The following is a 354,959-nucleotide window of genomic DNA, read 5'->3' on the forward strand; positions in this document are numbered from 1 at the left end:
AGAACAGCGCCGCCACCAGCGCCCCGTCCGGCAGGTAGTACTCGTAGGAGATGTCGTACTGGTCCGCGTAGAAGGGCTTCAGGAAGGGGTTGTTGGTGGAGGAGCCGTTGATCTCACCGTCGTCGTTGACCGACGCGCTGGCGTCACCGGCCAGGCGGTTGATGGGCGGGCGGGACATCACCCGGGCCGCGGCGAAGCGGATCTGGCTGTCCTCGGTGATCTTGAAGTTCAGGTTCAGTGACGGCAGGTAGTCGGTGTAATCCTCGCCCTTGATGGTGGGGGCGTAGAGGCCGTTGACGATGCCAATCTCATCGACAATGAACTGGGCGCCCAGGGCCGGATCGCCGCCGACGTTTTCCAGCAGCGTGGCGGACTGGTCGGTGTCCACCCGACGGATCCCCACATTACCGGTCACCGGGATGTTGCCGATCTCGGCGTTGATGTTCAGCATCACGTAGGCGGCCAGCACCTCCTCGTACACCTTGCCGCTTTGCAGCACCGACCAGGAGTAGTTGGTGGTGTAGCCCTGGGGGTCGAGCACGCCATCGGCGTTGCCCCAGGTCTGCACCGGCTGGGGCACCCCACCGGGGAACCAGGCGGCCAGGGCCTTATCGAGATCGATGGCCAGGTAGGAGGGGAAGTAGCTGAAGTCGCCCTCCCAGTTGACCACGGTGACCATGTCCTCGGTCAGGCGCAGCGGCGGCTCGGAGCTGGAGAAGGCGCCGTCGTTGCCGTATTCGAACACCGAGCGGTCGTTGGAGTATTCGCGATCGGAGTAGCGCACCCCGAACTCCAACGAGCTGAACCAGTCGCTGTCCAGCTCGTAATTGAAGTCCAGGCGGTAGGCCTGCACTTCATCCTCGTTGACGTAGGGGTAGATCCCGTACTTGCTCACCATCACCCGGTTAATGTCGGAGAAGGCGTCCGCCTGACTGAAGCCCACGTCGGGCAGGTTGAGGCCGTTAAGCAGGTAGTTGATGGAGACGTCGGTGTCGAACACCGGGTTGGGCACGGTGGCGTCCTCCGCCACGTTGGCCCACAAAAGGCCGTTGCGAAAATCGCTCTTGGCGGAGGAGTAGGAGATGTCCGCCACCACGGAGAGGCGATCGGTGGCCTGCCAGCTGGCGTTGATGCCGTAGCTGTCCACCTCGTCGTAATCCCGGTTGTCATCGTTGACGATCTCCACCCGGGTGAAGCTTTGGCTGGTGCGGCTGAAGTTGCCGCCGATCACCGCGTTGCCGTCGATCACCGGGTTGGTCACCGAAGCGCTGGGGCCGCCCAGCTTGACGCGATAGCCCCGGGCGAAGGCCTCGGAGTCGAAACGGGAGATAAAGGCGTCGGCCTTGAGCACGAAGTCGGTGCTGGGGGCCCACTCGATGGCGCCCATGTAACCGTCACGGGTTTCCACCCCGCCCAGGTGCTGGATCTCGAAGCCTTCACTGATGTACTCGTTGGCCGGGTTGTCCTCCGGGCCATCGGTGTCACCGGGCAGGCCGTCCACGTCCTTGTTGCCGTTGTAGTGCAAGCCGATGAACTGGGTGGCCACGCTGGGCTGGTCCAGTCGGGCGTAGCCAAGGGCGAAGCCCAAGGTCTCGTCGAGGAACTTGCCCTGGTAGGAGAAGCTGATGCGCGAGCCGTACTCGTCGGCGCCGTGCACCTCGGAGGCGCGGTCGTTGTACATGCCGCGCACGTTGGCAACGAAGTTGTGGGTCTTCTCGGCGGCCAGGGGGCTGGCGGTGGCCAGCTCCACGGTGCCCGCCACGCCGCCTTCAATGAGCGACGCCTTGGGGGACTTGTACACCGCTGCAGAGGTGATGAGTTCGGAGGGGTATTGGTCAAATTCGATGCTGCGGCTGCCGCTGGTGGAGACCTGCTCGCGGCCGTTCAGGGTGGAAAACACGAAGCCACCGGACATGCCGCGGATGTTGATCTCCGCCGCCTGGCCCCCGGTCCGTACCGCGGAGATCCCCGGCAGTCGGGTCAGGGCGTCCGCCATGGAGACGTCCGGCAGGGCCCCCAGGTCATCGGCGCTGAGCTGCTCGGACACGGTGTCGCTGAAGCGCTTGGCATCGAGGGAATCAATGAGGCTTCGGCTGTAGCCGGTCACCAGGATCCGCTCGATCTGGTCATCGGACGCCGCCGCTTGCTCAGACTCCGCCTCGCCCTCCTGTTGGCTTTCGGCAGACTGCGTCTGTGCGGTCTCCTCCTCCTCGGCCGCCCAGGCGTTATAGGGCATGAGCGATGCGCTCAGCCCGGCCGCCACGAGCGCCAGAGTCAGGACGCTGGGTTTGAAATGTGACATTGGTGCTCCCCTTCCGTCATTTCGACTGTTAGTGGCCCAATGCCGCGCTATACAACCCAACTAGCCTGAACATTAGGCTTATAATTCAGGGGTTATGTTAGGCACGTTAAAATTTATGCCACAACGTTATGCATACGTATTCATAACCTTTTATTAACCTGCCTTTCGTTGTAATGACGTAGGGCCAATGGCAGTAAAATGCCTGGAATGAGCAACACTTAGCGTCGAACGCCCGTTAATGACGCCCCTCTATCCCACCCCGACTCGCCCCGTTTCTCACCCGTTTCACAGCCGTTTGCTGGCCGCCAGGGCCTGGTAGGCGTCGCGGATCTTCATCAGCCGCTGGTCCTCTTCCGCCAGTTGGGACGCGATGCCCGCCAACACCTTCTCATAGGCGCTGTCGCGTACCCCCTGGGCTTTGGCCTTGTAGTGAAACTCGTGGGTGATGTCGCCCCAGGCGTCCTGGAGCTTAGAGCGGATCTGGATTTCACAGAGCATCTGGGCCGACTCGATGCGGGCGTCGGTCTGGGTGCCGGAGACGCTGTCGTAGCTGACCTGGGCCAGCAGGTGCAGCGCCCGGTAGCCGGTCTTTTTGGGGTGGTGGATGTAGTCCTCGGTGTCGGACTGGAAGGTGAGGTGTTTGGAGGAGGCGATAAAGCGCAGCATCCCCAGGCAGTCGTCCACAAACCAGCAGACGACCCGGGCGCCGATGAGATCGGTGATGGCATCCAGGGGGTGTTCGAAGGGGGGCCAGCCGCGACGGGCCAGCTTGTTGAGTACGCTGTTTAAGGTTTTGACGCGGGTGGTGACGGCCACCGCCTCTCTGGGCAACCGGTGGCGCCGGCAGTAGGCCAGGGCCAGCTGATCCAGTCGGATCTGAAGAAGCTCGCGGATCTGCTCCAGTTCATCGCCGTAGCGGCCAAAGTAGCGCACCAGGCGGGCGCGGTCATGCTCGTTGCCTGTTAACCCCTGCTCGGCCATCCGTCACCTCCAAAACCCTGCCTTTTGAGTGTAATGGATGACCCCCCGGAGCCTTGGAAAAATCGCGCGCTGACGTTGCTAAACGGGATTTGGGCTTACTCGGTGGGCTCCGGCGACAGCAGCTTGTAGAACAGCACGGTGGCGTCCAGGGTGCCGTCGGCGCTTTTGGCAAACTGCGGGATCCGCCCCGCCTCGGTGTAGCCAAGGGTGTGATACAGATGAGCGGCCACATCGCCGAGTCGGGTGTCCAGCACCAGCAGCGACAGCCCCAGGACCGCCGCTTCGGACTCCATCATCGTCATCAGGCTTTTGCTGAGCCCCCTGCCCCGATGCCGGCGGTGCACCATCAGCTTCTCCACCTCGCCCCGGTGGGCGCCGTTGGCCTTGTGGCACAGGGCCAGTTGCACCGCCCCCACCACCTCATCCTCCTCCAGCGCCACGTAGAGCTTGCGGCTTTTCGTCTGCAGATCCGCCTCGACGCCGCGCCAGTAGTCGGCCAGTGTTTCGTCACTGATTGGCGGGAGAAACCCCACCGATGCACCACTGTCCACGCTGTCTTTCAGTAACCGGGTCAGCGAGCCGGTCAGCCCTTTTGTGGAGGGCACCTCCATTAAGATCATCACCCACTCCCTGTTGTGTGATTCAACCCGGCCCCCGGGCCGTCGCTGTTCGCAAAAGGAACCCTTCAGCCTGCGTTGCGGGCCCGGTACTCCGACGCCAGCAGCGCGTACTGGAACTCATCGCCCCAGGCGCCCTTGAAAAACACGTTCTGCACAAAGTGCGCTTCGCGGCGAAAGCCCAGGCGTTCGAGCAATCGCCAGGACGCCTCATTACGGGCATCGGTGGTGGCCACCACCCGATGGCGCCTCAGTGTCTCAAAGAGGTATTGCAGCAGCGTGGCGAGGGCCTCGCTGGCCACCCCTTGGCCCTGATGGGCCGGCGCGACGGTAAAGCCCACCTCCACCTGCTGCTCGTCGATAAAGTGCACCGCCAGATCCCCCAGCAATCGGCCCTGCCCCTTCTCGGCAATCGCCAGCTGATACCACTGGCCTGGGCGGGCAAAGTCGGCGTAATCCGTGCCCTCGAAAAGCACCTGGGCGTCCTCGTATTGGTAATCCGTCCAGCTTTGGTATCGGGCCACTTCGGGGGCCGCCCTGTACTGGGTAAAGGCGACCAGATCGGCCGGCTCAAAAGCGCGAAGGGTAAAGCGTTGAGTCGTTAATCTCGGGGTGATCATCGATGTTGGCTCTTTAAGGTTGTCAGTGTGGCCAGGGCCCAATCCGTGGCTAGGGGTTACAGGCGCACCCCAGTTTGCCCTTTTCATCCTGCCATTCGGAATAGTGCCCTTCCCCACCGCATTGCGCGCGCACCTTCTTACATTGATGCACGCCGTACCCAACAATGGAATCCGACAGGCCCGTCATCACATCACTGGCCACCCGGTTGTGCAGTGACGTCTTAAAGTGGGTACAGCCGCTTAACCCCAGCAGCAACACGACAAACAGCAATCTCATATCAACATCCTTTTGAGAGTAAATCATGGGGAGAAAAGCCAGCCTGGAATTATTGCACTGGCAGAGCACAGCGAAGGAATAAACAGCCCGTAAGGGGCTAAGAACGGCAGGCTCTAACGGACACTACAGGGCCCACAGCCTGTACAACCACCCCGCTACCGCGGCCAGCGCCACCGCCAGGAAAACCAGGCTGAGGACGACATTCAGGCCCAACACACCGCGCCATAGGATGGAGTCCATCCCATAGCGGACGCGTCGCCCAGGCAGCAAGAGGGCAACGGTTGAGGGCACTGACAGGCAGGCGGAGATACACAGCAGCGGAAAGAGCACGCCGAGAAAGAACAGGCCCACCCCGCCGGCGGCACTGGCCGGCGCCTCGGGCTCCAAGCCGGACAGCATCAGCCAGCCGCTTAGCAGCACCAAAACGCACAGCCCTAAAGCGGATAATTGAATGGTTCGCATACGGAATAATGACTTGGGAAACAAATAAAGGGGGCAGTCGTCTCTATCAATTGAACGCGACACGTTAGGCGCAACCCACTACTGGGTCGAGAGCTCTCCATAACGAAGAAACATTAAGCCAGCACCGCTACCCATCTTAGAGGGAATATGATCATCCCTCTCTGATATCCAATCGAGCTCTGTCCCCCATGGGCAAGCGGCGAGCACCTCACTGACCGCAACATCAACGGCTTCCAAACCGTCGCCTGAGGCTAGAGGTTCAGGTTCCCCATGAGTCTCCTGCCTTGGACAGATAACGCCCGCATTAAGGAAAGCAAAAGGCAGCGGCGATTAGTTAAAACTTTGCGCCCAGCCAAAACTCAATCGCCGTGTAGTTTTGATAACCCATAGCTCGACCAGATGCGGCTTTTATATTTCACGCAATGTGCCACTTGCACTTAATATTGGTTGAGCCCATTCATAGAACTTTGATATAGGCTTGTCCCAAGGCCACTGGCCATTTGTAGTTGGCCAGATAAGTTGCAGCACTTTGAAATCGTCGCCTTTATGTAACCATAAACCCCAACCCAAGTAGTTTTTGTAGTTAGATTTATCGACCTCAACGAAACAAACATCAAAACCTTCAAGAAGGCCAGAATAGTAGTAGCCGGGTACAAAGGTTTCACCAGAAAGTAGTCTATCCTTGTAGTTATTTATTATCGAATGTGACAGTTCCGGCTTTAGGCCAACAACTATCAAGTCTGGCTTATCTTGCTGCTTATTGATTCCAATAGAGTAGCTAAAGCGAGGCTCACCATCGCCCTCCATAACGCCCAAGATGTGGCAACCATATTTTTCTATGTCATCTAGAGCTTTCAGGTCTTCTTCGTCCATCGTTCCTCCATGAGATATAACGCTCAAATCTACGGTTGCAAAGAAATTCAATAGCCTATGTCTATTAGGTCATATGTGAACGTGAAGCACTCGCCAATGCCCACCAGCCGACGATAGGTGTGACAACTATTGCAAGCAACGCCGCCCAAACGGCTTTGAATGCAATGAAAGAAGATACATAGAAAGGCTTAGCTTGACCAAGATAGAGCGCCCATACCACAGGGATAGCGGCGAAAATAACGCAAACCGTCCCAAGAAAAAGGCCGCGCACCGATGAGGAACGCCGATACCACCCCGTCATCGGAAACTGTTCGAGAGGCAGAGGCGGTATTTTCCCTGCGTCAAGCTGCCGCGAAACAATAGCACTTACAATGACGCAGGTAAGGAATGGCAAGAGAAAGGCCGTGAGCAAGAGATCTAAACCTATGCTGGACTCGCCCCATAGTGGTATCGACTCCTCCGTTCGGAACAACGCCCAAACGATTAATCCATTGATGAAAAAATTGAAGACAGCAGGAACAACCCCCTGCTCAATTAAAAGAAAGTGTCGATGCCGGGCTGAAATTGCCGTCATATTAAACTCCGAAACCCTTACGACCTAACGCCCCGCTCAGCGGAAGCAATTCAGTTGGCTAAACTCGGCGAGGCACTCGCAACAGCCAACTGAATTGCGATCCGCCTGCAGCGCCTTGTTATGTTTACTCACACAAACAAATTTCTGAGACTTTAACTTTGACATCACCAGAACCGTCTCCCAATTCAACTACATAATCAATACAATTAGCCTGTTGGTTGTAACTTACGACACTGCCTAGTTTCCCATGGTGTTCACCAGCGACTATTTTCACTGGGTCGTTTATCACAAAGGGGACGTTTTCGCTTCGAGCACCAGAGTAAAACTGTTCTTCAAAAACTTTATCTACATTCATCGATATGCTTGACCCGCTCCGTAAACATAACGCTCCACTTAGCGGGATCAGACTGCCCGGCTATACTCCGCGAGGTATGAGCGAAGCCGGGCTGGCTGAAATCCGCCTACAGTGCCTTGTTATGTTTCATTTGCTGTTTCGTCCAACATTGTGACCAATCTTTTAGCCTCTTCTTGGCTTAGTGTGATTGGGCGAAATGAAAACGATAGCTTTGCGTTGTCAGCGACCTCAATACCTACGCACTTTTCGCCAGATCTCTTCGCAATAAGGTGAACCCTGATTTTCGTTTTGTTTATTCCACTTGTTTGAACAATTTCGCGCTCATGCGTTTCTAGAATTTTGCCGCCAAACATTAAACCTTTCCCGAGTTTGGTGAAAGCTAAGATAAGGATGATGGCAAAGAATGCTATAAAAAGTAAGAGAGAAAAATCCAATATATCCTCCTTGAAACATAACGCCCCGCTCAGCGGGAGCAGTTTGGTTGGTTAAAATCAGCGAGGCACTCGCAACAGCCAACTGAATTGCGATCCGCCTGAAGCGCCTTGTTGTATGCCGTCAGCCCAGCCACTCCGCCAGAGCATCACTAGAAGAGAACCCCAACATTTGTAGGCTATCAGTACTTTCTCCAAAGGCCAGAGCGAATTCAGCTTGGGTATCAAGGGTTAATAGCCAGTTGTTCTTCGACCTGGCGATAGCCCACACAGTGTCTTCCTGATACTTCTGAAGGTCATACTCAGGGAAACAAGCTGAAGTGACTTGTACCTCAATGGGCTTAATCAGATAGCCAAGAAGATCAGATTTACACTGCTCTACGTACTCTTCGTACGTTTTCCCTTTTGGCGTAATTAACTGAGGCTCATCCCCAAAGGACGTCATCAGTCTAGATATAGCTTCGGATTCAGTCATGGCATACAACGCTCCCAACAGGGGACGAGCGTAGCGAGATCCCGCGCACGCAGTGCGCATTTCTGATTGGGCTTGTTATATGAACAAGTCAACCACTTAACTCTGACATTCGTCTTATCTTTCTATGGGAGAGATAAGTCAACAAAATTGCCAGAACCTGAAAGAGTGCGAAGGCATATAGAATGCCCTTCAATCCGACACTACCATTTGACGCATACTGGATTAGGGTTAGAAAAGTCAAAACAAACATCAGCAATGCTTCGTTAAAAAGCAGAATTTTAAAAGTAACTTTCAATGTCCCCTCCAACTCTCAACTTGTGCATATAACGCCCCCAACAGGGGCCGAGCGTAGCGAGATCCCGCGCACGCAGTGCGCATTTCTGATTGGACTTGTTAGGTAGCAACTTAAAGTCAGCCATAAAGCTCCTTTGGCTAGTACTCCTGTTTTTTCTGAAAGTAGCCACCACTTATCCTCTCCTTAAATAGTTTGATTGCAGCGGGGGCTTCTTCGAATGAAACCAGATCAAATTTATGTCCACGTTCAAAAAAGAAAACCTCGTATGTTCCTTCAACGTGGAGGATACAATGTCCATCAGCAACCGGTAACCGCCCAATATAGTAGCTACCCCTTCTATATCCTTTTGCCGCGAGTTCTTTCCGCAGCTTTGCTAGAGCTAGATCCATCCTGGCTACCTAACGCCCAAATAACGGGCAAGTGCAGCGGCTCCGCCGCGTCGTGGCACTTGTCCCCGCGAGGAGCTTAGCGACGAGTGCTATGGTTAATTTGCTTGTTAGGTAACGTGCCTGGTTAAACACGAATTGAGCTACCTTGATTCGAGAACATGAGGTATCGCGCCCTTTCGGTACTGATGCCCCAGTCGTCTGTTTCCCAGCGCCGATAGCCCGGATCAGTTAAAAACAGCTGGTAAGGAGACTGAACAAAGCTATCCCAATCTCTGATTAGTTCGAGCGATGCGTTCTTCTCGAAGTCATGGAACTCGTCTCCCTCGGGCTTCGTGACGCCGATAGTTCCATCTGTAACCAGGCCAACTAAGACTTCTTGAACCTGACCACATTCAACGGCCCACTGGTGGAAATCAGAGCGAAGTTCCAATACTGGAGCTTCCTCAGACGCCAACAGAGCAACGAGAAAATGGGTGTCGTTTGAAGTCAGTTTTTCCATTAGTTACCTAACAGTATATTAGTTTGAATTCTCGATAAGCTTCCTACACCAAACCGTCCTGGTTTGGCCTAAGACAATGACACCCCACGGGTTTGGGCCCGACAGATGCACTTGCGACTGTTTGAAAGCGAGAATCCAGTTGAAAGTTCGCCCGTTCCGCTAGCAAACACTTACAGGCAAGCCTCTGTTTTTATTGATTTTTGTTTATAGGGCAGGCATTGGTGGGACGCATTAAACCGCACGGGTTGGCGCTGTAAGTCCTTGAACTTTGCCCAAAGTCACTTATAACTGTATATCCATACAGTTATTGGCGTGAGTGAGGTGGCGGGATGAGTTCAAGTCCATTTTTGCGCAAGATCCGTGAAGCACTTCGGGTCAGGCATTACGCGCTGCAAACCGAAAAGAGCTATCTCTATTGGGTACGCTACTTCATCCGTTTCAACAACTTAAGGCATCCCTCCGAGCTTGGCAACCAAGAGATTGAAGCCTTCTTAACCCATCTGGCCAACCGCCGCCACGTCAGTGCAGCAACGCAGAATCAGGCGCTGTGTGCCCTGATATTCATGTATCGGCATGTACTGGACAAACCTATTGTTGGATTGCGTTTTGGCATGGCCAAACGCCAGGCCCGGCTGCCGACGGTGCTCAGTCCGACAGAGGTGGCTCGGATATTAAGTCAGTTAAAAGGCGAGTATTGGCTGATCACTACCCTGCTTTACGGCAGTGGCCTTCGGGTACACGAGGCGCTGAGGCTGCGGTTAAAGGATGTGGACTTGGAAGGGCGCTCGCTGTTTATCTTTCAAAGCAAACGCAATAAAGATCGCTACACTTTGATCCCCGAAAGCGCCCTGCACCCGCTGGCGTTGCAGATTGACCGGGTCAAAGCGTTGCACGACGATGATGTGGCCCAGGGCGAGGGGATGAGTTCGGTTGCCCCCGCTCTGTTCCGCAAATACCGAGGCGCGCTAAAGACGGCCGCCTGGCAATACCTCTTCCCCTCCACCACCTTGTGTCAGCATCCCCATGACGGCTATCGCTGTCGCCATCACAAGCACCACAGTGCTTACGCCAAGCACTTAAAGGCGGCGGTGCAAAGTGCCGGCATCGATAAGCGAGTGACGGCGCATACCTTTCGCCACTCTTTCGCGACTCATCTGCTGCAAAACGGCGCAGACATTCGCACCGTTCAGGAGCTATTGGGCCACTCGGATGTGCGCACCACGCAAATCTACACCCACGTGGCCGGGCAGAGACATATCGGCACGCTGAGCCCGGCGGACAGGCTGGTCAACCGGGGTGACTCCGGGCAAGCCCTTTCAGGTCAGCCCGAGTAGGCTCTGTCCCAATCCTTCCACACCGGCTGCAACCCCTGCTGGGTGATGGCGCCGGCCACCTCGGCCGGGCTGCGGCCATCATCGATGCTAAACTGCTCCAGATCGTCGCTGGACTCGGCATAGCCCCCCGGACGGGTGCTGGAGGCGGCCGAGGCGGTGGTGATGCCAAGGGCAAAGACGTTGTCGCGAAACGCCACCGACTCCCGGGTGGAGAGGGAGAGATCCACCTCCGGGCCAAACAGGCGCAAAGCACAAATCAGTTGCAGCAACTGGCGTTCGCCCACCGGCGAGACCGGCCCGGGCCCCTCCCCTTCACAGGGGCGGATCCGCGGGAAGGACACCGAGTAGCGGCTGCGCCAATAGGTGTGCTGCAGGTAATCCAGATGCAGCGCCACCATGGCCGCCTCCACCCGCCAATTGGCCAGGCCCAACAGGGCACCAATGCCAATCTTGTCGACGCCCGCCTGGCCCAGCCGGTCGGCGGTTTCCAGGCGATAGCGAAAGTCGGTTTTGTTGCCGCGCAGGTGGTGCTTAGCGTAGGTGCGCGCGTGGTAGGTCTCCTGGTACACCATCACCGCATCCAGCCCCAGGGCTTTAAGCTCGGCGTACTGCTCGGCCTCCAACGGCTGCACCTCCATCTGCAGGTAGGTGAACTGGGCTTTGACCCGCGGCACCATGCGACGGAAGTACTCCATCCCCACCTTGGTTTCGTGCTCTCCGGTCACCAGCAGGATATTGTCAAAGCCCATCCCCTTAAGCGCGGCCAACTCGGCGTCCAGTTCCTGTTCGTTCAGAGTGTGGCGCTTGATGCGGTTGCTCATGGTAAAGCCGCAATAATCGCACTCGTTAGCACAAAGGTTGGACAGGTACAGCGGCACATAGAGGCCGAGGTTGTTGCCGAAACGCTGGCGCGTCAGGGCCATGGACGCTTGTGCCATGGCCTCCAGGTGCACATCCGCCGCCGGAGAGATGAGCGCCAGGAAGTCCTGCCATTCCCGCTTGGGTTTGGCCAGGGCCCGGCGCACGTCGGCCTCGGTCTTGCTGTTGATGGCAAGGGCCAGGCCGTCCCAGTCCTGCTGCTGCCACAGGGTGTAGAAACTCATCGCCCTTACCCCAGAAAGCCGGTCAGCGGGCTGGTGGCGGTGGCCTGGCTGGAGACGGCGCCCAGGCCCGACTCGTACGCCGTCCGCCCCGCTACCACGGCCTGCTTGAAGGCGCGGCCCATGGCCACCGGATCGCCCGCCACGGCCATGGCGGTGTTCACCAGCACCGCATCGGCGCCCAGCTCCATGGCCCAGGCGGCGTGAGAGGGGGCGCCAATGCCGGCATCCACCACCACGGGCACCTTGGCCTGCTCGATGATGATCTTCAAAAACGCTTCGGTCTTAAGGCCCTGGTTGGAGCCGATGGGTGCCCCCAAGGGCATCACGGCGGCGCAGCCCGCCTCCTCCAGGCGTTTGCACAGCACCGGGTCGGCGTGGCAGTAGGGCAACACCACAAAGCCGTCGGCGCACAGGGCTTCGGCGGCTTTTAAGGTTTCGATGGGGTCTGGAAGCAGATAGCGGGGGTCCGGGTGGATCTCCAGCTTCAGCCAGTGGGTGCCCAGCGCCTCCCGGGCCAACTGCGCCGCGTAGATCGCCTCCTCGGCGGTTTTGGCACCGGAGGTGTTGGGCAGCAGGCTAACGCCCAGTTCATTAAGTGGGCTGAAGATGTCCCCCTGGGCGCCGGTCAGATCCACCCGCTTGAGCGCCAGGGTCACCAACTGGGAGCCGGAGGCGGCGATGGTGTCCTGCATCAGAGCGTTGGTGGCGAACTTGCCGGTGCCGGTAAACAGGCGCGAATCAAAGGTCTTGTCGGCGATGGTTAACATAAGGGGCCTAGCCTCCGGCAATCACGGAAAACAGATCGAGGGCGTCGCCCTCTTTTATGGGCGTATCACCCCAGGCGCTTTTGCGCACCACGGTGCCATTCAGGGCCACCGCCACGCCGGGCTTGTCCTGGCCCAGTTCAGTCAGCAACTGGGCAATGGTGTTTGCCGCCACACTCTGGGTTTGCTGATTCAGCAGGATGTTCATCTCGCCTCCTTAAGGCCGCCGCACACCGGGCAGTCCTGGGCTTTGGGCAGGGCAAAGCGCTGCCATTGAAATTGCCGGCCATCAAACCGGTGCAGTTGGTTGTCCACGGCCACGCCGAGCATCAACTTGAGGCCCAGCAGTGCCTGCAGGGTGCCAACGCTGCCCACCACCGGGCCCACCACCCCGGCCTCTCGGCAGGAGGCCGCCTGGGCCTCATCGGCCGGATCACTCAAACAGGCAAAGCAGGCGGCATCTGGCGCTCCGGGCTCTATCACCATCAACTGCCCCTGCCAGCCCACGGCCGCGCCGCTGACCAGGGGGATCCCCGCCCGGTAGCAGGCGGCGTTGATGGCGTGGCGAGTGGTGAGGTTGTCGGTGCAATCGAGCACGAGATCCACGCCCTTAAGCAGGGCCGGCAGTTGGGCCGGGGTGGCCATGCGGTCGATGGCCTCGACATCCAGTCGCCCATTGTGGGCGGTCACCCAGGCCTTGGCCGCCTGGGCCTTGCCCTGCCCCACCTGCGCCGGGCTATAAAGGGTTTGGCGCGGCAAGTTGGAGAGCGAAACGGTGTCGCCGTCCACCAGACGCAACCGGCCCACGCCGGCGCCGGCCAGGTACTGAATCGCCGGGCACCCAAGCCCCCCCAAACCCAGGATGAGCACCCGCTTGTTGGCCAGGGCCGCTTGCCCCGCCTCGCCCCATTCCGGCAGCAGCAACTGGCGGCCAAAGCGCAGGTAGTCCGCATCACTCAGCATGGCCAGCCTCCCGGGTAGACAGCGTCGGCACGGAATCAAAGGCGTTTTGCAGCTGCGCCAGGGCATCCGCCGGGTCATCGGCCTGGGCCACGGCACGGACCACGGCGATGCTGCCCACCCCGGACTTGGCCACCTCGAAGGCTCGCGGCACGTCGATGCCGCCGATGGCCACCGCCGGACGGTGGGGCTGCACCAGCGCAACGTACTTGCCCAGGCGCTCCAGCCCCTGGGGCGCAGAGGGCATATCCTTGGTAGGCGTCGGGAAGATGTGGCCCAGGGCGATGTAACTCGGCGCCAGGGCATGGGCGCGAAGAATTTCAAAGTAGCCGTGGGTGGAGAGCCCCAGCTTCAAGCCCGCACCTTGGATGGCGGCCAGGTCCGCTGTTTCCATGTCCTCCTGGCCCAGGTGCACGCCGTAGGCGCCGTGCTTGATGGCCAGTGCCCAGTAGTCGTTGATAAACAGCCGCGCCTGGTGGGCGTGGCCCAGCTCGATGGCCCGAGCGATCTCCGCCTCGACGTTATCCGGGGTCTTATCCTTGATACGCAGCTGCAGGGTTTTGACGCCCAGTTGCAGCAGGCGCTTCACCCACTCGACGCTGTCCACCACCGGGTAAACCCCGAGTTCGGCCACTTCGCAGGGAGCAAAAGGCGCGCTGGGCATTTTCGCTTGTGAGGTCAGGCCGTAGGCGCTGGCCAGCGCACTACCGGGCAGCGGCACCTGGGGGAAGCTGGCCAGCTCGGTCGGCCATCCGGTTCGCGCCAGGGGGCCGGGGCCGGCACCGTACTGCTCGGAGGCCAACAGGCCGTTATGAAGGTAAGCCCGCACCACACTCAGGGCGTCCTCCAGCACGTAATCCTGGGCCAGCACCGTGGCCAGGGCCGAGGAGAGGGTGCAGCCACTGCCGTGGGTGTTGTCGGTGTCGATGCGGGGGCCGTCGAACAGCGCTTTGCGGTCGGCGCTGTAGAGCAGATCCACGCAGCGCGGCGCGTCCAGTTCGCGATGCAGGTGCGTAAAGTGGCCGCCCTTGGCCAGCACCGCCCGGGCGCCGCGGCCCAGCAGCTGCTCACAGGCTGCCACCACCGCCTTGGGGGAGTCGATGGCCACGCCGGTCAGCGCCGCCAGCTCATCGCCGTTGGGGGTGAGGATGTCAACATAGGGCAGCAGCGCATCGAACTGATCCGAGGCCTCGGCACTGTTGAGCATGGCACCGGAGCTGGCCACCAACACCGGGTCCAGCACAATGGGGGGCAACTGGGTCTGTCGGGATTCAAACCATTGGGCCAGCAGCTGCACCTGGGCCGGGCCGGTAAGCAGGCCAATCTTGATGGCCCGGGGCGGCAAGTCCGCCCACAGGGTGTCCAGCTGGGCGATAAAGGCCTCATCGGAGACCGGCGCCACGCAATCCACCGCCACCGAGCTTTGGGCGGTGATGGCGGTGATGGCGCTGCAGCCGTGGCCACCGAGATCCTGAATGGTCAGCAGATCCGCCTGGATGCCGGCGCCGCCGCCGGAGTCCGAGCCGGCGATGGTCCAGACGATGGGGCGCTTGGCCGCGCCCCGGGTGCCGTTTCGGGGCGATACGGCGGCCCCAAAAACGTCACTCATGCCTTCACCTCGTCGGCTTTGACCGGCGCATAGAGCTCGGCGCCGCTGTCACGAAACTCCTGGGCTTTGGCGGCCATCCCGGCCTCGGCGCTGTCCGTTACCTCGGCCACCTCAATCAGGCTTTCGGGGTGGGCGGCGGCGTAATCGCGCACCTCCTGGGTGATCTTCATGGAGCAGAACTTGGGCCCGCACATGGAGCAGAAGTGGGCCACCTTGGCGCTCTCCTGGGGCAGGGTCGCATCGTGATAGGCCTTGGCGGTTTCCGGGTCCAGGGAGAGGTTGAACTGGTCTTCCCAGCGGAACTCGAAGCGGGCCAGGGACAGGGCGTTGTCGCGAATTTGCGCTCCGGGGTGCCCCTTGGCCACGTCGGCGGCGTGGGCGGCGATCTTGTAGGCCATCAGCCCCTGCTTCACATCCTCCTTGTCCGGCAGGCCCAGGTGCTCTTTCGGGGTCACGTAGCAGAGCATGGCGCAGCCGTACCAACCGATCATCGCCGCGCCGATGCCGGAGGTGAAGTGGTCGTAACCCGGGGCCACGTCGGTCACCTGGGGGCCCAGGGTGTAGAACGGGGCCTCCATGCACTCGTCCAGCTGCTTCTCCATGTTGATCTTCACCAGGTGCATGGGGACGTGTCCCGGGCCCTCGATGATGGTCTGCACGTCGTGCTGCCAGGCGATCTTGGTCAGCTCCCCCAGTGTCTCCAGCTCGGCAAACTGGGCCCGGTCGTTGGCGTCCACAATGGCGCCGGGCCGCATGCCGTCCCCCAGGGAGAGCGAGACGTCGTACTGGGCACAGATTTGGCAGATCTCGTCGAAGTGCTCGTAGAGGAAGTTCTCCTTGTGGTGGTAGAGACACCACTTGGCCATGATGGAGCCGCCGCGGGAGACGATGCCGGTAACCCGCTCGGCGGTCATGGGCACGTAGCGCAGCAGTACGCCGGCGTGGATGGTGAAGTAATCCACCCCCTGCTCCGCCTGCTCAATCAGGGTGTCGCGGAACACGTCCCAGGTCAGGTCCTCGGCGATGCCATTCACCTTCTCCAGCGCCTGGTAGATGGGCACGGTGCCGATGGGCACCGGGGAGTTGCGGATGATCCACTCCCGGGTCTCGTGGATGTGCCGCCCGGTGGACAAGTCCATCACGGTATCGGCGCCCCAGCGGCAGGACCACACCAGCTTCTCCACCTCCTCTTCAATCGAAGAGCTCACCGACGAATTGCCGATGTTGGCGTTGACCTTCACCAGGAAGTTGCGCCCGATGATCATCGGCTCCGCTTCCGGGTGGTTGATGTTGGCCGGAATGATCGCCCGGCCGCGGGCGATCTCCTCGCGGACAAACTCAGGCGTAATCTCCTCGGGCAGGTTGGCGCCGAAGCTTTGGCCCGGGTGGGCCTTTTTCAAAATCTCGTTGCGTACCCGCTCGCGGCCGAGGTTTTCCCGGATGGCCACGTACTCCATCTCCGGGGTGACGATGCCGGCCCGGGCGTAGTGCAGCTGGGAGACGTTCTTGCCCGGCTTGGCGCGGCGGGGCTTGGGCAGGTGCTCGAAGCGAAGATGATCAAAGCCGCCGTCGGCCAGGCGCTGCTGGGTAAAGTGGGAGCTGGCGCCCTCGAGCACGTCGGTGTCGTCGCGCTCCAGGATCCACTGTTGGCGCAGGGGGCTTAAGCCCTGGCGCACGTCCAGTTCGCTGGCCGGGTCGCTGTAGGGGCCGGCAGTGTCGTACACCGGGATGGACTCGTTGTCCCGGGTGATGGGGTTGTCCCGGTCGCCGCCGATGACCGACGGGGTCAGATGCACCTGGCGCATCCCCACGCGAAGGTCATCGCGGGAGCCGGTCAGGTAGAGCTTTTCAGAGTTGGGAAAGGGGTGGCCCTTAAGGTTATCCAGGTAACTTTGTGCGGCGTCACGACGTTCGCGACGGCTGGGGGTGTTCGGGGTGTCAGTCGACATTGCAATCTCCAAAAATTCCGTATGGGAAATTGCCTGTCGGACGTGAGCCTGGGGGCCAACAAAGTAGTCGCCAAAACCGCCTTGTGACGGACGGTGCCGGGGGGCACCTGAGGCGTTGCTTGTTTTCCTACGCCGGTACTAACCGGTTCAGGTTCCACGGATCCCGCTTTCGCGATCTCAGCCCGTTGCTCTGCCAACAGAGGGGTGGGCACTCCGACAAGACCGCCGCAGTATGGCAACAAAGCCCGAGCGGCACAACTCCGACCGCTGAGTAAGCTGAATTTACGAAAATTTAAGATGTTATCTACAGGTGACGGGGGTTCGCCGCCGGGACGATAAAGGGGGATCCGGCTCCCATTTCGTCCATTTTGCGGGAGGCATGGCAGGGGGCCGTTGATAGACTCGGCCCCATTGGCAGGGCCCTTTGTGGGCCGATAACGACAGCGATAAGAGAGGTCTGATGTCCGCCCACCAAAGCCTTCTGGATGACGCCGCCCGCCTGGTTCGAACCCACAACCTCACCCCACAACAGAAACAACTGGCGCTGTACCAGCGACTGGAGGCCGCCCTGCCCCGTTGTCACTACAGCGATGCTGTGGCCGAGGCGGTGGAAAGTGGCCTGGTGCACGAGATGTTCGAGCCGGCCCTGCCCTTCAAACCCCGCTACACGGTGCCGGATTACGCCAAGGCCCTGACCCGGGGCAGCGCCTTTTTGGAGCTGGATCCGGCGGAGGATCTGGACGACGCCCTGCACCTGCTGACCATCCTCTACCAGCACGTGCCCTCGGTCACCACCTATCCGGTGTTCCTGGGCCACCTGGATGCCCTGCTGGAGCCCTACGTCGGCGGGCTGAGCGATGACGCGCTCTACAAGAAGCTGCGCCGATTCTGGCAGATGATCGATCGCATCGTCCCCGACGCCTTCGCCCACGTGAACCTGGGGCCCCAGGACAGCCGCGTAGGCCGGGCGCTGCTGGCCATCGACGCCGAGCTGGCCCAGTCGGTGCCAAACCTCACCTTCCGTTTCCAGCCGGGCGTCACCCCGGAGGATCTGCTGGATCAGGTGGCGCGCAACATCGCCCACTGCAACAAGCCCCACGTGGCCAACCACGAGCGGATCGCTAGGGACTTTGACGGCGAGTACGCCAACGTCAGCTGCTTTAACTCCCTGCCCCTGGGCGGCGGTGCCCACACCCTGATGCGCCTGAACCTGCGGGTCTCCTTCGCGCTGTGTGACGGCAGCGTCGTGGACTACCTGGCCAACACCCTGCCTCGCTGCGTGGCACTGATGGCCGAAGCGCTGGAGCACCGCATTCGCGCCCTGGTGGAGGAGACCCAGTTCTACCGCCACGACTTCCTCTGCCAGGAGGGGCTACTGGACCCGGCCAAGTTCACCGCCATGTTCGGGATCTACGGCACCGCCGAGCTGGTCAACCAACTGATGGCCGCCGCCGGTAAGTCCGGCCGTTACGGCCTGGACGAGGAAGCCACCGCGCTGGGTGAGCGGATCATCGCCGCCTACGCCGACGCGGTAAACCAACTGGCCATGCCCCACTGCCTGGACAACAAGGTGATGCTGCACGCCCAGTCCGGGATCTCCTGCGACACCGAGGAGACCGCGGGTACCCGGATCCCCATCGGCGAGGAGCCGGACCCGGCCAGCTACATCCGCGCCACCGCCCGGATGCACGACTACTTCCAGGCCGGCGTCAGCGACATCCTGGGCTTCGAGCCCACCATCCGCCAAAACCCCCAGGCGTTGACCCGGCTGATCCGCGGCGGCTTCCGCCTGGGGATGCGGGTGTTCACCGCCAACCTGAGCGACTGCGATCTGGTGCGGGTCACCGGCTTCCTGGTGAAAAAGTCCGACATCGAGCAGTATCGCCAGCAGGCGGAGCGCCACCAGTCCACCGCCTTAGGGCTGGAAGCGGTGGAGGTGGGCCAGATCCTGAGCCGCCAGGCCCGGGTGCTCAACCAGGAGCAGCACCCCTCGGCGCTCTGGTAAGCCATGCTGAGCTTCAAGCCCCTGGCCCCGGCCGCCCCCCTGGTGGCGGCCAAACCGACCTTGACCCCGGCGCTTACCGCGCCGGTCAACCGGCTGTTGCCCTTCAGCTGCGTGGACGGGCCTGGCAGTCGTATGGTGGTGTTCTTCCAGGGCTGCAACATGGACTGCCCCGGTTGCCACAACCCCCAGACCATCGGCCACTGCAACCACTGCCTGGAGTGCCTGCCCCACTGCCCCCACGGCGGTATCAGCGACGCCAGCCGCAATGGCAAGCGCCGATTGGCCCAAAACACCGAGCGCTGCCAGCGCTGCGACCACTGCCTGCCCCACTGCTCTCGCGGCGCCAGCCCCTACGCCCGGCGCCACAGCGTGGCTGAGCTGGTCAAGCCCATCGCAGAGCAGGCGCTGTTGCTCGATGGGGTCACAGTCTCCGGCGGGGAAGCCACCCTGCACCACAAATTCATCGCCGCGCTCTTTGCCGAGCTGGCACACCACGACGACACCGCGCACTTGAGCCGGCTTATCGACTCCAACGGCCTGCTGGAGGCGCGCCACTGGCCCGCCCTGCTGGCCCAGTGCGACGGGGTGATGCTGGACATCAAGGCGATGGACAGCACCTTGCACAAGAGCCTGACCGGTCGGGACAACGCCCGGGTACTGCACAGCGCCCAGTTGCTGGCCGAGGCCGACAAACTCACCGAGCTGCGCTTTTTGGTGATCGGCGGCCAGAACGACCACGTTGAGGAGTTAGATGCCCTGGCCCGCTTTATCACCGCCCTGCCCGGCCAGCGGCCGCTGAAGCTCAACGGCTATCGCCACCACGGGGTGCGCGAAGCCGGCCGGCAGTGGCCCGAGACCGGTGCCAGGCGCCTGGCAGAAGTGGCCGACCGTCTGCGCCAACAAGGGGTGGACGTCCGGGTTAACGGCGACGCCTGACGGCCTTGCTCCACTGCCGGGGCGCTGCTAACCTTGCTGGCCCCCGCAGTACAGGAGCCCTCCGTGTCGCCACTACTTGAACGCAACGTCTATCTGTTTGACCTCGACAACACCCTCTACTCGCCCCAGTCCGGCATTCTCGACCAGGTGGGTCAGCGCATGCGCGACTATGTGGCCCGGGAGTTTCAACTCAGTCACGACGAGGCCCACGCGTTCTGCCAGCGCTACTACAAACGCTACGGTGGCACCCTGCGTGGCTTGCAGCTGCACCACCCACAGGTGGATCTTGAGGCGTTCTCCCAATACGCCCACGATGTGGAGCTGGACAACCTGCCCCGGGTGTCGGAACTGGCGGACGAGTTGGCCGCCATCAGCAAACGGCGCATCCTCTTTACCAACTCCCCCCGCCCCTACGCCGAGCGCTTGCTGGATCACCTGGGCCTGAGTCACTGCTTCGAGGGGCTGTTCAGCGTCGAGCAGGTGGACTATCGGATGAAGCCCCACCCCCACGCGTTTCAAACGATTTGCGACCATTTCGGCTTCGAGGCGGACAGCGCCGTGATGTTCGACGACCAACCGGACAACCTGAGCACCGCCAAGACCCTGGGCATGCGCACCGTGCTGGTCAACCGGGAGGATCTCAATGATCACCCCGCCTGCTACCGCACCGAGGATCTCACCGGCTTTCTGGGCGCCCTGAATCGCCCCTGAGCGCTATCGGCTCCTCAGTCGATTCAAACGGTTACCCCCGCCTCCGACGACTGGCCCTTAAGCGCCGCTTTAGTCTACGCTTTGTCCTATCGTCGGCCTTGAATCCGAGTCATCGGCTCGGTTCACCTGCGGAGCGCCCTATGACCCGGCATTACTACCTGAGTAACAGCTTGTGGGAGTTGGAGCTGATTGAGCGGCAGTTGGAGAAGCAGGGATTGAGCCCTGCCCAGATCCACGTCCACAGCCGCCACCCCGCCCTGGTGAGTCGCTTCCACCTGCTGCCCGTCTCCTCCCTGATGCTCTATGACCTGCTCTACTACGCCTGGCGCGGCCTGCAACTGGGCGCCGGTCTGGCCATGGCCATCCTGGGCTTCTTCCTCTGGCTTGGGGTGGGCAGTCTCGGTTGGGTGCCAATCTGGATGTTCGCCGCCCTGGTGCTGGGCTTTTGCACCTGGGAAGGCGGCCTGATTGGCCTGCAAAGCCCCCACCACCGCATCGAGCGGTTCGAGGAGGCGATCGCCCACGGCATGCACCTGATGATGGTGGACGTCGAGCCCGCCCAGGAGGACTCCCTGGCCCAGGTGATGGTCAAGCACCCCGCGGTGTTTGACCAGGGCACCCGCCGGGGTGCCTCTCGCCAACAGGTGGCCTTCCAGGACCGCTGGCTTCACTGGCGCGGCCACCCGCGGCGTTGATGCCCGCCTGTCGTTCGAGCAAACGCCCCCGCTCTTTGCGGGGGCGTTTTAATTGCTTTTTCGCATTTCTGTGGTGTTAGCTCTCTGCGGTGAACGTGCCAGCCCTACACTTTGTCGCGTTGGCGACGGCAACCAAAGGGGCGACTCGCCCCCTTGGAACCCCCTCTCCTCCGGTCGGTGCATTTTCTTCGCTCCGGCAGCATCGGCTGACGGCACTGACCAGAGTTGACGTCCTTGTCATCGCTGGTCATTCGGGCCATCCAGGCCCTCAGCCTTGCCAATAACGCCTTCACTCAGGCACCTCCAAGTCGGCGAAAGAGCAAGTGGGGCATTAAGCCCATCACGGCTAACTCAACCGTATTTAGTTAGTCTTGGCTTGAGCCCCACATCCAAACACCCTTCTCGGCCTGTGGTTCTTTACCCACCCCCCAGAGATCCCCCTGAACTACAAACGAACCCCGCCGCCCTAAAACGGCTCAACCCGCCAAGGCGGCGGGTTGAGATTGGGGTTGAAGCAGAACGGGCCGCTCAGGTGGCACCGGTAAAGAAGTGCGCCAGGCGGTTAAAGAAGGTGTAGTCGCTCTCCAGCGCCATGATCGCCACCAGCACCAACAGCGCCAGTGGGGGCAGCAAGATGGCGTAGATCAGCGCCAGACGCTCCCACATCATGTGCATAAAGACGGCGATGATGAGCCCCGCCTTCAGGAACATAAAGAGGATGATCAGCGACCAGCGCAGCATGCCCTGCAACTGCACGTAATCCACCATGTAGGACATGGCGGAGAGGATGAACAGCAGGGTCCATATCTTGAAATAGAGGCCCAGGGGGTGCTGTTGTGCCTGTTCCATGACTCGCTCCTTACCACAGGTAGAAGAAGGCGAAGATAAAGACCCAGACCAGGTCCACGAAGTGCCAGTAGAGGCCCACGGTTTCCACAATGCCGTAGTCGCCGCCCTTATCGTAATCCCCCCGCGCCACCTTGCGGGCGTAGATAAGCAGCAGCAATACCCCCACGGAAACGTGCAGGCCGTGGAAGCCGGTGATCATGAAAAACGCCGCGCCGAACTGGGCCGCCCCCATGGGGTTGCCCCAGGGCCGCACGCCATCCTCAATCAGTTTCGACCACTCAAACGCCTGCATGCCGACAAAGCTGGCCCCCAGGATGGCGGTGATCAGCATCAAAATGGCGGCGGTGCGCTTGTCCTTGCGGTAGCCGTAGTTCACCGCCAAGGCCATGGTGCCGGAGGAGGTGATGAGGATGAAGGTCATGATGGCGATGAGCAACAGGGGGATGTGGTGCCCAGCGATGGTCAGGGCGAAGACGTCCGCGGTCAGCGGCCAGGCCTCCACCGCCGACATCCGCGCCGTCATGTAACCCACTAGGAAGGTGCCGAAGATGAAGGTGTCGCTCAGCAGGAAGATCCACATCATGGCCTTGCCCCAGGAGACCTTGAACGTCTCCTGGTCGTGGGACCAATCCTCCACCACGGTCGACCAGCCGGCCGGTTTCGCTTTGCTCATGGTTCACTCTCCCTAAGGACGGAGTGCTAGGGGCCCTCGATGGGCTGGATGCCACACAGGGCCGCCAGGGCCTGGTAGGTGGCGGGGCTGCTGGTCAACAGGGCAAACAGCAGCAGCCACAGGGCGAACAGGTAGTGCCAGTACTGGGCCAGCAGCGACAAACGGGCGATCCAGTCCGCATTGGCGTCGGGCCAGAGCTTGGGCAGCGCCCGACCCCATACCGCCACCCCCACCGCCAGGTGCGCGCCGTGCAGCCCGGTCAACAGGTAGAAGAAGCTGGCCGCCGGGGTGGAGTTGACACCAAATCCCCGGCTTTCAAAGACTAACCATAGCTGCCATTGGCCAAAGAGGAAGGCCAGCGCCGCCAAAGCGGACAACACCAGGGTGCCGCGCATCAAGATCAGCGCCTGGGCCCGGCCGCTGACCAGCGCGGTGTGCAGCAGGATGCTGCTGAGCAGAAGATACCCGGTGTTGCGCCACAGGGGGGTGGGGTCAAACAGCGGCTGCCAGGGGTCTTCGGTCAACGGTTGCCAGTCCCCCAGCTGGGAGCGGATCAGCATCGCCAGGATGAACAGCAGGAACATGGAGCTTATCACCCCGAACATGAAGTAGACGCCGGTGCGCAGGCTTTTGCCCTGGCGGTTGGGCTCCGGCCCCAGGCCCGGGGTGAGCCAGGGTTTTTGGGTCAGGGTGCTCATGCGTCCGCCTCCTTGCCGGTCAAAGGCGGCTCAGCTGCCCTGTCTTCCGGTGGCGTGTCCTCCACGCCCCAGTTGCTGGTCTGGGGCACGAAATCCTCCGGTGCCCCGGGCACCGAGTAATCGTAGGCCCAGCGGTACACCACCGGCAGGGCCGGCCCCCAGTTGCCGTGGCCCGGCGGGGTCTCCGGGGTCTGCCACTCCAGACTGGTGGCCCCCCAGGGGTTGGGCCCGGACGCCCGCCCCTTGAAGTAGCTCCAGCCCAGGTTGAACAGGAACAGCAGCTGGCTGAAGCCGACGATCAGCGCCGCGACTGTGATAAAGGCGTTGAGGGTGGCCGCTTCCGGCGGCAGGAACTCGTAGTTCTCGTAGGCGTAGTAGCGCCGGGGCATCCCCAGCACGCCCAGGTAGTGCATGGGGAAGTAGATGGCCCAGGTGCCCAGGAAGGTGAGCCAGAAGTGCAGCTGACCCAGGGTGTCGTTGAGCATCCGACCGGTGATCTTGGGGTACCAGTGGTAGATCCCGGCGAAGATCACCAGGATCGGCGCCACCCCCATCACCATATGGAAGTGCGCCACCACGAAGTAGGTGTCCGACAGCGGCAGGTCCACCACCACGTTGCCCAAAAACAGGCCGGTCATGCCGCCAAAGACGAAGGTGAGGATAAAGGCGATGGAGAACAGCATGGGCACATTCAGGCGGATGTTGCCCCGCCACAGGGTCAGCACCCAGTTGTACACCTTGATGGCGGTGGGCACGGCGATGATGAGGGTGGAGACGGCAAAGAAGAAGCCGAAATAGGGGTTCATGCCGGAGACGTACATGTGGTGGGCCCAGACCACGAAGCTGAGTCCGCCGATGCCGACGATGGCCCACACCATCTGGCGGTAGCCGAAGATGTTTTTGCGGGCGTGGGTGCTGATGAGATCCGAAACGATGCCGAAGGCCGGCAGGGCCACGATGTACACCTCGGGGTGGCCAAAGAACCAGAACAGGTGCTGGAACAGGATGGGGCTGCCGCCGCCGTAATCCAGCTGCTGACCCATGGAGACGATGGCCGGCATAAAGAAACTGGTGCCCAGCAGCTTGTCGAACAGCATCATCACCGCGCTGACAAAGAGCGCCGGGAAGGCCAGCAGGGCCAGCACCGTGGCGGTGAAGATCCCCCAGATGGAGAGCGGCATCCGCATCAGGCTCATGCCCCGGGTGCGCGCCTGAAGCACCGTGGTGACGTAGTTCAGGCCCCCCATGGTGGCCGCAGCGATGAAGATCGCCAGGGAGACCAGCATCAGGATGATGCCGCCGTCCACGCCGGGGGTGCCGGGCAGGATCGCCTGGGGCGGATAGAGGGTCCAGCCGGCACCGGAGGGGCCGCCGGTGACGAAGAAGCTGGCCATCAGCACCACCACCGCGAGGAAGTAGAACCAGAAGCTCAACATGTTGAGGAAGGGGAACACCATGTCCCGGGCGCCCACCATCAAGGGGATGAGGTAGTTGCCAAAGCCGCCGAGAAAGAGCGCGGTGAGCAGGTAGACCACCATGATCATGCCGTGCATGGTGACCATCTGGTAGTACTCACCGGGGTCGATAAAGCTGAAGGTCTCCGGGAAGCCCAGCTGCAGGCGCATCAGCCCGGAGAGCACCAGGGCCACCAGGCCCACGGCGATCGCCGTCAGGGTGTACTGGATGGCGATGGTTTTGTGGTCCTGACTGAACACGTATTTCTGCCAAAACCCGAGTTCATGGTGTTCCATATGAATATCCTGTTGTGATGACATCCCGCACCCTCGTGTTGGCCTATCCTGCGCCGTGGTTATTAATCCTTCAGTTCCTGGATAAAGGTCACCAGAGCCTGGATCTCTTCCTCGCTCAAGGACACCGGCGGCATCACCGGGGGATAACCCTCCACCACCTCCACCGCCGGTTCGACGATGGCCCGTCGCAAGTACTCCGCGTCCGCCACCACCGTCTCACCGGTGATGAGAACCCGTTCGCTGTCCGCCAGCCCCTGCCAGGTGGGGCCGATCATCGCCGACCCATCGACGCTGTGGCAGGCCAGGCAGCCCTTGGCCTGGGCCAGATCCAATCCGGTGAGCGGCGCACTGGGGGCGGCGCTGTCCGCGCTGCCGGTCACCGGCGGAGGCGCGACGGGCTCGGCGTCCATCGGTGCCCCGCCCTTCTCCTTCATGTAGGCGATGAGCGCGCCGATCTGCTCATCGGTCAGGTCATAGGGGGGCATGACGTTGGCGTAGCCCTGGACAATCTGCACCGCCGGTTCGCGAATCGACTGGGCCAGGTAGGCCTCGTCCGCCACCACGCTGGTGCCGTCAGTCATCACCCCTTCCCGGCCATAGATCCCCTGCCAGCTGGGCCCCAGGGGGCTGGAGGCAAAACCGTGACAGCCCATGCAGCCCTGCTCGGTGGCCAGTTTCTCCCCCTCCCGGGCCAGGGGGCTCAGGCTGGTCTGACTCAGGGCCAGCTGGGCCTCGGCAAAGGTGGGCTGCTGGGCCAGCCAGAGGTCATACTCGGCCTGGGGCTGCACCACCACCATGCCGCGCATGTTGTAGTGGCCCACCCCGCAGTACTCGGCACAGAGGATCTCAAACTCACCGGCCACCGTGGGGGTGAACCAGAAGGAGGAGACGATGCCCGGAACGGCGTCCATCTTGGTGCGGAACTGGGGCACGTAGAAGTTGTGCAGCACATCCAGCGAGCGCAACTGGGCGTGCACCGGCTTGTCCAGCTCCAGGTGGAGGGTGGGAGAGAGCACCAGGCGATCGTCCTGGGCGGTGGGGTCCAGGGGGTCCAGGCCGTAGGGGTTGTCGGCGCTGATAAGCTTGACGTCGGTTTTGCCCAGTACGCCGTCGGCACCGGGCAATCGGAAGGCCCAGCCCCACTGCTTGGCCATCGCCTCCACCGGCAGGGCATCGTCCGGCACCGAGACCACATCGTTGTAGACGTAGAGGCCCGGGGCCAGCATCGCCACGATCCCCACCGCCGAGAGGCCCGTCAGCCACAGCTCCAGCTTCTTGTTCTCCGGCTCGTAGTCGGCGGTGCGATCCGGCCGGTAGCGGAACTTGATGAGGGCATAGACGGTGAAGATCATCACCGCCAGGAACACCGCCCCGGTCACCAGCAGGGTGATGCCGATGGTCAGGTCGATGTCGCCCCAGTTACTGGCGAGGGGGGGAAGATCCCAGGGGCCGGCGAAATGAAACACTACAGACGCCAGCAGGATCAGCACCAAGACGATGGCAATGGCCATAGGCAATCACTCTCCCGAAAGGTTCGCCCCGTTGTCTGGGGCGTCGATTCGATTGCATCCTGCCTACGCCAAGGCAACCACTTGGATGGTAACGAAATTACTCTGAAGGCTAGGCGCAGTTGTCGGGTTTCGCTAGTTTTGCCCCGCCAAGTGGCTGACGAGGCTCAGCAAAATCGACTTATGCCGGAGTGCGGGCAGCAAAAAAGTACATCGAACAAATAATCAGAACGAGAACTTAGAAAGCCTTGAGGAGTGCGTTCCGCAAGGCTTTATCTGAATGTTGGCCAGGTAATCTCACTTCCTTACCTGTTAGGTGGTCAGCGAGCATCGGAGAGTTGGGAATGTCAGGCAGCATATAGCCGCTTTCAATCTGAGTTCTGGCCCTACTGTGGCAGTTTCCCAATCACCTCTCGAAAAATCGATGTCCGCTACCACAGCACGAACAGGGCACCCAGAAAATAACTGAAGATGTTGATTAAGCGCCTCCTTGCGCCCCTAAACAGTCTTTGCCAGTTTGAATGCCCCTGCCCTCTTGGACTGCTCCAGATTACGCCTGCTCAGGCTATGGAGCGGGTGATTCGTTGATGGCTTTGACGATGGCCCGGGCCATTGATTCTTCCTGGTCATTGCCGTCACCGGTTGAGAACCAGGCCACAACAGTGTTACTGGCTGGAGAGATGTAAATGCCCTGGCCACCAACACCGGCCTTGTACATGTCCCCTTCTGAAGTTACCGCATCCCACTGGTAGCGGTTGCTGATGTTGCCCGCGTCATCGGCGAAGGACTTGGTCAATTTCTCACCCAGGAAGCCTTTGGCGTACTGTTCGATGTACTTGCGCTCATGGATCTTGCCCATGATGGCATCCGGGATGATTTTCTCACCGGCCAGTTGCTCAGCACTTGGCGTAAACGCCATGCCAAAGCGAGCCAGGTCGCGCAGTGAGGAGTTCACGCCCATAAAACCCAGGGTATTGCCGGACGGGCTGACCAGGTAGTAAGCGTCGTGCTCCATGCCCAGCTTACTCCAGACTTTCTCGGCGAACAGCTCAGACAGTGGCTTGTCAGCAACCCGCTCCACGATACGGTTGATCACGAAGGTATTGATCGAGTTGTACTCAAAGACCCGGTGGCCAGGCGTTTTGCGCTCCATGGAACCCAGTACATCAGACCAGCTTTCGTTGCGGCCACGCACGTCCGGTGCCATACCAATGGCATCGGTCGCTGCCCAGCGGTACCAGATCTGATCGGGGTTGGTACGTGAGTCCTGGATGGCTTCGTCATGCTCTGTGCCGTTGAGACCAGCCGCCATATCCAGGGCTTCTTCGACCTTAACGGTATCCCACACTGAGCCTTTCAGCTCTTCCAGGTAGTGGCTTACAGGCTTCTGGGTATCCACCTTGCCCTCCTGCTCGAGCATGGCCAGCATGGTCGACCCGGTCACTTTTGAGACCGACATCCACAGGTGCTTGTCTTCTGGACGCATGGTCTTATAGCGCTCAAACACGATTTGGCCATCCTTCACAACAACCATGGCATCAATCGGCTTGGTTTCGAAGTGCTGGTCAACCGAAATCATCTTGCCATCGCGATTGTTCATGTATTCGACGTCGTTGATACCGGCATCAATCGCGTAGGGCAGTTCAGATACCTGGCCGCTGCGAGGCACCTGCACCGAGGGATAAAACTTCGACATATTTACCCAGGCAAACTCAGTTTGCGCCGAGGGGAACTGGATCTTCACCTTATTTTCAGGCTGGTTAAAAAAGCTGCTGATCTCCAAAATCTTTGGCACCGAAAGAGACGTGCTTAATTCACTCGGGTTCACCAGAGTTGGCCCGTCAGGGTTGATCATGGTTTTTGCAGCAATGGCTCCTGAAAATGTCAGTGCACTGCACAGCGCAACAGTTACTGCCAGTTTGTTGGCCTTAAAGGGTTTCATGTTATCTCCAGAAAATACAGACCAGCCAGAACCGCACCATTATTGGCGCCACATTGGTCAGGCCTGTATTAATTTAATTAGGATTTTAATTGGCCCTTTGTTAACAAATACAAAGGGCATTTACGTTACTTGTCTGCCAGTTGTTTTGCCGCTTCGCGCAGATAACCTGGGATCAGGTCCGGCGTCAGGTAAACCGGTGAGGTCGAGTAGGCGACGCCCACCACGTCGCGGGCGGGGTCTACGTACAGGCTCTGGTAGAGGTTGCCGTGTTTAAACATGGCACCGTCGTCCCAGACGGCATCCCACTGGTGCGAGTTGTAGATTGGCATGTCCAGACCGAAGGCCGCTTGCACCCATGAATGGTGAGTAAAATCACCGGCCATATAGGCTTCGTGGTTGCCGCCTTTTTGCATCTGCTCAATCACCTGTGTCGGAACGACAGGCGCCTTGGCGACCGTGTTCCAGCTTGGCGTGAAGATCAGACCGTAACGAGCCAGATCGTCCAGGCGGCTGTTGATCATGCCGTAGGCTACCGCGTGGCCCGCCGGCGTAATGTTGATCTGTGCTGAGGCACGGGCACCAATCTTGGACCAGATGCGATCTTCGAACACCTGGGTGTAGGGTTGTTGCTCGACATTTTCGATGGCCACACCCAGAACCTTGGTCACGGTCGAGCTGTAGCGGGCGACCTTGCCGGGCTCTTCGCCCTCAAGCGGGACAACATCACGCAGGACCTGCATCTCATCTTCAATCTCGCCCTGGGGATTGGGCACGTTGAAGTCCGCAGACAGCATGCGCTGGAACACCGAGTTCGGGTCCAGGGTATTGGCCGCGTTTTCGCTGATATCCAGGCCCGACGCCATGTTGATGGCATCCAGCAGGCTCACCTTATCCCACTCGGTGCCTTTCAGCTCTGGCACGTACTGGGTGATCGGCTTGCTGGTATCCACTTTGCCTTCCATTTCCAGCATGGTCAGGATGGTACCAACCGCTGTCTTGGAAACAGACGCCCAGATATGGGTCTGCTCTGGGTTCATACCCGGGAAGGACTCATACACGACCTCACCACCTTTGAGGATCATGATGCCCTGCACACGTGTTTTATCGTCGTGAATGTACTCGCCCAGACTTACGGATTGCTCCCCATCGCCCATAACAAAAGTCAGGTCATTCAGTGAGCTGTCGATATTACGCTTGAGTGGGCTTACCTCACCGTGCGGCATGGCAAGCGCAGAGGGCATAAACTCCGTCATCTTGATGGTGTAGTACAACGCATGATCACCCCCCATCTGCATGTGGAAGTTGCCAAATTTGTCACGTGCTTCATCAATAAAGGGCTGATCAAAACCTGTTTTAACCTGGGTTACAGGGATCTCAGGTTTAGCGCCTGGTACCTTCAGAGCCTCTTCCAGGGGGGATGTTTCGGCAATAGCCATGGATGCGGCTATTACGCCAGCCACTAACAAGGCGGCACGACTGAGTTTGTACACTGATTTCATGATCGGTTTCCTAAAAATGAATATAGAGTTGGCTTTAAACTTCCAAGTTATAAGTACAAGGCTTAACTCCAACATCAGACAAATCAGTCATTAGGAGTGCCAGCCAAGAGTTGATTAATTAGAAATAGGACTTGTCATCGGCCCAGACAACGGTGCCGCCTTATTCTAATTTCAAGCTATGAGAGCTAATTGTGGACTCTTTATTTTCCGGTCGAATTATGCCTCGCCGTTGCCTTTCTTAATAATCCGACCAGCCTTATGGTTGAACTATTGCCACGCAGCGGGAGGCATCGACAATAATTCGCCTATCGAGTCGATTTATTAATGTTTTGCATCTCCCCGCATCAACTGGGGGGGATTCTATGAGGTGTGCTAACATCGAGATAGGTCATCTGGGGACATTAGGAAGCTGCTGGCATGGCAATGAATACACGGGCCTTGCATCTAACATCGTCCAATACCATGGGATTCTATATTCACTACTTTGAACGGCATCGGATCCCGTGGCGGGAGGAGGCAGAGCTACAGGGCTTACCGACCGATATCTCTTCGTATGAGAAATGGCTGCCGATCGAGAACACCTGCCTGTTCATTCAGTCCATGCGATCGAAATGCCCAAGGCTGATGTCGATAGAAGTGGGAAAAGACGCGGCCAAGTGGTTGCTGCATCAAGACAGGGAAATTGTTGATAAAGATGCCAGCTTTCAGCAGACCATGGCTGCCATCATGACCAACTCGGCGAAGATGAGCCGACAGTTAACGTACTGGCTGGAAATGGTCGACGGATACTGGTGTCTGTGCAGCCGCGGCAATTTGCGACCCGGCTTTCCGGGCTATGCCGAGATCGAATGGCATCGAATTGCGGGATTGATCGGGGTTTGCCAGCACTGGCTTGGCAGGGACTGGCTTCCTAAACGGGTTCAAATGACTACCGCCAGGCATCTTGGGGCCCATTACGACAGCGAGTATCCCGGGACCTGGTTCGAGTATGACTGTACTTTTGCCCTGATTGAGCTTCCGGATATCGGCGGGTTTCAACCACTGGCCAGTGATAACTTTAAATCCCACGGGCTCCAGGAGGTCTTACTGCTGGCGGATACCTATGCTCACCTTCCAAGCTTTACCATCGACTGGCTCGCCTCGCTATTTGGCACCACCCGAAAGACGCTATACCGGTTCTTCAAGCAACATGGGATCTCTTTCACCCAGATCAAGGATGAGGCCAGGTTTAAGAAGGCCAGCTACCTGCTGCAGCAAACCGACTATGCCATCAGTGATATCGCCTACCGGGTCGGCTACAACGATACCTCGAACTTTAACCGGGCGATGAAAACCTGGTCGGGGAAAAGCGCGGCTCAGTTTCGCAAGTCTGGATAGCACTGATCATGACAGGCGCGGTAGCAAGTATGGCTCTGTCAGTTGAAAGCAAAAAAGGCCCCGGAACGGGGCCTTTTCGTGTCGGAGCTGGACTTAACGGCGGGTGTAGAGGGCAAAGGCCGGATGGGCCCGCAGGATGTCCATGCTGCCGCGCAGGCTGAAGGGGTAGCCGCACAGGGTGAAGTTGCCCCGCATCGCCACGTCGTAGACGATGTCCGAGGTGTCCAGCGGCGAGAAGTAGGCGTAGTACACGTCCCCCGGCCACACCTCCACCTTCACGGCCCGGTAGCTGTTGCCGTTGTTAAACCGCATCTGGGCGCACTGGCGCTCCCCTTTGGCGGTGAGCAGCGACCAGATCTCCCCCTGGGCGGAGGGATCGCCGGGCCATTTCACGATGATGCCGTCCTGGTTCATCAGCAGCTCATAGGTGTCCGGCATGGCCACCTGGTGTTCAAACACCGGCACCTCGGGCTTGGCCACCTCCACCACCTCGGCACTGGCCGCGGTGTCGGCTCCGCCCTTGGGCCAGAAGCTCACCGCCAGGCTGAGCAGCACAACAACACCAACAATGCCGGCCAGGGGTTTCCACTGTTTTTGCAGCAGCGGCAGCACCGTCGCAGCAACGCGCTTGAGCAGGCCTGTGATGTCCAGGCCCTTGGGTTCGTCGTCCCAGTAACTGGGATCCGGCTGGGCCGCCTGGGGCTCGGGGATCACCGTGGGCGCATTGCCGCGCCCATCCAGGGAGGGTTCCACCCGGCCCTGGTAGCGGGCCACCGGCGCATCCTGATGCAGCGCGGAGAGGTCCACCGGACCGCTGTAGCCCCAAACCCCTTCGTCGCCGGGGGCGAATCGGCCCCGGTTGCGGCTGACGGGGAACGCAGAGAGCAGTGCAGCGAAGCCCAGGTAGGCAGCGCCGGCCAGAGTGGCCCAAAGGCTAAAGGGCGACAGGGTCTGCACCACGGCGAAAAGTCCCCACAGGCCCAGAGCCGGCCAGGCCAGGGTGGCAGGCCGAGCACTGTCGTTCAGCCGGCGCCGGGCCGCCGCCAGGCTCAGCGCCGCACCGGGCAGCGCCAGGCCAAGTCCCACAATAAGGCGCGTGGCGGGCTGGGCCGCGACAAACAGCGCCACCCACAGCAGCAACACCGCCACCAGCGAGAGGTGGACCAGCGCGCTACGAAGGCGGCTATCCCGACCCTGGATACAAAATAGGGACTTCAAAAAGGGCACAAAAATTCCTCTAAACACAACAGCTAAAGGGGATAGGGTCTGAGAGTACCCGATCCGGCTGCGCAAGTCAGCGAACCGGGCTCGACCCGGCTCGGCAACGCGAACCGGATCGTTAGACGGGCCTAAACCCGTCAGTCTTTGCGGATCTGAACCGTGAACACGGGCACCGGAACGATGACGCTCTGCACCGCCTTGTGCAGCCAGGCCAGCTCGTTGCGGTAACTGCCGTCACTGGAGAAGTAGACCAGCTCCAGCTCGAACTGCCCCCCCTGGTAACCGCAGGTGACGATCTCCGTCTGCACGTCCGGGTGATCCACGTAGGCGGAGAGCGCACGCTCCACCCCGGGGACCAGCTCCTCGGGCAACTCGAAGGAGACATCGATGCGCATCAATGAAAAGGGGGCGGGCTCCCGCCCGATAAAAGGATCCTGGCTCATGACAGATTCAACCCTCGACGCTCGTGCTCCTAGTGTACCCCAAGCGACCGCCGGGGAAAGGGGCTCAAGGGGGATCTGCTCACGCCGTGCTCAATGGTGCTTTTATCGCCGCAGACCGTCCGGTTTTTCACCACTCAAGTGACGCTTTTGTACAGCTTTTATTCAATTTGGTTTGACTCGTCAGCGAGCGCTTTTTTCACTGGTGATGGCGGTTCATTGGCAGTAGACTTTCGCGCCGTTTTTGGCAGTAATCGTTGGGCGCACAGATGGCACAGGAATTTGAGTTGGTGGCGGTAGAGGGCAACATCGGCGTGGGCAAATCCACCCTGGTGCCCAAGTTGGTGGAACGGCTGAACGAGATGGACGGTCGCCCCTGGAAGATGATCCTCGAGGACGTGGACACCAACCCGGAGTTCCAGCGCCTGCTGGCCGCGTTCACCCGCGACCCCAGTCAGCGCATCGCCTTCCAGCGTTTTATCACCAACCACAGAGCCAGCCTGTGCCAGGACCTGGATCCGGCCTACAACTACGTGCTGGAGCGCTCCCTCTACTCCGATCTGGTGTTCTGCCAGGCCAACCTGCAGGAAGCCTGCCGCCCGGACGGCGCCGATCTGACCTACTACTATGACATCTGGGACAAGCTGGACGACTACCCCAAGGTGACCAGCGTCATCTACCTGAAGTCCAACCCCACCCTCTCCTACCAGCGCATGGTGGAGCGGGCCCGGGACGCGGAAACCGGCACCAGCTACGACTACATCAAGCTGGTCTCCGATTGCCACGACACCTTCCTGCCGCACATCTGCCGGCAGAAAGAGACCCTGCTGCTGACCGAGGACTGGAGCCAGTTCGGCTGCGCCGAGCGAGTGGCCCGCCGCATCCTGCACAAGCTGTAAGTCGCATAAAAACGCCGTCCCCAGGGACGGCGTTTTTGATCGGCTTGTCCGGCACTACACCCGGTCGTTCTCCGGCGTAGCCTCCGGAGAGTTCGATGGCCGCTCCGGCGATGCCGACAGGGCCGCTTCGATGCGCAGCAGAGTCTCGTGGATCGCCTTAAGGGTGGCCGGGTCCTCTGAGGTTGAGGCTGGCGCCGCGGTCGCTGGCGCCGGGCCGCTCAGGGCATCCCGCTGGGCCAGAACCGCTTCGCGAAACTCGGGCGCCCCTTCGAGCCCAATCAGGGAGACCAGCGCCCCCTCTCCGGACTGACCGGCGGTCTCCACCGTCAGCCGGTGCAGGCCAAAGGCGCGCATCAAGGGCCCCTGGATCATCCCCATGTCGGTGATCTTCTCAAGGGGGATGGTTTTCTCCCGCTTCACCCAGATCCCCTTTTTCACCTTGAGCGCCTTGGCGGTCAGCACGCACTCCATGTTGGCCAGGTAGCGGCGGGTGCCCCAGAGCCCCAGGGGGATCCACAACAGCAGCAGCGGCAAGCCAACGATGGTGACGCCAAAGGCGATGGCGCCGGTGGTCACCCAGTAGGTGCACACCTTGGGGTTAAAGCGGCCCGTCAGAATCGGGGTGTCCTCGGTCATGGTCTGCCTCCCTGGCTATCAGTGTGTTCATCTTAAAAGTCAAAGCGATAGCAAGTCACCCCCGGATTGTTCCTTTTGCCCACGTCCTCCCCCGGCCTTGGCCCGGCAGTTCTGCCCCATACTTACCCCATCCGGGGTAGCGATGGCACAGGAGGCGAGATGGGATTTTCTGAGCCCGAGGTGGTGGCGGTGACGCCGCAGTGGCTGCCGGTGTACCAGAACCTGGCCCAGGCCTACGAAAGTGAGTTCTCCCGCCTGACCCGTAAAAAGCCCGACCGAGAGGGGCGATTCTGTCGTGGCACCGAGTTGGGGGAGACGGTGGAGGGGTTCTTGCTCTACCAGGATGGGATCCCCTGCGGCCTGGCCAGCGTGGTGGACCATGGCGATCAACACGAGGTGCGCGATCTCTACATCATTCCCGCCTGCCGTCACGGCCACCTGGGGCGCCACCTGGTGCAATCCCTGCTGGACCGCCATCCGGGGATCTGGATAAGCCGACCCATGGAGAGCGCCCAGGATCTGGTGAAGTTCTGGCAGCGGGTGCTGGAGGACTACACCCACGGCCACTTCGAGCAGCAGCGGATGTCGGATCCCCAGTACGGCGCCGTTATCCAGTTCCGTTTCTGGCGCTGACCGCCCCATCAAAAAAGCGCCCCGAGGGGCGCTTTTCTCAACCTTGCTGCTGGCGGTAGGCCTGCAGGGTATTACGCAGCAGGCAGGCGATGGTCATGGGCCCGACGCCCCCGGGCACCGGAGTGATGGCCGAGGCCACCGCCGCCACCTCGTCAAAGGCCACGTCCCCCACCAGGCGGGGCTTACCGTCGCGCTCCACCCGGTTGATCCCCACATCCAGCACCACGGCGCCGGGTTTGACCCAGTCCGCCCGCACCAGCTCCGGCCGGCCGACGGCCACGATCAGGATGTCCGCCTGACGGCACAGCGCTTCGATGTTTTCTGTGCGGGAGTGGACCACGGAGACGGTGCAGTGCTGCTCCAGGGCCAACAGTGCCGCGGGCTTGCCGACGATGTTGGAGCGACCCACCACCACCACATGCTTGCCGCTCAACCGCTCGCCCAGGGTGTGGCGCAGCATAATAAGGCACCCCAGTGGCGTGCAGGGCACCAGTCGGTCCGGCGCGCCGGCCATCAAGCGGCCCATATTGACCGGATGGAACCCGTCCACGTCCTTTTCCGGGGCAATGGCCTGGATCACCTTCTGCTCATCGATGTGCTTGGGCAGTGGCAGCTGCACCAGGATGCCGTGCACTTGTGGGTCCCGGTTTAAGGTCTCAAGCAGCCCCAGAAGATCCGACTCGGTGCTTTGCACCGCCAGGCGGTGCTCCCGGCTTTGAATGCCCGCCTGCTGGCACTTAAGCAGCTTGTTGCGCACGTACACCTGGCTGGCCGGGTCCTCCCCCACCAGCACCACCGCCAGACAGGGCTGGGCCTGGCCTGCAGCGGTCAACTGGCACACCTCCTGGGTCACCTCGTCCAGCACCTGCTGGGCGATCGCCTTGCCGTCAATCAGGGCCGCTTCGGTCTGTTTCGGGTTTTCCGTCATTGTTGTTCTCGTTTTTCTAGAAAGAGCCGCAGCTTACCGAAGTTGGGTAAACGGATCTAAGGGGAGGATCACGACCCGCTCAAAATCTCAGCACTGGGGCCACCGGGGCAGGTGAAGGCCGCCGGTGGGGCTGCCTTTTGCCCCCTTAGGCGTCATAATGATTTTCTGCCTGCCAGTGCCCTGAGCCGGGCAGCCGTTGTACCACCCCGCGCCACCGGGCCTCGCCCGCCACGCGTTCACCAGGAAGTGAGATGTCCCTCTTTGTGCACTTGGGCTGGTTTTTCCGCCAGCACGCCCGAACCTATGCCTTGGCCGTTGTGATGCTGCTGGCGGTGGCCCTGCTCAATATGCTGGTGCCCTACCTGATTGGCCAGACCGTCGACGGCCTGCTGACCGTCCCCACCGGCGGCGACTGGGACGGCGGCTACCTGCCCCAGCTGCTGGGGATCGCCATCGCCCTCTACCTGCTGCGCTTTGGTTGGCGCGTGGTGCTCTTTGGCACCTCCTACCAACTGGGCACCGTGCTGCGCCACCGCTTCTACCAGCGCCTCACCCGCCAGGGCCAGGCGTTTTTCAGCCAGCACAACACCGGCGATCTGATGGCCCGGGCCACCAACGACATCGACGCGGTGGAGATGGCCGCCGGCGAGGGGATCCTCTCCGGCTTCGACGGGATCCTCACCTTTATCCTGGTGCTGGCGATGATGTTCGTGGTGATCGACTGGCGCCTGGCCCTGGTGGCCCTGGTGCCCTTCCCCTTTATGGGCTGGGCCTTCTACAAAATTTCCAAGCGGCTGCACCTGCACTTTCGCGACTCCCTGGAGAAGTTCTCCACCTTGAACGACGCCACCCAGCAGGCGATCGTCGGGGTGCGTCTGGTCAAGGCGATGGGGCGGGAGCAGGTGGAGTCCGACCGCTTCGGCGCCATCGCCGATGACGCCGCCAAGAGCAACTACCAGGTGGCCCGCACCGAAGCGCTCTACGACCCGGTGATCTTCGTGTGCCTGACCCTGGCCAGCGCCCTGACCCTGGGTTTCGGCGCCTTCCTCATCCACCATGGCGAGTTGACCGTGGGCCAGCTCACCAGCTTCTCCCTCTACCTGGGTCAGCTCATCTGGCCGATGTTCGCCTTTGGCTGGCTGCTCAACATCGTCGAGCGCGGCAGTGCCGCCAACGGCCGCATCGAGGCGATGCTCAAGGTGCCGGACAGCGTGGCGGATCTCGGCCAGGGCGAGGTCACCGACCCCACCCTGGAGGCCAACAGCCTCACCTTTGCCTACCAAAGCGGCGAGAGCGCGGCGCTCAATGGCCTCTCCCTGACCCTGCCTCCGGGCCACACCCTGGGCATCGCCGGGCCCACCGGCGCCGGCAAGACCACCCTGGTGCAGCTGATGATGCGCTACTGGGAGGCCGAGCCGGGCCAACTCACCCTGGGGGGACAGCACCTGGCCCACTACCGGCTCAACAGCCTGCGCAGCGCCTTTGCCTATGTGCCCCAGGACAGCTTCCTGTTCAGCGCCTCCATCCGCGACAACATCGCCCTGGCCTGGCCGGAGGCGTCGGATGAGGCGGTGGCCGAAGCCGCCCGCCTGGCGGCCATACACGAGGACATCCTGCGCTTCCCCGAGGGCTATCAGACCCTGGTGGGGGAGCGCGGCGTCACCCTCTCCGGCGGTCAGCGCCAGCGCATCGCCATTGCCCGGGCCCTGCTCTCCCGCGCCCCCATCCTGGTGCTGGACGACGCCCTCTCTGCGGTGGACGTGGAGACCGAGCAAACCATTTTGACCCACCTGCGGGCCCACCGACCCGACCAGAGCCGCATCATCATCAGCCACCGTCTCGCCTCGATGGCCCAGGCGGATGAGATCCTGGTGCTGGGCCACGGCGAGTGCCTGGAGCGGGGAGATCACCGACAACTGAGCCAGCAGGACGGCTGGTATGGCCGCATGTGGACCTATCAACAGATGGAGGCGCAGATCCATGAGCAGCACTGAGCGGACCGGCGGCACCTTCGCCCTGCTGGCCGGGTACATCTACAAGGACAAGCCGCTGCTGGCCAAGGCCTTGACCCTGCTGGTGCTGGCCACCGCCCTGGACGTGGCCGGCCCCATCCTGGCCAAGATCTTCATCGACGATCACCTGCTTAAGGGGGACTTCGCTCCCGCCGCCCTGACCGGCCTGCTGCTGCTGTACGGTGTCACCCAGCTGGGCAGTGCCTGGCTGCGTTACCAGCAGACCCTGCGCTTCTCCGAGATGGCCCTCAGTGCCGTGCTGGACATCCGCCGCCGGGTGTTCGGCCACGTGGTGCGCCTGCCGATGAGCTACTTCGATCACGCCCGTACGGGGCAGCTGGTCAGTCGCATCACCAACGACACCGAGTCCATCAAGGATCTCTACGTCCAGTTCCTCTCCAACGTGCTGGGCAACGCCATCCTGCTCATCGGCATGCTGATCGCCATGGCGCTGTTGGATCTGAAACTGATGATCATCGCCCTGGGCCTCGTGCCCACGGTAGTGCTGATCATCTACCTCTACCAGCGCTTCTCCGGCCCCGCCGTGGCCCACTCTCGGGCCCTGCGCTCCGACATCAACGCCAACATCAGCGAGTCCATCGCCGGCATGGCGGTGATCCAGGCCACCGCCGGGCAGCAGCGCTACCTGGAGCGCTTCGACGAGGTCAACCAGGGCTACTACGGCGCGCGGATGAAGACGGTGCGGATCGGCGCCGCCCTGCTTCGCCCGGCCATCGACATGCTGGCAGTGCTGGTGCTGGTGGCGATCATCGCCCTGTTTGGCGTGCAGGTGGTGGAGGGGGTAGCCCAGGTGGGGGTGCTGTACGCCTTCTTAAGCTACATGGGCCGCTTTACCGAGCCGCTGGCGGAGATCACCCAGCGCTTCAACCTCTACCAGCAGGCGATGGTGGCCGGTGACCGGGTCTCCACCCTGCTGGCCCAGGAGGAGCAGCACTACCAGTCCGAGCAGGCCCAGGTGCAGCGCGGGGCGATCGCCCTTAAGGATCTGCGCTTTGGCTACAGCGAGGACAAGCCGGTGCTCAAGGGGCTCAACCTGGCGGTGCCCGCCGGGGGGTTCTACGCCGTGGTGGGCCACACCGGCAGCGGCAAGAGCACCCTGCTCTCCCTGCTGCTGAACTTCTATCCCAGTGCGCCCGGCCAGATCCAGCTCGATGACCAGGACCTGGTGCAATACGGCCACGACGGGCTGCGCCAGGGGGTGGGCCTTATTCCCCAGGAGCCCTTCGTCCTGGCCGCCAGTCTGTACGACAACATCGACATGGGCCGCGGACTGGGCCAGGCGGCGGTGGAGTCCGCCGCCAAGCGCGCCCATTTGCACCACGTGATCACCGCCCTGCCCCAGGGCTATCAGACCGAACTGGGTGAGGGGGGGATGCGCCTGTCCACCGGCCAGCGCCAGCAGCTCATCATCGCCCGGGCCCTGGCGGCCTCACCGAAGATCCTGCTGCTGGATGAGGCCACCGCCAACGTCGACAGCGAAACCGAGCAGGTGGTGCAGGCGGCCCTCAATGACCTGCGCGGCGAGGTAACCCTTATCGTGGTTGCCCACCGGCTCTCCACCATTCGCCACGCGGATCAGATTGTGGTGCTGGCCCATGGGGAGATCATCGAGCAGGGGGATCACGCCAGCCTGATGGCCGAGCCCGAGGGCCACTACAAGGCGATGTACGAGTTGCAGTTGCAGGCCCTCAAGGTGGCCGAGGCGGAGCAGGAGGAGCTGGCCGGCTGAGCCAAACCAAACAGGGGCCCGTCGGGCCCCTGTGTTCTTGCGCGTTCTGTCGCGCTTATTTGAGTTTGAACAGCCCAATCAGGGCGCAGATGGCGCCGCCAATCATGCCAGCCCAGGCTTCCATGGGGGCATCGCCGCTGAGGGCGCGGGTCACCTGAGAGCTGGCGGAGTCGTAGATGTTGTAGCCCCAGGCCGCCAACGCCACGCCGATGACCAGCAATACGATTCCCACGATCTTGTTATTCATCACTACCTCGCTGTTAAGGGCCGCTCTGGTGCAGCCGCATACCGAATGGCCGGTGTGGGCCCAATCGGGCCCCGGATCCTGCGGGGTCATCTCGCCTAACGCACTGACAAACCCCAACAAGTCAGACGCTAACACATTTTTTGCCTTTTGTTAGCAATGCCGGTGCGGCCTGAAGCCCACCCCTGCCCCAAACTTGGGGGGCAAACGCCCCAAGGGGGTGCAGATCTCAGGCCAGCAGCGCGACAAACCATGCTTAAGACCTTGTTAAATATGGATTTTATATTTTTGGCACGGCGCTGGCTTTGGGGATGGGGCTGTCTCACCCCATTGTCATTTTGAACATCGGCCCCTTCCTCGTGAATCGGGCCGTTTTTTTGCCCCCATGAAACGGCAAAGGGGCCCACAGGCCCCCTTAGAAAATGCGATGCCGACCGGTCAGAACACTTCGTTGACGTGGAAGTAGAAGGTGGTTTCGTGCTCGCCAAAGCCGATGTCCGCCCGCACGTTCACCTTGTCCTTCACCTTGAGGCGAAAGCCGGTGCCGTAGCTGGCCAGGGTGTCGTCCCAAAGCCCGGAGACGTCCTCGGCCACAGTGCCGGCGGCGCCCCAGAACACCATCCCCAGTCGCCAGTAGATGGGCAGGCGGTACTCCACCTGGGCCATCATCATCTGGTTGTCCCGGTAGCGGCCCTGGATGTAGCCCCGCATGGCGTCATCGCCCCCCAGATCCGGCAAGCGGTTCCAGGGCACCTCGCCAGAGGTGAGATCCGCCCGCACCTGCCAGGCCAGCAATCCCGGGCCCGGGGCCAAGGAGAGGTACTGGGAGGCGGCCAGGTTGTAGGCGCCAAAGCTGTTGCCGTTGGTGTCGTCGTAGTAGGCCCCGAGCTCCGCCTTCAGGTACATCCCCTCGGAGGCGCTCAGGGTGTTGTCCCGGGAGTCGTACACCCCGGTGACGAAGGCGCCGTAGCTGGTGTTGTTCACCAGTTGATCCGGCGGCGGCAGGACACCGCCCTCCAGCTCCACCTCATGGGGACGCACCACCTCCAGGTTGGCCCCCACCCCGGCAAAAAGGTGGCCGCCGATGCGGGTCAGCCACATGGGCTCCAGGGTCAGCAGCCGCTCGGAGTAATCAATCTTGTTGTCGTCCTGCTGGCCCTGATCGTACCCGATGCCGTAGAACACCGCGGTGTCGTCCCGCACCTTGAACTCCAGGTGGAAGCGATCATCCCCACGGTTGAAAAAGTGGGTGGCTTCGGTGGAGAGGCCGATGGAGCCGTTGGTAGAGACGTAGGGGTTCAGTACCACCGAGGAGGGCTGCAAGGTGCCGCCCTCGGTTTCCCCATAGAGGCCGACGTAGAGCAGCCCCACCCCCAGCCCCTGCTCCGGGGTGTAGAACACCGCCGGGATGTAGCTGGAGTTCAGCCCCTGGCTCTCGTCGTACTCCTCCTCGGCACCAAAGACCGCAAAGAGGCTCTCCAGCCGGTCGATGACGGAGTTGGGCTCGGTTTCGAACAGGGGCACCACCTCTTCGGCGGCAACCGGCGCCAGCAACAGGCCGGGCAACAGGGACAGGGCACGCAGGGCTTTCATCACAATAACTATCTAAAGAACAACCATTAGCACGGGATTATAACGGCCATCCCCGGCCAGCCATAGGGCGCATTTGGTCTCAGGGGGCCAGCGCCCGGTAGGCGTCCTGCACCGCCTCGGCGCCGTAATGCCGCTCCAGCCGACGGACGATAAAGTGGCCTCGGGCCATCTGCTGGTAGTGATCGATAAACAACGTGTTGATGGTAGCCCCGCCGGCGGCCCCCAAAATTGGTACCGCCTGGGCCGCCACCTTCTGCGAGACCTGCACCGAGAACCGTTGGGCGACGGCGCTGATCAGGCGCACCAGCACCGGGGCCCCCTCGGCGCTGAGGCCTCGAGTGGCCAGGTGTTCCGCCGCCTGGGTGACCGACTGCGCCAGGGCGGCGCGCACCGCGAAGTACCCCGAGTCTGTGGCGTCGTCCTCACCGCCCTCGCCCCCCAGGGCGAACACCGTCACGCAGGCCAACTGCGCATCCGGGGTGTCCAGGGCCTCTCCTTCGCTGCGGGCGATGTCGGCGATGGCCCGCAGCATCACCGTGGTGGACAGCGGCAGCTCCACCGCCAGGGCCGGCAAGCCGAAAAAGCCGCCCACCCCGCCGCTGGTGGCCACCGCCAGCTTATGCAGCCGATTGGCTGGCTTGGGCTGGACGTCGCGATTGAGGGTGTGCACCGCCGCCTTGACCGCCTGCTGCAGCGCCGAGTGGGTCACGCCGTTGACCCGCTCCCGCCAGCCGGCGGGCAAGCGCTTCATTCCCGCCTCGATGGGGCCGCCCAGCGCGTGACTGAACCGGGCCGCCAAACCCGGGTGCTCCAGCAGTTGCCGCGCCTCGGCCAAGGCATCGAGATCTTCACTCTGCCATTCGCTCATCTGGTGTTCCCTTTTCCCTAACGATTTGCTGCTACATTTCAAACTGATGCAGCGCTACGGCCTGCCAGTCCATCCAACTAGAACGAAGCGCGTCCTGCTGTCCGCTCAGGAGCTTCCATGTCTCAAGCTCAAGCCCTCTATCTCCGGGGCCCGGTGTTTGACCGGGTGCTGATCCTGGGGATCCCGGTCCTGGCCATCCTCACCGCCTATTATGCGCTGTACCGCCCGGAACACTTCATCCGGATCCTCACCCTCGACCTTTTCTTCCTCGGTTACCACCACGTTATCGCCACCTACACCCGGCTCAGCTACTACCAGGACAGGCCCGAGGAGATGCGGTTTCTGGTCTACTACCTGCCGGCCATGGTGTTGGCGGCGGTCAGCCTCACCGCCCTGGCGGGATTCAGCTGGGTGATCTTCACCCTCTATCTGCACTGGCAATGGTGGCACTACACCCGGCAAAGCGAGGGGATCAGCAAGTCCCTGCAGTTTAAGACCGGCAGTGACAACCAGCACGGCGGCCTGGCCCGGGCGGTGTTCTACCTGGTGCCCCTAACCGCCTTCCTGGCCATGTCCGCCCGCCAGCCTGAGACTTTCCTGTTCACCAAGGTCTGGACGCTGCCGGTGCCCGGGCCCCTGCTCTGGGCCCTGGTGACCGTCACCGGCCTGTCCGCCCTGTGGTGGCTGGTCGGCGCCCTGCGCGGCCTTTTTCAGGGGCAGGTCTCCCCGGCCCATCTGCTCTACCTGCTCAGTCATCACGGCGTCTACCTGGTGGCCTATGTGCTGATTGAGGACATCACCATCGGCTGGCTGGCCATCAACATCTGGCACAACTTCCAGTACATCCTCTTTGTCTGGCACTTCAACGCCAACCGCTTTCGCGAGGGGGTGGACCCCAAACACCGGGTGATCTCCTGGCTGGTGCAGCCTCGGATGGCGCTGGTCTACGCCGCCTTCTGCATCCTGGCCACCGCCCTGTTCTACGGCGCGGTGGACGGCGCCCTGGGTCTGCTGCAACCCCACACCTCGCTGCCCCTGGTGCTGATCGCCTACCAGTCGATCAACTTCCACCACTACATCGTCGACAGCTACATCTGGAAGATCCGCCGCAAGGAGGTCAAACGCACCATAGGGCTCGAGGCCTGACCGGTGCAATGGACCCGCAACCTGGCCGGCCCGCCGGGGCAGATCCCCGCCCTGGATGGGCTGCGCGCCCTGGCCATTCTGCTGGTGATGATGCGCCATGGCGTCGCCGAGTACCCCAAGTTCACCGGCGTGGAGAGCCTGCCGTCGGCGCTGAACCTGATGGCCAACGGCTGGCTGGGGGTGGATCTCTTCTTCGTCCTGAGCGGCTTTTTCATCGCCCACCACCTGATCCGCCGCTGGCCCGCCCAGGGGCCAAGTTTCGGCTTTCTTAAGACTTACCTGGCCAAGCGGGTGCTGCGCACCTTTCCCCTTTACTACGCGGTGATCGCGCTCATTCTGCTGGGCGCCATTCCCCTCTACCAGCACAACAGCTCGGACCCCATCTTTGATCTCTCGGTTCATCTGCTCTTTATGCAGGACTATTTCGGCGCCCGCTTCCTGGTGGCCCTCTGGTCCCTGGCCACCGAGGAGAAGTTCTACCTGCTGGCCCCCTGGCTGGTGGGGCTGCTGCTGGCGCTGCAGGGGCGACCACGCTGGCAGTTGAGCCTGGCCCTGGCCCTCTGTCTGCTGCCCCTGCTGGGGCGAACCTGGGTGTTGTTGACTCAGAACATCGACAGCTACGGCGAGTTTTTCTGGGCCGTCCGGGCCCCCTTCCACCAGGCGCTGGACGGTTTTGGCTGGGGCATTCTGATGGCCCTGCTCTACCAAAAACGTCCTCCGGCCCCCGGCTTGGCGCCCCGGGCGCTTTGGGCGTTCGCCCTGTGCGCGGCGCTGATGGTGGGGCTGTTGAGCGTAACCGACTGGCTGGGCTCGGCCCGTTGGGGCTGGGTGAGCCTGGGCATCGCCGTCGGCTCTGTGCTCTTTGCCGCCATGGTGCTGAGCGCCTGCTACCTCACCGGCCCCCTGGCCCGGCTGTTGTGCTCCGTGCCCCTGCGTTTGATCTCCCGGCTCTCCTTCAGCCTCTACCTGGCCCACATGCTGGTGATCCCACTCAGCCTGGCGCTTGTCCCACCCCAGACCCTCCAGGGGGTGACCGGCTGGCTCGGCTTTTTGGCCCTCTACAGCCTGCTGAGCACGGCGCTGGCCCTGGCCCTGCACCTGGTGGTGGAACGCCCCCTGCTTCGGGTTAAGGACCGCCTGCGCTTTCCCCCGCCAGACGCTGGGCGCAGCGCTCGCTCAGGTACGCCCGCAGCCCCCGCACCCGGGCACTCAGCTGGCGTCGATCCCCGCAGATGAGGTTGAGCGGCGCCGCCTCCCCCAGCCAGTCCGAACACAGGGCCACCAGGCGCCCCTCGGCCAGATCGTCCACCACATCCAGGTGAGACTTAAAGGCCACACCGCGCCCGGCCAGGGCCCAGCGGTGCACCACCTCGCCATCGTCCGCCACCCGGTCGCCGCGCACGTCCACCTCCAAGGTCTCCCCGCTCCGCTCGAAACGCCACCGCTGATGACGATGCTCGCTGAGCATAAAGCTCAAACAGTTGTGCTCCTTGAGCTGCTCGGGGTGGTCAGGCACTCCGTGACGCTCGAGGTATTGCGGGGAAGCCACCAGCACCCGACGGTTGTGGGGGGCCACCGGCAGCGCCACCAGCGAGGAGTCAGACGGTGCGCCGTAACGCAGGCTGAGATCCACCCCCGGGTGGTAGAGATCGGAGAGACGATCGGAGAACTGCAGGTGAAAGCTGAGTTTGGGGTGGGCCAGCTGGAACTCGTCCAGCCAGGCCAGCAGGGTGCGCCGACCCAGGTCCGAGGGCAGCGACAGGCGCAGGGTGCCGGAGAACTGCTGGGCACCGGAGCGCAGCGCTTCGGCGCCGCTGCTCAGCAGGTTGAGCGCCTCGGTGGCGTGGGTCAGAAACTGGGCCCCCTCGGAGGTGAGCTTCAGCGAGCGAGTGGAACGCAGAAACAGCGCCGCCCCCAACTCCGCCTCCAAGCGTTTGACCGCCGCGCTGGTGGCCGCGGGAGTGAGATCCAGCTGTCGGGCCGTGGCGGAGAGGCTGCCCAGTCGGGCGGTGAGTACGAAGATCTCCAGATCCTGCAGCGCTTTCATTTTCAAATTCTGTTTGAAAGAGATTGTTCCAGACAATAGTTTTTCAACGTAACGACGTCAAATACCATGGGGCCGTCTTAACCAATCGGAGCAATCCCATGTCCCAGACCATGAAAGCGGTGGGCTACCACCACAGCCGCCCCATCGACGCCGACGACGCCCTGCTGGATCTCACCCTGCCGGTGCCAAGCCCGGGCCCCCAGGACCTGCTGGTCCAGGTCGAAGCGGTGTCGGTGAACCCGGTGGACACCAAGATCCGGGTCCGCGTCAGCCCCGCTGAGGGCCAGGCCCAGGTGCTGGGCTGGGATGCCGTGGGTGTGGTGGCCGCCGTGGGCAGCGAGGTCACTGGCTTCGCCCCGGGGGATCGGGTCTGGTACGCCGGTGACGTCTCCCGCAGTGGCAGCAACGCCCAGTACCAGTGCGTGGATGCCCGCATCGCCGCCCACAGCCCCAAATCCCTGGGCGTGGCCGAGGCCGCGGCACTGCCGCTGACCACCCTGACCGCCTACGAGCTGCTGTTTGATCGCCTGGGCCTGAACCCGGAGCAGGACCACAGCAACGAATCCCTGCTGGTGATCGGCGCCGCCGGTGGCGTGGGCTCCATCCTGGTGCAGTTGGCCCGTCAGCTGACCAACATCGAGATCATCGCCACCGCCTCCCGTCCCGAAACCCAGGAATGGGTCAAGGAGCTCGGGGCCCACCACGTGGTGAACCACCGGGAAAACCTGGCGGACCAGGTGGCCCAGCTTGGCGCCAAGCCGGTGAAATACGTCGCCAGCCTGAACCAGACCGATCAGCACCTGGCGGCCATCGCCGAGCTGATGGCGCCCCAGGGCAAACTGGCGCTGATCGACGATCCGGCCAGCTTCGACATCATGCCCTTTAAGCGCAAGAGCATCTCCATCCACTGGGAGTTCATGTTCACCCGGGCGCTGTTCAATACCGACGACATTCAGCGTCAGCAGGCGATCCTGGCCGAGGTGGCCCAGCTGGTGGACGAGGGCAAGGTGAGCACCACGGTGGCGGAGCACTTCGGCACCATCAATGCCGACAACCTCAAGCGTGCCCACGCCCTGCTGGAGTCCCAGAAGGCCCGGGGCAAGATCGTACTGGCCGGGTTCTGAGCCCAGTTCAGCCATTGAGCGAGCCACCCAGCGACCTCAACAATAAAAACGCGGCCATCGGGCCGCGTTTTTATTTTTTTGCACCAACGAAATGCTAGGCATCGGTCGTGCCGATTATCTGGTTAATGCAGAAGTGTTAACAGGCTCCACGCTTTTATTACTGGGACGCACAGACCATTAATCAATGAGCGCAACCAAAATCGTACAGGGTGGAATCATTTTGGTCATTTATAACCCCGGGCCACCCTTTCTTAGTTTTGCGCCTTTGTATTGTTAGGAATATTACCGATGTACGTTAAATCCGTATCGTTTTAAAATACAGCGCCGCGGCCAACAAAGCCGCGAACAGGGCCCCCCAGGACTCGGCGTACAGGAAGGTCAACAGGGGCTGGGCCACCACCAGGGCCCCCGCCAGCGGCCCCCACTGCACCACCCAAAGCAGCAACAGCGCCGCGGCCATCAGCAGCAGGGCCCAGCAGCCGTTGCTGCTGATCTGCTGCTTCTCCTTGTCCTCGAGGAAGTCAAAGAACATGCGAAGGTTGCGGTCCGGATCCGTCTCATCGTAACTGAGCCAGACCATGCCGCTCTGGTCAGCCCGGCCATGGAGCTCGCCAAACTCCGTGCGGGCCTCTTCAATCACCCCGTCCATGCCATGGTGGGACACCACGTAAAACAGGATGTTAAACATCAGCAAAAAGCCCGCCAAAATAAGCGAGCGCATCATCGAATGGGGCACGGTCACGATTCCAATATGGAGAGAATGAAAACCCGGCGTGACATCATGGTTTAAGAATCGATATCGGCTCGATATTAATTCGATAATTCATGAATAGCACTGCGGTCGCGCCCATTCTACGATGATTTTATATTCGTGGCGTCGCCTTTGACGGTGTTTGTGAACCCGAGCCAATATCCGCTTACTCGGCCACCCATGGATTGCGAAATACCCCGCCTTACCTCATCCCGCAAATAGGGTTAAACCGGCGGCCTCCGTTTATCCATTTTGCGAAGTGAGAAATCCAGCACCAGTAAGCAGAACAGCAAAAGAAACAACAGGGTTTTGATCCAGGGACTGGCCACCCCAAGGTGGATCAGCAAGGCCACCAGGCTGGCGTAAATAACGTGAGTCACAGTAGCAATTTTCCCGTCTGTACCAGGGAACAGCCACAGGGTGGCCGCCACTGGTGGGTGGTGAATCTGTTCTGACCAACGTCTTTCGGGGACCAGGCCCACCGGGTGTGGGCTCTCCCTAGATGGACGGCATCCGGTTGGCGGTTTTGCTGAGCTTGAAGTCCAGTGCCAGGAAGCCGAGCAACAGCAGCAGCAACAGGGTTTTGATCCAGGGGCTGACCACCCAGAGGTGGATAAGCAAGACCACCAGGGTGGCGTAAATGGCGTTAATCACAGTCCAGATTTTCCAGTCTTCGCCGTGAAGCCAAAGCCACAGCGTGGCCACCAGCAGGCCCAGCAAAAAGAACAGGCCGCTGATCGCAAACTCGAAGGCGTAGATCGCGGCCACCACAAAGAGGAACGCCGCGGTACAAAACAGGATGAAGTCCAACAGGCGGACGGTATCGTGCTTGGGTGAGGGGTGGCTGAAGACGTTGTGGTCGTCGATGGTCACCTTGATGCGAAACAGAAACTGAAACGCGATCCAGAGCATCGCGTTAACCCTATCCAGTTGGTCGCCCTCGAGGATGGCGGCGTTGCCATTGAGGACGCTGGACAGCGCCAGCTCAAACCCCAGGAACACCGCCAGCCCCATGCTGAGGTTGGCTCTTTGGTAAAAATTCATTGGTTTTACAGGTCGCTTAGGCGACCCGGCGCAGCGGCAAGCCGCACCAGGTCCTGCCAGTCCAGCGTCTAAACGCCGGATGAGGCGGAGGCGTCGGCGTCCGGCTCCGGCAGCGTGGCTTTGAGCAGCAGGCAGCCCAGCAGCGCCGCCAGCGCCGAGCCGATGAGGATCCCCAGGCGAGCCAGATCGGCGTAGTCCGAGGCTTCTGCGTCAAAGGAGAGTGAGCCGACAAACATCGCCATGGTGAAGCCCACACCGCAGAGCAGAGACACCCCCAGCAGGTGCACCCAGTTCAGTCCCTCGGGCAGTTTGGCGATGCGCAGCAGCACAGCGGCGCCACTGAACAGCATGATCCCGATGGGCTTGCCCAGCAGCAGACCCAGGGCGATGCCCATGGGCAGCGGCGAGGTGAGATCGCCCATCCCCAGCCCCGACAGGTTCACCCCGGCGTTGGCAAAGGCGAATACCGGCAGGATCAGGAAGGTACTCCAGGGGTGCAGTCGATGCTCCAGGTGCTCGCTGGCGCAGTAGCCCTTGGCGTCTTTTTTCAGCGGCAGCACGAACGCCAGCACCACACCGGCCAAGGTGGCGTGAACGCCGGATTTGAGCACCGCCACCCAGAGGACAATGCCCACCAGCAGGAAGGGCGAGAGTCGACGCACACCAAGGCGGTTCATCAACACCAGCACACCGGTGGCCAGGGCGGACACCGCCAGGCTCACCATGGACAAAGCGTCGCTGTAGAACAGCGCGATGATGAGGATCACCAGCAGATCATCGATGATGGCCAGGGCCAGCAGGAAGACCTTGAGCTCCACCGGCACCCGGCTGCCCAGCAGGGCCAGGATCCCCAGGGCAAAGGCGATGTCGGTGGCGGCGGGGATGGCCCAGCCGGTGCGGGCCAGGGGATCGGCGTGGTTGAAGGCCAGGAAGATAAGCGCCGGCACAATGAGTCCGCCCAGGGCCGCGTAGGTGGGCAGCGCGGCCTTGCTGGGGGTGGAGAGCGCCCCTTGCAGCAATTCCCGTTTCACCTCCAGGCCAATCAGGGTGAAGAACAGCGCCATCAGGCCGTCGTTGATCCACAGCAGCAGCGGCTTATCGATGTTCAGCGCCCCGGCCCTGACCTGGGCGGGGGTATCGAGAAAGGCCTCGTACCAGGGGGCCAGGGGGGAGTTGGCCAACACCATGGCGATGACCACCATCACCATAAGGATGATGCCGCCGGAGGACTCCTGGTCGAGAAAATTCTGGATCTTGGTTTTCATGGGCTCACTGACTCTAGTAACGAAAGGACGCCTTGGGACGGCGAAACAGGCTGGGCGAACAATTCCCTGCAATGGTGTCTCGCTGTCCCATCCGTCCCAAGGCCGCCGCAGAGTAGCGCGCAAAGATTTCAACATTGTGCAGAGCGCACATTTGCTGCACCATAGGGCAAAAGTGTCTCAACTCTGTGATCAAGCGCAAGGCGACCCGCTGAAAAATCATCGCCTTAGTCCACAAAGCTGGGTGCACTGCCCTCCCCCGTTAGGATTCAGTATATGGCCCTCTTAGCCACTCAGTATCAAAGGTTGATCGCCAGCCACCTCGATGCGGCCCGTTATCCCCAGTTCTTTGCCTATTTATTGAAGTTTGGCCGGGTGATACGACAGCCGTCCCTGCGTCCGCACGTGGTGCAAGGCCAGCACCTGGATCACCTGGGTTTGCTGCTCTCGGGCAAAGCGGAAGCCTATTCCCTGGATGTCGAGGGACAGCAGATCCTGGTGGCTGAAGCCCCGCCGGGCACCTGGTATGGAATGATGGAGTTTCTCGACGGCCAGCCTTCGGCGATGACCGGGCATCCGCTGGGCGAGGCTCTGCTGCTGCAGATCCCCCACCGCCAGCTGCGCGCCAAGGAAGCGCCCAAAGCCGAGATCTTTGAGTTGGTGGCCCATGCCCTGGCCAGTAACCTGCGTCTCGCCCACCGGGTGTTTGCGGAGCATAAGATCCCCGATATCGAAGCGCGCCTGCTGACGCGCCTGCGTTCACTGGCCGACGGCGAAGGCCGCATCACCATCACTCAGGACAAATTGGCGGGCTACCTGGACATCAGCCGTTTCCAGGTACTGAGGCTGCTGGAGAAGCTTGAGCAGCGCGGCGTGCTCAAGCGCCACTACGGGCGCATCGAGTTGCTGGGAGAGAAGTAAGGGAAGGCCCGCGGACAGCCGAGGGCCAAGAGGCCATCAGAGCTTGTCAGGGTGACCCGGGAACTTAACCAGGTCATCGTTGAGCGCCAGCCAGGGCGCCTTGGAGTCGACGTGGATGTGAAAAGCGGGTTTCTGGCTCGGCGCATCATCCAGCACCCCGAGACGGATGTTGTATCGGCCGGTATCGGATTTGATGGAGAACAAGCTGGAGCCGCAGGTTTGGCAAAACGCCAGGGTGGTGGCCTCGCTTTTTTGGTAGTAGCGCACCGACTCAGAGCCCTTTACCCAGTCGAAGTGTTCCTGGCCTATCCCCGCCGCCGAGGAGTAGTCGGAGCCGGTGAACTTGCGACACTCCGAGCACAGGCAGTTGCCCACGTAATCAAACTGGTCCGCCACGGTAAAGGCCACTGCCCCGCACAGGCAGGAGCCGCTCAATCGTTTCATCTTACTCTCCATCGTCAATCAGCCCCTGGGCCTGAGCGTAGGCCGCCAGCTCGTCCACCTTGCCGGCCACCAGGATGGGGATCGCCTGCTCGATGTGCTCGGCAGGCCAGTCCCACCAGCACAGCCGTGCCAGCGTTGCCTGCTCCTTATCGTTGAAGCGTTGGCGCACCACCCGGGCCGGGTTGCCGGCCGCCACGGCGTAGGGGGGTATGTCCGAGGTCACCACCGACTGGGCGCCGATAATCGCCCCATCACCAATGGTCACCCCCGGCATCACGGTGACGCCCAGGCCCAACCAGACGTCGTTGCCCAGCACAATGTCGCCATAGGCCTTGAAGGGGTAGTTCTCGATGGCCATGGCATCCCGCCAGGGGCCGCCAAATACGGCGAAGGGGAAGCTGCTGACCCCGGCGGTGGCGTGATTGGCGTCGGCCATCACAAAGCGGCTGCCGTGGGCGATGGCGCAGAACTTGCCAATGCGCAGCGCCGTGCCGGAGAAGCCAAAGTTGTAGAGCACGTTGCGCTCTAAAAAGGCGGTGGGATCGTCAAAATCGCTGTAGTAGCTGTACTCCCCCACGATGACATTTTGGATTTCACTTTGCGCCACCAGGGGCTTGAGCAGCACGGTGTTGGTGAACCCCTCGATGGGGTAGAGCTTGGTCGGATCCATCGATTGAATTGCCTTAATCTCAGTTTTTGATGCGCCCTTGGCGACGGGCGAGCAGTCCGCGCTAGCCTTGGATTTTAGGGCTGCCAAACTAGCTACCGAACAATCTCTTATGGCAGGTGTGCAGCATCCCCTCTAAAGCGCTGATGAAGGGGTGCTGATACCAGCTTCGATGGTAATAGAAGCCGTACTCCATCTGCACACCCTGCTCCCCCTGCATTATTGGGCGCCAACAGAGTCGACCCTCGGTTTCCGCGTCGTAAACCCGGGCCGAAACCATGCCGTAGCCGAAGCGATGCGCACACCGTAAGCCCGCCAAAACGGTATTCACCGTCAGAGCAGCATTCGGTACCAGCTCACGCACTTTTCCCGCTCGACTGCCGTATTTGGTGACCTCCCCAGACCACTGGCGGACGACAGTAAGGGAGGACAGGTCGGAGATTGAAATCGCTTCCTGGGTAGCCAGCGGATGTTCGGGAGGGAGATACACACCAATGGGGATGGTGCCGATGGAGCGCTGCACCAGATCACGATCCAGTTCCAGCGGGAAGAGGTCGACACAGAACGCCATCTCACCCGGCTGCAGTGGCGCGGGCCCTTGTCCCATCCAAGCGATACTTTCCAACATTAAATTACCGTTGGCAGCACTTGTGCAAGCAAACAGCTCCGGGGTCAAGAACTCCAGCAGGTTGGCAGGCGCATAGAACCTAAGGGCGCCATCGAGCTTGCCAAAATCAAAGGCGTTGGTGCGCTCTGCTGCCACAAGCAACGCCTGGTAGCTCGGACTCAGCTGCGAAACCAGTTCAATCGCGAAGGCCGTCGGCTTAAAGCGTCCGTTATCCAGCGTATAGAGATCATCGCCGTAATGCGCTCTGAGTCTCGCCAGGCCGCGATTCAAGGTGGCGCGACTGACCGCCAGCTTTTCCAGTGCAGCGCTGAGCCTCGGGTACTGAGCGAGTACCACTAAATAGCCAATCAAGTTGAGGTCCAGCGTAGAGCGCACGGCATTACTCCTCCTAAATCGCCATTGAGCTTTGGCTCACATACGCCAAAAGTGAGTTCAAACTATACCGTTTCTGCGCATCTTTGCGCAATCGGTTGGTCAAAAATGCGCTTCACATCTCGTTACTATGCGCTGACTTAATTGCTCAGGAAGCCCCGATTTCAGCTGTATCAGGGTGAGCCATCCGGGGGCACCGGGTATGCACCGTCGCCTCACCTTGATACCGAAAACGAGTTAACATCATGAAACTTCGCACCGCCCTGTTCAGCACTGTCCTCCTCACCTCAGCTAAGGTGAGCGCCCTTCCTGCCCCCATGCCTCAGGAGTCTGGCTTCTCCGGAACCGTTGGGCTCACCGCGTCCTACATCGAATACTCTTCCAACCTTATCGTCGGGAATGGCCTGGACAGCTTGAGCGACAATCAAGTGGACTCCATATGGGAAAGCGCCAATCGACAGAGCACCGGCGCCTTCGCTCCTTACCTGGACCTGCGCTTCACCTTTGCCAACAGCCAAACTCAACTGGTATTTGGCAACCTTATCCAGGACGCCGTGCGCTTCGATCTGACCCAACGATTGGGGGTTCGCCAAGCGGTGCCGGGCGTGGGAACGTTAGGGGCCAGCTTTGTTTTCTCGGGTTTACCCTCGGAAGTCTGGGCGGATCCGTACCGTACGGGGGCCCCCCGCCAAGAAACCGACCGCGAATCCCGTGGGGTTCGCCTCGACTGGGAACGGATCGCCGACAGCAACTTCAGCCTGGGGTACACCTACCGCGACATCTCTATCGATGAGGAACAAAGTGGCCAGGCTATGGGGCTCAGCAAACAGGATCAGCAGCTTCTTAACCGCAACGGGCGCGATCACCGATTTGAGCTGAAATACCACCAGGCCCTTAGCCAGAGTCAGTACCTGACCCCCTCTCTTATCTATCGTCTTCGGGAGGCCGACGGCGACGCCATGGCCAATGATCGCATCGCCATGGAACTGACTTATACCCACCTGACCCCGCGCTGGACCTACATCGTTAATGGGTATGCAGGGCGGGTCAACTACCACTCCGCCAACCCGGTGTTTGGGCAAAAAACCGATTCCACCGAACTCGGTATCGGCCTCAACCTGTTTCGCCACGGCCTTTGGGGCTATGACAATCTCAGCGGATTGATCAGCGCCGCCTACTACCAGTCCGACTCCAAAGTGGCGTTCCACGACATGGGCTTTACCAACTTCTCTCTGGGCTTAGTTTACCGATTCTGAACCGGTCCATTGAAACAACCTAACCGTCATCGAAAAAGTGACGTATTGACCGCTGGCGGTTGCAGGACTGCCCCTTGCGACCGCTTCACATCCAGCCGCTTATTAGGAGACTTATCATGAGCAAAACGAAAACCGCAGCCGCGCCGATGGTGACTCTGGCCATCGCCCTCTCTGCCAGTTTGCCGGCCGCGGCAGGACAGAGCCATTTGGAGATTGGCCCTCGTACCCTTCCGCCGTCGGCCGGGGTGAGCGAGGCGTTTCGCGCATCGCAGATCGCCACACCGATACTGGACCCGGCGCCAATGGACTTTGTGCCCTCAACTGAGGCCGACTGGCTTGCCTACATCGAAAAGAAAGACGCCGCGACCGAGGTCAACGTTCGCCATCTTGCCGAAGCGCTGGAAGTGACGATCACCAAAGAGCGTATCGCCGGCGTGAACGTCCATTGGGTAACACCGCCAGAAGTTGCCCCCAAGCACCAGGACCACTTGTTCGTCTACATCCACGGGGGCGCTTACGTGTTCAATGGCGGCATGGCCGGTCTGGTGGAGCCCATGCTCATTGCCTCCCGCCTCCAGATGCCGGTGATCTCTATCGACTACCGGATGCCACCCAAGCATCCTGCCCCTGCCGCAACCGACGACGTCATTGCCGCCTGGAGCGCATTACTGGAAAGTCGCTCTCCCGATACGATGGTCATGGGAGGCACCTCCGCCGGCGCCAACATCACCCTGGCCGCCAGCCAGCGCTTTGTCCAACAGGGGCTGGCAATGCCCGCAGCGCTCTACATTGGGACACCGACCGTTGACCTCAACGCGGACGCTGGCGACAGTCGTTATCTCAATGAAGGGGCCGATCGCGTCTTAATCAAAATGGGCGATTTTGCCACCGCCGCCATGGATCTCTATGCCGGTACACTGGGGGTGGAGCACCCTTACGTTTCGCCCATCTTTGGCGACTTCACCAGTCTGCCCCCCACCTACCTCATCTCAGGGACACGGGACCTGCTGCTGAGCGATACCGTTCGCGCACACCGCGCGCTTCGCCGAGCGGGTGTGGATGCGCAACTGCATGTTTATGAGGGCCAAGGGCATGCGGACTACCTTGTTGCTATGAATACGCCCGAGTCCAACGAGCATTTCGAGGAGCTGAATCGGTTCGTTTTGATGCACCTGAGACAACCTCAGGCGGGCCAGTTGCCAGGAGTTAAGGCCAAGTAATCGAGGCCATGATACGCACCAGAGCCGATCCAACCGTGTTGCCTTGAGCAAACCTTTGGTATTCGATGGCAATGAAAAAGGCCCCACTTGGGGGCCTTGAAAGGGTCTAGCGGTTGCCTTTGCGCTCGCGCCGGTGGTTCTGCACGGTACGGTAGAGCTTGCCGAGATCTTTGTCCCGGGCCCGCTTCTGGGCCAGGCTGGCGCTGTTGAACGCCTGCTCGCGCATCAGCTTCTGGTAGCTGGCCAGGCGCCGAGGGTCGAGCCGTCCGTCGGACAGGGCCGCCTGAATGGCGCAGCCCGGCTCACTGCCGTGCTGGCAGTCGGCGAAGCGGCACTGCTCGGCCAGCTCGGTGATCTCGCCGAACACCTCACTCACCCCCTGCTCGCAGGCGGTCAATTGCAGCTCCCGCATGCCGGGGGTGTCCAGCAGCAGCCCGCCCTGGGTCATGGGGTGCAGGGTGCGCCCGGTGGTGGTGTGACGGCCCTTGCCATCGTCCTCACGAATGCCACCGGTGCTCTGCACCGAATCCCCCATCAGGGCGTTGACCAGGGTGGACTTGCCCACCCCGGAGGAGCCCATCAGGGCCACGGTCTGGCCGGCGCCGCACCAGGGGGCCAGCGCTTCGGCCGAGTCCTGGGACAGGGCGTTAACCGTCACCACCAGCAGCAGGGGATCCAGCGCCTGCACCTGGTCGACATAGCCCTGGGGCTCGTCGCACAGATCGGCCTTGGTCAACACCACCACAGGCTCCACCTCCGCCTCATGGGCCAGCGCCAGGTAGCGCTCCAGCCGGTTGAGGTTGAAGTCCTCGTTGAGGGAGCTGACGATAAACAGGGTATCGACATTGGCGGCGATCAGCTGCTCGCCCAGCGCCGTCCCTGCCGCCTTGCGCTGAAACAGGCTCTGGCGTTCGAGGTGACTCAGGTAGCGACCCGCCTCGTCCAGCAGCAGCCAGTCCCCCACCGCCAGTGGCGGCATGGCGGGAGTGCGCTCCAGGGTGAGGAGGCCGGTTTCGGCCAACAGCTCGAGGCGGTTACGGTGCACCGCGCGGACCCGGGCGGGGGTGGCGTCCCACTGCTCCAGGGTCAGTTGTTGTTGAAAAACGGGTTTCCAGCCCAGCTGGCTCAAGCTGAACGGGTTGGGTGTGTCATTGTTTTGCATTGGGGTTTCCCGGACGTCGCCGCAGCGCGTCTTCATAGAGCGTCGGTTCGACGGATGGGCCGTCGAGTCGGGTCCGGGCCTGGGCGGATCAGCGCTGGGCGTGCTCCGCGGCCCGGCTACGCTTTACCACAATCATCTTCTCTCTCCTCAAAGTCTCTCGTATCACTGGCGCCATTGTAGCCCCCTGCCCCACCCCGGCGCCAAGGGAGAGCCCACAGATTTGGGCTTTAGGCCCCTTCCAGTTGCAGGTTTTCCTTGTGCTGGGTCCACTCCAGGAAGGTGCGGGCCACCGGCGACAGCGGCTTGCCTTTGTGGTGGGCCAAGGACCACTGGGAGCGGATGGGCAAGCCTTCGACGGGCAACAACGCCAGGCCAGCGTCGCCCCCGAACGCCAGGGTGTGGGTGGAGAGCACCGACACCCCCAACCCGGACATCACCGAGTGGCGGATCGCCTCGTTACTCTCCACCGTCATCCGAACATTGAGCTTCACCCCCTCCCGACGCAGGAAGCGCTCCAGGGCGTAGCGGGTGCCAGAGCCGTGCTCGCGGATAAGGAAGGGCGCCTTGGCAAACTCCGCCAGGCTAATCCGCGGTTTTTTGGCCCAGGGGTGATCTTCGGCGGCGATGGCCACCAAAGGGTTGTCCAGGAAGGGGTGGAGGGTCAGCGGCGCATCTTTCGGCGGATGGCTGAAGACGTAGAAATCGTCCCGCCCTTCGGACAGGCGGTCGATCACCTGCTGGCGGTTGCCCACCTTGAACTCGATGTCGATGTGGGGATAACGCTCGCAAAAATCCCCCAGCAGGTGGGGGATAAAGTACTTGGCGGTGGTCACCACCCCCAGTCGCAAGGTGCCGGACTTGAGCCCCTGCTGGGCTGCCAGGTCCATCTCCAGCGACTCCAGGCTGGCCAGCACCTCCCGGGCGGTCAACAGGGCCCGCTCGCCGGCGTCGGTCAGCTGCAGGCGGCGCCCCACCTGGTGGTAGAGGGGCAGTCCCAGGGCATCGGACAGCTTCTTCAACTGCATCGAGACCGTGGGCTGGGTCAGGTGCAGCGCCTCGGCCGCTGCCCCCACTGAACCGGCCTCATGCACCGCCAGCAGGATCTGCAGTTGTCGCGTGGTGGCCCGGATGGTCATGGCGCCGCCTTTTTTATATAGATGTTTATCTATGCAAAATAATCCATTTTTCGATTTTTATCTATTTTAAATTGGCGGCACACTGCGCCCGTTGATTGCCCTGCTCATCCGTCATGGAGGTTACCGATGCGCCGCCGCTTTGTGTTCGAACTGTCCCTGTCCACCACCTTGTTGCTGCTGGGGGTTGCCCTCGCCGACGCGGGGGTAAGCGACTGGGGCCTGGCCATCACCGGAGCCTGCCTGCTCGGCGCCACCCTGGCGCTGCGCCCCCGCACCGCCCCCCTGGCACTGAGCCGGGAGGCTTAATCCATGACCCTGGATGTGGTGGTCGCCTTTTTCGTCCTCGGTGCCCTGGCCCAGCTGGTGCGCGCCGAACTGGAGCTCCCCAAGGGGCTCTACCAGTCCCTGGTGATCATGCTGTTGTTGGCCATCGGCCTCAAAGGCGGCATTGCCCTTTCGCAGCACGTTAACCTCGCCCTGTTGCTGCAAGCCGGCGCCGTGTTGGCCTTCGGCTTCGTTCTCCCACTGCTGGCCTTTCCGCTTCTGAAAAGCATCGGCGGCCTGGATCGGCTCAACGCCGCCACCATCGCCGCCCATTACGGCTCGGTCAGCGTCGCCACCTACGCCGTGGCCGTGGCCTACCTGGAAAGCCAGAACATTCCCTACGAGCCCTACTTCCCCCTCTTTGTCGCCCTGCTGGAAGCCCCCGCCATCGCCGTGGGCCTGTGGCTGGCCAACCGCCACGCCAGCGGCGTCGACCGCCGGGCCATGCTCAAGGAGGTGATGCTCAACCAGGGGATGGTGCTGCTGCTCGGTGGCCTGGTGATCGGCTGGTGGGCCGGCGAGCGCACCGAGCGGGTCATGCCCCTGTTCGGCGATCTCTTCCACGGGGTGCTGGCGCTGTTCCTGCTGGCCATGGGCCAGAAAGCCGCCGCCCGCTGGCGCGAGCTGGGCCAGGACGCCTCGTTTCTTGCCAGCTTCGGGGTCGCCATGCCCCTGGTGGGCGCCCTGACCGGCGCCGCCCTGGCGGTGATGATGAACCTGAGCCAGGGAGGCGTCATCCTTCTGGCCACCCTGGGGGCCAGCGCCTCCTACATCGCCGTCCCGGCTGCCCTTTCGGCGGCCCTGCCCAAGGCGGATCTGGGCCCCGCCATCACCGCCTCACTGGGCGTCACCTTTCCCTTCAACGTGATGGTGGGGATCCCCCTCTACAGCGCGTTGATCAGCGGTTTTCTGTTCGGATAAGCAAGGAGTCGATATGTCCGTCGCCAAAGTCAGCATCATCATGGGTTCCCAGTCGGATTGGGAGACCATGGCCGAAGCCACCCGCCCCCTGGAGCAGCTGGGGATCCCCTACGAGACCAAGGTGGTCTCCGCCCACCGCACCCCGGATCGCCTCTACCGCTTCTGCCAGGAAGCCCATCAGCGGGGCATTCAGGTGATCATCGCCGGCGCCGGCGGTTCCGCCCACCTGGCGGGGATGGCCGCCGCCATGACCCATCTGCCGGTGGTGGCGGTGCCGGTCTCCAGCCGCAACCTCAAGGGGATGGACAGCCTGATGTCCATGGTGCAGATGCCCCGGGGCGTGGCGGTGGCCTGTCAGGCCATTGGCGGTGCCGGCGCCTTCAACGGCGGCCTGATTGCTGCCCAGATGCTGGCCCTGGGGGACGCACAGCTGTCCCAGCGCCTTATCGACTGGCGCGCCAGCCAGACCGACTCGGTGGCCGAAGAGGTGGTCAAATGAGGATCGCCATCCTCGGCTGCGGTCAGCTGGCCCGCATGATGGCCCTGGCCGGCTGGGCCCGGGGCCACCGCTTCAGCTTCCTGGCGGAGCCCGGGGAGGATCCGGCGCCGGTGGAAGGCCTCGGCGAAGTGGTGGTGGCCGAGCCGAACCTCAGCCCGGAGCTGCTCTACCGGGCCCTGGGCCGACCGGAGGTGATCACCCCGGAGCGGGAGCAGCTGAGCGCTGAGCTGCTCAACGGCCTGGCCCAACTGGCCCCGGTCTACCCCGACGGCCGTGCCCTGACGCTGACCCAGCACCGGGCCCGGGAGAAAACCTTCATCAACGAACAGGGCTTTGCCACCGCCCCCTGGCAGGCGGTGGACCCGCACACGGACCTCGACGCCCTGGGCGACCTGCTGGGCTGGCCCCTGTTCATCAAAAGCTGTGAAGACGGCTACGACGGTTTGAACCAGTGGCGCCTGGACGGCCCCGGCAAGGCCCCTAAGCTCAACCCGGACATCGAGTACATCGCCGAGGGCGGTGTGGCGTTCGAGCGGGAGCTGTCCCTGGTGGCGGTGCGGGGCACCGACGGATCGGTGGCCTGCTACCCCCTGACGGAGAACCGGCACCAGGGCGGCGTACTGCAAAGCTCCCTGGCTCCGGCCCCGTCCCTGCCCGAGGGGCTGCAGGCCAAAGCGGAGCAGATGGCCCATACCCTGATGGCCGAGCTCAATTACTTGGGGGTGCTGACCCTGGAGCTGTTCCTGGTGGAGGAGCAGTTGCTGGTGAACGAGCTGGCCCCCCGGGTGCACAACAGCGGCCACTGGACCCAGTCCGGCGCCGACACCTGCCAGTTTGAGAACCATCTGCGGGCCATTACCGGGCTGCCCCTGGGCGCCACCCGGGCCCTGGCCCCCAGTGCCATGGTCAACCTGTTGGGGGTGACCCCGCCAGCCCCGGAGCTGTGCCCCGGCGCCAAGGTGCACTGGTACAACAAGGGGGTGCGCCCGGGCCGCAAGGTGGGCCACATCAACCTCAACGACGCCAACGAGCACAGCGTCCGCGCCTCGGTGGATCGCCTGGTGGACGCGCTGTACGGCAATGCGTAATCCAACCCCGCCAAAGGGGGCCAGCTCGCAGAGTCTTTCCTGACCTGATGGCTAACCCGCTGATGCTATTGACCTAAGGGGCCAGGCTCACGCCTGGCCCCGCTGCGCTTAACGGACAATTAAGCTGCAGGCTCACTTTTACGCCCTATCCTACGCCGAGTTTTTGAACACCCCGCTATGCACCGGCAGCCACCGGACACATCAGCGGCACTTAGCCATGGCCTAAAGCCAGGCATCAACATATCGAACGCGTATGGAGGTTTGGCGATGCGCCCTTACCTGATTCTGGCCGCCTTAACTGCGGCCCTATCAAGCCCCGCCCTGGCAGGCGAAGCGGAACCTTTCTCACCGGATTGCGACAAGTTCACCTGGGAGCAAAGGGAGCGCAATCCGCACTGCACCAATCCTGAGCCTGACAACCCAATTGAGGTTGACCCTTCCAACCCGATCGAACTAGCGCGTTGGCATTACGAAGTAGAAGGCCAGTTGGGGATCCCCGCTGAAGTAGTGCACAGGCTCTGTGGAGAAAAAAGCACGACCCATCCCCAAGATAATCGTGTTGTCTCTTGTTATTGGCGAGAGTCCAAAGGGACCTTAGAAACAAGAGCCTTTGATTACAGTGGAGCGTACGAAGCAAGTATCACATCCTACATCGAAGGCATCGGCTCTGAGAGAACAGTCGTTACAGTAACGGTAAGAGAGAAAGGGGGAGCCGACGACTTAGTCGAGAGCTTTGCTACTACGGTTTCGCTCGAAGGCGAGCACAGTGAGTCGCTCTTTACCACCGAGCGTTACAGTGTTGAAAGCGAGATAAACAATGGCAAGGACTTTCGCGTAACCCAATGGCTAAGCCGCGACTTAGACCGTGAAACGTACCGCACGATTGCAAACTTTCAGGATGCTGTGATGACCAAATCGGAGTGGCGTTACGATGGTCAAATGGATTCGGTTAGCGTTTACAACGGCCACTTTACCTTCTACAAAACGGTCAATGAATTCCTGAACTTTACTCACGGCCACTAGCATTCAGCTTTAACTTATCTTTCCTTAGGCCGCTGAGGTTTTCGTATTCAACAAAGCACCTAGAGCACCTTCTGCCAGAACTGGGCCTGGCCCATGGCCGGGTCCAGTTCGTAGCCGGCAAAGCCAAACTTGCGGTAGGCGTTGCGGGCCACGGAGTTGCCCTCCAGCACCTCCAGGGTCAGCTTGGCGCACCCCATGGCCCGGGCCTGGCGCTCCAGCGCCTCCAGTAGCGCCATACTCACTCCCCTGCCCCGGTGCGAACTGAGCACCACCACGTCATGGACGTTCATCAGCGGCTTGCACTGGAAGGTGGAGAAGCCGCGAAAGGCGTTGAGCAAGCCCACCGGCTGCGCCCCGTCATAGGCAATCAGGCTGAGGGCCCCGGGCTCGTTGGCCAGGGCCGGGCCCAGACCCCGTTTGACCGGCTCCGCCAGCGGCGTCCCACCGCCCATGGGATCCCGGGCGTAGGCGTCCAGCAGTCCTACCATCGCCTCCACCTCCTTTGGGTGGTGGTAGTCCACGGTCTTGATGGTCAGCGGGGTCATGGCACTTCCTTGTCTTAATGGGTGGGTGTGTGGGCCTCAAAGGGCTGCATCGGGGCGTCGGCGCGCACGTAAAGGGGGTGGCGCGGCTGACCGGCCTGGCACCGACCCAGGCAATCGAGCCGATAGCCCGACAAAGGCCCGGCCAGCACCTCGGCATCGCGACCGGCCAGGCTGCCCCCCTGCCCCCAGGCCACCAAGATGGCATCGGACTGGGCGCTTAGGCAAGTCAGCCAGCGGTCGTTGTCGCCCCCCACCGGATCCGGGATAGTGGCCAGCACCGCCGGCTTGGCGGCACAGTAGGCAAACAGGTTGGCCAACCAGCACCCGCCAAAGCCCCAGCGCCGGGCAAAATCGATGCAGCGTCGGCTAGTGGGATCATCGCGCTGGGCGTCTGCCCTGGAGGGGTTCAGGCCCACAATCAGCAGCACCGGCGCCGCCGGTGCCCAGCTGCGCCACAGGGCGTAACGGTAACGGCCGCAGGGGGAGAAGACGGCACCGCGCTCCATGGCTCAGTCCAGCTGGTGAAAGGCGCGCAGGAAGTCGTTTTTGCTCTGCTCGAACTTGAAGTGCCCAGGGCTGTTGAGCGCCCGTTTGGGCTCGCTGAAAGCGGGCATCACGTAACCCCAGTTGGAGTTGCGGGCAAAGGCCACCACCACGTTGACGTGGCTGTCGGCCCAGCGGTTGGTGAGCTTATGGTCCTCGCCATAGGCCTCCACGGTCTTCACCTGAATACGATGAAAGTGGGGGCCGTCGGATATGAGGATGTCGGTCTGGTGGCCGTTATCCAGCACCGGGGTGAACACCTGCCAGCCATCCTGCATCAGCCAGCTCACCACCATGCTTTCGAAGGAGATGTTCTTCAGCGCCTGGTGGGTCTCGTCGGTGGTGGGGGTGGTGCGTCGGGGCATGGGGCCTCCTTGTCAGGGGTCCGGCAGATTGGGCTCCGGGGCGTAGTCGGGCTGGCGAACGCTCAGAGTGTAGCGCCCCACCTCGTCACGCCGGGCGGCGTTGCGCATCAGGTAGGTGAGGATGCGGTACTCGCCGTCCATCGCCACCTGACCACTGAACTCCGTACCCTCCACCGAACCGACAAAGAGCGCGCTGTCCTGATTGGGGCCGGTGATGTTGAAGTACTGGAAGCGGTTGTCGCTCTCAAGGGAGACGCTCAGCGGCGTGCCCTTTTGCAGGGTGATGCGGTACTCCACCAGCTCGTAGCCCGAGAGCCGGCCCTGGGTCGACACCTGGCCCTGGGCATCCAGCGTCAGGGATTGGATCTGGGGCTCCGCCAGCACCGGCAGGGCCATCAGGCACAGCCCCCACATCACGCCTCTCATGGCTCACCTTCCTCCGCATCGAAGTGCACCGGGGTTTTCCGGTGGTGGCGCACCACCACGGTGCCCGCCAGCTTGTCGTGCCACCCCTGTTTGCGGCTGTCGAATGCCACCCAAATGAGGCCCAGGAACAGGGGGATGGTGGAAACGTAGTAGCCCAGGTAGCGGATCACCAGCTGGCCAACCCCAGGCTTGCCGCCGGTTTTGGCGTCGACGATGGTCATCTTCAACACCATCTTGCCCGGCGTGGCAGACTTGTAGGCCCAGAACATCAGCACCGCCACCGCCGGCAGCAGGTAGTTGAGTGCCAGATCCCAGAAGCCGAACAGCCCCGGCCCCTGGTTGAGCCAGTAATCCTTGCCGTAGACCAAAGAGAGCACCGGGGTGATCAGTGCCGCCAGCAGCAGGGTGTCGATAAGCGCTGCGCCCACCCGGGCCCAGAAGCCGCCGTACTCCATCTCGTCGCTGTGCATCACTGCCTCCTTTTGGCCATTGCACCCAAAGCCCCTTTGATAATGGTCGTTTTTTCCCCTTGAGCACAAACAATCCGGCGAAAAGGCAACCACTTGCGACGGCTATGGTGACAACAAGCGGCCACCCTGACTGCCCGCCGACGCCTCCCCCACCCAACGGAAAACCCCTGTGACACCAAGGGGGTTGGCGGCAAATGCGGACGCGCTGTCTATAGTTAGCGTTCAGCTAGGAACCGATGCTTGACGAGACTGCCATGAACATTCGTCGCTGTAGGCTTGCTCTTTGCTCCTCCCTGGCCCTGGTGGCCCTGCTCTGGGGCTGCGGCCAGGGCCCGGTGATCACCGCCGACAAGTCCCCCCGCCCCGTTAAAGCCATGGTGCTGACCCAGGCCCAAAGCAGCGAGACGGTGTCGCTGCCGGCGATCCTGGAGCCGGTGGACCAGGCCCAGCTGGCGTTTCGCGTGGCTGGCCCGGTACAGAACGTGCTGGTCCAGGAGGGCCAGCGAGTGGCCAAGGGGGAGGTGTTGATGCACCTGGACCCCCACGACTTCGAGGTGCAGATCACTGAGTACCAGGCCCGGCTGCTGGAGGCCGAGGCTCAGGCCCGACAAGCGAGGCAGGAGCAGGCCCGGGTCGCGGCGGCGGGTCGGGATGACGCCATCGCCCGAGTGGAGCTGGACCGGGCCAATACGGCGGTGGAGCGCACCGAAGCGGCGGTGACCATCGTCGAGCAGCGATTGCAGATGATGCAGGATGCGCTCAGTTACAGCGTGCTTCGCGCGCCCTTTGACGGCGTGGTCTCCAACATCGAGATCGACACCCACGAACAGGCGGTACCGGCACTGTCGGTGGTCACGGTGCACGGTGACGGGGGGTTGCAGGCCCGGGTGGATCTGCCGGAGCAGCTGGCCAACCGGGTGCACCTAGGAATGGCCGGCGCCTTGCTGCTGTCCAACAGCGACAGCACCATTCCCACCGAGGTCACCGAGATCAGCCGCTCCGCCAGCGTCCTGAGCCGCACCTTCCGCATGACCGCCCGGCTCAATCGCCAACCGGACAATGCCTGGCCGGAACAGACCGGTCTGATGCAGCTCTCCCTGGCTTCGCCCGATGGAGCCGGATTCCTGATCCCCACCAGCGCCTTGCAAAGCAGCGGCGGCCAGCACTACGTGGCCCTGGTTAACGATGGGCGCATCGAGCGGGTTTCGGTGAGCGTGGTGGGCTACGACCGTGACCAGGTGCGGGTCCAGGGCACCCTGGCCCCGGGCAACGTACTGGTGGTGGCCGGGGCGCCCTACTTTAACGACGGTGACGAGGTGGGCGACGTCCTGCTGGGCAATCAAGAAGCCGAACTGTAGGAGTCCGCCATGAACCCCGCAAAATGGGCCATCAACAAAGCGTTCTTCTCCAGTTTCCTCACTACCTTGCTCTGTCTGCTGGGCCTCTACGGCTACTTCGCCCTGGGCAAGCTGGAAGACCCGGCTTTCACGGTGAAAACCGCCGCGGTGGTGATCCTCTACCCCGGCGCCAGTGCCGAGCAGGTGGAGGCCCGGGTCACCGACGTGATGGAGCGCAAGCTCCAGGAGATGGGACGGCTTTGGAAAACCCGCTCCGTCAGCCGGCCGGGCCAGGCGATGATCTTTGTCGAGCTGGTGGAGACCACCACCGGCGACGAGCTGCCCCAACAGTGGGACCTGCTGCGCCGCAAGGTTAACGACGTCAAGCTGGAGCTGCCCCTGGAGGCGCAGATCTCCGTGGTGGTGGACGAGTTCTCCGAGGTGTACGGCATGCTGTTTGCCCTGGTGGGGGATGGGATCCCGCCCCGGGAGCTCAACCACTACGCCCGTATCCTGCAGCGGGATCTCAAAACCGTCCCCGGGGTCAACAAGGTGATGCTGCAGGGCCTGTATGAGCAGGCGATCTTCATCGAAGTGGATGAAACCAAGGTGGCCCAGTACCGCGCCACCCCGGCACAAATCCTCGACCAGCTGCAAAGCCAAAGCCTTATCAGCCATCCGGGTCAACTCACCCTGGGTTTTGAGCGGATCCGCATCAGCCAGACCGACACCCTGGACTCGGTGCAGGCGCTCAAAGACCTGGTGCTGCGGGCCGGCATTGGTGAGTTGGGGGCCCAGCGTTTTCGCCTGGGGGACGTGGCCCACGTCTACGAGGGGCCCAGCGTCTCTCCCCTGTCCATGAGCCGGTTCAACGGCCAGCGGGCGATCACCGTGGCGGTGAACCCCAAGGATGGCATCAACGTGGTGGCCATTGGGGATTCGCTCAAGGCGGCCCTGGCCAACTTCGAGTCTCGGGTGCCGGCGGGGATCAAGGTCGAGGTCATCGCCTTCCAGCCGGATGAGGTGCAGAAGTCGGTGGACTCCTTCACCGGTAACCTGCTCAGCGCCGTGGCCATCGTGGTGGTGGTGCTGTGGATCTTTATGGGCTGGGCCAGCGCCGCCATCGTCGGCGGCAGCCTTGGGATCACCTTGCTGCTGACCCTGGTCTACATGCTGCTGGCCGGGGTGGATCTGCACCGGGTTTCGGTGGGGGCCTTTATCCTGGCTTTGGGGATGCTGGTGGACAACGCCATCGTCATCACGGATCTCTACATCGTCAAGGTGCGCTCCGGGGTGGAGAAGCTCAAGGCGGCCTCCGATTCGGTCACCGAAACCGCGGTGCCCCTGCTGGCCGCAACGCTGATCGCCATCGCCGCCACCTCCCCGGTGCTGTTCAGTCAAACCGCCTCGGCGGAGTTTGCCATCGACCTGTTTAAGGTGATGGCCTCCTCCTTGTCACTGAGTTGGCTGGTGGCCATCACCGTCACCCCGCTGATGTGTTACCGCTTCTACAAGGTGAGCGGCAATGATGAGGGGCCGCCGGCCTGGCAGGCCAAGGCCCGAGGGCTCATCACCTGGCTGCTGAACAATCGCAAAACCGCCCTGGTGGTGATCTTCGTCAGCCTGGTGGTCACCGGAGTGCTGAGCACCAAGGTGATGCTCAACTTTATGCCCGGCTCCGACCGGGCGATCACCTTTGTCGATTATTGGCTGCCCCAGGGGGGCAGCATCCGCCAGACCGCCGAGGACATGGCCGAGATCGAAGCCTGGCTGTTGGAGCAGCCGGAGGTGCGAAACATCGCCAGCTTTATCGGCGGCGGTGCCCCTCGGTTTACCGTGACCTACGAGCCGGAGCCCAATGACCCCGCCTACGGCCAGATTCTGGTGAACCTCAACAGTTTTGAAGAGATCCCGGCACTGCGCCGACGGGGCGATGCCTTTTTGAAGGCGCGCTTCCCCCAGGCCGAACCGCGCTTTCGCCCCCTCAAGCTGGCCACGGTGGACAAGTTCAATATCGAGGCGCGCTTCAGCGGGCCCAATCCTACGGTGCTGCGGGAGTTGGCGGCGTCCGCCAAGGCGATCATGGCCGCTCACCCCCACCTCAAGTACGTGCGCGACGACTGGCGTCAGCCCAGCAAGGTGCTGGTGCCCCTGTTCAACCAGGACCGGGCCCGGCTCTCCGGGGTGACCCGCAACGACGTCAACATGGCCCTGGCCCGCGCCACCGACGGTTTGCCGGTGACCACGCTCTACTACGGTCGAGACCGCCTGGCGGTGCTGTTTCGGGATCTGGAGAGTCAGCGCGACGACTTCAGCACCCTGCTGACCCTGCCGGTTCCCCCCCTGCTGGGCGCCCATGTGGTGCCCCTGGGTCAGGTGGTGGATGGCTTCAAGTTGGCGTTTGAGGAGGGTCAGATCTGGCGGCGTAACCGGCTTCGGACCATGACGGTGCAGGCGGACGTGGAGGGGATGTCCGCTTCCAGCGCCCGTAAGGCGATCGCCGAGGAGATCGAGGCGATCCCCCTGCCGGCGGGCTACGCCTTCGAGTGGGGTGGCGAGTTCTACGACGAGAACCGCTCCATCACCGACATCTTTGCCCAACTGCCCAAGGCGGGGATCTTCATGCTGATCCTGATGGTGGCGATGTTCAATGGCCTGCGCCAGCCGCTGGTGATCATCCTCACCATTCCCCTGGCCATGGTGGGGGTGGTGCCCATTCTGATCCTCGCCGGAAAGCCCTTCGGCTTTATGGCCCTGGTGGGGGTGATCGCCCTGGCGGGGATGATCATCAAAAACGGCATCGTGCTGATGGACCAAATCAACCTGGAGATCGCCAGCGGTCGCAACCCCTTCGACGCCCTGGTGGAGTCGGCGGTCAACCGCACCATGGCGATCAGCATGGCGGCCCTGACCACGGTGCTGGGGATGATCCCCCTGTGGTGGGACCCGCTGTTTGGCCCCATGGCCGCCACCATCATCGGCGGCCTCACCCTGGCCACCTTCCTCACCTTGCTGATCATGCCCATCTACTACGCCATCCTCTACAGGGTGCCGCCACAGCAGGAGGCCGCCCATGCGTAAGCTGCCCTTTTTGATCCTGGGGTTCTTGGTGGGCTGCTCTGCCGGCCCCGACTACGACGCCCCCGAGGCCCCCGACTGGCAACCGGAGCAGTGGCAGGCCCAGGGGGGCACCGCCGCGGCTCAGGCCGATCTCGACTGGTGGCGCCAGTTCGATGACCCCATGCTCGACCGCCTGGTGGAGCAGGCGATAACGGACAACCTCAGCATTCTTGCCGCCCAGGAGCGGGTCAAACTGGCCCAGAGCTACCGTGAGGCGGTCTCCGCCACCAGCCTGCCCCAGGTCAGCCTGGGTGCCGGCTACGCCGCCGGCCAGCTCAGTGAGCAGGGCCCCATAGGCGGCCCTCTGCTCAACCCCAGTGTGGGCGGCCAACCTCTGGGCTTTCCCCTGGCGGATCGCCAATTGGACGCCACCTTCCTGGGCCTCGGCGTAGCCTGGGAGCCAGACCTGTTCGGTAAGACCGCCAGCATGATCGAGGCCTCCGACGCCCGGGCCGAGCAGGTGGCGATCATCGCCGACGGCACCCGGTTGATGGTGGTGGGGGGCGTGGTCAGCAACTACCTGCAGCTGCGCAGTGCCCAGAGTCAAAAAGCGCTGCTCCGTGCCCAGCTTGAAGACCTTAACCAGATCAAACCCCGGGTGGAGAGCCTTCAGAAACATGGCCTCACCTCCAGCATCGAATCGGATCAGATCGACGCCCAGGTGGCGGCGGTGAGCGCGCTGCTCACCCAGCTGGATACCGTGTTCGAGGTTCACGGCCGGCGCCTGGCCATCCTGTTGAGCCTGCCCTCCTCCAGTTTGTTGGAGGAGCTCAGCACGGTGCAACCGATGCCCCAGATCACCGACGTCATCCCGGTGGGCCTGCCCTCGGAGCTGCTGCAGCGGCGCCCCGACATCCGTTTGGCAGAGCGGCAGATGAAGGTGGCCAATGCCGAGCTGGGGGTGGCCATTGCCAACCGCTACCCCAGTTTCTACCTCACCGGCGCCCCCGGGGTGGTCTCCAGCGACTTCAGCGATCTGTTCAGCAGCGGCAGCACCGCCTGGAGCTTCGGTGCCGGGATGAACTGGGCGTTGTTCGACGGGGGATTGCGCGAAGCGATGCAGGCGGTGGCCGAATCCCAGGTGAACATTGCGGCACTGGATTATCAGCGCACCCTGCTCAGCGCCTTCTCCGAGGTGGAAACCCTGCTCAGTGCCTACGGCTACAGCAGCCAGAACCTGGCGGCGTTGACTCGCTCTCGAGACCAGGTGGCCAGAGCGGTACAGCGCACCGGTAGCCTGGTGGACTCCGGCCTGGCGGGTACCGTGGACCTGCTCAAGGCCCAGGCGTCGCTGCACCAGGCCAATGGCGCCCTGCTGCTGGCCCAAAGCCAGCACGCCCAGCTGGTGGTGGCGATCTACAAATCCCTGGGGGGAAGCTGGTCAGAGACCCAGGCACAGGGCGCAAACCCGACCGGATAGCCCCGGCTCAACGGGCCCGCCACCAGAGCCGGGCCAGGGCCACGGCGGCGCCGGTCAGGGCAAAGCTGGGGGCCGTAGGGCCAAACCAGCTTAAGAAGGTGTCACGGACAAAGCCCCAGTGGGTGCCCGAGGGGGTGCGAAAGATCCCGCCAGGGTTCTCTGCCCAGTCCCAGGCGGCCATGCCGCCGGCCAACAGCGCCGCGGCGATGACGCCCAGAGCCCCACCCCAGAGTGCCCCTTTAAGCCATGGCATCCTGGTGGCCCTCAATAGACTTCGATGCCAAAGGCCAGCAGACGACGGGGCAGCACCTCGTCGAGGCTGGTCAAATCGTCCTGGTGCAGCTGGATCAGCCGCAGCCCCAGTTGACGGTAGAGGGCCTGACGTTCGGCCAGGGTGGCCTCATCCAGCCCCTCCACGTAGTCGATGTAGATAGCGCCGCGGGGCAGGAAAAAGCTGCAGTAGGTTTCATTCTCCTGACCCAGGGTTTGGCGCACCGGCCGCTCGTAGGCGTGGGCCAGCCCGGCCAGGTAGAGCCAGTTGTCCAGGGTCAGCTCCGCCACCGAGCGCACGTAGTGGCCATCCAGGGTGCGGTACTTGGCGTCGAACTTGGCCCGGAAACTGGCGATGGAGCCGTGGGTGGACTCCTTGTCGGCGTCCTGCCCCAGGGCCTGGGCCAGGGCGCGCTTGAACATCGGCTCCCGTCGCAGCCCCTCGGGCCAGAGGCTGTAGGGGGCGCCGGTGCGCTTGTCCGCCTGCTGGATCCCGCCGGCGGCCAGGCCGCTGTCGGTCACCCGCCACCCCTTGGGGGCCGGGGCCACATAGCCAATTTCGTGCAGCAGCCCGAGCAGGCTCTCCCGCCCAAGGCCGGTCTGCTCCGACAGCTTGCTGACACTGAGCAGCCCCTCGGCACTGGGCAGAGCCATCTGCTCGGGCCAGACCACGTACTCGCCAAACTTCTCGCTGTGGGTGGTGCGCCCCCCCGCCAGACGCCCCTGCTCGGTCAGGCACCAGCGCTGGGCTTCACGCACCAGGTACCCGGCCCGGGCCAGGCGGTCAAACAGGGTTTTGGCGGGCAGCCCCAGCTTCTTGGCCAGGGCGGTGGTGGAGAGGGGTTTGGCCATCTCGGCCTCCGGATCATCGCGTATGGCATCCAGAGTATCAGCAAGAAAAAGCAAAGGCGAACGGGGACTTAGTGATATTCGACTGCCCCCGTTCGAGTCCAAATCCCGGATCTCGACCGCCCCATTCCCCCCTGCCCGGCTCGGCGGCGTCAAACCGGCGCACGGGTTGGCAGTCGGGGCGCCGGCTTTTACACTCTCAGGAGATAAGACTCTGATCTTTAACCGAACAGGAGCCCCATGAACATCGAGCACCTCAAGCTGTTTGTGCGCCTGGCCAGCACCCACAACATCAGTTCGGCGGGCCAGGAGCTGGGGCTCTCCCCCGCGGTGGCCAGTGCCCACATCAGCAAGCTGGAGGCGGGGCTGGGGGTGCGCCTGGTGCACCGAACTACCCGAAAAGTCTCCCTGACCGAGGAGGGAGAGGCCTTTCTGCCCCACGCCGAAGCGGTGCTGGCCAGCGTTGAGAGCGCCCGGGCCTCGGTGGGGGTGGGCCAGGCCAGCCCTCAGGGGACCTTGAGGATCACCGCGCCGGCCTCCTTTGGCCGCATGCACCTGGTGCCGGCCATCGCCGGTTTCCTCGCCCGTTACCCGGATCTCAAGGTGGATTGCCGCTTCAGCGACACCGTGGTGGACTTGGTGGAGGGGGGCTTCGACATCGCCATTCGTGACGCCCAGCTCAAGGACTCCTCCCTGGTGGCCCGCAAACTGGCCTCGGATCGCCGCGTGGTGGTGGCCGCCCCGGCCTATCTCGAAGCCCACGGCACCCCAACCACCCCCGAGGCACTCAGCGATCACGCCTGTTTGAACCTGATTGGCCTGGAGAGCTGGGTGTTCGACACCCCCCAGGGGGAGCTCAGCATCAAGACCCAGGGGCCCTTTCGCAGCGACAACGGGGATGCGGTGCGAGACGCCTGCATCGATGGGCTGGGGATCGCCATCGCCTCAACCTGGAGCGTCTATCAAGCCCTGGAGCAGGGCCAGCTGGTGACCATTCTGGACGACTGCCCGCTGGTCTCCGACACCGCCATCTGGGCGGTCTACCCCAGCTCCCGATTGCTGGCCCCCCGGGTGCGCGCCTTTATCGACCACTTCGCCGAATACTACGGCACACCCCCCTACTGGGACCGAGCGCTGATGGCCTGAGCCTCAGCGCCCCGCCAGCAGCGCTTCGATGGCGGAGACCACCGCCGCGCTTTTGGCGCTGTCCAAGGCATCGGCGTGGGGCGGGCCGAAACGCCCGGCATCGTTATCAAAGTACTGGCCCGAGGCGTTAGCAAACTCCTCCGACAGCGCCGCCCGCACCAGAATGTCCGCGCCGATGTTGAGATCGCCACCGGCCACGCCGAACGCTTCGTTCACCATCTTGCTGCCCAGAAGCGACGCGGGGTTGACCGCCACGATGATGGGATCCTTGGGGCCCAGGTTCAGCCCCAGCTGACGGGACCACATGGTCAGGGCCAGCTTGCTCTGGGCATAGGCGGCGCCATCGGACAGCGCTTTTTTCCCGTTCAACGCGTCCAGATCCACACTGGATTGGGCCGCCGAGGAGAGGTTCACCACCCGTCCGCTGCCGTCCATCACACTCTTTAGGTGGCGCGCCAGCAGGTAGGGCGCCAGGGTATTGACCACAAAGCGCAGCTCCAGGTCCTCTTCGGTGACCGGCTCACTGGCGTTGAACACCCCGGCGTTGTTGATCAGCACATCCAAGTGGTCATGCCGGGCCTTGACCGCCTCGGCCAGGGCCACCGCCTCCGACAATCGGGAGAGATCCGCCCGGTAGGTCTCCACCGGTTGGCCCCCCAGTCCATTCAGCTGCTCCGCCACGCTTTCCAGCTTGGCCGGGTTGCGGCCATGAACCAGCACCTTGTGGCCCTGGGCCACCAGCATCTTGGCGGTCGCCAGGCCGATGCCGTCGGTGGCGCCGGTGATAAGAAGGGTTTTGGACATGGTGAGGGTGCTCCTAAGCGTTGGCCGGCCCGATGGCCGCGCGGTTATGACTCAGGCTAGCAGCCTATCGCCCACAGTGGGCCAGACCAAGGGGCGGCAGCGGGAAACAGTTTCAGGGAAATGCAGAGAATCCCGCCCTAAGCGCTGGGCTCGGTGGGACGGTCGGCTTTAAGGGCGAGGGCCGCCAGGTAGACCAGCCCAAGGGGTGGGATCACCGCCAGCAACAGGCCCACCAGCGCAACCAGTCTCGGGGTTTGGGTTTTGCGTCGGCCCAGATAGTAACTGAGCACACCGCACAGCGGCATCCAAAGCAGCACCAGCTGCCCCATCAAAGTGGCGTTAAAGTCCATCTTCATCCTTGAAGGTTTGGCGAAACGGCCAAGTTAACCGATTGATTTAGCAGCTGCAAACTCAATCCAGCCGCTTTTTAAAGCGCAGCGAGGCCACCACCAGCCCCACCAGGGTAAAGGCCAGCAGCCAGAGGGCGTCGGCCCGAAGATCCATCAGGGTCGCATCCCGCAGCACCACCCCGCGCACCGCGCGCATAAAGTGGGTGGCGGGCAGCGCCTCGGCAATCCACTGGGCGGCCCGGGGCATCCCCTCGTAGGGGAACATAAAGCCGGAGAGCAGAATGGAGGGCAGCAGCACGAACACCGTCATCTGCATCGCCTGCAGCTGATTGCTGGCCAGAGTGGAGATCACCAGCCCCAGGGAGAGGCTGGCGGCGATAAAGAGCCCGGTGATCCCCGCCAGGTGGGCCAGGCTGCCGTTGATGGGCACGTGGAACACCCAGTGGCCCAGCCCCAGGATGATCGCCACCTGGACAAAGCCGATAAAGACGTAGGGGATGATCTTGCCCAGCATCAGCTCCATGGAACGCACCGGGGTGTTGATCAGCATCTCCATATTGCCCCGCTCCCGCTCCCGGACGATGGCGGCGCTGGTGAACATGATCATGGTCATGGTGAGGATCACCCCCACCAGACCGGGAACGATGTTGACCGCGGTGCGCTGCTCGGGGTTGAAGTAGAGGGTCACCTCGAAGGTGGGCACGGCGCGGTTGGCGGGCTGACGGAATAGCTCCTTGAGCGGCATGGTGCGCAGCCCCTTGATGGCGGCAGCGATCATGGTGTCCGAGCCGTCCACCACCCAGTGGGCGACGGGCCGACTGGTCTCCTCGTCGGAAGAGGCCGGGCTGCCCAGCCCCACGCTCTGGTGGCGCACCAGGCGCTGGCTGAGATCCGCCGGGATGATGAGCGCCGCGCGCACACGGGAGTCGATGATCGCCTCCTCCGCTTCGGCCACCGTGGCGAAACGTTCGGTAAAGCGCACCACCTGGGTGGCGTCGATGGTTTGCAGCAACACCCGGGACAGCGCGGTGTTGCTCTGATCCACCACCGCCACCGGGATGTGGCGGATGTTGGTATTGATGGCGAAACCAAAAAGCATCAGCTGGATAAGGGGGATCATCACCACCATGCCGAAGGTCATGCGGTCGCGACTCAGCTGAGTCAGCTCCTTGGCGAACACCGCCAGAATGCGTCGCAGGCTGTTCATTGCCGGCCCCTCCCGGTGCAGGTGACGAAGACGTCCTCCAGGCTGGGGCGCACCCGCTCGATGGCCTGAGCGCCCTGAAGCTCTGGCCGCTGGGCCAGCCACTGCTCCGGTACGGCCACCGCGTCGGTGACCAGCACCCGCAACCGGGCCCCCAACTGGGCGGCGGAGACCACCTCCGGCAGGGCCACCAGCTGCTGCTTGACCCGCCGCAGTTGGGGCGCTTCCACCTCCACCACCTGGGCGCCCATCTGGGCCATCAGATCCTCCGGGGCGCCGTCCGCCCGCTTCTCCCCCGCTTCCAGAATCGCCAGCCGATGGCAACGCTCGGCCTCGTCCATGTAGTGGGTGGAGACCAGGATGCTGGTGCCGGCGTCGCACAGGTCGAACAGCTGCTCCCAGAAATCCCGCCGGTTCTCCGGGTCCACCGCCGAGGTGGGCTCATCGAGAAACAGCAGCCTGGGTTTGTGCAAGGTGGCCGCCGCCAGGGCCAGGCGCTGGCGTTGGCCGCCGCTCATGCTGCCGGCCCGCTGAGCGGCGCGCTCATCCAGCCCGTAGATGCCCATCAGCTCGCGGATCCGGGCCCGGCTCTCCCGAAAGCCCAGGCTGTAGATCCGCGCCACGAATTGCAGGTTCTCCTGCACCGTGAGATCCTCATACAAAGAGAACTTCTGGGTCATGTAACCGATCTGGCGCTTCAGGGCCTCCGCTTCGCCCGGCAGAGCGTGGCCAAGCACGGATACGGTGCCCTCTGAGGGGGTCAGCAGCCCGGTGAGCATGCGGATGGTGGTGGTTTTGCCGCAGCCGTTGGGGCCCAAAAAGCCGTAGATGGTGCCGGCGGCCACCTGAAGATCCACCCTGGACACGGCGGTCAAGGTGCCAAAGCGTCGGGTCAGGCCCTGGGCCTCGATCGCCCACTCGCTCATCGCCCTACTCCTCGCTTGGCAGGCTCACCTGCACCGGCACCCCGTTGGGCAGCGCGGCAGCGCTGTCGGGCAACTGGACCTCCGCCAGGTACATCAGGCGGCTGCGCTCGGACTGGTTCAGGGCGTAGTAGGGAGTGAACGCCGGCTCATTGCTGACCCAGCGCACCTGCCCCTCGATAGGGTTGTTGAGGCCATCAATCTTGACCGACAACGCCTGGCCCACCTGGATGTGCACCCGGTAGGGTTCGGGCACGTAGACCCGGGCGTAGGGGGCCTTACCGGCCAGCACCACCGCCACCGGGCTGCCCACGGTCACCCGCTCCCCCAGGTTCCAGGGCAGGTTGTCCAGCACCCCGTCGCGGGTGGCCAGGATGGTGAGATCCGCCAGCCGCTTGCGCTCGCTGGCCAGCACCGCGTCCGCCGCGGCCAGCTCGGACTCGGCCATGCGCAGGTCCTCCTCCCGGGTGCCGTTGGTCAGCTCGCGAAGCTCCTCCTGGGCGCTGCGCAAAGTCGCGTCGGCGGCGTCGCGATTGGCCAGGGCCCGGTCCAGCTCCGCCTGGCTGACCATGCGACGGGCCACCAGGTCCTGGTTGCGCCGGTAGGTCTGCTGGGCGTCCACCAGGGTGGCCCGTGCCCCCGCCACCCGGGCCTGAGCGGCGGCCACCTCCTCCTCCCGGGCGCCGTTGCGCAGCTTCTCCAGGTTGGCCTGGGCGCGGGTGACGTCCGCCTCCGCCCGGGCCACCACCGCCTGTTGCTGACGGTCATCCAGCTTGACCAGCAGATCCCCCTGGCGGACGGCTTGGCCCTGGGGGATGGGCAGGGCCACCACCACCTCGTTAACCGTGGCGGTGTGGGCCACGCGGTCCCGCTCCAGGGTGCCCAGGGCCAGGCCCTGCTCATGGGGCGTGCAGCCGGCCAGCCACATGCCCAGAATACCCAGTGTGATTAACCCTGTAATCGCCCTCATCCTGCCCCTCGTCTTGCGCTGAACGCCCTGGCCACCATGCCGTCCTCTACCCCCAACTCTGGGTGAATTAATCATTGATTACAAGGTGATAAATTGCACAGATGGGGCCGGTTCGATTAACCCGGCATGTCAGGGGCTACACTGAAGCCATGGGCGGGCTTTGGAGCGGTCTATGAGCGCGGAAGCGCGGGTCAGGATCCTGCAAACGGTGCTGCGTGTCGCCGCGGTGGTGATGGTGTTTGGCCTGTTGCCCCTGTCCTGGTTCTGGCCCTCCGGCTGGGCCTGGCACGAGGGGGGCCGAAACCTCTACTTCGAGATGATCCTGGGGCTGTACGCCACCCTGGGGGTGTTCCTGTTTTTTGCCGCCCGGGATCCCCTCTCCCACCGCAGCCTGATCTGGTTTACCGCCTGGTCGAGCCTGGTCCATGGCGCCATTATGATGGTGCAGGCGCTGTTGGATCATCGCCACTTCGGCCACCTGTGGGGGGACGTACCCGCCCTCTTTGTCCTGGCGGTGCTGATCTTCGTGCTGATGCCGAAAAAGGGCTGGGAGCTGAGCTGATTTCCGTCCACTCAGACCGAGCGGTCTCCCGCTCGAGTTTGGGTCAATGCGTCTGCTTCGCCCCCTAAGGGCAGTTCATCGCGCCAAAAATCCACGGTCACCAAAAGATCATAATACCATCAGATAACCAATCCCCACCTTCTATAACAGACACTTAGTGTTCAGTGTCCTGTCCTGGGCCGTGCCCAAAATCACAGCATTAACATTACGTTAACACACCTGACACAGAGCAAATCCAAGTTTGGCGGCGACCCAGAGGTGGGCTGCGAGCCCCCCGGTCGAGCATGAATCCTGACATTGAATGATCCGCGATTGGAATGGCAAAAATGGACAACAAATTCAAACTCTCCCTGCTGAGCGCCGCCCTGCTGGTGGCCCTGGCAGGTTGCAACACCGACGGCGACAATGGCGTCAATGGTCTGGACGGCGCCCAGGGCCCCCAGGGTGAAGCCGGTCCCCAGGGCCCCGCCGGTGAAAACGGCCAGGACGGGCAAGATGGCGAGAACGGCAGTAACGGCCAGTCCGGTGAGCTGACCCGCATCGCCACCGTGCCCCTGGGCGCCGAGGTAACGGGGATCTTCCTCACCGAACAGGGCGATCTCTTCTTCAACATCCAGCACCCCTCCAGCGCCAACGTCGAGCTGGACCACAACAACCTGCCCTACAACCGCGGCACCGTTGGGGTCCTGGCCGGCGTCGACTTCAACGCCCTGCCCATGGACCTGGTGGACTCCCCGGTCCCCGAATCCCCCAAGGAGCAGGAAACCGTGATGGCGGCCTACGGCCAGTACCAGATCCTGGGCCAGAACGGCGACACCTACGAGGGTAAGCTGGCCGACGGCCTGGGCGTGGTGATGAGCCTGGACGGCAGCACCGCCGTGGTGGACACCGACATGCCGGACTTCAACGCCTTCGTTCCCAACGGCGACGGCAAGGGCTACCTGTTCACCAACTGGGAGTACATCCCCGGTGGCATGAGCCGACTGGCCCTGGCCAAGCAGGCCGATGGCAGCTGGGTGGTGGAAGACGCCATGATGATCGACTTCTCCGCCGTTCACGGCACCGCCGCCAACTGCTTCGGCACCCTGACCCCCTGGGGCACCCCGCTCTCCTCCGAAGAGTGGATCGTCGACTCCAATGTCGCCGGCACCACCGAGGCGGACTGGAACATGCCTGGCAATTCCGACGTGGCCCGCATGGACACCATGACCGGTGCCGACTTCCCCAACCCCTACCGCTACGGCTACGTCATCGAGGTGACCGATCCCAAGGGCACCCCCACCCCGGCCAAGCACTACGCCATGGGCCGCTACGAGCACGAAAACGCCGTGGTTATGCCGGACCAGCGCACCGTCTACCTGTCCCAGGACGACACCGGTGGTGTGATGTTCAAGTTCGTCGCCGACGCGGCGGGGGATCTCTCCTCCGGCACCCTGTACGGCGCCAAACTGACCCAGGACGCCGGCAGCACCGAGCCCCAGACCACTGGCTTTGATGTCGAGTGGATCGCGCTGGGCAGCGCCAACAACGACGAGGTGGAAGCCTGGATCGCCGAGTTCGACGGCATCGACAGCAGCGACTACGTCGATGGCCAGTCCAACTACCTGACCCTGGCCGACGTCCAGGCCTGGGCCGATGGTGCCGCCACCTACCCCACGGTCGCCGAAGGCGGCAACCCGGTGACCGCCGGCCAGCCCATGGACAACCGCGTGGTGTTCCTGGAGTCCCGCCAGGCCGCCAACCTCAAAGGCGCCACCGCGGAGTTTCGCAAGCTCGAGGGGATCAACATCAACGCCAAGCGCGCCGAGGAAGCGGTGGACGGCACGGACCTCATCGCTGGCGAGGACGTCACCGAGGCCTACGTCTACTTCGCCATCGCCGATCTGGACAACACCATGATCGACGGTGAGGGGGACATCGCCCTGTCCAGCCGGGTGAAGGATTGCGGCGGCGTCTACCGCATGCCGCTGATGGCCGGTTACGACGTCAACCGCATCGAGCCGGTGATCATGGGCTCCACCTACCGCGACAGCCTGACCGGCGCCGAGCGCTGCGACGTCAGCCAGCTGTCCCAGCCGGACAATGTCCTGGTGATGGACGACGGCCGGATCCTCATCGGTGAGGATGGCTTCCAGGTCAACAACACCCTGTGGATGTACCGTCCGGTGGTCAACTGAGACCCCTGACCGACGCCGGGGCGGCAGCCCGCCCCGGCCTTTTTTGCGGCGAAGAACGACAATGAAGACTCCCCACCTGCTCCTGCTGACTCTGCTGAGCCTGCCCGCCTTGGGACAGGAATCCACGCCACTGGCCCTGCGCGATGACATCGCCGCCGCCGACTACCTGACCCACGACGTACTCTACAACGGCGAATCGGTGATCCCGCCCCAGTGCTACACCCGCACCGAGGGCCGCCACAACCCCTGCTATGTCTGCCACCAAAGCTACCAGGATGACCGCCCCAACGTGATGAACGACGGGGATCTTCAGGGCAGCTACGACTTCTCCGAACTGGGCTTCAACAACCATTGGCAAAACCTGTTCAAGGACCGCCGAGGGGCCATCGCCGAGATAAGCGACACCGAGATCGACGCCTACGTGAACCAGGACAATTACGGCCCCTGGATAGCCGCACTCAAAGCCGGTGACTGGCAGGGGGCGATCCCGGAGATCCGCAACCTGGCCTACCCCGACAAAGCCTTCGACGCCCAGGGGTTCGCCCGCGACGGCAGCCACTGGGTGGCCTTCAACTACAAACCCTTTCCCAGCACCTTCTGGCCCACCAACGGCTCCGCCGGGGATGTGATGATCCGCCTGCCCGCCCCCTTCCGCCAGTTGGCAGGGCGGGAGAGCCGGGATCTCTACCTGGCCAACCTGAGCCTGCTGGAGATGGCCATCAAGGGCCTGGACACCCTGAGCGTGCCGCCCCTGTCGGAAACCACCCTGGGGCTGGATCTGAACGGCGACGGCCGTCTGTCCGACGGCGTCACCCAGGTTACCGCCCGCGACCACTACCTGGGGGACGCCGCCGACGAGCCGGTGGTGGCGATGATCTACCCCAAGGACACCGAGCTTTTGCACACGGTGCGCTACCTCAAGGTGGACGCCCAGGGCAACATCCTGCCGGCACCGCGGATGAAGGAGGTGCGCTACATGCGCAAGCACACGGACACCACGGCGCTGCAACTGCGCTCCGCCTACTACCAGGAGCAGAAGGAGAAGGTGTTCGAGCAGTTGCCCAGGTCCACCTTCCACGGCGACAGGGGGCTGGCCAACAACTTCGGTTGGACCCTGGATGGCCACATCGAGGACGCCAGCGGCCAATTGCGCCAGCAACACGCCCAGGAGTTGGCCTTTTGCAACGGCTGCCATAAGACCATCGGCACCACCATCGACCAGGTGTTCTCCTTCGCCCGCAAGGTGGACGGGGCCCAAGGATGGGGCTACCTGGACCTGGCGACCCAACAGGACGTCCCGGCCCGGGGGGAGCGCCGAGGCGAGTACCTGACCTACCTGGAGCGGGTCGGCGGTGGCGACGAGTTTCGGCAAAACGCCGAGATGCTGGCCCGCTGGTTCCACCCGGACGGCTCGGTAAACGCCGCTAAGGTCCAGTCTGTTTCGCACCTGGGGGCGCTGATCCTGCCCTCCGCCGAGCGGGCCCGCCAGCTCAACAAGGCCTATCGCCTTATCGTGGCCGAGCAGAGCTACCTGTTTGGGCGGGACGCCGTGTTGGCCCCGGCCAGCAACGTCTACCGCCAGGTGGACCCGGACGCCGTGCCCCTGCCCGAGCCGCACCACCACCGTTTCGATCTGCGCCTGGACTGGCGGGCCGCCGGCATCGCCCTGCCCCCGGCTCTGCGCGCTCAGGGGGCCGAGTGATGAGCCCGGATCTGTTCTGGCTGAGCTGTCTGGCCATGGGGGCGGGGATCGGAGCCGATGTGGCCCTGGCCAGCGCCACCACCGCCTCCCTGCCCCGTCGGGCAAGGCTGTGGTGGCTGAGCGGGGTGACCGCCACCCACACCCTGTTCCCCATGGTCGGCTACCTGCTCACCGCCTGGAGCGTGCGCAGTGCCCCGGATCTGATGCCGCTGGTGGGGCTGGTGGCCGCCGGACTGCTGTTCCACTTCTACCTCGGTGAGCTGTTCGGAGACGGCGACGCGCCGTCGTGCCACCCGGGACAGCTGAGCCTCACCCTGCTGCTGGCCATCAGCTACGACGCCCTCTGGTCCGGCCCGGCCAAGTCCGCCCAGGTGGTGGACTGGCCCCTGTGGTGGGTCTGGGCCTCCTTCGCGGTGGTGGGGGTGGTGGTGCTGGGCTTTGCCCTGGTGGGCATGGCCCTGGGCCGCTGGTTGATGGCCCGGCTGCCGTTGAGCGCGTCCCTGCGTTACCTGCAACTGGTGATCCTGGGCTACTTCGGTGCCCTGGCCCTGTGCCGCTACTGCCTTTCGCTGGAGCTGCACAGCGCCACACTGCTGACGGCCTCGGCCCTCGTCACCGCGGCGTTGCAGTTGCGCGGCCGGCCCCAGGCGTTGCAGCCCCGACGCCAGCTCTAATCCCAACGGTGGCTGAACAGCGCGGTGAACGCCTTGTTCTTTGGGCCAAACAGTCAGTACAATACGGGCGCGCCGAATCCGTCGGCCGCGCGTTCAATTCGGGAGTTGCCCCTTGGCCCTACTGCGTCTGTTGCTGATCACCCTGGTCATGAGCTTTACCGCTCAGGCCGGTGCGCACCTGGGCGGTGGTCAGTGGCCGATCCCCCCGAGCCTGTCCATCGACGCCCCCGTCGAGGCAAAACGCGCCCCCGCCGTCACCCCCGAAGATCTTCAGGCCCCCGGCCACGAAGCAGACTGGGGCCTGACCGGCAACCCTCGACTGATCAACGCCTTCCAGTACCAGGTGCCCCTGCAACAGCCGGAGTACCGCCTGGCCATTGAGCTGCCGGTGCCCCAACCGGACGCCCTGCTGCCCGGCTACGCCGAACCCCGTCCACCGGGCACCGACTGGGCCCTGATCGCCCCGCCCTCCATCTCCCACCTCGCCGGGTGGAAGGAGAGCAACCTGCTGTACAGCCGTCTCGCCCGACTGCGCGCCTGAACCTGTCCCCCGGCAGGCCCCGCCTGCCCTTCGTCATGAGTGTTTTGCGTCTCGCCCCTTTGGGCTGAGCGGCGCTCATGCCTTGCAGCGTCCCCGGTAACCCCATCGGCGTCGCTGCCTGTGCCGGCCTCATACCGGCTCAACGACAGGTTTTCAAATGAAACAGCCCAACAAGGCGGTGATGAACCGCAACGCCCTGTGGCAGTACCTGGTACTGGCCACCACCATAGTGATCCTGGCCCTCAGCGCCCTGCCCAGCTGGTACGGCGAAGATCCGGCCATCGACATCCGCTGGCAACCCGGCTACGCCGAGGACGCCACCACCACCACCCGCACCCTGGAGCAGCTGGGGATCCCGGTCAAATGGGTCCAGCAGGAGGGCGATCACACCCGCATCGTCCTGGCCGACGGCGAGCAGCAGTTTGCCGCCCAGGCGGCCCTCACCGAACGCCTCGATGACCAGGCCAGCCTGGCTTTGTCCCAGCAGGCCGCCGCCCCGGCCTGGCTTCAGACCCTGGGGTTCAGTCCCATCACCCTGGGTCTGGACCTGCGTGGCGGCGTCCAGTTCCTGCTGGACATCGACATGGACCCGGTGCTCAAGCAGCACCAGGAGGCGCTGGTGCAGAGCCTGCGTCCCCTGCTGCGGGGCACCACCATTCAACCCCTGGCGGATCACAGCGTTCGCCTGGGCGCCTTGAGTGACGCCCAACAGAGCGAACTGCGCCAGACGCTGCGCCGGGACCACCCCCAGTGGCAGCTGCGCAGCCAGGGTGACGGCAGCGTACTGAGCCTGAACGGCGAAGAGGTGAACGAGCTGACCCGCCTGACCGTGGTGCAAAACCTGCAGATCCTGCGCAGCCGCATCGAGGAGCTGGGGATCACCGAGGCGGTGGTTCAGCGCCAGGGCAGCCAGCGGATCCGCATCGAGCTGCCCGGGGTGCAGGACCCCACCGCCGCCAAGGCGGTGATCGGCGCCACCACCAGCCTGGCGTTCTACGAGCTCAACCACGACCACCCCGCCAACGGCCAATGGCTGAGCCAAGGCAACGGCGAGCCCCTCTCCGTCAAGCGCCGGCCGGTGCTCACCGGCGAGCACATCGTCGACGCCCGGGCCAGCCTGGATGAGATGTCCCGGGCCGTGGTCAACATCACCCTGGACAGCGACGGCGGCCGGGCCATGTCCCGCTTCACCCGGGACAACATCGGCCAGCCCATGGCCACCGCCTACACCGAGTACCGCCAGGACGCCGACGGGCAAAGCATCGCCGACACCGAGGTGATCAGCGTCGCCACCATCCAGGCCCAGCTGGGCAGCCGCTTTGTCATCACCGGCACCGGCACCCTGGCGGACGCCCAGCAACTGGCGCTGCTGTTGCGGGCCGGCTCCCTGACCGCGCCGGTGCAGATCGTCGAGGAGCGCACCATTGGCCCAAGCCTTGGGGCCGAGAACATCCAGAACGGCATGACCGCCCTGGCGGTGGGCATGGGCCTGACCCTGGCCTTTATGGGCCTGTGGTATCGACGCCTGGGCTGGGTGGCCAATGTCGCCCTGGTGACCAACCTGGTGTTGCTGCTGGGCCTGCTGGCGCTCATTCCCGGGGCGGTGCTGACCCTGCCGGGGATCGCCGGCCTGGTGCTCACCGTGGGGATGGCGGTGGACACCAATGTGCTGATTTTCGAGCGCATTAGGGACATGTTGCGGCGCGGCCACAGCCTGGCCCGGGCGGTGCACCTGGGTTTTGACAAGGCCACCACCACCATCTGGGACGCCAACCTGACCACCATGATCACCGCCATGATCCTCTACGCCATCGGCAACGGTCCGATCCAGGGCTTTGCCCTGACCCTGGGGCTGGGCCTGATGACCAGCATGTTCACCGGGATCCTGCTCTCCCGCACCCTTATCAACCTGGTCTGGGGCCAGGACAACCGTCGCAAGGTGACCGTATGACTGCCAACGTTGATTTTCGCACCCTGACCCCCTGGCGTTACCTGACCGGGGGCCTCTCGGTCCTGTTGCTGCTGCTGGCCCTAAGCCAGCTGGCGGGCAAGGGCCTCAACTGGGGCATGGACTTTACCGGTGGCGTGGTCACCGAGGTCACCATGAGCGCCAGCCAGGATGCGCCGGAGCTGGCCGAGCGCCTAAGCGAAGGCCTTGGCCAGAGCGTCAACCTGGTGCAGGCCGGTGAGCCGGGGCGCTACCTGGTGCGCCACGGCGAACTGCCGGACACGGGCCCCACGGTTGTGCAGCTGCTGAGCCAGATTGACCCCAACCTTCAGGTACTCAACAGCAGCGTGGTGGGCGCCCAGGTGGGGGCCGAGATGGCCGACGCTGGGGGCCTGGCGATCTTTATCGCTTTGATCTGCATACTGATCTACCTTTGGTATAGGTTTGAATGGCGACTGGCCAGCGGCGCTCTGCTGGCCCTGCTTTACGATGTTTTGCTGGTGCTGGGGCTGTTCGCCGCCACCGGCTTGGAGTTCAACCTGACGGTGCTGGCCGCCGTGCTGGCCGTGGTGGGCTATTCGCTCAACGACTCCATCGTCATCGCCGACCGCATTCGTGAGCTGTTGATGGCCAAACCCCGCTGGGCCCTGAACCGGGTGAACGACGCCGCCATCGCCCAGACCTTTGCCCGAACCCTGGTCACCTCCGGCACCACACTGACCACGGTGGGTGCGCTTTGGTATTTCGGCGGCAACGCCCTGGAGGGCTTTGCCATCGCGCTCTTTGCCGGGATCTTAAGCGGCACCTGGTCCTCCATCGCCATCGGAACCCTGGTGCCCGAACTGCTCAAACTCACCCCGGCACACTGCATGAGCGCGCCGGTTTCCGACACCCCTTAACGAGGATACGATGATCGCAAAAGTACTGAAGATGGAGTGGGCCCTGCTGCTGGGCCTGGCCACCCTGGCCCTGTTCAAAGGTCCCGGTGCCACCTGGCTGGCGGATCCGTCCAACGCCCTCCTGTACTGGGGGGCCTCGGCGGCCCTGCTGTCGGTGGTGATGCTGGCGGTATTCTGCGTGGTGCGCCACTCCGACGCCCTGGCCATCAAGCTGGGTGACCCTTACGGCACCCTGATCCTGACTCTGGCGGTGATCCTGCTGGAGGTGGCGATGATCTCCTCGGTGATGCTCACCGGGGAGCCCACCCCCACCATGGCCCGGGACACCATGTTCGCCGTGGTGATGGTGGTGCTCAACGGTCTGCTGGGGATCGCGCTGATCCTGGGGGGCCTTAAGTTCCACACCCAGACCTTCAACCTCGACGGCGCCCGCTCCTACCTGGCGGGGATCGTCCCCCTGGCGCTCATCTGCCTAGTGCTGCCCAACTTCACCACCGGCGGCATCGCCGGCGGTCTGTCACTGCCGATGTCGATTCTGGTCGTGGCGCTGGCGGCCATTCTCTACGGGGTGTTCCTCTGGGTGCAGACTCGCAGCCACACCCACTTCTTTGTTGACGCCGACCATGAAGACGAAGAGGAGCATCACGGTTTCCTCGGCCCCAACGCCTTCCATACCGTGATGCTGGTGGCCTATTTGGTGGTGGTGATCCTGCTGGCCAAGGTGCTGGCCAACCCCATCGACCACATTGTCTCCGGCCTGGGCGCCCCCCTGGCCCTGAGCGGCCTGATCGTGGCCATCATTATCCTGGCCCCGGAAGCGGTGGGGGCGGTCAAGGCGGCGCTCAGCAACCAGCTGCAGCGGGCGATCAACCTGTTCCTCGGTTCGGTGCTGGCCTCCATCGCCCTGACCGTGCCCGCGGTTCTGGTGATCGCCTATCTCACCGATCAGTCTCTGATCCTGGGTTTGGCCCCGGCGGAGATGGTGCTGCTAGGCCTGACCCTACTGCTGTGCCAGGTCAGCTTCAGTGGCAAAACCAATGTGCTTACCGGCACCGCCCACCTGGCGCTGTTCCTGGTTTACCTGGTGATGATGTTTGAGTAGAGAAAGAAAAAGCGCCCCTAGGGGCGCTTAATCGTCGGGTTAGGAGGGTTCGGTGGTCGAGGGTTCGGTCACCGCCGGTGGTGGCACCGGCCCCTCCCCCAGTTCGCAAAAGGGATCGTCCAGATGGGCACAGTCCAGCTCCCCCGGGTCCCGCAAGGGGTCCGGTGCCGGAGCGCGCCACCAACTCACCAGCCAACGCAGCATGCCCGCCTCTTTGTCCAACGCCGTGCGGGTAAAGATAGTGGATGGGCGACTCAGGCGGAGAGTTTGTGCACCACCGGTCGCGGCCAATGGTCGGCGTTGTCCCACAGCTCCTCGACGCTGAGCGACAGCGTCAAGCCCTTTATGGATGCCCGGTTCTCCTCAATCACCCCTGAGGCGGTAGGCCAATGGGGGGCGTCGAGGTCGATGGTGACTCGGACCTGCTCACTGTTGGCGCTCATGGCGACTCCTTGTCTTTCGCTTCCAACCCTTCCCTCATTTAAGGCCAGGCTGGCGAGATTTTCACCACAGCCTGCGCCGCTCATCTGACAGCCTAATGACAGAATTGATAACGGCTATGGGCCGGGCTCGGCGGTCCTTCGAAGCGCGGCCGGCAACCGCCGAAAAGAGCACAAAAAAGCCGGGTTAACCCCGGCTTGATACTCTGTCGACGCTCAGCTTTGCCGACTGTCCACGTAGGCTTGCAGCTCCGCCACCGACACCGTGGCGATGGGCTGGCCGTCCAGGCTGAAGGCCACCGCCTCCCCCTGGCGCTGGCCCAGCAGTTCGCTCTGCTGACCGTCCTGGTGGAACAGTTTAAGCCGGGCACGATCCGCGTCCAGGTACTCCAGTTGGATCCGCTCCACCGGGGCCACACGGCCCTGCAGACGCTTATCCAGTTGGGGGTTGTCGGTGAGGCTGGAATCCAGGTGCTGATTGACCTTGAAAATCGCCTCCACCGGCATGTCCACCACCGCCGGGGAGCGCCCGGTGATGGGGTTGGTGCCGGTCCAGAACTCGATGGAGTTGAACACAAACAGGTCCGCCAGGCTGGCCACCCCGTAGACGGGGCTCATCAGCACAAACAGGCCGGCGCGGCCGTAGCGGTTGTCCACCACGGTCAGGTTGGCCTTGGTGACCGCGGCGGAAACCCCCATCTGGCCCATGCAGCCGGACAGGGAGGAGGCGGCCAGCGCGACGGCGACCGCAGTTAGCAGAGGTTTCTTCATGACTCACTACCAGGGAAAAAATCGGCGCGGATTATAGGGCCGGTTTGTCCCCTTGGATACGCCCTTGCGGTGCGAATGAAGAAGATTTAATCCATAGTCGCCAAAGCCCGGCCCATTGCCGAGCCCGAGGCTTATTAACGGGCTGAAATCGTTAGGATAAAAGGGGCTGTCTGAAAGATGAGCAAAGCGCTCATTTCTTGCTCTTGTCCTGGCCGGCACCGAAGAAGGGGTTGAACAGGGTGGCCGGGTTGAACTCCTGCATCCGCTTGAGCTCCTGCTGCCACTGCTGCTGCTGGGCCAGCAGTCCCACCATCGCCTGCTCCAGCCACTGACCGGCCATCCCGCTCATACGACTGTCGTAGAGACGGATGATCTCCTCCAGGAACTTGTCGGTGAGCACCGAGGCGTGGCCCTCGGCTTCCATCTCCGAGAGCACCTGCAGCAGCACCTGCCGGGTCAGGGGCTGGCCGCTCTTGGAGTCCACCACTTCGAACGCCTTGTAGTCCTTAATGTACTCACGCACGTCGGCCAGGGTGATGTAGGCCTTCAGTTCGGTGTCGTACAGCCGGCGGTTGGGGTATCGCTTGATCAGTTTCATGGCGCGCTTCCGAAGGGGTTTGCCCCAGTGTAGGGGCCGAAAACGGCCCTGCAAAGGGGCGAGGCAGATGACATCATCATTAATTTTTTGTGCACTGCACAATTTTGCTTGATCTTTGACCGCCCCGGCCCTACATTGAACCTCGAGTTGTGCACTGCACAATGCCTTAATCTCGAAACCATGTTGGAGCAAACAGTATGTTTACTGATATCAAAACCCAGTTTGATGAGCAGCTGCAACGCAGCCTCGATACCAACAGCAAAGTGCGTGATCTGAGCACCCAGTTCGCCACCGATGCTGCAGTGCGCAACAACGATTTTGTCAGCAGCCTGATGCAAAGCAGCGTGGAGAGCGGCCAGGCCCTGGCCCAGTGCACCACCCCGATGCAGCTGGTGGAGAAGCAGATTGAGCTGGCCAACCAGTTCCGCGAAGGGATGGAGAGCTACATGAAGACCAGCTTCGATGCCCTGACCGCTTACGGCCAGAGCGTCACCGAGCTGGGCAGCGATCTGGCACAGCAGGCCGCCCCCAAGGCACCCGCCGCCCGCCGCAAGGGCACCAAGGACGCCTAAGCGACCACGGGGTTGAAAACCGCGGCCTGTCCCAGGGACAGGCCGCGGTCGTTTTTGCCGGGCCCTTTATTGGAATTGCCAAGTGGATCACATTGTTACGGCACATATACCCCTTTAGGGGCAGTGTGTCACCGAAGGGGCTGGGTTACGTTAAAGCCAAGATAACCTTGTGGAGAGCCGTGATGTATTGGCGCATCCTTCTGGTCGCCCTCGCCTACCTGCTGTTGGGGGCCCATTTTCTGCGCTTCGGCGCGCTGTATCCGGCGGTGGCCCTGGCCCTGTCGCCGCTGTTGATGTTGACCCGCCAAGCCTGGGCCGTTCGCGCCCTGCAGCTGGGCTTGGTCACCGGCGCCGTCCTGGTGTGGCTGCCCACCGCTTACGAGTTTGTCGCCATGCGCATGGCCCACGGTGCGCCCTGGCTGCGACTGGCGGCCATCATGTCCGCCGTCACCGGGTTTACCCTGCTGTCGGCCTACTGCTTGACCCCCTGGGCGAACCGCTACCAGGAAAAAGCGTAACCTGCTGACTTAATTGGCCCACTTGGCACCATTAAACACAAAGCGGCGCCAAAATAGTCATTCAGGTCACAGTTCTACCCCTTTGGGGAGATAGACTTCTCACCACCAGGGTGGCATGCTGTGACCCAGATCCCGCCAAGCGAGATCATCCCTGCAAAAGTAAAAAGACCGGCTCAGCCGGTCTTTTTTATGTCAGGCCGCCTTGCTGGCCTTGGTCTCTTTCGCCGCCGACCGGGCCGGCTTCTTGCCTTTCAGCGCGGTGAGCAGTTGCTCCTTGCGTCCGGCCAGGAACAGGGCCAGATCCTCTTCCTGCTCCTCCGACACCAATCCGGACTCCGCCAGCAACGGCTGCAGGGCTTCCGCCAGATCCAGCATCTTGTCATAGGCATCCGCTTCGGCTTTGGTTGAAAAGGTCATGCGCTCCTCTCCGTCCCGCTCTACCACGTACTTGACGACTACCGCCATGTCCGCACCCTCTTTTTGGTTGTTGACTCTTTGGCTAGGGTAACAAAGGGTACTGGATAAATAAACAGTGCCCCGACTGACCAAAAGCGACCGCCAAGGTGGTCACCTTTAACTAAGCTAACTCAATCATATTCCGTGTTTTGGTAAGCCGTGACCCCTGCCATGAGCGAACACATTGCTGCCCTGCGCCTGCTGTTGATTGGCGGGTTGGTGTTCGTCCATTACGGTCCCCTGCCTGGCTCCCAGACCAATCCCTTCCGAGGCGTCGCCGACCTGAGCAATGCCCTGCCGGAAACACTCAACAGCGCCACCCTCTACCTGTTCTTCAGCGCCGTCCCCCTGCTGAGCATCCTCTCCGGCTACCTGTTTTTTCACTCGCGAACCCAGTCCATTAGCCAAAGACTCAAACGACGGGCCCGGACCATTGCCCTGCCCTCACTGCTTTGGCTGCTGCTGTGGCTGCTGTTGGCGCGACTGTTCGCTGAACTCTTCCCCACCGCCCTGGCGTCGGTCAGCCACTACTGGACCTCCGGGGCCGGGGTGCAGGCGGCGCTGACCGCCACCCAGTGGCCCGGCCTGCCCTGGCCTGAAGGGTTCCGAGCCCTGGTGCGCTGGCTGAACGCCACCACCGCGCACCCCATGGTGGTGCAGTTCTGGTTCATTCACGATCTGCTGCTGACCCTGCTGGCCACGCCGCTGATCCGGCCCCTGCTCAGTCGCTGGCCCCGGTTGATGTTGGCGGCCCTGACCCTGTTCTGGCTGTCGGGGCTCAATCCCCCCCTGCTGTTCAACTTCCAGGTGCCGTTTTTCTTCGCCTGTGGCGCAGCCCTGGCCCTGCACCCCGACCTGGCCCGTCCCTTGCCGGGTCCCCTGTGGGCCTGGGCGCTGGCGATGGCGGTCCTGGTGCTGGGCCGGGTCTGGTTGCCGGCCTGGCAAACGCCGGTGGGCAGCATGCCTTTGGAGCATCAGTGGGAGTGCCTGGTGCGGCTGTGTGGTGTGGGGCTGTTTCACCGTACGGTGCAGGCCTGGCCCCCCCAGGGGTTCAAACGGCACCTGGTGCGCTGGTCCCCGGCGGCGTTTTTCCTGTTCGCGTTCCACTACCCCACGGTGCGGGTGCTCAAATGGCTGACCGACGCCTGGGTGGCGGGCCCCATAGGCCAGGTGGTGCACTGGCTGGCCGTGCCCCTGGCCACCATCGCCCTGGGTCTGGCCCTGGCGGCGCTGCTCAGCCGTCACTGGCCCCGGGGCTTCGCCTGGCTGAACGGCCAGCGCACCCTGGCCGCCCGTCCGTCTCGTAATCCCAATACCGTCAACGCCGTGGAGGGCCAATAAGATGACCGCCAAAGCCTGGTGGCCCAGGATCCACAGTAAACTCATACGGGTGTGGCGCTTTCGCCTGCGCAACCTGATGTTTCTGCTGCCCCGTCCCCACATCCAGGTGGTGGTGGAGGACGACAGCCAGTTCAACTTCGCGTTTTTCGAGTGGATAGCGCGCCACCATCCCGGACTCTATCGCCACCTGCGATTCAGCCTAAGCGGCTCCCTGGGGGCGATGCGCCTGCCCGGGGCCCGGGTGCTGCTGCCCTGGGTGCGCGATCCGGTTAAGGAGCGCAGCCTGGAGCTGTTCTCTCAGTTGCTGGCGCTGGAACACGATTTCAAGACGGCGGGCCTGGCGGTGGTCAACCCGGTGGCCAACCTCAGTCGGGCGCGCAAATCGGTGGCCCTGGCGATGGCGCAAAGCCTTGGGATCCGCTGCGCTAGTTTCCAGCCCTGCGGCCCGCAAAGCGACTTCGATCACCTGGTCCGACAGCTGGGGCTGCCCTTTATCGTGCGGGACAACGCCACCCACACCCGGCCCATGTACCGCATCGAGCACCCCATGGATCTCAACACCCTGCCCTGGCATCGGCTTCGGGAGCCGGTGGCCTGCGAGTACCTGGACACCCAGCAGGGGGGCCGCTTTCGCAAGTTTCGCTGCATGACCGTCGATGGCGTCAGCCTGCCCCGGCACCTGGTGGTCTCCGGCAACTGGTGCACCCACACCAAGGACCGGCTGTTTGACCCGGCCTACCTGGATGAGGAGCGCCGCTACCTGGCCCTGCCCGGTTGTCCCTTCCACGGCCCGCTGAATCAGCTGAGAAACCTGATGGGGCTGGATTGGGTGGCCTTTGATTTCAGTGTCGATAAGCACGGCGAGCTGGTGCTGTGGGAGCCCAACCCCTTCCCCCACCTGTGGGACTACCGTCACCCCCTGGATGAGCGACTGAGCCACCACCACCCGGCGATCCACCGCATCTTTAACCAGATGATGCTTCACCTGGTGCAGCGTGCCGGCTGGTCACTGGACCGCCGCGGCCTGCACACCCACAGTGGCTCAGCGCAAACCGGCGAAACGGCGAGTGAGGCTCTCAACAACGAGATTCAGCAGCGCCGTCACTAGAATGAGCGCCAGCGCCTGATCGAAGCGGAACAGCTCGAAGGCACTGTCGACGTAGAACCCCAGGGTGGCGATCCCCAGCATGCCCACCATGGCGGTCTCCCGCACCATGGACTCGAAGCGGTACATCAACAGGCCCACGGTGCCCGGATAGAGCCGGGGCAACAGTTCGTAGTTGTGCCGGTCCAGCCCTTTGGGGGCATCGGGCCGCAGGGTCAGACGGTCCGCCTCCCGGGCGGTCAGGTAGGCCACCAAGGCCCCGTTGTGCAGCCCCAGGGCCAGAGCCGCAGGCAGCATGCTGGGGCCCATCAGCAGCAGCAAAATGAACGCCAGCAGCAACTCAGGCACCGAGCGCCCCACCAGCAGCAGCGCCTGACCGAGCCAACGGCCATGACCGGCCAGGGTTCGGCTGGCCATAGGCCACCACAGCAGGGCCAATACCCAACTGAACGCCAGCGCCATAGCGGCCACCGCCACCGTGCCCTTAAGCCCCGACCAGGCCTGGGCCGACACCTGCCCCAGCCAGGGGCCCAGCGCGCCCCAGTGGCCCTGAACCAGGGGCGCGGGCCAGAGATCCTCGCTGACAAAGCGCCAAAGCAGGGCCCCGTCTGGCCAGTGAGTGGCGGGCAGCCACCACAGGGCCGCCCCCAGGGCCAAGGGGATCAGCGGGGGCCGCAGCCACCAGCGGAGGGTGGCGATAAGCAGCAGAAACAGCCACAGCAGCGCCCCGCCCTGGGCGTACTGGCCCTGGCGAAACGCCGTTTCAAGGTAGAAACCCAGGGTGGGCAGGCCGATAAAGCCCAGCACCGTGGCCGAGCGCAGGGCGCATTCAAAGCGGTATCGGGTGTAGTTGACCAGGGCGGGCCACATGGGGGCCAGACGGCCGTACAGGAGTCGATCCAGGGCCGAGGCCCCCACCGGCAACGCCGCTTCGATGGCCGGCGGCGCGCGGGCGAGGATCTCGGCGTAGACCCGGGCAAAGGTGGCCCCGTAAGGGAGGCTTAACGCCAACACGCCGGTCAGGCCCGAGAGGCCAAACAGCTGCATGAACAACAGCGCCCAGAACAGCTCGTGCACCGAGCGCACCAGGGCACACAGCGCTCGCACCGATAAGCGGTGATAGCCCATCACCAGCACGGCGCCCAGGACGATGCCGCCAGCCACCCCCAGCAGGGCAAAGGCCAGGGTGGCCCACAGGGCCTCAAGCAGATATTCGGTGGCGAACAGATCCGGTTGCAGCAGCCCCTTGGCCAGGCGCGCCAGCTCGGCGGCGGGATCCGTGGTGGTGATGGCCAGGTCTCCCAGCGCCATGGCCAGCAGCGCCGCCAGGGCGACGCCGGCGGTCAGCCGTCTGAGGCCGGCGCTGTGATGGGGCGTCACAGGTAGAGCTGCGCCACTTGGGCGTCGTCCAGGGCCGCGGTGGCGCAGTCAAAGCGCACTTGCCCCTCGGCCAGGCCGATGACCCGGTCGAAACAGTGTCGGGCCAAGGCCACGTCGTGCAGGGCCACCACGGCGGTGTCGTGGCGGCTTAGGGTCCAACGCAGCAGTTGCTCCCCCTGAACCGGGTCAAGGGCACTGACCGGTTCATCGCCGAGAAACACCCGCCGCTGTCGATAGAGCGCGCGGCCCAGCGCGGTGCGCTGACGCTGGCCGCCGGAGAGGCGAGCCACCGGGGTCATCAGTTTGGCGGCCAGGCCCAGTTCGCTGCACAGCGACGCCACCGCCCGCTTTGGCCCGGGCAGCGGCCAGATAAGGTTGGCCAGGTTATAGAGGCTGTGGTGCTGGTCCAGCTGCCCCATGTAGACGTTGTGGAACACCGAGAGGGAGTCCACCAGGCCCTGGGCCTGGGGGCAGAGGGCGATCGCCTCGGGACACTGGTGGTAGAGGCGTTCCAGCAGCGTGGTCTTGCCCACCCCGGAGCGGCCCAGCAGGGCCACCTTCTCCCCCTCCCGGATCTGGAGCGACACCCCCTGGAGCACCCGGTGTTCCCCCCGGTGCAGATCGGCCGCCGCCAGAGAGAAGCGCAGCATCAGTTCAGCAGACCAATGGACTCGGCCACCTCTTCAATGGGGCGAAAATCCTCGTTGTCCGCCTCGATAAAGCCTTGACGGGGGAAGGCGTTGAGCAGCTTGGGGTCCTCCATGCCAATCAGGGCCGCCTGCACCTTGTCGGTGAAACCCTCGCCGAAACGTTGGTCCATGTCGCCACGCACCGTCCACTGGTAATCCGGGTACGGCGGGGTTTCCCACACCACCTTGACCTTCTCAGGATCGGCAATCCCTTCTCGGATCGCCTGCTGCCACACCTTGTAGTTGACCGCCCCGGCCTGGTAGACCCCGGCCTGCACCTGGGCGATGGTGCGGTTGTGATCGCCGGAATAGCCGATGCGGCTGAACAGCTCGTGATCCGGGCCCAGGTACTTCTCGATGTAGTACTGGGGCATCAGGCGGCCGGAGGTGGAGCCCTTGGAGCCGTAGGTAAAGCTCAAGCCCTCCAGCTCCTCACGCTTGAGGGCGGACATGTTGGACAGCCCGGTACTGGTGTTGACGATAAAGTAGGTTTTGAAGAACTGGTCTTCGTAGCCCTGGGCGATGGCCTGGGAGCCGGGCACCAGGCGGCGGGCCTGGACTCCGGAGAGGCCACCGAACCAGGCCAGCTGCACCTGGTTGTTGCGAAAGGCGGTGACCGCGGCGGCGTAGGATTTCACCGGCACGTAGCGCACCTCGGTACCCAGCTCCTGGGCCAGGTAGTGGGCCACCTGCTCGAAACGGGTGCGCAGGCGCGATTCATCCTGATCGGGGATGGCGGTGAAGTAGAGTGGCTCAGCCACCAGAGCACCGGGCATCAACAGCGCCAGGAGAAGGAGAAATGTGCGCATGGTCGCGTCCTTGTGTGTCGTTTGGAGGGCTATTCTAACCAATCGCCCGGCCAATTCCATTGACCACTTGTTACCGCGCACAAAAACCGCTCGTGAAACCAGGCACTTCGTCGCCAAAGGGGAACAATTCAGGCAACATACAGGCAAACTCGATATGCTGTATCCGTTTAATACGCCCCCTATATCAACGTGAGTCCGCCATGCAAATTCTCGTGATTGAAGACGATCCGCTCCTGTGTCACCACCTCAAGGTGCGACTGACCGAACTGGGCAACCAGGTTCAGGCCAGCCAGACCGCCTCCGAGGGGGAGTACCTGGCCAACAACTACCCGTTGGACATTGCGGTGATCGATCTGGGCCTGCCCGACGAGAGCGGACTTTCCCTGATCCAGCGTCTGCGGGACCAGGGCAAGGCGTTCCCCATCCTGATCCTCACCGCTCGCGACAGCTGGCAGGACAAGGTGGAGGGCCTCAATGCCGGCGCCGACGATTACCTGGTCAAGCCGTTCCGCATCGAGGAGCTGATGGCCCGCCTGAACGCCCTGGTGCGTCGCAGCGCCGGGTTCATCAAGCCGGAGATCACCTGTGATCAGCTGAAGATGGACCTGACCGGCAAGAGCGTCACCCTGAACGGCGAGCTGCTGGAGCTGACCGCTTTCGAGTACCAGATCCTCGAGTACCTGATGCGCCACCACCAGCAGGTGATCTCCAAGCAGCGCCTGCTGGACGTGCTCTACGAAGACCGCGAAGGGGATCCCAACACCGTGGAGGTGATGATCTCCCGACTGCGCAAGAAGCTGGTCAACGGTGGCATGGACAGCCCCATTGTCACCATTCGCGGCCAGGGCTACCGTTTTAACCACGCCTGCGAATAATGAATCACTTCGCCCAGCTGTGCCGACGCCCCACCATCTTCCGGCGGGTCATCGGCACCTCGATGATCGTCCTGACCCTGGCCACCCTCACCCTGGCCGGGGCAGAACGCTATCAGAACGAGAATGACCTCTACGCCCGTAACGCCCGCACCGTGCCCGCGCAGTTGGCCTACATCGGTGAGGAGCTGCGCGAAGACAACATCGACATCGGCTCCGGCGAGCTGGTCAAGGATGAACGCTTCCAGGCCGGCGCCAACCTCTTTGCCGTGTGCCGTTCCGGCAACCAAATTTACCAGTCCAGCGGCCTGATAAACCACGGCGTGGGCGACCTCTGTCCCCTGTTACCGGATTCAGTCGAGCAGATCGCCACCCAACCGGTGATCCTGGGTGATGGCAACCCCTACTACCTCTATCCGTTGGAGTTCGACACCGACCGCGGGCACTTTGTGCTGCTGATCCTGCGGGACGGCACCGAGGCTGCCCACGAGCTCAAGGTGCTGGATCGCCGATTGGCCCTCAAGGTGGGGATCACCCTCCCCATCCTGCTGTTGCTGCTCATCAGCGCCGCCCTGTGGGGCATGAAACCGCTGAAGATGTTGGGCCAGCAGCTCAGAGAGATCATCAAAGGTCGCCGGGAGCGTCTGGACGCCCCCCAGGCCCACGAGCTTCATGAGATCACCCTGGCGCTGAACGAGATGCTCGCCCAGTCCGAGCGACGCAAGAGCACCTACGAGAACGCCATGAAGGACCTGGCCCACAGCCTGAAGACCCGATTGGCGGCGGCCCAGGCAATCCTCGACGAGCAGAGCGATCCGGCCAAACGGAGCAAGGAGCTCTACGAACAGCTGGGCCAGATGGACCTGCTGGTGCAGTACCAGCTGCGCAAAGCGGTGATGGGCCGTCAGGGCCTCAGCCAGCGCAGCGCCGACATCGAGCCGGTGGTCAAGCAGTTGGCCAACATGCTCAGCAAGGTCTATCGCGATAAGGGGATCCACTGTCACATCGACATCGATGCCCAGTGCCGCTTCCCCGGCTCGAAAGAGGACCTGATGGAGCTGATGGGCAACCTGATGGACAACGCCCACCGCTTCGCCATCAACCAGGTTCGGGTCAGTGCCCGTCTCACCGAGCGGGGCCACTGCCAATTGCAGGTGGAGGATGACGGCCCGGGGATCGATCCGGAACAGCGCCAGCGGGTGCTGCGGCGCGGCGAGCGGGCGGACGAACGCCACCCGGGACAGGGGATCGGCCTGGCGGTGTGCCACGAGTTGGCCCTGGCCTACGGCGGTGAGCTGACCATCGACAACTCCCCCCTGCAGGGCGCCCGCATCACCCTCACCCTGCCGCTGGAAAGCTTTTCCACTTCCGAGTGAATAGGAGCGCCTCCTTGTCCGGTCTGTTGTTTGGCAGACCCAAAGGAGGCTCTCATGAAACTGCTAAGTTTGGCCCTTCCTCTGATGTTCTCCGCCAGCCTGGTGGCGGCAGAACTGCAGCCGGATAAGAACATCCAGATTTTGACCCTCAACGGTGAACCCATCGACGTCTATCGCAAGGTCATCGACCTCGGCGCCGGTCCGCAGATCATCACCGTACGCTACGACGCCCTGTTTGAGTCCAACGCCGAAGACCACGAGTTCGTGCGCTCCTCGGTGCAGGTGATCCGCTTCGAGGCGATGCCCAATGAGCAGTACCGCATCAGCGTGCCGAGCATGGATCTCAACAGCGCCCGGCGCTTCGCCGAAGACCCCCACTTCCAGCTCACCAGCAGTGATGGGCAGCGCATCGCCCACCGCACCTGGAGCCGGGACGAGTTGCTGGCCGAGCTGCTAGCACGGCCGTAACGCGTTGTATCGCTGTCAGTTATCTTAAGTTAAACTGTCGATAACATCGGACGTTATCGACAGTTATGAGCCAAGCGACCACCAAACTGGATATCGATAAGCTGCGGGTAGGCCACTACATCCGCCTGCCCCTGCCCTGGCGCGACCACCCCTTCATGTTCAACAGCTTTCGCATCAAGGATGCGCAGCAGATCGCCCTGCTGAAACGGCTGAAACTCAATTTCGTGTTCGTGGACATGAAGCGCTCGGCGGTCGCCGAGGACGCCCCCACCCCACAAGCGCCTAAAGCCGAGGACCTGGCCGAGGCCCAGCAAGCCTTGGCCCAGGCCAAGCAGGCCCAGATCGAGCGGCTGCAGAACTACCGCCGAGGCCTGAAAAAGACCACCCAGAACTACCGAGACAACCTCTCCCGCACCCGGGCCCTGGCCAGCAAGGTGCGGGGCCGTCCCGAAGAGGGGATCCAGGCGGCCACCACCATGGTGCGCACCATGGTCGACGAGTTGCTCAACTCCGATGGCCTGGAGCTGCACCTGATGGCCGAAGGGGAACTCAAGGACGCCATCCACCATCACGGGCTCAACGTGACCGTGCTGTCGCTGATGCTGGCCAAGAAACTGGGTCTGACGGAGATGGAGATCGAAACCGTTGGCCTGGGGGCGCTGTTCCACGACTTTGGTAAGGCCAAGCTGCCCGGCTCCCTGGCCAGCACGCCGCCGAAAACCGCCGCCGAGGTGGCCGCGTTCAAGACCCATCCGAACCTGGCAGACACCCTTATCGAGGGGGACAACGGCCTGCCCTGGCAGGCGGTGGCCATCATCCGTCAGCATCACGAGTTTCTCGACGGCAGTGGCTACCCGGAGGGGCTTAAGGGGGAGCGGATCGATCCCCTGGCCCAGCTGGTCACCGTGGTCAACGAATACGACAACCTGGTGCACCACCCGGATCCCCGCCGCCGTCGCACCCCCAACACGGCGCTGGGCTGGCTGTTCAAGCACCGCCAGGAGCAGCTCAACACCCAGTACCTGCAGCAGTTCATTAAGATGATGGGGGTCTACCCCCCCGGCTCCATCGTCCAGTTGGACAACGGCCAGTACGGCATCGTGATGTCCATCAACGAGAAAGCGCTGCTGAGCCCCAACGTGATGATCTACGACCCGGCCATCCCGGTGCAGGAGGCGGCGGTGATCAACGTCGGCGACGAGGGGCTCAAGGTGGCCAAATCCCTGCCTCCGGAGGCCCTCTCCAAGGGCGCCTACGCCTACCTCAGCCCGAGGGAACGCATCAACTACTTCTTCGAGGGCAAACACTGACATCAAAGTGTCCGTAGGGCGTCATGGCCCTGTCACGCCGGTGCGGAAAGTTGAAGCGAACTTTCAAGGAGAAACCGCCATGCACCGGCCCCCTTTGCTGTGTCGTAGCCTCTTCCTTTCCGACCTTCACCTGGGCAGCCGCGCCTGCCAGGCCGACCGCATTCTTTCCCTGCTCAATCGCTGCCAATGCCAACAGATCTACCTGGTGGGGGACATCATCGATTTCTGGGCACAGAAGAAGCAGCGCTACTGGCCCGCCAGCCACCACCAGGTGCTGCGTAAACTGGCCAAGCTGGCCGCTCAGGGGGTGGAGATCACCTACCTGCCGGGCAATCACGACGGGGTGCTGCGGGAGTTCTGCCAGGGCGAACTGCTGGGGATCCGAATGCGACGACGCCAAGTTCATCGCACCCTCAAGGGGGAGCACTTTCTGATCACCCACGGGGATGAGTTCGACAGCGCCGTGTTGCTGTGCCGCTTGCATCGCCTGATGGGTCAGCACGGCTACGAGACGCTGTTGTGGCTTAACCGGGTCTGGAACCGGTATCGCGCTTGGCGGGGCAAGGGGCATTGGTCCCTGGCCAAGCACCTCAAAAGCCGGCTCAAAGGCGCCAACGACGCCGTGGCCCGCTACCGCCAGGCGGCGGTGGACGAGGCCCGCCGCCAGGGTGTCGAGGGGATCGTCTGTGGGCACATCCACTGCCCGGACCAGCGCAGCCAGGATGGGGTGCAGTACCTCAACACCGGCGACTGGCTGGAGAGTTTCACCGCCATCACCGAGGATCTGGACGGCAACATGCGCCTGGTGCAGCTTGAAGAGGCGGTGAACCCGACGCTGTCACAGGTGGCCTAAGCGCCGGTATTGCCTTGCGAAACCCCAGGAGGCCAACCATATTTCCATGACGCGCCCCGGCGCGTCATGGACCGAACTCCCCGACACTGGACGTTGAATCGCCATCGACGGAGGGGAGCATGGCTTCACTGCCCGATTTCGATCAACTGCTGCACCTGGCCCAGTCGGATCCCGACGCCCTGGACCGGCTCAAACGCGAGCTGGTGGCCGATGCCCTGGCCCAGGCCCGCCCCGAACACCGCCCTCAACTCGAAGCCCTGCAGTCCCACGTCGACCGCACCCTGGCCCATTCCAAGAACCCCTACCACGGGCTGGTTCAGGTGATGGGCATGATGCAGGACAAGCTCTATCGCCTCGCCCTGGCCCTCAATGACCCCGCCGAGCTGACCCGCCACCAGGCCAAAGTGCTGCCCCTGGACCCGGCCCGAGCCCGCATGGTCAACAAGGGCTAAGCGTTCCCGTCAGCCTGGGTTCAGCTTGGCTCTCCTACCCTGTCCGCTGCCCGGTCGCCCAGGCGGCCGCCCTCTGCCCGGAACATGGAGTCCCCGTTGATGCCCGAACTCGTTCACGCCATCTGGCACCAAGATCTCTTCTACCTGCAAACCTACCCCAGGCTGTGGACCCTGGTGCTGATCTTGTGTTTGATCCTGCTGATCGAGTCCGCCTTCGTCTTCCTGCCCCTGCCCGGCGACAGCCTGGTGATCTTCACCGGTGCCCTGGTGGGCCTGGGGGTACTGGATCCCTACGTCAGCCTGGTGCTGATCCCCATCGCCGCCACCCTGGGGGCCTGCCTGGCCTACGAACAGGGACGATGGATGCAGGGAAGACCGGGACGCTGGCGGGTGGACCGAGTGCTGCCGGACGGCAGCCTGGAGCGGGCCCGAAGCCTGTTCGAACGTCATGGGATCCTGGCACTGTTCATCGCCCGGTTTATTCCCTTTGTCCGGGCCCTGGTGCCCATGATGATGGGGGCGGCAGCCCTGTCCCGGACCCGCTTTGCCCTGGTCAGCTTCGTCAGCGCCTTCTGCTGGGCCGCCAGTCTGGGTCTGTTCGGCCGTTTCGTGGTCAACACCCCCTTCTACGCCCAATATGGCGACGACATCGCCCGCCTGGCCCTGCTCATTCCCCTGGGGCTGTTTCTGGTGGCCAGCCTGGCGGTGGTGGTCCGCCTGATGCGCCGTCGGGCCCCGGCCCCCGCGGAGCCCTTCAGCGGGGCGCCCGAGCCAGGTGAAGGCTCAGCCAAGTGCGCAGACACACCAAATCGAACAGGATGACGCCGAAGGCGATGGACTGCACTGTCCACCAGGCGGGCAGCTCGGTGGGCAGGGCCAGCACCAACGCCAGGGTGATGGGCCCGCGACTGGGGGCCAGCAACCACAACCGCCGGTCACTGGCGCGCATCGGCAGGCCGGGCAACACCACCCAGGGCAGCAGGCTGAGCCAACGGGCGCCCCAGGCGGCGAGGATCCCAAGGCCCATGGCCCAGTAACGCTCGGAAAACATCGACCAGGTGAGGGTAAAGCCCAGCAGCACCACCAGGGCCTCCGCCAAGACCGGCCCATAGGTCAGCGTCGGGGCTGCCACACCGGGCCGACGACGCAGCACCAATACCGCCAGCAGCAGCGCCGCCAACCCGGCCCCCCCCAGCCACAACTCGGTGGCCAGATAGACCCACCAGCCCCACAGCAGCCACAGCGGTGCCTGCCAGTCCCAGGCGCGCAACAGGCGCCACAGTCCCAGTCCCAGCAGGGTGCCGGCCCCGGTGCCCAGCAGCGTCCAGCCCAGCATGGTCAGCCCCGCCCCCGAGGACCACTGCTCAGTGGACTCCAGTGACCAGAGGGTCACCAGCAGGGTCAGTGCCAGGGCATCGACCAGCGCCCCCTCCCCCTCCAGCCAGGTCAGCAGCTGGCGCCGCTGCCCCAGCAGCGCGATGCAGTGACCCGGATCCGTCGCCGCCAACAGCACCCCGGCCACCAGGGCGGACAACCAGGGAAAGCCCCAGTGATCGATGCCCCAGTAAAGCGCCAGGGCCAGGGCCGTGACCGCGGCGAAAAAGCTTAACAGGGCCTGGGGCACCAGGTAGGGCCAGATCCGCGTCAATCGCCGCAGGGGCAGGCGAAAGGCCATCTCCAGGGCCAGTGGCGGCAGCAGCAGGTAGAGGATCCCCTGGCTGATGGCGTGAGCATCCCAGCCGGTTTGCCAGCCGCTGGCCTCCACGCTTTGGCCCAATAGCACCCCCAGGGCGAGCAGCCACAGGCCGCGCCAGCGCTCCGGCACCCGCCGGCTCAGCAGCACCAAGGTCAGCACGATGGCGACACAAATAACCCGGTTCACTCCGATTATCACCTCGTTTACATCCAAACGGCGACTTGCCGCTTTTTCGTCGCCAAATCCCGGATTTTCAGGGACATTTCCGTGACATTTTATTGAATGTTATGTGTCAGGCCCGGTGCAAACCCCCATGGCAGCGGGGTTTGGGATCCGGCCTCAATCTGGCGCAAAAACAGTTAACTTTTCTGAAACATTCCGCAACTACCTTGCAACGCCATCCACAACACAACAATAGCGTTCCCCTTGCGGAGACCTTCATGAAACTCAAAAAACTGTTCCCTCTGAGCGCCCTGGCGTCGGCTCTGGTTCTGGCTGGCTGTGGCGGTGACATCAACATCAACACCGGCGGTGACGACACCCCCGTGGCCCCCACCCCGCCGCCCACCGAAGGCCCCTCCCCGACCGAGGAAGCCTACGGTGACTTCGCCAACCGCAGCACCAACATCGCCTCCGTCGACGGCAAAGAGGTCTGGACCCTGTCCGGCACCCTGTCCGGTGACATCGCCCTGGGCAACGACGTGGTGTGGGAACTGACCGGCGCCGTTATCGTCGGTGGCGACAATGAGAACAGCGGCGTGCTGACCATTGCCGAAGGCACCAAGGTGCTGGGCAACAGCAACTCCTACCTGGTGGTCTCCCGCGGCTCTCAGATTGAAGCGGTGGGCAGCGCCGATGCCCCCATCGTCTTCACCTCCGTCGAGGCGGGCCTGGGCCTGTCCACCGACCGCGGTCAGTGGGGTGGCCTGGTGCTGCTCGGCAACGCCCCGGTCAACACCTGTGCCGACCTGTCCGCCTGTGACGTCTCCTTCGAGGTGGGCAACCACCTGTTCGGGGGCGATCAGCAGGACGACAACTCCGGTACCCTCAAGTACGTACGGGTTGAGAACGGTGGCTTTAAGCTGAACGACACCCAGGAGATGAACGGCATCAGCTTCGGCGGCGTCGGCGCCGGCACCACCGTGGACTACATCCAGGTGGACATGAACGACGATGACGGCATCGAGTTCTGGGGCGGTACCGTCAACGTGTCCCACGTGGTGCTGACCGGCAACAACGACGACTCCCTGGACTGGACCAACGGCTGGACCGGCGCCGGCCAGTTCATCTACATCCAGACCGAAGACGACAACGGCAACCGCGGCATCGAAGCGGACAGCTCCAAGTCTGACCCCCTGGGCCTGCCCATGTCCCAGCCGGTGCTGGCCAACGTCACCCTGAACCTGGGCGGCGGCACCAACGGTGATGGCGACGACGCCGAAGGGATCCTGTTCCGCGTGGCCACCGGCGCGCACCTGTACAGCACCCTGGTCAAGGGCAGCCTGACCACCGGTGAGTGTCTGGAGATCAACGGTGCCGACACCGTGGCCAACGCCCAAGCGGGCGACCTGACCATCCAGAACAGCCTCATCGACTGTGTCGAGCCGTTCAAAAACCCGAAGGACGACGCCGACAACGTGCTGCTGGACGTGGAAGCCTGGTTTATGGGTCAGGACGGCAACCTGGTGGGCTCCGCCGACCTGGACGGTTACCTGCCCAACGCCTCCTCCCCGGCTCTGGGCAACGGCACCGCCAACCTGGCCAATATTGACAGCCGCCTGATGGACACCGACTACATCGGTGCCTTCGACGGGGCCAACGACTGGACCCAGGGCTGGACCATCGGTCTGCACGATGACGACGCCCCGGTGGCCGAACTGCAGCCGCTCAGCAGCTGCCCGGTAGGCACCGTCAACGACGCCGCCACCGCCGCCCTGATCGACGGCACCGATCTGGTGTGCACCCTCTCCGGTAACGTCACCCAAAACGTGACCCTGCTGGCCGGCACCAACGTCTGGTACAAGCTGGCCGAAGGCGCGGTGGTGGTTGGCGGTGACAACCAGAACGCCGCCACCCTGGCCATCGAGGCCGGCGCCAACATCTTCGGCGACGGCGGCAGCTACCTGGTGGTCTCCCGCGGCTCCAAGATCATGGCCAAGGGCAACGAGATGCACCCCATCACCTTCACCTCCGAAGAGGACGCCCTCGGCCTGCCGGTCGACCGCGGCCAGTGGGGTGGCCTGGTGCTGCTGGGCAACGCCGAGGTCAACACCTGCCCGGACAAGAACGACTGCAACGTCTCCTTCGAAGTGGGCAACCACCTGTTCGGCGGCAACAACAACGCCGACTCCAGCGGTGAACTGAGCCACGTGGTGGTCAAGTACGGCGGCTTCAAGCTGAACGACACCCAGGAGATGAACGGCATCAGCTTCGGTGGTGTGGGTTCCGGCACCCTGGTGGAGTACATCCAGGTGCACGGCAACGACGACGACGGCGTGGAGTTCTGGGGCGGCAGCGTCAACCTCAAGTACGTCTACCTGACCGACAACAACGACGACTCCCTGGACTGGACCAACGGCTGGACCGGTAAAGCCCAGTACGTCTACATCCAGCATGAGGACAACCGGGCCAACCGCGGCATCGAGGCGGACAGCTCCAAGTCCGACCCCCTGGGCCTGCCCTACTCCGATCCGCTGCTGTCCAACGTCACCATCGAGGTGGGCGCCGCCACCAACGGTGACGGCGACGATGCCGAAGGGATCCTGCTGCGTGTCGCCACCCGCGCCCGTCTGCACAACGTGCTGGTCAAGGGTCAGGCGACCTCCGGCGAGTGTCTTGAGATCAACGACGCCGGCACCGAAGCCAACGCCGCCGACGGCTCCCTGGTGATGACCCACAGCCTGATCGACTGCGTCGAGGCGGTGAAGAACAGCGATAGCTTCGACACCAGCGCCTGGTTCCTGGGGCAAGAGGGCAACCAGGTCTTCACCGGCGCCGAGTTCGGCACCCTGGTGCTGACCAATGGCCAGCCCGCCTCCGACTCCGCGGCCCTGGGCAGCGGTAAGGACATGAGCCTGGAAGACAGCTTCTTCGACGCCACCGACTACATCGGCGCCTTCGACGGCAGCAACGACTGGACCCAGAACTGGACCTTCTCCGCCCAGTGATCCTCGCGTGGGCGGCCATGCCGCCCGCCGATGCCAGCGTGACAGCCGGCCTGCTGACTCTAGGCAGGCCGGTGCTTTACCCAACAAGGATTGAGACCTATGAAACCCCAATTCACCACCAGCCCCATCAGCCGCAGTGTGGCGTTTGCCTTGGGTCTGGCCAGCCTGGTGTCCACCCACGCGGTGGCCGAAGAGCAGGACGACCAGAGCGCTCAGGGCGAAGTGGAACGCATCGCCGTGGTGGGCCGCCTGCAGCGGGTCGCGTCTGAGGTGATCGAAGAGCGTCGTGAGATGCCCTACGTGGCCGACCTGATGGGCGCCGAACAGATTGGGCGCACCGGCGACAGCGACGCTGCCGCGGCCCTGCGCCGGGTGACCGGCCTGACCCTGCGTGACGGCAAGTTCATCTACGTACGCGGTCTGGGTGAGCGCTACTCCAGCACCTCCTTGAACGGTGCCCAGGTACCGACCCCGGATCCCACCCGTTCGGTGATCCCCCTGGACCTCTTCCCGGCCTCCATCATCGAGTCCCTATCGGTCCAAAAAGCGGCCTCCCCCTCCAGCCCCGCGACCTTCGGCGGCGGACACGTGGACATCCGCACCAAATCCATCCCCATGGACTTCTTCTTCAAGTTCTCCATTGGCGCCCAGTACAACACCAACGCCAGTGACGACCGCCTGATGTACAACGGCGGCGAAGAGGACTGGATGGGTCGCGACGACGACAGCCGCGCCCTGCCCCAAAGCATCCTGGATGCCTATCGCACCTACGGCGGGATCTCCGTCACCGACATCTTCGCGGTGGTGGGCGATGCCCAGCAAGCGGTGGCCATCAACCGGGGTCTGGCCCTGGACATGAACCGGGACATGACCCTCCACGAGAAAAGCAGCTACCCGGGTTACCGTGGCAGCTTGAGCTTTGGCAATCAGTTTGACTTGGACGACAACGGTGACTGGCGTTTCGGCTTCGTGGCCGGCACCTACTACAAGGATCAGACCGACAACTACACCCAGCGCGACGCCGAGCTTGTCAACAACCAGGGCGACAAGAGCGCCACCTCAGAGATCCGCGGTAGCGAGCACCAGACCCAGGTCTCCGGCATGTGGAACATGGGCCTGGAGTGGACGGACGATCACAAGCTTGAGACCTTCACCACCTACCTGAGCGACACCGTGGACGACGTCAGCATCGCCCTCGAGGAGACTCTGGACACCATCAACGAAGACCGGGCCCTGGAGCGCTACGACATCGATTTCGAAGAGCGCACCCTACGCTCCAACCAGATCCGCGGCCAGCACTTCTTCCCTTACCTGTGGGACCTGCAGGCCAACTGGCAGTACACCGACGCCCGTGCCCGCCGCTACGCGCCCAACGAGCTGCGTTACACCTACAACGTGGTGGAGGATGAGAACGGCGAGATCGTCTCCCGTCAGATCACCAAGCGGGGCGATACCGCCGTGTACCGCTACAGCGACCTGGTGGACGACACCGAGAACTACGGTTTCGACCTGGCGCTGCCGCTGCTGCTGGGGGACGCGGAGCTGACCCTCAAGGGGGGCTACGAGTATTTCGAGCGGGCCCGTAACGCCAACAGCTACCGGCTCTCCTACGACACCTCGCGCTACGACAACCGCAACATCACCGGTGACTTCAACACCGTGTTCAGCGACGCCAACATCCTGGATGATCTAAATGGCTTTGCCCTGCTGGACACCGCGTCCGAGACCGACGACTACGTGGCCGCCCAGATGATCGACGCCGGTTTCGGTGAGTTCGATCTCAACTGGGCCGATCAATTCCGTCTGACCGGTGGCGTGCGCTACGAGGATTTCCGCCAGGCGGTGCTGCCCCTGACCAGCGACGGTGAGATCTCCGACGAGGGGGGCCGCAACAGCATCGAGGACTACGTCACCGCCGAGGACGGCTGGTACCCCTCCCTGTCCGCCACCTGGATGATGAACGACGAGATGCAGCTGCGGGCCGCGTTCAGCAAAACCCTGGTGCGCCCGGACCTGCGGGAGGTGGCCCCGGTGCGCTTCCAGGACCCGGTGACCGGCTTTGACATGATCGGCAACGCCGATCTGGAAAGCTCCGACATCCTCAGCTACGACCTGCGCTGGGAGTGGTACATGGAGAGCGGCTCCAACCTCAGTGTGGGCGCCTTCTACAAAGATCTGGACGCCCCCATCGAGGCGGTCCAGCTCATCACCGAGCAGGACACGTTGCTGGGCTTTCAGAACGCCGAGAACGGCGAGATCTACGGCCTGGAGACCGAGTTCCATCAGGAGTTGGGCTTTATCGACCGCAGCTCCAGCTTCTGGGATGGATTGTTCCTGGCCGGTAACCTCACCCTGAGCGACTCCGAGATCACCATCAAACCCTCGGGCAATATCGATCCGACCAACACCAAGCGTCGCATGACCGGCCACTCCGAGTGGGTTGCCAACCTGCAGCTGAGCTTCGACTCCCCCGACGAGGTGCACAGCATGACCCTGGTGTACAACGTGTTCGGTGAGCGCATCGCCTACGCCGGCAGCGCCGGTCTGGACGACGTGTACGAGCAGCCGTTCCACTCACTGGATTTCACTTACAGCGTCTATCCGCTGGAGATGATGGCGGTGAAGTTCAAGGCCAAGAACATCCTGGCTGAGGACGCGGAATACACCCAAGCGGGCAACGAGGTGCTCTGGAAGGACTCCGGCACCGAGTACACCCTCACCCTGGCGTTCGACTTCTGATGCCAGCCCCGCCGGCTTAGGCCGGCGGGGACACCGCAATGGCGAGGATTTGCCCTATCGAGTCCTGGCCAATGCCGTGTCCTAAAACCCAGACGGCAGCCCGGGGTCTCATCCCCGGCACCCTGTTCCGCTCCCGCAAGGTCTTCAGCATCGCAAGGTGCAGCGGCCCGCGGGCCCAATCAGCAAACACCCCAAGGGCTTTTCCTTGTTGGTCCGAGGGGTGTGGGTCCAAAGGTCGCGAAGGGTTCAGCCTTGCGGGAGCGAGCCCTACTCCTCCAGCACGCCCCAGTCCCCCAGGGCGATGCGCGCTTCCAGGCTCTGTGGTTGATATCCAAGGCCCAGGTGGCGCTGCTTGACGCTGACGTGCAGCCGATGCGCAGACTCCAGGGCGCGCTGATGCTCCCCCAACAGGCGATAGAAGCCGTTGTACTCCTCGTGCTGGGGGGCCAGGGGATCCTCATCCAGGTGGGCGAACAGGTGGCTCTCCACCTCCAGACCCGCCTTTTGCGCTTCCCGGGCCATCCAGCCCAGGGGGATGTCCGACAGTCGCCCGGCGCCGGGCGGCCGGTGATAGCCCCCGCCGACGTCGCTGTGCACCCCGGCAAACCAGACCTGTTTGAGGTCTACGCCCTCCTTGGGCTCCCACAGGGCCGGGGCGAAGTCCTTGCGCCGTTCATCCAGCGACAGGGCGTGGCGGGCCACCTCGACGTTGGGCCCAAGCTCGGTGTCGTGGAACAGGTGCTGCTCATTGAGCCAGCCCAGCATCCGCAATGGCACCCCAAGCGCCCCCACGGTGTCAAAGGCCCCCAAAAAGCGCACCCGCACCTCCTCCTTCACCGCGTAGTGGGAGCGAAACAGCATGGCCCGCGGGTCCTGGGGATGGGTGTTGCGATCCTTGTAAAGCTCAAAGGCATCGACGATGCGGTTGGCGTGGATCCGCTGCAGCACCCCGCAGTTGTAGATAAGGCCTGCGAGGCTGCGCACCGTGTAGGCGCCCCGGCTGAAGCCGAACAGGTAGAGGTGATCCCCCGGATCGTAGTTTTGGACGATAAAGCGGTAGGCGTCGACGATGTTCTTGTTCAGCCCGCGACCAAAGGCGCCGCCGGTCAGAGGCTGGCCATCGGCACCGACGCCCCAGTCGTAGAACACCACCTGGGCGTTGCCCTGGCCATCCTGGGGGGCGACCGCCCGGGACAGCTTGAGAACGTTGGTGGCGGTATCCAGCGCGCTGTCCGCCTCCGGGCCGTTCCAGGTGCCGTCGGCGCAGATCACGATATTCTTCATTACCATCCCTAGTCTTTGTCTCTCTCGCGACCCACCAATATAAACAAGGATTTGCGCATTAAAAGCCCCCTGGACTGAACTGAGACAATTTGTGACAAAGGCGGCCGAAAATGCATCGCCAAGGTGATAAAAACTCGCCAATGACTGGTGGGCATCCCGCCGAACACGCCCCGGGCTTTTTCCCCCGCCGCCCCGGCGGCTGACTAAACTTGAGCAGTCACCGCCGCAGGAGGAGCCGCCGATGCGCTGGCGCGGACAACGACGAAGCAGCAATATCGATGACCGGCGTCAGCAAGGACGCCGCCCCATGGGGCTGCCCCTGCCCCGGGGCAAGGGGGGGCTTATCGGGATCCTGGTGGTGCTGGCCGGCCTCTACTTCGGTCTGGACCCGGCGCTTCTGATGATGATGCTGGGAGGCGGTGGTGGGGGCGCGCCCACCACCGCGGTCTCCCCACAGGACGATGAGTTGGCGGAGATGACCGCCGTGGTGCTGGCGGACACCGAGACCTTCTGGCATCAGCAGTTCGCCGCCCAGGGGGGCCAATACATCGAGCCGACCCTGGTGCTCTACCGGGGCAGCACCGCCACCCACTGCGGCACCGGTCAGGCGGCCATGGGGCCCTTCTACTGCCCGGCGGACCAGCAGATCTACATCGATCTGAGCTTCTACGATGACCTGCGCCGTCAGCTGGGGGCGCCGGGGGATTTCGCCCAGGCCTACGTCATCGCCCACGAGGTGGGCCACCACGTCCAAACCCTGCTGGGTACTAGCGCCCGGGTCCGCGAGGCCCAACAGGGCCTCAGCCAGGCCGACGCCAACGCCCTGTCGGTGCGCCTGGAGCTGCAAGCGGACTGCTACGCCGGCGCCTGGGGGCACTACCTGGCCCAGCAACAGCGCCTGGAAAGCGGGGATCTGGAGGAGGCGCTCAACGCCGCCCAGGCCATCGGTGACGACCGTCTGCAACGCCGCGGTTCCGGCACCGTGGTGCCCGACAGCTTTACCCACGGCAGCTCCGCCCAGCGGCTTAAATGGTTCCAAAAAGGGATGGCCCGGGGGGATCCGGGGGATTGCGATACCTTTACCGTGGCCAACCCTTAGTCAGCCTGACTGGCCCCAACCCGCCGTTGCCGGGAGTGCCCCGGGGGGCACCAGAGGGGCGATGGCCCCTCTGGACTCCCCTTGCCTCCGCTGCGGCTGTTCCCTCGCTTTCGCCGCTTCCCGTTCAGCAATGACCAGACTTGCCTCCTGCTCGGCTGACACTCGTGCCTTCCCTGGTCCTCGACTTCACTCCCAGGCGTGCGCGCTCGGCGCCGCAAGTCGGCGAAGCTGGGTGTCTGCAGCCAGACACACTTCGGTGCTTCAGGCCCATATCCAATGGCGACCAGGTACAAAAAAGCCCGGCCTTTCGGCCGGGCAACATCACTGTGTGAGAGTGTTGGCGCTTAGCGGAGGTCGGTCTTCCACTCTTTCTTCACGCGCTCTTCGATGAACTCGGCCTTCTCGGCGTCCAGCTTGGCCTTGTCCCAGCCCACCACTTGCTGAGCGGCTTCTTTGGTGGCGATGTTCGGGATGGCGACCGGTTGGGCCACACCGTACTTATCCAGCACCTTCTTCAGCTCGGCTTGGGCTTTGAGGCCCAGCTCCTGAGCGGAGGCCAGCAGACGCAGGGCTTCGCTGGGGTTGTGGACGTGCACACCGTGGGAAGCGATGGCGAAGTCCCAGCGCCACTGAGCGTGACGGATGTGAGTCAGAGCCTGTTTCATCTCCTCCTCATTGGCACCCGCATCCCAGGCGGCACCGGCTTCGAAGTGGGCGCGAACGATGATCTCTTCGGCCTTCAGCTTCTCGGTGTTTACCGCTTCTTTGTTGGACTTGATCAGGGCTTCCATTTCAGCCTTGTCGTCGCCGTGACAGGAAGCACACACCGCTTCGTAGTTGTCACGCATTACGTTGCCCACGTTGTGCTGGGAGAACTTGCGACCCTGGTCGTTGGTGACCTTGGGCATGTGACAGTCGATACAGGTCACGTCCATCTCGGCGTGCACACTGGTGGCCCAGGTTTCGAACTCCGGGTGCTGCGCTTTGAGCATGGGCGCCTTGGAGATCTTGTGGGTCCAGTCGGCGAAACCGATGCTGTCAAAGTACTGCTCGGCCCCTTCGGCGGTGAAGCCGTTTTCCCAGGGGAAGCGCACGTTGTTGTGGTCGGTCTTGTCGAAGTAGTACTCCACGTGACACTGGGCACAGGTCTGGGCCGCTTTCATGGAGCGGGACTGCTCAGCAAAGGGCATGTCCACTTTTTCCAGGGCGCGCTCGGCGTAGGGACGGGACAGCGTCAGCTTGGGGGTGCCGGTCTCGTGACAGTCGGCACAGCCGATGGCGTTGCCCATCTCGTGGCCCCAGGCACCGAACTTCTTGTCGTTGAAGGCGCCTTCGCCCACTTCTTCGTACATGCGGGCCACGTCCGGAGACTTACAGGACCAGCAAGCGGCCGGCATCGGGCCGTCGGTGTCGCCCATGGGGCCACCGGTACGCAGGGTTTGGATCACGTCGGTCACGGCGTAGTAGTGGCCGCGAGCACGGTTGTAGTCTTTGGAGAAGCCGTAGCCAGCCCACAGCACCACCAGGTTCGGATCGTCCGCCAGCAGGTCGACCACTTCGCCGGTTTCAGCGGTGGTGGCCCAGGAGTTGTACTGGTTGGGGAACTTGGCTTTCCAAGCTTCGTTATCGGATTCAACAGGTTTGGCTACCGCGGTGCCACAGATCCCGGCAACAGCGACAGACAGAAGCAGTTTATTAATGGTTTTCATCATCATCCCTCTTCGCCGCGGGTAAATTGCGGCGGCAGGGTCAGATTAGGCAACCGGGCATACGGGGGGCATACCCCGTTGGGGGTAGTTGAAGGGTTATCGGAATGTGATCACACAGATTACGAGGAAAAGGGAAAAGTTCTTTCATTTTCCGCACTTTGAGCTGAGATCACGCACTGGTAGACTGGCCGGGATGAAAAAGGTTCCCCATGTCTGACTGGTTTCTCTACCTGGTGCGCACCCGTGCGGGCCACCTCTACACCGGCATCACCACCGACGTCGCCCGCCGCTTTGCTGAGCACCAGCAGGGCGCGCCCAAAGGGGCCCGAGCCCTTCGGGGCAAAGGCCCCCTCACCCTGGTCTACCACTGTCCGGTGGGCAATCGGGTGGAGGCCGCCAAAGCCGAGTGGCAGGTCAAGCGCTGGAGCAAGGCGCGCAAAGAGGCCCTGGTGGCCAGTCAGGCCCCCCTGCCTAGCGTTCAAGGGCGTACAGCACCCCATCCCTGAGGCCATCATCGAAGGGCACGGCCGCCTCGAAGCGATGCTCCAGGACAAAGCCCTGGCGGCGCAGTACCGTCACCGACCCGCGGTTTTGCGGCACACACAGCGCCACCAGGCGCTCAAACTCCAGCTCACCAAAGGCCCTCTGTACCAGCAGCCCCAGGGCCTGACTGGCCAGCCCCCGTCCCTCATACGCCTTGAGCAGCATAAAGCCCACCTCGGCGGTGGCCCGGCTCATGGGCAGGGTGCGCAATCCAACGATGCCAGCCCCGCCCTCAACGTCGATCACCCAGCAGCGCCAGTGGCTGTTACTGGGTTGCCAGGGTTTGAGCCGTTCGGCCATCAGTCGCGCCCGCTGTTCCGGCGACATCACCGGACCGATGAGCGCCATGCGCTCGGCACAGCCATAGAGGTTGTCAATTAGCGACCGGTCTTCGCCGCTCAGGGGACGTAACATCGCCCGCTCCTGTGATCAGACATAACTGCACCACCCCAGCCACGTTGGTGTGGGGGGCGGCGCGTTTCCTTGACTGGGCATAGCGGCCGAGGGGCCGGAATATTTAGGTCTTGCCGATAAACCAGACGATCTTGGCGCCCGCCGAGACCAGAAAGCCGACGGCCAGCAGGCAGGCGATGGCCACCATGCCCCCCACGGCTCGGCTGATCTCAGTCAGCAGCAACAGACCGGTTCCCAACAGCATCATGGCAATTCCCAGCCAGAACAACAGCGTTGTCATCCGTTTATCCATCCTTAGTAGAGTCTTCCTTCGCCCTCCGGGCGAGTTTTAAGCACCTTCAAAAACCACATGTATTGACCGCGGTGGCGGTCGATAAGCCGCTCCATCTGCTCGTTCAACAGCCGCGCCTCGGTGGGCTTGTCCACCCGCTCCAACACCAAAGGCGCGTCGATGCTGACCTCGATGGCCATCTTTTCCAGCCCCACGGTCAGGGGCAGTACCACGGCATCGGCGCAGTGGGCGATGCGGCTGATCACCGGCAGGGTCGCCTTCTGGGTGGCGAAGAAGGGGGCGAACTCGCTCTTGTCGGCACCGTGGTCCTGATCCGGCAGATAGAAGAAGCTGTAGCCCTGCTTGAGCTCACGGATCACCGCGGTCAGCCCGGCGTTGCGGTGGAACAGCTTGCCGCCGAAGCGGGCCCGCTGGCGGCAGGCCAGCCAGTTGAACACCGGGTTGCGATGGTGTTTGACCATTCCCAGCATCGGCAGCCCCGCCATGGAGAGGGCGGCGCCAGCGTACTCGATGCCGAACATATGGGGCACCAGGAACACCACAGGTTTGCCCTGGGCCTGGGCCGCTTTCACATGCTCCATGCCACTGAAGCGAATCTTGCTGGCCAGGTAATCCTTGTCGCGCACCGCCAGGGTGCCCATCCCCATCCCCACCATCAAGAAGGTGTAGAACAGCTCATCCAGCAGGGCGGCACGCTCGACGGCGGGCATATCGGGGTAGCAGGCGGCCAGGTTGGCCTTGGCGATGCGGGTGGGCTTTTTCAGTAGCGGCCGGAACAGCGGCACCGTGGCTTTGGCCACCCAGTGGCGCAGTCGAATCGGGGTGTAGGCCAGCACCACCAGGGCGCCAATGGCGATCCAGGCCCCCCAACAACGAGGGTGCAGCATGGTGGGGCAAAAATCGACCTGGTAACAGCGACGTACTTCGGATGTCATGGAGAATCCCTTCCCGAAACTTTTTCGTTATGGTTGTGTCCTGAAGGTTGCACTCACCTTAACTTAAACTGAACGTCCAGGGTAGCCCCCAGATACGCCAACGCCCGCAGCAGCGGGCGTTGTAGAGGGATTGACCGGGGTCAGGCCTTGGCCTTTTTGGCCTTGTCGTAAGCGGAATAGGGGCTGATCTCACCATCCGGGCGGCTCTTAAGCAGCTGCAATATCCACATGTACTGCTCGGGACAGGGGGAGATCAGCGCCTCCAGCTCCTCGTTCATCCGCCGAGCGTCGTAAGCCCGGTCCCCGGAGGGCAGGTCCCACATTGGCGGCCGGATGTGGCCCTCGAAGTAGCCGCTGGTGGGATCGTAGCTGGCCAGCATGGGCACCACCACGGCGCCGGTGGACTCGGTCATCCGGCCCAGTCCCGGCAGCGTGGCCTTATGAGTGGCGAAAAAGGGCACGTACTCGCTCTTTTTCATGCCGTGGTCCTGATCCGGCAAATAGTAGGCGCTGTGGCCTTCGCGGATGGCGGTCAAAAACTGTTTGATGCCGTCCTGGCGGGCAAACAACTTACCGCCGTAGCGGCTGCGTACCCGGCACATCAGCCAGTCCACCAGGGGGTTGGGATTGGGGTTCATCATGGTGGTCATGGGATAGCCGCGTTTGGCCAGCAGCACCCCGGGAAACTCGATGGCCCAGCTGTGGGGCACCATCAGGATCACCGGTTTGCCCGCCTCCAGCAGCGGCAAGAGGTGCTCCTCGCCCACCAGTCGCACCCGGCGCTCCAGGTAGTCTGGACTGCGCACCAGCAAGGTGGCGTAGGAGAGCAGCACCTGGGCGGCCCGCTGGTACATGGTGAGGATCACCCGCTCTTTCTTCTGCTCGCTCCAGTCGGGGAAGCAGAGCGTCAGGTTCACCAGGGCGTTGCGGTAACCCCGTTTGGCCAGCCGGGGTGCCAATCGGCCCAGACCGGCCCCCAGGGCATCCCGCAGACGGCGGGGCAGGAACGCCAGGGACGCCGCCAGGCCCACCGCCAACCAGACGCCCCAGTAACTGGGCGCCAAAAAGCGCCACCGGAACGGGGGTTGGTGCTGGATCTCAACGCTGGGCTGTTCACTCACAATCGCATTCACTCTCAGTCACATGCGGCGCCATGGGTTTCACTATAGGTGACCGATTTCACAGTAAAAAGGCGCCAAATAGGCGCCGTAGTCTAGCGAGTCGCTGGCCAAGTTCAAGCCTGATGGGTCACCACCGTGGCCCGCAGCAAGTTATCGTGAATGGGGCAGCGGTGGCACACCAGGTCGAAAAACGCCTGTTTCTCCTCGTCGCTCAGGGGAGCGTCGATGCGCGCCAGGGCGTCGATGGACTTGAAACCCACCGGATCTTCGGTGGGTTTGCCGGTCAGGCCCGCGGGGTTCAGCACGCCGGTGATCTCCACCTCGATGCCGCCCAGGGTGATCCCCTGCTCGCGGGCCACCATCTTGGCGATGGCGGAGAGGCAACCGGCCAGGGAGAACAGGAAAGTCTCCAGCGGGTTGGCGCCCTCATCGCCGCCGCTGGGCTGATCGATCACCAGGGTGTGCTTGCGCACCTGGGCGGTGACTTTCCAGCCGTCGGTCATGCGACTGGTGATCTTGTACTGCTTATCGGCCATGTTGCCTCCTTACATTAGATATGGCTGATATTCTGTCCTCCCCGACGTCCAAAGGCAAGTGACCCGGATCCGAATTTTGACATCCTGTTAGCCCTGGGCCATGCTGCCTCGCCCAGGTTCAGCGAGGCTCAGCATGACAGCGCCCAAGGTCGGCATCGGCATCATCATCCAGCGCCAGGACGGCAAGATCCTCATCGGCAAACGCCGGGGCAGTCACGCCCCCTACTGGTCGATCCCTGGGGGCCATCTTGAGCTGGGCGAGGGCTTCGAGGCCGCCGCCATCCGCGAGATTGAAGAGGAAACCGGCCTGCGCATTCGCGATCCTCAAGTGATCGCCGTGACCAACAACCTGCGTACCTTTGCCGAGGAGGGCAAGCACTACGTGTCAGTGTGCCTGCTGGCGGCCTTCCCCGGCGGCGAGGTGATCAACCGTGAACCGGACAAGTGCGAAGGATGGCGCTGGGTGGATCCCACCGCCCTGCCCCAGCCCCATTTCGACGCCAGCGAACAGTCGGTGGCCTGCTTTCTCGCCCGGGTGCCCTACCTGCAGCCAAGCTGAATCCAGGCTGTCGCCGGTCACACCCCCGCCAGTAAACTTTTTACCCGGCCACGGACAGGTGTTACCCTGCCGAGCAAACTGATTGAAGCTCAACCTGTTGGAGACGTCCTTTGAGTCACGCCCTGCTGCACCACAGAACCTTTGTCCATCCCGAACCCCGGGACTGGGTGGTGATGGTGCACGGCGCCGGCGGCAGCTCCAACATCTGGTTTAAGCAGCTCAAGGCCTACCGGGCCGAGTTCAACGTCCTGCTGCTCGACCTGCGTGGCCACGGCGCCAGCAAGGCGATAGTGAAAAACCTCATCGAGGGTCAGTACTGCTTCCGCTCCGTCACCAAGGACGTAGTGGAACTGCTGGATCACCTGAAGATCCGCTCCGCCCACTTTGTGGGGATCTCCCTGGGCACCATCATCATCCGCACCCTGGCGGAGCTGGAGCCCCAGCGCGTCAAAACCATGGTGCTGGGCGGCGCCGTCACCCGGCTGAACCGGTTCTCCCAGGTGCTGGTGCGTCTGGGCAATGCGCTTAAGAACGTGGTGCCCTACATGTGGCTCTACAAATTGTTCGCCTGGATCATCATGCCCAAGAAGGCCCAGGCCCCCTCCCGCCATCTCTTTGTCCGCGAGGCCCGTCGCCTGTGCCAAAAGGAGTTCAAGCGCTGGTTCCGCCTGGCGGCGGAAGTGAACCCGCTGATGCGCTACTTCAAGGAGAAGGAGCTGGCCATCCCCACCCTCTACATCATGGGCGAGAACGACCACATGTTCTTGAAGCCGGTGAAAGAGATGGCCCGCCACCACGCCAGCGCCGATCTGGCGGTGATCCAGGACTGCGGCCACGTCTGTAACGTGGAGAACGCCGACCGCTTTAACCGCCTCTCCCTGGCGTTTTTGAACCGCCACAGCCAAACCGTCGAGCCGCCACCGGCCAACGCGCCCGCCGCCTGAGCCTGCTACTGGTCGTGCTCGGCCTCCGGCAGCACCCGCAGCCGCTCTAGCGAAATGGGCTCACCGCTGCGCTCGCAAATTCCGTAACGTCCCTCGGCCATCTTGGCCAAGGCCCGCTCGATGCGCGCCAGGTTGGCTTGCTCCTGAGCGATGCGCCGCTCCGTCATCGCCCGCTGCGTCTCGTAAAACCCCCGCTCTGCCGCGTCGGCGTAACAGGGGGCCCGCCCCTTAAGATCCGCCAGCAACTCATCCAGGCTCTCTTGTACCGTCGCCCGCCGCTTCAGCAGCGCCCGTTTGAGCTCTTTGAGGGTGGCTTCGCTTAATCCCGTGTCCTGATTCATAACCGGTTCCCGTGCTGTGGCGCCGTGGATTTAGGGGATTGGACACCTCACTGCAGCGGAATGTCCAGGTACTGCTCCGGATAGGGCTCGTCCGCCAGGGTAAAGTGCCACCACTCCTTGTCGTAATTCACAAAGCCCTCGGACTCCATCAGCAGAAGCAGCAGGAGTCGATTGGCCCGGGCCTCGGGGCTGATGCCGGGGTTGGCGGTGTGGGAGCGCGGGTCGAAGCAGTCGTAGCCGCTGCCCATGGACAGGGAGGCGTGGGGCCCCGACTCCCCCATTCCCTGACGGCAGTCGGACAGCCCACCAGGCCGCTTCTCGCTGCCCTCGCCGCCATCGCTTCGTACCAGGGTCAGATCCACGGTGCTGCCGCGGCTGTGGCCGGAACGCTCGGCGATGTACCCCAGCTCGAACAGCCGGGCCTTCGCCACCTCGGGGTAGAACTGCAGTTTCATGGCGGTATCGCCCAGATCCTCGGCCCAGCGGACAAAGTGGTTGACCGCGCGCTGAGGCCGGTAGCAGTCGTACACCTTAAGGCTCAGACCGAAGCCCTCGGCCCGCATCTGGACCCGGGCCAGGGCCACGGCAGCCGGCACGCTTAACAGGCACCGGGGGCGTTCGTAACCGGTCACCACGGTGCCGACAAAATTGTTCTGCCCACCGTAGCGCAGCTCCTGCACTACGTGCGGGGCCACCGACGCCAAAGGCACCAGCGTCGGCGACACTTCGGAGTCCGCGGCCAAGGGCGCCGATAGGACCAGGGCGGCCCAGCCCAGAGTGCGCCTCATGGGCGCTCCAGTTTTTTGGCAAACCAGCAGTCGCACGCGGTATGGCCACTGTCCCCCCAGGGCTGTGCCAGGGGTTCAAAGCCGTTTTTGCGGTACAGGGCCTGAGCCGCGGTCATGGGACCAAAGGTTTCCAGGTAGCAGTGGCGATAGCCCGCTTCTGAGGCAAAGGGCAGCAGCGCGCTTATCAGCGCCTGGCCGACGCCTCGTCCCCGAGCGAGGGGGCCCAGGTACATCTTCTGCAGCTCGCAAACGGCATCCAGATGGCAGGCAAAGGGGGCAATACCTGCCCCGCCCACCAAAGTGCCCTCCAACTCGGCCACCAGGTAGCGGGCGCCGGGACCGGTGTACACCTGGCTGAGCCGGTCCAGCTCCGGATCCGCCCAGGCAAAACCTGGGCGGTTGGCCCCGTACTCCACCAGGGTCTGGCGAATAATGGCGGCAATGGCCCCGTCGTCTCTGGATTCGATGGGCCTCAGGTGCAGGGCGGCGCTTGACGTCATGGGGTTCCTTCCCGGATGTTGGGCTCAACAGGCTACCAACCTATCAGGTTGTCTTTGGACCGAAAAGTCGCCACTTGGACGCCAGGCGGTGAAGCACTGCACACCGGCCACGCGCGCCCCTGGCCTTCGGCGCCATCAGGGGCTATGGTGGCCCCCATTTTTTTGGAGGACTCCCAATGACACGCCGTTTGTTTATGGCCTTGATGGTTTTGTGGCTGGCCGGCTGCAGCAGTCTCAGCGACGATCTGCGCCAAGGGCGCGCCGGCACCACCGAGCAGGGCCTGGCGTCCTTTTACGCCGACAAATACCAGGGCCGCACCACCGCCAACGGCGAGCGCTTCGATCAGAACGCCATGACAGCGGCCCACAAAACCCTGCCCTTTGGCACCAAGGTGCGGGTCACCAACCTGGCCAACAACCGCAGCATCGTGGTGCGCATCAACGACCGTGGCCCCTTTGTCCGCGGCCGCATCATCGATCTCAGCCGCCACGGCTTTCGACAAATTGCCGATCTCAACCAGGGGCTGGTCGAGGTGCGCGTCGAGGTGCTGCCCTAAGGCAGCGCCTGACGGCCGGTTTTAGGCGCGGGTGTGGCGCCAGATCCCAAGAGCCGACCCCAGGGCCAGCATAAAGGCCCCCAGCGCACCCAGCAGGTACCAGTCCGAGGCGGTGTCCGGCAGGTAGGCCACCTCGGCCACCACCACCTCTTCCACCACGTACTCCACGTCAGACCGAGCCTTGGCCACCTCGAAGCGATCCTGCGGGACGTAGATGGTCATCTCGTAGCCCCGGGGCAGGACTTCCAACTCGACCTGGTCGTTCACCTTGACGTCTTTATCCACCTTGACGGTCAGACGCTCCTTGGTGCCGTCAACCTGGTGAATGTCCACGGTGATCTTGTTGCCCGGGTGGGCGCGCACAAAGTCCGCCACGATCTCCACCCGCTCCTCGCCGTCAATCTCCACCACCGCCTGACAGGCTTTCGCCGCCCCCGGGTAGGCGGCCAGCACATCCTGGTGCCACTGGATTTCACTGCAATCGGTGGCCTGGGCGGCCCCGGCAAACAACACCAGCATCATGGGCCACAGCCCTTTGAGTCGGTTCATCATCATCTACTCCTCAACCAGGTCCGGCTCGTCTGAGCGGACCGCTTTGACGATGTAGCGCTGAGGCGCGCTACCCAAAAAATGGAAGGGGTAACAGGTCACCAGGGTGAGCGCCGGCGCCGGTCCCGGAGCCAGCACGGACACTGCATCGGGTTCTACGATTTCGGTGGCGTCCACCTCGAAACGATGTTGTTGTCCCTGGGCATCGGTCACCCAGAGCGCATCGCCCCGTTCTAGCTCACCGAGCCGTCGGAAGAACCCGTCTCTGTGGCCGGCCAGGGCCAAGTTGCCCTCGCCGTCCCACCGGCCGCCGTTGGGGATCCGCCCCACCCCCTTGTTAAGCAGTCGCTCCGCCAGGCCATCGAACACCGGCACCACCAGATCGATCCCCGGGATCTCAAGCAATGCCCGGGGCTGGGTGTTGTCCAGTTGCGAGGCCCGCTGATACCCGGCGCGGCGGCTCTCGGACCAGCGACTGGCCTCCGGCAGCAGGCCACTCTCGCCACCGGGGCTGGCCAGGGGCGTGGTCAGGTAGAGCGGTGAGGGGGTTTGGGGCGGCGGGGCTTCGACGTGTGCCGGGGGCGGTTCAGGCGATGCTGTCGGCGCTTGGGGAGCCAACTCAGGGGAGACGGGGGTTATCGGGGCTGGCTGCAACCAGGTGGTGCGGATAACCGGCCCCAGGGCGGCGGCTGCGGGGGCCTCGGGGACGCTGAGCTGCTGTTCAAACTGTTCCAGCGCCTGCTGATAGCCATGGTGGGCGTGCCAACGAGACAGCCCGAACACCCCCACCATCAGGGCGCCCGCCAGCAAACAGACCCGCTCCAACCACTTCAACAAGGGAACCACTCCTCGGCTGCTCACCTGGACGTGCGTGCGTCACGTCCTGACAAGGTGTAGTACAGCCTGGGCCGAACACCCAACTGGCGGAGTGGGAATTGCCCCTTGGCCATCCACTTCATCGCTGGGCAATTAATCGGCGAACGGTTCCCATGGGGTGGGTATTTGAGAGGTGGGCCGTTGCCATGGCATCCCGAGGGCCGCTAGGCTGGCCACAAAAAAGAAGTCCTGTTATGTCCATTCGTACCCTGCCACTGCTCGCCGCATTGCTGCTCGGCGGCTGCGCCCAGTCCCCGGCGCCCAGCGAAACCTCAATGCCTCAAAGCAACGGTACCCAAACCGTGCAGGCGGCGCTGAAGCAGCAATACGCCGCCTGGGCCGGGGTGCCCCACCGCTGGGGTGGCAACAGCCGCCGTGGCGTGGACTGCTCCGGCCTGGTGCAGTTGACCTACCAGAGCCATTTCAACCGCGCCCTGCCCCGCACCACGGCGCAACAGGTTCAGGAGGGACAACCGGTCGCCCGGGAACGCGTTCAGGCCGGGGATCTGGTGTTTTTCAAGACCGGCGCCAATCAGCGTCACGTGGGGATGATGGTGGATAGCGAACGCTTCCTGCACGCCTCGACCAGCAAAGGGGTGATCCTGTCGCGCCTGGATAACCCCTACTGGTCGGCCCGCTACTGGCAGGCCCGCCGGGTGCTCTGACCGTCCTACACTTCGGGGCATGAGCTCTGACCCACCCCGGTTTCTTGCCGATGCCATGCTGTTGCGCCTGGCCCGCTGGTTGCGGGCCCTGGGGTACGACACCCTGGACTGCCCGGGTGCCGAAGACCGCGAGCTGGTGCACCGCGCCAACACCGATAAACGCTGCCTGTTAACCCGGGATCGGGCCCTGCTTCGCGAACTGCGCCCCAAGGCTTCGCTCTACATCACCAGCCAACAGCCCCTGGAGCAACTGACCCAGGTGGTGGCCGACGCCGGACTGCCCAAGCCCAACCTGGTGTTCAGTCGCTGCCTGCTGTGCAACACGCCGCTGCACCGGGTCGACGTCCAGGCCCCCCTGCCGGAGTACGCCGCCCACCTGACCCATCAGCCCCGCAAGCGCTGTCCCCAATGCCAGCGCCTCTACTGGTTCGGTGCCCATGCCCGGCGCATGGAGATGGCCCTTCACCGGGCGGGCCTGAGTTAGGCGCTTTTGCCCCGGGCCAGCTTATGGTGGGCTCGGGAGAAATGCCCGGCGCTCAGGGCCCCGATGATGGACAGCTCTCCGGCCAGGCACAGGGCCGCGGTGACCTCCGCCAGAGCCCGGGCCTTACCCGGCCCTGCCAGCCCCATCAGAGACAGGCAGGCATTGGGGGTGGGCAGACCGGTGCCGCCGCCCACGGTGCCCAGCATCAGGTTGGGCAGGGTCACGGAGGCGTAGAGCCCGCCGTCGTCGCGGGCCTCCAGCCGGGTGATCCCCACCGCGGACTCCCCAACACAGGCCGCATCCTGGCCACAGGCGATGTAGAGGGCCGCCAGGCCATTGGCGTAATGGCCCTGGACGCCGATGGCGCCGCTTAGGATCCCGCCGGTGGCAGACAGGCGGCCGTAGGCCACCATACTTTCGGTTGTGGTGTGCAGGCGCTGGCGCACCAGCTCGGCGGGCAGGATCACCTCGGCGGACACCTTCTTGCCCCGCACGCCCCGCAGCGCCTGGGCCGTGGCTTTTTTGTCCCCGGACAGGTTGGCCTCGATGTAGGCGTGGCGCGGGGTCACCGGGCTGTGTTCCAGGATGTGGTGGAACACGGCGTTGGTCGCAATGGTCACCATGTTCTGGCCCGAGGCATCACCGGTGGTGTACTCGAACACCAGGTAGACGTTGTTGGCCTCCAGGTTGACGCTCACCGACTCCAGACGACCGTGGCGGGTGGTGGACTGGGCCACGCCCTTGAACACCTCGTACTGGGTGGAGACCCAGGCCACGAACTGCCCCGCCTCGGCCAGGGTGTCGAAACAGAATCCCGGGGTGCGCTGTACCGCCTCGCTGAGCAGCATGGCGCTGGCGCCGCCGGCCTCGCTGATAAGGCAAGCGCCCCGATGGTAGGAGGCCACCAGGGCCGCCTCGGTGGTGGCCAGGGGCACCAGGTAGTCGTCCTGGGCGTGGGTGCCGTTGACCCGCAGCGGCCCGGCCAGCCCCACCGGCATCTTGATGGTGCCGATGAAGTTCTCGATGTTCTTGGCGTACCCCTCCATCACGGCCTCGGTCTGGGGGTCCAGCAGCAGGGCCTGGGCCTCGGCATTGTCCAGCGCCTGCCAGCGTTTGCGGACCTGCACCGGGGAGAGGAAGGGGTTGCGGCTTTGCCGGCGCTTGAGCGGCGCAAAGGAGGGGCTCAGCGCCGTGTCGCACCCGGGCGGAGTCAGCTCGCCGGGGTGCCAGAGTTGGGTCAACTTGGGCATGGTGTCAGGCTCTGGGGCATTTGGGCGCACAACTGTACCAGCCCTTGAGGCCAATGCCTTGGGGAAAGGGTGCTGGTCGGCTCAGCTTTCCAGCAGACGTTCAGCTTTGGGTCAGGGTTGATCTGTCAGGGGCACAGCGCTCTTGCGGCTTTGTGATCACGGGGCAGCAGATTGTGAGGCCGGCGCTACCCCGGCGTCACAATCGAGAGGCCGAGGCGCCAGGGAGGAGAAGCGGCGCCCGGAGTGGATTCAACGGCGCGGGCCTAGAGGATGTGTTCCGGCACACAGGTGCCCGGCACCATCAGCTCGCTGAGGGATTTGGGTTCGGGGATCTTATGCTCCTCGATGCCCAGTAGCGGGGCAATCAGGCGGGCAAAGAGCCGCCAGTGCATCAACAGGGCGTGGTCGTGATCCCCGCCATAGGTCTGGCGCAGCAGCGGCCGCAGGGTGGCCGGCGCGTCGGAGAACATGCAGCAGAACCACTTGATCTCCGCCATGTTGGACTCGGTCAGGAAACCGTCCCCCTGGACCCGCTCCAGCTCCGCGAGCAACACCTTCTCGGTGCGGCCGGTGAGATCGTAGAGGTAGTCGAACAGCTCCTCCTTGGAGCCCATGGCGCTGGCCGCCAAGCGAGAGGGGCGCGGGTCAACCAGCAGGCTGGCCATCATGCGGATCAGGATCTCGTAGAGGCGCTCGTTGGAGGGCAGCGCCGGATCGGCCTCGGCCACCAGGGTCTCCATCAGGCCCTGCATGTAGAGGTGGATCTGGTCGCAGATCCGATGCCAGATCTGCTCCTTACTGCCAAAGTGGTGCCGGATGAGGCCGTGGGACACCCCCGCGGCTTCGCTGATCTCCCGCACCGACACCTTGTCGAACCCCTTCTCACTGAACAGGTCCGCCGCAGCGCAGAGGATGGCGTGTTTGGTTTGCTCGGCGGCGGCGGCGCTCTGGCGCCCGCTGCGCTTATCCACGGTGGCTGTCATCGGTCCTCCCAGTTGCTTAGGCCTCAATTATGCCCAGCCCGGTCGGGCCTGACCAGAGGGCATCAGAAAATTTACTATCCACATGGAAAGTATACTTGCTATACGGCCGGACAGTAAATATACTTTCCAACCGTATAGCAAGGTACATTCTGTTAACACACGCCCCAGTGCAGGAATTTCGCACATGATTGACCGCCCCCCGCGCCAGCTTCTGACGCTTTTCGGCCTCGCCGGCCTCCTGTTACTGCCCCTGAGCGGCTGCTCAGAGGTGCAATCCTTTCCGGTCCAGGAGGGGGAGAAGCCCGTCAAGATCCTCGACGTGCCCCACCATCACCAGGACCAGGAGCTGGCCTTCTCCGGTCAGATTGAAGCCAGCGACCGGGCCCGCCTGGCGTTTCGCGTTCCCGGACAGATCCAGGCATTGACCGTGCGCATGGGCAGCCGGGTGGAAGCCGGCCAACTGCTGGCCAGCCTGGACCCCACCGACTACCAACTGGCGGTGGAAGCCCGCCAGGCGGAGTACGACTTGGCCAAGGTGCGCCTGGCCCGGGACACCCGACTGTTCCAGGACCGCCTCATCAGCGAAGACCAGCTGGATCGCAGCCAGACCCAGCTGACGGTGGCCGAAGCCCAACTGGCCCAGGCCAAGACGGACCTGGGTTACACCCAGCTGACCGCCCCCTTCTCCGGGGCCATCTCCCTGACCCACAAGCGTGCCTTTGAGATCACCGGTGCCAATGAGCCGGTAATGAATCTCCAAGGGGACGACGTACTGGACATCAGTTTCAACCTGCCCAGCCGCCATCGGGCCCTGCTTGGCCAACCGGAGTCGGCCCACTTCACCGCCAGCTTCGTCGAGTGGCCCGGCCTGCGCCTGGACGCCCGTTTCAAGGAGAGCCAGGCCCGTCCGGACCGGGACACCAACAGCTACCGGGTCACCCTCTCCATCACCCGCCCCAGCCAGCTCAACCTGCTGCCGGGCATGGCCACCAAGGTTCACCTGAGCCGGCCCAGTCAGGACGCGCAGCCCTGGTATCTGCCGGAGGAAGCCGTGGTGTCCCGGGAGGGCCAACTGGTGACCGCCTGGAAGCTGGACAGCGATGACCGCCTGACCCCCATCACCCTGACCCTGGACGACCAGGGGGCCGTGATCGGCGGCGTCGAACCGGGGGATCGTCTGGTGGCCGCGGGGGCCAAGAAATTGCAATCGGGACAGAAAGTGCGCCGTTGGGTGCGGGAGGGAGGCCTGTGATCATGTCCTATCAAAAACTCAACCTGCTGTGGTTCGTGCTGCTGGTGCTGGCCCTGCTGCTGATGTCCGGCTGTACGCCGCAACAGCCGCCGGTAGAGGCCCCACCCATGGCGGTGGAGGTGATCACCGTCGGCAACAGTGAAACCGGCCAGGAACGCACCTTTAACGGCCAGGTGGTGGCCGCCGATCTGACGCAATTGGCGTTTCGCATCGACGGTAAGTTGGATCAACTGAATGTCCGCCCCGGCCAAAGCGTCAGCCAGGGCCAGTTGCTGGCCACCCTGGTCGACCGCACTCAGCGCCAGGCGCTGACCGACGCCCAGGCCCAGTTCACCCTGATGGATCGCCAGTTCCAGCGCGCCAGCGCGCTGCTGGCCCAGGGCTCGGTGTCCCAGGCGGAGCTGGATGAGCTCAGCGCCAACCGTCGCCTGGCCCAGGCCAACCTCAAAGCCGCTCAGGCCCAGTTGCGCTACACCCAGCTGCACGCTCCGTTCGACGGGGTGATCGCCGAGGTGCCCAAGGAGCGCTTCGAGACCCTGAGCCCCGGTGAGCCGGTCGCCACCCTCTACCGGTCCGACCGGGTGGACGTGCAGATCGCGGTACCGGATCTGCTGCTCTCCCAAATTGACCCCCAGGCCCAGTCCATCGGCTACCGCCCTCTGGCGCAGTTCGACGGTGAGCCCAGCCGCCACACCATGGGGTATCTGGAGCACACCCTGGAGCTGGACCCGCAGAGCCGGGCCTTCCAGCTGTGGCTGAGCATGCCCAGCCAGGCCCGCCCCCTGCGCCCGGGTCAGCCGGTCACGGTCAACGTGGACCTGGAAGCGGCGGGGCTCAGCCTGCCCCAGGGCCACCGGGTGCCCCTGACTGCCCTGGAAGCGGCCCAGCAGCCCGGACAGTTTCGTGTCTGGAAGGTCTCAGAAAACCGCGTTACGCCGGTGGCGGTGCGCGTCGGAGCCATCACCCAACAGGGGGCCCTGGTGGACAGCGGGCTGAGCATCGGTGACACCCTGGCGGTGTCCGGCCTGGCCCGACTGAGCCCCGAGATGACCGTCAACCCCGTTCCTGCCACTCAAGAGGCCCAGCAGTAAGATGAACATTGCGCAATACGCCATCAAGCACCGGGTGATCAGCTGGATGTTCCTGGTGATCCTCGCCGTGGGGGGCCTGATGGCTTTCCAGGACCTGGGCCGGCTTGAAGATCCCGCCTTTACCATCAAAGACGCCATGGTGATCACCCAGTACCCGGGCGCCACCGCCATGGAGGTGGAGGAGGAGCTCACCTACCCCCTGGAGAAGGCGATCCGCCAGCTGCCCTACGTGGACAAGATCACCTCCACCTCCACCCCGGGCATGTCCCAGATCATGGTCAGCATGAAGATGGACTACGGGGCGGATGAGCTGCCCCAGATCTGGGATGAACTGCGCCGCAAGGTCAACGACGAGGTGCCCATGCTGCCGCCGGGGGCCTACGCCCCCCAGGTGATGGACGACTTCGGTGACGTGTTCGGCATCCTGCTGATGGTGACCGGCGACAACTACAGCTTCAGCGAGCTCAAAGAGTACGTGGACGGCCTGCGACGCGAGCTGGAGATGGTGGAGGGCGTCGGCAAGGTCAGCCTCAGCGGCGATCAGCAGGAGCAGGTGTTCATCGAGATCTCCTTGAAGAAACTGGCCGCCCTCAACCTGGACATCAACACCGTGGTGGGGCTGCTGAACCAGCAAAACGCGGTGCTGAACGCCGGCAAGATCAGCATCGACGGCGAGTCCCTCTACCTGCGCCCCGGTGGCTTCGACTCCAGCGTGGACCCCATCATCCACGGCCGTGACACCGGCCAGCTGGTGCGCCTCACCGATGTGGCCACCATCCACCGGGGCTTCCAGGAGATCCCCAGCAACCTGGTGCAGTACAACGGCCAGAGCGCCATCAGCCTGGGGATCAGCTTCGCCACCGGCGTCAACGTGGTGGAGGTGGGCCAGCGCATCGATCAGCGCCTGGCGGAGCTGGAGCTGTCTCAGCCGGCGGGGATCGCCCTGCACACCCTCTATGACCAGCCCAAGGAGGTGGACCAGTCGGTGGACGGCTTTATCGTCAGCCTGGCCCAGGCGGTGGGGATCGTGATCCTGGTGCTGCTGTTCGCCATGGGGCTGCGCAGCGGTCTTATCATCGGCCTGGTGTTGCTGCTGACGGTGCTGGGCACCTTTATGATGATGCAGTGGACCGGGGTGGAGCTGCACCGCATCTCCCTGGGGGCGCTGATCATCGCCCTGGGGATGCTGGTGGACAACGCCATCGTGGTGGTGGAGGGGATCCTGGTGGGGCGTCAGCGCGGTCTCAGCAAGGTCGAGGCCGCCACCGCCATCGTTAAACAGACCATCTGGCCGCTGCTGGGGGCCACGGTGATCGCCATCACCGCCTTCGCCCCCATCGGCCTCTCCCCGGACGCCACCGGTGAGTTTATGGGCTCGCTGTTCTGGGTGCTGTGCTACTCGCTGTTCCTCAGCTGGGTCACGGCACTGACCCTGACCCCCTTCCTGGCGGACTTGCTGCTGCCCGGCACCAAGGAGACCGAGGCCGAAGAGACCCGGGATCCCTACCAGGGGGTGATCTTCACCCTCTTCCGCGCCACCCTGGGCTTTGCCCTGCGCCACCGGGCCCTGGCCCTGGCCGGGATGCTGGGCCTGCTGATAAGCGCCGGTGCCGGTTTCGGCCTGGTGAAGAACGCCTTCTTCCCGCCCTCCAACACCCCGATGTTCTACCTGGATCTCTGGATGCCCGAGGGCACCGACATCCGCCGGACCCACGAGGTGGTGACCGAGGTGGAGCAGACGATCCTGGCCAAGCCCGGGGTAGAGTTTGTCACCTCCACCACCGGCCAGGGGATGCAGCGCTTCACCCTCACCTACCAGCCGGAGAAGAGCTACGCCGCCTTCGCCCAGCTGCAGGTGCGCACCGACGATCGCGAGGGGATGATGGCGCTGATGCAGGAGCTCAGCACCGAGTTACCGGCCCGCTTCCCCCAGGCCCAGTTCCAGCAACGACTGATGGAGATCGGTCCCTCCCCCGCCTCCAAGATCGAGGCGCGGCTGATTGGCCCGGATCCAGACACCCTGCGCCAGTTGGCGACTGAGGTGGAAGCGGTGTTCCTGGCCGATCCGGGCGCCCGCAACGTCCGCCACAACTGGCGGGAGCGCACCAAGGTGCTGGTGCCGGTGATCAATGAGTCCCAGGCCCGCCGCCTGGGGGTCAGCAACGAAGAGCTGGCGGGCACCCTGCAGATGGCCTTCGGCGGCAGCCAGGTGGGCCTGTACCGCGACGGCACCCGCATGCTGCCCATCGTGGTGCGCCTGCCGGACGACGAGCGGGTGGACTTCGGCAGCTTCGACAACATCAAGATCTGGAGCCCCACCCTGCAGGCTTACGTGCCGGTCCAGCAGGTGGTCAGCCGGGTGGACCTTGAATGGCAGGATGCGGTGATCCAGCGCCAGGATCGCAAGCGCACCCTGACGGTGATGGCGGACCACGACATCCTGGGGAATGAAACCGCCGCCAGCCTCTTTGCCCGGCTGCGTCCGGCGGTGGAGGCCCTGCCCCTGCCGGCGGGTTACAGCCTGGAGTGGGGGGGCGAGTTCGAAGCCCAGGAGGACGCCCAGTCCATGCTGTTCAGCTCCCTGCCCATGGGGTATCTGTTCATGTTCATCATCACGGTGTTCCTGTTCGACTCCCTGCGCAAACCCATGGTGATCTGGCTGACCGTGCCGCTGTCGGTGATCGGGGTGACCGTGGGCCTGCTGGTGACCAACCAGCCGTTCACCTTCACCGCCCTGCTGGGCCTGCTCTCTCTGAGCGGCATGGTGCTAAAGAACGGCATCGTGCTGCTGGATCAGCTCAACCTGGAGCTGGACTCCGGCAAGGCGCCCTACCAGGCGGTGGTGGACGCGGCCATCAGCCGGGTCCGTCCGGTGAGCATGGCGGCCTTGACCACCATCCTGGGGATGATCCCGCTGATGTTCGACGCCTTCTTCGCTTCGATGGCGGTGACCATCATGTTCGGCCTGGGCTTCGCCACGGTGCTTACCCTGGTGGTGGTGCCGGTGCTCTACGCGAGCTTCTACCGCATCGCCCCGCCCGAGGAGGCTCCGGCCCCCGCGCCGGCGCCGGTAGCGGCCCAGGCGGCCTGATCACCGACGATAAAAAAAGGCGACCCTTGGGTCGCCTTTTTTCCATTCACAGGCCGAGGTCAGAGCACCAAATCGGCGATGGCCCGCTGGATCCCCACCACGTCGGTGCCCCGTTTAAGCTCTCGCACCAAGGGCTCAGACTGGCCGGAGATCCAGATCTTGAGCTCGGCGTCCATGTCGAAGCGGCCATTGGTCTCCACCAGGAAGTGGGTGATCGCCTTGAAGGGGATGGAGTGGTACTCCACCTTCTTGCCGGTCACCCCCTGCTTGTCGATCAGCAGCAGCCGTTTGTTGGTGAAGATGAAGAGATCGCGGATCACCTTGTAGGCCAGTTTCAGCGTCTCATCCGAGGCCAGGATCGGCGCCAGCTCATTGTGGAGCTCATCCAGGTCCACCTCGCTGGCGTTGCCCAGCAGCCCATCCAACAGTCCCATACTCCCTCCTTGTGGTAAAACGCCCCGACGCCCGCGCGCCGAGGGCAATCAGGTGCGTTTGGCCTGCAGGGCCTGACGCTCACTGTCACTTAAAAATGCCGCGGCCAGGCCGTTGCGCTGCAACTGGCGGCACTGGGCACCGCTGAGCCCCGCCGCCGGCGCCGCCACTTCGTACTCGTGGCGCAGCTCAATCCCCTCCACCCCGGGATCGTCGGTGTTCAGGGTCACCAAAAGCCCCCGCTCCAGGAAGGTGCTGATGGGGTGGGCAGAGAGGCTGGCTACCGTGGTGGTCTGCACGTTGGAGGTCAGGCAGGACTCCAGGGCGATCCCCCGCTTTGCCAGGTGATCCATCAGGGCCGGATCCGTCACCGCTTTGACCCCGTGGCCGATGCGCTCGGCCCCCAGGACGTCCACCGCGTGCCAGATGCTTTCGGCCCCCGCCGCCTCGCCGGCGTGCACCGTGATGCGAAAACCGGCGTCCCGGGCCAGGCGGAAATGGTCCTCGAACAGGGCACCGGGCTTGCCCAGCTCATCCCCGGCCAGGTCCATGGCGGTGATCTTGTCGCGAAACGCCAAGCAGGCTTGCAGCTCTTCATGGCAGGCGTCGGGGCCAAAGGTGCGGCTGAGAATGCCGATAAGCTTGGCCTGGACGCCAAAGTCCCGGCAGCCGGCGGTGACCCCGTCGATCACCGCTTCGACCACCCCCTCCGGCGCCAGCTGATGGGCTTGGGCCATGTAGCCCGGTGAGAAGCGCAACTCGGCGTAGTCGATGCCGGCGGTGTGCAGATCCTCGGCGTTTTCATAGGCGACCCGACGCACGGCGTCGTAGTCCTTGAGCATCGCCACCCCCCAGTCCAGCTTGGCCAGGAAGGTGACCAGATCCGGGGCGTTGTCGGTGATCTGAACCTGGGGGATCAAGTCGTCGAAGGTGTCGGCGGGCAGCGCCAGGTTGTGCTGTTGACCCAGCGCCCAGATGGTGCTGGGGCGGATATTGCCGTCCAGGTGGCGATGCAGATCCACCAGGGGCAACGAAGTATCAATCATCTGGAAAGTCCTTGTTATTGGTCCGCTACAGTGACGGGGATCTTTGTCCACCTGTTGTTAACCACTATAGGGCGAGGCAAGGATAACGGAAAGCGGGGTCGATGGGCAGTGCGCCCCTGTACCGTCCGGCCGGTGAAGCCCCGCCGAGGCCCCCAAAACCCCGGTCCCACCCCAGTGGCAGCGCTTTCCCGGTATTGGTCTATAGTCATTGGCACGCCCGACGGGACATCGAGCTGTTTTCTCAGGGCTTCATGGTTAAAACCACGGGAAATACCCCCACTAAACCGAGCCAGGTTCGCAGATGTCATGAGCAGCGGCCCGTTCACCCAGGAACCGCAGATGATGGCGGTTCCCCTCAAGCAACAGACGCCTCTGTGTGTCGATCTCGACGGCACTCTGCTCAAATCCGATCTCTCCTTCGAGCTGCTGCTGGTGATCATCCGTACCCAGCCCTGGAACCTGGTGCCCCTGCTGACCACCCTGCTGCAAAGCGGCCTGGCCCCTTTTAAACAGCGGCTTGCATCAAGCGCCCAACTGGACGTGACCCGCCTGCCCTACCACCTCCCGGTGATCCACTACCTGGAACGCCAGGCCCAGCGCCGGCCTCTGTGGCTCTGCACCGGCAGCGACCAGAAAATCGCACGACAGGTGGCCGACCACCTGGGCTGTTTTGCCGGCGTCATCGCCTCCGATGGCGAGGTGAACTGCACCGGCGAGCGCAAGGCCGAGGCGCTCGTCGGCCGCTTTGGCCCCGGGGGATTCGACTACGTCGGCAACGAGCGCAAGGACCTGGCGGTGTGGCAGGCCGGACGCCGGGCACTGCTGGTTACTCGCTCCCGGCGTTTCGCGCTCTGGGTCACCCAGAGGGTCAAACTGCAGCGGATCTTCTGGGGGAAACCCCTCTCCTTTAAGCACTGCGTCAAGGCGATACGGGCCCACCAGTGGAGCAAGAACCTGCTGATCCTGGTGCCCCTGCTGCTGGGACACCAAGCCCTGCCTGCCGGCACCCTCGACCGCGCCCTGTTGACCCTGGCGGCCTTCTGTACCCTGGCCTCGGCGACCTACATCATCAATGACCTGATGGACTTGAGTGCCGACCGACTGCACCACCAGAAACGCAACCGGCCCTACGCTTCGGGCCAGATCCCCATCTCGACCGGCCTGTCTCTGGTGCCGCTGCTGCTCGGGCTGACGGCGGGGCTGGCCCTGTTGCTGCCCCCGGTGATCCAGGGGATGCTGCTGCTCTACGGCCTGGCCACCCTGGCCTACACCTTCTACTTAAAGCACCTGTTGCTGGTGGACGTCTTCACGCTGGCCGGCCTCTACTGCCTGAGGGTGCTCACCGGCATGCTGCTGGTGGGCGGAGCCGGCTCCTTCTGGCTGATGGCCTTCTCGCTGTTCTTCTTTCTGTCCCTGGCGATGGCCAAGCGGGTGACGGAGATCATCCACACGGTGCGCCTGCAACCGCGGGCCGAGCGGGTTCGGGGCTACCGGACCCGGGACAGCCAGGTGCTGACCGCTTTCGGCGTCGGCTGCGCCATCGTCGCCAGCTTGGTGATCACCCTCTACTTCAACGGGGAGAAGGTGCAGACCCTCTACGCCTGGCCAGCGCTGCTGTGGCTCATCTGCCCTTTGCTGCTGTACTGGCTCACTCGGGTGTGGCTGCTCACCAGCCGAGGAGAGCTGCACGAGGACCCGGTGCTCTTTGCCCTGCGCGACCCCACCAGCTTGCTGCTGATCGGCGCAAGCGCGGGCCTGGTAGTGCTGGCCGCCAACGGAGATCTCTGGTTTGACTGGCTACGCTGAGTACGGCGCCTGGGGGCGATTGCCGGCACCGCCGCAGCGGGCGATCCGGGACCTCTCCGGCCCCAGCCTGGCTGCCCAGTCCACCTCGCTGTTGCCCTACGGCCGTGGGCGAAGCTACGGCGACAGTTGCCTTAACAGCGATGGGGTGCTGCTGGACACCCGGGATCAGGACCACCTGCTGAGCTTCGACAACGGCGTGTTGCGCTGCGAGTCCGGGGTCCGGTTCGACGATTTGGTGCGGCTGTTTGTACCCCTGGGCTGGTTTTTGCCGGTGACCCCGGGTACCACGGAGATCACCTTGGGGGGCGCCATCGCCAACGACGTCCACGGCAAGAACCACCACAGGGCCGGCACCTTCGGCCGTCATGTGCGCCGAATTGGTCTGTGGCGCAGCGACCGCGGGGAGCTGACCTGCTCTGCCGACCAGGACCCGGAGCTGTTTGGCGCCACCATCGGCGGGCTGGGCCTCACCGGCCTTATCCGCTGGGCCGAGTTCGATCTCAAACCCATCCCCAGCAACGCCGTACGGGTGATGACCGAACCGTTCGACACCCTGGAGCAGTTTATGAACCTCTCCTTCGAACACAGCACCCGGGCCGAGTACACCCTGGCCTGGCTCGACAGCCTCTCCGCCAAGCGCGGACGCTGCCGCGGGCTGTTCTTCGCCGGCAACCACGCCGATGAGCCGGTCCGGGAGGGGCGTCGGTGGCGTCCAAGCCTGCCCAGTGATCTGCCGGGGTTTGTGCTCAATCGCGGGACCATCGGCGCCTTTAACCGGCTCTACTACCAGCGGGGCAAGAGGCGCGGCACCGACAACCAGTCACTGTGGCGGTTTTTCTACCCCCTGGATGGGATCCGCCACTGGAACCGCCTCTATGGCCGGCGCGGCTTCTACCAGTACCAGTGCGTGGTGCCCCTGGACGCCGTCAAGGCCCTGCAGCGCCTGCTGGAAACCATCCGCCTGGCCGGCCAAGGCTCATTCCTGGGGGTGCTCAAGGTGTTCTCCGACATCCCCTCCCCCGGCTGGCTCTCCTTTCCCCGCCAGGGCGTCTGCCTGGCACTGGACCTGCCCAACCGGGGGCCGGACACCGCCGCACTGCTCAAGCGCCTGGATCTGCAGCTGGCCGAATGTGGCGGCCGGCTCTATCCGGCCAAGGACGCCTGCATGAGTCCGACCGACTTTGCCCAGGCCTACCCGGCACTGGAGCGCTTTCGCGGCCAGTGCGATCCCGCCTTCAGCTCCGACTTCTGGCGCCGGGTGAGCGCTAAGGGGGGTGTATGAGAGTCCTGGTATTCGCCGCCACCTCCGCCATGGCCAAGCCCCTGTGCCGCCATCACGCCGCCCAGGGCCATCGGATGTGCCTGGTGGGCCGAGATGACGACAAGCTGGCGCGGCTGGCCCAGGATCTGACGGTACGCGGGGCCGGGGCGGTGGAAACCGTGGTGGCGGATCTGGCCTGTCCGGAGCGAGCCGACACCCTTATAGAGCAGCTCTGGCAGGCGGAGGACCCACCCCAAAGGGCCTACTTCTTCCAGGGAGCCCTGCCGGATCAGAGCCAGTGCCAGCAGAGCGTCGATGACACCCTGGCCAGCTTCCAAGTCAACGCCCTGGGGGTCATTGCCCTGCTCACGCCCCTGGCCCAGCGGATGGAAACCGCCGGCCGGGGCGCTTTGGTGGTGGTCAGCTCGGTGGCCGGCGACCGGGGACGACAAAGCAACTACGTCTACGGCAGTGCCAAGGCGCTGCTCAACACCTTCCTGCAGGGGCTGCGCCACCGCCTGGCCCCGGCGGGCGTCCAGGTGATCACCATCAAGCCGGGGTTTGTCGACACCCCCATGACCGCCCACCTGGACAAAGGCCCCCTGTGGGCCCAGCCCGAACAGGTCGCCGAGGGGATCATAAAGGCCACCGAACGGGGGCGCAGCGAAGTCTATCTGCCCGGCTACTGGCGGGGGATCATGGCGGTGATCCGCGCCCTGCCCCAGCCGCTGTTTAACCGGCTCAAGTTGTGAGGTCGCCATGTCCGTCTACATCCCCGCCATCCTCTTCACCGTGTTCACCAACTTCCTCTCCCAGATCCTGTTGAAAAAGGGGATGACGGTGGTGGGGCCGGTGGAGCTCAGTGCCCAGGGACTGCGTACCATCGGTGGGGCGGTGATGTTCAATGGCTACGTGATGGGTGGACTGGTGGTGATGGTGATCAGCATGTTCTCCCACCTCTACGTGCTCTCCAAGGTGGAGATCAGCTACGCCTACCCCTTCCTCGGCCTCTCCTTCGTGCTCACCACCGCCTACGGTTACTGGGTGCTGGCCGAAGGGGTCAACCTGTGGCGCGTCCTGGGCGTGCTGTTCATCTGTACCGGCGTGGCCATCGTGGCCCGCAATTAGGAGCGCCCGCCAATGAGGCACATCATCCTGGGTGGGGACGGTTTTCTGGGCACCGAACTGTGCCAGAAGCTGCTGGCCCGCCAGGCGTCGGTGATAGTAGCGGACATCAAGCAGAGCGCCGACTCGCCCATCTACCAAAACCCCCTGGTGCAGTTTGTGCCCATCGATGTGCGTCTGCCCCAGACCCTGGCACGCCTTAAGGTGCAACCTGAGGATCACGTCTATCACTTCGCCGCCCGTCTGCTGATGCCCATCCTGCCTAGGGGGGCGCGTCGGGATCACTTCTGGTCGGTGCTCTACCAGGGCACCCAGAATGTGCTGGCCTACCTGGACAGCCGTGGCTGTCACCGCCTGGTCTACTTCACCACCGACATGGTGTACGGCCACACCCGGATCCACCCCCGGCCGGAGTCCCACCCCAGGGAACCCCTGGGGCCCTACGGGGAGGCCAAGTACCACACCGAGCTCTTGTGCGAGCAGCGCCGAAAGGCAGGCTGGCGGATCACCCTGTTCCGGCCCCGGCTGATCATTGGTCCGGGCCGGCTTGGGATCCTGGAGAGGCTGTTCCGCCTGGTGGAGCTCAACCTGCCGGTGCCCACCATCGGCAATGGCCGCAACCACTACCAGTTCATCTCGGTGTCCGACTGCGCCGATGCCTGCCTGGCGGCGGTGGACAATCAGTACCCCAACCGAGCGTTCAACCTTGGCTCCGCCGAGCCCCCCACCGTCAACGCCCTGCTGCGCACCCTGATCGACCATGCGGGCAGCCGCTCCTTCCTGTTGCCCACCCCGGCCCGGCTGGTCAAGGGGGTGTTGGCGGGATTGGATCGCCTGGGCCGGCCGCTGATGGACCCGGAACAGTACCTGATCGCCGATGAAACCTGCGTACTGGACATCTGTGCCGCCCAAAAAGAGCTGGGCTGGGCCCCCACTCAGGATGATGCCCAGATGCTGATCGCCGCCTTCGACAGCTACCGGGCCGCCCGGCGCCAGGCGTTGGATCTCAAACAGGCCTGAGCCCATGCGCGTCTCGCCCCCCCTGCCGCCAGCACCGCCTACCCTCTCGGGCGCCCCGGCGAGACTTCGGGTGCTGCTGCAGATCCTGGCGCTGGCCACGCTTTTTACCCTGGTGGGGCTGCTGATGGTGGCGATCACCCAGCCCTTCTCCTTCGGCGACGCCGAGCGCTACCTGGCCATGGCCCAAAACCCCGGCCAGTTCACCGCCGCGCCCTGGGGCTACCGGGTGGCGGTGCCCTACCTGGCCGCGGCCCTGAGCCGGGGGGTTGGCCTGCCACTGATGGACAGCTTCGCCCTGCTGCAGTTGGGCTGCTACAGCGCCTTTTTGACCCTGCTCTATCTCTGGCTGCGTCGCACTCTGGGCTTGAGCTGGGTCGCCAGCAGTGCCGCCTGCCTGCTGTTCATCTTCTCCTACCCCGGGGTGTTCAACCTGCACAACGTCATGCACGTGGGCCTGGCGGAGCACCTGGGGATCCTGCTTGGCTGCATGGCGATCCACCGCGGCGCCTTTGTCCGCCTCTGGCTGCTTATCGCCCTCACCTGCTTTGTGAAAGAGAACATCGGCCTGCTGCTGATCCCCACCTGGGCCTTCGTCACCTGGCGCGACCAGGGTTGGCGCCAGGCGCTCTTCACCACCGCCGCCCTGCTGGTGACCTTTATCGCCCTGCACCTGTTTATCCGCTCCGGCTGGCTGTTCAACAACACCCCGGACTTGACCACCTACACCGGTTTCTACAGCCTGGACTGGCTGCATTACGTCTATGGCTACTGGGGCGGTCTGCTGGGGGCACTGAAGCTCACTCTGGCCACCTTCGGCCCGGTGTGGGTGCTCTTCCTTTTGGGGCTGAGCCAGAGCACAGGCCGGCTGCGCTGGATGGGCCTGTTGCCGCTTTTGGCGGCGATGCAGGTGGTCCTGGCCACCGATGTGTGGCGCATGGTGGGGCTGGGGGCCCCCATGGTGCTGGCCCTCTCCGCCGTCGCACTCCACCGCCTGCCCCGACACAGCTGCGTGGTGGCGGTGGGGCTGAACGCCCTCTACTTTATGGCCTTCAACAACAGCATGAAGCTGGCGATGGCGGCGCTGTTTGCCCTCGCCCTGCTAGGACTGTGGTTCTACCGTCAGCGCCTCAACTTCCACTTCGACCAGCCCCAGCTGGACGGAGACAAGCTCGGTTAGCCGGTTTTCATCAGCTGCAGCTGGGCCAGCTCCCGGTACAACGGGCTTTGGTCCATCAAGGCGTCGTGGCTGCCGGTGGCCCGGATCCGTCCCCCCTCCAGCACCACCAGGCGGTCGGCCCCCACTACGGTGGCCAGACGATGGGCGATGATCACCGTGGTGCGCCCGGCCATCAGGGTTTCCAGCGCGGCCTGCACCTGGGCCTCGTTGGCGGCATCCAGTGCCGAGGTGGCTTCATCCAGTAGCAAAATCGGCCGGTCCGCCAGGATGGCCCGGGCGATGGCAATGCGCTGCTTCTGACCCCCGGACAGACGCACCCCGCGCTCCCCCAGGAAACTGTCGTACCCCTCGGGCAACGCTCTGACAAACTCGTCCGCCCGGGCAGCGCGGCAGGCCGCCTCCACCTCCGCCAGGCTGGCCTCGGGGCGGCCGTAGCGCACGTTCTCCAGCACCGAGGTGGCGAAGATCACCGGCTCCTGGGGCACCAGGGCAAACTGCTGGCGCCACTGGGCCGGATCCACCTCGGCGGTGTCCACATCCCCCAGGCACACCCGCCCCTGCTGGGGGCGATAGAACAGCTTCAGCAGCTGGAACAGCGTGGTCTTGCCGGCGCCGCTGGGGCCCACCAGGGCCACCCGCTCCCCCGGGGCGATGGTCAGATTGACCTGCGACAGCACCGGAAGCTGGGGTGCACTGGGGTAGGCGAAGGTCACGTTCTCAAAGCCGATGGCACTGCGGGCCGCCTCCGGCAGCGCACTGGGCTTGGACGGGGCGGCGATGGCCGGTACCACCGCCATCATCTCCTGCAGCCGCTCGCTGGCTCCCGCCGCGCGCTGGATCTCGCCAATCACTTCGCTCAGGGTGCCGACGGCGCCAGCCACCAGCACCGCGTAGAACATAAAGGCGGTCAGCTGACCGGCGGTCAGGGTGCCGGCCATCACCTCCAGGGCCCCCAGCCAGCTCACCAGGGTGATGGCGGTGACCGACAGGATCATCACCGCCGCAATAAGCCCGGAGCGGTAACGGATCCGCCGCGCTGCGGTGCTCATCACCGCCTCCACCTGCTCGGCGAAGTGGGCACGATCCCGCCCTTCGTGGCCATAGGATTGCACCGTTTGGATCTCATGGAGGGTCTCATCCACCGTGGCCCCCAACTGGGCCACCCGGTCCTGGCTGGCTCGGGAGAGGGTCCGCACCCGGCGACCGAAAAAGGCAATGGGGCCCAGCACCACGGGCACCGCCACCAGCACCGCCAGGGTCAACTGCCAGCTGGTGATGGCCATCATCGCAACGCCCCCCACCAGGGTCAGGGCGGAGCGCAACGCCATGGAGAGGCTCATCCCCACCACCGTCTGCAGCACCGTGGTATCGGCGGTAAAGCGGGAGATCACCTCGCCGGTGCGGGTGGTGTCGAAGAAATCCGGCGACAGCCCCAGCAGGTGATCGTACACCGCTTTTCGGATGTCGCCGCTGACCCGCTCCCCCAGCCAGGTCATCAGGTAGAAGCGCAGGAAAACCGCCATGCCCCCCACCAGGTTGATCCCCAGCACCAGCAGCATCAGGCCATTGAGCTGGCTGGGATCGCCGGAGAGAAAGCCGCGGTCCACCAGCAGGCGCACCCCCTGGCCCAGCACCAGCCAGGAAGCGGAGCCCACGATCAGGGCCGCCAGGGCCAGGAGCACACGATGTCGGTAGGGTTGTAAAAAGCGCCAAAGCCAGCGCAGCGTGGGGGTCAGCATCGAAATCCTTGATAGGGGGTGTCAGGGGTAGGATATCCCAGTGTGAGCGGCTCGCCCATGTCCGGTTAACCGTCGGTTAAGCCCGCCTTCAGCACCGAACGGCATTTCGATACAACTAAGGGCTATTGGCCTTCCTCTTGCCCCCGTGTCAGGGCAATTTGCACAGCCTGTTCTCCCTCTCAAGCGCCTTTTTTGATCCCCCTCTCAGGCCAACAGCAAAGGCATAACGCCCTACGCCCACGGGCGTTTCAGGGCAAGGACAAAATTTGAACGGCTTATTTTTCTTTCGTGATCACCATCACAACCAAAGGTAGCGAAATTGCTAATTTTAAGTTGCCTAAATTAGCCATTGGAGAATTAGAAAACCCGAAAGATCCAACACTTACGACCCGGCTGAAATTGCGGGCGAACTCCACTCACTCTTGCCAACAGGCCAACGCAGGGCCGGACCTTGGGCAGCGACGCCGTCGCCTGCTCCGGCCCCGTTCAGGCCCGGCGTCAGACCAGGCAACCGGGAGTCACAGACAAAGGGAATTCGGCCGAGTCAGAACACCCATAACGGAGAATGATGATGAAACGACTCACTGGATGCCTGGCCCTGTTCCTGCTGGCGTTTGCCACGCAGGCGGCCAAACCGGTCGACAACGACGGTGACGGATACCGGTCGACCCAGGATTGCAACGACAACGATGCGGCGGTGTGGCAGCTCAACAGCTGCGGACAGTGCGCCATCGAACCTGTGGGGGGCTGCAGCGCGGACAACCCCCACGCCGCCCTCACCTGGGGGGATTACCCCACCGCCTGCCAGAACTGCCACGACGGCGGCGAAGGCGGCTTCCAATACGACGAGATGTTCGGCTCCACCCACTACCAGTGGACCGGCGAAACCCCGGACATGATCAACCAGGGCGGTACCCTACAGGGTAAGCTGACCAACGCCGTCAACAGCTACTGCATCAACATCGAGGGCGACTGGCCGGTGTGCGGCTCCTGCCACGCCGGACGGGGCATCAAGCCCGGTGAGGGCGACACCGTGGCCAACGTTGACTGCCTGATGTGCCACAACGCCGACTACGCCCTGAACCGGGTGCGTCTGCCTGACGGCAGTCTGGGGCCGGCTGAGGGCACCGACAGTGCGGTGCTGGATGGTTACGTGCAGAACCTGGCCCCCCCGACCCGCACCAACTGCCTCAAGTGCCACGCCTATGCCGGTGGTGGCGATGGGGTGAAACGGGGGGATCTCTCCTCCGCCCTGATGGCCAACGGTGACGCCCATTTTGATGTCCACATGAACGTCACCGGCGCCAATCTCCAGTGCCAGGATTGCCACCAGTTCATCAACCATCGGGTGATCGGCAAAGGCTCGGATCTGCGGCCCACCGACGACGTGGTCCGCGGGGCTGAGATCACCTGCGCCAGCGCCACCTGCCACCAGGGCATGGACTCCGGTGTCGGTCACGCCAGCTCCGGACGCCGGGGCGAGCCGGACCGCCACGTGCCGCGGGTCGCCTGCCAATCCTGCCACATCCCCACCTACGCCAAGGACCTGGGGGATCCCGCCCACGTGCCCACCGAGATGCATCGGGACTGGCAGTTCCACCACGACGGCACCCCGGCCGACGGCGTCTCCGGGCCTGGCCACCCCCACACCGACAAGGCCGCCAATCAGCTGCCGCTGGTGCGCTTCTGGAATCGCCAGAGCGACAACTACCTGCTGGGAGACCCCGCGGTGGTGGATCCAGACACCGGTCGCTACCCCACCTCGCGGCCCATCGGCGGCGTGGACGACGGCAAACTGGTGCCCTTCAAGTACAAGACCGCCCTGCAACCGATGACCAGTGCAGACCAGCGTCTGATCGCCCTGGACACCTTCGTCTACCTCAAAGGGTCCGGTGACGCCGTGGAGGCCACCGAGTCCGGTCTGGTCAATATGGGTTACCCGGTGAATGAGCCCTACGAGTGGGTGGAGACCGACACCTTCCAGATGATCAACCACGGGGTGAACCCCGCCAGCGATGTGGCGGCCTGTGAGCAGTGCCACCAAACCAATCTGGACCTGACCACCGATTCCCTGCTGGACCAGATGGGCTATGCCCTCAAGGGGCCCAAGGAGCAGGTTTGCAACCAGTGTCACGACGGTTCCAAGAACCTGCCCCGCACCTGGGACAAGATGCACAACCACGTCGAGAAGGGCACCACGGGCATCGATTGCGCCTTCTGCCACGACATCTCCCGTCCCGAGCGTGGCCTGTGCAGCCCCTGTGACAGCAGCTGCTCGGCCGAGTACGTGGACAACGTGCCCTACCCCCATCAGTGCAACTGAGGCGCTCACTCCCAAGCCGGGCTGCCCCACAGCCCACCCAAACCAAGGGCGCCATCGGCGCCCTTACTTTTTGCCACCCAAACGCACCACGCCCGGCCATTGGGCCGGGCGCGGTCAATCAAAGCGTCAGCGTCAGTCGGCGTCGAGGGTGGCTTCCACCAGGGGCTTGCCGGCGCTATTGGCCAGACGCAGGGCGCGGCCATCGCGCTCGATGGTGCCGGTACCGGGCATCAGCACCGGGCGCTTAAAGTCGAAGCTGGCACCCTTGAGCGGGGTTTTCACCGCCGACAGCATCTTGGCCACCATGTACATGCCGTGGGCGATGGGGGCGTCGAAACCGAACGGCTTGGCGGTGATGCGGTGCAGGTGGATGGGGTTGTAGTCGCCGGAGATCCGGGCGTAACCACGGGCCACCTGGGGCGCCAGGGCCAGGGTTTCCAGGGTCTGCCAATCGTACTCCACCTTGGGGGCACGGGCCCCGGCCCGGCGGCGGCGTCGGCCCCCTTCGGCTGGCAGGCGCAGCAGGCAGCGGCTGGTGTAGCGGGCACAGCAGGTTTCGCCCTGGTAGAACTCGCCCACCAGTTCAAACTCCAGGCCCTTCTCGGTGGTGCCCTGCTCGCCCACTTTCATCACCACGTCGTAGACGCCGTCGGCGTCCATCTCAGTGAGCACCTCGAAGCCCACCCCCAGGTGGATCATTCCCAGGGGCTGCACCGGCATCTCCTTGTCGGTCAACATCACCAGTTGGATGGGCTGGGTGGCCACGAACAGGTAGGAGAGCGGCAGTGTGTCGGCGTCGAATCCGCAAAACGCGTTGTAACGGCGCCGTTTGCTGGCATCAAACCGAAACCCTTCCACCTTGACCTCCATGGCCGGCAGGGCGCCCTGCTCGCAACGCTTGACGAAGCCTTTCCACACCAGGCTCAGGTTGGAGGGGATATCGCTGGGTTTAAGGGTTTGATTCATAAAGTATGTGTCCAATAGGTCCTGTTTTAGCCCGCCAAGGATACCCGCCAAGGGCGAGCAACGAGGCCCGACCAGCGCCTCAGGCCGGCTCGAACGGCAGCGCCTGACGCTCGTGGGCCAGCTGCTCCAGGTGGGCCCGGGCCATCTCATCGAGCCACTCCAGCACCGCCTTGATGGCCGGCACCTCCACCCGGTCCGGGTGGCAAACCGCCAGATAGTGCTGCTCGGCATCGACAAAGGCATCGATGGGCACCACCAGGGTGCCGTTGCGCACCTGGGGGGCCACCATATGCCAACGCCCCAGGGCCACCCCCTGACCGGACATGGCGGCCCGATAGGCCAGGTCCGCACGGTTAAACACGAAGCCTCGAGTCACCTGCAAGGGATCCAGCCCCGCTTTCTGGGCCCAGAACTGCCACTCAGTGTAGAAGCCGGTGCCCTGCCAGGCGGTCTCATCGTGCAGCAGCAGGCAATCCCCCAGGGCATCGGGGTTTTGCCACAGGTTGTGGGCGTCGGCGTAGTCGGCGCTGCACACCGGCACCAGGGTCTCACCAAAGAGATCGTGCTGGTAGAGGCCAGAGCGATCCGGGCGGTCGTAGTACACCGCCACGTCCACCGGTTCATGCTGAAAGTCGGTAGAGCGGCTCTGGGCCCGCACCTGCAACGTCATCTTGGGATAGCGCCGGTGCAGATCCCCCAGTCGCTCCGACAGCCAGCAGCGGGCGAAGCTGTGGGGCACCGCCATGCTCAAGGTGGAGGTGAACTCCTGTTGGCGGATGTCGCGGATCGCCGCATCCAGCCCCCCCAGGGACTGGTCCAGTACTGCCATCAGACCCTGGCCCTGCTCGGTCAGCTGCAGCCGGCGGTTAAACCGCAGGAACAGCTTGAACCCCAGCTGCTCCTCCAGTTTCTTGATGCGGTGGCTCACCGCGCTCTGGGTCAGATGCAGCTCTTCGGCCGCCTTGGTGAAGCTCATGTGGCGGGCGGCACTGGCAAACACGTGCATGGAGGAGAGGATGGCGCTGCTCAGCATGGGGGCCTCGGATTAATGGCGTTCATATGAAAGTCATTTTATTTCGCTGTTGGCCCAGCGCAAGCGCACCTAGAATGCAATGCATCCAGAACGGGACGGGACTCACATTTGCCTGGTGAGTCGAGTTAGCACTTTTCCCCGAACGTTCCAGCGAAATTCATTGTCTCCGAATTTACGCTGTTCAAGCGAACCTAAAACGCCCGGCCAGAGATGGCCGGGCGTTTTAGTGTTTCTCCACCAGCGTCACCCGTTTGAGCACCTTTTGTTGCGGCCCCATGCCGCCCAGGATCGCCCAGTGGCTGCCCAGATCCAGCGCGCCGCGATGGTCCATGGTGGGCTGGGCGCCGGTTTGCCCGCTCTGCCACTGCCCCGAGTCGATGTCGAAGCGATCCCAACGATCACTGGGCTTGGCCGGCGTACCGTTGTAGCCGATGCCGTTGTAGTTGTAGGGGTTGTCCGAGCCGCCGATAAAGCGCACCCCGTTGCCGTCCGCCACCGCCGCCATGCGGTAGCGGGCAGTACCGCTGTGATGGGGCAGCGCCTGCCACTGGATCTTGGCCGGATCCGCCGGATTGATGATCCCCAGATGGCATTCAGGAGAGGCGGCGAAGCGGCGTCGCTGGCTGACCTGGGCCACCACCTTGACGCCGTCGCAGATCACCATCGTCTCCCCCACCAACGCGCCGGCCTGACCGAACACCGCCGCACCGGGAAAGGGCGAGGCCTGGCGCCAGCGATCGGTCTGGCGGTCGTACAGCTGCACCAGGTTGACGTTGCCATCCTGGTGCCAGCCGCTGACCAGGTAGATGTATCGGTCGCCGTAGGCCAGGGCCACGCTGTCGTCCACCGCCACCGGCATGTCCGCCAGGCGGCGGTACTGGTCCGTCTCCGGGTTGTAGGCGTAGCTGTCCGGGGCAGAGATTTCGGTGTGATCCTCGGCCACCGTGTAGCCACCAAACAGGTAGATCTCCCCGGCCATCGCCGTGGCCGTGGCCGCCAGGCGGCCTTTGAGCGGCAGCACCGAGGGCACCGGTGCGCCCGCTTGCCAGGCCCCCTCCCCCAGTTTGAGTCGCCACACCCGGTTGTGCACCGCGTCGTGGGTCTTCTGTGCCCCCAGTCCCATCAGGGAAACCAGGTAGGTGCCCTGCTCTGTGGTCACCTGGGCCACCGCGTTGTTGCTTACCGGCTCCGGCAGGGGTGGCAGCTCATTGGCGCTTAGGGACCCGCTCATCAGTCCCAGCCCCAGTATCCAGCATCGATTCATAGCGCCTCCCCCAGGGGACACCAGTGGGCCCCCAACATCAGGCCATACTGACCATCCCGCTCCAGGGCCTGCTCCGCCAAACGGTAGTAGAGCGGCCGGGCGATGCGCCCCAGGTTGCCGTGCCAAAGCCGAACATAGGGGATCCCGCCGCGCAGCTGCCAGGGATGGTCTTCGCTCACCGGGCAGCGCAGCCCCAGGGGACTGTGAAGCCACCAGCGGCCGTTCTGCTCGGTCACCTCGGTGATCAAAAAGGGCGCATCCTGAACCCGTATCCGCCACTTCTCCGCCGGGGTCACCAGGTAGTGGTGGCCATCGGCTTCGCAGCGCAGCACCGAGGCAAACAGCCGCACCAGGGCGGGCCGGGAAAAGGGGCTGCCCTGACAGTGCCACACCCCGTCGCGGTCAATTTCGATGTCGATGTCGCCGCACAGGGGCGGATCCCAGCTGTCCAGCTTGGGGTGCTCGCCGATCTGCTTGGCCAGGCGCTCAATCACCGTCCACCAGCTCCAGCAGCACCTCCAGGGGGTGGCGCAGGGCGGTCAGGCCGAACCGTTTCACCTGGCTGCGACAGGAGTAGCCGCTGGAGAGGGGTTCGCCCCCTTCGCGGGCCAACTCCGGTGCCCAGCTCTGGTCAAACAGCTGCCGACTGCGGTCCAGGTTGGCCACCTCATGGCCGTAGGTGCCGGCCATGCCGCAACACCCCAGGCTGACCAGTTTCAGCTCACCGCCGAAGTGAGCCAGCACCCGCTGCCACTCGACACCGCCGGCGGGCCGGACGCTGTTCTCGGTGCAGTGGCCCATCAGGCGAAAGGCCCGGTGGCTGTCGCTGCGCTGGGGCCAGCGGTCGAGGTGACGGGCCAGGAACTGCTGCAGCACCTCCACCTCAAAGTCGCCCCGCTCCTCCTTGAGGATGGTGACGTACTCGTCGGAATAGGTCATCACCAGGGCCGGATCCAATCCCACCATGGGCACCTTGAAGCGGGCCAGTCGGGTCAGGGCGGCGGAGGTTTTCAGCGCGGTACGGCGGAAACGGTCCAAAAAGCCCTTGATGTGCTGCGGTTTGCCATTGGGCAGGTAGGGCACCAGCAGCGGCTCGAAACCCAAGCGGGCCAGCAGGGCCAGCCCTTTCTCCACCAGCGCCGCATCGTAGTGGCTGTTGAAGGGGTCCTGCACCAGCAGCACCATGTTGGCCCGCTGCTCACTGCTGGCCCGCTCCAGGGTCCGCTCCAGCTGCGCCAAGGTGGTCGGCTGTTTGGTCCCGACCCGCTCGGCCAGGGTGGGCACCGTCAGAGCCGGGGCGTCCACGTAGCCCACCAGGTGACGCAGCAAGTAGCGGGAAAGGCCGTTCTGGCTCAGCGCATTGACCAGTTTGGGGAAGCGGGCCTGAAGCGGCAGGCTGTCCTCCAGGTTGGCCACGAAATGGTCTTTCAGCGGACGCAGGTAGCGGCCGTAGTAGTGGTGCAGAAACTCTGCCCGCAGGGTGGGGATGTCCACTTTCACCGGGCAGGCCCCGGAGCAGGCTTTACAGGCCAGGCAGCTGAGCATCCCGGCGTGCACCTCGTGAGAGAAGTCCACCTCTTTGGCAAACTGGTTGCGCACCCGCTGCCAAAGCGGCGCCGGTCGTGGCGGGTACTGGGCCAGGTCCACCCCCTCCCGGGCCAGCAAGCGCAGCCAGGCGCGGTAAAGCTCCGCCCTGCCCTTGGGACTCTCCACCCGGTCACCACTGGCCTTGTAGGAGGGGCACATGGGGCTGTCGACCTGGTAGTTGAAGCACAGGCCGTTGCCGTTGCAGCGGATCGCCCGCTCGTATTCGTCCCGGCTCTTCGGGCTGATGCGGCGGTTAAAGGCGCCCCGGGTGGGGGACTCCACCGGGTACAGCACCGCTTCGCTTTCCAGCGGCGTGCAGATCTTGCCGGGGTTTAGGCGGTTGTCCGGGTCAAACCAGCCCTTGATGCGACGCAGGTCGTCGAACAGCTCGCCAAACACCGCCGGGCCGTATTCGGAGCGCACGCCACGACCGTGCTCGCCCCACATCAGGCCGCCGTACTGGCGGGTCAGCTCCGCCACCTTGTCCGACAGCTGCTTGAGCTGACGCTCATCGGCGGGGTCGCACAGGTCCAGGGCCGGACGCACGTGCAGCACCCCGGCATCCACGTGGCCAAACATGCCGTACTGCAGCCCTTCGGCGTCCAGCAGGGCACGAAACTCGGCAATGAAATCCGCCAGCTTCTCCGGCGGCACCGCGGTGTCCTCGACAAAGGCCAGGGGCTTACGTGGCCCCTTGGCGTTGGCCAACAGCCCCACCGCCTTTTTGCGCATGGCGTAGACCCGGCCGATGCTGCCGCCGTCGCGGCACAGCTTGTAGCCCAGCACCGCGGCATTGTCGCCGCTGTCCAGTCGCGCCAGCAGGGCCACCAGCTTTTGCTCGACCGCTTCGCCCTCGCCGGCGAATTCCACCATGTTGATGCCATCGAATCGGCCCGCGTCGTCGGCCCCCTCGGGCTCGACCAACGCCGCCACCGTGTGCCAGATGACGTCCTCCCGGGCCAGGTTCAGCACAGTAGCGTCGATGGTCTCCACCACGGTGGCCTGGGCCGCCACCAGCTCGGGAGCGTGGCGCAGGGCCGAGTCAAAGCTGTCGTACTGGATGTTGACCAGCACCCGGGTGTCGGGGATGGGGTCCAGATCCAAGGTGGCCTCCACCACGAAGGCCAGGGTGCCCTCACTGCCACACAGCAGTCGGGTGAGGTCCAGGATGTCGGTGTCCGGATCGTAGGCGTGCTTGAGATCGTAGCCGGTCAGGAAGCGGTTGAGCTTGGGAAAGCGGGCTTCGATGAGCCCCTGTTTCTCCTTGCACAGGGCCAGCACGGTTTCGGCCAGCTCCCGGGCCCGGCCGGTGAGCTTGGCCCGCGCCTGGGCGTCCCAGGGGCCGGTGATAAGCTCGCTGCCGTCGTCGAGGATGGCGCGAAGGGCCAGCACGTGATCCGAGGTTTTGCCGTACACCAGGGAGCCGGCACCGGAGGCGTCGGTGTTGATCATCCCCCCCAGGGTGGCGCGGTTGGAGGTGGAGAGATCCGGCGAGAAGAAGAGGCCATGGGGACGCAACACGTCGTTGAGCTGATCCTTGATCACCCCACACTGCACCACCGCCTGGCGGGCCTCGGCGTCCACGGAGGTGACCGCGCGCATATGGCGACTGGTGTCGATGATGATGCCGCGGTTCAGGCTCTGGCCGTTGGTGCCGGTGCCGCCGCCGCGAGCGGAGAAGGTCAGGGACTGGAATTCGGGGTTCTGGGCCAGGCGCAGGGCCAGTTGGATGTCGTCGGCGTCTAGGGGGAACAACAGGCCCTGGGGCAGCATCTGGTAGACGCTGTTGTCGGTGGCCAGACTGAGGCGGTGGCCGTAGCGGGTTTCCACCTCGCCTCGAAAACCGGCGCCTTTGAGGGCGCCGAGATAATCCCGGTACTGGGGGTCCAATACCGCTTGCGGATCCAAAGCGGGGATCATGCACTCTTCCTTGCTGTTACGCGTATCCGGTCATTGTGCCCCAAGGTCCGGACAAAGAAAAAGAAGCCGCTCTGGGAGCGGCTTCTTCGGCGTCAAGGAATTATGACGTTATTGGGCGGGCTTATTTGGCCAGGGATTTACCCAGGTACAGCCAGGTGTCCACCACGGTGTCCGGGTTCAGGGACACGGAGTCGATCCCCTCTTCCGCCAGCCACTGAGCGAAGTCCTCGTGGTCGGAGGGACCCTGACCACAGATCCCGACGTACTTGCCGCGGGCCTTACAGGCCTTGATGGCCATGGACAGCAGCGCCTTGACCGCCGCATCGCGCTCGTCGAACAGGTGGCTGATGATGCCGGAGTCGCGATCCAGACCCAGGGTCAGCTGAGTCATGTCGTTGGAGCCGATGGAGAAGCCGTCGAAGTGGTCCAGGAACTGGTCCGCCAGCAGGGCGTTGGAGGGCAGCTCGCACATCATCTGCACCTGCAGGCCGTCTTTGCCACGCTCCAGGCCGTTTTTGCCCAGCTCGGCGATCACCGCTTCCGCTTCGCCCACGGTGCGAACGAAGGGGATCATGATCTCAACGTTGGTCAGGCCCATCTCGCCGCGCACCCGCTTGATCGCTTCACACTCCAGGGCGAAGCAGTCACGGAAGCTGTCGTCGATGTAACGGGACGCACCACGGAAGCCCAGCATCGGGTTTTCCTCTTCCGGCTCGTAGCGGTCACCGCCCACCAGGTTGGCGTACTCGTTGGACTTGAAGTCGGACAGGCGCACGATGATGCGCTTGGGGAAGACGGAGGCGGCCAGGGTGGCCACGCCTTCGGCCAGGCGAGCGATGTAGAACTCACGCGGATCGGCGTAGCCCTGCATCATCTCGGCGATCTCCGCCTTGGTGCCGGCGTCCTGGTCTTCCAGGTTCAGCAGCGCCTTGGGGTGCACGCCAATCATGCGGTTGATGATGAACTCCAGGCGGGCCAGGCCAATGCCTTCGTTCGGCAGACGGCCGAAGTCGAAAGCGCGGTCCGGGTTGCCCACGTTCATCATGATCTTCATCGCCAGCTCGGGCAGCGAATCCACGCGGGATTGCGTCACGTCGAAGCCCAGCTCACCGTCGTAGATGAAGCCGGTGTCCCCTTCGGAGCAGGAGACGGTGACGGTGGCGCCGTGGGCGATGGCGTCGGTGGCGTTGCCACAGCCGACGACCGCCGGGATCCCCAGTTCACGGGCGATGATGGCCGCGTGACAGGTCCGGCCGCCACGGTTGGTGACGATGGCGGAAGCGCGCTTCATGATCGGCTCCCAATCCGGGTCGGTCATATCGGTCACCAGCACGTCGCCGGGCTGGATCTTGTCCATGTCTTCGATGGAGGCCAGCACCTTGGCGGTACCGGCACCGATCTTGTGACCGATGGCGCGGCCTTCACACAGCACGTCGGAGCGGCTGGCCAGGGTGAAGCGCTCGATCACCTGGGCGTCTTCGTTGGAGCGCACGGTCTCCGGGCGGGCCTGTACGATGTACAGCTTGCCGTCCAGGCCGTCTTTGGCCCACTCGATGTCCATCGGGCGGCCGTAGTGCTTCTCGATGATCACCGCCTGCTTGGCCAGCTCCATCACCTCTTCGTCGGTGATGGAGAATTGACCGCGCAGCTCGGCAGGCACGTCGCCGATCTGCACCTGCTTGCCGTGGCTCTGATCGTCGGAGTAGGTCATCTGGATCAGCTTGGAGCCCAGGTTACGACGGACGATGGAGTTGAAGCCCTGGGCCAGGGTCGGCTTGTGGACGTAGAACTCGTCCGGGTTTACGGCGCCCTGCACCACCATCTCGCCCAGGCCGTAGGCGGAGGTGATGAAGACCACGTCTTCGAAGCCGGACTCGGTGTCGATGGAGAACATCACACCGGAGGAGGATTTGTCGGAGCGCACCATCCGCTGGACACCGGCAGACAGAGCCACACCGCGGTGGTCGTAGCCCTGGTGCACCCGGTAGGAGATGGCACGGTCGTTAAAGAGGGAGGCGAACACGTGGTGGATGGCCAGCTTGACCGCGTCGATGCCACGCACGTTGAGGAAGGTTTCCTGCTGCCCGGCGAAAGACGCGTCGGGCATATCTTCGGCCGTGGCAGAGGAGCGTACCGCGAAGGACACTTCATCGCCGCCGTCCTTGGAGAGCTCGGCGTAAGCCTGCTCAATGGCGCTGTTCAGTTCCTGCTGGAACGGGGTGTCGATGATCCACTGACGGATGTTCTTGCCGGCCTCGGCCAGGGCGTTCACATCGTCCACATCCAGGGTGTCGAGCAGAGCGTAGATCTTTTCGTTGAGTCCACTTTGCTCCAGGAACTCGTTGAATGCCTCAGCGGTGGTGGCAAAACCACCGGGTACCTGTACACCAGCGTTGGCCAGGTTACTGATCATTTCCCCCAGGGAAGCGTTTTTGCCGCCTACCCGGTTGACATCGTGCATGCCAAGTTCCTGGTACCAGAGTACGTATTGGGTCACTGTTCTATCCTCACAACCTCGGTTTATTTTCGGCCCCTTCCTGTCGGGGCGACGGCATTTTACACTGTGGACGCGCGGAGCGTAAATCGCTAATTCTATTTGTAATTTTATTACGACATGAGGTCAAAAATGGGACGTAAGGTGTTCTATATCTCCGATGGTACGGCCATCACAGCAGAAGTGTTTGGTCATGCCGTGCTGTCACAATTCCCGTTTGAATTTGAACAAATTACCATTCCCTTCGTTGAAACTTTGACCAAGGCGGAAGAGGTAAAGCAGCAACTCAATGACTGTTTTATTACCACAGGCGAGCGGCCACTGGTGTTCCATTCCATCGTCAATCCGGAGATCCGCGCCATCATCTACAGCTCCGAAGCGCTGGATTATGACTTTTTGAACACCTTTGTCGCCCCTCTTGAGCAGCAGTTGGGGGTCAAGGCGGAACCCAAAATTCACCGCACCCACTCCATCGACAACGCCGCCTACAACGACCGCATCGACGCCATCCATTACGCCATGGAGAACGACGACGGCATCACCATGAAAAACCTCGACCGGGCGGACATCATCCTGGTGGGGGTGTCGCGCTGCGGCAAGACCCCGTCGAGCCTCTACCTGTCGATGCAGTTCGGCATCAAGGCCGCCAACTACCCCTTTATCGCCGAGGACATGGACAACCTCCGTCTGCCGGCGGAACTGAAGGCCCATAAGAAGAAGATCTTCGGCCTGACCATCGACCCCATGCGCCTGCACGAGATCCGCAACCAGCGTCTGGAGGGCAGCACCTATGCCTCGCTGCGCCAGTGCCGGATGGAGGTAAAGGAGGTGGAGATGATGTTCAAGAAGGAGCGGATCCCCTACATCAACACCACCCTGCACTCGGTGGAAGAGATCGCCACCAAGATCCTCTCCCTGACCGGCCTGGAACGGAAAATGTTCTGAGCGTTCGCCCCCGGCCGGGGTCGCCCTTTGGCGGCCCCGGCAATTTGCTACTAACTGCACAAAGTTACAGCGAAATCCCCCCCATAGGGCGACGATGAGCCGCTCACCCTCCGGCGAAATTCGGTATACTCAACCTCATTTGCCGCGCGACCCCTCGCCTATGCGGCGCGATTGCCCCATTGGGCCGATGTAAATTCATGACCATTAAGACTGACGAACTACGCACCACTTTGCTGACCAAGGTGATCTCCCCCGCTGAGCTGGCCGCGGAGTACCCCTTGAGTGACGAGGCCGCCGAGGCCCTGGTTCAGGCCCGCCGACAGGTTGAGGCGATTTTGAGTGGCGAGGATCCCCGCCTGCTGGTGATCATCGGCCCCTGCTCCATCCACGATCCCCACGCGGCCATCGACTACGCCAAACACCTGGCCAAGATGCACAAGGAGCTCAAAGAGGATCTGCTGATCGTCATGCGGGTCTACTTCGAGAAGCCCCGCACCATCGTCGGCTGGAAGGGCCTCATCTCGGATCCCGATCTGGACGGCAGCTTCAGCGCCGACAAGGGACTGCGCCTGGCCCGGGAGTTGCTGGTCAACATCACCGAGCTGCAACTGCCCATCGCCACCGAGTTCCTCGACATGGTCAACGGCCAGTACATCGCCGATCTCATCACCTGGGGCGCCATCGGGGCACGCACCACCGAATCCCAGATCCACCGGGAGATGGCGTCCGCCCTCTCCTGCCCGGTGGGCTTTAAGAACGGCACCGACGGCAACATCAAGATCGCCGTGGACGCCGCCCGGGCCGCCCGCGAGCCGCACATCTTCTACTCGCCGGACAAAGACGGGCATATGAGCGTCTACCGCACCCACGGCAACCCCTTCGGCCACATCATCCTGCGTGGCGGTAAGGAGCCGAACTACCAGGCGGAGCACGTCAGCGACGCCCACGAGCAGCTCAAGGGCTACGGCGTGGTGCCCAACCTGGTGGTGGATTTCTCCCACGGCAACAGCCAGAAGCAACACAAGCGTCAGCTTGAGGTGGCCAAGGACATCATGACTCAGATGACCCAGCCCCACGGCCGGGCCATTGCCGGGGTGATGGCGGAGAGTTTCCTGGTGGAGGGCAACCAGACGGTGGAGCAAGGCAAACCGCTGACCTACGGCCAGAGCATCACCGACGCCTGCCTCAACTGGGCCGACTCCGAGCAGCTGCTGCGGGACCTGGCGGCCGCCAGCCGGGACCGTCGACAGCTCGGTTAAGGCCTCAAAACAACACAGTGACCGCGATCTCACCCCGGCTTTTTGCCGGGGTGACTTTTATCACATCGTTATTTTTCATAGAGTAAAGGCCATAACAATAAGAATGCGATAACCAAGACAGAGCCGACTCAATGGACCAAGCCGAGCTGCACATCCTGATCGCCGACGATCACCCGCTGTTTCGCAGTGCCCTGAAACAGGCGTTGGCGGGCCGCATCGACGCCCGCTGGGACGAGGCCGACAGCGCCGACTCCCTCGAAGCCAAGCTGAAACACCAGCTGCCGGACCTGGTGCTGCTGGACCTGGAGATGCCCGGCAGTCACGGTTACTCCACCCTCATTCATCTGCGCAGCCACTACCCCGCGGTGCCGGTTGTGGTGATCTCCGCCCACGAAGACCAAACCACGGTGACCAAGGCCCTCTCCTACGACTGCCAGGGGTTCATCCCCAAGTCCTCGGATCCCGAGCAATTGGCCGAGGCGATCCAGGTGGTGCTGGAGGGCGACACCTATCTGCCGGCGGCGATGGCCCACTGGGTGGAAGAGGACGGCAGCGGCGACGACATTGGCGCCCGTCTGGCGGAGCTCACTCCCCAGCAGTACCGGGTGCTTCAGATGTTCGCCGAGGGGATGCTCAACAAGCAGATCGCCTACGATCTCGGGGTCTCCGAGGCCACCATCAAGGCCCACGCCACCGCCATCTTCCGCAAACTCGGGGTGCGCAACCGCACCCAGGCGGTGATCGCCCTGCAGGGGCTGGAGATGGAAAAGAAGGTGCTCTAGCGCCCCAGCATCACCAACAGGTGCCACAGCCATTTCATCAGCTGCTCCGGCGGCTCGCCCCAGTGTCCCCAGGCACTGGGGTTTTTCGTACTCTGGGCCAGGGCCAGCCCCAGGTGGTGCGCATCCACCCAGGGCCCCTGCCCCAACTGCGCCCCCAGTTCCGCCACCTGTTGCGCCACCGCCGGCATGGCGGGCCCGCGCTTATCCATGGGCACCCTGTCCGGGCGCAGGCGGTAGCCCGGGTGCCAATGCAGGGGAAAGCCGTAGCGCCGGGCCAGCCCCTCCATGCGCTGGCCCATTTCGGTGCCGATAAAGCTGGGGTCGGCCACCAGGGCCTCCACATCCCGGCTGAGGCTCACCGGGCCGTGCACCTGGGCTTCGATGTAGAAATCCAGGTTGCCCCCGGGGCGACCGTCCAGCCAGCGGGTTGGGTTGTCCGCACTCAGCCCCTCGATAAGGCTGGCCAGGGAGAGTCCCTCGGCGCCCAGCACCGTCCCTCGCTCGAAGCACTCAATCAGCATCGCCGCCAGCAGGGCATCGGGTTCGGCCAGGGTGCCGCGCACCCGGGGCTGACGGTGGGAGTCGCCCCAGCAGAAGGTGGCCCGGGCGTTCACGCTGGGTTTGAGGCGCAGGTAGCAGGAGCCAAATCGTGGGGCCGGGCCATCGCTGTGGGGCCACAGGTGCCAGGCCCCGTACTTGGGCCGCTCGGCGTACTGCACCCGGCGGGCGTACTCCGGCCCGAACAGATCGGCTTCCCAGCGGGCGCGGCGCCCGTCTGGGCTGGGATCCAGCAAGCCGTTGGAGAGGCCGGACTCGAACTGGTTCAGGTAGTGCCCGCACGCGTCCAGTCCCGCCACCACGCTGGGGTGTTCGGCACCGGGCCGGTCCGGGTGAAAATGCAGGGCGATGGCGCCCTGGCTCAGCAGATGGGCCCGGCACTGGGCCCAGCGCTCGGGACAGACGTGGCTCATGGCCAGCAGGTGGGCTGTCTCCGCCCGGGCCTGACTCCGCTCTGCCCGGGCCAGCATTGAGACGTGTGCTAAGGCCGCCTGACGGGCGTTATGGCGAGCTTGTTGAGACATACTGCATCCCTTTCAATACCTTGGCCTTGGTTTTACCAGATGCCCCGGCACCAGGCCAGCGCCGCGACGCGCCCACGCGCCTCGCTGATTTTGCTTCAATGTCACTTTGCTGTAGCCTGTGGCGCATCCTGATAACAACAACGATACAGCGCATGAGCAACACCAATACGCAAGCAACCAATGATTTACAGGAAGTGAAGCAGTTTGGCCTCTGGGCCTCCATCGCCAGCCTGAGCTACGTGTTCTGGCTGGTGGGGGGCATGGAGCTGATTGAGCGACTGGCCTACTACGGCGTGAAAAGCTCCGCCGCCCTCTACGCCAAGGCCCCCGCCTCCGCCGGGGGCCTCGGGATCACCATGGGGGATTTCGGCATCATCCTGATGATCTGGGCGCTGCTGCAAACCTTTGTGCCGGTGTTCACCGGCGGGATCTCCGACCGGGTCGGTTACAAGGAGACCATCTTCGCCTCCACGGTGCTCAAGATCGCCGGTTACCTGGTGATGGCCTTCTTCCCCAGCTTCTACGGCTTCCTGATGGGCGCGATGCTGCTGGCCATCGGCACCGGGATCTTCAAGCCCGGGATCCAGGGCACCCTGGTGCTGGCCACCCGCAAGGAGAACGCCTCCATGGCCTGGGGGATCTTCTACCAGACGGTCAACATCGGCGGCTTCCTCGGCCCGCTGATGGCGGTGCACCTGCGCCAGCTCTCCTGGGACAACGTGTTCTTCGCCTGTGCCGCCATCATCGCTTTGAACTTCCTGATGCTGCTGGCCTACAAGGAGCCGGGCAAGGAGGAGCGCCTGGCCCGACAGGCCAAGATCAAATCCGGTGAGATTGAGCAGGAGGCCCTGTGGAAGGACGCTTGGCGCGAACTGAAAAAGCCCATCGTGTTCTGGTACATGGTGGTGTTCTCCGGCTTCTGGTTCCTGTTCAACGCCCTGTTTGACGTGCTGCCGGTGCACATCAGCGAGTGGGTGGACACCAGCATCATCGTCCGGGATCTCTTTGGCCCCGAAGGCACCCAGAACGGCTTTGCCCAGTTCTGGCTGGGCCTGGACAACAGCGGCACCAAGGTGATGCCCGAGGGGATGCTGAACCTCAACGCCGGCATGATCATGACCAGCTGCTTCCTGATTGCCGCCATCACCGCCAAGTTTCGCATCATGTCCGCCATGCTGGCCGGGGCCGTAGCCAGCATCATCGCGTTTCTGATCATCGGCGCGTCCAACTTTGCCTGGGCCATGGTGTTTGCCATCGCCCTGTTCAGCCTGGGTGAGATGATGATCAGCCCCAAGAAGAACGAATTTATGGGCAACATCGCCCCGGCGGGCAAGAAAGCGATGTACCTGGGCTTCGTGATGCTGCCCCAGGGGATCGGCTGGGGCATCGAGGGCTACTGGGGTCCGAAGCTCTACGAGATGTACGCCTCCAAAGAGGGCTTCTCCCGCCTGATGCTGGCGGACAAGGGGATGGACTCGGCCAGCATCGCCGCCATCCCGGAAGGGGAAGCCTTTATGCGCCTGGTGGAGTTCACCGGACAGGATCCCCTGGTGCTGACCCAGACCCTCTATGACATGCACAACATCGGTTTCGCCTGGTACTTCATCGCCGCGGTAGGCAGCCTCTCCGCGTTGGGGATCCTGCTCTACGGTCGCTGGTACAAGCGTCTGCAAGAAGCCCAGTAAGCGACTCTGTTCAACCCAGGCCGCCCCAGGGCGGCCTTTTTTATGCCCCTCCAAACCCCAAGCGTTTGCATTGCTAACGCTGAGCGACATGCCGCAATGGCCCGCTCTCCCTATCATGCCTCCCGTCAACAACGAACAAACGCTTTCTGGGAGGAAAGATGAACACCAAATGGGTGTATTGGGCCTTTCTGGCCATCGCCATCATTACCGAAGTGGCCGGCACCAGTGTCATGAGCCTGATGGTGGAAGACAACTGGCTTAAGTACACCGCGCTCTACGCCTTTATCGGCACCTCGTACTACTTCCTGGCCAAGGCCGCCAAGCGGATCCCCATCGGCATCGCCTACGCCCTGTGGGAAGGATTGGGGATCACCCTGATTGCCGTCGTCGGCATCCTCTGGCTGAGCCAGGTGCCGTCGCTGATTACCGCCATTGGCTTGGCACTGGCGCTGGCGGGCATCGTTATGGTGACCCTGGGTGAAGACCACGAAGAGGAGGCCACATCATGATCAACGCCTACATGGGATACGTTCTGGTCGCCGCATTGCTCGACATCGGCGCCAACCTCTGCGCCAGCAAGTCCGAGGGCTTTGAACGCCGCGGCTGGGCGGTGGCCACCATCGTGCTGATCCTGTCCGCCTTTACGGCGCTGGCTCAGGCGGTCAAGGGGATGGACTTGGCCGTGGCCTACGCCACCTGGGGGGCCCTGGGCATCGTGGGTACCGCCCTGCTGGGTCAGGCGCTGCTGGGCCACAAACTCAAGCCCATCGGTTGGGCCGGGATTGTGGTGATGATCCTTGCCGTGGTGCTGATCAAACTCGGCTAAGCCGGCTGACAACACAAGCTTGTTAACTTATTCTGACGCTGATTGCTTTATGCAATCGGCGTTTTTGCCTGGGAGGGCGCCATGAACACCAAACAGATCCGCCATTTCGTGTTGGCCGTGCGCATGGGCTCCCTGGCCCAGGCTGCGGCGCAGGTGGGCCAAAGCCGCAGCGCCGTGAGTCTCTCCATCTCCGCGTTGGAGGATCAGCTGGGGGTCACCCTGTTCGAGCGCAGCGGCAACGCCGTTTCTCCCACCGAGGTGGCCCTGGCTCTGCTGGAGGATTGCGAACGGCTGCTGGGGATCGAGCAGCGCCTGGAAGCCCGCTGTCAGCAGTACCTGCAGACCGCCGAGAGCCAGATCCGCATCGCCCGGGACGACGCCCTGCCGGAGTCCTGGTGGCGGGACACCATCGTCGAGCTCAAGGCGCGTTTTCCCCTTATCAGCTTCGTCCTGGTGCTGGCCTCGCCGCGGGAGTTGCCCAGCCAGGTGGCCTCCGGGGCGGTGGATCTGGGCTTCGGTCTGGGTCTGCCCCCCCATCCGGACCTGCTGCAACAGCCCATGGGCCGCATGCGCCTGCAACTGGTGGCCAGCAAGACGCACCCCCTGTCGGAGCGCAGCCGGCTCAGCGAGGAGGATCTGCAGCAGCGCACCCAGATCACCCTGACCGGCGCCGTGGAGGGGGATCTGCTCACTGATCACCGCCTCAGCGACGACTACATCGGCCTGTCCAGCTTCGAGCAGATCCGCGACATGATGGATCAGGGCGTTGGCTGGGCCTGGTTGCCCGCCCCCCTGATGACCGGCCGCCTGCGCCGGGGGGACGCCCGGGTACTGCCGGCCCCCCGCCACAACCTGTGGCAGGAGTACCACCTGTGCTACCGCCAGGGCCACCCCCTGGGTCTGGTCAGTGAAACCCTGTGCGACCGGCTCAGCGAGTACCTGCTGGCCTTCGACTGACGCTAAGCTTGCTCCACACCCCCCTGGAGCTTCGCCATGGCCTCGTCCCTCACGCCACTGCTCAATCGCCTGCCCCAACAGGGCCAGCTCACCTGGATAGGGCTGCGCCCCGAGCGCGGCCAGCCTCCCCAGTCGGTCAGTGAGGCGCAGATCCATCTCGAACAGGGCCTGGTGGGCGATCATTTTCGCGGCCGGCCCGGCAGTCTTCGACAGATCACCCTGGTACAGCAAGAGCACCTTTCGGTGGTGGCCGCCCTGCTGGGGCAGGCCTCACTGGACCCGGCCCTGCTGCGGCGCAACCTGGTGGTCAGGGGCATCAACCTCCTGGCGCTCAAGGACCAACGCTTCGCCATCGGCGAGGTCATCCTCGAGGGCACCCGCCCCTGCGCCCCCTGCAGCAAGATGGAGACCGCCCTGGGGCCGGGCGGCTTCAACGCCCTGCGGGGCCACGGCGGACTCTGTGCCCGGGTGGTGCAGCCGGGGTGGATCCGAGTCGGGGATCCGGTTCGACTGTGGCTGGAAGCCCAATGAAGACTCAGGCCAGGAATCCCATTGCCTGAGTTAACGTATTGATACGAATTGGTCTTTTATCGCCAGTAACGCAGTGGTAGCTTGTTCGCAACCTTTAAGTTACATGGACTGCAGCATGATCAAGAAGTTGTTTAAGTGGAGTGGCATCGCCCTGGCGACGGTGCTGGTGGTGGGGGGCAGCTTCGCCGCCCACGAGTGGTACGCCAAGAAGCCCTTCCTGTTTCGCGCCTTCCTCGACCGCGAGGTGATCAAAATCGCCTTCGACAGCCCGGAAACCCTCACCTCCCTGGGTTTTCTCGAGTCGATGGGGATCACCGGCCACAACGCCAAGCTCAATGACGACAGCCCCGAAAAGGGGGATGAACTGCTGGAGAAGGTCAGCGAGATCCGCGCCACCTTGCTGGAGTACGACGATGCGGGTCTGAACGCCGATGAGCGCCTGTCCAAGGAGATCGCGCTCTACCTACTGGATTTTGCGGAAGAGTCCAAACCCTATCGCTACCACAACTACCCGGTGAACCAGTTGTTTGGGGTGCAGAACGGTTACCCCAGCTTTATGGAAGCCCAGCATCAGGTGCGCAGCGAAGAGGACGCCGAACACTACCTGGCCCGCCTGACCGCCGTGGAGCAAAAGTTTGCCCAGAACCTGGAGGGCATCAAGATCCGCACCGAAAAGGGGATCATCCCGCCCAAGTTTGTCATTGAGCGGGTGCTGGCCGAGATGAACGCCTTTGTCGCCACTCCGGTCACCGAGAACATCCTCTACACCTCGCTGCAAACCAAGTTGAGCGAGGCCGAAGGGATCCCCGCCGAGGCCCAGGCACGCCTGCTGGCAGACGCCGAACGCCGCATTCGCGACCATGTCCACCCGGCCTACCAGCTGTTTATCGACTACTTCGCCGCGCTGAACGAGCAGGCCGGCAGCGACGATGGCTTCTGGCACCTGCCCCAGGGCGAGGAAGCCTACGCCCTGGCGCTGAAGCTGTTCACCACCACCGATTACAGTGCCGAACAGATCCACCAGCTGGGGCTGGACGAAGTGGCGCGAATCCAGGGCGAGATCCTGACCATCCTGGCGGCCGAGTCCTTCGATGTCAGCGGCGGCTTCACCCCGGCCATTGACGCCCTGGCGGCGGACTCCCGCTTCTACTACGAGGACAGCGACGCCGGCCGGGCGCAGATCCTCGAGGATTACCAGGCGATCCTGGATGAGATCGACGCCGGCATCGATCAGGCGTTCAACATCCGGCCCACTGCCGGCATGGAGGTGGTGCGGATCCCGGAATTCAAGGAGAAAACCTCCCCCGGGGCCTACTACCAGCAGCCGGCCATCGACGGCAGCCGCCCCGGCCGCTTCTTCGCCAATCTCTACGACATCAAGGCCACCCCCAAGTACAGCATGCGTACCCTGGCGTACCACGAGGGGATCCCGGGCCACCACTTCCAGATCGCCCTGGGGATGGAGCAGGAGGGGCTGCCGTTTTTCCGCCGCATGTCCCCCTTTACCGCCTACGTGGAGGGCTGGGCCCTGTACAGCGAACAGCTGGCCTGGGAGCTGGGTTACCAGGCGGACCCCTTTGACAACGTCGGTCGCCTGCAGGCGGAGCTGTTCCGCGCCGTGCGCCTGGTGGTGGACACCGGCATCCACCACAAGCGCTGGACCCGGGAGCAGGCCATCGACTACATGCGCGACAACACCGGCATGGCCCAGAGCGACGTGGTGGCGGAGATCGAACGCTACATCGTGATGCCCGGCCAGGCCACCGCCTACAAGGTGGGGATGATCAAGATCCTGGAGCTGCGGGAGCGGGCCAAGACCCAACTGGGTGACCGCTTCGATCTGCGCGCCTTCCACGACGTGATGCTGCAAAACGGTGCCGTCCCGCTCAACATCCTGGAGCGTCTGGTGGAGCAGTACATCGCCGACACTCAGGCCAGTTAAGGCCAGCACAACGACAAAAGGGGCCTTACGGCCCCTTTTTTACGTCGCGTCAGTCTGGGCTCACTTGCCCTTGGGCAGCTTGAAACGAAACTGCTCCACAATGACATCATGGTCTGCACTGGTGGTGCTGCCGGAGCGGAGGTTGGCGTGGCTGCCAAAGCCCTCCAGGCCGCGGTAGGGCATCAACTCACAGCCGCGGTTGGCCGGCTGGTTCACAAAGCTCTCCCAATCCTGGTCCAGGGTGTAGGCGATGGAGCGCACGCCCACGGGCCACTTCTTGCAGTAGAAGTTGATGAAGGCCCCCTCCCCGCCGCGGGAGAACGCCACTTCCGGCTCCCGCAGTTCGGTCAGCTTCAGGCCATCGACCAGCTTGACCCCCACGGTCAGTCGCTGGCTGTGGTCGGTGGTGGAGACCCGGTTGCCCACACAGGTGCCGTTGTCCACCCGGTGGTAGTCGCAGCCAGGCAGTACCTTGGCGTCGACCCGGAACTGAATGTCGAGGATCTCACCCGCTGCCGCATCCGGCAGGCGGTGGAACAGGTTCTGGAAGCCCCGACGCGGTTCGAAGTAACGGGCGTTGAACTGGAGCGTCGGGTACACCGACCGCAGCTCGTCGTAACTGGCAAACACCTCTTTCTCCTGGGCACTGGCACAGGAGGCGCTGGGGTACAGCTGGACCTCACCGCTGGGCAGCAAGGTCGCACAGCGCTTGGCGCCGGCCTCCTCCAGGTAGAGGTTGGTGTAACCGCGTACCTCGCCCTCGGCCTGGACACTGATGGTCAGGTCCACCTCGGCGATGGACAGGGCGGGCAGCTGGGCAAAGATCTCGCTGTCCCCGTCCTGCGCCACGGCGCGGTAGTGATCGCCGTCCCGCTCCAGCACGGTGAGATTGCGGTGGCCAAAGGGCAGGCTCGGCTGGGTCAGGCCCTGCTCCAGCATGCTCCAAGCCTGGGCCGCTTCATCGAAGTAGTAGAGGTGCAGATGATCCGGGGCGGTCAGCTGCTTGTTGGCGCCGCCCACCGCGTCGTCGTCGGCCACCCCAATCAGGGTGTAGTTGAAGCCGGTAACGTAGCCATGACGCACGGCGCCTTCGGAAGGCGCCAGCAGGTCGTCGTTAAGCAGCACGTGGCTAAGCTCTGGGCGCTCGTCAATCGCCACCAGGGTAAAGGACAGGTTGTCCATCACCATGGTCGCTTCCCGGCTCGCCTCAGTTACTTCAATCTGCCCCTCCAGGCTGTAGAATTCGCTGAACGCTTGCGCCTTGTCGGCACCGAGATCCTGGTGGCGCACCCGAAGCTGGTCACCGGCACGCACGCTCAGGGTCAGGGTCTCCTCCAGGGAGAATTCCCCCAGTTGGCTAACCAGCTGGCCATTGCGCTCCAGTTGGTAACCGTCGACACGCAGGTTATCGGCAAAGGGGGAGTCGGCCATCGGCGACATCGCCGGCTGGGCATCAAATTTCAGGGTCAGGGTGTGGCTGGGTTCGCTGTCGCTGCTGCAACCGCTGACCAGCAGGACCGCTATGGCGGCCGGGGTAAGTTTGTTCATCGAGGTCTCTGGGTATCAGGCGCCGCTCCTTGGCCTGAGGGTGTTGGCAAGGCGCCCGCCCTGCCGCTCAAACAACGGCGCACACCCTAATGGCTCCCCTTCGTTCCAGACAGTTAATCGAGAATTAAGCGCGGCAGATTGCGGAAATCTCCTGAAATTCGCCATACTTAACTCACAATTAAGCCATCCGCCCTGCCCCTTGCCCGGGCCCGCCGCTGGCCGTAACTTAAGATTTTGCCCCGGACGCCTTAACCAAGATGAACCGTTTACGAAGCCAAAACCTGCAGCAGCTGGAGCTGCTGACCCTTCTGGTGCGCACCGGCAGCCTGACCGAGACCGCCAAGGCCCTGAACATTTCGGTGCCCGCGGTCAGCCAGGCCCTGGACAAACTGCGCGAGCAGGTGGGGGATCCCTTGCTGATCCGCGACGGCCGCAATATGACGCCAACGGCCACCGCCACCCGGGTGGCAAACACGGCAGAGCCCCACCTGGACGCCCTGACCGATCTGCATCGCAGCCTGGTGGCGGATGCCACCAGCAATACCTTGAATATCGCCATCTCCACCGCTTACGAGGCGCTGGTGCTGGGCGCACTGATCGAGTGTGATCGCCGGCCCAAGGGCCTCACCGTCCACTGTGCCGAGCTGGAAACCGACGACTTCATTACCGACACCGGCCGGGTCACCGAACTGTTGGCCAAGCGCCAGTTGGACATCGCTCTGGTGTTCTACCCGTTAGAGGACCCGCGGTTTCACTGCATTCCGGTGCTGGAGGACTGCATTCGGGTGATCCACCGCCAGGGTCACCCCCGCATTGAGGAGTTGAACGCGGACATCTACTACGGCGAGGAGCACGTGGTGTGGAAACTGGCGGTGTTCCGCAAGGCCTGGCAGCAGCTGGTGGGGATCAACGTCGAGGGCCGACATATCGCCGCCATCATCAGCGACAGCCTCTCCATGGGCAATCTGGTGTCGAAAAGCGACCTGCTGGCCTCCATGCCGGATTCCCTGGCCCGCAAGCTGTCCAAAGCGCTGCCCATTGAGCTCAAGCCCTTTCCCTTCCCCCATCGTCCCATCACCACTTACCTGGTCTACCACAAGGCCTACTCCCGCCCGGAACTGGCCGAGTGGGTGCAGGACGCCTGCGAAACCCTGGCCCGTTAAAGACGGGCCGGCGCTTGTGACCGGCTCTAGTCCGGTCAATGGCCTAGGCACAACAAAAAAGCCCAACCCCGTACAGGATTGAGCTTTGAAGTGTTACCGCATCACGCTTGTGGAATGGTGCCCGAGGCCGGACTTGAACCGGCACGACCAGAGGTCGACGGATTTTAAATCCGTTGTGTCTACCAATTCCACCACTCGGGCGGAGAAGATGGAGGCGCGTCCCGGAGTCGAACCGAGGTCCACGGATTTGCAATCCGCTGCATAGCCACTCTGCCAACGCGCCTAAAACTTTGTCAAACCGGTAAAAACCCGTTTGCTCCGAAATTTGGAGCGGCACACGAGGTTCGAACTCGTGACCTCAACCTTGGCAAGGTTGCGCTCTACCAGCTGAGCTAGTGCCGCTTTAAGTTGGGGTTAACCCCTTGTCTCGAAAGCTGTTTGCCCCCGAACTCGCTGCGCATTTTACGGGGTTACGGAGTGAAGTCAACCGCCAAATCGCCCGCCACAGCGCGTTTGCCGCCTTTTCGAGCACCTTGCTCAGGGAGGCGGCACATCCCGGATAAATCCCGTTCAGCCCGACCTCAGCCGTGCTGGGTGAGGTCCCCCCAGGCGGCCCGAATGTAGGAGAACATCGACCAAATGGTGAGGAAGGTGGCCACGCCGAGCAGCCCCATGGAGATGTCGGTCAGCACCGGGTGGGTAAAGTGGGCAATCAGACCGGTGATCGCCACCATCTGGGCGGCGGTCTTGAACTTACCCAGCCAGGAGACCGCCACGATCCCCCGCTTGCCCATCTCCGCCATCCACTCTCGCAGGGCCGAGATCACGATCTCCCGTCCGATCATCACCACCGCAGCCAGAGTGATCAGCATGCTGTCGTAGTCCGCCACCAGCACCACCAGGGCGGTGGCCACCATCAGCTTGTCCACCACAGGATCCAGGAAAGCCCCAAAGGGGGTGGACTGGTTCAGGCGGCGGGCCAGGTAGCCGTCCAGAGCGTCGGTGAGGGAGGCCAAAACAAAGAGCCCGGCCGCCATCAGATAGGACCATTTCCACGGCACGTAGTAGAGACTGATAAAGACGGGGATCATCACCAGGCGAAGCAGAGTGAGGATATTGGGGATATTCAGTTTCATCGACGGGCCCGGCAGCTGTGCAGGGGGCCAATCATGCCGTATTTGCCCTTAGGTTCGCAACGCATCATGGATGATTTGTGCCAGCTTCGGGCTGATCCCCGGCACTTTGGCCAATTCTGCCACACTGGCCCGCTTCAGCTCCTGCATCCCACCCATAAACTTGAGCAGCTGCTGACGCCGCTTGGCCCCCACGCCCGGGATCGACTCCAGCACCGATTGCCCCCGGGCCTTGCCCCGGGCCGCCCGGTGGCCACTGATGGCGAAGCGGTGCGCCTCGTCGCGGATGTGCTGGATCAGGTGCAGCGCCGGCGCGTCCGCCTTGAGGTGGATGACCTCCCGTGAAAAGCCCAGGATCAGCGTCTCCAGCCCCGGTTTTCGGCTCTCCCCCTTGGCCACCCCCACCATCAGCGGTTGCGGCAGTTCGGTGTCCGCCAGGGCCTGTTCCATCACCTCCTCGGCCTGGGTGAGCTGACCCTTGCCGCCGTCAATAAAGAGGATGTCCGGCAGATTGTCCGCCTCGGCCACCTTGTCGTAACGGCGCTTGAGCGCCTGGGTCATGGCGGCGTAATCGTCCCCCGGGGTGATCCCCTGGATGTTGTAGCGACGGTACTCCTGCTTGGCCGGCCCCTCGGCATTGAACACCACGCAGGAGGCCACGGTTTTCTCCCCCATGGTGTGGCTGATGTCGAAACACTCCATGCGGCGGATGGGTTTCTCCAGCTCCAGCGCCTCGGCCAACTGGCGAAAACGCTCCGCCACGGTGCTCTTGTGGGCCAGGCGCGACGCCAGGGCGCTGCGGGCGTTGGTGGCCGCCAGGCGCTGGAACTGCGCCCGCTCCCCCCGCACCCGGGTCTTGATGGCCACCCTGCCCTGCCCCCGCTGGCTCAGCAGCTCCGCCAGGGCGGGCAACTCCTCGCTCTCCAGGTTGAGCACGATCTCCTTGGGGATGTGGCGCTCCTCGCCGCCGCCCAGATAGAACTGCAACAGGAAGCTGCTCACCAGCTCCTCACTGTCGGTGTCCTTGGGCAACTTGGGGAAATAGCTGCGGCTGCCGAGGATCTTGCCCTGACGCACGAAGAGCATGTGGCAACAGGCCAGGCCGCCCTCCAGGTGCACGCCGATGACGTCCAGCTCCGCTTGCTGGCCCTGCACCCCTTGCTGCTCCTGCACCGTACGCAGCGCCTGGATCTGGTCCCGGTACTGGGCGGCTTTTTCAAAAGCCAGCTGCTCGCTGGCCTGCTCCATCTTGGCCGCCAGCTGGCCGATAACCGCCTGGCTCTGGCCCTGGAGAAACAGCCGGGCCAGGGTCACCTGCTGGGCGTACTCCTCATCCGGGATCATCCCGGTGCAGGGGCCGCTACAGCGTTTGAGCTGGTACTGCAGACAGGGTCGGCTCCGGTTGCGGTAGAAGCCGTCCTCGCACTGGCGAATGGGAAACAACTTCTGCATCAGGTGCAGGCTCTCACGCACCGCGCCGCCGTTGGGATAGGGGCCGAAATAGTGCCCCTTGGCCCGTCGGGCACCGCGATGAAACGCCAGTCTTGGATGAGGATGATCGGACAGGAAAATGTACGGATAGGACTTGTCGTCCCGCAGCAGCACGTTGTACCTGGGCATGTACTGCTTGATGTAGTCGTGCTCCAGGATCAGCGCCTCGGTCTCGGTGTGGGTCACCGTCACTTCGATGTGGCGGATCTGCGCCACCAGGGCACGGGTCTTGGCACTGGGCAGGTTGCTGCGAAAATAGGAGCTGAGGCGCTTTTTCAGGTCTTTGGCCTTGCCCACATAGAGGACAGTGCCCCCCGGCGCATCGTACATGCGATAGACGCCGGGTTCGCTGGTCACCGAGCGCAGGAAGGCTCGGGCATCAAAGGTGTCGGAACTCATCAAGGGGGTGCTCAGATCTTCTCTGAGTCCACCATACCATAACGGATCGCCAGTCGGGTCAGCTCCACATCGCCGCTGATCTTGAGCTTCTCAAACAGCCGGTAGCGGTAACTGTTGACGGTTTTCGGGCTCAGGTTGAGCTGCTCGGAGATGTCGGACACCTTCTGGCCGGAGGTGACCATCATGGTGATCTGAAGCTCCCGCTCAGACAGGTCGTCGAAGGGGTTGCGCTCGGGGTTGAAGGGTTTGAGTGCCATCTGCTGGGCGATCTCCGGCGCGATGTAGCGCTGACCGGAGGCCACCACCCGGATCGCCTGAACCATGTCCGCCGGCGGGGCGTTCTTGGTCAGAAAACCCGCAGCACCGGCGGCCATCACCTTGGAGGGGATCGGCTCTTCGGTGTAGACGGTGAGAATGATGATGCGGGCATCGGGGTTGTAGCGCAGGATCTTGCGGGTGGCCTCAAGGCCCCCGATCCCCGGCATGCTCATGTCCATCAGGACCACATCGGCGTCGTTTTTGCGGCACCAGTTGACCGCCTGTTCGCCATCCTCGGCTTCTCCTACCACCTTGATTCCGCGTTCGTCCTCCAGGATCCGGCTGATCCCGGTTCGAACCAAGGCGTGGTCATCGACCAATAACACGTTGATCACAGTGAAGCCTCTCTATCAACTTGCCGGTTTTTTATTTTGAGTATGAGCCCCGATAATACTCGCAAATGACGTTCCGTCAATAGCGCATCTGCAGCGTACATACGTTATATGTCATTGACTTATGTACAAAATGCACGCTTTTCAGCCTCTGGCAATTTACCCCGATTCACTCCAGTGAGACCCAGGTTGGGTTTTCCAGGTTATCGGGGTTTTACACCACCCCCGGCCCGTATCATTCCCGTCGCCTGAGGCCACCCTGCGTCCACAAAACGACAACACCGCCATTACGGCGGTGTTGTTAAAGCCACATTCGAAATCAGAGTGTGGCGAACTCATCCACGTCGATGGCCTGACGGCACAGGGTGTGCGCGGTCAGGACCTGCTCGCCGGCCTCGGCGTCCAGCACTGACTGCGCCACCGCCTCGGCCACCAGGGCTTCGTTGATGGGACCGCGGGCAAGCGCACCACTGCGCTGGGCCGCCTTGATGGCCTTGAACGCCGGGGCCGCCTGGCGCTGAGCCAGGAAGGCCGCTTCCAGTTCGGTGATGCCGTCATCCAGATCACCGTCCACCGGGCAGAGGTGGGTCAGTCGATTACGCAGGCAACCGGGCACCATGATCGCCTGGGCCACCGCCTGCTTGCGGGCATCGTCCGGCCCCTTGAAATGGTTGCCCAGGGGAAACAGCAGCGCCCGGCACAACCAGGCCATGGGCCGGTTGGGGAAGTTGCGGATCACCCCTTCCAGGGCCTTGGCCGCCTCCTGACAGGCCTGCTCCACGGCGCAGTGCACAAAGGGCAGATCCGCCTGCTGGCGACCGTCCATCTCGTAGTTGCGCAGCACCGCGGAGGCCAGGTAGAGCTGACTGAGCACATCCCCCAGACGAGCGGAGATCATCTCCCGACGCTTAAGGCTGCCACCGAGCACCATCATGGCGATGTCGGTCATGATCGCCAGATTGGCGCTGAGACGACCCAGGTGCTGGTAGTGTCGCCCGGTGGGGCCGGCCACCGGCTTCTCGGCAAAGCGGGAGCCGGTCAGCGCATGGCCGAAGGAGACCACGGCGTTACGTACCGAGTAGAGGATGTGGGAGATCAGCAGGCTGTCGAAGCGCTTGAGCCCGGCCTCGCTGTCGGGGTTGGCCACCGCCTCCATCTCCGCCAGCACGTAGGGGTGACAACGGGTGGCGCCCTGACCGAAGATCATCAGGTTGCGGGTCAGGATGTTGGCCCCCTCCACGGTGATGGAGACCGGGGAGGCGATGTAGTTGTGACCCAGGTAGTTCTTGGGCCCCAGTTGGATCCCCTTACCGGCGTGGACGTCCATGGCGTCGTTGATGACGCTGCGCCCCAGCTCGGTCATGTGGTACTTGGCGATGGCGGTGATCACCGAGGGTTTCTGGTTGGTGTCAATGGCGGTCAGGGTCAGTTTGCGCGCCGACTCCAGGGTGTAGGTGTTGGCGGCGATCCGGGCCAGGGCTTCCTGAACCCCCTCAAACTCACCGATCTGCACCCCGAACTGCTGACGCACACCGCAGTAGGCGCTGGTGGTTCGGGTGGCCAGGTGGCCGGTGGCGGTGGCCAGGGCCGGCAGGGAGATCCCCCGACCGGCAGACAGGCACTCCACCAGCATGCGCCAGCCCTTGCCGGCGTAGTCCGGGCCGCCAATGATCCAATCGATGGGAATAAAGACCTCTTCGCCCCGGGTGGTGCCGTTCATAAAGGCCATGCCCAGAGGGTTGTGGCGGTTGCCCAGCTCCACTCCGGGATGGGCGGCGGGAATGAGGGCGCAGGTGATGCCGATGTCCACTTGATCGCCCAGCAGGCCATCGGGGTCGCGCAGCTTAAACGCCAGCCCCAGCACCGTGGCCACCGGGGCCAGGGTGATGTAGCGCTTATCCCAGGTCAGGCGGATCCCCAGCACCTCCTCGCCGTTGTGCTCCCCCTTGCAAACGATGCCGGTATCGGGGATGGCCCCGGCGTCGGAGCCGGCGGTGGGGGCGGTCAGGGCAAAACAGGGCACTTCGGAGCCGTCCGCCAGCCCCGGCAACCACTGTTGCTTCTGGGCATCGGTACCGTAGTGGGCCAGCAGTTCACCGGGCCCCAGGGAGTTGGGCACCATCACGGTAACCGCGGCGCTCATGGAGCGTGAGGCGATGCGAGAAACGATGTTGGACGCCGCGTAGGCGGAGAAGGCCAGGCCACCGTACTCCTTGGGAATGATAAAGGAGAAGAACTTCTCCTTTTTGATGTACTCCCACACCGCCGGCGGCAGGTCTTTCTGATCCTGCACCACCTGGTAGTCGTCCAGCATGGCCAGCAGCGTCGCCACCTGGTTGTCCAAAAACGCCTGCTCCTCGTCGGTCAGCGTATTGGTGGGGTAACTGTGCAGTTGGTTCCAGTCCGGCGCACCGCGGAACAGCTCGCCATCCCACCAGACGTTGCCCGCTTCCATCGCTTCCCGCTCCGTTTGGGACAGCGGCGGCAGCACCCGTTTGAAAAAGGCGAAGGCCGGACGGGAGATCAACTGTCGTCGAATGTCCGTGACACCAAAGATCACCAACAGGGCAATGAGGATCAAAAACAGCAGTGTCATGAGACTTCCTCTATCAGACTCGATTGAATATTGGGGGCCGGGGCCGCCACACCGGCGGCCATATAGGGGATGATGCGGCGGATCACCGTTTCGATGTTGTTGTTCTGATCGAAGTCCGCCCGGGCAATGTCAGAGAGGGCGTCGAAGGAGCTCATGGTGAACACCACGGTGCCCAGGGTAAAGTGCAGACGCCAGAACACCTCCACCTGGGGCAGGTGCGGTGCCGCCTTGTGCACCAGGCTGGAAACCCGACTGAGCACGTCACCGTAATGGGTGGTGACAAACCAACGCAGGTGCCCCTGGCTCTCGATGTAGCCCCGTCCCAGCAGCTGCAGGAAGATGGCGGTGCCCTGGCTGCGCAGCTCGTCCAGATCCAGCATCGGCTGCACCATGGCATCGAAGATCTCGTGCAGGGCGATCTCCGGCTGTTTCTCCAGCTCGATAAAGGCTTCATTGACCGCCGGCATAAAGCGATCGAGGTAGCGCGCCAACACCGCCTGGATCAGCTCCTTCTTAGAGCCAAAGTGGTAATTGACCGACGCCAGATTCACCTCGGCCTTGCCGGTGATCAGGCGCAGCGAGGTTTCCGAGAATCCGCGTTCGGCGAACAGGCGTTCCGCCGCATCCAGGATCCGATGCTTGGTGGTTTGTCGATTGGCCATGTCCCTACCCAAAGTTTCAAACACCCGTTTAAAGTAAACGGGACACAACCGTTTGTCAAAACTCTCGTCACATCAACAATGGAGTCTTTTTTCAACAACATAGAGGGCTCACGACGGAATTTCGGAAAATATACAATCACCAGCGGAACTTTGGTCTAAACCTACTAACAGAGACTGTAAATCTGATTTCGTCAGACACTCTCTCCCTGGACCCGGTGGAGCCCAATCTGTCACTTTCCACTGGGTCTTTTTTTGTCTGAAATTCCACCTTCTCACTCCCCCTGCCTTTGGTTAGACTGGCGCAGCATTTTTATTACATTCTTACAACACAAGGATGCTGTGATGACCCCAATGCCAAAATGGGCCCTGAGTGCCCTGGCTGTGGCGCTGCTGAGCGCCTGTCAATCCGACGCCCCTGCCTCTGAGGCTGACCAAAAAACCGACCCCCGCACCTTTATCGCCGAAGCGGAAGCGGACATGGCGCAGATCAGCGAGACCGCCGGCCGGGCCCAATGGATCTACGCCAACTTCATCACCGAAGACACCGCAGCTCTGGCCAGCGAAGCCGGCCGCATCTACACCGAGAAAGCGGTGCACTACGCCTCCCAGGCGGCCACCCTGGACGCCAGCGGACTCAGTGCCGAGGAGCAGCGCAAACTGGACATCCTCAAACGCAACCTGACCCTGCCCGCCCCGGCCGATCCGGCCAAGAGCCAACGCCTGGCGGAGCTGGGTACCGAACTGGGTGGTCTCTATGGCAAGGGCCGGTTCTGTCTCGAGCCGGACAACTGCCTGAGCCAGCCTCAGCTCTCCTCCATCATGGCCAGCAGCCGGGATCCCGAAGAGCTTGAGCGGGTGTGGGCGGGCTGGCGCGAGATCGCCAAGCCGATGCGGCCACTGTTCTCCGAGCAGGTTCAGCTGGCCAACCAGGGCGCCCAGGCCCTGGGCTACGCCAATGTGGGCGAGCTGTGGCGCAGCAAGTACGACATGCCCGCCGCCGACTTCCCCAAGCAGCTGGACGGGCTGTGGGACGAGGTCAAACCCCTGTACGAAGCCCTGCACTGCTACGTCCGGGGCGAGCTGGGTGAGCAGTATGGTGCCGAGGTGGTGCCCCAGGACCAGCCCATCCCCGCCCATCTGCTGGGCAACATGTGGGCCCAGCAGTGGGGCGAGATCTACGAGCTGGTGGCGCCGGCGGACCTGCCCGGTCCCGGTTATGACCTGACCGCCCTGCTGGCGGAACACGGCTACGACGAGATCAAGATGGTGGAGCAGGCGGAAACCTTCTTCACCTCCATGGGCTTTGCCCCGCTGCCGGACACCTTCTGGACCCGCTCGCTGTTTGTCGAGCCCCAGGATCGGGACGTGGTGTGCCACGCCTCCGCCTGGGACCTGGACAACCGGGAGGACATCCGCATCAAGATGTGCATCCGCAAGAACGGTGAGGACTTTCGGGTGATCCACCACGAGCTGGGCCACAACATCTACCAGCGGGCCTACATGGATCAGCCCTTCCTGTTTAAGGACAGCGCCAACGACGGCTTCCACGAAGCGATCGGTGACGTCATCTCCCTCTCCATCACCCCCAACTACCTGAAGGAGATCGGCCTTATCGACGACGTGCCGCCGGCGGAGAGTGACATCGGCCTGCTGCTGCGCCAGGCCCTGGACAAGGTGGCTTTCCTGCCCTTTGGCCTGATGATCGACCAGTGGCGCTGGCAGGTGTTCTCCGGTGAGATCACCGAGGCCAACTACAACGCCGCCTGGTGGGAACTGCGCCAGCAGTACCAGGGGATCCAGGCGCCGGTGGCCCGCAGCGAAGCGGATTTTGACCCGGGCGCCAAGTACCACGTGCCCGCCAGCGTGCCCTACACCCGCTACTTCCTTGCCCACATCCTGCAGTTCCAGTTCTACCAGGCGCTGTGTGAAGAAGCGGGTTACCAGGGCCCGATCCACCGCTGCTCCCTGTACGGCAGCGAAGAAGCGGGCGCCAAGCTCAACACCATGCTGGAGATGGGGCTGAGCCAACCCTGGCCCCAGGCCCTGGCGGCGGTGACCGGCTCTGAGCAGATGAGCGGCCAGGCCCTGCTCAACTACTTTGCTCCGCTGCACCAGTGGCTGGATACCCAGAACCAGGCCGCCGGTCGCCAATGCGGCTGGTGATCCGCAGTCACAGAAAAAGGGACGCCGAGGCGCCCCTTTTTTATGTTCGCTAACCGCTAAGGCTCGGTCACCAGCTTCGGTCGGCCGTCACCGGCCAGGTCCAACCCCGGGACGTACTCGCCCCCATGGGGGATCTGGATGCTGGAGCCGGCAAAGTCCTGCCCCACCGGCTGGGCCCGACCACCGGCACACTCGGCCAGGAAGGCCTCCGCCACCGCATAGAAGGCGATGTTGTTCTCCGGCTTGGCAAAGCCATGGCCCTCATCAGGGAACAGTACATAGGTTACCGGGATCCCCTTGCGCTTCATCGCCTCGACAATCTGATCCGACTCCGCCTGTTTCACCCGGGGATCATTGGCCCCCTGGGCGATCAGCAGCGGGCGGGCGATGTTGTCGACGTAATTGATGGGGGAGCGCTCCGCCAGCAGGGTCCGCCCCGCCTCGGTCTCGGGATCGCCGATGGCGTTGGCAAAGACCCGGCGAAAGCTTTCCCAGTATGGGGGGATGGAGTCCAGCAGGGTTTGCAGGTTGGAGGGCCCGACGATGTCCACCCCACAGCTGAAGGCCTCCGGGGTCATGGTGATCCCCGCCAGGGTGGCGTAGCCGCCGTAACTGCCGCCCATGATGGCCACCTGCTCCTCGGTGGTGATCCCCTGAGCCACCGCCCAGGCCTTGGCGTCCAGCAGGTCCTGGTGCATCGCCCTGCCCCACTCCTTATTGCCGGCATTGATGAACCCCTTACCAAAACCGGTGGAGGCGCGGAAGTTCACCTGGAGCACCCCGTAGCCCCGGTTGGCCAGCCACTGCACCGTGGGGGCGTACCCGAAGGTGTCGCGGCCCCAGGGACCGCCATGGACCAGCAGCACCAGGGGCACCGGAGCGTCCGCCTGGCCGTCGCCATTGGCGTCCGCTTCCCGGGGCAGGGTCAGGTAAGAGATGAGCTCCAGGCCATCCCGGGCGGTGATGGTGACCCCGTGCATCTTGGCCAGGGGCAGACCGGACAGGGCCGGCTGGGTGACGAACAGCTCCGTCAGGGTTCCGGCGCTCCGGTCGTACATCTTATAGATGGGGGAGGCGTCACTCTGGTCGGTGTACACCGTCCAGTAACGGGCATCCTGAGTGATGGCGAGCACCTGGGCACCGCCGCTCAACTGAGCGTTGAGGTTGCGAATGTCCGTCTCGTAGCCCGGTTCGATGGCGGTCCAGACCGGGCGATGACGCTCCTCGGCGTAGGCGAAGGGTTTGTGGCTCTGGGGGTCGATCAACACCCCGGAGACGTCCACCCCGTCGGCGCTGGCCAGCTCCGTCAGCGCGCCATCAGAGAGCCGGTAGTGCATCAGCGCCGCGGTGTCCCGGCCCCGGCTGTCCAGCAGGTAGACGCCGGCGTTATCGGCATCGAACCCCAGGATCGAGGTGGTCAGCATGTCCTCGGTGGGTATGGTGAATCGCTCCACCCAGGTCTCATCCTGCCACTGGAGCACCGTCTGCCCGCCATCCTGGGCCGAGCTCAGGGCCAGTCGCACCTTAAGGTCGTGGTCCACCAGGATGCTGGCCAGGCCGGTGTTCTCCGCCAGCAGAGTACGCGCCCCGCTGTCCAGGTCCACCAGGTAGAGATCGTGCCAGCGGGGATCCCGGTCGTTCATCCCCACCACCACTTTGCCCGGGTGGCGACGGCTTTGGGCCACCATCTGGGCCTGTACGCCAGGATAGGGGGAGAGATCCAGCACCTCTCCACTGTCCAGGGCCACCCGGTACAGGTGCCAGTTTTCATCGCCGTTCTGGTCCTGGATGTAGAGCACGTTTTGGCCATCCAGCGCCCAGAAATGGGCCGGGATCCCGCGCCCCCGATCCTGGGTGATGGGCTTTGCCTGATCAAAGTCGCCCAGGGGGCCGACCCAAAGGTTCATCACCCCCTCCACCGGCGCACGGAAACTCATGCGTTGACCATCGGGGCTGATCCGCCCCTGGAAGCGGTCCGGGTTGCCAAAGAGCACACTGCGCTCGATAAGCGGTGGGGGAGTGACGGTCTGGGTCTGCTCAGGTGCCGGGGCGCTGCCACAGCCGACCAGGGCCAGGGCCAAGCCCAACGAAAGTAACGCTCTGACGCTCATGGTGTCGTTCCTTGATTCAGAAGGGGCACCGCACAAGCCCGGTAAACCAGAGGGGTTCTGGTCGTGGAAAAGCTCACTAAACATAGTTAACTTTCAATATCTTGCATAAGAATGTCTCGGTCATTGTTGGACCCTTGCCTCAGGTTGACGAAAAACATCCCCAGGCCCATTGGTTCGCCCTGGCGCTTTGGTTAAGATGCCAAGCGCCTGAAGTTGATAAGGAATGGTCATGTCGGCATTGAGTTACACCTACCTGGGCACCGCGGACGATGCGGTTCACCGTTACCCCTGGGAGATCGAGATCGATCTGGAGCAGCTCAACCGCATGCTGGTCCGCAAGGTGCTGCTGGGGGAGCGGGTGCTGATCAACGACGGTTACCTGCTGAATCTCCCCGCCGCCCGCAAGGCGCTGATGTTTCCCCAGCTCTCACCCTTAAGGGCCCTGATTGAGAGCAACTTCGTGCGGATCCTCTCCCGCAACCAGGACCTGATTGCCCTGCCCGAGCAAATGGCCCAACAGGGGGTCGCCTCCTTCCAGGCGCTGGTCAACTCCTCACAATGGCCGACGTTGCGCGACACCCTGCGGCCCTGGCAGGCGGGGCTTCAGGCCAACGGCAACTTCGTCAACTGGCCCAAGAAGCACATCAGCCACGGCTTCGATCTCATGATGCAGCGCACCTTCGAGCAAAGCCCGGGGGACCTGGGCCTCAGCGAGGTGTCCGAGTCGACCTGGCAGCGCACCGTGGAGGGGTATCAAGAGCGCAACCTGCACGACCGGGAGGCCACCCGCACCCGCTGGGAGCAGGCCGCCACCGAGGCGGTCAAACAAAGCGACCAGGACTCGGGGGCCCTGCTGCAGTTGATGGGGCTGGCCAACAGCGCCTACCACTACAACTTTGGTGTGTGCCTGGGGGATTACGATGCCCTGCAAAACGCCCGCATCCTGGTGGAGACCAAGTACAGCCCGGCCTTCGCCACCATGACTCAGCTGGACGCCGCGCCCACCCTTTCCCACACCAGTGTGCCCGCTCTGACCATCCCCAAGAACCTGCCCCTGGATGCCGCCGCCCTGTGGAAGGTGCTGGCGGATCCCTTCAGTGACATCTCGACGGCGCGCCAGGACTACACCCTGGCGATGGAGGGCTTTATGGCCGGCCAGGTCGACAAGGCCACCCTGGATGCCCAGGCCACCGCCTACTCCCGGGCGCTGTCCGCCCACTTTGGCCAGGCCAAGGAAGCCAAGCCCCTGGCGCAGAAGGTAATAGGCCTAGGTTTCCTCGGGGTGGGCAGCCTTGGCGGTCCGGTGACCGGGGCACTGTTGTGGATGGCAGAGAACCTGCTGCTGCCCACGGTGATGCGCCGCTTCCACATCAAGGACAAGGGCTTTTTCGACACCCAGGGGGATCCGGTGGCGGCCCTTGGGGATCTCAGCGGCAAACCGCTGATCACCTCCGTGGCCCTGGAGGGCCAGCTCAGCCGCCAGTTGGCGTCGCAGATCCCCAGTTTCAGCTGACATCCTCCGGTTATGGGGCCCTAGGGCCCCATAACGCCATACCCCTCAACCACTTGCCCTATGGCTGGTGGTTTTTTGTTCAGCCGGCACTGTAACTGCAGTCGCCTTCAGTTATAATCCCGCCCTCTTTATCACCCGCCAGGAGTTTCGCGGACGCCTATGACCGTCAACACTTTCGATCCCAACGCCCACGCCGCCGTGGCCGAACAGCCCAGCACCACCCACGCCACCAAGGTGGCGCCCGAGATGGGCAGTGGGGCCAAAGGCGACGGCACCCGCATCGGCTTTATCAGCCTGGGCTGCCCCAAGAACCTGGTGGACTCCGAACGGATCCTGACCCAGCTTCGCATCGAAGGTTACGACATCGTCAACACCTACGAGGGTGCCGACCTGGTGATCGTCAACACCTGCGGTTTTATCGATTCCGCAGTGCAGGAGTCCCTGGACACCATCGGTGAGGCGCTCAAGGAGAACGGCAAGGTGCTGGTGACCGGCTGCCTGGGGGCGAAAGAGGACGAGATTAAGCAGATCCACCCCAAGGTGCTGGGGATCACCGGGCCCCACGCCTACGAGATGGTGCTGGAGCAGGTGCACGCTCACCTGCCCAAACCCCAGCATGACCCCATGACCAGCCTGATCCCGGATCACGGCGTCAAGCTGACCCCTCGTCACTACGCCTACCTGAAGATCTCCGAAGGCTGCAACCACAAGTGCACCTTCTGCATCATCCCCTCCATGCGGGGCCAGCTGGACAGCCGTCCCATCGGCAACGTGCTGGATGAGGCCAAGCGCCTGCAGGCCGCCGGGGTGAAAGAGCTGCTGGTGATCAGCCAAGACACCGGCGCCTACGGGGTCGACGTCAAGCACCGCACCGGCTTCTGGAACGGCATGCCGGTGAAGACCGCCCTGCTGCAACTGGCACAGCAGTTGGCTGAGTTTGGGATCTGGGTGCGACTGCACTACGTCTACCCCTACCCCAGCGTGGCGGATCTCATGCCACTGATGGCCGAGGGCAAAATCCTGCCCTACCTGGACATCCCCTTCCAGCACGCCAGCCCCCGGGTGCTGAAGCTGATGAAGCGCCCCGGCAACGCCGAGCGTACCCTGGAGCAGATCCACAGCTGGCGCGAGCAGTGCCCGGATCTGGTGATCCGCTCCACCTTTATCGTCGGCTTCCCCGGCGAAACCGAAGACGATTTCCAGCTGCTGCTGGACTGGCTGGCCGAGGCCCGGCTGGATCGGGTGGGCTGCTTTAAGTACAGCCCGGTGGAGGGCGCCAAGGCCAACGACATCGCCGAGCCGGTGCCGGAAGAGATCAAAGAGGCCCGTTACCAGCGCTTTATGGCCCTGCAGGCCCAGATCAGCCGGGAGAAGCTGGCGGACCGGGTCGGCCAGGAGATGCTGGTGATGGTGGATGAGATCGGTGAAGACGGCGCCATCGGCCGCAGCTACGCCGATGCCCCGGAGATCGACGGTCGGGTGATCATCGGCGGTGAGTACGATCTCAACCCCGGTGACATGGTCTGGGTCAGCATCGAGTTTGCCGACGACCACGACTTGTTCGGTACCCTGGTGGAGGACGACGAGGCCTGATCCCGCCCCCTCCCCCCAAAAGGACCGCTTCGGCGGTCCTTTTTTGTGCGCCCATTTTTCCGCCCAAACCGAATCCAACTCACACCCCAGAGCGCTTTGTTTTCCATTTTTGCTCTGCGATGTTGCTTTTTTGGTGGCCGAATGTCGTTTTGCGGTTAATTTCCCCTCCTTGGGGTTGTTCTTTGCTGAGCCCCCCCTCTAGAATCCCTGCCCACTACAAAAAAGAAAAATGGCGTTCGCGCCGGCACAAGCAACCAGGAAGGAAACTATGAGTTCAAACTCCATCCAGCAGCCCAAAACGGCCCAGGACATGGAGCAAAGTGGCGCCTTTCGCCGTTTTCTCGACGTCGTAGAGCGGCTGGGTAACCTGCTTCCTCACCCCATCACCCTGTTCGCCATCTTCTGTGTTGGCATCGTCCTCATCAGTGGCATCGCCGGCTACTTCGGCCTGTCGGTGACCGATCCCCGTCCTGAGGGCGCGCCGGGCCGCGCCGCTGACGGCATGATCACCGTGGTCAGTCTGCTCAGTGCCGAAGGTCTGCAGAAGATCGTGGCCAACATGGTGACCAACTTCACCGGCTTTGCCCCCCTGGGCACCGTGCTGGTGGCCCTGCTGGGGGTTGGCATCGCCGAACGTGCCGGCCTGATCTCCGCTGCCCTGCGCGGCCTGGTGATGGGCGCCCACCCCCGCCTGGTGACCTTCATCGTGGTGTTTGCGGGCATCGTCTCCAACACCGCCTCGGAACTGGGCTACGTGGTGTTGATCCCGCTGGCGGCCATGGTGTTCCACTCTCTGGGACGCCACCCCCTGGCCGGTTTGGCCGCTGCCTTCGCCGGTGTCTCCGGTGGTTACAGCGCCAACCTGCTGCTGGGCACCGTAGACCCGCTGCTCTCCGGCATCACCCAGACCGCCGCCAACATCATTGACCCCACCTACACCGTCGGTCCGGAAGCCAACTGGTTCTTCATGATCGTCAGCACCTTCGTGGTGGCGGGGCTGGCCATGTGGGTCACCGAGAAAATTGTTGAGCCCAAGCTTGGCAAATACGACGTGAGCGAAGCCGCAGAAGACCTGTCCCACGACAAGATGGAAGGCCTGACCGCCAAGGAGAAGAAGGGCCTTAAGGCCTCCGGTCTGACCCTGCTGGTGCTCTCCGGCCTGCTGGCGCTGACCGTGGTGCCCGAGTGGGGCCCGCTGCGCCACCCGGAAACCGGCCTGGTGGCTGGCTCCCCCTTCCTCAAGGGGATCGTGGCCTTCATCTTCGTGTTCTTCGCCATCCCCGGCATGGTGTACGGCCGCATCGTCGGCACCATCAAGAACGACCGCGACGTCATCGACGCCATGGCCCATTCCATGAGCACCATGGGCATGTACATCGTGCTGGTGTTCTTCGCCTCCCAGTTCGTTGCCTACTTCAGCTGGACCAACCTGGGGGCCATCACCGCGGTCACCGGCGCCGACCTGCTCAACAGCATCGGTCTGAGCGGTCCGCTGCTGTTCATCTGCTTCATCATGGTCTGCGCCTTCATCAACCTGATGGTGGGCTCCGCCTCCGCACAATGGGCCGTTACCGCACCCATCTTCGTGCCCATGCTGATGCTGGTGGGCTACGCGCCGGAAACCATCCAGGCGGCTTACCGCATCGGTGACTCCGTGACCAACATCATCACCCCGATGATGAGCTACTTCGGCCTGATCCTGGCGGTCGCGGCGCGCTACAAGAAGAACCTGGGGATTGGCACCCTGGTCTCCACCATGCTGCCCTACTCCCTGGTGCTGTTCATCGGCTGGACCACCCTGTTCGTGGTCTACGTGTTCGTACTGGGTCTGCCGGTGGGTCCGGGCTCCCCGACCTACTACACGCCCTGATAGGCACACCACAAAAAAACGCGCTCTTCGGAGCGCGTTTTTTTTGTGTCTGAACGTCAACGTTTCTGGTGTCGCTCGCGGTTTTCCGCCTTCAGGTTGGGGCTTTTTCGCAACAGGATGTATACCGCTCCGGTGCCGCCGTGCTGTTTCAGCGCACTGTGGTAGGCCAGCACCTCCGGGCAGTTGGGCAACCAGGCGGCGACATAGCTTTTGAGTACCCCACGAAAGGGTTTGGAGTTGAGCCCCTTGCCGTGCAGCACCAGGGCGCTGCGGATGTCGTTCTCCAGGCAGTCGCGGATAAACTGCAGCAGCGCCCGACGGGCTTCAGCCACGGTGTGACCGTGCAGGTCCAGCCGTGCGTCCACGGCGTATTTGCCCAGCCTCAAGTTCTTGTAGACGCCATGCTGCATCCCGCCTCGGGTCCAGCCAATCACGTCGTCCGGGTCCACCGGCTCTACCGCCTCCAGGGTCAAACCGTCTTTCTGCGGTACGGTCTCGGCCTCGGCCGCCGCCCGGCGGGCCAACTGGGCTTCGGTAACCGGCGCCGGCCCGCCCTGTGCCACCACTTCCGTGGCTTTAAGCGGCACCACGTCGGACATCGCCTCGGCAAACAGACTGGTGTCTTCCGATTTCATAATGCGTTCACTCGAATGAAGATCCATGGCGCCAGTATACCGCCTGACGAGCCGCACCGACCACGAGCTCACAAAATGTAAAACTTTGCGCCTTTACAAATTCCGCCGAGAACGCACAATTGTGTCGTGTTTGTTAAGTTTTGGGTTCACTTTGAAGTCTTTCATTCATGCTCTGGTCTGGCTGTGCTGCCTGGCGGTAGGTCCCGCTCTGGCCAGCACCGATAAGGTCAACCAGGAGATCAACAGCCTCTACGACACCTTCGTCCAGTCCTACTTTGAACTGGACCCCGAGCCATTGATGGCCCTGTACAGTGTCGACGCCTGCCTGATGGGCGTCTCCGCGGACACCGAGTTCATCCGCGGTCGGGAGGCGATCATCAAGGCGATCGGCAAGTGGTTTGAAAAGGTCAAAAGCCGGGACGCCACCATCAAGATCGATTTTCGCGTCATCGAGCGCCAGCTCGAGGGCCAGGTGGTGACCGACGCCGGCTATTACCTGATCCGCTACACCCCCAATCAGGAGAGCGAACAGCCCGCCAGCGAGTTTGCCGGCAAGTTCATCATGAGCTTCAAACAGAGCCTGGACGGCGAGTGGCACATCTTTGTCGACTCGGCCAACCGCTCCAAGCCGGAACTGTTCTACGCCGCCGGCGCCGAGCCGGGGCTGTACTTTTCCAGCCCGACCGAGATAATGGCCGCCGAAACCCACCAGAAATAACCGGTCATGACCCAGTGTCCCTGTGGCAGCCAGGCGGATTACGCCCTGTGCTGCCAACCCCTGCACCTACAGCAACACCGTGCCGCCACCCCGGAGCAGCTGATGCGCTCCCGCTACAGCGCGTTCGTCAAGGGCGAAGCCCATTACCTGCTGATGACTCACCACCCGGATCACCGCGGCGACCTGACCGAAGCGGAGCTGGCGGAGTCCTGCCGTCAAACTCAGTGGCAGCGGCTGGAGATTCTGGACGCCCCGCAAGCACAGGGGGATGAGGGGGAGGTCGCCTTTCGCGCCTGGTTTCGCGACGGCCAGGCCCTGCGCCCCTTCGAAGAGCGCTCGCGCTTTGTTCGGGTCGAGGGTCAGTGGCTTTACTGTGACGGTCAGTTTGCCCCGGCCGGTGCTCGCAGCAAACCGCAGCGTAACGCCCCCTGCCCCTGCGGCAGTGGCAAAAAGTTCAAACGCTGTTGCGGGGCCTAATCAGCGCGGCTCGACGCTGACCGGCAGGAAACGATCTTCAAATTCATGGCGGGAGAGGGCTTCGCTATAGAGGAAGCCCTGAACCTGGTCACAGCCGTGACGCTTGAGAAACTCGCGCTGGAAGGGGTTCTCCACCCCCTCCGCCGTCACCACCAGATCCAGTGCCTGGCCCATGGCGATGATGGCCGGCACGATCTCCCGGCTCTCCCGTGACTGTTCCAGATCCGCCACGAAGGAGCGGTCGATCTTCAGCTTGCCCACCGGCAGCCGTTGCAGGTAACGCATCGAGCTGTAGCCGGTGCCGAAATCGTCGATGGCCAGGACGATCCCCAGCTCCCCCAATTGAGTGCACAACCGGGATACCGCCTGGATGTCCTCCATCAGGGTGGTTTCGGTGATCTCCAGCACCAGGGTGCCCGGGGTCAGGCGATAGCGGTTCAGCTGGGCCCAGCAGATCTCGTACAGCTCCCCCCCCAGTAACTGCTTCACCGAAACGTTGACGTGCATCTCCAGGGCCGGCCAGCGGCGCTGCCACAGGTGGAGTTGGTAGAGGGCCGTCTCCAGCACCCAGCGGCCGATGGGCTCGATGGCCCCGGAGGACTCGGCAATCTCGATAAAGCGGGCCGGCGCCATCCGCCCCTTTTGCGGGTGCTGCCAGCGCAGCAGCGCTTCGGCCCCCCGCACCTGGCCGCTGTCCAGGTCCACCAGGGGCTGGTAGTGCAGCTCAAACTCCTTGCGGGCCAGGGCGTGGCGTAGGTCCTGTTCGATCTGCACCGTCTCGCAGAAGCGCTCGCGCAAGGTGGCGTCAAACAGTTGCACCCGGCCGCTCTGCTTGGCCTTGGCCATCGCCAGGTCCAGGGCGGTCATCGCCTCCAGGGCCTGGCCCAGGGTGGCCTGGCAGACCGCCGCGACACTGAGGCGAAGGGGAAATTGACGGGTGCCCATGGCCACCGGCTGAGACAGGCGCGCCACCAGGGTATTGGCCACCGCTTCGAGCCCCATGGCCGGAGGGGTGTCGAAGCGCACCACGAACTCATCGGCACCGATCCGGGCCACCAGGGTCGCCCCCAGGCGCTCGGCACAGTGGCCCAGGCGGCGGGCCAGCTCGGTGAGCAGCCGATCCCCCATGTCGTGGCCGTGCAGATCGTTAAACGCCTTGAAGCCATCGAGATCCACCAGCAATAGCGCCGCCGGGGTGGACTCCGCCAGCCCCCGCTGCAGATAGGCCCGGTTGTACAGCCCGGTCAAACTGCAGCGCCAGGCCAGCTGCTCCAGCTCCGACTGGTAGGCGCGCTCGGCGGTAACATCATCCGAGTAGAGCACCAGGTAGGGGCGGCCGTCCTCGGTGACCATGCGGTTGACCCGAAAGTCGATCCAGCGCATCCGCCCCAGGGGGTCCACCACCTGGGACTCACCCCGGGCAAAGCCGGTGTCGATCACCGTCTCCAGCGCCCGCTCTGCCACCTTGGGATTTTGGCGAAACAGCATCAGGGACTGCACCGGTTGGCCCAGCAGGTCGTCGGCCCGACAGCCGGCCAGGCGCAGATAGGCCTGGTTGACGTAGCTGACCGTCAGACTGGCCTCGTCGATGATCGCCATCCGCTGGCTGGCCTGCTCCATCGCCTGGCGGAACAGACCAATTTGCCCCGCCTGTCGGCTCTGACGACGGGTGGCCAAAGCCAGGGCCAGTTGGTCCGCCAGCTGACCCACCCAGTGGGCGTCCTCGTCACTCCAGTTTCGGGGGCGCAGCGATTCGACGCAGATCACCCCCTCGAGATGACCGTTAATGCGGATCCCGGCATCCAGCATGGCGTGGATCCCGTTGGGCACCAGGTAGGGGGCGTTAAACGCCTTGGTGGCCGGGTGCAAGCGCGCGGCATCGGCGCGCAAAAAGCGGTGTTGAAGCAGGTGGTCGAAGTAGTCGGGAAAGGTGTGGGTATGCAGAGGGGCATCAAGGATGCCGCTCCCCTCGGACTGGTGCCGGCAGACCGGGGTCAGTTGACGCTGATCTTCGGACAGCAGCCATACCGAGGCGGTCTCCACCCCCAGGTGCTCACACACCAGTTGGGCGGCCACCTGGGCCGTGTGGTCAAAATCCCCGGACTGTTTTTCCGGCAGCTGGATCAGCTGTTCGATTGCGTCGGCGCGTCCCTGCTTCATCGCAACTGTGATAGGGGCAAAAAGAAAGGGACACAGTAGCCTGTGCCCCTATCCAGTGCAACGCCTGATTAACATAAACCGGGTTCAGTTCAGTTGCATCTCGAAGATCAGCCGCTCGGCCGCGCAGGAAAACACCAGTTTGGCCATCAGAGTCTGGGTGTCGGCCTGCCACTGAGCATCGCTTTGCACGGTCTCAAACCGGCCCTTGGCCTGGCTTTCCAGCTCGGCAAAACGGGCCCGGGCCTGCGGCTCGCTCTCGGCCTGGATCGGCAGCACTAAGACGTTATCGTCCTCGGCAATGACCGCGCCCACGTCCATAAAGGACCCGCAGCACTCGGTGATCAAATCTTGAGTCTTGGACTCCATAACAACCTCAACGTCGAAGGGGAAGATCCCCCAAGTATAGGGGCGGGAGGGGGCTCAGCCTGTCGGCTGGATCACAGAAGTGGGGGTTGGGGGGCCTCCCCCGTTGACCGTCGGGCGGCTTTGGTTCAGGCCACCGCTTGCAGCGCCTGGCTCTGAAGCCGCTGCTCGGCAATAAGATCCGACAACGCCACCGTCGGCCGCAGGCGCCGCCGGGCCAGTGCCGTGTCCTTCTCGGGACGGGCGACCGGCTCGGCGTTGGCGATGGCCAGCGCCAGGCCATGGGGGTGGGCACCGCGGTTGTCCAGCGGCTCTGGCTGCAGGCAGTGCTGCAGACGGCTTTGCAGCAAACCGCCCTGGTGGAAGGCGGCAGCGCAGGCGGCGGCCCGACCGCTGTCCCGGTATTCGCCACTTAAGGGGGCGGCCTCGGGCAGGTCGAAGCGGCGGCGCAGGGGCAGTGGTTGCTGGTCTTCGTCCTTGAGCAGCTCGAAGCTGCCGTGGTAGCGGACGTCCTGCACCATCATCGACAGCAACAGGCCAAAGTCGCCCCGACGGTCCTGATGGACCGCCTGGTTCAGGGCGTTGCCCAGTTGCCACTCGTTGACCAATATGCCTTCAGGGCGCATAGAAAACATCCAAAAATCATCGCTACAGTCTGTTTATCGCCCCAACAGTCCAAAACTTTAGGGGAATTTTGATCTTGGGGGTTTACAGACGGATTCGGGCTGTTACTATACGCCCCGCACTTGTGGAGGGGTTCCCGAGTGGCCAAAGGGATCAGACTGTAAATCTGACGGCTCCGCCTTCGTAGGTTCGAATCCTACCCCCTCCACCACATTTGCGCTGCCAAACTGGCCTCGGCAGCAACACAAAAAGCGTTACCCCGTGGAGGGGTTCCCGAGTGGCCAAAGGGATCAGACTGTAAATCTGACGGCTCCGCCTTCGTAGGTTCGAATCCTACCCCCTCCACCATCTTCTACAATTTGCGTTACCCCGTGGAGGGGTTCCCGAGTGGCCAAAGGGATCAGACTGTAAATCTGACGGCTCCGCCTTCGTAGGTTCGAATCCTACCCCCTCCACCACCTTCCGATAAAAAGCCGCCCCCAGGGCGGCTTTTTTCGTTATCGCCATTCAAACACCGCATTGCCACACCGGCCGTTTTTCCGGGTTTCGCCGCTGTAACAAGCGCGGTGGCCTTCCCCATTCGCACTTCAGGGCCAGGACGGCGTCCCCATTGAACTGAGGCCGAAGCAGGATGTGCGCCATTGACGACCTTGCCATGGGCAAAACCGGGCCCATTTTCTGCTTGGCGGCCTGACGCAATACCGCTATATCAGTGCGGCTCTGGGGCGTCCCGACGCAGGGGCTTGAGCAGATAGCCCAAACCGTTGTGCTTGATCTCCAGCACCAGGGCCAGCTTGGGGCCCAAAGGCGGGGCCGGCCAGCCCCGCTCCTGCATCCAGATGAGGTAGGCGATGGGCAGTTCCATCAAGCGCCGTCCGGCGTATTTCCCGAACGGCATGGTGTCATTGGCAAGCTGGCTTAACAGCTGAGGGTCCATTGCGATACCATGCGGCAAACGTAAACCAGCATTATACGGAATTTTCATGTCCCGCAACTGGGTTAACTGGGCCATGGCCCAGATCGAGGCCGACTTTCAGCGCAGCGCCGACACGCACCTGATCAAACTGGATCTGCCGCAACTGGCGAACATCGACATCTACCTCAAAGATGAGAGCACCCACCCCACCGGCAGCCTCAAGCACCGGTTGGCCCGCTCGCTGTTCCTCTACGGGCTGTGTAACGGCTGGATCCACGAAGGCACTCCCATCATCGAGTCCTCCTCCGGCTCCACCGCCATCTCCGAGGCCTACTTTGCCCGTCTGCTGGGACTGCCCTTTATCGCGGTGATCCCCCGCTCCACCGCCCAGAAGAAGATCGATCAGATCGAGTTCTACGGCGGTCGCTGCCATCTGGTGGATCCCGCGGCGATCTACACCGAATCCGCTCGCCTGGCCGAGGAGCTGGGAGGGCACTACATGGACCAGTTTACCTACGCCGAGCGCGCCACCGACTGGCGAGGCAACAACAACATCGCCGACGCCATCTTCCGCCAGATGCAGCACGAGCGTTTCCCGGTGCCCAGCCACATCGTGATGAGCCCGGGCACCGGCGGCACCTCCGCCACCATCGGCCGCTACCTGCGCTACCAGAAGGTGGAGACCCGGCTGTGCGTGGTCGACCCGGACAACTCGGTGTTCTTCGATTACTTCCACAGCGGCGATCCCAACCTCACCAGCGAGGCCTGCTCCCGCATCGAGGGGATCGGTCGCCCCCGGGTGGAGCCCTCCTTCATCCCCGGCGTGGTGGACGAGATGCGCCGCATTCCCGATGCGGCCTCCATCGCTACTGTGCTCTGGCTCGAAGGGCTGATTGGCCGCAAAACCGGCGCCAGCACCGGCACCAACCTCTACGGTGCCCTGCAGCTGGCCCATGAGATGCAGGCCCGGGGGGAATCCGGCTCCATCGTTACCCTGCTGTGCGACTCCGGGGAACGTTACCTGGACAGCTACTACGATCCCGCCTGGGTGGCAGACAAGATTGGTGACATCCAACCCTACCTGGCCCAGCTGGAGGCCTTCTCCACCAACGGCCAACTGGAGGCCTTATGAGCGACAAACGGGTGGCCGTGGTGGTGTTTTCCGGTGGCCAGGACTCCACCACCTGTCTGGTGCAGGCCCTGGACCAGTACGACGAAGTGCACGCCATCACCTTCGACTACGGCCAGCGCCACGCCGAGGAGATCGAGGTGGCCCGCGCCCTCGCCGAGCGCCTGGGGGTAGCCGCCCACAAGGTGATGGATGTGGGGCTGCTCGGGGAGCTGGCCATCAGCGCCCTGACCCGGGACAACATCGCCGTGGCCAACGAGCTGATGGACAATGGCCTGCCCAACACCTTCGTCCCCGGCCGCAACATCCTGTTTCTCACCCTGGCGGGGATCTACGCCTACCAGGTGGGGGCCCAGACGGTGATCACCGGGGTGTGCGAAACCGACTACTCCGGCTACCCGGACTGCCGCAACGACTTCGTTCAGGCGCTGGAGAAAGCCCTGGTGCTCGGGATGGACCGCCCCCTGACCCTCTCCACCCCGCTGATGTGGCTCGATAAGGCCCAGACCTGGGCACTGGCGGATCACTACCAGGCGCTTGAACTGGTGCGGGATCACACCCTGACCTGTTACAACGGCGTCATCGGCAGCGGCTGTGGCACCTGCCCCGCCTGTCAGCTAAGGGCCCGCGGCCTGGCGCAGTACCTGGACAACCGCGACGCCATCCTGGAGGACGTCCGTGGGCAGTGTGGCCTCGACTAAGGCTTTTGGCCTGCCCAAACCCCAGCAGTGGGCCTGGCCGGCCCTGCTGTCGGCCCTGGCGCTGGCCCTGTGGGCCCTGCCCGGGCTCTATGAGACGCTGATCTGGTCCCGGCCCCATCTGGACCAGGGCCAGTGGTGGCGGCTGCTGAGCGGCCACCTGCTGCACTCCAACACCGCCCACCTTTTGATGAACCTGGGGGGGCTGTGGCTGATCTTTGCCCTGCACCAGCCCCACTACCGCTTCGCCCCCATGGCGCTGGTCAGCCTCGCCATGATGGCGATGATCGGTCTGGGGCTTTACTGGTGGGTGCCGGAGACGGTGCGCTACGTGGGGCTCAGCGCCCTGCTCCATGGGCTCTTTACCTGGGGTGCGCTGGCGGACATCCGCCGCGGCTGGCGCAGCGGGTATGCCCTGCTTGTGGGGGTGTTGGCCAAGGTGGGATGGGAGCTGAGCCAGGGCGGCAGCGCCGACGTGGCGGCGCTCATCGACGCCCGGGTGGCCGTGGAGTCCCACGCCCTCGGGGTGGCGAGTGCCCTGCTCTGCTTCGCCCTGGTCCGGCTTTACCAGCGCTCCTGGTAGCTGCCGCTGCCCTCGCCGGTCAAAAAGCTCTCCGCCATCAGCTTCATCGCCTGGTCCTGATCGCCCTCCAGCGCCGCCCGGTACTGCTGATCCGCCAGCACCTGCTGGTGGATGGCACCGGCGGCGGTGGGGAAATCCTCAATCAGGACGTTGATGTCCACCGGCGCGGCGGCGCTGCCGGTGGGGGCCGGGGTGTTGCTGCTGCGGTAGTAGGCCAGTCCGGTGCCCAGCACTTCACTCTGTTGATGCACCTGGGCCCGCAGTGCCCCCTGTTTGCGGGGGTTCACGTCGCCCTGCTGGGGCATGGGGATCAGCGCATAGGCCACCAGCAGCGCCACCAGCAGTGCACCGAACCACACCAATTTTCGGGTCTGAGTCATAACCGCCTCCTTCCCTAAGGGATGACATCGGGTTATCCCCTCAAGTATGGCTCACTCCCGGCATAGGAGGATCAGGAGACCACCAGTTGGTCCCGCAACTGGGCGATTTCATCTCGCAGTGCCGCCGCCTTTTCAAACTCCAGGTTGCGGGCGTGCTCGTACATGGTCTTCTCCAGCTCGGCGATCGCCTTGGCCAGTTCCGCCGGGCTCTGCCGCGGTGCGGCCGGCTTGGCCGGAACCCCCGGTCGGGCACCGGGCCGGCGTTTGCCGCCCACGTCCATCACGTCGGTGATCTTCTTGGTCAGCCCCTTGGGCACGATGCCGTGCTCGGCGTTGAACGCCTCCTGCTTGGCCCGGCGGCGCTGGGTCTCCCCCATGGCCCGCTCCATGGAGCCGGTGATGCGGTCGGCGTAGAGAATTGCCTTGCCCTGGACGTTCCGCGCTGCCCGGCCCATGGTCTGGATCAGGGAGCGGTCAGAGCGCAGGAAGCCCTCCTTGTCGGCATCGAGGATCGCCACCAGGGAGACCTCGGGCATGTCCAGGCCCTCCCGCAGCAGGTTGATCCCCACCAGCACGTCGAACTCCCCCAGGCGCAGATCGCGGATGATCTCCATCCGCTCCACGGTGTCCACGTCGGAGTGGAGATAGCGCACTCGCACCCCGTGCTCCTCCAGGTACTCGGTCAAATCCTCCGCCATCCGCTTGGTCAAGGTGGTGACCAGCACCCGCTCGTTGCGGGCCTCACGCAGCCGAATTTCCGACAGCAGGTCGTCCACCTGGGTGGCCACCGGGCGCACCTCGATCTCCGGGTCCAGCAAGCCGGTGGGCCGCACCACCTGCTCCACCACCTCGCCGGCGGATTTGTCCAGCTCGTACTGGGCCGGGGTGGCGGAGACGAACACGGTTTGCGGCGCGATGGACTCGAACTCCTCGAACTTGAGCGGTCGGTTGTCCATGGCCGAGGGGAGGCGGAAACCGAACTCCACCAGGGTCTCCTTGCGGCTGCGATCCCCTTTGTACATGGCCCCGAGCTGGGGCACGGTGACATGGGACTCGTCGATGATGAGCAGGCCATCGTCCGGCAGGTAATCCAGCAGGGTCGGCGGCGGCTCGCCCGGAGCCCGCCCGGAAAGGTAGCGGGAGTAGTTCTCGATGCCGGAGCAATAGCCCAGCTCCAGCATCATCTCGATGTCGAACTGGGTGCGCTCCTTGATGCGCTGGGCCTCAATGAGCTTGTGGTTGTCCAGCAGCTGCTGGTGGCGCACCTTGAGCTCCGCCTTGATGTGGTCGATGGCGGCGACGATGGTTTCCCGGGGGGTAACGTAGTGGGTCTTGGGGTAGACGGTGTAGCGGGCCACCTCCCGGGTCAGGGCACCGGTCAGGGGGTCGAACAGGGAGATCCGTTCGATCTCCTCGTCGAACAGCTCGATGCGCACCGCGTCCTTCTCGGAGTCCGCCGGGAAGATGTCGATCACCTCGCCCCGCACCCGGAAGGTGCCCCGCTCGAACGCCATGTCATTGCGGCTGTACTGCAGCTCTGCCAAGCGCTTGAGGATGTCCCGCTGGTTCATGATGTCGCCCTGGCGCAGGTGCAGCAGCATCGCCATATAGGCCTTGGGATCCCCCAGGCCGTAGATGGCGGACACCGAGGCCACCAGCACCACGTCCCGCCGCTCCATCAATGCCTTGGTGGCGGACAGACGCATCTGCTCGATGTGGGCGTTGATGGAGGCGTCCTTCTCGATGAAGGTATCCGTGGAGGGCACGTAGGCCTCGGGCTGGTAGTAGTCGTAGTAGGAGACGAAATACTCCACCGCATTGTCGGGGAAGAACTCCTTCATTTCGCCGTACAACTGGGCCGCCAGGGTCTTGTTGTGGGCCAGGATGATGGTGGGGCGGTTCAGCTCTGCCACCACGTTGGCCATGGTGAAGGTCTTGCCGGAGCCGGTCACCCCCAGCAGGGTCTGGTGCGCCAGGCCGGCGTCCAGGCCCTCCAGCAATTGGTGGATGGCCGCAGGCTGATCGCCGGCGGGTTGAAACTGGGATTGCAGCTTAAAGGGTCGACTCACGGGCTTCCTCGGTTGAACTCTGGCGGTTACAGCACAGGTGATACCACACCCAGCGCCAGGCGATGACCGCGGTGAGGCAGTTGGCCACGGCCGCCCCCACAAACACCCCGGTCAGGCCCGCGATCTTACCACCAATAAAGGCCAGCGGCAGGTACATCACGAACAGCCGGATCACCGACAGCCCCAGGGCCGACATCGGTCGGTGCAGGGCGTTGAAGCTGGAGTTGGAGAGGATGATCACCCCCTGGGCACCGTAGGAGAGAGGCAGGATGCTCACCAGCAGGGCGATGGTGGCGGCCACTTCGGCGTCCTGGCCAAAGGCCTCGCCGATCCAGCGGGCGCCGATCAGCAGCAGCAGGTACACCCCGCCCTGGAACAGCAGCACAAAACGGATCACCCGACTGTAGAGCAGCCGGACCCGGTCCATGTGACCCGCGGCGGCGTTCTGGCTGATGAGCGGCGGCAGGCTCATGGAGAGGGTCAACACCACCAGGGTCACCAGGGATTCGAGCCGGGTGCCCACCCCAAAGGCGGCCACCGCCGCCTCGCCGTAACTGGCCATCAGTGCCGTCATCGCCCCCATGGCCACCGGGGTTAGCATGTTGGCCCCCGCCGCCGGCAGAGCAATGGCCAGGATCTCCCGGTAGCCCGCCAGGCGTTCGGTCCACTCCCGGAACCAGCCCACCACCTTCATGCGGAACACCAGCATGTAGACGATCACCGCACTGGAAACCAGGTTGGCGATCACCGTGGCCAGGGCGGCGCCCTTGAGACCCATGGCGGGCACCGGCCCCCAACCAAAGATGAACAGGGGATCCAGCGCCGCGTTCACAAAGGCGCTGCCGGCCATCACCAGGCTGGGCAGGCGGGTGTTGCCGTTGGCACGCATCACCGCGTTGCCGATCATCGGGAAGGTGATGAACACCACCCCAAGCAGCCAGACGCCCATAAAGTCGTCGATAAGGCCCAGGGCGTCCGCCTCGGCCCCAAGGGCGCGAAACAGCCAGTCGTGTCCCAGCCACACCGGCAGGGCCATCACCAGCACCAGGCAGGCGGAAAGCACCAGAGCCGAGCCCCCCAGGGCACGGGCCCGTTCCGTGTTACCCCGCCCTTGGGCGGTGGCCACCGCCGCCGAGGTGCCGATCCCCAAACCAATGACCACACTGAACAGAGTAAAGGTGACGGGAAAGGTAAAGGAGAAGGCCGCCAGCTCCCGGGTCCCCAGCAAGCTGACAAAGAAGGCGTCGACGAAGTTGAAGGTCATCAACAGCACCATGGCCATCAGCAGCGGCAGCGTCATACGCCGTAGATGGGCAATGACATCCCCTTGGGTCAACTGGTGGACATGGGATGGGCGCACGGCGACTCCTGTTGATGAAATAAGCGCAGACGATTGGATAACAACCAAAACTAATACACAACCCCGACATCACAAATTGTCAAAAATTTTCAGTTTTGACAGTAAAATGTCGGGCCGATGAACATTTTACGTAAGCCACTGTTTTATAAAGAAACGATCATTATGCACAAGCAGTGACCAATTCCCCGCCAGAGCCCGAAATCCGGGGCCTGTCACTCTCTGACACGAGGTCATTAACACAGTTATCCACAAAAACAGTGGATAACGCAGCAGAAGCCCGACCAGAGCGGGCTCGGTGAAAGTCAACCCCCATTTCGCCTTATGCCCGTCGGGTGAAACCGAAAAAATCCTATTCGGTAAGTAAGTTAGCGGGCCTGGCAAGGGTGGGCGATGAAAGCAATCCCAAGACGCCCTTTTTCACGCGGTTTTGGTGACGCAGTAGGCAAACGAAACCGGTGAGCCGACTTTTTCAAAAGCGCGTATTGACTCACTATAGGGGGGCCTTTAAGATGCGCTCCGTCTTCGAGACGATGACGTTCCCCCTTAGTTCAGTCGGTAGAACGGCGGACTGTTAATCCGTATGTCGCTGGTTCAAGTCCAGCAGGGGGAGCCATATTTTGGCCCACCACGCCTGAACGGCGCACTGGCACTGGTTAGAATCGGCGTATGCCGCTGTCCCAAGTCCAGCAGGGGAGCCACGTTTGCTGAGGCGTCAGGATAATCACGCCACAATCTGTTCCCCCTTAGTTCAGTCGGTAGAACGGCGGACTGTTAATCCGTATGTCGCTGGTTCAAGTCCAGCAGGGGGAGCCACATTTTGGTTTGCCCTTGCCGTTAGAACGGCGGACTGGCGCTTGTTAGGATCGACGTATGTCGCTCACTCAAGTCCAGCAGGGGGAGCCACCTGATACTGAGGCGTCAGACAAAACACGCAGACAACCTGTTCCCCCTTAGTTCAGTCGGTAGAACGGCGGACTGTTAATCCGTATGTCGCTGGTTCAAGTCCAGCAGGGGGAGCCACCTTCAAAAAGCCTCGCATCAGCGGGGCTTTTTTATATCCGCAGAACGGCGGACTGGCTCGGTCAGAATCGGCGTATGTCGCTGGTTCAAGTCCAGCAGGGGGAGCCACTTTCGAAAAGCCTCGCGTCAGCGGGGCTTTTTTTGTATCTGCCCATCAGGATAACGGCGGACTGGCTCCGTCAGAATCGGCGTATGTCGCTGGTTCAAGTCCAGCAGGGGGAGCCACATTCGAAAAGCCTCGCGTCAGCGGGGCTTTTTTGTATCCGCAGAACGGCGGACTGGCTCGGTCAGAATCAGCGTATGTCGCTGCCCCAAGTCCAGCAGGGGGAGCCACCTTCTAAAAGCCTCGCATCAGCGGGGCTTTTTGGTATCCGCCCATCGGTAGAACGGCGGACTGGCTATTATCAGAATCGGCGCCTGTCGCTGCCCTTTATGGCGTCCCTGGCCACTTGGCTCGAGCGCCAGATTTTCTGCTCCGCGCGCCTCTGAACAAACGCCCTTCGCCCCGCCTTTTCAACAACCCATCCTTTAATGACTCCAATCACTTGCGCCTGGCACGCCCCCCTTTTACGATGGTGGTGTCACCAAAATCTGGAGCTTGGTGGCGCCGGGCAACGCCACCGCCTAGCGATGGAAAAAATATGTTAATAAATCATGCAGCTACGCCAATTGACGCGATGATTGGGGTGGCGGGCAAAGATAGGGAGATCGTCGCCTCATGTTGGGGACTCGTACCGCATTCGCCGGACTGACCATTCTGTTGCTGGCGGCCGCAGCCGCCCTGCTGCTGCTGTCCACCGCCGCCGTTGAAAAAGCCATCGACGATGACCGGCGTGCCCTGACCGCGGCCCTGGACAACGCCCTGGCCTCGCAGACCGCACCCTTCGAACTGGCCGACGCCCTCGCCCCGAGCTTTGCCCTGCAGTACGGCTTCGTTAAGAACCAGGTCGATGCCACCCAGACCATCTACGGCCAATACCACGAGCCCAGCCACTGGCTGGCCCCCCTGCTGGCCCTGCATCGCCCCTCCCTGCTGGTGGAAAAACGCTGGCAGGAGCACGACATCCGGCTGCAGCTGAACGGCGATCACTACCTCGAGGGCACCGCCTCCCGCCTGGCCCTCCCCCTGATACTGATTGGCGGCACCTACCTGTTCATGATCCTGTTGCTGCTCTGGCGCCGCGGTCGCACCGCTCGGCAGCTGGCGACGGTGCGCTCCGGCATCGAACGTCTCCCCACCCTGGAGCTGCCCAGCCAGGTGCAGGAGCTCAGCGGTGCCCTTCGCCCCCTGGGGGAGACGCTGCAAAGCACCCGCACTGAACTCAAGGCGCGTCTGGCCAAGTTCAGCACGAGCAAGCTGCAAGCCAATCCAGTGCTGGACGAGGTCACCGGCATCAAATCCCGCGCCTTCTTTGTTGATGAGATGGAGCGACCCCAGAACACCGACTCCAAGCAGGGCCACCTGATCCTGCTGCGGGCCAACGCCCTGGAGGAGCTCAACCGCCGCCAGGGCCGCAGCGGCGGCGATCAGTACCTGGCGGAGATCGCCCACGTGCTCAAGCAGTACGCCCGCAAGGAGCCCTCCGGCTACGCCTACCGTTACGGTGCCGTGGACTTTATCCTGCGACTGCCCGACTGCGAGCGCAGCAACGCCATTACCCTGCTCAAAGATTTGAGCATGCAACTGGCGGAGGTTGCCAAGCACCAGGAGGTGGAGAACGCCGGCTCCGTGGGCGCCATCGCCTACCGTCCGGAAGACCGGGTCAGCCAGCTGTTGATCAACCTGGACACCGCCGTCAGCATGGCCGACTCCCAGGGAGCCCACGGCCACTACCTGATGGACGCCAGTCTGGCGGAGTTGGGGCTGGACTCCGAGCGTTGGCTGACAGTGATCGACGATGTGCTGGATCACCGCCGCCTGAACTTCATCCACCAGCGGATCCGCCCCACCCAGGACGGCGGCCGCCTCTATACCGAGATGCTGGTGCGCTTCGAAAACGCCGACGGCAACCCGCTGCCCACCGAGCCCCTGTTCTCCATGGCGGCCCGCTACGGCCGTGCCATCGAGCTGGACAAGCTGATCTTCACTCGCCTCATTCGCGAGCTGCTCAACGACTCCAGTGAGAGTGAGTCCTTCGGTCTCAACCTGGCCAGTCACTCCTTCAACGACGTCAAGTTCATGCGCTGGCTGGAGCATCAGCTTCAGGACCAGCCGGGATTGGCCAGCCGTCTGGTGTTTGAGGTGAGCGAGCGCAGCATCCAGCAAAACCCCAACCACGCCGGCCAGACCATCGAGCGCCTGCATAAGCTGGGGGCGCGGATCTGCATCGACCACTTCGGCACCGCGCTGACCTCCTTCCGCTACCTGCAGATGCTCAAGCCCGACTATGTCAAACTGGAGTCCGGCCTGACCCGCAACATCGATAAGACGCCGAACAACCAGTTTTTCATCAAGATGTTGCTGGACATCGCCGTGCGACTGGACATCAAGGTGATCGCCGCCCAGGTGGAGCAACCGGAGGAGAAGATCACCCTCGAGGAGCTCAAGGTGCACGGCCTCCAGGGCCACCACATCGCCATGCCCCGCCCGCTTCATCAGATGCAGGCCTGAATCGATGCCCCGGGGCCTCCCCGGGGCGTCCAATCCTTGACCAGAGGGCAGAAACCCTGCTGGCTGTCAGTTGTTTCGGTGCCGAGATTTTCCGATAATGGCTGACTACTTTTCTCAGCGACCTCAATTTCATGACCGAATACCTGTTGCTGCTGGTGGGCACTGTCCTGGTCAACAACTTCGTCTTGGTGAAGTTCCTTGGCCTCTGCCCCTTTATGGGGGTGTCCAGCAAGCTGGAATCCGCCATTGGCATGTCGATGGCCACCGCCTTCGTCCTGACCCTGGCCTCCACCTGTAGCTACCTGGTACATCAGTATCTTTTGGTCCCGCTGGATCTGGCCTACCTGCGTACCCTGAGCTTTATCCTGGTGATCGCCGTGGTGGTGCAGTTCACCGAGATGGTGGTGCGCAAAACCAGCGCCGCCCTGCACCGGGTGCTGGGGATCTACCTGCCCCTGATCACCACCAACTGCGCGGTACTGGGGGTGGCGCTGCTCAACATCAACGAGGAGCACGACTTCATCAGTTCGGTGCTCTACGGCTTCGGCGCCGCCGCCGGTTTTGCCCTGGTGTTGATCCTCTTCTCCGCCATGCGTGAGCGCCTGGCGGCGGCAGACGTCCCCCAGCCCTTCAAGGGCGCCTCCATCGCCATGATCACCGCAGGCTTGATGTCGCTGGCCTTTATGGGCTTTACCGGACTGGTTAAGTAATTGATGAGCAGTATTCTTTTTGCCGTACTGGTGCTGGCAGGCCTGGCGCTGCTGTTCGGCGTGTTGTTGGGGTACGCCGCCATCCGCTTCAAGGTGGAGGGCGACCCCATGGTGGAGCAGATCGAGCAGGCCCTGCCTCAGACCCAGTGCGGTCAGTGCGGTTACCCGGGCTGCCGTCCCTATGCCGAGGCCATCGCCAAGGGAGAGGCCCCCATCAACCGCTGCCCGCCCGGCGGCGAAGCCACCATCGAGAAGCTGGCGGACATGCTGGGGGTGGAGCCGGAGCCGCTGGACGCCGACGCCGACAGCCGGCCCAAGGTGGCCTTCATCATCGAGGCGGACTGCATCGGCTGCACCAAGTGCATCCAGGCCTGCCCGGTGGACGCCATCGTCGGCACCGGCAAACAGATGCACACGGTGATCGCGGACCAGTGCACCGGTTGCGACCTCTGCGTCGAACCCTGCCCGGTGGATTGCATCGAGATGCGGCCCATCCCGGAGACGACGCAAAGCTGGAAGTGGGATCTGAAGAGCATCCCCGTCCGTATGGTGCAGTGAGGAACGGCCTGTGCAAACCCTATTAGAACAGATTGACCAAGGCCAACAGTGGACATTCCCCGGCGGGATCCATCCGCCGGATCGCAAGACCCTGTCCAACGGCACCCCCATCGCCACCCTGCCCCTGCCCGAGCGGTTCTGGGTGCCGGTGCGCCAACACATCGGCCAGGCCGCCCGACTGACGGTGGCCAGCGGCGATCAGGTGCTCAAGGGCCAGGCCCTGACCGCCCCGGAGCACCCCATGGCGGTGCCGGTGCACGCCCCCACCTCCGGCACCATCGGCCGCATCGAGTCCCGTCCCAGCGCCCACCCCTCGGGCCTGCCCGAGCTGACCATCGAGGTGATCGCCGACGGTGAGGATCACTGGCGTCCGCGGGAGACCCGGGTCAGCGTTGAAGGCCTCGACCGGGACGCCATCCTGGCCCGAGTCCGTGACGCCGGCATCGCCGGACTGGGGGGCGCCGCTTTCCCCGCCGCCATCAAGCTGGCCAGCGACAAGCCGGTGCGTTTTCTGATCATCAATGGCGCCGAGTGCGAGCCCTACATCACCGCCGATGACCGGCTGATGCAGGACAAGGCGGAGGAGATCCTGCGCGGCATCGAGGTGCTGGATCACCTCTTGGGCCCGGAACGGATCCTGTTCGCCATCGAGGACAACAAGCCTGCGGCCATCGCCGCGGTCAAAGAGGCCATCGCCGCCAGCCACCTGAGCGATGAGCACATCCTGCTGCGAGTTATCCCCACCAAGTATCCCTCCGGCAGTGAGAAGCAGCTGGTGCAGATCGTCACCGGATTGGAGGTGCCCCAGGGCAAGCTGCCCAAGGACCTGGGGGTGCTGATGCACAACGTCGGCACCTGCTACGCCATCAAGCGTGCCCTACTGGACGACGAGCCCCTGATTGAACGGGTGGTGACCCTGACCGGTGAACAGGCCGGCAAACCCGGCAACTACTGGGTGCGCCTGGGCACTGAGATCCAGTGGCTGCTGGACAGCGCCGGTTGCCAACCCCAGCCGGACCAACCGCTCATTATGGGCGGCCCCATGATGGGATTTGCCCTGCCTAGCACCCGTGTGCCGGTGGTCAAAGCCACCAACTGCCTGCTGATGCCCAGCCGCAACGAACTGCCGCCGGCCCCGGCGCCCCGCAACTGCATCCGCTGCGGCGAATGTGCCCAGGTCTGCCCCCAGTCCCTGCTGCCCCAGCAGCTGTACTGGCACAGCCAGGCCGGTGAGTTCGACAAGGCCGCCCAACTGAACCTGGCCGATTGCATCGAGTGCGGTGCCTGCGCCTTCGTCTGTCCCTCGGATCTGCCCCTGGTGCACCACTACCGCATCGCCAAGGCAGAGCTGCGGGACGCCGCCCAAAAGGCGGCCAAGGCGGACGCCGCCAAGCTGCGCTTCGACGCCCGCCAGGCCAGATTGGAGCGCGAGAAAGCGGAGCGGGAGAATCGCCACAAGCGGGCCGCTAAGCCGGCTCCCGCCGCCACCAGTGCCGGGGTCGCCGATGCCCTGGCCCGCATCAAAGCTAAGAAGGCCAGCACCGAGACCGAGTCCGGCGAGGTGGACATGGCCGAACTGCGCCGTCAGCGCAAGGCCGAAGCCCGCGCCGCCAAGGCCGCCCGGGAGAGCGCCGGTGACTCGGCGGTTGAGGCCCCCCAGGCCAGCGACACCGCCCCCCCGACTGATCCGAAAAAGGCCGCGGTGGCCGCTGCACTCGCCCGCGCCAAGGCCAAGAAGGCGGCTCAGCAGGCCACCGAGGCCGCGCCCAGCGATGCCCCGACCGAGGAGGTCGCCGATCCTCGCAAAGCCGCAGTGGCCGCCGCACTCGCCCGCGCCAAGGCCAAGAAAGCGGCCCAGCAGGCTCCTGAGGCCACGCCCAGCGAAGCCCCAGCCCAGGAGGGCTCCGATCCCCGCAAAGCCGCGGTGGCCGCCGCCGTGGCCCGTGCCAAGGCCAAGAAGGCGGCCGAGCAGGCCAGCGAGGCCGCGCCCAGCGACGCCCCGGCCGAGGAGACCGATCCCCGCAAGGCGGCTGTGGCCGCTGCCGTGGCCCGCGCCAAGGCCAAGAAGGCGGCCCAGCAGGCTCCTGAGGCCGCGCCCAGCGATGCCCCGACCGAAGAGGTCGCCGATCCCCGCAAAGCCGCGGTGGCCGCCGCCGTGGCCCGCGCCAAGGCCAAGAAGGCCGCGCAGCAGGCCAGCGATGCCGCACCCAGCGACGCCCCGGCCGAGCAGACTGATCCCCGCAAAGCCGCGGTAGCCGCCGCAGTGGCCCGCGCCAAGGCCAAGAAGGCCGCCCAGCAGGCCAGCGACGCAGCATCCAGTCCCGAGCCGGCCGAGCCGAGCGAAGATCCGGATGCCAAGCGCAAAGCCGCAGTGGCCGCCGCCATCGCCAAGGCGAAGGCACGCCAAAAACAGAATAACGAGCAATAGGAGAGGGTTTGATGGCGTTTAAGATGGCCTCGTCCCCCCACATCCAGGGCCGCATGCCCACCCATCGAGTGATGCAGTGGGTCGCCCTGTGCACCCTGCCCGGCGTCCTCGCCCAGTGGTGGTTCTTCGGTTGGGGCAACCTTATCCAGATCGCCCTGGCGGTGATCACGGCCCTGGTGGCCGAGGCACTGTGCGTCAAGGCCCGCGGCCGGGACGTGCGTGCCGCCCTGTCCGACTGCACCGCCCTGGTCACCGGACTGCTGCTGGGGATCTGCCTGCCGCCGCTGGCCCCCTGGTACCTGCCGGTGCTGGGTGCCATCTTCGCCATCGTGCTGGTCAAACAGCTTTACGGCGGCATCGGGCAGAACCTGTTTAACCCCGCCATGGCGGCCTACGTGGCACTGCTGATCTCCTTCCCCCTGCAGATGACCCAGTGGCTGCCACCGCAGTCGCTGGCCCAGACCACCCTGGGGCCGCTGGACACCCTGACCATGGTGATGCTGGGCACCGATGCCATCGGCCACACCCTGGACAGCGTTCGCCTCGGGGTGGACGGCACCACCATGGCCACCCCGCTGGACACCCTCAAAACCGATCTCACCCTGGGCCTCACCGCCGGGGAGAGCCTGGCCAAGCCGGTGTTCTCCCAGATGGCCGGTGTGGGTTGGGAGTGGGTGAACCTGGCGTTCCTGCTCGGCGGCCTGGTGATGCTGAAACTCAAGGTGATCCGCTGGCACATCCCGGTGGCGATGATCCTGAGCCTGGGGCTCTGTGCCCTGGTGGGTCAGGCGCTGCACCCGGACGGCACCGGCAGCGTCAGCCTCCACCTGCTCAGCGGCGCCACCCTGTTCGGGGCCTTCTTTATCGCCACGGATCCGGTCACCGCCGCCACCAGCAACCGGGGCCGGCTGGTGTTCGGCGCCTTGATTGGGGTGCTGGTCTACCTCATTCGCAGCTTCGGCGGTTACCCGGATGCGGTGGCCTTCGCCGTGATGCTGGCCAACATGAGCGTGCCGCTCATCGACTACTACACCCGGCCGCGCACCTACGGTCACGGGGGGCAGTCATGATCCCGTCGATGAAGAAAAACGGCCTGCTGCTGGCCCTCTTTGGCATCGCCTGCGCCGGCCTGGTGGCCCTGACCCACGAGGGCACCAAGGCGCAGATCGCCGAGCAGCAGAAGCGCCAGCTGCTTAACACCCTGCACCAGATCATCCCCGATGGCCTGTACGACAACGAGCTGCACAACAGCTGTCTGTCCCTGCACAGCCCCCAATACCTGGGCAGCCGGGACCCCCAACAGGCGTTTCTGGCCACCCAGGCCGGGGAGCCGGTGGCCATCGCCATCGAGACTACCGCCCCGGATGGCTACAACGGCGACATCCACCTCATTGTCGGCATCAGCTGGCAGGGTGAAGTGCTGGGGGTGCGCACCCTGAGCCACCAGGAGACCCCGGGGCTGGGGGATCTGATTGACCTGCGCCGCTCCGACTGGGTCACCGCCTTTAACGGCTACCGCCTGGAGGGCGAGAAGGATCGCCGCTGGGCGGTTAAGCGGGATGGCGGCGACTTCGACCAGTTCACCGGCGCCACCATCACGCCGCGGGCCTACGTCGGCGCGGTGAAAAACGCCCTTAACTACTTCAACCGCAATCGGGACCGCCTGCCCAAGGCCCCCCGCTGTGGAGACGCACCATGAGCCAAACTCGCGAAATCGTCTGGCAGGGGCTGTGGAAGAACAACCCCGGCATCGTCCAACTGCTGGGGCTCTGCCCCCTGCTGGCGGTCACCAACACCCTGACCAACGCCATGGGCCTGGGCCTGGCCACTTTGGTGGTGCTGGTCAGCTCCAACGTGCTGGTCTCGCTGCTGCGCCGGGGGATCCCGAGCGAGATCCGCATCCCGGTGTACGTGATGATCATCGCCGCCCTGGTGACCTGCGTGCAGCTGCTGGTCAACGCCTACGCCTACGGCCTCTACCTCTCATTGGGGATCTTCCTCCCCCTTATCGTCACCAACTGCGTCATCATCGGCCGTGCCGAGGCCTTTGCCTCGAAAAACCCGGTGGGCGCCGCGGCGATGGATGGTTTGATGATGGGGCTGGGCTTTATGCTGGTGCTGATGCTGCTTGGCGGCGCCCGGGAGCTGGTGGGCCAGGGCACCCTGTTTGACGGGGCCGATCAGCTGCTGGGCGACTGGGCCCAGGTGCTGCGCATCCAGGTGATGGAACTGAAAAGCCCCTTCCTGCTGGCGCTGCTGCCGCCGGGGGCCTTTATCGGTATGGGCCTGTTGATCGCCGCCAAGAACGCCATGAACGACAAGGTGGAAGCCAGGTTCAAACCCACCAGCGACGCCGCCGAGAAAGTGGAGCGGGTGCGCGTCACCCAGTAAACCGAGACCGTTGAGGGACCATGAATAACGAAAAACGCCGCCAGATCCTGGAGCGCCTGCGGGACAACAACCCCAACCCGGAAACCGAGTTGGAGTTCAGCTCTCCCTACGAACTGCTGGTGGCGGTGGCGCTCTCCGCCCAGGCCACCGACGTCTCGGTCAACAAGGCCACCCGTACCCTGTTCCCGACAGCCAATACCCCTCAAGCGATGCTCGAACTGGGGGTCGAGGGGGTCAAGGAGCACATCAAGACCATCGGCCTGTACAACACCAAGGCGGAGAACGTCATCAAGGCGGCCCGGATCCTGGTGGAGGAGCACGACGGCGAGGTGCCGGAGAATCTCGAGGCCCTGGTGCGCCTGCCTGGCGTCGGCCGCAAGACCGCCAATGTGGTGCTCAACTGCGCCTTTGGTTGGCCCACCATCGCCGTGGACACCCACATCTACCGGGTCTCCAACCGCACCAAGTTTGCCATGGGCAAGAACGTCGACCAGGTGGAGCAGAAACTGCTCAAGGTGGTGCCGGCGGAGTTCAAGGTGGACGTGCACCACTGGCTTATCCTGCACGGCCGTTATACCTGCCTGGCTCGCAAGCCCCGCTGCGGATCCTGCCTTATCGAGGATCTGTGCGAGTTCAAAGAGAAGGTTTACCCGGACGAGTAAGGTCCGAACCTGGGCAGGGAGGCCCAAATGATGAAAACCGTTCCCCTGAGTCTGACCCTGATGACGGGTCGCTTCACCCTCCACCGCCTGCCGGCCGACCACCCGGTGGCGCCCCATTGGCTGAGCGCCAGCCAGCTTTTGAGCCTGACCCGCACCGAGGAGGAGCTCTCCCTGGTGGCCCCGGAGGAGTGGGCCATCGACAGCGAACGTCAGGAGGGGCCCTGGCGGGCCTTCAAGGTGGCCGGGCCGCTGGATTTCGAGCTGGTAGGGATCCTCGCCCAGCTCACCGCGACCCTAGCAGACGCCGGCGTGCCGCTGTTTGCCCTCTCCACTTTCGACACCGACTACCTGCTGGTCAAATCCGACCGCTGTGGTGACGCCGCTGCGGCCTTGCGGGCCCGGGGTCACCAGGTGTTTCTCCAGTAACAAACCGAGTCCCTGTTCTGATGAAACCGCTGCTGTTACTCCTGCTTCTGTTCTGCGCCCCCGGGTTTGGCGCCGCCGTCGGCACCCACGGCATGGTGTTGATGCCCACATCCCAAGGCCCCGTCGCCAGCCACCTGCCCCTGCACGGCTCCATGCACGCGCACCAATTGGTGCTGAAACTGGCGGTGGACCCTGCGGATAAGGCTCAGGTGGCGGCCCTGCTGGCCCAACAGCCGCTGGTAACCCTAAAGCCCGAAATCCTGGACCTGCACCGGCTGATGCACGGAACCCTGAGTCAGTTTCGGGCCGATGTGGTGGCGGGCCATTTCGAGCGCGGCGGACAGACAACACTGCCCATGGTGGCCTTTACCGTGGAGCGCGTCCTGTTAAACGCCCCCTTGGAGCCGGTGGAAAACGGGGCCTTCTACCCCATTGACCTGGGTGATGAAACCCTGCTGGTCCACCGCATCGGCAGCCTGCCCAGTTTCGACCAGATCCTGTTGATGGAGAGGAACGTGACCGAGTCGCTCATTTACCTGGGCGACGGGCAGCCGCTGGACGACGGGCTTCAACCGGCTCTTGAGGCGCCGGTGCGCTCACTCTATCTGGAAACCGCGGATTTTACGGCGCGCTGAGCACCACAACGGAAAAGGGGGCCGACCGGCCCCCTTGGCGTGACAGTCACCGGCACTCAGTAACGGGGACGACGAGCCGGCCGGGGTTCGCGGGGGCGCGCCTCGTTCACCCGGATGTTGCGGCCACTGAGGGGCTGCTCATTCAACGCCGAGATGGCGCTTTGCCCTTCCTCCGCGTTGGGCATCTCCACAAAGCCGAAGCCCTTGGAACGGCCGGTTTCCCGGTCCATGATGACGTTGGCACTGGTCACCTCACCGTGGGCCGCAAAGGCATCACGAAGATCTTCGGAGGTGACGGAGTAAGACAGGTTGCCGATGTATATGTTCACGTTCAATTCTCTAACTGGACTGGTGACTTGTCGAGCTAGCACCGGGTCGAGGCCAAGCACAAACCCCGCCCCGGCGGCCGGAGTCGCTCCGGCGCATACCCCGCAACGGCGCGTTGAGCGGCTTCTCGGCACCCTTTGGCACCCCACCCGACACACCCTGGCGTTTTGACAGGCAATCTCAAAGTTAATCTCGGTTCCGTTACAGGTCAAAGAATTGTCTGCGATCTTTTTGTTTATCAAAATATTTATCCGCCCCTTCCCGGGCCCTTTGCTTGCCTTTTCCAGGCCCATGGGCGATAACAACGCTACCTAGAACCAGCGTGATCCCAACCATGATTTCCGACTCCCTCGCGGGCCTTATCCCCTTTATGACCTACTTTGGCACCGGCCTGCTGGCCATGGTGCTGTTCAAAGTGCTCTACGCCCTGATCACCCCCTTCGACGAGTGGCAGCTGGTTAAGAAGGACTTCAACACCGCCGCCGCCATCAGCATCTCCGGCGCCCTGGTGGGCTTCACCCTGGCTTTGGCTTCCGCCGCCAAGAACTCCATCGCCTACACCGATTTCCTGATCTGGGCCGTCATCGCCATGGCCGCTCAACTGCTGGCCTTTACCGTGGTGCGCTTCATCCTGATGCCCACCATCGTCAGCAAGATCGAGAACAACCAGATCGCCGGTGCCGTGGTGCTGGCGGGGGTCAACATCGGCGTTGGCCTGCTCAACGCTGCCTGCATGAGCTACTGAGGGAGGCCGACATGAAACGCAGTACCCAGGTTCGTCGCCCCCGTTTTCGCAAGGCTCTGCCCCTGGCCACCTCGGTGGCGGTGTCCGTCTCCCTGGTGTTGTCCGGCTGCAGCCCGGCGCCCCGCGAGGAGGCCCAGATCTACCGCAACGCCGAGGAGTGCATGCAGGTCTACCCCGACCAGCCGGAGCTCTGCCAGCAGGTGTTCGGCTCCGCCCAGGTGGATCACCTGGCCACCGCGCCGCGCTTTACCGACCAGCAGCAGTGTGAGCTGGAGTTCGGTGAGGGCAACTGTGAACAGGCCCCGGAGGGCAGCCAGGGCAACGCCGGCGGTGGCAGCTGGTTTATGCCGATGATGATGGGCTACATGATGGGCAACCTGATGGGCGGCCGCTCCGTGCGTCAAGCCCCGGTGTACAGCTCCAGCTCCCGCACCTCACCGATGCGCGACAAGCTGGTCACCGCCAACGGCGAGGTGGTGGGCAACCGCGGCGACCGCACCGTACGCCCGGCCCCCAGCGCCTTCCAAAAGCCCACGGCCCCGGCCCGGGTGACCCAAAGCGGCGGCTTCGGCCGCATGGCGCAGCAGAAGGCCCAGGCCAGTCGCAGCGCCACCACCCGCTCCTCCAGCCGCAGTTTCGGGGGCTAGATGCAACGACAGCTGATCGCCCCCCGGGCGCACTGGCAGGAGCAGGCCCGCCAGTACGGTTTCCATTTCCACACCATGTACGACGAGCCCTATTGGGACGAGTCGCGCTACTACGCCTTCACCCTGGAGCAGATCGAGCGGGACCTGGAAGCGCCCACCGAGGAGCTCAACCAGATGTGCCTCGAGGTGGTGGAGGAGGTGGTCAACAATGAGAACCTGATGCGCCGCTTCGCCATCCCCGAAACGCACTGGGATCTGGTGCGCAGCTCCTGGCGGATGCGCGAACCGAGCCTCTACGCCCGGATGGATCTGGCCTACGACGGCAAGGGCCCGGCCAAGCTGTTGGAGAACAACGCCGACACCCCCACCAGTTTGTACGAGAGCGCCTTCTTCCAGTGGTTGTGGCTGGAGGACCGGCTCAAAGACGGCACCCTGGCGCCGGGCAGCGATCAGTTCAACGGCATCCAGGAGGCGCTGATCGCCCGCTTTGCCGAGCTTAAGGGCCAGTGGCCTCCGGTGCCCCTGCACTTCGCCAGCTGCGAAGAGAGTGAAGAGGACCGCGGCACGGTGCAGTACCTGGCCGATTGCGCCGAGGAGGCGGGGCTGACCAGCCGCTACACCGCCATCGAGCAGATTGGCCTGTCCAAGCAGAAGGAGTTTCTCGACGGTGACGGTGAGATCATCCGCGCCTGCTTCAAGCTCTACCCCTGGGAGTTCATGCTGAGGGAGGAGTTTGGCCAGTACCTCCAAAAGGCGAACGTGCGCTGGCTGGAGCCCGCCTGGAAATCGATCCTCTCCAACAAGGCGATCCTGCCAGTGTTGTGGCATAACCACCCCGGCCACCCCAACCTGCTGCCCGCCTACTTCCCGGATCACCTGGACAAGTGCGACGAATCCCAGCTGGTGAAAAAGCCGCTCTACTCCCGTGAAGGCGCCAACATCGAGATCCTCGACGGCGGCCAGGTGGTGGAAAGTTCCGAGGGGGCCTACGGCGAGGAGGGGGTGATCTACCAGGCCTACCATCCGCTGGCCAAGTTCGGCGAGGACCACGCGCTGATCGGCTCCTGGGTGGTGGGGGATCAGGCCTGCGGGATCTCCGTACGCGAGGATCACAGCCGCATCACCCAGGACCTCTCCCGCTTTATCCCCCACATCATCCTGCCCTGAACGCCCGATGGGGGCCGCCCGGCCCCCATTGTCTAGGCTTACCTTAGGCCCTCAAACGCCTCGGTTCGCCATGCTCTACTTCGCCTACGGCTCCAATCTGTCCCTGCCCCGGCTGCATCGTCGCTGCCCCGAGGCCCTGCCCCTGGGCCGCGCCCATCTTGCGGATCACCGGCTGACCTTCGACAAGGTGGGCCAGGATGGCTCGGGGAAGTGCGACTGCCCGCCCTGCCCCAACGGCCGGCTGTGGGGCGCGCTTTACCGGATGGACAGCGCCGCCCTGGGGCGGCTGGACGTCATCGAGGGCGAGGACTACCGACGGATAGAGCGTGAGGTGGTGCTGGAGGGGGAAGGCCGGGTGCTGGCCTGGTGCTATCAGGCGCGGGTGACCCAGGCGGGCCTGGCGCCCTTCCCCTGGTATCGCACCCATGTGCTGCTGGGGGCCCGCCAATTGGGCCTGCCCGGGGCCTACCTGGCCCAGTTGGCGGCGGTGCCCTGCCAGCCGGATCCCGACTGGCAACGCCAGCATCGGGAGCTGGCCATCTACCGCGACGCGCGGACCCCATCCCCGGGGGCGGACGCCGCCTCCCGGTAACGGGTCAGCCAGTCGGTCAAATCCTGCCACAAGCCGGCCTGATGCCGGGGATCAAAATAGCCGAAATGCCCCACGCCCCCGAGGGCCTCGAGCCGCTCACCACTGAGAATGTGGGTTTCGCTGAAGGCGCGGGGAAAGCGATCCGCCAGATCCAGCACCGCCTCCGGTGGCGCGTAGCCGTCGTCGGCAAATCCGTAGTTGAGCATGGGTTTGTCGAAGCGCTGATAGCCGCTCAAGTCCAGCCCCAACTTGGGGGCGAACAGGTAATCCCGTTGCCGGCCCCAGCGGGCCCATTGGCGGATCAGGCCGCTGGGCAGATCACGACGGGCCAGGCCCGTGCGCTGGGCCGGGAAGCGCTGGCCCAGACTCAGCAAGGGCGCCGCCAGATGCCAAAACCCCCACATGGCCGGCCCCCGACGCCCGTAGTAGCGCCAATGGGGCACCGAACTGCCCACGGTGATCGCCCCATCCAGCTGCTCTGCACCGGGCACAAGGCCCAACAGCTGGCCTCCGCAGCTGTGACCCAGCCAGAACAGGGGCAGGCCCTCCAGCCTGGCCTGCAGCGCCGCCAAAGCGGCCGACAGGTCCTGACGGGCCCAATCCAGCAGGCCCACCTGTTGAGGGCGCTGGGCGGTCAAGCGGGACTCGCCGACGCCGCGATAATCCAGGGTCAGCACCCGGTAACCGGACTCGGCCAGGTGGCCGGCCAGGTGGCGGTAATACTCTCTGGAAACCCCCAGGGCCGGGGCGATCAACACGCCGCCGAGCACCTCGCCCGGGGGATGAAAAAAGGTGGCGCCCAGGCCTTGCCCGTCGGCGCAGCGCAAGCGCAGTGGCTGTGTGTGCACTGTGGTGGTCTTCCTCGTCAAACCCGCCCCCATGATTTCCTCTGTTCGCCTCAATGGCAAGGCGGCCGAACCGTGCCGACATTGAGGGCCCCTGGCCCAAGGGGAGAAAAAACGTTCAGACCAGGCTCTGCCACAGGGGGGCCCAGGCAAGCAGGCCCAGCAGGATCACCCCCAGGGCGGTGGCCTTCATGCGGTAGCCCAGGGGCACCATCTCCCGCCGGTTCACCACGCCGGCGCTGTAGAGCACAGCATTACCCGGGGTGGAGGACGGGAGGACGTAGGCGGTAGAGCCCCCCAGCGCCAGGATGATGGCCACTTCGGCCAACTCCAGCTCCAGCGGGGCCACCAGATAGAGCAGCAATGGGCCCCAAATCGCCACGGTGCCGGAGTTGGTGACAAACTCGGTAAAGGCCATGATCGCCAGCAGCAGCATCAACACCAGCACCGGCGCCGGTATGAGGGCGCCGATCTCTTGAAGGCCGCCCCCCAGCGCTTCGGCCAGCCCGACCCCCTTGAGCAGCGCGCTGAGCACCAAAGCGCTGACAAACACCCCTACCGCCGGCCACTGGACGCCGCCCAGCAGCTTGCCCACCGGCTGACGGCTGACTGCCGCCAACGGCAGGATCGCCACCAGGGGCAGCAGCACCGCCAGGGGGCGGGCCCACTGGGTGTCCAGTCGGTAGCAGCCCAGCCAGCCCAACAGTACCGTGGCGGTTACCAGCAGGATCCGCCGCTGCATGGGGGTCAGAGGCTTATCCTCCGGCAGACTGAGCGCCGGGGCCGACAGGTCCGGGGCAAACACCCGGGCGGCCACGTAGGCCCCCAGCAACCACAGGCTCACCGTCAGGGGCAGCATCAGCTGGGTCCACTGCCACATGCCGATCTCGGTCAGACCGGCAACGATAAGGCTGGTGGTGCTGCCGATCACCGAGGAGATCCCCCCCATGGTGGCGCTCAACACGATGAGCACCCCGATGTATTTCTGCAAGGGGCTGGCCGGCTCCCCATAGCGATAAGGCGCCAGGCACAGGGCCAGGGGGAAGACCAGCGCCACGCTGGCGACGTTGGTCACCAGCATGGAGGAGCCAAACGCCAGCAGCGCAAAGCCCGCCAGGGCCGGTTTCATCCGCCCCCCGCTGAGCCTCAGCACCTTCACCTGGGCCCATTGGCCCAGGCCGCAGCGGTGAAACAGGAAGGCAAAGACGAAGCCAAACACGAAGATGCTGATGATGGGGTTCACCGCCCTGCTCAGCACCAGGGTTGGCTCCGCCAGCCCCAGCAGCAGCGCCAGGACCGGGATCATCACGCCGGCGTAGAGCGGCCCCACCCAGGGGGTGGCCCAGCAGATAATCGCCAGCAGCAGCAGACCCAACCCCTGACTCAAGGGGGGCAGCAGGCTCAGGGCGGCCAGGGACAGGGCGCCGATCAGCAGGCTGGTTCGGTGGCGTTGGGGCATGGGGGTCCATCGGGGGTTATCGGGCCCACAGCGTACCAAAGCCCCGGGGGCCGGGGCTTGTCGGACGCGCCGGCATTGCGGCGGTGATCCAACTTGGTTGCTAAAGTGTGAGCCCTAAGTGGCTTGGCGGCCCGCCCTTGGGGGGCCGCGGTCGGTCAGAACAGGTACTTGAGGTGCACCGTCACCAGGGTGTCCTCGAACTGCGCCTGGCCGCTGGCGTCGGTGTAATCCCCATCGTAGTAAGCGATGATGCTGCCTAGGGTGGTCTGCTTGCTCAAGGCATAGTCGTAGCCCAGGGCGTAGGTAGTGGCGTCACTGTCGCTCAGGGTATCGAGATCGGCCCCGGCGTTTTTGGTGATTTTCCCCAGGCCCGCGTTGTCCTGGCCAAACTGCGCCTTGACCTTGTGGGGCCCCTCAGACCAGGCGGCACTGACCAGCCAGGAGTCGCCCTGGATCTGCTCGTACACCAGGGATTCAGAGTCCTGATAGAGGGCCCCGAACTGCCACTGACCGAGACGGTAACCGGCGGTCACCCGCACCGCAGTCAGCCCGTTGAGCCCATCGGCGTATGCCACAGCCAGGTAATGGGGGGTTTTCTTCAGCTTGCCGTCGCCATACACCAGGCTGAGGGCGTAGTTGTTGGCGTCGTCCAGGGTGGCCTTGCCGCCGAAGTCGTCCTCGGGGGTGTAGCTGGCGCCCAACTGGAAACCGGACAGCACCGGGGTGCGGTAGGTGATGCTGTCACCGAGACGATCGTTACCGGCGATCAGACGGTTCATGTCGGCGGCGGTAATATTGAACTGGTCAACGCCCCCCTCGATCTTTTTAAATACCGTATCGTTTCGACCGAAGTTAATTTCACCGAAATTACCGGACAAACCTAAATACGTATTTCGAGACTTAAATACCTGACTGGCATCATTATCAAAACTTTCAATGCCGGCTTCGGCCTTATAAACCAGGTTCAGCGATTCGGATATTGCGTGCTTTCCCTTCATGCCGATGTAGGAGGCGTAGTTCTCCAGGCTGCCCCCCTTGACCTTCTCATTGCCGGCCAGACCCGTGTCCGAATAGGTCCCTGCCAACCAGAAACGGCCATATACATCAGGGGTTTCGGCCAGGGCCGACGCGGAAACTGATGCCGTGAGGCACAGTAGCGCCATCTTTTTCATAGTCACATCCTCGTGTTGTTGTGGGGACAGTCTATGAATGGAAAATATTTCGCTTTTTGAAGCAGCTCACAGGCGAGTTTTTTCTCGTTCAGAAAAACTTAACGCCCTTTAACGTATTTGAAACCCCGACAAAACCAAATTTGAACCGGATCAAAATTTCCCTCATACGGCCAAGGTTATTCTGAGCCCCGACAAATAACACCAGCCAAGAAGGTACGATGATGAAACTCAAATTCAGCGCCATGTCCGTAGCGGCCGTAGTGCTCTCTTTGTCGGGGGCGGCTTACGCCAAGGGGGACTCCCTGGCGGATTTCCACAAGGCGATGGGCGGCTGTGACAGCTGCCACACCAAGCCGCTCAAGGTCAGCGACAGCGAGAGCCACGAAAACGCCCAGTGCCGCGATTGCCACGGCGGTTACGAAGAACTGGCCAACGACCAGCTGGAGTTCGACCCTCACACCTCCCACCTGGGGGACATCAACTGCACCGCCTGCCACCGCGGTCACGACGCGCCCAAGATGTACTGCAACGAGTGCCACAGTTTCGATGACGTGGAGATGCCCTTCGCCGGCACCAAGGCCAAACCCGAATGGGACGCCGAGTGGGACCAGGCGGCGATCGCCAAAGCGATCCAGGCCGGGCCGAAAGAGACCACCCAGGTGGTGATCGTGGGCGCCGGGTCCGCCGGCTACAACGCCGCCATCGCCGCCAAGCGCGCCGGTGCCGAGGTGATCCTGCTGGAGAAAGCCCCCTTCACTGGCGGCAACTCCATGCTGGCCGCCGGCGGTTTCAACGCCGTGGGCACCCCGCAGCAAGAGAATAAGGGCATCGACGACAGCATCGAGTCCTTTATCGAGGACGCCATGAAGGGCGGCCGCTACCAGAACGACAAAGCCCTGGTGCAGATCATGGCCGAAGAGTCCGCCGAAGGCGTGGCCTGGCTGGAATCCCTGGGCGCCAACATGGACGACCTGAAACGCTCCGGCGGCGCCAAGGTGGAACGCACCCACCGCCCCACCGGCGGTTACAGCGTGGGGCCCCACATCATCGACACCCTGCGCGCCGCGGCCGAGCGGGAAGGGATCGACGTGCGCCTCAACTCCCGCGTCGAGAAGCTGGTGCTCAACGACGACCAGAGCATCGCCGGCGTGGTGGTGCACGGCAAACACTCCGGCCACAAGATGATCGGCGCCAGCGCCGTGGTGCTGGCCACCGGCGGCTACGGAATGAACAAGGAGATGATCGCCTACTACCGTCCCACCTTTAAGGACATGACCAGTTCCAACAACGTCACCGCCACCGGCGACGGGATCCGACTGGCCAAGGAGATCGGCGCCTCCATGACCGACATCGACTGGGTGCAGGCCCACCCGACCATCGGCAAGGACAGCCGCATCCTGATCTCCGAGACCGTCCGGGGTGTGGGCGCCATCATGGTGAACGTTCACGGCGAGCGCTTTATCAACGAGCTGACCACCCGCGACCGTGCCTCCGACGCCATCCTCAAGCAGGACGAGCAGTACGCCTGGCTGGTGTTCGATGAGCAACTGATTGAGAAGAAGCAGATGGTGCGCGGTTACGAGCACCTGGGCATGCTGAGCAAGGCCGACACCATCGAGGAGCTGGCCAAGATCACCGGCATGGACGCCCTGGCCAAGACCGCTGAAGACTACAACCGCTACCAGGCCAACGGCAATGACGAGGCCTTCGGCCGCGAAGACATGCCGCTGAACCTGACCCAGCCCCCCTTCTACGCCGTGAAAGTGGCCCCGGGGATCCACCACACCATGGGTGGTGTGGCGGTGGACACCAACTCCAACGTGCTGAACCTGCAAAGCTGGCCGATCCCGGGCCTGTACGCCGCCGGCGAAGTCACTGGTGGGGTCCACGGCTACAACCGTCTGGGCGGCAACGCCATCGCCGACACCGTGGTGTTCGGTCGTCGCGCCGGTGAGCACGCCGCCGAGTTCGCCAAGCAGCAGTAACCCCCCCTTTCATCTCTCCCTCAAGCCAAAGTGGCGCCTTCGGGCGCCGCTTTTTTTTCGATTCGTGAAGCGCCGCCCAACCGCGTCCCCACCCAGCCGGTAGACTCGACGCGCAAAGGGGGAACACCATGCGCGTCACACTGAAACAGCTCGCCGTCTTTCGGGCGGTGTGCGAACACCAACAGCTGTCCAAGGCAGCCCGCCACCTGCACCTGTCGGTGCCGGCGGTGAGCATGAACCTCAAGGAGCTGGAGAGCTCTTTGGGCGCCCGGCTGTTTGAGCGCACCCCCAATGGGCTGATGATCACCGACTCGGGCAACCTGGTGCTGCCCTACGCCAACGCCGCCTTGAACCAGGTGGGTCAGCTGGAGCAGCTGTTCAAGGACCAGGCCCAGGGGATTGGCGGCACCCTCAACATCGGCGCCAACAAGACCTCCGGCAACTACGTGCTCTCCCGCAAGCTGCCCCAGTTCAAGGCCCGCTACCCCTCGGTCAGCACCCGATTGAAGATCGGCCCCAGCGCCGAAATCGAAGCCATGGTGCACCGCAACGAGCTGGATCTGGCCTTCATCAACCAGCGCCCCAGCGACAAGGCGCTGGAGTCCCTGCGCTGGCGCAGTGACCGCCTCTGTGTGGTGGCCGCTCCGGGTCACAAGCTGGCCCACCGGGCTCCCACGGCGGCGGAACTGAGCGCCGCCACCTGGATCCTCGACGAGGAGCACTCCGCCACCCGGATCGCCTCACTGCACCTGCTCAAGGAGCTGGGGGTGACGGTGCAGCAGGAGATCATCATGAACACCATGGGGGCGATCAAACGGGCGGTGGGCACCGGGTTGGGGCTCAGTGTCCTGCCCCTGCTCTCGGTGGACGCCGAGCTGGAGCGGGGCGATCTGCGCGAGCTGGCCTTCGAAGTGCCCAACCAGTCCCGCTACATCTACGCCATCTACAAGCCGGAGAACCTCACCCCGCTGGTGGATCACTTCCTGGAGTGCTGCGATGTGCCCCGGGAGGGGACATCAGCGAAAGTCTCTTGAGTGCACCGACAGGGAGGCGATCCGTCCGGACCAGTCTTCGAGCTGGCCGGCGATGACGTGGATCACCTCCCCCTCCCGCTCCAGAATCCCCTTTACCTTCAATAGCCGGGCCGTCAGGTAGGGCTGGCGCTGAGCCCGCGCGGTGTCCGCCCACACCACCACGTTGGCGTTGCCGGTCTCATCCTCCAAAGTGATGAAGGTGACCCCCGAAGCGGTGGCCGGCCGCTGACGCCCCACCACCAGCCCCGCCAGCTGCACCAGCTGACCGTGCCGACACTCCAGCAGATCCGCCGCCCGCAGGCAGCGAGCCAGCTGGCCCTGCTCCCGCAGCAGGCTGAGGGGGTGACGACCGAGGCTGAGGCCCAGTTGCCGGTAATCCGCCAGGATCCCCTCCGCCTCCTCCGGCGCCGCCAGCTGCACCGCGGTCTCCCCTTCACAGTCGACGAACAGCGGCAACTGCTGGGCCTCGCCGGCCAGCAGCCAGCGGGCCTGGTGACGATGGCCCGCCAGCACCGCCAGGGCATCGGCACTGGCCAGCGCCTCCAGGGCTCCGCGGTCCAACCCCGCCCCCTTGACCAGCTGGTGCACCGTCTCAAAGCCGCCCTCCGGCCGCGCCGCCAGCAGCCGCGTCACCGCCCCGCTGCTGAGCCCCTTCACCAGGCGAAACCCCAGTCGCAGGGCCATCTCCCCCTCCACCGCCACCACCTGGTGATCCCAGAGGCTGTGGTTGACCGACACCGGCAGCACCCGTCCCCCATGACGCTGCAGATCCTGTACCAGCTGGGAGGGGGTGTAGAACCCCATCGGCTGGCTGTTGAGCAGCGCGCAGGTAAAGGCCACCGGGTAGTGGTGCTTGAGCCAGGCCGAGGCGTAGGCCAGCAGAGCGAAGCTGGCGGAGTGGGACTCGGGGAAGCCGTATTCGCCAAAGCCGCGGATCTGGCGAAAGATCTGGTCGGCAAACTCGGCGCTGTAGCCCCGTGCCGCCATCCCGGCTTTCAGTTTGTGCTCAAACTGCTCTAGCTCACCGTGGCGCTTCCAGCTGGCCATGGCCCGGCGCAGCCGGTCCGCCTCCCCGCCAGAGAACCCCGCGGCCACCATCGCCAGCTTGATCACCTGCTCCTGGAAGATGGGCACCCCCAGGGTGCGCGCCAGCACCCCTTTGACCGCGTCACTGGGGTAATCCACCGGCTCCAGACCGTGGCGACGCTTGAGGTAGGGGTGCACCATGTCCCCCTGGATGGGGCCGGGCCGGACGATGGCGATCTGCACCACCAGATCGTAGTAGCAGCGGGGGCGCAGCCTCGGCAGCATGTTGCTCTGGGCCCGGGACTCGATCTGGAACACCCCGACGCTGTCCGCCCGGCACAGCATGTCGTACACCGCCGGGTCCTCCCAGGCCACGTCACAGAGCGCCATGGGTGCTCCCCGCCACTGTCCCACCAGATCCAGGCAGCGGCGGATGGCGCTGAGCATCCCCAGGGCCAGGATGTCCACCTTGAGCAGCCCCAAGGCCTCCAGATCGTCCTTGTCCCACTGGATCACGGTGCGATCCGCCATGGCGGCGTTCTCCACCGGCACCAACGCCGACAGCGGCCCGGCGGAGATGACAAAGCCCCCCACGTGCTGGGAGAGGTGGCGGGGAAAGCCCAGCAACTGCTCCACCAGGGTGATCAGCAGCTCACCGGGCCGCCCCCCTAGCCCCAGGGTGCGCAGCTGGGCCTGCCAGGGGCGGCTGGGATCCCGCCGGTCCACCCCGCGGATCAGCCGTTCAATCAGCCCCTCGTCGATCCCCAGCACCTTGCCCAGATCCCGCATGGCGCTTTTGAAGCGGTAGCTGATCACCGTGGCCGCCAGCGCCGCCCGGCCCCGGCCGTATTTGCGGTAGACGTACTGGATCACCTCCTCCCGCCGCTGGTGCTCGAAATCCACGTCGATGTCCGGCGGCTCATTGCGCTCCCGGGAGAGGAAGCGTTCGAACAGCAGGTTGACCTTGGTGGGGTCCACCTCGGTGATCCCCAGGCAATAACACACCACGGAGTTGGCCGCCGAGCCGCGCCCCTGGTGCAGGATCCCGGCTCCCTGGGCGAACTGGACGATGTCGTAGATGGTGAGAAAGAAGTAGTGGTATCCCAGCTCGTCGATCAGGGCGAACTCCTGCGCCAACTGAGCCGAGACCGCCTCGGGCAGCGCCTCACCGAAGCGGCGTCGGGCCCCCTTCAGCGTCTCCTGGCGCAGATACTCGGCGGCGCTCATCCCCTCGGGCACCAGCTCCGCCGGGTATTCGTAGCGCAGCTCATCGAGGGAGAAGTGGCAGCGCTTTACCACCTGTTGGGTCTCGTCCAGCCAGGCGGCGCGATGACGGCGCGCCAGCTGGTCCAGCGGTTTCAGGTAAGCCTCGGCGTTGCTGGCCAGGCGCTGACCGGCCTGGCTCAGGGCACAGCCTAGGTGGATGCAGCCCAGGGCATCCAGCAGGGGCTTGCGTCCCTTGTCGTGCATCCGCACCGGATCCGCCGCCACCAGGGGCACCGCCAGGGCCTGCCCCAGCCGTTCCAGCGCCTGGCACCAGGCCCCCTCGCCGGGCCCCAGAACCCGCTGGGCCATCAGGTAGAGGCGGTCGCCGAAGCGCGCCTTGAGCGTTTCCCCCAGGCCCTGGGCCGCCTCCGGCGTCGGTGGGGCCCAGAGCAGCAGGCAGTGGGGTTGGTCCAGGTCGGCCCAGGTCAGGGCGTATTGCCCCTTGTCACAGCGGCGCCGGGCGGTGGTGATCAGCGCCGACAGCTCGCCATAGCCGGTGCGGTTCATCGCCAGCAGCACCAGACGGTGCTCCGCCAGGGCAAACTCGCTGCCGATCAGCAGGGTGAGCCCCTGCTCCTTGGCCGCCACGTGGGCCTTGACCACCCCGGCCAGGGAGCACTCGTCGGTCAGGGCCAGGGCCTGGTAACCCAGTGCCGAGGCCCGCGCCACCAGCTCCTCAGGGTGGGAGGCGCCCTGCAAAAAGCTGTAGTTGCTGGCAGCGCGCAGCTGGGCAAACCCCATCAGAAGCACCCGTGCACAAACCAGCCCCGGACGTCCCGGAACAGCCACAGCCGCCGCCCCTCTGCGTCCAGGCCCACGAAGTAGTCCCGGGCCACGGGCTCGTCGTCCCACCAACCGGTTTCGATCCGCTCCGGGCCCTCCAGCAGCGTCAGCCCCGCTCGCTCGACGGGCTGGGGCTGGGGCAACAGCCACAGGGGACGCGCCGCAGCGGGCGCTTCACCGCCTCCCTCCCCCGCCGGGCAGGACTGGCTGGCGTACTCAGGGCGAGGCTCCGCCACCGAGCGCAGACCGTAGATCCGCTCCGGCCCCAGCCGGGCCGCCAGCTGGGCCAGCAGGTCCCGGGCGGCCCGGTCCGGTACGCCGCCGGGCAGCAGGCCCCCGGACTCCGCCGCCAGGGGCAGCAGCGGGTCGGCCTCCAGCTCGATAGCGATCACCGGCTCATAGAGCACCAGCCGCGCCAGCTGGAGCTGGCACAGGGTCAGCCAGGCATCGCTGCGGTGCTCCGGCCCGGCCCCGCGCAGGATCATCCGGGTGTCGGCCCGATGGCGGTGACAGAGGGTCAGGGTCAGGCTCGAGGCGGCCAGCTGACGCCGGCGCAGCACCTCTTCGAGCTCCTGGAACAGGCGGTTGAGGGGGAAGCGCAGCACCGCCAGATGCTCCACCTCCTCCATCAACTCGAGCCGCCGTCGGTAGTGCTCCGGCGGGGTGAAATGGGGACGGGGATCCGGCCGCTCCCCCAGCAGCCGCTCCAGCTGCAGCAGCAGCTCAGCGCCGAAGCGCTGACCCAGCTCCGCCCGGGGCAGCGCCAGCAGGGCCGCCCCCTGGCGAACCCCCATGGCCGCCAGCCGGGCCTGGGTCGCTTCGGGCAGATCCCAGGCGCTCAGCGGCAGTGGCGCCAGGGCCTCGGCCACCGGTCGGGGGGTGGGCTCCAAGCATCCCGCCCTGGCCAGCAGGGCGGCGGCCATGGGGGTGGAGCTCAGGGCCCAGTGGTGGGGCAGCGCCAGGGCCTTGAGCCCCTGCTCCAGCTGGGCCAACCAGGGCGCCAGCCCACCGAACAGGCGCAGCATGGAGCGCACCTCCAGCACCAGGGTTTGAGGGGGAAAGCGCATCACCTGGCCGCTGAACCCGTAAGCCCACTGGGCCAGCTCATCCAGCAGCGGCGCCTGGGCCGGCAGGGGGTGGCAGATCAGCCCATCGCACAGGGCAGTGGCGGTGGCCAGGCGCTGACCGGGCGTCACCCCCGCCGCCCGGGCCGCCTCGTTGCACTGGCACACCACCAGGGGGTGGCCGTCAAACAGGGCCAGGGGCCGGGCCGGATCCGCCAGCCCACGGGCCAGGTGATGCAGCGCCAGATCGGGAAAGTGGATCCCTGCCAGCATCACCAGGGCCCCTGGATCAGCACCGACGGGGCCGACTCCGAGCCCGAGCGGGGCTGAAAGAAGGCCGGCTGGGGCCAACCCCCCCGCTGCTTGAGAATGCTCAGCCAGTACCCCTCGGGCGTCAGCTGCCACTTCAGGCGCAGGGGCACCGGATGGGGTTCGCTCTCCAGGGTGGGGGGCAGGTGCAGCACCAGCAGGCACTGGCCCCGCTCCGCTGCCAGTTGCAGACGCCGCACCTGGGCCAGGGTGGGGGCTTCCAGCCAGGCCAGGACCAGGGCGCAACGCCCGCTGCCCAGTGCCTGCTCCAGGGCCCAGAGCCGCTCCTTGTGGCAATCGGTGTCGATGCAGATAAAACGGGCCAGATCCACGCCCAGGGCCTGCAGCCCCGGACCGTAGGCGGGCACCGGCGGGGCCAGGCACAGCTGCCAGCGATCCGGCGAGGCCTGACGCAGCAGTGATGCCACCAGGGGACTGATCCCCAGGGCCGGCCCCAGCAGCTCCACCACCCCGATTTGGGGCCAGCCACCGGCCACCAAACGGCGGTCCAGCTCGGCAAAGCCGGTGGCCATCCCCGCCTGCTGGGCGGGTTGCTGGCGGGCCAGCCAGATGTCTTGTCGATTGAGCAGCGTTGAGACCTGGGCTTCCATGGGAATACGCGATTAACTGTATATATATACAGTATAGATCGACCCCCGGGGCGATCCGCAACCGCTTTGCAAGATATCTGTCGCCAAAACCGGCACAGCAGTGATCAGCTGCTATGCTGACAACTCAGGTTCGGCCTTGATCTGGCAGACAAAACGCCACCTGCCCCAGGATCTTATTGAGTGGAAGTGCAAAGGAGCCACGGGGATGACACCATGCCCATAAGCAGTTACGCCATGTTCCAACAGTACCTGGAGCAGGATCGCGTTTATTCCAAGCGCTCTCCCGGCGTACTCAAATACCTGTTCGATGGGATCTGGCAATTCACTGTGCTGCTGAGATTGTGCGAGTGGCTCAATAACTGCGGCCACCGCAAAAGCTACCTGCTGCTCTGCCCCGTCTTCCGCTGGCGCTCCCGCACCCTGGGCTTCACCATCCCCATCAACACCTTCGGCCCGGGCCTCTACGTGCCGCACTACGGCACCATCGTCATCAACACCCGGGCCCGCATCGGCCAGAACTGCACCATCCACACCGACGTCTGCATCGGCCGTCATCCGGACAGCAAGGAGCGGGTGCCGGTGCTGGGGGATAACATCTACATCGGGCCCGGCGCCAAGATCTACGACGCCATCACCGTCGCCTCCGGCGCCACCATTGGCGCCAACGCCGTGGTCAACCGCTCGTTCAACGAGGAAAACTGCGTACTGGCGGGGGTACCGGCACGGGTGCTGTCCAAGGCTCCGGGGGCCGGCGCACCGGACACCCCGCCCTTGCAGCTGGCCTCCTTCTCCCCACCGGACGGCTGATCAGGCGCCCAGGGCCTGGGCGTGAAACCTCAGGTGATCATCGATAAAGGTGGCGATGAAGTAATAGCTGTGGTCGTAGCCGGGGTGCATCCGCAGGGTCAGGGGGTGATCCACCGCCTCGCACGCCGCCTTGAAACGCTCCGGCAACAGCTGAGTCTCCAAAAACTCGTCCTTGCTGCCCTGATCGATAAGAATCGGCAACCGCTCTTCGGCCTGAGCCACCAGCAGCGTGGCGTCGTATCCCGCCCAACTGGCCTCATCCGGCCCCAGGTAACCGGCAAACGCCTTGCGCCCCCAGGGGCACTGAGTGGGGTGGCAGATGGGGGAGAAGGCCGAGACTGAGGCGTACACCCCGGGATTGCGCAGGGCCGCCACCAGGGCGCCGTGGCCCCCCATGGAGTGCCCGCTGATGCTCTTGTCCGCCCGCACCGGCAACTGCGCCTCCACCAGGGACGGCAACTCGTCGGTGACGTATTCGTACATACGGTAGTGATCCGCCCAGGGCTGCTCGGTGGCGTCGACGTAGAAGCCGGCCCCGGAGCCAAAATCGTAGGCGTCATGCTCCCCGGGCAGGTTCAGTCCCCGGGGGCTGGTGTCCGGGCAGACGATGGCCAGCCCCAGCTGGGCCGCCAGGCGAAAAGCGCCGGCCTTCTGGCAGAAGTTCTCATCGGTGCAGGTCAGGCCTGAGAGCCAGTAGAGCACCGGCACCCGGGCCGCCATCACCTGGGGAGGCAGGAAGATGGCAAACTCCATGTCGGTGGCGGTGGCCTCACTGTGGTGGCGATAGCGCCGAAGCCAACCGTCGAACACCTCTTGTTGGGAAATCAGTTCCATTGGTTCTCCTTAAAACAGCACCACCGAGCGGATGCTCTTGCCCTGGTGCATCAAATCAAAGGCGGAGTTGATCGCCTCCAGCGGCATGGTGTGGGTGATGAGATCGTCGATGGCGATCTTGCCCTCCATGTACCAGTCGACGATCTTGGGCACGTCGGTGCGTCCCCGCGCCCCGCCAAAGGCACTGCCCTTCCAACTGCGCCCGGTCACCAACTGGAAGGGCCGGGTGCTGATCTCCTGACCGGCGCCAGCCACCCCGATGATAAAGGACTCTCCCCACCCCTTGTGGCAGCACTCCAAAGCCTGACGCATGGTGTGGACGTTGCCGATGCACTCGAAGCTGTAATCCACCCCGCCGCCGGTCAGATCGCAGATCGCCTCCACCACATTGCCCACCTCTTTGGGGTTGATGAAGTCGGTCATGCCGAATTGGCGGGCCAGGGCCACCTTGTCGGGGTTGAGATCCACCCCGATGATGCGGTCCGCTCCCACCAGTCGGGCCCCCTGAATCACATTGAGGCCGATGCCCCCCAGGCCAAACACCGCTACCGTGCTGCCCGGCTCCACCTTGGCATCGAACACCACAGCGCCGACCCCGGTGGTCACCCCGCAGCCGATGTAGCACACCTTATCAAAGGGCGCGTCCGGGCGGATCTTCGCCAGGGCAATCTCCGGCAGCACGGTGAAATTGGAGAAGGTGGAGCAGCCCATGTAATGCAGTATGGGTTGGCCATCGAGGGAGAAGCGGCTGGTGCCATCGGGCATCAGCCCCTGCCCCTGGGTACTGCGGATCGACTGGCAGAGGTTGGTCTTGGGGTGCAGGCAGAAATCGCACTGGCGGCACTCGGGGGTGTAGAGGGGAATGACGTGATCGCCGGGTTTCAAGCTGGTGACCCCCGCCCCCACCTCCACCACCACCCCGGCGCCTTCGTGGCCGAGGATGGCGGGAAAAGCCCCTTCCGGGTCGTCCCCGGAGAGGGTAAAGGCATCGGTGTGGCACACCCCGGTGGCCTTGATCTCCACCAGCACCTCACCGGCCCGGGGGCCATCCAGATCCACCTCGTGGATCGCCAAAGGCTGACCGGCGGCAAACGCCACCGCGGCTCGTGTTTTCATCGCTCTGTCCCTTTCGCCATGATGGTCGCCGCAGTATAGGTGCTGGCGCTGTGCTTCGCGTAATGGTCGGCCAGCAAACGGGTTTTCGTCCGGGACGAAAGGGTTTCTCATTTACCCGGCGCTTGTCGATAATGGGGCCCTACCCCATCACCAACAAGGCCCTTATGACACAAGCGGACAACCTGAAGCGGATCTGGTCCACACTGGAGAAGGTGCCGGCGGGAAAAGTGGTCAGCTATGGCCAGCTGGCGGATCTGGCGGGGTTGCCCGGCCGGGCCCGCCTGGCCGCTCGGGCCCTGCGTCTGGCCCCCGCGGAGCGGGCCCTGCCCTGGTTTCGCGTGATCGGCGCCAACGGCCGGATCAGCATCCCCAAGGAGAGCTCCGGCTACCAGCGGCAGATGGAGCGACTGCGGGCCGAGGGGGTGATGGTGAACAATGGCCGAGTAAAAATGTCAGAATATCAGTGGCAACCGGACCTCTCCGAACTGCTGTGGCAACTCAACTTTTAAGGACAGACTGCATGCGCCTGTTACTGTTAACCCTGCTGCTGGTGCCCCTGGCTCTGCGGGCCGACCCCTTCGCCCCCTTCCGGGCGGATTACGAAGTGTTTCACGGCAGCAAGTCCCTCGGCGGCGGCTACTACCAGTTGGAGTCCCTGGGCGACAACCGCTACCGCATGGGCTACCAGAGCAAGGTCTCCTGGCTGCTGCTGTCGGACACCCGCACCGAGACCAGCGAGTTTCTGCGCCAGGATAAGCAGCTCAAGCCGGTCAGCTACGCCATGAAGCGCAGCGGCACCGGGCCGGATTTCGGCGCCAGCATCCAGTTCGAGGAGCAGCAGATCGTGGCCCGCTATAAAAAGCGGGAGAAAACCTTCCCCACCAAAACGCCGGTGTACGACTCCCTCCTTTACCAGCAGCAGCTGCGCCTGGACGTGGCCAACGGCAAGGAGGAGATGTTCTACCCGCTGATCCAGAAAACCAGCGAACGCCACCACACTTACCGGGTGACCGGCGAGGAGGAGCTGGTGCTGCCCATTGGCCGCTTGCAGACCATCAAGGTGGAGCGCATCCGAGAGGAGGGGGATCCCAAGCGCACCCTGATCTGGTTCGTGCCGGAGCTCAACTACGTGGTGGCCCGCCTGGCCCACTACGAGGATGGGGATCTCAAGGCGGACATGCGCCTGCAGAAGGTGGACTTCAACTGAAGAAACCCTGTCATCAAAAAAGCGGCCCTTGGGCCGCTTTTTTCTTGTCGGATTCGGCTCAGGCTCCCTGGGCCACCACCCGACCGTCCTTGAACAAACACCAGCTGCCGGGGGCCATCTTGTGCCACTGCTCATTGCTGGTCAGGGGGCGGGTGGCGATCACCGTCACCACGTCCTGGGGCGTGGTCTCCTGCTTGAAGTCGATCACCATTTCCGTGTCGATAAGCCGTGCCTCACCAAAGGGGGCCTCCCGGGTGATCCAGTGCAGGTTATTGCCGCACAGGGCCAGCAGGTAGGGGCCGTCGGAGATCAGCATATTGAACACCCCCAATCGCTGCAGCGCCTTGCCCTCCTTGGCCAGAGCACGAAACGCCTGCTTGCGATCCTTCGGCGGCCGGGGGTAGCGCTCGGCCAGGCGGTCCATCAGGTGGCAAAAGGCCAGCTCGCTGTCGGTGGTGCCCACCGGCAAAAACCGCTCCGGCTTGAGCGCCTCTTTATAGCCGGTGAGCTGCCCATTGTGGGCAAAGCTCCAGTTGCGTCCCCACAGCTCTCGACCGAAGGGGTGAGTGTTCTCCAGCGACACCCGCCCTCGGTTGGCCTGACGGATGTGGCTCAACACCGTCTTGGACTTGATGGGGTAGCTTTTGAGCAGGCTGGCCACCTCGGACCGGCAGCTGGGATCGCTGTCCTTGAAGGTGCGGTTGCCCGGGCCGTCGTAGAAGGTGATGCCCCAGCCATCCTTGTGGGGGCCGGTCTTGCCGCCCCGCTCCACCAGGCCGGTAAAACTGAACACGATGTCGGTGGGCACATTGGCGCTCATGGCCAGCAATTCACACATGGGGTCTTGTCACTCTTTAATCCTGAAAAACCGGCAAAACCCGGCGCTGGATTAAGAATAACGGCAAAGCGAATGCAGCCCAAGTCCGGTCGCACCAAGGCCTCAGCAAACAATCAAACGATTGTTTACTTTTTTCGTGACAGAGGTCTGACCTGTGTCATACACTGTGATCACGCGCACAGTGCAAGGCGCACTCGAGACACAAGGAGAATGACTGTGAATACCCTGCTTTGGAGCCTCGCTGCCATCGTGATCCTAGGGGCCGCCCTTTATCACCGGGCCTCGCTGCTCATCTTTACTGCCCTGGCGGCCGCCCTGTTGGGCGTCGGTACCGCCTTGGGCTTTATCGGGCCGATCAGCTGGGGGATCTTCGCCCTGGTGTTCCTGCCGCTGAACCTGGGCCCGGTGCGCCGCGCACTGCTGACCGCACCCATTCTTAAGACCTTCAAGGGCATCATGCCCGAGATGTCCCAGACCGAGAAAGACGCCATCGAAGCGGGCACCGTCTGGTGGGACGCCGACCTCTTCTCCGGCGCCCCGGACTGGAACAAGCTGCACAACTACCCCACCGCCACCCTGACCGCCGAGGAGCAGGCCTTCCTGGACGGCCCGGTGGAAGAGGTGATGAAGATGGTCAACGAGTTCGACATCACCCACTACGATGCCGACCTGCCTCAAGAGGTGTGGCAGTACCTGAAGGACAACAAGTTCTTCGCCATGATCATCAAAAAGCAGTACGGCGGCCTGGAGTTCACCCCCTACGCCCAATCCCGCATCCTGCAGAAACTGGCCGGCCACTCCACCGTTCTGGCCTCCACCGTGGGCGTCCCCAACTCTCTGGGCCCCGGTGAGCTGCTGCAGCACTACGGTACCGAAGATCAGAAGAACCACTACCTACCCCGCCTGGCCGTAGGTAAAGAGGTGCCCTGTTTTGCCCTGACCAGCCCGGAAGCGGGCTCCGACGCCGGCGCCATCCCGGATTACGGCATCGTCTGCAAGGGCGAGTGGCAAGGCGAAGAGGTGCTGGGGATGCGCCTGACCTGGAACAAGCGCTACATCACCCTGGCCCCGGTGGCCACCGTACTGGGCCTGGCGTTCAAACTGCGCGATCCGGACGGCCTGCTGGGCAGTGAGAAAGAGATTGGCATCACCTGCGCCCTGATCCCCACCGACATGGACGGCGTGGAGATCGGCCGTCGCCACTTCCCGCTGAACAACATGTTCCAGAACGGTCCCACCCGCGGTAAAGACGTGTTCGTTCCCCTGGACTTCATCATCGGGGGCCCGAAGATGGCCGGTCAGGGCTGGCGCATGCTGGTGGAGTGCCTCTCCGTTGGCCGTGGCATCACCCTGCCCTCCAACTCCGCCGGCGGCGTGAAAACCGTGGCAGCAGCCACCGGCGCCTACGCCCGCGTTCGTCGTCAGTTCAAGCTGCCCATTGGTAAGATGGAGGGCATTGAAGAGCCGATGGCCCGCATCGGCGGTAACGCCTACCTGATGGACGGGGTCACCGCCCTGACCACCACCGGCCTGAACCTGGGTGAGAAGCCCTCGGTGATCTCCGCCATCGTCAAGATGCACCTGACCGACCGGATGCAAAAATGCCTGATCGACGCCATGGACATCCACGGCGGTAAAGGCGTGTGCCTGGGCCCGGACAACTACCTGGGCCGCGGCTACCAGGGCGCCCCCATCGCCATCACCGTGGAAGGGGCCAACATCCTGACCCGCACCATGATCATCTACGGCCAGGGCGCCATCCGCTGCCATCCGTACGTGCTCAAAGAGATGACCGCCGCCTTTGACAAGGACCAACGCAAGGCCCTGAGCGACTTTGACGGCGCGGTGTGGAGGCACGTGGGCTTCGTGTTCAGCAATCTGGTGCGCAGCGTCTGGTACGGCCTGACCGGTGCCCGTTTCTCCTCCGCCCCCTTTGGCGACCAGACCAAGCGTTACTACCAGCAGATGAACCGCTTCAGTGCCAACCTGGCCCTGCTGTCGGATCTCTCCATGGGGATGCTGGGCGGTAGCCTGAAGCGCAAAGAGCGGATCTCCGCCCGCCTGGGTGACCTGCTGAGCCAGCTCTACCTCTCCTCTGCGGCCCTGAAGCGTTACCACGACGAAGGCCGTCAGGTGGAAGACCTGCCACTGCTGCAGTGGGGTGTGGAAGACAGCCTGCACAAGCTGCAAACCAGCCTGGATGAGCTGCTGGACAACTTCCCGGCCTTCGGGGGTCTGCTGAAAGTCTTGCTGTTCCCCTTCGGCAAGCCGATGAAGCGTCCCTCCGACGTGCTGGACCACAAGGTGGCCCGCATCCTCCAGACGCCGTCCGAGACCCGCAGCCGCCTGATTGATGGCCAGTGGCTGACGCCCCACGAGAGCAATGCGGTGGGCAAACTGGAGCAAACCCTGGAGCGCATCCTGGCCGTTGAGCCCCTTTACGACAAAGTGTGCAAGGCCGCCGGCGAGAAGCTGCCCTTTATGTTCCTGGACCGCATCGCCGACCAAGGCCTGGAACTGGGCGTGCTGACCGAGCAGGAAGCGGAGCAGCTGCGTGTGGCGGAGGTCGGTCGACTCAACGCCATCAACGTCAACGACTTTGATCCGGAAGAGCTCAAGGCCCATCGGCCGCTGCCCGGCTCCGCCGCCGACCAGGCGGCCTAAGGCAAACCCACCAGGGGCCGGTCACTGACCGGCCCCTTTATTTAGCGTTCTCGCAACATCTTTTGTGATCCGCCTCACACCCCACCCCAACACCAAACCTCTGAGCGCTCACAGAGCGCACCCCATTCATCGGGCCATTCACACTTTCATTCACCGTAAAACACTTTTCTGGGAAAGTGTGACAAGTTGTCATCAGGCCGTTGTACACAACCATAGGTGGTGTGAATGATCGATAATAACGAACTGATGAGAAAGGCTTTCACTCCGAAGCCGGAAAACTTCACGCTGATCGAACAGATCGTGTCGGTGACCCAGATCGCCCACAAAATCGTGGCCCTGTCGGATCGGCTTATCGGCAGGGAGGGCGAGACGATTCGCGCCTACCAGGAAGCCCGATACCTGATGCGCCTGCTGCGCCAAAGCCGCCAGATCCAGATGGCCATGACGGCGGTACCGGAACTCAAATCCGCCGAGCAGCGCCTTGAGCAAGCCACCCTGACCCTGCCCGAGGAGGCCCTGGTGGGAGAACGCGCCCCCCTCTATCTGGCGGACGCCCAGGCCCGGCTCAAAGCGCTGATCGACTGACACAAAAAAACGCCCCTCGGGGCGTTTTTTTTTGGCTTGGTGGCGGCAGACTCAGTACTCCATCCGCACCACCACCCGCCGGTTGAGATCCCGCCCCGCCTGGGTGCGGTTGCTAGCGATGTGGCGCTGCTCTCCGTGGGCAGAGGCGATGATCCGCTCCTCCGGGATCCCTGCCCGCAGCAAGTAGTCTTTCAACTGCTCGGCCTGCTGGTTGGTGATCGCCTGGTTGGTGGCCTTGGAGCGGAAGCTGTCGGTGTAGGTGTCAGTCAGCACCAGCTCCACCGAGGGGTCCAGTACCAGGTACTGGATGATCTGATCCACCCGCCGCTGGCTGTCCTGGGTCAGCTCGCCGTCCTTCTCCTGGTAGTGCAGCACCGAGAAGGCAATGTCCTCGTAGCCAAAGGGCAGCAGGGAATCCAGGCACTGGACGAACGCCTGGTAGCTGGGGGCAAAGTTGGCGGAGGAGAGCCCCACCGCCACCTGATCCGGACTGTGCCAGTCGCGGTAGAAGAAGGTCGGCTGCATCCCCTGCTCCAGCTCAGTCAGCATCACCCAGGCTTCCTGCTTGGGCAGTTCGCCGTCAAAGTGGCGGTAGTAGGTGAGCTGAGCGATCTCCCGAGGCGGCACCCCGGGGCGCCAGGACGGCGCGACGGAGCGGACCCAGGCTTCGGTGGTGCGGTCCGGCTTGCGGCGCATCTGCAGGGTGAAGTTGAGGTTGAGATCCTTGCTGGCCCGACTGACGAACACCGCCTTGCCGTAGGCCGGGATCTCATGGGTCAGCACGCACTGCAGCGGCGAGGCCTGCTCCAGGTGCCAGTTGGAACGCTCAATGGGCGCCACGTAGTTGCGGATCCCGGCCTGGGCCTGGCCAGCCACCATCAGCGTCATCAATACCACCCAGCGTTTCATCCGCGCTCCTCAACTCAAGCTCTCTGATTTTCCTTATCGGCCCGGGCCCGGGGAGCTTTAGCCCATTCGCTCAGCAATCGCACAGTGGCCGCCATTTCAATCCCCTACGGGGTTTGCCATAATTGCCAGCCCGACTCTCAGCCTTGCAGATCTATGTCCCAGCAAAACGACCCCAACCTCCTGTGCAATCGATTCCGCGGCTACTATCCGGTGGTGATCGACGTGGAGACCGCCGGTTTCAACGCCCAAACCGACGCCCTGCTGGAGATCGCGGCGGTCACGCTGAAGATGGATGAGGAGGGCTGGCTTATGCCGGACCAGACCCTGCATTTCCATGTCACGCCCTTCGAAGGCGCCAACCTGGAGCCCGCCGCCCTGGAGTTCAATGGCATCACCGATCCCTTCAGCGCCCTGCGGGGGGCCATCTCCGAGGGCGAAGCGCTCAGTGAGATCTTCAAGATGGTGCGCAAGGGACAAAAGGCCGCCGGCTGCAACCGATCCATCATCGTCGCCCACAACGCCAGCTTTGATCAGGGTTTCGTCAACGCCGCCGCCGAACGGGCCCGGCTCAAACGGGTGCCCTTCCACCCCTTTGGCAGCTTCGACACCGCCGCCCTGTCGGGCCTGGCCCTGGGCCAGACGGTGTTGGCCAAGGCCTGCCGTGCCGCCGGGATCCCCTTCGACAATAAAGAAGCGCACTCGGCGCTTTACGACACGCAGCGCACCGCCGAGCTGTTCTGCCACATCGTCAACCGCTGGAAGGCCCTGGGGGGCTGGCCCATGGCCACCCCGAGCGCCGAGGACGACTGATTTCGGTGCGGCCCAAAAGGGCAACAAAAAAGGCGACCATACGGTCGCCTTTTTTTGCGCTTGTCAGCCTTACAGGCTTTCGGAGTGCTCAGCCAGGAAGCGGGCTACGCCGTCCGGGGAAGCGTCCATGCCTTGCTTGCCTTTTTCCCACTGAGCCGGGCAGACTTCGCCGTGCTCTTCGTGGAACTGCAGGGCGTCGATCATGCGCAGCATCTCATCAACGTTACGACCCAGGGGCAGATCGTTGATCACCTGGTGGCGAACCATGCCCTCTTTGTCGATCAGGAAGGAGCCACGGAAGGCCACACCGGCTTCCGGGTGCTCTACGTCGTAGGCCTGGCAGATTTCGTGCTTCACGTCGGCAACCAGGGTGTAGCGAACCGGACCGATGCCACCGTCTTCAACGGCGGTGTTACGCCAGGCGTTGTGGGAGAACTGGGAGTCGATGGACACGCCAATCACTTCCACGCCACGCTTCTGGAACTCTTCGATGCGGTGGTCGAAGGCGATCAGCTCAGAGGGGCACACAAAGGTGAAGTCCAGGGGGTAGAAGAAGACTACCGCAGGCTTGCCCTTGATGGCGGAGTGCAGGTTGAAAGTATCGACGATTTCACCGTTACCCAGTACAGCAGCTGCGGTAAAGTCAGGGGCTTGACGACCTACGAGTACGCTCATTTTCCATCTCCAATGGTATTGGTTTAAATTCCGTCGGTTAGGCATCTGCGCTAACCGTTGAGCAGCATAATACGTTCGGTCCTGCCCGGAGACAACCGGATCCCTGTTCTAGTTTTTCGATTGCGCCAGTGGAAAATCCGAATGTCGAATTTGTGTTACCCAGGTAACATTTTCATCCGCAATTTGGGGAATCGGTCGAGCTTTCCCCCATCCGCCTAGACAGAACCATTGGGATCCCTTACAAATGGGGGCTTCGTCGAGTCACACCCCATAACAAGAACGATAGAGAATCGCCTTTCTATGAATGCAGTCATTATTGCCGTCGTCCTGATGCTGGGCCTGAGCCTGGCCCGGGTCAACGTCGTCATCGCCCTGATCACCAGTGCCCTGGTGGCTGGCCTGGCCGCGGGCCTGGGCCTGGGCGACACCATCTCCGCCTTTAACGCCGGCCTAGGGGGCGGCGCCGAAGTGGCCCTGGCCTACGCCCTGCTGGGCGCCTTCGCCGTGGCCCTGGCCCACACCGGGATAACGGACCTGCTCTCCCGCGCCATCATCCGCCGCCTGGGCGGCACCCCGGATGCCGGCGCCGTGCGCAACGTGCGCATCCTGCTGCTGATGGCCATTCTGGCCATGGCGGTGATGTCCCAGAACCTGGTGCCGGTGCACATCGCCTTTATTCCCATCCTGATCCCGCCGCTGCTGCACGTCATCAGCTCCTTGCGCCTGGACCGCCGCCTGGTGGCCTGCATCATCACCTTCGGCCTGGTCACCACCTATATGGCTCTGCCGGTGGGCTTCGGCCTTATCTTCCAGGAGGGGCTGCTGCTGCAGAACCTGCTGGGCAATGGCCTGGGTGAGTTGGTCGAAGGCGGCGACATCGCTCCGCTGGTGGTCAGCGACATCGCCAACGCCATGGTGATCCCGGCCATCGGCATGATCCTGGGCCTGCTGGTGGCGGTGTTCATCAGCTACCGCCAGCCCCGGGACTATGACGAGGCCAAGATCCTGGCCACCGAGCCGGAGCACACCGAGCTCAACCCCCGCCGCATCCAGGTGGCCCTGGTGGCCATCGTCGCCGCCCTGGCGGTGCAGCTGTGGACCGGTTCGATGATCTTCGGTGCCCTTATCGGCTTTGTGATCCTGAGCGTCGCCGGCATCGACAAGGCGGAGATCAGCGCCCAGGATGCCTTTACCAAGGGGGTGCACATGATGGCCAACATCGGCTTTATCATGATCGCCGCCAAGGGCTTTGCCGAGGTGGTCAAGGCCACCGGTGAGGTGCCCATGCTGGTGGAGTCGGTGCAGGGGATCATTGGCGACAACAAGGCCCTGGCGGCCTTTATGATGCTGTTTGTCGGCCTGGTGATCACCATGGGGATCGGCTCCTCCTTCTCCACCATCCCGATCATCGCCACCATCTATGTGCCCCTGGGCCTGAGCTTCGGCTTCTCGGTCCCGGCCATCATCGCCCTGGTGGGCACCGCGGCGGCCCTGGGTGATGCTGGCTCCCCGGCGTCCGACTCCACCCTGGGGCCCACCTCGGGCCTCAACGCGGACGGTCAGCACGACCACATCCGCGATACGGTGATCCCCACCTTCGTGCACTTCAACCTGCCCCTGCTGGCGGCGGGCTGGGTGGCGGCCATGGTGCTCTAAGCCTCCGTTTCGCTTCAAAAAACGCCCCGCTTGTCGGGGCGTTTTTGTTACCATGGCCCGGCCACAACCAGAGCCGCCTTGATGACCTACACCCTTCGCCCCTACCAGCAGGACGCCGTGCAATCGGTCCTCCAGCACTTTCGACGCAAACGCACCCCCGCGGTGGTGGTGCTGCCCACCGGTGCCGGCAAGAGCCTGGTGATCGCCGAGCTGGCCCGGCTGGCCCGGGGGCGGGTGCTGGTGCTGACCCACGTCCAGGAGCTGGTGGCCCAGAACCGGGAGAAGTTCGCCGCCTACGGGCTGGCCAGCTCCCTCTACTCGGCGGGCCTGGGGGAGAAGGACATCAGCGCCAAGGTGGTGTTCGCCTCCGTCCAGTCCCTGGCCCGGGCCCAGGAGCAGCTGACCGAGCCCTACTCCATCGTCATCATCGACGAGTGCCACCGTATCGGTCAGCAGGAGGAGAGCCAGTACCAGAGCCTGCTGGCCACCTTGCGCGGGGCCAACCCCCAGCTGTGCGTACTGGGGCTGACCGCCACCCCCTACCGGCTGGACGGCGGCTGGATCTACCGCCGCCACTACCAGGGCGCCCTGCGCAGCACCGAGCCCAAGCCCTTCGACGAGTGCGTCTATGAGCTGCCCATCGGCCAGCTCATCAAAGGGGGCTACCTGACCCCGCCCAAGATGGTGGACGGCGCGGTGGCCAGCTGGCTGCTCTGCGACGAGGGGGAGGCCCCCAAGCTGAGTCCGGAGCTGCGCGGACGGGCCACCGCCCTGATTTGTGAGCAGCTGATTGAGCAGGCCCAGAGCCGCCAGGGGGTGCTGGTGTTCGCCGCCAGCGTCCGCCACGGCAAAGAGGTGCTCAGCCTGCTGCCCAAAGCGCAATCCGCCCTGCTCACCGCCGACACCCCCAAGGCGGAGCGTCAGGCACTGATCGACGCCTTCAAGGCCCGGGAGCTCAAGTTCCTGGTCAACGTGGCGGTGCTCACCACCGGCTTCGATGCCCCCCACGTGGATCTCATCGCCCTGCTGCGGCGCACCGACTCAGTGGCCCTGTTCCAGCAGATGGTGGGGCGGGGGTTGCGCCTGGCCGAGGGCAAGTCCGACTGCCTGGTGCTGGATTATGCCGGCAACGGCTACTCCCTCTACTCCCCGGAGGTGGGCGAGCCACGCCCCAACCCGGACACTGTCCCGGTCACCGTGCCCTGCCCCAAGTGCGGCCACGACAACGCCTTCTGGGGCAAGACCGACAATGAGGGCGCGCTGCTGGAGCACTTTGGCCGACGTTGCCAGGGCCATCGGGTCGATGAGGCCGACCGCCCCATCCAGTGCGACTTTCGCTTTCGTTATAAAGAGTGCCCGGACTGCCTGGCGGAGAACGACATCGCCGCCCGGGAGTGTGGCGGCTGTGGCAAGGCCCTGGCGGATCCGGACAAGCGCCTGGCGGAGGTGCTTCGCCTCAAGGATTACAAGGTGCTGCGCTGCAGTGGGATCTCCATAGAGGGCACCCAGGCCAAGGACGGTCAGCCCCAGCTGGCGATCACCTGGCACGACGAGGACGGCGAAACCCTCAGCCGGCGCTTTGGCTACGCCACGCCGGCCCAGCGCGGCGCCTTCTACCACCAGTTTGCCCGAGCGCATCTGCGCAGCCCCGGCCTGCCCCTGCGCCTGCCGGACATCGACGCGGTGCTGGCGCAACGGGACAAGTTCCGCCACCCGGATTTTGTCATCGCCCGCTGGGAGAAGAAGCGCTACTGGCGCATCATCGAGACCCTGTTCGACTACCAGGGGCGCTATCGAACCGCCGATGCCGCCGACGGTCGATAACGCCAATCGGATTTTGCGACTTGGCGAATCGCCCTGCGACGGGCATAGTAGCGCCATCACACTATTGCGCCCCACCCAAACGGGGTCACCGAATCCGCCGATGAACTGTGGTATAACGGCTCGGCAAAACAGCATTGGAGAACACTATGTTTGTGGTAATTTTTGGCCGCCCTGCCTGCCCCTACTGCGTCCGCGCCAAGCAGATCGCCGAGTCCCTGCAAGAGTCCCGCGACGACTTCAAGTTCCGCTACGTGGACATGCACGCCGAGGGCGTGAGCAAGGAAGATCTGGAGAAGACCGTTGGCAAGCCGGTGCAGACCGTGCCGCAGATCTTCGTTGACCAGACCCACGTAGGCGGCTGCGATGACTTCGAGGCCTTCGCCAAAGAGAATCTCGGCCTGTACGCCTGAGGCGTCCGACAGCGGAAAAAAGCGGCCATCTGGCCGCTTTTTTTATTGTAAAATAAGGGCCTTATAAACTATCTGGGGGTGAAGAATGCTGGAGTTGCTGCTGACGCAATTTGTCTTACTTTGGGCGGTGATCGACCCGGTGGGTTCCATCCCGGTGTTCCTCTCCCAAACCCAGGGCATGTCGGCATCGCAACAGCGTCGCGTCGCCATCAAGGCGATCGTGATCTCCGCGCTCACCCTGATGTTCTTCCTGATCGCCGGCCAGGTGCTGTTGGAGGCGATGGCGGTGCCCCTGCCCGCCTTCCAGGTGGCCGGCGGCCTGGTGCTGCTGCTGTTCGCCCTGACCATGATCTTCGGCCAGAGCAAGCCCGACTCCGAGATGGCGATGCAGGATGAAAACCTGTGGGACAAGGCGGTCTACCCCCTGGCCATCCCCTCCATCGCCTCCCCCGGGGCCATGCTGGCCATCGTCCTGCTGACCGACAACGACCGATTTGGCCTCAGCCAGCAGGCGATCACCGCCGGCATCATGCTGACGGTGCTGCTCATCACCCTGCTGCTTCTGCTGTTGGCCAACCCCATTCAGCGGGTGATTGGCGCCGCCGGGGCCGCCATCATCAGCCGGGTGATGGGCCTCATCCTCGCCTCGGTGGCGATGAACGAGCTGCTCAGCGGCCTCCACAGCTACTTCACCCAACTGCACGCCTTAAGCTAATCCCATAAAAAAGGCCGGCATTCGCCGGCCTTTTTCGTGCGGGTGCCTTACAGGGCGTACTTGAACGACAGCATAAAGCGGTTCAGCTCGCCGTCGGTACCGTTGGCCCGTTCGTTCTTGGCGTAGAGGTATTCCGCGCCGATGGTCAGCGGTTTGACCGGCGAGTACAGCAGGTTGATGTTGCCGCTGTAGGAGGTCTCGTTGGCCGCGGTGCCATCCAGCAGGGAGGGGTTGTCCGCTTCGAAGGCAGAGGCGGTGATGTTGCTGCGCCAACGGTCGCTCCACCAGTGCTGGTAGGAGACAAAGCCGGACACCGAGGAGATGGTGCTCGCGCCACCAGAGTCTCCCAGGGTTGCGCCGTTGACGAAGTTCAAGGCGATGTAGCGCCCGGCGCCGTCACCGTAGTTCAGCATGAACTTCAGCATGTCACGGTTGAACACCGGCACTACACCGGCAAAGGAGACGCCGTAGCCGGTCTCGCTCTCGTCAAATCCGTCTTCGTCGATCTCCAGCTGACGCAGCAGGCCGGCGATGGAGAAGCTCGAATCCCCCGCTTTGAAGTTGTAGCGGGCCACAAAGTCCGGGATGTAGCTGGAGTCAGACTCGACGCGGCCCCCGCTGCTATTGGTGAAGGTGGCTTTGGGGTTCTCAATGGCCACCTGGAAGCCGCCCGCGGTGTAGCGGATCAGGCCCTGGCGGACAAAGGGCGTCCCTTCAGCGGCCCCCACAAAATCCAGTGCTTCAGGCAGGGCACCGGGGTTTTGGAAGGTGGACCAGGTCTGGCCCGCGGTCCAGTTGTCGAAGGTCACGGTGGCGTGACGCAGGCGGGGGGAGTAGCTGTTGGAGACCCGCTGGTTGCCATCGGAGTGGGTGAAGAAATCCAGTTCCAGGAAAAACTTCAGCTTGTGGCCATCCAGATCACTGGTGGAGGTGAAGTTGAAGCGGGTTTCCCGGGCCTGGAAGTCGGTGACCGTGCTGGCGCGGTCGTCATCACCGTAGATGGTGCCGGGCACGTAGAACTGGCGTGACAGGTCACTGTCTCCCGGCGCGCCGTTGCTGTAGTCGCTGACCATGAGGTCCGCTTTGACGTAACCACCGAACTTGAACTCGGTGTCGGCCTGGGCCAGCGGGGAGGCAGCCAAGACGGCCAGAGCCACCGGCGCCAGTACGGTTTTGGGCAGTTTGAACGTGTTCACCTAGATCTCTCCCTGTCATCGTTATGATCTGAAGGTACTATCTAGCAGTCACATCCAGCTCTGTATTGGCAAAAAGTCGAAAACAGAACAAGAACTTCTGCGCTACTTGTAAACAACATAGTACAGAAAGCGAACACTATTCGAAGAATGTGACGGAACTTTTACCGAAATCAGTAACAAATGCTAAGTAATTTGAATTCCTAGCTTTTGGTATTTCGCGACGCAACTTGGCGCTATTTTGATGACGACGCTCGTCGGGAGCCACGGGATATCGGGAATAAAGGGAAAGCGAAACGAAGGAGAGAAGGAAAATGGTGGGTCGTGAAGGATTCGAACCTTCGACCAATTGGTTAAAAGCCAACTGCTCTACCAACTGAGCTAACGACCCACTGGGGTACTTCGCGAACGGCGAAGCGAAAAAGTGGTGGGTCGTGAAGGATTCGAACCTTCGACCAATTGGTTAAAAGCCAACTGCTCTACCAACTGAGCTAACGACCCACTGGGGTGCCTCGCGGACAGCGAAGCGAAAAAGTGGTGGGTCGTGAAGGATTCGAACCTTCGACCAATTGGTTAAAAGCCAACTGCTCTACCAACTGAGCTAACGACCCACTGGGGTGCCTCGCGGACAGCGAAGCGAAAAAGTGGTGGGTCGTGAAGGATTCGAACCTTCGACCAATTGGTTAAAAGCCAACTGCTCTACCAACTGAGCTAACGACCCACTGGGTGCCTCGCGGACGGCGAAGCGAAAAATGGTGGGTCGTGAAGGATTCGAACCTTCGACCAATTGGTTAAAAGCCAACTGCTCTACCAACTGAGCTAACGACCCACTGGGTGCCTCGCGAACGGCGAAGCGAAAAAGTGGTGGGTCGTGAAGGATTCGAACCTTCGACCAATTGGTTAAAAGCCAACTGCTCTACCAACTGAGCTAACGACCCACTCGGGATGCCGACCTGGTCAGGCTGAACGCCCTCCCCCTGTCGACGGGCGGCTATAATACCAAGTTCGCTTGGCCATGCAACCGGATTTTATGATTTTCTTGCCGCTTGCCCACAAAAGCGCCAAAACGGTCAAAAAATCCAATTTATCCAGCCTAAATAAGCCCTTAGCTACCGTTAATTAAGATGCTTTTGGGCCATCTTAGCCGCGCTGCTGCCGCCGTATTCGCTGATTACTTGCTTGAAAAAGCGCTGGGCGGTGGCCTTATCCCCCTGACGATCCGCAATCAGCCCCTGTTTGAGCAGGGAATCGGACCGTTTGGAGGAGTTGGGGTAGTCATTGGCGACGGTGGCGAACATCTGCGCCGCTTCGCCCAGTTCCCCTTGGTTGTACAGCAGCTGGCCCAGCCAGTAATACGCATTTGCAGTATAGCTGGACTGCGGGTACTGCTCGATGAACTGGCGGAAGGCGGGAATGGCATCGTCGAAGCGACGCTCTTTGGTGGCCAGATTGAGCGCCTGGGTGTAGGCGTCCGCTTCCGAGAGGGAGGAGACGGCACCGCCGGTGGCGCGGCTGGCAGGAGCCTGAACCTGCCCTTGCGGGGCGCTTTGCAGTCGGGCCAGGTCCTGATAGAGCTGGCGCTGGCGTTCCAGCATCTGCTCAATCTGGTAAGCCTGGTTTTCCGCCTGGCCACGCAGTTCGCTGATCTCCCGCTGCATCTGGTCCAGCGTCTGCTGGAGCTGCAGTTGGGACTGGTTTCGGGCCTGCATCTGGCGCTCAAGCCGGTCAACCCGGCTATTGAGATCCCCAGTGCGGCCGCTGGCGGCAGCGTCTACAACGGGAGCGGGCGCAGCCAATGGCTGCGCCCCCCAGCATAGAAGTGCCGTAAGTAATACGACTCGCTTCATGGCTTTCCTATCGGATTAGTACACCAGTACGGCACGACGGTTCTTGGCGTGCGCCGCTTCGGTGGCGGAGCTGTCCAGCGGCTTCTCTTCGCCGTAGGACACAACGGTGATCTGGGAGGAGAGCACGCCCAGACCCTGCAGGTAACGCTCAACGGCCTTGGCACGACGCTCGCCCAGGGCGATGTTGTACTCCGGGGTGCCGCGCTCATCGGCGTGACCTTCGATCAGCACCTTGGTGCTGGGGCTTTCCACCAGGAAGGCCGCGTGGGCTTCCAGCAGTTCGGCGTAGTCACCACGAACGTCGCTGCGATCGAAGTCGAAGTAGATGATGTGCTCTTGGCGCAGCTGCTCGTACTTCTCACGCTGGATCTCTTCCGGGGATTGCACCTGATCGATGGCACCGGTCTGAACACCGGACTCCACCTGCTGCTGGTTGGAGCTGGTGCTGGACTGGGCGTCGGTGTCGCTGGTGGAGCTACAGGCGGTCAGTGCCAGAGCAGGAACAGCAATCAGCAAACCCTTAAGAACTTGGTTCAATTTCATCGGATGAATCCTATTTTACTTTTTAAAAAATACTTCACAGGAACGGCGACCAGGCGGGGGCTTTTACGTTGCCCACCTGCACTGGCAGTCGTGCCTTAAAACGGCCATCCATGGAGACCGCAGCCAAAACTTGTCGACCATTATGGGTGGTGCCATAAATGATCATGCTGCCGTTGGGCGCCACGCTGGGCGATTCATCGAGGTAGGTCTCGGTGAGAACGTCCATGAAGCCGGTGCTCAGCTCCATACGCGCGATGTTAAATCTGCCGTTGGTGCGATTGACCATCACCAGGTATCGACCGTCCGGCGTGATCGAACCGCCGAGGTTCCATTCACCACGGAATGTAAGCCTCTGAATTCGACCGGTTTCCAAATATACTCGATATATCTGAGGCCGACCACCCCGCTCTGAGGTGAACACCAGCGAGTCGCCGTCCGGGGCCCAGCTCGGCTCGGTGTCGATGGCGTAATGGTTGGTGATCCTGTCCAACTGACGGGTCGCCAGATCCAGCACGTAGATCTCCGAGCTGCCGTCCTTGGACAGGGTCATCGCCAGCTTCTTGCCATCCGGTGACCACACCGGTGAGCCGTTGATCCCGGCGTAGCTGGTGACCCGCTCCCGCTGCTGCGTGTAGAGATCCTGGATGTAGATCTCGGAGCGGCGGTTTTCGAAGGACACGTAGGCCAGCTTGCGGCCGTCCGGTGACCAGGAGGGGGACATCAGCGGCTCGCGGGAGCGCAGCAGCACCGTCTCGTTGTAGCCATCATAGTCGGCTACCCGCAATTGGAACTTAAACGGCGCGGCGCTCTCATCCACGGTGACGTAGGCGATCTTGGTCAGAAACGCGCCCTTGACCCCGGTCAGGGCCTCGTACACCAGATCGGAGATACGGTGGCCGTAGCGACGGAACTGCGCCTTGGGGATCACCGTCTCACGGCCTTCGATGATGTGGTCCTTGGTCTGCACCAGACCATTGCCATCAAACCCCTGGGAGTCCCCACCGGTGGCCTGGGCACGGATGAGATCCACCAGCTCGAAACTGACCCGGTACTGGTCCGCCCCCTGCTGACTGATCTTGCCCACCACCACGGCTTCGGCGCCGGTGGCGATCCAGGCTTCCAGATCCATCTGCGCTTCTTCGCTGATTCCGGTGGCGGGCAGCGTTTCGACCGGCAGCGGATTGAAGCTGCCGGAGCGGCGCAGGTCCGAGGTGACCACGTCGCTGATCTGCTCCGGGATGGGGCCCTGCCCCTCCCAGACAAAGGGCACCACGACCACCGGACGGGCGGCGTTCACCCCTTCGGTGATCACGATCTCCAAGGTGGCACGGGCGGGCATGGCCGCCAACAGCACCAGGGCCAGAGCGCCCTGAAGGGTTCTGCGAATCCAGTTGTTTCTCATGTCCTTACAAATCCGGTTTAAAGGTGATGGTCAAATCTTTCATCTGCTGGTACACGTCCGGCTCCGGGGAGACCGGCAGGTTACCGGCGGCGCGAATGGCCGCTTCGGTGGCACGGCACACCTGGGGATCACCGCTCACCACCCGCTGGCTGATGACGAAGCCGTCCGGGGCCAGTGAGAGCCGCACCCGACACTCCTTGCCCCGCATGCTGCGATCTTCCCGCAGGTTGCGCTTGATCGCCTGCTGGATCAGCACCGAGTAGCGGTCCACCTCACTGAGCACCTGCTGCTGACGGGCCGCCGCCAACTGCTCCTGCTCCGCCGCCATCTGGGCGGCCAGGTCCGCTTCCCGGGCCTTGCGAGCCGCTTCTTCGGCCTCACGGCGCTTGCGCTCCTCCTCCTTGCGCTTACGCTCGGCTTCCGCCTTGCGGGCGGCCTCCTCCTCGGCTTTGCGCTTGCGCTCGGCTTCCTGGCGGGCCTGCTCTTCGCGGGCGCGCTGCTCCGCGGCCTGGCGGGCGCGCTCCTCTTCCTGTTGCTGCTTGATCTTGGCCTGCTTGGCGGCCTCTTCCGCTTTTTGGATGTCCGCCTGGCGCTGCTGACGCTCCTGCTCCAACTTGCGCAGGCGTTCCTGCTCCGCCTGACGTTTGCGCTCCGCCTCCTTGGCCTGACGCTCCAGATCCGCCTGGCGCTGACGCTCCGCCTCCCGGGCCGCCGCTTCCTGGGCACGGATCCGTTCGACGTGTTGCTCCACCTGGGCCTTGTCCACCGCCACGGCTTCCACCACCGGCGCGATCCCCTGAGGCTGGGGCTTGGGCTTACTGGAGAAGTCGACACTGACCGCCAGCAGGCCCAGCAGGCCGGCGTGGAGGATCACCGAGATGGTCAGGGGCAGGCCCAGCGGACGGGCCGCTTCGTTTCCTTTCTTACTCATTGGGTTCGGTCATCAATCCGACGGAGGGCACGCCCGCGCTCTGCAGGCTCACCATCAGTTGCACTATCTGGTTGTAGGAGACGTTGCGGTCGCCGTTCACCACCACCGGCCGGTCCGGGTTGACCTGCAGTTCCGCGGCCACCAGGGCGGCCAGCTCATCCAGTTGCAGCGGCGTGTTCTCATCCACCGAACCGTTGTCGAGGAAGTACTCCCCTTCGACATTGACCGAGGCCACCAGCGGCGGCTTGGAGTCGGCGTCGATGGGTTCGGCGCTGGCCTGGGGCAGGTCCACCTTCACTCCCTGGGTGATGAGCGGCGCGGTGGCCATAAAGATGATCAACAGCACCAGCATCACGTCGATGTAGGGAACGACGTTGATCTCCGCCACCTTGCGGCGTCGTTTACGCTGGTATCCGTGCATCATGCGCTGCGCTCTCCGCTGTGGCTGAACGCCTGGCGATGCAGGATGGAGGAGAACTCCTCCATGAAGTTGGCGTAGCTGTTCTCCAGCTTCTCAACCCGGGTGGAGAAGCGGTTGAAGAAGATCACCGCCGGAATCGCGGCAAAGAGGCCCATGGCGGTGGCGATCAGCGCCTCGGCGATGCCGGGGGCCACCATGTTGAGGGTGGCGTGCTGAACGCTGCCCAGGGCGATAAAGGAGTTCATGATCCCCCACACGGTGCCAAACAGGCCGATGTAGGGGCTGGTGGAGCCGATGGTGGCCAGCATGGGCAGGTGCTGCTCCAGCTTGTCCACTTCCCGGGAGAGGGAGACCCGCATCGCCCGGTAGCTGCCGTCCATTACCGCCTCGGCGGAGCGAGAGGACTTGGAGAGGCGGGCGTACTCCTTGAAGCCGTTGGTGAACATCAGCTCCAGGCCGGTGTTCTGGTCGCCGCGGGCGGAGAGCTCCTGGTACAGGTGATTGAGATCCACCCCGGACCAGAAACGGTCTTCGAAACGCTGGGCGCGGCGCTGGGCCTCCTTAAGGGCCCCGTGACGCTGGAAGATCACCGTCCAGGCGGCCACCGACATCAGCAAAAGGAAAATCATCACCAGCTTGACCAGCAGGCTGGCTTCCAGAAAAAGGCCAATAAACGAGATCTCAGCCGGCACGTGCTAACTCCTGTTTGATCGATTGGGGGATTTTACGTGGTGTAAAAGAGTCGGCGCTCAGGCTGCCTATCTTTACCTGGGCCTGGCAATAGACCACACCCGCTTCGTCCAGAAGCTGCTGTTCAAACTGGAGGCTGACGCCACCGAGCTTGGTCAGCCGGGTGACCACTTCGAGCCGCTGATTGAAGCGGGCCGGCAGGACGAAATCCAGGGTCATCTGCCGTACGGCAAACACCAGGTTTTCCTCCAACAGCCGATCCTGCTCGAAGCCAAGGCTACGTAGCATCTCAGTCCGCGCGTGTTCGAAGAAGTTCAAATAATTGGCGTGATAGACCACGCCGCCGGCGTCCGTGTCGGAGTAATACACCCGTACCGGCCAGTGAAATCCCTGGCTCCCCACAATGTACATCGCGTTGTTGTGTTGTCCGGCTACTATACCCGAGGCCGGTGGGGGATGGGAGGTCGGAGATCGTGCTTGCGCAGCATTTGAGCCCTGTTCGGGAAAAAATCCCTTCACATCAGTGACTCAAACGAAAAAAGGGGGCGGCGACCTGACGGGTCACCGCCCCCTTTTGGGCTTAGAGGCGCTCGGGAATGGTGAGGCCGAAGCTGTGCCAGAGGAAGGCGTAGATGTCCCGCTGCTCGGCGATGCGCATCGCCGTGGGCTTACCGGCGCCGTGGCCGGCATTGTGCTCGATGCGGGCGAAGATCGGCGCTTCGCCGGTCTGCGCCGCCTGCATCGCTGCGGTGAACTTGTAGCTGTGAGCCGGCACCACGCGGTCATCGTGATCCGCGGTCATCACCATGGTGGCCGGGTAGGCCCGTTCGGTGACGTTGTGGTAGGGGGAGTAGGCCCGCAGGAAGGCAAAATCCTCCGCCACATCGGCGCTGCCGTACTCCGGTACCCAGGCCCAGCCGATGGTGAACTTGTGGTAGCGCAGCATGTCCAGCACCCCCACCGCCGGCAACACGGCGGCAAACAGCTCGGGACGCTGGGTCAGGGCAGCGCCCATCAGCAGACCGCCGTTGGAGCGGCCATAGGCCCCCATGCGTTCGCTGCGGGTGTAGCCCTCGGCAATGAGGTACTCCGCCGCGGCGTAGTAGTCATCAAACACGTTCTGCTTGTTGTCCCGCATGCCGCCCTGGTGCCAGTGCAGGCCGTACTCACCGCCGCCGCGCAGGTTGGGCACCGCGTAGACGCCGCCCATGTCCAGCCAGGCGATGGTGGCCGGCGAGAAACGGGGGGTCACCGAGATGTTGAAGCCGCCGTAGGCGTACAGCAAGGTGGGGTTGTCGCCGTTCTTCTCCAGGCCCTTCTTGTAGGTGATGAGCATGGGCACACGAGTGCCATCCTTGCTCTGGTAGAACACCTGCTCGGAGACGTACTGCTCCGGGTCGAAGGCCACCTGGGGCAGTCGGTGGGCAGCCACCTGGGGTCCGTCGAAGTCGTATCGGTAGACCCCGGCCGGGTGGATGGTGGAGTTGAAGGAGAAGTAGAGGCTCTTATCGGTGCGACGCCCTTGCAGGCCCACCACTCGACCGGCGCCGGGCAGCGCCAGCTCATGACGGGCTTCGCCGTTCAGTGAGTACACCCTTACATTCGCCAGCACATCTTTCAGGCGCACCACCACGAACTGGTCGTTCACCAGCTTGACGCTGTCGATGGGGTAGTCGCTTTCGGCAACCAGGGTCTGCCATTGCTCGGGCTTCTGGCGGTCGATGGCCACGATGCGGCCATTGGGGGCATCCAGGTCGGTCTTGAAGTAGTAACGGTCACCGTCGTTGCCCAGGAAGCTGAACTCGGCAATGAGCTCCTCCACCAGGGGGGTGACCTGGCCGCTGTCCAGATCCAGGAAGAACACCCGGTTGCGTCGGTCGGTGCCCTGCCAGCCGCTGATCACCAGGGTGCGACCGTCGTCGGACAGCTGGGGAGCAAAACCCCACTCCGGCTGGTCGGGACGCTCAAACACCAGCTTATCCTTGGACTGGGGATCGCCGATGCGGTGGTAGTAGAGCTTCTGGAAGTGGTTCACCTCCTCGAGCTTGTTGCCCCCCTTGGGGGCGTCGTAGCGGGCGTACCAAACCCCCTGCCCGGCTTTGTCCCATTGCGGCGTGGAGAACTTGATCCACTCCAGGGGCTCTCCCAGGGTCTCACCGCTGGTGATGTCGACAAACTGCCAGCGCTGCCAGTCGGAACCGGACTCGGACAGGCCGTACCCCAGAATGTTGCCGTCGGGGCTGACCGAGACGCCGCTCAAGGCCACGGTGCCGGCATCAGAGAGCGTGTTGGGGTCCAGCAGTACCCGCGCCTCGGTGCCGGGCTTGTCCACCACGTAGAGCACCGACTGGCTTTGCAGGCCGTCGTTGCGGAAGAAGAACTCGCGATCGCCCCGGAACCAGGGCGCGCCCACTTTTTCGTAGTTCCACAGCTCGCTGATCCGCGCTTCAATCACCTCGCGGTTGTCGATGGCCGCCAGCTGCGCCTCACCAAACTGCCGCTGGGACTCCACCCAGACCTGGGTGTCGCTGTGTTGCGGGTCCTCCAGGTAGCGGTAGGGATCCGCCACTGCCTGACCGTGCAACTGGTCCACCACGTTCACCGTGGGGCTGACCGGCGCCGAAGGCGGCGCCACCTGGCACCCGGCCAGGACTCCGGTAAAGATCAATGCCCCGGCCAGCGTCCGGCGCGTCATCACACTGTGCATGGTGATACTGCTCCCTGTGTTGTCTTTGTGTTAATTGCCGCCACTCTACCGAGGTGCGATGGCCGCAATCAACTCGCCGCCGACTGGGCACGATGTGAATGACACAGATTTTTTAACCCTGATCACAATGGGGCAATGAACACAAAGCGAACAGGCCAGGGGCAATATCTCGAATGAAATCGCTTCACGATGGGATTAATGACAGTATGACTTCGGTTTTACCGACCCAATACGGCGCTGAGCCCACACCAACCTTGGATTAGTTTTTTTAGGTCTAAAATCGAAATTTTCTAGTTTGATGGTGGGGCACCGTGTCCCTAAAATGGCCCCTGTTTTCGGAACAGTCCGACTGCAAAGTCGCCCAAATCCGACGTTGACGAAGATTAAGCAGTTTCGTCAATGTTCCCTGGTTCTTTTGCTTAACTTCCTTCTTAGATTGTTGATTGCATTCAATCTTACCCGCTGAGTTTCAGCGGGTTTTTTTTTGCCTGCGCGGCGGCCAACAAAAAACGCACGCCGAAGCGTGCGTTGGTCTCAAGGCGCCCGGTTACTGAAACAGAAACACGTAGCCGAGCAGCACGAAGGAGGCGACCACGGCGAACACCACCGGGTAGAGCAGGTAGCCGTCACTGGCCCGGCGCGCGCGGTAGAAGCACAGTTTCATCAGCAGCACGTTGTACCCCACCATCAGCAGCGCCAGCGCGCTGCCATACACAAAGCTCAGTGAATCGATGAACAGGGCGATGCCGCCAAGCAGCAACCAGTCGCCAACGATCAGGTAGAGAAAGAATTTCTGCAGGCGGTCCGGCCCGTATCGTTGAAATGTCGTCACGCTGTGTCCTTAACGCTTCTTTAAGCGGCTGATGGCCGCAAAGAGTTCCAGTAGCTGTTCCTGCTCCACCTGCTCCCAGCGCAAACCGTAGAAATGCAGTGCGCCATTGATGGCGGATTTTCGCACCACCCTGCAGGGCAGCGACAACCCGCCCAGCTCCAGGTGGACGCTGTCCCCCAGTGACATCGGGGCGGCACTGAGCAGGCCGCATCCCCCTTCACTGACGTCCTTCATCGAGCCGGGCCCCAGCACCTTGTCCCGCAGCCAATGGCGACGCACCAGGCGGGCTGAGATCCCGTCGCAGGCCAGGGGCAAAGGCTGGCTGGGATCCTCCCTCAGGGTGAACCTGGGGTGCTCCCGGCGGTTTTTCTCTTCCAGTTCCAGTTCCGTCGGTTGATCGCTCATGCTCACTCCCCGTCGTAACGGCCGCGGGGCTGGTTCGCCTGGGCTTCCTCGGCGGCCAGGGGCACGCTCTGGCCGGAGTGCACGCCGAACAGTCCCCGCAGGTCCTGCTCCGCCCGGGTGGTGAGGATCATCAGCTCAATGCGCCGGTTGGCGCTGGAGCGCGGATCCTCGGGCTCCACCGGCACCTGGTCGGCCATGCCCACCACTTTGAAGAACTGGTGACGGCCGACGCCACCGTACTCCAGGGCCCGGCGTGCCTCCAGGGCCCGCTGGCTGGAGAGCTCCCAGTTGCTGTTCTCTCGACTGCTGAAGTTGGTCGAGTCGGTATGACCGGACACCATAAGGGGGTTTTTCACCTGGTAAAGAAGGGGCGCCAGGGCAAACATCAAATCTTCGAAATAGGGGGTCATGCGACTGCTGCCCCGGGCAAACATGAACTGCTTGAGGTTGTCGCGGATCAGGATCTTAAGCCCCTGGGGCACCACCTGGACCGCCACGTTATCGGCGATGTCCGACTGGCTGATCACCCGCTCCACCTCGCGGGCCAACACCTCCAGCTGGGCCTGGGTTTCCACCGGCCCCGGCAGCAAGCTGGTCAGGCTGTCGCCCTGCCCCGCCGCGGCACCGCGGTCCCCCTTGGGGATCTGATTGACCATCGCCGGACCGGCACGGTCCACCCCGGTGCCCTTGGCGGGCATCACCGCTTCGTTGATGGAGAGGCTGCCGTCCAGATCCAGGATGTGGGGCCGACTGGTGTCCCGGCTCTCGCTGGGATCGTCCAGCACGTTCTCGCCGGTCAGGGCGTGAACGATGGAGGCCCGCTCCTGCTGATCCGCCACCTGCACCAGCCAGAGCACCAGGAACAGGGCCATCATCGCCAGGGTAAAGTCGGCGAACGCCACTTTCCAGGCGCCGCTGGTCTTGGCCGGCGGCGCACTGGTCGGTCGGCTGCGAAACACCACGGTTTCCTTACCCAGGGTCATTACTGCTGCTCCTCAGCCAGGTAGCGCTCCAGTTGCAGGAAGGTCGGCCGGTTCTCCTCCTGGATCATCCGGCGGCCGGCGTCCAGGGCCAGCAACGGCTGCTTGCCGGAGAGCTGGGCCACCAGGATTGCCTTGGCACACTGCAACTGGGCGATCTTGCGGTCGATCAGATGGTGCATGGCGGAGGCTGCCGGCTCAAACAGGCAGTAACAGGCAAACACCCCCATAAAGGTGCCCACCAGGGCTGCGGCCACGTGCACGCCAATCATGGTCAGGGGGCCATCGATGGCGCCCATGGTGATGATGATCCCCATCACCGCCGCCAGGATCCCGAACCCGGGCAGTGCCTCACCGGTACGGTGCATGGCGTGGGAGGGGCGCATGCGGTCCACCTGCAGGCGGTGGATCTCCTCCTCCATCAGGTGCTGGAACTCGTGGGCCTGAAGCTTGCCCATGGATTGCAGGCGCAGGTTGTCCACCAGGAAGTTGAGCAGCATCGGCTGGCGCAGCACCGAGGGGTAGGTCAGGAAGATGGAGCTTTCGAACGGCTTCTCGATGTGTTCGTCCAGGATCTTGAGGCCGTTGAGCTGGATTTGCACCATCAGGGTGTTCATCAGGCCAAACAGCTGGGGGTAGAGTTCGGGGTCCTCCTTCTCACTGGAGACGATCTCCCGAAGCTGGCCCAGGGTGTCTTTGAGCACCGAAGAGGGGTTGGAGATGATGTAGGCGCCGATGGCGGCCCCGAGAACGATGATGATCTCCGCCGGCTGCCACAGGGCCGGCAGGTGCCCGCTGGCCAGTACAAAGCCGCCAAACACCGATGCCACAACAATGATGAGGCCGAAAAACTTGAGCATGGGGTTTCCTTACTGGTCTCGTTCCCAATCCTGGTAGATCGCCTTGAGCTGCTTCACCGCATGCTTGTGCAGCTGGCAGATCCGGGACTCGGTCAGCCCCAGGGTCAGGGCGATCTCTTTAAGGTTCAGTTCGTGTTGGTAGTAGAGGGAGAGCACCAGCTGCTCCCGCTGGTTGAGCTTGGCCAGGGCCGTGGCCAGGGTGCGCTCCTTCTGGAAGCGCTCGGTCTCGTTGCCCTCATGTTCGAAGGCGCCACCCGCCCCGAGCAGTTCATCGAGGCTCTGCAGGGACTCCGCCTGACTGGCGTACAATCGCTCCCGGTACTGCTCGATGGAGAGATCCAGCGCATTGGCCACTTCGTTGTCCTGGGGGGGACGCCCCAGCTCCCGGGTCAGTCGACGCACGGTGTCGTTGAGCTCGTGAGATTGCTGGCGCAGTTGTCGGGGCCGCCAGTCCTGGCGACGCAGCTCGTCGAGGATCGCGCCCCGCACCCGCATGCCGGCGAAGGCGATAAAGCCGTTGTCCGGCTCTCCGGGGTAGCGGCGCAAGGCATCAAGCAGGGCCATCAGGCCGATCTGCTCCATGTCCTCCGGCCCCATCATGGGCCCGCAGTGACTGCGCAGCTGCCCCATGGCCCGCTTCACCAGGGGCAGATACTGGCGCAGGTAGTGGCTTTCGTCGTGTGCCCGGGCCGCCGGCGGTGACACCGGCTCCTGATAGGCGTGTTCGGTTTGCAGCATGGCCCGTCCTTATTGCACAACCAGTCGAGTGAAGAGCACCTCGTCGATCTCCGAGGGGTAACTGTTCTTGGTCAGGGTCTCCCGCAGCAGGGTTTTGACCTCGTCCTGCAAGCCATTGAGATCCTTAAGCTGACTCAGCTCCTCGAACTGCTTCTTGGAGAACAGGTGCATCAGGGCGTTGCGCACCAAGGGTTCGGCGTCGCTGAGCACCTCGCCGAAGCTGTCCGAGGGGCTCTTGATCGCCAGCTCCAGTTGCACGTAGTGCTGGTACTGTTCACCGGGCACGCTGATGACGAAGCGATCGAGCTTGTGGAAATGGGCCGCGCCCTGCACATAGCTGGGGGCATCCTCCGGCTGCCACCACTGGGCGGTCTGGGTGCCGGCCCAGTAGCTCGCCAGGGAGGCGGCCATCAGGATCACCAGGCTGCGAGAGAGGGCTCGGCGGTTCGTCCCTTGAGGTTGCATATCACTCTCCTGCCCTAGGCCAGGGCATCAATCAGGTTGTTATGGTTCTCGGCCTCGACCGGGCCGATTGCGGCGGCGGCCACTTGGGTCACCCCCTCAGCGCGTCGCTCCTCGTAGGGGGAGCGCTTGCCCTCCCCCTCCTGGCCCACCTCCACGTCGACGCTGCCGCCGTGGTGCTGGCCCAATTCATCCCGCAGGCGTTCGGCGCCGCTTTGCAGGGCTTCACGCACCGTCGGGTTGGCGGCATTGAGCTGGACCACCAGGCGCTCGCCCTCCATCCGCACGTTCAGTTCGATGCGCCCCAGTTCCGGCGGATCCAACCGAAGCTCGGCAGACTTGATCTGCTGCTCAAACTGGAAGCGCAGCTGGTCACGCAGGGGGCTGAGCATCTCCCGGGCCCAGTGCTGATGCTCGCTGGGCAGGCTCATCGGCCCCCACTGGTGGGTGGGTTTGGTGGGGCTGGCCAGCTGGCTCAACTGGAACTGAGCCTGGGTAGCGCTGCCCTGGGCCTCCAGAGGACGCAGCTCCGCCACCGCCTCGGCGCTGGCCAGGGCCACCCGACTCTGTCCGGGATTGAGCAGAGCGGTGTTGCCCAGGCGCGCCATCGGCTCGGGGGTCAAAGTGACGCGAGTGGACTGAACCCCATCAACCGTTGCGGCCTGGGTCGCCAGGGCAGCTTGCTGCGGACTCTGGGGTGCGCCAGCTTCGAGGCGCGGTAACACCTGGGGTGGCCGCCCTTCGACGGCCTGGGCTTGGCTTAGGGCCTGCGCCTCGGCCGTGGCGGCCATGGGCGCCAGCGGCTGCGAGCGACTGCCGCCCTCCTGCCCCGGCTGGGGCAGTGTTGCTACCGCCTGAACCGGAACCGGCTGACCCGGTTGGGGTTGGCTTGTCGTCAGGGGCATCAGCTGACCAAAGCCCTCTGTGAGCCCCTCTTCACCGTCCAGAGGTTGGCCGGTGATGGGGTCCGTTGGCGTCCTGCCCTGGGGGGCCTGCATCGCGGTGATCTGCACCCTAGTCTCCACTCAGTTTGGTCAGTTCGTAGGCGCTGAGGCCCTCTTTGTCCTGGCGCAGCTTCTTCATCCGCTGCTCCAGATCCTCCTGGGCGCTCACCACCTGGTGCAGCGCCTCCCGGTGGGCTTCGGCCAGGGCGCGACGGGCCTGGATCTCCCGGGGGTCATCGGTCTTCTCCGCCTGCTGAAGGCGCTGGCGCATCGCCATGTCCACCTTGCGCAGCTGGTCCCAGTCCTGCTTCTCGGCGCACTCCTTGAGCAGCACCGCCAGCTTGCTCCACTGCCGACGCAGGGCGTCGCTGCTGAGCGAAGGCCCACCCGCCTCAGTTGAGGTTTTGCCAGCCGTCTCGTACATCGCGGATCACCTTATCTACGGGTTTCAACAACGTGGCGTCGTTCTTCAAGCTGGCCTGGAACAGCTGCTGGCTGCAGTAGTCGTACAGGCGGTGCAGGTTCTGGGCGATCTCGCCGCCCTGCTCCATGTCCAACGCACTGTCCAGGCCGTGAATGATGTCGAGGCACTTGCCGATGCTGGCCCCTTTGTGCTCCACCCGCTTGGCCTCCAGGTGGCCCTCGGCGCGGGCCAGCTCGTCCAATAGGCCATCGAGCAGCATCCGCACCAGCTCGTGCTGGTTGGCAGCGGCGGCCCGGGCATCCACGTTGGTGTGCTTGTAGGCATCGAAAGGGGATTGTTCTGTAAGCATCGGATTCTCGACTTAGTCGTTGTTTTAATAGAAGTACATGCCGGATTGCTGCATCTGCAGCGTCAACTGTTCCACCCGGACAAACTGGGACAGGTAGCGGTTGTAGACCTGCTCCATTCGCATGTCGTGTTGCTCCATGCGGTCCTCCACCCGGCGGATGTTCTGCTCCATGGAGTCCTGACGGTTTTTCAGGTAACCGTCGTTGTCGGTGTAGGTGGACAGGGTGGTGTCCAGACGGTCAAACAGGCCGCCCTCCTCGGAGAAGAGGTTCTGTACCTGGTTGCCGTGGGTATCCAGGGCGGATTCGAACTCGGCGGTATCCAGCTTGAGCTTGCCATCGCGAGTCACCTCGATGCCGATGTCGGACAGGCGCAGGCCGTCACTGGACTCGGTGTAGAGCTCGGTGCGCAGGCGCTGACTCAGGCTGCGAAGGGCCGCATCGCCGGAAAGCACGCCCACGTCGTCACTGCTGTCCTCATCGTCCTCACCCCCCACCTTTTTGCCGAAGGTGAACTTGCCAATCTCATCGATAAGGGCGTTGTACTCATCGATGAAGGTCTGCACCGACTCGGTGATCGCTTCCTTGTCCTGACCGACGGAAACCCGCAGGGGGCCACCGATGAAGTTGCCGGACTCGTCGGTGGCGTGGGCCTGCTTAAGTTCGATGGTGAGGCCGGAGATCACGTTATCCAGGGTGTTGGACGAATTGCGGATCTCAATGGGGTTGGTCTCCCCCATCAGCACAATGGCGTCCTGGGCCTTGGACATCTCGTTAAGAGTGTTGGTGATGTCGGTGCCGTTGTGCTCGACGGTGATGGCGTTGCCCTCACCGGTTTCGGCGCCGGTAAGCACCAGGTGCACCTTGTCCCCGCTTTGCACCAGGGAAGCCTGCACCCCGGGGTTCAGTTCGGAGTTGTTGATGGCGTCACGCAGCTCATTGAGGTTGCCGTAATCCGCCATATTGAGAGTCATCGACTCGCCGCCGACGCTGAAGGTGATGTCGCCAGCGGGCAGGGGGCCGTCGATGGAGTCAAACTCCCAGGAGAGCTGGTGGGCGCTGGCCAGTTGCTTGACGTAGAACGCGTAATCCCCGGTGGCCGCGTCGCTGCCGGCGGTGATGTTGGCGATGGTCTCGTCGGAGATCTCCACCCCTTTCTGGCTGAAGGCGCCGTCGCTGATCTCCTTCATGCTGGAGCTGAAGCTGTTGAGCTTGCTCTCGATGGCCTTGTACGCCGCCAGCTGGGCTTCGTACTGGGCCTTCTGCACGCTGTAGAGCTGGTCCTTTGGGGCCCGCTCCGCCTGCATCAGCATGTAGGCCATTTCGCTGGGGTTGATACCGGAACTGATCATACTCTCTCCTAATGGAACAGCATCCAAGCAAGCTTGATGCCAAATCGAAATATCTTTTCTATTCAGTGCATTAGCACATAGAGCTTTCGATTATCGGCGCCGACACTTCCGTCTGATTCGGGGGGAAGGAACTCCTTCTTCCGCCTGGATAACCGCAGGTTCTGTCCAGTAAAGGCGGCTCGAGTGGGGGGTAACTTGAATGGCCTGAAGGCCCGCTTGCGGGGCAGTAAGCGCCCCCTAACCCGAGAGAGTGCAGTGAGGCATACCGAGGCTCAGAGCACGCCCGAATGGCGCCATTAAGATGGCTGAGACCGGCCCTGAGAGGCGTTGACCTGGCTCGATGGTAGAGTGGTGCGGTAAGGCGCAATTCACTGCGGCGGCCCGATGACTCATCGCGTATATGGCCCCGAATCGAGGCCATAAAAAAGGGGGCCGAATGGCCCCCTTTTGGTCTCGTCAGTAGCGACTTACAGCAGACCCATTACCAGGCCGCCCATCTGGTTGGACTGGGCCAGGATGTTGGTGCCGGCCTGAACCAACAGCTGGTTCTTGGTCATGTTGGCGGTCTCAACAGCGAAGTCGGTGTCCATGATCCGGCCCTTGGCCGCTTCGGTGTTTTCCACGATGTTGGACAGGTTGTTGATGGTGTGCTCGATGCGGTTGATGTTGGCACCGAAGGTGGCGCGGTGACCGTTTACGGTATCCAGAGCCGCCATGGCGGTATCGATGGCCGCTTGGGCACCAGCTTGAGTGGAGATGTCACCGCCAATGGCTACGCCGGTAGCGTCAACAGTCACGTTCAGCTGATCCTGGCCAGCGTTCAGGGCACCGATTTGGAAGGTCACGCCGCCGGCAAAGGCGTTGAATACGTTCTGGCCGGCAAATTCGGAGCTGGCGACGATACGGTCAACTTCAGCGGACAGTTCCTGGTACTCAGCGTCCAGAGCAGCCAGCTCGTTGGCGCCGTTAGTGCCGTTCGCCGCCTGGGTGGCCAGGTCCTTCATGCGGTAGGCGATGTTGGTCACCTCGTCCAGGGCGCCTTCGGCAACCTGCATCATGCCGATGGCATCCTGACCGTTGCGCATGGCAACAGACATGCCGCGGGACTGGGCTTCCATGCGGTTGGCGATCTGCAGGCCGGCAGCATCGTCCTTGGCAGAGTTGATGCGGAAACCGGTGGACAGGCGCTCCATGGCGGTGCCCATGGCGGAGTTGGAACGACCCAGGGAGTTCTGAGCAACCAGAGAGTTGTAGTTGGTTTGGATAGACAGCATGGGATTCCTCCAGTGAAGTGCTGTTAATTGTCTCACTATCTCAAAACGTCTACGCCAGTGGATTCCTTTAACAAGCCGCCAAAATATTTTCCAGTCTATTGTTTTTATTGGCTTTATCTGGCCTTTCAGTCCCAGGCAGCTGGGTACATTCGGCCCGGTGCACTCCGGACAGAGCGGATTCGACACCGTCGCTCCTTCAACCCGCCCAAGCACGGCCAGTGCCATTTAGACAGAAATCGGGCACAAAAAAACGCCGTCCTGAGACGGCGTTTTTTCTACCGAGCGCTTGGCTACTTCAGCAGATCCGAGACCTGGGCCCGGGAGAGGTTGGCCTGGGCCAACAGAGCCCCCACCTGGCTGGCAAAGGGGGAGCGCTGTAGATCGCGATTGAGATCCTGCAGCAACTCGTCCACCTGGCCGGTGCCGGTGTGACGGCGAATTTTATCCAGTCGCTGACTCACCTTGGCCTGGATGGACTCCAGCTCCCCCAGCTGGGCTTCCACCTTGGAGAGAGTCTTGCGGATTTTCGCCTGGGCCTGCTTGAGCTGCTCCGGGCTGTCGAATCGCCACTCCCGCGGGTCCTGCCAGGGGTAAACCTCCTGGGTCTTCACCGCCACACCGTCTCCGGCGGGCAGGCGCTGGCCCTGGCCGGACATCCAAAGCCCCCCCTCCAGCTTGGCCTGCTGATCGCTGGCAATCATCAGCACAGGTCGGCCGTCGGCCCCCTGGCGCACCTCGATGCCAAGCCCCGACAACCCCTGCTTGAGCGCATCGGTCACTTTGGTGCTATCGACGTTGCCCGGCAGGACGAACTCGCTGCGCTGCTGGCCAAACTGGGCGGTTAGCCGCTCGTCTCTGGGCTTGCTGGCCGCCAGATCGGCGCCCTTGATGGCGTAGTGGCGGGGCGCCGCCCCCTGCTCGCCCCGCACCAGGTTGAGCTGATGATCCAGCAGGGTCTGCCCCCGGTACTGGGCCTTAAGGCCGCTCACCTTGTCACGCAGCTGGCCCATGGCCGCGGCGTTGCCACCGCCATCTCTCAGGGCCAGGTCCACCTGGCGCTTAAGTTGGCTCAGCTGAGTCTTGGCCTGGCGCAGCACCTGGGCCCCGGTCTGGGCCGCCGCCACCTGGTGCTGCCCCTGGCCCACCGCCGCCCAGCGACGGTAGCTCTCGGTACGCCACTGGGGGAGGGCCACGCCCTTCTTGGTGGCCTTGCGCGGGCCCCCTTCGGTCGGCACGCCACCGGCTTGCGCCGGCTGGGACTGGCGTCGCTGTTGTACCGACAGGGCATCGGAGACGGCACTGACCATGGGGGACTCCTTAGAGGTGGTTGAACAGGCTGAGCTGGTTGATCTTGACGTAACTCTGCTGGGTGGCCTGCAGGGCCATCAGGTAGGTGGCCAGCGCCAGGCTGGCCTCAGAGTAATCGAGATCTTCAATCTCGCCAATGAGTTCCTGGTTGAACATGCCGATGTCCTGGTGCGCGGTCTCCAGCAGGTCCATCGCCTGCTGACGGCCACCCAGTTCGGTCATGGTCTGGCCGATGGTCCCCATGGTGCCGTCGATAGCAGTTAATGCGCCATTGAACGCCGCCTCGAAGGCCGGGTCCCCGGGGGCCAGGTTGGGGTCTTCCAGCACGGCGATCCAGTTGTCCATCTCGTTGAAGATGTCGGCGGCCCCGGAGAAGAAGATCGCCCCGGCGGTGTCGTTGCCCTTAACCCAGTTCCCCTCCCCCACCGGGACGTCCCGCTGGTTGAGATCCCCCTGGTAGACCCAGTTGCCGTTGGCGTCCCGGGCCACCGGCGCGGTGTCCACTTCATTGCCGGAGAAGATGTACTTGCCCTTCTCATCCCGGGTGTTGACGTGCTCCACCAGGGAGTCCTGCAGCACCCGAAGCTCGGCGGCGATCCCCTTGCGATCCTCGTGACTGAGGGCGCCGTTGTTGCCCTGCAGGGTCAGATCCCGCACCCGGTAGAGGACGTTGTTCATGTTGTCCAAAGTGGACTCGGAGCGGCTCAGGCTCATCCGCAGACTGGAGATGTTGTCCATGTACTGGATCAGCTGGGCCTGCTCGCGCTGCAGGCTCAGGGTCTGTACCGCGCCCAGGGGGTCGTCGGAAGGGACGTTGATCCGCTTGCCGGTGGACATCTGTTGCATCACCTTGCCGTAGTTGGCCTGGTTCATCTGCATGCTGTTGATGTTTAACCGGTGCATCTGTTGCATGGAAACGCGCATCACTTCTCTCCCTTAGAACATGCTCAGCATGGTTTGAAACAGCTGATCGGCGGAGCTGATCACCTTGGCGTTGGCCTGGTAGGCCTGCTGGTAGACGATGATGTTCACCCCCTCCTCATCCAGGTTGACCGCACTGACGCTGTCCCGCTCGTTCAACGAGCGGATAAGCTCGCCGTTGGCGGAGTCCGCCTCCAGCTGCGCCTGGCGGCTTTCGATCCCCAGCTGGCCCAAGTACATGGCGTAGGCCTCGTTCAAGGTGGCGTCGCTGCCCAGGGAGCTGAAGGTCAGCTTGGTGTTCTGGAACTCCAGCAGATCCTTGAGGTTCTCGTTGTCACCCGGGGTACCATCCTTACCAAAGGCCAACATCTCGGCAGTGAAGCCGTCGGTGATGGTCAGGGTGCCGGCGGGGTTGGCCGGATCGTAGGTAAACAGGTCCAGGGCCGGGGGGTTGCCGTTCAGGTCGGTGCCCTGGGCCAGGATGGCGTTGAAGCCGTCCGCCATCTGCATCGCCAGTTCGTCGATAAAGTCGCGGCTGGTTTGCCAGCTGTTGTCCCGGTAGTCGAACAGCGCCCCCAGGCTGCCCCCCACATCCTCCCGGATGTCGTAGGTGGTGCCGCCGATGCTGAGGCTCAGCAGGGAGAACTGGGGGTTGTTGGGATCCGGGTAGGCCTCAAACACCGCCGCCGAGGTGCCCAGCACCAGGGGCTGGCCCTTGGGCAGGGTGACGTTGATGGTGCCATCGGCGTTCTCGGTGGTGCGGATGTCCACCATCTCCGACAGCTCCGCCACCGCCTGGTCCCGGGCGTCCAGCAGCTGCGGCGGGATGTCGCCGCTGGCCTGGTGCGCCTGGATCTCCTTGTTCAGTCGCGCCACGTTCTCCAGCCGGGTGTTCACCTCGGTGACCGAGCCTTTGATCTGCTCCTCCACCTGCTTGAGCTGGCTCTCCAGGCTCTGGTTGATGGTGCTGAAACGGCTGGTCAGGGCGCGGGCCTCGTTGAGCACGCTCTGACGGGTGGCGATGTCGTTGGGGCTCTCCATGGCGGCATTAAGCGCGGCAAAGAGGCTGTCCAGCCCCATGGAGATGCTGGCGCCCTTGGAGCCGAACACCTCTTCGGTCTTGCCCAGGTAGGACGCCTTGGTGTTGGAGAAGCCCGCCTGGGTGCTGGAGCGCCACACCTGGGCGGTGAGGTACTGGTCCGCCACCCGGCGCACCCCGTCCACCTGGACGCCGGAGCCGGCCCCCATAAAGCCCCCGGGGCGCGCGCTGACCAGCAGCTGCTGGCGGCTGTAACCCGGGGTGGTGGCGTTAGCGATGTTGTTGGAAGTGATGGCCAGGTGCATCTGGGCGGCGTGCAGCCCAGAGAGGCCATTACCAAGCATGTTCATTACGACTCCTTATCAGCCTGGGGCACCACCAGCGCTGGCTGCATGGCCCGAATGTTGGCCACTTGTGGGGCGCCCTCGTGCCCTTTATGGGCGACCGTGGGGGCCACCGGCTTTAGCGGCTCGGCGTTTTGCGGCCGCAGCTGGCGCACCATCACCTCCGCCAGGCCGATCCCCTGGTGCTGGCTCATGGACTGGGCCAGTTCGGCATCGTAGAAGTCGTGGAACACCCCCCGCTTCTCGCTCAGGGGGCCCTCCTCCTCCTTCAGGGCGTCGGTGGCGGATCGCATCTGCTTGAGCACCGTCTGCAGGAACTGGGTCTCGAACTGGCGGGCCACCTCGCGGATGGCCCCCTCTTCACCGTGCTGCTGTTTGAGCTGGCCGGCGCTGAGGCCCCCCAGCACACTTTGGCTTGCGTCGATTCGGTTCATCAGATCACCACCAGTTCCGCTTCCAGGGCCCCGGCCTCCTCCAGCGCCTGGAGAATCGCCATCAGATCCATGGGGGCCGCCCCCAGGCTGTTCACCGCCCGGACGATCTCATCCAGGCTGGTGCCTTCGGGCCAGACAAACATGTTGGCGCTGCCCTCGTTGATGCTGATTTCGCTGTCCTGGATCACCGCGGTGTCGCCGCCGCCGAAGGCGTTGGGCTGGCTCACCTGCTGGCGCTCGGTGATGGTGACCGTGAGGTTGCCGTGGCTGACCGCGGCCCGCTGCACCCGCACCTCCTGGCCGATCACCACGGTGCCGGTGCGGCTGTTGAACACCACCCGGGGCCGCTGACGGCCGATCTCCACCTCGATCTCCTCCAGCATCGACATGAAGGTCACCCGCTGGCGGGGCTCCAGCGGCGCCTGCACCAGCACCTTGGCGTGGTCCTGGGCGCGGGCCACATCGGGACCGAACAGATCATTGACGCTGCGCTCGATGTTGCGCGCGGTCTTGAAGCTGGGCTGGCGCAGGTTGAGGATGATGTCCGGCAGTTCGGTGAAGTTGGAGGGGATGTCCGCTTCCAGAATCCCGCCGGAGGGGATGAGGCCCACCGTGGGGGTGTTGATGGTCACCGAGCTGCCGTTGCGCCCCTCGGCGCTGACGCCGCCCACCACCAGGTTGCCCTGGGCCACGGCATAGACCTCGCCGTCGATGCCGTGCAGCGGGGTCATCAGCAGGGTGCCGCCGCGCAGGCTCTTGGCGTCGCCGATGGAGGAGACGGTGACGTTCACCGTCTGTCCGGGGCTGGCCAGGGGGGGTACCGTGGCGTGCACCGCCACCGCCGCGACGTTCTTCAGCTTGGGATCGATGCGGTCGTCCAGCTGCACCCCGAACTGCTTGAGCATGTTCACCACCGACTGGCTGGTGAAGCGCACCTGGGATTTGTCGCCGGTGCCGTCCAGCCCCACCACCAGGCCGTAGCCCACCAGTTGGTTCTCACGCACCCCCTGCACATCCACGATGTCCATCAGGAGTCGCGCCTGGGCCGGCAGGGCCGCCACCAGGGTGAACAGGAAAGGGATCAGTCTTCGCATAGCAGGGCCTTAGAAGGGGAAGATGGGATCGTTAAAGAAGCGCATGCCCCAGCCCGGGGCGTTGACGTCCGCCAGGGTGCCGCGACCGCCGTAGCTGATGCGGGCATCGGCGATGCGCTGGGAGGAGATGCGGTTGGCCTGGTCCACGTCCTCGGGACGCACCAGACCCACCAGGCGGATGTACTCGTCCCCCTGGTTCAGCCGCAGCCACTTCTCCCCGCGGATCACCAGTACGCCGTTGGGCAGCACGTTGGCCACGGTCACCGTGATGGCGCCGGAAAGCTGGTTCTGCTGGGAGGAGGAACCGTTACCGGAAAAATCCCTTCCGCCCCCCAACTGTGCCTGGCCGGAGCCGGAGCTGTTGCCGAAGCCATAGGAGCCGGAGCCCTGGAGGCTGGAGTCCTTGGAGGTGCGGGTGTCGGCCTTCTTACTGGCCTGGGTCTTCTCCTCCAGGTCCACCGTGAGGATGTCCCCCACCCGGTAGGCGCGTCGGTCCTGGTACAGGGCCAGGTTGTAGCCCTTACGGTAGAGGCTGCCGTGGCTGGGGCTGGGCAGCGCAAACTCCAGCGCCGGCGGCGCGTACTCCGGGGCGTTGGGGGTTTCCTCCGGCGGCAGGTAGGTGCTGCCGCACCCGGTCAGCACCAGCAGGCACGCCAGCACCAGCACCCAGCTCCAGGCCGTCAGGCGGTGGCAGGAAGGGCTGGGCACCTTGTTATGACTCCGGTCTCTCATCCCAGCCCCCTTAGAGTACCTGGTTGAGGTACTTGAGCATGTCGTCGGTGGAGGAGACCACCTTGGCGTTCATCTCGTAGGCACGCTGGGTGGAGATCATCTCCACCATCTCCTCCACCACGTTGACGTTGGCGCCCTCCAGAGTGCCCTGCTTGAGCTGGCCCAGGGCGCCGTCACCGGGGATCCCCTCGATGGCCACGCCGGAGGCCGCGGTCTCGCGGTAGAGGTTGTTGCCGAAGGCTTCCAGGCCCGCCGGGTTGGTGAAGTTCACCAGGGTCAACTGGCCCAGCTCCTGGGGCTCGGCGTCCCCGGCGATCTGGGCGGTGACGATACCGTCGGTGCCGATGGTCACCGTCAGGGCGTCCTCCGGGATCTCCACCGCGGGCACCATGGGCATCCCCTCGGAGGTGACCATCAGGCCGTCGGCGTTGCGGTAGAACTGGCCGTCACGGGTGTAGGCGAAATCGCCGTTGGGCTGCTCCACCTGGAAGAAGCCCTGGCCCATGATGGCCAGGTCCAGCGGCTGGTTGGTGGTGATGATGTCGCCGGTGGTGAACACCTTCTGGGTGCCGGTGATGCGCACCCCGGTGCCCAGTTGCAGGCCGGAGGGCAGCTCATTCTGCTGGTCGGCCATGGCGCCGGGTTGGCGCTGCGTCTGGTAGAACAGGTCGTTGAAGGAGACCCGGTCGCGCTTGAAGCCGGTGGTGTTCACGTTCGCCAGGTTGTTGGCGATGGTGGTCATCTTGGTGTCTTGGGCGGTCAGGCCGGTTTTGCTGACCCAAAGTGCAGATTGCATGTGATTTCTCTTCCTTAACTGTCACGCAGCAGACGGTTACCCGACTGCGCCAGGGTTTCAGCGCTCTTCATCAGCTTGACCTGAAGCTCAAACTGACGGGACAGGGACATGGAGGCGAGCAGCTCCTCGATGGCGGTGACGTTACTGCCCTCCAGGAAACCGGAGGCCAGCTTGACCTCCTCGTCCTGGGGCGCCACCGCACCGTTGTCCAGGCGCATCAGGCCGTCGGTGCCCTTCACCAGCTGGTTGGCCTCGGGGTTGACCAGCTTGAGCTGGCCCACCTCCTCAATCAGGCCCCCCTCGGCGGGCAGCAGGCTCAGGGTGCCGTCCTCGCCGATGGTCAGCTCCCGGTACTCCGGCAACTGGATGGGGCCGTCCAGCCCCAGCACCGCGCGGCCGTCGATGGTGACGAAGCCGTCGGCGTCCAGCACCATGCCACCGGCACGGGTGTAGGCCTCGCCCTCCGGGGTCTGGACCGTCAGCCAGCCGTCCCCCTGGATGGCCACATCCAGGGTCCGGCCGGTGTTGTTGAGCTCACCGGCCCGCAGGTTGGCGCCGGACTGCTGGGTCTGGGCCAGCACCCGGGTCTGCAGACCCGAGCCGCCCAACTGGTGGGCCTGAACCCGCTCCAGATCGGCGCGGAAGCCATTGGTGTTGACGTTGGCCAGGTTGTTGGCCCGGATGGTCTGGGCTTCCATCACCCGGCTGGCGCCACTGGCGGCGGTGTAGAGCAGTTTGTCCATGGTTGCTCCCTAGCCTCAGATCGCCGCGAACAGCGCCTGGGTCAGCTTGTCCTGAGTGCTGATCACCTTGGCGTTGGACTGGTAGTTGCGCTGGGCGGTCATCAGGTTGACCAGCTCACCGGTCAAATCGACGTTGGAGCCCTCGATGGCCCCGGCGGTCAGGGTGCCCATGGTGCCGGTGCCGGCGGCGCCGATCACCGCCTGACCGGAGGCGTAACTGGCGGTCCAGGCGGTGTTACCGATCTGCTGCAGGCCGTTGGGGTTGGGGAAGTTGGCCAGGATCACCTGGCCCTGGAGCTGGTCCTGGCCGTTGGTGTAAACGCCGTAGAGCATGCCGTTGTCGTCCACCCGGATCCCGGACAGCTCACCGGAGCTGTAGCCGTCCTGGCGCATGCTGGCCACGGAGAAGTCGGAGCCGAACTGGGTGGTGCCGTTAAAGGAGAGGGCGATGTCCAGGGCCGCGGCCCCGCCGAGGATGGCGTTGCCATCGGCGTCCACCAGGTTATCGGGGATGTTGAGCGTGAGGTCCTGACCGGAGACCAGGGCACCGTTCTGATCGAAAGTGATGGAGGTGCCGGAGGCGTACTGGGTGACGTCCACCCCGTCCATCTCGTAGCGCACCTCCCAGGTGTTGTCCGCGGTCTTCATGTAGTACTGGGTCAGGTTGTGCTCGTTCCCCAGGGAGTCGTAGATCTTGGTGGAGTTCAGCGCGTGGTAGGTGGAGGCGTCCGATGGGTCAAAGTCGGCCGGGTCTACCGGGGTGTTGCTGGAGTCCAGGTTCAGAACCAGGCCCATGTCGGTGGTGGACTTGGCCGGCAGGGAGCCGTTGTAGATCTGCAGGTCGGAGACCGAGCCGGTCAGCAGCTGACCGTTGGGGCCCACCGGGTAGCCCTGCAGCACGCCGCCGTGGGCATCGACGATGTAGCCGTCTTTATCCTGGGCGAACATGCCGGAGCGGGTGTAGGTGGTGGTGCCCTGGTTGTTGGTCATGAAAAAGCCGTTGCCCTGGATGGCCATGTCCAGCTGACGGCCGGTGTACATGACATCACCACCGGTGTTGAAGTTCTGGGAGACGTTGGCCACCCCCACCCCGCCGGGTTGGCCGCCGGCGTAGATGGAGGCGAACTCGGTGCGGGAGCCGCGGAAACCGGGGGTGGAGACGTTGGCGATGTTGTTGGAGATGGTGTTCAGGTCCTGGCTGGTGGTGCGCAGGCCGGACAGGGCGATGTTGTAAGACATGGGATCAGTCCTCTTTGGCCTTAGGCCATTTCACGAATGTCGAAAATGGATACCGCGCCCAGGCCGTTGCCCAGCTCCAGCATCATGTAACCGGTGGCGGAGTTGATGTGCACCTTGTTGACGGTGGCCGCCACCATGGTCAGGGCCTCGCCGCTCTCGCCGCCCGCCTCGGTCTTGGCGGTCAGCTGGTACTCACCCGGGGGCAGGCCCAGCTCTTCCGGATCCAGCACGAAGTCCACTTCCCCCTCGCCCTGGCTGCCCTTCTCCAGGGTGGCCACCACGTTGCCGTTCTCGTCGGTGACCTCCAGGGTCAGCGACTCGACGGCGTTCTCCAGGTAGATCTTGCCGTTCACCGCCTCGGTGCCCAGCTCAATGCTGTCGGCGTCCACCAGCACTTCGCGGCCGATGAGGTTGGTGGTGCCCAGCACCTGCAGGTTCTCCATCAGGATCGCCTGGTTCTGCTGACCCATGCGCAGGTACTCCAGGCTCTCCACCTGGGAGAACTGGGCCAGCTGAGTCACGTACTCGGTGCCGTCCAGGGGATTGAGCGGATCCTGGTTCTGGATCTGCGCCACCATCAGGGTGAGAAACTCGTTTTTCAGCGCAAAGGGGTCGTTGGGGTTGGTGCCGCCGTTTTGCGCCACCGGCTCGTTGCTGGTGGTGGGCTGGGCGCCATCAAGGGCGATGGGGTTCATCTTAGATACCTCCTAACTTCAGCAGGCTCTGCTGCATGGAGCGGGCCCGGGACATGATGTCGACACTGGTCTCGAAGGCGCGGGTGGCGGCCATCATGTCGGCCATCTCCTGGACGGTGTTGACGTTGGAATAGGTGACGTAGCCCTGATCGTTGGCCATGGGGTGGTCCGGCTCGTAGCGGCTCTCCAGGGGCGCATCGGACTGCACCAGGCCAGCGATGTTGACGTTGGCGCTCATGCCGCCGGCATTGGACTGTTCGTACAGGGTCTGGAACACCGGCTTGAGGGCGCGATAGGCGCTGGCCTCATCCGGGGCCGCCGCTTCGGCGTTGGCCAGGTTACTGGCCACGGTGTTCAGCCGGATGCTCTGGGCATTCATGGCCGAACCGGCGATCTGGTAGATATCAACAAAGGACATGGTTAACGGCCCTCAATGGCCTTTTGCAGGCCCTGAATCTTCATGTTGAGAAAGGTCAGACTGGTCTGGAAGTCCATGGCGTTCTGCGAAAAGCGCGCCTGTTCCTGGCCCAGCTCCACGGTGTTGCCATCGGCGGAGGTCTGGTGGGGTACCCGGTAGGCGTGCTGGTAGTTGCGATCCGCCCCCTGGCCGCGCTCCAGCTGGGTCATCAGCTTGGAGAAGTCCAGGTCCCGGGCCAGGTAGCCGGGGGTTTCTGCGTTGGCCAGGTTGCCGGCCAGCACCTTGGACCGCTCCACCCGGAAATCCAGGGTGTGACCATGGACCCCCAGGGCGGCGTCGAGATTAATTGCCATGATGACTCCTTCTTCACTTGTCTCGGCTCGATGGCAGTGCCACCATAGTGGGCGGCGACAAGGTGCAAACAAGAAGCGTGCCAAGGTTTTTAATTCTTTTATTTCATACACTTAGGCCATGCCAATCCGAAAAACAGGAACCCGACTTTCCGCCCTTTTTCCCCTTCTTCTGGGCCTGACTTCCCCCCTGTCAGCTCAGCCGGAAGCCGGCGCCGATGCCCAGGTGCGTCGCCACCTGAGCCTGACGTTGGAGCGGGAGCTCGTGGCCTGGAGCCAGCGGGCCGGCGTGACGCTCAGCGCCCGCCAGGTGGTGGTGCGCCCCACCTCAGGCCTGGCCAGCCAGACCCCCTGCCCCACGCCGCCGGTCATCGCCCCGGCCTCGACCCAATCCCTGCCGGTGGGCCACCTGCAACGCCAGGTGAGCTGCCCGGCCCTGGGCTGGCGCTATTTTGTGCGGGCCAAGGTCAGTGCCACCGCCGAGCTGCCGGTGGCCCGCCATCGCCTGCCCCGGGATCACCGCATCAGCGCCGGCGATCTTGCCCGCGCCCCCAAGGAGCTCAGCGCCACCAGCCAGGATTGGGTGTTTGACCGCGAGCGACTGATTGGCCAGGCGGTGCGCCGCGCCATCCGCGCGGACCAGCCGATCCGGCACAGCCAACTGGCGCCGCCCAACCTGGTGAACCTGGGGGATGAGGTGGTGATCGAAGCCAGCAGTGGCGGATTTTCGGCGGTGATGAGAGGGGTGGCCCTGGACTCGGGGGGAGAGGGGGACAGCATACGGGTGCGTAACCTAAGCTCCGGCAAGGTGATCACCGCCTATCCGGTGGCCGAAGGAAAAGTGCAAACGCGGTTTTAGTTTGACGCCATCGGGGTCGCTTTTTTGACAGTGACAAAGTTTTAACTCGATGAGCAGCGAGCCAAGGTTATGGAAATCAACAAACTTTCAGCCAACTACCCCACCAACTTGAGTGCGGAGAAGAAACCCGTCGCGCCGGCAGAAGCCCGCCCGGTCAGCCCCCAAGCCAGCAAAGAGAGCATCAGCGGCGATTGGCAGCTGCTGGAGCAGGCGGAGCAGGAGCTGGCAACCATTGACGAGGTGGACATGGATAAGGTCAACGCCCTGCGCGCCGCCCTGTCCGAAGGTCGCTTCGATCTCAACCTGGCCGATCTGGCCCAATCCATGCTGGAGCAACACGGCTAAATGAGCAGTAAACGGGAAGTCCTGCAGCAACTGGTGCGCGAGATCCGTCTCGACATCGAAGATTACCAGCAGCTGCGGGCCCTGCTGCGCCACCAGCGCGAGCTGTTGCAGCGCCGCGACCAACAGGCCCTCAACCTGCACAACCCCCGGGTGGACGCCCTGTGTCAGAAACTGCAGAACCGGGCCGGCCGACGCAGCGGCGCCCTGACCCAGCTTGGGGTCAGCGCCGACGCCAAGGGGATGCAGCGGCTGATCGCCGCCCTGGGCCCCCAGGCCCGTCAACCGGTCAGCGGCCTGTGGCACCACCTTCAGCAGCTGGTGCGTGACTGCCAGGGGGAGAACGAGATCAACGGCAAACTGCTCGCCGGACAGAAAGAGCTGCTCGACCGAGTGCTCAGCGCCGGCCAGGCCGAGACCGCCGTCAAGGACTACGGCGAACTGGCCAACGATTGAATCACCCGGGGCCCGGTCGGGCCCCGAATGCCCTCTCCCCCTATGGCTTCACCCTTGGCTGAGCTGACTGAGCAGTTTCTGGCTTAACCGCTTCAGCTCGGTCAGCTCCTCCACCGACAGATCCACCCGGCAGGCTAATTTGGCCGGCACCTGCCCCATCTTCACCTTCAATGCCCGACCCGCCTCGGTCAGGCTGATCTCCCGCACCCGCTCGTCACTCTCCGAACGTTGGCGCACCACCAGCGCTTTGGCCTCCAGGCGTTTGAGCAGCGGCGTCAGGGTGCCGGAGTCCAGGTGCAGCTCCTCCCCCAGGGTCTTCACGTTCACCCGTTGGCGCTCCCAAAGCACCATCATCACGATGTACTGCAGGTAGGTCAGGTCAAACTCCGCCAGCAGGGGGCGATAGGCCCGGGTCACTGCATTCGCGGCGCTGTAAAGGGGAAAGCAGATCTGGTTGTCCAGCTGCAGGGGATCTTGGGGGGCATCGACCGTCACGATGGGCTCCATCGGAAAAACATTGTGCACAATTTACTTGCTCCCGGCCGGTCCCGCCAATTAATATTGTGCACAATCTAATTGTCATCTACCTAATGTGCTCATTCCCTGACCAAACTGAAAAAGGAGCGTTTCATGTTCGAGACCTACGCTGTCGCCTTTGCCGGAGTCTGGCTGGCCCTGCTGACCATGCTGCTGCAACATCTCATCGCCATCGGCGCCCACCGCAAGCAGGCGCAGTACGTGCCCGGGGTGGTGGATGCCCAGCTGGGTCACGACTCTTTCGTGTTTCGCAGCCACCGCACCTACCAGAACTCCCTGGCCAACACGCCGCTGATGCTGGCCACCGCCCTGCTGGCCATGGTGTTTGAACTCAGCCCCACCCTGGTGGCGGCCAGCGTCTGGGTATACGCCCTGGCCCGCATCGCCCACATGGTGCTCTATTACGCCATCGCCACCGAGCGCAACCCCAGCCCCCGCAGCTACTTCTTTGTGTTGGGCACCCTGGCCAACCTAGTGCTGATGCTGGCCATCCCCGTCGCCTGGCTGTAATGCCGACTCCGGCCCAGACGCCTCCGGTTTGGCGTTTGGGCCAACGAATGCCCCGCCTCCTCGACGCGGGGCGCTGCCCTTGTTCGGCCCGCCAAAACACCTGCTTACACTCTTACGGGCCCGCGATGTCCCCTGGATGATCTTTGCTCAACCATCTGTGCGTAGAATCGGGTTAAGTCGAGGATTGCACTGGCTTATCAAGACGGTGCAAGCCCCAAGGCCTCGACCCATTCCACCCGATTGGATCACCTTGAAAGCGAGAGACGCGATGGCCGATGTGAACAAACTGCTGGGATCGCTGCTGGGCAGCAGCGCAGCGAAGGGCTTTGCCGGAGGACTGGCGGGCGGCGTCGCCGGCAACCTGCTGATGAGCAAATCCGGTCGTAAGATGGGCAAGAAGGCCCTCAAAGTGGGCGGCATTGCCGCCGTCGGGGCCCTGGCCTACACCGCCTATCAGCGCTACAGCAACTCGGCCAGCGCCAACGGCGCCGAAGCCCCGCAGGGCGGTCACGCCTCCGGCGCCAACGCGGCCACCACCCCGTCCCCCTACCCCAATGAGTCCGCTGCCCTCAGCCAGCAGCGCGGCGAGCTGATCCCCGCCCCGGAAGGCTCGGCGTTTCTGCCGGCCGAGAACGATGCCGCGGCCAACGAAGCGTTGGGGATGACGCTGATCCGCGCCATGATCGCGGCGGCGCGCTGTGACGGGCGACTGGATGCCCAGGAGAGCCAGGCAATTTTCCAGCGCATCGAGATGCTGGAGCTGGACCCGGCCAGCAAGAACCTGCTGATCCAGGAGATGGGCCAGCCGGTGGACATGGACGCCATCGTCAACAGCGCCACCTGCCCCGAGGTGGCCGCCGAGATCTACGCCGCCTCGGTGTTGGCCATCGACGTGGACACCACCGCGGAGCGGGCCTACCTGGGCATGCTGGCCGCCCGGCTGCAGCTGCCCCCGGGGTTGGCCAACGAGCTGGAGGCGGAGATCCAGGCCCAGCGCGCCTGAGTCATTCGGCCCTAAAGCGCACCATAACGAGTTCGAGTCAATCGCCCTCGGGTGATTGACTTTTTATGTTAACGAATGAAGATAAACGGGTTTTAGATTCATGACGATGACACAAGGAAGAAGAAAAACGATGAAGCGTTCCCTGATAGCCATGGCCCTGGCGGCCGCCACGGTGGCCGGGTGTGGCACCTCCACCGCCCCCAATGCCGAGCAGCAAGCTCCCGAACAACAAGCCACCCAGGTGGCCGGCCAGCCGGAGCTCGGCAGCTTCGGCGTCGATCTCAGCGCCCGCGATCTGTCGGTGCGCCCCGGCGACGACTTTTTCGCCTACGCCAGCGGCAGCTGGTACGACACCTTCGAGATGCCCGCCGACAAGACCCGCTACGGCGCCTTCGACTCCCTGGCCGAGCGCAGTGAGAAGCAGGTCAAGGCGATCATCGACGACATCCTCACCCGCGACGACCTGAACGACGAAGAGCAGTTGATCGCCGATTTCTACCGCGCCTACATGGACACCGAGACCATCAACGCCGCGGGCCTCGCCCCCATCCAGGGCACCCTGGACCAGATCCGCGCCATCGACTCCACCGACACGCTCACCACGGTGTTCGGTGAAGCCTGGCTGACCGGCGCGGCCAGCCCCATCGCCGGCAGCATGTGGTTCGACCGTCTGGATCCCAACCGCTACGAGATGTCCGTGGGGGCCACCGGATTAGGCCTGCCTGATCGCTCCTACTACCTGGAGGAGGGTGAGCGCTTCGCCAAGATCCGCGACGCCTACCGCGCCCACATCGTCGAGGTGCTGGGCTTTGCCGGCATCGAGAACGCCGACTCCCGGGCCGATGCCATCCTGGCGCTGGAAACCAAGATGGCCGAAGCCCAGTGGCCCCGTGAGAAGCGCCGTAACCGCGATCTCACCCTCAACCAGATCAAGCGCACCGAACTGGCGTCTGAGTACCCCGGCTTCGACTGGGACCGCTTTTTCGCCCCCTCCGGCTACAAGCTGCCCCAGCTGAACATGGCCCACCCGGAGCCCATCAAGGGGATGATCAGCCTGGTGAACAGCGAGTCGCTGGCGGTGTGGCAGGATTACCTGGTGTTCCACACCATCACCAACAACGCCAGTCTGCTGTCGGAGGAGATCTACGCCGCCAACTTCGCCTTCTTCGGTCAGACCCTGAGCGGCCAGGCGGAGCCCCGCCCGCGCTGGAAGCGCGCCGTGGCGCAGATGTCCGGCACCCAGTCTCTGGGCTTCGCCATCGGCAAGCTCTACGTGGCCGAGCACTTCCCCGAGTCCTCCAAGCAGCAGATGTCCGAGCTGGTGGAGAACCTGCGCACCGCCCTGGGCAAGCGCATCGACAACCTGGACTGGATGAGCGAGGAGACCAAGGCCAACGCCCGGGCCAAGCTGGCCGCCTTCAACCCCAAGATCGGCTACCCGGACGTGTGGCAGGAGTTTGATGGCCTGGAGCTGTCCGACGACGACCTGGTGGGCAACGTGCAGGCCCTGCGCCGCTTCTTCAACGCCGACAGCGTCGCCAAGGAGCTGGAGAAGACCGACCGCAACCGCTGGGGCATGACGCCGCAACGGGTCAACGCCTACTACAACAGCTCATTCAACGAGATCGTCTTCCCCGCCGCCATCCTGCAGCCCCCCTTCTTTGACCCCAACGCCGATCCGGCGGTGAACTACGGCGCCATCGGTGCGGTGATCGGTCACGAGATGGGCCACGGCTTCGACGACCAGGGCTCCAAGTCCGACGCCAACGGGATCCAGCGCAACTGGTGGACCGACGCCGACCGCGCCGCCTTCGAAGCCAAGACCGACGAGCTGGCCGCCCAGTACAGCAAGTACGAGCCGATCCCCAACAACTTCGTCAACGGCCGCAACAGCCTGGGCGAGAACATCGGCGACGTGGGGGGCATCGCCATGGCCTACGAGGCCTACCAGCTGAGCCTGAACGGCAAAGAAGCACCGGTGATCGACGGCGTGACCGGCGACCAGCGCTTCTTCCTGGCCTGGGCCCAGATCTGGCGTGAGAAGCGCACCGAGCAGAGCATGCTCAACCAGCTGCGGGCCGGTACCCACGCCCCGGGTCGCTACCGCAGCCTGGCCCCGCGCAACCACGACGCCTGGTACACCGCCTTCGACGTGCAGCCCGGCGACAAGCTCTACATCGCCGAGGAGGACCGGATCCGCATCTGGTAAGCCGTGAGCCTCTGAACAAAACGCCACCCTCCCGGGTGGCGTTTTTTATTCTTGCTCGTCACTCAGCGATGTCGGCCGCTGGCCCTTATTGGACTCTCACCAGAGCCAAAGCCGCTTCACGGCAGGGGAATGAACTCGGTCTCGTCGCCGGGCACCTTGGCAAAGCGCCCCGCCTGCCAGTCCGCCTTGGCCTGCGCGATGCGCTCTGGCCGACTGGAGACGAAGTTCCACTCCATGTGGCGGTGCGACAGCGCCTCTCCCCCCACCAGGGCCACCAGGCTGTCCTGCTGGGCGCTCAGGGTGACGGTGCGCTCAGCGGCCAGCACCGCCATCTGGGTGTCGCTCAGGGCCGTTTGGCCCAGGGTGACCGCCCCCGAAACCAGGTAGAGCGCCCGCTCAGGGGCCGCCGGCAGGGTCAGGCGCTGGCCCGCCTTCAGCCGGGCCTCCAGGTAGAGGGTCTGGGCGTAGGTTTTCACCGGCGAGGTGACCCCGTAGGCCTGGCCCATGATCACCCTTACCGGCACCCCTTCCACCTCCACCTGGGGCACCTGGGCCCCCGGGTAGTGGTAAAAGGCCGGGTCCGTCTCCTCATCCGCCTCCGGCAGGGCCAGCCACAGTTGCAGTCCGTGGAGAGCGTGGGGCTCGGCGGTCACCTCCGGGCGCTCCCGCTCCGAATGGACGATGCCGCGCCCGGCCACCATCAGGTTGACGTCGCCGGGACGGATGGGCTGCAGGCTGCCCAGGGAGTCGCGATGGAGGATCTCCCCCTCGAACAGGTAGGTGACGGTGCACAGGTTAATGTGGGGGTGGGGTCGGACATTGACCCCCTGGCCGGCGGGAAACTGCGCGGGCCCCATGTGATCGAAGAACACCCAGGGGCCCACCCGACGCTGCTGGGCCGAGGGCAACAGGCGACGGACGGAGAAGCCCCCCAGATCCCGCCCCTTGGGTTCGAGCACCAGGCGCACCGAGTCGCACTCCGGGTGCATCTGGCATTGGGGGCATCGCAGTTCGGGTGATAGCTCATCGGGGGCTCCTTGCGTCGGACCGGCTCGCGAATGTCGTCCTCAGTATGGCCGATTTGGCGGTAATGATGACACCCAAAATAGTGCGAGAGACTGCACGGTGAGCCGATAAAATCCCAACAAAAAGGGCCGCTTGGCGACCCTTTTTGTTTTGAGGTGGACGCGGTCAGATCCGCTTGGCACGGCTGGCCATCTCGTCCATCTGTTTCTGCTCCTGGCGGCGCTGGGTGGTCTGCCGGCGCTTGCGCTTCTCCCCCTCCAACCAGACCAGTCCCTGGCGGCGGCCCAGCTGGTGACGCCACTGGCCCTCCAGGGCCGCCAAGTCGGCGCTGGCCACCGCCTGCTGGCGCTGGCACTGGTCCACCAGGGGACGCAACTGACTGGCCATCTGGCTGCGGTTGGCCAGCAGCAGGGCGTGGTCCTGGCAGCCACTGCCGCTGTAGTCGGCGATCAGGGCCTTGAGCTGCCCCTCCCGCTGCTGCAGCCGGCTCAGGCGTTGTTGGCGGTCGCTGCGCTGCTGGCCCAGGGCCACCAGGCGTTTCTCCTGCTGCGCCCGCAACAGGGCGATGGGATCAGCCACGGTCGATCTCCTCCATCAGCTGCGCCAGTTGCTCGCGGCTGCTTTGATAATCCTGGGCCTGGTGCATCCCCTGACGCAGAAACTCGGCGATGCGGGGCTGCACCTGTACGGCCCGGTCGAGCTCCGCATCCTGGCCCGGTTGGTAACCGCCCAAAGGCAGCAGCTCCCGCACCTCGGCGAAGCGAGCGTTCAAATGGCGCAGGCGCTGCATGGCGCCCTGCCCCGCCTCGTCCACCAACTGGGCCACCAGGCGCGAGGCGGAGGCGTTGACGTCGATGGCCGGGTAGTGACCCTGCTCGGCCAGGGCGCGGGAGAGGATGATGTGACCGTCGAGGATCGCCCGGGCGGCGTCGGCCACCGGGTCATTCTGGTCGTCCCCCTCCACCAGCACGGTGTAGAGGGCAGTCAGGCTGCCCTGCCCCCCTTCGCCGTTGCCCGCCTGCTCCACCAGGGAGGGCAGTTGGGTGAAGGCCGAGGGCGGATAGCCCCGGGTGGCCGGCGGCTCACCCAGGCTCAGGGCCACCTCCCGCTGAGCCTGGGCGTAGCGGGTCAGGGAGTCCACCAGCATCAGCACATCGTGGCCCTGATCCCGGTAGCCGGCGGCGATGCGGTGACACAGGCGCATCGCCCGCAGACGCATCAGCGCGGTGGCGTCCGCCGGAGCCACCACCACCACGGCCCGCTCGCGCCCCTCGGCGCCCAGGGCCTGGTCGATGAACTCGCGCACCTCGCGGCCCCGCTCCCCCACCAGCCCCACCACCACGATGTCGGCCTGGGTGAAGCGGGTCATCATCCCCAGCAGCACAGACTTGCCCACCCCGGAGCCGGCAAAGAGCCCCAGGCGCTGGCCCTTGCCCACCGGCAGCAGGCTGTTGATGGCCCGCACCCCCACATCCAGGGGCTCATCGATGGGGCGACGCAGCAGGGGGTTGGGGGTGACGGGGCGGTGGGACTGGTAGGCCACCCGGGTCAGGGGGCCCTGACCGTCGATGGGCTCGCCACAGCCGTCCACCACCCGGCCCAGCAGACCCGGGCCCACCGGGAAGGGGGCGGCGCCCTTGAGGGGCTGAACCCGGGCGCCGGGCACCAGGCCGTCGGTGGGGGTCACCGGCATCAGGCAGAGGGTGTCGCGGTGAAACCCCACCACCTCCGCTTCCACCATGGTGCCGTCACGACGCTCCACCAGGCAGCGCTCACCGGTGCCCAGATCGCAGCCCACCGCCTCCAGCAGCAGCCCGGTGACGCGCACCAGGCGGCCGTAGATCCGGGCAACGGGAACCTGGGGCCAATCAGCGATGACCGTCAGACTGCTCACCGGCTTCTCCTGCGCTCGGGTTCTCCTCCATGGCGTCCAGGCGGGCCCGGACCTGGGTCATGCAGGCGTCCAGCCGCGCTTCAACCGACGCGTCGGCGTCCAGGGCGTCGGACACCACCCGGCAACCGCCGGCGCTGATGCTGGGATCCGGCACCAAAGTCCAGTCCTGGATGCGGTCCGGCGCCAGCTCCTTGAGCCGCTCGCAGGCGCTGGGCTCCAGGTGGATCTTCACCCCCTCCTGGCCATCAGGCAGGGCCTTCAGGGTCTCCTCCACCAGGCTCAGCACCTGCTGGGGTTGCAGGGTCAGCTCACAGCGGATCACCTGCTGGGCCACCCGCTGCACCAACTCCAGAATGAGCTCCTGCTGCTGGCGCACCTGGGACTGATAGCCCTCCTCCAGCACCGCCTTGAGTGCCTTGACCGGCACCAGGGCCTCGTCCAGCTCAGACCGGGCCTGGGTCTTGGCCCCGGTCAGGCCCTCCTGGCGGCCCTGGGCAAACCCCTGCTCCTGGCCACTGGCCTGGCCCTGGGCCAGTCCCTCGTCGTAGCCGGCCTGGTGGCCCTGTTGCTGGCCCTCTTTGTAGCCGCGGTCGAACCCCTCCTGGTAGCCCTGCCAGCTGTCCCCCTCTTCGCTGGGGCCTTTCTCACCCTCCAGCGGCAGCGGGGTAAAGCGGTAGGGGCGGGCTCGAGCGCCGTCCAAGCGCCAACGGTTGTTCTGATTCATCACTCCACCACCAACTCTTCGTACAACTGCAGCTCGATCTCACCGGCCGTCATCAGATCGCGGGCGATGCGCATTACCTCGCTGCGGGCAGCATCCGCCCGGGACAGGGGCACGGGGCCCAGGGCGCCTACCTGGGTTTCCAGGGCCTGGGCCATGCGCTTGGGCAGGGCCGAGAGCAGACGCCGTTTGAACTCGCTGTCCAGCCCCTTCATCGCCAGGGCCAGCACGTCCTGGGGCACCTCCTGCAGCAGCAGCTGCAGGGTGTCGTCGTTTTGACGGGCCAGGATGATGAAGTCGAACATGTTCTCCTCCACCTCCACCGCCAGGGTGCGATCGTGCAGCTTGATCATCTCCATCAGCTGGCTGCGGTCGCCGTCGAAGCGGTTGAGGATCCCGGCCACCTGGCGCACCCCGGTCACCCGGGTGTGGCTGCGTTCGTTGGCCACCGCCAGGCAGCGGTCCACCAGTTGCTTGAGCTCCTCGATCACCTCCCGGTCCAGCTCGCCCAGCTGGGCGATGCGCACCAGCAGTTCGTCGTGGCTGGACTCCGGCAGGCGCTGCAGTACCAGCGAGGCGGCCTCCGGCGGCAGCAGGCCCAGCAGCACCGCCTGGAGCTGGGGGTGCTCCGGGGCGATCTGGCGGGCCAGCAGGGCCGGCTCCACCCACTCCAGGCGCTGGACCAGGGTCTTGACCTCGTCGCCGTAGATGGAGTCCAGCAGGCCCTTGGCCAGCTTGTCCCCCAGCGCCAGATCCAGGGTGCGCTGCAGGAAGCCGCGGCTGGCCCGGGCGATCCCCGCCTGGTCGCTGTAGTCACTGAAAAAGCGTTGCAGCACGCCCTCGGCGTCGTCCTGACGGACGTTGGAGAGCCGGGCCATCACCTGGCTGACCTGCTGCACCTGCAGGCTGTTCATGTGGGACAGCACCTTGGCCGCCCCCTCTTCGCCCATGCTCACCAGCAGCATGGCCGCCTGCTCCACCCCGCCCAGCTGGGGGGCGTTCTCTTGATTAGTCGCGCTCATGGTTGCCCATCCACTGTGTGATCACTTCGGCGACGCGCGCCGGCTCTTCGTTGGCCAACAGACCCAGGTGCTCAAGCTGCACCGACAGGGCGGAGCCCGGCGGCGGCAACTCCGGCACCGCCGGGGTCGGGACGCTCTCCTGCACCGGCAGCAGGGCGGCCTCGGTGGCCTCGGCGTGGGCCATCTCCTGCTCCACGGTGCGGGTCAGGTGTTTCACCAGCGGCCGCAGCACGAAGAGGATGAGCCCCAGTCCCAGGAAGGCGCCGATCAGGTAACGCAGGTAGATCTGGTACTCCTGGGTCTGCCACCAGGGCAGCGGCTCCAGCTCCGGCACCGGCTGGGCGGCGAATGGGAAGGCGTGCAGGCTCAGGGTGTCGCCCCGGGCGGCCTCGAAGCCGATGGCGTCCTGGACCAGCTGGGAGAGCTGGTCCAGTTGCGCCTGCTCCCAGGCGCCCATCTCGCTGTTGAGCAGCACCGACACAGACAGGCGCTCAAGCTGAGCCTGCTGGAACTTGGTGTGGCGCACCGAGCGGCTGGTCTCGAAATGGCGCTCACTCTCGGTGGAGAGGTTCTGGCCCGGCTCGGCGTCCTCCGCCGGGTCCCCCTCGGTGGCCGGCGGCTGGTTGGCCAGTGCACCGGGGATCCCGAAGGCCAGATCGGCGGAGCGGGAGTCCGAGCGGCTGGCTTCGCGCAGCACCACGGTGTTCTCCGGATCAACCTGCTCGCGGGTCTCCTCCACCTGATCGAAATTGACCCGGGCCGCCACCTGCACCCGGTAGTTGCCGTAGCCCAGGATCGGCAGCAGCATGTCGCTGGCGCGCTGACTGAGGGCCTGCTCCATCTGCTGGCTGTAGGTCAGCTGACGCTCACCGGAGCGGCTCATGTCCTGGGCCAGCTCCAGATCGGCGCTCAGCAGCCGGCCGTTCTGATCCACCACGGAGACGTCGTTGGCGGGCATGCCGGTGACCGAACCGGAAACCAGGTTGACGATCGCCTCCACCTGGTCGCGGCCCAGCTCGGCGCCGGAGTAGAGTTCCAGCATCACCGCCGCGGAGGGCAGCTCCGGCTGCTGGCGGATAAAGAGGGTCCGCTTGGGGATCGCCAGGTGCACCCGGGCGCTGCGCACCGCCTTCATCGCCATGATGGTGCGGGACAGCTCCCCCTCCAGGCCAAGCCGGTAGCGGGTCTCCTCCAGAAACTGACTGCTGCCCAAGGCGCCGGCCTTGTCCAGCAGCTCCATCCCCGCCGGCATCTTGGCGCGGATCCCACGGGCCGCCAGGGTCATGCGGGCGCGGCCGAGTTGGTCCTCCAGTACCAGGATCTGGCCGTTGTCGGCCTGCATCCGGTAGGGGATCTTCTCCGCTTCCAGCACCTCGATGATCTCGGCGCTGTCAAAGCCCTCCTGGCTGCCGTACAGGGGGCGGTAGCCGCGGCTGGCGGTCCACAGCACCAGGACAATCACCGTGGCCACCACGGTGGCCATCACGGCGATCACCAGCACCTGGCGATCGCTGCGGCTGGCCCCCTGCCAGCGGCTCCAGAGCCCCTTGAATCGGCTCATCAAACCACCCTCGTTGGGCGGCGTCATGCTCTCTGCGGTTGCAGTCGTCATCACTTTGTTTCCTTACAACGGCATCTTCATGACGTCATCGAATGCCGTCACCAGTTTGTTTCGCACCTGCACCAGGGCACTGAAGGTCAGGCTGGCCTTCTGGGACGCCACCATGGCCCCCACCAGGTCATCGCTGCGGCCCAGGTCTACGTCGGTGCGCATCCGGTCCGCCCGCGCCTGATCGGCGTTGATGGCATTGACCTTGTGGCTCATCAGCTCAGTAAAGGAGGGCCCGTTCAGGATCCGGTTTTCCTGGCCATCCAGGGGATTGGGACCGATGGCAATCTCGCCGGCCGCCCGCTCCCGGTTGAGCTGCAGGCTCTCCTGCAAACGGGCCTGGCTGAGGGCGATTGAGTTAGACATGAAAGACTCCATCTTTACGGTTAAGCCGCGTCAGAGGCGCGCAGCAGGCTGTCGATGTCCAGCCCCTGTTCGCGCATCTGCGCCAATTTGTAACGCAGTGCCCGGGTGGTCATCCCCAGCGCCTCGGCGCTGCGACTGCGATGGCCGTCGAAGCGCCGCAGCACATCGACGATGTATTGAAACTCCGCCTGGCGCTTTGAGGCCTTGAGGCCACACTCGGCCTCCGCCATCACCAGGGCGTCGGTGGCCCCCTGGGGCAGGCCCAGTTCCGCCACCTGCAGGGCACTGCCCCGGCGCATCACCAGGGCGCGCTGGACGGTGTTCTCCAGCTCCCGGACGTTGCCGGGCCAGTCGTAGCCCTGCAGCACCTGGCGGGCGCTGGCACTGAAGTGACAGCGACTCTGGCCGCTGCCAAAGCGGCCCAGGAAGTGCTCCGCCAGGGGCAGGATGTCTTCGCGCCGCTCCCGCAGGGGCACGGTTTTGAGGGGCAACACATCCAGGCGGTAGAAGAGATCCTCGCGAAAGCGCCCCTCGGCCACCGCCTGGCGCAGGTCCTGGTTGGTGGCGGCGATGATGCGGATGTCCAGGGCGATCCCCTGGTGGGAGCCGAGCCGTTCCACCTCCCGCTCCTGCAGCACCCGCAGCAGCTTGGCCTGCAGCAGCAGGGGCATCTCGGCGATCTCATCCAGCAGCAGGGTGCCGCCGTTGGCCGCCTCGAACTTGCCCGGCTTGTCGGCGTGGGCCCCGGTGAAGGCGCCCTTGACATGACCGAACAGCAGGGACTCGAGCATGCTTTCCGGGATGGCGGCGCAGTTGACCGCCAGGAAGGGGCCGTCACTGCGGGGGGAGTGGCGATGGATAAAGCGGGAGAGCTGCTCCTTGCCGGTGCCGCTCTCGCCGGTCAGCAGCACGCTGGCGTCGGTCTGGGCGGCCCGGTGGGCCAGCATCAGCAGTTGTCGCGACCGGGGCGACACCGCCACCATGTCGTCGTGATCCTGCTCCAGCTGCATCAGACGCTGGAGCTGGCTCACCAGCTGATCGGCGTCCAGGGGCAGAAGCAGGTAATCCTGGGCCCCCTGGCGCATCGCTTCGCTGGCCAGTTCGGTCTGTTCCGGCTCCACCAGGGCGATCTGGTACTTGCTGTTGGCCTCGGCCAGGGCCTGACCAACCCGCTCCAGGGGCTGTTGACTCAGGTCCACCAGGGCCACCCAACCGGGGGTCTCGCCGGCGTCGTCCAGTTGGTAGCCCTGCAGCTCCAGCTGGGTGCGTACCAGGCCCGGCAGGGTGACGTTGGCCAGGCTCAGACGCGGGGCATCAGCGGGCATCGGCAGCCACCTCCCGTGCCTGGCCATCTTTGACCAGGCGGATGGTCACCCGCCGGTTCTGATCGCGGCCGGTCCGCTGGCCATTGCTGGCCAGGGGGTAGCGCTCGCCATGACCGCGCACCTGAAGCTTGTCGCGGGCCACGCCCCGCTCGAACAGCAGCGCCCCCACTTCGTCGGCCCGGTCCCGGGACAGCGCCAGGTTGGCCAGGTGGTCGCCCACGTTATCGGTGTGCCCATCCACCAGCACCTCGACGATGGCCGGATCCGCGGCCACGTAGGCGGCGATGGCGTCCAGTTGGTTCAACTGGGCACCGCTGGGCAGCAGTTGACCGCTGCGGTAGGCCAGGGTGACGTGACGAACTTCGTTATAAGGCAGCGGCACCAGGGCGGTACGGCACTGGCGGAATTGGCCCAGGGCGGTGCGTACCGCCACCGGCTGTGCCGCCAGGCGATAGCCCGCCTCTTCGCTGAGCTGCACATCCAGCTGCCAGCCAAGGCCCTGCTCCAGCGCCTCGAGGTAAGGGGTCGCGTCCCCCTCCATCACCGCCCGGCGGCCGGTCCACTGCCAGAGGCGATGGGCATCCAATGCCGGTGCACGGCGCTGCCACTGGGGGGCCACAAGACGACTCTCGCTGTGTCGCGGCTGCTCCACCAGCCAGTCCGCCGCCAAGCTCAGGCCCAGGGGCTGACCCGGGTAAGCGGCCAGGGTCAGGGTGCCAAACCCCTCGACCTGCTGGTGGATCTCGCAGTAGAAGCGGTTGCCCTGGAACTGCCACTGCACGCCATCCATGGGCGTGCTGAATTGGCTGTACTGGGGCGCGGCAAAGGCGGGGAGTCCAAGAAATATCAGGAACAGTGTGCCTGCTGCAATTTTAATCATGACGAATCGCCGTCCAATGAATTCGAATTAATTAAACGACAAAAAACATCATGCCGTTAATTTTCAGGGCACTAACTTAAAATCAAATCCACTTGAAAAGCAATATTGAAATTCTGATTTTGTTGCTGCTAAGGTAACGCCCCAAACCCAGCAATGACGCTGGATTGGCGCAAAATCATCGTCAACAAAATGACATGAACAACGGGATTTTGACGCGCGAATAATTAATGCACAAAGAGGTAGAGATTATTACTTCTTGTTCAGACAAATATTTGACAGCGTCAATTTACCGCTACGATGACAATATTTTGTCGAGCGTCAAAATAGGATTTAAAGTGCGACCATTTATCGCGAATGATATTCGGCCGCATCGTCACATTCGGTGTCACCATTGAGGGAACAGAACGAATGAAAACCACAGCCAAAGCCACGGTATTGCGCGCCGCGGATCAGCACCCCTACCGGCCGGTAGCCCTGGTGCAGGAACGTCTGGCCCGCAGTCGGCTGCTGTTTGAATTGGAGAAGCGTCAGCGCCAGGTACTGGATGCCGTCGCCCAGGCGCTGACCCCGGGCACCGGTCGTGCCCAGAGCCCCATCTACGGCGTCACCGCGCTGCGCAACGAGACCGCTCAACGGTTGCCGAAAGACTTGGCCTGGTTCCAGCTCAGCCTGGAGCGCCAGCCCCTGGCCTGGTGGGGCATCGACCGCTGCAGCCTGGACCAGCTGGCCAGCAGCTACTACGGCGGCGGCAACCGCCCCCTCATCTGCCCCCTGACCCCGCCGAGCCAATCGGAGCTGCGCCTGGTGAAGCGGATGATGGTGGCGGCGCTGTGCGCCCTGACGCCCCAACCGCTGGAGGCGGATGCCCTGGAGCTGGAGCAGCTGGAGGCCGAGCAGGCTTTCCAAGCGCCGATGCGCTGGCAGTTTGACTGGACCCAGTCCCGTGGCCTGCCCCAGATGCAGTGGATGCTCAGCGACCTGGCACTGGCCCGGTTGACCATGGCCCCAAGCCAGCCCACGGCCCAGCCGGACCTGGCAGCCCAGCTCAAGCGCCGGCTGCACCAGCTGCCCATCCGTCTCTCCTGCCAGCTGGCCCACCAGTCGATGCCAACCCAGGCGCTGCAAGGCCTGCAAAGCGGCGAGATCCTGCCGATGACCCTGACCCGGCGCAGCCCGGTGGCCATCGGCGGGCGCCCCATGTTTCACGCCACGGTGCACACCCACGAGGGGCAACTGGTGGCCAAACTCACTCACGACCTACATCAACACGAGGATTAATCGATGTCCGAGGAAACTTTGCTGCTGGACGACGACCTGCTTATGGACGACGACCTCTTTGCCGATGAACCGGCGGCCCCGAAGTCCGAGCCTGCCCCGCGCCCCCAGCGCGACATGCAGTTCTTCAGCCACCTGCCGGTGCAGGTCTCACTGGAGCTGGCCAGCGCCGAGCTGAGCCTGGGCGAGCTGATGGCCATGGGTGAAGGGGACATCGTGGCCCTGGACCGCATGGTGGGCGAACCCCTGGATCTGCGAGTCAACGGCACCCTGCTGGGCCGTGGCGAGGTGGTGGAAGTGAATGGCCGCTACGGCGTGCGCCTGCTGGAAGTGGAAGCCAGCAAACTCTCCGGCATGGGTGGCTGACCCGATGCGTCCCTGGCTGTTGCTGCTGTTGTTGATAAGTCCCTCGGTCCTGGCCGAGGGGGGCCTGACCCTGTTCACCCTGACCGACGGCGACAGCAGCCAGGAGTTCGGCGTCAAGCTGGAGATCCTGGCGCTGATGACGGCGCTCAGTTTCCTGCCGGCGATGCTGCTGATGATGACCAGCTTCACCCGCATCATCGTGGTGCTGGCGGTGCTGCGTCAGGCGCTCGGCCTGCAGCAGAGCCCCCCCAACAAGCTGCTGATCGGCATCGCCCTGGTGCTGACGCTGTTCATCATGCGCCCGGTGTGGACCGAAATCCATGAGACCGCGTTTTTGCCCTACGACAGCGGCGAAATCGGCCTCAAGGAGGCGGTGGCCCGGGGGGAGATCCCCCTGCGCGCCTTTATGCTGGGCCAGACCCGGGAGACCGATCTGGAGCAGATGCTGAAGATCGCCGGAGAATCCACCCAACTCAGCGCCGATGAGGTGCCCTTCTCGGTGCTGATGCCCGCCTTTGTGCTGAGCGAACTCAAAACCGCCTTCCAGATCGGCTTTTTGCTGTTCATCCCCTTTTTGGTGATCGATCTGGTGGTGGCTTCGGTGCTGATGTCCATGGGTATGATGATGCTCTCGCCGCTCATCATCTCCCTGCCCTTTAAGCTGATGGTGTTTGTCCTGGTGGACGGCTGGTCGATGACCGTGGGCACCCTTTCGGCCAGTTTCGGACTGGGATAGGAGGGCTCATGGACGCGCAACAACTCACCGCCATCTTCGCCGACGGCATCTACATGGTGGTGGCCATGGTGGGGGTGCTGATCCTGCCGGGCATGGTGGTGGGCCTGATCATCGCCGTGCTTCAGGCCGCCACTCAGGTGAACGAACAGACCCTCTCCTTCCTGCCCCGGCTGCTGATCACCCTGCTGATGGTGCTGTTCGCCGGCAACTGGCTGCTGCAGCAGCTGTACGACCTTTTCCATCGGCTGTTCCTCGACATCCCGATGTTGATCGGCTGAGCCATGTTCGCCTTCACCACCGAGGAGATCCTCCTGATGATCGGCAGCCTATGGTGGCCCTTTTTCCGCATCGCCGGGGCCTTCACTCTGCTGCCGTTTTTCTCCAACGGTCACGTCCCGGTGCGGGTCAAGGTACTGTTCGCCTTTACCATCGCCGCGCTGATTGGCCCGGTGCTGCCCACCCCGCCGCCCATTGACCCCCTCTCCCCGCGCGCCCTGCTGATCGCCTTCGAGCAGCTGGCGGTGGGCGCCATGATGGGGCTGATGCTGTCGATGCTGCTGCACATCCTGTCGATGCTGGGCCAGATGCTGTCGATGCAGATGGGCCTGGCGATGTCGGTGATGAACGACCCGGCCAACGGCGTGAACCACGCGTTGCTGGGCCAGTGGATGGTGCTCTATGGCACCCTGCTGTTCCTGGCCCTGGATGGTCACCTGGTGGCCCTGGGGGTGCTGGTGGAGAGCTTCACCCTCTGGCCCATCGGCAGCGGGGTGTTGGACCTGCCGCTGATGATGCTGATCATGAAGTTCGGCTGGACCTTTGCCATGGCGCTGATGCTGGCGATCCCGGCGGTGATGGCGATGCTGATGGTCAACATCACCTTCGGGGTGCTCAACAAGGCCGCCCCCACCCTGAACGTCTACTCTCTGGGCTTCCCCCTGGCGATGATGCTGGGCCTGGTGAGCATCCTCATCTCCTTCAGTGGCCTGCCGGGCCGCTACACGGATCTCTGCCTTGATGCCCTGACCGCCATGCACCAGTTTGTCGGGGGGGCCGGGTGAGTCAGTCCAGCGCCGACAAAACAGAGAAGGCCACACCCCAGCAGCTGAAAAAGGCCCGGGACAAGGGCCAGGTTCCCCGCTCCAAGGATCTGGCCACCGCCGCACTGTTCATCGGCTGCGCCCTGATGCTGCTGGCCAGCGCCGACTGGTTTGCCCGGGGTACCGCCGAGCTGCTGCGCTTCAACTTTTCCCTCACCCGGGAAGACCTGATGGAGCCGGACATCATGGTCCGCCACGTCGGCGCCTCCCTGGTGGCGATGATCAACCTGCTGGGCCCGCTATTTATCCTGATCGCCCTGCTGGCCCTGGTGGCCGGCGCCATGCCCGGCGGCCCCCTGTTGAGCCTCAAGAACGCTCAGTTCAAGGGCAGCCGCATCAACCCCATCAGCGGCCTCAAACGGATGTTCTCCATGAAGTCGGTGGTGGAGCTGGTCAAATCGATTCTCAAGGTGTCGCTGATCCTCACCACCCTCTACCTGCTGCTGCGCAGCCGCCTGGAGGGGCTGCTTGGGCTCTACCGCCTGCCCCTGGATCAGGCCGTCCGCGAGGGGATCAGCTTCCTGGCCTTCGGCGTGCTGACCTTGGGGGTGGTGCTGCTGTTCATCGCCCTGATCGACGTGCCCTGGCAGATCTTCGACCACAAGAAGCAGTTGAAGATGACCCGCCAGCAGGTCAAGGATGAGCACAAGCAGATGGAGGGTAAGCCGGAGGTGAAGGCCCGCATCCGCCAGATCCAGCAGAAGATGGCCCGCTCCCGGGCCGATGCCGCGGTGCCCAAGGCGGACGTGCTGCTCACCAACCCCAGTCACTTTGCCGTGGCCCTCAAGTACGACCCGGAGCGGGCCGACGCCCCCTTCGTGATCGCCAAGGGCACCGATGAGCTGGCCCTGCACATGCGCCAACTGGCCCGGCTGCACGGGGTGGAGACCGTAGAGGCCCCGCCCCTGGCCCGGGCGGTCTACCACTCCACCCAGGTGGACCAGATGATCCCCCAGGCCCTGTTTGTCGCCGTGGCCCAGGTGCTCTCCTACGTGCTCCAGCTCAAGGCCCACCGACAGGGCCGTCAGCAGCGGCCGGACCCGCTGCCCAGTTTCCACATTCCCAAGCATTTGCGTCGTTAAATCGAGGACTCGATGATGAAGTTTGCCCTGCCACCGTCGCTGAACATCAAAAACAGCTTTATCGGCATTCCGATCCTGCTGTTGGCGGTTCTGGCCATGGTGATCCTGCCGCTGCCGCCCTGGCTGCTGGACATGCTGTTCACCTTTAACATCGTGCTGGCGATCCTGGTGCTGCTGGTGGCGGTGGCCGCCAACCGGCCCCTGGACTTCTCGGTGTTTCCCACGGTGCTGCTGCTGGCCACCCTGATGCGCCTGACCCTCAACGTCGCCTCCACCCGGGTGGTGCTGATCGAGGGCCACCAGGGCGGCGACGCCGCCGGTAAGGTGATCCAGGCCTTCGGTGAGGTGGTGATCGGCGGCAACTACGTGGTGGGGATGGTGGTGTTCCTCATCCTGATGATCATCAACTTCGTGGTGATCACCAAGGGCGGAGAGCGGATCTCCGAGGTTAGCGCCCGCTTTACCCTCGACTCCCTGCCGGGCAAACAGATGGCCATCGACGCCGATCTCAACGCCGGTGCCCTCTCCCAGGACCAGGCCCGTGACCGTCGGGCCGAGGTGGCCCGGGAAGCGGATTTCTACGGCAGTATGGACGGCGCGTCCAAGTTTGTCCGTGGTGACGCCATCGCCGGGATCCTGATCCTCTTTATCAACATCCTCGGCGGCATCGCCATCGGCGTGTTCCAGCACGACATGGCCGCCGGCGACGCCTTCCGCACCTTCGCCCTGCTCACCATTGGTGACGGCCTGGTGGCCCAGATCCCCTCGCTGCTGCTGGCCACCGCTGCCGCAATCATCGTCACCCGGGTCTCCGACGCCCAGGAGATGCCCGAGCAGGTCTCCCAGCAACTGCTGGCCAACCCGGCCGTGCTGGGCACCACCGCCGGCGTCATGGCGGTGATCGCCCTGGTGCCCGGGATGCCAACCCTGGCCTTCGGCACCTTCGCCCTGGTGCTGGCCTTCGTCGCCTGGAAGCAGTATCAGTTCGCCCCGGCCACCCCCATCGAAGCGGTGGAGGAGAAGGTGGAGGAGGCCCGGGCGGAGACCCGCGCCCCCACTTGGGAAGCGCTGCCCTACACCGACGTGTTCGAGGTGAGCCTGGGGTACCGCCTGGTGCACCTGGTGGACAAGAACAAGGGGGCGGAGCTGCTCAACCGCCTCACCGGCATTCGCCGCACCCTCTCCGAGCAGGCCGGCTTCCTGCTGCCGGAGGTGCGGGTGCGGGACAACCTCTCTTTGGCCCCCACCAGCTACCAGGTCAGCTTTATGGGGATCCCGGTGGCCTCCGGCGATCTTGAGCCGGAACAGTTGCTGGCGATCCAGTCCGGTCAGGTGTACGGCCCCATCGACGGCACCCTGACCAAGGATCCCGCCTACCAGATGGACGCGGTGTGGATCCAACCGGAGAACAAGGCCAAGGCGTTGAACCTGGCCTACTCGGTGGTGGACAACGCCACCATCATCGCCACCCACGTCAGCAAGCTGATGCGCGAACGCCTGGCGGATCTGATCCAGCACGACGACATTACGTCACTGACTGACCGGCTCACCGCCCAGGCCCCCCGCCTCGCCGAGTCGCTCAACAGCGCCCTGACCCCCATTCAGCAGCTCAAGGTGTACCGGGCGCTGCTCAAGGAGCAGGTGTCGCTGCGGGACATTCGCACCATCGCCACCACGCTGCTGGAGTGCTCGGACAACACCAAGGACCCCGTCCTGCTGGCCGCCGACGTGCGCTGCGCCCTCAAGGAGACCATCCTCCACCAGATCGCCGGCAATCGGCCCAAGCTGGAGGTGGCCACCCTGGCCCCGGAGCTGGAGCAGACCCTGATGAACGCCTTGAGCCAGGCCCAACAAAACGGCCAGGTGCCCCTGGACAGCTTTGCCATCGAACCGGCCCTGCTGGGCCAGCTGCAGAGCAAGATGCCCGCCCTGCTGGGGATGATGCAGGAGCAGGGCCACCCGGCGATCCTGCTGGTGCCGCCGCAGCTGCGCCCGGTGCTGGCCCGCTACGCCCGCGCCTTTGCCCAGGGGCTCAACGTGCTCTCCTACAACGAGATGCCGGAGAGTCGCGAACTGGCCATCGGCGCCACCCTGGGCTGAGGGGCCCAGCAAACCCCAAAGGCGGCCCTGGAGCCGCCTTTTTTTGTCCTAAAGTAGCAAGACGGGAAGGGACTGTTCCGTAAGCCATTTTTGTATACAATCTCCGGACGTCAACTTTGAGGGAACCCCATGACTATGCCCATCGGCGTCGGCGGCGCCACCCCCGAAGCGGAGCTGGCGCGACTGCGCGCCCTGCGCTTCTCCCACACCCCCATCGCCCCACAGGAGTACCGCGCGCGACGCGACCTGCTGTGCCAACAGATGCAGGCCCATGAAGTGGGCGCCATCTTCCTGAACGCCGGCACCAACCTGGACTACTTCATCGGCCTCAAGTGGTCCGCCAGCGAGCGCCTGGTGGGCGCCCTGCTGACCGCCGAGGGGGAGCTGCTCTACCTGGCCCCCCACTTCGAAGCCGGTTCCATCGCCGATTTCTGGCTCGAGCCGGGGCCCCTGGCTCTGTGGCACGAGCACGAAAGCCCCTACGCCCTGCTGGGGGCGGAACTGGACCAACGGGGCCTGGGCGAAACCACCCTGGCGATGGACGGCAGCGCCGCCTTTTTCCTGGTGGACGGGGTGTACCAGGCCAACCCGGCCCTGACCCTGGTGAACGCCGATCCCCTGGTCAGCGCCTGCCGGGCCTGCAAGTCGCCGGCGGAGATCGCCCTGATGCAGACTGCCAAGTCGATGACCCTGGAGGTGCACAAATCCGCCGCTCGCATCCTGCGCGAGGGGATCACCACCACCGAGGTGGCCGCCTTTATTCACGAGGCCCACAAGGCCGTGGGGGCCCCCGGCGGCTCCAGCTTCTGCATCGTGCTGTTTGGCGTGGCCACCAGCTTCCCCCATGGCGTAAAGGAGGCCCAGACCCTCAAGGCCGACGACTGGGTGCTGATCGACACCGGCTGCCGAGTGGCGGGCTACCACTCCGACATCACCCGCAGTTACTGCTTCGGCCAGGCCAGCGAGGCCCAGCGCCATGCCTGGCAGGCGGAGAAAGCCGCCCAGGCCGCCGCCTTTGCCGCTGCCCAGTTGGGCCAGCCCTGCGAGGCCCCGGATCACGCTGCCCGTGAAGCGCTGGAAGGCTTCGGTTTTGGCCCCGATTACCAGCTGCCCGGCCTGCCCCACCGTACCGGCCACGGCTGCGGCTTGGAGATCCACGAGGCCCCCTACCTGGTGCGGGGCGACCGTACCCCCCTGGCCACCGGCATGGTGTTCTCCAATGAGCCCATGCTGGTGATCCCGGACCAGTTCGGGGTGCGACTGGAGGATCACTTCTATATGGGCGAAACCGGCCCGGTGTGGTTTACCGAACCCAGCCACAGCCTGGACGACCCCTTTGGCCTGAACGCCTGACTCAGCCTCCGGCCTTCAAAAAACACAAACCCAGCCAAATGGCTGGGTTTTTTCTTGTTAATGGCGAAGTGGGCGAGAGCGACCGTTGCACAGCGACGCAGCGCTTGAGCGCGAGGCAGGGTGAGAGCGTACCGAAGCAACGCTTCGCAGCAGCTTGAACGCGAAGGCAGGATGCGAAAGCTGGCCTTTGAAGACGACCATGGATGGCCGTATGAAAAGCCGAGCGGAGGGAAGCACCAGGGGCGGGTTGATAGTGCTAATCGAGCACGAACCACAGCACCGTCCACTCAACTCAGAATCCGAACAAACAAAAAACCCTTGAGCGTTAACTCAAGGGTTTCGTGTTAATGGCGGAGTGGGCGGAGGGCACTGTCGCGCAGCGACGCAGGCCCGACGCGGCTGCCATGGACGGCAGCCTGGGGGGCGTCACATGGAAGTGTTGCTAGTACTCAACCAACACGAACCACTGAACCGTCCACTCAACTCAAAATCTGAACAAACAAAAAACCCTTGAGCGTTAACTCAAGGGTTTCGTGTTAATGGCGGAGTGGGCGAAAGCGACCGTTGCGCAGCGACGCAGCGCTTGAGCGCGAGGCAAGACGCCGAGCGGAGGGAAGCACCAGGGACAGGTTGCGAGTGCTAATCGAGCACGAACCACAGCGCCGTCCACTCCCGCTCATGTTTCTAAACCACAACGAAAAAAGCCTCATCCGAAGATGAGGCTTTATCGAAATAATGGCGGAGTGGACGGGACTCGAACCCGCGACCCCCGGCGTGACAGGCCGGTATTCTAACCAACTGAACTACCACTCCGCACTAAACTGGTTTAGACAGCTCACCGGTTTGCGAGACCGACGCCCTGTTGCCCCTAAGGGCGGCAAATCAATGGCGGAGTGGACGGGACTCGAACCCGCGACCCCCGGCGTGACAGGCCGGTATTCTAACCAACTGAACTACCACTCCGCACTGGGTTCCCGTGGCCTGAGCCCCGAGAACGAGGCGAATATTACGGTGCGCCCCTCAGGCCGTCAACCGATTTTTGGGAAAAGGCCGACCGACCAGCCAATTTTTCACCAAAGCCTTAAAAACCCAAGTGTTACCCCTTGGGGCCGGGCGTTTCGCCCTCGGAAAACTGGTTGAGGTCGACCTGATCCGGGGTCAGTTCGGAGGGTTCGATGGGCATCGCCATCAGCTGCTGGTAGAGGCGCTGTCGCTTGCGCCAGAACACCAGGGCCACGCCCCCCACCAGCACCAGCACCAGATTGACGCCGCCCACGGTCCAGATCACCCGAGCCCGGGCCTCGGACTCCCGCGCCTTGGCCTCTTTAAGGGCGATCGCCTCCAGCTCCTCCCGGGACAGCGGCGGAGGCGGCGGCGGGGCCACGTAGAAGCTCAGCTGGGGCAGCTGAAGGTAAAACTCCTTGCCGTCGGTGCGGGTGCCCACCGCTTCACCTTCGATGCGGTAGTTGCCGTAGGGGCCCAGCATCGGCAGTTCCACTCGCTGTTTGCGGCTGTGGGGGGTCAGGGTGATGGGGTAGCGGTTCTGATCCGGCGTTTCCACCATTAGCGCCAGGTGCACCTGCTCCGGGCTCACCTCCTCCTCGAGGCTCAGCTCCAACGCGGAGACCTTGTCGGACTCGGAGCGCATCAGGCCGAGGCGCACCGGCTGAGGCAGGATCTCAATCTGCCCGGTCACCTCACGGTGGAACACCGGGTTGTCCACCGTCATCTTGTAGCGGTAGAGGCCGGCGGGGTAGTTGAAGTTCAGATCCGAGGTGAAGATCCCGTCGTGGGGCACCTCATCGAGGCCCTCTCCCTTGTCCTGGTAGGCGCCAATGACGAAAGGGCCGGCGGCGAAGTTTTCGTCGCCGGGGCGATTGGCGCTGCTGATGGCGACCGACCAGTCCAGCTGCTCGTGAAAGTCGCGGATGACGATGCGCTCGTCGTCACCGGTCACCTCGGCGGTGAGCTTGACCCGCTCCCCCCGGTACACCGTCGCCGGGATGGGATCGTGACGCAGGGCGACGCCGCTCATGATCTTCAGCTCCGAGCCGTCCACCACCTCTCCCACCAGTTGCCAGGGGCCCGGGGTGGGGGCGTCAATCTGGATCATGTCGCTGGCGTTGGCCACGTTCCAGCGCACCGAGTCCGGATGTCGGTGGGCGTACCACTTGCTGCCGTCGGGGCGCACCACCACCACGGGGGCGCTGCCGGGGCGGCGCTGGACCAGCAGGGTGATGCTGTCCACGGCGTGGTCGATGCGAAAGCGGTTGTCGAGCAGCTCTGAGGTCTGGGCGCGCTCCAGGGCCTGGGCCGCCGGGGCGAGCAGCAGCAGGCCCAACAGGGCCCGGCCAATTGTCCTAGTGACGAAGCCAGATGGCATCCGAGACCAACTCCATGCGCTTGCTGTGATTGTCCAGTTCATCGGCCGACGCGCGGATCACTTTAGTGCGGCTGCGGTCCGAGGGCAGGCGGACGATGCCGCCGGCTTCCCCCTCCAGGCCGGAGCTGAAGTTCAGCTTCTCCTGGCCGCCGGTCATAAAGAGGAAGACGTCGGCGAGGATCTCGGCATCCAGCAAAGCGCCGTGGAGGGTTCGGTGGGAGTTATCGATGCCGTAGAAGCGACACAGGGCGTCCAGGTTCAGGTTGCCCTGGATCTCACCGCGGTTCTTCTTCTCCCGGGCCAGCTGCAGGGTATCCACCACGTTGCAGTGATCGGTGATCTTGCCAAAGCGCCCCAGCATCTCGAACTCGTAGTCGATAAAGCCGATATCGAAGTTCGCGTTGTGGGCGATAAGCTCGGCGCCGCGGACAAAGTCGAAAAACTCCTGGGCCACCTCGGCGAAGCGCGGTTTGCCCACCAGGAACTCGTCGGTGATGCCGTGCACCTGCACCGCCTCTTCGTCCACCGCCCGGTCCGGCTGAATGTAGACGTGGTAGGTGCGGCCGGTGGGCTTGCGGTTCACCAGCTCAACGCAGCCGATCTCCACCAGTTTATGGCCCAGGTAGTGGGCGCCGGCGCCCTGGTTCATCCCGGTGGTTTCGGTATCGAACACGATCTGGCGCAGATCGGCGGTTGGATTGGTCATAACTTTTCCGACAGTTGGGTATACTGAGCCGCTTGATTATCCCATGGTATCAACTGCATGGCTGAACGAAAACGCGTCACGCTCTACACCGACGGCAGCTGCCTGGGCAACCCGGGCCCCGGGGGCTACGGCATTGTCCTCATCTATCGGCATCATCGCAAGGAGTCTGCAAAGGGATTCCAGCGCACCACCAACAACCGCATGGAGATGCTGGCAGCGGTCCAGGGCCTGGCCCTGCTCACCGAGCCCTGTGACGTCGAGCTGTACACCGACAGCCAGTACCTGCGCCAGGGGATCACCCAGTGGATCCACGGCTGGAAACGCAACGGCTGGAAAACCGCCGCCAAGGAACCGGTGAAAAACGTGGATCTCTGGCAGGCTCTGGATACGCAGGTGGCGCGGCATCAGGTGAACTGGCACTGGGTGAAGGGGCACTCCGGGCACCCGGAGAACGAGCGCTGCGACACCCTGGCCCGGGACGCCGCCGGCGGCACCGACTTGGTCCCCGACGAAGGCTACTCGGGCTGATCCGGCTGGCGCGCCGCCACCGGGGGGCGACCATGACGCCCCACCGCCTCGCGCACCGGCTGACCGACCAGGGGGCGGGTCAACTTCCAGCGCTGGCGTACCGGGGTCATGGGGGCTTCCAGTTTGCGGGCGACGATAAGGTAAACGCTGCCCAGTCCCGGGCAGAGATCCGCCGCCCAGCGCTGCAACGTGGGGAAGCGCTCAGGTGACCAGAGCATGGTGTGGTGGGCCAGGCACTCCTGAGCCAGGACCCGATAGCCGAGCACGCCGAGCCAATCCTGCACCCGCGCCGGGGTAAAGAGCCGGCCGGACCAGGGCAGCTGCCGGTGACGGCTGGGCCAGAGATAGCCGGCGGCCAATGGGCTGACCGGGCTGAATCCCACCAACACCAGGTGACCACCGGAGATCAGCACCCGGTCCAGCTCTCGCAGCAGGGCGTGGGGATCTTGCTGAAACTCGAGGCAAAACGGCGCCAGGCAGGCGTCGATGCTGCCGCTTTGCAGGGGCAGTTCGGACCAGGCGGCGCGCACCGCTCCGCGGTTGGGATCGAGGCCAAATTGATGTGGGACCGGGCACAGACCGGTGGGCAGGGTATCGGCCAGGGCGCCGAGTTTGAGCAGGTGATAGCCGAAGATGCGCGGCCACCAGTAATCCAGCCCGGCCTCCACCTGACCTTTCAACCAGTCGCCATAAGGCAGCGCCTGCCACTGTTCGGGGGGCGCCAGCGGGTGCTCACTGTATGCGGGACGCAGCATCGCTTCTCCTTTCCTGTCCCTAGCCTAGCCAGTTGCGCTGGGGGCGGCAACCGCCTTTTGTCACCGGGGCCGCTGGGTTACCCTAGCCCGGTTCAGTCAACTACGCTTAAGGGGCGGCCAAGCCATGAATATCACACCAATTCCGGCATTTAGCGATAACTATATCTGGTGTTTGAGTCGAGGCAGTGCCGCTTGGGTGGTGGATCCGGGCAGTGCCGAGCCGGTGTTGGCGCACCTGGCCGAACAGGGCCTGACCCTCAAGGGGATCCTCATCACCCACCACCATTGGGATCACACCGACGGCATTGAAGCGCTACGGAAGGCGTTTGCAGCCATCCCCGTCATCGGCCCGGACAACCCGGCCATCCAGGGGCTCACCCAACGCGTGCAGCCCGGCGAGCGGTTCGAACTGGACGCGCTCGAGGTGACGGTGCAGGTACTCGCCCTGCCCGGCCACACCCTGGATCACCTGGGCTACCAGACCGAACACGCGATTTTCTGCGGCGACACCTTATTTAGCGGAGGATGTGGTCGCTTGTTTGAAGGCACGGCGGAGCAGATGCACCGCTCCTTGAACCTGTTGGCCAGGCTTCCGGCATCGACCCGGGTCTACTGCACTCACGAGTACACCCTGGCCAACCTGGCGTTTGCCCAGGCCGTGGAGCCGGGTAACGAGGCGCTTCAAGCCTACCAAGGCTGGTGCGAACGCCAACGGGCTCAAGGAAAACCGACATTGCCCAGTACCATAGAGCAGGAGCGGGCGATCAACCCCTTCCTGCGGGTCGACCAGGAGGAAGTGGTGGCCAAGCTGACCGCCCGGGCCGGCGCGCTGCCAGACAGCGTGGCCCGCTTCGCGGCGTTGCGTCAGTGGAAAGACAACTTCTGAGAAAGACGGTACACTGGGCGCCTTTTTGTGCCGACTGAAACGGATTGTTCGGTCTGAGAACTTGGTTAGTAGAGCGTTAAACCAATAATGAAGACAAAACTGCCTGTCGTGGCCATCGCCCTGATGCTGTCCGGCTGCCAGACCCTCACCCCGGGTCAGGACAGTACCGAGACCCAGGCCGACACGACCCCCAAAGCGACACAGCCTGCCGTGGACAAGACCGCCCAGGTCAAGCCGGCCCAACCCGCCCTGCCACCGCCGCCCGAGGACGTTTGGGAGCGGATCCGCACCCAGATGGCCCTGGACGTGCCGGATAACCCGCGGGTGGAGAAGTTTCGTAAGTGGTACCTGAACAACCCCAACCACCTCAACATCATCTCCCAGCGCGCCGAGCCTTTCATGTACCTCATCGTCGAGGAGATCGAGAAGCGCGGCCTGCCCATTGAGCTGGCGCTGCTGCCCATCGTGGAGAGCTCCTTCGACGTGTTCGCCTACTCCCACGGCGCCGCCGCCGGGATCTGGCAGTTCACCGCCCCCATGGGCCGCCACTTCGGCCTGCAGCAGAACTGGTGGTACGACGGTCGACGGGACGTCTACCACTCCACCATCGCCGCGATGGACATGATGGAGTACCTGCACGGCAAGCTGCACAACGACTGGTACTACGCCCTGGCGGCCTACAACACCGGCGAAGGCCGGGTGTTTAGGGCCATCCGCAACAACCGCAATGCGGGCAAGCCGACGGACTACTTCGCCCTGAACCTGCCGCGGGAAACCGAGCGGTATGTGCCTCAGTTGCTGGCCCTGGCGGACGTGATCAAAAACGCCGACAAGTACGGCATCACCCTGAACCCCATCGCCAATGAGCCGGCCCTGAAGCTGGTGGACGCCGGTTCCCAGATCGACCTCTCCCTGGCGGCGGATCTGGCGGACATGTCCGTGGGCGAGCTGCACAAGCTCAACCCCGGCTACAACCGCTGGGCCACGGCCCCCGACGGCCCCCACACCCTGCTGCTGCCGGTGGACAAGGTGGACGGTTTCATCACCGCCCTGGCGGACACCGAGTCGGCCCAGCGGGTCAACTGGGTGCGCTACACCGTCAAGCCCGGCGACAGCCTCGGGCTGATCGCCCAGAAGTACCACACCCGGGTCGGGGTGATTCAGTCGGTGAACAAGCTGGAGGGTAACCTCATCCGCGCCGGTCAGGCTCTGCTGATCCCCGTGGCCGCCAAGGACCAGGAGGATTACGTGTTCAGCGCCGAGCAGCGCCTGGCACGCCAGCAGTCCACCAAGCGGGCGGAGTTCAAGACCGAGCACGTGGTGCAATCCGGCGAGTCCCTGTGGACCATCGCCCGGGCCAACAAGGTGACCGTGGACCAACTGGCCCGCTGGAACGGCATGGCTCCCTCCGACACCCTGCGCCCGGGGCGCAAGCTGGTGATCTGGGTCAACCGCGTCAGCGAAACCCAGACCAAGAGCTCGGTGATGCGCCAGGTGACCTACACGGTGCGCAGCGGCGACTCCCTGGCCCGCATCGGTCAGCGCTTCAACGTGACCGTCAATGACCTCATCCGCTGGAACAAGCTGCAGGGGCAGAAGTACCTGCAGCCGGGCCAGCGCCTGACCCTCTACGTGGACGTCACCCGGGTCAACTCCTGAGGGAGCCCCACAAAAAAGGCCGGCGATATGCCGGCCTTTTTTATGCCTGGACGCTAGCGAAACAGCACCTGCTCCCGGGTGCACCAGCGCACGCACAGCAACAGCAGCAGCGCCGCCAGCAGGGTATTGGAGGCCATCACCGGCACCAGCTGCCAGTTGTCCATGGTGCCCTTGAGCAGCTCCTTGCTGGCCAGGGTCACGTTCACCAACGGCGTCCAGGCCAGGGTCCGGGTCAGCTCCACCCCGGGAAACATCGCCACCATGGCCGGCAAAATGGCCACGAAGTTGAACGGCGCCATGTAGTTCTGCCCCTCCTTGTAGCTGCGGGCGTAGAGGGAGACCGCCAGCAGCAGGGCGGCGAAGAACATCACAATGGGCACCAGCAGCAACAGGATCAGTGCCAAGTCCTTAAGGCCAATGGTTTGCACCGCGTTGGTCAGCACCTCGACGGCGAAGATCTGGCCAAACAGCAGAGTCCAGATCAGGCCGCTGGCCATGGTCAGCAGCGCCACCATCAAACTGCAGCAGGCGATCACCAGGAACTTGGCCATCACCAGCTGCGTCTTGCCCACCGGCGCCATCAGCAGGGTTTCCAGGGTGCCCCGCTCCTTCTCCCCGGCACCGATGTCCAGTGCCGGCAGCAGCGCCCCCATCAGGCACAGCAGCAGAAGCACGTAGGGCAGAAAACCCCCGGCTTTCTCACCGATGAACTCCCGCTGGGTGGCCACACCGATCTGTTCCACCTCCACCGGGGTGGCCAGCGCCCGCACCTGCGCGGCGTTCAGCGACCAGGCCTGACGATGGGCCTCACGCCAGGAATCAAACAGGGGCCCAAGGGCCTCCTGGATTCGGCGGAACTGGCCCACGTCGTCCGCCTGGTTGTAGAAGAGCTGCCATTGGCTGACCGCCGCTTCACTGGGATCGAAACTCGGCGGCACCACCAGCACGAAGTGCACCTGTTCGGAATCGATGATCGCCTCGATCCCCGCCTCGTCCAGCGCCTCCGAGCCCGCTTGCAGGGCCAGGCCTCCGGCATCCGACAGCGCTTCGATGATCACCTCGCGCCAGGGGGCCGGGGCGATGAGCTGATAGCGCAGATCGGCGCTGTGCACCTGGCGCACACTGGAGGCGCCAAAATAGATGGCGCTGCCCATCAGGGCCGGCAGCAACACCGTAGGAAAGAGGATGACGAACCAGAGGGTTTTCTTGTCCCGCAGGACCTCCCTCATCTCCTTAAGCCAGATCAGCGCAATCACGGAGCCCCTCCTGGTCGGTTTGACGTTCGGCCGAGGTGATCAGGGCCATAAACTGACGACGGATCGCCGTGGTGTCCCGGCCGCCGGCAAAGGCCTCCAGCGGGCCATCGAAGCGGGTGCGGCCCTGGACGATCACCGAGAGGCGGTCGCACAGCAGGCTCACCTCTTCGAGGTGGTGGGTGGAGAAGATCACCGGGGTGCCCAGTTTGCGCTGGGCCTGGATAAACCCCAGCACCGTCTCCGTCGACATGATGTCCAGCCCGGTGGTGGGCTCGTCGAAGATGATCACCGAGGGGCGGTGGATCACGGCCCGGGCGATGTTGGTGCGCTGCTTCATGCCGCTGGAGAGATCCATCAACCGGCGATGACGGAAGGGGCCCAGTTCCAGCTGATCGCTGAGCTCATCCACCCGGGCTTGGCTGTCGGCCCGGGAGAGCCCGTAGAGGCGACCAAAATAGAGCAGGTTCTCCTCCACGGACAATCGCTCGTACAGGGCGGTGGTGGCCGAGATGAACCCCACTTTACGCCGCACCCGCTCCCCCTGGCGATGCAGGTCCTCCCCGGCCACCAGGATCTGCCCCTGGTCCGGCTTGAGTACCCCGGAGAGCATCCGCAAGGTAGTGGTTTTTCCAGCGCCATTGGGGCCCACCAGCCCCAGCACCTGACCGGGCTCGCAGCTTAAGTGAACCGACTCGACGGAGTGGAAAAAGCGGCCGCGCTGGCGGGGGTCCAGTCCCTGGTCCAGTTGCGCGGCCTTGGGGTTGCTGATGGCGAAGCGTTTGCTCAAGCCCGTAACTTCAATCATCGACGGCAGTCCTGGCAAAAAAAGGTGAGAGAAAACTGAAGGTAGCACCAAAGCGCCGGGGACAATAGTTTTTGCCCGTTCGCTCAAAAGCGCAGCGGTGGTGATGCCCCGTCACTGACGTTAAGATAACAATTCCCTTGTATAACAGAGCGTTGTGATATGGCTATCCGTCCACCCCAGGCCCTGCTGGACACTTTCTGGCGTCCCACGGCCCTTTTTGCAGCCCTGAAGTCGGCCAGAGGCTGGTCCTGGTGGCCCTTTGCCCTGCTGATGTTGAGCTTTGCCCTGCTTCAATGGCTCTACTTTTCCCGGGTGGACTGGGGCTGGTATCAGCAGACGGTGCTGAGCCCCATGCTGGTGGACCTCGCCCCGCAAGACCGTGCAAAAGTGCTGGCGGAGATGACCTGGGGCACCGCATTGGCCGCCCAACTGGGGCTGGGAGTGGCGATGATGCTGCTGACCCACGCCTTGATGGCGTTCTACCTCAGCCGGGTGACCCTGTCCGATGAGGAGAACCTTCAGGGGTTCGGCGACTGGTTCGGCCTCACCTGGTGGTGCAGCCTGGTACTGGTGCTGCCCATGCTGTTGGCGGCGGTCGTTGCCCTCATCCAGAGTGGGCAGCTGAGTCCGGCCCTGCTGGCCCCGGCGGCGCTTAACCGCCTACTGGACCTGGCCCCCACGCACGCCTGGTACAACCTGGCCGAGGGGGTCTCCTTGCTGCTCCCCTGGCAGGTGTTTCTCTACTATTGCGGGATCCGGGCCTGGACCGCGCTGTCGCAAGCCCAGGCCTGGGTGATCGCCCTGCTGCCCTACCTGGTGATCTACGGGATCTGGCTGGCGATTCGGCTGATTTAACGCAGCTCCACCGTCACCGGCATAACCCGGGGGCCGGCCCCGCGGGGGTGGGTGTTGAGCTCGGCCGTGACGGTGTAGCGTCCCGGGCTCAGCTTGGCCAGGCTCTGGGGGGAGACCCGGGCCCGGACCACCCGGCTCTGACCCGGCTCCAGCTCAAACTGGGTCAGGGCCTGGGTGAACATCATCTCCTGGGAGAAACGCCACACCACCTTGCTGCCCTGGCTCAGGGCAAAATCCGCCAGCATGCCGGAGGCGATGGTGTAGCGCACCCCCTGCTCCGAGCGGTTGACCAGCTCCAGTCGGATCTCGCCACCCACGGCTCTGTCCCACTGCTCACCTGTTACCAGTGTCGCTTCCACGCGCGTGTCTCCCGGATGTGAATTGTCGCTCGGTGGGCGCATCGGCTTGGCACCCACCACCTGGGGCTGGGCGGCCGCCGGGCTGAGGGCGGCCGGGTCCACCGGTGCCGGGGTCGCGGCCCGCATCTCCTCCACCATGGGCTCGGTCGCCGCGACCGTGTTCTCGCTCGGCGGCGGGCTGGACTCGGCGCACCCGCCGAGCATCAAAAGGGCTATCAAGGCGTATCGCATTTAAAAATTCCCCAGTTTTTCAAACAGCTTCTCTTTGAGTTTATCTTCCAACTTGTCCTTTTCCTGGTCCAACTTGCTCTTGAGCAGCTCATCGGTGTCCAGGCGGTAGCTGAGGTTGTCCACCGGTCCGCTGATGGCCAGGGGGATGGGCACCTCTTTAAGCTCATCCAGGCCCTTGCCTCCCTGCCCTTCCAGGCTGCCCACCAGGGAGACCGTCATCTGGTAGTCCACCGCAGGTTCCGCCATGGCCACTTCGCCCTGGCCCTGGATCCGAAGCAGGGGCGAGGCGATGGCCAGATCCGGGGTGCTGAGTTTGCCATCTCGGATCACCAGCTGGGTGCGGAAGGTGGAAAAGTCGGTTTTCTGCGGCGCCACCTGGGCCTCGAAATCCCCCTGCAGCTTGGCCCACCCCTCGCGGATCATCTGGGCGACGTTGACGCCGTACAGGGCGCCGTCCTCCAGGGCCAGGGTGCCGGTTGCATCCAGGGCCGAGAGCGCGGCGCCGGTCAGGCCCACCCCCTGCCCCTTGAGGCTGAACTGACCGGTGCCCGCCAGCAGATCGGTATTGGCGGCCGCCAGCAGCAAGGGTTGAATCGCCAGGCCATCGATGCGCTGTTCGAAACGGTACTGGGCCGGGGTGGTGTTGCCATCGAGCCGGGCCGAGGCGGTCAGCTGACCTTCGAAGGCTTTGGCGGCGGCCCGCTTGAGGGTCAGCACCCCGTCTTTGATCTCGAGGGTCAGGACCAAATCATCGGCGCGCACGCCCCGGGCCTGCAAAGCACCAAGGCTGAGATCGGCGTCCAGGTCCAGCAGCTTCAGGGCGCTGAGATCCGGCTCCTGCGGCTCGCTGCCGGGCGCATCGTCCTGGCCTGCGGGCTGGCTCTGCTCGTTTTCGGCGGGCAGCCAGGGGTCGAGGTTCAGGGCGTTGCCCTTGGCCACCAGGGAGAAGGCGGGGCGGACCCCGGCCAGGTTGGCCTTGGCCTCTCCGGTCAGCTCAAACTCCTCCAGGGTCAGCACCAGATTGGCCACCTGAAACTGCTGGCCGGCCAGGTCCAGGTCCGCGTCCAGGTTCAGGGTCAGATCCAGGGGCTTGGGCCCCAGGGCGCTGCCCTTGGCGTTGAGACTCTGGCGCCAGTCGTCCACCTGGAAGCGGCTGAAGTCCTGGGAGACCGTCAGCATCGCTTCGGCCTCGGTGGTCACCGCCAGGTCGCCGTCCCCCACCGCCACCTTCAATCGCACCGGGGCGGCACGTTCCGGTTCGATGCGGGCCATCTCCAACTGCTCGATGGAAAGGGTCTGGGCCGCGCCGGCGGCTCGGTTGTCGTTACGAATGGTGAGATCTTCCACCATCAGGTGACCCAGCACCCAGTGCTTGGGTGAAGCCGCCGCCGGCTTGTCGGCGGGCGCGGCGGCCGGTTCACCGCCTTTACCGCCCAGGCCGGTCAGGCTGGAGCGACCGTCCGCCAGGGTCACCAGTTCCAGGCGAACTCCGGACACCGCCAGCTCCTCCACCTGCACTTCGCCGCGCACCAGGGGCAGTAGGGCCACCCCCACCGACGCCTGGGCCACCGACAAAAGCGGCGGCAGCGACTCGCCGGGCAGGTTGCTCAACTGCACGTCCGCCATCTCCAGCCCCAGGGTGGGGTAGAGCGACCAGCCGATGTCTCCGCCGATCACCAGCTCCCGACCGGTGGCTTCGCTCACCTTGGCGGCGATCTGCCCCTTGAAACTGTTGAGATCGAAAAAGAGCGCCAGGTAGAGGCCCACCAGCAGGATGACGCTCGCCAGGCCAATGGCCAGCCATTTGATGATTTTCATGTGGTTTCCAAAGGTTCGTTAAGGCAAAGGCAGCGGCTCGGCACTGACCAGGACGCCGTTGTCGTCGGCGTAGAGGTGATCCCCGGGGTGAATTCGCACCCCCTGCACCTCCACCACCACGTCCTGCTCACCCAGGCCCCGCTTGTCGGTTTTCATCGGCACCGCCCCCAGGGCCTGGATCCCCAGATCCAGGGTGGCCAGGGTCGTCACATCCCGAAGGCAGCCAAACACCAGGATCCCGCTCCAGCCGTTGTCCACCGCTTTTTGCGCCAACAGATCCCCCAACAGGGCCCGTCGGGCCAAGCCGCCACCGTCGATGACCAGCACCCGGCCCTCACCGGGTTTGGCCACCCACTCACGCACCAGGGAGTTGTCTTCGGGGCAGCGCAGGGTAACGACGGGGCCGTAAAACAGCCGCTTGCCGCCGTACTGGCGAAAGATGGGGGGCAGGAGGCGCACCCGGTCCGGGTAGCGGTCACAGAGATCCGGTAACAGATCCAGCATAGACTGACTCCTAAAGAGGACTGATTTCGTTAAAAATGTTGCATGATATCCATCCTGACTGATCTGACCCCGTGGTCGCAAGCGTATTGCTAGTCAGGCGGAATAATCAGCGTTGGGGGTCACCATGTCTTTGCCTAAAGTTGGCGTCAGTGCCTGCATCATTGGACAACAGGTTCGCTTCGATGGCGGCCACAAACGCTCGTCCTACGTGGACGGTCAGCTCAGCGACGTCTTCGATCTTCGCCCCCTGTGCCCGGAAGTGGGCGCGGGCATGAGCACGCCCCGTCCCACGGTGCACCTGCGAGAGGTGGGTGAGCGAGTGCGGATGATGGACGACAAGAACGGCATCGACCACACCGAGGCGATGCAGGAGTTCAACCGCCGGGCGATCCCCGGCCTGGCCAACCTGGCCGGCTACATCGTTTGCGCCAAGTCCCCCAGCTGCGGCATGGAGCGCGTCCGGGTGCTCAACGAGGCGCGCACCGGAGCCCGCCGCGACGGTCGGGGTCTGTTCACCGAGGCTCTGATGAAGGCCTACCCCCTGCTGCCGGTGGAGGAGGATGGTCGGCTCAACGACCTGGCCTTGCGTGAAAACTTCATCACCCGGGTGTTCGTCTACCAGGGGTACAAGCGCTTGCTGGAGGGTGACACCGGCGAACACGAACTGCTTCAATTTCACCGACGCCACAAGTTGATGTTGATGGCCCACAACCAGGCCATCTACCGGGAACTGGGGCGCTACCTGGCACAGTCCCGGGAACAGGCCATCGAGACACGCCTGGCCCATTACGGCGAGCAGCTGATGTCGGCACTGGCCAAACCCGCCAGCCGGCGGGCCCACACCAATGTCCTTCAGCACATCGGCGGCTACTTTAAGCGGGACTTGGATAAGACTGAGCGACAGCACCTGCACCAGACCATCCTGGCCTACCGCAGTGGCCAGCTGCCGCTGATGGCGCCGATGACGCTGCTCAACGGCCTGCTGCAGCGTTTTCCCAAGCCCTACATCGCCGAACAGCGTTACCTGACGCCCCATCCCGAGCGCCTGGCGCTGCGCTACCACTTGTGAGGCCCGAGGATGCAGCTGGTATGGTTTCGAGATGACCTGCGCGTAGAGGACCACCCGGCCCTTTATGGCGCCAGTCTGGCCGGCGGCCCGCTGATAGGCCTCTACGTCGCCAGCCCAGCCCAGTGGCAATCCCACGATTGTGGCGAGCGCAAACGCCAGTGGCACCACGCCAATGTCGAGGCGCTGCGCAGTGCACTTTCGGCGCTGGGGATCCCCCTGCTTATCTGGCGGGAGGAACAGTTCTCGGCACTGCCTGAGCGTCTGGCGGCATTTTGCCAGCGTCACCGTGTGGCGCAGCTGCACTTTCACCGCGCCCTGGGCTGGAACGAACGCCAGCTGGAGCGTGCCGTGGAGGACGCCCTGTTGGGTTCGTCCACGGCGACCGTCCCCTACCAGGACGCCAACCTGCTGGATTACGATCAGGTCGTGACCCAGCAGGGGGGCCTCTATCGAGTCTTTACCCCCTTTGCCAAGCGCTGCCGCCAGCGCCTGGCCCTGGTGCCGCCACTGCCCTGCCCCGAGGCCCAGAGCCCGTTGGCGCTGCCCGAACCCTCGGACCACTGGACCGAGTCGCCGCTGCCCCTGTGGCCCGCCGGCGAAAGTGTCGCCCACAACGCTTTGGAGCGCTTTGCCCAGCAGCGGGCGTCGGGATACGACCAGCAGCGAGACCTGCCCGCGATGCACGGCACCTCGGCCCTCTCACCCTATTTCGCCGCCGGTGTGCTCTCCCCCCGCCAGGCCCTTTATCGCCTGGCCGAGCGCCTCGGGGAGCCGGGCACCGGCGCCTGGGTCAACGAACTGCTGTGGCGAGAATTCTACCGCTACCTGATGCACCACCACCCCGGGTTGTCCCGGCACCAGGCGATGTACCCGGCCAAGCAGGCCCCCTGGCAGTCCAACGATGAGTATCTGGCTCGCTGGCAGCGGGGCGAGACCGGCTTTCCCCTGGTGGACGCGGGGATGCGGCAGATGAACGCCACCGGCTGGATGCACAACCGGGTGCGGATGCTGTGTGCCAGCTTCCTGGTGAAGGATCTGCACCTGGATTGGCGCCTGGGCGAGGCCTATTTTATGACCCATCTGGTGGACGGCGATCTGGCCAGCAACAACGGCGGCTGGCAGTGGGCGGCCGGGTGCGGCGCCGACGCGGCCCCCTATTTTCGTCACTTCAACCCCTACCGCCAAAGCCAGCGGTTTGACCCGGACGGCGAGTACATTCGCCGTTGGGTGCCGGAGTTGGCCCAGGTGCCGGACCCTGCGCTGCACCAGCCGGGTCCCTACCTGCTGGCCCCCGACTACCCTGCCCCCATGGTGGATCACAAGGCCCAGGCGGCCGGGTTCACCCAGGCGTACAAGTTGCAAGTCAAGGAGACACAACATGCTTCATAGTCTGCCGGAGGGCCCCATGGACCATTTCGCCCGCGTGTGGCAATCCCTGGGACCGGACCGTTTGGATGGCATCGACGAGATCTACCATCCCGAGATGGTGTTTATCGATCCCAGTGGCGAACTGCACGGCCGAGACCGCTTCAAGGCCCATCTGGAGGCCCTTTACCGGGACGTCATCGAGTGCACCTTTGCTCTGGGCCTGCCCCTGGGAGGGCCTCAGCACTGGGCCCAGCCCTGGGTGATGACCCTGGCCCACCCCAAACTCAACGGCGGCCAGCCGTTCCAGGTGGAGGGGATCAGCGAACTTCGCATTCGAGACGGCCTGATCATTCGCCATCGCGACTACTTCGATCTCGGCCAGATGCTGTATGAGCAGGTGCCGGTGCTGGGTGTGGCCACCCGCTGGCTCAAAGAGCGGCTGGCCCCATGACGCGGCGCCTGGTGGCGGTGCTGGTGCTGTTCGACATCAGCTGGGCGCTGGCGGTGTTCGGCCAGCAGGCCACCCTCCCCTGGCACGCCGGCGTGAGCCTGTTGATGCTGACCCTGGCCTCCGGCTACCGCATGCTGGGGCTGGCCATCGCCGTGATGGGCATGGCGTTGGACGCCATACTCATTCAGCAGCAGGTCCTGGCCCTGTCCGGTACACCCGCGGTGATGCCGGCCCATCTGGCGATGCTCTGGCTGGGGTTTGGCCTAGCCCTGGCGGGGGTGCGGGATCGCCTGCCCCAGGCCTCCTGGGCCCTGGCCCTGCTCGGTGGCGCCCTGGGTAGCCTGGGTTATTATCTAGGGTATGAGTTCGGCGCCCTGGACCTCACCCCCACCCCGCTGCTGGGGGTGGTGATCATCGGCCTGTGCTGGGCCGGGCTGTTCCCCCTGGGGCGCGGATTGCTGAACCGGGCCGCCCCTCTTGTTGTTGGGAGGTAACCCCCATGAACGTGTTCTCGAGCAAAGACCTGCTGCTGTCCAAGTGGACCTCCAACGCCGCGTTTCACGATGAAACCCATTTTGTGGTGACCGGCACCCTCACCGACGGCAAGGGGGAGATCTCCCGAGTCGTGCTCCAGGGCGTACACAACCGCCACACCTTTGAACTGGAAAGAGAAACTCTTGAGGATTCCGATCTTTGGCGAATGGGATGGCGCTAATAAAGCATTGCGCGATAAATAAACTCCATTATCATAGCGGCCAGAGATCAGGCTGGACGCCCTCAATTATCTTGCCATGGAAGGCCGGTGACCCTTTTGCGAGAGATACCCTGACTCAATGAGCATCCCAGAATTGGAAGACGCGTTTCGTTCGGCCCTGGTCGAGATGGAACGGGAGAACCAAACCAAGGCCGGTGAATTGACGCCAGCGACCCGATCCAAATCCCAGATGATCGCCTTTATCGACCAGTTGCAGTGGTCGGAGAAACAGCTGTTGACCTTTCGTGAGGCGCTGGACGAGGTGATCCTCACCCGCCAGGAAGCGGCCCGCAAAACCGAACAGGTGCAAACCTACAAGGCCAAACTCATCAACCTGGCCCGGGATCTGGACATGAGCTACCAGGAACTGCTGGTGACCATGGCCGATCTGGATCGCACCAAGTAACCCCGTCGCCACCCGATTGACCCCATCGACGCTTCGCCGCCGAATGGGGCTGTCATTCTTTGCCATCGCCGTTACACTGGGCGCCGATTTTTGCCGGACACGATGATCACAGCATGAAAAACACCGCCGCGTTTCGCATCGAACACGATCTCCTGGGCGACGCCCAGGTGCCCCACACCGCCTACTACGGGATCCAGACCCAGCGGGCCCAGGAAAACTTCAACATCACCGGGGTGCCGATCAGTCACTTCCCGCAGCTGGTGAACGCCCTGGCCATGGTGAAGATGGCGGCCGCCAAGGCCAACCTGGAGGTCGGCGTACTGGGCCAGGCCCATCACGACGCCATTGTGGCGGCGTGCGAGGAGATCATCGACGGTCAGTGGCATGAGCAGTTCGTGGTGGATCTTATCCAGGGGGGCGCCGGCACCTCCACCAACATGAACGCCAATGAGGTGATCGCCAACCGTGGCCTGGAGATCCTGGGCTACGCCAAAGGCAACTACGCCCAGCTGCACCCCAACAACCACGTCAACCTGGCCCAGTCCACCAACGACGCCTACCCCACCGCGGTTCGCCTGTCGGTGATCTTCGCCAGCCAGCCGCTGATCGACGCCATCACCGACCTGGTGGAAGCCCTGGGGCGCAAAGGGGAAGAGTTCGACGACGTGCTGAAGATGGGCCGCACCCAGATGCAGGACGCGGTGCCCATGACCCTGGGCCAGGAGTTTCGCGCCTTCGCCCACACCCTGTCCGAGGACATTGACCGGCTGAAGGAAGCCGCCAAACTGCTGGCGGAGATCAACCTCGGTGGTACCGCCATCGGCACCGGCATCAACGCCCACCCGGATTACGCCGACGCGGCGATTCGCCACCTGTCCGAGATCGCCAAGGTGGAGATGAAAGGCGCCAGCGACAAGGTGGAGGCCACCGTCGACATGGGGGCCTTCGTGCTCTACTCCGGGATCCTGCGTCGCATCGCGGTCAAGCTGTCCAAGATCTGCAACGATCTGCGCCTGCTCTCCAGCGGCCCCCGCTGCGGCTTCAACGAGATCAACCTGCCGGCGATGCAGCCGGGTTCCTCCATCATGCCCGGCAAGGTCAACCCGGTGATCCCTGAAGCGGTGAACCAGACCGCCTTCCAGGTGATCGGCAACGACCTGGCAGTGACCATGGCCGCCGAGGCTGGCCAGCTGCAGCTCAACGCCATGGAGCCGCTGATCACCTACAACCTGCTCAACTCCACCAAGATGCTGAGCGACGCCATGGCGATGCTGACGACTCGCTGCATCGTAGGGATCACCGCCAACAAGGACCACTGCCAGCAGCTGGTGAACCACAGCCTGGCCCTGGCCACCCTGCTCAACCCCTACATCGGTTACGAGAACACCACCCGTCTGGCCAAGACCGCCCTGCAAACCGGCGCGTCCATCGTAGACCTGGTGCTGGAGGAGGGCCTGCTGAGCCAAAGCCAGCTGGACCGCCTGCTGGACCCTGAGGTGATGCTGAAACCCTCGGTGGCCCAGCTCAGCTGAGCGGATTCAAACCGGAAAAACGCCCCGCCCAGCGGGGCGTTTTTTTATCCCTGGAATTCGGTTCTGGTACCGCGCCAAAATGCCAAAACCCGCAACAGGGTGCGGGTTTTGAGAAGATGGCGGTCAGGGAGAGATGGTTCCCCCTTCGGGGCCGCCGCAAGCGGCGTCATGCCGGCGCGAAAGCGCCCGGCTCTGAGCATTGGCGCGAACTCTGGCGAGCGTTCTCATTCTCCCTGGCCTCGAGCCATACCCCAGATACGACAAAACCCGCAACACTGTGCGGGTTTTGAGAAGATGGCGGTCAGGGAGAGATTCGAACTCTCGATACGTTGCCGTATACACACTTTCCAGGCGTGCTCCTTCAGCCACTCGGACACCTGACCATATTGATGATTTTCATGTGTTTTCTCACATCGCCTTGCGGCGCTGCCGAACCGGGTTGTCCCTGTCGACGGGGCGTAACTTTACGGAACCGATCCCATAGCGTCAAGGCAATGCACCACAAATTCCGGCCGTTTGCACAGATATGCGTCACGCTGCCCAGATGAGCGGCAGCCTTTGATCATTTCCCCATCAACCAGCGACTGGGTCGGACTCAGGCGAGGCGCTTCTGGTAGTGGGCCAGATCCGAGGGTGAGAAACAGCAAAACCAGATGGTCAGGTGTTCGACAAAGGGTTGAACCGCATCCAGGGCCACCTTGGCCGCTCGTTCCGCGGGGTAGCCGTAGACGCCGGTGCTGATGCAGGGAAAGGCGATGGAGGCGGCCCGAAGCTCCTGAGCCAGGCGCAGCGATTGCCGGTAACAGGAGGCCAGTTGAGCGGCCTCCCCCTCGCCGCCCCCCTGCCAGATGGGCCCCACCGTATGGATAACGTAACGGGCGGGCAAGGCAAAGCCGGGGGAGTGCTTGGCCTGCCCGGTTTCGCAGCCCCCCAGGGTGCGGCAGTGGGCCAGCAGCTGAGGGCCGGCGGCCCGGTGGATCGCCCCGTCCACCCCACCGCCCCCCAAAGCGAGGGGTTGGCGGCATTGACGATGGCATCGACCGCCAGGGTCGTGATGTCTCCCTGAACCAGTTTGATGGCCATGGCGGCTCCTAAGGGCATTCCCTAAAGCCTAGCCTGTTAAGCGCCCTACCCCAGAATCGAAAAAACCCGCTTATTGAGCGGGTCTCTCTATAGAGGGCAGTCAGGGAGAGAGGGTTCTCCTTCGTGGCCACCAATGGCGTCATGTCGGCGCGAAAGCGCCCCGCTCTTGGCGTTGGCGCGAACTCTGGCGAGCGCTCTTATTCTCCCTGACACAGTGCACTGGCTCAGATACGACAAAACCCGCAACACTGTGCGGGTTTTGAGAAGATGGCGGTCAGGGAGAGATTGTCCCCCCTTCAGGGCCGCCGCAAGCGGCGTCATGTCGGCGCTAAAGCGCCTCCATTGCGAACTCTGACGAGAGTTCTCATTCTCCCTGACACAGTGCAATAGCTCAGAAACGACAAAACCCGCAACACTGTGCGGGTTTTGAGAAAATGGCGGTCAGGGAGAGATTCGAACTCTCGATACGTTGCCGTATACACACTTTCCAGGCGTGCTCCTTCAGCCACTCGGACACCTGACCATATTCAATTGTCGTCTCGGAACCGGCATCACCTGCGTCCCGCTACGGGTTGCGCATATTAGGGGAGGCGCAGGGGCGCGTCAATGGCTTTTTTCCGACTTTGCCTCAACTGCCCCTTTTTTCGCCATCGAGGCCGTCAATGCCAGTGCCAAGGCCCGCTTTTGCGCCCGCCCCTGCCGTTTGAGGTGCTGGCGCAGCTTAGCAGCGCTCGCCGCCGTCGACTCGCCGCCACGCGCCAGTGGCTTGAGCAGTGCCCGCTGGCAGCAGAGGTCGTTATAGGCTCCCAATCGGTCCTGCCAGGCTTTCACCTCCAGCTGGTCCTCCACCTCGAAACAGAGGCTGCGCAGGTAACGCTGACGCTTCACCAGGATGCGCAGCCGGTGCCAATCCCGCGCCCTGCCCCTGTCGAGTGCCCGGCGCCCCTGGGCCAGGATGGCGGCCTCAAGAGTCTGGTCCGCCGCCTGGGCAGCGCCGTCGAAAGGACACTCTCCGGCAGGCCAGGGCAGCGCAAACAGCGCTTCACACAGCGCTCGCTCCCGCTCCAGGGCACTGAGGTCGTGCTGCAAGGACTGATGAACCTGGCGACGAAGCCGGGCCAGGTGGTCTTTCAGCGCCCCCGAAGGCTGGGCCGGGACAAACACGTCCAGATCCCGGGCTCGATTGGCCACGCGGGCCTGCTGGCCGAGGGAAACCACCAGGGCCGCCGCCGGAGTGCCAATCAGGGGGCCGGCGAACAGCGTCAACAGGGTTCGCGCCTTGCGAAGGGCCACGCGGTACTGGTGCAAGGCCTCGGGGTCGCCATCCACATCGATGTCGGGAAGGTGCTGCAACGCCCTGGTGAACTGACGCCCTGCCCGTTTCTGTACCGCGACCACCGTATCCTCTGCCATCCATCACCCACAAAAAAACGCCGGAAACCGGCGTTTTAGTATAGTTGAGGCGACACTCGGCTCAGGCGTTGCCCTTCACCTTAAGCTTAAGCTCGGCGGCAAAATCCAACATCCGGTTGAGGGGCACCATGGCCCGCTCCGCAAGGCCCGGATCCACGAACACCTCGTGTTCGGTCTTGTCCTCGGACACCAGCGCTTTTTCGATGGCCTGCAGGCCGTTCATCGCCATCCAGGGACAGTGGGCGCAGCTGCGGCAGGTGGCGCCGTTGCCGCCGGTAGGCGCCTCGATAAAGGTCTTGTTGGGAGAGAGCTGCTCCATCTTGTAGAAGATCCCCTTATCGGTGGCGACGATAAAGGTGTCGTTGGGCAGCTCCTGGCTGGCCTTGATGAGCTGGGAGGTGGACCCCACGGCATCGGCGATCTCCACCACCGACTGGGGCGACTCCGGGTGCACCAGCACCGCCGCTTCCGGGTTCTGGGTTTTGAGATCGAACAGCGCCTTGGCCTTGAACTCGTCGTGGACCACACAGGCCCCTTGCCACATCAGCATGGGGGCGCCGGTTTGCTTGGCGATGTAGCTGCCCAGGTGGCGATCAGGCCCCCAGAGGATCTGGTGCCCTTCGCTGTCCAGGTGCTCAACGATCTCCAGGGCGATGCTGGAGGTCACCACCCAGTCGGCCCGCGCTTTGACCGCTGCGGAGGTGTTGGCGTACACCACCACGGTGTGGTCCGGGTGGGCGTCACAGAAGGCGGTGAACTCCTCCGCCGGGCACCCCAGGTCCAGGGAGCAGGTGGCGTCCAGGGTCGGCATCAGCACCCGCTTCTCCGGCGTCAGGGTCTTGGCCGTCTCCCCCATAAAGCGTACGCCGGCCACCACCAGGGTCGAAGCGGGATGATCGTTACCGAAGCGGGCCATCTCCAGGGAATCCGCCACGCAGCCGCCGGTCTCCTCGGCCAGGGCCTGGATCTCGGGATCGGTATAGTAATGGGCAACCAGCACAGCGTCCTTCTCCTTGAGCAGACGCTTGATCCGCTCGCGGTAGGCCTTCTTCTCTTCGTCGCTCAGCGGCGCAGGCTTGGGTGGGAAGGGGTAGTGCAGGTCATCAACAACAGGGGCTTCGATCATGCCAGTAAAGGGCCTCTATGACGTAGGTCACGCCATTATACGTAAAGCGCCCCGAGAGGTTAACTGGAAGTGACACGGCACCGACCGGGTTGCCCCGGTCGGTGCCGCTTTAACGGTCCTTACTGTCCGGACTCGTCGTGGGGCCGGGCAAAGCCGGTCTGGTTGATGCGGGCTTTGATCAGCGCCTCGCGGACGTCGCTGCGACCGGCACCAATACGGGCCACGCCGGCGCTGCCTTTGAGCTGCTGTACCTTACGCAGGTTGTCCTGGGCCTTGGCAAAGTAGGTGGGGGAGGCGTCGATGGCCTTTAGAAACAGGGTCTCTGCCTCGGTAAAGCGCCCTTCCAGCATGGCGAAGTAGCCGATGTCGTTATAGGCGTCCGCGTCCGGCATCACCCGCTTGAAAGCATTGAAGGCCCGCTCGCTGTTGCCCATGCGCACGTACACCAGTCCCAGATTGGTCCAGGCCCGGGTAAAGTCCGGTTGCCGCTGCGTGGCCTGGCGCAGGAAGATCTCCGCTCGGATCAGGTCCCCCGCCAGGTAGTAGGAGTAACCCAGGTTATTGAGCGCCCGAACGTGGGTCGGATTCTGCTCCAACACCAGACGGTATAGTCGCTGGGCCGCCTCGTAGTCGCCGTCCAGATCGGTGAGGATTCCCAGCGCCAGGTAGGCCTGTATGGGGGAGTCAGCATCCAGCTGATGCCAATCCTGACTTTCCGGGTCCCCTACCAGCACCTTCAGCGCCTCGTCGGCGACGATCAGTCGCTCCTGGTCCATCTCGGTGGCTTTGTCCAGGTAGGTGTAGGCTTCGCGTACGTCACCGGTTTCCATGTGCACCAGGGCCAGGGCGGTCATCGCTTCTCGGTGATCGGGAAGGGCCCGCAGTACGTCGTGAAACGCTTTAATGGCGTGGTCGTAGTGGCCCAGTTGCGCCTGAATTTGGCCAATCTGGTAGATCACCGCCATGTTCTCGGGCTCGGCATCGAGAATTTCGAGGTAGAACTTCAGCGCCGTGTCGTGCTGACCCATCCGCTGAGCACTGACCGCCTGCTTTTGCAGTTGGGCGATGTCCGGTCCCGGTGGGGGGGCCTCCGTGGTCTGGCACCCGGCCAACATCATCAGGCACAGCCCAAATGTGGCGGCACGGCCCAGCGTCGTTCCCTTGGCCTCAGTCATGGCGTTCGCTCCTTTAGATTTGATCCCAGACTGCCATCACCTTCAGTACGGCCGGCCCTACCGCCACGATGAAAAACGAAGGCCAGATGCAAAGCAACATGGGAAAGATGATCTTTACCCCCAACTTGGCGGCCATCTCTTCGGCCGCCTGCAGACGCTTGTCGCGGTACTCCTCGGAGTAAACCCGCAGGGTCTCGGCGATCCCGGTCCCCAGGCGTAAGCTCTGGGTAATGGCGCCATTGAGCCCCTTGATGTCCGCCAAACCGGTGCGCTCGGAAAACTCGTTGAGCGCAGTGGTCAAGTCGATGCCGGCGCGGTTTTTCTGGCACACCAGCATCAGCTCATCCGCCAACTCGCTGTGGCTGACCTTGACCTCGGTGGCAACCCGCTGCAACGCGGCCACCAAACCCTGACCGGACTCACAGCAGACCACCAACAGATCCAGCGCGTCCGGGAAGCCGGCTCGGATCTTCTTCATCCGATTGGCCGCCAACCGGTCCAGCACGAAGCTGGGGAAGATGAAGGCCACGCCCATCAGGCAGATCCCGACGTAGATCTGCACGCCGGTGCTCATCTCTGCCATCAGCTGCAAGGTGGCAATGGTGAAGATCGCCATGCCCAGCAACACCAGGATCCTGATTGCATTGTAGACCGCCAGCGCCTGGTTGGAGTGAAAACCCGCGTGAATCAGTCGCTTGCGACTGCCCGCTCCGTCAAAGGAGAAGTGTTTTATCCAGGAGTCGCTGCGCGCGTTTTGGTGCTCCAGGGCATCATCGAACTGGTGTTCAATCTCCCCGGCGGTGGCGGCCTTCATCCCCTTAAGGCGTGCCTTGGTGGGGTTGTACAGGCCGGTGTAGAGCAGGTTACAGGCGATGGCAAAGGTCACCCCGGCCGCGGCGGCAATGCCGTAGATGAGGTAGACCGAGTGCTGACGGTTATCGAGCACTTCGCTGAACAGACCAATGATGTAGTCCATAACTAAACCTCAATCTTAATCAGCCGGGAGATCCAGTAGATCCCGACCAGCATGCCGATGGCCCCGGCGATCAGCAGCCTCAGTCCCGGTTCGGTTTCGGTGAGCTCCTTGGCGTAGCTTGGGGTGCTCATGTAGATGTAACCGAACAGCACCAGAGGCACGCTCACCAACACCCAGGCGGACATCCGGCCCTGGGCCGAATAGGTCTTCACCTGACGCTGGAAGTAGAATCGCTTACGGATGATCCGGGAGAGGTTCTGGATGTTCTCCGCCAGGTTGCCGCCGGTCTCCTTTTGCACCTGCACGGCGGTGGCAAAGGCCATGGCAGAGACCGTGGGCACCCGCTCGATGAAGTGAAGCAGCGCCCGCCGGATGTCTTTACTGACGTTGATTTCGGCGAACATCAGCTTGAACTCATAGGCGATGGGACCATCGAGCTCTTCGTAGGTGAGCTTGATGGAGTCGGGAAACGCGTAGCCGGCCTGAAGGCCGCGCCGCAGGATGTCCAACGCTTCGGGGAACTGCTCCTCAATCTTATCCATCCGCTTCATGAAGTCGCTGTTGAGCTTCGAGTTGAACATCCACAGCACACCCATAAAGGTCAGGGCCGTGACAAAGGGTTCTTTCAGCCAGAGTTGCATCACCACCGCGGCCGCCAACGCCACCACTATGGCCATCAGCAGGAACTGATGCCCCAACATCTTCGAACCGGACTGTTCCAACTTCTCGGACAGGCGCCCGATAAAGGCCACGGACTCCAGTTTTCGTCCCAGGGCCGAGGCCTTCTTCAGTCGGCTCTCCATGGCGATGGAGACTGCCGCCGACTCGTCGCCCCACTCCTCCGCCAGCCTCTCCAAGCGCTGTTTGACCACCAGGGTGTTGCCCCGTTTGGGCCGGTACACCGGGATAAAGAGTGCCTGTGAGAGCAGGATCACCGCACAGAAGACACAGAGGAGAAAGATGATTTGAATGCTCATCGCAGCCTCCGTCAGATGATGTCAAAGCTTTGCGAGTTGGCGAACACGCTGTGAGGCAGGTCCACCCCCTTGGCCACCAACTCGTCGTAGAAGCGGGGTACCACACCGGTGGCCTCGAACTGTCCCAGCACCTTGCCGTTGCTGTCCCGGCCGCGACGGCGGAACACGAAGATGTCGGACATGGTGATCACCTCGCCCTCCATCCCGGTCACCTCGGCAATGCTGACCACCCGACGTTTCCCGTCCTCCTGGCGCTCCAGTTGCACCACCACGTTGATGGCCGAAGCGATCTGGGTGCGGATGTTCTTAACCGGCATGTCGAAACCCGCCATGCACACCATGTTCTCCAAGCGCGCCAGGGCATCCCGGCTGGAGTTGGCGTGCAAGGTGGTGAGCGAACCTTCGTGGCCCGTATTCATCGCGGTGAGCATGTCGAGGGCTTCGCCGCCACGCACCTCCCCCACCACGATGCGGTCCGGCCGCATCCTCAGACAGTTCTTCACCAGATCACGCTGATTGATCTCCCCTCGCCCCTCCAGGTTGGCCGGACGGGACTCAAGACGCACCACGTGGGGCTGCTGCAGCTGCAGTTCCGCGGAGTCCTCGATGGTGATGATCCGCTCATCGGCGGGGATGTAGCCGGAGAGCACGTTGAGCATGGTGGTCTTTCCGCTGCCGGTACCGCCGGAGATCAGCACATTGAGCTTGCCCAGCACCATGGCCTTGAGCAGCTCGTACATCTCAGCGGTGATCGCCTCGTACTCGATCAACTGCTCGGCGGTCAGTTTATCCACGGTGAATCGACGGATGGACATGCTGGCCCCATCCAGCGCCAGGGGCGGGATGATGGCGTTCACCCGGGAACCGTCCTTCAAGCGCGCATCCACCATGGGGCTGGACTCATCCACTCGACGCCCCACGCTGGAGACGATCTTGTCGATGATGTTCATCAGGTGGCGTTCGTCGTGGAAGGCCATGGGGACCCGCTCGAGCTTACCGAAGCGTTCGATAAAGATGTTCTGGGCGTTGTTGATGAGGATGTCGGAGATGCTGTTGTCCGCCAGCAAGGGCTCCAGGGGCCCCAACCCCAGGATCTCGTCGACGATGTGCTTAACGATCTTCTCCCTCGACCCCAGATTGATGGGCCTGGGGTTCTCGCTCAGCACCTTGTTGCACAAACGGGCGATCTGCTGACGCGCGTCGGCGTCTTCCACCAACTCCAGCTTGGAGACATCCAGCAGCTCCAGTAGACGCTCGTAGAGCTGATGTTTGACTTCAGACTCCTGGGGCGTCAGCAGACGGTGTTGGTAATTTCCCGGTTGGATCTCTAAGTTTCCCATCGCGGTTGACCCTCATTTTCTAACGCCACAGTCGCGCCCAAAAACCGTCTCCACTCTTCTGGTCTTGGGGCAACAGGCTGTTGCACAGATTGGCAATGTCCTTGGTGACCGGTTCCTTGGCCGCGAAAAGGGACAACCGCTTGCCTTCATCCAAACAGGTGTTCACACAGCGAAAATCGTTTCGCACCGTATAAACGGAATTGAGCCCCGACATCTCCTTGGCGTCCGACAGCGACACCACCCCCTTACGGGCGCAGTAGCGGTTAAACACCAGGTGGATGCGGGATTTCTCCACCCCCAGCTCGAACACCAGGTGGCGAACGGTGGCGGTGGCACTGCGCAGCGACGCCAGGCTGTCCTGAATGACCAGCAGCAGGGCGTCGGCTTCCATCATGAAGGGGTTGGCCCAGGACTCGGCGCCCCGGGACAGATCCACCACCACGGCGCCGTACCGGCTGCGCAGCTTGAACATCAACTGGGGCAGCTGCAGGTAATCCACCGTTTTGCTGTCCTGCTGACTGAAAGGCGCCGCCGGCAAAAGGTGGAGGTTTTCCAGCTGGCTCATCATCCCCTCCAGGGCGGTGTCGTCCAGCTCTTCCGCCTGGGCCAGGGCGTGGTGGAAAAAGTAATCCGGTTCGACGTTCAGCAGGTGGGTCTGACCCGCCTGGACCTGATCGCCGTCTACCAGAGCCACGGGTTTGCCGGCATCCCGATTGGCCAACTGGTCGGCAATGGCGGCGCTTAAGAAGCTGGTGCCGCACCCGCCTTTGCTGTTGAGCACCACGATGGAGGGCGCCAGACGCATCTTCTGGGCCAGCTGTTCGGCAACGCCAAACAGCGCCTTGCCCAGGTCCTCCATGGAGTCGCTCAAGGGGATAAAATCCACGGCGCCGGCTTTCATGGCCGAGCGCATCAAATCCGGTGTCATCACCGGGGCCACCACCAAAAGGTGTTCACAGCGGTTGGTGTAGGCATCAATAAGCAACTGTGCAGCTTCCAGATCTTCGGGCAGCAGCAGAATAAGGAGCCGGTTGGCTTGGAGATGGTGGGGCTCCATCTCGTCCTGGCTGACCCGGGTCAGTTGCAGGTTGGGCAGAGTGAGCAGCTGCTCCGACAGCATCAAGCCTGCATCCCGGTCTGGCGTCACCAGCAAGGTGGTGAGCAGCACCGGCAAGCTCTTGGGCCGGTTGACCCTGTCTAACGACTCAACTGTTGCTGTGGTTTGGGGATAACCGGATTCTTGTTTTGACATATGGGATGCACTCATGCGTCTTTGCCTCAACTGCAATAGGTCGTCACGCCAAAACGGGTCTGCCCCAGGCTCTCTGCGGGCAGCACCGTGGTGAAGGCGGGCGACGAAATTTGAATGACCAACCCCGGAATGAACAGCTCGTGCTGGTAGTTGGAGATGCTGGCGCGAACGTAACGGACAAAGGCCAGGGCACTGGCCGCCGCCCCGGCATCGTCCAGGTACTCGACGGTGACGTTACTGGCGTCCAGGCCGCCCACCAGGTTCTCGCCGTCGAACAACGCCAAATTGATCATGTTCGCCGTGGCCGCCGGCGCGCCGGTCAGATCCGGTGAACACACCACCGCCAGGCGGGCCACCCGGCGGGAGGCTTCGGTCAGCACGTTGTAGCTGTACATCAACCGAGCCACCTCCAAACAGGCGAACAGCATGGTGAACACCACGGTGGCAACAATGGCGAATTCGACGACGTAGACCCCGGATTGACGACGTTTCATAACGGCCTCATGGTTGCGGTGGCCACCAGGTTCCAGCTCAAGTCGATGGAATCACCGAAAAAGCCCGGGATCGCCTCCCCGAACAGGGGCGTCCAGTCGTAACTCAAGGTGACGGTGGCCACGGAGTCACTGAGCACCGAGATCTGCACATCGGCGGTGGTCAGCCCGCGAAGCAGCGGCGTGCCGCCGGTCAATTGGCCGGTGACCGCCAGGTTACGTGCCTGGCTGGCCACATTGGCCGACACCCCGATGTCCCCATTGGAGTTGGTGCTGGTGTAGCTGATGACGTGGCGGGAGGCGTTGCGAGCCAGGGTGTTGAGCTGCTGGTACTGGTAGAGCATGCGACCGAACTCGGTCACCGCGTAGAAGATAAGAAACAGCACCGGCAGGGCGATGGTGGCCTCCACCGCCGCCACCCCGCGCTGTCGCTGCATCGAACCCATCGGCTTAGGAATCTTCATCATGAGTCCTTACTCACAGGGTCGTGATAGAGCACGATGCGGTAGGGGCCACTGGTGGTATCGGGGGTTTCCGACACCCCACCGGCGTCGTTGGTGCAATCCCCCAGGAACTCACCTATCACGTAGGACTCGTTCCCCTTCTGGGTGACGTCCTGCAGCATGTAGAAACAGGCGAAGCCGACAAAGGGCACCCCGGTCTGGCCGCTGTTGTCCCCGGCGCCGCAGTCGGCCACCACGATGGAATACTCACGACGCAGTTGCCGGGAGGCCACCCCGTGATTGGTGTTTTCGGTAAAGGTGCCAGGGCAGCTATGGCCGGCCACGCTGTTGTAGTGACCGTGGTGGTAATAGCCGCTGTAGTAATCCCCCGGGTTGGCGTAGTAGTCCCCCGCCACGGTTTCCACCGGCGGTGGCAAGACTTCGCCCGCCAGGTTGGTCACCTCGCCGCTGTCGTTCACATCCAAACGGTCGCCCACGCAGATGTCGTGATCCGGCGGGTGATCGGTGGAGTCGATCTGCCCCCCCTGCCATTTGCCCATGCGGGTGTTGAGCCCCTGGGCCACCGGACCTGTGGTGTTGCCTGGTTCGGTCTCCACCATCTCGGTGGCGTTGGGGCCGTCGAAGCCGAAGCAGAAGCCGTCACTGTCGGACTCGCCGGCCATGGCCCGGCGGATGTCCGCCGCCCCGGTGTTGTCACCCAGTCGAATCAGCTGGAAGTTGCCCGGTCCCACCTCGGTGGGCTCGCCGCTGGAGATCTTCATCGCCATAAACTGGTTCATGGGGTAACCGAAGTTGCTCTCGGTAAGACTCTCGGCACAGACCATCATGGGCAGCACATCAGTGCTGCAGTAGGGGGTGGAGGTGCTGGGGCCGGCCACCGCGCTGGCGCTGACCCGCTTGTCGAAGTTGAACACCTGGGCCAGGTAGGAGGCCAGGCTGACGTTGTCCACTGTCACCCGGGCGTATTCGGCGCTGGGGTCGGAGACCGGAGTGAAGGGGTCCGGCTGAAATGAGAACTCCACGGTGATCTGGGCAGTCACGCCATTGAGGCTGTAGTCCATGGTGCTCATATCCACGCCGGCATTGAGCTCACCAAAATCGGTGGCCCCCAAAGCGCTGGCCAGGGTGGCGAGGCCGTCCTGGCGTGCCTGGGCGTGGGTGCCACCGCGTTCCACGGTCACCGCGGCGCTGAGCGCCGCCGCGTCCGTGGCATTTTGCAGCCGGTTTTTGCTCAAGATCAGGTGGCCACCGTCCAGCGCCAGGGCCCCCATCGCCAGGATGGCGAACATGGCCACGGTGATGACAACAATGATGGCCCCTTTCTGACGGTGTCGCTGACAACAGATAGACCCCTTCATGACATTGACCTCAACAGCAGTTGGTTAGACATTGGCGCTCAGTTGCCCGAGTCCCGACCTACGGAAAAGTTGGTGATGCCGGTGCGGGCGCTTTGCGGCGGATAGGCCGACTTGCGATAGTTGTCCATCACGGTGGCACCGTACTGACCGTCCAGATCGTTGATCCGCCCCTCGTCACGCACCGAGGCATCGGGGTCCAGGATGGTCATCTGTTTCACCGAATCCACGCTCTCGCCCATGGCGAACTGCGTCATCACGTTGTTGCTGCCGCAGCCGGCCAACAGCAACAAGCCGAGCATCAGAATTACCTGTTTCATATCGTGATCCTCTAGAGACTGTGACCGTACTTGTTCTGGGTGCCACCGCCATCGGCAGCCGGCTCCACCGCCGGGGCCGGCGCGGCCGCGCTGCCCGCGTTGGGGTTGGTGTTGGAGTGGACGTTCTCATCCCGCTTGGACATGCGTCCCATCAGGTAGAACCCCAGGCTGGTGGGATCCACGAAGCCATCGGTGGGCAACACCAGGTTGTCTTTATTGATGGGCCGCACCAGGCGCGGGGTCACCAGGATCACCAGTTCGGTTTCGCCGTTGCGGTACTCCTGGGAGCTGAACAGCTGGCCCAGTACCGGGATCTCACCCAGGCCCGGCAGCTCATCCATGGTTTCACGGATGGTGTTGCTGAGCAGACCGGCGATGGCGATGGTCTGGCCATCCCCCAACTCGATGGTGGAGTTGGCGCTGCGTTTGGTGATGGAGGGGGTGATAAGCGCCGTGGTGGAGCCATCGGGGATGACCCCCACCGCGTTGGCGCTGCTGAGCTCACTCACCAGCACATTGAGGTTTAAGTTGATGCGACCGCTGCTGAGCACCGTGGGGACAAATTTCACCCCGACTCCGAACTCCTTGTACTGGATGGTGACGCCGTCTTCATCGGGCACCGGCACCGGGAATTCGCCCCCGGAGAGGAACTCCGCCATCTGACCACTCATGGTGGTGAGGTTGGGTTCCGCCAGCACCCGGGCCAGGCCCTGCTGCTTGGCCGCGTCGATGGCAAAGTCAAAGAGCACATCGCCACTGACGTAGCTGCCGAAGATCCCCTTGTTGTTGATCAGGCCATCACCGCCGAGCAGGCCGCCGATAAAGTCGGAGCCTTCAAACACCAGGGCAAAGTCGGAGTCCAGGGTGCGGGCCAGTTCGCGCTGCACCTCGGTCACCGTCACCTCCAGCATCACCTGGTGGCCGCCGCCGACGGTCATCAAATTGAGTACCGCCGAGGTGTTCTTGGAGTTGTCCGCCGCGATGGCGTAGCCGCGGGCCAGGTCCAGGGCTTGGTTCATCTTGTCCAGGTTGGAGACCTGGCCGCCGATCACCAGCTGACCCTGAGAGGTGTGCACCTCGATGGGTTCATCAGGCAGGAAGCGGTAGAGCTTCTCTTTCAAGCCATTGAGGTCGTGGGTGATCTCGATGTCGATGATGTCCACCAGGTTGTCGTTGTTGTCCCACACCATGATGTTGGTGCTGCCCAACTGACGGCCCAGGATGTACAGCTCGGTGGGATTAATAAGCAGAATGTCGGCGATGTCCGGGTTGCCCACCGAGACCCGGGACGCGGATTTGTTCAGCGACATGGTCTTGGACTTGTAGATGGGCACCGGGAAGCTGTAGGGCACCATGGCGGACTGGCCGCCAGCCCAAGCCGGCAGGGGCGCCGTAACGGCGGCGACGAGAAGGAGACTGCTCAGCCATGTCCAGGCCTTACTCCCAAAAATTGGAAAAGTGCGTTTCATGGTTATCCGTCCTTCTGAGCCAATGTGGGACTTTGATCCCGTCCGATGGTGACGCTTTGTTGATGGGTGCCTTTGATCACCTCCATCCGCTTGCGCTGACGGGGGGCCGGCACCTTAACCGGGGCCGCCTCAGGCTCCACCACCGGCAGAGTGTCCTTGGGCTGCATGGGCTCCAGGCTGGCGACCTGGACGTCCGCCGAATCATTGGGGTTACGAAGGGCCAGCTGGATGTTGCCCTTGTTGCGGGCGCTCATCAGGGTTTCCGCCTGCTCCAGGGTGACCTCCAGGGTCACGGCTCGCACCACCAGCGGCTGGTTGGAGTCCTGGTTGGCTTTTTGGTCCACCGCCAGCACCTTGAGGTTGCTTAAGATCACCTCGGTGTTGGCGGCCCAATCCACGCCGGCGTCCGGTCGCTGCTTGAGGGTCACCAGGACATCGACTCGGTTACCGGGCAACAGGAAGCCCGCCACCCCCACCACGTCGTTAACGCGGATGGTCACCGCCCGCATGTTGGGCGAGATAAGGCTGGCCAGCACACTGCCCTCCCCTTTAGGCGCCAGCTTCTGAGGACTGACGATGTCCCCCTCCACCAGGGGGAACTTGGACACCATGCCGGAGACTTCCTGCAGGTCGCTGTAGGACTTGGCGGGGGCCAGCTCCCGGGGCACGCTTCGCTGCACCAGGTGCTTCTCCTGCAAGATGGTGCCGGAGGGCACCGAGACCGCCATGGCGATCACCGGCACCGTGTCCGCCGTGGGGACTTGGGCCTGGCTTTGATCCAGCCAACGCTGGGCCATCAACACCGCGCCGACGCCAAAAGCGATGGAGATAAGAACGAAGACCATCGAGCGCATATCTCAACTCCTTCCATTAGCCGGTGCTGCTGGCTGTTGGGTGACTTACAGGGCTTAGCCCCTGACAAAATAGAGATCCCATGCCTTTTGAAGCAGCGTGCGATCCACTGTCCGCGGCAGGGCGTTGTACTTGATCTGGTCCGAGACAATGGACAGCAGATCCCGGGGATGACAGGCCAGCAGGGGCTTGTCCGCCTTGGGGTAGAGCTCCGACAGCATCCAGTCGGTCAGACCGGGCGCTTCGCTTACCCCGTATTCGTCGCAATTCTGGCGCCAGATGCGGAGGTAGGTCTCCCGCTCCAGGGCACCGAAATAGACCTTGTAACCGAGTCGACGTAGGAAGGCTTCGTCCACCAGTTCGCTGGGTGACAGGTTGGTGGAGAAGAGCAGCAATTGCTCGAAGGGCACTTCGAAATGCTCGCCACTGGGCAGGGACAGGAAGTCTCGCCGCTCCTCCAGGGGCAAAATCCAACGGTTGAAGATCGCCTTGGGGGAGACCGCCTGACGGCCCAGATCGTCGATCAGCAGGATGCCGTTGTTGGCCAACAGACCGATGGGCGCCCGGAAGGTGCGACTGGTGCTGTCCAGGCTGATGTCCAGCATCTGGGCGGTGAGCTCCCCGCCCACCATCAACAGGGGACGACGGCAGCGGTACCAACGAGCGTCGATGGCCTGGCCGAGGATGGCCTCGGAAGCGGCCTCCTCGATGCAGTGGTGGTAGTGAGGATCAAACACCTGAATGATGTGCCGCCCGACGCTGATGGCGTGGGGGATCAGCACCTCATCTTCGAACAGTCGGTTCAGCTGGCGACACAGAAAGCTCTTCCCGGTGCCCGGCAGACCGTAGATCAGCAAGGGGCGAGTGGAGTTCAGGGCCGGGCCGAGTTTGTCGATCAAGCCCTCGGGCACCACCACAGATTCCATCGCCCGCTCGAAGTCCTGACGGGTGATCTCATGGTTGCGGCTGGACTGCTCGCGGCACACCTGGGCGTAGCGGGCCAGGGGCACTGGAGCGGGCCCCAGGTAACCGCTGACCTCGAACAGCCCCTTGGCCTCCCGGCGCCCGGGGCCGCTTAAGCTAAAGCGCTGCTGGCCGGACTCACCGGAGTGGCGATTCTCCACCAACTCACTGCGTTTGGCCTCGGCTAGCAACTCCTGCACCACGCCACCGCGCAGGGCCAGGCGCTCGGACAGCTCTCTGAGCGTCAGGGTATCGCTGTCATAGAGGTGCTTGAGCATCAAGCCCAGCAGCAGGGTCAGGTCCAGCCCGGTGTCCGCCACGCAGGTGGGACTTTGCACCAGAGGCGAACGGGCGACCATCGCCTCTTCGTGGCTCGGCTCGGTCTCGGCGTTGGAAGACTTAAAAAACATCACGGAATCCCTCAGCTATAGGCCCGGAAAGGAGATGAACTGGGTGAGCAGCCACCCCGCCGCCAGGGCTGGCGCATAGGGCACCCGCGCCGCAGCGGCTTCGCCCTGCTCGGGCCGGAAGTAGGTGCGGGTGATGGCGCACTGGTAGTAGCGCTTGAAGGTGGCCACCAGCCCCTTCCACCCCACCTGGTTGAGCGCCAACAAAGGCGCCACCAGGGCTCCGGATGCGACCCCCAGGGCCAGCACCCAAAGCGTCAGCGTCGGCCCCATCAAGGCCCCCATGCCCATCATGAATTTGACGTCACCGGCGCCAATGAACTTCTTGAGATAGAGCGGCAGCAGCAGCAGGGCCACCAGGGTGCCTCCCAAAGCGGTGCCCAGGCCCGCCCAGCCATCCTGCAGACTGTGGTACGCCACGCCACAGATGAGGGCGGCGAGAAACAGCAGGTTGGGGATACGCTGAGTGCGGATGTCACTCACCAGGGCCAGTGCAAATCCGGCCAGGATCATCCAGCTCAGGGGATCGTCGTTGGGGGGAAAGCTGCTCATGGAATACCGTGCGTCTTAGGCTGTGTTTCTGCGCTGCCGTAACGCACGGATCGGCAACACGGAGAAAAGAGGAGGGCTCGCCTGTGTAACCAGGACGAGCCCATCAAACCAGTTACGGCGCAGTACAGTCAGTGGAGTTGCCATTTACGGCACTGCCCAGACATTCGATCTTGTCAGTGGCGTTTTCGCCCAGGGTGTTGAAAGCGGCAATCATGCCACCTACCACCAGGCCGCCGGCAATGGCGTACTCTACCGCAGTCAAACCGGACTCGTCGTTCCAGAACTCTACCAAGGCTTGCTTAAACATCATCGACCTCCAAACGTGGGAAACGCTTTTAAAAAAACACCGAAACATCCGTGTCGATGAGGGGAAAACCTTCCTGTAACCCCGGGATATGTTTAACGTTAGTCCAGTGCTCTGAAAAACGCCCTTTGAAAAATCCAACTTTTTCAGAACATTCAACAAGGACTGCCACAAACTTATAGAACCTCTGGTTATCAAGCCCCCAGTTAATGGATATATGATTTGTTCATATCGTTGTTCTATATCGCTTTTAAAATTTCCTGTCTCTCTGCTAATGCCCCGGTTGAATCACGGTCATGACTCAATCCAACGGGGATTCCCAGTGGGAGATAACCTGGAGTTTTGAGATAAGAAACGACATGCATACTGGCTATGCCCACCCACCCTTAAGGCATGTAAGCGCATTCAAATATCCCAGCATTTCAGTTGGTCTTAAGAGAGGGCCGTAGAAACACGGCTAATGGGGAGAATTGCCGGGTAACAGTTAGCGCCCAATCTGCCTCTTTTTGGGGCACCAACCCGCTTTATGTCAGAAAAGCGTCAAACTCAGGGGTTACGCGCCATGGAGGTGATATTCGCTTCCGCCACCCAGCCGTAGATGTCTTGCGCCAGTTGCACCCGATTATTGGGCCCCACCCAGGCGGGCATGTAGACCAGGTACACCGCCACCCGGGTACCGACGGTGCGCGTCTCCGAGCGCCGAGTCTCCAGGGCCAGTTCAATGGCACGACGCCGAGCCGGGGACTCGGATTTGAGGAGGAAGGCCAGCAGTTGGTCGTATTGGCCCACCCGGACACAGCCATGGCTCAGCGCCCGGTAATCCTGACGAAACAGCTGGGGCTGGTTGGTGTCGTGCAGGTAGATGGCACGGCTGCGGGAGAGATTAAAACGGGCCTTACCCAGGGGATTGGCCCGTCCCGGCGCCTGACGCAGTTGGTAGCGGCCCAGCAGCGCCCCCGGGTTATCGGTATCCACCTCACTCCAAGCCAGGGGCTGCTGATCGGCCCCGATCCATTGAAAGCCTTGTCGGGCCAGGGCGTTGGGATCCGCCTGCAGACTCGGCAACAGCTCGTTGCGGACAATGCTCATCGGCGGTGTCCAACTGGGGTTTAGGGTAACGCTGCTGAAGTGGCTGTTCATGATGGGCGTGGGGGTGGCCGGCTTGCCCACCACCACGGGCAGGGAGAGCTCCACCGCTTCGCCATTGAGCACCCAGGCCCGATACTGGGGAATGTTCACCAGCACCGAGTAGCCATCGAGGGCGTCGGGCAACTGGTACCATTGGCGCAGGGAGTACTGAATGGCGGCGATGCGCTCCGCTGAGCCCGCGCTTAAATGACGCTGCGTGGCCGCATCCAGGCGGCCGCTGCGCTTGAGGCCATTGAGCCCCTGGTACTCTTTGATGAGTTCGGTCAGCGGCGGGTCCCAGACATCGCGGTTGGCCAGGGTCGCAGAGAGGGTCTGGCCGATGCGCACCGCCATGGCCCGGCGCAGCTGGGCCAAATCGGGATGGCGTTGCCCCAGCCCCAGGGGCGCCAGGGGCGTCAGATCCGGTACCGCCACCGAGGCGATGGCCCGCTCCCGCTCAAGAGCCGTCCTTAATCGCTCAAACCCCTTATAATCCGGGCTCAGACTGTCGATAAGCGAAGCCAGGGCACCCTGCGACTCGGCCTGGGCAAGCCGCTCTCGGGCGGTGGCACCGGTCTGGCCCCGCAGCGACTGGCGCAGGGTTAAGAGATCCAAGGTGGCCTCGGTGATCGCCCTGTCCTGGGCCGGGATCGAGGAGAAGGGGCCGGGGCTCAACAGCCCAAGGTCCACCAGCAGGCGCTGATAGGGCATCACCTGGGGTGCCAGCTCGGGCGTCAACCAGCGCAGTTCGGGGGCGTCGTAAGACGAGTCGGAGGGGGTATCGCCGAAGGCCGGCGTCAGTCCAAGAACCAGGGCGCAAAGCCCAAATAACCATTGCCGCATCGCCACTCTCCTCCCCAAAGTGACGAAAGTATAGTTAATTCAGCGGGCTGTATAAGTGCTATCGGGCAGGACGCGCGGCCTTGGGGCCCCAGCCGGTGAGTTGACGCAGCCAGGGAGTCAGGCTCAAGCTAATGCCGGCGAGCAGCACCCAGACGCCGGGGCCACCGCGCTCCACCACGGTCATCACCAGTCCCAACACGTTCAGCGCCGTTGCCAGCATCATCAGCCACATGTTCCCAACCCCTGAATCGCAATCGTTAACGTTTAACCTACTGTGTGGCGACAAAATAAACAAGGCGCCCGCTGAAACTCTCAACGGGCGCCTTGTTGTTGAGCGTTGATGACCTCAGCTCATGGCCATCATCATCTCTTCCGGCTGCTCCAGATAGCGCTTCCAGAGATTGCAGAAGCGGGCAATGGTGCCGCCATCGATGACCCGATGATCCCCGGACCAGCTCACCTGCATGATGGTGCGGGCCTCCACCTCACCGGCATCGTTAAAGCGCGGCAGGGTCTGGAGCTTGCCCAGGGCCACGATGGCCACCTCCGGCTTGTTGATGATGGGGGTGGCCACGGTGCCACCCAGGGCGCCGATGTTGGAGATGGAGATGCTGCCGGACTTGAGATCCGCCGGGTCCACCCTGCCCTCCCGGGCCGACTGGGTCAGGCGGGTCACTTCGTTGGCCACCTCCACCACGCTCTTGTGCTGCACCTGTTTGACGTTGGGCACAATCAGGCCCAGCTTGCCGTCCACCGCCATGCCGATGTTGTGGTCGGCCACGTAGGTCAGCTCGCTGCAGTCGTCGTTCACCCGGCTGTTGAGCACCGGGAACTCCCGCATCGCCAGGGAGAGCGCCTTAATAAAGAAGGGCATCAGGGTGAGTTTTACCCCCTCCTTGGCGTACTTCTCCTTCAGGCGCAGGCGCAGGGCCACCAGCTCGGTCAGGTCCAGCTCTTCGCAGTAGGTAAAGTGAGGAATGCTCTGAACCGAGGCGGTCATCTGCTTGGCCATGGCCGCCTGGATCCCGCGGATGGGCTCCACCCGGTCCTCGACGCTGGCCACCACCGGGCGAGACACGGCCGGGCTTGGGGCCTCAGCAGGCACGGCCGGAGCCGCCTTGGCCGGCGCGCCGCTCAGGAAGGCCTCCACATCCTCTTTGTAGATGCGGCCGTTCTTGCCGCTGCCGGGCACCTGGGCCAGATCCAGGTCGTGCTCCCGGGCCAAACGCCGTACCGCCGGGCTGGCCAGGGCCTTGCCGCTGCGTACCGGAGCCGCCGACTGGGGCTCGGCAGATGCCGAAGCCGGGGCGGTCGGGGTGGCCGCCGGCGCCGCCTGGGCGTCACCGGTGACGGTCACCTCCAGGGCGAACAGCGGCTGATGCACCTTGGCCACCTGGCCTTTTCGGTAATAGAGGGTCTTGATGATGCCCGCTTCCTTGGCGGGGATCTGCACCAGGGCCTTATCGGTCATCACATCGCAGATGGGCTGATCCTCTTCCACCGGATCCCCCTCGCTGACCAGCCAATCCACCACTTCGCACTCGACGATCCCTTCACCGATGTCCGGCAGGATGAAATCCCGCACCTCGGTGGTGGTGGTCGCAGCCGGTTCGGCACTGGCCTCGACCGCCGGGGTGGCCTCCTGACCCTCCCCCTCCAGTTGCACCTGGAACAGGGGGTGATGCACCTTGGCGATCTCCCCTTTTTGGTAGTAGAGCTTGGTGACCACGCCGTCGTAAGGAGCCGGGATCTGCACCAGGGCCTTGTCGGTCATCACGTCCGCCACCGGCTGATCCTCTTTGATCACCTCCCCCTCGCTCACCAGCCATTCGACCAGCTCGCACTCCACCACACCTTCACCGATGTCCGGGAGGATAAAGTCCTTGATCATGTCCACTCCTTAGAAATTCACCGAGGCTTTGATCGCCTCGAAGATCTTGTGTTCGTTGGCCATGTGCTCCTGCTCCAGCATCAGCGGATAGGGGGTATCCAGGCCACAGACACGGGCGATGGGCGACTCCAGGTGGAGGAAGCAGCGGTCCTGGATGGTGGCCGCGATCTCACCGGCAAAGCCGCCGGTCAAGGGCGCTTCGTGACTGATGAGCAGGCGCCCGGTTTTGGCCACGGAACTGGCCACCGTGTCCACATCCCAGGGCAGCAGGGTACGCAGATCGATGATTTCGCAGCTGATGCCTAAGGACTCGGCGCGCTGGGCCGCCTTCTCAATCAGCTCCATCTGGGCGCCCCAGCCCAGCAGGGTGATGTCACTGCCCTCTTTCACCACCTCCGCTTCGGACAGCGGCAGCTGGTAATCCTCCTCGGGCACCTCGCCCACGGAGGCCCGGTAAATGCGCTTGGGTTCGAAGAACACCACCGGGTTGTCGTCGCGGATGGAGGCCAGCAGCAGGCCCTTGGCCTGATAGGGGTTGCGGGGCACCACCACCTTCAGACCCGGGGTCTGGGTGAAGTAGGCTTCCGGGGACTGGGAGTGGTAGTGGCCGCCGGCGATGCCGCCGCCGTAGGGGGTGCGGATGGTCAGGCCGCCGACGTTGAACTCGTTGCCGCTGCGGTAGCGGAACTTGGCGGACTCGTTCACGATCTGATCGAACGCCGGGAAGATGTAGTCGGCGAACTGGATCTCGGCCACCGGCCGGTGTCCCTGGGCCGCCAGACCATTGGCAAAGCCGAGGATCCCCTGCTCGGTCAGCGGGGTGTTGAAACAGCGGGACTTGCCGTACTTGTCCTGCAACTTGGCGGTGGCGCGGAATACCCCACCGAAGTGACCCACGTCCTCGCCGAAGCAGAGCACCCGCTCATCGTCGGCCATGGCGATGTCCAGGGCGTTATTGATCGCCTGCAACAGGTTCATTTGCGCCATCTTCAGGCCTCCTTGCCGGCGGTGACCGGGTACTGCTCGGGGTAGAGTTTGATCTGCTCGCGCACCTGCTCAAGCTGATCCGACAGGTGCTGAGGCACGGTGTCGTACACGTCGGACACCAGGGTGTCCAGGGCCGGCGCCGGCACCTTCTCGGCCACCTTCACCGCCGCCAGCACCTCCTCGCGGTAGGTCTGGTACAGCGCTTCGTCCTCCGCCTCGCTCCACCAGCCCTTGTTGATGAGCCACAGCTTGTAGCGGCGCACCGGATCGTGCTCCCGCCACTTGGCCTCCTCCTCCCGGGTGCGGTAGCCGCTGGGGTCATCGGAGCTGGAGTGGGCGCCCAGACGGTAGGTCATCGCTTCGATGAGCACTGGGCAGTTCTCCGACAGGGCGATGGCCCGGGCCTGCTGGGTGGCCGCCAGGACCGCCAGCATGTCGTTGCCGTCCACCCGGATGGTACGAACTCCGTAGCCAATCCCCCGCGGGGCGATGCCGTCGCCGGCAAACTGCTCGTTGGCCGGGGTGGAGATGGCGTAGCCGTTGTTGCGGCAGAAGAAGATCACCGGTGCCTGGTGCACCGCCGCCATGTTGAGGCCGGCATGGAAATCCCCCTCCGAGGCGGCGCCTTCGCCGAAGTAGCAGATGGTCACCGCCGGCTCGCCCGCCAGCTTCTGGCCGTAGGCGTAGCCCGCCGCCTGGGGAATTTGGGTGCCCAGAGGGGAGGAGATGGTCATGTAGTTGAGCGCGTTGCTGCCGTAGTGGATCGGCATCTGGCGGCCCTTGCCCAGGTCCTTGGCGTTGGAGAACATCTGGTTCATGAACTGCTCGGTGGAGAAGCCGCGGTAGCGCAGCGCCGCCTGCTCCCGGTACTGGGCCATGATCATGTCCTGGTCTTCCAGGGCCGCCGCGGAACCGGTGACCGAGGCCTCTTCGCCGATGCAGGTCATGTAGAAGCTGATCCGCCCCTGGCGCTGGGCCGCCAGCATCCGCTCATCCAGCACCCGGATAAAGGCGCAGGTGTCGTAGATTTTCAGGGCAAGGGGTTTGTCGATCATCGGCATTACGGCGTCGTCGTAAGGCGTGCCGTCGGCCTGCAGGATTTTCAGGGTGGGGATGGCCAAAGCCTGGCCCTCGGTAAAGGCGGCCTGGTGGCACACCGCATCCAAGGTCGAACTGTCCGTCATCGTTACTGTCCCGGGTAGGTGCTTTGTGACGCCCGGACCAAGGCCCAGGCACTTATTATCGTTATCTTTGTCGAGGCCACGTTACCTTTACGTAAACTGCTTCTCAACCTCCTTTATAGCAGCTCGGGCCAGTGGCCCCGACCCGGGCTGTACAACGGAATTTACAAGATAGGCGCTCATGGCGCTCATTCAAAGGGCTGATCCGGCCCCACGGGCACCACGGTCAGCAGGGCCCGTTGGCCATTGGCCACCCGGGCGTTGGGGAAGACGATCGCCTCTTCGGCCGCTGCCACCCGGTGTTGCCGCTCGGCGTCAGTGGCCAGCAGGTGGCCCCGGGGGAAGGGGGTGAAGTTGGCGGCGTCATCGGCAAAGGTGAAGGCAAAGGCCTCGCTGTGCTTGTCGATCACTTGGGCGACGTCGAACACGGTGATGTCGGCCCGGTCCACCGTCTCCAGCGCCAGGGACTCGTCCGCCAGCAATCGGCCCAGCTGGGTTTCCAGCGCGGCCAGACGGCTCAGATCGTTCTGACCAAAGGGGCGCACCTTGCCCAGCTCCACGGTGAAAGCGTCGGCTCCGAACTCGTTGGAGGAGAAGTAGCTGAAGGTGGTGGTGGGGTTGTGAGAGAGCAAGATGGTGTCCACCTCGCAGCTGGCCAAAAACTCGATCTGCTGCCAGCGCCAGGGGCGGCCGTGGCGGAAGGGATAGATGGCGAACTTCTCCCGCTTGGAGTCGCGAATGGCGGTGTGCAGATCGTAGTGGAAACGGGAGCGCCCCTCGCCACCTTGCTCGAAGAAGCGACGCACCTCCCCCTCGAGCAGGGCCGCGCGTTGGTGCTCGGCGGTGTTGCCCTGGCGGTGGGCGCCGCTGAACAACCGGTTGAGGTTCACCTCCAGCTCACGCTGGCCAGCCACCATGGCCATCGGATTGCCCAGCAGCACCAAAAGGCGACTGCGCAGGGGGCGCTGGCCGGTGAGCAGGTCCTGCACCAGGCGGTTGAGGATCTCGATAGGCGCGGTCTCATTGCCGTGCACCCCGGCGGAGAGCACCACATCCTGGGCGGTGGGCCCAGCAGGCTCAAGCCAGAGCACCCCGGTGTGGGGCAGGGAGACCCGGGTGCCATCGGCCAGGGTAAAGGCTTCGCTCTGGGGCAGGGTTTCGGGGTGGGCCAGGGTATGGGCAAGCAGATCCGAGTTGCGTTGTAACACCTAATTCCTCCGTGGGGGGCGCGGTTTTGGGCGCCATTGTAACAGGGGCATTACGATGCGCCATCATCGCACCTACAAGGGGGTTGGCAGCGACATGGTTTCGCGCTACATTAATGGACGTTTAGCCGTCCAAACATCCAGAGCTCGGGACGGTAATCAGAGGAAGGAGAGAGAAGATGCGTCAAGCCACCCTGGGTGCCGGCTGTTTTTGGGGCGTTGAACACTTTTTACGTCAGATCCCCGGTGTGGAGACCGTGGTCTGTGGGTACATGGGGGGCCATGTGGACCACCCCACCTACCCCCAGGTTAAGGCGGGCACCACGGGCCACGCCGAAGTGGTGCAGATCGAATTCGATGAGCAACGGGTCAGCCTGGAGGCCATCCTCGAGTTCTTCTGGCAGCACCACAACCCCACCACAGTGAACCGCCAGGGCGAAGACGTGGGCAGCCAGTACCGCTCGGTGATTTTCTTCCACGACAACGAGCAGCGCCTGGTGGCCGAGGCCTCCAAGTCCCGCCAGCAGCGGGAGGGGTTTTGGCAGGACAAGACCATCGTGACGGAGATTGTGCCGGCCTCCACTTTTTGGCCAGCCGAGGCGTACCACCAGAACTACCTGGCCCGCAACGAACTGCCCAGCTGCCACCTGCCCCTGTACTGAGCCCCATCAGGGGGTGAGCAGGCAGCGTGCCTCAAGCGCCTGGTAAAGTGCGCTCGCCTCCTCAATCCAGGCCTTGGGCAGCACCTGCCCTTCATACCTCGACGTCGGTGGCGGACGCAGTTGGGCCGCCGCCAATCGATGCCACTGTGAGCTGGCTGTCAGTCCCAGAGTGTCGGTGAGTCGAGCGAGCCCCGCTTCCCCCGCCCCACACAGGCCTTCGTAGTGCAAAAACGCCGTCTGTGGCTGGGCTGCCAGATGGCGATAGGCCGCCAGCCAGTACGCCAGCCAATAGGCCAGGCTGTCTGGACCAAGCCCCTGACTCATTTCGATAAAGCCGGGGAAGGCCACGGGGCGGTGCAGGTGGCCAAACTCGAAATGGCCGATGTAGGCCATGTAATCCCGGTTGAAGCGGTCAGCGTCGTGCAGGGTGAGAAATCGCTGATGCTGACGTTGCATGGAGATGGCGTGCTCCAGGGGGTGACGAAACGGCACCACCACCCGGGCATCGGGAAACTCCCGGCGGATCGCCGCCAGGCGCGCCACATTGGCGTTGTTCTTACTCAGGTACCGCCGTCCCTGGCGCAGCCAGAGCAGCTTTCGGATCTGGTCGGTCAACCCGGAATCGGCTGCATCCCTGCCCTCCTCCCACAGCAGGATGCGATCGTCTTGGTAATGGTCGGGAAAGGCCTGGCGCCAGATCACCTCTTCGAACGCCTCCAGACTGTCAAAGCCGATGGCGACGCCGTCACCGTGCATCCGCTCCTGCTTGGTCTCGGGGCGGATAAACCAGCGGGAAGCCCGGTGCCAGATCACCGGTGACTGGACGAACGGCATGTCCCGGTAGCTGTAGCTGACGGTATCCGGGTGGCGCCCCAGCAGCTCCAGCACCAAGGTGGTGCCCGCCCTGGGCAGCGCGGCGATAAAGATGGGCTGGGTCACGCGCTGGTTTTGCCAGCGGGAGCCATAGAGCGAGGACTCCAGCTCCTTCAGGGTGTCGGACAGCATCGGCAGGGAGAACACCATCCGGTGCATCCAGCGCTCCACCATGGAGTAGTTGCTCATGGGCGCACCGGCTGCGTTCGTCGCCGCCCCAGCCACCAGGCCAGGCCAATGACCCCCACCAGAGTGGCCAGCAGCACATCCAGGCGCAGCGAAAAGTCGTAAAACGCCGGGTAACTGACCAGGCCCAGGGTCTCGGCCAACAGCAGGGGCAGCAGCGCAGCGGCCAGGCAGAGCAGCAGTTTGCCCCCCATCACCGCCCCATCCCGCAACAGCCGCAAGGCGCTTTGCCGGGCGAGGTGCTCTTTGCGCTCATCGCTCAGACTCTTGTCCATCAACCCCAGGCTGGCCTGGCGGGTGACGTGGATGACGCCTCTTACCTGAGCCACCGCCCGAGTCTTTACGAACGCCCAGGAGAAGGCCCCCAGCACCAGGAGGTAGCAGACAAGCAGAGTCATTGTTGCTCCGGCTCGTCGCTCGCCTGGGACTCAGCCACCGGTGCCTCCTGCGCGGCCACCGGCTTTTGTCGCGCCCGGGCCATCAGGCGCTTGACCGGGTACCAGATGAACCCGAACAGCAACAGCACGATGGCGACAAGAAAGGCGACCACGGTGCCCAGGGCGGACAGGCCGGTGCCCGGGCCGACGTAGGCCGCGGCGGTCATGGGCAGGAGGCTGGCGGCCCCCAGCAAGAGGTGAAGATGACGCTTCATAGCTTGTCTCCTCGTTCGGCGCGCTGACACGCAAGCGCATCGCGCTGGAAATAGTCGGGCTCCACCCGTTGGGCGATGGCGATCAGGGAGGCCAGCTCCTCGTCGAAGGCGGAGGTGTACTGCCACACGGTCTCCCCCTCGCCGGTCACCTCGAACACCCGTCCGGCGCGGCTCTCGGTGATCAGGTAGTTGCCGTTGGCCAGAGGCTGCTGGTGGCCCAGGATGTCGGTGTAAAACGCCTGCTCGGCGGTTAAGGGGTAGAGGATCTGCACCTGGCCGCTTTGCGGGTCCAGCTCCATCAGGCTGCTGCCGGGCACCCGGTTGAACGCCAGATCAGTCAGGCCGTTGTTGAACACCAGGATGTTGCCGTTGGGGCGGATGTCAGGGTCGTGTTGGAAGATCCAGGGGCCGATGTAGTGCCACTTGAGCGCGCCACTGTGCTGGTCCATCACCGCCAGCATGTGCATCTGGCGCAAAGAGACCAGCAGATCACCGGCCTCCACCTGGTCCAGCTTGGCCGCCAGGGCGGGGGTCACGATCTCCACGTCGTTGACGTGGGTGACGTCCCCCCGGCGCCACTTCAGGGCGTTGAGCACCGCCGACTCCATGCCCGCGTCGTAAAGGGCCTGAAGCACCGACAGCTCCCGCACCACCGCGCCCTGCCCATCCACCAACAAAAGCAGGTTTTCATAGGAGTGCCCGACAAAATCCTTCTTAAACGCTTCCGCTTTCAACTCTTCTCGCGACACCCCCCCAAACAAGAGGTGTTCAGGGATGGCGTCTATCTCGCGATGCGCCGGGATCCAAAAGTCGCCGCTCGATGTCTGGGTCACCGAATGGTGGGTCATGCGGTCGACCGTCCACACCACCTGGGAGCACGCATTGAGCTTGACGGTACCTTTATCGCTCACATTGACGACAAGCGAGCCATCGGACAGCACGACAAAGCCCTGAGTGTGGTAGTTCTTGGGCGTCTTCGGTTTGAGCACTTCATCCAGGTGCTGGGCTTCGGGCCAGATGGCGAAGTAGTCGATCTCCCAGCGATGCAGCTCGTTGCCCGCCATGTTCACCGCCCGGATCTGGGTGCCGCCGGGCAGGGTGCCCTGGAGCAAGGTCACGCCGGGCCAGGCCTTCTCGCTCTGGTGCTCGGTGACCCCTTCCCCCGGGTAACGGATGGGCCCGAGCAGCGCCGGCCGGGGCGAGACGTAGGTGTTGTAGAGTCCCTTGGTCTGCTGCCAGCCGTGGGCCAGGAACTTGAACGGCTGCCACTGGGCGGCCCCAAACCAGCCCCCCAGCAGAAACAGGGCCACCGCCAACACCAGGCGAAATACCGACTCCGATGGGGACGCCTTTGCCATGGATTAGTCCTCTGCCTGTTCGCCGCCGGCGGTGGCCAGCGACGTCTCGGTTGGGCACAGCGGGCCGCGACGGTGCAGCTCCTCGCGGTAAAAGTTGCAGGCGGCCAGGCGCAGGCGCTCCGGCGTGCCGGACAGCGCCGTTGGGGCCGCGTCAGTGAGCTCGCCCGTGGCCAGCTCCACCAGTAGAAAGTCTTCCCGGCCGGGGTGGGAGACCAGTTGCCACCCCTCGGAGTAGGCCGCCAACTGCTTCTGGGCGATGAGCGCCACGTAGTTGTCCTGCTTGTACACCACCCGACCGCTGGGCCGCACCTCGTAGCGGCCAGCCGCCTCCTCGAGCACCTGGTTGTGGTCGATGTGGCTTTGGGTCAGGGCGTGGGAGTACAGGGAGGACTCCACAAACACCGTCCGCCGGTTCGGCACCTGGGCCGGACGCAAAGGCAACGCCACCCCCTCAAACCGGGCGTCGGGCTCCAGGCCCGCATCGCGCGAGAGCGCCGGGGCGATGTCCACCAGGGAAAAGGTGCCCTGAAGCGTGGCGGGCGCGTCCACCGGTTTGCCGTTTTGGAAGCGGGCGTAGCTCATCAGTACATCGGACTGGGGCTGGGTCAGCACGCTGGTGCCGTGGCCGCGCAGCCCCTTGGCCAGTTCGTTCAGCGCCGGGTCCGAGCTGTGCAGCCCATCGGAGGGCAGCCCCAGCCCCTCTCCGTGGTCGGAAAACAGCACCACCAGGGCGTTGTCCAGGTACCCCTGGGCGCGCAGCCCGTCCATAAACTGGCCGAATTGACGATCCATCAACCTGAGCATCTGCCGGTACATGTAGGACTGGTAGTTGCCCTGCCAGTCCTGGGGCTCCAGGGCCACGAACTCTTTCGAGGTAAAGGGCCAGTGAAGCAGACAGTAGTGCACCGAGAGCAGGTTGGGCTGGGTGGGCGAGAGCGCCTTGAGGGTGCTGTGATTGAAGGTAGTGGCGGAATAGGCCTTGCCGTAGGCCCGGTTGTTGTACAGGTAGGGCCACCAATGCCGGGCCCAGGCGAAGTTGAGCATCACATTGATGATGGGCAGATCGGCAAAACCGGTGATCAACGCATCCGCGGCCCCCACCTTGGGCCCCACCACCTGGGCAAAGCCGTAGTCGGTGTCGATGTTGTTAAAGCGCCGCTCGTCCATGGCGTAGACGCTGTGGTACCCGCGCTGGTTGAAGCGTTCAAGCAGCGGCAGCGGACGGGAAAACAGCTCCGGTGGTGCCAGGTTGAAGCGCACCCCGTGGCTTTTCGGGTACTGACCGGTGAGCAGGCTCATCCAGGCGACGTGAGTGCGCGCCATCGGGGTGTAACTGCGGTCGTAGCGCAGCGCCTTATCGAGAAAGCCGTTGATCCTGGGGGCCAGGGAGGGCTGCGCACCGCGGTAGGCCAACTGGTCGGGTCGCAGACCGTCGATGCCGATGATGATCACGTTGGGCTGAGCCTGGGGCGATTGTCCCGCCAGGGGGCGCATCGACAGCAGGGTGGCCCCGGCCAACAGGGTCAGCAGCACGCCGGCCCCAATGCGATGGCGGCGCCGGCCCAGGGCCGCCCCGATAAGGAAAAGCACCAGCACCGACAGCCACAGCAGGGTCAACGGAAGCGTGTCGGTCAGCCCGGAGTGCCTTAAGTAGGCGGTCAGTGAGGTGGGGTACCAGCGGCTGTTAAGAGCCACGATGGCGGTCAGGTGGAGCACCAGGACAAAGAGGATGAATAGGGCACGAAACCCGCGATGGGCAGAGAGGCGCTGACCACTGAACCCGCTGACCACCACCACGTAGGCCCAGATCAGGTGCACCACCAGCAGCGCGGCGAGGAAAAACAGCAAGTCGAGGACAAGGCCCCGGCTGACAAAATCGCCCAGCTCCATCTGGGTGACCACCTCCGCCAGGGAGAGGGCCGAGACGCCGCGCAGCGCCCCGCCCAGCAGGTAGAACATGAAACTGGCGTACAGCAGGGCAAAAAGCACCCGGATATATAGATCCTTGCCCGGTGCAATCTCGGCCTGGCTAACCTCCGACATTGGCCCCTCCCGGGTGCTCAAGATCAGCAGGCTCCCCCTGGATGTAAAACGCCGGCGTCTCGGCGGGAGCCTCTAAACCCACCGGCCAATCCCCCAGCAGGAGATAGCGCTCGGCCAGGCTGGAGTCCGGCTCCTCCACCCTCTGGATCGCCTGGGCCGCCTGGAAGACCGCCCAAAGCGCGCTGCCGTGCCAACACAGCATCCCCGCCAATGCCAGCACCAGCAATCCTGTTATCAGCTTCATGCCAACTCACCCATTGCCACACCAAGGTTTAGCCCCACATAACGGGCTAAGTGTAGACAACAATCTCCGCACCAGGCCGGAGTTGGCGATGTACATCAGTGACCTGCATGGGGTATGCGGCCGGGGCCAAAAACAAAAAAACCGGGCAGTGCCCGGTTTGTGGTATCAGCGTCGACGCTTGGCCCGTTTCTTGGCCCGGGCGTCCGCCTTGGCCTCCTTCTCCGCCTCGGCCTTCTCTCGGGCGATGGCCAGCTGGGCCTCTTCGACCTCTTTCATCTGGGGCGTCTCCAGGGTGATCCGCCCCAGGGTGCCGCTGCGCAGCTCGTTGATGAGGATGGTGCCGAACTTGGTGAAGTCCACGTGGCCTCCGGCGCGCACACAGCCACGCTGACGCCCCGCCTGCTCCATAAACTCCCAGTCGGTTTCCGGCAGCGTCTCCAGCTTGTAGCGGGCCTTAAGCAGCTCGGGATAGGTGCGCAGCAGGTATTCGCTGACGTAGCTGCCCACGTCCTCGTACACCACCACGGTGTCCCGCACCGCACCAGTAGCCGCCAGACGGTAGCCGTAGTGCTCGTTCTCCAGCTTGGGCCACAGCATCCCCGGGGTGTCGTAGAGCATGATCCCCTCCTCCAGCTTGATCCGCTGCTGGGCCCGGGTCACCGCCGGCTCGTTGCCGGTCTTGGCCACCACCCGCTTGGCCAGGGTGTTGATCAGGGTGGACTTGCCCACGTTGGGGATCCCCATGATCATCGCCTTGATCTGCTTGCCCGGCCCCACCTTGCTGGGCACCAGCTTCTGGCACAGCTCGGTGATCTTGTGCATCTGACCCACCTTGTCCTCCCCCAGGGCCAGGGTCTTCACCCCCCGCTCCTGCTCCAGGTAGGCCATCCAGGCCTGGGTCAGCTCAGGATCCGCCAGATCGGCCTTGTTGAGGATCTTGATCACCGGCTTGTCCCGGCGCAGCTTGGCCACCATGGGGTTTTCGCTGCTGTAGGGGATACGCGCATCGAGCACCTCGATGATCACGTCCATCTGGGGCATGACCTCTTTGATCTCGTTGCGGGCTTTGTTCATATGGCCGGGAAACCACTGGATCGACATCGGCATCTCTCATCTGTTGCGGTGGGCGAAGTGTACCCGCTCACCGGCCCGCCGTCATCGTTACCGGGGAGACGGTCGCAAAAACGGGGCCCTGGGGCCCCGTTACTGGGTCGAATGGAAACGCTTAGCTCGTCAGCTGGGCCAGCAGCGTCTCGGCATTGCTGACCTCGAACGCCTTGGGTGCCTCCACGTTGAGGTGGGTCACCACGTTGTCCTTCACCACCATGGCGTAGCGCTGGGCGCGCACGCCGCCGAAACCGCCGGTTTCCATGCTGAGCCCCAGGGCCTTGTGCACCGTCCCGTCGCCGTCGGCCAGCATGTCGATGGCCTCGGCGTTCTGACTGTCGCCCCAGGCCTTCATCACAAAGGCGTCGTTGACCGCCACGCAGGCGATGGCATCCACCCCAGCGGCCTTGAGTTTGTCCGCCAGCACCACGTAGCCCGGCAGGTGGGCTTCACTGCAGGTGGGGGTAAAGGCCCCGGGCACCGCAAACATCAGCACGGTGCGGCCTTCGAAGTAGCGGTTGTCCAGCGTTTGCATCCCCTGGCTGGTGAGCTGGGTCAGTTGCAGGGCGGGCAGGGTATCGCCAACGGCAATCATGAGGCTATCCTCGTCATTTGGGTGGACCCTAAGCGTACGCCGGATCCCGTCCAACAAACACCGAGAGTTGGTGTGGGATTGGGCTCAGCCTAGGGCCGGCAGGCGGTAATGGCGATCCCACAACTGGCTGTCGACGTTGAGCCACTCCCGCTCCATGATAAAGCCGGCGCGCTCCACCACCTTGCAGGAGGCGCCGTTGTCCCGGTAAACGAAGGCGTGAAGGTCCTGCCCGGGCTGAACCTGCTGGAAACGGTGGCCCCAGGCGCGCACCAACTCGCTGCCATAACCCTGGCCCCAGGTGCGGGACGCCAGCATAAAGCCCAGCTCCATCTGCTGCTTGTCGTTTCGCCAGGTGGAGAGGGTGCCTATCCCCTCCCCCAGCTCATCCAGGACCACCAGGGCAAAGGAATCGGCGGGCAGGGGCTGTCGCAGGCGGGATTTGACCTGATCGCGGGTCTGCACCGGGGTGTCGGTAAATCGCATTACGTCGGGGTCGCTCTCCAGCTGGTGGATCCAGTCGAGATCCTCCAGGGTACGGGGGCGGACGGTGAGTCGGGCGGTTGTAAAAAACATCGGGTACGGGCCTTTCGGTTTTGACCTCTTTGCTGAACAGGTTACCCAAAATGCATAGCCCCATACCCGACCTTTTTATAGCTTATGCAAAAAAAATGACTATCTATTGTTAAGCAATGGTGTCAACAGCGCACCCTTCGGCTGAACACCATTCGTTCAGCATCATGCCCTTGCACTCCTTTGTCGATTACACTGGCGAGATTCAATCGCCCAGGAGGTAGTGCCTGTCCAGCAGACCCGCCTCGTCATTGAGCCACTCCCGCTGAAGGCGAAATCCCACCTTCTCCAGGATGCGGCAGGAGGCCCGGTTTTGGGCAAAGGCGTAGGCGTGCAGGGGTTCACCGGGCAGCTGAGCTTGCAGGTAGGCCACCAAAGCTTCGGCCAGCTCCGACGCCAGCCCCTGGCCCCAGCGTTCCCGCGCCAGCTTGTACCCCAGCTCCCACACCCCCTCATCGTTCTTGTAGGCCGCGGCGGTGCCTATCCCCTCGCCCTGGTGGGTTTGCACCGCCCAAAGGCACAGCTCACCGTCGAGCCGGGTGCGCCCGGCCAGGGTCAACAGGGCGTGGGCCGACTGTTCCGGGCTCTGAGCCGGCCTGTCGGTGTAGCGCATCACCTCCGGGTCTCCCTCCAGGGCCGTGAACCAGTCCAGGTCCGCCTGGACCAGCGGGCGCACCCTAAGGCGAGATGTGGCAAAGAGTTCTTGTGTCATGAGTCCATTAATCCGACAAGTAGTATTCCACCGTGGACACCACCCGAACCTTCTTGATGTAGGGGGTGTTGGCGTCACGGTCGGTGATGGAGAACTGGCCCTGGCTGGCCCGCTTGATTTTGCCCAGCCGGCTTTGGGAGTCCTCGGCAAACTTTTCCGCCACGGAGCGGGCGTTGGTGGTCGCCTCCTCCACCATGGCGGGCTTCACTTCGTTCAGGCGCAGGAACAGGTATTGCACCGAGCCACGGTAGTCGTCCTGGCTGAAGACGATGCCCTGCTTACCCAGGGTGGACATCTCGGACATGGTGCGCCGGGCGCCCTCCACATCGTAGGAGTAGACCGTCAGGGTCTGGGTGGCGGAGTAGCGAAAGGGGATCTCGGCCCCGCCTCCGTACTGCTGAGCCAGCTTATCCACCACCGCTGGGGGCGCCACGGTAATGCTGTCCGGCGACAGGCCCTGGCGGTTGAGGAAAGTCTGGATGGTCAGCACGTCCGACTCCAGCTTGTTGTAAAGCTGGGTCAGGTCGTTGTCGGCGGCGACGATGCGGATGGGCCAAAGCACTACGTCGGCGGGAAACTCCCTCTCTGACAGCCCCTTGACGGTGACGGAACGGTCGTACTCCTTGATGGCCAGTGCGGCGTTGCCCACCAGGTAACCCAACAGCCCCAGCCCCACAACCAAACCCAGGGCGACGATCAGCGCCGGGCGCACGTACGCAGTTTTGACGTTCACCGGTGTCTCCTTGTCCTGTCGTTTTGCCTCAGTATCGGACCGAACCGGGCAAAAGCCCAACCCCCGGGTCGAGCGCCTAAAAAAAAGGGGCGCCATGGCGCCCCTGAGTTCCTTAGCCGCCGCTGACCTCGGTGATCAGCGCCTGAGCCTCACTGAGCAACCGCTCCAGGTGAGCCTCGTCACGGCTGCTTTCGGCGTAGATCTTGTAGATGGGTTCGGTGCCCGAGGGGCGGGCGGCAAACCAGCCGCTGTCGGTGGTCACCTTGAGCCCGCCGATGGGCGCGTCGTTGCCCGGGGCCCGGGTGTGGGTGGCCACGATCGCCTCCCCCGCCAGCTGATCCGATTGCAACTGACTGGGGTCCAGCTGCTTGAGCGCCCGCTTGATGGCGTCGGTGGCCGGCGCGTCGAGGCGACGGTAGTGGTGGCTGCCGAAGCGCTCGGCCAGGGCCGCGTAGCGCTGGGCCGGGCTTTGGCCGGTGACCGCCAGGATCTCCGCCGCCAGCAGACAGAGGATGAAACCGTCCTTGTCGGTGGCAAAGGCACGCCCCTGACGGTCCAGGAAACTGGCGCCGGCGCTCTCTTCACCGCCGAAGGCCAGCTGCCCGCGTGTCAAGCCGTCCACGAACCACTTAAAGCCCACCGGCACCTCCACCAGGGGGTGACCATGGGACGCCACCACCTTGTCGATGATGGCGCTGGAGACCAGGGTTTTGCCCACAGCGATGCCCTCGGGCCACTGGGGCCGGTGGGCCAGCAGGTAATCGATGGCCACCGCCAGGTAGTGGTTGGGGTTCATCAGACCGGCATCGCGGCAGACGATGCCGTGGCGATCGGCGTCCGGATCGTTGGCCAGGGCCAGGTCGAAGTCGTCCTTGATGGCCAGCAGCGGCGCCATGGCGCAGGCGGAGGAACAGTCCATCCGGATCTGGCCATCCTTATCCAGGGCCATAAAGCCAAAGGCGGGGTCGACCCGCTCGTTGACCACGGTGAGATCCAACCCGTAGCGTTCGCCGATGCGTTGCCACACCGACACCGCGGCGCCGCCCAGGGGGTCAACGCCTAAGCGGATCCCGGCTTTGGCGATCGCCTCGAGGTCCACCACGGAGGCCAGGGCCTCGATGTACTCGCCAATCAGGTCCCGCTCCTCCACCAGTGCAGTGGCCTGGGCCACGTCACGGCTGACCCAGCGCACCCCCTCCATGCCGTGGGCCAGGTAGTGATTGGCGCGCTCGGCGATAAAGTCGGTGACGTCGGTGTCCGCCGGCCCGCCGTGGGGCGGGTTGTACTTGATGCCGCCATCCGCCGGGGGGTTGTGGCTGGGGGTGAGGATGAGACCATCGGCCAGGGCGTCCGCCTCCCCATCACGGTTGAAACGAATCACGCCGTAGGAGAGTACCGGGGTGGGCAGAAAACCGCGGTCCTGCTGCACGTGTACGGTGACACCGTTGGCGGCCAACACCTCGATGGCGGAGAAGAACGCCGGTTGGCTCAGGGCGTGGGTGTCAAACCCCAGCAGCAGGGGGCCGTGGATCCCCGCCTGCTGGCGATAGTCCACCACCGCCTGGGTGATGGCGCGGATGTGGGCCTGGTTGAAGCTGCGCTTGAAGGCGCTGCCCCGGTGGCCGGAGGTGCCAAAACTGACCTGCTCCTCGGGGTGATCCGCTCGGGGGGCCTGGGTGTAGTAGCAGCTGATCAGATGGGGGATGTCCACCAGATCAGAGGGGCGTGCCGGGGTGCCGGCATTAGGGTGCAGCGCCATGGAACTTCCTTGTAGTGCGTTAAATTTGCTGGGCAATGCGCTGGGCCATCTCGGACTGACAGCCGAGCAGAGCCAGCACTTCCTCAAGGATAGCGCGCTTTTTGGCGGTGTTGTTGTTGGCGGAGACCCAGAAGGGGCTGGCGCCGATCTGCTTGGGGTTGGCGCTGGCGCTGGCTTTGAGCAGCCCCTCTTTGCTCTGGGAGAAGTAGAGGCGATCGCGGCCACGGATCTCCAGCACGCCGGAGAACGCCCCCGGGTGTTGACGGTAGAGGCAGTCCAGCAGGTAGACAAAGCGGCCCACGGCGCCCTTTTGACGCTCCAGGTTGTCGTCGCCCACCAGGTCATCGAACACGCCACTCTCCGCCGCGACCGAGCGCACCGGGGTGGTCGGGGTCGGGGTAGCCACCACGGTCCCCTCCATGCCCGGCTGGCTCACCTGTTCCGGGATCGACTCCTGCCCGGCGGTCACCTCCAGCCCAAGCAAGCGGCGCAGAATGTCCGAGGCGCTCTCGCCGATCTGCTGGGTGTTGGAAGCGATATGGCGGTAGAGCTCGTCGTCGATCTCGATGTATTTCATGGTGTTCCTGTCAGCTTTTCTGCACAAAATCAGCCGCATTATAACGAGCCCGATGCGCCTCGACCATGGCTAAAACTTGCATTGGCTGGGCCGGGGTGGGCACAATCCGCCGCCAACGGATTTTGGCAACCAGGGTGTACCCATGCAGTATCACGAGGAAGGCAGCGGACCGGCAGTGGTCCTCATCCACGGGCTCTTTGGCGACAGGGACAACCTGGCGGGGCTGGGACGGGTGCTGTTGACCGAAGGCTACCGGGTGATCCGGGTGGACCTGCGCAACCACGGCCAGTCCGCGCACCAGGACACCATGACCTTCGCCGAGATGGCCGAAGACCTCGAGCAATTGCGCCAGCGTCTGGCGCTGCCCCAGATGGCCCTGGTGGGCCACAGCCTGGGGGGCAAGGTGGCCATGACCTACGCCCAAGCCCACCCCCAGCGGGTGACGGCCCTGGTGGTGGCCGACATCGCACCGGTGGCCTACTCGCGACGCCACGACACCATTTTGGCCACACTGGCGAGCATCGACGCCGAGGGCCTGCCCTCGCGCAAAGTGGCCCAGCAGCAGCTGATGGCTGCCGGCATCGACGGCGGTACCGCCCTGTTCCTCACCAAGAACCTCAAGCCTCGTCCCGAGGGCGGCTTCCGCTGGCAAATTCATCTGCCGGCCATCGTCGAGAACTACCCCCAGCTGATTGGTGCCCTGCCCGACAACGCCCCCTACCCCGGCCCGACCCTGTTTCTTAAGGGGGAGCACTCCGACTACCTGCTGCCGGCTCACCAGGGCGAAGTGGTGGCCCGCTTCCCCCAGGCCAAGGCACGGGTGATCGCCGGGGCCGGCCACTGGCTGCACGCCGATAAACCCCAGCTGTTCAACCGCCAGGTGGTGCAGTTTCTTGCCGGGGCGACGGGGCGGTGATGCCATGGTCAGCCCCATGCGCCTGTGCTATAGTGCGCGCCCCTAAGCAGGCCAGGGAGGTAATGACATGCTGAACAGTCACTTTGAGCAGCTCGAAGCGCTGGGGTTAAACCTGGGGCTGGCGGCCATCTTCTTCCTTATCGGCATGTCAATCAGGGACGTTTTGAACAAGGGTAACGTGCCCCCTTTTGGGCGCTTTATCGTATGGCTTGTGCTGTTTTTAGGCTGTGCCGGCTTTATCGCCAAGGGAGTGATCCAGCTCTTTTGGGAAGGCTCGGGCATCGGCTGAACCTCATCCATCATGGCAATTGAGAAAACCGACAGAACCACCCTGGACATGTTTGCCACGGAGAAGCGCCGTGGCCGGCCCCGGACCAATCCCCTGTCCCGGGAAGAGCAGCTGCGCATCAACAAGCGCAACCAGATCCAACGGGACAGATCCAAAGGGCTGAAACGTATTGAGCTCAAGGTCTCAGAAGCGCTGTACAACGCCTTGAATGACCAAGCCCTGGACAGTAATATCAGCCGCAGTCAATTGATCGAGTCCATTCTGCTGGCACAGTTTGACCTGGACTCGGACCGTCCCTGACGGCACAAACACATTCACCAACAGATATAGGTATGCGAATGGCAAGCGTAGGTCTGTTCTTCGGCAGCGACACCGGTAACACCGAAGCCGTAGCCAAGATGATCCAGAAAAAACTTGGCGATAAGATGGTGGCCGTAAAGGACATCGCCAAGAGCAGCAAAGAAGAGATCAACGAGTTCAGCCTGCTGCTGCTCGGGATCCCCACCTGGTACTACGGCGAAGCCCAGTGCGACTGGGACGATTTCTTCCCCGAGCTGGAACAGATCGACTTCAACGACAAGCTGGTGGCCATCTTCGGCTGCGGCGACCAAGAGGACTACGCCGAGTACTTCCTGGACGCCATGGGCCAGATTGGCGACATCGTCCGTGAGCGCGGCGCCATCATCGTCGGCCACACCTCCACCGAAGGCTACGACTTCGAGGCCTCCAAGGCCCTGGTGGACGACAACACCTTTGTGGGTCTGGGCATCGACGAAGACCGTCAGCCCGAGCTGACCGAAGAGCGCGTGGACGCCTGGGTCAAGCAGATCTACGACGAGATGTGCCTGGCCGAGCTGGCCGACTGAGCCCGGTGCTCAGATAAGAAAAAGGACCCGCCTGGGTCCTTTTTTCGTTTTCGCTTTCAGGCCGTGCTTTCGGTGGCCATCGAACGGTAGCGGGGCTTTTTGCGCACGTAGAGCACCCGGCGCAACCGGCACACGATGTCGCCGCTTTCGTCCTTTACTTCCACCACGAACTCCGGCAACACCTTGTCCCCCTCGGCAGTGGCGCTGCGGATGGCGTCCAGCTGACCGTCGGTCAGGCGAAACTCGGCGTACACCCGCCCCTTGCCGGGTTTGATGTAATCGATGTCCGCTTCTTTGTCCCACACCCGATACTCCTTGCCGAAGATCCCCATCAGCATCAGCGCGTAGATGGGATCGGTCATGGCGAACAGGCTGCCGCCAAAGTGGCTGCCGTTGGCGTTGCGGTTCCAGGGGCGCAGGGTCAGGCCCACGCGGCAGTATCGATAGTCCGGGTCCAACTGCTCGATTCGGATCCCGGGAAACAGAAAAGGCGGCCACAGGTTCAATAGCCGCCTGACGGTGTTAGCACTCACCGGCCAGCTCACGTCCACTCCTTGACTGGTCATACCACTAGGGCTGCAATACTAGCTTGTGATCCGGATCACATCAACCCAGGCTTCACAGATCCCGGGGTTTTCGCTATGTTGCCAGATCCTTATCCGCATTCTTTCTCGAGGTTTCCTGCATGCGTCCCATCCTCAAGTCCAACAAGCTGAACTCCGTCTGCTACGACATCCGGGGACCAGTGGCACGGGAGGCAAAACGGCTGGAAGAGGAGGGCCACCGGGTCCTCAAACTCAACATCGGCAACCCCGCCCCCTTCGGCTTCGATGCGCCGGAGGAGATCATCCGTGACGTCATCCACAACCTGCCGGAGAGCCAGGGCTACTGCGACTCCAAGGGCTTGTTCTCCGCCCGCAAGGCGGTGATGCAGCACTACCAGCCCCACGGGATCCTGGACGTCGACGTGGAGGACATTTACATCGGCAATGGCGTCTCCGAGCTTATCGTGATGGCGATGCAGGGGCTGTTGAACGACGGCGACGAAATTCTCATTCCCGCCCCCGACTACCCCTTGTGGACCGCCTCGGTGCACCTGGGCGGCGGCCGGGCGGTGCACTACCGCTGCGATGCCCAGTCGGACTGGATGCCGGACCTGGCGGACATCCGCGCCAAGATCACCCCTCAGACCCGGGCGCTGGTGATCATCAACCCCAACAACCCCACCGGCGCCGTCTACAGCCGGGAGATGCTGCTGGAGCTGCTGCAGATCGCCCGGGAGCACCACCTGATGGTGTTCTCCGACGAGATCTACGACAAGATCCTCTACGACGACGCCCAGCACATCCCCACCGCTTCCCTGGCGGACGATCTCTTTATCATCACCTTCAACGGCCTCTCCAAGGCCTATCGGGCCGCCGGTTTTCGCGCTGGCTGGATGATGCTCTCCGGCGACCGCTCCCAGGCCCGGGGGTACATCGAGGGGCTGGAGATGCTGGCCTCCATGCGGCTGTGCGCCAACGTGCCGGTGCAGCACGCCATCCAGACCGCCCTGGGGGGCTACCAGTCGATAAACGAGCTTCTGCTGCCCACCGGCCGGCTCTGCCAGCAGCGCGATCTGGTGGTGGAGCGCCTGGACGCCATCGACGGGGTCAGCGTCTACAAGCCCAAGGGGGCGCTGTACGCCTTTCCCCGGCTGGACACCAAGAAGTTCAACCTGCTGGACGATGAGAAGCTGGTGCTGGACCTGCTGCTGCAGGAGAAGATCCTCCTGGTCCAGGGCACCGCCTTCAACTGGCCCGAACCGGACCACCTGCGCATCGTGTTCCTGCCCCACCTGGAGGATCTGGACCGGGCCATGGACAAGTTCGAACACTTCCTCGGCCGCTACCGTCAGTGATGTCACAAGGAGAGCCCATGACCGCCCCCTCTAGCACCTTTCTCGCCTGGCTGTTCCGGATGCCGCTGATCCGGCGCTGGTCACTGATGTACTGCGTCAAACCGGAAAACGTGGCGGAGCACAGCCACCAGGTGGCCATCGTGGCCCACCTGCTGGCGGTGATCAAAAACCGGCTGTTCGACGGCGACCTCAACCCGGATAGGGCTGCCACCCTGGCCCTCTACCACGAATGCTCAGAGACCCGCCTGGGGGACATCGTCAGTCCGGTGAAGTACTCCAACGCCCAGATCACCAGCGAGTTCAAAAAGCTGGAGGCCGCCGCCGAGCAGCACTGCCTGGAGAGCCTGCCGGAGGCTCTGCGGGAGGACTTTGCCGAGCTGCTGGTGCAGAACAACGTGGCCCCGGAGTACGCCGCCCTGGTCAAGGCCGCGGACGTCATCTGCGCCTACCTCAAGGCCAAGGAGGAGCTGGCTCACCACAACCACGAATTCTCCCACGTGGTGGAGAAGCTGGAGCCCAAGCTGGAGACGCTGCGCGAGCGCCCTGAGGTGGCCTACTTCCTGGATGTCTTTATGGCCTCCTGCGGCGCCACCCTGGACAGCCTGGCCGCCCCGGCTTGACCTGGCCCGGTTGGGCGCGGAGACTGGAGCTAACCGCCTGATTAGGAGGGGATGATGACCAAAGCCTTAAGTACCGACTGGCACGCCCGCCGCTACCAGGAAAACAAGCAGCGGCAGGACGATCAGCGCAACCCCTTCCAGCGGGACAAAGCCCGGGTGCTGCACTCGGCGGCGTTTCGCCGGCTGCAGGCCAAGACCCAGGTGCTGGGGGTCGGCATGAACGACTTCTACCGCACCCGGCTGACCCACTCCCTGGAGGCGTCGCAGATCGGCAGCGGTCTCAACGCCCAACTGCGGCTCAAATTCCCCGACGTCGCCCCCTGGCTGGACGACCACCTGGTCGAAACCCTCTGCCTGGCCCATGACATCGGCCACCCCCCCTTCGGCCATGGCGGCGAGGTGGCGCTCAACTACATGATGCGGGAACACGGTGGCTTCGAGGGCAACGGCCAGACCTTTCGCATCCTCACCCGGCTGGAGCCCTACACCCAGGACTTCGGCATGAACCTGACCCGGCGCACCCTGCTGGGCGTGCTCAAGTACCCTGTGTGTCACGGCCTGGTGGCCAAGCCGGCCCAGCACGGCCCGGCAGCCAGCTTTCGCCAGCTCAAGGCCGCCGACTGGCAGCCGGCCAAGGCGGTGTTTGATGAGGATGGTGAGATCCTCGACTGGGTGCTCAGTGCCCTGCCGGAAGCTGAGCGGACTCAGTTCCAGCAGCTCAAACCCGCCCGGGACCCCCAAGGCCACGCCCGCAGCCGCTTCAAGTCCCTGGATTGCGCCATCATGGAGCTGGCGGACGACATCGCCTACTCGGTGCACGATCTGGAGGACGCCATTGTGCTGGGCATCGTCCAGGCCCAGCGCTGGCAGGAGCAGGTAGTAGAGCCGCTGATTCAGCGCGGCGGCCCCTTCTCCCCCACCCAGCTGGGCAAGATCAGCCAGGACCTGTTCTGCCACGAGCACCATCGACGCAAGGACGCCATCGGTACCCTGGTCAATGCCCTGGTCACCTCGGTAACCCTGGTCACGCAATCCGACGATTTCACCCTGCCACTGCTGGCGCGCATCGCCCGCCTGGAACCGGACCACCACGCCCTGCTCAAGGTGCTCAAGGGGTTTGTCTACACCGACGTCATTCGCAAGCCCGAGGTACAGCTGCTGGAGTTCAAGGGCCAGCAGATGGTGATGGAGCTGTTCGAAGCCTTCGCCTCGGATCCGGAGCGCCTGCTGCCGGTGACCACGGCGCGGCGCTGGCAGGATCAGGTGGCCCGAGGCCATAGCGGCAACCGAGTGATCGCCGACTACATCTCCGGCATGACCGACGAGTTTGCCGCCCGCCTGCACGAGAACCTCTTTACCCCCCGTTCGGGCAATCTGTTCGAATTGCAATCACGATTGTGATCCATTTGTAAATGCCGTTCGTTTCGGCTCTTCGAAGCTAACAACCGGAGAGCTCACATGAAACGAATCACTCAAGCGCTGCTGCTCAGTCTGAGTGCAGTGTTCTTGGTCGCTTGTGACGATGACGACGACGACATCGTTGTGACCCCACCGCCGGTCAACCCGGTGACAAACACCTACGTGCGAGTCCTGCACGCCTCCCCCGATGCCCCCATGGTGAACATCACCGTTGATGGGGCCAACGCGCTCGAGATGGTGGACTATATGGACGCCTCAGGCTTCCTCGAGCTGGAAGCGGGCATGTACAGCATCGGCGTCGACGCCATTCTGCCCGGCGGTGACACCACGACGGTGATCGGCCCGGCGGATCTCGACCTGTCCGGTGACATCGAGTACTCGGTGGTGGCACTGGGCAAAGTGGCCGATGGCACTTTGGAGCCGCTGATCCTGATGCGCGATAAGGCGGAGTTTGGTGCCGGCAACATCCAGCTTCAGGTGTTGCACGCCAGCCCGGATGCGCCGGCGGTAGACATCTATCTGACCGAGCCGATGGCGGACATCAGCATGATGGAGCCGGCCTTGGCCGCCGTGCCCTTCAAGGGGTTTAGCGACCTGATTGAAGTGGCCGCGGGGGACTACCAGGTGCGGGTAACCCCCACCGGGGACAAGACCGTGGTGTTTGACACCGGCGGCCTGTCCCTGCCGGCGGGCACCGACCTGACCCTGGTGGCGGTCAACAACACCCTGACCGGCGAGTCGCCCATCAACGTGATGGCCTGGGCCGCCGATGGCGCCTCCATCATCGCCGACGTCAACGCCGGCAGCGAAGTGCGGGTGGTGCACGCCTCCCCGGACGCGCCGCCGGTGAACATCGTGGTGGACGGTGACACCGTGCTGATGGACGTGCCCTACACCGCCGCCAGTGGCTACCTGGGCCTGACTGCCGGGGATCACAACATCCAGGTGGAGCCGAGCTCCAACCCGGGCATGGCCGTAATTGACGCCGACGTGACCCTGGAGGCCCTGACCGCCTATACGGTGCTGGCCATCAACAACGTGGCGGAGATCGCCCCCTGGATCGTGATGGATGAGCGTCGCCGCATCGCTACCGCCGCTCAGCTGCGCCTGCTGCACGCCTCTCCCGCCGCCGGCAACGTGGACATCTACGTGACCGCCGACATGGACATCAGCGATGACATGCCTGCCTTCACCGACGTGCCCATCATGGCCGAAACCGGCCTGGTGCAACTGGCCGCCGGCACCTACTACGTGACCGTGACCCCCACCGGCACCACAGAGCCGGCCATCGGCCCGCTGATGCTGGAGCTGGAGGCGAACATGATCTACACCGCCATCGCCCGTGACATGATGGGCGGCGGCGGACCGCTCGGGGTGATCGTCCTGGACGATTTCTTAATGGAGTAATGCCTGACCAACAACGGCGCCCTCGGGCGCCGTTTCTTCTTGGGTAAAGCATTTCAGCAGAAGATGATTTTGAACAACATCCGCAGGTGGCAGCGTCGTTGTGGAGGCTTTGCGGGAAGGTATAGTTAAGGTAAACGCCGCGTAAGCATGGAGGGAAGTCATGTTGGCACGCTTAACCATTGTTCTGCTGATTCTGGTGCTGGGCAATCTCTACTGGTGGACCCGCTATCGCCAAACCCAGACCAACCGCAACATCGACGGCCGCGAACGGGAAGCGCAGCTGGATCAACTGCAGGACCGTTGGGTCCAGTTCACCTGTGTCTCCATCATGCTGATCATGTTCCTGACCCCCTTCGCCCACGCCATCTCACAGGTCAAAGGCTGATCAAAAACGGCGCCCTTGGGCGCCGTTCTCTCATCCCACCAGGGCGGGAAAGAGCCCCTTGACCCCGGCGGCGATCACCTCGATACCGATGGAGAGCATCAACAGCCCCATGATCCGGGTGATGACGTTAATGCCGGTCTGACCCAGGACTCGGAAGATCACCGGAGCCAGGCGGAAGATGGCCCAGCTGCAGGCACCGAAGATCACGATGGCCAGCATCATGCCCAGGGTATCGGTCACCGAGTTGTTCTCCGCGGCGAAGACGATCACCGAACTGATGGCGCCGGGGCCGGCCATCAAAGGCAGCGCCAGGGGCACCACCGCCACCGACTCCTTGGCCGCCGCTTCCCGGTCCTCCGCCTTGTTGTGTTTCACCTCACCCAGCTTGCCCTGCAGCATCGACATGGCGATAAAGATGATCAGGGTGCCGCCGGCGATGCGAAACGCCGGCAGAGAGATGCTGAACATGTCGAGGATCAGCTGCCCGGCCAGCAGGGTCACCACCAGGATCACCACCACCGCAAAGTTGGCCAGGGTGCCGGTACGCTGACGCTCCACCTCGCTCTGGTGGCTGGTCAGGGTCACGAACACCGGCAGCAGGCCGATGGGGTTGATGATGGCCACCAAACCCAAGAAAAATTGGAAGAAAAGCGTCAAATCCACGGTGGTTGATCCCAAGTTGAACGAAGGGTTGTCAGGACGCGCGTACTTTAGCCAAACCGGCGGGTCAGGCAAAATGAATTATTTGTCGCCCCACCCCGCCATTAGGCTTAGTTTTTCTAATCCTTGACCGGCGTCACACTTTGCCCCCTACAAGCATCAGCTGAGTCGTCGAATGCGCAACTAAGTCACTCTTTGACAGGCAGTTAGGGGAAATAGAGCGGCGATGCCGCTCAATTGCCTCCCCACTCCGAGACCCGCCATCCCTGCCCTTAATTCTCTAAAGGCGAGTTGGCAAATGGCCAGCCGAGCCGGTAAAACGCAAACCCCTTGATCTTAGGATAGATTCCACGGTATTGATGCCACCAGTGAATATTGTGATCGGTCCTGTTAAGGAGCACAGATGTCATGGATGATCTACGGGGCCACCGGCTACACCGGCGTCCTGATCGCTGAAGAAGCGGTAAAACGGGGGCTGCGTCCCCTGCTGGCCGGCCGTGACTCGGCCAAACTGGACGCGCTGGCCCAGCGCCTGGGGCTGGAATACCGGACGGTGAGCCTGGATGGGGACCTGGAAGCGGCCCTGGCCGATCAGACCCTGGTGCTGCACTGCGCCGGCCCCTTCTCCGCCACCGCCGAGCCCATGCTCCAGGCGTGCCTGGCCAGCGGCACCCACTACCTGGACATCACCGGGGAGATCGCGGTGTTTGAGCGGGCCGCCCAACTCGACAAGACTGCCCGGGAGGCGGGGGTGGCCCTGATCCCCGGGGTGGGGTTCGACGTCATTCCCACCGATTGCCTGGCCGCCCGACTCAAGGCTGCCATGCCCGACGCTGTGACGCTGGCCCTGGGGTTTGATTCCCGCTCTGGATTCTCGCCGGGTACGGCCAAAACGTCGGTGGAGGCGCTGCCCCAGGGCGGCATGGTGCGCCGACAGGGCCAACTGCAACCGGTGCCCCTGGCCTATCAGCAAGAGTCCATCGATTTTGGTGGCGGGCGCAAGCACGCGGTCACCATCCCCTGGGGCGACGTGGCCACCGCCTGGCACAGCACCGGCATTCCCGATATCGAGGTCTATCTGCCGATGTCGCCCCGCAAGGCCAAACAGCTCAAACGCCTCAACGCCGTGCGCGCCATTCTGGGCTGGGGCTGGGTGCAGCGCTACCTCAAAGGGCGCATCGAGCAGCAGGTGACCGGTCCCAGCCCCGAAGAGCGGGCCGACAGCCCAACCTGGGTCTGGGGCCGGGTCCGCAACGCCGCCGGGGCGCAATTGGTGGGGCGGGTGCAGGTGGCCAACGGCTACGAGCTGACCGTAACCGGCGCCCTGGCGATGGTGGAACGGGTGCTTGAGGAGAACCCCAGCGGCTTTCTCACCCCCTCATCCCTGGCCGGCTGGCAACTGGTGGAACAGTTGCCCGGCTCCACCGCCATCACCCTGACCGAGGATTAGGCGGACTTCAGACACCAGCGGCGGTAGAACTGCGCCGGCGCCATGCGGGCCAGCTGCAGGCTGTCCCGCAACGCCAGAGCGGTGGGCACCAGAGTCCAGCAAAACAGCAGGTAGAGGGTGCCCCGGGCCGGTTCCCCCAGGTAGAACTTGTGGGCACCAAAGCTGCCCAGGTAGAGGCTCAGGCGGCGGGCCAGGCGCTGGCTGCGCAGGTTGGGGTCCATGCCCGCCAGGGCATCCAGCCCCTGTCCGGCGTAGCAGTGTTCACACAAGATCTGGTGGTCAGTGACGCTGGAGCAGCACTGGGGACAACGGTTCTGACTCATCGAGGGGCACTCCCAAAAGGTGATGCCCCCATTTTAGGTACAGCTGTACGCTCAAATCCCCCACCTGAATCACACTAATTCAGCCGCTTGCGCATGGAGCACAAAAAAAGCGCCCCGAAGGGCGCTTTGACTTGCGGGTGGGTTGTTGCTCAGCCAAAGTCCCCGGTGATGTAACCGTGGGTACGTTTGTCTTGGGGGGCCGTGAAGATCTGCTCAGTCTCGCCGTGCTCCACCAGCTCCCCCATCAGGAAGAAGGCGGTCTTGTCGGCGATGCGACGGGCCTGGGCCATGGAGTGGGTCACAATCACCACGGTGAACTCCTTGCGCAGGTCCTCCATCAGCTCCTCGATGCGGGCGGTGGCGATGGGATCGAGCGCTGAGGTGGGCTCGTCCATCAGGATGACGTCGGGCTTCATGGCGATGGTTCGGGCGATGCACAGACGCTGCTGCTGGCCGCCGGACAGGCCGAAAGCGTGGCTGTTCAGGCGATCTTTCACCTCGTCCCACAGGGCGGCGCTGCGCAGGGCCTTCTCAACGATGGCATCCAGCTGCTTCTTGTCCTTGAGCCCCTGGGCCTTCTGGCCGTACGCCACGTTCTCGTAGATGCTCATCGGGAAGGGGTTGGGTTTCTGGAACACCATGCCACAGCGCATGCGCAGCTTGCGCACGTCCACGTCGGCGTAGATGTCGGCGCCGTCCATTTTGACGCTGCCGTCGATGCGCACACCGGCGATAAGGTCGTTCATCCGGTTCAGGGTGCGCAGCAGGGTGGACTTGCCGCAACCGGAGGGGCCGATAAAGGCGGTCACCTGCTTCTTGGGGATCACCAGCTCGATGGACTTCAGGGCTTGGTTGTCGCCGTAGTACAGGTCCAGGTCTTTGATTTCAAAAGTGTTCATTGTCGTCTACCGCAAAAATTCTGTTTAGTAAGTGGCTTTACTGAATTTGGTGGAGATGTACTTGGTCACCAAGTTGATCCCCAGGACCACGAGCACCAGCACGGTGGCCGTCGCAAAGGCCATGTTCCAGTCGTGCTGGGTGTAGAGCTCGGTGGTCAGCATGTACAGGTGCACAGTCAGGGTCCGGCCGGAGTCGAATACGGACTCGGGGATCCGGGCCACCATGCCCGCGGTGAGGAACACCGGGGCGGATTCGCCCACGATCCGGCCGATGGACAGGATCAGCGAGGTGACGATCCCGGGCATGGCCGCCGGCAGGATGACCCGCCAGATGGTGTACAGTCGCGAGGCACCCAGACCAAAGGAGGCTTCGCGGTAGGACAGAGGTACAGCAATGATGGCTTCCTCGGTGGTGCGGATGATCACCGGCAGGATGAGGATCCCCAGGGTGAGACCGCCGGACAGGATGGAGAAACCCAGTCCCAGGGCCACGACGAAGAAGGTCATGCCAAACAGGCCGTAAACGATGGAGGGGATCCCCGCCAACGCTTCGGTACAGAAACGCACCAGTTTCACCACCTTGCTGCCGGGCTTGGCGTACTCGGTCAGGTAGATGGCGGTCATGATGCCGATGGGGGCGGCGATGGCGATGGAGAGCAGCACCATGTACACGGTGGCGACAATCATCGGCCAGATCCCCTCTTCATCACCGGTACGGGTGTAGTTGTCGGTGATGAAGCTCCAGTCAACGTAGGCGATGCCGTTGCTGACGATGTAGAACAGGATCCAGACCAGGAAGCCCATGGTGAGCACCGCGGAGGACCAGATCAGCCCCTTGAGAACCGTGTCTTTTTGCTCGTGGGAAATCATCTTATTTGGCCTTCTCGCGGTTGAGGTACATCAGGGTGCCGTTGAGCAGCATGACGAACACCAGCAGGACCACGCCGCTGGCGTAGAGGGCGCTGGCGTGCACACCGGTCGCGTAGGACATCTCCAGGGCGATGTTGGCGGTCAGGGTTCGGGCGGAATCTAGGATGCCCTCGGGCATGGCGGGGGTGTTCCCCATCACCATGATGATCGCCATGGTTTCGCCAACGGCACGGGCCACGCCCAGGATGATGCCGGTCAGGATGCCGGAGCGGGCCGCGGGAATGAGCACGTTAAAGATGGTGTGGATGTGGGAGGCGCCCAGGGCCAGGGAGCCCTCCTTGTACTGGCGCGGCACGGCGCGCAGGGAGGTCTCGGACACGGCGATCACCGTGGGCAGAATCATGATGGCCAGCACCACGGCCCCGGCCAGTACGGTGGCACCGGAGGGGACACCGAACACGTCCTCAATCAGCGGTACAATCACCACCAGGCCGAAAAAGCCGTACACCACGGAAGGAATACCGGCCAGCAGCTCGATGGCCGGGCGCATGATGTTCACCACGCGCTGGGGGGCGATCTCCGCCAGGAAGATGGCGGTCATGACGCCCACCGGCACCCCGAGGACCACGGCGACGGCGGTGGCCAGCAGTGAGCCGACGATCATCGGCGCGATGCCGTACAGTGCCGGCGGCAGCCAGTGCACGCCGAATACCATGCCACCCACCCCGGCCTCATCGAAAGAGGCGTAGCTCTCCTTGACGAGGAAGAAGCCGATGGTGACCACTGAGGCGACGCCGATAAAGGCACTGAGCATGAACAGCGCGTGGAACGCGTGCTCAACGAAGTCGCGGCGGCGAGAACTCGCCAGGGCCCGCTCCGTATCTTGAACTTGAAGTGCAGCGTTAACTTCAGACATAAATCTTTAACAACCCTAAGTAACCCACAAACAGGCTGCGGCACCCCTGCCGCAGCCCGTCTTATTCGCAATGCCCTTGGGCAGCGCTGGCCTTATTTGGCCGGTACGTAGCCTTTCTGAGCGACGATGGACTGGCCTTCTTCAGACAGAATCCAGTCGATGAACGCCTGGGCGTACTGAGGGGTCTTGGGACCGGTCATCAGTACGAAGGAGCGAGCTACCGGGTAGGACTGGTTCTGAACGTTGGCCACTGCAGCGTCAACGCCGTTGATGTCCAGTGCCTTAACGGAGCCGTCCACGGTACCCAGAGAGATGTAACCAATGGCGCGGGGGTTCTGACCGGAGGTGGTCTTCACCATGCCGTTACCGTTGGCCACCTGGGCACGGGGGGAGATGGCGGACACTTTCTTGCCAGCGATGGTTTGCTTCAGGCCCAGTACGTCTTCGAAGCCGGCACGGGTACCGGAAGCGGAGTCACGGGTCACGGCCACGATGGGGGCTTTCTCACCGCCCACTTCGGACCAGTCCTTGATCTCACCGCGGTAGATGGCGGCAACCTGCTCGGTGGTCAGGTTCTCAATCTTGTTGCTCGGGTGAACCACAACGGCGATGCCGTCGTTGGCGATGATGATGCGCTCGACACCGGCTTCCACTTCGCTGTCAGCCACAGCGCGAGAGGCCATACCGATGTGGGAGGTGCCCTGGTTGGCAGCACGGATACCGGCGGAAGAACCCGGGCCCTGTACTTCAACGAAGTTGCCGGTCTTCTTGGTGTAGGTCTCGGCCAGGACTTCCATCAGGCTGGTCATGGAGTTGGAACCAGAAACAGTGATGGTTTCGCCAGCAATGGCGCTGGACGCGGTGAACATGGAGAACAGCGCCAGGGCGCCAGCAGCAAATTTTTTCATGGTTAAAAACCCTAGATTCCTTGTTAGTGCCACTCTCTCTTGGCGGCGGATGCATTAGGCCAAAACCGGATGACAGTTTTATTTCACTACTGTGCCAATTCGATGTCATGCCCACATTTTCTATAAATTACAGTCAGATAGATGATGTCATTTTTTTGATTTTTTGCAGGAAATACGAATTGGGAGCGGGTGGAGTTGTGCTTGGCAGGCATAAAAAAGGCGCCGATTTTCAAAGAGATCGGCGCCTGGCAGTTTGGATTCGGAAGTGTTTTTCGTGGTCCCAAGACGGAGTTAAGGGTCGAGGGCTTTGATCTCCACCCGGTCCTGATCACTCAGTTGCACCTGCAGCCCCTCCAGGGTGACAAAGCGACGCCCATCCATCTCACCACGACGCACCAGATATCGCTGAGGTTCGCCTTGGCTGGCGGAGAACACCGTCAGTTCCAGCACCTGGTTCTGGCTCTGGTATCTCTGATAGCCCCAAAGGCCGGCCAGTACCGCCACCACCACCAGACCCAGGATCCAGGCCTTGGGGGGCACCACGCTGGGCCGCGGTGCAGACACAGGACTCTGGCGGCGTTTTATCAGGGTGGCGCCAACCAGAACGACCACCAAGGTCAACAGGATTTTCAGCAACATGGCTAGGCTCAAACCGGGTGTAAAGGGCCATTGTAGGGGAAGGCGCCGACCATTTCTGCCTAGGGGTTCTCATCCTCAATGCGCTGCCAGACCGCCTCGGCACCCGCCCGTCGGCTGTTCACTGCGAACCACTGGGCCAGAGCCGGCAGTTCTGCCATCATCTCGGGCCCGCCTGGCAACCCCTGGCAATAACGCAGCAGCGGCAGCAGGAAGAGATCGGCCAGGGTAAGGCTGTCGCCAGCCAGATAGGCGCCCTCCCCCAGCACCTGCTCCATGGGCATCAACAAAGCCCTGGCCTCTTGGGGTGCCTTGGCGAATGCCTTGGGGTCTTGGTCACGGATCCCTAAGGCCGGAAACAGCCAGTTGCGGGTCAACTTGGGGTAGATCTCGGTATTGAAGGCACTGACCCACTGCATCATCCTCGCCTGTTGAATCAATTCCGGTGGAAACAGGTCCGGCCCCGGGAACTGCTCGTTGAGGTAGACGCAGATGGCGAGGGTTTCATAGAGACACACCCCCTGGTGTTTCATCACTGGGATCTTGCCATAGGGGTTCAGCGCCAGGTGGGCGTCGCTGCCGATGGCCAGGGGCTCGTTGCAGTAAGCCACGCCCTTCTCCTCGCACATCCACAGTGCGGTTTGCACGTAGCTGGATCGCACCGAGCCGTATAGGGTCACCGGGAGCATCTCGCTTTCCTCTTGCCATCAAGCGCTTAGAACCAAGCATAGGCGATGCGAAGGCGAAGCTAGGCCGAAGCGGCTGCCTGGGCAAACCAAGGCCAAAGCATAGCTTTGCCGCTTGGTGAGGTGGAGGCATGGGTGAGAGCCGACCGACGCGCAGCGTCGCAGTGACTCAAGCGCGGAGGCAGGAAGCCGCAGCCGATCTTTGACGGAGGCCATGGATGGTCGGAGGAAAAGGCGACAGGAGGGCATCACCAGGGAGGGGTTGATACATTAAGAGGTGGCAGTGAGCTCCATCGCGTTACCGGTGCCCAACCTACAATGAACCGTCCACTCAGCTCAAATTCTGAACAAACAAAAACCCTTGAGCGTTAACTCAAGGGTTTCGTGTAAATAATGGCGGGCAAAGCGGAACCGAAGCGCAGCTTCGCAGTTCGCTGAGGTGGAGGCTGGATGCCGACAGGGCACCGCCACAGGGAAGTGTTGTTAGTAATACGCTACACCGACTCACGCCTGCGACGCAGGCCCGAAGCGGCTGCCAGGGACGGCAGCCTGGGGGGTGTCACAGGATGTGTTGTTCATACCTAACGTGTACGAACCACTGCACCGTCCACTCAACTCATAACGCGCTAAACGCAAAAAAGCCTGAGTCTCGAGACGAAGACGCCCAGTCTCAGGCTTGATGCAAATAATGGTGGGCGAGCCAGAACCGATGCGAAGCATCGCAGTCTGGCGAGTTGGAGGCAGGATGCCGACAGGGCACCACCACAGGGACGTGTTGTTCGCACGGCAACGTCCACTCAAACTCACATTCCTAGACCACAACGAAAAAAGCCTCATCCGAAGATGAGGCTTTATCGAAATAATGGCGGAGTGGACGGGACTCGAACCCGCGACCCCCGGCGTGACAGGCCGGTATTCTAACCAACTGAACTACCACTCCGCACTATTCGGTGCGAACGACGCATGGCGTCACTCAAATTAGGTGCCTGGCGGTGACCTACTCTCGCATGGGAACCCCCACACTACCATCGGCGCGGTTGCGTTTCACTGCTGAGTTCGGCATGGGATCAGGTGGGTCCACAACGCTATTGCCACCAGGC

General features: G+C 63.6%; 354 protein-coding genes, 20 tRNA genes, 1 rRNA gene and 1 riboswitch (1 of these 376 only partly in view). Of the genes, 150 read left to right on the forward strand and 225 right to left on the reverse strand.

Annotated elements, in window-relative coordinates:
* From KUV81_RS06280 to KUV81_RS06335, 12 genes are all read right to left on the reverse strand, one after another.
* On the reverse strand, nt 1-2,302 hold the 5' portion of the coding sequence (locus tag KUV81_RS06280; RefSeq protein ID WP_222542978.1) for a TonB-dependent receptor. Its footprint begins 635 nt before the window's first position; the window shows 2,302 of its 2,937 coding nt (coding positions 1-2,302); the start codon lies at nt 2,300-2,302; its stop codon lies off the left edge, out of view.
* Nucleotides 2,303-2,587: 285 nt separating this feature from the next.
* Nucleotides 2,588-3,283 carry a GTP pyrophosphokinase family protein gene (locus KUV81_RS06285; protein ID WP_222542979.1) on the reverse strand — a complete coding sequence of 232 codons (696 nt, stop codon included), beginning with the start codon at nt 3,281-3,283 and terminating at the stop codon, nt 2,588-2,590.
* Nucleotides 3,284-3,378: 95 nt separating this feature from the next.
* Complete coding sequence (locus tag KUV81_RS06290; RefSeq protein ID WP_222542980.1) at nt 3,379-3,903, reverse strand: GNAT family N-acetyltransferase; 525 nt, start codon at nt 3,901-3,903, stop codon at nt 3,379-3,381.
* Nucleotides 3,904-3,968: 65 nt separating this feature from the next.
* Nucleotides 3,969-4,520 (reverse strand): GNAT family N-acetyltransferase, encoded by a 552-nt coding sequence (locus KUV81_RS06295; protein WP_222542981.1) that lies wholly within the window; start codon nt 4,518-4,520, stop codon nt 3,969-3,971.
* Between the two features lie 49 nt (nt 4,521-4,569).
* On the reverse strand, nt 4,570-4,797 hold the full coding sequence (locus KUV81_RS06300; protein WP_222542982.1) for a hypothetical protein: 228 nt from the start codon (nt 4,795-4,797) through the stop codon (nt 4,570-4,572).
* Nucleotides 4,798-4,920: 123 nt separating this feature from the next.
* The gene (locus KUV81_RS06305) at nt 4,921-5,259 is read right to left on the reverse strand and encodes a hypothetical protein (protein WP_222542983.1); all 339 of its coding nucleotides are present in this window, start codon (nt 5,257-5,259) and stop codon (nt 4,921-4,923) included.
* A 408-nt stretch (nt 5,260-5,667) separates the two neighbouring features.
* Nucleotides 5,668-6,132: a DUF4262 domain-containing protein gene (locus KUV81_RS06310; protein WP_222542984.1), complete on the reverse strand. Its 465-nt coding sequence runs from the start codon at nt 6,130-6,132 to the stop codon at nt 5,668-5,670.
* A 64-nt stretch (nt 6,133-6,196) separates the two neighbouring features.
* Entirely contained in the window at nt 6,197-6,706 is a 510-nt protein-coding gene (locus KUV81_RS06315) for a hypothetical protein (RefSeq protein ID WP_222542985.1), read from the reverse strand.
* A 474-nt stretch (nt 6,707-7,180) separates the two neighbouring features.
* Entirely contained in the window at nt 7,181-7,495 is a 315-nt protein-coding gene (locus tag KUV81_RS06320) for a hypothetical protein (protein WP_222542986.1), read from the reverse strand.
* Between the two features lie 121 nt (nt 7,496-7,616).
* Nucleotides 7,617-7,967: a hypothetical protein gene (locus tag KUV81_RS06325; protein WP_222542987.1), complete on the reverse strand. Its 351-nt coding sequence runs from the start codon at nt 7,965-7,967 to the stop codon at nt 7,617-7,619.
* Nucleotides 7,968-8,399: 432 nt separating this feature from the next.
* Nucleotides 8,400-8,651, reverse strand: coding sequence for a hypothetical protein (locus tag KUV81_RS06330; RefSeq protein WP_222542988.1), 252 nt, complete (start codon nt 8,649-8,651; stop codon nt 8,400-8,402).
* Between the two features lie 124 nt (nt 8,652-8,775).
* Entirely contained in the window at nt 8,776-9,150 is a 375-nt protein-coding gene (locus KUV81_RS06335; protein WP_222542989.1) for a hypothetical protein, read from the reverse strand.
* A 329-nt stretch (nt 9,151-9,479) separates the two neighbouring features.
* Here KUV81_RS06335 and KUV81_RS06340 point away from each other — a divergent pair, with 329 nt between their 5' ends.
* Nucleotides 9,480-10,484: an integron integrase gene (locus tag KUV81_RS06340; protein ID WP_222542990.1), complete on the forward strand. Its 1,005-nt coding sequence runs from the start codon at nt 9,480-9,482 to the stop codon at nt 10,482-10,484.
* Here KUV81_RS06340 and thiH read toward each other — a convergent pair.
* From thiH to thiC, 6 genes are read right to left on the reverse strand one after another with little or no spacing between them, the layout of a single operon-like run.
* Complete coding sequence (thiH, locus tag KUV81_RS06345) at nt 10,472-11,587, reverse strand: 2-iminoacetate synthase ThiH (RefSeq protein WP_222542991.1); 1,116 nt, start codon at nt 11,585-11,587, stop codon at nt 10,472-10,474. The two genes, KUV81_RS06340 and thiH, sit on opposite strands and share 13 nt — an antisense overlap.
* Nucleotides 11,588-11,592: 5 nt before the next feature.
* The gene (locus tag KUV81_RS06350; RefSeq protein ID WP_222542992.1) at nt 11,593-12,354 is read right to left on the reverse strand and encodes a thiazole synthase; all 762 of its coding nucleotides are present in this window, start codon (nt 12,352-12,354) and stop codon (nt 11,593-11,595) included.
* Between the two features lie 7 nt (nt 12,355-12,361).
* Nucleotides 12,362-12,559 (reverse strand): sulfur carrier protein ThiS, encoded by a 198-nt coding sequence (gene thiS / locus KUV81_RS06355; protein WP_222542993.1) that lies wholly within the window; start codon nt 12,557-12,559, stop codon nt 12,362-12,364.
* Nucleotides 12,556-13,314, reverse strand: a complete 759-nt coding sequence (locus tag KUV81_RS06360) for a HesA/MoeB/ThiF family protein (RefSeq protein ID WP_222542994.1) — start codon at nt 13,312-13,314, stop codon at nt 12,556-12,558. Before KUV81_RS06360 ends, thiS begins: the two co-directional genes overlap by 4 nt.
* Nucleotides 13,304-14,920: a thiamine phosphate synthase gene (gene thiE / locus KUV81_RS06365; RefSeq protein WP_222542995.1), complete on the reverse strand. Its 1,617-nt coding sequence runs from the start codon at nt 14,918-14,920 to the stop codon at nt 13,304-13,306. Before thiE ends, KUV81_RS06360 begins: the two co-directional genes overlap by 11 nt.
* Nucleotides 14,917-16,869: a phosphomethylpyrimidine synthase ThiC gene (gene thiC / locus KUV81_RS06370; protein ID WP_261389207.1), complete on the reverse strand. Its 1,953-nt coding sequence runs from the start codon at nt 16,867-16,869 to the stop codon at nt 14,917-14,919. The genes thiE and thiC overlap by 4 nt, the downstream gene beginning before the upstream one ends.
* Before the next feature lie 106 nt (nt 16,870-16,975).
* Nucleotides 16,976-17,095, reverse strand: a riboswitch (TPP riboswitch).
* A 234-nt stretch (nt 17,096-17,329) separates the two neighbouring features.
* Between thiC and KUV81_RS06375 the strand changes: the two genes are divergently transcribed.
* The 4 genes from KUV81_RS06375 (at nt 17,330) to KUV81_RS06390 (ending at nt 21,216) form a co-directional block, all read left to right on the forward strand.
* Nucleotides 17,330-18,874 (forward strand): YjjI family glycine radical enzyme, encoded by a 1,545-nt coding sequence (locus KUV81_RS06375; protein WP_222542996.1) that lies wholly within the window; start codon nt 17,330-17,332, stop codon nt 18,872-18,874.
* Nucleotides 18,875-18,877: 3 nt separating this feature from the next.
* Nucleotides 18,878-19,810: a YjjW family glycine radical enzyme activase gene (locus KUV81_RS06380; protein WP_222542997.1), complete on the forward strand. Its 933-nt coding sequence runs from the start codon at nt 18,878-18,880 to the stop codon at nt 19,808-19,810.
* A 63-nt stretch (nt 19,811-19,873) separates the two neighbouring features.
* The gene (locus tag KUV81_RS06385; protein ID WP_222542998.1) at nt 19,874-20,521 is read left to right on the forward strand and encodes a pyrimidine 5'-nucleotidase; all 648 of its coding nucleotides are present in this window, start codon (nt 19,874-19,876) and stop codon (nt 20,519-20,521) included.
* A gap of 140 nt (nt 20,522-20,661) precedes the next feature.
* On the forward strand, nt 20,662-21,216 hold the full coding sequence (locus KUV81_RS06390) for an NAD/FAD-utilizing enzyme (RefSeq protein ID WP_222542999.1): 555 nt from the start codon (nt 20,662-20,664) through the stop codon (nt 21,214-21,216).
* 528 nt (nt 21,217-21,744) lie between these two features.
* On the opposite strand, the gene KUV81_RS06395 is transcribed toward KUV81_RS06390, so the two are convergent.
* The 7 genes from KUV81_RS06395 to KUV81_RS06425 form a co-directional block, all read right to left on the reverse strand.
* Entirely contained in the window at nt 21,745-22,065 is a 321-nt protein-coding gene (locus KUV81_RS06395) for a cytochrome C oxidase subunit IV family protein (protein ID WP_222543000.1), read from the reverse strand.
* A 10-nt stretch (nt 22,066-22,075) separates the two neighbouring features.
* A complete protein-coding gene (locus KUV81_RS06400) occupies nt 22,076-22,738 on the reverse strand; it encodes a heme-copper oxidase subunit III family protein (protein WP_222543001.1) in 663 nt (220 codons plus the stop codon).
* 26 nt (nt 22,739-22,764) lie between these two features.
* A complete protein-coding gene (locus tag KUV81_RS06405) occupies nt 22,765-23,436 on the reverse strand; it encodes a cytochrome c oxidase subunit 3 (RefSeq protein WP_222543002.1) in 672 nt (223 codons plus the stop codon).
* Nucleotides 23,433-25,187 (reverse strand): cytochrome c oxidase subunit I, encoded by a 1,755-nt coding sequence (gene ctaD / locus KUV81_RS06410; RefSeq protein ID WP_261389208.1) that lies wholly within the window; start codon nt 25,185-25,187, stop codon nt 23,433-23,435. Before ctaD ends, KUV81_RS06405 begins: the two co-directional genes overlap by 4 nt.
* Before the next feature lie 62 nt (nt 25,188-25,249).
* On the reverse strand, nt 25,250-26,698 hold the full coding sequence (locus tag KUV81_RS06415; RefSeq protein ID WP_222543004.1) for a cytochrome c oxidase subunit II: 1,449 nt from the start codon (nt 26,696-26,698) through the stop codon (nt 25,250-25,252).
* A gap of 562 nt (nt 26,699-27,260) precedes the next feature.
* Nucleotides 27,261-28,637, reverse strand: a complete 1,377-nt coding sequence (locus KUV81_RS06420; protein ID WP_222543005.1) for a serine hydrolase domain-containing protein — start codon at nt 28,635-28,637, stop codon at nt 27,261-27,263.
* A 125-nt stretch (nt 28,638-28,762) separates the two neighbouring features.
* Nucleotides 28,763-30,136 carry a serine hydrolase domain-containing protein gene (locus KUV81_RS06425; RefSeq protein WP_222543006.1) on the reverse strand — a complete coding sequence of 458 codons (1,374 nt, stop codon included), beginning with the start codon at nt 30,134-30,136 and terminating at the stop codon, nt 28,763-28,765.
* Between the two features lie 417 nt (nt 30,137-30,553).
* Between KUV81_RS06425 and KUV81_RS06430 the strand changes: the two genes are divergently transcribed.
* Nucleotides 30,554-31,513, forward strand: coding sequence for a helix-turn-helix domain-containing protein (locus tag KUV81_RS06430; protein WP_222543007.1), 960 nt, complete (start codon nt 30,554-30,556; stop codon nt 31,511-31,513).
* 93 nt (nt 31,514-31,606) lie between these two features.
* Here the strand turns inward: KUV81_RS06430 and KUV81_RS06435 are convergent, their stop codons facing one another.
* Nucleotides 31,607-32,731 carry a hypothetical protein gene (locus KUV81_RS06435; RefSeq protein ID WP_222543008.1) on the reverse strand — a complete coding sequence of 375 codons (1,125 nt, stop codon included), beginning with the start codon at nt 32,729-32,731 and terminating at the stop codon, nt 31,607-31,609.
* A 140-nt stretch (nt 32,732-32,871) separates the two neighbouring features.
* Entirely contained in the window at nt 32,872-33,177 is a 306-nt protein-coding gene (locus KUV81_RS06440; protein WP_222543009.1) for a hypothetical protein, read from the reverse strand.
* Nucleotides 33,178-33,443: 266 nt separating this feature from the next.
* Between KUV81_RS06440 and KUV81_RS06445 the strand changes: the two genes are divergently transcribed.
* A complete protein-coding gene (locus tag KUV81_RS06445; protein ID WP_222543010.1) occupies nt 33,444-34,073 on the forward strand; it encodes a deoxynucleoside kinase in 630 nt (209 codons plus the stop codon).
* 54 nt (nt 34,074-34,127) lie between these two features.
* Here KUV81_RS06445 and KUV81_RS06450 read toward each other — a convergent pair whose 3' ends face one another.
* Nucleotides 34,128-34,709 carry a PH domain-containing protein gene (locus tag KUV81_RS06450; protein WP_222543011.1) on the reverse strand — a complete coding sequence of 194 codons (582 nt, stop codon included), beginning with the start codon at nt 34,707-34,709 and terminating at the stop codon, nt 34,128-34,130.
* A gap of 159 nt (nt 34,710-34,868) precedes the next feature.
* On the opposite strand from KUV81_RS06450, the gene KUV81_RS06455 reads away from it, so the two are divergent.
* Complete coding sequence (locus tag KUV81_RS06455; RefSeq protein ID WP_222543012.1) at nt 34,869-35,342, forward strand: GNAT family N-acetyltransferase; 474 nt, start codon at nt 34,869-34,871, stop codon at nt 35,340-35,342.
* Nucleotides 35,343-35,379: 37 nt separating this feature from the next.
* Here KUV81_RS06455 and folD read toward each other — a convergent pair whose 3' ends face one another.
* Complete coding sequence (folD, locus tag KUV81_RS06460; RefSeq protein WP_222543013.1) at nt 35,380-36,270, reverse strand: bifunctional methylenetetrahydrofolate dehydrogenase/methenyltetrahydrofolate cyclohydrolase FolD; 891 nt, start codon at nt 36,268-36,270, stop codon at nt 35,380-35,382.
* Nucleotides 36,271-36,521: 251 nt separating this feature from the next.
* On the opposite strand from folD, the gene KUV81_RS06465 reads away from it, so the two are divergent.
* Together KUV81_RS06465 and KUV81_RS06470 are read left to right on the forward strand one after the other, a co-directional pair.
* Nucleotides 36,522-38,264: an ABC transporter ATP-binding protein gene (locus KUV81_RS06465; RefSeq protein WP_222543014.1), complete on the forward strand. Its 1,743-nt coding sequence runs from the start codon at nt 36,522-36,524 to the stop codon at nt 38,262-38,264.
* Entirely contained in the window at nt 38,251-40,032 is a 1,782-nt protein-coding gene (locus KUV81_RS06470; RefSeq protein WP_222543015.1) for an ABC transporter ATP-binding protein, read from the forward strand. The genes KUV81_RS06465 and KUV81_RS06470 overlap by 14 nt, the downstream gene beginning before the upstream one ends.
* A 55-nt stretch (nt 40,033-40,087) precedes the next feature.
* On the opposite strand, the gene KUV81_RS06475 is transcribed toward KUV81_RS06470, so the two are convergent.
* From KUV81_RS06475 to KUV81_RS06485, 3 genes are all read right to left on the reverse strand, one after another.
* The gene (locus KUV81_RS06475; protein WP_222543016.1) at nt 40,088-40,279 is read right to left on the reverse strand and encodes a DUF3185 family protein; all 192 of its coding nucleotides are present in this window, start codon (nt 40,277-40,279) and stop codon (nt 40,088-40,090) included.
* A 435-nt stretch (nt 40,280-40,714) separates the two neighbouring features.
* The gene (locus KUV81_RS06480) at nt 40,715-41,869 is read right to left on the reverse strand and encodes a BamA/TamA family outer membrane protein (RefSeq protein ID WP_222543017.1); all 1,155 of its coding nucleotides are present in this window, start codon (nt 41,867-41,869) and stop codon (nt 40,715-40,717) included.
* Between the two features lie 79 nt (nt 41,870-41,948).
* On the reverse strand, nt 41,949-42,737 hold the full coding sequence (locus KUV81_RS06485; RefSeq protein ID WP_222543018.1) for an EcsC family protein: 789 nt from the start codon (nt 42,735-42,737) through the stop codon (nt 41,949-41,951).
* 117 nt (nt 42,738-42,854) lie between these two features.
* Here KUV81_RS06485 and KUV81_RS06490 point away from each other — a divergent pair, with 117 nt between their 5' ends.
* Entirely contained in the window at nt 42,855-43,883 is a 1,029-nt protein-coding gene (locus KUV81_RS06490) for a hypothetical protein (protein WP_222543019.1), read from the forward strand.
* 3 nt (nt 43,884-43,886) lie between these two features.
* A complete protein-coding gene (locus KUV81_RS06495; RefSeq protein WP_222543020.1) occupies nt 43,887-45,119 on the forward strand; it encodes an acyltransferase family protein in 1,233 nt (410 codons plus the stop codon).
* Here the strand turns inward: KUV81_RS06495 and KUV81_RS06500 are convergent.
* The gene (locus KUV81_RS06500) at nt 45,010-45,930 is read right to left on the reverse strand and encodes a LysR family transcriptional regulator (RefSeq protein WP_222543021.1); all 921 of its coding nucleotides are present in this window, start codon (nt 45,928-45,930) and stop codon (nt 45,010-45,012) included. The two genes, KUV81_RS06495 and KUV81_RS06500, sit on opposite strands and share 110 nt — an antisense overlap.
* A gap of 110 nt (nt 45,931-46,040) precedes the next feature.
* Between KUV81_RS06500 and KUV81_RS06505 the strand changes: the two genes are divergently transcribed.
* Complete coding sequence (locus tag KUV81_RS06505) at nt 46,041-47,054, forward strand: zinc-binding alcohol dehydrogenase family protein (protein WP_222543361.1); 1,014 nt, start codon at nt 46,041-46,043, stop codon at nt 47,052-47,054.
* A gap of 295 nt (nt 47,055-47,349) precedes the next feature.
* On the opposite strand, the gene KUV81_RS06510 is transcribed toward KUV81_RS06505, so the two are convergent.
* From KUV81_RS06510 to nhaA, 4 genes are all read right to left on the reverse strand, one after another.
* Nucleotides 47,350-47,742, reverse strand: coding sequence for a hypothetical protein (locus KUV81_RS06510; protein WP_222543022.1), 393 nt, complete (start codon nt 47,740-47,742; stop codon nt 47,350-47,352).
* 287 nt (nt 47,743-48,029) lie between these two features.
* Nucleotides 48,030-48,287 (reverse strand): hypothetical protein, encoded by a 258-nt coding sequence (locus tag KUV81_RS06515; RefSeq protein WP_222543023.1) that lies wholly within the window; start codon nt 48,285-48,287, stop codon nt 48,030-48,032.
* A gap of 16 nt (nt 48,288-48,303) precedes the next feature.
* Nucleotides 48,304-48,849, reverse strand: coding sequence for a hypothetical protein (locus KUV81_RS06520; RefSeq protein WP_222543024.1), 546 nt, complete (start codon nt 48,847-48,849; stop codon nt 48,304-48,306).
* Between the two features lie 68 nt (nt 48,850-48,917).
* A complete protein-coding gene (nhaA, locus tag KUV81_RS06525) occupies nt 48,918-50,114 on the reverse strand; it encodes a Na+/H+ antiporter NhaA (protein ID WP_222543025.1) in 1,197 nt (398 codons plus the stop codon).
* Nucleotides 50,115-50,387: 273 nt separating this feature from the next.
* Between nhaA and KUV81_RS06530 the strand changes: the two genes are divergently transcribed.
* Entirely contained in the window at nt 50,388-51,032 is a 645-nt protein-coding gene (locus KUV81_RS06530; protein WP_222543026.1) for a Crp/Fnr family transcriptional regulator, read from the forward strand.
* A gap of 36 nt (nt 51,033-51,068) precedes the next feature.
* On the opposite strand, the gene KUV81_RS06535 is transcribed toward KUV81_RS06530, so the two are convergent.
* From KUV81_RS06535 to KUV81_RS19850, 3 genes are all read right to left on the reverse strand, one after another.
* On the reverse strand, nt 51,069-51,476 hold the full coding sequence (locus KUV81_RS06535) for a GFA family protein (protein WP_222543027.1): 408 nt from the start codon (nt 51,474-51,476) through the stop codon (nt 51,069-51,071).
* Between the two features lies 1 nt (nt 51,477).
* The gene (locus KUV81_RS06540) at nt 51,478-52,146 is read right to left on the reverse strand and encodes a CatB-related O-acetyltransferase (RefSeq protein WP_222543028.1); all 669 of its coding nucleotides are present in this window, start codon (nt 52,144-52,146) and stop codon (nt 51,478-51,480) included.
* Between the two features lie 88 nt (nt 52,147-52,234).
* Nucleotides 52,235-53,146, reverse strand: coding sequence for a LysR family transcriptional regulator (locus KUV81_RS19850; RefSeq protein WP_222543029.1), 912 nt, complete (start codon nt 53,144-53,146; stop codon nt 52,235-52,237).
* A 242-nt stretch (nt 53,147-53,388) separates the two neighbouring features.
* Between KUV81_RS19850 and KUV81_RS06550 the strand changes: the two genes are divergently transcribed.
* Nucleotides 53,389-54,399 carry a DUF2860 family protein gene (locus tag KUV81_RS06550; protein ID WP_222543030.1) on the forward strand — a complete coding sequence of 337 codons (1,011 nt, stop codon included), beginning with the start codon at nt 53,389-53,391 and terminating at the stop codon, nt 54,397-54,399.
* Between the two features lie 116 nt (nt 54,400-54,515).
* Nucleotides 54,516-55,619: an alpha/beta hydrolase gene (locus tag KUV81_RS06555; RefSeq protein WP_222543031.1), complete on the forward strand. Its 1,104-nt coding sequence runs from the start codon at nt 54,516-54,518 to the stop codon at nt 55,617-55,619.
* Nucleotides 55,620-55,725: 106 nt separating this feature from the next.
* On the opposite strand, the gene rsgA is transcribed toward KUV81_RS06555, so the two are convergent.
* Together rsgA and KUV81_RS06565 are read right to left on the reverse strand one after the other, a co-directional pair.
* Nucleotides 55,726-56,781 (reverse strand): ribosome small subunit-dependent GTPase A, encoded by a 1,056-nt coding sequence (gene rsgA / locus KUV81_RS06560; protein WP_222543032.1) that lies wholly within the window; start codon nt 56,779-56,781, stop codon nt 55,726-55,728.
* A 227-nt stretch (nt 56,782-57,008) separates the two neighbouring features.
* Complete coding sequence (locus tag KUV81_RS06565; protein ID WP_222543033.1) at nt 57,009-57,917, reverse strand: LysR family transcriptional regulator; 909 nt, start codon at nt 57,915-57,917, stop codon at nt 57,009-57,011.
* A 126-nt stretch (nt 57,918-58,043) separates the two neighbouring features.
* Between KUV81_RS06565 and KUV81_RS06570 the strand changes: the two genes are divergently transcribed.
* The 5 genes from KUV81_RS06570 (at nt 58,044) to KUV81_RS06590 (ending at nt 61,772) form a co-directional block, all read left to right on the forward strand.
* Entirely contained in the window at nt 58,044-58,223 is a 180-nt protein-coding gene (locus KUV81_RS06570) for a hypothetical protein (protein WP_222543034.1), read from the forward strand.
* Nucleotides 58,224-58,226: 3 nt separating this feature from the next.
* Entirely contained in the window at nt 58,227-59,162 is a 936-nt protein-coding gene (locus KUV81_RS06575) for a sodium-dependent bicarbonate transport family permease (RefSeq protein ID WP_222543035.1), read from the forward strand.
* A 13-nt stretch (nt 59,163-59,175) separates the two neighbouring features.
* On the forward strand, nt 59,176-59,661 hold the full coding sequence (gene purE / locus KUV81_RS06580) for a 5-(carboxyamino)imidazole ribonucleotide mutase (protein ID WP_222543036.1): 486 nt from the start codon (nt 59,176-59,178) through the stop codon (nt 59,659-59,661).
* Complete coding sequence (locus KUV81_RS06585; RefSeq protein ID WP_222543037.1) at nt 59,658-60,749, forward strand: 5-(carboxyamino)imidazole ribonucleotide synthase; 1,092 nt, start codon at nt 59,658-59,660, stop codon at nt 60,747-60,749. Before purE ends, KUV81_RS06585 begins: the two co-directional genes overlap by 4 nt.
* Before the next feature lie 267 nt (nt 60,750-61,016).
* Entirely contained in the window at nt 61,017-61,772 is a 756-nt protein-coding gene (locus KUV81_RS06590) for a hypothetical protein (RefSeq protein ID WP_222543038.1), read from the forward strand.
* 59 nt (nt 61,773-61,831) lie between these two features.
* Here KUV81_RS06590 and KUV81_RS06595 read toward each other — a convergent pair whose 3' ends face one another.
* From KUV81_RS06595 to KUV81_RS06615, 5 genes are read right to left on the reverse strand one after another with little or no spacing between them, the layout of a single operon-like run.
* Nucleotides 61,832-62,317, reverse strand: coding sequence for a GNAT family N-acetyltransferase (locus tag KUV81_RS06595; RefSeq protein WP_222543039.1), 486 nt, complete (start codon nt 62,315-62,317; stop codon nt 61,832-61,834).
* 14 nt (nt 62,318-62,331) lie between these two features.
* Complete coding sequence (locus KUV81_RS06600) at nt 62,332-62,823, reverse strand: DUF1643 domain-containing protein (protein WP_222543040.1); 492 nt, start codon at nt 62,821-62,823, stop codon at nt 62,332-62,334.
* Nucleotides 62,824-62,826: 3 nt separating this feature from the next.
* Entirely contained in the window at nt 62,827-63,225 is a 399-nt protein-coding gene (locus tag KUV81_RS06605; RefSeq protein ID WP_222543041.1) for a hypothetical protein, read from the reverse strand.
* 12 nt (nt 63,226-63,237) lie between these two features.
* Complete coding sequence (locus KUV81_RS06610; protein WP_222543042.1) at nt 63,238-63,651, reverse strand: hypothetical protein; 414 nt, start codon at nt 63,649-63,651, stop codon at nt 63,238-63,240.
* Nucleotides 63,648-64,121 carry an RDD family protein gene (locus tag KUV81_RS06615; RefSeq protein WP_222543043.1) on the reverse strand — a complete coding sequence of 158 codons (474 nt, stop codon included), beginning with the start codon at nt 64,119-64,121 and terminating at the stop codon, nt 63,648-63,650. The genes KUV81_RS06610 and KUV81_RS06615 overlap by 4 nt, the downstream gene beginning before the upstream one ends.
* A 254-nt stretch (nt 64,122-64,375) precedes the next feature.
* Here KUV81_RS06615 and KUV81_RS06620 point away from each other — a divergent pair, with 254 nt between their 5' ends.
* From KUV81_RS06620 to KUV81_RS06630, 3 genes are read left to right on the forward strand one after another with little or no spacing between them, the layout of a single operon-like run.
* Nucleotides 64,376-65,479, forward strand: coding sequence for an efflux RND transporter periplasmic adaptor subunit (locus KUV81_RS06620; protein ID WP_222543044.1), 1,104 nt, complete (start codon nt 64,376-64,378; stop codon nt 65,477-65,479).
* Nucleotides 65,480-65,488: 9 nt separating this feature from the next.
* Nucleotides 65,489-68,539 carry an efflux RND transporter permease subunit gene (locus KUV81_RS06625; protein ID WP_222543045.1) on the forward strand — a complete coding sequence of 1,017 codons (3,051 nt, stop codon included), beginning with the start codon at nt 65,489-65,491 and terminating at the stop codon, nt 68,537-68,539.
* Nucleotides 68,532-69,998 carry an efflux transporter outer membrane subunit gene (locus KUV81_RS06630; protein ID WP_222543046.1) on the forward strand — a complete coding sequence of 489 codons (1,467 nt, stop codon included), beginning with the start codon at nt 68,532-68,534 and terminating at the stop codon, nt 69,996-69,998. The genes KUV81_RS06625 and KUV81_RS06630 overlap by 8 nt, the downstream gene beginning before the upstream one ends.
* Before the next feature lie 7 nt (nt 69,999-70,005).
* On the opposite strand, the gene KUV81_RS06635 is transcribed toward KUV81_RS06630, so the two are convergent.
* Together KUV81_RS06635 and KUV81_RS06640 are read right to left on the reverse strand one after the other, a co-directional pair.
* Nucleotides 70,006-70,251: a hypothetical protein gene (locus KUV81_RS06635; protein ID WP_222543047.1), complete on the reverse strand. Its 246-nt coding sequence runs from the start codon at nt 70,249-70,251 to the stop codon at nt 70,006-70,008.
* Nucleotides 70,252-70,262: 11 nt separating this feature from the next.
* Nucleotides 70,263-71,120, reverse strand: coding sequence for a hypothetical protein (locus KUV81_RS06640; RefSeq protein ID WP_222543048.1), 858 nt, complete (start codon nt 71,118-71,120; stop codon nt 70,263-70,265).
* Nucleotides 71,121-71,357: 237 nt separating this feature from the next.
* Here KUV81_RS06640 and KUV81_RS06645 point away from each other — a divergent pair, with 237 nt between their 5' ends.
* Nucleotides 71,358-72,263, forward strand: coding sequence for a LysR family transcriptional regulator (locus KUV81_RS06645; RefSeq protein WP_222543049.1), 906 nt, complete (start codon nt 71,358-71,360; stop codon nt 72,261-72,263).
* Nucleotides 72,264-72,266: 3 nt separating this feature from the next.
* On the opposite strand, the gene KUV81_RS06650 is transcribed toward KUV81_RS06645, so the two are convergent.
* From KUV81_RS06650 to KUV81_RS06670, 5 genes are all read right to left on the reverse strand, one after another.
* Nucleotides 72,267-73,067: an SDR family NAD(P)-dependent oxidoreductase gene (locus tag KUV81_RS06650; RefSeq protein ID WP_222543050.1), complete on the reverse strand. Its 801-nt coding sequence runs from the start codon at nt 73,065-73,067 to the stop codon at nt 72,267-72,269.
* Between the two features lie 137 nt (nt 73,068-73,204).
* Nucleotides 73,205-73,417 carry a hypothetical protein gene (locus tag KUV81_RS06655; RefSeq protein WP_222543051.1) on the reverse strand — a complete coding sequence of 71 codons (213 nt, stop codon included), beginning with the start codon at nt 73,415-73,417 and terminating at the stop codon, nt 73,205-73,207.
* Nucleotides 73,418-73,478: 61 nt separating this feature from the next.
* Nucleotides 73,479-74,624: an ABC transporter permease gene (locus KUV81_RS06660; protein ID WP_222543052.1), complete on the reverse strand. Its 1,146-nt coding sequence runs from the start codon at nt 74,622-74,624 to the stop codon at nt 73,479-73,481.
* Nucleotides 74,621-75,547 (reverse strand): ATP-binding cassette domain-containing protein, encoded by a 927-nt coding sequence (locus KUV81_RS06665; RefSeq protein WP_222543053.1) that lies wholly within the window; start codon nt 75,545-75,547, stop codon nt 74,621-74,623. The genes KUV81_RS06660 and KUV81_RS06665 overlap by 4 nt, the downstream gene beginning before the upstream one ends.
* 4 nt (nt 75,548-75,551) lie before the next feature.
* On the reverse strand, nt 75,552-76,472 hold the full coding sequence (locus KUV81_RS06670) for an HlyD family secretion protein (protein WP_261389209.1): 921 nt from the start codon (nt 76,470-76,472) through the stop codon (nt 75,552-75,554).
* A 214-nt stretch (nt 76,473-76,686) separates the two neighbouring features.
* Here KUV81_RS06670 and KUV81_RS06675 point away from each other — a divergent pair, with 214 nt between their 5' ends.
* The 8 genes from KUV81_RS06675 (at nt 76,687) to KUV81_RS06710 (ending at nt 86,119) form a co-directional block, all read left to right on the forward strand.
* A complete protein-coding gene (locus KUV81_RS06675) occupies nt 76,687-77,076 on the forward strand; it encodes a DUF6632 domain-containing protein (protein WP_222543055.1) in 390 nt (129 codons plus the stop codon).
* Nucleotides 77,077-77,402: 326 nt separating this feature from the next.
* Nucleotides 77,403-79,253 (forward strand): alkaline phosphatase PhoX, encoded by a 1,851-nt coding sequence (locus tag KUV81_RS06680; RefSeq protein ID WP_222543056.1) that lies wholly within the window; start codon nt 77,403-77,405, stop codon nt 79,251-79,253.
* Between the two features lie 61 nt (nt 79,254-79,314).
* Nucleotides 79,315-80,955: a hypothetical protein gene (locus tag KUV81_RS06685; RefSeq protein WP_222543057.1), complete on the forward strand. Its 1,641-nt coding sequence runs from the start codon at nt 79,315-79,317 to the stop codon at nt 80,953-80,955.
* The gene (locus KUV81_RS06690) at nt 80,955-81,629 is read left to right on the forward strand and encodes a hypothetical protein (protein WP_222543058.1); all 675 of its coding nucleotides are present in this window, start codon (nt 80,955-80,957) and stop codon (nt 81,627-81,629) included. Before KUV81_RS06685 ends, KUV81_RS06690 begins: the two co-directional genes overlap by 1 nt.
* Before the next feature lie 112 nt (nt 81,630-81,741).
* Nucleotides 81,742-82,170, forward strand: a complete 429-nt coding sequence (locus KUV81_RS06695; protein WP_222543059.1) for a hypothetical protein — start codon at nt 81,742-81,744, stop codon at nt 82,168-82,170.
* A 157-nt stretch (nt 82,171-82,327) separates the two neighbouring features.
* The gene (gene secD, locus KUV81_RS06700) at nt 82,328-84,121 is read left to right on the forward strand and encodes a protein translocase subunit SecD (RefSeq protein ID WP_222543060.1); all 1,794 of its coding nucleotides are present in this window, start codon (nt 82,328-82,330) and stop codon (nt 84,119-84,121) included.
* Nucleotides 84,118-85,017: a protein translocase subunit SecF gene (secF, locus tag KUV81_RS06705; protein ID WP_222543061.1), complete on the forward strand. Its 900-nt coding sequence runs from the start codon at nt 84,118-84,120 to the stop codon at nt 85,015-85,017. The genes secD and secF overlap by 4 nt, the downstream gene beginning before the upstream one ends.
* A 13-nt stretch (nt 85,018-85,030) precedes the next feature.
* Nucleotides 85,031-86,119, forward strand: a complete 1,089-nt coding sequence (locus KUV81_RS06710; RefSeq protein ID WP_222543362.1) for a calcium:proton antiporter — start codon at nt 85,031-85,033, stop codon at nt 86,117-86,119.
* A 39-nt stretch (nt 86,120-86,158) separates the two neighbouring features.
* On the opposite strand, the gene KUV81_RS06715 is transcribed toward KUV81_RS06710, so the two are convergent.
* From KUV81_RS06715 to phaR, 4 genes are all read right to left on the reverse strand, one after another.
* Nucleotides 86,159-86,323 carry a hypothetical protein gene (locus KUV81_RS06715; protein ID WP_222543062.1) on the reverse strand — a complete coding sequence of 55 codons (165 nt, stop codon included), beginning with the start codon at nt 86,321-86,323 and terminating at the stop codon, nt 86,159-86,161.
* A 50-nt stretch (nt 86,324-86,373) separates the two neighbouring features.
* Entirely contained in the window at nt 86,374-86,562 is a 189-nt protein-coding gene (locus KUV81_RS06720) for a hypothetical protein (protein WP_222543063.1), read from the reverse strand.
* A 213-nt stretch (nt 86,563-86,775) separates the two neighbouring features.
* A complete protein-coding gene (locus KUV81_RS06725) occupies nt 86,776-87,330 on the reverse strand; it encodes a DUF3332 domain-containing protein (protein WP_222543064.1) in 555 nt (184 codons plus the stop codon).
* 190 nt (nt 87,331-87,520) lie between these two features.
* Nucleotides 87,521-87,928 (reverse strand): polyhydroxyalkanoate synthesis repressor PhaR, encoded by a 408-nt coding sequence (gene phaR, locus KUV81_RS06730; RefSeq protein WP_222543065.1) that lies wholly within the window; start codon nt 87,926-87,928, stop codon nt 87,521-87,523.
* A 197-nt stretch (nt 87,929-88,125) separates the two neighbouring features.
* On the opposite strand from phaR, the gene KUV81_RS06735 reads away from it, so the two are divergent.
* A complete protein-coding gene (locus KUV81_RS06735; protein ID WP_222543066.1) occupies nt 88,126-88,500 on the forward strand; it encodes a phasin family protein in 375 nt (124 codons plus the stop codon).
* A gap of 182 nt (nt 88,501-88,682) precedes the next feature.
* Nucleotides 88,683-89,018, forward strand: coding sequence for a hypothetical protein (locus KUV81_RS06740; protein ID WP_222543067.1), 336 nt, complete (start codon nt 88,683-88,685; stop codon nt 89,016-89,018).
* Between the two features lie 192 nt (nt 89,019-89,210).
* On the opposite strand, the gene KUV81_RS06745 is transcribed toward KUV81_RS06740, so the two are convergent.
* Nucleotides 89,211-89,483: a YebG family protein gene (locus KUV81_RS06745; RefSeq protein WP_222543068.1), complete on the reverse strand. Its 273-nt coding sequence runs from the start codon at nt 89,481-89,483 to the stop codon at nt 89,211-89,213.
* 162 nt (nt 89,484-89,645) lie between these two features.
* Here KUV81_RS06745 and KUV81_RS06750 point away from each other — a divergent pair, with 162 nt between their 5' ends.
* Nucleotides 89,646-90,815 (forward strand): acyltransferase family protein, encoded by a 1,170-nt coding sequence (locus KUV81_RS06750; protein WP_222543069.1) that lies wholly within the window; start codon nt 89,646-89,648, stop codon nt 90,813-90,815.
* A 1-nt stretch (nt 90,816) separates the two neighbouring features.
* Nucleotides 90,817-91,923 (forward strand): hypothetical protein, encoded by a 1,107-nt coding sequence (locus KUV81_RS06755; RefSeq protein ID WP_222543070.1) that lies wholly within the window; start codon nt 90,817-90,819, stop codon nt 91,921-91,923.
* Here KUV81_RS06755 and KUV81_RS06760 read toward each other — a convergent pair.
* The 3 genes from KUV81_RS06760 to KUV81_RS06770 are packed head-to-tail and all read right to left on the reverse strand — an operon-like array spanning nt 91,858 to nt 94,798.
* Nucleotides 91,858-93,300 (reverse strand): PhnE/PtxC family ABC transporter permease, encoded by a 1,443-nt coding sequence (locus tag KUV81_RS06760; RefSeq protein WP_222543071.1) that lies wholly within the window; start codon nt 93,298-93,300, stop codon nt 91,858-91,860. The two genes, KUV81_RS06755 and KUV81_RS06760, sit on opposite strands and share 66 nt — an antisense overlap.
* Entirely contained in the window at nt 93,297-93,950 is a 654-nt protein-coding gene (locus KUV81_RS06765; RefSeq protein WP_222543072.1) for an ATP-binding cassette domain-containing protein, read from the reverse strand. The genes KUV81_RS06760 and KUV81_RS06765 overlap by 4 nt, the downstream gene beginning before the upstream one ends.
* Nucleotides 93,950-94,798, reverse strand: a complete 849-nt coding sequence (locus KUV81_RS06770) for a putative selenate ABC transporter substrate-binding protein (protein WP_222543073.1) — start codon at nt 94,796-94,798, stop codon at nt 93,950-93,952. Before KUV81_RS06770 ends, KUV81_RS06765 begins: the two co-directional genes overlap by 1 nt.
* Before the next feature lie 200 nt (nt 94,799-94,998).
* Between KUV81_RS06770 and KUV81_RS06775 the strand changes: the two genes are divergently transcribed.
* The 7 genes from KUV81_RS06775 (at nt 94,999) to KUV81_RS06805 (ending at nt 100,951) form a co-directional block, all read left to right on the forward strand.
* Nucleotides 94,999-95,673, forward strand: coding sequence for a response regulator (locus KUV81_RS06775; protein WP_222543074.1), 675 nt, complete (start codon nt 94,999-95,001; stop codon nt 95,671-95,673).
* Nucleotides 95,673-97,046: an ATP-binding protein gene (locus KUV81_RS06780; protein ID WP_222543075.1), complete on the forward strand. Its 1,374-nt coding sequence runs from the start codon at nt 95,673-95,675 to the stop codon at nt 97,044-97,046. Before KUV81_RS06775 ends, KUV81_RS06780 begins: the two co-directional genes overlap by 1 nt.
* Before the next feature lie 54 nt (nt 97,047-97,100).
* Complete coding sequence (locus tag KUV81_RS06785) at nt 97,101-97,514, forward strand: DUF2057 family protein (RefSeq protein ID WP_222543076.1); 414 nt, start codon at nt 97,101-97,103, stop codon at nt 97,512-97,514.
* Between the two features lie 65 nt (nt 97,515-97,579).
* A complete protein-coding gene (locus KUV81_RS06790; RefSeq protein ID WP_222543077.1) occupies nt 97,580-98,824 on the forward strand; it encodes an HD-GYP domain-containing protein in 1,245 nt (414 codons plus the stop codon).
* A gap of 79 nt (nt 98,825-98,903) precedes the next feature.
* Nucleotides 98,904-99,677, forward strand: coding sequence for a UDP-2,3-diacylglucosamine diphosphatase (locus KUV81_RS06795; RefSeq protein ID WP_222543078.1), 774 nt, complete (start codon nt 98,904-98,906; stop codon nt 99,675-99,677).
* Between the two features lie 119 nt (nt 99,678-99,796).
* Complete coding sequence (locus KUV81_RS06800; protein WP_222543079.1) at nt 99,797-100,129, forward strand: DUF3135 domain-containing protein; 333 nt, start codon at nt 99,797-99,799, stop codon at nt 100,127-100,129.
* Nucleotides 100,130-100,228: 99 nt separating this feature from the next.
* Complete coding sequence (locus tag KUV81_RS06805) at nt 100,229-100,951, forward strand: DedA family protein (protein WP_222543080.1); 723 nt, start codon at nt 100,229-100,231, stop codon at nt 100,949-100,951.
* On the opposite strand, the gene KUV81_RS06810 is transcribed toward KUV81_RS06805, so the two are convergent.
* Nucleotides 100,884-102,011, reverse strand: coding sequence for a cation:proton antiporter (locus tag KUV81_RS06810; RefSeq protein WP_222543081.1), 1,128 nt, complete (start codon nt 102,009-102,011; stop codon nt 100,884-100,886). The genes KUV81_RS06805 and KUV81_RS06810 overlap by 68 nt on opposite strands.
* A 254-nt stretch (nt 102,012-102,265) precedes the next feature.
* On the opposite strand from KUV81_RS06810, the gene KUV81_RS06815 reads away from it, so the two are divergent.
* Both KUV81_RS06815 and KUV81_RS06820 read left to right on the forward strand, forming a co-directional pair.
* Nucleotides 102,266-104,992, forward strand: a complete 2,727-nt coding sequence (locus KUV81_RS06815; protein WP_222543082.1) for a hypothetical protein — start codon at nt 102,266-102,268, stop codon at nt 104,990-104,992.
* Between the two features lie 99 nt (nt 104,993-105,091).
* Nucleotides 105,092-107,731, forward strand: coding sequence for a TonB-dependent receptor domain-containing protein (locus tag KUV81_RS06820; protein ID WP_222543083.1), 2,640 nt, complete (start codon nt 105,092-105,094; stop codon nt 107,729-107,731).
* A gap of 267 nt (nt 107,732-107,998) precedes the next feature.
* Here KUV81_RS06820 and KUV81_RS06825 read toward each other — a convergent pair whose 3' ends face one another.
* Nucleotides 107,999-109,015, reverse strand: a complete 1,017-nt coding sequence (locus KUV81_RS06825) for a DUF2235 domain-containing protein (protein ID WP_222543084.1) — start codon at nt 109,013-109,015, stop codon at nt 107,999-108,001.
* 241 nt (nt 109,016-109,256) lie between these two features.
* On the opposite strand from KUV81_RS06825, the gene KUV81_RS06830 reads away from it, so the two are divergent.
* Complete coding sequence (locus tag KUV81_RS06830; protein ID WP_222543085.1) at nt 109,257-110,114, forward strand: neutral zinc metallopeptidase; 858 nt, start codon at nt 109,257-109,259, stop codon at nt 110,112-110,114.
* A 344-nt stretch (nt 110,115-110,458) separates the two neighbouring features.
* Here KUV81_RS06830 and nrfA read toward each other — a convergent pair whose 3' ends face one another.
* Complete coding sequence (gene nrfA / locus KUV81_RS06835; protein ID WP_222543086.1) at nt 110,459-111,823, reverse strand: ammonia-forming cytochrome c nitrite reductase; 1,365 nt, start codon at nt 111,821-111,823, stop codon at nt 110,459-110,461.
* Nucleotides 111,824-112,032: 209 nt separating this feature from the next.
* Between nrfA and KUV81_RS06840 the strand changes: the two genes are divergently transcribed.
* A complete protein-coding gene (locus tag KUV81_RS06840; protein WP_222543087.1) occupies nt 112,033-112,329 on the forward strand; it encodes a GIY-YIG nuclease family protein in 297 nt (98 codons plus the stop codon).
* Here the strand turns inward: KUV81_RS06840 and KUV81_RS06845 are convergent.
* The 5 genes from KUV81_RS06845 to KUV81_RS06865 all read right to left on the reverse strand — a co-directional run bounded on the left by KUV81_RS06845 (nt 112,295) and on the right by KUV81_RS06865 (nt 115,664).
* Nucleotides 112,295-112,780, reverse strand: a complete 486-nt coding sequence (locus tag KUV81_RS06845; RefSeq protein WP_222543088.1) for a GNAT family N-acetyltransferase — start codon at nt 112,778-112,780, stop codon at nt 112,295-112,297. The two genes, KUV81_RS06840 and KUV81_RS06845, sit on opposite strands and share 35 nt — an antisense overlap.
* Nucleotides 112,781-112,883: 103 nt before the next feature.
* Nucleotides 112,884-113,060 (reverse strand): hypothetical protein, encoded by a 177-nt coding sequence (locus KUV81_RS06850; protein WP_222543089.1) that lies wholly within the window; start codon nt 113,058-113,060, stop codon nt 112,884-112,886.
* 14 nt (nt 113,061-113,074) lie between these two features.
* The gene (locus KUV81_RS06855; protein WP_222543090.1) at nt 113,075-114,007 is read right to left on the reverse strand and encodes a lauroyl-Kdo(2)-lipid IV(A) myristoyltransferase; all 933 of its coding nucleotides are present in this window, start codon (nt 114,005-114,007) and stop codon (nt 113,075-113,077) included.
* A 140-nt stretch (nt 114,008-114,147) separates the two neighbouring features.
* Nucleotides 114,148-115,128 (reverse strand): lauroyl-Kdo(2)-lipid IV(A) myristoyltransferase, encoded by a 981-nt coding sequence (lpxM, locus tag KUV81_RS06860; protein WP_222543091.1) that lies wholly within the window; start codon nt 115,126-115,128, stop codon nt 114,148-114,150.
* Nucleotides 115,129-115,241: 113 nt separating this feature from the next.
* Nucleotides 115,242-115,664 carry an OsmC family protein gene (locus tag KUV81_RS06865; RefSeq protein ID WP_222543092.1) on the reverse strand — a complete coding sequence of 141 codons (423 nt, stop codon included), beginning with the start codon at nt 115,662-115,664 and terminating at the stop codon, nt 115,242-115,244.
* A gap of 133 nt (nt 115,665-115,797) precedes the next feature.
* Between KUV81_RS06865 and KUV81_RS06870 the strand changes: the two genes are divergently transcribed.
* Nucleotides 115,798-116,223, forward strand: a complete 426-nt coding sequence (locus KUV81_RS06870; protein WP_222543093.1) for a nucleotide triphosphate diphosphatase NUDT15 — start codon at nt 115,798-115,800, stop codon at nt 116,221-116,223.
* Nucleotides 116,224-116,333: 110 nt separating this feature from the next.
* Nucleotides 116,334-117,167: an alpha/beta fold hydrolase gene (locus tag KUV81_RS06875; protein ID WP_222543094.1), complete on the forward strand. Its 834-nt coding sequence runs from the start codon at nt 116,334-116,336 to the stop codon at nt 117,165-117,167.
* Nucleotides 117,168-117,172: 5 nt separating this feature from the next.
* On the opposite strand, the gene KUV81_RS06880 is transcribed toward KUV81_RS06875, so the two are convergent.
* Genes KUV81_RS06880 through KUV81_RS06890 form a run of 3 tightly spaced genes read right to left on the reverse strand, consistent with a single transcriptional unit; the run spans nt 117,173 to nt 118,796 of the window.
* Nucleotides 117,173-117,508 (reverse strand): TraR/DksA family transcriptional regulator, encoded by a 336-nt coding sequence (locus KUV81_RS06880; protein ID WP_222543095.1) that lies wholly within the window; start codon nt 117,506-117,508, stop codon nt 117,173-117,175.
* 47 nt (nt 117,509-117,555) lie between these two features.
* A complete protein-coding gene (locus KUV81_RS06885; protein ID WP_222543096.1) occupies nt 117,556-118,296 on the reverse strand; it encodes a M15 family metallopeptidase in 741 nt (246 codons plus the stop codon).
* Nucleotides 118,293-118,796, reverse strand: a complete 504-nt coding sequence (locus tag KUV81_RS06890; protein ID WP_222543097.1) for a GNAT family N-acetyltransferase — start codon at nt 118,794-118,796, stop codon at nt 118,293-118,295. Before KUV81_RS06890 ends, KUV81_RS06885 begins: the two co-directional genes overlap by 4 nt.
* Nucleotides 118,797-118,972: 176 nt before the next feature.
* Here KUV81_RS06890 and KUV81_RS06895 point away from each other — a divergent pair, with 176 nt between their 5' ends.
* Entirely contained in the window at nt 118,973-119,353 is a 381-nt protein-coding gene (locus KUV81_RS06895) for a septal ring lytic transglycosylase RlpA family protein (protein ID WP_222543098.1), read from the forward strand.
* 21 nt (nt 119,354-119,374) lie between these two features.
* Here KUV81_RS06895 and KUV81_RS06900 read toward each other — a convergent pair whose 3' ends face one another.
* Both KUV81_RS06900 and KUV81_RS06905 read right to left on the reverse strand, forming a co-directional pair.
* A complete protein-coding gene (locus KUV81_RS06900; protein WP_222543099.1) occupies nt 119,375-119,902 on the reverse strand; it encodes a hypothetical protein in 528 nt (175 codons plus the stop codon).
* A 6-nt stretch (nt 119,903-119,908) separates the two neighbouring features.
* Nucleotides 119,909-120,739 (reverse strand): class D sortase, encoded by an 831-nt coding sequence (locus KUV81_RS06905; protein ID WP_222543100.1) that lies wholly within the window; start codon nt 120,737-120,739, stop codon nt 119,909-119,911.
* Between the two features lie 233 nt (nt 120,740-120,972).
* Here KUV81_RS06905 and KUV81_RS06910 point away from each other — a divergent pair, with 233 nt between their 5' ends.
* On the forward strand, nt 120,973-121,443 hold the full coding sequence (locus tag KUV81_RS06910; protein ID WP_222543101.1) for an NlpC/P60 family protein: 471 nt from the start codon (nt 120,973-120,975) through the stop codon (nt 121,441-121,443).
* Between the two features lie 19 nt (nt 121,444-121,462).
* On the forward strand, nt 121,463-121,927 hold the full coding sequence (locus tag KUV81_RS06915) for a Mut7-C RNAse domain-containing protein (protein WP_222543102.1): 465 nt from the start codon (nt 121,463-121,465) through the stop codon (nt 121,925-121,927).
* Here KUV81_RS06915 and KUV81_RS06920 read toward each other — a convergent pair.
* Together KUV81_RS06920 and KUV81_RS06925 are read right to left on the reverse strand one after the other, a co-directional pair.
* On the reverse strand, nt 121,924-123,177 hold the full coding sequence (locus KUV81_RS06920) for a hydroxymethylglutaryl-CoA reductase (protein ID WP_222543103.1): 1,254 nt from the start codon (nt 123,175-123,177) through the stop codon (nt 121,924-121,926). The genes KUV81_RS06915 and KUV81_RS06920 overlap by 4 nt on opposite strands.
* A 263-nt stretch (nt 123,178-123,440) precedes the next feature.
* A complete protein-coding gene (locus KUV81_RS06925) occupies nt 123,441-124,160 on the reverse strand; it encodes a TetR/AcrR family transcriptional regulator (RefSeq protein WP_222543104.1) in 720 nt (239 codons plus the stop codon).
* 184 nt (nt 124,161-124,344) lie between these two features.
* On the opposite strand from KUV81_RS06925, the gene KUV81_RS06930 reads away from it, so the two are divergent.
* From KUV81_RS06930 to KUV81_RS06940, 3 genes are read left to right on the forward strand one after another with little or no spacing between them, the layout of a single operon-like run.
* Entirely contained in the window at nt 124,345-125,412 is a 1,068-nt protein-coding gene (locus KUV81_RS06930; protein ID WP_222543105.1) for an efflux RND transporter periplasmic adaptor subunit, read from the forward strand.
* 2 nt (nt 125,413-125,414) lie between these two features.
* Nucleotides 125,415-126,503: an efflux RND transporter periplasmic adaptor subunit gene (locus KUV81_RS06935; protein WP_222543106.1), complete on the forward strand. Its 1,089-nt coding sequence runs from the start codon at nt 125,415-125,417 to the stop codon at nt 126,501-126,503.
* Between the two features lies 1 nt (nt 126,504).
* Nucleotides 126,505-129,594, forward strand: a complete 3,090-nt coding sequence (locus KUV81_RS06940; RefSeq protein ID WP_222543107.1) for an efflux RND transporter permease subunit — start codon at nt 126,505-126,507, stop codon at nt 129,592-129,594.
* Between the two features lie 59 nt (nt 129,595-129,653).
* Here KUV81_RS06940 and KUV81_RS06945 read toward each other — a convergent pair whose 3' ends face one another.
* Nucleotides 129,654-130,028, reverse strand: coding sequence for a PH domain-containing protein (locus KUV81_RS06945; protein WP_222543108.1), 375 nt, complete (start codon nt 130,026-130,028; stop codon nt 129,654-129,656).
* 48 nt (nt 130,029-130,076) lie between these two features.
* Entirely contained in the window at nt 130,077-131,072 is a 996-nt protein-coding gene (add, locus tag KUV81_RS06950; RefSeq protein ID WP_222543109.1) for an adenosine deaminase, read from the reverse strand.
* Nucleotides 131,073-131,411: 339 nt separating this feature from the next.
* On the opposite strand from add, the gene KUV81_RS06955 reads away from it, so the two are divergent.
* Genes KUV81_RS06955 through KUV81_RS06980 form a run of 6 tightly spaced genes read left to right on the forward strand, consistent with a single transcriptional unit; the run spans nt 131,412 to nt 137,461 of the window.
* Entirely contained in the window at nt 131,412-132,878 is a 1,467-nt protein-coding gene (locus tag KUV81_RS06955) for a UbiA family prenyltransferase (protein ID WP_222543110.1), read from the forward strand.
* The gene (locus tag KUV81_RS06960) at nt 132,862-134,160 is read left to right on the forward strand and encodes an FAD-dependent oxidoreductase (protein ID WP_222543111.1); all 1,299 of its coding nucleotides are present in this window, start codon (nt 132,862-132,864) and stop codon (nt 134,158-134,160) included. Before KUV81_RS06955 ends, KUV81_RS06960 begins: the two co-directional genes overlap by 17 nt.
* Nucleotides 134,157-134,891, forward strand: coding sequence for an SDR family oxidoreductase (locus KUV81_RS06965; RefSeq protein WP_222543112.1), 735 nt, complete (start codon nt 134,157-134,159; stop codon nt 134,889-134,891). Before KUV81_RS06960 ends, KUV81_RS06965 begins: the two co-directional genes overlap by 4 nt.
* Nucleotides 134,892-134,898: 7 nt before the next feature.
* On the forward strand, nt 134,899-135,267 hold the full coding sequence (locus tag KUV81_RS06970; RefSeq protein WP_222543113.1) for a transporter: 369 nt from the start codon (nt 134,899-134,901) through the stop codon (nt 135,265-135,267).
* Between the two features lie 12 nt (nt 135,268-135,279).
* A complete protein-coding gene (locus KUV81_RS06975; RefSeq protein WP_222543114.1) occupies nt 135,280-136,284 on the forward strand; it encodes an NAD-dependent epimerase/dehydratase family protein in 1,005 nt (334 codons plus the stop codon).
* A 4-nt stretch (nt 136,285-136,288) separates the two neighbouring features.
* On the forward strand, nt 136,289-137,461 hold the full coding sequence (locus KUV81_RS06980; RefSeq protein WP_222543115.1) for a hypothetical protein: 1,173 nt from the start codon (nt 136,289-136,291) through the stop codon (nt 137,459-137,461).
* Here KUV81_RS06980 and KUV81_RS06985 read toward each other — a convergent pair.
* Complete coding sequence (locus KUV81_RS06985; RefSeq protein WP_222543116.1) at nt 137,458-139,200, reverse strand: ABC transporter transmembrane domain-containing protein; 1,743 nt, start codon at nt 139,198-139,200, stop codon at nt 137,458-137,460. The two genes, KUV81_RS06980 and KUV81_RS06985, sit on opposite strands and share 4 nt — an antisense overlap.
* A gap of 571 nt (nt 139,201-139,771) precedes the next feature.
* On the opposite strand from KUV81_RS06985, the gene KUV81_RS06990 reads away from it, so the two are divergent.
* Nucleotides 139,772-141,523, forward strand: coding sequence for a hypothetical protein (locus KUV81_RS06990; RefSeq protein WP_261389211.1), 1,752 nt, complete (start codon nt 139,772-139,774; stop codon nt 141,521-141,523).
* A 132-nt stretch (nt 141,524-141,655) separates the two neighbouring features.
* On the opposite strand, the gene KUV81_RS06995 is transcribed toward KUV81_RS06990, so the two are convergent.
* The 6 genes from KUV81_RS06995 to ppsA form a co-directional block, all read right to left on the reverse strand.
* The gene (locus KUV81_RS06995; protein ID WP_222543118.1) at nt 141,656-142,489 is read right to left on the reverse strand and encodes a MaoC family dehydratase; all 834 of its coding nucleotides are present in this window, start codon (nt 142,487-142,489) and stop codon (nt 141,656-141,658) included.
* 79 nt (nt 142,490-142,568) lie between these two features.
* A complete protein-coding gene (locus KUV81_RS07000) occupies nt 142,569-143,522 on the reverse strand; it encodes a LysR substrate-binding domain-containing protein (RefSeq protein ID WP_222543119.1) in 954 nt (317 codons plus the stop codon).
* Nucleotides 143,523-143,745: 223 nt separating this feature from the next.
* Nucleotides 143,746-144,786, reverse strand: coding sequence for a Kelch repeat-containing protein (locus KUV81_RS07005; RefSeq protein WP_261389212.1), 1,041 nt, complete (start codon nt 144,784-144,786; stop codon nt 143,746-143,748).
* Entirely contained in the window at nt 144,783-145,280 is a 498-nt protein-coding gene (locus KUV81_RS07010; RefSeq protein ID WP_222543120.1) for a DUF1285 domain-containing protein, read from the reverse strand. Before KUV81_RS07010 ends, KUV81_RS07005 begins: the two co-directional genes overlap by 4 nt.
* The gene (locus tag KUV81_RS07015; RefSeq protein ID WP_222543121.1) at nt 145,273-148,293 is read right to left on the reverse strand and encodes an FAD-binding and (Fe-S)-binding domain-containing protein; all 3,021 of its coding nucleotides are present in this window, start codon (nt 148,291-148,293) and stop codon (nt 145,273-145,275) included. The genes KUV81_RS07010 and KUV81_RS07015 overlap by 8 nt, the downstream gene beginning before the upstream one ends.
* A 121-nt stretch (nt 148,294-148,414) precedes the next feature.
* Complete coding sequence (ppsA, locus tag KUV81_RS07020) at nt 148,415-150,790, reverse strand: phosphoenolpyruvate synthase (RefSeq protein ID WP_222543122.1); 2,376 nt, start codon at nt 150,788-150,790, stop codon at nt 148,415-148,417.
* 129 nt (nt 150,791-150,919) lie between these two features.
* On the opposite strand from ppsA, the gene KUV81_RS07025 reads away from it, so the two are divergent.
* From KUV81_RS07025 to KUV81_RS07035, 3 genes are all read left to right on the forward strand, one after another.
* Nucleotides 150,920-151,732, forward strand: a complete 813-nt coding sequence (locus tag KUV81_RS07025) for a pyruvate, water dikinase regulatory protein (RefSeq protein WP_222543123.1) — start codon at nt 150,920-150,922, stop codon at nt 151,730-151,732.
* A gap of 197 nt (nt 151,733-151,929) precedes the next feature.
* Complete coding sequence (locus KUV81_RS07030) at nt 151,930-152,991, forward strand: 3-deoxy-7-phosphoheptulonate synthase (RefSeq protein ID WP_222543124.1); 1,062 nt, start codon at nt 151,930-151,932, stop codon at nt 152,989-152,991.
* Between the two features lie 131 nt (nt 152,992-153,122).
* Complete coding sequence (locus KUV81_RS07035) at nt 153,123-153,773, forward strand: response regulator (protein WP_222543125.1); 651 nt, start codon at nt 153,123-153,125, stop codon at nt 153,771-153,773.
* On the opposite strand, the gene KUV81_RS07040 is transcribed toward KUV81_RS07035, so the two are convergent.
* On the reverse strand, nt 153,770-154,855 hold the full coding sequence (locus KUV81_RS07040) for a DUF3626 domain-containing protein (RefSeq protein WP_222543126.1): 1,086 nt from the start codon (nt 154,853-154,855) through the stop codon (nt 153,770-153,772). The two genes, KUV81_RS07035 and KUV81_RS07040, sit on opposite strands and share 4 nt — an antisense overlap.
* A gap of 152 nt (nt 154,856-155,007) precedes the next feature.
* On the opposite strand from KUV81_RS07040, the gene KUV81_RS07045 reads away from it, so the two are divergent.
* The 6 genes from KUV81_RS07045 to KUV81_RS07070 all read left to right on the forward strand — a co-directional run bounded on the left by KUV81_RS07045 (nt 155,008) and on the right by KUV81_RS07070 (nt 160,796).
* Complete coding sequence (locus KUV81_RS07045; RefSeq protein WP_222543127.1) at nt 155,008-156,540, forward strand: MFS transporter; 1,533 nt, start codon at nt 155,008-155,010, stop codon at nt 156,538-156,540.
* Nucleotides 156,541-156,698: 158 nt separating this feature from the next.
* Nucleotides 156,699-157,049: a DMT family transporter gene (locus KUV81_RS07050; protein ID WP_222543128.1), complete on the forward strand. Its 351-nt coding sequence runs from the start codon at nt 156,699-156,701 to the stop codon at nt 157,047-157,049.
* Nucleotides 157,046-157,366 carry an SMR family transporter gene (locus KUV81_RS07055; RefSeq protein ID WP_222543129.1) on the forward strand — a complete coding sequence of 107 codons (321 nt, stop codon included), beginning with the start codon at nt 157,046-157,048 and terminating at the stop codon, nt 157,364-157,366. The genes KUV81_RS07050 and KUV81_RS07055 overlap by 4 nt, the downstream gene beginning before the upstream one ends.
* A gap of 81 nt (nt 157,367-157,447) precedes the next feature.
* Entirely contained in the window at nt 157,448-158,323 is an 876-nt protein-coding gene (locus KUV81_RS07060; protein ID WP_222543130.1) for a LysR family transcriptional regulator, read from the forward strand.
* A gap of 36 nt (nt 158,324-158,359) precedes the next feature.
* Complete coding sequence (locus tag KUV81_RS07065) at nt 158,360-158,854, forward strand: MOSC domain-containing protein (protein WP_222543131.1); 495 nt, start codon at nt 158,360-158,362, stop codon at nt 158,852-158,854.
* A 115-nt stretch (nt 158,855-158,969) separates the two neighbouring features.
* On the forward strand, nt 158,970-160,796 hold the full coding sequence (locus KUV81_RS07070; protein WP_222543132.1) for a DUF885 domain-containing protein: 1,827 nt from the start codon (nt 158,970-158,972) through the stop codon (nt 160,794-160,796).
* Nucleotides 160,797-160,856: 60 nt separating this feature from the next.
* On the opposite strand, the gene KUV81_RS07075 is transcribed toward KUV81_RS07070, so the two are convergent.
* A complete protein-coding gene (locus tag KUV81_RS07075) occupies nt 160,857-162,344 on the reverse strand; it encodes a hypothetical protein (protein ID WP_222543133.1) in 1,488 nt (495 codons plus the stop codon).
* A 257-nt stretch (nt 162,345-162,601) separates the two neighbouring features.
* Here KUV81_RS07075 and KUV81_RS07080 point away from each other — a divergent pair, with 257 nt between their 5' ends.
* Complete coding sequence (locus tag KUV81_RS07080) at nt 162,602-163,507, forward strand: LysR family transcriptional regulator (protein ID WP_222543134.1); 906 nt, start codon at nt 162,602-162,604, stop codon at nt 163,505-163,507.
* A gap of 115 nt (nt 163,508-163,622) precedes the next feature.
* On the opposite strand, the gene KUV81_RS07085 is transcribed toward KUV81_RS07080, so the two are convergent.
* The 8 genes from KUV81_RS07085 to KUV81_RS07120 form a co-directional block, all read right to left on the reverse strand.
* A tRNA-Leu gene (locus tag KUV81_RS07085) sits at nt 163,623-163,708 on the reverse strand.
* A gap of 8 nt (nt 163,709-163,716) precedes the next feature.
* A tRNA-Cys gene (locus KUV81_RS07090) sits at nt 163,717-163,790 on the reverse strand.
* A gap of 43 nt (nt 163,791-163,833) precedes the next feature.
* Nucleotides 163,834-163,909, reverse strand: a tRNA-Gly gene (locus KUV81_RS07095).
* A gap of 179 nt (nt 163,910-164,088) precedes the next feature.
* Entirely contained in the window at nt 164,089-164,643 is a 555-nt protein-coding gene (gene pgsA, locus KUV81_RS07100) for a CDP-diacylglycerol--glycerol-3-phosphate 3-phosphatidyltransferase (protein ID WP_222543135.1), read from the reverse strand.
* A 48-nt stretch (nt 164,644-164,691) separates the two neighbouring features.
* On the reverse strand, nt 164,692-166,530 hold the full coding sequence (gene uvrC, locus KUV81_RS07105; RefSeq protein ID WP_222543136.1) for an excinuclease ABC subunit UvrC: 1,839 nt from the start codon (nt 166,528-166,530) through the stop codon (nt 164,692-164,694).
* An 11-nt stretch (nt 166,531-166,541) separates the two neighbouring features.
* Nucleotides 166,542-167,183, reverse strand: a complete 642-nt coding sequence (gene uvrY, locus KUV81_RS07110; protein WP_222543137.1) for a UvrY/SirA/GacA family response regulator transcription factor — start codon at nt 167,181-167,183, stop codon at nt 166,542-166,544.
* A gap of 316 nt (nt 167,184-167,499) precedes the next feature.
* Complete coding sequence (locus KUV81_RS07115; protein ID WP_222543138.1) at nt 167,500-169,776, reverse strand: acyl-CoA dehydrogenase; 2,277 nt, start codon at nt 169,774-169,776, stop codon at nt 167,500-167,502.
* Nucleotides 169,773-170,438: a TetR/AcrR family transcriptional regulator gene (locus KUV81_RS07120; RefSeq protein ID WP_222543139.1), complete on the reverse strand. Its 666-nt coding sequence runs from the start codon at nt 170,436-170,438 to the stop codon at nt 169,773-169,775. Before KUV81_RS07120 ends, KUV81_RS07115 begins: the two co-directional genes overlap by 4 nt.
* A 342-nt stretch (nt 170,439-170,780) precedes the next feature.
* Here KUV81_RS07120 and KUV81_RS07125 point away from each other — a divergent pair, with 342 nt between their 5' ends.
* Nucleotides 170,781-172,601: a M2 family metallopeptidase gene (locus KUV81_RS07125; protein WP_261389213.1), complete on the forward strand. Its 1,821-nt coding sequence runs from the start codon at nt 170,781-170,783 to the stop codon at nt 172,599-172,601.
* A 56-nt stretch (nt 172,602-172,657) separates the two neighbouring features.
* Here KUV81_RS07125 and KUV81_RS07130 read toward each other — a convergent pair whose 3' ends face one another.
* Nucleotides 172,658-174,712, reverse strand: coding sequence for a S9 family peptidase (locus KUV81_RS07130; protein ID WP_222543140.1), 2,055 nt, complete (start codon nt 174,710-174,712; stop codon nt 172,658-172,660).
* 229 nt (nt 174,713-174,941) lie between these two features.
* Here KUV81_RS07130 and KUV81_RS07135 point away from each other — a divergent pair, with 229 nt between their 5' ends.
* From KUV81_RS07135 to KUV81_RS07145, 3 genes are all read left to right on the forward strand, one after another.
* On the forward strand, nt 174,942-176,225 hold the full coding sequence (locus KUV81_RS07135; protein ID WP_222543141.1) for a hypothetical protein: 1,284 nt from the start codon (nt 174,942-174,944) through the stop codon (nt 176,223-176,225).
* A gap of 159 nt (nt 176,226-176,384) precedes the next feature.
* Nucleotides 176,385-177,818: a 30S ribosomal protein S12 methylthiotransferase RimO gene (rimO, locus tag KUV81_RS07140; protein ID WP_222543142.1), complete on the forward strand. Its 1,434-nt coding sequence runs from the start codon at nt 176,385-176,387 to the stop codon at nt 177,816-177,818.
* A 268-nt stretch (nt 177,819-178,086) separates the two neighbouring features.
* The gene (locus KUV81_RS07145; RefSeq protein WP_315900048.1) at nt 178,087-179,688 is read left to right on the forward strand and encodes an AbgT family transporter; all 1,602 of its coding nucleotides are present in this window, start codon (nt 178,087-178,089) and stop codon (nt 179,686-179,688) included.
* Nucleotides 179,689-179,744: 56 nt separating this feature from the next.
* Here the strand turns inward: KUV81_RS07145 and smrA are convergent, their stop codons facing one another.
* A complete protein-coding gene (gene smrA, locus KUV81_RS07150) occupies nt 179,745-180,323 on the reverse strand; it encodes a DNA endonuclease SmrA (RefSeq protein WP_222543143.1) in 579 nt (192 codons plus the stop codon).
* A 151-nt stretch (nt 180,324-180,474) separates the two neighbouring features.
* On the opposite strand from smrA, the gene KUV81_RS07155 reads away from it, so the two are divergent.
* Together KUV81_RS07155 and KUV81_RS07160 are read left to right on the forward strand one after the other, a co-directional pair.
* A complete protein-coding gene (locus KUV81_RS07155) occupies nt 180,475-181,041 on the forward strand; it encodes a YybH family protein (protein WP_222543144.1) in 567 nt (188 codons plus the stop codon).
* Between the two features lie 6 nt (nt 181,042-181,047).
* Entirely contained in the window at nt 181,048-181,518 is a 471-nt protein-coding gene (locus KUV81_RS07160; RefSeq protein ID WP_222543145.1) for a YchJ family protein, read from the forward strand.
* Here the strand turns inward: KUV81_RS07160 and KUV81_RS07165 are convergent, their stop codons facing one another.
* The 3 genes from KUV81_RS07165 to KUV81_RS07175 all read right to left on the reverse strand — a co-directional run bounded on the left by KUV81_RS07165 (nt 181,519) and on the right by KUV81_RS07175 (nt 184,667).
* Nucleotides 181,519-183,678 (reverse strand): putative bifunctional diguanylate cyclase/phosphodiesterase, encoded by a 2,160-nt coding sequence (locus tag KUV81_RS07165; RefSeq protein ID WP_222543146.1) that lies wholly within the window; start codon nt 183,676-183,678, stop codon nt 181,519-181,521.
* Nucleotides 183,679-183,762: 84 nt separating this feature from the next.
* On the reverse strand, nt 183,763-184,044 hold the full coding sequence (locus tag KUV81_RS07170) for a DUF406 family protein (protein WP_222543147.1): 282 nt from the start codon (nt 184,042-184,044) through the stop codon (nt 183,763-183,765).
* Nucleotides 184,045-184,169: 125 nt separating this feature from the next.
* Entirely contained in the window at nt 184,170-184,667 is a 498-nt protein-coding gene (locus KUV81_RS07175; RefSeq protein ID WP_222543148.1) for a VC2046/SO_2500 family protein, read from the reverse strand.
* 124 nt (nt 184,668-184,791) lie between these two features.
* Here KUV81_RS07175 and KUV81_RS07180 point away from each other — a divergent pair.
* The 3 genes from KUV81_RS07180 (at nt 184,792) to KUV81_RS07190 (ending at nt 185,123) form a co-directional block, all read left to right on the forward strand.
* Nucleotides 184,792-184,876: transfer RNA gene (locus tag KUV81_RS07180), tRNA-Tyr, on the forward strand.
* Nucleotides 184,877-184,928: 52 nt separating this feature from the next.
* Nucleotides 184,929-185,013 (forward strand) — tRNA-Tyr (locus tag KUV81_RS07185).
* Between the two features lie 25 nt (nt 185,014-185,038).
* Nucleotides 185,039-185,123: transfer RNA gene (locus KUV81_RS07190), tRNA-Tyr, on the forward strand.
* Nucleotides 185,124-185,374: 251 nt separating this feature from the next.
* Here KUV81_RS07190 and KUV81_RS07195 read toward each other — a convergent pair.
* On the reverse strand, nt 185,375-185,602 hold the full coding sequence (locus tag KUV81_RS07195) for a DUF3820 family protein (protein WP_222543149.1): 228 nt from the start codon (nt 185,600-185,602) through the stop codon (nt 185,375-185,377).
* A gap of 46 nt (nt 185,603-185,648) precedes the next feature.
* Here KUV81_RS07195 and KUV81_RS07200 point away from each other — a divergent pair, with 46 nt between their 5' ends.
* Genes KUV81_RS07200 through rrtA form a run of 3 tightly spaced genes read left to right on the forward strand, consistent with a single transcriptional unit; the run spans nt 185,649 to nt 187,991 of the window.
* On the forward strand, nt 185,649-186,713 hold the full coding sequence (locus KUV81_RS07200) for a PLP-dependent cysteine synthase family protein (RefSeq protein ID WP_222543150.1): 1,065 nt from the start codon (nt 185,649-185,651) through the stop codon (nt 186,711-186,713).
* Nucleotides 186,710-187,411 (forward strand): 7-cyano-7-deazaguanine synthase QueC, encoded by a 702-nt coding sequence (gene queC, locus KUV81_RS07205; RefSeq protein WP_222543151.1) that lies wholly within the window; start codon nt 186,710-186,712, stop codon nt 187,409-187,411. Before KUV81_RS07200 ends, queC begins: the two co-directional genes overlap by 4 nt.
* Nucleotides 187,398-187,991 (forward strand): rhombosortase, encoded by a 594-nt coding sequence (gene rrtA, locus KUV81_RS07210; protein WP_222543152.1) that lies wholly within the window; start codon nt 187,398-187,400, stop codon nt 187,989-187,991. Before queC ends, rrtA begins: the two co-directional genes overlap by 14 nt.
* Here rrtA and KUV81_RS07215 read toward each other — a convergent pair.
* The 3 genes from KUV81_RS07215 to KUV81_RS07225 all read right to left on the reverse strand — a co-directional run bounded on the left by KUV81_RS07215 (nt 187,973) and on the right by KUV81_RS07225 (nt 191,740).
* Nucleotides 187,973-188,371: a hypothetical protein gene (locus KUV81_RS07215; protein ID WP_222543153.1), complete on the reverse strand. Its 399-nt coding sequence runs from the start codon at nt 188,369-188,371 to the stop codon at nt 187,973-187,975. The two genes, rrtA and KUV81_RS07215, sit on opposite strands and share 19 nt — an antisense overlap.
* Nucleotides 188,372-188,442: 71 nt before the next feature.
* The gene (gene uvrB, locus KUV81_RS07220) at nt 188,443-190,440 is read right to left on the reverse strand and encodes an excinuclease ABC subunit UvrB (RefSeq protein WP_222543154.1); all 1,998 of its coding nucleotides are present in this window, start codon (nt 190,438-190,440) and stop codon (nt 188,443-188,445) included.
* The gene (locus KUV81_RS07225; RefSeq protein WP_222543366.1) at nt 190,424-191,740 is read right to left on the reverse strand and encodes an MATE family efflux transporter; all 1,317 of its coding nucleotides are present in this window, start codon (nt 191,738-191,740) and stop codon (nt 190,424-190,426) included. The genes uvrB and KUV81_RS07225 overlap by 17 nt, the downstream gene beginning before the upstream one ends.
* A gap of 597 nt (nt 191,741-192,337) precedes the next feature.
* Here KUV81_RS07225 and KUV81_RS07230 point away from each other — a divergent pair.
* The 13 genes from KUV81_RS07230 to KUV81_RS07290 all read left to right on the forward strand — a co-directional run bounded on the left by KUV81_RS07230 (nt 192,338) and on the right by KUV81_RS07290 (nt 203,241).
* Nucleotides 192,338-192,413 (forward strand) — tRNA-Asn (locus KUV81_RS07230).
* 124 nt (nt 192,414-192,537) lie between these two features.
* Nucleotides 192,538-192,613: transfer RNA gene (locus KUV81_RS07235), tRNA-Asn, on the forward strand.
* Nucleotides 192,614-192,744: 131 nt separating this feature from the next.
* Nucleotides 192,745-192,820 (forward strand) — tRNA-Asn (locus KUV81_RS07240).
* 718 nt (nt 192,821-193,538) lie between these two features.
* The gene (locus KUV81_RS07245) at nt 193,539-195,431 is read left to right on the forward strand and encodes an EAL domain-containing protein (RefSeq protein WP_222543155.1); all 1,893 of its coding nucleotides are present in this window, start codon (nt 193,539-193,541) and stop codon (nt 195,429-195,431) included.
* A gap of 131 nt (nt 195,432-195,562) precedes the next feature.
* Nucleotides 195,563-196,141 carry an electron transport complex subunit RsxA gene (gene rsxA / locus KUV81_RS07250; RefSeq protein ID WP_222543156.1) on the forward strand — a complete coding sequence of 193 codons (579 nt, stop codon included), beginning with the start codon at nt 195,563-195,565 and terminating at the stop codon, nt 196,139-196,141.
* Between the two features lie 3 nt (nt 196,142-196,144).
* Nucleotides 196,145-196,699 (forward strand): electron transport complex subunit RsxB, encoded by a 555-nt coding sequence (gene rsxB, locus KUV81_RS07255; protein WP_222543157.1) that lies wholly within the window; start codon nt 196,145-196,147, stop codon nt 196,697-196,699.
* Nucleotides 196,700-196,709: 10 nt separating this feature from the next.
* Nucleotides 196,710-199,127: an electron transport complex subunit RsxC gene (gene rsxC / locus KUV81_RS07260; protein WP_222543158.1), complete on the forward strand. Its 2,418-nt coding sequence runs from the start codon at nt 196,710-196,712 to the stop codon at nt 199,125-199,127.
* Nucleotides 199,128-199,138: 11 nt separating this feature from the next.
* Entirely contained in the window at nt 199,139-200,197 is a 1,059-nt protein-coding gene (rsxD, locus tag KUV81_RS07265) for an electron transport complex subunit RsxD (RefSeq protein WP_222543159.1), read from the forward strand.
* 8 nt (nt 200,198-200,205) lie between these two features.
* Nucleotides 200,206-200,826, forward strand: coding sequence for an electron transport complex subunit RsxG (gene rsxG / locus KUV81_RS07270; RefSeq protein ID WP_222543367.1), 621 nt, complete (start codon nt 200,206-200,208; stop codon nt 200,824-200,826).
* Entirely contained in the window at nt 200,823-201,518 is a 696-nt protein-coding gene (locus KUV81_RS07275; RefSeq protein ID WP_222543160.1) for an electron transport complex subunit E, read from the forward strand. The genes rsxG and KUV81_RS07275 overlap by 4 nt, the downstream gene beginning before the upstream one ends.
* A 20-nt stretch (nt 201,519-201,538) precedes the next feature.
* Nucleotides 201,539-202,180, forward strand: a complete 642-nt coding sequence (gene nth, locus KUV81_RS07280; RefSeq protein WP_222543161.1) for an endonuclease III — start codon at nt 201,539-201,541, stop codon at nt 202,178-202,180.
* A 27-nt stretch (nt 202,181-202,207) separates the two neighbouring features.
* Nucleotides 202,208-202,606, forward strand: a complete 399-nt coding sequence (locus KUV81_RS07285; RefSeq protein WP_222543162.1) for an ACT domain-containing protein — start codon at nt 202,208-202,210, stop codon at nt 202,604-202,606.
* Nucleotides 202,607-202,626: 20 nt separating this feature from the next.
* Nucleotides 202,627-203,241: a hypothetical protein gene (locus KUV81_RS07290; RefSeq protein WP_222543163.1), complete on the forward strand. Its 615-nt coding sequence runs from the start codon at nt 202,627-202,629 to the stop codon at nt 203,239-203,241.
* Nucleotides 203,242-203,297: 56 nt separating this feature from the next.
* Here the strand turns inward: KUV81_RS07290 and KUV81_RS07295 are convergent, their stop codons facing one another.
* Both KUV81_RS07295 and KUV81_RS19715 read right to left on the reverse strand, forming a co-directional pair.
* Nucleotides 203,298-203,570 carry an RNA recognition motif domain-containing protein gene (locus KUV81_RS07295; protein ID WP_222543164.1) on the reverse strand — a complete coding sequence of 91 codons (273 nt, stop codon included), beginning with the start codon at nt 203,568-203,570 and terminating at the stop codon, nt 203,298-203,300.
* A 199-nt stretch (nt 203,571-203,769) separates the two neighbouring features.
* On the reverse strand, nt 203,770-203,904 hold the full coding sequence (locus KUV81_RS19715) for a hypothetical protein (protein WP_261389214.1): 135 nt from the start codon (nt 203,902-203,904) through the stop codon (nt 203,770-203,772).
* On the opposite strand from KUV81_RS19715, the gene KUV81_RS07300 reads away from it, so the two are divergent.
* The 4 genes from KUV81_RS07300 to KUV81_RS07315 all read left to right on the forward strand — a co-directional run bounded on the left by KUV81_RS07300 (nt 203,903) and on the right by KUV81_RS07315 (nt 206,719).
* Nucleotides 203,903-204,313 (forward strand): DUF350 domain-containing protein, encoded by a 411-nt coding sequence (locus tag KUV81_RS07300; RefSeq protein ID WP_222543165.1) that lies wholly within the window; start codon nt 203,903-203,905, stop codon nt 204,311-204,313. The two genes, KUV81_RS19715 and KUV81_RS07300, sit on opposite strands and share 2 nt — an antisense overlap.
* An 11-nt stretch (nt 204,314-204,324) precedes the next feature.
* Entirely contained in the window at nt 204,325-204,960 is a 636-nt protein-coding gene (locus KUV81_RS07305) for a DUF1190 domain-containing protein (RefSeq protein ID WP_222543166.1), read from the forward strand.
* Nucleotides 204,961-206,127: a glutathionylspermidine synthase family protein gene (locus KUV81_RS07310; RefSeq protein ID WP_222543167.1), complete on the forward strand. Its 1,167-nt coding sequence runs from the start codon at nt 204,961-204,963 to the stop codon at nt 206,125-206,127.
* 70 nt (nt 206,128-206,197) lie between these two features.
* On the forward strand, nt 206,198-206,719 hold the full coding sequence (locus KUV81_RS07315; RefSeq protein ID WP_222543168.1) for a gamma-glutamylcyclotransferase family protein: 522 nt from the start codon (nt 206,198-206,200) through the stop codon (nt 206,717-206,719).
* Here the strand turns inward: KUV81_RS07315 and KUV81_RS07320 are convergent.
* The 3 genes from KUV81_RS07320 to KUV81_RS07330 form a co-directional block, all read right to left on the reverse strand.
* A complete protein-coding gene (locus KUV81_RS07320) occupies nt 206,668-207,567 on the reverse strand; it encodes an alpha/beta fold hydrolase (protein ID WP_222543169.1) in 900 nt (299 codons plus the stop codon). The two genes, KUV81_RS07315 and KUV81_RS07320, sit on opposite strands and share 52 nt — an antisense overlap.
* 115 nt (nt 207,568-207,682) lie before the next feature.
* Complete coding sequence (locus KUV81_RS07325) at nt 207,683-209,023, reverse strand: SLC13 family permease (protein ID WP_222543170.1); 1,341 nt, start codon at nt 209,021-209,023, stop codon at nt 207,683-207,685.
* A 155-nt stretch (nt 209,024-209,178) separates the two neighbouring features.
* Nucleotides 209,179-210,195, reverse strand: coding sequence for a porin (locus KUV81_RS07330; RefSeq protein ID WP_222543171.1), 1,017 nt, complete (start codon nt 210,193-210,195; stop codon nt 209,179-209,181).
* 218 nt (nt 210,196-210,413) lie between these two features.
* Here KUV81_RS07330 and KUV81_RS07335 point away from each other — a divergent pair, with 218 nt between their 5' ends.
* Nucleotides 210,414-212,180: a flavocytochrome c gene (locus tag KUV81_RS07335; RefSeq protein ID WP_261389216.1), complete on the forward strand. Its 1,767-nt coding sequence runs from the start codon at nt 210,414-210,416 to the stop codon at nt 212,178-212,180.
* 128 nt (nt 212,181-212,308) lie between these two features.
* A complete protein-coding gene (locus tag KUV81_RS07340) occupies nt 212,309-213,214 on the forward strand; it encodes a LysR family transcriptional regulator (protein ID WP_222543172.1) in 906 nt (301 codons plus the stop codon).
* Here the strand turns inward: KUV81_RS07340 and KUV81_RS07345 are convergent.
* Genes KUV81_RS07345 through imuA form a run of 3 tightly spaced genes read right to left on the reverse strand, consistent with a single transcriptional unit; the run spans nt 213,197 to nt 218,273 of the window.
* Entirely contained in the window at nt 213,197-216,247 is a 3,051-nt protein-coding gene (locus KUV81_RS07345) for an error-prone DNA polymerase (protein ID WP_222543173.1), read from the reverse strand. The genes KUV81_RS07340 and KUV81_RS07345 overlap by 18 nt on opposite strands.
* Nucleotides 216,247-217,626, reverse strand: a complete 1,380-nt coding sequence (locus KUV81_RS07350; RefSeq protein WP_222543174.1) for a Y-family DNA polymerase — start codon at nt 217,624-217,626, stop codon at nt 216,247-216,249. Before KUV81_RS07350 ends, KUV81_RS07345 begins: the two co-directional genes overlap by 1 nt.
* Nucleotides 217,626-218,273: a translesion DNA synthesis-associated protein ImuA gene (gene imuA, locus KUV81_RS07355; protein ID WP_222543175.1), complete on the reverse strand. Its 648-nt coding sequence runs from the start codon at nt 218,271-218,273 to the stop codon at nt 217,626-217,628. Before imuA ends, KUV81_RS07350 begins: the two co-directional genes overlap by 1 nt.
* A gap of 213 nt (nt 218,274-218,486) precedes the next feature.
* On the opposite strand from imuA, the gene KUV81_RS07360 reads away from it, so the two are divergent.
* Complete coding sequence (locus tag KUV81_RS07360; RefSeq protein ID WP_222543176.1) at nt 218,487-219,080, forward strand: serine O-acetyltransferase; 594 nt, start codon at nt 218,487-218,489, stop codon at nt 219,078-219,080.
* Here KUV81_RS07360 and fghA read toward each other — a convergent pair whose 3' ends face one another.
* Both fghA and KUV81_RS07370 read right to left on the reverse strand, forming a co-directional pair.
* Entirely contained in the window at nt 219,081-219,914 is an 834-nt protein-coding gene (gene fghA, locus KUV81_RS07365) for an S-formylglutathione hydrolase (RefSeq protein ID WP_222543177.1), read from the reverse strand.
* A 9-nt stretch (nt 219,915-219,923) separates the two neighbouring features.
* The gene (locus KUV81_RS07370; RefSeq protein ID WP_222543178.1) at nt 219,924-221,030 is read right to left on the reverse strand and encodes an S-(hydroxymethyl)glutathione dehydrogenase/class III alcohol dehydrogenase; all 1,107 of its coding nucleotides are present in this window, start codon (nt 221,028-221,030) and stop codon (nt 219,924-219,926) included.
* A 164-nt stretch (nt 221,031-221,194) separates the two neighbouring features.
* Between KUV81_RS07370 and KUV81_RS07375 the strand changes: the two genes are divergently transcribed.
* Both KUV81_RS07375 and KUV81_RS07380 read left to right on the forward strand, forming a co-directional pair.
* A complete protein-coding gene (locus KUV81_RS07375) occupies nt 221,195-221,539 on the forward strand; it encodes an MGMT family protein (RefSeq protein WP_222543179.1) in 345 nt (114 codons plus the stop codon).
* Between the two features lie 11 nt (nt 221,540-221,550).
* A complete protein-coding gene (locus KUV81_RS07380; protein WP_222543180.1) occupies nt 221,551-222,237 on the forward strand; it encodes a DUF3108 domain-containing protein in 687 nt (228 codons plus the stop codon).
* Nucleotides 222,238-222,295: 58 nt separating this feature from the next.
* On the opposite strand, the gene KUV81_RS07385 is transcribed toward KUV81_RS07380, so the two are convergent.
* Nucleotides 222,296-223,075: a class II glutamine amidotransferase gene (locus tag KUV81_RS07385; protein WP_222543181.1), complete on the reverse strand. Its 780-nt coding sequence runs from the start codon at nt 223,073-223,075 to the stop codon at nt 222,296-222,298.
* Nucleotides 223,076-223,291: 216 nt separating this feature from the next.
* On the opposite strand from KUV81_RS07385, the gene fadE reads away from it, so the two are divergent.
* The gene (gene fadE / locus KUV81_RS07390; RefSeq protein WP_222543182.1) at nt 223,292-225,739 is read left to right on the forward strand and encodes an acyl-CoA dehydrogenase FadE; all 2,448 of its coding nucleotides are present in this window, start codon (nt 223,292-223,294) and stop codon (nt 225,737-225,739) included.
* Nucleotides 225,740-225,964: 225 nt separating this feature from the next.
* Nucleotides 225,965-226,324: a hypothetical protein gene (locus KUV81_RS07395; protein ID WP_222543183.1), complete on the forward strand. Its 360-nt coding sequence runs from the start codon at nt 225,965-225,967 to the stop codon at nt 226,322-226,324.
* Between the two features lie 51 nt (nt 226,325-226,375).
* Here KUV81_RS07395 and KUV81_RS07400 read toward each other — a convergent pair whose 3' ends face one another.
* Nucleotides 226,376-227,233 (reverse strand): OmpA family protein, encoded by an 858-nt coding sequence (locus KUV81_RS07400; protein ID WP_222543184.1) that lies wholly within the window; start codon nt 227,231-227,233, stop codon nt 226,376-226,378.
* A 153-nt stretch (nt 227,234-227,386) separates the two neighbouring features.
* On the opposite strand from KUV81_RS07400, the gene rnt reads away from it, so the two are divergent.
* Nucleotides 227,387-228,043, forward strand: coding sequence for a ribonuclease T (gene rnt / locus KUV81_RS07405; protein WP_222543185.1), 657 nt, complete (start codon nt 227,387-227,389; stop codon nt 228,041-228,043).
* Between the two features lie 69 nt (nt 228,044-228,112).
* Here the strand turns inward: rnt and KUV81_RS07410 are convergent, their stop codons facing one another.
* Nucleotides 228,113-228,718, reverse strand: coding sequence for a peroxiredoxin C (locus KUV81_RS07410; RefSeq protein ID WP_222543186.1), 606 nt, complete (start codon nt 228,716-228,718; stop codon nt 228,113-228,115).
* A gap of 300 nt (nt 228,719-229,018) precedes the next feature.
* Between KUV81_RS07410 and KUV81_RS07415 the strand changes: the two genes are divergently transcribed.
* The 4 genes from KUV81_RS07415 to KUV81_RS07430 all read left to right on the forward strand — a co-directional run bounded on the left by KUV81_RS07415 (nt 229,019) and on the right by KUV81_RS07430 (nt 233,323).
* Nucleotides 229,019-230,374: a Na+/H+ antiporter family protein gene (locus tag KUV81_RS07415; RefSeq protein WP_222543187.1), complete on the forward strand. Its 1,356-nt coding sequence runs from the start codon at nt 229,019-229,021 to the stop codon at nt 230,372-230,374.
* 81 nt (nt 230,375-230,455) lie between these two features.
* Entirely contained in the window at nt 230,456-232,198 is a 1,743-nt protein-coding gene (locus KUV81_RS07420) for a DEAD/DEAH box helicase (RefSeq protein ID WP_222543188.1), read from the forward strand.
* Between the two features lie 146 nt (nt 232,199-232,344).
* Nucleotides 232,345-232,608: a GrxA family glutaredoxin gene (locus tag KUV81_RS07425; protein WP_222543189.1), complete on the forward strand. Its 264-nt coding sequence runs from the start codon at nt 232,345-232,347 to the stop codon at nt 232,606-232,608.
* Nucleotides 232,609-232,693: 85 nt separating this feature from the next.
* Nucleotides 232,694-233,323 carry a MarC family protein gene (locus KUV81_RS07430; RefSeq protein ID WP_222543190.1) on the forward strand — a complete coding sequence of 210 codons (630 nt, stop codon included), beginning with the start codon at nt 232,694-232,696 and terminating at the stop codon, nt 233,321-233,323.
* A gap of 47 nt (nt 233,324-233,370) precedes the next feature.
* On the opposite strand, the gene KUV81_RS07435 is transcribed toward KUV81_RS07430, so the two are convergent.
* The 38 genes from KUV81_RS07435 to KUV81_RS07620 all read right to left on the reverse strand — a co-directional run bounded on the left by KUV81_RS07435 (nt 233,371) and on the right by KUV81_RS07620 (nt 261,791).
* Nucleotides 233,371-234,519, reverse strand: coding sequence for a DcaP family trimeric outer membrane transporter (locus KUV81_RS07435; protein ID WP_222543191.1), 1,149 nt, complete (start codon nt 234,517-234,519; stop codon nt 233,371-233,373).
* 312 nt (nt 234,520-234,831) lie between these two features.
* Nucleotides 234,832-234,907: transfer RNA gene (locus tag KUV81_RS07440), tRNA-Lys, on the reverse strand.
* Between the two features lie 34 nt (nt 234,908-234,941).
* Nucleotides 234,942-235,017 (reverse strand) — tRNA-Lys (locus KUV81_RS07445).
* Nucleotides 235,018-235,051: 34 nt separating this feature from the next.
* Nucleotides 235,052-235,127: transfer RNA gene (locus KUV81_RS07450), tRNA-Lys, on the reverse strand.
* A 34-nt stretch (nt 235,128-235,161) separates the two neighbouring features.
* Nucleotides 235,162-235,237: transfer RNA gene (locus KUV81_RS07455), tRNA-Lys, on the reverse strand.
* A gap of 32 nt (nt 235,238-235,269) precedes the next feature.
* A tRNA-Lys gene (locus tag KUV81_RS07460) sits at nt 235,270-235,345 on the reverse strand.
* Between the two features lie 33 nt (nt 235,346-235,378).
* Nucleotides 235,379-235,454, reverse strand: a tRNA-Lys gene (locus tag KUV81_RS07465).
* 177 nt (nt 235,455-235,631) lie between these two features.
* On the reverse strand, nt 235,632-236,363 hold the full coding sequence (ybgF, locus tag KUV81_RS07470) for a tol-pal system protein YbgF (protein WP_222543192.1): 732 nt from the start codon (nt 236,361-236,363) through the stop codon (nt 235,632-235,634).
* Between the two features lie 15 nt (nt 236,364-236,378).
* Nucleotides 236,379-236,906, reverse strand: coding sequence for a peptidoglycan-associated lipoprotein Pal (gene pal / locus KUV81_RS07475; RefSeq protein ID WP_222543193.1), 528 nt, complete (start codon nt 236,904-236,906; stop codon nt 236,379-236,381).
* A 34-nt stretch (nt 236,907-236,940) separates the two neighbouring features.
* Nucleotides 236,941-238,308, reverse strand: a complete 1,368-nt coding sequence (tolB, locus tag KUV81_RS07480) for a Tol-Pal system beta propeller repeat protein TolB (RefSeq protein ID WP_222543194.1) — start codon at nt 238,306-238,308, stop codon at nt 236,941-236,943.
* Between the two features lie 4 nt (nt 238,309-238,312).
* Nucleotides 238,313-239,239, reverse strand: coding sequence for a cell envelope integrity protein TolA (gene tolA, locus KUV81_RS07485; protein ID WP_222543195.1), 927 nt, complete (start codon nt 239,237-239,239; stop codon nt 238,313-238,315).
* Complete coding sequence (tolR, locus tag KUV81_RS07490; protein ID WP_222543196.1) at nt 239,232-239,663, reverse strand: protein TolR; 432 nt, start codon at nt 239,661-239,663, stop codon at nt 239,232-239,234. Before tolR ends, tolA begins: the two co-directional genes overlap by 8 nt.
* The gene (tolQ, locus tag KUV81_RS07495) at nt 239,660-240,352 is read right to left on the reverse strand and encodes a protein TolQ (protein ID WP_222543197.1); all 693 of its coding nucleotides are present in this window, start codon (nt 240,350-240,352) and stop codon (nt 239,660-239,662) included. The genes tolR and tolQ overlap by 4 nt, the downstream gene beginning before the upstream one ends.
* Complete coding sequence (ybgC, locus tag KUV81_RS07500; RefSeq protein ID WP_222543198.1) at nt 240,342-240,761, reverse strand: tol-pal system-associated acyl-CoA thioesterase; 420 nt, start codon at nt 240,759-240,761, stop codon at nt 240,342-240,344. The genes tolQ and ybgC overlap by 11 nt, the downstream gene beginning before the upstream one ends.
* Before the next feature lie 169 nt (nt 240,762-240,930).
* The gene (locus KUV81_RS07505; protein WP_261389218.1) at nt 240,931-243,057 is read right to left on the reverse strand and encodes a prolyl oligopeptidase family serine peptidase; all 2,127 of its coding nucleotides are present in this window, start codon (nt 243,055-243,057) and stop codon (nt 240,931-240,933) included.
* Between the two features lie 547 nt (nt 243,058-243,604).
* Nucleotides 243,605-243,889, reverse strand: coding sequence for a hypothetical protein (locus tag KUV81_RS07510; protein WP_222543199.1), 285 nt, complete (start codon nt 243,887-243,889; stop codon nt 243,605-243,607).
* A gap of 9 nt (nt 243,890-243,898) precedes the next feature.
* Entirely contained in the window at nt 243,899-244,294 is a 396-nt protein-coding gene (locus tag KUV81_RS07515; RefSeq protein WP_222543200.1) for a PilZ domain-containing protein, read from the reverse strand.
* Nucleotides 244,295-244,296: 2 nt separating this feature from the next.
* The gene (locus KUV81_RS07520) at nt 244,297-245,277 is read right to left on the reverse strand and encodes a flagellar motor protein MotB (protein ID WP_222543201.1); all 981 of its coding nucleotides are present in this window, start codon (nt 245,275-245,277) and stop codon (nt 244,297-244,299) included.
* Nucleotides 245,277-246,134, reverse strand: coding sequence for a flagellar motor stator protein MotA (gene motA, locus KUV81_RS07525; protein ID WP_222543202.1), 858 nt, complete (start codon nt 246,132-246,134; stop codon nt 245,277-245,279). Before motA ends, KUV81_RS07520 begins: the two co-directional genes overlap by 1 nt.
* A 9-nt stretch (nt 246,135-246,143) precedes the next feature.
* Complete coding sequence (locus KUV81_RS07530; RefSeq protein ID WP_261389219.1) at nt 246,144-246,872, reverse strand: RNA polymerase sigma factor FliA; 729 nt, start codon at nt 246,870-246,872, stop codon at nt 246,144-246,146.
* Between the two features lie 9 nt (nt 246,873-246,881).
* The gene (gene fliL, locus KUV81_RS07535) at nt 246,882-247,337 is read right to left on the reverse strand and encodes a flagellar basal body-associated protein FliL (protein WP_222543203.1); all 456 of its coding nucleotides are present in this window, start codon (nt 247,335-247,337) and stop codon (nt 246,882-246,884) included.
* A 14-nt stretch (nt 247,338-247,351) separates the two neighbouring features.
* Nucleotides 247,352-248,347: a flagellar hook-length control protein FliK gene (locus KUV81_RS19855; protein WP_222543204.1), complete on the reverse strand. Its 996-nt coding sequence runs from the start codon at nt 248,345-248,347 to the stop codon at nt 247,352-247,354.
* Nucleotide 248,348: 1 nt separating this feature from the next.
* Nucleotides 248,349-248,702, reverse strand: coding sequence for a hypothetical protein (locus KUV81_RS07545; RefSeq protein ID WP_222543205.1), 354 nt, complete (start codon nt 248,700-248,702; stop codon nt 248,349-248,351).
* A complete protein-coding gene (gene fliS, locus KUV81_RS07550; RefSeq protein WP_222543206.1) occupies nt 248,671-249,051 on the reverse strand; it encodes a flagellar export chaperone FliS in 381 nt (126 codons plus the stop codon). The genes KUV81_RS07545 and fliS overlap by 32 nt, the downstream gene beginning before the upstream one ends.
* A 24-nt stretch (nt 249,052-249,075) precedes the next feature.
* Nucleotides 249,076-250,401 (reverse strand): flagellar filament capping protein FliD, encoded by a 1,326-nt coding sequence (gene fliD / locus KUV81_RS07555; RefSeq protein ID WP_222543207.1) that lies wholly within the window; start codon nt 250,399-250,401, stop codon nt 249,076-249,078.
* Nucleotides 250,402-250,868: 467 nt separating this feature from the next.
* Nucleotides 250,869-251,675 (reverse strand): flagellin, encoded by an 807-nt coding sequence (locus KUV81_RS07560; protein ID WP_222543208.1) that lies wholly within the window; start codon nt 251,673-251,675, stop codon nt 250,869-250,871.
* Nucleotides 251,676-251,965: 290 nt separating this feature from the next.
* A complete protein-coding gene (locus KUV81_RS07565; protein ID WP_222543209.1) occupies nt 251,966-252,982 on the reverse strand; it encodes a hypothetical protein in 1,017 nt (338 codons plus the stop codon).
* 10 nt (nt 252,983-252,992) lie between these two features.
* Nucleotides 252,993-253,907, reverse strand: a complete 915-nt coding sequence (flgL, locus tag KUV81_RS07570) for a flagellar hook-associated protein FlgL (protein ID WP_222543210.1) — start codon at nt 253,905-253,907, stop codon at nt 252,993-252,995.
* 12 nt (nt 253,908-253,919) lie between these two features.
* Entirely contained in the window at nt 253,920-255,293 is a 1,374-nt protein-coding gene (gene flgK / locus KUV81_RS07575) for a flagellar hook-associated protein FlgK (protein ID WP_222543211.1), read from the reverse strand.
* Entirely contained in the window at nt 255,293-255,721 is a 429-nt protein-coding gene (locus KUV81_RS07580) for a rod-binding protein (RefSeq protein ID WP_222543212.1), read from the reverse strand. The genes flgK and KUV81_RS07580 overlap by 1 nt, the downstream gene beginning before the upstream one ends.
* The gene (locus KUV81_RS07585; RefSeq protein ID WP_222543213.1) at nt 255,721-256,815 is read right to left on the reverse strand and encodes a flagellar basal body P-ring protein FlgI; all 1,095 of its coding nucleotides are present in this window, start codon (nt 256,813-256,815) and stop codon (nt 255,721-255,723) included. Before KUV81_RS07585 ends, KUV81_RS07580 begins: the two co-directional genes overlap by 1 nt.
* Nucleotides 256,816-256,824: 9 nt before the next feature.
* A complete protein-coding gene (gene flgH, locus KUV81_RS07590; protein WP_261389220.1) occupies nt 256,825-257,547 on the reverse strand; it encodes a flagellar basal body L-ring protein FlgH in 723 nt (240 codons plus the stop codon).
* 10 nt (nt 257,548-257,557) lie between these two features.
* Entirely contained in the window at nt 257,558-258,343 is a 786-nt protein-coding gene (gene flgG, locus KUV81_RS07595) for a flagellar basal-body rod protein FlgG (RefSeq protein ID WP_222543214.1), read from the reverse strand.
* A 14-nt stretch (nt 258,344-258,357) separates the two neighbouring features.
* Nucleotides 258,358-259,086 carry a flagellar basal-body rod protein FlgF gene (flgF, locus tag KUV81_RS07600; RefSeq protein ID WP_222543215.1) on the reverse strand — a complete coding sequence of 243 codons (729 nt, stop codon included), beginning with the start codon at nt 259,084-259,086 and terminating at the stop codon, nt 258,358-258,360.
* Nucleotides 259,087-259,101: 15 nt separating this feature from the next.
* Nucleotides 259,102-260,325, reverse strand: coding sequence for a flagellar hook protein FlgE (gene flgE / locus KUV81_RS07605; protein WP_222543216.1), 1,224 nt, complete (start codon nt 260,323-260,325; stop codon nt 259,102-259,104).
* Nucleotides 260,326-260,345: 20 nt separating this feature from the next.
* Nucleotides 260,346-261,020, reverse strand: a complete 675-nt coding sequence (locus KUV81_RS07610; protein WP_222543217.1) for a flagellar hook capping FlgD N-terminal domain-containing protein — start codon at nt 261,018-261,020, stop codon at nt 260,346-260,348.
* Nucleotide 261,021: 1 nt separating this feature from the next.
* A complete protein-coding gene (flgC, locus tag KUV81_RS07615; RefSeq protein WP_222543218.1) occupies nt 261,022-261,438 on the reverse strand; it encodes a flagellar basal body rod protein FlgC in 417 nt (138 codons plus the stop codon).
* A gap of 2 nt (nt 261,439-261,440) precedes the next feature.
* The gene (locus KUV81_RS07620; protein WP_222543219.1) at nt 261,441-261,791 is read right to left on the reverse strand and encodes a flagellar basal body rod protein FlgB; all 351 of its coding nucleotides are present in this window, start codon (nt 261,789-261,791) and stop codon (nt 261,441-261,443) included.
* Nucleotides 261,792-262,014: 223 nt separating this feature from the next.
* On the opposite strand from KUV81_RS07620, the gene flgA reads away from it, so the two are divergent.
* The 3 genes from flgA to KUV81_RS07635 all read left to right on the forward strand — a co-directional run bounded on the left by flgA (nt 262,015) and on the right by KUV81_RS07635 (nt 263,445).
* Complete coding sequence (flgA, locus tag KUV81_RS07625; RefSeq protein ID WP_222543220.1) at nt 262,015-262,647, forward strand: flagellar basal body P-ring formation chaperone FlgA; 633 nt, start codon at nt 262,015-262,017, stop codon at nt 262,645-262,647.
* 69 nt (nt 262,648-262,716) lie between these two features.
* Nucleotides 262,717-262,992, forward strand: a complete 276-nt coding sequence (gene flgM, locus KUV81_RS07630; protein WP_222543221.1) for a flagellar biosynthesis anti-sigma factor FlgM — start codon at nt 262,717-262,719, stop codon at nt 262,990-262,992.
* Nucleotides 262,993-263,445: a flagellar protein FlgN gene (locus tag KUV81_RS07635; protein ID WP_222543222.1), complete on the forward strand. Its 453-nt coding sequence runs from the start codon at nt 262,993-262,995 to the stop codon at nt 263,443-263,445.
* A gap of 48 nt (nt 263,446-263,493) precedes the next feature.
* Here the strand turns inward: KUV81_RS07635 and KUV81_RS07640 are convergent, their stop codons facing one another.
* On the reverse strand, nt 263,494-263,952 hold the full coding sequence (locus KUV81_RS07640) for a MarR family transcriptional regulator (RefSeq protein WP_222543223.1): 459 nt from the start codon (nt 263,950-263,952) through the stop codon (nt 263,494-263,496).
* A 123-nt stretch (nt 263,953-264,075) separates the two neighbouring features.
* On the opposite strand from KUV81_RS07640, the gene KUV81_RS07645 reads away from it, so the two are divergent.
* The 3 genes from KUV81_RS07645 to KUV81_RS07655 all read left to right on the forward strand — a co-directional run bounded on the left by KUV81_RS07645 (nt 264,076) and on the right by KUV81_RS07655 (nt 267,704).
* Nucleotides 264,076-264,492 (forward strand): MAPEG family protein, encoded by a 417-nt coding sequence (locus KUV81_RS07645; RefSeq protein WP_222543224.1) that lies wholly within the window; start codon nt 264,076-264,078, stop codon nt 264,490-264,492.
* 268 nt (nt 264,493-264,760) lie between these two features.
* Entirely contained in the window at nt 264,761-265,495 is a 735-nt protein-coding gene (locus tag KUV81_RS07650; RefSeq protein ID WP_222543225.1) for a tellurite resistance TerB family protein, read from the forward strand.
* Nucleotides 265,496-265,625: 130 nt separating this feature from the next.
* Nucleotides 265,626-267,704 carry a M13 family metallopeptidase gene (locus KUV81_RS07655; protein WP_222543226.1) on the forward strand — a complete coding sequence of 693 codons (2,079 nt, stop codon included), beginning with the start codon at nt 265,626-265,628 and terminating at the stop codon, nt 267,702-267,704.
* Nucleotides 267,705-267,820: 116 nt separating this feature from the next.
* Here the strand turns inward: KUV81_RS07655 and KUV81_RS07660 are convergent, their stop codons facing one another.
* From KUV81_RS07660 to KUV81_RS07700, 9 genes are all read right to left on the reverse strand, one after another.
* Nucleotides 267,821-268,693, reverse strand: coding sequence for a pirin family protein (locus KUV81_RS07660; protein ID WP_222543227.1), 873 nt, complete (start codon nt 268,691-268,693; stop codon nt 267,821-267,823).
* A gap of 202 nt (nt 268,694-268,895) precedes the next feature.
* The gene (locus KUV81_RS07665; RefSeq protein WP_222543228.1) at nt 268,896-269,309 is read right to left on the reverse strand and encodes a flagellar FliJ family protein; all 414 of its coding nucleotides are present in this window, start codon (nt 269,307-269,309) and stop codon (nt 268,896-268,898) included.
* The gene (locus KUV81_RS07670; protein WP_222543229.1) at nt 269,302-270,624 is read right to left on the reverse strand and encodes a FliI/YscN family ATPase; all 1,323 of its coding nucleotides are present in this window, start codon (nt 270,622-270,624) and stop codon (nt 269,302-269,304) included. Before KUV81_RS07670 ends, KUV81_RS07665 begins: the two co-directional genes overlap by 8 nt.
* A complete protein-coding gene (gene fliH, locus KUV81_RS07675; RefSeq protein ID WP_222543230.1) occupies nt 270,599-271,348 on the reverse strand; it encodes a flagellar assembly protein FliH in 750 nt (249 codons plus the stop codon). The genes KUV81_RS07670 and fliH overlap by 26 nt, the downstream gene beginning before the upstream one ends.
* Nucleotides 271,348-272,367 carry a FliG C-terminal domain-containing protein gene (locus tag KUV81_RS07680; protein ID WP_222543231.1) on the reverse strand — a complete coding sequence of 340 codons (1,020 nt, stop codon included), beginning with the start codon at nt 272,365-272,367 and terminating at the stop codon, nt 271,348-271,350. The genes fliH and KUV81_RS07680 overlap by 1 nt, the downstream gene beginning before the upstream one ends.
* Complete coding sequence (gene fliF / locus KUV81_RS07685) at nt 272,354-273,979, reverse strand: flagellar basal-body MS-ring/collar protein FliF (RefSeq protein ID WP_222543232.1); 1,626 nt, start codon at nt 273,977-273,979, stop codon at nt 272,354-272,356. The genes KUV81_RS07680 and fliF overlap by 14 nt, the downstream gene beginning before the upstream one ends.
* 12 nt (nt 273,980-273,991) lie before the next feature.
* Nucleotides 273,992-274,342: a flagellar hook-basal body complex protein FliE gene (gene fliE, locus KUV81_RS07690; protein WP_222543233.1), complete on the reverse strand. Its 351-nt coding sequence runs from the start codon at nt 274,340-274,342 to the stop codon at nt 273,992-273,994.
* Nucleotides 274,343-274,362: 20 nt separating this feature from the next.
* Nucleotides 274,363-275,667 (reverse strand): sigma-54 dependent transcriptional regulator, encoded by a 1,305-nt coding sequence (locus tag KUV81_RS07695; protein ID WP_222543234.1) that lies wholly within the window; start codon nt 275,665-275,667, stop codon nt 274,363-274,365.
* Nucleotides 275,657-276,547 (reverse strand): OmpA family protein, encoded by an 891-nt coding sequence (locus KUV81_RS07700; RefSeq protein WP_222543235.1) that lies wholly within the window; start codon nt 276,545-276,547, stop codon nt 275,657-275,659. Before KUV81_RS07700 ends, KUV81_RS07695 begins: the two co-directional genes overlap by 11 nt.
* Nucleotides 276,548-276,955: 408 nt before the next feature.
* Between KUV81_RS07700 and KUV81_RS07705 the strand changes: the two genes are divergently transcribed.
* From KUV81_RS07705 to KUV81_RS07740, 8 genes are all read left to right on the forward strand, one after another.
* Nucleotides 276,956-277,825 (forward strand): FliM/FliN family flagellar motor switch protein, encoded by an 870-nt coding sequence (locus KUV81_RS07705; protein ID WP_222543236.1) that lies wholly within the window; start codon nt 276,956-276,958, stop codon nt 277,823-277,825.
* Between the two features lie 3 nt (nt 277,826-277,828).
* Entirely contained in the window at nt 277,829-278,188 is a 360-nt protein-coding gene (locus tag KUV81_RS07710; RefSeq protein ID WP_222543237.1) for a flagellar motor switch protein FliN, read from the forward strand.
* Nucleotides 278,189-278,192: 4 nt separating this feature from the next.
* Nucleotides 278,193-278,924 carry a flagellar type III secretion system pore protein FliP gene (gene fliP, locus KUV81_RS07715; protein ID WP_222543238.1) on the forward strand — a complete coding sequence of 244 codons (732 nt, stop codon included), beginning with the start codon at nt 278,193-278,195 and terminating at the stop codon, nt 278,922-278,924.
* An 8-nt stretch (nt 278,925-278,932) separates the two neighbouring features.
* Entirely contained in the window at nt 278,933-279,202 is a 270-nt protein-coding gene (locus KUV81_RS07720; protein ID WP_222543239.1) for a flagellar biosynthetic protein FliQ, read from the forward strand.
* A 3-nt stretch (nt 279,203-279,205) separates the two neighbouring features.
* A complete protein-coding gene (gene fliR / locus KUV81_RS07725) occupies nt 279,206-279,985 on the forward strand; it encodes a flagellar biosynthetic protein FliR (RefSeq protein ID WP_222543240.1) in 780 nt (259 codons plus the stop codon).
* The gene (gene flhB / locus KUV81_RS07730; RefSeq protein ID WP_222543241.1) at nt 279,982-281,106 is read left to right on the forward strand and encodes a flagellar biosynthesis protein FlhB; all 1,125 of its coding nucleotides are present in this window, start codon (nt 279,982-279,984) and stop codon (nt 281,104-281,106) included. Before fliR ends, flhB begins: the two co-directional genes overlap by 4 nt.
* Nucleotides 281,107-281,118: 12 nt before the next feature.
* Nucleotides 281,119-283,206 (forward strand): flagellar biosynthesis protein FlhA, encoded by a 2,088-nt coding sequence (flhA, locus tag KUV81_RS07735; protein WP_222543242.1) that lies wholly within the window; start codon nt 281,119-281,121, stop codon nt 283,204-283,206.
* Between the two features lie 135 nt (nt 283,207-283,341).
* On the forward strand, nt 283,342-284,559 hold the full coding sequence (locus tag KUV81_RS07740; RefSeq protein ID WP_222543372.1) for a M24 family metallopeptidase: 1,218 nt from the start codon (nt 283,342-283,344) through the stop codon (nt 284,557-284,559).
* A gap of 736 nt (nt 284,560-285,295) precedes the next feature.
* On the opposite strand, the gene KUV81_RS07745 is transcribed toward KUV81_RS07740, so the two are convergent.
* From KUV81_RS07745 to dnaQ, 4 genes are all read right to left on the reverse strand, one after another.
* Nucleotides 285,296-285,372, reverse strand: a tRNA-Asp gene (locus KUV81_RS07745).
* Nucleotides 285,373-285,445: 73 nt separating this feature from the next.
* Nucleotides 285,446-285,522: transfer RNA gene (locus KUV81_RS07750), tRNA-Asp, on the reverse strand.
* Nucleotides 285,523-285,655: 133 nt separating this feature from the next.
* The gene (locus KUV81_RS07755; protein ID WP_222543243.1) at nt 285,656-286,942 is read right to left on the reverse strand and encodes a TIGR03503 family protein; all 1,287 of its coding nucleotides are present in this window, start codon (nt 286,940-286,942) and stop codon (nt 285,656-285,658) included.
* On the reverse strand, nt 286,920-287,648 hold the full coding sequence (gene dnaQ / locus KUV81_RS07760; RefSeq protein ID WP_222543244.1) for a DNA polymerase III subunit epsilon: 729 nt from the start codon (nt 287,646-287,648) through the stop codon (nt 286,920-286,922). Before dnaQ ends, KUV81_RS07755 begins: the two co-directional genes overlap by 23 nt.
* A 57-nt stretch (nt 287,649-287,705) precedes the next feature.
* On the opposite strand from dnaQ, the gene rnhA reads away from it, so the two are divergent.
* Complete coding sequence (gene rnhA / locus KUV81_RS07765) at nt 287,706-288,176, forward strand: ribonuclease HI (protein ID WP_222543245.1); 471 nt, start codon at nt 287,706-287,708, stop codon at nt 288,174-288,176.
* Here rnhA and KUV81_RS07770 read toward each other — a convergent pair.
* Complete coding sequence (locus tag KUV81_RS07770) at nt 288,164-288,931, reverse strand: methyltransferase domain-containing protein (RefSeq protein ID WP_222543246.1); 768 nt, start codon at nt 288,929-288,931, stop codon at nt 288,164-288,166. The two genes, rnhA and KUV81_RS07770, sit on opposite strands and share 13 nt — an antisense overlap.
* Nucleotides 288,932-289,055: 124 nt before the next feature.
* Between KUV81_RS07770 and gloB the strand changes: the two genes are divergently transcribed.
* Nucleotides 289,056-289,817 (forward strand): hydroxyacylglutathione hydrolase, encoded by a 762-nt coding sequence (gene gloB, locus KUV81_RS07775; RefSeq protein WP_222543247.1) that lies wholly within the window; start codon nt 289,056-289,058, stop codon nt 289,815-289,817.
* Between the two features lie 87 nt (nt 289,818-289,904).
* Nucleotides 289,905-291,476: a LysM peptidoglycan-binding domain-containing protein gene (locus KUV81_RS07780; protein ID WP_222543248.1), complete on the forward strand. Its 1,572-nt coding sequence runs from the start codon at nt 289,905-289,907 to the stop codon at nt 291,474-291,476.
* Nucleotides 291,477-291,529: 53 nt separating this feature from the next.
* Here the strand turns inward: KUV81_RS07780 and KUV81_RS07785 are convergent, their stop codons facing one another.
* Together KUV81_RS07785 and KUV81_RS07790 are read right to left on the reverse strand one after the other, a co-directional pair.
* Nucleotides 291,530-292,732: an ABC transporter permease gene (locus tag KUV81_RS07785; RefSeq protein WP_222543249.1), complete on the reverse strand. Its 1,203-nt coding sequence runs from the start codon at nt 292,730-292,732 to the stop codon at nt 291,530-291,532.
* On the reverse strand, nt 292,710-293,537 hold the full coding sequence (locus KUV81_RS07790; RefSeq protein WP_222543250.1) for an ATP-binding cassette domain-containing protein: 828 nt from the start codon (nt 293,535-293,537) through the stop codon (nt 292,710-292,712). The genes KUV81_RS07785 and KUV81_RS07790 overlap by 23 nt, the downstream gene beginning before the upstream one ends.
* A gap of 159 nt (nt 293,538-293,696) precedes the next feature.
* On the opposite strand from KUV81_RS07790, the gene KUV81_RS07795 reads away from it, so the two are divergent.
* Nucleotides 293,697-294,392: a YIP1 family protein gene (locus KUV81_RS07795; protein ID WP_222543251.1), complete on the forward strand. Its 696-nt coding sequence runs from the start codon at nt 293,697-293,699 to the stop codon at nt 294,390-294,392.
* On the opposite strand, the gene KUV81_RS07800 is transcribed toward KUV81_RS07795, so the two are convergent.
* Genes KUV81_RS07800 through KUV81_RS07810 form a run of 3 tightly spaced genes read right to left on the reverse strand, consistent with a single transcriptional unit; the run spans nt 294,389 to nt 297,304 of the window.
* Nucleotides 294,389-294,982 carry a BsuPI-related putative proteinase inhibitor gene (locus KUV81_RS07800; protein WP_222543252.1) on the reverse strand — a complete coding sequence of 198 codons (594 nt, stop codon included), beginning with the start codon at nt 294,980-294,982 and terminating at the stop codon, nt 294,389-294,391. The genes KUV81_RS07795 and KUV81_RS07800 overlap by 4 nt on opposite strands.
* A complete protein-coding gene (locus KUV81_RS07805; protein WP_222543253.1) occupies nt 294,983-296,800 on the reverse strand; it encodes an AsmA family protein in 1,818 nt (605 codons plus the stop codon).
* A gap of 18 nt (nt 296,801-296,818) precedes the next feature.
* Nucleotides 296,819-297,304, reverse strand: coding sequence for a putative 4-hydroxy-4-methyl-2-oxoglutarate aldolase (locus KUV81_RS07810; protein WP_222543254.1), 486 nt, complete (start codon nt 297,302-297,304; stop codon nt 296,819-296,821).
* 124 nt (nt 297,305-297,428) lie between these two features.
* Here KUV81_RS07810 and KUV81_RS07815 point away from each other — a divergent pair, with 124 nt between their 5' ends.
* The 7 genes from KUV81_RS07815 (at nt 297,429) to KUV81_RS07845 (ending at nt 302,884) form a co-directional block, all read left to right on the forward strand.
* Nucleotides 297,429-298,373 (forward strand): YbgA family protein, encoded by a 945-nt coding sequence (locus KUV81_RS07815; RefSeq protein WP_222543255.1) that lies wholly within the window; start codon nt 297,429-297,431, stop codon nt 298,371-298,373.
* A 9-nt stretch (nt 298,374-298,382) separates the two neighbouring features.
* Nucleotides 298,383-299,762, forward strand: a complete 1,380-nt coding sequence (locus tag KUV81_RS07820; RefSeq protein WP_222543256.1) for a cryptochrome/photolyase family protein — start codon at nt 298,383-298,385, stop codon at nt 299,760-299,762.
* Nucleotides 299,752-300,192 carry a nuclear transport factor 2 family protein gene (locus KUV81_RS07825; RefSeq protein ID WP_222543257.1) on the forward strand — a complete coding sequence of 147 codons (441 nt, stop codon included), beginning with the start codon at nt 299,752-299,754 and terminating at the stop codon, nt 300,190-300,192. Before KUV81_RS07820 ends, KUV81_RS07825 begins: the two co-directional genes overlap by 11 nt.
* Nucleotides 300,189-300,686, forward strand: a complete 498-nt coding sequence (locus tag KUV81_RS07830; protein WP_222543258.1) for a DUF2878 domain-containing protein — start codon at nt 300,189-300,191, stop codon at nt 300,684-300,686. Before KUV81_RS07825 ends, KUV81_RS07830 begins: the two co-directional genes overlap by 4 nt.
* Before the next feature lie 5 nt (nt 300,687-300,691).
* Complete coding sequence (locus KUV81_RS07835; RefSeq protein ID WP_222543259.1) at nt 300,692-300,907, forward strand: TIGR02450 family Trp-rich protein; 216 nt, start codon at nt 300,692-300,694, stop codon at nt 300,905-300,907.
* Between the two features lie 118 nt (nt 300,908-301,025).
* The gene (locus KUV81_RS07840; RefSeq protein WP_222543260.1) at nt 301,026-301,352 is read left to right on the forward strand and encodes a hypothetical protein; all 327 of its coding nucleotides are present in this window, start codon (nt 301,026-301,028) and stop codon (nt 301,350-301,352) included.
* Between the two features lie 113 nt (nt 301,353-301,465).
* A complete protein-coding gene (locus KUV81_RS07845) occupies nt 301,466-302,884 on the forward strand; it encodes an aspartate ammonia-lyase (protein WP_222543261.1) in 1,419 nt (472 codons plus the stop codon).
* 295 nt (nt 302,885-303,179) lie between these two features.
* On the opposite strand, the gene KUV81_RS07850 is transcribed toward KUV81_RS07845, so the two are convergent.
* From KUV81_RS07850 to astE, 25 genes are all read right to left on the reverse strand, one after another.
* Nucleotides 303,180-303,267: transfer RNA gene (locus KUV81_RS07850), tRNA-Ser, on the reverse strand.
* Between the two features lie 212 nt (nt 303,268-303,479).
* Nucleotides 303,480-303,875, reverse strand: a complete 396-nt coding sequence (locus tag KUV81_RS07855) for a macro domain-containing protein (protein ID WP_315900052.1) — start codon at nt 303,873-303,875, stop codon at nt 303,480-303,482.
* A gap of 527 nt (nt 303,876-304,402) precedes the next feature.
* Nucleotides 304,403-304,490, reverse strand: a tRNA-Ser gene (locus tag KUV81_RS07860).
* Nucleotides 304,491-304,570: 80 nt separating this feature from the next.
* On the reverse strand, nt 304,571-305,380 hold the full coding sequence (locus KUV81_RS07865; protein ID WP_222543262.1) for a CHAD domain-containing protein: 810 nt from the start codon (nt 305,378-305,380) through the stop codon (nt 304,571-304,573).
* Between the two features lie 61 nt (nt 305,381-305,441).
* A complete protein-coding gene (gene nadA, locus KUV81_RS07870; RefSeq protein WP_222543263.1) occupies nt 305,442-306,506 on the reverse strand; it encodes a quinolinate synthase NadA in 1,065 nt (354 codons plus the stop codon).
* Between the two features lie 119 nt (nt 306,507-306,625).
* Nucleotides 306,626-307,681, reverse strand: coding sequence for a tetratricopeptide repeat protein (locus KUV81_RS07875; protein ID WP_222543264.1), 1,056 nt, complete (start codon nt 307,679-307,681; stop codon nt 306,626-306,628).
* 13 nt (nt 307,682-307,694) lie between these two features.
* Nucleotides 307,695-308,657, reverse strand: a complete 963-nt coding sequence (locus KUV81_RS07880; RefSeq protein ID WP_222543265.1) for a type II secretion system F family protein — start codon at nt 308,655-308,657, stop codon at nt 307,695-307,697.
* A gap of 2 nt (nt 308,658-308,659) precedes the next feature.
* On the reverse strand, nt 308,660-309,634 hold the full coding sequence (locus KUV81_RS07885) for a type II secretion system F family protein (protein ID WP_222543266.1): 975 nt from the start codon (nt 309,632-309,634) through the stop codon (nt 308,660-308,662).
* An 11-nt stretch (nt 309,635-309,645) separates the two neighbouring features.
* The gene (locus tag KUV81_RS07890; protein ID WP_222543267.1) at nt 309,646-310,974 is read right to left on the reverse strand and encodes a CpaF family protein; all 1,329 of its coding nucleotides are present in this window, start codon (nt 310,972-310,974) and stop codon (nt 309,646-309,648) included.
* 19 nt (nt 310,975-310,993) lie between these two features.
* A complete protein-coding gene (locus tag KUV81_RS07895) occupies nt 310,994-312,142 on the reverse strand; it encodes a CpaE family protein (protein WP_222543268.1) in 1,149 nt (382 codons plus the stop codon).
* A 110-nt stretch (nt 312,143-312,252) separates the two neighbouring features.
* Nucleotides 312,253-312,720 (reverse strand): TadE/TadG family type IV pilus assembly protein, encoded by a 468-nt coding sequence (locus KUV81_RS07900; RefSeq protein WP_222543269.1) that lies wholly within the window; start codon nt 312,718-312,720, stop codon nt 312,253-312,255.
* Nucleotides 312,717-313,181: a TadE/TadG family type IV pilus assembly protein gene (locus KUV81_RS07905; RefSeq protein WP_222543270.1), complete on the reverse strand. Its 465-nt coding sequence runs from the start codon at nt 313,179-313,181 to the stop codon at nt 312,717-312,719. Before KUV81_RS07905 ends, KUV81_RS07900 begins: the two co-directional genes overlap by 4 nt.
* Nucleotides 313,181-314,539 carry a Tad domain-containing protein gene (locus KUV81_RS07910; RefSeq protein ID WP_222543271.1) on the reverse strand — a complete coding sequence of 453 codons (1,359 nt, stop codon included), beginning with the start codon at nt 314,537-314,539 and terminating at the stop codon, nt 313,181-313,183. Before KUV81_RS07910 ends, KUV81_RS07905 begins: the two co-directional genes overlap by 1 nt.
* Before the next feature lie 38 nt (nt 314,540-314,577).
* A complete protein-coding gene (locus KUV81_RS07915) occupies nt 314,578-314,856 on the reverse strand; it encodes a hypothetical protein (RefSeq protein ID WP_261389223.1) in 279 nt (92 codons plus the stop codon).
* An 11-nt stretch (nt 314,857-314,867) separates the two neighbouring features.
* Entirely contained in the window at nt 314,868-316,211 is a 1,344-nt protein-coding gene (locus tag KUV81_RS07920; RefSeq protein WP_261389224.1) for a type II and III secretion system protein family protein, read from the reverse strand.
* A gap of 116 nt (nt 316,212-316,327) precedes the next feature.
* The gene (gene cpaB / locus KUV81_RS07925) at nt 316,328-317,179 is read right to left on the reverse strand and encodes a Flp pilus assembly protein CpaB (protein ID WP_222543273.1); all 852 of its coding nucleotides are present in this window, start codon (nt 317,177-317,179) and stop codon (nt 316,328-316,330) included.
* 54 nt (nt 317,180-317,233) lie between these two features.
* Nucleotides 317,234-318,550, reverse strand: a complete 1,317-nt coding sequence (locus KUV81_RS07930; protein ID WP_222543274.1) for an AAA family ATPase — start codon at nt 318,548-318,550, stop codon at nt 317,234-317,236.
* A gap of 15 nt (nt 318,551-318,565) precedes the next feature.
* Complete coding sequence (locus KUV81_RS07935; RefSeq protein WP_222543275.1) at nt 318,566-319,099, reverse strand: prepilin peptidase; 534 nt, start codon at nt 319,097-319,099, stop codon at nt 318,566-318,568.
* Between the two features lie 112 nt (nt 319,100-319,211).
* The gene (locus KUV81_RS07940; protein ID WP_222543276.1) at nt 319,212-319,409 is read right to left on the reverse strand and encodes a Flp family type IVb pilin; all 198 of its coding nucleotides are present in this window, start codon (nt 319,407-319,409) and stop codon (nt 319,212-319,214) included.
* A 540-nt stretch (nt 319,410-319,949) separates the two neighbouring features.
* On the reverse strand, nt 319,950-321,374 hold the full coding sequence (locus KUV81_RS07945; protein ID WP_222543277.1) for a L,D-transpeptidase family protein: 1,425 nt from the start codon (nt 321,372-321,374) through the stop codon (nt 319,950-319,952).
* 58 nt (nt 321,375-321,432) lie between these two features.
* A complete protein-coding gene (locus tag KUV81_RS07950; RefSeq protein WP_222543278.1) occupies nt 321,433-321,606 on the reverse strand; it encodes a hypothetical protein in 174 nt (57 codons plus the stop codon).
* 114 nt (nt 321,607-321,720) lie between these two features.
* Entirely contained in the window at nt 321,721-323,265 is a 1,545-nt protein-coding gene (locus tag KUV81_RS07955; protein ID WP_222543279.1) for a dihydrolipoyllysine-residue acetyltransferase, read from the reverse strand.
* A 9-nt stretch (nt 323,266-323,274) separates the two neighbouring features.
* Nucleotides 323,275-324,252 (reverse strand): alpha-ketoacid dehydrogenase subunit beta, encoded by a 978-nt coding sequence (locus tag KUV81_RS07960; RefSeq protein WP_222543280.1) that lies wholly within the window; start codon nt 324,250-324,252, stop codon nt 323,275-323,277.
* A 2-nt stretch (nt 324,253-324,254) separates the two neighbouring features.
* Nucleotides 324,255-325,436 (reverse strand): thiamine pyrophosphate-dependent dehydrogenase E1 component subunit alpha, encoded by a 1,182-nt coding sequence (locus tag KUV81_RS07965; RefSeq protein WP_222543281.1) that lies wholly within the window; start codon nt 325,434-325,436, stop codon nt 324,255-324,257.
* A gap of 185 nt (nt 325,437-325,621) precedes the next feature.
* Entirely contained in the window at nt 325,622-326,641 is a 1,020-nt protein-coding gene (astE, locus tag KUV81_RS07970) for a succinylglutamate desuccinylase (protein WP_222543282.1), read from the reverse strand.
* A 176-nt stretch (nt 326,642-326,817) separates the two neighbouring features.
* Between astE and msrA the strand changes: the two genes are divergently transcribed.
* A complete protein-coding gene (msrA, locus tag KUV81_RS07975) occupies nt 326,818-327,300 on the forward strand; it encodes a peptide-methionine (S)-S-oxide reductase MsrA (RefSeq protein ID WP_222543283.1) in 483 nt (160 codons plus the stop codon).
* A 6-nt stretch (nt 327,301-327,306) separates the two neighbouring features.
* Here msrA and KUV81_RS07980 read toward each other — a convergent pair whose 3' ends face one another.
* The 13 genes from KUV81_RS07980 to seqA all read right to left on the reverse strand — a co-directional run bounded on the left by KUV81_RS07980 (nt 327,307) and on the right by seqA (nt 338,709).
* Nucleotides 327,307-328,362: a sulfotransferase gene (locus KUV81_RS07980; RefSeq protein WP_222543284.1), complete on the reverse strand. Its 1,056-nt coding sequence runs from the start codon at nt 328,360-328,362 to the stop codon at nt 327,307-327,309.
* On the reverse strand, nt 328,359-328,757 hold the full coding sequence (locus tag KUV81_RS07985; RefSeq protein ID WP_222543285.1) for a hypothetical protein: 399 nt from the start codon (nt 328,755-328,757) through the stop codon (nt 328,359-328,361). Before KUV81_RS07985 ends, KUV81_RS07980 begins: the two co-directional genes overlap by 4 nt.
* Nucleotides 328,754-329,011 (reverse strand): hypothetical protein, encoded by a 258-nt coding sequence (locus KUV81_RS07990; RefSeq protein ID WP_222543286.1) that lies wholly within the window; start codon nt 329,009-329,011, stop codon nt 328,754-328,756. Before KUV81_RS07990 ends, KUV81_RS07985 begins: the two co-directional genes overlap by 4 nt.
* Complete coding sequence (locus KUV81_RS07995; RefSeq protein WP_222543287.1) at nt 329,008-330,369, reverse strand: arylsulfotransferase family protein; 1,362 nt, start codon at nt 330,367-330,369, stop codon at nt 329,008-329,010. Before KUV81_RS07995 ends, KUV81_RS07990 begins: the two co-directional genes overlap by 4 nt.
* Before the next feature lie 3 nt (nt 330,370-330,372).
* Nucleotides 330,373-332,412 carry a sulfatase-like hydrolase/transferase gene (locus tag KUV81_RS08000; RefSeq protein ID WP_222543288.1) on the reverse strand — a complete coding sequence of 680 codons (2,040 nt, stop codon included), beginning with the start codon at nt 332,410-332,412 and terminating at the stop codon, nt 330,373-330,375.
* Nucleotides 332,399-332,656 (reverse strand): hypothetical protein, encoded by a 258-nt coding sequence (locus tag KUV81_RS08005; protein ID WP_222543289.1) that lies wholly within the window; start codon nt 332,654-332,656, stop codon nt 332,399-332,401. Before KUV81_RS08005 ends, KUV81_RS08000 begins: the two co-directional genes overlap by 14 nt.
* A 165-nt stretch (nt 332,657-332,821) precedes the next feature.
* Nucleotides 332,822-333,757: a ribosome biogenesis GTPase YlqF gene (gene ylqF / locus KUV81_RS08010; RefSeq protein ID WP_222543290.1), complete on the reverse strand. Its 936-nt coding sequence runs from the start codon at nt 333,755-333,757 to the stop codon at nt 332,822-332,824.
* Nucleotides 333,758-333,881: 124 nt separating this feature from the next.
* The gene (locus KUV81_RS08015) at nt 333,882-334,358 is read right to left on the reverse strand and encodes a peroxiredoxin (protein WP_222543291.1); all 477 of its coding nucleotides are present in this window, start codon (nt 334,356-334,358) and stop codon (nt 333,882-333,884) included.
* 84 nt (nt 334,359-334,442) lie between these two features.
* Nucleotides 334,443-334,931 carry a GNAT family N-acetyltransferase gene (locus KUV81_RS08020; protein ID WP_222543292.1) on the reverse strand — a complete coding sequence of 163 codons (489 nt, stop codon included), beginning with the start codon at nt 334,929-334,931 and terminating at the stop codon, nt 334,443-334,445.
* 202 nt (nt 334,932-335,133) lie between these two features.
* A complete protein-coding gene (locus tag KUV81_RS08025; RefSeq protein WP_222543293.1) occupies nt 335,134-335,640 on the reverse strand; it encodes a GNAT family N-acetyltransferase in 507 nt (168 codons plus the stop codon).
* Nucleotides 335,641-335,647: 7 nt separating this feature from the next.
* Nucleotides 335,648-336,373, reverse strand: a complete 726-nt coding sequence (locus KUV81_RS08030) for an SIMPL domain-containing protein (RefSeq protein ID WP_315900053.1) — start codon at nt 336,371-336,373, stop codon at nt 335,648-335,650.
* A gap of 112 nt (nt 336,374-336,485) precedes the next feature.
* A complete protein-coding gene (gene pgm, locus KUV81_RS08035; protein ID WP_222543295.1) occupies nt 336,486-338,132 on the reverse strand; it encodes a phosphoglucomutase (alpha-D-glucose-1,6-bisphosphate-dependent) in 1,647 nt (548 codons plus the stop codon).
* A 19-nt stretch (nt 338,133-338,151) separates the two neighbouring features.
* Nucleotides 338,152-338,709 carry a replication initiation negative regulator SeqA gene (gene seqA, locus KUV81_RS08040; RefSeq protein ID WP_222543296.1) on the reverse strand — a complete coding sequence of 186 codons (558 nt, stop codon included), beginning with the start codon at nt 338,707-338,709 and terminating at the stop codon, nt 338,152-338,154.
* Between the two features lie 142 nt (nt 338,710-338,851).
* Here seqA and KUV81_RS08045 point away from each other — a divergent pair, with 142 nt between their 5' ends.
* The 4 genes from KUV81_RS08045 to fldA all read left to right on the forward strand — a co-directional run bounded on the left by KUV81_RS08045 (nt 338,852) and on the right by fldA (nt 340,780).
* Nucleotides 338,852-339,625, forward strand: a complete 774-nt coding sequence (locus tag KUV81_RS08045; RefSeq protein WP_222543297.1) for an alpha/beta fold hydrolase — start codon at nt 338,852-338,854, stop codon at nt 339,623-339,625.
* A 67-nt stretch (nt 339,626-339,692) separates the two neighbouring features.
* Nucleotides 339,693-339,914: a DUF2788 domain-containing protein gene (locus KUV81_RS08050; protein ID WP_222543298.1), complete on the forward strand. Its 222-nt coding sequence runs from the start codon at nt 339,693-339,695 to the stop codon at nt 339,912-339,914.
* Nucleotides 339,915-339,926: 12 nt separating this feature from the next.
* Nucleotides 339,927-340,214 carry a LexA regulated protein gene (gene ybfE, locus KUV81_RS08055; RefSeq protein WP_222543299.1) on the forward strand — a complete coding sequence of 96 codons (288 nt, stop codon included), beginning with the start codon at nt 339,927-339,929 and terminating at the stop codon, nt 340,212-340,214.
* Nucleotides 340,215-340,252: 38 nt separating this feature from the next.
* Nucleotides 340,253-340,780 carry a flavodoxin FldA gene (fldA, locus tag KUV81_RS08060; protein ID WP_222543300.1) on the forward strand — a complete coding sequence of 176 codons (528 nt, stop codon included), beginning with the start codon at nt 340,253-340,255 and terminating at the stop codon, nt 340,778-340,780.
* A gap of 56 nt (nt 340,781-340,836) precedes the next feature.
* On the opposite strand, the gene KUV81_RS08065 is transcribed toward fldA, so the two are convergent.
* The gene (locus tag KUV81_RS08065; RefSeq protein WP_315900054.1) at nt 340,837-341,325 is read right to left on the reverse strand and encodes a DUF4442 domain-containing protein; all 489 of its coding nucleotides are present in this window, start codon (nt 341,323-341,325) and stop codon (nt 340,837-340,839) included.
* 140 nt (nt 341,326-341,465) lie between these two features.
* On the opposite strand from KUV81_RS08065, the gene KUV81_RS08070 reads away from it, so the two are divergent.
* The 5 genes from KUV81_RS08070 (at nt 341,466) to KUV81_RS08090 (ending at nt 346,511) form a co-directional block, all read left to right on the forward strand.
* A complete protein-coding gene (locus KUV81_RS08070; RefSeq protein ID WP_222543302.1) occupies nt 341,466-342,680 on the forward strand; it encodes a pyridoxal phosphate-dependent aminotransferase in 1,215 nt (404 codons plus the stop codon).
* Between the two features lie 17 nt (nt 342,681-342,697).
* Nucleotides 342,698-343,300 (forward strand): 5'-deoxynucleotidase, encoded by a 603-nt coding sequence (gene yfbR, locus KUV81_RS08075; protein ID WP_222543303.1) that lies wholly within the window; start codon nt 342,698-342,700, stop codon nt 343,298-343,300.
* Nucleotides 343,301-343,354: 54 nt separating this feature from the next.
* A complete protein-coding gene (locus KUV81_RS08080) occupies nt 343,355-344,701 on the forward strand; it encodes an anti-phage deoxyguanosine triphosphatase (RefSeq protein WP_222543304.1) in 1,347 nt (448 codons plus the stop codon).
* A 57-nt stretch (nt 344,702-344,758) separates the two neighbouring features.
* Nucleotides 344,759-346,126 carry a DUF4397 domain-containing protein gene (locus tag KUV81_RS08085; RefSeq protein ID WP_222543305.1) on the forward strand — a complete coding sequence of 456 codons (1,368 nt, stop codon included), beginning with the start codon at nt 344,759-344,761 and terminating at the stop codon, nt 346,124-346,126.
* Nucleotides 346,127-346,286: 160 nt separating this feature from the next.
* Nucleotides 346,287-346,511, forward strand: coding sequence for a hypothetical protein (locus KUV81_RS08090; protein WP_222543306.1), 225 nt, complete (start codon nt 346,287-346,289; stop codon nt 346,509-346,511).
* A 30-nt stretch (nt 346,512-346,541) separates the two neighbouring features.
* On the opposite strand, the gene KUV81_RS08095 is transcribed toward KUV81_RS08090, so the two are convergent.
* Nucleotides 346,542-347,174, reverse strand: a complete 633-nt coding sequence (locus tag KUV81_RS08095) for a YchE family NAAT transporter (protein ID WP_222543307.1) — start codon at nt 347,172-347,174, stop codon at nt 346,542-346,544.
* Nucleotides 347,175-347,574: 400 nt separating this feature from the next.
* Here KUV81_RS08095 and KUV81_RS08100 point away from each other — a divergent pair, with 400 nt between their 5' ends.
* Nucleotides 347,575-348,621: a saccharopine dehydrogenase family protein gene (locus KUV81_RS08100; RefSeq protein WP_222543308.1), complete on the forward strand. Its 1,047-nt coding sequence runs from the start codon at nt 347,575-347,577 to the stop codon at nt 348,619-348,621.
* Here the strand turns inward: KUV81_RS08100 and KUV81_RS08105 are convergent.
* The 9 genes from KUV81_RS08105 to rrf all read right to left on the reverse strand — a co-directional run bounded on the left by KUV81_RS08105 (nt 348,618) and on the right by rrf (nt 354,958).
* A complete protein-coding gene (locus KUV81_RS08105; RefSeq protein ID WP_261389226.1) occupies nt 348,618-348,944 on the reverse strand; it encodes a TM2 domain-containing protein in 327 nt (108 codons plus the stop codon). The genes KUV81_RS08100 and KUV81_RS08105 overlap by 4 nt on opposite strands.
* A 149-nt stretch (nt 348,945-349,093) precedes the next feature.
* Nucleotides 349,094-349,843, reverse strand: coding sequence for a phosphate ABC transporter ATP-binding protein PstB (pstB, locus tag KUV81_RS08110; protein ID WP_222543309.1), 750 nt, complete (start codon nt 349,841-349,843; stop codon nt 349,094-349,096).
* A gap of 24 nt (nt 349,844-349,867) precedes the next feature.
* The gene (gene pstA, locus KUV81_RS08115) at nt 349,868-350,713 is read right to left on the reverse strand and encodes a phosphate ABC transporter permease PstA (RefSeq protein ID WP_222543310.1); all 846 of its coding nucleotides are present in this window, start codon (nt 350,711-350,713) and stop codon (nt 349,868-349,870) included.
* 1 nt (nt 350,714) lies between these two features.
* Complete coding sequence (gene pstC / locus KUV81_RS08120) at nt 350,715-351,629, reverse strand: phosphate ABC transporter permease subunit PstC (protein ID WP_222543311.1); 915 nt, start codon at nt 351,627-351,629, stop codon at nt 350,715-350,717.
* A 92-nt stretch (nt 351,630-351,721) separates the two neighbouring features.
* Nucleotides 351,722-352,537 carry a phosphate ABC transporter substrate-binding protein gene (locus KUV81_RS08125; RefSeq protein ID WP_222543312.1) on the reverse strand — a complete coding sequence of 272 codons (816 nt, stop codon included), beginning with the start codon at nt 352,535-352,537 and terminating at the stop codon, nt 351,722-351,724.
* Nucleotides 352,538-352,828: 291 nt separating this feature from the next.
* Entirely contained in the window at nt 352,829-353,176 is a 348-nt protein-coding gene (locus KUV81_RS08130; RefSeq protein WP_222543313.1) for a hypothetical protein, read from the reverse strand.
* Between the two features lie 59 nt (nt 353,177-353,235).
* Nucleotides 353,236-353,862, reverse strand: a complete 627-nt coding sequence (locus KUV81_RS08135) for a glutathione S-transferase family protein (RefSeq protein WP_222543314.1) — start codon at nt 353,860-353,862, stop codon at nt 353,236-353,238.
* An 860-nt stretch (nt 353,863-354,722) separates the two neighbouring features.
* Nucleotides 354,723-354,799: transfer RNA gene (locus KUV81_RS08140), tRNA-Asp, on the reverse strand.
* A 44-nt stretch (nt 354,800-354,843) separates the two neighbouring features.
* A 5S ribosomal RNA gene (gene rrf, locus KUV81_RS08145) occupies nt 354,844-354,958 on the reverse strand.
* Between the last annotated feature and the right edge of the window lies 1 nt (nt 354,959).

The sequence above is a fragment of the Ferrimonas balearica genome (assembly GCF_019802085.1).
GTDB lineage: Bacteria > Pseudomonadota > Gammaproteobacteria > Enterobacterales > Shewanellaceae > Ferrimonas > Ferrimonas balearica_B.

What these genes read in the sequence shown, in the direction of transcription:
- KUV81_RS06285 (WP_222542979.1), bottom strand. Translation starts at nt 3,283, where the DNA reads ATGGCCGAGCAGGGGTTAACAGGCAACGAGCATGACCGCGCCCGCCTG.
- KUV81_RS06290 (WP_222542980.1), bottom strand. Translation starts at nt 3,903, where the DNA reads ATGATCTTAATGGAGGTGCCCTCCACAAAAGGGCTGACCGGCTCGCTG.
- KUV81_RS06295 (WP_222542981.1), bottom strand. Translation starts at nt 4,520, where the DNA reads ATGATCACCCCGAGATTAACGACTCAACGCTTTACCCTTCGCGCTTTT.
- KUV81_RS06300 (WP_222542982.1), bottom strand. Translation starts at nt 4,797, where the DNA reads ATGAGATTGCTGTTTGTCGTGTTGCTGCTGGGGTTAAGCGGCTGTACC.
- KUV81_RS06305 (WP_222542983.1), bottom strand. Translation starts at nt 5,259, where the DNA reads ATGCGAACCATTCAATTATCCGCTTTAGGGCTGTGCGTTTTGGTGCTG.
- KUV81_RS06310 (WP_222542984.1), bottom strand. Translation starts at nt 6,132, where the DNA reads ATGGACGAAGAAGACCTGAAAGCTCTAGATGACATAGAAAAATATGGT.
- KUV81_RS06315 (WP_222542985.1), bottom strand. Translation starts at nt 6,706, where the DNA reads ATGACGGCAATTTCAGCCCGGCATCGACACTTTCTTTTAATTGAGCAG.
- KUV81_RS06325 (WP_222542987.1), bottom strand. Translation starts at nt 7,967, where the DNA reads ATGACTGAATCCGAAGCTATATCTAGACTGATGACGTCCTTTGGGGAT.
- KUV81_RS06330 (WP_222542988.1), bottom strand. Translation starts at nt 8,651, where the DNA reads ATGGATCTAGCTCTAGCAAAGCTGCGGAAAGAACTCGCGGCAAAAGGA.
- KUV81_RS06335 (WP_222542989.1), bottom strand. Translation starts at nt 9,150, where the DNA reads ATGGAAAAACTGACTTCAAACGACACCCATTTTCTCGTTGCTCTGTTG.
- KUV81_RS06340 (WP_222542990.1), top strand. Translation starts at nt 9,480, where the DNA reads ATGAGTTCAAGTCCATTTTTGCGCAAGATCCGTGAAGCACTTCGGGTC.
- thiH (WP_222542991.1), bottom strand. Translation starts at nt 11,587, where the DNA reads ATGAGTTTCTACACCCTGTGGCAGCAGCAGGACTGGGACGGCCTGGCC.
- KUV81_RS06350 (WP_222542992.1), bottom strand. Translation starts at nt 12,354, where the DNA reads ATGTTAACCATCGCCGACAAGACCTTTGATTCGCGCCTGTTTACCGGC.
- thiS (WP_222542993.1), bottom strand. Translation starts at nt 12,559, where the DNA reads ATGAACATCCTGCTGAATCAGCAAACCCAGAGTGTGGCGGCAAACACC.
- KUV81_RS06360 (WP_222542994.1), bottom strand. Translation starts at nt 13,314, where the DNA reads ATGCTGAGTGATGCGGACTACCTGCGCTTTGGCCGCCAGTTGCTGCTG.
- thiE (WP_222542995.1), bottom strand. Translation starts at nt 14,920, where the DNA reads ATGAGTGACGTTTTTGGGGCCGCCGTATCGCCCCGAAACGGCACCCGG.
- thiC (WP_261389207.1), bottom strand. Translation starts at nt 16,869, where the DNA reads ATGTCGACTGACACCCCGAACACCCCCAGCCGTCGCGAACGTCGTGAC.
- KUV81_RS06375 (WP_222542996.1), top strand. Translation starts at nt 17,330, where the DNA reads ATGTCCGCCCACCAAAGCCTTCTGGATGACGCCGCCCGCCTGGTTCGA.
- KUV81_RS06380 (WP_222542997.1), top strand. Translation starts at nt 18,878, where the DNA reads ATGCTGAGCTTCAAGCCCCTGGCCCCGGCCGCCCCCCTGGTGGCGGCC.
- KUV81_RS06390 (WP_222542999.1), top strand. Translation starts at nt 20,662, where the DNA reads ATGACCCGGCATTACTACCTGAGTAACAGCTTGTGGGAGTTGGAGCTG.
- KUV81_RS06395 (WP_222543000.1), bottom strand. Translation starts at nt 22,065, where the DNA reads ATGGAACAGGCACAACAGCACCCCCTGGGCCTCTATTTCAAGATATGG.
- KUV81_RS06400 (WP_222543001.1), bottom strand. Translation starts at nt 22,738, where the DNA reads ATGAGCAAAGCGAAACCGGCCGGCTGGTCGACCGTGGTGGAGGATTGG.
- KUV81_RS06405 (WP_222543002.1), bottom strand. Translation starts at nt 23,436, where the DNA reads ATGAGCACCCTGACCCAAAAACCCTGGCTCACCCCGGGCCTGGGGCCG.
- ctaD (WP_261389208.1), bottom strand. Translation starts at nt 25,187, where the DNA reads ATGGAACACCATGAACTCGGGTTTTGGCAGAAATACGTGTTCAGTCAG.
- KUV81_RS06415 (WP_222543004.1), bottom strand. Translation starts at nt 26,698, where the DNA reads ATGGCCATTGCCATCGTCTTGGTGCTGATCCTGCTGGCGTCTGTAGTG.
- KUV81_RS06420 (WP_222543005.1), bottom strand. Translation starts at nt 28,637, where the DNA reads ATGAAACCCTTTAAGGCCAACAAACTGGCAGTAACTGTTGCGCTGTGC.
- KUV81_RS06425 (WP_222543006.1), bottom strand. Translation starts at nt 30,136, where the DNA reads ATGAAATCAGTGTACAAACTCAGTCGTGCCGCCTTGTTAGTGGCTGGC.
- KUV81_RS06430 (WP_222543007.1), top strand. Translation starts at nt 30,554, where the DNA reads ATGGCAATGAATACACGGGCCTTGCATCTAACATCGTCCAATACCATG.
- KUV81_RS06440 (WP_222543009.1), bottom strand. Translation starts at nt 33,177, where the DNA reads ATGAGCCAGGATCCTTTTATCGGGCGGGAGCCCGCCCCCTTTTCATTG.
- KUV81_RS06445 (WP_222543010.1), top strand. Translation starts at nt 33,444, where the DNA reads ATGGCACAGGAATTTGAGTTGGTGGCGGTAGAGGGCAACATCGGCGTG.
- KUV81_RS06450 (WP_222543011.1), bottom strand. Translation starts at nt 34,709, where the DNA reads ATGACCGAGGACACCCCGATTCTGACGGGCCGCTTTAACCCCAAGGTG.
- KUV81_RS06455 (WP_222543012.1), top strand. Translation starts at nt 34,869, where the DNA reads ATGGGATTTTCTGAGCCCGAGGTGGTGGCGGTGACGCCGCAGTGGCTG.
- folD (WP_222543013.1), bottom strand. Translation starts at nt 36,270, where the DNA reads ATGACGGAAAACCCGAAACAGACCGAAGCGGCCCTGATTGACGGCAAG.
- KUV81_RS06465 (WP_222543014.1), top strand. Translation starts at nt 36,522, where the DNA reads ATGTCCCTCTTTGTGCACTTGGGCTGGTTTTTCCGCCAGCACGCCCGA.
- KUV81_RS06470 (WP_222543015.1), top strand. Translation starts at nt 38,251, where the DNA reads ATGAGCAGCACTGAGCGGACCGGCGGCACCTTCGCCCTGCTGGCCGGG.
- KUV81_RS06475 (WP_222543016.1), bottom strand. Translation starts at nt 40,279, where the DNA reads ATGAATAACAAGATCGTGGGAATCGTATTGCTGGTCATCGGCGTGGCG.
- KUV81_RS06480 (WP_222543017.1), bottom strand. Translation starts at nt 41,869, where the DNA reads ATGAAAGCCCTGCGTGCCCTGTCCCTGTTGCCCGGCCTGTTGCTGGCG.
- KUV81_RS06485 (WP_222543018.1), bottom strand. Translation starts at nt 42,737, where the DNA reads ATGAGCGAATGGCAGAGTGAAGATCTCGATGCCTTGGCCGAGGCGCGG.
- KUV81_RS06490 (WP_222543019.1), top strand. Translation starts at nt 42,855, where the DNA reads ATGTCTCAAGCTCAAGCCCTCTATCTCCGGGGCCCGGTGTTTGACCGG.
- KUV81_RS06500 (WP_222543021.1), bottom strand. Translation starts at nt 45,930, where the DNA reads ATGAAAGCGCTGCAGGATCTGGAGATCTTCGTACTCACCGCCCGACTG.
- KUV81_RS06505 (WP_222543361.1), top strand. Translation starts at nt 46,041, where the DNA reads ATGAAAGCGGTGGGCTACCACCACAGCCGCCCCATCGACGCCGACGAC.
- KUV81_RS06510 (WP_222543022.1), bottom strand. Translation starts at nt 47,742, where the DNA reads ATGTTTAACATCCTGTTTTACGTGGTGTCCCACCATGGCATGGACGGG.
- KUV81_RS06520 (WP_222543024.1), bottom strand. Translation starts at nt 48,849, where the DNA reads ATGAATTTTTACCAAAGAGCCAACCTCAGCATGGGGCTGGCGGTGTTC.
- nhaA (WP_222543025.1), bottom strand. Translation starts at nt 50,114, where the DNA reads ATGAAAACCAAGATCCAGAATTTTCTCGACCAGGAGTCCTCCGGCGGC.
- KUV81_RS06530 (WP_222543026.1), top strand. Translation starts at nt 50,388, where the DNA reads ATGGCCCTCTTAGCCACTCAGTATCAAAGGTTGATCGCCAGCCACCTC.
- KUV81_RS06535 (WP_222543027.1), bottom strand. Translation starts at nt 51,476, where the DNA reads ATGAAACGATTGAGCGGCTCCTGCCTGTGCGGGGCAGTGGCCTTTACC.
- KUV81_RS06540 (WP_222543028.1), bottom strand. Translation starts at nt 52,146, where the DNA reads ATGGATCCGACCAAGCTCTACCCCATCGAGGGGTTCACCAACACCGTG.
- KUV81_RS06550 (WP_222543030.1), top strand. Translation starts at nt 53,389, where the DNA reads ATGAAACTTCGCACCGCCCTGTTCAGCACTGTCCTCCTCACCTCAGCT.
- KUV81_RS06555 (WP_222543031.1), top strand. Translation starts at nt 54,516, where the DNA reads ATGAGCAAAACGAAAACCGCAGCCGCGCCGATGGTGACTCTGGCCATC.
- rsgA (WP_222543032.1), bottom strand. Translation starts at nt 56,781, where the DNA reads ATGCAAAACAATGACACACCCAACCCGTTCAGCTTGAGCCAGCTGGGC.
- KUV81_RS06565 (WP_222543033.1), bottom strand. Translation starts at nt 57,917, where the DNA reads ATGACCATCCGGGCCACCACGCGACAACTGCAGATCCTGCTGGCGGTG.
- KUV81_RS06570 (WP_222543034.1), top strand. Translation starts at nt 58,044, where the DNA reads ATGCGCCGCCGCTTTGTGTTCGAACTGTCCCTGTCCACCACCTTGTTG.
- KUV81_RS06575 (WP_222543035.1), top strand. Translation starts at nt 58,227, where the DNA reads ATGACCCTGGATGTGGTGGTCGCCTTTTTCGTCCTCGGTGCCCTGGCC.
- purE (WP_222543036.1), top strand. Translation starts at nt 59,176, where the DNA reads ATGTCCGTCGCCAAAGTCAGCATCATCATGGGTTCCCAGTCGGATTGG.
- KUV81_RS06585 (WP_222543037.1), top strand. Translation starts at nt 59,658, where the DNA reads ATGAGGATCGCCATCCTCGGCTGCGGTCAGCTGGCCCGCATGATGGCC.
- KUV81_RS06590 (WP_222543038.1), top strand. Translation starts at nt 61,017, where the DNA reads ATGCGCCCTTACCTGATTCTGGCCGCCTTAACTGCGGCCCTATCAAGC.
- KUV81_RS06595 (WP_222543039.1), bottom strand. Translation starts at nt 62,317, where the DNA reads ATGACCCCGCTGACCATCAAGACCGTGGACTACCACCACCCAAAGGAG.
- KUV81_RS06600 (WP_222543040.1), bottom strand. Translation starts at nt 62,823, where the DNA reads ATGGAGCGCGGTGCCGTCTTCTCCCCCTGCGGCCGTTACCGTTACGCC.
- KUV81_RS06605 (WP_222543041.1), bottom strand. Translation starts at nt 63,225, where the DNA reads ATGCCCCGACGCACCACCCCCACCACCGACGAGACCCACCAGGCGCTG.
- KUV81_RS06610 (WP_222543042.1), bottom strand. Translation starts at nt 63,651, where the DNA reads ATGAGAGGCGTGATGTGGGGGCTGTGCCTGATGGCCCTGCCGGTGCTG.
- KUV81_RS06615 (WP_222543043.1), bottom strand. Translation starts at nt 64,121, where the DNA reads ATGCACAGCGACGAGATGGAGTACGGCGGCTTCTGGGCCCGGGTGGGC.
- KUV81_RS06620 (WP_222543044.1), top strand. Translation starts at nt 64,376, where the DNA reads ATGAACATTCGTCGCTGTAGGCTTGCTCTTTGCTCCTCCCTGGCCCTG.
- KUV81_RS06625 (WP_222543045.1), top strand. Translation starts at nt 65,489, where the DNA reads ATGAACCCCGCAAAATGGGCCATCAACAAAGCGTTCTTCTCCAGTTTC.
- KUV81_RS06630 (WP_222543046.1), top strand. Translation starts at nt 68,532, where the DNA reads ATGCGTAAGCTGCCCTTTTTGATCCTGGGGTTCTTGGTGGGCTGCTCT.
- KUV81_RS06635 (WP_222543047.1), bottom strand. Translation starts at nt 70,251, where the DNA reads ATGCCATGGCTTAAAGGGGCACTCTGGGGTGGGGCTCTGGGCGTCATC.
- KUV81_RS06640 (WP_222543048.1), bottom strand. Translation starts at nt 71,120, where the DNA reads ATGGCCAAACCCCTCTCCACCACCGCCCTGGCCAAGAAGCTGGGGCTG.
- KUV81_RS06645 (WP_222543049.1), top strand. Translation starts at nt 71,358, where the DNA reads ATGAACATCGAGCACCTCAAGCTGTTTGTGCGCCTGGCCAGCACCCAC.
- KUV81_RS06650 (WP_222543050.1), bottom strand. Translation starts at nt 73,067, where the DNA reads ATGTCCAAAACCCTTCTTATCACCGGCGCCACCGACGGCATCGGCCTG.
- KUV81_RS06655 (WP_222543051.1), bottom strand. Translation starts at nt 73,417, where the DNA reads ATGGACTTTAACGCCACTTTGATGGGGCAGCTGGTGCTGCTTTGGATG.
- KUV81_RS06660 (WP_222543052.1), bottom strand. Translation starts at nt 74,624, where the DNA reads ATGAACAGCCTGCGACGCATTCTGGCGGTGTTCGCCAAGGAGCTGACT.
- KUV81_RS06665 (WP_222543053.1), bottom strand. Translation starts at nt 75,547, where the DNA reads ATGAGCGAGTGGGCGATCGAGGCCCAGGGCCTGACCCGACGCTTTGGC.
- KUV81_RS06670 (WP_261389209.1), bottom strand. Translation starts at nt 76,472, where the DNA reads ATGTGGCTGGCCGGCTGCACGCCCCATGAGCAGGGCCTGGCCCTGGGC.
- KUV81_RS06675 (WP_222543055.1), top strand. Translation starts at nt 76,687, where the DNA reads ATGAGCGCGGAAGCGCGGGTCAGGATCCTGCAAACGGTGCTGCGTGTC.
- KUV81_RS06680 (WP_222543056.1), top strand. Translation starts at nt 77,403, where the DNA reads ATGGACAACAAATTCAAACTCTCCCTGCTGAGCGCCGCCCTGCTGGTG.
- KUV81_RS06685 (WP_222543057.1), top strand. Translation starts at nt 79,315, where the DNA reads ATGAAGACTCCCCACCTGCTCCTGCTGACTCTGCTGAGCCTGCCCGCC.
- KUV81_RS06690 (WP_222543058.1), top strand. Translation starts at nt 80,955, where the DNA reads ATGAGCCCGGATCTGTTCTGGCTGAGCTGTCTGGCCATGGGGGCGGGG.
- secD (WP_222543060.1), top strand. Translation starts at nt 82,328, where the DNA reads ATGAAACAGCCCAACAAGGCGGTGATGAACCGCAACGCCCTGTGGCAG.
- secF (WP_222543061.1), top strand. Translation starts at nt 84,118, where the DNA reads ATGACTGCCAACGTTGATTTTCGCACCCTGACCCCCTGGCGTTACCTG.
- KUV81_RS06715 (WP_222543062.1), bottom strand. Translation starts at nt 86,323, where the DNA reads ATGCTGCGTTGGCTGGTGAGTTGGTGGCGCGCTCCGGCACCGGACCCC.
- KUV81_RS06720 (WP_222543063.1), bottom strand. Translation starts at nt 86,562, where the DNA reads ATGAGCGCCAACAGTGAGCAGGTCCGAGTCACCATCGACCTCGACGCC.
- KUV81_RS06725 (WP_222543064.1), bottom strand. Translation starts at nt 87,330, where the DNA reads ATGAAGAAACCTCTGCTAACTGCGGTCGCCGTCGCGCTGGCCGCCTCC.
- phaR (WP_222543065.1), bottom strand. Translation starts at nt 87,928, where the DNA reads ATGAAACTGATCAAGCGATACCCCAACCGCCGGCTGTACGACACCGAA.
- KUV81_RS06735 (WP_222543066.1), top strand. Translation starts at nt 88,126, where the DNA reads ATGTTTACTGATATCAAAACCCAGTTTGATGAGCAGCTGCAACGCAGC.
- KUV81_RS06740 (WP_222543067.1), top strand. Translation starts at nt 88,683, where the DNA reads ATGTATTGGCGCATCCTTCTGGTCGCCCTCGCCTACCTGCTGTTGGGG.
- KUV81_RS06745 (WP_222543068.1), bottom strand. Translation starts at nt 89,483, where the DNA reads ATGGCGGTAGTCGTCAAGTACGTGGTAGAGCGGGACGGAGAGGAGCGC.
- KUV81_RS06750 (WP_222543069.1), top strand. Translation starts at nt 89,646, where the DNA reads ATGAGCGAACACATTGCTGCCCTGCGCCTGCTGTTGATTGGCGGGTTG.
- KUV81_RS06755 (WP_222543070.1), top strand. Translation starts at nt 90,817, where the DNA reads ATGACCGCCAAAGCCTGGTGGCCCAGGATCCACAGTAAACTCATACGG.
- KUV81_RS06765 (WP_222543072.1), bottom strand. Translation starts at nt 93,950, where the DNA reads ATGCTGCGCTTCTCTCTGGCGGCGGCCGATCTGCACCGGGGGGAACAC.
- KUV81_RS06770 (WP_222543073.1), bottom strand. Translation starts at nt 94,798, where the DNA reads ATGCGCACATTTCTCCTTCTCCTGGCGCTGTTGATGCCCGGTGCTCTG.
- KUV81_RS06775 (WP_222543074.1), top strand. Translation starts at nt 94,999, where the DNA reads ATGCAAATTCTCGTGATTGAAGACGATCCGCTCCTGTGTCACCACCTC.
- KUV81_RS06780 (WP_222543075.1), top strand. Translation starts at nt 95,673, where the DNA reads ATGAATCACTTCGCCCAGCTGTGCCGACGCCCCACCATCTTCCGGCGG.
- KUV81_RS06785 (WP_222543076.1), top strand. Translation starts at nt 97,101, where the DNA reads ATGAAACTGCTAAGTTTGGCCCTTCCTCTGATGTTCTCCGCCAGCCTG.
- KUV81_RS06790 (WP_222543077.1), top strand. Translation starts at nt 97,580, where the DNA reads ATGAGCCAAGCGACCACCAAACTGGATATCGATAAGCTGCGGGTAGGC.
- KUV81_RS06795 (WP_222543078.1), top strand. Translation starts at nt 98,904, where the DNA reads ATGCACCGGCCCCCTTTGCTGTGTCGTAGCCTCTTCCTTTCCGACCTT.
- KUV81_RS06800 (WP_222543079.1), top strand. Translation starts at nt 99,797, where the DNA reads ATGGCTTCACTGCCCGATTTCGATCAACTGCTGCACCTGGCCCAGTCG.
- KUV81_RS06805 (WP_222543080.1), top strand. Translation starts at nt 100,229, where the DNA reads ATGCCCGAACTCGTTCACGCCATCTGGCACCAAGATCTCTTCTACCTG.
- KUV81_RS06815 (WP_222543082.1), top strand. Translation starts at nt 102,266, where the DNA reads ATGAAACTCAAAAAACTGTTCCCTCTGAGCGCCCTGGCGTCGGCTCTG.
- KUV81_RS06820 (WP_222543083.1), top strand. Translation starts at nt 105,092, where the DNA reads ATGAAACCCCAATTCACCACCAGCCCCATCAGCCGCAGTGTGGCGTTT.
- KUV81_RS06825 (WP_222543084.1), bottom strand. Translation starts at nt 109,015, where the DNA reads ATGAAGAATATCGTGATCTGCGCCGACGGCACCTGGAACGGCCCGGAG.
- KUV81_RS06830 (WP_222543085.1), top strand. Translation starts at nt 109,257, where the DNA reads ATGCGCTGGCGCGGACAACGACGAAGCAGCAATATCGATGACCGGCGT.
- nrfA (WP_222543086.1), bottom strand. Translation starts at nt 111,823, where the DNA reads ATGAAAACCATTAATAAACTGCTTCTGTCTGTCGCTGTTGCCGGGATC.
- KUV81_RS06840 (WP_222543087.1), top strand. Translation starts at nt 112,033, where the DNA reads ATGTCTGACTGGTTTCTCTACCTGGTGCGCACCCGTGCGGGCCACCTC.
- KUV81_RS06845 (WP_222543088.1), bottom strand. Translation starts at nt 112,780, where the DNA reads ATGTTACGTCCCCTGAGCGGCGAAGACCGGTCGCTAATTGACAACCTC.
- KUV81_RS06850 (WP_222543089.1), bottom strand. Translation starts at nt 113,060, where the DNA reads ATGACAACGCTGTTGTTCTGGCTGGGAATTGCCATGATGCTGTTGGGA.
- KUV81_RS06855 (WP_222543090.1), bottom strand. Translation starts at nt 114,007, where the DNA reads ATGACATCCGAAGTACGTCGCTGTTACCAGGTCGATTTTTGCCCCACC.
- KUV81_RS06865 (WP_222543092.1), bottom strand. Translation starts at nt 115,664, where the DNA reads ATGGCCGATAAGCAGTACAAGATCACCAGTCGCATGACCGACGGCTGG.
- KUV81_RS06870 (WP_222543093.1), top strand. Translation starts at nt 115,798, where the DNA reads ATGACAGCGCCCAAGGTCGGCATCGGCATCATCATCCAGCGCCAGGAC.
- KUV81_RS06880 (WP_222543095.1), bottom strand. Translation starts at nt 117,508, where the DNA reads ATGAATCAGGACACGGGATTAAGCGAAGCCACCCTCAAAGAGCTCAAA.
- KUV81_RS06885 (WP_222543096.1), bottom strand. Translation starts at nt 118,296, where the DNA reads ATGAGGCGCACTCTGGGCTGGGCCGCCCTGGTCCTATCGGCGCCCTTG.
- KUV81_RS06890 (WP_222543097.1), bottom strand. Translation starts at nt 118,796, where the DNA reads ATGACGTCAAGCGCCGCCCTGCACCTGAGGCCCATCGAATCCAGAGAC.
- KUV81_RS06895 (WP_222543098.1), top strand. Translation starts at nt 118,973, where the DNA reads ATGACACGCCGTTTGTTTATGGCCTTGATGGTTTTGTGGCTGGCCGGC.
- KUV81_RS06900 (WP_222543099.1), bottom strand. Translation starts at nt 119,902, where the DNA reads ATGAACCGACTCAAAGGGCTGTGGCCCATGATGCTGGTGTTGTTTGCC.
- KUV81_RS06910 (WP_222543101.1), top strand. Translation starts at nt 120,973, where the DNA reads ATGTCCATTCGTACCCTGCCACTGCTCGCCGCATTGCTGCTCGGCGGC.
- KUV81_RS06915 (WP_222543102.1), top strand. Translation starts at nt 121,463, where the DNA reads ATGAGCTCTGACCCACCCCGGTTTCTTGCCGATGCCATGCTGTTGCGC.
- KUV81_RS06920 (WP_222543103.1), bottom strand. Translation starts at nt 123,177, where the DNA reads ATGCCCAAGTTGACCCAACTCTGGCACCCCGGCGAGCTGACTCCGCCC.
- KUV81_RS06925 (WP_222543104.1), bottom strand. Translation starts at nt 124,160, where the DNA reads ATGACAGCCACCGTGGATAAGCGCAGCGGGCGCCAGAGCGCCGCCGCC.
- KUV81_RS06930 (WP_222543105.1), top strand. Translation starts at nt 124,345, where the DNA reads ATGATTGACCGCCCCCCGCGCCAGCTTCTGACGCTTTTCGGCCTCGCC.
- KUV81_RS06935 (WP_222543106.1), top strand. Translation starts at nt 125,415, where the DNA reads ATGTCCTATCAAAAACTCAACCTGCTGTGGTTCGTGCTGCTGGTGCTG.
- KUV81_RS06940 (WP_222543107.1), top strand. Translation starts at nt 126,505, where the DNA reads ATGAACATTGCGCAATACGCCATCAAGCACCGGGTGATCAGCTGGATG.
- KUV81_RS06945 (WP_222543108.1), bottom strand. Translation starts at nt 130,028, where the DNA reads ATGGGACTGTTGGATGGGCTGCTGGGCAACGCCAGCGAGGTGGACCTG.
- add (WP_222543109.1), bottom strand. Translation starts at nt 131,072, where the DNA reads ATGATTGATACTTCGTTGCCCCTGGTGGATCTGCATCGCCACCTGGAC.
- KUV81_RS06955 (WP_222543110.1), top strand. Translation starts at nt 131,412, where the DNA reads ATGATGGCGGTTCCCCTCAAGCAACAGACGCCTCTGTGTGTCGATCTC.
- KUV81_RS06965 (WP_222543112.1), top strand. Translation starts at nt 134,157, where the DNA reads ATGAGAGTCCTGGTATTCGCCGCCACCTCCGCCATGGCCAAGCCCCTG.
- KUV81_RS06970 (WP_222543113.1), top strand. Translation starts at nt 134,899, where the DNA reads ATGTCCGTCTACATCCCCGCCATCCTCTTCACCGTGTTCACCAACTTC.
- KUV81_RS06975 (WP_222543114.1), top strand. Translation starts at nt 135,280, where the DNA reads ATGAGGCACATCATCCTGGGTGGGGACGGTTTTCTGGGCACCGAACTG.
- KUV81_RS06980 (WP_222543115.1), top strand. Translation starts at nt 136,289, where the DNA reads ATGCGCGTCTCGCCCCCCCTGCCGCCAGCACCGCCTACCCTCTCGGGC.
- KUV81_RS06985 (WP_222543116.1), bottom strand. Translation starts at nt 139,200, where the DNA reads ATGCTGACCCCCACGCTGCGCTGGCTTTGGCGCTTTTTACAACCCTAC.
- KUV81_RS06990 (WP_261389211.1), top strand. Translation starts at nt 139,772, where the DNA reads ATGAAACGACTCACTGGATGCCTGGCCCTGTTCCTGCTGGCGTTTGCC.
- KUV81_RS06995 (WP_222543118.1), bottom strand. Translation starts at nt 142,489, where the DNA reads ATGAATCAAACCCTTAAACCCAGCGATATCCCCTCCAACCTGAGCCTG.
- KUV81_RS07000 (WP_222543119.1), bottom strand. Translation starts at nt 143,522, where the DNA reads ATGCTGAGCAGCGCCATCCTCTCCTCCATGCACGTGTTTGCCAGTGCC.
- KUV81_RS07005 (WP_261389212.1), bottom strand. Translation starts at nt 144,786, where the DNA reads ATGAATCGATGCTGGATACTGGGGCTGGGACTGATGAGCGGGTCCCTA.
- KUV81_RS07015 (WP_222543121.1), bottom strand. Translation starts at nt 148,293, where the DNA reads ATGATCCCCGCTTTGGATCCGCAAGCGGTATTGGACCCCCAGTACCGG.
- KUV81_RS07025 (WP_222543123.1), top strand. Translation starts at nt 150,920, where the DNA reads ATGGGACGTAAGGTGTTCTATATCTCCGATGGTACGGCCATCACAGCA.
- KUV81_RS07030 (WP_222543124.1), top strand. Translation starts at nt 151,930, where the DNA reads ATGACCATTAAGACTGACGAACTACGCACCACTTTGCTGACCAAGGTG.
- KUV81_RS07035 (WP_222543125.1), top strand. Translation starts at nt 153,123, where the DNA reads ATGGACCAAGCCGAGCTGCACATCCTGATCGCCGACGATCACCCGCTG.
- KUV81_RS07040 (WP_222543126.1), bottom strand. Translation starts at nt 154,855, where the DNA reads ATGTCTCAACAAGCTCGCCATAACGCCCGTCAGGCGGCCTTAGCACAC.
- KUV81_RS07045 (WP_222543127.1), top strand. Translation starts at nt 155,008, where the DNA reads ATGAGCAACACCAATACGCAAGCAACCAATGATTTACAGGAAGTGAAG.
- KUV81_RS07050 (WP_222543128.1), top strand. Translation starts at nt 156,699, where the DNA reads ATGAACACCAAATGGGTGTATTGGGCCTTTCTGGCCATCGCCATCATT.
- KUV81_RS07055 (WP_222543129.1), top strand. Translation starts at nt 157,046, where the DNA reads ATGATCAACGCCTACATGGGATACGTTCTGGTCGCCGCATTGCTCGAC.
- KUV81_RS07060 (WP_222543130.1), top strand. Translation starts at nt 157,448, where the DNA reads ATGAACACCAAACAGATCCGCCATTTCGTGTTGGCCGTGCGCATGGGC.
- KUV81_RS07065 (WP_222543131.1), top strand. Translation starts at nt 158,360, where the DNA reads ATGGCCTCGTCCCTCACGCCACTGCTCAATCGCCTGCCCCAACAGGGC.
- KUV81_RS07070 (WP_222543132.1), top strand. Translation starts at nt 158,970, where the DNA reads ATGATCAAGAAGTTGTTTAAGTGGAGTGGCATCGCCCTGGCGACGGTG.
- KUV81_RS07075 (WP_222543133.1), bottom strand. Translation starts at nt 162,344, where the DNA reads ATGAACAAACTTACCCCGGCCGCCATAGCGGTCCTGCTGGTCAGCGGT.
- KUV81_RS07080 (WP_222543134.1), top strand. Translation starts at nt 162,602, where the DNA reads ATGAACCGTTTACGAAGCCAAAACCTGCAGCAGCTGGAGCTGCTGACC.
- pgsA (WP_222543135.1), bottom strand. Translation starts at nt 164,643, where the DNA reads ATGAAACTGAATATCCCCAATATCCTCACTCTGCTTCGCCTGGTGATG.
- uvrC (WP_222543136.1), bottom strand. Translation starts at nt 166,530, where the DNA reads ATGAGTTCCGACACCTTTGATGCCCGAGCCTTCCTGCGCTCGGTGACC.
- KUV81_RS07115 (WP_222543138.1), bottom strand. Translation starts at nt 169,776, where the DNA reads ATGACACTGCTGTTTTTGATCCTCATTGCCCTGTTGGTGATCTTTGGT.
- KUV81_RS07120 (WP_222543139.1), bottom strand. Translation starts at nt 170,438, where the DNA reads ATGGCCAATCGACAAACCACCAAGCATCGGATCCTGGATGCGGCGGAA.
- KUV81_RS07125 (WP_261389213.1), top strand. Translation starts at nt 170,781, where the DNA reads ATGACCCCAATGCCAAAATGGGCCCTGAGTGCCCTGGCTGTGGCGCTG.
- KUV81_RS07130 (WP_222543140.1), bottom strand. Translation starts at nt 174,712, where the DNA reads ATGAGCGTCAGAGCGTTACTTTCGTTGGGCTTGGCCCTGGCCCTGGTC.
- KUV81_RS07135 (WP_222543141.1), top strand. Translation starts at nt 174,942, where the DNA reads ATGTCGGCATTGAGTTACACCTACCTGGGCACCGCGGACGATGCGGTT.
- rimO (WP_222543142.1), top strand. Translation starts at nt 176,385, where the DNA reads ATGACCGTCAACACTTTCGATCCCAACGCCCACGCCGCCGTGGCCGAA.
- KUV81_RS07145 (WP_315900048.1), top strand. Translation starts at nt 178,087, where the DNA reads ATGAGTTCAAACTCCATCCAGCAGCCCAAAACGGCCCAGGACATGGAG.
- smrA (WP_222543143.1), bottom strand. Translation starts at nt 180,323, where the DNA reads ATGAAATCGGAAGACACCAGTCTGTTTGCCGAGGCGATGTCCGACGTG.
- KUV81_RS07160 (WP_222543145.1), top strand. Translation starts at nt 181,048, where the DNA reads ATGACCCAGTGTCCCTGTGGCAGCCAGGCGGATTACGCCCTGTGCTGC.
- KUV81_RS07165 (WP_222543146.1), bottom strand. Translation starts at nt 183,678, where the DNA reads ATGAAGCAGGGACGCGCCGACGCAATCGAACAGCTGATCCAGCTGCCG.
- KUV81_RS07170 (WP_222543147.1), bottom strand. Translation starts at nt 184,044, where the DNA reads ATGGAGTCCAAGACTCAAGATTTGATCACCGAGTGCTGCGGGTCCTTT.
- KUV81_RS07175 (WP_222543148.1), bottom strand. Translation starts at nt 184,667, where the DNA reads ATGCGCCCTGAAGGCATATTGGTCAACGAGTGGCAACTGGGCAACGCC.
- KUV81_RS07195 (WP_222543149.1), bottom strand. Translation starts at nt 185,602, where the DNA reads ATGGACCCTCAGCTGTTAAGCCAGCTTGCCAATGACACCATGCCGTTC.
- KUV81_RS07200 (WP_222543150.1), top strand. Translation starts at nt 185,649, where the DNA reads ATGTCCCGCAACTGGGTTAACTGGGCCATGGCCCAGATCGAGGCCGAC.
- queC (WP_222543151.1), top strand. Translation starts at nt 186,710, where the DNA reads ATGAGCGACAAACGGGTGGCCGTGGTGGTGTTTTCCGGTGGCCAGGAC.
- KUV81_RS07215 (WP_222543153.1), bottom strand. Translation starts at nt 188,371, where the DNA reads ATGACTCAGACCCGAAAATTGGTGTGGTTCGGTGCACTGCTGGTGGCG.
- KUV81_RS07225 (WP_222543366.1), bottom strand. Translation starts at nt 191,740, where the DNA reads ATGACGCTGCCGCTGCTGATGGCCATGGTGCTGTTGATGACCTTCAAC.
- KUV81_RS07245 (WP_222543155.1), top strand. Translation starts at nt 193,539, where the DNA reads ATGTTGGGGACTCGTACCGCATTCGCCGGACTGACCATTCTGTTGCTG.
- rsxA (WP_222543156.1), top strand. Translation starts at nt 195,563, where the DNA reads ATGACCGAATACCTGTTGCTGCTGGTGGGCACTGTCCTGGTCAACAAC.
- rsxB (WP_222543157.1), top strand. Translation starts at nt 196,145, where the DNA reads ATGAGCAGTATTCTTTTTGCCGTACTGGTGCTGGCAGGCCTGGCGCTG.
- rsxD (WP_222543159.1), top strand. Translation starts at nt 199,139, where the DNA reads ATGGCGTTTAAGATGGCCTCGTCCCCCCACATCCAGGGCCGCATGCCC.
- rsxG (WP_222543367.1), top strand. Translation starts at nt 200,206, where the DNA reads ATGAAGAAAAACGGCCTGCTGCTGGCCCTCTTTGGCATCGCCTGCGCC.
- KUV81_RS07275 (WP_222543160.1), top strand. Translation starts at nt 200,823, where the DNA reads ATGAGCCAAACTCGCGAAATCGTCTGGCAGGGGCTGTGGAAGAACAAC.
- nth (WP_222543161.1), top strand. Translation starts at nt 201,539, where the DNA reads ATGAATAACGAAAAACGCCGCCAGATCCTGGAGCGCCTGCGGGACAAC.
- KUV81_RS07285 (WP_222543162.1), top strand. Translation starts at nt 202,208, where the DNA reads ATGATGAAAACCGTTCCCCTGAGTCTGACCCTGATGACGGGTCGCTTC.
- KUV81_RS07290 (WP_222543163.1), top strand. Translation starts at nt 202,627, where the DNA reads ATGAAACCGCTGCTGTTACTCCTGCTTCTGTTCTGCGCCCCCGGGTTT.
- KUV81_RS07300 (WP_222543165.1), top strand. Translation starts at nt 203,903, where the DNA reads ATGATTTCCGACTCCCTCGCGGGCCTTATCCCCTTTATGACCTACTTT.
- KUV81_RS19715 (WP_261389214.1), bottom strand. Translation starts at nt 203,904, where the DNA reads ATGGTTGGGATCACGCTGGTTCTAGGTAGCGTTGTTATCGCCCATGGG.
- KUV81_RS07305 (WP_222543166.1), top strand. Translation starts at nt 204,325, where the DNA reads ATGAAACGCAGTACCCAGGTTCGTCGCCCCCGTTTTCGCAAGGCTCTG.
- KUV81_RS07310 (WP_222543167.1), top strand. Translation starts at nt 204,961, where the DNA reads ATGCAACGACAGCTGATCGCCCCCCGGGCGCACTGGCAGGAGCAGGCC.
- KUV81_RS07315 (WP_222543168.1), top strand. Translation starts at nt 206,198, where the DNA reads ATGCTCTACTTCGCCTACGGCTCCAATCTGTCCCTGCCCCGGCTGCAT.
- KUV81_RS07325 (WP_222543170.1), bottom strand. Translation starts at nt 209,023, where the DNA reads ATGCCCCAACGCCACCGAACCAGCCTGCTGATCGGCGCCCTGTCCCTG.
- KUV81_RS07330 (WP_222543171.1), bottom strand. Translation starts at nt 210,195, where the DNA reads ATGAAAAAGATGGCGCTACTGTGCCTCACGGCATCAGTTTCCGCGTCG.
- KUV81_RS07335 (WP_261389216.1), top strand. Translation starts at nt 210,414, where the DNA reads ATGATGAAACTCAAATTCAGCGCCATGTCCGTAGCGGCCGTAGTGCTC.
- KUV81_RS07340 (WP_222543172.1), top strand. Translation starts at nt 212,309, where the DNA reads ATGCGCGTCACACTGAAACAGCTCGCCGTCTTTCGGGCGGTGTGCGAA.
- KUV81_RS07345 (WP_222543173.1), bottom strand. Translation starts at nt 216,247, where the DNA reads ATGGGGTTTGCCCAGCTGCGCGCTGCCAGCAACTACAGCTTTTTGCAG.
- KUV81_RS07350 (WP_222543174.1), bottom strand. Translation starts at nt 217,626, where the DNA reads ATGCTGGCAGGGATCCACTTTCCCGATCTGGCGCTGCATCACCTGGCC.
- imuA (WP_222543175.1), bottom strand. Translation starts at nt 218,273, where the DNA reads ATGGAAGCCCAGGTCTCAACGCTGCTCAATCGACAAGACATCTGGCTG.
- KUV81_RS07360 (WP_222543176.1), top strand. Translation starts at nt 218,487, where the DNA reads ATGCCCATAAGCAGTTACGCCATGTTCCAACAGTACCTGGAGCAGGAT.
- fghA (WP_222543177.1), bottom strand. Translation starts at nt 219,914, where the DNA reads ATGGAACTGATTTCCCAACAAGAGGTGTTCGACGGTTGGCTTCGGCGC.
- KUV81_RS07370 (WP_222543178.1), bottom strand. Translation starts at nt 221,030, where the DNA reads ATGAAAACACGAGCCGCGGTGGCGTTTGCCGCCGGTCAGCCTTTGGCG.
- KUV81_RS07375 (WP_222543179.1), top strand. Translation starts at nt 221,195, where the DNA reads ATGACACAAGCGGACAACCTGAAGCGGATCTGGTCCACACTGGAGAAG.
- KUV81_RS07380 (WP_222543180.1), top strand. Translation starts at nt 221,551, where the DNA reads ATGCGCCTGTTACTGTTAACCCTGCTGCTGGTGCCCCTGGCTCTGCGG.
- KUV81_RS07385 (WP_222543181.1), bottom strand. Translation starts at nt 223,075, where the DNA reads ATGTGTGAATTGCTGGCCATGAGCGCCAATGTGCCCACCGACATCGTG.
- KUV81_RS07395 (WP_222543183.1), top strand. Translation starts at nt 225,965, where the DNA reads ATGATCGATAATAACGAACTGATGAGAAAGGCTTTCACTCCGAAGCCG.
- KUV81_RS07400 (WP_222543184.1), bottom strand. Translation starts at nt 227,233, where the DNA reads ATGAAACGCTGGGTGGTATTGATGACGCTGATGGTGGCTGGCCAGGCC.
- rnt (WP_222543185.1), top strand. Translation starts at nt 227,387, where the DNA reads ATGTCCCAGCAAAACGACCCCAACCTCCTGTGCAATCGATTCCGCGGC.
- KUV81_RS07410 (WP_222543186.1), bottom strand. Translation starts at nt 228,718, where the DNA reads ATGAGCGTACTCGTAGGTCGTCAAGCCCCTGACTTTACCGCAGCTGCT.
- KUV81_RS07415 (WP_222543187.1), top strand. Translation starts at nt 229,019, where the DNA reads ATGAATGCAGTCATTATTGCCGTCGTCCTGATGCTGGGCCTGAGCCTG.
- KUV81_RS07420 (WP_222543188.1), top strand. Translation starts at nt 230,456, where the DNA reads ATGACCTACACCCTTCGCCCCTACCAGCAGGACGCCGTGCAATCGGTC.
- KUV81_RS07425 (WP_222543189.1), top strand. Translation starts at nt 232,345, where the DNA reads ATGTTTGTGGTAATTTTTGGCCGCCCTGCCTGCCCCTACTGCGTCCGC.
- KUV81_RS07430 (WP_222543190.1), top strand. Translation starts at nt 232,694, where the DNA reads ATGCTGGAGTTGCTGCTGACGCAATTTGTCTTACTTTGGGCGGTGATC.
- ybgF (WP_222543192.1), bottom strand. Translation starts at nt 236,363, where the DNA reads ATGAAGCGAGTCGTATTACTTACGGCACTTCTATGCTGGGGGGCGCAG.
- pal (WP_222543193.1), bottom strand. Translation starts at nt 236,906, where the DNA reads ATGAAATTGAACCAAGTTCTTAAGGGTTTGCTGATTGCTGTTCCTGCT.
- tolB (WP_222543194.1), bottom strand. Translation starts at nt 238,308, where the DNA reads ATGAGAAACAACTGGATTCGCAGAACCCTTCAGGGCGCTCTGGCCCTG.
- tolA (WP_222543195.1), bottom strand. Translation starts at nt 239,239, where the DNA reads ATGAGTAAGAAAGGAAACGAAGCGGCCCGTCCGCTGGGCCTGCCCCTG.
- tolR (WP_222543196.1), bottom strand. Translation starts at nt 239,663, where the DNA reads ATGATGCACGGATACCAGCGTAAACGACGCCGCAAGGTGGCGGAGATC.
- ybgC (WP_222543198.1), bottom strand. Translation starts at nt 240,761, where the DNA reads ATGTACATTGTGGGGAGCCAGGGATTTCACTGGCCGGTACGGGTGTAT.
- KUV81_RS07505 (WP_261389218.1), bottom strand. Translation starts at nt 243,057, where the DNA reads ATGCACAGTGTGATGACGCGCCGGACGCTGGCCGGGGCATTGATCTTT.
- KUV81_RS07515 (WP_222543200.1), bottom strand. Translation starts at nt 244,294, where the DNA reads ATGAGCGATCAACCGACGGAACTGGAACTGGAAGAGAAAAACCGCCGG.
- KUV81_RS07520 (WP_222543201.1), bottom strand. Translation starts at nt 245,277, where the DNA reads ATGACCCTGGGTAAGGAAACCGTGGTGTTTCGCAGCCGACCGACCAGT.
- motA (WP_222543202.1), bottom strand. Translation starts at nt 246,134, where the DNA reads ATGCTCAAGTTTTTCGGCCTCATCATTGTTGTGGCATCGGTGTTTGGC.
- KUV81_RS07530 (WP_261389219.1), bottom strand. Translation starts at nt 246,872, where the DNA reads ATGCTGCAAACCGAACACGCCTATCAGGAGCCGGTGTCACCGCCGGCG.
- fliL (WP_222543203.1), bottom strand. Translation starts at nt 247,337, where the DNA reads ATGCAACCTCAAGGGACGAACCGCCGAGCCCTCTCTCGCAGCCTGGTG.
- KUV81_RS07545 (WP_222543205.1), bottom strand. Translation starts at nt 248,702, where the DNA reads ATGTACGAGACGGCTGGCAAAACCTCAACTGAGGCGGGTGGGCCTTCG.
- fliS (WP_222543206.1), bottom strand. Translation starts at nt 249,051, where the DNA reads ATGCTTACAGAACAATCCCCTTTCGATGCCTACAAGCACACCAACGTG.
- fliD (WP_222543207.1), bottom strand. Translation starts at nt 250,401, where the DNA reads ATGATCAGTTCCGGTATCAACCCCAGCGAAATGGCCTACATGCTGATG.
- KUV81_RS07560 (WP_222543208.1), bottom strand. Translation starts at nt 251,675, where the DNA reads ATGCTGTCTATCCAAACCAACTACAACTCTCTGGTTGCTCAGAACTCC.
- KUV81_RS07565 (WP_222543209.1), bottom strand. Translation starts at nt 252,982, where the DNA reads ATGGTCAGTGCCGTCTCCGATGCCCTGTCGGTACAACAGCGACGCCAG.
- flgL (WP_222543210.1), bottom strand. Translation starts at nt 253,907, where the DNA reads ATGCGCGTTTCCATGCAACAGATGCACCGGTTAAACATCAACAGCATG.
- flgK (WP_222543211.1), bottom strand. Translation starts at nt 255,293, where the DNA reads ATGAACATGCTTGGTAATGGCCTCTCTGGGCTGCACGCCGCCCAGATG.
- KUV81_RS07580 (WP_222543212.1), bottom strand. Translation starts at nt 255,721, where the DNA reads ATGAACCGAATCGACGCAAGCCAAAGTGTGCTGGGGGGCCTCAGCGCC.
- KUV81_RS07585 (WP_222543213.1), bottom strand. Translation starts at nt 256,815, where the DNA reads ATGCGAAGACTGATCCCTTTCCTGTTCACCCTGGTGGCGGCCCTGCCG.
- flgH (WP_261389220.1), bottom strand. Translation starts at nt 257,547, where the DNA reads ATGAGAGACCGGAGTCATAACAAGGTGCCCAGCCCTTCCTGCCACCGC.
- flgG (WP_222543214.1), bottom strand. Translation starts at nt 258,343, where the DNA reads ATGCAATCTGCACTTTGGGTCAGCAAAACCGGCCTGACCGCCCAAGAC.
- flgF (WP_222543215.1), bottom strand. Translation starts at nt 259,086, where the DNA reads ATGGACAAACTGCTCTACACCGCCGCCAGTGGCGCCAGCCGGGTGATG.
- flgE (WP_222543216.1), bottom strand. Translation starts at nt 260,325, where the DNA reads ATGTCTTACAACATCGCCCTGTCCGGCCTGCGCACCACCAGCCAGGAC.
- KUV81_RS07610 (WP_222543217.1), bottom strand. Translation starts at nt 261,020, where the DNA reads ATGAACCCCATCGCCCTTGATGGCGCCCAGCCCACCACCAGCAACGAG.
- flgC (WP_222543218.1), bottom strand. Translation starts at nt 261,438, where the DNA reads ATGTCCTTTGTTGATATCTACCAGATCGCCGGTTCGGCCATGAATGCC.
- KUV81_RS07620 (WP_222543219.1), bottom strand. Translation starts at nt 261,791, where the DNA reads ATGGCAATTAATCTCGACGCCGCCCTGGGGGTCCATGGTCACACCCTG.
- flgM (WP_222543221.1), top strand. Translation starts at nt 262,717, where the DNA reads ATGGAAATCAACAAACTTTCAGCCAACTACCCCACCAACTTGAGTGCG.
- KUV81_RS07635 (WP_222543222.1), top strand. Translation starts at nt 262,993, where the DNA reads ATGAGCAGTAAACGGGAAGTCCTGCAGCAACTGGTGCGCGAGATCCGT.
- KUV81_RS07640 (WP_222543223.1), bottom strand. Translation starts at nt 263,952, where the DNA reads ATGGAGCCCATCGTGACGGTCGATGCCCCCCAAGATCCCCTGCAGCTG.
- KUV81_RS07645 (WP_222543224.1), top strand. Translation starts at nt 264,076, where the DNA reads ATGTTCGAGACCTACGCTGTCGCCTTTGCCGGAGTCTGGCTGGCCCTG.
- KUV81_RS07650 (WP_222543225.1), top strand. Translation starts at nt 264,761, where the DNA reads ATGGCCGATGTGAACAAACTGCTGGGATCGCTGCTGGGCAGCAGCGCA.
- KUV81_RS07655 (WP_222543226.1), top strand. Translation starts at nt 265,626, where the DNA reads ATGAAGCGTTCCCTGATAGCCATGGCCCTGGCGGCCGCCACGGTGGCC.
- KUV81_RS07660 (WP_222543227.1), bottom strand. Translation starts at nt 268,693, where the DNA reads ATGCACCCGGAGTGCGACTCGGTGCGCCTGGTGCTCGAACCCAAGGGG.
- fliH (WP_222543230.1), bottom strand. Translation starts at nt 271,348, where the DNA reads ATGAATCAGAACAACCGTTGGCGCTTGGACGGCGCTCGAGCCCGCCCC.
- KUV81_RS07680 (WP_222543231.1), bottom strand. Translation starts at nt 272,367, where the DNA reads ATGAGCGCGACTAATCAAGAGAACGCCCCCCAGCTGGGCGGGGTGGAG.
- fliF (WP_222543232.1), bottom strand. Translation starts at nt 273,979, where the DNA reads ATGACGACTGCAACCGCAGAGAGCATGACGCCGCCCAACGAGGGTGGT.
- fliE (WP_222543233.1), bottom strand. Translation starts at nt 274,342, where the DNA reads ATGTCTAACTCAATCGCCCTCAGCCAGGCCCGTTTGCAGGAGAGCCTG.
- KUV81_RS07695 (WP_222543234.1), bottom strand. Translation starts at nt 275,667, where the DNA reads ATGCCCGCTGATGCCCCGCGTCTGAGCCTGGCCAACGTCACCCTGCCG.
- KUV81_RS07700 (WP_222543235.1), bottom strand. Translation starts at nt 276,547, where the DNA reads ATGATTAAAATTGCAGCAGGCACACTGTTCCTGATATTTCTTGGACTC.
- KUV81_RS07705 (WP_222543236.1), top strand. Translation starts at nt 276,956, where the DNA reads ATGAAAACCACAGCCAAAGCCACGGTATTGCGCGCCGCGGATCAGCAC.
- KUV81_RS07710 (WP_222543237.1), top strand. Translation starts at nt 277,829, where the DNA reads ATGTCCGAGGAAACTTTGCTGCTGGACGACGACCTGCTTATGGACGAC.
- fliP (WP_222543238.1), top strand. Translation starts at nt 278,193, where the DNA reads ATGCGTCCCTGGCTGTTGCTGCTGTTGTTGATAAGTCCCTCGGTCCTG.
- KUV81_RS07720 (WP_222543239.1), top strand. Translation starts at nt 278,933, where the DNA reads ATGGACGCGCAACAACTCACCGCCATCTTCGCCGACGGCATCTACATG.
- fliR (WP_222543240.1), top strand. Translation starts at nt 279,206, where the DNA reads ATGTTCGCCTTCACCACCGAGGAGATCCTCCTGATGATCGGCAGCCTA.
- flhA (WP_222543242.1), top strand. Translation starts at nt 281,119, where the DNA reads ATGATGAAGTTTGCCCTGCCACCGTCGCTGAACATCAAAAACAGCTTT.
- KUV81_RS07740 (WP_222543372.1), top strand. Translation starts at nt 283,342, where the DNA reads ATGCCCATCGGCGTCGGCGGCGCCACCCCCGAAGCGGAGCTGGCGCGA.
- KUV81_RS07755 (WP_222543243.1), bottom strand. Translation starts at nt 286,942, where the DNA reads ATGCCATCTGGCTTCGTCACTAGGACAATTGGCCGGGCCCTGTTGGGC.
- dnaQ (WP_222543244.1), bottom strand. Translation starts at nt 287,648, where the DNA reads ATGACCAATCCAACCGCCGATCTGCGCCAGATCGTGTTCGATACCGAA.
- rnhA (WP_222543245.1), top strand. Translation starts at nt 287,706, where the DNA reads ATGGCTGAACGAAAACGCGTCACGCTCTACACCGACGGCAGCTGCCTG.
- KUV81_RS07770 (WP_222543246.1), bottom strand. Translation starts at nt 288,931, where the DNA reads ATGCTGCGTCCCGCATACAGTGAGCACCCGCTGGCGCCCCCCGAACAG.
- gloB (WP_222543247.1), top strand. Translation starts at nt 289,056, where the DNA reads ATGAATATCACACCAATTCCGGCATTTAGCGATAACTATATCTGGTGT.
- KUV81_RS07780 (WP_222543248.1), top strand. Translation starts at nt 289,905, where the DNA reads ATGAAGACAAAACTGCCTGTCGTGGCCATCGCCCTGATGCTGTCCGGC.
- KUV81_RS07790 (WP_222543250.1), bottom strand. Translation starts at nt 293,537, where the DNA reads ATGATTGAAGTTACGGGCTTGAGCAAACGCTTCGCCATCAGCAACCCC.
- KUV81_RS07795 (WP_222543251.1), top strand. Translation starts at nt 293,697, where the DNA reads ATGGCTATCCGTCCACCCCAGGCCCTGCTGGACACTTTCTGGCGTCCC.
- KUV81_RS07800 (WP_222543252.1), bottom strand. Translation starts at nt 294,982, where the DNA reads ATGCGATACGCCTTGATAGCCCTTTTGATGCTCGGCGGGTGCGCCGAG.
- KUV81_RS07805 (WP_222543253.1), bottom strand. Translation starts at nt 296,800, where the DNA reads ATGAAAATCATCAAATGGCTGGCCATTGGCCTGGCGAGCGTCATCCTG.
- KUV81_RS07810 (WP_222543254.1), bottom strand. Translation starts at nt 297,304, where the DNA reads ATGCTGGATCTGTTACCGGATCTCTGTGACCGCTACCCGGACCGGGTG.
- KUV81_RS07815 (WP_222543255.1), top strand. Translation starts at nt 297,429, where the DNA reads ATGTCTTTGCCTAAAGTTGGCGTCAGTGCCTGCATCATTGGACAACAG.
- KUV81_RS07820 (WP_222543256.1), top strand. Translation starts at nt 298,383, where the DNA reads ATGCAGCTGGTATGGTTTCGAGATGACCTGCGCGTAGAGGACCACCCG.
- KUV81_RS07825 (WP_222543257.1), top strand. Translation starts at nt 299,752, where the DNA reads ATGCTTCATAGTCTGCCGGAGGGCCCCATGGACCATTTCGCCCGCGTG.
- KUV81_RS07830 (WP_222543258.1), top strand. Translation starts at nt 300,189, where the DNA reads ATGACGCGGCGCCTGGTGGCGGTGCTGGTGCTGTTCGACATCAGCTGG.
- KUV81_RS07835 (WP_222543259.1), top strand. Translation starts at nt 300,692, where the DNA reads ATGAACGTGTTCTCGAGCAAAGACCTGCTGCTGTCCAAGTGGACCTCC.
- KUV81_RS07840 (WP_222543260.1), top strand. Translation starts at nt 301,026, where the DNA reads ATGAGCATCCCAGAATTGGAAGACGCGTTTCGTTCGGCCCTGGTCGAG.
- KUV81_RS07845 (WP_222543261.1), top strand. Translation starts at nt 301,466, where the DNA reads ATGAAAAACACCGCCGCGTTTCGCATCGAACACGATCTCCTGGGCGAC.
- KUV81_RS07865 (WP_222543262.1), bottom strand. Translation starts at nt 305,380, where the DNA reads ATGGCAGAGGATACGGTGGTCGCGGTACAGAAACGGGCAGGGCGTCAG.
- nadA (WP_222543263.1), bottom strand. Translation starts at nt 306,506, where the DNA reads ATGATCGAAGCCCCTGTTGTTGATGACCTGCACTACCCCTTCCCACCC.
- KUV81_RS07875 (WP_222543264.1), bottom strand. Translation starts at nt 307,681, where the DNA reads ATGACTGAGGCCAAGGGAACGACGCTGGGCCGTGCCGCCACATTTGGG.
- KUV81_RS07880 (WP_222543265.1), bottom strand. Translation starts at nt 308,657, where the DNA reads ATGGACTACATCATTGGTCTGTTCAGCGAAGTGCTCGATAACCGTCAG.
- KUV81_RS07885 (WP_222543266.1), bottom strand. Translation starts at nt 309,634, where the DNA reads ATGAGCATTCAAATCATCTTTCTCCTCTGTGTCTTCTGTGCGGTGATC.
- KUV81_RS07890 (WP_222543267.1), bottom strand. Translation starts at nt 310,974, where the DNA reads ATGGGAAACTTAGAGATCCAACCGGGAAATTACCAACACCGTCTGCTG.
- KUV81_RS07900 (WP_222543269.1), bottom strand. Translation starts at nt 312,720, where the DNA reads ATGAAACGTCGTCAATCCGGGGTCTACGTCGTCGAATTCGCCATTGTT.
- KUV81_RS07905 (WP_222543270.1), bottom strand. Translation starts at nt 313,181, where the DNA reads ATGAAGATTCCTAAGCCGATGGGTTCGATGCAGCGACAGCGCGGGGTG.
- KUV81_RS07910 (WP_222543271.1), bottom strand. Translation starts at nt 314,539, where the DNA reads ATGAAGGGGTCTATCTGTTGTCAGCGACACCGTCAGAAAGGGGCCATC.
- KUV81_RS07915 (WP_261389223.1), bottom strand. Translation starts at nt 314,856, where the DNA reads ATGAAACAGGTAATTCTGATGCTCGGCTTGTTGCTGTTGGCCGGCTGC.
- KUV81_RS07920 (WP_261389224.1), bottom strand. Translation starts at nt 316,211, where the DNA reads ATGGTGCCCTACAGCTTCCCGGTGCCCATCTACAAGTCCAAGACCATG.
- cpaB (WP_222543273.1), bottom strand. Translation starts at nt 317,179, where the DNA reads ATGCGCTCGATGGTCTTCGTTCTTATCTCCATCGCTTTTGGCGTCGGC.
- KUV81_RS07930 (WP_222543274.1), bottom strand. Translation starts at nt 318,550, where the DNA reads ATGTTTTTTAAGTCTTCCAACGCCGAGACCGAGCCGAGCCACGAAGAG.
- KUV81_RS07935 (WP_222543275.1), bottom strand. Translation starts at nt 319,099, where the DNA reads ATGAGCAGCTTTCCCCCCAACGACGATCCCCTGAGCTGGATGATCCTG.
- KUV81_RS07940 (WP_222543276.1), bottom strand. Translation starts at nt 319,409, where the DNA reads ATGATGTTTAAGCAAGCCTTGGTAGAGTTCTGGAACGACGAGTCCGGT.
- KUV81_RS07945 (WP_222543277.1), bottom strand. Translation starts at nt 321,374, where the DNA reads ATGCGGCAATGGTTATTTGGGCTTTGCGCCCTGGTTCTTGGACTGACG.
- KUV81_RS07950 (WP_222543278.1), bottom strand. Translation starts at nt 321,606, where the DNA reads ATGTGGCTGATGATGCTGGCAACGGCGCTGAACGTGTTGGGACTGGTG.
- KUV81_RS07955 (WP_222543279.1), bottom strand. Translation starts at nt 323,265, where the DNA reads ATGATCAAGGACTTTATCCTCCCGGACATCGGTGAAGGTGTGGTGGAG.
- KUV81_RS07960 (WP_222543280.1), bottom strand. Translation starts at nt 324,252, where the DNA reads ATGGCGCAAATGAACCTGTTGCAGGCGATCAATAACGCCCTGGACATC.
- KUV81_RS07965 (WP_222543281.1), bottom strand. Translation starts at nt 325,436, where the DNA reads ATGACGGACAGTTCGACCTTGGATGCGGTGTGCCACCAGGCCGCCTTT.
- msrA (WP_222543283.1), top strand. Translation starts at nt 326,818, where the DNA reads ATGCGTCAAGCCACCCTGGGTGCCGGCTGTTTTTGGGGCGTTGAACAC.
- KUV81_RS07980 (WP_222543284.1), bottom strand. Translation starts at nt 328,362, where the DNA reads ATGAGCAACTACTCCATGGTGGAGCGCTGGATGCACCGGATGGTGTTC.
- KUV81_RS07985 (WP_222543285.1), bottom strand. Translation starts at nt 328,757, where the DNA reads ATGACTCTGCTTGTCTGCTACCTCCTGGTGCTGGGGGCCTTCTCCTGG.
- KUV81_RS07990 (WP_222543286.1), bottom strand. Translation starts at nt 329,011, where the DNA reads ATGAAGCGTCATCTTCACCTCTTGCTGGGGGCCGCCAGCCTCCTGCCC.
- KUV81_RS07995 (WP_222543287.1), bottom strand. Translation starts at nt 330,369, where the DNA reads ATGGCAAAGGCGTCCCCATCGGAGTCGGTATTTCGCCTGGTGTTGGCG.
- KUV81_RS08000 (WP_222543288.1), bottom strand. Translation starts at nt 332,412, where the DNA reads ATGTCGGAGGTTAGCCAGGCCGAGATTGCACCGGGCAAGGATCTATAT.
- KUV81_RS08005 (WP_222543289.1), bottom strand. Translation starts at nt 332,656, where the DNA reads ATGAAGCTGATAACAGGATTGCTGGTGCTGGCATTGGCGGGGATGCTG.
- ylqF (WP_222543290.1), bottom strand. Translation starts at nt 333,757, where the DNA reads ATGTCGATCCAGTGGTTTCCCGGCCATATGAACAAAGCCCGCAACGAG.
- KUV81_RS08015 (WP_222543291.1), bottom strand. Translation starts at nt 334,358, where the DNA reads ATGATTGCCGTTGGCGATACCCTGCCCGCCCTGCAACTGACCCAGCTC.
- KUV81_RS08020 (WP_222543292.1), bottom strand. Translation starts at nt 334,931, where the DNA reads ATGTTTTTTACAACCGCCCGACTCACCGTCCGCCCCCGTACCCTGGAG.
- KUV81_RS08025 (WP_222543293.1), bottom strand. Translation starts at nt 335,640, where the DNA reads ATGACACAAGAACTCTTTGCCACATCTCGCCTTAGGGTGCGCCCGCTG.
- pgm (WP_222543295.1), bottom strand. Translation starts at nt 338,132, where the DNA reads ATGGCGCTGCACCCTAATGCCGGCACCCCGGCACGCCCCTCTGATCTG.
- seqA (WP_222543296.1), bottom strand. Translation starts at nt 338,709, where the DNA reads ATGAAATACATCGAGATCGACGACGAGCTCTACCGCCATATCGCTTCC.
- KUV81_RS08045 (WP_222543297.1), top strand. Translation starts at nt 338,852, where the DNA reads ATGCAGTATCACGAGGAAGGCAGCGGACCGGCAGTGGTCCTCATCCAC.
- KUV81_RS08050 (WP_222543298.1), top strand. Translation starts at nt 339,693, where the DNA reads ATGCTGAACAGTCACTTTGAGCAGCTCGAAGCGCTGGGGTTAAACCTG.
- ybfE (WP_222543299.1), top strand. Translation starts at nt 339,927, where the DNA reads ATGGCAATTGAGAAAACCGACAGAACCACCCTGGACATGTTTGCCACG.
- fldA (WP_222543300.1), top strand. Translation starts at nt 340,253, where the DNA reads ATGGCAAGCGTAGGTCTGTTCTTCGGCAGCGACACCGGTAACACCGAA.
- KUV81_RS08070 (WP_222543302.1), top strand. Translation starts at nt 341,466, where the DNA reads ATGCGTCCCATCCTCAAGTCCAACAAGCTGAACTCCGTCTGCTACGAC.
- yfbR (WP_222543303.1), top strand. Translation starts at nt 342,698, where the DNA reads ATGACCGCCCCCTCTAGCACCTTTCTCGCCTGGCTGTTCCGGATGCCG.
- KUV81_RS08080 (WP_222543304.1), top strand. Translation starts at nt 343,355, where the DNA reads ATGACCAAAGCCTTAAGTACCGACTGGCACGCCCGCCGCTACCAGGAA.
- KUV81_RS08085 (WP_222543305.1), top strand. Translation starts at nt 344,759, where the DNA reads ATGAAACGAATCACTCAAGCGCTGCTGCTCAGTCTGAGTGCAGTGTTC.
- KUV81_RS08090 (WP_222543306.1), top strand. Translation starts at nt 346,287, where the DNA reads ATGTTGGCACGCTTAACCATTGTTCTGCTGATTCTGGTGCTGGGCAAT.
- KUV81_RS08100 (WP_222543308.1), top strand. Translation starts at nt 347,575, where the DNA reads ATGTCATGGATGATCTACGGGGCCACCGGCTACACCGGCGTCCTGATC.
- KUV81_RS08105 (WP_261389226.1), bottom strand. Translation starts at nt 348,944, where the DNA reads ATGAGTCAGAACCGTTGTCCCCAGTGCTGCTCCAGCGTCACTGACCAC.
- pstB (WP_222543309.1), bottom strand. Translation starts at nt 349,843, where the DNA reads ATGAACACTTTTGAAATCAAAGACCTGGACCTGTACTACGGCGACAAC.
- pstA (WP_222543310.1), bottom strand. Translation starts at nt 350,713, where the DNA reads ATGATTTCCCACGAGCAAAAAGACACGGTTCTCAAGGGGCTGATCTGG.
- pstC (WP_222543311.1), bottom strand. Translation starts at nt 351,629, where the DNA reads ATGTCTGAAGTTAACGCTGCACTTCAAGTTCAAGATACGGAGCGGGCC.
- KUV81_RS08125 (WP_222543312.1), bottom strand. Translation starts at nt 352,537, where the DNA reads ATGAAAAAATTTGCTGCTGGCGCCCTGGCGCTGTTCTCCATGTTCACC.
- KUV81_RS08130 (WP_222543313.1), bottom strand. Translation starts at nt 353,176, where the DNA reads ATGTTGCTGAAAATCCTGTTGACCTTGGTGGTCGTTCTGGTTGGCGCC.
- KUV81_RS08135 (WP_222543314.1), bottom strand. Translation starts at nt 353,862, where the DNA reads ATGCTCCCGGTGACCCTATACGGCTCGGTGCGATCCAGCTACGTGCAA.